Raw genomic sequence first — 461,373 nt, forward strand, 5'->3', positions numbered from 1 at the left:
CGATCGCGCAATGCTTCAAATCCTGCTTGGGGATCATCGAAGATTTTGGCAAAATCATGCTGAATGCCTTCATAACTGAGTTCGGGACGGTCGAGGGAGTTGAGATAGTCGCGGACTCTGCCAAAAACACTATCAACTAGCGATCGCATTTTTTGCTGAATTTGCTCGAATTGCTCAACTATGGAGTTACGTACAGATTCAATTTGGTCAACAATTTTGTTTGCTTCGGCTTCGGAAATATCCTCACGTTGAGAAAGCAAAGCTACTAATGTGGAACGGTCAAATTTAGAAATGCGATCGCTTAAACTACCAAAACTTTCCCGGGGTGAAGATAGTAACAATTGCAAATCGCGTTTTATCCCTTCCGGATTCAGTTCTTCTTTGTTGGTGTTACGCAGGTAATTTTCTAAATTGGCTTCAAAATCTAGCACTTGTTTAGTCGTGCGTTGGGCTAAACGTTGGGGGGCTTTAATAATATTAGCGATCGCTTGTTGTACAGAATCAATGATTTGATTAACTTGCTCTTCACTCAAATCATCGCGTCCAGCCAGCAATTTAACTAATGTTTCCCGGTCAAATTGTGATAAGCGATTACCTAATGCTAAAGCACCTTCTTTGGGGTCATGCAACAACTGTTGCAAATCTCGCTGAATCCCTTCAGGGTTGAGTTCTGCCAAATTAGTATTCCGCAGATATTCAGCTATAGCTGTTGTCGTTTGTGCATACTGTTCTTGTGCTTTTTCAGTAACTTGCTGTGGCGCTTGCAGAATATTATCTTTGACTTTTTCCAAAGAATCTAGAGTTTGATTAATTTCTGACTCACTTAAATCTTGACGCTGACTTAATAATTGCACCAAGGTATCTCTATCAAATTGGGATAAGCGAGAGCGCAAAAGATTTATTCCGGCTTGCGGGTCTGCTAACAGCACTTGAAAATCGCGCTTAATACTTTCAGGATTGAGTTCTTCCTTGTGAGTATTCCGCAGATAATCTTCTACCCTTCCCCGCAATTCATTAGCTTTCTGTCCGGCTTGTTCTTGCGATTGTCTAGCTTGGTCAATAATCTGATCACGACTGCTTTCGAGTTGACCAATAATATTATTAACTTCCTGTTCGCTAATATCGTGACGTTCCTGGAGTAAGGGGAAAAATGTATCCCGATTAAATTTACTCAACCGTTCTTGTAACTCTTCAAAACCCACTTCTGAATCTTCCAGCATCATGCTGAAATTGCGCTCAACTCCTTCTGGATTGAGTTCTTCTTTGTTAGCATTCCGTAAATAATCTTCTATTTGACTACGAAGTTGTTGTGATTTTTCCTGTTTTTCCGCTTGTTGCACAATTGGTAAAACTTCTTGACGAATAGTTTCTAATTGTTGCGAAATTTCTCTCACCCTGTTTTCACTAAGATCACCCCGTTGGTTGAGTAAATTAGTCAAGTAATCTTGATTGATTGCTTCTAAATTATGGCGGAGATTACCGGGATTAGCATTAGAATCATAAATGACTTCTCTAAATTCTTCTTCAACTGTAATGCAGTTGAAATGCCAAGGGAAGGAATTGAGAATATAATCTTCTACATCTAACTTGATAGTATTCTCAGGTTGTTTTGATAATTTCTCAGAAACTTGAGTACCAAGATTACTGGCTTGCTCACTGGTTTTGCTAATGACCTGTTTCACTTGCTCAATAATTTTATTGACATCTATATCTTGAGCTTTACTGCCAATTTTATTGAGTTCATTTGTGATTTCTTGAACATTAATGTCAGAAACATTAACTCTATCTAATACTGCTGTTCCTGCTGCACCCAAGCCATATTGAATAGCTTGATTCAGGAAACCATTGGTTTGTTTGCCATTTCCTCCACCAACAGTTATTAATTGTTGCAATTTTTCACCCAATTTTTCCGATTTCAATTCTTCTGGACTAGCAGACTTGATTAAATCAATTACTTTTCCTGTTGGATTTTGACGATTTAAAACTTGCTTCCAAGCAGCTTCCAGTTGGTCAGCAATTTTATTGATATCTGCCTGAGAAAAATCTGTCCGACTACTGATTAAATCTACAAAAGTCTGACGATTGATCAGTAAACCAAAAAGTTTTTTCCTGAAGGGAGATCGCCAAATACTGTGTAGTATAAAATACTTTTTTATTCCCGATACTCTAATCAGCAGACATAGTATAGATAATAATTACTTATGATTAGCTGGTTAATAATTTCTTGACGCTAACCGGATGGAATATAAATGCTTTCAACGACTTGATATTTCTTCTGTAGGGCTTGAGATAAAAAGGCTAACATCTGTTTGAGTGTAAAAAGTGTGCGATAAATTAATCTACTACCTTTCCTTTTACGACTGATTTTGAGCCATAGTAGATTCACCCAGATGTTAATTAGAAGAAAGGATATTCCAATGAATAGTAATCTCAAGACTGGATTTTTGTTATTCGTCTTAATTCGACAAATATTTTTCAGACGATAACTGGTTTCAATGCCAAATCTTTTTCGATAATCTTGATAGATATAATTTAAATTTGTTTTGACCTTATAAGCAACATAAACAAAGTATTGAACCCCATGCTTTTTATGCTTTCCCTTTCTATATTTACAGACGATCCATAAATCAAATGTGACAAAATCATCTTTGTCTCTTGTAATAGTATAGGTAGTTTTATAACTTTTTTTACCCTTGAGGAATTGTTTGATTCCTCCTTTTTTTCCAGTCTTGATAGCAGGCATAAGAAAGGGAATATCTAATGCCTGTAACCATCTAATTACAGGAGTATTAAAAAATCCCCTATCCAAATAGAGTTTTTTTACATTTATTTTTAGGGATTCAAGTTCTGCTAATAAATAAGTAATTAAAGCCACACTAGTATCTAATTGGCGAACACCTCTTATTGCTAGAGTTACACGCTTATTATTACTAATAACATATAAAGTGGCATAGGCATAAAATGAATTAGTACCAGATTTAGCTTCACTTCGATATATGTAGGGTAATTCTGACGATGTTGGTTGACCATAATAACAAATTAAATTTAAATCAATCGCTATTTTCAAACACCCTTTTTTTAATCCTAAAGGAATTCGACTTTTTAATGCTTGATTTATTTGCGCTTCTAATTCCTCAAAATTGTTAATTTTATTGAGATGATATCTAATATCATTAGCTGTCGGAATATTTTTTAACAATTTAGCTGTGTTTTCAATACTGTCTCCAGTGCTGGCTGCTTTAACCAGAATCTCGAATAAAGTTTGTTGGTCACAGGCTCCTTGCGTTTCAATCGAAAAATTTTCTACTAAACACTGAATAACCTCATCAAGAGTTTCTGAGTCGGTTAAAACGAGTTCTTCTGTAGACTCGCCCCGCGTGGCTTTTGTTAGAGATGAAACAGTCAATTTTTTCAGCCAATATGCTACACACTACTTTCATCATTTCATATTTTGATCCAGTGCAAATTATGATAACTATTTCTTATATATTTGGTATTCTATAGTACATGAGTATCTGTCGTATTTTGTTAGTGATGCCTGCTGCGTCTGTAGCAATAGCGTCAGCACTCCGTAAAAATCACTCTTTGGGAAAAACTTTTTGGTTTACTGTTGATATTTTCCAATAATTTACTATCACCGATATCTCGCAAATCTACATCTTTTAACAATTGGTCAAATTGATTTCTAATTTCTTTGATATCTAGTTGTGGTAACTTTAGAGAACTCAAAGAAGTTTGCAAAGTATTTCTAATACTATCAGCATCAAAACCAGAAGTTAATTCTCGACGGACTGCGGCAGTAATTTCTTCAGCGGTAGAAACCATCTGTTTCTGAGCAACATTCGCACCAATAGCAGTCGTGGCTGTACCCAGCAAACCTTGAATACCCGAAGTGACAGTGCTAACAAAAGAACCAACTATAGAACCTAGGGCATTAGAACCCAACCACATGATCACTGTGAAGTAGGTTGACCAAATAACTACACCGATTATTGCTCCTAAAAATGTACTTTGAATTAAACTCAGTTTAACCGCTAGAAAACAAGCAATAAATAATGCAATACTAGAAGAAAAAATTGCCCAAGTCCCAATCTTAGCTTCTACTTTGCGAATACTTCCACCTAATGTTTGAGTATCATCAACATCAGAATATACACCAGTTCCTAAAGCTGAAATTCCCGAAGCTACAGAGAGATTTGTGAACAATAATTGAAAAGCAAACGCCATGAGAACACCACATAGCAATGCGACCAAAAATTTAGGACTAGAAAAAATAAATGGTGTTTGGGCTGAAGGAGTTAACACTTCACCTGTTATTCTTATAGGCGCTAATCCTAAATCTAAATAGCTCAATTGTAAATTCATTACCAAATTTGAAAACATCATGCTTTTCTCCTTTAATTACGAACGATACTTACTGTTTACTTCGCTTTTCAAGTGAATAAAATCTGGTTTTATTTGAAATATGCAAATCAAATGTTATATAGGACTAATATTTGATTTTTGAAATATACGTAGGGTGGGCATTACCCACCCTACTTAAAATTTTTTAAATATCATTTATGATTCCTATAGACAAATATTAGCTTCATTTTTTCGCTCAAGTCTTCTGCCATTCGACACATTACGCCTTAGAGGTTGTTTGAAAAGTATTAGATGAAACCGATAATCTCCAAAAACCTAACCCCCCTGCCCCCCTTCCCTAGGAGGGAAGGGGGGTTTCAAAGCCTCTCCCCGCTTCGGGGAGAGGTTTACAAGAGGGGTTAATTTATACCTTGAAAACTTTTAAAACATCCTCTTATGAGTTTTCTGAGAAAAGTCCCCCACTTTTAAACCAGTAACATTATCTAATTAACTCAGCAACTCGAATTGCCGAAGTGATAGCACCTTCATGTAAACCATCACCTAAGTAAGCTCCTGCATGGTAGGTATTGTTATCACCATTTGTCATCATAATTTCGTTTCTGTAACGGAAAGATTCAACGGTGTAAAGAGGCGTGTGGTGTTCTTGAATATGGATAATTTTTTCTTCAGCTATCAAGTGATCTAATTTAAAAGCCAGGCTGTATGCAGGTGATAATGATATGGCACAAAGCCGATTCAGATAAGCATTATATCCCCAGCCTTTGTGAGTTTGAAAAAAATCAAATTCTGAATATTCTTTAATGCCATATCTGGCATACATTGAACTATCGGTATGAATCACTGTTTTAGCCTGGTTTTTTTGCCATGCAGAAAACCATTTAATTTCATCTTTTGTTGAGTCAGATAATAACTGGATTACCTGGTCGGGTGGCGTTGCAAAAACTACTTTATCAAACAGATAGTTTGCATCATCTGATAGCCTAATTTGAACAGAATCAGATTGTCTATAAATTTCTGCAATATCAACATTCAGCAAGATTTCACCTTGAAAACGTTCTCGGATTTTTTCAATATAGGAATACACTCCTCCTTTAATTCTCAACCACTTAACAAATACATAATCTTGTAAAACAGGAATTACCAGTTCCGCAGGCACATTATCAATGAATTCAAAGGGGATTGAGTAACAGTACATTGTCAGTAATTTTATCCAGTCGTTACGGATAGACTGGCAGTTTAAATATTGAGATAATGATTGATTATACAGGTCTTGTCTTTGAGAAAAATGTGATCTCACCCATAGTGCAGCAGAACTAGCATAGAGAGTATTTAGCTTCAACTGTTCAATTACTCGCTGAATTCCTGTAAAGTTATTTTGAATCATTAAACCGGAAAATAAATGATGACCATTTTGCCAGAAAATTGCTGAACCAACTTCTACTGGTTCTAATTCCACATCCAATTCTTTCATCAATTCTCGGAAATTATAAAAATTATCAGGAAATTCCAGAACACCAGCTTCTAAAAATTGGTTAGGGTCAACTTTATTGGATTTAACATTTTTATTTAATGTCCGAATATGACCACCTAATATTGGCTGTTTTTCAAAAACTGTCACATTATGACCTTTTTTATTGAGCAGATATGCCGTTACCATTCCGCTTGCACCACCACCAATAATTGCTATTTTCATATATCATCTAGTAGGAGTCACCGAGTCAGGAGTCAGGAAGAAGGAAGAAGGAGTTAATGAACCACGTTCGCGGAGCGTCCCGGAGGGATATAGGGACGAAGGACACGAAGGAAGAAGGAAGAAGACTGTGTTTTTGAAGAAGTTTAATCATTCATTACTTGATTTTCTAGTCTCTTTGTCTGTTGTTATATTAAAAATGAGTTCTCCTATCCATATAGGATTAAATTCTACTTGGTAAAAAAATCTACGAATTTTGTATTTTCTGATATTTATTAAAGTGATAAAATCAAATCCCCTGATAATCTTTGATAAAGACTTGCCCCAGTCCAAAATGTCGGAGCAAAACCGGGATAACCAGATGAAGCATTACAAAAATAGAAATTATTTAAAGATGTTTGATGATTTAGTCTGCCAATTCCCATATTGCCAGGAGTGAGATTGGAACCATAGGAATTACCTTGGGGACACCAACAAAATCGCTCATTTGTTGTCGGACTACCAGTCATTTTTAAAACTAGATGTTTTCTCAGATTGGGAATATAGTTTTTTTCAACCACATCAAGAATGAAATCTAAGATTTCTTCTTTTTTAGCTCTGTAAGCCTTTTTATCTGTTTCTTTCAAGTTTTTGAAGTAATCATAATTAGCAACGGTTAAAAATTCAATGATTTGATGTCCTTCTGGACAGTCGCCCTGATTTTCTGTTATTAATGTAGGTGTGGTAATGGCAAAACTGGGATTAGAAAAATCATGGTTTTCATACATTTGATAAAATGCGGCATTTAAATCTTGATGACCTGTATGAAAGGTATTCCATTTGCCAAAACCATAGTCTCGCAGATCAATATCTTTAACAACGCAATAAGCCATATAATTAGATGGGGAATACTCATAATTAAGCTTGTTGCGGACTGTCTGAGAGAAGTGTTCTAATCCAATCATCTGGGCAGCTTTTTGAGGATCAATATTACAGATGATTGTTTCAGCAGTAAATTCACGAATTTGATGGGTAATTCTATCAATTGTCTCAACCCCAGTTATTGTTTTATTTATTAATTTAAAATCAGTTACTTCTTGATTGAGTAATACCTCACCACCATTTTCTTCAATCACTTTAACTAAGGAATTAATTACATACTCAAAATGTTGGGTCGGGTAAAAAGCTCCTTGTTGATATCCAGTAAACAAAATCACCCAAGCAAAAAAGGAAACTTGATCTGGGGGTAATAAAAAATCAGGCCATTGCAATGCTAATAAAGTTTGTGCTTCTTTGGGGAGGTTGAATTTGTCGAACACATCCTGAAGCGTACTTTTAAGATACATCACGGCACAGGAAACTTCACTGAAATGTTTGAATAATTCAACCGGATTTATGGGAGGTGATAATTTTTTTACTCCCGCGCTGGTTTTTTCGACTTCCAAAATAAATTTACAAATGCTTTCGCTATCTTCGGGAAAAAGATAAGATAGCCGTCGAATTAATTCTGATGATGATGAGGGTATCTCCAGTGAATATCCTGGCATTTTCATGTGGTCAAAACCATCAGGATTGTATCTTTCAAAGGTGACTTTTTGATCTAAATTTAGTTGCTTGAGAACCCGATTGACAGTGTATCCTTCACCGCAATCCCAAACGTAATGTAGTTGGGCATTAAATTTATATTTATTCGCAATTGTAAATGTGTGACCAAAGCCTCCTGGATGTTCATGAGCTTCCAGTATTTGCACTTTCTTCCCGGATTTTGCCATTAAAGACCCAAATACTAATGCTGACAAGCCACTGCCGACAATTAGGTAATCCGTTTTCATAAGACCTCGCGGGATAGGTGGAAATCCAGCAGAATGTGGCTGACGCGCTGTAGATACATCAGTTGAAAGCTTTACGGTCGGCGCTTTTTGCCAAAAACCAAAAGTAATAAGTTAAGTGTGCATCAAGTGAATCTAATTTTTCATGAATCCTGAGAGGTATTTAATCATCCTGAAGATAGAATTATCATTCTCAATGGCAAACCAGAATAATGGGGAAAACAATAGTTATTGCGGAAATATGCTTTGATTAAGAGGATGTTTTAAAAGTTTTCAAGGTATAAATTAACCCCTCTTGTAAACCTCTCCCCGAAGCGGGGTGAGGCTTTGAAACCCCCCTTCCCAGCCTTCGGCACGCTGCGCTAACGTAGGGAAGGGGGGTAGGGGGGTTAGGTTTTTGGAGATTATTGGTTTTATTTAATACTTTTCAAACACCCTCTAAGGTAGTCAACCACAACTATGCACTATGTTTATAAAAGTTCATCTAGTTGTCATTATTAATAATAATACCTTATTGGTATTTTATACGGAATCGGATTGCTGGGAGTTTCGGTTAATTAGTGCCGGTGGTCAAGTGTTTGGTGAACAGAGAATTTACTATAGTCCAGAAGCAGCAGAAAAGGCAGGACGGGAGTGGATTTATCAGGGATACTAATGATGGTGGTAAATCTGTATCATTAACAATTTATGAATTAAAGTCCTAAAATTTATAGGTTACTTATTCTATGAACTGTGGCATACTTTAAGATAGAATAAAACTCAAACCCCACAATAATAAAATATTGGTATTATCAATTTTTATACCCAGTTGAGATTAATTATTTCCTGAAAATAGAGGTGTAACATGACAATTACCCTTAATCACACTATAGTACCTGCACACGATAAGGAAGCATCTGCACAGTTTTTTGCCCAGATTTTCGGTTTAATGGTAGAGCCTCCTCTGGCTCACTTTGCTGTTGTCCGTGTCAATGATCAATTGACCTTTGATTTTGATAACAGAGAGAATTTCGAGTCACATCATTATGCTTTTCATGTTAATGATGAAGAATTTGATCTAATTTTTGCACGGGTTAAAGAAATGGGTTTGGAATACAGTAGCGACCCTATGCACCAACATCAAGGTGAAATAAATCATAGAGCTAGTGGTCGAGGTTTTTATTTTTATGATCCCAATGGTCATAATTTGGAATTGCTGACCCGTGAATAATACTAGTCCTATTAACATTAAATCGGCGGTTAGAAACCGCAACTACACAAGCAAAACCCACCTCCGTGGGTTGGGAAGGTAAAAGACAAATTACGTCTGGGAAATTTGAGCCAATAAAATTATCAAAACACTCTATCAATCTATTCAAACAGGTCAGCCTGTGCGTGTAAACAATTTTGATCGTGATCAACGCCCGACATCGGCTCAAACTCTTGAACTTCCTGCTACTGAACAGAAACCAGAATTAATTCATGCTACTCCAGTTGGTGGTAAAGCTTAAAGCAAAGTTGGTTTAAAGGGGAAAGAAAAAATCTTTAATCTTTTCCCTTTAACTCTTTCCCTTGATCATTGTCAAACAATTCTAATAAACCAACTGTACCGACAAAAAATGTATAAACTCCATATTTGATTGCTGGTTGATTTTTACTTGGTGCGTAAATACTAGCAATTATTGCTTCGACAAAATGAGCAGATAAGGCGATATGGGCAAGTATTAAAGCCGGGTTTAATATATTAGCAACTGGTAATTCCTGGTTAGTTGTGATTGTTTGAATGTTCCATAATTCTAAGGCGATCGCACTAGGAATGAGAATACTAGAAATAATTTTGATGATGGAAAATAATTTTTCTTTTACAGATTTTAAATTCATGTTATTTAGAAAATGTTTTGTACCTGAATAATTTTAGTCCGCTTTTGTTTATCGGGAAAATGACAGTGAACAGCATCAGAAATCATTATTCGTAGTGTTTCGATATCATCAGCTTGAGTAAAAATTGATTGGCCTAATGCTGTGGCTGTATAACCACCATCTGGATCATCTTCAACGAGAAATACAATTTTAATCATAGGGATATTTTTTGAGGATGAGATTATTTTATAGCAGAAATAGCGATCGCATGATTTACCTTTGAAAATTCAAAATTGCTTTGATTACTTCTCAGTACAAGTTAACCTCTCCATTCAGACTCAGGAATTTTTGCTCCTTGAACAATGCTTAATAATGTGCCAATAGGTAAAGTCCGTCCTTTATGTTCAGGAACAATTACTTGTAACCCTAACTCTTCATTTCTCCATTTGCGATGACTACCTTTTTGAGAAATAAGTTCAAATCCATATTGTCTCAGGATATTTTCAACCTGTCTCGCAGTCATGCGACGAACTCGCTCACTCATTAGACAGTGATCTCCCTTGCAATTGCACCAGGAGATAACTTAATTAAATCTGGCTGTAAATATAGTTGAATAGCTTCTTTAATATTTTCTAAAGCTTCTTCTTCAGTTTCACCGGCTGAAGTACAACCTGGTAATTCTGGACACCATATAGCCCAATCTCCTGTTTCTATATCTGATTCAAGAATCACACGCCATTTCATAAATTAGTCCTTTTAGAGCTTGTTCAGAAATTAAATAGGAGTCCTATATATTAATTACTAACATATTGATTTATTGGTTTCCTTTCCAACTCTTGTTTTCTCGTTTCAATATTACGATTTTTTGTTTTATCAATATATTCTTCTAAAGCAGTTAGATTTATCCAATAATTATTATGAAACCCCTTATTGGGAGATTGAACCAAATCTCTGATTATCAAACCTAAAAATTTATGAACTTCAAACTGCTGAATAAGTTTCTCTGAATCCAAATTAGCTAATTTCTGCGTTAATTCTTTGCTTTCAGCCGTATTTTTGCTATTTAAAGCATAAAACCATTGTCCGTGAGCTATCTTATTTCTGATTTCGCTAGGCTCTTTTATATATTTGGTAATAATATTATGCAAATTTTTTTTTCTATTATGTAAATCAGAATTTTTGTCCCAACTTCCTACCTTCGCTATGGCTAAATTAATCATTTTTTCCCATTTACCAAAAATTGTGTTTATACTTTTTATATGAGATATCTCTGATTGAGAAAATGCTGATGGTGTATAGACTATTTGTGTAAATTGAGCCTCAGACCATGCACAATATAGCAAAGCCAGGAGTTTTGTTTTTATTTCCACTTGAAAATCATCTGATTTTCTTAAATGAAAGTTAATATCCTTAATTAGGTTCCTTTTCACTTGTTCAAGTTTTCTTACATTCTGGCTTTGTAGCTTATATAGCTCAAAAATTTCTTCATTAGTCATAGCCGCTGTAATGTTTTAGTGGGGGGGATGGGAATCGAACCCATATACTCACTGTTACAGTGAGTTGCATTAGGCCACATTATGCTACCCCCATGTTGTCTAATCAATTATAGCAATAAAGACAGTATTTTTCACTTAATTTAGCACAAAAATGCCAAATCAAAACCAAACCCCCCTGATAGATGCCTTAAAAGCCTGTACAACCCGACCTCATTCACCGTTTTACACCCCAGGACATAAACGCGGTATGGGCATTTCCCCAATTTTAACCGATTTATTAGGTAAAGAAGTTTTCCGCGCTGACTTAACAGAATTAGCAGAATTGGATAATTTATTCACACCCCAAAGTGTAATTCTCGCAGCGCAAGAACTAGCAGCAGAGGCTTTTGGGGCTGAAAAAACATGGTTTTTAGTTAATGGTTCTACCTGCGGAATTGAAGCCGCAATTCTTGCTACTTGCAGAACGGGAGATAAAATTATTCTCCCACGAAATGTCCATTCTTCCGTAATTTCTGGATTAATTCTTTCTGGGGCAATTCCTATTTTTATTTATCCTGCATACAACTCAGATTTAGATATTGCTCATAGTATTACACCAGAATCTTTAAAAACAGCATTAGCAAAACATCCAGATGCCAAAGCCGTGCTGATAGTTTATCCTACTTATAATGGTGTTTGTGGAGATTTGCCAGCGATCGCACACCTTACCCATCAATATAATATCCCTCTCATTGTAGATGAAGCACATGGCGCACATTTCCATTTTCATCCTGATTTACCTACCTCAGCTTTAACCGCAGGTGCAGATTTAACAGTCCAATCAATTCATAAAACATTGGGGGCAATGACACAAGCATCAATGTTACATATTCAAGGAAATAGAATTGATATTGATAGAGTTAATAAAGCTTTGCAATTAGTTCAATCTACCAGTCCTAGTTTTATTCTTTTAGCATCTTTAGATGCTGCACGTCAACAAATGGCAATAGATGGAAAAAAACTGCTTTCCCAAACATTGGAACTGGCAAATAAAGCCAGAAATGAAATTAATCAAATTCCTGGTTTATCAATTTTACAATCTTCCAATTTTTTAAAATTAGATCAAACTCGCTTAACAGTGAATGTTTCTCAACTAGGGATTACCGGATTTACCGCTGAAGACTTAATTAATGAAATGGGTGTAACTCCTGAATTTTCATCTTTAGAAAATCTCATTTTTATTATTAGTATCGGTAACACAGAAAGCGATATTCAACATCTAATTCAAGCATTGTTTAATCTTACCCAAGTCAAACCATTGATATCTGAGTGTCAACCGTGTAAGAATAGAAACAATGATATGATTGCTCATTTTATGTGCATTTCTCCTCGTGAGGCTTTTTTTGCTGATAGTGAAACCCTCCCTATAGAGAAAACCCCAGAACGGATTTGTGCAGAAATTATTTGTCCCTATCCTCCAGGAATTCCGGTATTAATGCCAGGAGAACTAATTACAAAAACAGCTTTAGAATATTTGCAAGAAATACAGAAAATTGGTGGTTTTATTACAGGTTGTGCAGATGAAACTTTGCAAACTATAAAAGTTGTGAAAGTATAGCTTGATGTCATCTCGTTTTTTTGTCCCTTATTAACAGAGAATAGTTTTGAAGACCTGCTTTAAGGAGAGACTTTCATGACTATTTCTATGTATCAAGCCTTAGTGCCACCAATCATTCGCGCTCTCAATAATCTCATGGCCATTCTGGAAAAGGGTGCTGCACACGCAGAAGCTAAGAAAATAGAGCCGTCAATACTGATCACTAGCCGACTCTATCCTGATATGTTGCCGTTAGTGCGACAAGTGCAAATTGCTTCTGATATTGCTAGAAGAGGTGCAGCTAGACTGGCCGAATTGGAAGCCCCCCAAATGGAAGACACTGAAACTACCTTTCCTGAGCTTATCGCTCGTCTTCAAAAAACCGTCGCTTATCTGGAAACATTAACACCAGAGCAAATTGATGGTACAGAGGAAAAGTCAATTTCTCTAGCAATAGGTAAAGAAACCATGAATTTTGAGGGATTACCCTATGTACTTTACTTTATTCTGCCTAATGTCTATTTTCATGTTACTACTGCTTATAACATTCTCAGACATTGTGGTGTAGAAATTGGTAAGCGGGATTTCCTTGGTAATCCTTAACTATCAATAGTTTCAGAAAGGGATACAGCCGGAATGCTTGCAAGTACGATTCTGAAGCGGCTGAAACTTAGATATAGCGACAGTTTTCAGATCACTTGCCGATTTGCAAGGGTATCCCGACTGTATCCCAAATTGGGTAGTCTGCCACGTTATCTGGAGATAAGCTCGGAACCAAGAAGTAAAGTTGTTGCGGTGATTGGTTTTTAGGTTTTATCAATAACATTTTAAAAAATAGGCAATTTGGCAACCAATATTTTACTATTAACGGTTTAATAGAAATATCAACAGGGATGACGGGATGAAACAGAACTTCAATGATAATTTCCCCGCTCCCTTGCCAGTTGTTGATAGAGTGCTTTAGCATACCCCCCCCTAAAAAGCTAATTATAAACACTCTTTCACCGCTTCAATTACAACTGGCTAGAATTACAAAAAATAAAATAGGACAGATTAGAATTTTTATTTTTAACATGAAATAAAAACGAGTTTACTTTAACAAGATAAGCAAAAATTAGCTAATAATTAATACTTGTTTATGTGTTTGATATAAGAGTAGAGAATTTCACGTTCACTTTGAGGAGAGACAATACAGCACTTCCTGCTGTTATGAAGTACATCATAGCCCTCTCTCGAATAGCGGGGAGTGGGTTGGGGGTGGGGTTCATGTACCTCATTCAATCAATAACCGCTAGATTCATTCATTTCACCTAGAAATTAAGACGGGGGATTTAATCTAAGACTGATACTTTTAACCGAGACATTCCCCGACATCTGAGATATCGTGAATATCTAGTATAACATCACCAACTGAGTTAGTGAAGGTGGTATCCCACATTGCCCACAGAACATAATTCTAAGGCTCTTGATTGTCTATCAACGAGTTCAATACCCAAATTTTCTCTAGAACTACCAAGTTTTCTAAGGAAAGGTTTATTTTCTTTGTAGCCATTCAAGTCTATTCGGAACCATTACAGTTACTCAAAATATTTATTGACTTTAAATTAACTACAAAACTCTCGTATATATTTAATATTATGAACCTATTGTCGGAAAATGTCAATAGATGTCCAAAGATTTGATGTCCTATTCTTTACTCCATTTCCGCTAATTCTAACCAGCGTTCTGTAGCTGAATCAATATTTTTCTTCAGAGTTTCTACCTCTTCATATAGCTTTTGAACTTGGCTAAAATTTCCAGCCACAGTTGCTAATTTTTTTTCTGCTGCTGTTTTGTTTGCTTCTAACTTAGCAATTTTTTCTTCCAATTCTTCCAATTCCCGTCTTTCCCAATTGGATAACCTGCGGACTTTTTTAGTCTCGATAACTGGAGATATAACTTTTTCTACAATTACAGTTTTTTGCGTTTCCTGTTGTATGGCTACGCCACGCAGGCTATGGGATTCTTCAGCTTTTTTATAATCTAAATAAATGGAATAATTCCCCGGATATTGACGTAAACCTCCACCTTCTTCTAAAGCAAAAATTCTATCTACTGTTCTATCTAAGAAGTAACGATCATGAGAAACTACAATCACACAACCATTAAAATCCTCTAAATAGTCTTCTAATACCGCTAATGTCTGCACATCTAAATCATTAGTTGGTTCATCTAAAATCAAAACATTGGGCGCACTAATGAGAATACGCAATAAATATAAACGGCGTTTTTCTCCCCCAGAAAGTTTATTAATGGGTGCATATTGTTGATTTCCTGGAAACAAAAATCTTTCCAACATTTGGGAAGCAGTGATTTTTGTACCGTCGGATATTTGAATAAATTCCCCTTCTTCCTTAATATAATCAATCACTCGCTGATCTTCATTTACCGCTGTCAATAATTCTTCTGAATGTTGGTTAAAATAACCAATATGAATTGTAGTCCCAATTTCTACAGTCCCAGAATCTGGTTTAATTCTGGCAGTCATAATATCCATTAAAGTAGATTTTCCTGCACCATTGCCGCCAATAATGCCAATTCGATCTTCTGGACTAAATTCATAGGTAAAATCATGAATTAAAGTCCGGTTATTGTATCCCTTACTAACATTTTTGAGATCAATAACCTTCTTACCAATCCGACGGCCAACAGTAGAAATATCTACCTTACCATTAATGTCTTTAAACTCAGTGTCTCTTAGAGCATGAGCGCGATCAATTCTGGCTTTTTGCTTTGTACTTCTAGCTTTAGGGCCTTTTTTCAACCATTCTAATTCCTTTCGTAAAAGCCCTTGATGTTTACGTTGAGTGCTGACAGCCGATTCTTCAGCTAAAGCTTTCTTTTCTAGATAATAGGAATAATTACCCGTATAATTGTAAATATCACCTCGATCAATTTCAATAATTCTATTAGTAACTTTATCTAAAAAATACCGATCATGAGTAATTAATAAAAGTGCGCCACGATAGCGATTTAAATAACTTTGTAGCCATTCCACAGACAAAGCATCAAGATGGTTTGTTGGTTCATCCATTAACAATAAATCAGGTTCTGATATCAAGGCTGCTGCTAAAGCAATCCGCTTGCGATATCCTCCTGATAATGTGCCAACTTTCACATCAAAATCAACAATTCCTAATTTTGTTAAAATGATTTTGGCATTGGTTTCTACTTCCCATGCCCCAGTCGCATCCATGCGCTCCATCACAGTAGAAAGACGGGACATCAATTGACCATCATCAGGATAATGTGCCAATTTATCAGATAATTCTTCATACTCTTTGACGAGGTTCATTTGTTCACCACTGTCAGCAAATACCTGTTCTAAAACAGTGTGATTTTCGTCCATATCTGGCTGTTGAGGCAAGTAAACAATTTTTGCCCCAGAATTAACTAAAATTTGCCCACTATCAATTGATTCTAGTCTAGCAATCATTTTTAATAAAGTTGATTTACCAGAACCATTAGTGCCAATTAAACCAACTTTATCATTAGGATCAAGACTAAAACTAGCATCTTTTAAAAGTTCTTTAATGCCAAAATCTTTTTTGACTGATTGAAGTGTAACAATGCTCATATTATGCAGTAATTAGTGAGTAATAAAGAGGTGGGCAATGCCCACCCTACAGATGATTGTCAATGCAATTCTAGACAAATAAATCGAGGGGTAAATGTCCATACATTTCGTTAACTCCTCCCTCTTGATAGCACTGGCAAGATACTAACACTCCCCGATGATGTCCAGCATAGGAATCGAGATAACACAAACCATTTTTGCCATTTAACTTAATGTAAACAGGTCCGTCTGGTTCTGGTAAATCAGTTGGTGCTTGATAACCCAAAGCGCGAGAATAGGTTTTCATGGCTAAAATTCCTTCTGCGGCTGTATCAGCACAAATACCTAAAATTTGGTAATCAGTCAGGCTGGTGAGAAAAATTAATGCCTCACTGGTAACAACTTTTTCTGACGGTTTGAGAATGGGAGCAATATCCAGACAGTTAAATTTGTTGAGTATTTTTTTGGCTTCTTGGAGTGTGAGTTGCTGGTGATTGGGAGTAGACATAATATTGATTTGTCTAGTTTTACGGCTGGTTTTAGTTTAGGGAGTGAGATTTGCTCACATTACTAGCATTTTTGAACAAAATCAAGATTGATATGGCATATTCTTGCAGTTTTAGCAGGAATATTGCTGTATTGGTCGTCTTCACTGAAAATTAGCACATCTGATTTATTGATACGGTTATTATACCCTGCTGTTTGAGGCTGGGAACAATAATTTTAGCGCCAATATTTTCTAATATAATTCCCAAAACAGAAGTTTGCCAAATTACCAGTTACTTCCTTACCCATATAAGATTACCTACCTTCTTCCTTCTTCCTTCTTCCTTCTTCTTTCTTCCTTCGCGTTCTTCGTCCCTTCGTGGTTCATTTAATCCATATTCCTTTCATGGGAAGGGAGTACCAATTTTTCAAAATAATCTTTTCTGTTCCCAAAGGAAGATAAATGTATCTATTGCTTCAATATTGATCACAAATCAACTCAATTATGTGGTAATATTAGCTGCAAGTAATTATCAACTAATGTGGCTATGCCATTTACATATCCCCGATTATCAAAAAGGCGTAAACATTCTGTTCGTCCCCTCCAGCGTTTGTTTAAATATGGACATCAGTATATTAAACAAATTCGTTTGGCCATTGGTGCTTCTATTCTCAATAAAGTTTTTGATTTAGCACCACCAGTATTAATTGGGATTGCGGTAGATGTGGTAGTTAAGCAACAAGATTCTATCATTGCCCGATTAGGCGTAAAAGATATTTATGGGCAATTTCTGATTCTATCCTTGTTGACGGTGATTACTTGGGTATTAGAGTCGTTGTTTGAATATGCCCTTAAATTACTATGGCGCAATTTGGGACAGAATATTCAACATAATTTACGACTAGACGCATATAAACATTTACAAGAATTAGAATTAGCTTATTTTGAAGAACGCAGTACAGGTGGTTTAATGTCTATCCTCAGTGATGATATTAACCAATTAGAGCGATTTTTAGATGTAGGCGCAAATGATATTACCCAAGTAGTTACAACTATTATTGTTGTTGGGACTGCATTTTTTATTTTAGCACCTAGTGTGGCAGGGATGGCAATTTTGCCCATGCCATTTATTTTGGCTGGTTCGGTAGTTTTTCAGAAATTTCTTGCTCCTCGCTATGCTGAAGTTCGGGAAAAGGTAGGTTTATTAAATGGGAGATTATCTAATAATTTAAGTGGAATTATCACTATTAAAAGTTTTACATCAGAAGCTTATGAAGCCACTCGTGTAGAATCTGATAGTAATGCTTATCGCCAAAGTAATGCCAAAGCGATCGCTTTATCTGCGGGTTATGTTCCCATTATTAGGATGTTCATTTTAATAGCTTTTACAATATTGCTAGTATTTGGGGGTATGGCAGCAGTAGAAGGCAGATTGGCGGTAGGTGCTTACAGTTCTTTGGTATTTTTAGTTCAGCTTTTACTATGGCCATTAACCAGATTAGGAGATACTTTTGATTTATATCAAAGGGCAATGGCTTCTACTAATCGAGTCATGGACTTATTAGATACTCCCATTGCGATTCATCCCGGAAATATTGATTTACCTGTAGATATGATTCGGGGGGCTTTGGAATTTCAAAATGTCACCTTTGCTTATCAAAATAGAACCCCAGTTATTGACAATTTATCTTTAGAAATTCCGGCAGGAAATACAATTGCGATTGTGGGTTCAACAGGTTCTGGAAAAAGCACCTTGGTTAAACTATTGTTGCGTTTTTATGAAGTGCAAAATGGTAAAATTACTCTGGATGGGATTGATTTACAACAGTTAAATCTGCGAGATCTACGGCGCTCGATTGGTTTGGTGAGTCAGGATGTATTTTTATTTCATGGTACAGTGGGGGAAAATATAGCTTATGGGACTTTTACTGCTACCAATGAAAATATCATCATGGCAGCGAAAATAGCCGAGGCACATGATTTTATTATGAGTTTGCCCCAAGGTTATGGGACAATTGTCGGCGAACGGGGACAAAAGTTATCTGGAGGACAAAGACAACGGATTGCTATAGCTCGCGCAGTGTTGAAAGATCCACCAATTTTAATCTTAGATGAAGCTACCTCAGCAGTAGATAATGAAACCGAAGCCGCAATTCAGCGTTCTCTAGAGCGAATTACCGTTAATAGAACCACAATAGCGATCGCTCACCGTCTTTCCACAATTCGTAATGCTGATTGCATTTATGTCATGGAATATGGCAAATTAGTAGAAGCCGGAACTCATGAACAACTGTTAGAGAAAAACGGCATTTACACCAGTTTATGGCGTGTGCAATCTGGGTTAAAATAGCAAAAATAAAATTACAAATTAATTATCATGTTTAGTATTCCCCAACCCGAAACAGCAGAGAATCAATGGCGAGGACAATTAGATAGATTTGTCAAAAACAATCAGTCAGAACTAGCCGCACTTTTTTGGGGATTGTGGTTAGAAAATGGTAATATTCAGGGAACTATTGGGATTGATTTACAACCAACGCCCCATTTTGTGTATTGTCCCCAAGCCGAAATAGAAAAACTAAATGATCGCGTGGAAAATCGTCTTCAAGAAATTTTAGGAATTATTGATAATCATAAACCAGAAACAGAAGTAGTCATGATTGGAATTGGTAAAGGGGAAATTAAGTTAATTCAATTTGCACCCAAATCATCACCAGAAATCTGTTTTCAAGAAGTAGGAAAAGATATCAATGAGTTATTGGATTTACTAGAACAGCGACTAAGTGAGCAAATCAAGATTGTTTAAGAAGATGTTTTAAAATTAGGTAGAGTAACATAAATTCAACCCACGCAGGTGGGTTTTGTTTGTGTAGCAGTGACTTATAGTCACCCAGCGTGTAATCCTCAGAATTAGACAAAGATGGTAACAACTTGGTTTAATTAAGAAAAGTGGTATCACCAGAAAAATGATGATTTTGGCTCAAAGCTTAACTATTGATGCAGTTTTAGTAAACAACTGTATCCAGTTCACAACCTGGGGATTTTCTTCCCTCTTACTCGCAGAAATTGTCAGAGACGTTTATCATGCTTTGTGCCATCAAGTAACATGGTTAGCGAAATGGCATAATAAACATCATGCTGTATACCGTCGGGATTTAACTCTATTTTCCCAAAAAGCTTATGTAGATTCCCAGTTGTATCACGATATCGTCGAATCAGCGATACTGGTAGTCGTCTTAACAATAATTGCCTTACTAGCTCATCAATGGGGGTTATGGTTGGGAGTTGCTTATGCTGTTACTTTTTTATACGGTGCATCTTTGCGATATTTTCAAGGAACAATAGACACAGACTACAATCATTTACCCGGACCGTTAGACACAATTCCTTCTTTTTGGTGGGTAAATAGAACCTATCATTGGCGACATCATTTTGATGATGTTAATGCTTACTATAGTGGTGTTTTTCCCCTAGTAGATAAAATTTTGGGAACAGGACTTTCTCTTAAAGGTAAAACCGTAGCTTTAACTGGTGCAACAGGTGCATTAGGACAAGCATTAGCCGCAGAATTATTAAAGCATAATGCCAAAGTTGTGGCATTAACCACTAATCCTGAAAAAATCGCAGTTCAAGAGCGAGTCAAAGTTGTCAAATGGGAATTGGGTAATGAAACTCAACTACAAGAAACTTTAAAGAAAGTTGATATTCTCATTATCAATCATGGCGTAAATGTGTATGGAGATCGGACTTCTGCCGCCATTAACAATTCCTATCAAGTTAACACTTTTTCCGCTTTAGAATTGATAGATATTTTTTCTGCAACTGTCACAGGAGCGCAAGACAAAGCCACTAAAGAAATTTGGGTAAATACTTCGGAAGCGGAAGTTTCCCCAGCTTTAAGTCCCTTGTATGAACTGAGTAAAAGAGCATTAGGGGATATCGTCACTCTGAAACGATTAGATCAAGTTTGTGTAATTCGCAAATTAATTTTAGGGCCTTTCAAAAGTCAATTAAATCCCTACGGTGTCATGTCAGCTTTGCAAGTAGCACGGGGGATTTTGTTTTTTGCTAAACGGGATGTCAGAAATATTATTGTCACGGTAAATCCTTTGACTTATTTACTATTTCCTATCAAAGAATTTAGCACCTGGTTGTACTATCGTCTTTTTAGTAAAGATGTGAAAAGCGAATAATTACAAAGATAGCGTTGCTAAATCATGATCATTTTTGAAAATGCTATTAGCAATGTTATCTATGATATTGGAAAATAATAAATATACGATATTTTTATGCCTATTTGAAGATTTTTCGTTGTGGTTGTCAGAATCAGGATTTCCAGGATTTTAGGATGTCCACCGATTGCAGTTTGTAGATTTTCTGTGAATATTTAATGATTATAAATTCTGCTTCAGAGAAAAATATATTTTCTATCATTCACAAAAACCTATATTTACTAAAAGGATGTTTGATAGCGAAGCGTGGCGTTAGCCATAAAGTATTAGATGAAACCGATAATCTCCAAAAACCTAACCCCCCTGCCCCCCTTCCCTAGGAGGGAAGGGGGGTTTCAAAGCCTCTCCCTGCTTCGGGGAGAGGTTTGGAGAGGGGTTTGTTTATACATTAAAAACTTTTCAAACACCCTCTAAAAAACATCCTGTTAACCCTTTAATCGGTGGATATCCTGATTCTGACAATTTAATTATTGCCTAGCTTCCTTTATAATCAAAATACTAAACAATAGAAATAACCAAACAGGAGTAAAAAACTATTAATAATCAACCTCAACTAATTCCAGGAGAAGGAAGAGTCGGTACTTATGGAGACTTAATCAAAGCTGGACGTAGGGGAGATAATTTGACACCTCATCATATACCTGCGGATGCTTTTATGAAAGCCAAAGTTCCACTTAATTATACAACAGATCAAGGATATGCCATTATGATGGAACATTTATCACCAGGAAAAGGAGGTCGTCATCGGCAAACAATGTCTTACGGTAAACGCCCTAATTTAAACCTATCACCCAGAGAAGCATTAGCACAAGAAATTTGGGATGTACGTTGTATTTATCTTCATCAAGGTTTGTATAATAGAGAAATCAAGGAAAGTTTGCAAACATTAATCAGACGGAATAAACGTACTTGGCCATGGATTTTTGAGAAATAAGGGACAAAACAATGAGTCAAAATAATTTATTGGCAACCTTGCAAGAAAATCGCTTAATGCAAACAGAAGAACAAGTTACAAATTTTGAAAATGCTTTAGCTGAAATAGCTGAAAATCCTGATGAAAATAAATTATCTGCCTATCATCTAATTTTAGATGATCAATGTCAACAGCCAGAAGTGATGTTTAGCTTAATTCATTTTCTGGAATCTTTTGATATGGAAAAACAAATTACAGCATTTATTCATGTTGTCCCTCAATTAATGATAACAGCACCAGAATGGACGAGAATTATTCACAACCGGATTTTAAATGATGTCTCAGCGTGTGAAGTTTATTGTCACGGTCTAGAATTAATAAATCGTAAAAACCTTCATCATTTTATCTATGATCTGTTAGAAGAAAGTGTTATTAATCATACAGGAGTATCTCGTGGTATTTTAGTAGGAGAACTAGCAAAAATAGTCTGATAGCGTAGCGTGGCGAAAGCCATATCAGGATGTCCAAAATTTAAGGATGTACACCGATTACAGTTTGTAGATTTTCTGTGAATATTTAATGATTATAAATTATGATTTAGAAAAACATATATTCTCTATCATTCACAAAAATCTATATTTCATCAAAAAACATCCTGTTAATCCTTAAATCCTGACCATCCTGATATGGCTTTCGCCACGCTACGCTATCAGACTATTTACTTATTCCCTGGCTTCTTTTAATACCCTCTCGGAGAACCATCACCACGAGGATCTGCTGCTCCTTCTAGATTACCATCTTCTGTGACTGCGATGCCTTCGGCGAGCGTAGCTATCGCATTGGCATTACCCCAAGGTTTACTTTCCTTAATAGTGTGTCCCCGACGGCGTAAATCTGCCAAAGTTAAAGCATCAAAACCCCATGCTTCCACTCGCAGTTCATCAGGTAGCCACTGATGATGTATGCGTGGTACAGAAACTGCTGCACCCACATCCATTTTATATTCCAAAACATTCAAAATGATTTGTAATACTTGGGTGATAATGGTACTACCACCAGGCGCACCAACAGCCATTCGCAAGCGATTGTTTTCAGTAATAATGGTGGGTGTCATACTAGAAAGAGGCGTTTTTCTAGGAGCGATACTATTAGCTTCATCACCCACTAATCCAAAGGCATTTGGTACTCCTGGAGCAGTGGCAAAATCATCCATTTCATTATTTAAAACTATTCCTGTTCCTGGTGTAACAATCCCCGCACCAAAGCCGAGATTAATTGTGAAAGTTAAACTAACGGCGTTTCTATCTGCGTCAACTACATTTAAATGACTCGTTTCTGTTGATTCATGAGATTTTAATGTTTTCAGTCCAGGTTTTATTTCTGTTGATGGTGTCGTCTTATCCATGTTAATTTCTTGGCGACGTTTTTGGGCATAAGCTGGACTAATTAATTGAGAAACGGGGACTTTGACAAAATCAGGATCACCTAAATATTTTGCGCGATCGCTATAAGCAATTCTCATAGCTTCTACCATTAAATGTATAGCATCGGGATGATGCCATCCTAAAGATTGTAAATCTGTATCACCAATAATATTTAAAATCTGCAATAAGTGAACCCCTCCTGATGATGGTGGTGGCATAGAACAGATTTTATCTTTGCGAAAGTTTCCACATACAGGAGTTCGCCAAATTGGTTTATAAGCCTTTAAATCTTCGAGAGTAATTAAACCGCCATTTTTTGCCATATCTGAGGCGATAATTTCCGCAGTTTTTCCAGTGTAAAAACTTTGGGGATTTTGAGAAATGGCTTCTAAAGTATTACCTAAATCACTTTGAATTAATTTTTCTCCTGGTTGATAATATTCTCCATTGCGAGTGAAGATTTTACTTGCTGCTGGGTTATTGAGAAGTTTAGGTTTACGGTTTTGGGAAGCAGAGAAAGAACGCCAAGAAACTCTATCACTAATCATAAAACCATCTTTAGCCAGAGCAATACTTGGTTTAACAACTTCTCTCCAAGGTAACTTACCATAAAGACGATGTACTTCATACATACCCGCCACAGTTCCTGGTGTTGCTACTGCTAAATAACCATCTGTACTCGCCCCTGGAATCACTTTTCCATTAGCATCTAAATACATATTTCTAGTAGCTTTCATGGGTGCGCGTTCTCGAAAATCTAAAGCTTTGATTTCCCCTGTTTTTTCCGAATGGAATAGTAAGAAACCACCCCCACCAATACCCGCAGAAAAAGGTTCAACTACGGAAATAGCAAAGGTTGTAGCTACTGCTGCATCTACGGCATTTCCGCCTTTTCTTAACATTAAAAGTCCAGCTTCACTGGCTAAGGGATTGGCGGAAACAACCATCCCTTTTTTAGTGCGAAGGGGTACTGTGATAGTGGCCGATACTGCTTGGGTGGTAAGGATAGCAGTCAGGGAGATAAAAGAGAAGATGAGGCGTTGGGTTTTAGTGATTATGGGCATTTTAAATTGTATTTTCAGTTAAAATAATCATAAAATACATTTTCATTGTTTAATCTCAACCCATGCAATTAATTCTCTACAGCAAACCCGGTTGTCATCTTTGTGAAGGTTTACAGGAAAAACTAGCACAAATCAAAAATCTCAGTTTTGAGTTAGAAATTCGAGATATTACTACCCGTGATGATTGGTTTGCAGCATATCAATATGAAATCCCGGTACTGCATTTACTCACGAGTAACGGTAAAGAAAAACTGATACCTCGTCCTTCTCCTCGTCTCAGTGTGGAACGTCTGGAAAAAATGTTAGGTGATTATGTAAAAAGCTAAGATGGGCGGTTAGAAACCGCCTGATGCTTTTTCAATAATCTCTTAAACTAATAAATTTGCGATTATCTCTATTTATTCAAGGTTTTTTGGCAAAAATAAAGGCTTTTGAGTTCTCTTTCTCAACTTAAGCTACTGTACATGGTGCATATTATTCTATTCTAGATAAAGTGCGTTTAATTAAAAATTACACCTATGACCGACATATCCAATATCAAAATTACCATTGCTTTCACTGATACAGACTTAGATGACGAAGACAAGAATCAGGAAGTGCAGAAGCTACTGAATCAAATGCAAAAGCTAGATGAGGTAGACGACGTTAACCGCGTTATTGACCCCAACCCCCCAGAACTAAACAAAGCTGGAGGAGGTTTTTTACCTGGACTGCTAACGGCGCAAGTGAACCCAGCTAACTTTTTGAAGTTGTTTGGATTTTTAAAAGAACGCTTGGGTAACAAACCAATTAAACTTAATGTTAAAGCTCCAGATGGTCGGGAAATCAACGTCGAAGCCAGCAGTAAAGAAGAATTTGAATTTGCTTGGCAAAAAGCACAAGATTTTATTAACAACAAATAAGGCTGGACAATGGCGAGAATTGCACTACTGATAGGGGTAAGTGAATATCAACCAGGCTTAAATAAACTGGCTGGGGCTGTAAAAGATATCGAAGCAATGCGGCGAGTTTTACAGCATCCAGAAATGGGCGATTTTGCTGAAAGTGAAATTATAATCATGCCAAATCCTCAAAGACAGGATATGGAAAATGCGATTGAAAAGCTTTTTGATAACCGTAAAAAAGATGATTTATTATTGTTTTATTTCTCTGGTCATGGAATTACCGATGATACTGGTAAGTTATATCTAACTAATAGCCAAACTCGCAAATATGATAATGGTAATTTGGTCAAAACTACAGCTACTCCTGCCAGCTTAATACATGAATTCATGGAAAATAGTCGTTCTCAGCGACAGGTAATTATTCTGGATGCTTGTTTTAGTGGTGCTTTTGCCGAAGGGATGAAAGCAAAAGATGATAGTAGTGTAGATATTAATCAGCAATTGGGAGGAAAAGGTAGGGCGGTTTTGACTTCTTCCTCTTCTAGTCAATATTCTTTTGAACAAACAGGAGAAGAATTATCAGTTTATACTCGTTACATTGTTAATGGTATTGAAACTGGGGCGGCTGACATTGATAACGATGGCGTGATTTCTGTTAATGAATTGCATGAATATGCCTCTAAAAAAGTGCAGGAAGCAGCACCAGCAATGAGTCCTAAAATTTATGCTGTGGAAGAAGGTTATAAAATTAAGGTAGCAAACGCACCTGTTGGTAATCCAAAATTAAAATATCGCAAGGAAGTAGAAAAATATTTATGTGATGGTAAAATTTCAGTGGTTAATCGTCGAAGTTTAAAAATTCATCAAAATAAATTAGGTTTTTTATCATCACAATATGTTCCCGTTCTCGAATAATACTAAATCCGAGTAACTCTAATGTTTTAATAACTTTTGCTTTTGGTGCATCTACGGGAAATTTAGGCATTAAATCATCACCTCAGCTTCCGCTACAAAAGCCTCTAAAATTGGTGATTCATCTTCTAAAACTTCTTTACCAAATACTTCTATATGACATTTAATAGCTGATTTGACATCAGATAAGGCTTCTTCATAACTGTCACCTTCACCAACTATAACTCCTTGAATACCAAGGGGGTAAGCAATATAACCATCAAAGTGTTTTTCGACAATAATTTTAATTTGTTTCATATAGTTCATTTTGGAGGATCTAATTATTTGTTAGGTTTTTCTGGAAGTTGGTTTAAAGTATATCTAGCTCTAGTTTTGAGAATATTCAATTGATCAACCTGTGCCAGTAATTTGTCTAAAGTTTCAAATTCCTCATTTGACAATTGATTTTCAGAATTTTTCATTAATAACTTATCTAATTGAGTCTGAGTTTTGGGAGATAATACACTTTCTACCAAAGCTTGTAATTCATCTAAACTTAACCCAATCAATAATTCAGTATCTGCTGATAAGTTGGTTAGTTGTTGGTAAGTTTCCAGATTTAACAATACACCAGCTTTTTCTCCCTGGGCATTAGTTATATGCTGCACTGATTCAGACATGGTTTGGATTTTGTATGACTGGTTATATTGTAACTTTTTATCAAAATAAAGGTTTATAAGACATAACAAATATTTATAATCAATAACATACAGGAAAACTATCTAAAAATATGAGTAACCAAATCACAATTACTCTACCAGATGACGTTTATCAAAAAGCTGAACACTTTGCACGTCTAGCAAATCGGGATTTAGCCAGCGTCTTAGTTGATACCATTCAATTTTCTATTCCACCTATTAGCTTAGAAGCAACAAACTTTGAACCTGTATCAGCACTTTCTGATCAACAAGTTTTAGCTTTGACAGAATTACAAATGGAATCTGAAGAAGATAGTCGTTTAAGTAGGTGAACATAAAAAATTAAAGGTATGTAAAGAAAAGTAAAATCTCCCAAAACCTCTTCATTCTTGCCTCTTGCCTTTTGCCTCTTGCCTTGCCATAACGACAATTTTCAATGCTAACCTACTTAAGTGAGTTACTGGATAAACAACAAGCTGGTATGCTTACAGAATCAGAATATTCTGAATTGCAAACACTAATGCAAATTTATCAGGAAGGACTATTGCGAAAAGCCACCGCATTGAGTGAAGCTGTCAACCGTGGATTAATAAAAGACATATCATAAGACCTCGCGGTAAGTGGGAAACTCAGTGGCTAAAGCCGGTGAGAGGGAAACGACACGAGCGGTTTTAACCGCCTTGAATATTTCTTCATTACCGCCTTGGAGTTGGAAAATTCGGGGTACTTTTGTGATGTACTTTCAACGGGACAATTACCGATTCAAATTTTCCAACTCTGTACGCATAATGTTTTGCTCCAAAGAGCCTCCCATTTCTGGGGTAATGTTAGCTTCGACCTGTTATAAGAGCTTGTTAAGCTTGCAACACTGTTCCAGTGACCTTGGAACTGTTTAATCACAAGCGACAGGGCAAGGAACTAGCTACGCATTCCGGGGTGTCTTGACTCAAATAACGGCTACCCTGAGACTATGCTCAGGGTGGTCTGGTCAGTACAGCTTGCTTGATTACTCTTGCAAGCTCAGTCCTTTTAGGGCTGGGTTACTGACAGGATTAACTGCCTGTGGTCGTGTTACAGTTTTAGCTTTATAACTTAATAATAATCTACGCAGTGACTGTGAGACAAGCCTGGGTTTCTGCTGGTTGGCATCCACCTGAAGATGGTTTCTAAATTCTGTGGTATTTCTGTCAATAGATAAAAAATAATGTTTAAATAAGCGCAAGACAAGCTTGTGGCGAGGTTCACCAGATGAAATTACGGGAATTACTAGCGGCTGTAGATGGGATTGAGTTTGTAAATATACCAGATATTGATATTCAAGGACTGAAAACTAATTCTCATGCTTGTACTGCGGGAGATTTGTTTATTGGGATGCCAGGAAGTAGAGTAGATGGTGGGGAATTTTGGGCAAGCGCTTTAGCGGCTGGTGCAGTAGCAGCAATTATTTCCACAGAAGCCATGCAGAAAAATCCGCCTACATCAAAATCTGTGGTCATTAGTGCCGATAATATGACTACAGCTTGCGCCCAAATAGCCGCAGCTTTTTATGGTTATCCTGGACAAAAACTGAAAATGCTGGGTGTGACAGGGACAAATGGTAAAACTACCACCACTCATTTAATTGAACATTTCCTAACTCAAGCTAGTTTACCGACAGCGTTGATAGGTACACTTTACACCCGCTGGCCTGGTTTTGCCGAAACTGCCGTTAATACCACCCCTTTTGCTGTGGATTTGCAACAGCAATTAGCAAAAGCCATCAATGCTGGTTGTGAAACTGGGGTAATGGAAGTTAGTTCTCACGCTTTGGCACAGGGAAGAGTGTTGAATTGTACTTTTGAAGTAGCGGTATTTACCAATCTTACCCAAGATCATTTGGACTATCACAAAGATATGGAGGACTATTTTGCCGCGAAAGCGTTGTTATTTAGTCCTGATTATCTCCAAGAACGGGCAATTATCAACTCTGATGATGCCTATGGTAAACGGATAATTGCATCTTTGCATCAGGAACAGGTTTGGAGTTATAGCGTTAATGATCATACCGCTGATTTTTGGATGAGTGATTTAAGTTATCAGCCAAATGGAGTAAGTGGAATTTTACATACTCCCAATGGAAATGTAGATTTTAATTCTCCTTTAGTTGGTCAATTTAACTTAGAAAATCTTTTGGCTGCGGTGGGTGCTGTTATCCATTTGGGGTTAGATTTGCAATTGGTAGCCCATGCTATTCCGTCATTTCCCGGTGTTCCTGGACGCATGGAACGGGTGCAAATTAACTCACAGCAAGATATTAGTGTGATTGTGGATTATGCCCATACTCCCGACAGTTTAGAGAATTTGCTCAAAGCTGCCCGGCCGTTTATTCCTGGTAAAATGATTTGTGTATTTGGTTGTGGAGGCGATCGCGATCGCACTAAACGTCCGAAAATGGGTAAAATAGCTGCTGATCTTGCGGATATAGCTGTGGTGACTTCAGATAATCCCCGCACTGAAGACCCAGAAAAGATACTACAGGACGTATTAGCAGGTATTCCTGATATGGTACAACCAATGGTAATTAGCGATCGCGCCACTGCCATTCATACAGCTATTTTACAAGCACAACCCGGAGACGGTGTATTATTGGCTGGTAAAGGTCACGAAGACTATCAAATTCTTGGTACTGAAAAAATCCACTTTGACGACAGAGAACAAGCGCGAGCAGCCTTACAGCAAAGAATAAACAGCAAAAATTAGATCATTAGACATCTGGTAAAAATTAAATGTGCGGTTTCTAAAACCCTTGTAGAGACGTTCCATGGAACGTCTCTACATTATTTTCTGGAGATGTTTATTAAATTTGTATCGCTTATTTGAAGTTTCCCTCAAAAAAATGTTGGTGATTATGTAGGTACGGAAGAAAAAATCAAGGGTTTGAGTCATTGAAATAGTTGAATTTTATGATTTTTTGGCAATTTCCTCTATCTAAAGTTGGAAAAAGGCTGTTCAAAATTAACTTGGAGTGATAATATTTTTTTATTGCTATGTACATTTGGTACTATGTATACATAAACTTATTTATACATATCAGTAATAGAGACGACCTAAAAAAGATTTCATGTAGCTTGGGTTTTGAGGGAATTTAACAAGTGATATTCTTATGGATGATATATCTACCAAACTCCTAGCGATTTTCCAGAATGTCAATGATTGGCTGAAGTTTGCAGAAGCTAAAAATGGCGTTTTATTGGCTTTTTCTGGTGCTGCTATTACTGCAACTGTAACTCTTTTAGCCACAGCAGAAAAATTTCCTAATTCATTAAGAATTGGTTTATTGATCACAACAATTCTTTTATGTATTTGCTCTTTAATTTGTTCCCTTTCTTTGACTAATAACCAAAGTAAACTTTAGGTTACTAAAGATATTTAGTCATCTTTAGATGACTTTAGCTATTAGACTTGGGAATTCATTCCCAGACGGGCTATGGATTTTACGTTAAGTTGACACCAATGATCACTGCTAAACCCCTACGATAAATGTGGTTTTTACAGCAACACATATTTGATGTTTTTTCTCAATGCGTAGGTTCTACAAATAATAGATGTAATTATAAATAAAAAAATTAATACCCATGTCATCCAGTCAATTTACTCTTGAACAAATTAAATCAGAATTTGGAATTACTCTTGCTGAAAAAGTAGGATTTTTTGCTGCAATTCCAGAACAAAACTATAGTCAATGGTTAGCGGAAACACTTGAATATAATATAGCGGTATGTACTTGAATGAGATACAGTGATTAAATTTCAAAACCCGTAGGGGCGGGGTTTCCCCGCCCTCAATTGTATTGCATCCCAACAATAACCGCTATATACCCTTAGCTTTGTCTATTAACTCCGAAAAAGCTCGTTCACAAATGATAGTTACACCTATTTTAATTAAAATTAAAAAGCAATTAAATAATCCAGTAAGTTTATTTTGAGGTAAGGATTTCAATGTAGATCCTCAAAGAGTAAGATGTTACAATTCCCCCAGAACAGACAATTGGACAGATTATTGAATTTAGGAAACAGCCATTAAATACTGGAGCTAGTTAATCATGTATCAAAGCGATGTGAATATCAAACCGAGCTATGAGCCGCTACCTCCTCAAGAAACGTTGCCAACAATGTATGATTTACCTAGCGAAAATCCGGAGGAACCAGGTTTGCCCGATGAATTTCACCTATTACAACCAGAACTACTACGTAGTACCTTCAGTCCACCGGGGTATAGCGATGATAGAGTATTTACAGCCAGCGATCTAAACTTATATTATGACTCCTTGCATCCCCAATGGTATAAACGCCCAGATTGGTTTGCAGTTTTAGGAGTATCGCGCTTTTATCAGGAAACAGAATTGCGCTTAAGTTATGTAACATGGCAAGAAGGAACAAATCCTTTTGTGGCTATAGAATTAATATCACCAGGTACAGAAAATGAAGACTTGGGAAAAAATCTCCGGGAAGTGAACCAACCTCCTAATAAGTGGTCAGTATATGAACAAATTCTCAGGATACCCTATTATTTTGTTTATAACCGTTATACAAATGAGTTTCATTGTTTCGGCTTAATGCTCAATCGCTATCAACTTCTACCGATAAATGGACTAGGAGTATGGTTAGAAGAGGTTGAATTAGGTTTAGGACTGTGGGAGGGAGAATATCAAGGATTAACTAGGTTGTGGTTACGTTGGTATGATAGAGATAATAATTGGCTACCTACCTCCACAGAACAGGAAAAACAACGGGCTGAACAAGAAAAACAACGGGCTGAACAGGAAAAACAACGGGCTGATTCTGCTGAATTAGAAATTGCTAGGTTACGACAATTATTACGGGAAAAAGAGATTAGTTAACCTAACTACCCATAGAACGTCTTTACACGGTTTCCAGGTTACACTATTGCTAACACAGCTTACCCATCTATACGGATGGGTTTTGTTTGTATAAATGAAATTTATAATTGCTTAAACAATCTTTAACAAATTGGTGATCTAAAAATTCCAATTTGGAAAATTCCTTAGTTCACAAAGCGTGGACTTGAGCTATTAGACAGGGAATTTATTCCCTGTCGGGTGTGGGATTTACCTACCTTTCACACTTGTTGAGTAACTTCCAAAGGTAAGAAAATTGTCAAAACCTCCCCATATTGAGGACGTTGACGGACAATCAACTTTCCACCAATTGCTTGAAATAAATGCTTAGTTGCCGCCATATTTAAACTAATTGCCCCAGTTTCCGGCTGAAACATTAATAATTGACCTAAAGATTTCCGAATTGGTGGCGTTGTTTTGTAGTTTTTATCTTGACAATCAAACTGAGGTGATAACTGCAATTTTAGTTGATCACCCGCAGGAATTACTTGCACCTGAATACAACTACCAGGAGGTAAACTGCGGGTAAAATTCTCAATTAAACCAGTGAGTACCCGGTCTAGCATAGCAGGATTACTAACCACAGTAGGTAATTGCTTAGGTAATACCACATTTAAAGTTAAATTACGACGAGTTGCTGCTTGTTGCCAACGAGGAATACTTTGCTGTAAAACTTCATCTAAACACATAGGTGTAAGTTGAGAATGAGCAAATTTTGAAGGTTGTGATAAATTCTCTAATTCTGCCGCTTTAAATAATAACTCCATTCGGTCAATTTGCTCAGTACATTCATGATCAATAACCTCTAAACGACTGATCACATTCACAGGTAAATCTTGACGTTTTAATAATAACCGTGTCATCATCCGAATTGTTGTCAACGGAGTGCGAACCTCATGGGCAAAGGCTTGGAGTAATTCAATATCAGAACGAGAAGGAGATTTAGGCGGTGGAGTCGGTGAAGAACAATGTGATGAAGTATGAGTAACTGGATTATTTTCTGTAATAGTTAATTCCTGAAGCAATAACTGACTAAATTGAATTATAGTGTGATAATCTGGTGCAACTAAAGGATAATTTTGCACCTTAATATCTAAATCAGCAAACAGTTCTGGATTAGTTAAAACTACCCTAGCACCTAAAGACTGCCAAGCTTTTTGTACAACCTCTGGTTCAAAAGAAAACAAAAACTCTTTTTTACCATGTTCATATTCCGCCAAAACCAGAACTAATCTAAATTTATCTGTGAATATCAAACAAAACTGCTCCGCGCCCAGAGGATCAGCCGGTAATAAAGGTAAAATAGATTCTTGAAAGCTAGGATTATGAGAAGTATTTGTTTCTATATTATTTATATTGGGTGCCATTTCTGATGGCATAATAAATGGCATCAACGCCAAAGGGTTAAAAGGTCTAGTTGTGAAAGTTACCGTTTGTAACTGCTGTGTTAGTTGTGGGTGACTAAATAAGGGTGCGGGTGCAGTTAATACCAAACCTTGAGTAGTATCAGATAAAGTTGTAGCTAAAGTTTTCAACAGCAGGTTTTCCGTAGCTGCAAGACTAACACGCCATTGCTGTTCTGCTTTAGCCGTAGAACATTTAGGGATATGAGATTGATTTTCAGATAAAACTTCCTTGAGACTTGGCAAAATCCATTCGTACACAGGTTTTCACCTCTTGATTGCTTCAGCAGCTAATGGTGGCTATTTCAGACATTGCACTCTACATCCACGAGATTATCGTCATTAGGGTGAATACAGAAAGTGGTATAACCGAACATTTAAGGTGCAATATCCTCTCTTGGTCGGATATTTTGAAGAGTCACCGAGTCACCGAGTCAGGAGAAAGAAGAAGAAGAAGAAGAATCAAGAAATTACCAATTCTTCCACTGACAACTGACCAATCCCCGAAAAGATGCGGCTGAGTCTCTATAATAGAGAATATAGAAATAGTGGCTACTCCTGAGCATCAAATCGTCAATCACTATAGCCATGAGTACAATCAAATTGGCTCTTTTCAATAAAAGCGTTTTAATTTAGTTATGGGAAAGTTGTCAAATCGTCAGTTATCTGGATGTTTGGTTTATAACTTTTGGGTGTAGCAATTTAATTCTTTTTTAAGATTTGCTCCTCGGCATCACGCACAGTAAAATCCCTCACTTCAAGTATTCAATTTTGGAAATCAACATGAAAAAGCTCATTCCTTTTCTAGTTAGTGGCATTTTGGTAGCTGGTATGGTTGGTTGTCAAGAAGCACCAAAAACAGGTTCAGAAACTACTGGTACGGGTACGACTACAACCCCCGTTGTTCCAGCAAAACCTGCTTCTGATACTACGCCGATGATAGACAATTCTACTACAACTCCAACCGCAACTCCCACTACAACTTCCACCGCAAGCCCCACTCCAACTTCTAAATCTACAACTAAATCTACAACTGACTTAAAAACCGAAATTAGCAAAAAGCTGAAAGCAGGTTTACCTGAGAACAAGTTGGAAGTAGTTAACAAAAATGGTGAAATTACTCTCACAGGAACAGCAACTTCTCAGAAAGAAATCACACAGGCTGAAACTTTAATTAAGGAAGTAGCTGGTGTGAAAAGTGTCAAGGTAGAAGCTAAAGTGAAGGCTGAGAAAAAACCCTAGTTATTCTATTTTATACCATTTGGGATTTTGAATTGGTTTTACAATCATTTATTTGTCAAATTGGTATAACTTGAGATTAGAATTTATCAGGGCTTACTTTAGTTAGTAAGTCCTGTTTTTTACTGATTGAAAGAAATAATAATGAATCTACCCACTCGGAAACTAGGATTTGCACCCAATAACTGGGACGTAAATCAGTCATTTGCAGATATTACCCGTCCTGAAAAGACTCCACAAGCAGTTATTTTAGCCACAGAAACTAAAACTCTTCGTTGCGACTTATCCAAAGCTGCTATCATTGTTATTGATATGCAAAATGATTTTTGTCATCCTGACGGTTGGTTGTCACACATTGGTGTAGATGTCACTCCTGCTCGTCAACCGATTGCACCTTTGCAACAATTATTACCACAATTTCGGGCGGCTGGTGTACCTGTAATTTGGTTAAATTGGGCAAATCGTCCCGATTTACTCAATATTAGTGCTGGGTTAATGCACGTGTATAATCCCACAGGGGAAGGTGTCGGATTAGGTGATTCCTTGCCCAGTAACGGTTCTAAGGTACTTATAAAGGGCAGTTGGGCTGCTGCGGTGGTAGAAGAACTAGAACAGCTACCAGAGGACATCCAGGTTGATAAATATCGCATGAGTGGATTTTGGGATACACATTTAGATAGTATTTTACGGAATTTGGGTATAACTACAATATTTTTTACTGGTGTAAATGCTGATCAATGTGTTTTATCAACTTTGTGTGATGCTAATTTTTTAGGATATGATTGTATTTTAGTCAAAGATTGTACTGCAACAACTTCACCAGAATATTGTTGGTTAGCAACTTTATATAATGTGCAACAATGTTTCGGTTTTGTGACAGATTTGTCAGCAATTTTAACTGCAATTAATAATTAATTTAAATTGGTAGAGAATACCAATTACCAATTACCAATTAAGAATATGTACGATACTTGTTGTGTAATTCCCATTATCAAATCCCCCAAAGATTATCAAGCATATCGAATTAGTCCCCATGACTCTAACCGATTAGCAATTATCTTTGATTCCACAAATGCTAATACTTCCTTAACTTGTTGTCTAGAAATATTTGATGTTGGTGGACAAACACCAGCAAATCGCCATCAATTCGCTGTAGAAATGTTTTTTATTCTCAAAGGAGAAGGCATAGCAATTTGTGATGGTAAGACAGTAAATATCAAAGCTGGAGATAGTTTGTTAGTGCCACCGACAGGTACACATTTGATTAGAAATACTGGTAAAGATCGTCTTTACGCATTAACAATTATGGTTCCTAATGAGGATTTTTCGGAATTAATTCGTCGTGGTGTTCCTGTAGAATTAGATGCTGAAGATATGACTGTTTTAGAAAGATTAGATTCTTTAAAGTTTTTTTAGATGATATCTATTTGAGAACGGGAATCAAGTAATCACGATATTTACGAGAAATCCAAGTTCTACACCTGAATGGTCAATATTCTTTTAATATTTCTTCTTTGATAAATTGATTCATTAATTTATCAAAGAGTTCTTTTGTCATTGGAGAAATTTTTGTCCCGATTCTTTGGATTTCTTCTTGTTTCCAAAGTGGTTCTTGTATCTGCATATAAGGATGATATATTTCAGTATATCTATATGCTATTTTTTCTGATTTTGATGCTTTTAATGATTCCTTTGTGGCGGTTGAATCATGATACATTCCTCTTACTTTGAAATTTTTTTGAATTATTTCTGTGATTTCTCCAACTGAAATATTTTTCGGATTTACTAAATTGTAAGTTTTTCCCAGACAACAACTTTTTTTTATATCTACACAGGCATTAATTACTTCATTTATGGGGATTAAATTTTTAGTTATTTCTGGAGAACCAATAAGCCTTATATTTAATTCAAGTTCTGTCTCTGAATATTTCAAGTGCTTTAAAAATTTTTCTTGTGAACCAAATTGAGATATTATAACTTTCATTAAGGTTAAAGCATATCCATAAACCATTCTTGTTTGTTTTTTTGCTGTATAAGTTTTTGAATCTCCCATGATGATACTTGGCCTAATAATAGTTATAGGCAATTTAGATTCATAGACTATTTTTTCAGAAAGATTTTTTGTTTCTTCATAAGGGTTGTTGAATCCTTCTGTAGGTTCAAATCTATTTTCTGGAACTTCTTCTAGGGTTTTTCCGGAAATATACGCAGTACTCATATAAAAAAAGTTTTTTAAGTGAGGTATTTTGTTGGCAAAATTAATTATATTTTCAGTTCCTAGTGTGTTTGTTTCTTTTGTTTGATCATATTTTGAGTCTTGAAAACTTGTAGAAGCTGCCAAATGCCAAATTTGATCTATATCTATGTGACTTTTTATTCCTAAATTTGGCAGAGTAATATCTCCTTCTACATAAGTAATTCTTTCTTGGTTAAGGTCTTTGAAAATTTCTTTAGCATTGTCTATATTTCTTACTAACAAATAAAATTTATCTTCTGGAAAAATTTTATAAAATTCTTTAATTAAGTCTGTTCCTAAGAATCCTGTTGAACCTGTAATAAATAGAGTTGTCATTTTTACTTCTAGTATTTATAGATTTTCTATAGAAGACAAGCATTGCAATTTTCCGCTTTATACGTAAAATTACAGTTATTCATTCATTACAGGTATACCGTACCACATTTATCACCAAAGATCAATACTCCTAGTTGTAAAATAAATTTTTTCAATCATCTGCTTCGTATGTTTAAGCATACACAATGTGCTAAAGTTGCAGAACCGTTCAAACAATCAATTTCTTACATACAAATATTCAACCGTTGAAAAATTTTTATGAATAAATCAGTTGGTTTTGACCTCAAACCGTTACCTTTTTGGTTAAAAGTTCCAACTGTTCTTGCAAAAGAACTTGGAATCGCTTTTCCCCGTTTAACTCCTGAAAATTTGATTAAAGCAGCATCTCGCAATGCCTCTTTACCAGCTTGTTTACCTGCAAATGTTGAAGAAGCTCTGGAAGTTCTGTGTCGCTCTTTGACTGATGATGCTCAATTGCATTGGTTTGGGAAAATGAATTATTGGAACATGATTGTCACTGGATTATCTGGACTTCTAGAGGTTGAACAGGCTTTTGTAGATGATCCTTCACTGATTAATACAAAACTAATTAATCCATTAATTGTTGTTGGTTTACCCCGAAGTGGAACAACCTTTTTGCATCGTCTTTTAAGTTGTCCAGAAAATGCAAAAGGCATTGAGTTATATAGACATTTGTATCCTGTAGCAAAACAGCCGGATCTTCGCAAATTATATGCTTTTGCCATATTTGAACCTTTTACCATTGCTAGTAGTGTATATAACATGGATGCAATTCATTATATGCGTCCTAATCTACCAGAGGAATGTATTTTTAGTCTGCGTTTGAGCATTCAGTCTACGCTTTTTTGGTCTATAGCCCCTACCTATAGTTATCTTTCTTGGTTACTAGATCAAGATTTACGAGAAACCTATGAATTTTATCGTAAAGTATTGATTCTTTATCAAAAACAGCTACCAGGGAAATGCTTAACTCTTAAGTGTCCTGATCATGTTGCTTGGCTACCATCTCTTGTAGAGGCACTTCCAGAAGCCCATATTGTCCAAACTCATCGAGATCCATTAGAAACTCTGGCCAGCGATTGCAAACTAACTTTATCATTACATGGCTTGGCTACAGATTCACTTGACTGGCGTAAAATAGTTAATCACGTTTATTTAAAAGAACGTACTTATGCACAAAGGTCTGTAGATTTTGCAAATTCAACCCAAGGACAAAAAGTTTTTCATGTAGACTATCGTAACCTGGTAAAAGATCCAGAAAATGTTGTTCATCAGATATATGAAAACACAGGTATTCCTTTCTCTGATCATGATTTAGAAACTGTAAAACAATACGTTTTAAGTAATAAAAAACATAAACACGGGCGTAATTCTTATAGTCTAGAACAGTTTGAGTTATCTCCTCAACAGGTCATGGATACATTTAAGGATTATACAGATAGATTTATCAATAATCCTTAAGTTTAATACATTGTCGGTATAAACACTTGAAAAAGCAGATTTACGGATGAGGAAAAAATGAAAAAATATGGTTTCATTTTATGGCTGACAGGACTGAGTGGTGCAGGTAAAACCACACTCACTCAAGGACTAGAATGCGAACTGAGGAAACGTGGTTGTCTGATTGAGATTCTAGATGGTGATGTTGTGAGAACAAATCTTTCCCACGGTTTAGGTTATAGCAAAGAAGACCGTAACACCAATATTCGTCGGATTGGTTTTGTCGCTAATCTACTTAGTCGAAATGGGATTGGGGTCATTGTTGCAGTAATTAGTCCCTATCGGGAAGTGAGAGATGAACTTCGGGAAACAACTAATAACTTTATAGAGGTTTATGTTAATGCACCTCTTGCAGTTTGTGAGATGCGTGATGTCAAGGGATTATATGCTAAGGCAAGATCAGGAGAAATCAAAGGTTTGACAGGTATTGATGACCCTTATGAAGAACCGATAAATCCTGATATTGTTTGCTATTCTTCGCAAGAAACTATTGTTGAAAGTATTACTAAAGTAACCACTTTTTTGGAGCAAGAGAATTATATTTGAAACATATGTTGGGTGGGAAATTCCCACCAAAACCTTCCTCTATTTTTCAACAATGCCACCATTATCTATGGCACTATAAGTATCATTATTGACTAAACCCAACCAAGGATCAGAACTAGGAGTTAAAAACAATTCAGCATAAACTTTTTCATTCAATTGATTGACATCTGATGTTTTATTTTCTTCTAAAAACCATTGATGAATTTGTCTGTGTAGCATATATTCGTTTTTGACTGTATCTAATGCCATAACAGTTTCAAAGTTACGAATTACTTGAGATAAATTATTTTGATTTGTGGTATTTGGTAATTTTTTATCCTCAATTAAATTTATACTATTTTTATCAAGTTTAGCATCATTTCCATACAGTTTAGCTAAGTTATTCCAAGTTGCTTGGTCAAGAATTTCTGAAGTAGCTGCTGATGTTTCTGGTTGAATAGAATTAAGAATTGGTCTTTCAACTACTGATTTGGAAACTGCTAAAGAACCTGCTAATCTAGCGCTGGGAAGTGATCTAGAATTATTTACGCGGACTAAACGAGGTGGAGATTGAATACCTAATTTAGATAAATCTGCTCTCCATTGGTTTTGAATATCATCAAGACGGCGGAGATGATATTGTTGTAATAATAAATTGTATCTTTCACCATTTTGGTTACTCAAATTTCTGGCTATTACTTCCGCTTGCTGGAGTTGTTTAAGAAAAGCTTTTGGTCCATAAAGTCCAGGAATGGCATCAATAGGACGACCAGAACTATCTAAAATGTAATGAATACTATTACCGGTGATTGTTCTTTCTAATTTGCGTCCGTCACCAAAATCAATTGTGACCTTAGGAACAGGACGAACTGTTTGCCAATGTAAGATAAAGTTATTTCTTAATTCTTGGGAAATTTCGGCATTTGGATATAATGCTACTCTGAAAAAACGGCTATTTGCACAACTGAGGTCTGTATCTAATCTTCCTAGTAATCGTAAAGAAAGTATTGGTTTACCACTAATTTTAGCAACAGCTTTTGCTTGTTCTAAATCGGTATACCAATATAATTTGGAAGCATAACAATCTCGTTGTTGACACAATTGATCTAAAGCTGTTTTGATTTGTGGTTCAGGTGGAGATTTTAGGTTATTAATATGGGATTTGAGGAATGTTTGTAATCCTGTCTCTCCTTGTGTCCGTAATTTTGTCACTTCTTCAGATAGTTTAGATCTGTTTAATTCGATATTTTGAGGATAACCTGCTGGTGAAAAAATTAAACTGGCAAGAATGAAAACAAAGGGAATTTGCAAATTAGTCAGTTTCATATTTTTTGCTCTCTTTTTTATAATTGTGAAAAAAGATTTTGCCAATCAATAATAGTTGGTCTATCTCCTTGATTTACCATTTCAAAAACTTTATTAGTGGAACTTTGATAAGATAAACTTTCTACACAAGCTGCGGCTACATCAATCCGGCTGGTATCCCCTGAAAGTGTGTCTCCTGTTCCGAAAACGACGTTTAATTTACCTTCACTTGTGGCTTTGAGTAAGGTATTGAGATCATAGGATGTATAGGGTCCATCAGTTAAACGTCCTGGACGAATGATAGTATAAGATATTCCTGAATTAATAATAGCTTGTTCGCCTTTTTCTTTAGCATCAAGCACACCAAAAAGATTGAGAATACTAAAAGGAAATTGATGTTTGCGAAGAATACCGCAAGAAGAAACAAACACGAAGCGGTTTAAGTTTTTTGGTGCTGCTGAGATCAGATTAATTACACCTTGAGTATCAACTTTAGTGGGGGTATTTTTCGCTTTATCTTCTAGGAATTGGGGATTAAATACACTGATTCCTAATTCGATAATGTTGGGAGTTTGGTTAAATTCCCATCTTGCAGAAGGAAAAGCGGTAGTTCCTGTACAACAAATAATAGAGGTGATATTTGCCATTGTGGCTGTGAGAGCGCTGGGTTGACAAATATCACCAATAACAATTTCTACTTTGTCGTTAAACATTTTTGTGGCTTTTTCTGCATTCCTGGTAAGAATCCGCACTGGTAAGCCTTTTTCTAATAGTTTACCAACTACAAGTTGTCCAACTCCACCGGTAGAACCGACAACCAAGATGAGATTTTCACTAGTATTCATAAATGGAAACTTTTTTGTATAGGGTATATTTAATCTACAACAATTTTGGTTTTACCTTTATGTCCATGAATTAATTGAATTTGTTCCCATCCTTCACTATACCAGGCTGTTGATTTAGGTGCTTTTAACCATTGCATAACGGCAATATTAGCAGAATTGGGACTAAAATCTGGATGATAAAGTTGAAAGTAACATCCTATAGCAACTATCCCAATGCCGCTGATACCTGTCACATCTTTATCTCTTATTAGTTTAAAACTTTGGAGATGATAACCATCTAGCGAGGTTTCTGCAAATACTAATTTTCTGCCTCTTTTATTTTGCAATTGTTGAAAAGAGGGAAAACATGGGAAAGTGGCATGACTGGAATGTGGTAATCTTCTAGCGATCGCTACTTGTCCATCTGGTAAAATAAAACCACCACCGATAATCTGTTGTAATGGTTTTGCTTCAGGTTCAATTAACCAAAATGTTTGCTGTTTTAGTTCCATAAAGATATTTTTTTAATCGCTATTTTTATTTTATCAGTAATGCGTTAAAATTTTAATTACTCATTTCTATCGGTTAAAAATTTATGGTTAAGAAAATTCGCCGTTTACCAAGTTTGAGAAAGAAGTCACACGGTAAGAAATTTTATCATGAACCAGGAACTGCACCAGGAACAATTATTGTTGATGAGAATGCGGAACAACCAATTATTTTTTTAATTGACTATAACCAAACTGAACTCATTCAAAAGCAAATCAGTTACCCGGAAGAATGTCTTAACTATTTGGATACAGAATCTGTTTCTTGGGTAGATGTTCAAGGTTTAGGAAATCAAGATATTTTACACCGTTTAGGTCAATCTTTTGATTTACATCCTCTGGTTTTAGAAGATATTGTCAACATGGTAGAACGGCCAAAAATTGAGGATTATGAAGATCAACTAGTGATTATTGCCCACATGGTTGTACCTAATAATAATACTGGCAGTTTTTACAGTGAGCAAGTAAGTTTAGTTTTAGGAAAATATTATGTATTGACAGTTCAAGAAGAACCGGAACATGATTGTTTTGATGGAGTTAGGACGAGAATTCATAAAAATAAAGGTATTATCCGCAGACAGGGAAGTGATTATTTAGCTTATTCTTTATTAGATGCAATTATTGATGGATTTTTCCCGGTTTTAGAACTTTATGGGGAACGGATTGATGAGTTAGAAGAGGAAGTAATTATTAATCCTAGTCAACAAACATTACAAAAAATATATCAAATTAGGCGGGAATTATTGCAACTACGTCGGGCAATTTGGCCACAAAGAGATGCAATTAATTCTTTGATTAGAGATGGGAGTGAATTAATTAGTGATGATGTGAGAATTTATCTACGAGACTGCTATGATCATGCAGTGCAAGTGATGGATATAGTGGAAACTTATCGAGAATTAGTTGCTGGGTTAATGGATGTGTATTTATCGGCAGTTAGCAATAAAATGAATGAGATTATGAAACTGCTAACGGTGGTTTCTTCTATTTTTATTCCTTTGACTTTCATTGCTGGAGTGTATGGGATGAATTTCAATACCGAAAAATCACCGCACAATATGCCCGAATTAAGTTGGTATTGGGGCTACCCCCTATGTTTAGGAGCAATGGCGTTAATTGCGATGAGTCTGCTATACTTTTTTTGGCGGCGGGGTTGGCTGACTAATGCTGTTAATTTCCAAAAAGATTCTCACCGCTAAAATCTATAAAATCACAGTTGAGACAATTTAATCAGTCTGAACTATGATTCTTGTGATCAAGATGATTTTGATGATTTATTTAAGAACAAGTTCTCATCATCTTCATCGCTAAAATCTATAAAATAGAGACGTTAATCAGTCTGAACTATGATGCTTGTGATCAAGATGATTTTGATGATTTATTTAAGAACAAGTTCTCATCATCTTCATCGCTAAAATCTATAAAATAGAGACGTTTACTTAAACATCTCTAGGTGGTGAATGCAATTAAATAACAGGAGCAGCTGTAAATATAAACCACAGCAATAATGCTAAAGCCAAGACACCTATTTTCACAAGCAAATAGGTATAAGCATGAGGGATAAGCAAATTTTGGGTTGTCATATTCTACCTCTACTTACTAGCAATTAACTAGTTATTTAACGGAAGGAGTCTTTTTTAATCTTTATTTTCCTATACTTCTATTATTGCTTAAAAATGAGTGATATAGATGATGGGAAAAGTTTTGTTAATATTTCTTAGCTTGATTTAGCATTTTGTCAGATTCTGAAAAATCAGCCGAAAAACTGCTATAAATCTCAATTTTTCCCAATGTGCTGAACCAAATAACAAAAAGTTGTTTGATCTGTGTTTAGGAGTATTAATCATGAAATTTAGTGACTCCTGACTGGGCGCAGGCCCTGCGCCCCTACTATTACGTTTTATTAAGTTAAATCAAGCAACCTTAAAACATAGATAGGTAGACAGATCAACGGTAATCTGAGGATGGTAAGCTAAAGAGTGAAATATAAAAGTGACTTAGGACCAAGTGTTAAATGGGTGTTTCCTCAACGGCTCCTCTCCTGCTTCGGGCTGCTCGTGGTGAACAAGTAGATCGTCCCCCTGTATGGATGATGCGACAAGCGGGACGCTATATGCAAGCTTACCGAGATTTGCGGGAAAAATATCCTTCATTCCGCGATCGCTCGGAAATTCCCGAAGTAGCAATAGAAGTTTCCCTCCAACCCTGGAGAGCTTTCCAACCCGACGGAGTGATTTTATTTTCCGATATTGTCACCCCCTTACCAGGAATGGGGATTGACATGGATATTGCGGAAGGGAAGGGACCGATTATTTATTCGCCCATACGCACTCAAGCACAAATTGAAAAACTGCGTCCCCTAGATCCAGAAACAGCCCTACCGTTTATCAAGACTATCTTACAGGCATTGCGCTCTGAAGTAGGTAATCAATCAACGGTATTGGGCTTTGTGGGCGCACCTTGGACATTAGCAGCTTATGCGGTGGAAGGTAAAGGTTCTAAAACCTATTCCATCATCAAAAACATGGCCTTCTCAGATCCGACTATTCTGCATCAGCTATTAACTAAATTAGCTGATTCAATAGCTGATTATGTGCGTTATCAAATTGACTGCGGCGCTCAAGTGGTGCAAATGTTTGATTCTTGGGCGGGACAATTAAGTCCTCAAGATTATGATACCTTTGCTCTACCTTATCAGAAAATGGTGTTCGAGAAAGTCAAAGCAACTCATCCTGACACACCATTAATTTTGTTGGTGACAGGTAGCGCCGGACTTTTAGAAAGAATGGCTACCTCTGGTGCGGATATTATTACTATAGACTGGACAGTAGATATGGCAGATGCCAGAGCCAGATTAGGTAAGCACGTAAAAGTACAGGGTAATCTTGATCCGGGTGTGTTATTTGGTTCTAAGGAATTTATCCGCGATCGCGTTTTGGACACTGTTCGCAAAGCCGGTAACTGGGGACACATCCTCAATCTCGGCCATGGTGTACTTCCAGAAACACCAGAAGAAAATGTGGCCTTCTTCTTTGAAACTGCCAAAAACCTCAACGCTTTGGTATAATCTGTAGGGTGGGCAATGCCCACCTGATTTTTAATGAAACGCAGATAAACGCAGATGATGAAATATCTTATAATTAATTTGTGAAACCCGTTATTGAACTTTTTTGAATTACATTAATCATTAAATAACAACTAAAACCTTAAATTTCATGACTAAAAAACGTATTTTAATCACGGGTGCAAGTGGCTGTATTGGTCACTATATCAGCGAAGCCTTAATTCAAAATACTAACCACGAATTGTATTTACTGGTTAGAAACCCAAACAAACTACAAGTTGATACTACAGCCCGTCCCGGTATCACTGTTCTCCAGGGTGATATGCAGGAAATTGGTAAATTCTCTAATTTACTCAAAACCATTGATATTGCCGTATTAACAGCCACTTCTTGGGGTGGTGAGGGCATTTTTGATATCAATGTCTTCAAAACCCTGGAATTAATGAATCTGTTAAATCCAGAAAAATGTGAGCAAGTAATTTATTTTTCCACTGCGAGTGTTTTGAACAACGATAATAAACCACTTAAAGAAGCGGGAGAAATCGGTACAGATTATATCCGTTCTAAATATGATTGTTTGCATCAAATCGAAAAATTAGCTATTTTTCCGAAAATTACCACGGTTTTTCCTACTTTAGTTTTAGGTGGTGATGACAAAAAACCTTATTCTCATCTCACATCTGGTATTCCTGAAGTTACTAACTATATTGATATCATTCGTTTTTTACAAGCAGATAGCAGTTTTCACTTTATTCATGGGCGAGATATTGCTACAGTTATCCAATATTTAATTGATTATCCACCACAACAGGGAGATCCCCGTCGATTTGTTTTAGGACAATCTTCTTTAACTGCTAATCAAGCTATTGAAGAAGTTTGTGCTTATTTAAATAAAAAGATTTACTTCCGCATTCCTCTATCTATAGGGTTAGCTAATGTAATTATTGTTTTATTCCGGATTCAAATGGCAGCTTGGGATAGATTCTGTATGGATTATCGTCATTTTAGCTATGCTAACGCCATTAATCCTAGCAGTTTCAATTTGCCTAATTACTGTGCAACTATGGCTGATGTTTTGAAAATTAGCGGTGTTAACAGTCCGCGGTGAGCAATTTATTCAAACTAATCCTTGCTTTCTAGCAATTCTTTAGACATCTGGTAACAATTAAATATGCGTTTTCTAGAACCTTTGTAGAGCCAAAATCCCTGCGAACATCTCTACAATCTTTTTTACCAGATGTCTTTTAGTTAAAGAATTTAGTAAAAGGTAAAAAAATCCTGCCCTTTTATATTGGCTCAAATTTAGCTATAGCATTGATAGCCTTTTGTAGGCTTGGAGAACATAACTTAGCCACTTCCATTTGCCAGTAGTTATTAACAAAGTGAATCAACTGTCCATTATAGTCTCTACCTACCTTTGCCGTGCTGTTGGACTGTGGAACTATAGCCTCATGCAATTCACGTTTTTTAGATTTTCTCGCAATATTAATCAATGTTTGTTTCGGATCACTAATTTCGTCTACATTTTGAGGAATCAATATTTGTGAAACTGCCAAGAATTTGGCAAAGCTTTCTCTATCAGCTAAAATCCATGCTTCTACTTCCCTAAGAGGTTGTTTGAAAAGTATTAGATGAAACCGATAATCTCCAAAAACCTAACCCCCCTGCCCCCCTTCCCTACGAGGGAAGGGGGGTTTCAAAGCCTCTCCCCGCTTCGGGGAGAGGTTTGGAGAGGGGTTTATTTATACATTAAAAACTTTTCAAACATCCTCTAACAGCGATACGAAACAATAGATTAGGATGTTTTGGATATGGTAGCCATTCTTGAATTAGTTCCTGCGGACACTCTGCTGTGTCAAGGTCTGTTAAAACTATATAAGGCGTTCCTTTGGCAGCATTATTAAATCCTTTTATATTCTTTTTAAGATAGCCGAAACCGTTTTTAGAATAACAATTACCCACTATATAAGGGCGGTTTGATTGGTGTAAAATTGCCCGCAATACAGCTTCACTCAGTGGGTCTTCAACAGCTAAATTAATAGAGATCAAGTCCACTATAAATGAATCTCCAATTTATTAATTTCAGATGGTTTAGTTAATGGCAATACGGCTTCAGCTATGCTTAAACCTCCTTCTAAGAGATCACGGACATTATCAATTAATGATGCAGTAGTAACTTTAGTTCCTTCTGGACTTGGTGTTAAAAGGAGGATTTCTTCACCTCCAATTCCTTCGTCTTCTAATAAATCTGCGCTATGTGTAGTAAGTATTATTTGTCTTTTTTTCTGACGCTGTATTCGATACATTAAAGAAGGTAATTTCTTAACTATTGCTGCATTTAAAGATAACTCTGGTTCTTCAAGAAGTAGTAATGAATCACTTTCTAGTAATGACCACAGCAAGCCGATTAAACGTAATGTTCCATCGGAAAATTGATCTTCTCTTTGTTTACCAGATTGAGGTCGCCAATGCTCATATACTGCTTCTAAATGTGGAACACCCATTTCATCTTTTATATCAGTAAGATGTTTCAATTGGGGAACAGCAGAACGCAAAGCATTTTCAATTTTTGTTAGTCGAGATTTGCGAGTCTTTTCAGGGGTTTTGGTAATGCGTTCTAGAAAACTTCTGCCAAAAGCATCTTCTGAAATTCCCTGTCCAGAAAATGCCTCTGGATAACGAAGTAACTGCGGTACAAGATGTAGATATAGAACTGATTCAAAAAACTTAGCAATTTCTCGAAAATTGGCATTAGCACTAATTTGCTCTAAATGCGTTTGTGTTCTTCGTAATTCATCTTTTTTATCGTCTATGTCTGGTCTATTAACTATTATTTCATTTCCCTTCCATACACGCTCATAGTCTAAAATAGGTTGACGATAACCTCTAGTTTGTTGGGTTATGCCAATAGCATATTTCCATATAGGTTCATGACTAGAATAATCAGACAGGTGTACTTCAATTTCAATCTTGGGATTTTGCCGCGCTGACAAACAGCGAATTTTGGATACTCCTCCACGATCTTTTACCGCTGTCTGTAAACCACCTCCGGGTTTGGCAATATCACGTAAAAAGCGAAATACATCAAGAAAGTTAGATTTACCACAAGCGTTAGGACCGACTACAAAAACTCTGTCACCTAATCCAACATCTACTGACAGAAAATTACGCCAATTCTTGAGGATGATATGAGAAATAAACATTAGCAATAAAAATAAGATTGCAACAGACCAGTTAAAAATACCAAACTTACTATTTCTTTATCTTATCATAGCTATTTTCTAGAAAGCAATCCCTAAATAGATATTAAGAAGTGATTGGTTATTACCAATCACCTCTTTGGTAATTACCCAAAATTACGCTTTCTTCAACCAGCTAAACATAGCCCGTAAATCCTTACCAACAGCCTCAATAGGATGTTCAGCTTCTTGACGACGCATAGCAGTAAAACCAGGTTTACCTGCTTGGTTTTCTAAAACGAATTCCCGCGCAAATTGTCCAGATTGAATTTCGCTGAGGATTTTCTTCATTTCCGCTTTAGTATCGGCGGTGACAACGCGAGGACCACGAGTATAATCACCATATTCAGCAGTATTAGAAATACTATCGCGCATGGTAGCCAAACCACCTTCTACGACTAAATCAACAATTAATTTGACTTCGTGCAGACATTCAAAATAGGCTAATTCTGGTTGATAGCCTGCTTCGACTAAAGTTTCAAACCCGGCTTTGATTAAAGCACTTAAACCACCACACAATACCGCTTGTTCCCCAAACAAATCGGTTTCGGTTTCTTCACGGAAAGTGGTTTCCAAAATACCGGCGCGTGTACCACCAATACCTCTAGCATAAGCCATAGCGCGATCGCGTGCCTTACCAGTTGCATCTTGATAAACTGCAAATAACGCAGGTACTCCTTGTCCTTGTTCGTAGGTACGGCGCACCAAATGTCCTGGTCCTTTAGGTGCAACCATGACGACATCAACATCAGCAGGGGGAAGTACCTGTGCAAAGTGGATGTTAAAACCATGTGCAAAAGCTAAAACGTTTCCAGCTTCTAAATTTGGTTCAATTTCGTTTTTGTAAATTGTTTTTTGGACTTCATCAGGTAATAAAATCATGATGAAATCAGCAGCTTTGGCCGCATCAGCAACATTTTTTACAGTCAACCCAGCAGCTTCGGCTTTAGCTGTGGACTTACTGCCAGGATATAATCCAACTATGACATTAACACCGCTATCTTTTAGATTCAGCGCGTGAGCATGACCTTGTGAACCATAACCAATAATAGCAACGGTTTTACCTGCTAAAAGGTCTAAATTAGCATCTTCATCATAATACATACGCGCCATAGAAGCATCTCCTGTCCGTAAAGGTTGTCATGAAATTGGCAGACTTATGATTGTATCGCAAATTGGTCATTAGTTATTAGTCATTGGTCATTGGTCATTGGTTGTCTCTCAAGATCCAAAAATATATCTGTGGATACTTTCATTTTTTGTTCAGAAGTTCAAAATAAACAGAAATAATTGTGACATTTTTGATACAAATTTGTTAAGAATGGTTACAGCACCTGTAGTGAAAGGAAATATTTTTTATGGTTGATCTAGCTGACAAAAAACCAATCCATCAAGTCGTGATTATTGGTGGTGGTTTTGGGGGACTTTATGCCGCTAAGTCTATGGCTAAAGCCAATGTGCAAATTACTTTGATTGATAAACGCAATTTTCATCTCTTTCAACCACTGTTGTATCAAGTCGCTACAGGTGCTTTATCCCCAGCGGATATTTCCTCTCCCTTGCGGGCTGTCTTGAGCAAGAGTAAGAATACAAAGGTGCTGTTGGGTGAAGTAAATGATATTGACACTAACGACCAAAAGGTGATGGTGGGCGCGGAAGCAGTCCCCTACGATACCTTAATTGTCGCTACAGGGGCGAAGCATTCCTATTTTGGTAAGGATAACTGGGAAGAGTTTGCACCGGGTTTAAAGACGGTAGAAGATGCCATTGAAATGCGTCGGAAGATTTTTATGGCTTTTGAAGCCGCTGAAAATGAAAGTGATCCGGTTAAACGCCAGGCTTTATTAACTTTTGTCATTGTCGGTGGTGGTCCAACTGGGGTAGAATTGGCAGGAGCGATCGCTGAATTGGCAACCAAAACCCTGAAAGAAGATTTCCGCAACATTGACACTTCAGAAACCAGAGTTTTATTGTTAGAAGGTTTAGATCGGATTCTTCCCCCTTTTGCACCAGAATTATCCCACACAGCAGAAGTGTCTTTAACGGCTTTGGGTGTAGATGTGCAAACCAAAACCTTAGTAACACATATTGAAAATGATATTGTTACGATTAAGCAAGGTGATGAAGTTAAAGAAATTGCTACTAAAACCGTGTTGTGGGCTGCGGGTGTGAAAGCCTCACCAATGGGGAAAGTTTTGACAGATAAAACTGGAGTTGAGAGCGATCGCGCTGGTCGTGTTATGGTAGAACCAGACCTAAGTATTAAAGGATATCCCAACATCTTCGTAGTTGGTGACTTAGCGAATTTTGCCCATCAAAATGATAAACCTTTACCGGGAGTTGCACCAGTCGCCATGCAAGAAGGCGAATATGTGGCTAAACTCATTCAAAAACGCCTCAAAGGTGAAACTTTACCCCAATTTAAATATGTAGATAGAGGTAGTCTAGCAATGATTGGGCAACACGCCGCAGTTGTTGATTTAGGATTTATCAAACTTAGAGGTTTCTTTGCCTGGTTTGTTTGGCTATTTATTCATATTTACTTCTTGATTGAATTTGATAATAAGTTAGTAGTAATGATTCAATGGTTGTGGAGTTATTTTACCCGCAATCGTGGCGCGAGATTAATTACAGGGAAGGAAGTTATTGCACCTGTGCCAATTGCAAATAGCGACAATCAAACGCCAATCATCCCAAAAAAGCCGTTAAATGTGTAGTTTTGTAGAGTGGGTTAATAACCCACTATTTTGATTTAGAATAGACGCAAACTCCCATTGCTTGGAAAGGAATGCGGGCTGTGATATGCCCGTATATTTTAATAATAATTAGACTGTAGTATCTAAATTCTGATATACTATAACCAGTAAGAGTTTTTACTATTTCACTTATTGTCTTAAAAATATGTCCAGCACAATCTTAAAAGCTAAAGATATAGAAAATGCAAAACACATAATTGCTAACGATTTGGAAGAAACTATCAGATTTTTGAATCGTTGTGGTGGATTTAGTCATAAAAATGATGAAGAAAAGAATAAATTTGATGAATATATTAAAATTGCTCAAGGAAAAGGCAAATCTCTTGTAGAACTCAAGCAAGATTTATTATTAGGAAAGAAGAAATTTCAAAAAGCAATGCAAATGTTGTTAGAAATCTTCGGAAGCAATGAATCACGAAATTTTTTTGAAAGGAATATCCGAGCATTAAATTTACTAACAGAATCTGTTATTGAATGTTGGGATTTTTATTCATCAGATACACAAGAGTTTTTAAGAAAATTTGCCTTGGATGCTGCTGAATTTAATAGAGTGATAAATGTTGCTTCGTCTGCGGAAATTAACAGTTCTACCGCAGTTGAAGAATGGAAAATCATTGAAGAAGTAGCCAAACAACATGAAAAAGCAGTACAGAGATTTATCAACTCTGTCACAGGACCAATAGACTGGAAAAATTGTGAAACGGATTTAGGAAGAAAACTTTTTAAAATTAAAGAAAAAATAATTCTGTCTGGAGAACCGCTGTTAACTTCAGCAGAATTTGATCAATATCTTGAACAACAAACAGAAAATAACTAAATAAACAATTTAATCGGGTGAAAAGAACTTATATAGATTCCTGCGTATTAATAGCAGCAGCAACATTAGATAATAGTGATCCAATCTGCCAAGAAGCTTTAAAAATTTTAGGTAGTGCGGAACGCTATTTTATTTCTAGTTATTATGTCAAATTTGAAATATTACCTCATGCTATCAGAAATAAAAGAAAACTAGAAGCAGAGTTTTATGAAACATTTTTTGATAGTGTACAAGAATGGGTAGAACCTAATCAAAAATTATTAGAATGTGCATATAACGAAATTATTACAAATAATAATGGATTGAGTGGAATTGATGCAATTCATGTTGCTGCTGCGTTGCTAGGAAAAGCAGATGAGTTAATTACCGCCGAAAAAAAAGAAAAGCCAATTTGTCAAGTTAAATCAATTAAAGTGATTACATTGAGAAAATAATTGATTGTTAGGGTAAGTGTGTTAAAGATTAAAATAAAAATGTAGAATCATGTATTAAAATAGCTGTATTTTGTATCGCTATCACTGAGATAACCTGAGTTCGACGTAAGAGAATAACTTACAAGTGTTGACTGGAAAGAGTTTCAGGATTAAATAAATTTTTAGCGGTTGTCAATAATTTCCGGTTATTGACAATTGCTTGGGAATAAATAATATAAATTGTAAATTTTTCTTAAAAACCATTAAATAACATTACTAATCATACTCAAGATTGTACCAAAGATTTAAGAATAAAGTAGTTGTTTGAGCAAGGAAAAATGGACAATGGAATTAGAACAATTATTTTGTGCAATAGATGATTTCTGTTTGGATTTTGAAGCAAAATTGAACTCAGAACTAATTTCGAGCCAGTCACAAAAAAGAAAAAGAAAAAGTCGCTTATGTTTAAGTGAAGTCATGACTATTATTGTTCATTTTCACCAATCAAGTTATCGTAATTTTCAGGACTATTATCAAAAAAGCATTTTAACAACCTACCACAGATATTTTCCATCTTTAGTGAGTTATAATCGCTTTGTTGAATTAATGCCTGATGCTTTACTGCCTTTGATTTGCTATCTTAATAGTCGAAAAGGTCAATGTAGTGGCATCTCTTTTATTGACAGCATGGGTATTCCTATTTGTCATAATAAAAGAGCAAAAAGAAATAAAGTTTTCCGTGGCTTATCGGGATGGGGCAAGAGTTCTGTGGATTGCTACTTTGGATTTAAACTTCATTTAATTATTAATGAACAAGGCAAATTATTAGCTTTTCAAGTTACTCCCGGAAATGTTGATGACCGGAAACCAGTTCCTACTTTGGCACAAAATTTATGGGGAAGACTTTTTGGAGATAAAGGATATATTTCTAAAAGTTTATTTCAGGAACTATTGGAAAATGATGTGAAATTAATTACTCCTTTTAAGAAGAATATGAAGAATAAATTAGTTGAATTGTGGGAAAAACTTATGTTAAGAAAAAGAGCTTTAATTGAAACTGTCAATGACCAACTTCAAAATATTTCCCAAGTTGTTCATTCTCGTCATCGCAGTATTTCTAATTTTATGGTTAATATTATTGCTGGTTTAATTGCTTATACTTGGCAAGATAAAAAACCTTCTTTAAAATTAGATAAACATGAAGTAACTTCTCTACCAGCTTTATTAATTTAATTATTTTCATGCAATTAAATTGTGAGTCCAAAATATTCAATTTTGGATTGTTTTCTCTTGTTTGTTTATTGTCAATAATCATTGCTAATTGAGAAAAGCCCGATATAATTAGTTTTCAGGATGATTATTTATATCGAACTCAGGTGATGAAAGAGCTGCCAGGAAGGTGGCTATGGCTCGAAAATTACCTCTAATTGGGACTGTGGGGATTTTGCTATTAGCGAAGCGTCGAGGTTTGTTGCATAGTGTTAAGGCTGTTTTAGATGAAATGCAAGCACAGGGAATGAGAATTTCAGATCGGCTTTATGTGCAGGTTTTGACTTTAGCACAGGAAAATAACGGTGAATAATGGGTAAGTATGAAACTCACTATTTTTAATATCCGAATATTGCATTTCTAAACCAAATCATCTTGCGACATAATAGAAATAGAAATTCTATCTTTAGGATTGTTAAGAATGTATCAAACAGATCCGCCACTTTCCCCTAAAGAAACATTACCGACAATGTATGATCTTCCTAGCGAAGACCCGGAGGAACCTGGTTTGCCAGATCAATTTCATTTATTCCAACCACAATTATTAGCAGAAACATTCCGTCCCCCTAACTATCCTAGCGACCAAATATTTACAGTTAGTGATATGAATCTTTATTATGATTCTCGTCACCCACAGTGGTATAAACGCCCAGATTGGTTTGCCGTGTTAGGTGTTCCTTCTCTTTATAACAAAAGAGATTTGCGGTTAAGTTATGTAGTTTGGCAAGAAGCAGTTAATCCGTATATTGTAGTTGAATTACTCTCACCGGGAACAGAAAAAGAAGACTTAGGGCAAACATTAAGAGATGTAGAAAAACCTCCTGGTAAATGGGAAGTTTACGAACAAATTTTAAGAGTACCCTATTACGCTATCTTTGATCGTTATAAATCTCAATTTAGAATGTTTCAGTTAACAGGCGCTCGTTATGCTGAAGTAGAATTATCAGATTTCCGGTTTTGGATTCCCGAAATAGAATTAGGTTTGGGAGTGTGGCAAGGAAGTTATAAAACTGTCGAAATGCCTTGGTTACGTTGGTATGACAAAGACGGTAATTGGATGCTAACTAGTACAGAAGAGGAAAAACAAAAAACCGAAAGATTAATTGCCCAACTGAGATCGCTTGGTATTGAACCTGATTTAGACTAGATATAATTCCTCACCTTCTCTTTCCCAGTTGAAGAAAGGGAATGAGGAATTTTTTGATTCACTTTTGCCCAGATAAATCTGTGGGTGGTCGATCATTGCTCCAAGCCCACCAGACATAACTGCAATGACAATGATAGAATTCTTGCCATTTACGACGACGATCTGGGGTGGTTACGGGAGATCTCCTATTTAACCACACATTAACGGCTTCTCTGCTACCAGCGTGGCATTTGGGACAATGAAACTGATAGGCGTGTACGGCTTGATTAGTCCATTCTGGGGGATTGGGATCAAAAGCGTCCATATAAATATAAAGTGGAATAAAGTGTAATTTTAGTAGTCATTGAATATACATAATTATGACTAATAATGGATGCTATGGAACCAAATATTGAAATTCGTCGTTTATTAGATGTAATGCCCGCTTCTGGGCGCATGATGACTAAAATCGTCAGTAAACCAGAACAAAAACAGGTAATAGATGCTGCTTTTCCTCTGCCTTTAAGTCAAGCTAGACCAATATATATTAATTTCGATTTGTGGCGACGGTTGACAAAACCTCAACGGGATTTGCTCCTATTGCAGAGAGTATCCTGGTTAATCGGTGTGAAATGGTTACAACCGAATATTTATCAAGGTGTGGTCTTAGCTGGGTTTGCGGGGGGAATCCTGGAAGCAGTTCAATCTGATGTGGTAGGTGTGGTTATAGCTGGGGGATTAACTGCCTTAGCGGCTATGCGGATTTGGCGCATGAATAAATCCCAAGAAGCAGAATTAAATGCTGATATAGCGGCCATTCGGATTGCCAAAAGACGGGGTTATTCAGACACTGAAGCCGCCCAACATTTGTTAACAGCTATTGAAGCAGTAGGAACAATAGAAGGGCGTTCTGGTTTAAATTTTAGTGAATTAATTCGTTGTCAAAACTTGAAAGTAATTGCTGGTTTATCACAAGTTGGTATCCCTAAAAACTATCAATAGATTTATAAGAAAATAGGCTAAAAACCCTTGAGGGCAAGTTTTGGAGCGTGGCGGAAAAACTTAACTGTCCTTTAGGCAAGGGATGAAAGCCAACTAGAGGCCAATACTGCTCGGTTAAGCCTCTAACATACCTCTAAGATACAAGGTTGGGTTGTTCGCGTTAGCGTTGCGGAGCAATCGGAACGAAACCCAACGAAATCCTTGGTAATGTTGGGTTTCGCTGTCGCTCAACCCAACCTACATTTCCTTGACCGACAAGTATTGAACTAGAGGCTGTCTTCCTTCAGTGACTTGTGTTATCCTAATTATCAACAAATAGAACGAAAGGCACGGAAGCCACTTGGCAATAGATGGGTGGAGGAAGTGCCAAAAAGGCGAATAAATTCGCCGTGACATGATAGAATTAATCAGCAAGTAGGAATAACCATCAACGCTCATAAGTGTTTTATTAAGGAGAAACCCCTGATTTATCTCGTCTCGGCATAGCCGTAGCCTGGGTAAACAAGCAATGGTAAAGCATGGAGCGTTTAACATCAAAAATTGATGGACTCACAAAAGCAGCAAAAAAAATCAAAAGTAAGCGCAATTGCAATACCTGTCGTACTGGTAGTTGTCTTGAGCGTCTAGGAGGATAATTGACTATCCTTTTTAAGCAGGTCTTAAAGAATCTGCGTGTCTTTAGACCGCAGAGTGTCAAGGATAACAAAGTTATAAATTAGCAATGCAGAGCAATTCTTCTTTGGAAAGGCAGCCACAACTTACAGAGGAAGCAAAATCATTTCCCCTCTCCTACGGTCAACAAGCGATGTGGTTTCTTGACCAGATAGCACCCCAGAGCATCGCATACAATATCTATACAACATTACGGATAAACTCAGATTTACACTTGGAGGCATGGCACAGAGCGTGGCTTCAGATTGTAGAACGTCATCCTATCCTACGAACTACTTATGCACAGTATGAAGATCAACCTATTCAAGTAATTCACCCATACCAAGAGATAGATATTAAAATAACAGATGCTTCTGCTTGGAATTTAGACTACTTGAAAAAACAAATTCTGACAGAAACCGAGCGTCCCTACGACTTGGAAACAGGTCCAGTATTGCGGGTACATCTATTTACAAGATCATCAGAAGAACATATCCAATTACTGGCCATGCACCACATTGCTGGAGATATGTGGTCTTTTGACATATTATTAAATGAACTGCAAATTCTGTATGCTACAGAAGTAAAAACATTGTCTCAAGCTGACTTACAAATTATTGAAAATTCAGATATTTATAATTCAAAAATAGATAATATCCCCTCCCTGCCAAAGCTGTCATACACAGATTATATAAATTGGCAGTCTGAAATGTTGACAAGTTCTCAAGGTGAACAACTTTCAGCATACTGGCATAAACAATTAATAGGTGAGTTGCCAGTCTTAGACTTGCCTGTAGATAAACTTAGACCAAATGTGCAAACCTACTCTGGCAATACACACATCATCAAGTTAGATGAAGAATTGCTTTCCAGGCTGAGAAAGTTGTCAGAATCGGAAAAAACCAGCCTGTATAGAATTTTTCTGGCTGCATTTTTTATCCTATTTTACCGCTTATCAGGACAAGAAGACATCCTAGTAGGTTGTCCGGTTGCGGGTCGGTCAGGTAACAAGGAGTTTGAAAGTATTGTTGGCTATTTTACAGACCCCGTAGTATTACGTGCAAATCTAGGGGAAAATCCCACCTTCAGAGATTTTCTTGCTCAAATACGTCGCACAGTTTCTGAGGGTAAGAAACATGAAGATTATCCCTTTCCCCTATTAGTAAAACAGCTTATTCCTGAAAGAGATTCTAGTCGTCCTCCTCTGTTTCAAGTTTCTTTAACTTGGCAAGAGCATCGCTGGTATGATAATAGCCAAAAATCATCTTTAGTGATGTCGCCATTCTTAATAGAAGGACATCAACGAGGATCAGCATTTGATATAGATTTGGCGATTATTAAAACTGGTGGTGAGTTTAATTTTTGCTGGCAATACAACACTGATCTGTTTAATATTTCCACTGTAGAACGAATAGCAGGAAATTATCAAACCTTACTAGAAAGTATTTTAATTAATCCAGAACAACCTATTTCCCAATTACCATTGTTAACAGAAGTTGAGCAATGTCAATTATTAGTTGATTGGAATAATACTAAAAAAGATTATCCATTAGATAAATGTATCCATCAATTGTTTGAAGAACAGGTAATCAAAACACCCGACGCTATAGCGGTAGAGTTGGAAGGGGAAAAATTAACTTATCAGGAATTAAATCAACAGGCAAATCAACTAGCAAATTATCTGCAAAAACTGGGTGTGAATCCAGAAGTTTTAGTAGGAATATGTGTAGAGCGATCGCTGTTAATGGTAGTAGGATTATTAGGGATTCTCAAAGCTGGTGGTGCTTATGTTCCTTTAGATCCAGCTTATCCAGCCGAGCGTTTAGCTTATATGTTAGATGATTCTCAGGCAAAAGTGCTACTAACTCAACAGCAGTTAGTGAACTCAATACCGAATACTGGCTTAGAGGTGATCTGTTTAGATACTGATTGGGAATTAATCAGCACTGAAAGCGACAAAAACCCACAAACACAAACTCAAGTTAAAGCCAATAATTTAGCCTATGTAATTTATACCTCCGGCTCTACAGGAAAGCCGAAAGGAGTAATGATTGAACATCGGTCTTTAGTGAATTTCACCCAAACAGTAAAAGATAAGTATGGGATGAACAATAAAGACAGAGTTCTTCAAGCAGCATCTATTAGTTTTGACGCAGCTGCAGAAGAAATCTATCCCTGTCTAGTCTCTGGTGCAACCTTAGTGCTACGGACTGCTGAAATGTTGGGTGCTGTCTCCACATTTGTACAGAAGTGCTGGGAATGGAAATTAACAGTATTAATGGTGGGAACAGCCTACTGGCATCAGTTAACGGCTGAATTAGCAACAACAAATGAAACCCTACCACCATCAGTAAGATTGTTATCAACTGGGGGAGAACAATGGCTACCAGAAAAATTAAAGTTGTGGCAAAAGTGCATGGAGGAGAGGTCAAGTATTCAGAATTTAAAAGCACCACCGCTATTAATGAACGGCTACGGACCAACAGAAGCAACGGTATTGTCAACAGTATACGACTTATCAAAGTTAGCAACAGAGGATACAAGGACACGGCAAATAATTGGTACTGCTTTTGATAATGTGCAGACTTACATTCTTGATAGCTATTTACAACCAGTCCCTATCGGTGTACCGGGGGAATTGCATATTGGTGGTATGGGTTTAGCTAGAGGTTATCTCCACCGTCCAGATTTAACAGATGCAAAATTTATTCCTCACCCCTTTAAGCCATTAGAACGTATTTACAAAACAGGGGATTTAGCTCGTTATTTACCAGACGGGAATATTGAGTTTTTGGGTCGCATTGACAATCAGGTGAAAATACGCGGTTTTCGCATTGAACTGGGGGAAATTGAAACTTTACTGATTACACACCCCCAAATATCAGAAGCGGTAGTGATTGATTCTGATCATATTCCAGGTTCTAAACGCCTAGTTGCATACATAGTAGGGACGTTGAATGGAACGTCTTTACCCCAGTCGCAATTGTGTTCTTTCCTGAAACAGAAGTTACCAGATTACATGATACCTTCTGCTTTTGTGGTTTTGGATGCTCTGCCTCTTACCCCTAATGGTAAGGTAGATCGGCGTGGTTTACCTAAACCTGATACAACAAGCCATAAAATAGAAACGGATCTAGCAGCACCGCGCACGGAGTCTGAAGAAATACTAGCAAAAATATGGTGTGAAGTTCTGCATCTTAAACAAGTTGGTATCCATGACAATTTCTTTGAGTTGGGTGGAGATTCTATTCTCAGTATTCAGATTATTTTTAAAGCTAAACAAGCTGGATTGCAATTAACGGCTAAACAGATATTTCAAAACCAGACGATTGCTGAATTGGCGGCAGTAACTAACATCACTCAGACGGTGAAAGCAGAACAAGGTTTGGTAACAGGATTATTACCGCTGACACCTATTCAACACTGGTTCAAAGAGCAAAATTTCCCCGAACCTCACCACTTTAATCAGTCATTGCTGCTGGAATTATCTGGGGTAGTTGACTGGACTTTATTCCCAGAAGTGATGCGACAATTATTATTACATCATGATACTCTGCGCTTACGTTGTCCTGCCGATGGGGAACAGATTAATATTACCTCTGATGATACTATTCCTTTTTCTTATGTAGATTTATCGGACATCCCAGATAGGGAACAAAAAGCAGCTATTGAAGCCACTGCTAATTCCCTGCAAACTAGCTTGAATATTGCTTCTGGTCCAATAGTGCAAGTAGCGTTTTTTGGTCTAGGTACTAACAAATCCAGCCGATTATTAATAATTATTCATCACCTCGCAGTAGACGGCGTTTCTTGGCGAATTTTGTTAGAAGACTTAGAAACAGCTTACGAGCAGATTAGTCGCGGTGAAAAGATTCAGTTTCGTCCTAAGACAACATCTTTTAAATACTGGGCTGAGAAACTGAATTCTTACGCACAGTCTGATAGTGCAAAGCAAAAACTAACTTATTGGCAAGGTATTTCATCTACACAAATAACTCGTATACCAGTCGATCATGCCTTGGGTGCTAATACTGTAGCATTCAATCAGATCATATCAGTTTCACTCTCACCAGAGGAAACCCGCGCTTTATTGCAGGAAGTTCCTAAAGCTTATAAAACCCAGATTAATGATATCTTGCTAACTGCTTTATTGCAGACTTTAGGTAGTTGGATTGGTAGTAATTCTGTGTTACTTGATCTTGAAGGTCATGGACGAGAAGATATTTTTGAAGATGTAGACTTATCGAGGACAGTCGGTTGGTTTACGACCATCTTTCCCGTACTTTTAGAGTTAAAAGCAACAGATAATCTGGGAGATGGGATTAAATCTATTAAAAAACAACTTGGTGCTGTTCGAGGTCAATTGGGGGGTATTGGCTACGGTTTGCTGCGCTATTTGAGTGGTGATAAAGATATTATCTCTCAACTTTCAACAATGCCAAAAGCTGAAGTTAGTTTCAATTATTTGGGACAATTCGATTGGGGAAGACAAGAAAATTCCTTCTTTAAACTAGCTTCTGAATCAGTGGGAGCGGAACATAGCCAGCAAGAGAATTGCAGTCATTTACTAGATATTAATGGACTCGTAGTAGATGGTCAGTTAAAACTAGATTGGACTTACAGCGAAAATTTTCACCACCGAGACACTATTGAAAATCTCGCTGAAGATTTTGCAGCAAATTTGCGTTTTCTAATTACTCATTGTTTATCTATTGATGTATCTGCAAACCAGGAAATTTACGGCTTTTCTCAACCAATAAATAATTATCAGCATCAGGAAAATAATGTTCCTGTCCCCCTACATTTATTAGAACTGACTCAAGATATCTCTGAGTTATTACCTGATGATACACAATTCGCATATCCTCTTGCCAAAATGCAGGAGTTTATGTTGCATCATTACGCGAATGATCATCAAAAAATGGGGGTTTATCATGGACAGGAATTATTAGATATATATGATGAAAATCTTTCTATAAGTGTCTTCAAGAAAGCTCTACAAATTCTAGTAGAAAAACATCCAACTCTGAGAACGGTGTTTATTTTTCAGAACGGAAAACCAGTATGTCAAGTGGTTAGAAACAATCTGAATTTTTCCATCAATGAAAAAGATATTAGTCACATCAAATCAGAGGAACAGGAAAATTACATTGATGCAATCATAAAGCAAGATAGGCAGAATTTATTCAACGTTGAGAATTGCAATGAAGCACTTTTTAGATTATGGATTTTTGCTAAAGCTGAAAATCACATTGAATTCTTCATGTCAATGCACCATGCAATTACAGATGGTTGGAGTAGTATTGAATTTGTAAATCAACTAGAGGAATTATATTCTGCTCTCAAGCAAGGAGAAGAAATAACCGTGATTCCTGCAAATAATGTGCATCAGGAATTTGTCGCTTTAGAGAAAGAAATCATTAGCTCAACAGAAGCATCAAATTTCTGGAAACTTCATTTGCAAAATTACAAATATAAACCATTACAGCCGTTAAAGACGACCGTATTTCAAGTAAAATCTGCTTCCGATAGCCAGAAAGCCATAGAAGAAAACTTTAACGCAGAAATAATTCTTGATTTACGTGAATGTTGTCGGAAATTGAAAGTTTCACCAAAAGCAATTTTCTTGAGTACATACCTGGATCTCATTAGTATTGTCATGAAAGAAAATCAGGTTTCTGTAGGAGTTATTTCTAATGGTAGGATAGAAAGATTATCTGATCCCTTGGGAGCTTTAGGTTTATTCTGGAATATTGTGCCATTTTGTCAAACAATTACAGAAGATAAAGGGGTACAAATTAAAAATGTCCAGCAAACCCTAATTGATATTGAACCTTGTGTGAGATATCCACTGCTGCAAATTCTGTCAGACCAAAAAACAACGGAATTATTTTTGGCTACGTTTAATTTTGTAAATTTCCATAATACCAAAACTGTGAACAAGCATACTAGCTTAAAGGTACAGAGAAAAATGATTTATGACAAGTTTAACTTTCCTTTAAATTATGCTATTTCCATGGAATCATTATCAGGAAATGTCAGCATTCATGTAGAATACGATCAGACATATTTTAGTTACAAAGATATTCAATTAATGCTGCAAAATTATGTTGAAATCTTAAAAAATAGAGTTTATGGATAAAAATTGCTGGAAACCTATCAAACTTTTGTACGTAGTTGGGCTTTAGCCCTTTTGACGAGTTAATTAAGAGGATTTAAACATGAAAACCTTGATTATTGATAACTACGACTCTTATACTTTTAACCTTTACCAATTGATTGCAGAAGTTAATGGAGAGTATCCAACTGTAATTTATAATGATCAAGTTATATGGGATGAACTGAAACAGTGGGAATTTGATAACATCGTAATTTCACCAGGTCCAGGCCGTCCAGAGAAATCAAAAGATTTTGGGATCTGTCGTCAAATGATTGAAAATGCCCAAGTACCACTTCTAGGCGTTTGCTTGGGACATCAGGGACTAGGATTTGGCTATGGAGGAAAAGTTATTCACGCACCTGAAGTTCGGCATGGTCGGCTCAGTGAGGTTTATCATACTGCTACTGATTTGTTTGCAGGAATACCTTCTCCTTTTTCTGTGGTGCGCTACCATTCTTTACTGGTTGCAGATGACCTACCGGACTGTTTAGAAAAAGTTGCGTGGACGGGTGACAATCTGATCATGGGAATGCGCCATCGCTCTTTACCAATGTGGGGTGTGCAGTTTCATCCAGAGTCAATCTGTACTGAGTATGGACATACTTTGTTTGAGAATTTTCAAGAAATTACTCGGAAATTTGCCCAAGAGCAAGGTAAAAGCCCGAAAAAACACTATTGGACAGAAAATAACGGGAATGGGAGCTTACCCACAAATTCTGCTAAGAAAAAACAGCAAGAGGAATTTGAACTTTGTACCCGCAAATTGAATTTGTTTACAGTGAGCGAAGCCGAACTTTGTCCCGATACTGAACAGATGTTTGTGCATTTATTTGGCAAATCAGCCAGTGCATTTTGGTTAGATAGCAGTCGGGTTGAACCTGGTCTTTCTCGCTTTTCTTTCATGGGAGATAACAGTGGTGAAAACAGTCTCCTAATTAATTATCGGACGCAAGGGCAAGAACTGACAATTACACAGTCCGATACTGTCAGTTTCAAAACAGAGGGGATTTTTGATTATCTCCAGCGGGAAATTGAGCGGCGACATTGCTCATCTGAGCATTTACCTTTTGATTTTAACTGCGGGTTTGTGGGTTATTTTGGCTATGAATTAAAGGCAGAATCTGGAGGAAAATTCAATCACACATCTGCCTTACCTGATGCCATGTTTATGTTAGCAGATAGAATGATTGCAATTGATCACCAAGAGCAAACTATCTATCTGCTTTGTCTAATTCAGAAAGGAAAAACAGCCTCCGCAGAAGATTGGTTTGAAGCGATCAAAAACCAAATTGACAATCTTCCTCCTCTGTCGCCTATTGTTCCTCAAAACAAAAAAACACCTGTTATTTTTAGATTGAGCAGGTCTGAAAAGACTTATCTTGATGATATTAAAAAATGTTTACAAGAAATTCACGAAGGAGAAACTTATCAAGTTTGTTTAACAAACCAGATTTACACAGATACAACACCTGATCCGCTAGAGTTCTATCGTTCATTACGCCGCATCAATCCTGCTCCTTATGCTGCATTTTTGCGCTTTGGTGATGTGGGAATTGCCTGTTCATCTCCAGAACGATTTCTGCAAATTGATCGCCAAGGTTGGGCAGAAACAAAACCTATCAAGGGAACGTTACCACGAGGAAAAACACCCGCAGAAGATTTTATCCTCTGTGAACAATTGCGGAACAGTGAAAAAGATCGAGCGGAAAATCTGATGATTGTGGATTTACTTCGCAATGATTTGGGACGGGTTTGTGCAGTGGGAACGGTTCATGTACCCAAATTAATGGATGTAGAAACCTACGCAACAGTACATCAATTAGTGACGACAATTCGCGGTCAATTACGAGCTAATATGAGTGCCGTAGACTGCATTCGGAACGCCTTTCCTGGGGGTTCTATGACTGGCGCACCTAAGATTAGAACCCTGGAAATTATTGATCGATTAGAGCAAGAAGCACGGGGTGTATACTCAGGGGCAATCGGCTTTTTGGGTTTGAATGGTTCAGCCGATTTAAATATTGTCATTCGTACCGCTGTCCTGACCCCAGAACAAACTTCGATTGGTGTTGGCGGTGGTATTGTGGCACTTTCTGATCCCCAGATGGAGTTTCAAGAAATAATGCTGAAAGCTAAGGCATTAATTCAGGCAATGATGATCACAACTCATGGAGTTTCTGATCCCGATCAATATTATATCCAGGGAACAGAAACAGAGGTTTTTGATAACTATGAAAAAGTGGGTGTATAAGCAATGAATAAACAACTAATTTTCGCAACTCTTGGACCATCTGGAACTTGCCATGAACTAGCGACTCAATCTTATATTGAGTTTCAAGAAGTGGCTAATGCCAAAATAGAACTATTGAATGATCTGTTAGACGCATTGGAGCTACTACATGATGGTAAAGTTGACTTTATTATCCAAAACTCTGCTCATCCTAAAGTTTATGAATTAACAGAAAAATACTTTCGGGAAGTATTTGTGATTGATAGCTTCTTATGTCCAACTCGTGCTATGGGACTCCTAACCCGTCGTGATGTAGAACATCCCCGCAGTCTAGGATTAATGCCTGCTACGCGGGCTTATGTCAATACAGAACGCTACTCAACTTTTATCCATGAAACGGCCAAGCCCGTGGTGGGTCAAAATTTGCTGGTGGGTAAGTATGATAGCGGTATTGCAGCTTTACAATTTGCTGAAGAAAATCCTGATGTATTAGTAGTTGATGAAGTTATTGGCTCTGTCCAAACAGCTTGGCTCGTATATGGTCGTCAACAAAATAGACAGCAGGGAGTTATTGGGATCAAAAATCCTCAACTTTTCCAATTAGAACTTTCTGGTGTCTGATTCTCTTCCCATTTATATCAACTTACATAATTAGAAAATGTCAACATTTTTCCCAGTTTCTCAAACTATAAAACCGCGTTCAGATTTAGAGTTGACACTTTTTCATTGTCAAGAAATAGTTATTCAATTAGCTAATATCTTACCGGGAGCAATTTTTGAACCTCACCAACATCCAGAAAGCCAAATGGGGATGCTTTTTTCTGGTTCTGTGGAAATTAATGTCAATGATCAGAAAGCAATTTTAGAGCCATTCCAACAAGCTTATATTGCCGGAAGTAATATTCCTCATGGTTCTACGATTCTTTCTCAAGAAAATGTTCTGGGATTTGAGATGAAATATTTAATAGGATCTCAATCAGATAAATCAGATCAGGTCATTGATGAACCTATCCTCACTTTCCAACCTACAATAGATAAAACAACAGGTTTTTCTTGTAAATTCGGTGCTTGTTCATGGTTTCAAATAGCTGTTTTGGAAATTCCTGCCCACGCAAAATTACCCATATATACAAGTACCAAAGAAGAAATTGGCATTATTGTTAATGAGCAAATGATGATGAAAGTAGGGGAAGAAGAAAAACTTTTAGGATATGGTAGCATTTATTATGCTCCCCCTGGTGTTTCCCATAGTGGGTATAATACTTCAGATCAAACGATTTCTTTAGTTAAGGTTTCACTATAGATACCCAACTTCTAAGAAAATTGATGCTAATAATACCTTAGCCAAATTTAAAAAAAGCCTTGATTGGTAGGTTGGGTTGAAGCATGAAACCCAACAAATTAGCCAAATTAGAAAAAGCCTTGATTGGTAGGTTGGGTTGTGGAACGTGAACGTATCCCTGCGGGACACTGCGTGAACGCGGAGCAATTAGCATGAAACCCAACATGAGCGTTGGGTTGCGCTGTCGCTTGACCCAACCTACCAAAAATAGCAAAGGTATTGAATAAATGAGAAGATTGGTAAGAAAATTTGGGAATCTGAAAATGAGTGGATTGGAAGGTTTTAGAGCAGAAATTGATGCCGTAGACTGTCAGATTGTTGAGGCATTAGCCAAGCGATTTGAAATTTGTCAACGGGTGGCTAACTTTAAAAAGCAACACGGAATTGCGATGATGCAACCCGAACGAGTGGAAGCTGTGAAACAGCGTCGTCGGGAATTGGGGATGCAGCATGGGCTAGATGGAGATTTTATGGTTGCATTATACAGCCTCATCATTCAGGAAACTTGTCGGATGGAAGATGAGATTATAGAAGCGCAAGGTTAATTACTAAAAAAGGGAACAGGGAACAGATAAGAAACTTTAGTTCTGAGTTTAGAGCTTCAGTCAAAAAAGCAGTTTCATTATTTCAATCTCATGTTTTTAAAGATGAGTTTTTTCTGTTCCCTCTAAAAAGTACAATTTTTTTGCAACAAATTTAGGATTGTTATATGGCCTTAGAATTTTGCTCTTGGACTTACCTTGATGGACGCATCGTACCCACTGAATTAGCACGTTTGCCAGTAGATAATCATGCCCTCAATTTTGGAACTGCTGCTTTTGAAGCATTTCGACTTTATCCCACTGTCAATGGCTCAAAGATATTAGGATTAGATTTACATCTCAACCGATTACGATTGTCAATGTTATCTTTGGGATTGTCTCCTGTAGAACCCGAAGCAATTATCAAAGCATTGTGGCAAGCCGTAAGTGCGAACAATTTACAACAGGGATATGTGCGTTTGCTAGTATATCCAAACGGCAATTGTTTGGGGTTAGATCCTTCCCCATTCCCTTCGGCTGCATTGGTTATGGCTTGGCGTTCTGACAGTTCAGGATTTTTACCACCATTGACTTTAGGCATTAGTCATATCCGTCGTCCCGAAGCCGGTTCTACCCTCGCTAGGGGTAAAATTAGTGGCTTCTATGCAGTGGAAGCTGCGGCTGATCGCAATGCTAAAAAAATGGGATTTGACGGTAATCTGATGTTAAATCCAGATGGAACTATCTGCGAAATGACAGGAGCAAATATTTTCATCGTCAAAGACTCTGTTTTATATACTCCTCTTCTTCCTCAAAGTATTGATGGAGTCACAAGACGGTTAGTGATTGAGTTTGCAAATAGATTGAATATCCCTGTCAGAGAAGTACCTCTGCCTTTGGGCGATTTAATGGTGGCAGATGAAGTATTTGTGAGCGGAACTTATCATGAGATCCGTCCTGTTTCTGCGGTAGATAGACAGATTCTCGGTAGCCAATTTCCTGGACCTGTCACCCAACTGCTGCAAGAGCGTTTCCAGGAAATGCTGAATAACCCAGAAGATGAAATGGCATCCCGTTGGCTATCAGGAACGGTTTTAGAAAAGTCCACACCCAAGGCTGTTTCTCAACAAGCATACCAGATTCGTTCTGCTGAGTTAACTGACATTCCTGGGGTGATTGCAGGTGTTGGTTCTCTGTTAGCAGAATTAAAAGGTGTTTCAGAATTTCAACTTCCTGCTAGTTCAGCAGAAATTTGTCAGCGTCTAATTGAGGGGAAATATCCCGGCACTATTTTCGTTGCTAATCTACCAGGGAATCATGATTCTATTCTTGGTTTAATTACTTTAACTGTGCAAGAAGCAATTCATGTGGGCGCTTCTTATATCCTAATTCAAGAGTTATGGGTTCACCCAGACCATCGAAGTCAAAATATCGGTGAAAATCTCATTCAAGCTGTGGAAACTTATTGTGAACAAAAGGGACTTGCTCGGATAGAAGTTTGTTTACCAACCCATGAGTTTCCTGGTTTTTCTAACACCCACCATTTTTATAAAAAGAGTGGTTTTGAAGATTTTGGTCCGCGAATGTTGAAGAGAATCTAAACTTTGCCATAATTTATCGCGGTTGTAGGGTGCGTTCCCTAACGCACCAAAATAGTAGCAGTAAATATCAATTAAATTAGTAAGGAGAAACATGAGTAATTTGTCCCTGGAGGTGATCTTACAAAGAGAAATGCAAGGAGCATCTCCCATTATTGTTACTTCTGAAGGAAATAAAGCTGGACAAGAAGTTGAAGAGCGTAGCCAGTGCATTGTTAAAGGTCTAGAGCGTCTTTCTCAATGCAATTTTTCCACAGCAAATGTTAGCGATCGCTATCTTGATAACATTCTCCAACAAATTCATGAACAGTCCTATCTTGACTTTTTAGCTCATTGGAATAGAGCATTAGTAGGAGAAGAGTTACTGTTTGATTATCCGTTTGTTGACCAGGGAATTGCCGCAGATACTCCTCTATTTGCGGGAGTCTACGACTTGTCTCGTGAAGGGGCTAGAACTGCGATCGCTGCCGCACAGAAAATTGTCAATGGTGCTTCTTTGTCCTATGCTTTGTGTAGACCTCCCGGACACCATGCTGGGCCTGGTTGGTTAGGAGGATATTGCTTTTTAAACAATGCAGTTGCGGCTGTAGTTACACTGCTAGAATCGGGAATAGGTCCAGTAGGATTGATTGATATTGACTTTCATTTTGGCAATGGTTCTGCTGCTTTATTAGCATCACGACCGGATGTTTGGTTCGGTTCTATTCACAGTTCCACAATCGTTAGTTATCCTTACAAAGAAGTTCAACCAGCTAATGATAGCCAAATTTTCATTCCTTTTTCCCATTCACCAAGTCCAGAAGAATTTTTAACTGGAGTTGAACAGCTAGTTAAAAAGGCCAAAATTGAATTTGGTTGTGCAGCTATGGTTGTTTCTGTTGGCTATGACATTATTATCAATGATCCCCATGGCGGTTGGCATCTACCACCTGCTATTTTTGAGGAAATTGGTCAGATTCTCACCCAAGCATCTATACCACTTTGTTTAGTCCAAGAGGGCGGCTATGTGTTAAATGCCTTAGACGAATGTGCCTATAAATTTGGATTAGGATTATTGGGCAGGCATTGAGCCGAATTATAAACAAGTGCGATTTGTATTCCCCTCAATAATTGGGGGGACTATGAAGAGCAGATTGTTCAAGAATAATAGTTGCTATATGCGCCCGTTTTCAACATCTTCCCCTATTCCCAAATTTTCCACCATTATTTGTTCACGAGTTTCTCCAAAAGCTAAAGTCAACAGAGGATTTGCTTCTAAAGCCGGGAGAGTAGCACTAATATTATCAATATCATTTCTAAATGTACTGGGCAACTTGATCACAAACATCATCGTTCTTATTGCATAGAACAAAGATAGACTCAACCACAAAATATGGTTACTAGAAAACTTAACGGCAGCAAAATTCACAGGTGCAAATCCGATAAAAAGAGCGAATAAGCTAACATTACGGAGGGTATGTCCTTGTGCTAAACCTAAGAAGTATCCTTCCAGTGTAAAATCTATAGAACTAAGTACCAAGGCTAGTACCAACCAGGGAACAAAAGTATCTATCTTAGAGATGATTTCGGTGTGGTTAGTGAATAATCTAAAAACACTATCGGGAAATAATATACATATTCCACCGAAAAATATTCCTACAATCAGAGCAGTTAAGACAGAAAAACTAACTAGAGGTGCTAACTGGTGTGAATCTCCTTTTCCTTTAAAGTTTCCGACCAAACTTTCTGTACCGAATCCGATTCCTTCAATAAAATATGTATTAAAGCTGATTATCTGCCACAACAAAGAATTCTGTGCGTAAACTAGCATTCCCATCTGTACTCCTTGATAACTAAATGTTAAGGAGATAAACAGAAGAACTAAATTGCTAATAAAGATGTTGCCATTGAGAGTTAAGTTAGATTTTATAGCTGAGATGTCCCATATTTTAAACGCTACAGATATCACTTCCAACCACTGGAATTCTCTACAAAAAAATATCAATCCTACCAACAACAATATATATTGGCTGGCAGCAGAAGAAACTCCTGCTCCCATACTTTCCCACCCTAAGTTGATAATAAACAGATAGTCAAGTCCAATTTTCACACCATTACCAACTACTGATAACAGCACAACTAAGCCATTTTTTTCTCGCCCTAGAAACCAACCTATCAGAACAAAATTGAGCAAAACCGCAGGCGCTCCCCAAATTTGGGTGTTGAAATAGGCAAGACCTGAAGATTTGATTTCTAGGGGGACATTGAGGATGGTAAACCCAAGATCTCCCAAAGGGTATTGTAAAAGTATGAGGGCAATACCCAGCACCAAAGCTACTAAGCCATTACGCAATCCTATCAATAACATTTCTTCCCTGTCATCTCGTCCAACCGCTTGCGCTGTGACTCCAGTAGTCCCCATTCGTAAAAAGAGTAAAACGAAGTAGAGAAAGTTGAGCAAGTTTCCAGCAAGAATAACTCCGGTGAAGTTGTTGATTTCTTCAAGATGACCCAAAAATATGACACTGACTAAATTAGCCACCGGGATCATAATATTCGATAGGACGTTGGCTAGAGCTAACTGGAAATAGCGAGGTATGAAATCATACTTTTTTTTGAATGTTGGGTTCATTTTTTAAGTAGCTAGTAAGTAGGTTAGCATTGAAAATCGTCGTTATGGCAAGGCAAGAGGCAAGAGGCATTTAAAAAATTAGATAAATGGTGATACTCTGGAATAGAATCCTACATATACATTTTTAAGAGTTATGAATTATAAATTATCACGAATGGAAGCGATTCAATCGCCAATTATTCCGGTGGTGGGAGAATTAATTAAAAACTCTCCTGGGACAATTTCTTTAGGACAAGGTGTGGTTCACTATCAACCACCAGATACCGCAATGGAATTATTACCAAAGTTCCTTGCTGAACCTAAAAATCATCTTTATCAACCCGTTATCGGGATTCCTGAATTATTAACAGTATTAGCAGCAAAGTTATCAATATTTAATGGTCTTGATATCAATGAAGAAAATGCTATTGTGGTGACAGCAGGTAGCAATATGGGGTTTATAAATGCTATTTTAGCAATTACTTCTCCTGGTGATGAAATTATTTTAAATACTCCCTACTATTTTAATCATGAAATGGCGATTAAAATGGCAGGTTGTCATCCGGTATTAGTTGCCACAGATGCAAATTATCAATTAATTCCTGAAGCCATAGCCGCTGCAATTACAGATAAAACTCGTGCGGTGGTAACGATTTCTCCAAATAATCCGACGGGTGTTATTTATTCAGAAACAGCATTAAAACAAGTCAATGAAATTTGTCGAGAAAGGGGAATTTATCATATTAGTGATGAAGCTTATGAATATTTTACTTATGATCATGTAAAACATATTTCTCCTGGGGCATTTGCGGGCAGTAATCAATATACAATTTCTCTTTTTAGTTTATCGAAAACTTATGGTTTTGCTAGTTGGCGAATTGGTTATATGGTAATTCCTCAACATTTATTAATTGCTGTGAAAAAAGTTCAAGATACTATTTTAATTTGTCCACCTGTGGTTTCTCAATATGCAGCTTTGGGGGCTTTACAAGCAAAAGATGATTATTTAAAAGATAATATTGGGACAATTGCTAAAGTTCGAGAAATAGTGATTAATTCACTGCAATCGCTTGAAGATTTATGTACAATTACACCCGCTAATGGCGCATTTTACTTTTTCATAAAAGTGCATACAAAAATGAACGATTTGGAATTAGTGAAAAAACTGATTCAAGAATATAAAATAGCGGTAATTCCGGGAACAACCTTTGGGATGGAAGATGGTTGTTATTTGCGGGTTGCTTATGGGGCATTACAAGCAGATACAGCCAAAGCAGGTATAGAAAGATTAGTCAAAGGTTTGCAAACTATCGTATTATAATCGCATAACAAAAATTAACATTCGTAATTTTCCTCCATGAGTCAAATAGTTTGGATAGCAAGACACGCTAACCGCCTTGATTTCGTATACCCCGATTGGTTTCTCACTGCTAAAAGACGGTATGATCCACCTTTATCAGATGATGGGATGATCCAGGCACAGCAGTTAGCAAAACGACTCAAAGGGAAAAAAATCACCCATATTTTTGCTTCTCCGTTTTTGCGAACTATCCAAACTGCGAATGCGATCGCTGAAGTTTTGGATTTACAGATTAAACTAGAAATAGGTTTGAGTGAATGGCTTAATCCCGAATGGATGACTGAAGAACCGGAAAAACTGCCAATTTCAGCTTTAGTCAAATTATTTCCGAGAATTGATACTAGTTATACATCACGCATAGCTGCACAATACCCTGAAACTCATGAAAAAGTGCGGGAACGTTCGGCACAAACTGCTAGATGTCTATCTACTGAATTTTTCCCCCATGATATCCTATTGGTGGCACATGGTGCTTCTGTCTTGGGTGCAGCTATGGGATTGGTGGGAGATATAGCTAAAACGGAAGTTAAAGCTTCTTTATGTTCTTTAGTAAAAGTTGTGCGTCAAGATTCAGAATGGTTGCTAGAACTAAAGGGAGATACTTCCCATTTGACGAAAATTGAGGAATTGGTGCGATTTGTGTAAATATTTAAGAGGGGATTTTCTCTAAATCACAAGTGACAGTAACTAAGCAAAAGTAACTTACTAACTGATAAATTTTATGACATTGCTACTAGCAGGAGACATCGGCGGCACAAAAACGATTTTGCGTTTGGTAGAATTCTCAGAAACATTAGGTTTAAAAACCTTGTATGAAGAGAGTTTTCGCAGTGGGGATTTTCCCGATTTAGTCCCCATAGTTCAAAAGTTTTTGACTACAGCTAACTCTTCTACACCAGAAAAAGCCTGTTTTGCGATCGCTGGCCCTGTAGTTGCAAATACTGCTAAACTAACTAATCTATCCTGGTTTCTCGATACAGATCGTTTAACTCAAGACTTGGGTATTCTTTCAATTTCCCTCATTAATGATTTTGCGGCTGTTGGTTATGGAATTTTTGGGTTAACAAAACAGGATTTACTAACTTTACAAGTTGGTAAATATCAACCAGCAGCACCCATGGCTGTAATTGGTGCAGGAACTGGATTAGGCCAGGGATTTTTGATTAAACAAGACAATCAATATCAAGTCTTTCCTTCCGAGGGTGGACACGCAGATTTTGCCCCCCGAAATGAGTTAGAGTTTCAACTGTTGAGATATCTGGTAGATAAACATGATATTCAACGAGTTTCTGTAGAAAGAGTGGTTTCTGGGTTAGGAATTACTTCTATTTACCAATTTTTACGCGATCGCAAAATAGCCCCCGAATCACCAGAAATTGCCCAAGCAGTCAGAACTTGGGAACAAGAAGCACAGAAAGCTGAAAAAACCATTGATCCTGGGGCATTTATTGGTAAGGCTGCCTTAGAAAAAAGCGATCGCCTTTCTGAAAAAACTATGCAATTATTTGTAGAAGCCTACGGTGCAGAAGCCGGAAATCTGGCATTAAAACTTCTACCCTATGGAGGATTATACATTGCTGGTGGTATTGCCCCCAAAATCCTCCCATTAATGCAAAATGGGAATTTCCTCTGGAATTTTACCCAAAAAGGGAGAATGAGTTCATTACTAGCAGAAATACCCGTGCATATAATTCTTAATCAACAAGTCGGTTTAATTGGTGCGGCTTTATCTGCCTCTAGGTTATAACTAGCAACAACAGTAAAATCTGCATCTACAAATTTTATAACTTATGAATAGCAAAATTTTATTATCGTTGCTTGCTGCCGCTTTTTTATTTAGCGGTTATAGTGTAGCTGCGGTAAATTCACCTCAACCGACAATTTCCCCAAAGAAACCCATTGTTCCTCAAATAGTACAACCTAAATGGCGGACATTTACTGCCCCAGATGGATCTTTTAGCGTATTAATGCCGGGAATGCCCAAGCGGAAAACCCAAATTCAAAAAACCTACATGGGGAAAATAAAATTAGAAATATTTTTAATCCAACCACCGCAACAAGAAGCAGCATATCTAGTTACATCCAATGAATTTCCTGATAGCTATGTACAAATGACAAACCCACAAAAAATTCTGGATCAAGCCCAATATGTAGAACTAACAGCCACCAAAAGTAGATTACTAAATCAGCGCAATATTCGCAGTTCTAACTTTCATCCTGGTAAAGAAATTGAATATGTCAATGCTATCGGAAAAGTTACTAAAACGAGAATGTTTATAGCTCATAATAGATTGTATAAAGTCATGGCTATAGTTTCTAAAAAACAGCATGATAGTTTAGATAAAACTATTACAGGCTATTTAAATTCCTTTAAATTGGTTGTTAAATTTTAATTGGCAATTGGAGTCTGTAAGGTGCGTTAGCTCGTCTCGTAACGCACCGTTAATCGATCCGAAGGTGCGTTACGGCTATGCCTAACGTACCCTACAAATACTTGTTCTTGCATCTAGGTGAAAACTAGATATATCCTGTTTGTGAGTAGATGATTAATAATATTGGTGATTATGGCAGGACATAGTAAATGGGCAAATATTAAACGTCAGAAAGCCGTAGTAGATGCGAGAAGGGGAAATATTTTTACCCAGCTATCACGGGCAATAATTGTAGCTGCGAGAAACGGTGTACCAGATCCAGCAGGTAACTTTCAACTACGCACAGCCATTGATAAAGCTAAAGCCGCAGGGATTCCCAATGATAATATTGAGAGAGCGATCGCTAAAGGTGCAGGTACTTTCAGCGATAATAGTATCCTGGAAGCAATTCGCTATGAAGGTTATGGTCCTGGTGGAGTAGCAATTTTAATTGAAGCCCTCACAGATAACCGTAATCGTACGGCTGCGGATTTGCGAGTTTCTTTTAGTAAAAATGGCGGAAATTTAGGAGAAATAGGGTGTGTAAGTTGGATGTTTTCCCAAAAGGGAGTTTGTGTAGTTGAAGGTATCATTAATGAAGAACAGCTTTTAGAAGCTTCTCTAGAAGGGAATGCTGAGTCTTATGAAATGATTGCAGAGGAAACCGCTGAGGTATTTACAGAAATAGCAAATTTAGAGAAACTCAGTCAAACATTACAAGCAAAAGCTTTTAAAATCACAAATATAGAATTGCGTTGGATTCCTAGTAATCAAGTAGAAGTTACTGATGCAAATCAGGCTAAAATTCTGCTTAAATTAATTGATACTTTAGAAGGGTTAGATGATGTCCAAAATGTAACAGCTAATTTTGATATGGCTGATAGTTTAATGGAACTGAGTGTCACTGACTCAACCCTAAAGGGATTGAGCTTGTAAAGAACAAACTTTACAACACAAGCAGCGACTAGCCCATTGAGACTAATCCTGATCCGCACTTCCGAATACTTCCCCAGTATGGCTTACGCCACGCTACGCTATCGGATTATCTGCAAGACTGTTTGTTAAGTCGTTGGTTAAAGACAAGACATTTTGGATTAGTTGGGCGAGGGGACTTGAACGGGTTTGCTGGTTCCCGGGATTATATCCATTCAAAAATCAGCATTTAAATACCACAGTGAATAAATTCACTCGTGTCGCTTCCCTCTCACCGGCTAAAGCCACTGAGTTTCCCGCATACCGCGAGGTTTTATGACTTAGTGATAAACCATTAATATTTATAAAAAAGGCTTGGCTATTTACCAAGCCCATATATACCAAGTGTTTACCATAGTTGGTTAATTTACATGAATTGATGCTGAAATTCATCTATCTATGGTATGTGTATCAGTTATGAAAGCTGTTATAGATTGCTGACAAAGAAATAATCATATATTTTTTTGAGATAGAAAAAGGTTTAGCATCAAGCTAAACCCTCATAGAAAGCAGTTATTCGACACACTAGGGTTAATGTAAATCTACTTTTATTTTTCTGCATCTGACTCGGTGACTCCTGACTCCTAAAAATATTATTTTCAGCAGTTTAACCCCTGTATGGTTAAAAAAATACGATGAAATCTGGAATACAATTTCTGGTATTGTATCAAAGTATGTATCTATTCATTAGTAAATACACTATTTTGCAGATATGTCAACATCTAAAAATAATCATCAATTCAAGTTTTTGGGATTTTTTTTAGCTCTAGATCCTTTCTCTAGGCTGATTTTTTTAGGACTTGGGTTTGCTAGTTTGAGTACCTTTGTCATTGTTGTTGGGAATATTGTCAATTATCTCACACCACCTCATCTGACAATAGCTGCTGGAGATAAAACAGGAGAAAGTTATCTTATCAGTGAAGCTATCAAAAAGGTAATTGAACGGAGAACTAATATCAAACTGCAAGTAGAAGAAACTAAAGGAACAACCCAAAATATAGAAATGTTATCCACAGGAAAAGCTCAGTTAGCAACGGCTCAAGTAGATGTTGCTGCTGAGGAAATTGGTAATTTAAATTCTCTGTCAAAAGCGAATGTGAGAACAGTAGCTTTATTGTACAAAGATACTTTTCAGCTAGTTGTAAAAGATCCGCAAATCAATCAATTTGTGCAATTGAAAGGGAAGACTGTTGCTTTAGCTGCTAGTGGTGGACAATACCAATCTTTTCTCACAGTAGCAAAGCATTTTGGTTTGAGTGAAAAAGACTTTAAGATTACAGGTTTAGATAGTAATAGTAAGCCTATTCCTGGCTATAATGATCAATTTGCAGATAAAGATTTTCGGGAAAATAAAGCTGATGCTGTATTTCGTGTTCGAGCTATAGGCAATAAATCTATTGCGAATCTTGTCAATAATTATCAGGGAAAATTAATATCAATTCCCCAAGCAGAAGCGATGAAAATTAAGCAACCTGCCTTTGAAGCTACGATAATTCCTCAAGGTGCATATAGAGGCAATTTCCCTGTTCCTTCCACTAATTTATCTACAGTAGCAATATCAAGATTGCTATTAGCAAATGATCAAGTAGATGCTAGTGTTATCAGAAAATTAATTCAAGCTATCTATGAAAATCGGCAAGAAATAGCTAATGAAATTCCTCTAGATCATGCTGAAGTTAAACCATTAATTTCTAGTATCAGCCGTCCTAAAGAAAATAGTGGTGTTGATATTTTCTTACATCCTGGTGCTGTGGCTTTTTATGAAAAAGATAAACCATCTTTTATTCAAGAATACGCTGATTATATAGGGTTATTATTAACGGTATTTTTATTAATATTACAATGGATTCATCAACTTAAATTATGGATTGCCCAAAGTAAAAAAAATGAGGCTGATGAATATCTAAAATCAGCAATTAGCTTAATGAAAGAAGGAAAATATCAACTTGAAGAAAGACAAAAGCTTTTGGATGAAACATTTAATAAAGCTGCTAACGCATTGGTTGATGAAAAAATTTCCCAAGAGTCATTTCGGACTTTTAACGAAGCCTATAAAAATACTAGAGAAGCAATAGAAAGAGATAAACAAGTTGCTCAACAATCTATTGAAAAAGTTCAAAGAGATAATGCAGCTAAATATATTAAAATAGTGGTTAAATTGCTAAGACATCGCCAACAGAATCAGAATATAATCATTCAACAAAAGTTAGATATTATTCTAGAAAAAGTAGTGAGTGATTTAGTTTTAGAAAATATTTCTCAAGAATCGTTCCGAACTTTCATTGAAGCATACAAAGCTACCAAGCATTCTATTGAAAGCAAGAACCCCTCATTATTAAATTAAGATTATAGATCCCCGACTTCTTTGAGAAGTCGGGTATCTGGGTTTAAGATGGATATAGGTAACTTATCAAATTATATAAAATACTCCTGTGACTATATCTGAGAAAATATTACCACTGTATAAAAACCCAGAACGCTTAGAAACTCGTCTGGGGGAGATTCCCGCAGAACCGGGAGTTTATTTGATGCGAGATGGCAGCGATCGCTTAATATATATAGGTAAATCTCGAAAATTGCGTTCTCGTGTCCGTTCCTATTTCCGCGACTCTACCAACAAGACGGAACGCATTAATACAATGGTTAAGTTGGTGACAGAAATTGAATTTATTGTCACTGATACCGAAGCAGAAGCATTAGCACTAGAAGCCAATTTAATTAAGCAGCATCAACCGTATTTTAACGTTTTACTCAAAGATGATAAAAAATATCCTTATCTTTGTATTACTTATTCAGAAGCATATCCGCGTATTTTTATTACCCGCAAACGTAAATTAGGAAAAGCCAAAGATAAATACTATGGACCTTATACGGATTCTAGTTTGTTGAGAGAAATATTACACCTATGTAACCGAATTTTTCCCGTCAGACAAAGACCACAACCTTTATTTAAAGATCGTCCTTGTTTAAATTATGATATTGGTCGTTGTCCTGGAGTTTGTCAACAGTTAATTTCTGTAGAAGAATACCATAAAATTATTCAAAAAATAGCAATGGTTTTTCAAGGAAGGACTCAGGAACTAATTGATATTTTGACAGCACAAATGGACATTGCTGCGGAAGAATTAAATTTTGAAACTGCGGCCAAAGTCCGTGATCAAATTAATGGTTTAAAATCTCTCAATGCAGCCCAAAAAGTCTCCTTACCTGATGATACAGTATCACGAGATGCCATTGCTTTAGCCGCAGATGATCAACACGCCTATATTCAATTATTCCAAATTCGCGCAGGTCAATTAGTTGGACGTTTGGCTTTTGTCGCTAATTCCCACGCAGAACCAGGAGCAATTCTACAACGAGTTTTAGAGGAACATTACCAAACTGCGGAAAGTGTAGAAATTCCTAGCGAGATTTTAGTGCAACATGATTTACCAGATAGTGAAATTTTGTCCAATATTTTGACAGAACGCAAAGGCAGAAAAGTAGCAATTTTATCTCCTTTGCGACAAAGTAAAGCCGAATTAATAGAAATGGTGGAAAAAAATGCCCAATATGAGTTACAAAGAATGCAAAAATTGGGAGATAGTAATTTACAAGCAACTCAAGATTTAGCTGCTATTCTCGATTTATCAGATTTACCAAAACGGATTGAAGGTTATGATATTTCCCATATTCAAGGTACTAATGCGGTAGCTTCCCAAGTCGTATTTATTGATGGTTTACCAGCAAAACAACATTACCGACATTACAAAATTAAAAATCCTGATATTACCATTGGACATTCAGATGATTTTGCTAGTTTAGCGGAAGTTATTAATAGAAGATTTAGAAAATATATTGAAGATCCCAAATTAGCAAGATTGGGTAATTCTGACTGGCCTGATTTAATTATGATTGATGGTGGTAAAGGTCAATTATCTGCGGTTATGGGTATTTTATCAGAAATGAATTTATTAGCAGATTTGCGAGTTATTAGTTTAGCTAAAAAGCGCGAAGAAATATTTTTACCAAACTCATCTCAACCTTTAGAAACAGACGCAGAACAACCAGGAGTACAGTTATTACGACGTTTGCGAGATGAAGCACATAGATTTGCTGTGAGTTTTCATCGTCAGCAAAGAAGTGATAAGTTGAAAAGGTCGCATTTGGATGAAATTCCCGGTTTAGGACAAAATCGGCAAAAGTTGCTATTAGCTCATTTTCGCTCTGTTGATTATATTCGTCAAGCCACACCTATACAATTAACGGAAGTTCCCGGAATTGGTTCCCGGTTAGCGCAAGATATTTATGATTATTTCCACCCTGTTTAATATATCTTTTTTAAGAGATACGAACCACAGAGGCACAGAGGACGCAGAGAGTAATTAATGTAGGTTGGGTTGACGCAAGGAAACCCAACATCAATACTGTATTATTAACCAAAGTTGTAAATACCATATTGTTACCAGATGAAAATTAGTCTGTGCATGATTGTCAAAAATGAGGACACTTCTTTACCAAAGTGCTTGGGAAGTGTTAAAAATTTTGTTGATGAAATTATAGTTCTTGATACGGGTTCAACTGATAAAACTCCGCAAATAGCAGAACAATTTGGAGCAAAAGTTCATTATTTTACCTGGAATAATAATTTTAGTACGGCTAGAAATGAGGCTTTAAAATATGTTACAGGTGATTGGATTTTAGTTTTAGATGCTGATGAAACTTTAACACCAGAAATTATCCCGTTAATCAAATCAGTGATTAATAAAGAAGAATATCTTGTTATTAATTTAGTTCGTCAAGAAGTCGGTTCAACACAATCACCTTATTCTCTGGTTTCTCGACTATTTCGGAATCATCCAGATATATATTTTGATCGCCCTTATCATGCTTTAATTGATGATAGTGTAACCGCAATTTTAACTAAAGAAACAGATTGGGAAATTGGTTATTTACCAGGAGTTGCAATTTTGCATACTGGTTATCAAAAAGCTGTGATTAATGAGCAAAATAAATATGCTAAAGCCGCAGCAGCAATGGAAGAGTTTTTTGCAAATCATCCCCATGATGCTTATGTTTGCAGTAAGTTGGGGGCTTTGTATATGCAAATGGGCAAAATTGATGCGGGTATGGAGTTATTAAATCGGGGATTAAATCAAATCATTGGGAATCAAGTCAATGAAAATAAAAAATCGGTAACTAAATTAAAACAGTTACAATCACAAAAAGTTGAAGTTTCTCTTGATGAAGATATAAATTATGATATTTTATATGAATTACATTATCATTTAGGGATTGCTCATGCACATTTACAAAATTTACCAATAGCCATTTCTCATTATCAAAATGCGGTGAAATTACCTATTTATCCGCTTTTAAAATTAGGAGGATATAATAATTTAGGGAATTTATTAAAAAATGTGGGAGATTTACAAGGAGCAAAAATTGCTTATGAAACAGCCATAAAAATTGATCCTAATTTTGTAACGGGTTATTATAATTTAGGAATGGTATGTAAAGCCATGGGTTTATTTGCTGAAGCAATTGATTCCTATAATAACGCTATTAATTTAAATCCTGATTATGCCGAAGCTTATCAAAATTTAGGGGTTGTGCTGTTGAAAATTGGTGATGTTCCCAGAAGTTTAGAAGCTTTTGAATATGCTATAGCTCTCCATGAATTAAACAACCCTGAAGAAGCACAAAGACTTCATCAGGGTTTGAAGGAAATGGGTTTATTTTGATTTTAGGTTACTTTTTTAACAAATAGAACTTGATCATTTCTTGCATAGATTCTATACCAGATTCTATCTTTGTCATTAACTTGATATATTTCTTGAGTATTGACAATCTCTTGATTGTCAATGTTTCTAAATTCATATTTACCAATTTTCTTGATTTCTTTATCTGGCTGAATTTCCAGGTGATTAATTAATTTTGGATCATACTTTGAATAAAATAAATAATAAATATATGGCTGATTTATTTGATTATCAATGACTATTTTTGCAAATCTATCTTCATTGGTAATTACATAATTCATGAAATCTTTGATTCCATATTGGAACATTTCTCTGAGTATCTAATTCAGTGAAGGCGTAAAAGCTGAATATCTAACCGATATAGCGGTTCTCAGTCGGATGAGATCCAATCAAGAGGGCGGGGAAACCCCTACAGGGTTTGTAATTTAATAACTAGATCTCACCTAAGTGCATACCGCTATAGTAGAATAGGAAGATTACTAGAACAATTATATGAATATGGTGTAACACTGTTGTTATTGAAAATAGCCAGTGCCATGGTAAATTGCTGGGGAATAAAGATAGGAAATGCTCATAATGAAGTGTTTTTCCCATAGAAATTTCAGTCTTTATCGATGTTTTCTCCAAATCTTTGTACAACCTTGCTACCAGAAAGTATCCCAAGAACAGTAACAACTGATTCTGGGATCTCTGCAATATTTCGGTTGACTAAACTCACAAAACTCCAGACTACGAACAGACCTATACCCCATAGCAATAGCAATATTCTAGAACTAGATATTTTCCCTTTTTTTTCTCTAATGACACTCCACTTGCCTCTAAATTGTTCGCTCGACTCTTGATTCAGTTTGTCCATATTGTCAATAGTTTGTACAGTCATATTTTTCTCTTAAAAGCTGAGATGATTGATTGACAGTTCTCTTCAAAATTCTTAGAATTTATAGCGTAAGAGTACATCTTAATATAGACTGGCTGGCTGATCCAGCCAGTTTGGCTTCCTCTTAGTTACGTAAGATTGCAATAAGCCCGTTCGGGTAATGTAGCATCAATCACAAAAGGGTTTTCATTCCCTTGTAGTGCAGCAATAGAATTGCTTCTGGCTATCTCTGTGCTTGAAGGTGGGTCTAGTTTATTCCAATTACATAAAGTTTGCTTTTGTTCAGCAAAGTAACTGTCATCAGCTTGAGATTTGTGAATTGTATAAAAGTAGAATACTGCTCTGGCAAGATCTCCCTTTACCGATTCTCTTGGCTCGAACAAACTATTGGTAGATTCACTAAATTCATTGATACTTGCAGTAGGCTTATTTGTTTGAGAAATATCTCCTTTCAACCATTTCTTAGTTTTGTCGTCGGGTATCTCTGCAAAAACTTTGTTGCCTCGCTCACCATTGATTTTAGCATCTGAAGGGAACAAATGGTGTAAATCACTCCTTTGAGGCTCTTGCCCTGCCCCCTTACTTTGTGGCCAGGAGTGCTCGGTGTTAAAACCTTGACTTCCGGCTGCTTGACTGGGGTCATTCCCATCGTCTAAGGTGATGACTCGCCCACCATAAATATCGATTACTTTGCCATTTTGATTGTCAATATCACCAAACATCTTATCTCTAGCGGCTCCATAACCAATAGTTCGAGTGGGCGAATAACTTTGACGAATCTTCTCCTGCAAACTCAGACCTTTCAAAGATGGAAATATATTGCTCGATGCTCCACTTGGGATGACAATGGGGTTTGCTCCAGGATTTTGACCAGATGTAAGATTAATTGTGGCAACTAATGGGTCGTGGTCACTAGCTCTGCTGTTTCTCGGTTGATTCGCATTAACGTGAGCAATACGGATCCTCGGATTAGTTTGAGCGAGTTGTTGATTGACTAAAATGTAGTCAATCAATTCTTTCTGTCCCTGAAAGATAAATGAATAAGCATCATCAGATGGCAACAATTTAACTGGTAGATTAACCAATGTTCTATCAGTCAAAGTTCTTAGCGTCGTTGAATTTGGCCCATCGTTTAAGTCCCCCACCACAACAATGTTACTTTGGCTGTCCTTTGCTAGGATTTGGCTGACAAAATCTTCGACAATCTGGGCTTGTTGAATCCGCTGAGATTCTTTGTTATTGTTATTACTTTTCGATACGAAGTGATTCGCAATGATAAAGACTTTCTTATTACCAACGACGAACTCTCCTGCTAATGGTTTGCGGCTATTCTCGAATGCTGGGCTGTTGGGTTGAATCCGACTGGGATTACGTGACAATGAGACTGACCCGTTTTTTAAAATTACTTCAACCGCATCTTGAGATCCTCCGCTTTGTCCCTGAGCGAGGCTGACTTTTGCCGGATTATAAATATAACCAACCCGAATGTTACCTCCAGGCTCACCACCGTCTAAATCATCTACAGGTGAGATATCAGAGAATTGATAGACTGGTCCACCCTCAGTTTTAATGGCTGTGGTTAGGGTTTTGTAAGTGAGGTTGGCGGTTGTTACGGTGTCATCGATCTTCCCATTATCGTCCTGGACTTCTATCAGGGCTAAAATATCAGGAGCATTGAGGTCATTGGCAATAATTTTGGCGATTTGCTTGAACCGCAGATTATCTGAGGGGTCGAGATTTTCCACATTAAATGAACCGATTGTTAATCGTTCAACCGCAGCCTGTGCCTCGACAGGCAGAACGTTTAGGTTGAAGGTTATGAGAAACATCACTAAAAAACTTATCAGTAGAGATTGGATTTCACGCATCATTTCTGCTCTGGTATAGTTATTCAAGCAATTTCAGCTATTCTGAGGGAGAGTTTTTTACTCTTCTCTATCCTTTCGCTAAAAAATCTATCCTTTCCCTAAAAAATCTATCCTTTGCTTATAAAATTTATCCTTTGCTTATAAAATTTATCCTTTCCTTATAAAATCTATCCTTTGCTTATATTTAGTATTTATTTGACAAAGATTAACTGATACTTAAAACTCAAAACTCAAAAGTTTTGAGTCTTGAGTTTCGGAGTTTTCAACTTGCTTGTTTGTAATTCGCAATCACGAATGATGCTAAATTCGAGAACGCACGAATTTCTCTAATCTATCCATTCCCTTTTCAATTGTCGCCATATCAGTAGCGTAGGAAAGACGAATGTTTTTATCAGCACCAAAAGCCACACCAGGAATTAGTGCAACTTGATGTTCTGCTAATAAAGCATCACAAAATTCCAGGGATTTCAAGCCAGTTTTGCTGATATCAGGAAATAGGTAAAAAGCACCGTCTGGTTTAGCGGTACTTAAACCAGGAATAGCACTGAGTCTGGCAAACATTACCTGACGACGTTTAGCGAAAGCTTGACGCATTTCCTCTACACAGTCTTGGGAACTCTCCAAAGCGGCGATCGCTCCATATTGAGCAAAAGTACACACATTGGATGTACTATGTCCTTGAATGGTGCTGGCAGCTTTGATAATTTCCACAGGCCCTGCTAAGTAACCAAGTCGCCAACCGGTCATAGAATAACCCTTAGCGAAACCGTTACTAATCAAGGTAAGGTCAAAAATATCCTTTCCTAGAGAACCAATGCTGATATGTTCCGCACCGTCATAGAGAATCTTTTCGTAGATTTCGTCAGAAACAACATAAATACCTGCATCAACTATCACCTTTGCCAAGGCTTTGATTTCCGCAGGGCTGTATACCATCCCTGTGGGGTTTGAAGGGGAGTTGAGGACAAATAACTTAGTTTTTGGGGTAATTGCCTTTTTGAGTTGTTCTGGTGTGATTTTGTACCCTGTGGAAGCATCTGTTTCCACAATTACCGACTTTCCACCAACTAAAGTTACCATTTCGGGATAACTTAGCCAGTAGGGTGAAGGAATAATTACCTCATCACCGGGGTCAATCAATGCCACAATCAAGTTATAGAGAGAATGTTTACCGCCATTGGTGACAAGGACATTCTCCGACTTATAATCAAGACCATTATCATGTTTTAGCTTGTGGGCGATCGCTTCTCGTAACTTTGGTTCTCCAGCGGCTGGACCATACTTGGTTTTACCTTCATCCAAAGCTTTTGTAGCTGCGGCTTTGATATGCGCTGGGGTGTCAAAATCCGGTTCTCCAGCGCTAAAACTACAAACATCTATTCCCTCGGCTTTCATGGCCTTAGCTTTAGCGGCGATGGCTAAGGTGATGGAGGGTGTTACCTGACTTACTCTTGCTGCCAGCTTCATTCTAGTTTATTTAGCGAATTTCTATTTAATCTCTATCTAAGGATATATCAGAATCCTATTCAATATTGGCATTTTCTCAGAGATTCCCGATTTTGCTTAACCATAGGTAATAAAAAGTCAGAATCAGGATGTCCACCGATTTAAGGATTAACAGGATTAAAACTGGGATTTTATTACCAATTACCCATTACCAGCCTCAACTAGATAACTAGCAACTTGGGTTATCTAAAACTTCACATTGCCATTTTTCAACAGTTTTCTCAAAAAAATCAGTAGGATATCCCAACTCTTCTGGTGTTGGTATGTTTTCTTCAGAAGAATCAGTAATAATAATTAGATTCTTAATATCTTTTATTATTATACTGCTACAGCACTTCCCGGTGTTATGAGGTACAAGAACCCCACCCCCAACCCCCTCCCCGCAAGCGATGAGGGGGCTAAGATGTAACTCATAAAAGCGGAAACCGCTGTAAATCCTCGCTACACCACTACAAAGAATCCAAAAACCATAGTTGAGGCTGATGTCTAAGCCCACATTAGGAAAGCCGCGATCCGCAGAATGAAAAATTAATTGTACACCTTTGTCATAAACTAACAGCGATATCTTTGGGTTATTTTTTTTCAACTACCTGAATCAATTTCCAATCTCGAAAAGTACCAATTAAACGTTCATTAGCTGATAAACCTACTTCCGGTTCAGGACTAACCCAAGCATAATTATTTACAGGAACATCTGCAACTTTTTGAAATCGCTTTCCCCAATGAGGAGTTTCAAAAGTAAGTAATAATAAAGGTTTATCACCACCTGTTGTCATTGTTTCTGTTTTTTGTACTACAAAATCAATAGGATAATTTTTGAGGACAGGAGAAATTTCTGGTTGCTTCACAAACAATTTTACATCAGGACTATAATTACTTAATAACCCATTACCACCAGCTACAGCTAAAGCTAACCATGCAGGTATTAACCAACTTGCTAACCAATAGTTAGCTGTTAAAAATTTTTGTCGAAAACGATGACGTGCAAGCCAAACTATTGGTAAAAATAACCAACCTAATCCTAATACGACACCGATTGATGAATAATTTTTGATATCTGCTCCATCACTAACAGTAATTGGAATAAGTCCTGTATTTAATATTATTCCTAATATCAATACAATAGCACCTAAACTACCAAATATATAACTAAGATTCCGAGGTAAGAAAAAATATTTTGTTTGTTCAAAATGCTGATTATAAATATCTCCTAACCAGTTTAATGCTATTCCGGCTAAAATGGCTATCCAAGGACAAAGCATCAGAGTATAATGGGGTAAACGAGTAGAAATTATGCTAATTTCTAGGAATATAATTACAGGACAAACAACTAATATTAAAATATTCTTAATTGAAGAACGACTACATACTAAGAATAAACCCAAAATACTAAATAAAGTCCAAGGAAATGATTTAATTGGTAAGTTCCATAAATAGTAAAAAGGGGAATTTCCATGAATTTGTTTTGTTGCTAGTCTTGTTACTAAATTAAAAAATTGTTCAAAAACTATAACTCCATAACTTTGATAACTTAACCAAAACCATGTAATTACAGGGACAAAACCAATTATAAAACCGACATATACGGCATAGTTATTAAGATGCTGATGACGACGATTTTGCCAAATTAAATAAGGTAATAAACCGATAAATGGTACAAATATTAATTGACCTTTAATTAAAAATCCTAACCCAAAACTTAACCCTGCACCAAAACCCCAATAAGAGCGATATTTATTATGTAATTCTGCTTTTAATAAGCATAAAATACCAAAAAGAGCAATACAAATAGTAATAATATCTGGAGCAACTAACCTACTAACCTGTAACCATAGAAAAGATACCGATAAGATGGCAGAACTTAACCAAGCTATGCGTTTATTTAACAGCATCCTGGCTATTTCATAAACTAGGAAAATACTGAGAATAGAAGCAATTTGAGAAGGTAATCGAGATGTTACCTCACTAATACCAAACATTGTGTAAATAGATGCTAAAATCCAATAAAAACCTGGTGTTTTTTCATAAGCCAGTTCTGACCAAGATTGGGGAGTTAACCAATCTCCAGACTCTAGCATCCATCGAGAGCGTATAGCATAGGTAGTTTCATCATGAGCAATAAGACTATGTTGTCCATGATTCAATAACAATAATGGCACTACCCAAATAATTAGTCCTAGAAAATACCATATTTTTGGTAAATTAAGCAATTTTATCACTGTGAACTTTAGCTCCTGCTATCAGAGTATTTGTTAACAGCCTAGAACATTTATGTGTTTTTTTTACATATACAGCACTTTTCTTGTTAAATGACCACACCTAAATATCCAAAATGTTCACGGGGTAAAGGTTCTAGGATTTATTTTTGTACCCAACCGTTGAGCAAATTACATCCCCACCCTATGAGTACATTGAGGGTGGGGAATTACGCAAAATTGCTAAAATTATCGTGTCTGACCACCCTACAGACTACAAAATCTCCAAAAATTAATAACTAGCAACTTAAATGATTAGAAAAAGATTGTCATCAACAGATAAACTCACATATAGACATAAATACTGGACGCTGACATCAAACCAGCGGCGGAAGGTAATTAGGCAGCAAACGCGATATATATAATTGTGAGCAAAATTATGGCAGACTGGCAAATAATTACTGGTGGTGTGACAGCAGCGCGGGGGTATAGAGCAGCCGGAATTACAGCGGGGCTAAAAGCTTCAGGATTACCGGATTTAGCTTTAATAGTATCAGATGTGGAGGCGATCGCCGCAGGTGTATTTACCACTAGTCAGGTCAAAGCCGCCTGTGTAGATTACTGCCAGCAAGTGTTACAAGGCAAACATAGTGCTAGGGCAATTCTCTGTAATGCGGGACAAGCTAACGCCGCAACAGGTGAACAAGGTATTAAGGATGCCCAAGAAAGTGCAGACTTGTTAGGGAAAGAGTTAGGTATTAACCCGGAATCCATTTTATTAGCTTCTACTGGCGTAATTGGTCAACGGATTAAAATGGATATCTTGCGTGGTGGTATCCCCAAGGTTGTGGCAGCACTTTCGGAAACAGGCTCAGACACAGCCGCAGGGGCAATTATTACTACAGATTTAATTACCAAATCTATCGCCTTAGAAACTACTATAGGCGATCGCCCTGTCCGAATTGGTGGGATTGCCAAAGGTTCAGGAATGATTCACCCCAACATGGCGACAATGTTAGCTTTTGTTACCTGTGATGCGGCGGTATCTTCTCCGCTTTGGCAACAAATGTTAACTAGAGCAGCGGATAGAAGTTTTAATTCTATCACGGTTGATGGTGATACAAGTACAAATGATTGTTTAATTGCTTTAGCAAATGGTCAGTCTCGCACTCCAGCAATTACAGAAATGGGTGCAGAAGCCCAGAAGTTAGAAGCTATGTTAACATTTGTCTGTCAGCATTTGGCAAAAGCGATCGCTCGTGATGGCGAAGGTGCAACTTGTTTAATAGAAGTACAAGTGACAGGCGCTCATGATGAATTATCAGCCAGACAAATCGCCAAAACCATTGCAGGCTCATCTTTGGTCAAAGCTGCCATTTTTGGACATGATCCCAATTGGGGACGGATTGCGGCGGCGGCAGGACGGGCTGGAGTTCCTTTTGAACAGGAAAATCTCTCAGTTAAATTAGGGGATATTTTACTGTTTGAAAATGGTCAACCTTTAGCTTTTGATAAAGCAGCGGCTAGTGCATATTTGAAAGCAGCAGCTAATGGTGAATATCTACAATCAGACACGGTGTTAATTGCTGTTGGTGTTGGTAATGGTCATGGTAGCGGTAAGGCTTGGGGTTGTGATTTAAGTTATGATTATGTGAAAATTAACGCTGAGTATACAACGTAATAAAACGGGAGTTAAGATCCCCTACTTCTTGAAGAAGTTGGGGATCTGAGTTCTTTAATTTCATTTAGGATTGCTATATATCTTTCTGATACTTTTAACCGAGACATTCTCCGACATCTGAGATATCGTGAATATCCAGTATAACATCACCAACTGAGTTAGTGAAGGTGGTATCCCACATTGCCCACAGAACATAATTCTAAGGCTCTTGATTGTCTATCAACGAGTTCAATACCCAAATTTTCTCTAGAACTACCAAGTTTTCTAAGGAAAGGTTTATTTTCTTTGTAGCCATTCAAGTCTATTCGGAACCATTACAGTTACTCAAAATATTTATTGACTTTAAATTAACTACAAAACTCTCGTATATATATATATAATATTATGAACCTATTGTCGGGAAATGTCAATAGATGCCTGAAGATTTGATGTCCTATTCTTTGCTCTAATCACGCTCAAGGTGTCTTTTATGCGGTTACGCTCAATTTACTTAATTTTTATTGCTGGTTTTATCGGATTACTTTCTTGGGTATGGACTCCCACAGCTTTAGCATTAACACAGATTAAATTATCGGATATTTCTTACCATGACTGTCCATTGGAACTAGCAACTGGAATAGTGGGTAGCAGTGGTTCAAATTCTGCTGCTTGCTTTATAGTTACAGGTAAAGCGGAAAATAGCACGAACAAAACAGTTTATGATGCGGATATTTTTGGGCGTATATATGATGCCAATGGCGACTCAACCTTACAAAATCGGACTCGTCTGGGTTTAATAGCGGAAGTCCCTCCAGGAGTGAATGATTTTGAATTCAGAATTACTGTACCTAGTAATCAGCCTTTACCATTGCAGCTTAAGCAGTTTAAAGCTGCTGGTTTTAGTGGACGAGTAAGAAGATAGGAAACAGGAACAGGGAACAGGGGCAAAATTTTTGTTATACCTTCTTTCTCCTGACTCCTGACTCGGTGACTCCTGACTTAAAACCCTTGGACTAAGGTGGTACGGGCTAAACTATCTAGAACACTACCAACTATGTTCAATGCCAAAAATGCTAGGATAGGGGAGAAATCCATGCCACCCAAGGGGGGAATTATGGAACGGAATAGATTGAGGTAGGGATCACTAATTTGGCTTAAAGCCGCAAATGGTTGATTGGACCAGTCAACAGTGGGAAACCAAGTCAACAAGACTCGAGTAATCAGCAAATAGCTGTACAGAGAGACAAAGGTAGCGAGGGTTGTAATTAGTAAATTCATGGATGGGTAACTTTCCTATTAAATGTCAAACATAGATTCATGGTTGATTTTAATTTAGCTCACTTCATATTGTGTAGCCAATCAACATAACTAAGGGAAGATTTAAGAATGTTCATTAACTTCCTGAGATGAGTTACTGTTGACATTGCCTAATTGCTTCCGCACATCATCAATTGTGGCATTGAGTTGGGCAATTTTATCTTCTAGCGATCGCCTTGTTGCTTCTATTTCCAGATTCTCATTAGCTGAGGCTCTCATTTGCCGCCTTTTAGCTCCTGTCTGGCTATCATTATCACCAGTTAAGCCTTCATTCTCTTCATCGGCAAATTTAGCATCTAAGCGCGAAGTAATCACTGCACCAACCACACCACCGACTACGCCCCCTATCAATGTCCCCAGTAGCAACCCACTAGCAAAACCATCTTGTTGACTCATATTTTTACCACCTTCTAGAAAATAAGTAACTTTGACATACTTTAGCTATTTTCCGGACTTAGCTGCACGCCTACTGCCTTTCCAACATAAAATTACCTATCTTCATTCCTTCTTCCTTCTTCTTCTTCCTTCCTTCGCGTTCTTCGCACCTATCCCTGACGGGACGCTCCGCGAACGTGGTTCATTTAATCCATATACTTCTAAGTCCCAAAAATGCGATCGCCCGCATCCCCTAATCCCGGGACAATATACCCTTGATCATTAAGCGTTTCGTCAATAGTAGCGGTGTAAACGATTAAACCAGGATAGATAGCAGCCAATTTTTTCAAAGCTGGGGGGGCAACAACTACAGAAATAATGCGAGTTAAAGCAGGATCAACACCTCTTTGAGTTAATTCCGCCATTACTGCCATTATAGAACCTCCAGTAGCCAACATTGGCTCGGTAATTAACACCCGTGTTTCCGGAGCAAATTTTTCTGGCAATTTATTTAAATAACAAGTAGGTTCTAGAGTTTCTTCATTTCGCACCAACCCAAAATGGTAAATTGATGCTAAAGGTAGTACACCCTGCGCTCCCTCTAATAAGCCTAACCCAGCCCGCAAAATCGGTACAACAGCTACAGGTATGTGAGGATTAATAAAAGTGGCAGGACAGGCAGCGAGGGGGCTTTGCACGGTTGTTTCTTGGGTTGGCAACCACTCCCTAGCCGCTTCGTAAGTGAGCCACCTGCCCAACTCAGTAACAGCAGAACGAAATAATACTGATGGTGTAGCTACATCACGGGCAACTCCTAACCAGTGCTGAATTAGGGGATGGGGTGGGACAAAAACACGCAGTTGTTGTTGCGTCATAACCAAAAATGGGCAGTCTTGGACTATATGAGAACTCAAACAACATCATACTCTTTCCCAGCTACGAGTGACAGCTAATTATAATTTATTGCTAAAATTTATCATTAGTAGTTGACAACTCTTCTCAATTAAGGTTATATTGTCAACAAGTGTTCTCTTCTCTTTAAAGAATCGGCAACCGGGATTAGTCAGCATCAGCAGACTTTTCCCTATTTCTATTTGTATAAATACTGAATAGATCCCCTAGATCCCCGACTTCTTGGAGAAGTCGGGGATCTGAATCTTTAGCGAAATAAATTTTTATGGGAAAAGCCAACTTTTTTAGGTACGTATTCCGAACAGTCTATGGCTTCTTCTGTGAGAACAGAATCTGGCTTGACAGCACATTTTAAATAATGGTTATTCGCAAAAAACTGACATTTTTTACAGGGGACTTTTTGTAAAATTTTGCTTTGCAAGCATACTTTATCATCTGTATTGGTGCGGATTTTATGAAAAAGGAGCAGAAAAATAGCCCAAACAAAAATAAATCCCAGAGGAGCTAAAGATAGTGCTAAATCTGGTATTTGGATGTTGTGATATTGTCCTTGTACTTTTTCTTGTTGAATTGCACTTTGAGCAATGGACAAGTTGGTATTGTCGGATATGAGTGTTTTTTCCAATACCTGCTTTATATACATCTTATTTCCCTTAGTAATCTATAATGGTTCCTAATTGACAAAAGTGACAGAACCAGATATCAACCCCTTAGTTTAATTTTGAAACTTTTAATTTAAGTCTATGATCCATCTGAACAAAGCTTTATATAGCCTTCAATTATAGGTTTAGCAAAAGAAAAGTTTAGTTATCTCTGTCAATAGTTTTGTTTTTGATTATCTGCATATATACCTGAAGTAATACCTGTATATATAATTTTTATGTAATTCAGGAGAAATATGGAGAGTGAGCATGACTCACTCTACTGATAATAGGTAATAGTTGTTTTGAATTTTGAACTCGTATTACCTATTTTGTTTGCTCTAATCTAGCTTTGACATCATTAGCAAAGTCTTCATATTTCCTCAAAGGAGTTACTTCTACTTGCACTTTTTGGCCATTTTTTTTCATAATAGGCAAGTCCAGAAGAATTTGATCTAGTGTGTCTGGGGTGGGAACATCAACAATGACAATGACACGACGAGTACCAATACATTTCCATAAATCAACTATTATTCCGGCTTGTTTGGCTTGGAGTGCAACATCTGCTTCTTCACTCCATAAGGTAAATAGTTCTTGTTGATTCATGTTATCGGGGTATTCAACATGAAAATCTAAATGATATAGCATAGTTACTTGTTATCACAGGACTTTATTAGATTGACACTCTCACTGGCTTTAGCCGCTGAGATTCTTGGTTCAACGAGTCCACTTAGCTTAGACCCCTTGCAGTATCTAAACCAGAGGTGGTTCTCTCCCCAAGCGTTAACTTTCCCTCTGCCCGAAGGTAGTCGCATTGCTGCAAATTTTGCTTGAGTTTAAATTCTGTGTTGTCTAGCTCCCATGAAGATTTTACCTATTCGGAGGGTAGTCACTAGAACTATGGAATAGAACCCCATATCAAAAAGAGTCAAGGATCAGAAAAGCCGTTAGGCAGTTAGGTTTTTATACAGGTTGATTACCATTCCTGTTGTGGGCAGTATAACACCATTAGGAGCAAAGATGACAAAACTTCATGTACCTCAACCAATCTTCATGAGAAGAAAGACTCTATGCGCTTTATTACCGCACGAGTCGCTTATATCTCAGGTCTAAAGACACTGAGCTTTACGCTTGCCGGATGCTCTTGTAAACCAAAATCAGCTTAATTCTGAGTAGGGGCGTATAGCAATACGCCCCTACGTTAATGTCCTCATAGAGGAGTCACGCTCGTTGCCCACACTCACCCGAAGGGGAGTGTGTGGAGTATGTCACAAATAGACTATTTAACGAGTAGGTAGTTCTTCTTCTAGGGGACGAATAATGGGTGGTAGTGGTGCGAGTTCTGGTTGAAAGATTCCTTGTAGTGCTTGCTCTAAGGTTCGTGCCATGATGATGCGGTTTTCATAGGCTACAATTACTCTAACTAATGTTGGTAAGCTATTCTGTGTAGCTTCTAAATAAATTGGTTCAACATATAGTAAAGATTGCTCAATGGGAACTATTAAAAGATTACCTTGAATTACTCGGGAACCTTGACGATTCCACAGGGAAATTTGTTGAGAAATAACTGGATCTTGATTAATTCTAGCTTCAATTTGTTCTTGTCCATAAATCAAGCGTTCTTTAGGAAAGTTATATAACAGTAATTTGCCATAATTTTCGCCGTCAGAACGTGCTGCTAACCAAGCAATTAAATTCGTCCGTTGTTTGGGTGTGTAGGGAAGTAAGAGGATAAATTCTTCAAAAGAGACGTTGGGAAGACTAGTAATTAAATAGTAGGGTTCAACTTTACGGGTTTCGTTGCCATAAATTTCATTGGGAATTTGCCATTGATCTTCTCGGTTGTAAAATACTTGAGGATCTGTCATGTGGTAGATCATTAAGCGTTCAGATTGAATTTTAAAAAAGTCTACTGGATAGCGAAGATGACTACGAAGATTGGGGGGTAAATTCCCTAAAGGTTGGAACATTTGGGGAAATATTTTCGACCAAGCAGTAATTAATGGATCTTGAGGATCTGCAATGTAAAATCTGACTGTGCCGTTGTTCGCATCAATAACGACTTTAACGGAGTTACGAATATAGTTGATACCGTCTTTACCTGTATCAGAATAGGGATAGCGATCGCTTGTAGTGTAAGCATCAACTATCCAATAAAGATAATTTTCTTGTCCGGGAAATTGTAGTTTTTGATCGTCTTTTTGAGCATCAACCACAACTAAATAAGGATCGCTATCAAATTTTAAAAATGGGGCAATTGCTCGAATTCTTTGATTAATATTGCGACGAAATAATACTTTAGTCTCTGGTAAAAAATCTCGTGTAAATAGCATTCTCCAGTCTTTCAAATATATGGAAAATAGCCATCTTTTCCATAAATAATTTATCTTGATACCACCTAATCCATCATAATTATTATAAACATTATCACTGCCACTAGGATAATCTAACTCTCTAACTTTTGTCCCAGTCATGACGTGAGTATCACTAATTTCTCCGTAATAAATTCTGGGTTGTCCAATGGGAATACTTTCACGAATATCTGGACTAGAAGTATTTAAAACACTACCATTTTTGCTAATATCCTTGACAAAATATTCTGGTAATCCACCAGCAGCAACGGTATTAACGGGACTCATGGTAAAGCCATAACCATGAGTATAAATCATATTTCGGTTTACCCATGTTTGTGCTTGGGGAGGAACATCTTGATAATTTAATTCTCTAGCTGCAATTAGTACCTGTTGTTTTTCTTGATTGTCGTTACTTTTTATTAAATATCTATCAATATCAGCATCAGGAAATTGATAATAGGGACGAATTTGTTGTAATTGCCGATTGGTTTTTAGTAATGGTTCTTGATCCCAAAGACGAATATTCCGAATTGTTAAATCATTAGCTTTGATATCAGCTTCTGTTAATTTTCCTATGGGGTTAAATGTTTGGGAATCAATGGCATCTAAATTAAATGCTTGCCGAGTTAGGGCAATATTTCTGGTAATATAAGGTTTTTCTCTCTTTAATTCATTTGGTTCAACAATTATTTTTTGTACAGTTATAGGTAAAATAAAATTACCTGTGACTATAAAGATTAGATAAATACCTAAAATATAGCTTACCCAGCGATAGCGATGATGTGAAAATTTTTGTGGCCAAAATATAGTTAAAGATAATAAATACAAAGCGATCACTACTGATAAAACACATAATATTGTATCTGCTGGTAATTGGGCTTTAACATCAGTAAAACTAGCTCCATAACTAACTCCACGAGCAGAATAAAGCAGTTGATAACGACTGAGCCAATAATTTAAAGATACTACCAACATTAAACAGCCCATTAAGCCCGATAAATGGCGAAGTTGTGGTGAAGAAAATCCTGGAAAACTAGCTTGAGTGAGACTATTTGCTGATAATAAATATGTAAGAATTACGCTAATTAAGCCATATAAAGATAATCCTATTAACCAAAATCCTAAAAGTTCCCAGATAGGGAGTAAGAAAATATAAAAACTGATATCTTTGCCAAATAATGGTTCAGCATGATCAAAGGGAATAGGATGAAAAGATAAAAGAATTTTTGACCAATACTGAGACAGTATCCATCCAAATCCCAGACTCAAAATAATAGCGATCGCTCTGAGGAAAAATTTGCTATAAATTAATATAGCCAGAGATAATCCCCCAAATAATCCTAAATCCCAAGGTTGAGAAATTATCTTTTTTCCCAATGGCAAAATTATCTCTGGCCGCAATAGCAACGGTACTGATAAACCGGATTGATTAAAATTATCTGTCCAATAAGAGAGGGCAATTTTTCCATAGTGTGCTAATGTTAAGTACAATAAAAAAATTAATCCTAATATTAAAGGTAATAGCCATCGTAATTTAATTTTATTGGTATAGTTATGCCATTGAGAACCTTGATTAGTTGTGGGATATTGAGGACTAAGAAAATTCATCAATCTTCGACTAATTTTTATTTCCTCCACGGGAATAGAATCAGAAAAAGGGGTATATTTCAGCCTTTGGGCTAAAGTTAGATTTCCTAACAGATAAACGGTACTCAAACTCACAATAAATAACCATATACTCCCTTGACTTAACAATCTTTGTCGCAATACTTCTATATAACCAACTTCCTGAAACCAAAAAATTTCCGCACCCACATGAGCGGCTATATCTAAGAATAGCCACAAACCCAAACACACTATAAAAACTTTAATAGCTTTCATGAAAAACATTAATTTTATATATATGGCAATAGGATTTGAATTTTGAAAACTCTAAGTATTTGTAGGGTGCGTTACGGCTATGCCTAACGCACCCTAAGCTCCATCAACGGTGCGTTACGAGACGAGCTAACGTACCCTACGTTGTCCGTTATTTCACTCCTGACTTATACTACAAGCTTAATTCCAATTACCAATCATTGTCAAAGCAGACCAATAATATGGATGGGATAAATTCATATTAGGGACTTCCAAATAAAAAAATGTCCCAAAACTGACGCAAAAATTCTCTCTCTGTGTTCTCTGTGCCTCTGTGGTTCGTTTATTGGGATAATTTATTTCTTGGAAGTCCCTTATCTAAATTAGCTAATTCTGGAGGTAACGCAATCCGTTTTTCTGGTGAGAGATATAAATATTTGTCTGCTATGCGAACTTCTCCTTTGAGCATTCCTAACTGAGCTTGTCTGAGAGATTCGGAGCGTAAAGAAGTAAGTTTCAACTGATCATAAAATTTTGTGATTAGTGCTAGAGAACTGTGTACATAATTGTAAGTTTCTATGGGAGAATAATTTTCTAGAAAGTACATCATAAATTGGTAATTTTCTAACAATGCTCAAGATAAATTTTCAGAATTTAGGAGTCAAAATCTTAACTTAGCTTCTACAGTAGGATAATCTAAGGCTAATTACCTTCTTACTGATGATTTGATATCAGTGTTAATGTTTTATTTGTAACCAGTAACTATGCTTACCAGTGTTGATCGGTTATTATTTGTAAGACAAGTCCCCATTTTTAAAGAACTGCGGGATGATTTCATTGTCAGGCTTGCTTCCGTAATGAATGAGTTATCCTACCCAGCTAATTATACAATCTTTCAGCAAGGACAAGAAGGGCGATCGCTGTATATATTAGTATCTGGTCGGGTAAAAGTCCATATTGGTGATACCAAGTTAGCAGAAGTTGATAAGGGAAACTACTTTGGTGAAATGGCGGTCTTTGATACTCAACCTCGTTCCGCGGCTATTACTACTTTAGAATCTTGTGAGTGTTTGGAACTTACCCAAGAGCAACTTTATGATGCTATTGAAGAAACTCCAGAAATTGCCGTGAATATTATTCGTGAGTTATCTCGTTTAATTCGGAAACTAAATGAAAATATTAGTTAATAGTTATGACTAAATATTTCTATATTTCTACTTATTTGCCTCAGTTTACAGGTATAGATGGGATAAAAGAGAGAAAATTAGATAGGGTTTGCAAAAAAGAAAGCAAAAGGGTTGATAGATAAAAGCCATAAAATCATGATTGATGTATCAAATATTTTTTACCCCACCCTAACCCTCCCCTGGGAAAGGTGAGGGAACTTCATTTTCCGATTTCCCCCCTTTATAAAGCTACGGTGTACACACATCTCTAGACAGGATGCTAAACGTGATCCGATCCCCCTAAATCCCCCTTAAAAAGGGGGACTTTGAAGAATTTAGCCCCCCTTTTTAAGGGGGGTTGGGGGGATCTAAACGTTGTGGGGCAACTCTAGAAGACTTGTGTGTACACCGTAGCCTTTATAAAGGGGGATTAAGGGGGGTAAAAAATCACGACGGATTACTTTTCAAACATCCTCTAAGAGTGAAATGTGGGGCTTATGCTGATTAAGCTAAACAAGCTCTCTAGATAATCAAGTTGTGTCTCATTACTACATTATACTACGATTCGGCTAAATTGGCGCATTGAGTTTCTCTTCAATCAATTGATTTGTGAGTTTGGGTTCTGCGCGTTTGTCTGTTTTTTTGAGAACTTGTCCCACAAAAAAGCCTTTAAGGTTGGTGTTACCTTTGCGATATTTTTCAACTTGTTGAGGGTTAGCAGCGATGATTTCATCAACGATCGCTTCAAGAATGGTACGATCTGAAATCAGTTCTTGACCCGCAAAAGCTTCCTCTGGAGAAACACCATTTAATAAATCTGTGAGTTTTTCCTTAGCTTGTCCGTTACTGATTTTACCAGTTTCAATGCGAGTAATCACATCAGCTAAGTTAACAGCAGTCAGTTTAATTTCAGAAATGGTGAGTTTTTGTTTATTTAAGTAACCAGCGATATCTTGAGTAATCCAGTTAGCCGCAGCTTTAGGATTTGCACCTTGAGCGATCGCACTTTCAAAATAGTCTGCAACTGGTTTATCCTCAGTTAACACCCTTGTATCATAAGCAGAAAGTCCCAACTCATTTTCATAATGGTGGCGTTTATAGGCGGGTAATTCTGGTAATTGATTTAACCATGAGTCCAATTCTGCTTGGGTGACTTCAATGGGGGCTAAATCTGGTTCTGGGAAGTAACGATAATCACTAGAACCCTCTTTTATCCGCATACTACTTGTGCGTTGTGAACCTTCTTCCCACAGACGTGTTTCTTGAACAATTTTTTCTCCTGATTCAATGGCTGTAATTTGACGTTCAATTTCATAATCAATTGCTTTTTGAATCGCACTAAAGGAGTTCATATTCTTAATTTCTACCTTAGTGCCAAATTGCTCTCGTCCCACTGGACGCACAGAAATATTCACATCACAACGCAGAGAACCTTCTTGCATATTTCCATCACTAACGCCAAGATAACGGACAATCCGGCGTATTTCTTGAGCATATTCTGCGGCTTCTTGTCCTGTTCGCAAATCAGGTTCAGAAACAATTTCCACCAAGGGAATACCAGCGCGGTTGTAATCTACAAGCGAATAGGTAGAACCAGAAAGTCTATCACTACCTGCGTGTACGAGTTTTCCTGCATCCTCTTCCATGTGTAAGCGGGTAATGCCAATCCGTTTACGATTGGGGTTTCCTGCATCATCTACCAATTCAATTTCTATCCAACCATGTTCGGCTATGGGTAAATCATATTGCGAAATTTGGTAATTTTTGGGTAAATCAGGATAAAAATATTGTTTGCGGTCAAATTTACTATACCGAGCGATTTGACAATTTAGCGCCAAACCAGTTTTCACGGCGTATTCGAGAACTTTGGCGTTCAGTACGGGTAAAACTCCTGGTAAACCCATACAAACTGGGTCAATGTTAGTATTGGGGTCAGCACCAAAAGCAGTAGAACTGTTGGAGAAAATTTTGGTGTTGGTACTGAGCTGACAATGGGTTTCTAAGCCAATAATCGCTTCGTATTCAGTTTTTACAGGTGTAGCTGTGGTCATATCCAGATTTTGCCATTTTTCTGATTTGGTACTATTTTAGCGGTTTTGGGTTGATATTAAGGGTGAGGCTATCGCGCTATTCTGTGAGATTTTGACACTCTCACTGGCTTTAGCCGCTGAGATTCTTGGTTCAACGAGTCCACTTAGCTCAGATCCCTTGCAGTATCTAAACCAGAGGTGGTTCTCTCCCCAAGCGTTAACTTTCCCTCTGCCCGAAGGTAGTCGCATTGCTGCAAATTTTGCTTGAGTTTAAATTCTGTGTTGTCTAGCTCCCATGAAGATTTTACCTATTCGGAGGGTAGTCACTAGAACTATGGAATAGAACCCCATATCTTCAATTGTCAAGGACCAGAAAAGCCGTTAGGCAGTTAGGTTTTTATACAGGTTGATTACCATTCCTGTTGTGAACATTATAACACTATTAGGAACGCAGTATCGCGCAATAGATGAGGCTATTCGTGCATCTCAATTCATCCAAAATAAATGTTTAAGATATTGGATGGACAATAAAGGTGCGACGAAATATGATCTCAATAAATATTGCGCGATTTTGGCATCTGAATTTCCTTTCGCTGATGAACTTAATTCAATGGCTAGACAATCTGCTGCGGAGCGTTCTTGGAGTGCAATAGCTCGGTTTTACGACAATTGTAAAAAGAAAGTTAGTGCGATTCGTTGTTAGTTGAATCACGGTATCCAGCCCGTACATAAGCTAACCAACCCAATCTAGCAATAGAAGAAGGTTGAACTCTCGGTCTGATATGGGTGAAAGTCCCATCTACCAGACTCAGGTATGACTCCCTATCTGCCTACGATGACCCGACTCGGTTTCGGGAGGTCGAAGCTAGGAACAGGGCGCAACCAGACATCCGTTGTGGGGTGACACTGGTGCTAACGGGGAGTTCCCACGGTGAAACAGAGCCTAGAAAAGCAACCTACTTTTGAGCAGGACACAACATCAAAAACCTGACTTCATTGGAGATAATTCCCGCCGCATTTTTAACTTAATAGCGGTAAGAGTCTAGGGATTCCAGTGGTTGAATTGGCTACACCTAACGGAACTATCAATCAACCGAGGGAACGAATAAAAACGAGTTGAGGGTCTGAGGGCGGTCGAACCCCAAGTAGGCTGGACGAGCAGCGGAATCCCCCCAATTCGGGTAGGACAGACCGTAATTGGTCTGAGGTGTTCAGAATACACAAATTGGAGCAGAGCATGATTGGACACAGAGACAACTCTAGTGAATCTTGGAAGACGTTGCCCTGGAAGAAATTCCGCCGCAACTTATTCCGCCTACAAAAACGAGTGTACAAAGCGGTTCAAGTTGGCGACAAGCTTAAAGCGAAGTCCTTACAAAAGCTGATTCTGAAGTCAACCGCAGCAAGATTATTGGCTATCCGTCAAGTATCACAGCTAAACGCTGGGAAAAAGACCGCAGGAATTGATGGCAAAAAGTCCCTTACCTTTAAGGAACGCTTCGAGCTTAATGAACTGCTAAAAGCATCTGTTAGCAACTGGAAACACCAGGGGCTAAGAGAAATACCCATCCCCAAAAAGGACGGTACTACCAGGATGCTGAAAATCCCTACTATTGCTGATAGGGCTTATCAATGCCTTATCAAATACGCATTAGAACCAGCACACGAGGCAACCTTCCACGCCAGGAGTTACGGGTTTAGGACTGGACGGTCAGCGCATGACGCACAGAAAATCCTGTTCGACAACTTACGCTCAACCAGCAACGGAATAGATAAACGAGTTATAGAACTCGATATTGAAAAATGCTTTGACAGGATAAACCACACCGCCATTATGGAGAGACTCATCGCTCCTTATAGCATAAGACAAGGAATCTTCCGATGTCTCAAAGCCGGAGTTAATCCAGAGTTCCCCGAACAAGGAACACCTCAAGGTGGCGTGGTAAGTCCACTATTAGCGAACATCGCCTTAAACGGTATCGAAAGTATCCATACATATAAAGATGCCGGAGGGTCAATAAAAGAACCATCAATCCGTTATGCGGATGACATGGTAATAATACTTAGACCTCAAGACGATGCCACAGAAATACTTGACAAAATCAGTCAGTTCCTAGCAGAGCGGGGAATGAAAGTCAGCGAGAAAAAGACAAAGCTAACCGCCGCGACAGATGGGTTTGATTTCCTCGGCTGGCATTTTAAAGTCCAGAAAAACGGGAAGTTTAGATGCGTTCCATCTGCGGACAACTTTAAATCTTTTCGCAAGAAAGTAAAATACATCGTCAACAACTCGAATTATGGTTCTACCACAAAGGCTGAAAAATTAGCCCCCGTAGTTAGAGGCTGGAGGAATTACCACCGCTTCTGCAAGATGGACGGGTCAAGAAACTCGTTATTTCACATCCAAAACAGAGCATTTAGGGTATTCAACAAGGAAACTAAACAGAATCGCTATACCAGTAAGCAATTACTAGATAAGGCTTTTCCAGCAGTCCCTTACTCCGAAAACAAACACATCAATGTCAAAGGTGAGAAATCACCTTATGACGGAGATTTAAGTTATTGGAGCGAACGTAATAGCAAGCTCTATAACAACAATACCTCTAAAGCCCTCAAACGGCAAAGCCATAAATGTGGTCATTGTGGTCTAAAAATGCTCAGTGATGAGAAGGTACATTTTCATCATATAGATGGAAACCATAAGAATGGTAAACCTAAAAACCTTCTAGCAATTCATGAAAGCTGCCACGATTATATTCACATGAGCAAAAGCGAAAGCTAAGAACATCGGAAGCTGGGTGCAGTGAAAGTTGCACGCCCAGATTTAACAGAGAGGGGCAGGGAATAATATCCCTCCTCGACTCTACCAGGGTAAAAAGGGATTTCCGAAATTCAAAAAGAATTGCCGCTCAGTTGAATATAAGGTTAGCGGCTGGAAGTTATCTGAAACCAGAAAAGCAATTACTTTTTCTGATAAAAAAGGTATAGGTACTCTGAAATTAAAAGGTACTTATGATCTTAATTTCTATGACATCAAGCAAATTAAGCGAGTTCGTTTAGTCCGTCGGGCTGATGGATATTATGCTCAATTTGCAATTGATGTCAAGATTAGAATCGAATCTCAACCAACGAATCAAATAGTTGGCTTAGATGTGGGGTTAAAATACTTTATTGCCGATTCAAAAGGTAATGTAGAACCTGCCCCACAATTCTATAGAAAATCAGAGAAGCAGTTAAGTCGAGCTAATCGCAAAAAATCCAAGAAGTTTGACAGAAACAAGAAAAAAGCTAAACAACCACAATCCAAGAACTATTTAAAAGCTAAAAATAGGTATGCCCGTAAACATTTAAGAGTAAGTAGGCAGCGAAAAGAATATTGCAAGAGATTAGCATATTCCGTGATCCAATCTAACGATTTGGTAGCTTATGAAGACTTAAATATTAAAGGCATGGTAAGAAACCGACATTTAGCTAAATCAATTTCTGATGCTGGCTGGGCAACTTTTCGGCAATGGTTAGAATATTTTGGGCATAAATATGGGAAAATAACGGTTGCCGTCCCTCCCCGTAATACTTCTCAAAATTGTGCTAATTGTGGTCAAGAAGTGAAAAAATCCCTGTCAACCAGAACCCATAATTGTCATCATTGTGGATTCGTGGAAGATAGAGATATTAATGCCAGTATCAATATCCTAAAATTAGGATTAACTACGGTAGGGATACGGTCAGCTACGCTACAGGAGATTTGCCCTCTTGGGCGATTGGTGTAAACCTGTCGTCTAACGGCGAGTCTGTGAATGTAGAATCCCCGCGTCTTTAGACCGGGGAGTGTCAACAAGTTCATATTCCTTAGATAGAAAAATCAACGGAATTATTTTTGATGTAGAGACGTTACATAAAAAGTCTCTACAAGTCTCTACAAGTCTCTACAAATGTTCTAGATAGCGCACATTTAATTTCGGTCGTTGTCTCCTAAACAAGCAAGCTGAAATCACTAACACTGAGGGTGATATCAGGATTACCTGTTGTAGAGACGTTTCATGAAACATCTCTACAACGTCGTTCATCTACATGATACCAGAAGCTACACTAAGGTAGTAGTAAAGTTACCGAGTCCTAAAGTACCAGTTAAACCTGTCACCTCAATGATGGCATCGGTAGTGGCACTAAATCCTGCGGTAGCGTTGTTAATAGCGACAAAGGTACGGCTACCAAAGGTAAATTGAGCCGCAGAATTAACTGTAAAAGCAGCAGCAGTTAACTTAGCTGCAATCCCGGCTGTATCAAGTGTTGCCACAGATCCGACATTAGAAAATACGCTGCGAGCAGTGGAAACAAGGAATAAATCATTACTAGCATTAGCATTGAGTCCGGTAACGACATCAAAGTCACTCAGAAGAGAATCAGTTAAAACGCGGTAGTCAAAACGGTCTACTCCCAACCCTCCAGTTAGAGTATCCTTTTGAAGCCCCCCGGTGAGGATATCATTACCAGCACCACCAAATAAGATATCATTACCTGCACCACCGTTAAGAGTGTCATTACCTGCGCCACCATTGAGAGTATCATTACCGGCGTTACCTGTGAGGCTGTTATTAGCACTGTTACCGATAAGGACGTTATTGCCGGCATTACCAGTACCGTTAATTGCTGTTATTCCTGTCAGGGTGAGGTTTTCTACATTCGTTGCTAGGGTGGTAGTAACGGCAGATGTGAGGGTATCGGTTATAGTTGTAGTTACAGTTGCTGTACCCAATTGGGCATTGGTAGGAGAAGACAGGGTAAGATTAAAGGTTTCCTGTGCTTCGTTAAGGGAGTCATTGAGAATGGGAATAATGATGTCTTGATTGGTAACACCAGGAGCAAAGGTGAGAGTTCCGTTAGTGGTAGTATAGTCCGACCCTGCTATAGCCGTATTATTAACAGTGGCATATTGAACAGTAACGGTTTCAGTGCTGTCACCAAACAAAGTAACAGTATAAGTGACATTTTGGGGACTGGTGATGCCTTCGACTACCGTTTGGTTAGCGCTCACGTCAATAATAACGGGTAAATCATTATCAGCAATATTGACTGTGGCACTAGCAGCAGTTCCAACTGTGTAGCCTGTTCCTGATGTGACGGTGAGGATGGCAGTTTCTGCTGCTTCTACAAGGGTGTCATCAGTGACGTTCAGGTCAACTAAGGCTGTGCTAGAACCTGCGGCAAAGGTAACAGTATTAGGAATGGTTGTGTAATCTGTGCCATTGGTGGCTGTTCCGGTCAAGGCAACGTTAACTGTTAAGCTACCAGTGACATCACCAGTCCGGGTTAATGTGTATTGTCCGGGATTTGGTGTTGTTCCTAGTAGGGTTTCGGCAGCATCTGCATCTGTGGCAGCAACGGTGATTACAGGTAAGGTACTCCCACCATCACCATAGATTTTAACGTCATCAACGTTCCAAGAACTTACTGTAAATACACCAGCGCTACCAACATTGAACCCGAAACGAATTTGAGTTGAGGCACTCTTGTAGGCACTAATATCAAATTGTTGAGGGGTCCAAGCGTTATCTTGGACTCCTGGGTAATCGTTGAAATTGCTAGGCAAAAGATTGACCCAGCTAGAACCGTTGAATATCTCAACTTTGTTCTGCATATAGGGCGTGTAGTCACTATTGAGCCAACGGGCAAATTCAAAGAACAACTTATTAGCGGTGCTGGTGTTGATAACCGGACTGGTTAAATAATAGAAGTCGTGCAAGGCTGCGGAGGCATTTCCACCAATCACTACTCCGGCTACACCATTATCGGCAGTGGGAGTATTGTCCGTTCCAGGATCAGGGTTCCCAAAAACCTGACCCGTAGAAGTCTTGGCCGCACCGATTTGCCATTCTGTCCCCAGAGTCCAACCCTTCGTGTTATTAGCAAAATCATCCGAGAAGTAAGTAGTAAATCCTTCCTCAGAAATAATAGTTCCCGTTGCTGTATTAGGAGCATCACCAATGTAGCCTGTCCCAGAATTGACAGTTAAAATAACTGATTCGTTATTTTCCTGTACGGTATCAGCAATCGGATCAACCGCAACCGTTGCTGTTGTGGCATTAGCAGCAAAGGTGACAGTTCCCAGTTTCGTCGTCGGATTAAAGGTAACACTGCCATTGGTTAAGAGATTATAGTCTGCTGGGTCGCTTCCCACCGGGGCGGCGTTTGCTATGCCACTCGCCCCGAAGTTAACGGTCAGGGGAGAACTTAGGTTTAAATTGGTGCGAGTAAAGGTATAAACCAAGTTAGTCGCACCGTCTTCTTGAACAGTGGCAGGACTGACACTGACAGTTACAGAAGGTAAGTTAGCTGCCGCCAAAGCATTAAAAACATTGAGGCGTTTTCCAGAAACCGTTTTCCCTGCTAGGGCAGCAATTGGGTCACCGGTGTTCATCAAGGTATTCTTAACCTGCTGTGCGGTCCAAGTCGGATTTTGAGACCAGACTAAAGCCGCAGCCCCGGCAACGTGGGGACTGGCCATTGATGTCCCAGAATAAGTTCCATAACTGTTGTTAGGCAGGGTGCTATAAATGCCTGAACCTGGTGCGCCTAAGTCCACACTGGTCAATCCATAGTTGGAGAACCAAGACAGGCTATCAGTGTTTGTGGTGGAAGCAACAGAGATAATATTGGCTAGGTTATAGCTGGAGGGATAGTGGGGTGATGTGTCAGTGTCAATAGAGTCATTACCCGCTGCCGCAATAAATAAAGCCCCAGCTTGACCTGCTGCATTAATGGCATTATACAAAGCTTGTTCACTGGGTCCACCTCCCCAGGAGTTGTTGGTTATTTTCACGCCCTTGGCTGTGGCATAGTCAATTGCTTTTATGGCATTGGAAGTAGAACCGAAACCATCATCGGCTAAAAACTTCAGAGGCATAATCTTGGCATTCCAGGCCACCCCGGTCACACCAACGCCGTTATTCCCTTTACCAGCAATGGTTCCAGAAACGTGGGTACCATGTCCGTCCACATCACTGGGGTTGTTGTCATTATAGGCAAAGTCCCAGCCGCGAATGTCATCAATGTAGCCGTTATTATCGTTATCTATGCCATCGCCGGCGATTTCTCCTGGATTAGTCCAAATATTGCCTACTAGATCAGGGTGGTTATAATCAACTCCTGTATCAATCACTCCTATGACCAGGTTGGGATTGCCTTTTTGGATATCCCAGGCTTCAGGAGCATCAATATCTGCGTCTGGAGTACCGCCATTTTGACCTGTGTTATTTAGTCCCCATAGTTGACCAAACCCTGGGTCATTGGGGATTGTAACTGCTTTGGTGACAATATAATCTGGCTCGATGTACTTGAATGTGGAACTATTTCTATGTGTAGCTATGGCAGTTTCTACAGAGGTTTTTCCAGATAACGTCCATATTTGAGCCCCTGTCAGCTTAATGGTCTCTGTCTTGACCACTCCCAAGGTGTTTTTAATCTCATTGGCTTGGGCGATATTGATTGTGTCATTGAATTTAACAATCAGTTTATTACTGGCATAAGCTGGTTTCGGAGTTGGATATTTTCCTACGGTATCTTGACTATTTCCGTTCGAGGTGATAGATGCAATTTCTAGTGCTGGAGATGCTTCAATCAATCCAGTAGTGTATTCTAACACCCAGTCTCCACCTGATGTAATATTCCCAGTCAAGTCATCAGATGCAGCTACATCTGCCCCGGTCAACTGACTAATTTGCTGGACAAAAGTTTTACCTGCTGAACCCTGAGCAACATTGGAAGCATACAACAGAATGTCTCCTGTGGCGGTGAGAGATTGACCCCACTGCTGCAATTGTGATGTGTAACTGCTGAGGTTTGAGGAGTTGAGGACGGTTGAACCAAGTGACAAACTGCCTTCTGACCCTTGAGAAATAATCTGAAGGCTATCAATGTTTGTAAGTCCTGATAAATTCTGAGTAATTTGCTGAATACCGTCTTGGTTGGCACTGAGAAGAAACAACAGTGTACCAGGTTTAACGCTATCAACTATATTTCTATAATCTGCAACGTTGGGATCAACGAAAACAACGGATTTGGTAGATTCTGCCATAACTATAACTTTGAACCCTGTATATTTTTCGATCCTTATTTTTTTAATCTACTCCACAAATGACCGGGTTCTGTACCGGAAAATACTAAGTTATGACTGACTTAGATAATTTCTATGACTGTTTTGAGAAATACACACATAGCGCAAACCCAAGATGTTTGCATAAGCTAATCAATTATTTTAGGTAAAGCTTGCCAATTTGCCATCCTCTTCTCTGCCCCCTACAGATGGAACATTCCTATAAAGGTTTTAAATTACGCATACTTGATTATTGTATAAAATAACAAAATTTACTAGGTTAAAACTTTTGTCATCTATCTAAAGATAGATTGTAATGACTAATTAATTTTGAAAAAATTAAAGCCATAATTTCTGCAAATTTAGTAAAATACCGAATAAAGACTTGATTTTTTAGATACGCACTCTTTATATTTTGAAATTACTTATGCCTAGGTCACTGAGAATTCATCATAACTATATTAATGAAATTAAGTCAAAAATTATACAGCAAGGCTATCGGACTCAAAGAGCTTTAGCTGATGATGCAGGATTATGCTTAACTACAGTTAGCAACTTCCTGAATGGTAAACCCGTTGATTGTGCAACCTTTGAAGAACTATGTCGGAGATTAAGTCTAGATTGGCAAAAAATCAGTATTTCAAATACTAAAATAGTATCTAATCCTCTATACTTGTACGGAGAAATACGTAAAAAACAAACAAAGATATCAAATCAAGACTGGGGAACAGCGATTGATATTTCAGCATTTTATGGCCGCAGCCAAGAACTGACACAACTAGAATCATGGATTTTGGAAGATGGCTGTCACTTAGTAGGATTATTTGGTATGGATGGAGTTGGTAAAACAACTTTGGCTACCCAACTGACAAAACAAATTCAGGATCAGTTTGATTACGTTTTTTGGCGTTCAGTGCCAACAGTCCCATCTTTTGATAGTATGATCACCGAGATGCTTTCCTTTATTTCCCATCGTCGGGAAAGTACACCCAATATCAATCAGCTGATATATTATCTGTATGAACACCGATGTCTCATTATTTGGGATAATCTAGATACGGTTTTGGATGTTGATTATATCAAATATATTCAGTTAATCCGGATCATTGCAGACACGAAACATCAAAGCAATTTAATTTTTACCAGTCGAGACAAACCTGTTGAACTCACTGAATTAGAGGGGTGGTCATTATCATTCCGTTCTTTGAGGTTGACTGGTTCATCAGAAATAGCTTTTTCTCTGCTACAATCAAGGCGGCTATTGGGAACGGATCAACACAAGTATGAATTATCCCATTCTTATGGTCATAATCCCTTGAAAATTAAAATTGTTGTTAATATTATTATTGACTTATTTGATGGTAATATTGAAGAATTCCTCAAACAAAATACATTATTAGTCAGTAATTATATAAACAGCTTACTGGAACAACAGTTAAATCCCCTCTCGGTTCTAGAATGGCAAATTATGTACTGTCTGTCCACTGACCAGCGATTAATAAACCTTACGGGTTTGGCGCAAAATCAAAATATATTACCTAATGTTTCTATATCCCAACTTTTACAAGCAATAGAGAGGCTATATTCACGATCTTTAATAGAGAAAAAAGCGGGTATGTACAGTTTGCAATCTGTTCTCAGGGAGTATGTCATAGAAAAATTTATTAATAAATTATGATTTTATTATATATAAGCTTTAAAAATCTGATTTGCAGTAAGATCTAATTCAGGAAAATTTTGGGAAATAATCCGTTCATGATCTCGAAACTTGCTAATTTGATATTCTTGATCAATTAAATTACAAACAGAGATTGTCGGTTGTTTAGGATTACCAATAAAATTCCTTATACAGCACTTTCCGGTGTTATGAGGTACATATCCAGCGGGCAAGATGCCCGCACTACAAGAGTTTTATAATTCAAGTTTGTACCTCATTAGAGCGAAATCTGCTGTATTATAGCATTGACAAAAAACAAGAACCCCGAATTCTTCAAGAAGTCGGGGTTCTGGATATTATTTAATTACTACTTCCCAAATCCTTTACCTCTACTAATAGAAGGAAGACAAATACAGTTTTCTAACTGCTGAAGTAAGGTTTCGGTATCCAGATTTTGACCAATTAACACTAACTGATTTTTCTTTTCACCTTTCCATTGATCATCATCAATAGTGAAGCGTTTACCGCAAAGATGGAAAATATGCCGTTGAGGACTTTCATCAAACCACATAATTCCCTTAGCACGGAAAACATTTGTGGGTAATTGGTTATCTAGGAAATGTTGAAACTTTCTAATGGAAAAAGGTTTTTCACTTTGGAAAGAAATAGAGATAAAACCATCATTTTCTAAGTGGTCAGAATGGTGATGATGTTCATGATCATGGTGGTCATGGCCACAGGTAGAATGATCATGGTCGTCATGATGTTCATGTCCAGAATCATCATGATCATGATGTTCTTCTGCGTGAGAATCAAAATATTTATCAGATTGAAACAAACCGACACTGAGAATTAAAGGGAGGGGAACTTGTGATTTTGTTGTCCGAATAATTCTAGAACCTTCTTTGATATTGTTGATTTTTTTCTCTAATTCTTGCAAAGTGGTTTCATCAACCAAATCAGTCTTATTGAGAATAATTACATCACCATAAGTAATTTGACTCAAAGCTGCTTCAGAATTGAATAAATCCAAACTATAGTTTGCCGCATCAACTACAGTAATAATAGAATCTAACCTGGTTAAATCTCGCAATTCTGAACCCAAAAATGTCATGGCTACAGGTAAAGGATCTGCTAAACCAGTGGTTTCTACAACTAGATAATCTAGCTTTTCTTCCCGTTCTAAAACCTTGTAAACAGCATCAACTAAGTCATTATTAATGGTGCAGCAAATACAGCCATTACTTAATTCCACCATGTTTTCATCAGTGGAAACAACTAATTCATTATCAATGCCAATTTCACCAAATTCATTCACTAAAACCGCAGTTTTTACACCTTGCTGATTTGTGAGAATATGGTTAAGTAAAGTCGTCTTACCACTACCTAAAAAACCTGTAATAATAGTTACTGGTAAACCTTGTTTGGCAACTTCCATTGTCTGAGATTCGGAACTAACAGTTGTTTGCATAGTCATAAAGGAGGATTTTGGTGTATTTTAAATTTTATCTTGATTTTGGTCACTCGACATGACAAAAGAAGGGAACAGGGAACAGGGAACAGGGAACAGGGAACAGATAAGAAACTTTAGTTTTGAGTTTAGAGCTTCAGTCAAAAAAAAGATATTTTTACAAAATGCGTAGCCCGAAAAAAACAGTGTCATTATTTCAATCTCATGTTTTTAAACATGAGTTTTTCCTGTTCCGGTGTGCCTATTCCCTGTTCCCTCTGACAGTAACATATTTACATACCAGCTTGAAAAATTTGGTTAGCAGTTAAGGTCAATTCTGGAAAAGTTGGTGATACTATAGTTTCATTTTCTCGAAATTGTCTAACTTGATATTCTCCATTGATTAAATCATAAATAGAAATAGTTGGTTGTTTAGGATTTCCTATATAGGGAGTTCCACCTAAAGCTAAATAATCAATAATCCAATATTCAGGAATCCCAATTTCTTCATAGTCTTTGACTTTTGTTAAGTAATCAACACGCCAATTGCTACTAACAACTTCAATCACTAAGGGAATTGATGCTGCTTGAGTAACTGTAGCTTGTTTTTTCCATAATGGCTCATTGATTAAATTAGAACGATTTAGTATCAAGACATCTGGTGAGTAAGCTGATTCATTTTCAGGTTGTTTTACTAAAACCGTTTTAGGAATACGGTAGGGTAAATTTAAGCGCAGATATTCCGCCGTAGCTATCTCAGCCAAAAAACTACTAATATCTTCATGATCTCCTAAAGGTTGATTCATTTCAATAATTACTCCATTATGTAATTCATAATACTTTCCCTCTGGCTTCCATTGCACAAATTCTTCAAAAGTTACTGATTTAGTCTTCGGTAATGTTTGAATCATACTTTACCTCTATCTGTTAGTGTTAATAACCATAATTATAGCCAATTATTAGCTACTAAAATATTCAATTACGCCATTGTCATCAACTTGCGTTATCATTGTTTATCGTCAGATTCCCGCATTACTCTGTTATGACCCTATCTATTTACAATACTCTCAGCCGTCGTCAAGAACAATTTACCACCGTCGAACCTGGAAAGGTGAAAATGTATTGCTGTGGCATGACGGTTTATGATTACTGCCATTTGGGTCATGCGAGAACGTGCATTGTTTGGGATGTAGTCCGTCGTTACCTGCAATTTATTGGTTATGATGTGCGTTATATCCAGAATTTTACTGATATTGATGATAAAATTCTTAAACGTGCCAGAGAAGAAAATTCTTCAATGGAAGAGGTTGCAGAACGCTACATTCAAGCATATTTTGAGGATATGTCGCGGTTGGGAATTAAAGAAGCTGACGAATATCCCCGCGCTACACATACCATCAATGGTATTCAAAGATTAATTCACGATTTAGAACATAAAGGATTTGCTTATCCTGCTGATGGTGATGTGTATTATTCTGTACAGAATTTTGAGGAATATGGCAAACTTTCAGGACGTAAATTAGAGGATATGCAAGCCGGCGCAAGTGAACGGGTAAATATCGAAGATGCAGAATATCAAAAGAAGCGATATCCCTTTGATTTTGCCCTGTGGAAGGCTGCAAAACCCGGTGAACCTGCGTGGGAGTCTCCTTGGGGAAAAGGTCGCCCTGGATGGCATATTGAATGCTCGGCGATGGTGCGCGATCGCTTGGGTGATACTATAGATATTCATGCTGGTGGTGCTGACTTAATTTTCCCCCACCACGAAAACGAAATTGCCCAATCGGAAGCCGTTACAGGAAAACCTTTAGCAAATTATTGGTTACACAATGGCATGGTAAAAGTTGATGGGGAAAAAATGTCCAAATCCTTGGGTAATTTTATCACCATTCGCCAATTGTTAGATCGGGGTGTAGACCCAATGGCGGTAAGATTATTTGTGATGATGGCACAATATCGTAAACCCATAGATTTTACCGATGATGCTATATTAGCAGCAACAAATGGCTGGCATACTATCAAAGAAGGATTACTTTTCGGCTATCACCATAATCAACAATTGGGAACTGAAACTAATTTAATTTCTCATAGCTACATTGATAAATTCAAAGAAGCCGTTAATGATGACTTTAATTTCCCTGGTGGGTTAACAGTAATTTTTGAATTAGCTAAAGAACTAATTCGAGAAGGGAATATTATTGTACATCAAGGAAAAACAGAAACTCCAGCCCATGAATTACAGCAAAAATGGCGAACATTAATTACATTAGCAGATGTTTTGGGTTTAACCGCCCAACCAGAAACAAAAACTCCTACACAGGATGGTATAAGTAATGCAGAAATTGAAGCTCTAATTCAACAAAGACAAGAAGCAAGAAACGCAAAGAATTTTGCCGAATCTGACCGTATTCGTGATGAAATAAAAGCAAAAGGTTTTGACTTAATTGATACAAAAGGAGGTGGCACACTCTGGCATCCCACCATTAATTAAATATGCGTGACCTAAAACCCTTGTAGAGACGTTCCATGGGTAGGGATTCTCGGCTCTACATTCATAATAAATTCTAAAACAGAGGCAAACATGACAGAGGTAACAGCGAACTATGATCAAACATGGAAAGAAGCCATAGGACAATATTTTGAATCATTTTTACAATTCTTTTATCCAAAAATATACGAACAAATTGACTGGAGCAAACCCCCTATTTCTTTAGATAAAGAACTAGAACAAATTACTGCATCTAGTCAAACAGAAAAACGTTATGCGGATAAATTGTTTCAAGTCTGGTTATTGAATAATAAAATAATTTGGATTTTGATTCATATAGAAGTCCAAAGTCAATATGATAAACAGTTTCCTCAAAGAATGTTTATCTATAATTATCGTTCATTTGATTTATTTAATAAACCAGTAATAAGTTTAGCAATATTAGGAGATGAAAACAAAAGTTGGCGACCGAATAGTTATGAATATGGTTTAGGAGATAGTAAAGTTAAAATCAAATTCAGTACAGTGAAACTCCTAGACTATCAATGGTCAGAACTAGCTGCAAGTAACAATCTGTTTGCTATAATAATAATGGCACATCTGAAAACCAAAGTCACTACTAAGGACTTAACGCAAAGAGAACAATGGAAATGGAACTTAGTCAGACCATTGTATCAAAAAGGCTTAACTAAATTCGACATTATTAATTTAGTCAAGTTCATTGATAAAATGATGACGTTACCACCACCATTGCAATTAGAGTTTAAGGATAAATTAGAACAGTGTCAGTAACCCAGCCCTAAAGGGACTGAGCTTGCAAGAGAAATCAAACAAGCTGTACTGACCAGACCACCCTGAGCATAGTCTAAGGGTAGCCGTTATTTGAGTCACGACACCTTGGAATGCGAAGCTAGTTCCCCGATCTGTCGCTTGTGATTAAACAGTTCTAAGGTCACTGGAACAGTGTTGCAAGCCTAACAAGCTCTTATAACTGGTCGAAGCTAACATTACCCCAGAAATGGGAGGCTCTTCGGAGCAAAACATTATGCGTACAGAGTTGGAAAATTTGAATCGGTAATTGTCCCGTTGAAAGTACATCACAAAAGTACCCCTAATTTCCCGACTCCAAGGCGGTAATGAAAAAATATTCAAGACGGTTAAAACCGCTTGAGTCGTTTCCCTCTCAGCCTAGGCTGTTGACTTTGTGTGTTTTTGAGGGATTTTTCAGAAAATTATTCGTGTTATTTTTTGTTTGTGGGAAAACCACTGCAACAGCCGTTTTCCCGCAAGAACACACGACATATTTTTTGCATGAAGCCTTATGGGGTAAAGGGTTCAAAGTCAACAGCCTACTCTCAGCCCTAAAGGGACTGAGTTTCCCGCATACCGCGAGGTCTTATGAAAAGGAGTTAAATATGCCTTTCCTCAGCACTATTGAAGAATTTGCAGAAGCAAAAGGTGAAATCAAAGGAGCTAGAAAAAACTGCCAAGACAATATTATCAAAATTCTAGCTAATAGATTTGATGATGTTCCAGAATTGATGAGCAATTCTATCACAAAAATTGATGATATGCTTATTCTGGAAAATCTACTTTTGTCGAGTATTAGTGTTCCCTCATTGGAGGAATTTCAAAAGTTAATTGATGCAGAATTACAGCAAAATCAATGATATCATATCTCTGATTTCTTCTATTACGAGGGAGTCAGAGATAACCATAACAAACTACTAAAGTTCAAAAATTATTACTTTGATATTTAGCAATTGATTAAATGCAGACAATACTAGTCGTTTAACTTACAGTTTCTATAAAATTTGGTACTTTACCTGAAAAATTAATGAAAACTATTCAGCAAATTGATAATTTAACGAGTTTAAAACAACTACTTGTACAAACCATCAGCGTTAATTCACTGGATGAGTTTCAAACATTAATTAATGCAGAATTAGGGGTCAAATGAGTAATGATTCCGAAAGTTACGATCAGGATTTGACAACCTTCTGGTAACATTCTGATTGACATGAATAAAACTGTACCATTTGAACGCCTCCAATTTTTGTAGTCTGAAATCCTTATGGCTACGTTGTGAAATGCTGTATCAAATAAACCTTGGGTTAATTGGTACGTTGAGAATTACCAAAAATATTGATTGACATAATGCTTATCCAGTATGGCTTACAGTCTTAGCGTAACTTTCTGTGCGATTGCTCATTTACCCCCCCTAGTATTGTAGGGTGCGTTAAGATGAAATCTGTAAGACACCTTTATCAAAAATTTGGTGTGTTACGTTATCACTAACACACCCTACTGAATTTTTAATGCTCAATTTTTAATTAATATCATGTGGAAAGAACTAACAAACGCAATTTCTCATTTAAACATCCCTGCTGATTGGGTAGGAATTAGAGCCGTTAAAACAACTTCTACCCATCATTCCGTGCGTGATGGTTTACCCCAAAGCAATGGTAAATCATTGGATATGGGAGCAATGATAGAAGTTATAGTTGATGGTTGTTTAGGCTATGCAGCCACCAACTCCTTAGATGTTTCTAGCTTACAAAATGCTGCGGAAATCGCCTACAAACAAGCATTAGCCGCTAGTAAATGGTGGATATATCCCCTTAGTGAAAATACCCGTCCCAAAGTAGTTGGTGAATATAACTCGCCATTTTTAGAACCATTTAACGCTTTTAGTCCTGGAGAAATCAACAATCTATTAATTCGGATTTGTCAGCAACTCAAAATTAACGATAAAATCATTCAAACTACAGCCACCGTCGGTACAGATCAAAAAGAAACTTGGTTTGTGAGTAGTAACGGTTCAGAAGTATATCAAAATATTCTATCTCTTAGTCATCATTTTGGAGCGATCGCTCAAGACGGCGCAATCGTCCAACCACGCACCAACAACGGCGCTCATGCAAACTCTTATCAAGGAGGTTGGGAACTGTTCAAACACGATAATTTATGGCATCAAGTTCAAAAAGTTGGTGAACAGGCATTAGAATTATTAACAGCGGAAGAATGTCCAACTACTCGGACTAATTTAGTTTTAGCGCCAGATCAAATGATGCTACAAATTCATGAAAGTATCGGACATCCTTTAGAAATTGACCGCATTTTAGGAGATGAACGCAACTATGCCGGCGGCAGCTTTGTTACCAAAGATGATTTTGGTAAATTAGAATATGGTTCACCGCTGATGAACATCACCTTTGATCCTACAGTACCAGGTGAATTTGCCAGTTATAGTTTTGATGATACTGGTGCAGTAGCTACCAAAGAATATGTTATTAAAGAAGGCATTTTACAACGCGGTTTAGGCAGCTTAGAAAGTCAAGCTAGAGCAGATTTACCCGGTGTTGCTTGTGCGCGAGCTTGTTCCTGGAATCGTCCCCCCATAGACAGAATGGCTAACTTAAATTTAGAACCAGGAAATGCCAGCTTTGAAGAAATTATCTCAGGAATAGAACATGGTATTTACATGGAATCTAACCGTTCTTGGTCAATAGATGATCAACGTTATAAATTTCAATTTGGTTGTGAATATGCCAAGCTAATTGAAAACGGTAAACTTACTAAAACCCTTCGTAATCCTAACTATCGTGCTACCACACCAGAATTTTGGCATAGTTTAATTAAAGTTGGTAATGATTCTAATTGGCAAATATACGGTACACCTTTCTGTGGTAAAGGAGAACCAAATCAAGCCATTTCTGTAGGTCATGGTTCACCGATTTGTGAATTTGCAAATGTTGAGGTTTTTGGTGGTGGTTGATAACATTTTTCCTGCTTTCTTCCTTCTTTCTAACTCCTGACTCCTGACTCCTCCTATAAATGCTACAATGAACAAGTAACTACTTGATGCCATATCAATATGATCATTGCTCAAGAATTAGAATTGCAACAAAACATCTGGGCAGATGTCATCTTTCCTCCTAGTGATTTATATAGTGACGAACCTCCTGTGGAATCAGAACTGCACCTAGAGCAGATTATGCTCTTAATTAAATGTCTCAAATGGTTGTGGAAAGATAGATATGATTTCTATGCTGCGGGAAATCTTAGTATTTACTATAGTCCTAACCAGAAAAAATCAGAATATTTCCGGGGTCCTGATTTTTTCGTCGTCTTGGAAACTGAACGCAAAACCCGTAAAAGTTGGGTAGTGTGGGAAGAAGATGGTAAATATCCTAATTTCATTTTAGAAATTCTTTCCCCAAGTACAGCTAATACTGATAGAGAATATAAAAAACAACTTTATCAAAATACTTTTCGCACACCGGATTATTTTTGGTTTGACCCTTATACATTAGAATTTGCAGGTTTTCATTTATTAGATAATAAATATCAACCTTTGGAACTAAATGAAAAAGGACATTTATGGAGTGAACAGTTAGGTTTATATTTAGGAATTCATCAAGGATTGTTAAGGTATTTTACTCCAGCCGGGGAGTTAGTCCCGACACCTGAAGAAAGCGCGGAACAGGAAGCTAGAAAAGCAGAAATACAAGCTAACAGAGCAGAACAAGAAAATCAAAGAGCAGAACGAGAAGCTAGAAAAGCAGAACGTTTAGCCGCAAAATTGCGAGAACTAAATATTGATCCAGAAACAATTTAAAAAATGAAAATAGTAGAATTATCAACTTTAGAAAAAACTTTCAATCAACTTGTGGAAACTCTGCTGATTAAAAAGGCAGAAAATGAATATTTCACAGTCAGACTTAGTAGCGAAAGTAGTCAATTTACTCGCTTTAATTGTGCCAAAGTTAGACAAACTGGCTGTGTTGATGATGGTGGGATTCAACTTACATTAATGGCTAATCAACGCAGTAGTTCTCGTCAGTTTCCTTTTACCGGAAATTGGGATATAGATTGGGAATTAGCTTATACAGCTTTACAAGAATTGCGTGATGAATTACCATTATTACCAATTGATCCTTATTTAGTTTTACCATCAGGAAATAATACCAGTAGGGAAGTAAATACTAGTAAATTACTCACTCCTGAAATATTAATTTCCAGTATTCTCGAACCTGTGAATAATTTAGATTTTACTGGTATGTATGCTGGAGGAATTGTCATCAAAGGTTATGGTGATTCTAGTGGACAAAAACACTGGTTTGCAACTGATTCCTTTAATTTAGATTATTCCTTATTTATGGCATCAGGACAAGCTGTTAAAGGAACTTTTGCTGGGAGTGAATGGAATGAAGCTGCTTATCTAGCTAAAATAAATGATGGAAAACAGCAATTAGAAATGCTATCTCGTCCAGTCAAAGAATTACCAAAAGGACAATATAAAACTTATTTCGCTCCGGCTGCGGTGGCTGATTTATTGGCTATGCTTTCCTGGGGTGCTATCAGTGAGGCAGATATTCAACAAGGTAATAGTGCTTTAGTGGCTTTATCACTTCAAGAAAAACAACTTTCTCCAAAATTCACTTTAAAAGAAAACTTTCAAAGCGGTTTAGTTCCCAGATTTAATAATTTGGGAGAAATGGCTGTACCGGAATTAACTTTAATTGAAAAAGGTATTTTAATTAATAGCTTAGTTAATTCTCGCACAGCTAAAGAATATAATAAACCCGCTAATGGTGCGAATAGTTCAGAAACATTACGTTCTCCCGAAATTAGCCCTGGTAACTTGGCATTTGCAGAGATTTTACCCAGTTTAGATACAGGATTATATGTTTCTAATTTACATTATTTGAACTGGAGCGATCGCCCATCTGGCAGAATTACAGGTATGACTCGTTATGCTTGCTTTTGGGTAGAAAATGGCGAAATTGTCGCACCTATTGAAAATCTGCGTTTTGATGAAAGTCTTTATCGCTTTTGGGGAACAGAAAATCTCATAGATTTAACCAACTTCCAAGAATTTATTCCCGAAGTGGGAACTTACGAAAGCCGACAATTAGGAGGTAGTTTAGTTCCTGGTATGTTAGTGAAGGATTTTACCTATACATTATAAACCTAAAATCAGATCCCCGACTTCTTAAAGAAGTCGGGGATCTAAATAATTTTTATTTTTGAATTTGAACTTGATCTTTAATCACTTGTTCATCATACTTATAAGTAATATCTGCTAACTAAGCAAAGCCACCACTTTAGATAAGAAAAGGAGTCACAAATATGTATGATCAATTACAAGATAGCGATGTTATCGAGAAAGATGAAGATACTGCTGAAGAAGACAGAGATGATAACGGAGGTTTATATCCTTATCATCCAAATGCAGCAGACATTGACATTCGAGAAGAACCACAAACAATTTTCGAGTTAATGAGAAAATATGATAATGGTAAACTGATTATTGATCCTGATTTTCAACGCAATCTCGTTTGGAAACCAGAACAAAAAAGTAAATTTATTGAATCAGTTATTCTTAACTTTCCCTTACCTCCTTGGTATGTTAATCAAACCGTAGAAGGTAAATATATTATTGTAGATGGTTTACAACGAACATCAACTTTACATGAGTTTGTTAATGATGAATTTAAATTAAAAGGTTTAGAAGCTTTAACTGATTTGAATGGATATAATTTTTCAGGACTCAAAAAACTCCCTGGTGACTATCAAACCAGAATAGAAGATAAAAAACTTAATCTATATTTGATCAGACCTTCTGTACCAGCTAAAGTTGTTTATGATATTTTTAATAGAATCAATACTGGTGGTACAAAACTTGAACGTCAAGAAGTTAGAAATTGTATATTTTCGGGAAAATCTACTCAACTACTCAAAGAATTATCAGAAACAGACTATTTCAAAAGAGCCATTGATTATGGAATATCCGCTACAAGAATGAAAGATAGAGAAGTTATTTTGCGCTATTTAGCGTTTAGAATTTTTGATTATGAAAAAGAATATCAGAATGATTTAAGTGATTTTGTTGAAAATGCAATGAAAAAGATCAATTTGATGTCAGTTCAAGAATTAAATGCTTTAAAAAAAGATTTTAATGACGTAATGAATTTGACTTTTGAGTTTTTTGGAAATAAGAATTTCCGTTTACCAGTAGGAAAAAGTAGAGGAAAAATAAATATTGCTATTTTTGAATCTGTTTCTTATTTCTTTTCTGTAAATAACGATCAATTCCTAGAAGATAATAAAAAATCTATTCAAGATAATTTTGATAAATTGCTAGAAAATAAAGAATATATGAATGCAGTTAAATATGGTACAAATAGTAGAAGGAAAGTTATTATTAGATTTAAATTAGCACAAGAAATTTTAGGAAATGTATAGGTATGCTAACTCAAATTAAATTAGAAAATTTTAAATGCTTTAAAGAAAGAACTTCTTTTTCATTAGGACAATTAACACTGCTTACAGGAATCAATGGCTGTGGTAAGTCAACTTTGCTTCAGTCTTTGCTGTTAATGCGACAATCTATTGATCATAATGAAAACACTGATCAAATTTTGTTGAATGGTAGCTGTGTAAGTTTAAATAGTTTTAATGACGTTAGAAATATAAACAATTCTAGAAATGAAGACATTATTTTGCAATATTGTTACAATAAATTAGTTGAAATTTATGATACAAGTAATCCTAGTAAGTATACTAAATTCAACATAAGTGGAGATGCTAAATACTTTTTGAGTGAAAATTCAGAAGATGACATGGTAGGGAAAATTCAGAAAATTCAATTTTACGATAAATTAGGATTAAATTTTTTGCAAGATGAGCATATTAATAAAAGTGATTTATATAAAATAATTTCTGTTTATGAACCTCGATTAAGTAATTTTTTAAGCAAATTTATAGTTCATTATAATATTAATATTATAGATAAAAATAATAATACAAATTCATATAGTGGAGGTACTCTTATAAATAATTTAATACCTGAACAACATTATTTTATGGTTGATAATATTGATAATATATATCAGAAAATAGCATCAGAGTGGTTACATAAATCTTTAAACTTTAGTCATATTCACTATATCTCCGCAGACCGTCTGGGTCCTCAAGAATATTATTTAAAATCTACCATCAATAAATTTCCCAACGTTGGTGCAAAAGGTGAATTTACAGTTAATTTACTCTATAAAAAAAGAGATGATTTAGTTAATGAAAAACTATGTTTAGGTGAAGATGCAAAAACACTAGCTACCCAAACTGAAGAATGGCTTAACGAAATATTTAATGGTGCAAAAGTTGAAGTTCCCAGTTCTCAAAGTAATATACTCGAACTTTTATTTAATACTAGCGCATCAAAAGACCGTTTTAGACCAGCTAATGTGGGATTTGGATATAGTTACATTTTACCTATTGTTGTTTCAGGTTTGATTGCTAAAGAAGGAGAAATATTAATAGTCGAAAATCCCGAAGCACATTTACATCCCAAAGCACAATCACGACTAGCTAAATTTTTAGCTAAAGTGAGTAGTTGTGGTGTACAAGTTTTTATTGAATCCCATAGTGATCATATTTTAAACGCCTTGCGAATCGCTGTTCTTGATGATATTATTACTCATGAAGACTTAAGTATATTATATTTTCAACAAAATCCAGAACAGCCAGTTGTGAAAATTCCTGTACAACCCAATGGGGGAATTGAAGAATGGCCAGAAGGATTTTTTGACCAAATGGATAAAGATTTTGCACGACTTTTCGGGATGTAAAAAATGGAAATATTTATCAATGAGGTGTCTCTACAGGGTCAGTATCTTAACGAAGCAGAATTTCGGGATGCAGTGAAAACATTCACTGCTATTTTTCTGTTAATTAATGAAAAAATTCAAGATAAGAAGCTTTACAAAGAAGAAATTGATAGAATTAAAATTTATGAAGCAATTAGAGATTCTACATTTTCTACCAGTCTTAGTCTACTTAAAGACAAATCTTTGAAAACAGCTTTTATTAATATAGTTTTTAATAAATCAAATCCCCAAGAATGGCGTACCGAAAAATTACATTCTTCAGAAGATTTATTTGATTGTTTAATTAGTGATGATAATTATAAAAATGTTAGTGATACTTCATTAGCTGAAGTTACAGAACGAAAATTAAAAAGTCCTAACAGTGAATATTTACTAATTAATTTTCCAAATTCTAGTTTTATAATGGAACATCCTGATATTAAAAATAATTGTCTAATTACTATTATTAAAAATAATAATGAAATCAATCTGATATGTTTAGATAGTATAGACAGTAAATTAGCACTGGAATGTTGGTTAGAACATAAGCTAAATTTAAGTCAATTAGAATATTCTTTAGATAGCGAAGAACCTCCAAGGGACAAACAGACAATTTTACGAGATACCACAAGATTTAAAAAAACAGCAAATAAATGTCAAGGAAGAATTATTTATCTTGAATCAAATACAGAACGCTATTGGTATGTAGATAATTTTCATGAGGGTAAAGCGGCTCATTTAGAAGTTTTTGATAAAACAGGTAAAAATCATCTTGGAGAAGCAGATTTAGACGGAAATATTAATTATTCTAAAAGCGATTCAGATAAAACTATAGATGTTTAGTTAGTCAAATTGTAGAGGGATAGGTAAAATACCTATCCCGTAAAACTTTTAACTACTCAAGAATCTAACCTAACAACTCAATGTTAGAAAAGATGAAATCTTGAATAGAAATACGTTCTGCTATTTCCGTGCGAATTTCCCGACGGTTGAGAACGTAATAATTGCCTACTTTCTCATACTCATCAGTAAAATCGCTTTTACCGCCCTTTTGTGCGCCGGTTTCGGGGTCGTTGTATACAGAATTGTATGTGTGAGAAAGATAGCCTTCTCCAGTGTCATGACTGCTGAAAGTGTCAATAGTCACAAAAGTACCGTGAATTAAACGGTGAACGTGGCAAACTTCATTGTTACGCACTTTGTAGTTATCTCCTTCCGACTTTCCACCCAGAAAAATTTCTACTGCGCCGGTTGCGTCAGTGTTACCAGCCCTAAAAGTATTTGCACCGTGAGTTTGTTCAAACGACCGACGGACGCGGTGAACAGCAATTTCCCAAGCTTGTCCGTGAATGGCTTTTTTAGCGGCTTCGTCTTCCACATTGAGAACCTCAGCTTTCATATTGGCATCAATCCGCACTTGACCTTTGATCACTTGGTCATCATACTTATAAGTAATATCTGCGGTATATCCAGGGAAATTTGCGTCCCAAGTATAACGGTTTTGATATGCAGCCTGGAAAAGTTCTTGGGCTGAGATTTGAGTAACTGTCATTGTGCTTGTCCTCTGGTTACAAGTTAAAATAGCTTTTTATCTTTGCTGGTATTAGCATAGAGGTAATTATCAAGGTTCGCATAGACCCCAAATGGGTACACTTATGGCTAAAACTCTCCACGCCATTTTTCAAGCGATCGCTAACGTCCAAAATGAGCAAGAATTAAAACTAGCTCTCATGGATACCATTGGCGACCATTTTGCAGTACAACATTGGGGTATTGATCTCCTAGATGACCAATTAAATACTCAAATTGAAATTCCCGAAATTCCCGCAGTCTGCTTAGAAGCTAATCCCGTCGGGCGCTATGTTTTGGAACGTCATGCTCCCACCCATGAGCAATTAATTTTATCCCCAGAAGACTGGAAAAACTATTGTTCTCGTCACGAACACGTTATGACTGGCCCCATAGTTTGTAATGGTCAATTAGTGGGGACTTTAAACTTTGCTCGTGACCCGGGAAGTCAGCCTTTTGATAGTAATGATTTAGCTGATTTAAGTGCAGTCTGTCTGCATTTGTCGGCAAAAATGGCCACACTCCAAGCAACACCAAAAACCTTTGCATCTGCTGATAGTTGTCCCCTCACAGCGCGGGAATTAGAAATTGCCAAATTAGTAGCTCAAGGTTTAACTAATGGGGAAATTGCGGTTAAATTATGGATTACTCAAAATTCTGTCAAGCAAGCCTTGAAAAGGATGTTCCGTAAATTAGAGGTTTCTACTCGTGCGGAAATGGTAGCGAAACTACAAGAGCGATTAGTTTCCTGAAAAGTCGTAAAAATAAACTTTTAAACAGTTCTCCAGAGATTCTGTAAATTATACCAGAATCTCTAGAAAGTTTATTCATTAGGCTGTGCTGAAAAATTTTAACTAATTTTAAAATATATTACTCTTTTGATACAGCTAATATAAAAATCTTCTGTTAACTTATATAGCAGTGTGTATTTGCATAACAATGTTGGGTTAAGAGTCCCTCAACCCAACCTACATTTTCTTGTTTCCTGTTCCCTATTATAAAAAATATTATGCACAGATTATTATCTGGAGCTTTAAGTACAGAAAAATTGATAGTGAAAATCCCCAACTTACCTCTATCATTAGCAGGATTAAAGCTGGTACAAATGTCAGATTTTCACTATGATAATGGTCTATTATCAGAAAAAATGTTAACAGAAGCAATTGCTATTAGTAATGCAGCCAAACCAGATTTAGTCATTTTAACTGGTGACTACGTTAACACAATAGCAAAACCAATTCATCAACTAGCATCACGACTAAAAAAACTAGAAAGTCGCTATGGTACTTATGCTGTACTTGGGAATCATGATATTTGTTATCCCAATTCAAAATCAGAAATTATAGAAGCTTTAACAAAAGTAGATATTAATGTGCTGTGGAATCAAATTGCTTACCCAGTAGGAAAAGAATTACCGCTAGTGGGATTAGCAGATGTTTATTCACGAGAATTTAATCCCGAACCAATTATGAATCAACTCGATGCTACTACACCTCGGATTGTCTTATCCCATAACCCAGACACAGCCGAAAGTTTGAAAAAATGGCGAGTAGATTTACAATTATCAGGTCATAGTCACGGGGGACAAATCGTAATTCCTGGTTTGGGACCAGCAGTAATTTACTATATAAAAACAGTCAAAAAAATCCCGAAAAAAATACTCCGCAAATTACCATTTTTACGGAAAACCCATTCTGTATTACGCCACTGGGAATGGTCAGAAGGTTTACATCAAGTAGGCAATAATCAATTATATGTAAATCGGGGCTTAGGAACTTATTACCCAGGAAGATTATTTTGTCCACCAGAAGTTACAATCATTACCTTACAAGAGCATCCGGTAAGCGTAAAGCTCAGTGTCTTTAGACCTGAGATATAAGCGAATCCTGCGGTAATAAAGCGCATAGAGTCTTTCTTTTTATAGAAAATTGGTTAAGGTGCGCGAAGTTTTGTCATCTTCGCTCTCAATGGTGTTATACTGTTCACAACAGGAATGGTAATCAACCTGTATAAAAACCTAACTGCCTAACGGCTTTTCTGGTCCTTGACAACTGAAGATATGGGGTTCTATTCCATAGTTCTAGTGACTGCCCTCCGAATAGGTAAAATCTTCATGGGAGCTAGACAACACAGAATTTAAACTCAATCAAAATTTGCAGTAATGCAACTACCTTCGGGCAGAGGGAAAGTTAACGCTTGGGGAGAGAACCACCTCTGGTTTAGATACTGCAAGGGATCTGAGCTAAGTGGACTCGTTGAACCAAGAATCTCAGCGGCTAAAGCCAGTGAGAGTGTCAAAACTTGCTTAACCCCTTCCTCCCTCTGCGTCTCGGTGTGCAAAAAACAAAATTGGAAAAATAGCCATAAAAATAGTAAAATAGGAAATTAGCATCAATGTGTAATTTCTTATGTCTGCTACGCCGCTTGTATCTCAGGTAGATTCACCTAACTCCTCAAAATCCGAACTTCTCCCTCCCCTGCTTGGTGCTTCGGTAACGGAGTTAACTGCTTGGGTACAGCAGCAGGGACAACCCGGATACAGGGGTAAACAATTGCATGATTCGATCTATAATAAAGGCGTGCGATCGCTCGCTGATATTTCTGTATTTCCGAAAAATTGGCGTTTGCAAGTTGCAGATGTTCCCATAGGTCGTTCTTCTCTACATTACCGCTCCGTTGCCCCCGATGATACCGTCAAATATCTCCTCAAATTGACTGACGGGGAAATTGTGGAAACGGTAGGTATTCCCAGCGATAAACGGTTAACAGTCTGCGTTTCTACTCAAGTTGGTTGTCCTATGGCTTGTGATTTCTGTGCAACTGGGAAAGGTGGTTACAAGCGTAATCTTACCCGTGCGGAAATTGTTGATCAAGTCCTGACTGTCCAAGAGGATTTTCAAGAACGGGTGAGTAATGTGGTATTCATGGGCATGGGTGAACCATTATTGAATACGGAAAATGTGCTTTTAGCGATTAAATCCATTAATCAAGATATGGGAATTGGTGCGCGATTTATTACACTGTCTACTGTAGGTATCCGCGATCGCATCCTTAAAGTCGCCCAACACCAACTACAAATTACCCTAGCTGTCAGTCTCCACGCACCCAACCAAGCATTACGGGAACAACTAATTCCCAGTGCTAAACCCTACCCCATAGAAGACTTGCTGGAAGAATGTCGAGAATACGTAGAAATTACTGGACGCAGAGTTAGTTTTGAATACGTTCTTCTTGCTGGAGTTAACGATTTACCCGAACACGCTTTAGAACTATCAAAACGTCTGCGCGGATTTCAAAGTCACGTTAACTTAATTCCCTACAATCCCATTGAGGAAGTAGATTACAAAAGACCAACCCGCGACAGAATAGAAGCCTTTGTTAACGTTCTTCAACAACAAAACACAGCAGTTAGTGTCCGTTATTCTCGTGGTTTAGAAGCTGACGCTGCTTGTGGACAATTAAGAACCACTAAAAGGTAATTAGTGAAAAGTAATTGGTAATTGGTAATTTTCTTACTTTCTAATGACCAATGACTAATAACCAATGACTCCTATCTTTTAGCATAAATACCTGGTGCGTAAGCCTCAATGACTTTACCAGTGCGAGTGCAAGTAATCATCAAATAATCGCAGCTAGGGCATTGTGTCCGTGTAACTTGACTATCAGTAATATAGTGACGTTCAGCCGCACTACCACAATTTGGGCAGTGAATTTTTTGTGATACTTGCATTTTAAAACCCCTGAATTTAATAATTGTTTAGAAAAATTGAAAAAAACCGTTTAATTATTGTGAATGTCAAAAAGTTGATATCTCTGATTATTGTCTTAAACCTGATAATTATTATCATCATGCCTAAGATATATAAATTTACCTTAGACGTAACTTTTCTTAGATTAGCAATGATCCCTATGGTGTAATCCTTGAGACAGTCTTATTTATTCGCTTAGAAAAATAAGTTATTTTCTCATTCAACCGCTACCAGATAGGAAAAACTGTAATCAAAGTCACAAAATTTGTAGCTTTATATTTAATTAATATTTGGACAGACCTATCCTAAAATCCATAGATTGGCATATCTTCATCCGCGTTTATCCGCGTTTATCTGCGTTCAAGAAAAAAGTAAGTAGTCATACCAAAGGCCACCACGATGACAAATTTCCGCACCAAGCTGGGTTCTAGTCTTCTAGCAAAATGAGCGCATAAATAACCACCCAGAGAACCGCCAACCGCCATGATAATAACTTGATGCCAAGCAATCAAATTAGCGAACATAAAAGGAATAATAGCCACACCATTAATGCAACTACCCAACAAGGTTTTAAAAGCATTAATAGCGTGAATATTTTTAATACCTAAAAAAGTTAAAGTTGCCAACATTAAAATACCTACACCCGCACCGAAAAACCCACCATATATAGAGATTAGCAATTGACAAATGAGGAGAATAAATAAAGGTGGAGGTACAGAAACATCTTTTTTAGTCTGAAGTTGCAGCCAGTTTTTCAGAGATTCGCTAAATGTAAATATCAAGGTTGCTGATAGTAACAAATAGGGTAGCATCTTTTTAAACACATCCGGTGATGTATATAATAAAGCTACAGAACCAATGACACCACCAATTAAACTTGTGCCAGCTAGTAATAATAATTGTCGTTTTTCGACATTCAAATCTTGACGATACGCCCTCGCACTAGCTATAGCTGCTATCCACAAAGCAGTATTATTTGTGGCATTAGCACTAATTGGTGATAAACCCGTAAATATCAGAGTAGGAAATGTAATGAAACTACCACCACCTGCTACAGCATTGAGTCCACCGGCAATAAACGCGGTACTAAAGAGAAGTAAGCTATGAATCAAAGTTAAATCTTGCGGCATTTTTTGTAATTAATAAACCCATTTATACTGTTGTACAGTAAAATACTGTAAGTTTATCAAATTATCGTTGATTTAACTAGCACTCAATCCCAAGCTGTACTAACGCTAAAGGTTATAAATTTTGTATATTCCTTTAATTACCTACTGAGTGCTGTTAAGCCGGGATAAATCCTCGAAGGTAGCCCAGGAATTGTTGTTAACCCAGTAGAACCAATTCTTCCATAGTTGGGGTTATTAATTAATGTTTGAATAAATTGGGGATTAAAACCTAATTGAGGTAAGCTAAACCGCTCTGCGGCTGTTCTCCCTAGATTTGATATTGCACCCAGGTTTGTTAGATTTGTACCAAAATTAAATGCCCCAGGTTGAGTTAAATTTGTGAGTAAATTAGTATCAATTTTGCCACCTGTAATTGCAATATTTCCGACTTGGGTAAAGTCATTAATCCTTTGAAGAGAAGATACAACACCGTTGATAGTTATCGGAGTGTTGTTAAAAAGTAAAAAATTACCATCAGCAGTTTGTGATCTTCCAGTTATTAAACCAGATAAAGTACCAATTGGAGCTTGACCATTTTGGAAAATACCTCCTAAATTACTAACTTCTTTTAATTGACCGGTTCCTTGAAAATTAGATATTCTGCCAATGTCAGTTTCTAAATTAAATGAGTTAATATCTAACCCAGTTAATCCATTATAAATAGGCACTATAGGATTGTTATAATCATAATTCAGATTTCCAGACAGATTTCCACCTTGAATCATAATTTGTGCTTGAACAGGTAAACTAGCAGCTAAAAAACAACTGCCAAATATTCCCATTCCTAAGATATTCTTAATAGATTTAATCCACATTTTCTCAACTCCTATTATGCAAAACTTTGTGTTTTAATTGTTTAACTATACGTAGGGTGGGCAATGCCCACCAAAACTACTCCAATGTGGGCAATGCCCACCCTACGCTACTTAATATTTTCTAGAAATTATTTAGGGCTTACTGAAAGAAAGTAAAAGGGTTGATAGATAAAGGTTTGCAGGGTTTTATAACCAAACAAGTGCAAGATTATTGACAATAGATGTTTAAAACCCTTGCATTTTCACTCTTCTATAACCGCGTAAATTTGAGGACTAATTGTCCAAACGTCTCTTCCTTCTTTCTTATTCTTCCTTCTTTCTCCTGACTCGGTGACTCCTGACTCGGTGACTCCTGACTCCTAGTCCCCACGAAAAGACTTATTCAGCGATTAGTGTATTTCTAGAAACTAAAAGTTGTGCGTAAAACACCAATGGTAATCATATCGCTATTCGGGCTATGTCTTGGCTCAAATATCAAGATTACACCAGGAGTAATACTAATATTATCTGACATTCGATAACGATAGAAAGCTTCTACATGAGTAGTAGTTCCTAGTTGTCCTCCTGGACTACCAATAGAGTCTTTGAGAATACCTGGAAGATTATTCCCTGTTGGTAAATCACTCCTGACAATTTTAGGAGGTTGTCCTACATAAATTCCCCCCAAATTTCCTTTTCCCAATACATCAGGAAAATTTAGAAAAGCCATCCAATTATTAGTTTCTACACTCCCTGACTGTCCCGGTATGCGAGAAGTTGTCAAACCACCCCAACCACCAATTATTAACTTGGGATTAATCTGCCAAGATGCTGTAGCACCAAAAGCATTAGTTGTTAGAGGGCTACTAGATGTGAGTGTATAAGCCAATAAATCATCCCCCACTCCAGTTCCTAAGAATCCGGTAGTTGAGTAAGAATTAATGTAATTTAGTGCTAAATCAATATTATTAGTAGGGGCAAAATTTAGTTGCACTCCTGTGGCATTTCCACCATTAAATAATCCTGCTTTTTGGCTAGTGTCTGCGGGTTTAGTAGCTGTATAAACTGCTTGCAAACTAATCCGTTTATTCATTTGCCAATCAAATCCTAAACCACCTGTACCATTACCAATTGCTAAAATTGGGTTACGTTGAGCAAAGGCAGAAATCGGACCTTTACCCGCACTTTCTATGCGGTTTGCTCCCCGAAAACTATTAATAGGATTAACTCCTGCTGGACCAACTATTACTGCTATTTTATCGCTTATTAAAAACCGATAATTGAGGTCAGTTAAAACTAAGTTATTATCTGTATTACCTTCATAAGCTAATCGCGTATCATTGGTTAATCGAGGGGCAGTGAAACTAGCTGTACCACCATTACCAGCTTGTAATCCTGTTAGTAAAAAGCTGCGGTTTTTAAATTGGGTGAGCAGTGTTAGTTGTAAATTACTAATAAGATTGATTTTTGTCCCGTTGTCTCTTGTTTCTTTAATCCCATCTCTTGGTAACAAATCTGCACTATTTTCACTCCGTCCTTGAACACCAAAAATTGCTTGTCCAAATAGTTTGGTAGTTGTAGAAAATTGATTTGCTTCTAATTTTGTTGTTTTTGCCTCTAAAGTATCTACCTTTCCCCGAAGTGTGGCTAATTCGGCTGCAAAGTCTTCTCTTAGTTTTTGTAATTTGATTAAATCTTCTTTAGTTATGGCATTACTGGTGCTTGTGGCTATTAATTCATTAATTCTATCCAAACAAGCATTTAAGCCAGCAGCAAATTCATAGCGACTTAAAGCCCGATTTCCTCGGAAAGTTCCATTGGGATATCCAGCAATACAAGCATATCGTTCTACTAGAGATTGTAAAGCCTGAAAAGCCCAATCTGTCGGTTCTACATCTCTTAATTGAGAAACTGATGTAACTTGTTCTATCTCTGATGAATCAACATTAACATTGATATCGGCATTAGCTATAGCATGACTAAATAAAGCATAAGTTAAATGAACTACAGATGCTATTAATATTCTTTTTATTAACGTTATCATCTTTGCTGGTACACCACACATTTAACCAGTGATGATATATTAATGTCTTTACTTTTTGCAATGCTTATGCAATATCTTTGCAATATCTTTGCAATATCAGAGATAAAATTAAGCTGTACTTTATTTAATTTGTATAATTTTTGCGGGCATTTTGCCCGCACTAAATATTTTTACTGATGAGATTCTAACCAGTTAAACAAATCCTCAATAGCTGTAAAATCTAGCAACGCCTCACCGAGGGATTCTAACTGATTTAAAGAAAGAGTTTGAATTTTTTTCCTAATTTCTTCTGGTAAACTTCCCACCCGTTTTTGTAGTTGTCGGATCACAATATTTTGTTCACCTTCGGCTATTCCGCGCTCGTAGCCAATGCGCTCACCTGTAGTAATGTAGGTCATAGTTTGCTCCTGTTCAAATTGTTTAAAATCTTGCCAAAACTCCGCTTCTAATGCTTTTGGTAATATCATAACCCAATCTATAAAGTGGTAAAGGTTACGAATATCCTTTTCTTGCAAACCTTGTGCATACAACCGACGAATTAAGCTAAATTTCCAGGTTTTTCGTTCTTGAGGTTTTTTGCTAGTTTGTTGTGTCTTCAAATGTGCCATTACCACCGTTGCAAAAGGATTATTGCTGGCTTCTAATTCTTCCCAACGGTTTTTGTAATCTAGCAGTTTAACTGTGCCAAATTCAAAGTTTAATCTGGTATCAGGATAATTATAACTGTATTGCTTTGGTCGCCATTCAGGATCTGAATCACATAAAATAGCGAGACTAATGGCAGGTTTGCCAAAACAGTCGAAAATCCGCAGGTTGTATGAAAACATTCTTTCGGGAAAGATTTCTTCTGATTTTGCTTGAATTTCTATGTGTATCAATAGCCAAATTTCTTCTCCTTGGTGTTGCCACACTTTGACTAATTTATCTGCATATCTTCTGCCTTGTTTGGCTTTGCGGGCTATTTGTTGAAATTCTTTATCTAGAAATTCGTGGGGTATTTCCCAGTTAATTAATGCGGCTGTTTCCGGGAAGAAAAATTGCATCGCTTGGGGAAAGTATGCTTCTAATATTTCTTTCCACGGGCTATCTTGGTCGGCTCTTTCACGTTTTTTGTTCATGTATTAATTAGTAGATGTTTGTATAGGATGTTTAATCAAGAGAAACCCATTTCTCAACAACAAGCATAGGTGTACAAAATCTTAGAAAAATCTAACCGTTTAAGTGCAGAAGGCTGAATAAAAAAGTTGCCAATTCCCTCATCTCCCCACATAATTGAGTGATCATCATCAGAGTCCATTTGTAATAGCAGAAAATCATAACCTTCCTCTTCCTGCAACTCCGCACGATCATCATTTTGGACAAATGCAGGATATCCTCCTAAACGGTGTCCTCCTAGCAATTCCTCATATTTTTCTTCATACTCGTTGATAAAATCATCTGCAAGTTCTTCTAAAGAATTTTCCATTGCTTTGGTTAAATTACTTTGTTGGAAGAGGGGAAAATAGCTTTTAACTAAGGATCTAAACCGATAATCTGATGCACTCATGGGAGTTGATTTAATAGCAAAATTCAAACCTAGACAATCTGATAATGGTAAACCCATTCCTGGAGGTAAAAACTCAAAATTATCTAGGAGATTATCAATACTCAAATCTGGTTCAGGAAAATAAATAACTCTAAAAGTAGTTTGTGCTAATTGGGGATATTCTTCAATTCCATAGGCTGTCTCACCTCCGGCTTCAATATAAAACTGAAGAATCCCTTTTTCTGGTAAATCTTCTAATTTAGGAGTTTCTGAAAAGTTGATTTGTGCTAAAAGATGAAGGGGTGTTGAATCTGGAGCTTTGGGATAATCAAGATGTTTAGGGAAATAAGGTAAACCACCAAATTTACTTTGCCATAAGCTAGTTTCTGATGTTGAAGCTGGAGTAATTTTTAGATAAGGTTTGATAATTGTATTGGCAAATTTATCTACCTGATTTTTTAATTCTAAGAACATTCCATACAATTCATCTGGAGTAAAATTTTTGTTATTTTCCTCCGCTGGGATAGATTCGATATCATACCAACCATGGGAGAGTAATTCTTGAATACTTTCGTTAAAAAAAGCTTCTGCTTCTGCTTCAGCAGAGAATTTATGCAGTTCTTGATAATGGGTAACATTGCAGCCGTCTATGTGAATGGAAGTTCTCAGAGAACTTAATCTAAATATTTTATTGGATTTCATGATAATTAACCTTAGATGTGATAATGAATGATAGAAATATAAACCAAAAAAATTCGTAATTGATAATTATTAAATTACTAATTACGAATTTTTGATTACCTATGCTGTAAGTTTAGCTAATACTTTTTCTACAGCTTTTAATGCTTGCTTGATTTCTGCCTCTGTGACAATGAGAGGAGGAACAAACCGCACTACTTTTGGACCTGCGGGAACAAGTAATAAACCTTCTGCCATAGCAGCTTTGACAACTTCAGCAGCAGTTAAAGAGATATCGGCTTTGATTTCCATACCGCTGATTAAACCCCAACCACGCACTTCTGAGATATGCTGAGGATATTGACGAGCGATCGCTCTTAATCCTTCTCGTAAATGTGCGCCCTGTTCTCTGACATTCTCTAAAATATTCTCTTTTTCCAAAGTCTCACACACACTCAGCGCCACACCACAAACAAAGGGATTACCGCCAAATGTACTTGCGTGTTCTCCTGGTTCAAAAATATCGCAGAATTTCTTACTCATCATCGCACCGATGGGAATACCACCGCCCAAACCTTTCGCACTGGTGAAAATATCTGGTTCTACTCCCAAATGTTCATAACCCCATAATTTGCCACTGCGTCCCATACCAACCTGCACTTCGTCGAAAATCAACAAAATGCCTGTTTCGTTGCAAATCTCTCGTAACCGCTTAAAGTAAGCAACATCCCCAGGACGAACGCCACCTTCTCCTTGCAACGGTTCAATTAAAATTGCCCCGACCCGATAATTACCCTCATCTAATTCAGTAACAGCGGCTTCCACTGCTCTAATATCGTTGTAATTTACATAATGGAAACCAGGAACTAAAGGATCAAAATGCTTTTGATATTTTGGTTGTCCAGTCGCAGTCACAGTGGCTAAAGTCCGTCCGTGAAAACTGGCATGGGCAGTTAAAATGATCGGGTGGGCAATTTCTAGGACAGTGTGGGCATATTTCCGCGCTAGTTTAATTGCTGCCTCGTTGGCTTCAGCGCCAGAATTGCAGAAAAATACTCTATCTGCACAGGAATGATTAACAATCCATTTAGCTAATTCACCCTGTTCAGGAATATAGTACAAATTAGAAACATGATGCAATTTTTGGATTTGTCTAGTGACAGCCTCTACCATTACTGGATGGGCGTGTCCTAGAGTACAAGTGGCAATACCTGCAACAAAATCCAGATATTCATTCCCCTGACTATCCCAAACACGGCAACCAGCACCCCGTTCTAAAGCCAAAGGAAACCGTCCATAAGTAGACATGACAGCCGCATCAAAGCTATCAACATCAAAAGGTGTAGATGGCATAATACCTGACTCCGAGAGGTTCGTGGCTTGTTCAATTAGAGTTTGCACGCTCACTACCGCTACTCCTGAAAAGCTTTTATCGTAATACTTTACTAGGTTCTGGGAAATATGAGCAAAATTTTTGATGATTTTGGGACGTAGGGGCGCAGGGCCTGCGCCCATCATTCATTGCCCACCAAAATCGGACTACGGTGGGCAATGCCCACCCTACGCTACTTAAAATTTTGCAAATATCATTTATGATTTCTATATAATCAGCTAATAGGCATTTATTCTGAATCCTTATGTGAGAAGTTTTTTAATTTTTAATTCTTAATTTTTAATTGCCTGTGTATTCTACCCTTGAACAAAAATATCAACGGATTCAAAAAGAGTTAATGGCTGGGGCGCTTGCTTTAGCTGGTATTTCCCTAATTGGGACTTTATGGTATTCCCTGGTTGAGGGCTGGAAATGGGAAGATGCAGCTTACATGACTGTAATTACTCTAGCAACTGTAGGTTATGGAGAAATTCATCCATTAGGTAGTCGAGGGCGTTTATTTACCATTGTCTTAATTTTAATGGGTGTGGTGAATCTTACTTATATTGTCAATAGATTTACAGCCGCAGTCATTGAAGGCTATTTTTTAGAAGGAATTCGACTCCGACAACAAAGGCGTTTAATGGAATTATTATCAGAACATTATATTATCTGTGGATTTAGCCGGACTGGGCGACAAATTGCTAAGGAATTTCAGGCTGAAGGTGTTTCTTTTGTGATTATTGATTCGGAACTTGAATCTGTCCAAAAAGCTCAGGAAATTGGTTACATTGTTTTTCAAGGTGATGCCACATTGGATGATACTTTGTTAAAAGTTGGTATTACTAAAGCAATTTGTATTGTGGCGGCTTTACCTTCAGATGCGGAAAATTTATATACTGTTTTATCAGCAAAAACTCTGAATCCAGACATTAGAGCGATCGCTCGCGCTAGTACGGAAGAAGCGGTACAAAAGTTACAACGCGGTGGCGCAGATGCCGTAATTTCACCGTATATCACCGGCGGCAAACGCATGGCAGCAGCAGCCCTCAGACCGCAGATTTTGGACTTTGTGGATGGGATTCTCTCTGGTACAGACCGCCAGTTATATATGGAAGAATTTTTACTAGATTCCGATAGGTGTCCCTTTGTCGGTCAAAGTTTACAAAAAGCCAAATTGCGATCGCAATCAGGAGCATTAGTTCTGGCAATTCGCCGCCTTGATGGTAAACTTATTGGTGGCCCAACTGGAGATACTGTTTTAATGTCAGGAGATACTTTAATTTGTATGGGTACGGCTGAACAATTGCGGGATTTAAATCAAATTCTTGGTCCGATTAATTCTATTCCCCTCAAACGTCCGAAAAATAGCTAACAAGATGGGCTGAAATAAATATCAAAATAATATTGTTGAATTTGGGCAGGCTAGAAGCCCACCCCACAAAAATATTATACTTATTGTGAGGTGGGCATCCTGCCTGCCCATATTATATTTAATTGTGTCTACCTACTTAACAGTAAATTTAATTGGTGAGCAAGCGATACTATTCTACTAAACCATGTTTAATCGCAAACCTAACTAATTCAGCGCGGTTGCTGGTTTCTGTTTTCCTCAATAAACTACTAACATATTTCTCCACTGTGCGCGGACTCAAATGTAAATGATTACCAATTTCTATATTAGACAAACCATGAGTTAATAAGTCTAAAACTTCCTGTTCTCTAACAGTTAGCGGTGTCAATACTTGAGATTGTTGCACCTTATTAGGTATAGAAATATGACCGTTTTTTGCTTTTGTATAAGTGGCAAAACTTATTTCTTCCTGATCAAGAAAACGACATTCTGATTGGATAATTTGCGATCGCTCTAATAAATTGCGAATAGCAGCGGCTACTTCTTCTAATTCAAAAGGCTTAGACAAATACAGATCACAGCCTGACTGATACCCCAAAATTCGTTCTTGGGTTTTAGTTCTCGCTGTTAACAAAATTACAGGCAATAATCGAAGCACTGATTGCTGACGAATACGACGCACTAATTCATAACCATTCATCCGTGGCATTATAATATCTGTCACCATCAAATCAGGATGGTACTTTTCAACCATAGCCAAAGCATCAACACCATTATCAGTAGTTATGACACTATACCCAGATAGATCAAGATAATCACTAATAGATAGGCGTGTGCCTAAATCATCATCTACTACAAGAATAGTCAAGGGCATGGATTATACACCCCTATAATCTTTTGGTCGAGTAATTTACTGTTATCAACAATATAAATAGACACAAGCAAGAATACTACTTCTATCTCTAATACTATGACAAAATTACTTACTCATGATGACATCATCAATCATTTATAAAGAAAATCTTAAATTTTTGGAAATTATTTACAAAACTTAACGTAATTGAGAGCAAAAGGCCAGAATTTTTCCCATTTGTGTAGTTCTCATTACCAATCACCAATTACCAGTTCCCAGTCCGTTTGGATTACAATTAAAGAAAAAGCCAGTCTAAAGAAATTTTTAGGCGTATTTATTAAAACTAAGAAGATTTTAGATGAGTGATAAGCAGAGTGACGGTTACAAAGTTATTTGTGATAATCGGCAAGCACGGTTTTTATATGAAATCATAGAAACCTATGAAGTGGGAATTCAGTTAACTGGAACTGAAGTAAAATCAATTCGTGCCGGTAAAGCCAATCTCCAAGATGGCTATGCGTTGCTTCGTGACGGTGAAGCATGGTTAATCAACGTGCATATTTCTCCTTATGCCTCTAGTGGTGCATATTTTAATCATGAACCAAGAAGAACCCGCAAATTATTACTTCATAAACAAGAACTGCGGAAACTGATTGGTAGGGTACAACAGGAAGGTTTAACTCTAGTCCCCTTAAAAATGTATCTGAAACGGGGTTGGGTAAAAATAGTTATTGCCCTTGGTAAAGGTAAAAAACTCCACGACAAACGCGAAAGTCTCAAACGTCGTGATGATCAACGAGATATGCAAAGGGCAATGAAGAGGTATTAAGAGGCAAGAGGCAAGAGGCAAGAGGCAAGAGAGAAGAAAAAGTCAAATAAATATCTCCTCTGTTGCCTATTCCCTATTCCCTATTCCCTATCATCTGATGACTTTTAGCCAAAGGTTGCCAATAGCTGGCAACTAAAGCCACCATTAACCACCAGAGGGTATTAACTTCAGGGCGATAGAAGACCGTATCAAATAAACCCTGAGTAAGTATACCTAGCATACTAGAGATCGCCCCAATTAACCACAAGCCCTCGATATTTTTAGTTTCTCGTAATCGTCGCAGTTGCAAAAATCCTGTATTAAAGGTGACGACTATTAACCACATAAAACAGGTAAAACCCAAAAAGCCAGTTTCCACAATCGTTTCTAGAAACACAGAATAGGCACTTAAAGCTGTAAACCGAGGACGTTGATAGAGAGGATAGACATGATTAAAAGAAGCGTGTCCAGGTCCTATACCAATTATCGGGCGATCGCGGATCATCTGAAATACAGATTCCCAGACATTTTTTCTAAAATTATTACTGCTATCTTGGCGGTCAGCAAATATACTGACAACTCGCACCCGGAAAGGTTCTACAAATAACACTCCGATTACCAATAAACCCACCACAGCTCCTAACAAAATTGGTAAAGACCAACTCCGCCAAAATGGGGGCATATCTATACTCCACCAGTAAATTAGCAATATTGCCACAGTAAACAATCCCAACAATAAAGCAATCCAGCCACCACGACTAAAGGTCAGAATTAAAGTTGCAGTATTAACAATAAACATTGTTAGTGCTAAAGCTTTTTTCATCCAACCTTGCCAAGCCACAATAGCCACCAAGCTTAAAACCGCAGCCGGTAAAAGATAACCTGCCAGTAAATTGGGATTGCCTAAATAACTGTAAACCCTGGTAGTTTTCGCTAAAGGTGATTCGGGGTCAACCCAAGTAGCTAAAGCTTTCGCGCCAAAAAACCATTGTCGCAACCCATAGACGCTGACAATCAGGGATATATGTAAATAAAGAGTAATTAGCCAAGACCGAAACCGAGGGAATCTCAGCACCCTAGCACAGAGGGCAAACAGCAACAAATAAAGAGTTAATGTTTGTAAATCACCCAAAGCCGCTTTTTTAACCGGTGATAAAGCTGTTGATATCGCCGCAATACCCCAATACAGCAACACCAATAAGTGAATAGGGGTAACAGAAGCAGCATTAGCTGGTTTACTGTCATCAGATAAAGTCAACAGCAACCAAAAGCCGACACAAGCCACCAACAATAAACCAATTAAAGTAGTAGAAACAAAAGGCGCAAGAGCATAAATAAGACTCAGTAGGCATACGGCGATCAGATCGCCTGACTGCATTAAAATACTACTTTGTCGCCAAGGCAGCAAAAACCCCACCAAAAACCGATGTAGGTAACTACCAGACAAATATTCTTTGAGTGGTAAAGAAGATAAAGTCAATCTTTCCCAGACTAAATTCATGAGGAAATACAGAATACAGGAGCTATGCAGTATAGCTTACGCCAAGTCTAGCTGTGAAAATTAATATTCCTTTCCTAGAAAACTATTCTCAAGTTTTTATGACTTCAAATGCGCCAAAAGCCACCCATCTAAATCGGATATTTCTGTAAAATCTAACAAAGACTCCCCTAAACTCTCCAACTGCTCTATATTCAAACCTCTTATTTGCTCTTGTTGGGCTAGAGACAGCAATCCATACCGCTTAGTCAACATACGCAGCACTAGACCAGTTTCCCCTTCTTGTCGTCCTTCTTGTCGCCCTTCTTGCTGTCCTTCTTGAAACACTTCCTGATAAAACCGTGTTTGGGTGACATCTGCTGTTTTCAGGTTTAGCATTTTCAAAATCTCCTTTGTGCTGAGTTGTGGGAATTTATTCACAAGTATAGCTTCTACCAAATCTAAGCGTCGGCGCAGTTCTTCTTCTGTTTCTGCACTATTAATAATCGCCTGTGCCAAGGGGGCTGTATCTTGTTCATTTACTACCAGCAATTTCAATAATGACAAATTGGGACTCAAATCTGTTAACGGTAACAAATCTTCTAGATATAGGCGTTTGACTTGATTTGTTAACAAGGATTGGTAGGGAATATCTGAGCCTAAATCTTCCTGTCGGTTGGGTAAAATTAATAATCCGTACCAAGGTTGCTTGACGTTGTACTGATATAGGTACATAAAAATCTCTGCAAAATACCGCCCATAAAATTTGGGATCTCTCTGCATCTGTGCCTCTAAAAATACCAAAGGCAAATTTAGATCCTTGGCAATCGGTGTTAATAATCCATCTATTTCAAATCCTTTTTCTTTGACTGCGGGCGCACTATAGGTAAATTCGCAATCTTTGGGAATTTCTGGGATTAACTCGGTAATTAATCCTGGCTGAGATAAAAATAGTCGGTAAAACAGTTTATCAGTTTTCATAATTACCTATCGTTCTCCTTAATCTCCTTATCCAAAAATTTTATTTTTCTTGTTCCCATACAGAGTATAGGAATGAGAATCTTAACGCAAAATATCAGATTGCTAAACAAAGCTATTGTTATCCTATCCAATAGATTTGTCTGAAAATAAATGCTTTAAGATTAACAGCATTTACTTAAAGATTGCGTAAGGGACTTCCAAAAAATAAAATCCCCAGAAAAACTCAAAAAACAAAATTTGTAGAGAATGATAATCATTATGAGGTGATAGAGAAAGTGCTTGCCGACGGCAAGCACTTTCTAACTTAAAAATACGCATTCCAAATCTCTGCACACTGAGAGACGTGGGAACGAGGTGATACTATCTTTTTTTGGGATTATGCGGAGGGCGTTGTTGGGGATTATCTCCACCCTTCGAGACATTACCCGAATGTAATTGTTTGCGACCATTAGTAATAATTTTTAACATTTCCTGTATATCCTGTTCAATATTACCCAGAACGTTATCGGCGTATTTATCAGCACCATCTTCAATTTCCTCAGCTTGAGAAATTGCCGTTTGCCGCATTTCTTCTAATTCTTGCTGACAAGCGCGACGCTTGCGTTCAATCTCTGTCATAGTTTCCTGCATCATAGCTTCACAATCCTGCTGAACTTGTCGCCGCAGTTGGTCAGCTTCCCGCTGTGCTTGCCTGACAATATCACTTTCCGCCAAAATTTGCGCTCTTTTGGCTTGGGCTACGTCTACAACCTGTTGTCCATATTCTTCTGCTTCTAGGAGAATTTCATTCTTTTGTGCCAAAATTTCTAGTGCTTCTTGAAACACTGTTGGCAAAGAAAGGCGGACAAAATCAAGTTGTTCGAGTAATTTATCTTCATCTATTAAAGTCCGTCCCGTCAGTGGAATCCTCAAACTAGAGAGAATTATTTCCTCTATATGGTTGAGTTCCTGTTGAATATCTACCCCTGGAGTTGGTGCTGGATTCCCATTTGGGGGGATGCCATTCACATAGTCTCGTGGGGTAGGATTGTTGCCGTTGTGGTTGGATTCGAGGCTAGAGATTTTTGGTTGTAGCATTGGTATATATCTAGGGCAATGTGTGGGGGAACAAGATGATCAACAGAGCCACCAAATCTGGCAATCTCTTTTACCACACTACTACTTAAAAAACTATACTCATTTGATGTTGCCAGAAAAACTGTCTCGATCTGAGTAGACAATGTTTTATTAGTGTGAGCCATTTGTAGCTCAATCTCAAAGTCAGAAACCGCTCTTAACCCCCGTAACAAAACTTGCGCTTGTTGCATTTGGGCATATTTTACGGTCAAACCGTCAAAACTGTCTACTCCCACATTTGGTAAATGTTTTGTAGCTAGACGAATTTGTTCTAATCTTTGTTCTACTGTAAACAATGGCATTTTATTGGGATTTCGCAGAACGGCAACTATCACCTGTTCAAACAGACGACTACTGCGCTGAATGAGGTCTAGGTGTCCCAAGGTGATGGGATCAAAACTACCAGGATAAATAGCAATCACAATTTTATTTTAAGTGATTATATTGACGGATTTTTCGGATAACTTCCTTAATTTAACATCTTATTGTCAGTTGTCAGTGGTCAGTGGTCAGTGGTCAGTGGTCAGTGGTCAGTTGTCAGTGGTCAGTTGTCAGTTGTCAGTGGTCAGTTGTCAGTGGTCAGTTGTCAGTGGTCAGTTGTCAGTGGTCAGTTGTCAGTGGTCAGTTGTCAGTGGTCAGTGGTCAGTTGTCAGTGGTCAGTGGTCAGTGGTCAGTTGTCAGTGGTCAGTGGTCAGTTGTCAGTGGTCAGTGGTCAGTGGTCAGTTGTCAGTGGTCAGTTGTCAGTGGTCAGTTGTCAGTGGTCAGTGGTCAGTTGTCAGTGGTCAGTTGTCAGTTGTCAGTTGTCAGTTGTCAGTGGTCAGTTGTCAGTGGTCAGTGGTCAGTGGTCAGTTGTCAGTGGTCAGTGGTCAGTTGTTGGTTGTTGGGGAGGAAGAAGGAAAAGTCTTGCCGTAAATATTGGATCTCATTTTCAGTGCATACAGCTATAGTGACTAGGGCATAATATATTATTGTTTTTTGATCCCATAGGTTTCATGATTTTATAGGTAATTTTGTATGGTAGTGGATTTTTCGGTTTTACCCTTGGGGTTTCTATTTACTTCTCCTGGTCCGATTGTGGTCAAACTAGGACCAATAGTTATTCGCTGGTATGGGTTGTTAATTGCCTCTGCTGTATTAATTGGTGTTAGTCTTTCTGGATACCTAGCCAAACGTCGTCATATTAATCCCGATTTAATCAGTGATTTATCAATTTGGTTGGTGATTGGAGCTATTCCTGCCGCTAGGTTGTATTATGTTTTATTTCAATGGTCAGAATATTCTCAGCACCCCGAACGGATAATTGCTATTTGGCAAGGGGGTATTGCGATTCATGGGGCAATTATTGGCGGTGCGATCGCGGCGTTGATTTTTGCTAAATTGAATAAAGTATCTTTTTGGCAATTGACTGATTTGGTTGCTCCTTCATTAATATTAGGGCAAGCCATCGGTAGGTGGGGAAATTTTTTCAACTCGGAAGCTTTTGGAGGTCCGACTAATTTACCTTGGAAGTTATATATTCCTCTAGATCGTCGTCCTGTGGATTTAGTGAATTTTGAATATTTTCATCCCACTTTTTTGTATGAATCACTGTGGAATTTAATGGTGTTTGCAGTGTTAATAACTTTGTTTTTTAGAGCTTTAGCTAAAAAACCCCGGTTGAAAGTAGGGACGTTATTTTTAGTTTACTGGATACTCTATAGCTTAGGGCGGGTTTGGATTGAAGGTTTACGCACAGATAGCTTAATGCTAGGATCTTTACGGATGGCACAAATGGTAAGTTTAGGAGGAATGACTTTAGGATTAGTTGGTTTAGGTTGGCTGTATCTACTCAAGCGCCCTTTACCCGATGTTGTTTCTTCGACAAATGGAGAAAAAAATGCCCCAGAGTAATTAATCTCTAGGGCTTAACCAGGGTGCATCTACCATCTATTTCTACTAGCCAAAGTGGCTGAATCCGGAAGGGTGCTAGGGAAATGCTAAAAGTTTTTTTTTGCTGGGTTTTGAAGGAAAAAATTGATGAGTGAATCTACTAATAACTTGAGTTATTCCAAGTATCCAAGTTTGCTAGAACCAGCGGTTTATATTGTGGGTGCGGGTCCCGGAGATCCTGATTTATTAACGGTGAGAGCGCAAAAGTTGTTGGCTGCGGCTGATGTGATTTTATTTGCAGATTCCTTAATTCCCGAACAAATATTAGATGTTTGTCGTGCAGATGCGGAAATTATCAAAACAGCAAATCGGACTTTGGAAGAAATTTTACCACTGATGATTAATGCCGTGCGATCGCATAAATCTGTGGTTAGACTACATTCTGGTGATCCTAGTCTATATAGCGCTATTCATGAACAAATGCAGCTATTAGCCGATGCTAATATCCCTTTTGAAGTCATTCCTGGGATCAGTGCCTTTCAAGCTGCCGCAGCTAAACTGAAGATAGAGTTAACTGTTCCTGGTTTAGTGCAGACGATTATTCTGACTCGCATTAGTGGCCGCACCCACGTACCTGATACTGAAGAATTAACAGCTTTAGCGGCACATCAAGCCAGTTTATGTTTATATCTAAGTGTGACCCATATCACTGAAGCCCAAACCAAATTGTTAGAACATTATAAAGGGGATACTCCCGTAGCCATTTGCTATCGCTTAGGCTGGCCAGATGAAAAAATCCGGGTTGTTACTTTGGCACAAATGGCAGATTGTACTCATGAAGAAAAATTACGACGAACTACACTTTATGTAATTAGTCCCGCACTATTACCAGTAAGTGGGCGATCACGCTTATATCATCCTGAACATAATCATTTATTCCGTTCATCACACTCAGGTACAGCAGGAGTCAGTAGGGGCAATCCCCCTGTGGTTGCCCCTCTTGTGGAGTAGGGGCAATCCCCCTGTGGTTGCCCCTCTTGTGGAGTCAGGAATGAAAGCCGCTTGATGTTTGATAGCGCAGCGTGTCATGTTTTAATTTTCAGTTTATACCTAATGGTTGCGGGTATCGCCCATGAAATTAATAATCCCGTAAATTTCATCTATGCTAATATTGAACACGCTAGTAATTATATTGAATTTATTATCAAATTGCTGGATATATATCAACAAGAATATCCTCACCCTTCAGCTATTATTGAAGAATATAAACAAGAAAATGATTTTGATTTTGTGATTCAGGATTTACCTAAAATTCTCAATTCGATGATGGTAGGTTCAGAACGTATTCGCAAGATTGTTTTAGGTTTACGTAATTTTTCCCGTCTTGATGAGTCAGCAACTAAACCTGTAGATATCCATGAGGGAATTGATAGTACATTAATGATTTTACAAACTCGATTCCAGGATAAGTTAGGCTATTCTAGCAATGTAGTTGTCAAAGATTATACTGATTAATAATAATGATTGGGTACAAATTTCCATTAAAGATAATGGTATGGGGATAAATCCTGAAGTTAAACAACGCATATTTGATCCTTTTTTCACTACTAAACCCGTAGGAGAAGGTACAGGTTTAGGGTTATCAATTAGTTATCAAATTGTTGTAGAAAAACATGGTGGTAAATTAGATTGTATCTCTGCACCTGGAGAAGGAACAGAGTTTATTATTGAAATTCCTGTTAAACTACATCAGCAACTTTCTTAGATTTAACGCTGTATAACTGCATCTAATAGTAATTCAGCCCCAAACCGAATAGGATCTGTACATGGTAGTTTAGTTTCTGCTATGATGTGAGCGATCGCATTTTTTGCCTCTTCTTCCCCTAAATTTTTCGTATTCAAAGCTATTCCCACCACAGGAACATGACGAAAAGCACCCGCTCCACTCGCAACAATTTCATACAACTGAATTACTTCTGGTAACGGTGGAATCGGTATCTGCGGATTATTACGATTATGAGTTTGTCCTGCTTGATGCACTAAGATTAAATGTGTCGGTTGAGAACCCCGAATTAAAGGTAAAGTTGCCGTTGAACCAGGGTGTAAAAGAGAACCCTGCCCTTCAATTTGAAGAATATCATAATGCTGACCAAAACGCATTACCAACTGTTCCACCGCACCCGCCGCAAAATCTACCCGGACAGCATCTAAAGCCACTCCTTCCCCTTCCAACATTAACCCAGTTTGACCGGTAGCCAAAAACTTAGAACGGATACCCCGCAACTTAGCTACTCGGTGTAATTCCAGACTAGTGGACATTTTACCAATAGCCATATCCGTTCCCACCGTCAACACCCGCCGACAGGGCAAAGTTTGCGCCATAGCAGATGCTACATCCAAATTAGCAGGTTCTTTGCGGACATCCCAAATTAATTGTCCGGGTTTAAGGAGGGCATTTAATTCTGGTATATTTGCCATTGGTGTATGTAATCCATTTACCAAAGACATTCCCGCTTTGAGGGCATCTTTGATATCACCCCAATAATCGTCAGGAACAGCACCACCTTTAGGCGCAATCCCTATTACCAAAACTTCCGGTTTATACTGTAAAGCTGCTGTCACAGATGCCACAATTGGCACATCTCTTTTAATACCTGTTAACTCGACTAAAGATTTACCTACAGTTTCCCTATCAATCACAGCCACAATAGGAGACTCGCTGTAGCGTAAAATTGATAACCCGGTTTTTCCCTGAACTCCAGTAATTCCCTCATGGAGAAGAATTGCTATTCTTTGATTAAGCGACAGACGCACGATGTTTCACTCCCAAACCAGGTAAATTATTCAGCAAAACTCGCCCATTTTCTACCACTGCACCACTAAAAGGATCATCAATTAAATTCAAATGACTATCTAAATCCAAATAATCAGCCAGTGGTGCAAGTTGTAATGCGGCGGTATTAGCCAGAGAACTATCAGAATAACAGCCGAACATCACTTGTAAATTGTGGGCTTTAGCTGTATGCACCATTCGCATGGCTTCGGTAATTCCCCCAGATTTCATTAATTTAATATTAATGCCATCCACATCATTCGCTAATAGGGGAATATCCGCACTGGTAAAGCAACTTTCATCTACAAAAATTGGTAACGGTGAATGTTTTTTTAACTGGGCTAAATTTGCTTCTTCACCTCTTACTAAAGGCTGTTCTACATACTTTATCCCTAAATCGGCTAACCAATTACACATCTTTATGGCATCCGTTAAACTCCAACCGCCGTTAGCATCAACAAACACATCTTTTCCTGCGGCTTCTTCCCGTACTGCTAAGAGCATTTTTTGATCTGCTTCTATTCCTGCTGTTGAACCTAATTTTACTTTCAATAATTGCACATCCATAAAATCTAACCAGTCTCGCGTCCTTGCCTTTGCTGCTGCTGGGGAATTAATGCCAATTGTTACCGATGTTGGTACTATAGCATTTTTATCCAGTCCCCAAAGTTGCCACAATGGTAAGTTGACACGCTTACCCAACCAATCATGTAATGCCATATCCACAGCCGCTTTAACTGCGGAGGGAATTTCCATTTGTTCTAATATTGCCTCAATTTCCTGCCGTTGCCAAGGGCTATATTTTTGTAAAATAGGTATGATTTGCTGTAAAGTTTCCTGGATTTTCTCGGTAGATTGCCTGTGATTGCCTACACCAAAAGGAGATGCTTCTCCCCAACCTGTGATTTCTTCTTCAGTGATTTGTAACCAGATATTTGTTGTTTGTGCTGTTGTTCCGCGACTAATGGTGAGGGGAAATCGTTTATTGACTGTGAAGGTTTGAAAATTGATTTGCATAAATATATTAATTAAGGAATAGTGATGTTGAGGAAATACAGACTGAATTATGTATTTTACATGAAATTGTAATCTATGTGATTTTTTCTAACAGTGTTAACCATTTATTAAAATGTTGACAATTTTTACGTATTGTATCTAAACCAATATCCATTGCAATTAAAGAGCCATGTAACGGTTTATCATATCTAGGACAAGATTTAATAATGCGTTTAGAAGGGGCTGTTTTCGGACTATCATTAATATGTTCAGGTGAAGAAAATAAATCACGTTCACGCTGTATAGTTTCTACTATGCTTTGATCGAACCACTCTAAAAAAGCTTGTGGATTACTATAAAGAAGTGCTTCAAACTCATGCACTAATAAATTAGGAATAAAATTCTGATATCCAATATCTTTATATAGTTTTTCTTCAAGATATTCAGCTTTATCAAAAGGATTACTTGTATTAGGAATAGAACTTTTACCAGGAAAATCTACGGGTAATCCATACATATCAAACATTGTAGTCACAAAAGATTTGCTATCTTCAGAACATTTACGATGTAATTGTTTTTTTATTTTTCCATAAGTTACCACACCTCCCAGTAGTATAGGAATAACGTATATATTTTGTTGCAAAAAATGATTGTAGAGTAATTCTCTCACAAAAGTTTCTTCTGTTTGTCCTTCTACAAAAATGTATAATCGAATCATTTTGACGGTCTACCTCCAATAATATTCTTTTTCCATAATTCTCCTAAACTATAATCTTCTAACCATTCATGTAAATCATCTTTATTTAATCTGCGAAGTAATGATTTACCATTTTCTCGATCTACGACAATTACATCATCTGCGCTAAATTCATTTAATAATTCAACCGATTGAGTAGAAACAATTAATTGCCTTTCTCTAGAAACAGAACGCATTAAAGATGCTAAAATAGTAATTACATAAGGATGAAGACCTAATTCTGGTTCATCAACTAAAATAGTTTCTGGTTGTAACGTAGTAGGTTGTAAAAATACCGTTGCTAAACAGATAAACCGCAATGTTCCATCTGAAAGTAGATGTGCTTTAAAAGGAATATCCTGACCTTGTTCAAACCATTCTAGTTCTATTACATCATTATTATGTGGAGAAGGACGCAATAGAAAATTATTAAAGAAAGGGGCTACAAGTCGAATGGTTTTGACAATTTGTTGATAAGATTGAGAATAATTATTTTTCAATAAATACAAAAAAGCCGCCAAATTGCGAGCATCTGGACGCAGGTAAATATTATCATTAATAGAAGCAGGTTGTTTTATATAAGCACTGTCACTAGTATCATGAAAATGATAAACTCGCCATTGCTGCATAGCAGATAATACATAGTCATCAATTTTTGTTCCAGTCCCTGTAAAAGCTTGAGTTTCAAAATGACCACTACCTATTTCCCACTCACCACCACCCCAGCCAAAAGACTCTTGAGAAAACATCAAACGGTTATCTTGAGTTGGTTCAACGGTAGCATGATATCTATTATTGCCAAAATATAGTTCAATCTCTAATTGTTCAGTTGTTTTTCGACCAAAATGCAATATTGTATCTGGTCCACCTTGACGACTTACAAAAACTTGAAAATGTCTATCAAGTATCTCTTGAAGCATACGAAAAAAGCTGATAAAGTTAGATTTTCCCGCACCATTACAGCCAATTAGTATGTTAAGTTGAGAAAGCTGAATATCACAATCAGCAATGGATTTAAAACCCTTTAAAATAATTTTTGATAGTTGCTTGTTACTGGTTAACGTTGTCATTGGACAAGTTTACTCCTATTTTGCAAAACTAAAATCTGTTGTTTAGCTAAGTTCAAAATTTCTTGATGATTTATTTTTGATTGTTTTGTATTTTGTAATTCTAAACTTCTAACTAAATAACTATAAAGTTCTAAACATTTTTCATTATTCTCTGGCTGATTCAATAAATCATCACCAGCTTTTAAAGTATCAAAAGCAAATTGATAATTTTCCTGCTGACAATGATGATAAAAAGCATCTATATAATCTGTTAAATCATCTTCCCAATCCCAATTTTCTAGCCAATCACCTTCTATATCATCAACATAAAGATGAATATAATCAGAACCATAATTTTGCTTATCTAGCTGCAACTGTTGGGATGCTCCCAGATATTTCCAATCTACTTCAAAAATGGTCCGATTATAAATATTTATATTCTTTATCATAATACTATTGGAATAGGTTCACCCCTATCTTGCAAAACTTCAATGTAGAGAGATATTGCTTCTTCTATATTAGCTAAAGCCTCTTTACGAGTTTTACCCTGACTGATACAACCTGGTAAACTTGGTACTTCGATCACAAAATACCCATCTTCACCATGAGATAACAGCACTTGACGTTGAGATTTTATTGTTGCCATAGTTCAATCAGTTTCTCCTTAAAAATATCTTATCACCAGAATCTCTATGTCCCAGGTATCGCTCCCCCAATCGCTGCATCCAAACCTACCACTCACCGCTCTTGCACCCATGCAGGATGTAACAAATCTCTGGTTTATGAAAATTATTGCCCACTATGGCAGTCCTGACTACTTCTTTACTGAATATTTCCGCGTCAATGATACTTCACGGCTCAATCGGCACATTCTGGCAGCAATTACCGAAAATGATACAGGTCGCCCGGTTTTTGCCCAAATGATTGGCGAAAGTATTCCCGATTTAGTCAGAACAGCAAAAGAACTCTGCAAATATAATATCGCGGGAGTAGATTTGAATATGGGTTGTCCAGCGCCGAGAATCTATCGCAAAAATGTGGGGGGTGGGTTGCTGCGAGAACCGGAAAAAGTGGAGCAGATTTTGGGAGAGTTGCGTTCTGCTGTGAGCGATCGCCCTTTTACTGTTAAAATGCGTGTAGGCTTTGAAAATACAGATAACTTTTACAAAATTCTCGATATCATCAATCGCCACAATATTGATTTACTGAGTTTGCATGGTCGCACGGTGAAAGATATGTATCATGGTGCGGTAAAATATGATTTGATTGCGGAAGCTGTGAAGCGGGTTAATTGTCCCGTGTTGGCCAATGGTAATATTAACTCGGCCACAACTGCCCTGGAAGTGCTGGCGCAAACGGGCGCAGCGGGGGTGATGGTAGGACGTTGGGCAATTGGTAATCCTTGGCTATTTAATCAAATTCGCCAGGCTTTGCGAGGAGAAACCATTACACCTGTTCCTTTAGTAGAAGTACGCAAATATATTGATCGGTTATGGCATACTCCTACAGCCTCAACTATACCAATGCGATCGCGTGTAGCCTACATGAAAATGTTTCTTAACTACATTGCCTTGAGTGTTGATACTGAAGGTCATTTTCTAAAACTAATGCGAAAGACACAGACTGATGTAGAATTGTTCAATTTATGCGATCGCTTTCTGGTTGCTGATCCGACGCAAACTTTAGCTCTAGCACCTTATTCAGGCTGTTTTAAATAAGTACAGTATGTGCTAGATTATAATTAAATTGATAAATCACGGTAATCATGAGCTTTTTACTTATTATTAGGCATCTACTTTGTTGGACAAAACATCATTTTTGCAACCAACGTTTATCCTTAGTGGTGGCGGGGAATAGCGGCTGATGGTTCAGTGCTTGCACATCTAACTTGCTAGAAGCATCAAAGACTTTAACAATTTTGCGTAATTCCCCACCCTCAATGTACTGATATGGTGGGGATGTAAGCAAGTCAAAAACGAAACGTTCTTAAAATGTTTTTTACTGCAAGTAAAAGAGTTTTGAGGACAGTTGAGTTTTTGACAAAATATTAGCATTAGTTCGCAAGTAAATTATCTATTATCTGACGCAACCATTCACCATAACTTTGGCTTGGGTCTTTTATTGCCGATATCCTTTCGGCGACTTCTTTATCTATCGTTAGCCCAATCCGAATTTTACTCTCTCTATATCTAGCATTATACTTGTTCACTTTGTCTTTGTTTCTCTGTTGCCATTCAGTTTGTGTTCTTGGTTTTTTCATGAGTTGACATATCTATGTGAATAGATATATAATAGTATTTAGAATAAACAAAAACAAGGGGTAAAAACATCAATGGCGTTACGTAGAGCAACTTTCAGGCTATATCCCAATAGACAAGTCAATGAAATGTTGCACTATCACCGCAAACTTCATAAGGACTTATATAATGCCGCTGTATCTAATCGCATTACTTCATATAAAAAGTTTGGTAAATCTGTTTCTTACTTCGAGCAGCAGAATTGTTTACCGGACTTCAAAGAAGTTTGGATAGAATATAAAACAATTAATTCTCAAGCATTACAAGCCACATTGAAACGGGTTGATTTTGCTTTTCAAAGGTTTTTTAAGGGACAAGCATTGTACCCTAGATTCAAGTCAATTCGTCATTATTCCGGTTGGACTTATCCATCTTTTACGGGCTGGAAAGCTCATAGTACAGGGGATAATGGCTATTTAGAATTATCAAAGATTGGTCAAATCCAGATGCGAGGTAAAGCTAGACTTTGGGGGCATCCTAAAGCTTTAGATATCGTTTACCGCAATGGTAAATGGTATGCTTCCATCGTCTTGGAGATTGATGATACTTTGTTAAAGAATAGTCGCAAAACTGATAATGGGATTATTGCAATTGACTTAGGTTGCAACGATGCAATCGCATGGACAAATGGTGAAGAAAATGGGTACGTCCGGGCGCCTCGGTTTTTCCGAAAAGCAGAACAAAAAAATAAACAATTGGGTAAAGCTAAACGTCGTAAACGTTCTCCCAATTTCCAGAAAAAAGTCAAGGCTTCTAGAAGGTGGAATAAAACGCAGAAATTAGTTAGTAAACTTTCGAGAAAAGTTGCTAACCAAAGACAAAACTTTGTTCACCAGGAAACTACACGAATAATCAGCGGTAATAGCACGGTAGTTACTGAAGTGCGAATCGTTGGCTAGAAACTAAAAACCCGTAAGGGTTTTGGAGGATTAGCCGCAAGGTACAAAACCTTGACAACTGAATGACCATGTAGGTGAGAGCCATTATCCTAGAACCCCTCAAACCCTACCCCGTAGGTGCAACGGTGAAAGCATCACCCCCAGGTTCGAGACTAGCCATCAAAGCCTGAAGCGGGGTGAAAAGGTGTTATTACTGACAGCCTAAGTTGGTAAGCATCGAGCAAAGTACCCATGAGTAAAGCCTAGGCTTGAAGATGCGATTGAATCGTCGTGACTACCAACCAGCGAAATAAGGCTAAAGGCGCTGGAGTCAAAAGACACAGGATAAGGAGTTGGCAATGTTCGGTTTGACCAATTTGCACTTCCAATAAACCCGGCGAATAGCATCACTCTAAAGGTACACAGCATGGTCATTCGGAACGAGATAACCTCTCGCTTGCTCTCAGGTGGTCGAATACCTGAGTAGGTGCTAACCGTATGCAACGAGAAGGTGAGATTAAATCAAAAGCGAATGTCTGGGGTAATGCCCAGAATATGCTGACAGATTTACGGTGATTTGGATGATAAAGTCCCAAGTAGTGAGTATATATGTCTAATACACAGTCTCAACAACTGATGGTGGAATGGCACTCTATTAACTGGCGCAAGCTAGAACGTAGCGTGTATAAGCTCCAAAAGAGAATTTATCAAGCCTCCGCCCGTGGTGATGTAAAAGCATATCGCAGACTCCAAAAGACGCTGATGAAGTCATGGTCAGCAAGAGCTTTAGCGGTTCGTAGAGTCACCCAGGATAACCAAGGGAAAAAGACGGCTGGTGTAGATGGCGTTAAATCGCTGACTCCAAAACAGCGTCTAGAACTCACTGGAAATCTAAACCTGGGGTCAAAGGTCAGTCCAACTAGACGGGTATGGATTCCTAAGCCTGGAACGGAAGAGAAACGACCTTTGGGAATACCTACAATGAAAGACCGAGCCTTGCAAGCACTTGTCAAACTGGTATTAGAGCCAGAATGGGAAGCGCGATTTGAGCCTAACTCTTATGGGTTCAGAGCCGGACGCTCATGCCATGATGCAATAGGGGCAATATTTAACGCTATCAACGGGAAACCAAAATATGTTCTCGATGCCGATATTGCCAAATGTTTTGACCGCATCAACCAGGAAAAACTGCTAATAAAATTGAATACATCCCCCACCATCCGCAGATAAATTCGCGCATGGTTAAAAGCGGGAGTGATGGACGGTAAGCAGTTGTTTCCAACATCTGAGGGTACGCCACAGGGCGGGGTAATTTCCCCATTACTGGCAAATATTGCCCTCCACGGGATGGAAGAACGGATTAAGCAATATACAGAAACGCTGGAAGGAAGGAAGCAGCATAATTATCAAAGCCTCAGCTTAATCAGATATGCCGATGACTTTGTTATTCTCCACAAAGACATAACCGTTGTCCAAAGATGCAAAGAGATAATCTCTGAATGGTTACAAGGCATGGGTTTGGAATTAAAGCCTAGTAAAACGAGACTTACTCACACCCTCCATCAGTATGAGCAAGAAAAACCAGGGTTCGACTTCCTTGGTTTTACGATACAACAATTTCCAGTAGGAAAGTATCACTCGAAGCAGGGCTTTAAAACAATCATCACCCCAAGCAAGCAGAAGCAAAAGGTACACTACGACCAAATCGCCAGTGTTATTGAAGCTCATAAGGCAGCACCGCAAGCGGCGCTAATCAGCCGTTTAAACCCAATAATTAGGGGATGGGCAAATTACTACGCGACTGTGGTAAGTAAGGTGACTTACTCAGATATTGACCACCTTATGTACCAAAAGTTAAACGCTTGGGCAAAACACCGTCACCCCAAAAAGAACGGGAAATGGGTGTCAAAAAGGTATTGGCAATCCATAGACGGTGATAACTGGGTATTCGCAACCAGGAAGGAAGGTTCAACCTCACTTCGGTTACTAAATCATGCCGACACGCCAATAGTGCGTCATGTGAAAGTCAAAGGCGAATCGTCACCATACGACGGAAATCTGGTTTACTGGAGTACAAGAATGGGTAATAACCCAGAAATGCCAACCAGAGTATCAAAACTCCTGAAAAAGCAAAAAGGGAAATGTACCCACTGTGAAATGTTTTTCCGTGAAGACGATGTAATGGAAGTTGACCATATCATCCCAAAATCGAAAGGTGGAAAGGATGAGTATAAAAATCTTCAACTTTTACACAGACATTGCCACGATACAAAGACAGCCAATAATGGCAGTCCTGGCACAAAAATCCGGCTGCAATAGTGCCGAGCCTAAGCCCACCAGAAAACTTGAAAAAGTCGAAGGAAAATGGGTAATGAGGTGTGCATGACAAGCACCAAATCATTGAGGAGCCGTGTGAAGGGAAACTTTCATGCACGGTTTTGAAGACCAACGGGGTTGGTGACAACCTCGTTGAGTTTAATAAATTAGAAGTCAAAAACATGAGTGCCAAAGCCAAAAAAGGTAAACGTAAAAAGCAAAAAGCTGGGTTGAATAAATCAATTCTTGATGTAGGAATGGGGATGATAAAGTCCGCTCTAAAAGCGAAATTATCAGATATTGGTGGCTTGTTTGTAGAAGTACCTACTCGCAAAGTGAAACCATCTCAAACCTGTCCAAAATGTGGACATCAAGAGAAAAAAACTTTAGACCAACGAACTCACGTTTGCAATAACTGCGGGTATACCCAACAGCGCGATATCGCCGCCGCAGAGGTCATGCTACTTTGGCACTCAAATAATCTACAGGGGTTAGGAACTAGCCTCTCAGACGTAGATGATTCTAGCTCTACTTCAAACACTAGCAAACGCAAGAATGCTGGAAGTATGAAGCAACTAGGTCGTGTGAAACGTCAAAAATCTCAACTTACTGATGGGGATGTAGAAACCCCATCTTCAACGAAGTAAGATGGGGTAGTTCATATAAAGATTGATTTCCACAGATAGAAAGTCACTAAACTGATCATGACTTTTGACAAAATAAAGCTGTTCTTGTCCTTCACAATATGAATAAGTTGGTGGGTTATCACCTTCTGAAAGTCTGAAAAAGCTGAACTGATATCCCTGGTGCATGAAAAATACAAAAGCATCCTCTGGTAAAGCTTGAGGAAAATCATTTTCTACTAAAAGCTGTTTAGCCCATTCTTGAATTTGTGGCAAATGCTGATAAAAGCAATCTGAACCACGTAAAAATTTACCTGCCCCATGCCCCATCATCTTTAGAAAGTCTTTGTAAGTGCTGGGCAGATTAATACCTTGTTGTCGTTCAAGTTGAATTATTTCCAAATCTGAACATCGGGAAAGATCATGCTCATTAAAAATAAGATTAAGTCGTGTGGGTAAATTGCAAATTGACATTTCTACCGACTCCTTTATTCGATGTTTCCGTGATGTACATTTAGCTGAATGTTCGGGAAAGTCTGTCTAAACTGCTTCATGACATACTCACACGAATCACATGGCTCTTTGAAGTAAATAATTCAATTTTACCCTTTACTTCTCTATTATTTGTATATTTTTCAGCGATTGCCTCTAATATTTTGTACTCTGAGTCTAAGTCTCTTCGGTGTCCACCAATATCAAAGGCTTGAAACATCGGTTGATTGGGTAAACCAACCGCTCCTTCCCGCAACAACTTCCCACTAAAAGCAAATAGCTCCAAAAATGTCTCATTTACCCATACTCGAGCAATAGCAACATTTCGGGCTGGCGCTGGCACGTTACAAATTTTGCGAATTTCTGCGACGCGCTCTAACCAATCCATCTTTTTTAATTCTATACTATCGTGTATTAAAAAGGGGCATTCTGTGATAAATACCCCATCAATATTGTTTACAATTCCAACTTCTTACAACACCTTAAACTAATTTTGATTTTGGTTTTGGTTTTAGTTCTAGTGTTGGTTTTGATTCTAGTTTTGGTTCTGGTTTTGGTGTTAGTTCTAGTGTTGCTTCCGGTTCTGGATCTGGTAACCCATAGATAGAACGATAAAGTTTATCGTACTGTTTGGCTGATTCATACCAACTGAAATTTTCACTCATACCGCGTTTTTGTAATTCTTGCCACTGAGGTTTGAAACGGAAACCTTCCCAAGCCCGAATCATGCAAGTAAACAAGTCTAGAGGTTCATAACGGTCAAAGCAATAACCTGTACCCGCTTCATTGACTGGATCATAGTGGCTGACGGTATCAACTAATCCCCCTGTGCGGCGAACAATAGGCACAGAACCGTAACGCAAAGCCATCATTTGGCTGATACCGCAGGGTTCAAAGCGGCTAGGCATCAAGAAGGCATCTGTACCTGCGTAGATGCGACGGGAAAGAGCATCATTATATAGGAGATAAGTAGACATCCTTCCGGGATAGCGGGATGCGAGTTGCCACATTTGGGTTTCATAATAGCGATCGCCTGTTCCCAAAAGGACAAACTGGGCATCAGTATAAGCCATGAATCGGTCAAGGATTTGTAATACTAAATCCATCCCTTTTTGTTCTACCAACCTTGTCACCATACCGATGAGAAAGGCGTTAGAATTAACTTCTAAACCCACCTCTTCTTGCAGAGCTATTTTATTAGCTTTACGTTGATCAAGTGTATCTATAGTGAAGGTTTGGTTAATGTATTTATCATTAGCAGGATCATAAACTTCGGTGTCTATACCGTTAATTATTCCTGATAATTTGCCACTAACAAAAGATAATAACCCTTCTATTTGCTCACCATAGGTAGGTGTTTTGATCTGCTCTGCATAGGTAGGAGAAACTGTATTTACCTTATTAGCAAACTGGATTCCGGCTGCCATGGCATTGTGTCCTTGCATATACCAGGGACACCAAGTAATTTTCTCTAAATACCACCGCCAAGGACCCTGATAAGCGAGATTATGAATGGTGAATACACTGGTAATATCTGGAGATTGATTCAACCACACAGGCAACATTGCTGTATGCCAATCATGACAATGGACAATTTCTGGTTTCCAGTAATTCCAGCAAAATTCCGCCGCACCATTGGAAAATAAGGTAAATCTCCACTCTTCATCTTCTCCACCATAAATCCGCCGAGGCAAGAACACTGGATGTTGAAATAAATACAAAGGAACATCAGTACCAGGCAGCACACTTTCATAAACTGAAAACTCCTGAAACATAGCTGCTCCTTTCCAAATGGGTTCTTTAGGAACTGCCATTTTGTCAGGAACAAAGCCATAGTAGGGCATGAAAATCCGCACATCATGACCCATTGCCCTCAAGAATTTCGGTAATGCACCGACAACATCCCCCATTCCGCCAACTTTAGCAATGGGAGCAGCTTCCGCTGCTACAAATAAAATTTTCATATTTTTGTTAGTTGTTACTTGTTAGTTATTAGTTGTTAGTTGTTAGTTGTTACTCCCTTCCCAGTATTAAGATTACCTATTTTCTTCCTTCTTCCTTCTTCCTTCGTGTTCTTCGCTCCTTCGTGGTTCATTTAATCTATATTCTTTTAGTGGGAAGGGAGTAGTTGTCAATTGCCTTATGATCCTCGTTGAATCTCGGTAAAGATTTTTTCTAATATTTCTGTAGCGCCTTGTTCTCTGAGAATACTAGCCAGTTTTGCGCCTAATTCTTCAGCATCCACAGCCGCACCGGTGACGGTATCTTTAACTATTTTTTGACCATCAACGCTGGCAACAAGACCTTTTAAAGTTAATTGATCACCATTTATTTCTGTGTTTACACCAATGGGAACTTGACAGCCACCTTCTAAAACACGTAAAAATGATCTTTCTGCTAAACAGCGATCGCGTGTTTGCGGGTGTTCAATAGCTTTAAGTATTTCAATTACTTCAGTGTCATCTGCTCGACATTCTATCCCCAAAGCACCTTGTCCGACGGCATGGAGGGAGATTTCTGGAGTAAGAATTTGATGGATGCGATCGCTCATTTCCAATCTTTCTAAACCAGCTACCGCTAAAATTAAAGCATCATACTCACCGGCATCCAGTTTAGCCATGCGTGTAATCAAGTTTCCCCGCACATCCTTAAAAGTAAAATGAGGGAACTTATGGCGTAACTGTGCCAATCTTCGCAGAGAAGAAGTACCAATCACCGCATCTGCGGGTAAAGTCTCGATTTGCTCACCTTTATGCTTTTCATGCAGCACCACCGCGTCTGCGGGGTTTTCCCGTTCTGTAATTGCTGCTAGGGTCAACCCTTCTGGTAAATTGGTTGGTAGATCCTTGAGAGAATGCACCGCAAAATCAATATCTTTATTGATCATGCCCAATTCCAGTTCCTTGGTAAATAGTCCCTTATCGCCAATTTTAGCCAAGGCTACATCCAGGATTTTGTCCCCTTGGGTAGACATGGTATGGACTTCAAAAGTAATGTGGGGAAAAGCTTTCTGGAGTTCCGCTTGTACCCAGTATGTTTGAACTAGAGCTAGTTGGCTTTTACGTGAACCAATCCGAATAGTGCGTGCAGGACTAGAAACTGAAGTCATAAAACTATTTGTCAAACCAGGCGATAAATTAACATTGATCTAGACTACCGCAGCACGTGACTTACTGGATTATTTAAGATTAATTCTGTGAAGATTTTATTTGTGAGTCGCTTTACATTTATTTACAATTTAGCCAATTTGGCTGGTTTAGATCCCCAACTTTTTGAAGAAGTCGGGGATATTTCTATATTCACGGAGAATTGCTATATAATTTATTTAGCAGTAATTCGGTATTAAAAACTTCTATGCTTTTACTTCAAGAAGTATCTGAAATATTACAAGCTGAAGATCCAGAAGAACGGCAAACTATCACTGGTGTCAATTGGGAAAATTACGAAGCTTTACTCAATCATTTAGGTGACAGCTTACAATATAGAGTTACATATTTAGATGGAGTCATAGAATTAGTGTCACCAAGTCGTCGTCACGAAATTCGCAAAACTGTAATTGGATCTTTAATTGAAATTTACTTTCAAGAAAAACGCATTCGTTATTTTCCCCTTGGTTCTACAACCTTTCGCAAACAAGCAAAAAGAGGAGGAGTAGAACCAGATGAATCCTACTGTATAGGCACAGAAAAGGAAGTTCCTGATCTTGCCATTGAAGTCGTAGTCACCAGTGGGGGAATTGATAAATTAGAAGTTTACAAAAGATTAGGTGTGACAGAAGCTTGGTTTTTTCAAAACAATCAATTTGCAGTTTACCATCTGCATGGTGAAAGTTATGAATTGGTTGCCAAAAGTGTGTTATTGCCAAACTTAGATTTGTCAACTTTGGCAAAATATGTAGTAGCCGATGATCCTTTAGATGCTGCTTTAGAATTTCGGGAGAAAATCAAAGAAATGGTCAATTAAATTATTCCTGGTCCTTTACCTCTTTTATCAAAATCCTCTGTTAGCAGCCCCGTTTTATCCTCATTCACTTCTCGCAATTCCCGTATCCGTTCAGCTTTGTCTTCTTCTGCTGCTTCTTGTGCATCACCAGGAACTTCATAATACATTTCTGGTTCAACTGCATAATTATTCAACAACCCCTCTTTATCCACAGTATAACCGTCCGTTGTCCGAATACTGTAAATATCAGCTTGGTCATTTGTGGGAGCGCTCGCAACATCGTCTTCTGTCGGCAGTTGTTTATAATTTTTCCCCTCTCGTTTAATTCGTGCTGCTGTTTCTGCGGGAATTATGCCTCTATCGTAGGTATCTGCGGTAATCTTCTCATTCATACAACAAGTCCTTTTTACTTTTTGAAGACTGCAAAAACTAGCCTAGAATTTTCTCTAAGATAAAGACACTATCTTCAGGAAGAATTGCCGAAAAAACTTTGATTAAAATTATCTATCTATAGATGTATTAAATATCCTTAAAGATAAAATAAAATGTAGGTAGGTTATAGCCTAGCCTACATTTTATTAACTCAACAAAAAAACTTTACCCTAAAGATTGTTTTTTGAAAGAGTTAAATTTCTGGGATAATTCTTGACGAGTCTCATATTTGAGTAAATAACGGAAAGCAAACCAGATAAAGTAGAATAGACCAATCAGTTCAAGAATTGGTTGTAGCAACGGTACATCATTCACAGCATCTAGTAAGGCGATCGCTACCTTAACTGTTACCAAAGCTGATAAAATCAAAACTAGAGTGATTAAACCCTGTTTATTATTGTTAAAAATACTGCCTAAATAATCTGGCAGTTTATTGAAAAATTCGAGAATTTGTCTACTAATTTGCTGCCATTGGGATTCAGATTCTTTAGCAGCAGATAGTCTTGGTAAATTGCGATTGTCTCCACCAGAAAAAGATAAGATATCTTGTGGTGAAGTATAATTTCCTTGTTCGGGTTGCTGTGCTTGAGTTTCCATGATATTTGTTATTTAGAAATTACAACATTTTTGACAAATGAACAGACGTGATTAAAATATCACATTTTTCAGGTTAAATCCTCAATTCTTAAATAAATAGCATATTTAACCTCTTTTTAACTTATGAATATTTTCCTCCCAATTTGCACCATCAAAAGGCATAATTTCAAAATTTCCTAGAACATTTCCATCTAAACACCGCACATTGATATCAATATAATCAGGGTGACTACGGGGAACATAAAAAGAATGAATACCACAAATCTTGCAAAATTTATGTTGTGCTACTCCTGTATTAAAGGTGTAAGTTTTTAAGACATCTTCCCCTTGTAATAAAGTAAACTGTGCTTGGGGGACAATCAAATGGAGAAATCCTTTTTTAGAACATATTGAACAATTACAATCATCAACCTTGTGATTATTAACTACTACCCGAAACCGCACCGCACCACAGTGACAACCACCATCATAAATAACAGATTGATCTTTATTTAACATTTAGTTTCTCAAGTTGATTAACTCGAATCGTTAATTTATTAACTTTTTGGTTTAATTCAACCACTAAAGTTGCTAGATTCTTAAACATCTTTTCCTGTTGTGATTGTGATAAATTCTGTCTTAAATTAGGAGAACCTTGGGAATTATTAGCAGCAGGTAATTGATTATTTTTACTAACCATTAACTCAATTTGCTGTAACCGTAATTGTAAACTCCTAACATCAGATTCTAAATTATTCACACGGAAATCAACTTGCTGAGGTAAAGCCGAATTTAACAAAAAACCACTCCAAACAATGATCACGCATACCCCAGTTACTAACCATCTTCTAAACATCATCTTATCAAATAAAAATTGTCGGTTGGGTTGACAACGGAAACCCAACAAATCCCATAATTAATCAATTTTCACTTATCAGCTTGCAAAGAAGAAAATAGCCGGTTCCAATCTAAATTATTAGCAATTACATCACTTTCTTTAACTTCAAAAATACGATTACTGGCTTTTGGTTCTTTAATTGCTTGTACACAAACTTCCGCAACATCATCACGGCTAACTTTTCCTCGAATATTATCACCTTGTTCAAAGATTAATTCCTTCCCTCCCGCTGTTTCCGTCAAAGCACAAGGTCGAATAATTGTATAAGGAATTCCACTAGATTTTAAACTTTCTTCCCCTCGCAACTTCCAAGTTAAAATCCCTCCCAATTGGTCATTTAACCTTACCGCTGGTGGTTCTTCATCTAAATTAATTCCTGGTCTTCCCGGACGAGTTACCCCAGCCGAACTGATTAATACAAATTGAGGTAAAGTTTCCCCACCATAGGCTTGAATTGATGCAACTTCCAACGCAAAAATCCCCGGATTAAATGCAGGATTTAAAGCCCCATCATATTCAAACTTACTCAACATTAATTGCAACGAACAAACTTTACTAATATCCATTGGTGGACAGTCCTTAACAATTTTGGCACGAAATACCGGAACTAAATCTGTAAAAGGAATCTGAATATCTAGCCAATTATTAGCAACAGTATCAAAAGAATAACTATAACCAACACCGTCCCAAGTTGACTCTGTGCGGATAAATATTTTATAACGTTGACCGTCACCTTTAACCCGCAATTTCACACCTTGATAACCAGATAAATCAACTAATGGTGAAAAATTCTTAGTTCTTACTGAAGCAAAACCCCCAGAATTAGCAGTTGAAACATTACCTGTGAATACTGCTGTATTTTCCCTAATTTGAAAACTACTGGAACTGACACCACCCATAACCACATCATCTAAAGCCCCCCAGATATTTTTTATTTCATCTGATGGTTTAGTAAAATCAAATATGGGTTTTTCCCCCACAGAAACCAGATATTTCCCGGCTGCTTCAACTAAATTTTTCACACCTTGATATTCAACATTTTCTGGTGTATCTCCCACAATTTCCGGTAGATAAAATTTCACACCTTGATTATATTTAGCTCTATCTGGTGTATCTCCCTCCACAGGTTGAACACGCACCGAAGTACAACAAATTACAGCTTGAATATTAGCCATAACTAAACTTGTTAAAGTCTCTGGTTTTGTAATATCTCCAACAACCAAATCAATATCATCACCTAGAATTGGTTTTGCTTTTTCAATATCTCGAACCAAACAGCGCACATGATAACCTTGTGTTAACAATTTCTTGACAACTCGTTTACCCACACCACCAGTTGCACCAGCTACGAGAATTACAGCCATATTTCTTCCTTCTTTAGGTTGATTTTGATGATCTTGAGGACTACCTTGAAAAAGTTTTTGTATCCAGTTAAGAAGCGGAAAAACTTCAAAATAAGTTAGGGTTTTGAGAAACCTGCATAAATCCCATTGAGAACGATTGTTATTACTCATATTGACTATTTAACCATTTTATTCTTATTGTATCAATTTTTTGTACCCACTACAAGATTTTGAGAAGTCGGGGATCTGGATTTCTTTGGTATAATATCCATAAAATAGGATAATTGTGATAATGAATCAACTTGAAAAAGCCCAAACTGAATATGAGAAATTCCCTGAAGAATTTACCAGCATTATTATTAGTACCGTCAGTAAAGATGGGATTCCCAATGCTAGTTATGCACCATTTGTCATGGACAATGACAAAAACATCTATATTTATGTAAGTGGACTAGCTATCCACACCCAAAACATTCATAATCATCCTCATGTAAGTGTTTTATTTATTGACGACGAAGCTAAAACCAAACAAATTTTTGCCCGTCGGCGGTTAAATTTTGATTGTACCGCAAGTTTAGTAGAAAGAGAAACTGAAAAATGGCAGGAAATTGTTGATAAATTTCAGATTCGTTTTGGAGAATTGATTTCTACATTACGCAGCTTACCAGATTTTCGGATTTTGCAACTCAAACCAAATACAGGACGTTTTGTTATTGGGTTTGGGGCTGCTTATAATATTAGTAGTGAAAATATAAATCAACTTGTCCAAATTACCAAAGATTCACTTTCCTAATTATGCTACAATTTCAACCTCCTGGTTTTGGTAGTAAATTCATTCATACGTCTTTAGGGACAATGGTTTACTATACCCAAGTTAGTACCCCTTGGGAAAATGCCTCATATCAAGATTTACCACCATTGTTATTTTTACATAACTTTGGTGGTGGTGCGTCCGCTTATGAATGGTCAAAAATTTACCCAGCTTATGCGTCAAAATATCGAATTTTAGCCCCTGATTTAATTGGTTGGGGAAAGTCTGCTCACCCCGTGCGAGATTATCAAATTGAAGATTATTTAACCACAATTATTGAGTTTATTACTCAAACTTGTAATCAACCTGTAACTGTCATAGCATCTTCTCTAACTGCGGCTTTAACTATTCGTCTCGCTGTCACTTACCCTGACTTATTCAAAGCTTTATTGTTAGTTTGTCCTTCCGGCTTTAATGATTTTGGAGAAGGTGCAGGCAGGAGACTACCACTTTCTTTAATTAATACCCCATTAGTAGATAATTTAATTTATGCTTTGGGTGCAGAAAATGAAATTGCAGTCAGGAACTTTTTGCAAAGTTTTCTTTTTGCTAAACCAGAAAGAGTGACTCAAGAAATGGTGTCAGCTTATCTAAGTTCTGCACAAAAATACCAAGCCAAATTTGCGGCTTTGTCCTTCTTACGCGGAAATCTTTATTTCGATTTGAGTTTATATATTCAACAACTTCAAATTCCCACTATTATGTTATGGGGTGAAAAAGCACAGTTTACAAATATGCAATTAGGACGACGATTAGCAAATTTAAATCCTGGTGCAATTAAAAGTTTTCAAGAAATACCCGATACAGGAATTCTTCCCCATTTAGAAATACCCGCAGTTGTCATCGGAATATTACAAAAATACAACAATACAGGAGAATTTAGAATTTAGCTTAATCAGCAGAAGCCCCACGTCTCACTATACCGGAGCGTGGGATGAATGCGCGTGAGTTGAGTTGCGTAGCCCAAATTGTATTTGAGCGTAGCGAAAACAAAGAAGGCTACAGCGACGAAACGAACAAAATATTGATTTTATGTGATTATGACCAGAGTAGGTGTAGTCCAATTAAATGCTCCAAATGCAGCCTACAAAACAAAAAACAAATCTCAAAACTAAAGAACCGTGGGGCGCACGGTGTAGGGGCGTATTGCAATACGCCCCTACTCAGTTAATGTCCGGATTAGGAGTCACGCTCGTTGCCCACACTCACCTGAAAGGGAGTGTGTGGAGTACGTCACAATAGACATTAGATTCATTCGTGGTGTATCAAAAACTCTCAGATCCCCCCTAACTCCCCTTAAAAAGCTACGGTGTACACACAAGTCTTCTAGAGTTGCCCCACAACGTTTAGATCCCCCCAACCCCCCTTAAAAAGGGGGGCTAAATTCTTCAAAGTCCCCCTTTTTAAGGGGGATTTAGGGGGATCGGATAACGTTTAGCATCCTGTCTAGAGATGTGTGTACACCGTAGCCTTAAAAAGGGAGGGATAAATTCTTCAAAGTCCCCCTTTTTAAGGGAGATTTAGGGGGATGTTTCTGTTTAATTTAGCGAGAATTACAAGATTTCCGTTCATTATCATCTTGAGGATATTGCCAAGAATATGCAAAATGGCTAACAGCTTTAATTTGAGGAGATAATTGCCGGAGAGCTTGCATTTGCACTTCCAAAGATGGACGATTGCTAATTGATTCTCCCCACTTCCCAGCTAAAGCCGGAATGACTTTTGTCCCTGGTTGCGCCATCTTTAAAACCTGTTGAACTTGTGCCACAATGCAATTAGCATTACCACAATTTGCATAAGACATGGGATGCCATTCTAAGGTTTTGGGGAACTTATCCCAAGGTTGTAAACGGGAATCATACCCTTGTCCTAAAGCCTGATTACCTTCGGGAAAAAATACCACTCCAGCAGGAATACCTTGTTGTTTAGCTGGGTAACTTACTAAAGCCACAAAATCTAAGATACCTTGCATAGCGTGAGCAACCGTGAGTAACCACAAATCTAATTGCAAAACTCGCTGTTTTTCCCCTGGGGAAGGCAGAGATTTCTGCTTTTTTTGAGGAATACGCCCTTCCCATAATGGTTCATCTTCTTGCGGATAGCGTTTATCAACTTCTGCTATGTCGCCGGCGCTTACATAGCCCCTAGTGAGAAACCGACGAATTAATTCTAACCCTTTGGAATTTTTAGCGCGGCGAAATAGGACTTCTTGAGTAGCAGGGGTAAATAACCATAAGTCATGAACTTTGGTAGCAATAGAATCAGTACCAGTCTGACGGGGATAGCGGACATAATCAAAGAGGATACCATCTGGACGGCGGCGCACAACCTGCTGCACCATAAGGTAATAATCAGTTTTTGCCTGGGTGTTGTAGGGGTCAATAAATACTTGAGAGCTATCTTCTACTACAGATAAGCTAGTTTGATTTTTGCCATTACGAGCGATCGCATCTTGTCTATCTTTACGTTGAGCATAAGTAAAACCGAAGTTATTAGTATACATCCAAGCATAAACTTTTAAACCGCGTTGTTGCCCTTTTTGAATGGCTAAGGCTAATAAATCAAATTTTTCTGTACCAGGAGTGCGAACTACAGCAGGCCAAACAGTTGGGTTAGTGGCTGCTGGTAAGAGTACCTGCCCATCATAAAATACTTCTAAATAAACTTGGTTATAGCCTTGGTTGACAATACGATCCATAATTTGATCAACTAGCCCCGGTTGGGTATCACAGGGATACAAGCGTAACCAAATAGCTTGAGTTTCTGGCCAAGTCTGACTGCGGCACTTTTGTAATTCTTTTGTATGCTGTTTAAGGAGTTTTTGATAGCGACTTTTTGCATCTTTATTGCCTCTAAAAGCTAATAAGCGCAAGTTTTCTTTTTCTTGAGTTGCTTTTAATGATACCGAACAATCCTGTCTTTTTTGAGCAATAGCTGGTTCAGTAACTAGATTGAAAATCAATAAACAATTAGTAAAAATTACAGTAAATAAACCTTGCCAAGATAAAATTAGTCTTATAAATTTCCAGTTGTGATCAGACATACAGCAGATATCAGGTAAATGAAGTACAAAATTTAATGACAAAGCCATATAGCAAGAGACTTTTAAACCTGTTCCCTGCTACATATAGCAATCAATTTCGATTTGTAATAGCTTGCATGAAATAGACTGTACTTAAAATATCCCCACATCTGGAGAGATATAAAACTACCAAAAGCAGTATTTCAGTTGACATACTCCCCAGCCTAAAGGCGTGGGGATTCTGGGGTCAAACAGCAATTGCTGGCGTAGCCAGTCTAACATCACCTAACCCAATGGTTGATGCCCCAACCATTTGAATATTTATAGCGGCGTTTTCATCTCTTCCATTTACGGAATTACAAGATGGACAACGCCATTGTCTAACAGATAAATCCAGCTTTTCTAAAATCTGCCCACAATGAGAACAAGTTTTACTAGATGGATACCATTGGTCTATATAAACAACTTGTTTCTTTTTCTTTTTAGCTACCCATTCTAGTATTTGTAGAAATTCTCCAAAAGCTAAGTCTGATATTTTTCTGCCCCAAAGACGTTGCATACCCTTGAGGTTTAAGGTTTCAAAGCATAAAACATCAAACTTATCTGTTAACTTATGAGCTATTTTCCAAAACCAATCACTTCGGCGGTTACAAACATCCTCATATTTACGAACTAAGTTCTTTCTAGCTCGTTCACGATTATGTGAGCCTTTTTGTTTTTTGGAGTGATTTCTACTAGCTTTTTTGATAGCATTTAGAGATTGCTTTAGGAACTGTGGAGAATCAATTGAAGTTCCATCAGAGCCAGTTAGAAATGTTTTGAGTCCAAAATCAAACCCCGCTATTTTACCAGTCGTTGATTTAATTCCTGATTCTGACTCATCATCAATTACAATAACCATAAACAATTCACCTAGTGGTGTCCGCTTAATGGTTAATGTTTTGATTTTTCCTTCTATTTCTCTGGATTGCCAAAATTGATAAACTCGGCTGCCAATTTTAATTCTATTGCTACCCAAAAATTTATAACCAGCTTGTTTAAGAGTAAATGATTTGTATTTTTTAACTTTTTTAAAACCTGGTGGTCTGACTCCTTTTTTATTGTGTTTAAAAAATAATTGATAGGCTTTCTCAATCCGTTGGCAAATATCTTGTACTGCTTGAGAACCTACTGATTGCCAAAATGAATTACGCTTTCTTAATTTGGCAATATGAGATTGTAGTTTGGCACAGTTTAAGTGTTTGCCCCACATTCGGTAATACCGTTTATGCAGAGCAATACAATGGTTATAGATCACCCCGGAGGCATTGATCATCCGTTTGAGGTGTCTATTCCTTTTGTGTTCGTACAGCTTAAACTTTAGTGAATTCATGCTACTATTATATCATAAACTCATGGCAATATGACGGCATAAAAAAATTAACAATTAGATCCTCCCAAGAGAAATACACCATACTTGTAGAGTATTGCCAAGAAACAAGTCGGACTCAAAATGATGTACTTAGAGAATTAATCAGAAAGTTAAAGAAAAGCCGTCCTTTTATGACGGGGCTTTAAACCCAGTTTTTTGGTAAACAACTCAAACATTTCTATGAATTGAGCAGAATACACAATTAATTATTAAAATTTTTATAAATCGGAGCGGCGGGATTCGAACCCACGACCTCTACTACCCCAAAGTAGCGCGCTACCAAGCTGCGCTACGCCCCGTAAATGTGAACTTGAAATATTAGACTTTTGGAGAGGGGATGATTCCAAATTTGGATATCTAATAAAATGAATTAATTCACTCTTTTAAATATATCACAAGGTTAAGAAAAATAGCAAGGGGTTTTTCAAAAAACTTTTAACATTCCGATTGCTGGCAATAATTCGGACACGGCTCCCGCTTCCCATTTACCTTCTGTCCCCCGTCCTGTATTGAGGATAAAGCGCAGATTGTAGGCATGAGCATAACCTGCTACTTCCATCCATAATAAGTCGCTTTCGGCTTCACAGGCAATTTTTTCCTCATCCATTAATTCTGTCGCTAGATGCTTCATGGTATCTGCAAGCTGATTGAAAAGGCGACAAAACTCATTTAATTCTGCTTCTGTTAATTCTATTGCCCAATCATCTGTACCCACTAATGCTTTAAATTCCGCTGCATCTGGATTCCAACCTATGCGCCAACCCAGACCACTTTTAATAACTCGTTCCATAGTTGTATATTCACCAGACTGCTGTTATCCATTGCCAAAATTATACCAATTTGCCTTGCCGATGACGATAGATATAAAAATGAATGGCTTGTATGGTCAGTCTTTCACAATCCAAAATCTAAAATGCTATAATTCTTCAGCGATCGCGTGAGAATCTGGCCAACCTAGTTTGTAAACATTCCTTTTGGCACAGTTTTCGGGTATGATAGTATATCCGTTCTATTAAAACTCTTCCACAATTTTTCAAAATCCTATACTTAGAGGCAGGAATGGCAGCTAATACTAATACTGAGACTTCAGGCAAGCAAAAAGCTTTAAATATCGTCCTTGGACAAATTGAGCGCACCTTCGGAAAAGGAGCAATTATGCGCCTGGGTGATGCTACCCGAATGCGGGTAGAAACAATCTCCACCGGGGCGCTTACCCTAGATTTGGCCTTGGGTGGCGGTTTACCCAAAGGGCGGGTAATCGAAATATATGGACCAGAAAGTTCTGGTAAAACTACCGTTGCCCTCCATGCCCTTGCAGAAGTCCAAAGAAATGGCGGTATTGCCGCATTTGTAGACGCTGAACACGCTTTAGATCCTACCTACGCCGCTGCTTTAGGCGTAGATATTGAAAACTTACTTGTTTCCCAACCAGATAATGGCGAATCAGCATTAGAAATAGTTGATCAACTTGTGCGTTCTGCTGCTGTCGATATTGTCGTTATTGACTCTGTAGCCGCCCTAGTTCCCCGCGCTGAAATCGAGGGGGATATGGGGGATATTCACATTGGTTTGCAAGCGCGGTTAATGAGCCAAGCTTTACGCAAAATTACTGGTAATATCGGTAAATCTGGATGCACAGTTATTTTCATTAACCAGTTGCGGCAAAAAATTGGTGTCACTTATGGTAGCCCCGAAACTACAACGGGTGGTAATGCGCTGAAGTTTTACGCTTCCGTGCGCTTGGATATTCGCAGAATTCAAACTTTGAAAAAAGGTACTGATGAATTTGGTAATCGTGTCAAAGTCAAAGTCGCTAAAAATAAAGTTGCACCACCTTTTAGAATTGCCGAATTTGATATTATCTTTGGTAAAGGAATTTCTACCCTCGGTTGTCTAGTAGACATAGCCGAAGAAACTGGTATTCTCCTTCGTAAAGGTGCTTGGTATAGTTACAATGGTGAAAACGTTTCCCAAGGTAGAGATAACGCCATTAAATATTTAGAAGAAAAACCAGAATTTGCTGCGAAAATTCAAGAACAAGTTCTGGAAAAACTAGATAAGGGTGCTGTAGTTTCTGCTAATTCTGTCACTCAAGCCCATGAAGATCATGGCAATGAGGAAGAAATTGATTTAGAAGAAGAAGAAGAATAGAAAGCAATTTGTTTGGTGTTAGAGGTTGTTTGATAGCGTTCACGAAGTGTGCCGTAGCCCTGCGGGAGCCGGAGGCATCAGGCATAGCGTGGCGTAGCCATAAAGTGATATCAGGTATGATTACTTACCCCCCTTAGTTCCCCCTTGGAAAGCTACGGTGTACACACATCTCTAGACAGGATGCTAAACGTTATCCGATCCCCCTAAATCCCCCTTAAAAAGGGGGACTTTGAAGAATTTAGCCCCCCTTTTTAAGGGGGGTTGGGGGGATCTAAACGTTGTGGGGCAACTCTAGAAGACTTGTGTGTACACCGTAGCCCTTGGAAAGGGGGGATAACAGCAAATCAAGTCCCCTCCCCTTTCTAATGCTACGGTGTACACACATCTCTAGACAGGATGCTAAACGTTATCCGATCCCCCTAAATCCCCCTTAAAAAGGGGGACTTTGAAGAATTTAGCCCCCCTTTTTAAGGGGGGTTGGGGGGATCTAAACGTTGTGGGGCAACTCTAGAAGACTTGTGGAGGGGTAAAACAATATTTGATACACCATGAGAGACTTTTAAAACATCCTCTGAAGGAAAATCGTAGGTTGGATTGAGCGACTCTTAACCCAACATTTTCGGAAAGTTGTTGGGTTTTAGTGGGTATTGCCCACCCTACATTTTTTAATAGCTTTTAATTGCATCTAGTAGTTCGCTAGGATGATGAATTAAGAAATCTGGATTTTGTTTACTTAGAGCTTCAGAAGAATTAAAACCCCAACTGACTGCAATCACTTTGATATTTGCTTTTTTGGCAGATTCTATATCTCTAGTTTCATCTCCTACATAAATTACTGTTTCTGGTTTGAACTGTTTTTGCCGAAGTACATTATTAATAATTGTAGTTTTGCCAAAAATAGTTACTCCTGAACAAATAAAATTAAACAAATAATCTAAATTATGACATTTGAGAAATTCGTTAACATTTTCTGGAGAGTTAGAAGTAATAATTCCCAAGTGATAACCTTGATTATGGAGTTCTATTAATGCGGCGTTAATTCCATCAATAGGTTTTAATTCTGGGATTTTATGTTTTAATTCTCCTTTTACTCTTTTAACCATAAAAGGAATTTTGAATAGGGAAACACCAGAATATTTAATGATTTCTCTGGCTGTGAGATTTCTCAGGAGAATTAGTTCTTGGGAATTAATGGGAACATATCCAAATTCCAGGGCTAAACGATTGGCAATAGTTACAAGAGCATCTACTGTATCAGCAATCGTCCCATCAAAATCAAAAATTATTACTTTCTGGGTCATTATTATGCTTGGATTTGTCAAGATTAGCGCGAGCATTACGTCGTAACATTTCTGGTTTAATGCGCCGCAAGGCCGATGCTGTGAATGTTTTATCCCACTCCTGATTTGATATTTCAGCTAATTTTACTAGCTTCGGAGCTAAATTACTAGGATAGGGTTGAAAATCAGTGACATCAGTTGCTTGAGCAAATCGTTGATTCCAGGGACAAACATCTTGACAAATATCACAACCTGCTACCCATCCTTGTAAATGAGGTGTAATGTCTGGTGGTAATTCTTCTGCCCGATTTTCGATAGTATGATAGGCAATGCAGCGATTAGCGTCTACTACAAAGGGTTCAGTAATTGCACCTGTAGGACAAGCTTGCAGACAACGGGTACAGGTTCCACAGTGTTGGGTTGATGGGCGATCGCTCTCTAGTTCTATATTAGTTAATATTTCTGCCAAAAATACCCATGAACCATATTTTCTGGTAATCACATTCCCGTTTTTAGCAATCCAACCAATACCGGCTTTTTGCGCCCAAACTTTATCTTGAACTGGCCCTGTATCTGCATAATAACGCGTTTTCACATTTTCGCCTAGAGATTCTAGCCAAATAGCTAATTCTTTGAGCTTTTTTTGCAGAACTCTATGATAATCTCGACCCCAGGCATAACGGGAAATTTTGCCGTATTCATCACCTTGGGGACGTTCATGGGGAGTATAATAATTTAGAGCTACAGATATGAGCGATCGCACTTCTGGCATAACTAAAGTAATATCTTCACGCTTGGGATTTTTCATCCATTCCATGTCAGCGTGATAACCCATTTTTAGCCAATCTTGCAATTTTTGTGTCTCTGTCGGCTCTAAATCACTGACAGCAGCAATACCCACTTCGTGAAATCCCAATTCTTGGGCTTTTGCTTTCACTACTTTGCTGCTAACTAATCTAATTTCATTCATTTTAACTCTGTTCCCTATTCCCTGTTCCCTGATATAAGTTTCTTAATCCCAATTCCATTTAAGAATCTTCTGGAAACACCCATTTTGGTGGTTCTGATATTTTTTTCCGCAATCTTTCTTCTGCTATTTCCAGCATTTTGTCTAAAGAAGTTTCTTCAATAAATTTTGCAGTTGCTTCTCTAAACTCAATATTGGGACATTTATCCCCTAAAACACACCCGTTAACACAGGCTTCAGCACAGTTAATTTTTTGCTCCACAATTAATTCCTCTCTAATATGTTTTTAGTTGACAAATAAATTTTACTATTGTTTAGCCTTGGGCGATTTCCAATCGTCGGAAAAGAATAAATATATAATTAAAAATGCCTCATGTCGGAATTATTAGCTAACACGGGAACTATTGCGGCGATCGCTACTGCTGTTGTCCCTCAACAAGGTAGTGTAGGTATTGTGCGGGTTTCTGGTGATCTGGCCATGGCGATCGCTCAAACTCTATTTTATCCCCCAGGGCGACAAGTTTGGGAAAGTCACCGCATTCTTTATGGTTATATTCGTCAACCCCAAACCAAGCAAATTGTTGATGAAGCCTTATTATTGATTATGAAAGCCCCCCGGTCTTTTACCCGTGAAGATGTGGTAGAGTTCCATTGTCATGGGGGAATTATGGCAGTGCAACAAGTATTGCAACTATGCTTAGAAAATGGCGCAAGATTAGCCCAACCGGGAGAATTTACATTAAGAGCATTTTTAAATGGCAGATTAGACTTAACCCAAGCGGAGAGTATAGCAGATTTAGTAGGAGCAAAATCACCTCAAGCTGCTCAAACGGCTTTAGCTGGATTACAGGGTAAATTAGCCCAACCTATCCGCAAATTACGAGCTAATTGTTTAGATATCTTGGCAGAAATTGAAGCTAGAATTGATTTTGAAGAAGATTTACCACCTTTAGACCAACAAAGAATTATTGCAGATATTGATCAAGTAACGGCGGAAATTAGCAAATTATTAGCGACAAAAGATCAAGGTGAATTATTGCGAACTGGTTTAAAAGTGGCGATAGTGGGACGGCCAAATGTGGGAAAATCGAGTTTATTAAATGCTTGGAGTCAGAGCGATCGCGCTATTGTCACAGATTTACCGGGAACAACCCGCGATGTGGTAGAATCCCAGTTAGTTGTCGGGGGAATTCCCGTCCAAGTGTTAGATACAGCCGGGATTCGGGAAACAGTAGATCAGGTAGAAAAGATTGGTGTAGAGCGATCGCGTCGTGCTGCTAATGCCGCTGATTTGGTATTATTTACTATTGATGCTGGTGCAGGTTGGACTCCCGCAGATCAAGAAATTTATGAACAAGTAAAACACCGTCCCGTAATTTTAGTAATTAATAAAATTGATCTAATTTCCCCAGAAGAAAGTAAAATACTCCAATCTGAAATCGAAAATCCTAAATCTAAAATCGTCACAGCCGCAGCGATAAATCAAGGAATTGATAGTTTAGAAACAGCGATTTTAGAAATAGTGCAACAAGGAAAAGTTCAAGCCGCTGATATGGATTTAGCAATTAATCAAAGACAAGCAGCAGCTTTAACAAAAGCAAAAGGCGATTTAGCCCAAGTACAAGTTACAATCACCGATCAATTACCCTTGGATTTTTGGACAATTGATTTAAGAGGAGCAATTCAAGCATTAGGAGAAATCACCGGTGAAGAAGTCACAGAATCAGTATTAGATCGGATTTTTAGTAGGTTCTGTATTGGTAAATAAATCACCCTTTTAAACAGTGGCTATTTCCTTGATGATGACGTAAGGTTCAACAATCAGAGCATTAAATCGCTTGTTCCGGTTAAGATTCCATTCTCCTACTTGATCTACTGTAGGTTTCGCTAACAATTGCTCATCTATCCAATGTTGCACTGAAGGAATATTATCACTAGCGATCGCTTCTCCCACATCTAATAAATCCAAATTCTCTGTCACCACAATTACCGCATCTTTTTGAACATGGGGAATTAACCACTCCCATTCTGCTTCATCGAGATTTTGTTGCAATTTTTCGCGTAAATCTGACATAATTCCCCACTTTTTTGGTTATTAGTTTAATTTTACAATATAAGAAGGCAATTTTATGTGAGGCTGCACAGAATCATAAAATCCATGAATTCATCTGTGTTTATCTGTGTTTATCTGCGTTTAATTATTCTAGAAATCTTATTCTATGCAGCTTAATCTTAATTTGATATGACAATCATTTTATTAGCTACTAGAGAATGTATTTTCAATTAAATACTCAGCAGGTAATGAACCAATAAACTGACTTTTGGACTTCGGTTCATTTTTATAATCTTTGAGAAACCAGGAGATAAATAACTGTTTTTTTGCTCTGGTTAAAGCTACATAAAATAACCGCTTTTCTTCCTCTACTTTATGATCTAGTAAACTGTAGTAAGTCGGAAATTCTGCCTCACACATACCTGCAATAAAGACGGTATCAAACTCTAAACCTTTTGATTGATGAATTGTGATGATTAAAACTTGATTATTTTTCTCAGAAACTTGGTCTAAATTTTTTGATAATGCCGTATATTCTATGATATTTCTGAGTGCTGTATCAGGATGTAATACTAAATCATCCTGTTCTTGAAATATCTTTACTAACTGTTTGAGGTTTTCTAATTTTTGTGGTTCATGATTTTCATAATAGTCATATAAACCAGAATCAATTAATATTTTATCTAATAAATCTGCTGGACGTAATTTTTGACTGGTATTTTTCCAACTTTGAATATCATCAGCTAAATTTTCAAATCCTTTTCCATAACGGTAAACTAATGCTTGACGATAATCAGCACGATGTTTAACTAAAGGAATGAGAATTGCTAATAATTCTACAGTTGCACGGGTGTCATTAATAGCACTATGATTTGGAAATTGATTTAGTTTTAATTTAGTTGCTAAATTTTCTAAACTATAATTATCTGCTTGAATAAAACGTTTTGCTAAATCCCAGGTATCTCCCCATTGAAATTGCGGAGTTGATAAACCTAATTTTTGAGCATCAGCTATAATCATTTTAATGTCAAAACCGAGATTATGTCCTATTAAAAAAGCATCTTGGATAAAATCTAGAAACTCTGTAAATACATCAATTGCATTTTTGCCATTTGCTGCTAAAAATTCATCACTATAACCGTGTATTCGTTTTGAATCTCCTACAGGAACAGTATCTTTTATATAATAATGAAATTCTGATTTTATCTCACCATTGATTAATTTAATTGCTGCAATTTCAATTACTTCATCTTTACCAGCTAAAAGTCCTGTAGTTTCTACATCAAAAACAATAATTGTTCCCGAATCATAAGCAGTAATTAAATTACTAAAAGGATCACCATCAATAAAAGTTTGTGTTGATGCCATATCCGTTAATTTAAAACCACAATTTTCACCTTCTTTAATGATATGATTTAGAGTAACATTACCAATTCCCCGACTAGGACGCAGTAACATTCTCAACATTGCAGTTGTATCAAAAGGATTGATAATTAACCGTAAATAAGCAAGAGCATCTTTAATTTCTTGACGAGCAAAAAATTGATGTTGTTCAACTGTGACAGAGGGAATATTCAATCTTTCTAAAATGCTACTAATTAGATTACTACGATTATGATTTCTAGTCAAAATAGCAACTCGATTATATAGAAAATCAGGATTATTTTGAGCTAAATCTCGAATTTGTTGAGCAATCCATTTCCCTTCATCCTCCTCATTTTTTGCTGTATAAATAGGAATTAATTCACCATTTTTACAACTGGGAGCAGGAGTTATTTTTGTATGTCGTGTTTCAAAAGAATCAGCAAAAACAGAAGCCGTATTTAGTAAGGTTTTAGTAGCGCGATAATTCCAAGTGAGAGAATATTCTTGCGGTTGAAACTCTTGTTTAAATTGACTGACAACTTGTTCAGGTTCTGAACCTCTCCATTCATAAATAGTTTGGTCTAAATCTCCAATTATGGCAATATTCCCAGTTCGAGTAGCTAAACATCTGACAATTTCATATTCAGATAAATGAGTATCTTGAACTTCATCAACTTGAATAAAATCAAAACGTTCTTCCCATCTTTTTTTTATTTCTGGATAATCAGAAAACAAGGAACGAACATAGAATATTAAATCAGAAAAATCTAAAGCATGACGTTCTTGTAATAGGTTTTGATATTTACTAGCTAATTTTGCATTATCTATTCCTAATGGTGCAAATAATTTTTCTGGAGGGTAATTAGGAGATAGTTGTAAATGAATCGCTTTAGTTTTGCAATCTGCTATTTTTGATAATTGCTTTTGAGCTTTTTTATCGTCACGGAATCGAAAAATACCTTTAATTATTCCTAAGCAGTCAGTATCATCATAAACTACAAAATCTGCTGGTAAACCAATATTTCTCGCTTCTATTCTCAGGATAGAAGTACATAAACTATGAAAAGTTTTAATTGTGATATAGCGAAATTGTTGAGGAAACATTTCTGCTAACCGTTTTTTCATTTCTTTAGCTGCGCGGTTAGTGAAAGTTAGACAGAGGATTTTTTCGGGAGGAATACCTTCTTCAATTGCTTTGACAACTCTTGATGATAAAACGCAGGTTTTACCAGTTCCCACAGGAGCTAATATTAATAATGCTCCTTTTGTGTGGTTGATGATTTTGATTTGTTCTGAGTTGGGTTGGTTTTGGGAAATCATAATTGTTATTAGAGTGAATATTGTTTATCTTTAGTAGCTGATTTTTGTTTCGGGTTGTAATATTGTCTAACTCTTGCTGGTTCAATTTCTTTAAACAGTTCAGAAACTTTTCCTGATTCTGCAAGTTTCAGAGCATCTTTGATTAAATAATCATTTTTCTCTTCATTAGAAAGTGGAATATTATCTAGTAAATCGTAATTGTACATTCCCAAAATCAAGATGTAGTTTTTCTTGAGTCGAGTAAATGGAGGAGGATCATTTTTTAAAGCATTGACAATACTTTGAAGATGTTGCGGTTGTACATAAGGTTTTGCAAGATGTCCTAAATAAAGCCAAGTTTCTGTTGCTTTCAGCTTTTCAATATCAGATTTAGCTGCTGTTGCAGAGGTAAATATTAATTCCCAACCTGCTAATTTTAGTATTGGCAAAAAACGCAATGATTCAAGTAAAATAGCGCGAACATATTCACTAGATTCTTCAGTTGCTATGTTACTATTTTGATAATATTGCCATAATTGCTTAATAGCATCTCTATGTCCTTGAGAAGCTAAAGCAATTATTACATCTAGTAAGTTACGAATTACGAATAAATCACAAATGACAAAAATGAGTTCTTCCCAAACTTGATCAAATCCTAGAATTAGCAATTTATTTACAGATGTTCTGATTCTAGTTTCTGATTTTCTCTTGTTTATATTTAATTTTCGCTTTTCTTGTTCACTGATAGAATGACCTTTATCTTTGATAATTGCTATAATTTCTTGTAGATTTTTTAAACTTTCCTTAAATAGATTAACAACTTGAGACTTAATCTGATTTTTCTGATAAATCCAAGTGCGATTCAATTCTTGAAATTGAATACTCCATTGAGAAATAATAATAAAGTTATCATCTGTAGGAAAAGATGGAAATTCTAATTGTTCTTTACTGTTTGATTTTTTATAATTTAATTTTTGATATATTCTCCGACTCAAATTGATTTCTGTGACATAAATTCCCAGGGAATATAAACAATGTTGATATAATTTTATGAATTTCCACCATGATTGATCATCATGACTGCTATTAGCTAACTCAAATTCAGTGCGATAATCATGATCCATTATCCATAAAGAAACAAGCATAGAATTAAAGTTTTTATTCAGTTCCTTTAAATGATCATCTAATTCCGTACTTGGTAAGAAATCAGATATCTTTTTATAATGTTCTGTTTTCTCTTTGTTAAGCTTTAGTCCTAGATTGCTGAGTTTCTCTATTAATTCTATTTCAAATTTTTCAATATCATTACCATTGGGAGCAACTGCAATAATATCATCAACATAACGATGAAAATTGATTTTATGTTTCCATTTTGGTTCATTAGCAAAATAATCATCAATTGCTTTCAGATACAAGTTAGCATAAAAACCTGATGTCAGAGTTCCTTGTTTAAGTCCGCTACCATTTTCATGTCCATTATTCAAATTCTGTTTCATAATTTTAGTAAGTAACCATTTAATACGGTCACTTCTAATTTCTAGTTCTGTTATAGTAATATCAAGTAACTGTTGTTGAATAACTTGTTTATAATATTCTTGTATGTCAGTTCTTAAAACAGCACCTTTGGGACAACTTTTAGCACTTTCTTCTGATGCTTTTAAAAACTTAGTATATCTAGGAAAGTAATTTTCATATAAATCTTCTGTCTGTTCTAATTTTAGTTGATAGGAATAAAAATCAAAGTCTTTATTCTTTCCAATAGTTTGCAAAATAGCAATTGCTAATATTTCTTCTTCTAAACGAGTTAACTGTTTTGGACGACCTTTTGATCTACTTTTGACAAATTTATAGTCAATATCTTGACCAGAAGGAAGCAATTTATCTGAATATAACTTATCAACTAAGTTATCAATAAGAATCTGTAAATTTTCATCCAAATTATTTTCAAACAACCGGATTTCCACCTCATCATAAAAAGATTCATTAAAGATATTATTTCTAGCTTTAACCCAAGCTAGTTCTATATTGTCTAAACTAATCAATTTATTCCATTCATTATCTTCTTCAAGTTCACTATTTTTGATAGTTTGACAAACAGCATTAAATTGATCAGCATGATTTAATTTATTTTGTTCATACCAATAACTACCAGCAGGATTTTCAAAATCAACGGCTTGTTTACCTTCCATTACATAAGAAATTCTATGTTTACCCATGAATTTATCAAAAGCCGTACATATAGCATTGATTCCTTCATTAATATCACTAGCTTGAATTATTTGTTTCAAAGATTGTTCTAATTTTTTTGTCCCTATAGTCGTTAAATGTAGATTTTCAATAGGTACTTCTTCTAATAACCGTTTAAAAGAAAGTGCTTCATCTTGCCAAAATTCTTTTTCTATATCTGTATCAATTTCTGGTGCTAATCCTAAAGCCTTAAGTTTTTTATTTCTTTCTTTTTGTAAAAGGTCATCTTGACTAATAGATGAAGCTAAATCAAGCTGCATGATAAAAAGATTAGATAAAGCTTTTACAGAAGCATTTTCATCATTTAATTTATTTTGTAAGTGGCTGATAGTGCTTAGAATTGCTGGTGCAAGAGGCTGATTAATTGCTTTAAAATCTAAGGTAATATTAAATGGGTTAATCTTCTCTTGTAATTCCTGCATAAACTTCTGATAAATAGCGTAACCATAAATATTTGGATCTATACCTACATTAATGATTTCTATTTTTTTAGATGTAATATCATCTTTTGGTAAAGTTAAGATTTTTTCAATAAAAGCAGCCGTAGCAGCACCCATTACACAACCAACATCTAATAAATAAATGCGTGGATGATATCTCAATCTATTAAGTAATCTATTCGATTCAATCACACTATCTAAAATATGAACTGATTCAAAATAATAACGGGGGAATAAACTATAAAACTGAAAAGCTGTACTTTTTAAATCTCCTTTTTCTAAACAGTGTAAAATATCTTTTGAATAATTAAGTTCTTTATATCCCTGTGCGTCTGGTATTTCTCCTAACCATTGATGTACGGCAGAATAAGCAGATGCAATAATAGGATGAAAAGAACGACGAATTTTAGCTTCTTCAGCCATTACCAAATTAGTAACTTGTTTCGACTTCTGCGAAGGAAGTCCTGAAAGTGCTTGTAATAATAGTTGTTTAGCTATAGCGTTAATAGTCTTCCCTTCATTTTCTGCTCTCTGTTTTAACGCTTCTAAAGTTTCCTCTTCTAGTCGAATAGTAACTACTTTTCCCGCTTCCCATAAGATAGTGAATTCTCCATTGAGAACCTGAACAATATCTTCAATGGTTTCTAGTTTGGATGCACCAGGATTATCTATAGCTTTACCAAGGGAAGTATGATAACGCGACGCAGGAGGGACTTCTTTTGCACCTGTACGATTAGCACGAAGTTCCGCAAATTCTTTTGCTAGACGGTAAAGCGTCCAATCTAAATCCTGTAGACGTTGCTCAATATCTTTCTTGCTTATCATAAATTACGTTGTTGTTTTGCTATACATCTATAGCTCTATAGTCGTCTCTGGATTTTGCAATGTCAATAAGTATAAATACTTATAACAGAAATTGTTTGCTTTGTGTTGACTTTTAAAATTTAACAGTTTATACTGGCTGGTATGAAAATAAAAAAGGCACTCCAACTCTATTGGAATACCTTTTTATTTGCTTAACCTCTCCCAATTACAGTTGGGACAGGCTATTAACTTGATTTAATTGAATTGTTTGTCAGTAAAAGTTCCAAATTTCGTCAGTTTTACAAAAAGGAAACAAAAATGAAACCAACACTAAATAATGATAGCTTATCACCTATTGATCTGGCTCAAAAATCTTTTGCCCTTGGTTCTTCTCCCTCTGAAGTGATTGAATTAATACAATCTATAACTGAATTGTCAAATGTGCAGAAGCAACAAGTTCAGGCAAAACAAGATAATGAGAGACGCAGTTATTTAATGCAAGACATTATGCGGTCGCTTGAACAGCTTAAAATTCCCACTGGTCAACAGCGCGTTCTCAAGGCAATGACAACTTCACAGCTTGAAGCTTATGCAGAAGAGTTATATCAACAATTAAAAGAGCGTCCATTCAAACATCTATCAGTAGCATAAAAAGCTGTTGAATATTTAATTTGCACATTCTTGATTGTGCAAACTCTTGTGGGGTGGGCATCTTGCCCGCCCCCTAAGAAATTCTCACCTTCCCAAATCGTGCATTTCATTAATTGCGTCCGCACACATTTGAGTAACTCTCTCCAATTCCTCCTTCTTGCTAGAACTGGGAGCATCAATTAACTTCCCAATTCTCAGAGTCAAAGGTACAGAACGGGGAACAGAAGAACCAGGTTGTAAAATTTTCTCACTTCCCCATAAACACACTGGTAAGAAAGGAGCGTTAGCCTTAGCGGCTAAAAGGGCTGCACCTCTTTTGGGGTCATGAATGCGACCATCGGTCGTGCGTGTACCTTCTAAAAACACACCCACAGCCCAACCATTATCTAAATATTCTAAAGCCGAACGGATAGCATTGCGGTCAGCACTACCGCGACTCACCGGGTATGCACCATATAATTTAATTGCTTGGGATAAAACCGGAACTTTAAATAATTCTTCCTTGGCCATGTAAGCAACTGGACGACGGACAGAAGTAGAAACTATGGGGGGGTCAAAGTAACTAGCATGATTACTAACTATGATCACAGACCCAGTTTGAGGGACATTTTCCGCGCCATAAATCCTACCGCGAAAGTATGTATGCAGCAAAGGGCTAATCACCGACCACTTAAAGGCGTGATACAGTGCTAAACTAATTAAGGGTTCACGAGTTCTAGTCATAGAAAATATTATAAATAATACAGGATGTAGGGGCGCAGGCCCTGCGCCCCATCAGAAGTCACCGAATCAGGATATTAAAAAAGAAGTCAGGATTTATTTTAACCTCTAACTCCCACATCCTAACTTCCTATTTTTTCTACATCAGTTTCCTAATGCTAAAGCCTGTTGTCCTTGGGGGGAAGTCGCGTAACCTAAAAATGCTTGAACTCCCACATTAGCAGGGTCTTTATAGACGTAATACAGCGATCGCTGATAAGGATAACTACTTCCATCTGGTGTTAAACCATCAATAGCCAAAACTCGCACTGTTTGCTGATTAGCAACTTGAGCAAAGGTAGCATAACCTATACCATCAGTTCCTAAAGCTTGAATTAAGGGAGTTGTGGCATCTCGTTGCAATGTCGTAATATTGGGTGTAGTCCCAAAATTGCCTTTCTTCAGCACTAATTCTTTAAATGCTTGATGTGTGCCACTAATTGCTGGACGATTAATAACGCGGATAGTTGCGGCTGCACCACCTACTGCTGACCAATTATTAATTTTTCCCTGAAATATATCTGCAACTTGGCTACTGGTTAATCCTTGATTGAAGGGATTTGTCTTACCGACTATCAGAGCGATCGCATCTTGTGTTACAGTAACCGCCTTCAATCCCTGACTTTGTTCCTGTGCTGTTAATGGTCTAGAAGCCCCTGCAATATCCACTTTACCAGCTAAGAGATCCTGAATTCCCTTATCTGTCCCATTACCAACTGCTACCACTTTTGTGCCGGGAAACTTTTTCTCAAAACCATTTTTAAGATTTTGGTTAATTGTCACCATACTAGTAGAACCATCTATCTTGACGGTAGTACCGCTGGCTACTGTTGTTGGTAATGAGAAAGCCCCAGTAGTAGTTGTGGTATTACTACCGAGAGGACTATTCTCTGGCTGTGTAGTTGTAGTTGTCTGGGCAGGGTTACGCATGAAAAACCACCAGTAACCACCACCTAAAAACGCGAGAAATAAAAGAATAAAAACAATAGGAGGCGGTCCGCTTTTCTGACTCATAAATTCCTGCTTATTCTGGTAGTTGTTTAGGTTGAGAATCTTGTAATCTGTGCAAACGACGGGCAACTTCGTCGTCCAAAGTCATATTTTCCATTTCGGCTTGGAGTTTTTCCGCAGGATTTTCTGACAATTCGGCCAAAGCCTCTGTCTTTAAATTCCGACGTTCAACTGCACCTTTAGCCTTTTCAAAGTCACTTTTAGCCGAACCAATATCAAATTCATTATTAACTTTAGCAATCATAGCCAAAGCTTCATTCACCTCTGACATATCTTTCATATTCTGCATATCAGCTTTGTAGCTTTCTAACTTCATGCGCTCACGGTTGAGTTTATCCTTAGAAGCCTTGACCGCAGTTTCTGCCTGTTTAACCATTTCCTCTAGTTTAGGCAAGATTTGCTCCGTTTGAATGGCCTTAGCCATAGCCATTCGTGCAGCTTCTTCATTACCACCACGTTGAGCAATCATTGCCTGTTGCTCTAAAACCTTAAATTCTTTAATTTTTGTCTCATATTTATTCTTGGCAGTTTTATAAGCCCCTTCTTGAGCCGCAACCGCTACAGCCAGTTTCTGAACGGCTTCTTGCATTGACTGGAGAGATTCTTCAGCCACGGCTACAGCCACCTTACCACCTGACTCTACAGGCATTCCCCATAACCAGTTCCAAGTCCCAACTATGGTTCGTCCTGCCCTTTCACCCATTATCCAGTAGACAGCTTTTTTCATAAGAATACCCGGTAAGTAGGAAACTCAGCGGCTTTAGCCCTGAGAGGGAAACGACACGGGCGGTTTTAACCGCTTTGAATCTTTTTTCATTACCGCCTTGGAGTTAAGAAATTTGGGGTACTTTTGTGATGTACTTTCAACGGGACAATTACCGATTCAAATTTCTCAACTCTGTACGCATAATGTTTTGCTCCAAAGAGCCTCCCTTTCGGGGTGATGTTAGCTTCGACCTGTTATAAGAGCTTGTTATACTTGCAACACTGTTTCAGTGACCTTAAAACTGTTTAATTGCAAATGACAGAGCAGGGAACTAGCTTCGCATTCCGGGGTGTCGTGACTCAAATAACGGCTACCCTGAGACTATGCTCAGGGTGGTCTGGTCAGCACGGCTTGCTTGATTACTCTTGCAAGCCCAGTCCCTTTAGGGCTGGGTTACTGACAACCTAAAGTTATTTCAGTAAGGATGCTTATGGTAATATTTTTACTCTAATATAGGCATATGTAGCAATTATATTTCATAAAGTTTAAATTTAGATTTATAAAATTTTACCATGAATAGGCTTGCAACCGCTTTCACAGAAGGCATAATTGCCTTTATTACTACTAATATTGACGACATTATGATTCTGTTACTATTTTTTTTCACAGATAGATAGAAATTTTCAGCGCAGATATATTTTTATCGGTCAATATATCGGTTTTACCGCTATTATTATTATTCTCAAACTATGACTACAAAATATAGAACCATCTTAGAGGATGTTTGAAAAGTTTTTAATGTATAAATAAACCCCTCTTGTAAACCTCTCCCCGCTTCGGGGAGAGGCTTTGAAACCCCCTTTCCCTCGTAGGGAAGGGGGCAGGGGGGTTAGGTTTTTGAAGATTATCGGTTTCATCTAATACTTTTCAAACAACCTCTTACGCCGATAGAGGTAAGATGGCAAATATTTCTTTAATGTCCGGCAGTGTGTGAATTGCAATTTCTATTACTCCCTATTAGGGATTGAAACCAGTTAAATCAGACACAAGAAAAATTAACTCACCCAGAAACAGAAACTTCCGATTGATAGCAAATTCCAGCTTCCTTGAATCTTTGTAAAGCTTCACCCAAGCGATCGCAATCTGCAATTAAACTAATTCTCACATAGCCTTCACCACCTACGCCAAAGGCATTACCAGGAGTCAGAACCACACCCGTTTGCTGGAGAACGTGCAAAGCAAAATCTGTAGAATTCATCCCCACAGGACATTTTATCCACAAATACATAGTTGCTTCAGTTTTGGGAATATTCCACCCCAACTTACCCAAACCGTCAATTAGAAAATCTCGACGAGTGCGGTAACGTTGCTGCACTTCATGTAAATAACTATCAGGAAGTTGCAAAGCTGTTTCTGCCGCAGTTTGCAAAGCCGAAAAAATGCCATAATCTAAATTGGTTTTTAGTGTCCGCAAACCTTGGATAACGTGACGGTTGCCAACTACAAACCCAACGCGCCAACCTGCCATATTATAGGTTTTGGAGAGAGTGTGAAACTCTACACCAATCTCCTTTGCACCAGGAATTTCTAATAAGCTAGTAGGTTGATAACCATCAAAAGCTAATTCTGCATAACATAAATCATGGACTAAAAGAATTTCATATTTCCGTGCAAACGCCACAATTTCCTCAAAAAATTCACGGGGGGCTGTGGCTGCGGTAGGATTACTAGGATAATTAAAATAGAGGATTTTGGCTTTTCTAGCCACTTCGTCGGGAATAGCCGCTAAATCAATTAACCAGTTATTTTCTTCTTTAAGAATTAAATTGTGAACTACTCCCCCAGCAATAATCGGTCCACGAAAATGCACAGGGTAAGATGGTGAAGGTACTAATACAGTATCACCAGGATTAATATAGGCGATCGCTAAATGTCCCAAACCTTCCTTAGAACCCAGTAAAGGTAAAGCCTCACTATCAGGATCAAGTGTCACACCATAACGGCGATGATACCATTGAGTAATAGCTTTACGGAAACTAGCAGTTCCTTCAAAAGGTGGATAACCGTGATTAGCTGGATTTTGCAAAGCTGCTATTGCGGCTTCTATTACAGGTTGAGGTGTAGGACCATCAGGATTTCCCATACCCAAATCAATCAAATCTAGTCCCTGTTCTCTAGCCTTAGCCTTTAATTCATCCAAACGGGCAAACACATAAGGTGGCAATTTTCGGATCCGTTCTGCGGGAGTAATCCAACTCAAACTCATTCTTTTACCTCGAATAGAAATAGGGGACGGGGGAGCAGAAAGAGGCAAGGGTGCAGGGGGCAGGGGGAATATTTTCTTACCCATTACCTATTACCTATTACCTATGACTTATTTTTAATTTTTAATTTTTAATTGACTTGGTGCAGTAGTAGAAATCATTGCGGCCATCAATTGTTCCACCGCTACAGTAAACGGTAACCGATGGATATCAGAATTAGGTTCTAAACTAATTTCTGCTGCTGTTTGTAACTCAACCAGAGTGATATTACCTAATCCCAAATCTGCTAATTTTTGGGGTAATCCAATCTCTGCATAGAACTTCAACAATTGTTGTCTTGCTGACGTTGCTAGTTGATTTCCCTGGATCATTTCTTCTAACCGCAGTTGTACTAGGATACCATAAGCGACCTTTTCCCCGTGAATGCTACCATGTCCAGAAATATGGGTTAAGCCATTATGAACTGCATGAGCCGCAACTGTGCGACATTGCGCCCCACCGAGTCCCCCAATTACCCCAGCTAGGAGTACAGTACAATCAACAACTTCTTGCCAAATTTCGCTACCGGGAGACTGTAACGCAGCGGCGGACTTTTGTAATAAAATATCTCTTAAAACTCGCGCTTGTTGGACTGCGGCTATAATTAGAGTCTGTTCTGAGTGTCCACTACTCACAGATGCTTCGTACCATTTAGCGATCGCATCTCCGATACCTGCCACTAAAGTCCGTTGGGGTGCAGTCTGAATTAAATCATAATCCAAAATCAGCAAATCAGGACAGCGAGACAAAGCCACATCATACAAAAACGCCCCCGTTTCCGAATAGACATTAGACAGGGCTGTCCAGGCTGCACAGGTAGCCGCAGAAGTGGGAATTGTAACAACCGGTAATGTTAATTGATGAGCGACTAATTTAGCCGTATCTAAAGCTTTACCACCACCAATACCGATAATCATATCAGTTTTATGTTCCTTGGCGGCTTTGCGTAAAGTTTTCAGACTAGCTTCACAACAATCAGCACCATAAGAAATTAAGACAGGATGTAATTGTTGACATTGGAAAAGAGGTTGTAAACTCTCCTGACTAAGATTGAGAGTCTGATTTCCAGCAATAATTAACGGACGACTTCCCAACTTAGCTACTTCAGTCGCAACAGTTGATAACACACCCCCACCGCGAATTACCTTCCCAGGGGAAACGCTCAAACTCAAAAATGAGCTAGTGGTTTGAGTAGATAAAGTTTCAGTAGAATGTTGATTAGACATGATCACTATTTTGCCAAAACTATTGATATTTCTTAATGAAATTTTAAAATAATCCTTATTGTAGTATAGATGACAGAAAAAATGTACAGCAGGGAATTGGTAATAGCTAATTTTTCCCCTGACCCCTACTCCACAGCCTCCAAAGCCTTTAAAGTTAATATTTCCGACTGACTTAACCCCTTCACCCCCTGAATCTTCAACCCTACATATAATTTATGGTCAAAGGTGGCGATACAGTCCCCAGTTCGGACATTCCATAGTTTCACCGTTTCATCATAACTACCACTAGCCAAGGTCAGACCATCTCCACTCCAGGCTACTGACCTAACAGAACTATTATGATCCTCTAAAGTTTTTAGATAGGTATGGGCGTATTGCAACACACCCTTACTTTGGTTATTATACTTTGGTTATTAGCCCTGAAATATGGCTTACGCCACGCTACGCTATCATTTCTGGACGGGTGTGGAAGCCAACAGATAAGCTATTTTTAACTTAATATTTTTTGTCAATAGGTAAGTCGTATATTAGTGTATCAAGATAATAGACGAAATAAAAATTTCTCACCAGCCAAAAAAATCAGTAACGGGTAAAGGGAATGAGTAATAAATATTCCCCCTACCCTAGAAATCCCTAAGCCGTAGGTTTTGGTAATGAAGCAAACTTATCCAAATAAACTTCAATCGCCATTTCTGAATCTTCACGACTAACTAAAGTCCGGTTTACTTGACCCAAGTACAGAGGTATAGATAACCCTATTTCTGGGTGGATAATGGTGCGGGCGCGAACTGTCAGTTGACTATTACCATTTGCACCTAAGCGACCATAGGAATAGAGATTACTAGCTGCTTGACGTAAAGTTGCTTCTAATTCTGTAGGAGTGATTTTTGGTGTAACTGCAATTACTGTTTGGTTAGAACCGTTGTCATAAACCAGGGTATACTTCATAGCACCGGGAATAATTGTGCGACTCAGAGGTACGAGGGAAAGTGAAAATAACCCCCCTGTCAGTACCAGCATAAAGCCAGTTGCACCCACCAACCGAAAGCGGAAGCCCCATTTGACAATAAAAGCCAAGATTGTCAGGACTGCAAATACTATTGTGGCAATACCACACCATTGAGTGTATTGCAGAAAATTAGCTGTACTAGGCATAAGGTTTTAATTACGGACATTACAAGAATAACCGGTAAGTGTAAAGCTCAGTCCCTTTAAGGCTGAGATATAAGCGACTTGAGTGACTTTAGTCACGTAAAAAATTGATTGGTCGCAGTAGATGTTATATAATTATGGGGACTACTAAATTTAAGTATAACTAAACAACGTAAAAACTTAACTAGATTGGTTAAGTGCGTAGTCATACCTAACGGTATTGCAGTTTAGGAAAGCTAAATTTAGTAAAAAATAAAATGCCAAAATCGAGTACGGTAGGGCATACCGGAATTAACGCTTTAGGAGAATCGACCTCTATTTTTGTTGGAGTAATCCTGTTTAAACAAGTCGGCTCATTGATTAAAGAATCTCAGTGCCTAAAGACGCTGAGAGTGTCAACATCTTACCTATCAGCAAGACCAGATTTTTATGTAAAACAAAAACACCCCCCATTTCTGGAGGGTGTTTTTGTAATTAAGCTATTAACAAAGCTTTAATTATTAACCGTTGATTGCAGGAGCAGTCAAAGCAACAGGAGCAACTTCACTAGCAGCTAAGTCTAGGGGGAAGTTGTGAGCGTTACGCTCGTGCATTACTTCCATACCCAAGTTAGCGCGGTTGATTACATCAGCCCAGGTAGCTACAACGCGACCTTGAGAATCAATGATGGATTGGTTGAAGTTGAAACCGTTCAAGTTGAACGCCATTGTGCTAACGCCCAAAGCGGTGAACCAAATACCAATTACTGGCCATGCAGCGAGTAAGAAGTGTAGTTGACGGCTGTTGTTAAAAGAAGCGTATTGGAAAATCAAGCGACCGAAGTAGCCGTGAGCTGCAACGATGTTGTAGGTTTCTTCTTCTTGACCGAACTTATAACCGTAGTTTTGAGATTCGGTTTCAGTTGTTTCCTTAACTAAGGAAGAAGTTACCAAAGAACCGTGCATTGCAGAGAACAAAGAACCACCGAATACACCAGCTACACCCAACATATGGAAGGGGTGCATCAGAATGTTGTGTTCAGCTTGGAACACGATCATGAAGTTGAATGTTCCGGAGATACCCAAAGGCATACCGTCGGAGAATGAACCTTGACCAATTGGGTAAATCAAGAATACTGCGGTTGCTGCTGCTAAAGGTGCAGAGAAAGCTACGCAGATCCAAGGACGCATACCTAAACGGTAAGAAAGTTCCCACTCACGACCTAAGTAGCAAGCTGCACCGATCAAGAAGTGGAAAACTACCAATTGGTAAGGACCACCGTTATACAACCACTCATCTAAGGAAGCTGCTTCCCAGATTGGGTAGAAGTGCAAACCGATAGCGTTAGAAGAAGGAACAACTGCACCAGAGATGATGTTGTTTCCGTACATTAAAGAACCTGCAACTGGCTCACGGATACCGTCAATGTCAACGGGAGGCGCAGCGATGAAAGCGATGATGAAGCAGGTGGTAGCAGCTAACAGGGTAGGAATCATGAGAACGCCGAACCAACCGATATAAATCCGGTTGTCGGTGCTGGTGATCCATTCACAAAAGTTATCCCATACGTTAGCACTTTCGCGCTGTTGTAAAGTTGTGGTCATGTGTTTATAATTGCGTTTGAGGTATGTATGTTTTGGTAGGTGTTTCTACCTTATGAACTTATATTAAGCCTTATGTTTCGATTTGTAAAGGGGTTTTCGTAATATTTTTTAATAAATCTTTCTAACTGGGTAGTCCAAATCGCAATAAGCTAGACAGAGTAAGGTTTTTAAGAATTATTTTTTTTGTAACGATTTTTGATTTTCTCGTAACCTAACTGATAACTGAATTCCTGGGTGCAAGCCTTGCACCCCTACTAATCAGCACTTGAGTTGCATATAATAGACATCTGGTAAAAAAGAATGTAGAGACGTTCCATGGAACGTCTCTACAACCTATCTTCCGCACCCTCAACTGTCACAATCGGTTTTTACTGTTTTTTATGATGAAATGAGGATGTATTGTATACCGAATCTCGATGAATTAACGGATACATGATGCCGACAAGGCATAATTTGTATCCAAAAATCAAGAGAAAATCAAGTGATAATACTATGTGACACCCCAGGGTGCGGAATGTGGGCTACAAGGGTTACGGGTCACGTATATTTAATTTTTACCAGATGTCTAATGAATTGCCAAAATGTTTGCTAGAACTGGATTTCCTGATATATAAATACTAGACAAGTAGGGGCGTATTGCAATACGCCCCTAGCAAGCAAAATTTGCAGTAATGCAACTACCTTCGGGCAGAGGGAAAGTTAACGCTTGGGGAGAGAACCACCTCTGGCTTAGATACCGCAAGGGTTCTAAGTTAAGTGGACTCGTTGAACCAAGAATCTCAGCGGCTAAAGCCAGTGAGAGTGTCAAATTCCAACTGACGTTTAAACTCATGGAAACCACAATCAGCTATAACTTGGGCTAATTTATGGTTAGCTAACATACCCGAAACGCACAAATTTTCTACTACTATTTTTGCGTGATTTTTATGTAAAACAAAAACACCCCCCATTTCTGGAGGGTGTTTTTGTAATTAAGCTATTAACAAAGCTTTAATTATTAACCGTTGATAGCAGGAGCGGTTAAAGCAACAGGAGCAACTTCCATAGCAGCTAGGTCTAGGGGGAAGTTGTGAGCGTTACGCTCGTGCATTACTTCCATACCCAAGTTAGCGCGGTTGATTACATCAGCCCAGGTAGCTACAACGCGACCTTGAGAATCAATGATGGATTGGTTGAAGTTGAAACCGTTCAAGTTGAACGCCATTGTGCTAACGCCCAATGATGTGAACCAAATACCAATTACAGGCCATGCAGCGAGTAAGAAGTGTAGTTGACGGCTGTTGTTGAAAGAAGCGTATTGGAAGATCAAGCGACCGAAGTAGCCGTGAGCTGCAACGATGTTGTAGGTTTCTTCTTCTTGACCGAACTTATAACCGTAGTTTTGTGACTCGGTTTCAGTTGTTTCCTTAACTAAGGAAGAAGTTACCAAAGAACCGTGCATTGCAGAGAACAAAGAACCACCGAATACACCAGCTACACCCAACATATGGAAGGGGTGCATCAAGATGTTGTGTTCAGCTTGGAACACGATCATGAAGTTGAATGTTCCGGAGATACCCAAAGGCATACCGTCGGAGAATGAACCTTGACCGATTGGGTAGATCAAGAATACTGCGGTTGCTGCTGCTAAAGGTGCAGAGAAAGCTACGCAAATCCAAGGACGCATACCTAAACGGTAGGAAAGTTCCCACTCACGACCTAAGTAGCAAGCCGCACCGATTAAGAAGTGGAAAACTACCAATTGGTAAGGACCACCGTTGTACAACCACTCATCTAAGGAAGCTGCTTCCCAGATTGGGTAGAAGTGCAAACCGATAGCGTTAGAAGAAGGAACAACTGCACCAGAGATGATGTTGTTTCCGTACATCAGAGAACCTGCAACTGGCTCGCGGATACCGTCGATGTCAACGGGAGGCGCAGCGATGAAGGCGATGATGAAGCAGGTGGTAGCAGCTAACAGGGTAGGAATCATGAGAACGCCGAACCAACCGATATAAATCCGGTTGTCGGTGCTGGTGATCCATTCGCAAAAGCGATCCCATACGTTAGCACTTTCGCGCTGTTGTAAGGTTGTTGTCATTTTATGATTGCTTTATTTTCTTATGATATTGATAGGTGGTTTTGCCTATCTGTTAACTATAGTAGAGGATGAGTTTCGATTTGTAAAGATAATTAAAATTAGTATTAGTTATATTAGTTATATGTTTTCCTGATGTAGTCAGTAACTCAGGGCTTAAGCCACTGAGCTTGGAAGAGAAATTAACCAAGCTATACTGACCAGCCTAAGTCAAAACTTGACTACGTTATTGGAGTCACGACACCCACCGAATGCGTTCGCGCCAGCGTGCCCTCAGGCATAGCTAGTTCCCTGCTCTGTCATTTGCAATTAAACAGTTCTAAAGTCACTGGAATAGTGTTGCTCCTAAAAATCAAAGTATATATAAGGTAAACTCCCTTCAGGAGCTAATAACCAAACTGCATAAAAGCATAAGGGGACAAAAACAATTTTGATAGGCCAGCTAAATTCTAATTTCATGCCTCGTTTAAAAGCATAGGAGATGCTCATTATTAAAGCTATGCCTATCAACAAACAAGAGAGTTGATATTGACTAATGTTTAAGGCTTCTACATAGACTTTTTCCGCAAATTGTTGATCACCCCCACGACCCCAAAGGTTTTGGATTACGAAAGCTGAGTCTTGGAGATTGGGAAGACGAAACCAAATCCAAGATGTGAAAACCATGATTTGTGTTAAAAACCAAGCTAAAATCATTCCCAGAGGGTTTTGCCAAAATAAGTTAAGAATTGTCAAGCGATCGCTTAATACAGATGTGAGACGATGCACTACTAAAGCGATACCATGCAATAGACCCCAAATAATAAAACCCCAAGCTGAACCGTGCCAGATACCAGCTACTAACATAACTATTAATAAATTTCCGCAGGTACGCATTAATCCGCGTCGAGAACCACCTAAAGGAAAGTAAAGATAATTACGCAACCAATCACCCAATGTTATATGCCAGCGGCGCCAAAAATCGGCAATACTGGTGCTGAAGTAGGGAAAATCAAAATTTTCTGGTAAAACTAAACCAAACAGTAAAGCGCTACCCCGCGCAATATCTACATAACCATTAAAATCTAAATATAACTGTAAGCCGTAAGCAAAGGTAGCTAACCATAAATCGGTACTACCTGCTCTTTGTAAGTTGCCAAAACATAAATCTACAAATATCCCCAAATTATCGGCGAAAATCCCTTTTTTAACTGCACCTCTAGCAATTAACCACAGTCCCTCAGCAACCCTATCAATGCTGGGAAATTTTAAGTGATCAAATTGAATTGCTAAATTATGATAACGAGTAATTGGACCAGAAATTAGTTTGGCGAAAAATAATTTATATGTGGCAAATTGGATAAATTTAGCAGCAGCAGGAGCGCCACGATAAACATCTATCAAATAGGCTATACATTCAAATATAAAGAAAGAAATTCCTAAAGGTGCAACTAATTTAATTAATGATTCTGGTGAATTTGTCGGCTGATTAAAAACCAAATTTAGAAAATTATTTATGTATTTAAACCCTAGAAGCATAAAAACATTAAAACCTATGCCAATTCCTAAAAGTTTGAGACGGCGTTGATTCCAGTCAGCTTGAGCAAATTGCCATTCTTCGTTAGATAAATTCCAGTTTTGAGAATGTTTTCCTGGTGAAGTATTGCTGCCAATTTCCAACCCTAGACGGAAGTTAATAAAAGTTAATGTTAGCAGTAATGGTAAATATTGAATGTGTAAAGATGCGTAAAAAACAAGACTAGCTATTAATAGTATCCATAATCTTATATTTGCTAAATTAACAGTCCAATAGATGCCTAAAACACTTAACAGAAACAGCCCATAAAAAATTGATATAAATTTCATTGTTTATTAATTGATGATTTTTAATTTGTGATTGGGAAGAAAGAATATAGGGATAGGAGTCACCAAATCAGTAGGGGCGTATAGCAATACGCCCGTACTGAACCACGAAGGACACGAAGGAAGAAGAAGAAAGAAAAGAAGGGTTCGTCAATGAGTCCTCAAATTTACCCGGTTATTAAAGAGTGAAAATGCAAAGGTTTTCAACATTTTGGCTCAATAATTTTGCACTTGTTTGCTGATAAAACTCTGTAAACCTTTATCTATAAATGCTTTTACTTTCTTTCAGTCAGCCCTATTTAATCACTTTGTTGGCCAGCTAATCATTGGATCCATAGCCAGTTTTTTTGATACCTCATAAGCACCATAGCGATTGAGGTGACTAGGATCAGAAAAGTAATCATTTGCTTTTGGCCATAGCTGACTTAAATTACGATATATAAAGTGAGAATTGCTAGTAAAGCTTAATAAATACTCTTGAAATTGCTGTTCATATTTTGTGCGTACAGGATCTAAATAATTCGAGGTAAGGGGCATATTGACAAAGACAAGGGAGATATTATTCTTTTTAGTAAACTCTAACATTGACTGGAATGCCTGATCTTGTTTACCTGCTAGTTGAAAAGATTTATAATCATTGTCATAATCTCCAGAAACTTTGGGGTGTTGTTGATAATAGGTGGTGGGATTGAAGCGAATAGATAAAGGTAAGAAGCCATCAAAATCAACTCCTTGCAGAGAAGAATTATCTATCTCAGAATCATGAGTGAGATGAGTTTTTGATTTTACTGGGGGATATTGATGACTAAAAGGTAAATATTGAAGTTGTTTTTGGAGAAGAGTTTTAATTTGATCACGGTTTTTATAACTAGCAGATAAATTAGCTCCGGACTCATTTAACCAATCGTTAGCGACTTGATAGATACTAGGATCTTCTATCTTAGGTTTACTACTAATTTTTTCTTCTTTGTTTTCAGGAACTTCATTAGCTGTAACTGTTGTTTTAGCTTTCTGTAATATTTGTTTGTATCCTGCTGAGGTTTCAATTGCATTGAAAGTAATATCTTCTCTGCCATTATTAAAGGCGCGAGAACCATCTGCCCATAAAATCACTTTTGGCAGTTCTTCAGGTGCTAAAACTTGACGAATAAGAACATCAACAACTTGGGCTGTTGCTCCATTAATGCCGAAGTTGAATATATCAATATTTCTATGATTCTGGCTGACTAAAGCTTTAGAAAGGGCGACAGGATCAACTCCTCTCAGGGCGCGAGAAGAACCAACAATCAAGACATCTGGTGGGCGTTTTTTAGTGTTTAAACGTTGTTTATATAGAGCTAATTGTTCATCTAATTGCCTAGCATTAAAACTGGGCATTTGTGATCTAGCTGCTAATAAAATCGCCGTGGCAGTAGCTTTTTCTTTTAATGGTGCTGCTGGCAAATTTCCTGATTTTAAATTATTCTCGTTAATAAATCCAGAACCATTAAAAGCAGACTGATTATTATTAGGTAATTCGGTTGTTCCTGGTTGATTTAAAAATGATGTTTTCTGATTATTCTGTAATGGTAAAGATGCCTGAGCTTCTGAGGATAAGGGCGCAACAATATTATTAGTAGCTTTTGGCAAATTTTGAGATGTCCGGGCAACAACATAGCCTAACATAAAATCACTTTGCAAAGCGAGAAGTAATCCTAATGCCAGCCAAATCATCCCACTGCCAATTCCTTGATGATCAGGATTTTCGTCGGTTTCTTGATTAGATTGTGTAAATAATTGGCTGTTTAAAAGTAAATTTCTGATGAGTTTATTGGTATTTGCCACCCAATTATTTGCTATTTCTTTGATAAAATTTTGTACTTCTTGACTTGTTAAATCGGGACGCAAAATTTCTTCACTATTGTCACCGATCACTAGGGAATTTACATATTCTGATGTAGCAGCAAATTCTGGTGTTGCTTCGGGAACTAATCGAGAACGTTCTTCTAGATCAATTCCGTGATGCCATACAGGTTCTTTATCACCAGCACGACGACCATAAACACGGACACCAGTAATACCGGAAATTTTCAATTGGCGGATAAATTGAGTCACTTTACTAGAAACTTGATGGCGTGTAGGACAAACGGGAGCATCACACATAATGTGTAATAAGTCTTCTTTGCAAACTAGTAGTACCCGGATACCACCTGTTTTCAATCGCCAATCTAGGTCAGGATTGAGTAACCGCTCTAGTAAAAAAATAATTGCTGGCTGATCACCTGCACGGGCAAGATCCAAGGCGGATGTAACTAAAGCGGGATGCTGGGATGCTGGTAAAGATACCCAATCTATCCAAATTGGTTTTTTGTCCGCTGTTTTTTGTCCATATATGGCGGCTGAGATAATAGCTTGAGGAGCAATAGTTTCCAGCAAGGGGACAATGGCTTGTAGTGCGGTTTCTTTGTTTGGTGCAGGGGCGGTTTCTAAGGGGTCAAAAGCTGGAGTACAGAATATATGTAAGGTGGATTCTTTGAGAGAAGTTTGCAATGCTATCTTAAAGCCTAACAATTCCTCAGTTAATATTCTCGCGATCGCTTGCACATCCCCCCAACGCGCCCATTCTTTTAACATCACATCCGGAGGTGTCAAATCTACGCGTAAATGCCAATCTGGCTCTGTTTCTCCCCTAACTTGAGCAACAATGATGGCATCCTGATAACCAACAAGCTGCAAATGTCTCAGCTTTTGGGCTACCGTTTCTGCCAATAATGATGGATCAGGGCTATAGCTAGACTGACAAAATACCCAAAGACGATTAACAACAATTTGAGAGTTATTTTTCGCCGGAGAGGGTTTAATTTTTACCCGTATATCTATGCCTAAATGACTGAGATGTTCGCTTAAATAGCGAGCGATCGCATCTACATTTCCCTGGCGTGCCAAACTCTCATTAGAGATAATCAGCGAGCCACCAACGCTTACAGGTGCTTCTGCCTGTGCTAATAGTGACTGTTCTACCTGTTCTAAATGTCGCTCTAGTTGATTTAAATAGACCCGATGACACCATTCAGGACGGTGATCCCCTTTTTTTCGACCATAAATTAATACTTGGTATATTGAGGGTTCTTCATCATTGGTGAGGGTATCTACATCAGTTTGCTGTAGTGCTTGCAGTAACTCTGACAGGGTTTGCCAACGTTGTGGACATTCAACGCTTTCACAGAGAATATGTAGGTCATTACCTAGCAATCGGACTTTTACTCCGAAAGTATTTATGCTTATTGCTTGGCTTACCCATTGCACTAGGGATTTTTGACGACCTGCTTGCAGCAGTGCTTCGCTATCAAGTAATACTGTTTTCATCATGCAGTGGAATTTAACAGCAAGGGTGTATTGGGGGATTTTGCCTGTACTTGTCAACTAGAATCATAGGATTATCACATTTTGCCATTTTTTTTAACAATTCTGTTACCTTGGCAGGTTGCACAATTGACAAAAATAGTCTTATGGAAGGAGTCAGGAGTCAGGAATCAGGAATCAGGAATCAGGAGGAAAAAAGAAGGAGGAAGGAGTTAATACTTAACGCAAGGGATACATAAAATATAACTAATGGCATGGGGTGCTATCAGACACTAAAATACTTTTAACCTTTTTCTCTGTTTCCTGCTATATATTTCTGCTGTTAACATTGATGTAATATACCGTAGACATAGCTTTTACTTGTGTACTAATTACTAATAATTACAATGCCACCTGTAAACCAACAGTTCTTTTCTCAATCTGGATTAAATTTAATTGCTTTCACTATTTCTCCGTCTTGTCTTTTACAAGCTAGTACAGTATCTGTACTGATGATAATCATGGCTCAGAAAGCTACGGCTGAGGCATTAATAAGCCTGGGTGAAGCAAGTGAAGAATTATTGCGAGGCGATCGCTTACCTGTTCTCAATTTCCCAGATGATCACAAATTAGACAAGGATTAGAAATTTATACATAAAATCAAAGCGTATTTCCATTATGAATACCCAAAATATAACCCAATTACCGATTCCTTCCCACTTCAACCCCGCAAAAGTCGGAGAAATCTGGCGTGTCCCTTATCAACAACGTGCCGCTGAAGCTGAAACCTATGCCAAACAACAAAACATCCCAGCAGCAGCTTTAGATAAAAACCGCATTTGTCTATTATTAATAGATGTGCAAAATACCTTTTGTATTCCTGATTTTGAATTATTCGTAGGTGGACAAACGGGAAATGGAGCAGTTGCAGATAATCAAAGATTGTGCGAATTTATTTATCACAATTTGGGAGTAATTACCAAAATTATTCCCACGCTAGATACTCATACAGCAATGCAAATCTTTCATCCTATATTCTGGATAAATTCCCAAGGAGAACACCCAACCCCAGCCGCAACCAACATTACAATCACAGATATTGAAAAAGGTATTTGGCAAGTTAACCCAGTCGTTGCTAATAGCATCACCAATGGTGATTATGACTTATTAGCAAAACAGGCTTTTCATTATGTTCAACAACTTAGCCAAGATGGAAAATACCCGTTAACAGTTTGGCCTTATCATTCCATGTTAGGTGGAATTGGTCATGCTTTAGTTGCATCAGTAGAAGAAGCCATATTTTTTCATAGTATCGCTCGTCAAAGTCAAACCCAATTTGAATTAAAAGGGGAAAATCCGTTAACAGAAAATTATTCTATTCTCCGCCCCGAAGTTTTAAGAGGATTTGATGAACAACCAATTGCCCAAAAAAATACAAGTTTAATAAAACAACTTTTAGAATACGATGCAGTCATTATTGCTGGACAAGCTAAAAGTCATTGCCTTGCTTGGACAATTGATGATTTATTAACGGAAATTAAACAGGTAGATAGTAACTTAACAAAGAAAATTTATCTTTTAGAAGATTGCACTTCTCCTGTTGTCGTTCCTGGTGTGGTTGACTATACAGAACAGGCTAATAACATATTTGCTAGATTTGCAGAAGCTGGAATGCACATTATTCAATCATCTGAAGAATTCTTGATTACTAAGTAGCAGTTTTGTGCAAACTTTATTGAAATAATTGAGCATTCTAGAAGTCAAAAAGTAGAAGTAACTACCCCAATTTCCGGGGCAAAGGTGGTGCAATTATTAGTCGAACCTGGTGCTAAAGTTCAAAAAGGCCAACCTGTAGCTGTTGTCTCTAGTCCTGATTTAGCTTAATCAGCACCAAGCCCCACGTCTCACTATACCGGAGCGTGGGGATGCCAGTCGCCTGCGACGGGAAACCCGTCTACAGCGCTGGCTCATGAATGCGCGTGAGTTGAGTTGCGTAGCCACAAATTGTATTTGAGCGTAGCGAAAACAAAGAAGGCTACAGCGACGAAACGTAGCTTGCTTCTCGCCCTGGGAGTACAAAATATTGATTTTATGTGATTATGACCAGAGTAGGTGTAGTCCAATTAAATGCTCCAAATGCAGCCTACAAAACAAAAAACAAATCTCAAAACCAAAGAACCGTGGGGCGCACGGTGTAGGAGCGTACAGGGCAAACGCATCTTATTTTTAGAATGCTTACTGGACAAAGGTTTTGACGATTGTTTAGTTTTGTAACTAAAAGTTGAAACCCTTGCTGGACATGGATTACAGAATTTAGGTGCGTTTGCCCTGTAGGGGCGTATTGCAATACGCCCCTAGGTTAATGTCCTCATAGAGGAGTCACGCTCGTTACCCACACTCACCTGAAAGGGATTGTGTGGAGTACGTCACTAGAACTGCGGGTTAACTCCCAGGAAAAATTAGCACAAGGTCAAGCGGATTTACGACAAGCATTAGTTGATCTAAAGTTATCACAACGAAATTGCGATCGCTATCAACAAATAGCCACCGATGAAATTGCCCAAGAACAGAGCCAAGTTGCATTTCATCAAGAAAAATATAACAAAGATAGATAATGATGGGGCTTTACCACGTCCCATAGCCTTAGAATCTCAAGCCCAACTAGCAGAAGCTAAAACTAAATTAACCACAGCTAATACCCGCCGTGATGTCATTGAAGCTGAAGCTAAAGTCAAAATGGCTCAGTCAGCGGTGGAACTGGCAAAATCAAAAATTAAACTGAGTAATACCACATATCAAACTCGGCTTTCTCAACTAGGAAACCGTGCTAATGCTCAAGGATTAATCACCATAAATGCTCCCATTACTGGTAAGGTTGCTGATAGGGAAGTTACTCTTGGTCAAACATTCCAGGACGCGGGTGGCAAATTAATGACAATTGTCAATGACAGCCGCGTTTTTGCCACAGCAAATATTTATGAAAAAGATTTAGATAAAATTAAAATAGGTCAACGAGTCAGCTTGAAAGTGGCTTCTATACCTAACAGCACCTTCACCGGACGCATTGCTGTAGTTGAATCTGCGGTAGCGGGTGATACGCGGATTGTTCCTGTGAAAGCTGAAATAGATAACTCAAGCGCAGTTCTCAAGCCAGGAATGTTTGCAGAACTAGAAGTTTTAACAAATCAAACATCGTCAGATGTCTTAACTATTCCTACTGCGGCTGTGGTAGAAGCAAATGGTAAAAAACAAGTTTATTTGCAAAATGGTAACGCTTACCAAGGGGCTGAAGTTACATTAGGTCATGACCGTCCGATAACTACCACCACTAAGCGTCCAACGTGATATTCCCAATATCGTTACTCGTCCGCTCATGGCTAACATGGCAATGATGATCTGGTTCAATTGCCGCATCGTCGTGACTTTTATTTCCGGTAGTAAGCATTGCAAGAGTGTTAGGATATCAAACATGGGCTGTATGTGGTTTTTGAGTTTTTGTTTTGGAAGACTATAACTCTACTACATCAGCCCTCTTTCTTCATCCTCTTTTTTTGGCTACAGTATTGAGATAAACTAACTGGGTAAAAACTAACCCTGAAATGGGTAGAGGATTACCCGCAAAGTTACTTAGTAGCTTTGACAATTTGATAGTCATATGGGTGAGGTTTGAAACCAACCCCATCTCCCCCGAAATTTTTCGCTCTCCATCATGAAAAGACTTTTTCAGCAAGCCCTAATTCTTTCTCTTTGATGATTTTACCCATCTTTTGATATTCACGACGTACTGCTTGAATTAAGTGAGCTACTTCAATTTGATTGTTATCATCTGCGGCTAAAAAAGCTGCGGTTAAGGCAATATTACGAATATTTGCCCCGGTTAGTTCAAAATTACGGGCGAGAAAATTTAAATCTAATTCAGGACTACAGGGTGCGCTTTTAGGAAATATTTTCTGCCAAATTTGATATCGTTGTTTTTCGCTGGGAAATGGGAATTCAATAATAAACCGGAGTCGTCGCACAAAAGCATCATCCATATTCATGCGGAGATTGGTAGTAAGAATAGTTATGCCTTCATACTCTTCCATTTTCTGTAACAGGTAACTGATTTCCAGATTAGCATAGCGATCATGGGCATCTTTCACTTCGCTGCGCTTACCAAATAGGGCATCTGCTTCATCAAATAAAAGAATAGCATTAGCATTAGTAGCTGCGATAAAAATCCGATTTAGGTTCTTTTCTGTTTCCCCAATATATTTACTAACTACTTGGGACAAATCAATTTTATATAAATCAAGCTGGAGTTCTTGAGAAATTATCTCTGCTGCCATAGTTTTACCTGTTCCCGGAGTTCCAGAAAACATGACATTTAACCCTTTTCCTAGTGATACCTTACTCTCAAACCCCCACTCTTCCCAAACTAAATGTTGATGCTTTATTTGATTGCAAATCTCTCGTAATAGATTTTTTTGGTGATCTGGTAATATAATATCTTCCCAACTATATTTAGGCTGAATATGCCGAGACAAGGTTGCTAAATCCTGTCCTGATAATCCTCTGGACGCAGTAAATAAATCAGTTAATGTTATAGGTTTTTGCGGGCTAAATTGGGAATCAGGAAACTCGGATACCGCGGCTTGCCAGCGAACTTGATTGGTCGCCGTTGTCACAGCATCAGCAATTTGTTCAGAAGTCAAACGAAAGCGATCGCTCAAACTATCCAAATCTATAGCATCCAGGGTAATACCTACGGATTGCAAGCAATTTTCCCAGTAAAAACGACGCTGCTGAAAATTTGGCATCACAAAAGGAATTGTGATCACTTCTATGGCTTTAGTTGTCGTATTTACCCAAGACTTAATACCTGCTAAAATAGTAACTCTGGAATATTCTGTTAATTGCTTGAGAAACTCTTGATATAAAATAGTATTTTCTTGGGTTTGTAAAACATCTAAATCTTCGATATAAAGCAGGGCATTTTTAAACCAAGCTTCCCGAAATAATAATTTGATAGTAGATTTAAACTCTGCTTTATCAGCTAAAATTCTCGTCGAATTTGCTATTAATAAAGGTACTTGTAATGAATTAGCAATGGCTTCAGAGGTATGACTTTTGCCAGAAATGTCCTCACCTTGAAAATATAAATTTAGGGTTTTACCTGCTAACCAATCGGCATTGACTAAAGATATTAAACCTTGCTTAATTTCAGGTTTTAAAGGCAAGTCATCAAACTGAAATTTAGGCGTAATTAATTGACAAAAAGAAACGAGTCTGCCATCAATTCCCGGTTCTCCTAATAGCAGTTGAATTACCTGCTGATCAAGTTTAATGTTATGGGCAAGTAGGGGTGGATCTGTTTGATGAGCATCGGGGAAAAGATGCAGTAAACTGTGACGAATCAGAGGCGCATCCGCACTAAAATGAACCCGCCGTGTGAGTTTTTCTATTGCTGAAGTACAGAGTAAATTTAGAGCTAGATCTACAGTTGGTCGTTTGCAACGCACATCATCTTGGAGATAGGCGTAAAGGCGTTCGTAACGGCGGTCAAGTTCTGGGGCGAGTGCGATCGCTATAATATTGAGATCGAAATCTGATAAATCAAAAATTTCCTGAATCCATGCTATGGGTGAACCTTCCCAAGCCACATCTGAAGGTAATTTATCTAAATTTTCGCTGTTGGGCTGTAATACAGGTGTTACGGGCTGACTATTTAATAAACGTTCTACCTCTTCCTCCTGAATGTGCACTCCACGATAAGGGCTATTTAATACTTCATTACCATAAACTGTTCGAGCATTGGTAATAGCTTTTTCTAACAGTTTGTCTAATTGTTGTAAAAAAAGGAGAAGTTGATTGAGGTAAGGAGTATAAGGATTTTCTTCTTCTAAGGCAACCATTATTGATAAGTAATAAGAATGTGTTAATTTGAAGACCCACTAGAAATAATTTGTGTTGAATGTAAAATTTCCCTAAATATTGGCATATATTTGTCTGCCAGTGGCTTCAAGGTTGCTGCGTTGATTAGATAAAAAGATGAAGAATCATTGTAAATGAGAGACTGTAACTGGGAAAGGCGTAAACTCGTTGTTGTTTCTGTCCATTCGTAGTGTCTAATATAAGCTCTGTTACCAGCAATCTGGCAATATTCCTCACTGATTAACTGATATTCATTGTAGTCTTCTTGCATTTTATTACCAGAGTCAGTAATTAAGATTTCAAACCAATTACCAGAATTACTTTCCGGTTCAGTCAGGAGATAACTCATTGTAGAGCGATACTCCTCAAAATATTCCTCAAAGCCTGGTTCCGGGAGTCCAAAAATCCGAAATTGCCATTGATTAATAACTTCTGGATGCCAATATTTCGGCAACGAAATAGATATACCAATTTCTTCACTACAATAGCTGTCCATGTTTGCTAATGTCATAATTTCCTTGCTTTTTATTTTTAGTTTAAGTATTTAGTCCCCAGGAATTAATGAGATTTAAGTTCCATTTAGGCAGCCGTAACATTTTTGTACAGAACTATCTTGGCATCACGGGGACTAAGAGGATGTTTGGAAAGTCCTATGGTTTCATAAAATACTTTTCAAACATCCTCTAAGAAAGTTAAAAACAGATATTAATCTTCGCTTTTGTAAGGCCACAAAAGAATTACTCCTCTCCTGATACCAAAAGAACTCTCACTTCCTACTGTTAATTTAGGCTTTTTAGCCTCATTAGCAGCTTTGGTGGTAGCATCATAAGCCATTTCAGCTAATACTTCATCTGATTCTTTGTACCAAATAATTTCCGCCAATCTATCACTTCCTTGTACCTTCTCAGCAATGATTTTTTGCACTACCTGCCGATTGACATAATGTTTTGCACTGCCGCTTTTAGCTTTATCTTTAGCGTAATTATAAACTTTGGGGAACAAAGCATTATAAAGTTCCTCTTTCATGGCTCCTGCCTCAGCGTCTGGCATATTCGGCCGCTTGTCAGCTACCTTACTCATGAGTGTACTGGGGTTAGGACTTGAGCAAGCATCTTTGATTGCACCTTTAATTGCGGAAATATCTATTTCTATCTCAATCTCGGCACCACCACCTACACCTAAAGTTCCGCCGACGACAGTACCAAGTTTAAATGTACCCTGTGAGAATGTTGCTTCACCTTTCACCTTTGCGCCTACACCAGCCGATACTGATCCACCAGTGGAGATATTAATTAATTTATTACCCTTACGAGTTGTGATACATCCAGATACCTTGCCACTGATTTGACTGCCAGCAAATGCTTCTGCGCCAACACTAGCGGAGATGCCGGCAGGACCTAATTGTGCCTTAGCAGTAGCCTTAGCTGAAGCACCAATATTATATTTACCTTCTGCCGCTACCTGAGCACCCAAATTTCCCTTACTAAGTTCAGCCGAAACATTACCTGATTCGGAAAATCCGGCTAGTGCTTCAGCCGAAGCACTAGCTACCAGTCCATCTAAAACATTCAGTTTTAACTCACCTTTGGCACTGGCTTTAAAACCAATAAAAGTTTCCAGTTTTCCTTTTAATTTCAGACTAAATTCTCCCGCATTGAAAGCTAGATCCTGTGCCAGTGTAGATCCGAAACCGCCTTGGGTGCTGATCTCAGCTAGTAACTTAATGCCTTCAATCACATCTTTTACTTCGGCGCTGACTTTACCTTTAGCTTCTACTCCTGTAAAACTCTCCCCTGAAGTATTTTTAGAAACTTTATCGGTCTCTGTTTTCCTCGTATGAGAGCCAAAGAATCCTGCTCTCATTAATAATTCACAGGCCGCTTTAAAGTCTTGATCTTTAGCTTCTATAATTTTTTTCGCTGCTATTTCTGCACCAGCCAGTGTTGATCCTTTTTTAGTGACATTTTGATAACCCGATTGACCTTGTTTTATGTATTTTTTTTCATCTTTAGTTTTTTTCCCTGCTTCTTTAGATAAAAGTTTAGTTTCTTCGCGTTGAATAACTGCTTTATTTCCTAGTGAGCTAGTACCATTTTGTTGCACAACATGAGTCAATTCGTGGGCAATTAACTGTTGTCCTTCTCGACTTCCAGGCTGATAAGCTCCCTGACGGAAAAATACATCTCGCCCTGTAGTAAATGCTTTGGCTTGAACAGTTTCATTTAGCTCATTTGATAAAGAGGTAGTATGCACCCTAACTTCACTCAAATCTGTGCCAAAAGCTTGCTGCATTGGTTCTCGAATACTTTGATGAAGAGGTTGCCCCCTACCTTGCTCCTGTTTAAGAGATACCTCAAACTTTGGAGAAGTCCTTATACCACTGTCCTGTACTTCTGCTTTTCGCATCAATGTTTGAGGCTGTATTGTTTCGTCAGATTGATGTGACTGGATTTTTGAGGTATTTATCTGCTGAACAACTTGTGACGCAACTCGATCAGCTTCTTGTTCGTATTTATCCCCTGGTTGATTAACTGTCAGCTTGGCCTGTATCAGATTACCCTGTTCATGACCGATTAACTCATGAGAAAGACCGCGAAATAAAGGCCGACGCTGGATAGCAGCATTATTAGCGGTAGAAATTTGGTTGATAGGAGGAAGACTTTGCGACTCAATCAGGCAACCTAGCGTCCTGTTACCAAACATCTCTTGTATTTCTTCCGCTGGATGGATATCACGGTTCTTATTAGATGCGGCTTGTTGTTTGGCAGTGGCTTTAGTCTTTTTGGTTTGGTTTTGTCGCAAAGTACCCATATATATTAGCCTCTACTTTTATGATGGTAAGTGTGAATATTGTTGATTGTCGTGAGCATTGACACAGATAAAGTTAAGGAAACTTAGTTAAGTTATCTGAAATAATGATGATTTAAGTTTTATGTTCCTTTAACTCGAAAGTTAGTAGTGATGAAACTACCAGTCCCAGTATATTGCGGGCTAGGATCGGGAATTGGCCCAGCAGGGGTGGGTTGCTGGGCAGGAACAACAACTTGAAACTTGGCTTTAAATGTCCCTCCCTTGAGTAAAACCGGTTTACCGTTAGATTTGGTTCTTTGGGCTTTTTGATTGGGTGCTAGGGAATCAATGGAAAGAATACCCACACCAGGAATAGGATGTGATGGAGTCATGTAGGGACAACCAGGAACAATGACGGTTTTTTCATCCCCATCAACACAGACCATTTTTTTGTTAATCATGTCTTTACTTGACCCCATTATATTACCAGGAATTACGGTAACAATTGCTTGCCCAAATGGGGGGTTAAACATGGCCATATCGCCTGTGGTTAAAATAAAGTCAGCCATAATGATCTAGTTACAACCAAAATTTAATTAATCAATCCAATCGTCTTCCTCAACTGCCAAAGTTTTCAGCATATATGGGGTAACTCTGCCAATAATAGTATTACCCTGAATATCTCCATCCTGATCCTTAAGAGGGTGACAAATTTCTAGAACATTCGCCCTGGGATTGAGATTAAAGTCTTCTGCGATAATCACCTGAGACACAGGACGCTGATTAAGATTAAAGTTGAGCTTGATGGTGATTTTTCCAGCCACTTGGCGATCATTGATGTTAGATAACACTATGTAAAAGCCTTTGGGGTTATCCAAAAATCGTTGATAGCTAACCTGGTGTGTAGCCCGCAGTCCTTGGGAGGAAAATTCTAGATTTGGCATTAGGGGGCTAAAGGAAGAAGTACGGGATTGAATGCGTAATATTAACAACCTGGCGATTTTTTCCCCTTCTGTTTCAGCCACGTCTGTTAGTGTAATAATTGCTTCTATTTCTATTTTCTTTTTAGCTGGAGAATCAAATAATTTAAACCGATAAATCCGCTCTAACCACTGGGAGTTAGGAACGAGACGCATGGTTGCACCTACTTCGGGTCCGAGAAGGGTGTTGCCAATCTTGTATTCTTGATTTTGACTGTAAATTTTTAATTCAGAATCATCTAAACCTGTGGGAATTTGGATTGTTTCACCTACTTGGTTCCCCAAACGAGTATTCCCCTCCATGCTCTCAAACAATCGTCTGGGTTTGTAAATTCTCAGTCTGGCATCATGCACCAGGCGCATGGTTTGACCAACTTGAGAACCCAGGCGCGTATTACCGTCAATCCACTTGATTTGAGGCTGATAAATTTTTAACGGGGGTTCTGGGCGGACACGCAAAGTTTGCTCTGGATTGGAGTCAAGACGAGTATTTCCCGGCATTAACTCTAATTGATTCAGGGGGCGATAAATTCTTAAGTTAGGTTCTAGGTCAAAGGGTAGGGAATCAAATATGATCAGGGAATATTGCTGGTGGTTGAGATTAAAGTTAACTTGAACCGTAATTTTTCCAGTCAGTTGGCGATCGCTCAAATTAGCCAGAGCGATAAAAAAGCCATCGGGATTGTTGGTAAACTGTTCATAAAACACTGTTTGCCTGACATGGGGTCCCACTTGGCTGCCATTAGGTTCAAGGGGCAAATTTTTTCCCTGAATGCGGATTAATATTTGCTCTTCTAAGGGATCTCCTGGCGGGCAATCATTCAATTTAATCCTAGCCTCGATTTGCATTTTCTGTTGAGGCGGAGCGTCAAATAAGGTAAATGGATAACAACCTCCCCATGCTTTGGTAATTTGCATGGTTAGTGTTAAGATTCTTAGGGCATAAAAGGTATGGGCTGGTTTATTTTGATCAATAATGGCTTTGGCAATCCGGCATCCTCGCCAATATCTCTCCGGCTGAGTGGTCAGAAGGGGGATTTGGACTTGAAAGTAATGAGGATGGTCGTCAAATTCAAATATTGAAATGGCTTTGGCAAGTTCGGCATCCTCGCCATATCTGTCCGGCTGACCACTCAGCCGGGGAATTTGATCTTGAAAGTAATCTGAAATCTTTCCTGCGGGATAACTGGAGTCAAGTTCTTCGAGATAAAGTTTCAGATAAATTCCTAACATTTTTTTTAATCCGAAAATAGTTCCCCGATGTTTGTATAGCGGCACTATTCGCTTAATAAATTTCCGCTTAACTGCTTCATCCCAATCTTCTCGTAAACTTAATGCTACCCACCCTGCCAACCACGGTAAAAATTCCGATGGAGTTTTTTCGGGGTCAAAATAGGTGTGAATGTGAGAAATGTTTGTTTCTAAACCAACAGAAGTTCGGGGATTTCTTCTGGGAGAAAAATTTTCTTGCTCTTGAGTAGATCCAGTGAGAATTTTTTCACACGCTAGTAAAAATCTGCCCAAAAAGGGACTTTTTTCGAGATCAGAGAAATCTTCTTGCAGATAAGCAGGTAAATATTCTTGATAGCTACTTAGTTGTTTCTTTTCCATTTTGCTTCAAAATGTTGTTGAATGGTGATAATTTCGTCAATTTTTACCTCAACCAATTCATTTTCTTCTAGAGAAATACCGATCATTTCGAATTGTTGGTTGAATTTTTTTCTTTGCTCATCGAAGTCGTTAAGTTGAACTCTCTCTACATAATCAACACCAGGCACATTATCCAATAATTGATATAACTCAGAAATATAGATATCCGCGCCAAAAGGATAGCCCTTACCTTGCCAATATTCTTGGGAATCTAAAGGAGCAAAAAAAGCTTCAATCCGGCGTTCTACCTCTTCTTGAACTAACAGATCCTTCGCACCGTCTTGTAAATATAAAGTGGCAGCAACTTTGACTTTCACATATTTGGGGTCAACTAGATGGAGGCGGGTAGTGATCAGTCGTCTTTGATTGAGAAATTTCTTAATTATTTTTCTGAGATTTTCGGTATTTGAACTATGTAGACGAGGCAAAATTACTAAGCTAATATGCCCTTCCACAATCTCATTGACATCTTTTGTTTCTAAATCTCGCTCTGGCAAGCATTGCACTCGCGCAATTATCCCCTCCTCTCCAAAGTCTCTTTTAATAGTCTTAGTTTTTGACCAGTCAGATAAAATCAGCCGTTCAAAATCTTTGGCGGTGACTGCTCGATAGGGTGTTCGCAATTCTGCCAAGGTTTTTTGAATCTCAGCCTCCAAGATGGCATTTTGGTCGGCGGGAGATTTTTCTGCTGGCAGTTCAAAATTATCCCCATTATCCCCTTCATCCCCTCTGAGTAGAGTTAAAAAAGCGGCCTGATTGTGATTGGGGATTTGATTGACTCGATATAACACCATTTCAGTCAACCAGGCTAATAATTCAATCAGGATAATTCCCGTATCAGATGGGTTGTGATCTGTCCATTGGGGTGCTTCCGTGGGAATGAGAGCAACCGCTTCTTCTACCAGGCTGGAGTATGTGCGGTCATCGAGATTGGGTAATGGTAGTGGCATAAGTTAATCTGTCTCTCCTGGTAATTTTAAGGTAACTCGGTGCTGACCAGAGTAAATAAGAGTGCGGATATCCATTTGGCAATCAGTCGGTTGGATGTCTAGGTAGCGGACGTATTTGACCCCTGGAACTGCTTCCAAGAGGGCATAGAGGTCGGAAAGGTGAGGTTTACGCCCGAAGCTCCACCCTACTCCTTGATTGCCACCTGTGAGGGGGTGAAGAAAGTTATGGAGGCTACGCTGAACTTCAACTCTGACAGCATCCGCATTTTCTAGAGAAACAGGGACAATTTCCGTAATAATTCTGATCTCTTGCCAGTTAGGTCCGGTTACTTGCAGTTTCATGGTCGGCACGAAACGCGCTTGTAAATAAGTATGGACTCGATTGAGTAATGCCAAGTTGGGGGTAGGCTGACTTTCTGAACTCTGGGGAACGATGATTACTCGCACCCGTCCAGCCCGAATCTCATGGGTAAAAACTTGAATGGGATTGCCATCTATTTTGGAACTCTGACTCCTAACTTCTGTTATCTTGGCGATTGAGGAATTTCCCTCTGGTTCAATCCATAGTTCCTCCAGTAAGGGATTGAAATTGGGAACCATCATTTCTGGGGTGATCACCTTTACCCTGGCCACATCTATAGATGCTTGATATGTTAGGTCTTCAAAATCTTGGGCTGTCACGGCGCGATCGCGGTGGCGTAGTCGTTGGGGCGATCGCTCTTTGAGCCGTTCCAGAGATTCTTGCTCGTTTCCTCCTGTGGCCGCTTCCCAATTAATGACGCTATCAATGTAGGGGATAGTAGTTTTTAATTCGGCGATCTTATAGGCAGGTTGATTCCCTCTGATGCCACCTCCGGTATGATAGCGAGTCAGGCGAATATTGTTGCGTCCTCGCGGTGGAATCATTCCTGCTTTTCCGTCACCAAACTGAATTTTTCCAGTTTGGCGATCAATCACATAATGGCGATCCTTGGTCTGGGAACTATAAAAATCAGGGACTTCTTGCCAGCGCACCCAAACTGCTACTAATTGACCTGTTTCATCTGTAATTGTGCTGATTGCTTCTGAGCCTGATTGTAGTTCAATGACTTGTCGTTCTTCGTCGGCAGGCATTTTACCTTCCTGCACCTCTAATTGTTGTCCCCAAAGAATGGGTACTTGACTGGCAGAAAATACCTGTTGCGGCTCATTGTTGCTAGAACCTAATATCTCATTTTCTAAAGTAATAGTTTGACTAGCCCAGGTAGTATTCGTCCGCACAGAACGCAAACGGGGATCTACGGAAAAATCAACAGAACAGCTTATTTGCCAACCAAGATAGCGGATTAATCCGAACAAGTTTAATCGTCTAAATCCTAATGCCCATTTAAAAAGACATAAGAGTGCGAATGGAATACTACTGGGCTTTTTCCTGGCTCGTAGCCAATAAAGTTCCTTGCCAAAGTGAGACGATGGGATAAAATCTGTTAGCCCAATAAATTGAATTAGCCCCTTCTCAGCAAAGGCTTGGGTTTCATCCTGAACAACTAGGGGTTGCCATCCGTTGGGACTAGCGTATTCCCAAGCAATCCGCTGTAGGTTAAGATCACCTTCCCCTCGATTGGCATTGGGGGCTACTTCACTGGGTAAAGGTGGTTCAACTTGGAGGTAAAGAGTATTGGGACGATTGGGAAATGGTTGATTAAATCCCAAGTAAAGGGCGGAATTGCGATTAATTGCCGGAGTTAACGGCTGAAAACAACGAATTACCCTAACTGCTCGCCGATGATCATGATTCAATGCTGTGGTGAAGATGACCAGATGGCGATGGCGATCAATTAGCTCAATTTGCCGTTTTTCGGGATTATTATCGTCAAATTTGATCAACTCACCTAATCTTAACTGACTAACATCATCCAGATGTAAGATCCTTTCTCCAGCTTTAACCGCTTGTGTCAGTCTGACAAATCCTAAAGGACTGCCTTCACAATAAATAAAATCATTATAAGCATAGTAAAATGCAGGTTTTTTCAGCAGAAATTTGTAAGTTAATGTTAAAGATTGGACTACCGGTGGATCGCAAGTGTCAGGAATCTTGTCCACCATAATAAATTTGCACAATATTCGACTGCTGGCTTCGTATTGATTACGAATATTATTCTCAAGAATCAGCTTTTTCTCGGAGGCAATTTTGTTAATTATTCTGACTTCTTCCTGTCTGGTTGAATCAGCTAATGATTGGATGCGAATGATATCATTAATCTCTAATTCATCTACACTATCAACGAATATTTCTGTTTGTCCAGAGGAGATGCCTCTAGCAACTAGGGTGACATCATTATAAACAACATATTTTTTCTCTCTCCCTCTGATCCCGTAAATTCCATTGTTAATGCGGGCGCGCAGCCAATAGGAATTTTCTCTATGATCATCAACTAGATTCTCATTAATTAGTGATTGAGGAAACTGAAAAGTAGTTGATGTGATAGGTTCTGTAGGTTCTATAAATTTTATTGGTGATGAATCATTACTCCATCTAAATTTATCTGCTGCTGTTGAAGTTTCAATGATTTGCCAATTTTGCCCGTTTCCTATTTCCCAAATGATATCTATATCGTCAGTATAACTGGGTTGATGGTTCAGTTTTGGGCTAATTTCTATGGCAACTCCGGGTTTAATTAATTTATTATCTAAAGGAATAGAAAATGTATCGTTACGCCCAGGGGTTGTGCCAAAGGGATAGAAATCTTTGCTCAGATCCAAGGGAGTATTATTAAATAAGCATAATTCGGGGGTATGGGTTTGATTAATACTAGTGCTAATTTCAATTTGGGTAACTTCTGGTAAATCATCTCGTGCGGCTTCCGCTAATTGATTCCGTTGCTGAGACTTTAAACTTACCCGCAAACATGGGGCTTTTTGTCCATTAAATTGCACCAAAGGCATCAATTTAGGTAACTGAGTCACTGTGATCATGAATTGTGTTGTATTTGCTTGGGTGTGAATGTGGGTCAGAGGTTTCCATGCTGTCTTCTCCCAATATGACCAAGTATCAAGTAATTCCCCGAATTCAGTGGGACTATTAGTATCAATAGTGATGGTAATAGTTTCTAATTTTGGTATGCTAAATATTTCTTCAGAATATATATAAAGATAATGCTCCGTGGGGAGGTCGCCTTTGAAAGCTGAAAATGCTGGATTTTGGTTGGCAATTGTGGGATCAATCCAATGGTTGCGATCGCTATAATAATCCCGATCTTCGACCACAAACATTGCTTGTAGTTGTGTGCCGCTGACTACCAAATCTTGTTCAGTTTCAAAGATAACTTCCTCTGTTTCACCTTCGGGAGCGGGTGCAGAAACTTGGGTATGAGCAGGAACTATAGCATCTACCGGACTACCACCCGCTAAGGTAAAGGTGAGAGGGACTCTGGCTGGTTGAGGGGGAGCCTGTTGAGTACCAATTAAGTTGAGAAATGCCAGCAAATTGCGATCCGGGGAGCGATTGAGGCGATCGCTGACGATGGTGGCCATGCGGCTGAAAATGCGGATGAGCGCCAAACCCGAATCGCTTTTATCGAGACATCGCCATTTGTTATCCGTATAGTCCTCAATTAATTCCTGAGTTTCCTGAACTATATCTTCATAGGTGCGCTGATCAATTTTGGGAGGAGGTAAAAACATGATTAATTACTGTAAATAGAAGGGATAGACTAGATTAAACTGATTATTTGTGGTGCGAACCTGGTAATTGATGGAAATTTGCAAAAGATTAGGATGAGCCGGATTTGGTAGCACATCAATATCTAAAATATCAATGCGGGGTTCCCAATCTACCAAAGCTGATCGCACATCGCTGATCACTTCACCAACTGTTCCGGCATTATTGGGTGCAAAGACGAGATCATGAATCCGACAGCCAAAATCGGGACGCATCACCCTTTCCCCTCTCGCGGTACTGAGGATCGCCAAAATTGACTGACGAACGCAATCTTCGTATTTCACCATCAACACTTGTCCCCTCTCATCCAATTTGCACGGATAAGACCAGCCCACACCTAAAAAATCAATATCCATTACATTACCTCCAAAGCCCCATTATTGACCTTAACCCCCGCAGCGCAGGTAATTTCCAAGCCGGATTTGGCGGCAAATTCCCCTTTAGATTTAGCTTGAATACTATAATTAGATCCGGCTTGAATTTTGCATTCTTGTTGAGTTTTAATCTCTAAATTTTTACACTCAATCAACATATCCTCATCTGTGCTTTTTATAGTCACTTTGCCTTTAGCTTCAATGGTAAAATCTTTTTCTACCTGAATATTCATGGCATCATTTTCGCAGTCAATAGTAATTTTGTTTTTTCCACTTTTATCTTGAATAATAATCTGTTCCTTATCTTTAGTATCATCCAAAATAATCATGTGACCGCTACGGGACTTAATCAGGCGTTTATTATTTTCATCATTATCATTTTTTTCAGGGGGGTTATCCTTGCCATTCCACAAACTCCCTAAAATATAGGGAAAGGCAATATCGCCATGTTCAAAAGCCACTAAAACTTCATCGTCCACTTCAGGTAAAAAGTAAATGCCTCTATCTTTCCCTGCCATCAATGTTACCACCCTAGCCCAAGCACTTTCATCCTCTTCTGATAACCAAGGAAATTTCACCTTAATTCGTCCTACTCCATCAGGATCTTTGATATTAGTGACTACGGCAACTGTCACTCCATAGAAGCGAAGACTTTTGTCTTCAGGCATTAACAAATCTATTCCCATCATGAGGCGGTTCTCCTTGCAGTAAATAAAGTACCATAACCTTGCTCTTGGGAGTAATTATGTTCAGTTGATGTCACATAATACATTCCACTAAATCGCTTTCCTACTCCAGTCACTTCAATAACTTTAGCAATTTTTAAAGTAGGAATTCCCGGACAAGTTCCTTCAGCAGTAATATAGGCGATCGCCATATCTTTAAACTGTCCTAAAGCTATTTGATCCGCTTCCGCTTTACTGGCTACAGGTTGAATAACCACAGTAGAAACAGATTCTCCAAATGTTTCCACTGCCTTTGCTCCAGTAGTTTTGCCACCCATTTTACTCCCTTCCTTGCCAGCAGCAGCTTTACCGATAACTTCTTTTTTATCTTTGGGTATCCAGCCTTTTACTTCTACTTTTTGCACCTGACCCATACTACTCAACCGAGGTAAAAACTCACGCAAATTCTCTGCAAACTTCAACGTCAAAACTTTTTGACTATCGTGCTGACGGGGTTGAAAATATAAGGTTTTATTATCAATAACTACTTCATAACCAATGCGCTCTGCACGACTTTGCAGAAAATCCCAATCAGTCTGATTATGTTGTAAAACATATTCATGTTTCACCTCACTATCTTTAACTTTTGGTGTTAAGCTGTTACCCCTGGCAATTTGACTAGCAATATCACTGTCTTTCATTTTGGCATAGGATTTTGTTTTAGAACCTCGCAATAAACGGTGACGCATATCATGTCCCCGTACCACTAATATAGGATTAGAATTTTGATTAAACTCCGGTTCTAGAGCAGTAATTTCTCCCACGATTACTGTTTTTAAGTTATTTTCATAACCCATCTGAATTTCTACTTCTTTACCAATCTCAAACATCTTGTCATCAATCCAAGTTAATTCACCCTTGGCTAAATTCCAACTAGAAAATTCCAAAGTAAACATACTTGGTACGTCCACATCTTCCGATACTTTCACCGCGAGTAAATCAGCACTAGCCTCAGCAGAAAGCTTTTGTCCTTCAATGATTACTCTAATATTAGGGGAAAGGCTTTTAACACCACCACCATCAGACATAGTTCTTTTCCTCTAAGTTTGGCTGGGAATCCGCAGAGGTGGAATCGTCAGAACTAATCCGGGAGGTATTTTCCGCGGATTATCTAACCGATTTTCTTCAGCAATTATGCGCCACAATGCAGGATCTCCATATTCTTCATAAGAAATACTACTCAGGGTTTCTCCCCTTTTAACAATCCGAACCGGATCATCTATTAAATTCTCCTGTTTTTTCTTTTTTACCGAATCTGTCCACTCTCTGAATGTGCAATTAAGAGTTGCTCGCACAGGAGTACCGTCTTCCAAGAACTGCGTCAGAGTTTTAGTGACACTTTCTAACATCCCATCAGGTAACAAAACACTATCTTTTCCCCCAATTGTTCCCCACACCAATTTACATCTAGGTGGTCTTTTGATACTATTACCAATTCTTGGGTGAGTCAAATTAAAAATCTTCTTGGTATATTTCTGGACATTTTCTGGGGGAGAACCTTTAAGAGTGGTATCAAAGAATAACTCTATTGTTAAAGTTGCTAAATCATTAGATGCAACTAGTTGATCTCCGCTGGTTGTCCAACCGGTCTTATTAATTTGTACCTGGTTAGGGTTAAACAAGACCTCGAATTCATCAGCAAAATCTCCCTCGTTACTTTTCTCTGCTTTAATTGTTAGTTTTTCTAGCGCCATTTGTTCTTACCTCTGCGTTCACTTTCTATGACTAATCTCCGCATGATTTTCCGCTCTACTTTATCTGCTAAAGCATCAACATCAATCTGAGGTGGCCGACTAACACCTGCAATGGATGTTTGGTTAATTTGATTGACTTTAGGTGGTTGAGAATTGGGAGATGGGGTTGATGCCATTATCCCTTGATTTGAAGCAATATTATTGCTTATTAAGGTTTCATCAGGGGATGATGTTATATTATAATTCGTTGTTGTTACTAAATTCATCTGGGGAGTTAATTGGCTACTATTTAGGGTGCTTGCCTTTTTTTTAGCACTAGGAGAAGTAGACAAGACTAAAGATTCAAATTCTGGTAAAGATGGCTCGGAATTAATTTTTACAACTGGTAATTTAGATTGAGCATTAGCAACAGTGGATTGGGTAATCTTTTCTACTCCTTTATTCCCATTAGTCACAACTGAAGGATTATTTCTCTTAAACTCTTCGATTAAGAGCATTGGCTCATTTGCAGCTAATTTAGGCCTGATTGGTTGGGAATAAACCACTACTGAATTTTCCAATTTGGGTTGAATTTTGGATACGGAACTATCAATAATTGGGATTACTGAAGTTGAGGGAGAGATTTTATTATTAGTATTAGTTGATACGCCTTCACTTGTTGAGGAAATTTGACTAGCTAAATTAACTAAGGGTTTTTCAATATTTGAGATGGGGGGAGTTAGTTGTTGAACTAAGGGAATTTGGGGATTTTCATTTAATGAAGATGATTGCTCAGAATTTACGTTGACTATTGGTAAAATATCAGAGGTGGCAATTTTTCTTTGAATTGCTGATTCTGAGGGGGTTGAGGAAATTTGACTAGCTAAATTAACTAAGGGTTTTTCAATATTTGAGATGGGGGGAGTTAGTTGTTGAACTAAGGGAATTTGGGGATTTTCATTTAATGAAGATGATTGCTCAGAATTTATGTTTACTATTGGTAAAATATCAGAGGTGGCAATTTTTCTTTGAATTGCTGATTCTGAGGGGGTTGAGGAAATTTGACTAGCTAAATTAACTAAGGGTTTTTCAATATTTGAGATGGGGGGAGTTAGTTGTTGAACTAAGGGAATTTGGGGATTTTCATTTAATGAAGATGATTGCTCAGAATTTATGTTTACTATTGGTAAAATATCAGAGGTGGCAATTTTTCTTTGAATTGCTGATTCTGAGGGGGTTGAGGAAATTTGACTAGCTAAATTAACTAAGGGTTTTTCAATATTTGAGATGGGGGGAGTTAGTTGTTGAACTAAGGGAATTTGGGGATTTTCATTTAATGAAGATGATTGCTCAGAATTTATGTTGACTATTGGTAAAATATCAGAGGTGGCAATTTTTCTTTGAATTGCTGATTCTGAGGGGGTTGAGGAAATTTGACTAGCTAAATTAACTAAGGGTTTTTCAATATTTGAGATGGGGGGAGTTAGTTGTTGAACTAAGGGAATTTGGGGATTTTCATTTAATGAAGATGATTGCTCAGAATTTATGTTGACTATTGGTAAAATATCAGAGGTGGCAATTTTTCTTTGAATTGCTGATTCTGAGGGGGTTGAGGAAATTTGACTAGCTAAATTAACTAAGGGTTTTTCAATATTTGAGATGGGGGGAGTTAGTTGTTGAACTAAGGGAATTTGGGGATTTTCATTTAATGAAGATGATTGCTCAGAATTTATGTTGACTATTGGTAAAATATCAGAGGTGGCAATTTTTCTTTGAATTGCTGATTCTGAGGGGGTTGAGGAAATTTGACTAGCTAAATTAACTAAGGGTTTTTCAATATTTGAGATGGGGGGAGTTAGTTGTTGAACTAAGGGAATTTGGGGATTTTCATTTAATGAAGATGATTGCTCAGAATTTATGTTGACTATTGGTAAAATATCAGAGGTGGCAATTTTTCTTTGAATTGCTGATTCTGAGGGGGTTGAGGAAATATTATTGGGTAAATTAACTAAGGGTTTTTCAATATTTGAGATGGGGGGAGTTAGTTGTTGAACTAAGGGAATTTGGGGATTTTCATTTAATGAAGATAATTGCTCAGAATTTACGTTTACTATTGGTAAAATATCAGAGGTGGCAATTTTTCTTTGAATTGCTGATTCTGAGGGGGTTGAGGAAATATTATTGGGTAAATTAACTAAGGGTTTTTCAATATTTGAGATGGGGGGAGTTAGTTGTTGAACTAAGGGAATTTGGGGATTTTCATTTAATAAAGATGATTGCTCAGAATTTACGTTTACTATTGGTAAAATATCAGAGGTGGCAATTTTTCTTTGAATTGCTGATTCTGAGGGGGTTGAGGAAATATTATTGGGTAAATTAACTAAGGGTTTTTCAATATTTGAGATGGGGGGAGTTAGTTGTTGAACTAAGGGAATTTGGGGATTTTCATTTAATGAAGATAATTGCTCAGAATTTACGTTTACTATTGGTAAAATATCAGAGGTGGCAATTTTTCTTTGAATTGCTGATTCTGAGGGGGTTGAGGAAATATTATTGGGTAAATTAACTAAGGGTTTTTCAATATTTGATATGGGGGGAGTTAGTTGTTGAACTAAGGGAATTTGGGGATTTTCATTTAATAAAGATGATTGCTCAGAATTTACGTTTACTATTGGTAAAATATCAGAGGTGGCAATTTTTCTTTGAATTGCTGATTCTGAGGGGGTTGAGGAAATTTGACTAGCTAAATTAACTAAGGGTTTTTCAATATTTGAGATGGGGGGAGTTAGTTGTTGAACTAAGGGAATTTGGGGATTTTCATTTAATGAAGATGATTGCTCAGAATTTATGTTGACTATTGGTAAAATATCAGAGGTGGCAATTTTTCTTTGAATTGCTGATTCTGAGGGGGTTGAGGAAATATTATTGGGTAAATTAACTAAGGGTTTTTCAATATTTGAGATGGGGGGAGTTAGTTGTTGAACTAAGGGAATTTGGGGATTTTCATTTAATGAAGATGATTGCTCAGAATTTACGTTTACTATTGGTAAAATATCAGAGGTGGCAATTTTTCTTTGAATTGCTGATTCTGAGGGGGTTGAGGAAATATTATTGGGTAAATTAACTAAGGGTTTTTCAATATTTGAGATGGGGGGAGTTAGTTGTTGAACTAAGGGAATTTGGGGATTTTCATTTAATGAAGATGATTGCTCAGAATTTACGTTTACTATTGGTAAAATATCAGAGGTGGCAATTTTTCTTTGAATTGCTGATTCTGAGGGGGTTGAGGAAATATTATTGGGTAAATTAACTAAGGGTTTTTCAATATTTGAGATGGGGGGAGTTAGTTGTTGAACTAAGGGAATTTGGGGATTTTCATTTAATGAAGATGATTGCTCAGAATTTATGTTTACTATTGGTAAAATATCAGAGGTGGCAATTTTTCTTTGAATTGCTGATTCTGAGGGGGTTGAGGAAATATTATTGGGTAAATTAGGTAAAGAATTATCTGGTGTTACAGTTAATTCTGTGGACTGTGATCGCTGATTTACTAAAGGAGTCGTTTGATCTTGATGGGATAAAGTAATGTCAACTGGAATTGACTTAGCATTAACAATCAGGACTTGCTTATTACCTTGACTGCTATCAGGGGATGCAAAGTTGGGATTTATCGTCTGCTGTTCTACTACTTGACTTCTCTGCTCCTGATGTTGAACATAAACAATAGGTGTTGATTCTGACTCTAAATCAATAGTGGTTGACCAACGCTGCATTTGTTGAGCAAGCAAAGGTAGTTTTTCTAATATATCAGGCGATCGCTCGATAATTCTTCTAGCCATCCGACCATTGATAACTCCCTGTTTCATCAACGGATTATTTAGCCGACGTACAAGTTTCGGATCAAGAGACTGTTGCCATTGTGGTACACGATTGAATGTCATTTTAGATGAGATATTTAATTTTTGCTTAATTTTTGCTGATAGAGATGATGATTTTATGTAATGTATCTTGACTGGTTTTAACTATGCTTTATAAACTCCTCTATGCACTAATTCCAGCCGTTCAAATGCGACTTCTGAGCCATTACTAGCATTTAGTTGTGGACCTTCCCAAGCTACCGGATAGGCTTTTTTAAAGTTCCATCCTATTAGTTTATCCTGCTTACTGTCTCGCACCATAATCGTACCGTTCAAGAGACGAATTTTACCTCTAGTAGCATCTTCATACCACTTCCATAAATCATCTCTTTCTCCTAGTCCCCGCTTGAAAACCAAATTAGGATAGTTCATATATTTAGGGAATTTATGAACGTGGTGATGAACCCCACCCTCCACATAACTCTCCAGTTCTATGTTGCTGCTTAATCCTGTCACTTCTGAAAAGCCACCCACTGTCAGTCCTTCAATTTCCACCATAAAATTGAAAGCCATATAGGGATCTTGGGATTTCTTTTGAGAATTACCCCCACCTTTTTTTTGCGATTTTGCCATGAAAGTCTCCTCTTGAGAAAAGTTTTAATCTCAAATCCTTAATTGCCTGACTGCTGATTAATCTGCTGATTAATGTGGGCAACTTGAGTTACCCACTGTTGCCGTTCCCAGTGTTCCATGTTCATCACTTGATCATAAGACCAGTGAAAGTGATAGGAAAGATAAGCTACCTCCTCCAACAGGCGTTCTGGGGGGTAGCAGACTACTCCCCCAAGGGGGAGGTTTCTACTTCAAAATCTCCTCCACAATGGGGACAAGCAACCTGAAAGCGGGTGTTACCATGGTGATTGATTCGTTGGTAAAAATCTTGCAGGTAAACCAAGTCCCCAGAAAATAATTCCTCAATAATTTTGGTATTGAGTTGGTCTAAAGTTCCTAGCTTAGTAATCACCCGTGCGAGCAGAATAATCACCAAATAACCCGGATTTCTCTGTACCCTGGGGTCGCGCAGAGGAGCTATTTCATCATAGGCTGTTGATAGTCGCATCACTCCTTCTCGATGAAGGATTCCTTCTGCATCTATATAACCGTGAGGCAGGGTAAACAGAAATTCAGTTTGGTGCATTTTCCCTCGTATTAATCAACGCTGATTCCTTCGTGAACTAATTCTAGTGATTCAATCGCTACCTCGCCAGCGGTAGCATTAAAATCTGGACCACTCCAGGTGGTAGGCCAACATTTTTCCAAGTTCCAACGCAGTTTTTCTTCACCTTTATCATCGGCCAGAATAATCGAAACGTTTTTCCGATTGTCTTCCATTGGTTCACCATCTGTGATTTGCTTGTGCCATTTCCAAAGTTCATCATTGTCAGTGATTCCTCGTTTCAGGCTGATATTACTGAAACTATTTAACCCACCAAGTTGTCTTTGAGCAAGAATTTTGTCTGTTCCTTCTCTATAGGTCGTGGCTGCCCTGGTAGCCGTCAAACCACTACATTCTCTAAAGCCTGCATGAACGATTCCGTCCCACTCTACCCAGAAATTATAACCATTAAATGGATCGTGAGTATCTTTAATAGCTGGCATGGTAAGTTCTCCTGAAGTAAATTACTAAGATTCAACAAATCTAACACCGCTACTGCCGTGAACTAGGGAAATAACAATAAATTCACTAGGAGTAGTGGGTGCTAAACCAATTTCCGTGACTATTTGTCCGGTATTGCGGATAGCTGGGGGGTTGGTTTCCTCGTCACACTTGACATAGAAAGCCTCTTCGGAACTATCCCCATGGATAGCTCCCTGTTCCCATAGGGATTCACAGTAAACTGTTAATTCCCGCTCTATACGACCCCACAAATTTCTGTTGTTGGGTTCAAACAGAGTATCAGCTAAATTCCGTTCTGCCCACCGGAGGACAGTGATTTTTAAGCGGCGAATGTTGATATATTGCCATTCTGGATTTTGGCTTAAGGTGCGTGACCCCCAAATCCGCATTCCCCGACTTCTAAAACTGCGAATGCAGTTAACTCCTGATCCAGTTTGAGGATTTAAGATTTCCGCATCTGTATCAGTAAACAAAAAACTTAAATCCAGCACCCCTTCTAATAGGTAGTTAGCCGGAGCGCGATAAACTCCGACTTGCCGATCATTACGGGCATAAATTCCCGCAATATGACCACAAGGGGGAATGTTCATAGGGGCGTTTTCTATTTTCAGCCAGGGGGTATAGAGCGCACCGTTATCGCTGATTAATCGTTGTTGTTGTGTTTTCAGGGCTTCTATGTCTTCAATTTTGGTAATACTGAAGCCATCAAGAATGGCAAAGCGATCGCCCATTCTCTCACAATGCTCTAGGACTGCTTTTTGCATTTCCATAGCCACTTCTGCCTCAGAGTTTTGCATAATATCAGGCGCGCAGACTAAATCAATGACATCTAGTCCTTCTATTGCCCGCAATCCGTTTTGCAATTCCGAGAGAGTGTTATTTAGCAAAGGAACGACATAACACAGACTACCACCATTGGTAAAGAAACCCCTTACGGCATGAGCTAAATAGCCATCTAGTGTTTCTATTTCTGCCAATCCATTTTGCAATTCTGAGAGAATATTATCTAGCAAAGGTAAGACGGAAGACAGACGACTGCCATTGGCAAATAAAACCCGCACCAAATGCAGTAAATAACTATGAAGTAATGGCTGTCCAAAATACTGCCCAAACTGAGTCCAAAGTGTGAGCATTTTCGGCACGGGAAGACCGTTTTCCTGAGCATTGTTAACCGGAGCGACTCCCAAGAACACCGGAACACCCGTTAGTAAATCTTTACCCGGTAAGGTAGGAATATCCTCTAAATATACACCAGGTGCTGTTAAGTTTAGGTGTGTAGATGTCTGCATAGGTTAATCAATTTTGGATATAGGTCATTTCAGTGCGGTCAGGAGCCTATTTTTTCTTTTCGTCTACGATTTGGCTAAGGCGGAAGATGACAAATTCTGCTGGTTCTATTACCGCCACCCCGATTTCCGTCACTACTTGACCAAGTTTACGAACATCCATCGGATTGGTTTCCGCATCGCACTTGACAAAGAATGCTTCTTGGGGACTTGTGCCAAATAATGCCCCTTTGCGCCATTCATTGGTGAGGAATGCAGTAATATTGCGGCGAATTTTTGCCCAAAGTTCTGGGTTATTGGGTTCAAAGACTACCCATTGAGTTCCTTCATCAATTGACTCCCGCAGGTAGTTAAATTGACGACGAATATTAATATATTTGAAGTCTGGATTGTCTTTCCCCGCGCCTAAAGTCCGCGCTCCCCAAATGCGGATATTACCATTGAGATTGCGGATACAGTTAATCCCTATCTCGTTCAGAGGACCCTGTTTGATTTTGCTGATATCTTGCTTTAAGCCTACTGCTCCCGAAATTGGCTCATTAGCAGGAGCTTTATGCACACCTCTTTTATCGTCTACGCGAGCGTAAACACCAGCAATATGACCACTAGGAGGAACAAATTTCAATTCGTTGCTGGCGGGATCGAAAACTTGAATCCAGGGGTAGTATACTGCCGCATAGTCTGAGTTTCCTAGCAGTTCATCACTACCTGGTTTTAGTTGATCCGAGTCAATGGCGATATCTTCTATTGTATCCAAAATCGCAAAGCGATCGCCTAACAATCGGCAGTGATCATTAATTTCACCCAGGGCTACCTTACTGGTAACACCCGGAGCCGCGACGATGGCAATTTCATCAATGGCTTCAAACTTTCCTAAAGCCCTATCCTGACTAATTTCTGATTCTGCTGTCACCCATATTACAAAACACCTTGTGCCGCCATTTCTGAAAAAGCCATAAACAGCATGAGCGAGGATATTTTGACCGGGATTATCCGAGAAATCCCCGAAGAATTTCTTAAATTCAGTGAAATTTGTACAGAGTTTGACTTCACCAGACTTAACTGAAGTTGAAAGTTCTACCTCTTCTGTGGCTTTTTTTTGGTCTTTCGACACAACTGAATATTGGTCTTCACCAGGAATAAGCTGACCTTTCTTCACCAAGGTTGAAGAAACTGTAGCACCTTCCGCTACTTTCAAACTGACGACACCAATGAATCCAGCCGTACTAGTTCCTACACCAGCAATAGGTGCTAACCCTGAAGAAATTTCATCAACATAAACGCCAGGAGCTAAATTGGCGAAATTGGTGGGCATAATATTTTTCCCTTTTTTTGTGATAATCGGATAAACAAAATTGACAGTTGCGAGTTGATACCTATTGCAAAAAAAAGCTATCAGTTGGAAGTCAACTGGAAATCTAAGGATTTCACCTCCCCAGGCTGTAAACTGATTTCTTTTTGCGTTCCAGGATATCCTTTAGCTGAAACTATTACTGTTATGGGAGTATTTTTGGCTTCTATCCCAACGATTTGATAATTCCATTCTCCTTGTTGTTGTTTAATAATTTCAATTGAGCTAAAAGTGTATTCTCCACTCCCTAAAATCTGGACTCTAGCCATGCCAACTGCTTCTGTATCATCCGCATTCGTGATTTTGCCTCTAATGGTGGTTGGTTTCAGTTCTAATTCTACTTTCCTAATATTATCAAATAGATCAACATTTTGATCTTGGTTAATAATATTATTTTGATTTTTTCGCCCAATCTCAACTTGACATTGACTCTTGACATAGCGCATTTTAGCACCAGACAAAGATGCCTCTATGCGATATAATCCGGCTGGCAAATCCCTAAAATAGAACCAACCATCAGCGGCTGTTTTAGTCCGTCCTAAGTGAGAATTTTTGGTCTTTGGGTCGAGGGGAAAATAGTCAATAATTTCCTGAAATCCTAGAAATTTATATCTACCACTAAGGTGGGAATTTTCCAGAAATACCTGAAATAATTCTAGCTTATTAGTAGCTTTTAAGCTAGGATTTCTCAGATTTGTTTGTAATTCTTGAAGTTCTTGAGGTAAGGCTAAGTTGGGAGGATTGAGATCGGGATTAAAGGAGTGCCACTGAATTAATGAACTTGGTAATCCAAATAATTTAACTTGGAAGATTACAAAATTAATAAATTCATCAGGAGCATCAATAATCTTGACCATAGCACCTGCAATTCCCTCTCCTGTGATAGCATCTCTAACTTGTCCGGCTATGGCTATTTGATCATAAAATCGTTGTCGCTTTAGCATTTTTTCAATAGTTATCGCAGAACAATTCAGGCATGAGGAATTAAGGCTAATAGCTCTGGAAAGTGAGCAAAATGTTTTTAATGTATAAATAAACCTCTCTCCAAACCTCTCCCCGACGCGGGGAGAGGCTTTGAAACCCCCATTCTAGTAATAAAAAAAGTTTTTCCTTTTCCCTCTTCTTTTAGGAGAGAGTTAGGGAAGGGGGTTAGGTGTCTGGAGATTATCGGTTTCATCTAATACTTTATGGCTAACGCCACGCTTCGCTATCAAACAACCTCTAAGGGGAAGATTGGAAAATTCTGTTCCCTGCTTTTTGCAAGGAGAGTGGTTCGTTTTTCCCGCACCCCCTATATAAATTCAATTCGTTTATCAAGCACCAAAGGAAATTCTTCTGTTTCTTCATCAACTGGAACGGCAATTGTGACCGTATAGTTGAGTGCTGCTTTAGGTTTTCCCCCAATTGCTTGCCAAAATTCCCCTAAACTTTGTAAGTAGCTAGAACGCAAACCAACTGCTACTGGTAGAGGTTCTTGTCCTTGCAAACTGCCTTGGAGAATTGCTGCTGGTAATGTCCGATAGCGGAGTAATAATTTCATTACTTCCCCTAAGATGTGATGTTCTTGTTGAGGATCATCGGCATTAGCCCAAACGGTAATCAAATAGGAACAATCTATCCTAGCTGGAGGACGTTTTTTGATTGCTGTACCGTTTTGACGACGTTGCACCGACCATTCACTACTCCGTAATTCCAGATTTTCTCGCACATCATAGAGGAAAAGATTAATCGCCGGTTTCTGTTTGATAGACCCTTCTAATGGCATATCAAAGCTAATGGCAACATTTGTTTCCGTTGACCTTTGCAATTCTGGTAATTCGTGAGTTAGTAATTGTTTTAGGGTGCTATCTAAGTCGTCCAACATGATTGAATTCCTATGGAAAAAGACAGATATATGATGATCAAGAAGTTAAGTTTCAGAAATAACTTCTATGGTGCTTGGGGAGAGTTGGTCTACTTGGTGATTATTTTGATTATTATCAACAGCCAACTCTTCTTCTAAGACCTGAATTGCTCCACTAATGCGGAGTAATGTTTCCCGGAGATTGGCCTTTTGGGAATCTAAATTAGCTAGTGCTTTTTGTCCTGCTTCGTATTCTGTGGTTAGAGCTTGCAGGCGTTTTTCCAGTTGTTCCCTCATTGCGATCTCACTTGCTAGTTAAAGGTTTTGATTGCCATTAGAAACTATAGGGAATTTCCAAATCATGAGTACCCATTTCCCGGAAATTAAGTCCAGTGTTTTGCTTGCTCATATCAATTTTGACCTTGAGGTAGGGGATAACATCAGGTCTGGGTTTGGGAATTAAATCAGCCGGAATGTACGCAGCGATATAGCGGTTATATAATTTACTATTCCAATGGCGGGCGAAGGGATTATCGTAAGTGGAGAGGAATCTTTCAATGGGCTGACCATTGACAGTAATACCACTGTGCGTACAACCATTCCAGTTGCTATTATGCTCAACCATATAGAGTAACTTGTCCCGTCCAGACCATACGACTGGAACCAGCAATTCTAAACTGGTTTTTTCAGAAATCTTTGTATAGTTATCCCCATTCCAAGAGTCACCGTCTTTTTCCCAATTTGTGGCATCACCCCCATTGACTTTCCAGTGATATCCAAGTGCTGATTGAGTAGCGTGAGACCAAGGGTTTTTACTGAATGCCAATCCAGATAACCATAAATCAGAACCTTGCTTAGAAATCAAGGTTACTTTCCCGGATCTCCCGACTGGAATAGGTTGCCATTGGTGTCTATTGCTATGGCTATCAGCGAGAGAACCATCGGGACAGTAGCAATTACCTTCTCTCCTTCCACCTGCCCAGCGTCCTAAGTTTTCTTTGTATCCATCTAGGAATTGGGCTTTGACGACGTTCCAACGATCACCGGTTGTTCTGATCCAGAGAGTATCGTACCCTTCGGGAACTGTGACAACTGCCCCTGCATCATCTTCCTCTACGCCACCATAGAAAATCAGTGGACGGTCGTTCCAGAGGTTGCTACTTGTATGCCTTGTTTCAGCATCGCTGAGGGGTGTTTTGAGGACACCGTGTCTAGCAATTACGTTGGCATCTCTGGCATCAAAAATATTTTGATAAACAATGGGATTCTTCGGATACATCCGGTGTTGCATCGGGTTTGTAGACTGTAGATGTAAAGCCCGAATTGCACCGTTAACATCGAGTTTTCTTCCTGGAGTAGTTGTCCCGATGCCAACATTACCTGTATCACGTTCGATAGTGAGTCGCGGGGTAGCAACTCCGGCGCAATAGGATATCAACTTGATGACAGATGAACTATCTGCTGCTTTACCACCTTCGGTTGACCAACCATAAAGCCCATCTGGTTTGCTAGAGAGGGAAATTGTCGGTTTTTCCTGAGTGGGGGCATTTAAAGTTGCTAGTCTCTCCTTAATTTTTGCTTCTATATGTTTTTTGACGGCTATTTCTGAAGGAATGACATTGATGCGATCGCTTTCTGTGGCAATAGTTTCAGATACAGCAATAATTTCTGAACTGCCCAATTTTAATCTACCGGATACAGTCAAATCCCCTGTGATTGCTAAAGATTTACCGTCACTTCTGAGGGTAATCTCTTCACCTTGTCCACTGGGCAACCGCGCTCCCGAATATTGACGGACACTGTTATCTACTTTTACTTGTCCGTTTTCTAGGGTGAGCCTAGCTAAAGTAATCGTTTTAGCATCTTTCGTCTCAATCGCTTCCAATGCAAGTATGGGTTCTTCTGCAAAGCGGGTGAAACTATCGGGAATTTCCGGTTGCTGTAATACTTTTGGTTCTTGATGATATCTCAGACACACCCAGCATGGTGAGTTAATTTTGAGATTGCTTTTTTCTGACCCTAGGATAATCAGATTACCTTCACCATCAATTGCTGTCCCAGATTTGATAGTAATCGCAGCTTCACCTGCCATTGCTTCTACTTCTAGCCCTTCGACAATTCCGGCTAAATGCAGTTTGCTATTGACATAACGCTGGCGATCGCTTAGATATTTATGTGCTAACTCGAAGTCCTCATCCAGGAGATACTGTCCTGGAAAATAGTTAGGACGTTGCAAGGAAAAATTACTCCAGTCTTGTTGCTGTACCATGGGAATTTTATTGTAAATTTCTAAATTATACCTCGCTTGAATTATAAATTCCAATGGTAGCCAAAAAACTTTAAATCTTACCTATGATAAAGAAGGTAAACATTACACAGTTTTGCTCCCAGAAAAAGCTTCAGGTCAGTATCAAGTGAAAATGCTTGTAGATGTTGAGGGCAAAAAAGTAGACGGTCGTTTTAGTTTTAATAAGTAGGGCTTGCTGATAGCGTAGCGTGGCGTAAGTCATAAAAGTCTTTTCGTGAAGTAGGGGCGTATTGCAATACGCCCCTACAGGAGCAATTAGTTAATAAACCACGTATTCCTCACGGGATCGGAGGGATACAGAAGCGTTCGCGGAGCGTCTCGATAGCTTGCGTGGCGACGCAGGAGCTATAGAGATAGGACACGAAGGAAGAAGGAAGAGAAGAGTTGGGCAATTAGCTCTCGAATTTACGCGGTTATTTTTAGTTAAAATGCAAGGGTTTTAAACATCTATTGTTAATAATCTTGCCCTTTTTTGCGTGTAAAACCCTGTAAACCTTTATCTATCAATGCTTTTACTTTCTGTCAGCAAGCCCTAAGTAAATCACTGAATTTTATGAGATAGATCCCCGATTTCTTGAAGAAGTCGGGGATCTTTTTTTTGTTCTACTAGATTTCATCCTAATTTCATCTTCTTAACCTAATGTTGTATTTAGCGCAGTAGTTTACTCTATTTGCTTTGTTGATCTCTCAATTTTATGAATTGTTTTGTTGCTGTATTAGTGAACTATCAAACTAATAAATAGGGAAACGGACTTCTTTAGATAATTTAATCATTTTGGAAGTAAATATGAATAAGCTACTGATTTACACAATTGCATTGACTCTGACTACTGCATCTTTGATCTCTCCTAGCCATGCAAGCTCTAGAACTAATGATGGGATGGTTCCCCATATTGATAGTAATTCACAATTTCCTCCCACACGCTGGGGAATTGGGGGAACTTTTCGACATACTTTCCGGTTGCACATTCCCCAAAACAGCAAACCTGTTACCCAACTGCTTATCAAAGTTCCAGACGATGTAACTTTGAATAATGACATTAAAGATATCAATGTTGTGAATGAGAATGAGCAGAAAATTAACACTAATGTATCTGTCACTGGAAAAACTATACTAATAGTTTTCACAGAACCAGTTGCTCCTAATACTAAGTTTGAGATTGACATTAACAAAATAAAAAGGCAAAACCTTGGGAATGGTTCTGTTTACAGCTTTTCGGCTAAAGAGGTTGGCATTGATGCCATAATTCCCATAGGTGTTGCTTGGTTTCAACTCTACTAAGAGACTTCCAAATAAAAAAATATCCCAAATTTTTTTGTAGTGCAGGCATCTTGCCTGCTAATAATACAAGGACGGGCAAGATGCCCATCCCACAAGATTGGATAGCGTAGAACTAGTGCTGCTGCAAGAAGTTCATTTTTTCATGATTCTGTCCAGCCTTACATAAAATCGGTATAATCACTATTTTTAATTGCTTAAAAACCCTTTTGGATCTTTTGCTTGCCAACCAAGAGGCGCATTAGAACGCATTTCAAAATGAAGGTGGGGTTGAGTGGAAGTTGGTTGTCCGCTAGTTCCAACGGCTCCCAAAATATCGCCTTTATTGACTCTTTGACCGAGAGTAACTTTGATGCTGTCAAGTTGGGCGTAACGGCTTTGTAAGCCATCTGCGTGGTTAATAATCACTAATTTGCCATAACTACCCTGATCTTTAGCAAATACGACGATTCCAGGCGCGATCGCTTGGACAGGAGTATTCACCGGTGCTAACAAATCTACGCCACTATGAAAAAAAACGTCTCCTGTGATTGGGTGAATTTGCCAACCATAAGTTAATGCCACATCTGTACTACTTGGCAAAGGATAACCAGTAATTTTTCCAGCGGGGTTACTAGGTGCGGTAGCAATTGTCCCAGGAGTGGTAGCTACCCCTGGAAGTACGGGTAAAAAGACAAATTTAGGCTTTTTCTGACAACCATTAATTTCAAATACAGTATCTGGACGGACTTTATACTTAGATGCGAGTTGTCGCCAGCTTTGATTAGGAGGGACTTCTACAACAATTCCATTGAAAGGGAGAATTTGTAGTTCTGTTCCTGGACTTACCACGCCATTCTTAACAGATGGATTAATACCAGTAATTGTTTCTGGTGCTAGATTATAGCGACTAGCTATAGTTGCTAAAGTTTCACCACTATTAACTTGATGACGTTGAATGCGAGCTAAAACGGGAATAGGGCATTTCCCTGGACTAGCGTTGACGCTTTGTGATTGTAGAAGTGTGGAGAATAACCCTAAAGTGCTAAATAAACTCAAAAAACTTAGTGAAAAATAGAAAATTTTCATGTAAATAAGTCCAGAAACCGCTAATTTTTAGATTTTAGTGGGGAATAGTTAAAGATAGGATAAAGTTTTTCCTCTATCTTTCTACTACCTATTTTGAGTAAATTCATGATGAAATCTCAGAACTAGATATGATCCCCGAATATGCTGACGAATTTCTGATATTTATATCTCAAATGATCTGTTCACTGAACGTTTGTTTGACTACACTAAAGAGATAAGCTTCCATCTGTCCTTGAGCGCCATTATTCTTAATAATTATGAAGGTATCTTTGAAACAACTGGCTGTTTATCTAGGTTTGGTTGTAATTGGCGGAGGTAGTGGTGTAGTTGCTAGTCGTTATTTTTGGACACACAATCTTTCATTTCAAGAGTTAAAAAATGTTGCCATAACTTTACCTGCTGAATCTGTGGTTCCCCAACCTGTCAATGGCATACTTAACTCTCCTGGAGGTGATAATGTGAATTTTATCGCCACTGCTGTTGGTAAAGTTGGTCCCGCTGTCGTGCGAATTAATGCAGTTCGGAAAATATCAAATCCGATGACTGAAGCTTTTAAAAATCCCTTGTTTCGTCATTTTTTCAAAGAAGATGGACAATCAATGCCCTCAAACAAAATTGAGCGGGGGACAGGTTCAGGATTTATTCTCACAGAAGATGGTAAGTTACTAACTAATGCTCATGTAGTAGAAGATACAGATACGGTTCAAGTTACCCTCAAAGATGGGCGAACTTTTGAAGGTAAGGTAGTAGGAATTGATACGGTGACAGATATAGCCGCAGTCAAAATTTCCGCCCATAACTTGCCGATAGTCAAGTTAGGTAATTCACAAAATTTAATTCCTGGACAATGGGCGATCGCTATTGGCAATCCTTTAGGCTTAGATAATACTGTCACTATTGGCATTATCAGTGCCACAGATAGAACTAGCGCTCAAGTAGGTGTGCCTAATAAGCGCGTGAGTTTTATCCAAACAGATGCAGCTATTAACCCTGGCAATTCCGGCGGACCACTCTTAAATGCTCAAGGACAAGTTATTGGTATGAATACCGCTATCCGTGCTGATGCTCAAGGACTCGGTTTTGCTATCCCCATTGAAACCGCCTTTCGTGTAGCCAATGAACTGTTTACCACAGGAGAAGTTGCTCATCCTTTTTTAGGAATTGAGATGATAGACATTTCTACAACCACAAAACAGCGGCTGAAGGAGGAAGATAAACTAAACATTCAGCCAGACGTGGGAATTGTCATCAGAAAAGTCATGGAAAAATCCCCAGCACAGATAGGAGGATTACTTCCTGGTGACGTGATTCAAAAGATTAATGGTAAACAAATTAAAATTTCTGCTCAAGTCCAAAAGATAGTTGAATCAAGTACCGTTGGGGACATTCTCGCAATAGAAGTCAACCGCAATGGTAAAACTCAACTCTTTAAAGTTCGTTCCGGAAATTATCCTAAATAGAAGGGAACAGGGAACAGGGAACAGGGGAGGGGAAGAAACTTTTTTTTTGTTCTTTGTTTTTTGTTCTTGATGAACTCCTGACTCCTGACTCGGTGACTCCTATTGATTGGACAAATGTTCCAATTGCATCCTCTGTTCCATTTGGCGGAGAAAATAACCCGTCATCATTGCTGATGCCAGTAGTCCCGCTAGATTATCCCGGTCTGTTGTAATTTGCACATTAAAATGTTCTGTCGGTACCACTCCCACTAGTCCTTGGACATTCTGGGAAATGATTTGTTTAATTTCGGGGCTGACAGCTTGGGCGACACGGGCTAAAACTTCAGGAGATTGATGCTGTAAATATTTAAGTAATTGATTGGGGTTATCCCCAAAGTGATCATTCAGAAGTTGATTAGGGTGTTGCGGGGAGTCGTCATGTAAAAAATCAGGATCAAACACCATTGGCGATTTATATTAGCTTTACTGCTAATTCTACTCTAAACCATATTTATAGACTAGCGCATTTTCTACAAGGAATGGATAATTGGTAATTATACTCAGCACGATTAAAACATGGACTTTTAGAGGCTTATGAAAAAGCTAGATGTGTAGGGGTAAAGCAAGAGCTTCATTAGTGTCAATTTAAGGGGCGTATTGCAATACGCCCCTACTTATCCCTCCAACTCTAGTTCTAGTTGTTGTTCCTTTTCTGGAATTGCCAAAATTTGGGGTAGTTGTTCGATTTGAAAATACTGATGAAATTTTGGGGTTATTTGTAGGGCAAAGGAGCGAGAATCACTCTCTCGGCGTTTGCGAACAAAACCAGATTCTACTAATTCTTGAACGTGCTGATAAGCTCCTGAACCCCGTAAATTAATCAATTCACTTTGCAATATGGGGTTATGGAGGGCGATCGCTGCTAATGTCCGTAAAGCTCCCACACCGAATTCTACGGGGATTAGAGCTTGGACTAAATCATGGAAATCTGACCGCAGTTGTAAACTATAACCATTTTCAGTTTCTACAACTTCTAAAGCAGTATCTCTACGGGCATAATTCTCAATTAGTTCGATAATTCCTTCTTCTGCTGTGAAGCGATCACACTTCGCATATTCAGCAATTTCACTGATAGATAAGGGTTTACCCTTTAAATAAAGAATCGCTTCTATTTTGCCGACTATAGGTATATTCTTGGGCATTAGTTATTAGTCATTGGTCATTAGTCATTAGTCATTAGTCATTAGCTATTCCCTATAACTAAGTATAAATTCTGCGATCGCTAAATCTTGAGGAGTAGTAATTTTCAAATTAGTCTCCTCTCCGGGAACTATTCTCACTTCCATACCGCATTTTTCAAACAAAGCCGCATCATCAGTCACTTCCCAACCTTGACGCACACCTTCAGCATGGCACTGTTTTAACAATTTGACATCGAACCCTTGAGGGGTTTGGGCAGCCCAAAGTTGTTTACGCTCTGGTGTACTTTTAATTATGCCATTTTCATCAACGACTTTAATTGTATCTTTCACCGGTACAGCCGCAATTAAACCAGAACAACTGAGAATTGCCTCTGAACAAGCATTAAATAAATTTGGTGTTGCCAAACAACGAGCGCCATCATGAATCAATACTTGTGCTGCATTATTTGGCAATGCCTGTAAACCATTATAAACTGACTCCTGACGGGTAGAACCACCAGAAATTAATTCTATTGTTTTTTTCAGCTTTAAGTCAGCGATAATGGCCTTGAAGTCATCCCAATCTCGAGGTTGAGAAACAATTCCTATCCAACTAATAGAACTTGCAGCTTCTGCTGCTAACAAAGTCCAGGCAATCAAGGGTTTTGAACGTACCTGTAATAAAAGTTTATTACGATCAGCACCCATTCTTTTGCCACTTCCGGCTGCGGGAATTAGTAAATGCACAACTTTTCCTTAATCTTCAACTAAATAAATTCAAAATTCAAAAACTCTTGATTTCTCAACTCCTGATTGATAATTCTCAATCCCCATATTCTCCTAAAATAAAAAACAATAAGCGTTAATAAATATTATGCGTGTAGTAGCCCTTGTCCCTGGTTCAGTTGATAACCAAATTCTTTTTTTTGCCACCCTTGATGATCTAAAGCGTTATTATCCGCAAGCGCAAATAGATGTGATTGTAGAACCCCAGTCAAAAGCTGCTTACCGGGTTAGCAAGTCAGTTCATGATGTATTAACCTTTGATTATAAAGATCGTAATAGTCTAGCTGATTGGGGTAACTTAGTCGGCATGATCCGAGATCGGGAGTATGATGTCGCTATTATTGTCGGACAAAGTTGGTTAGTGAGTTTACTAATGTGGTTAACAGGAATCCGCACACGTATTGGCTACCAAGGACAAGGTGCGGTGTTTCTGAGTAATCCCATTACACCTAACCTATCCCAATATGTGGCAAAAATGTACCATGACTTACTAAAACCTTTAAAAATAGATACTCCTTGTCCAGCATTAACCGTAAATGTGCCTAAACTAGATATTGAATGGGCGCAAGGAGAACAAAAACGTCTAGGAGTAAATGACACAGGTTTTATTCTCATCAATGCTGGGGGAACTACTGTAGATACAACCTATCCTGTAGAAAATTGGCAACAAATCATTGCAGCTTGTCAAGAAAAACAACCAGATTTACCTGTTGTTGTCATTAAAGAAGCCAATAATGACGCTTTTGTGCGATCGCTTTTAGAACATTGTCACAATATTAAAGTTACTTCCCCGGATGATATTGGCAAATTAACCGCTATCATTGGTGGTGCTAGTTTAATGTTATCTGTGGAAAATAGTCTTCTTCAACTGGGTATAGCAGTAGAAACATATACAATTACTTTGCTAAGTTCTACGGACGCAGAAAAATTATTACCTACAAGCGAGAAAGTCTTAGCTATTACTTCACCAACTGGAAAGTTAGCGGACATTCTCCCCCAAACAGTCCTAGAAAAAATTTGGGGAGGCTGAGTGTTAATTTTGGATTTTGGATTTTGGATTTTAGATTGTTAGATTCAAAATCCAAAATCATCAAAGAACCTTCATCTGTATTATCTTTCTGTTCCGGTGTTCCCTTACAAATTAGTTTTTTCAATCATTTCAAAGAAAGCATCATCCAATTCATAACCCAGAATTTGCGCCAAAGATTTAAGTCGAGACGGACTAGCAATATTTTGTCTTTGTAGCCAATCACTTAAAACAAAAATTTTGTGCATCAAAAATATTTCTAAAGCTTCGGGGTTATATTGGATACCTTCTTTAGCACTAAACTGATGAGGTACTAACATCGCTGCATACCTAGCTAATTCTCCCGCTTTCCAGTCTAGTAAAAATGGCAACCAGGGATACTTAGCATCAAGACGCACAAACCACAGTCTTACCTCTGGAATTTCCGATAGTTCCCGCGGATCATTTTCTTCCAGTTCATAATTAATTTCTAGACGTAGTTGCTGTTCATGGGAAGAAATGCTTCCGGCTTGCAGCAGTGGTTCAATCACCGTTAGGGCAGGTGATACATCTAAACTATCAATAAAGTCGTTGTTGAGGGTGATTGTGATTGTCATGGACTGTGATAGCTACTTACTTACTCAACAGTGTTGAGAATCCACAGTAGCAGTTTTTTAACCCCTTTAGGTAGACATTTAGAGGAACTTTAAGATAAAGTTGTGATGAGTTTGTTTTAGATTAAGAATAATTTTCTGGAATTTTGCAGAAGTAAGTCCTGTTGTGCGAGTATTTTGAATTGATTTGTCCCCAATTTCTAGAGTTTACAAGCTGAAATATGTACAAGCAAGCGAGTTCTCCTAAACCTATTCGTTCGTTACAAGATGCTTTGGATAGGTGTCAAATGTTGGGAATGCGTGTCAGTCGTCAACGGCGTTTTGTATTGGAGTTGCTTTGGCAAGCGCAGGAACATCTTTCTGCCAGAGAGATTTATGATCGACTTAATAAAGAAGGTAAGGAAATTGGACATACTTCTGTGTATCAAAATCTAGAGGCTTTATCTAGCCAAAGTATTATAGAGTGTATTGAACACGGTGATGGGCGATTATATGGAAATAACAGTGATTCCCATAGTCATGTTAACTGTATGGATACAAATCAAATTTTAGATGTGCATATAGAATTACCTGAAGAGTTGTTACGTCAAGTAGAAGCACAAACAGGGATCACGATTTCTGAATATACTATTAACTTTTATGGTCATCGTCAGGAAGTAAGTGTCAATGATTAGGAATTCAAAATTTTAAATAGCCTAAAAAATCAGTAATCTACTATTTTGTAAAAATGAGCGATCGCCTTTTACAATTCTTATTAATTGACCCAGATCCAATTTTCCGTTTAGGACTAAAGGTAACACTCGAAGCTATTCCTAATTTACAAGTAATAGCAGATGTTGCCACAGAGACTGCTGCTTTACAGGTTTTATCGGAAATAAATTCTCGGCAAATTAAATTAATCATCTTAGAATTAGATAATGAACAGCTAGAGTTACAATTCTGTAAACAACTAAAAGCTTTATATCCCCACATACCTGTATTACTTCTAAGTTCCAAACCTCAACCAGAATTGCTCATTGGTGCAAAAGCGATAGGGATAAATGGTTATTGTCCTAAAGGTATCTCAATTTCTCAATTAGTCCCCATAATTCAAGAAGTAGCTAATGGTGGTTATTATTGGTTTGTAGATCCAGTAATTATTAATTCTTCTTTACCATTTGTTAAATTGCGAAGTAATTTACAAAATTCAGGAATTAACAATATTGATCAAGCTCTTTATCAAATCACAGAACAATTAAAATTACCGGGAAAAACTCTATTAAATAAAGCAATTTTAGCAGGACAACGACGGGAACTTTTAGCGGCTCGCTGGGTTGTTAATCACTTATTAACAACCGAGGAAGAAAGACAAAAGTTACCAAAAAAAATACTTAGTAGTCAAGTAGTTTTCAAATCAGATTCACAACTATTGATCAATATACCACCTGTAGTGAGTTCTCAAAAACTGCAATCTGAATTGTTGACATTATGTTCAACTAAACTGCAATTTGCTTTAAATAATATTAGTAATACACCTTTAGAAATTGATATTCTTCGAGAAGATAAAAAAAGAGAGTTACTTTATATTATTCTCCAAAAATTTTCTCAGCAATTGGATGAAATTCATACCTTTAATTTTGATAAAAATCAACTATTTAATTTAACAGATAAGATTTTAATGGATTTATGGCAATTTACTATTACAGAATTTTTTGGTAATTACTCCCAGATTAGTTTAGATAAACAAGAGATAAATATAGTTAAATTTTTATTAGATAAAACCACAGATTCGCAAACAGAAATAATCAAAAAAGTCCCTTTATTTTTTGAATTGTTATCTTATTTGCTACTATTCACAGATTTATGTATTGATAATATCTCTTACCCTGCTGGTAGCACAGAAGCTCAATCTCAAGCATTAGTAATTTTAGAAAATTTATTTATTCACATCGCTAATACTGTAATTCAACCTTTATTAAATTATTTAGCAGATGTAGAAACCATTAAACAAAATTTTTATGATCGGCAAATGATTTCCACTAGGGAAATTGAGAAATTTAGAAATAACTTATCTTGGAAATATCAATTATATCAATATATAACTGAAGCGCAAACAATTTTTGAAAGTCGTCATGAATTATTTATTTTTTCCCCTCGGGGAATTGCTAAAATATCAATTTATTCTCCTCGTAATCAAGAATTAGCTCAACTTTCTGGTGTTCCTCTAGGGGTAACATTAATACTAGAATTTCGGGATGCTATTTCCCCACGCATACAATCGTTAGTAGGGTTTTTAGGAACTGGAATTGTTTTCGTGCTTACTCAAGTAATCGGTAAGGGTTTAGGTTTAGTGGGTAGAGGTATTTTACAAGGAATTGGTAGCGTTTCTTTGACAGAAAAAGGACAACGGAAGCATAAGTGATTGGGAAAAGTGGGAATTGAGTAAAGTTGGGTAATTCCTAGTGAATTTACATAGTTAAGTAAGTAGGCACAATTAAATATAATACAGGGGCAGGCAAGATGCCCACCCCACAATAAGTATAATATTCTTGTGGGGTTAGCTTCTGGCTTACCAAGTAGCACTCTCAAGAAAAAGTAAAGGAGATTGCTGCTTTATTCAAAACAGACGCGATTACTAGACATCTCCAGAAAAGAATGTAGAGACGTTCCATGGAACATCTCTACGAGGGTTCTAGGAAACGCACGTTTAATTTTTACCAGATGTCTCCTGGTAATCGTGCAACCAAATTACTCTAAGAGACTTACAATTAAAAAAATATCCCAAAATTTTTTGTAGTCGGGCATCTTGCCCGCTAATAATACAAGGACGGGCAAGATGCCCATCCCACAATGGATAGCGAAGCGCTGCTGCAAGCAGTTCATCTTTTTTGTGTAGTTCTCTAATTGGTGAATTGTAGGATCAACGCGAGATAATATAAAAATAGATTCTTATAAAGAGATATCATGCAAGCATATAAACTTAAGATGAGAAAAAGATTTAAATAACAATTCAAAAAAACTAATAAATAAATTTGCCAGATCATAACAAAACAATTAGTCGGTTTTAACCGACTTTAGCTATTAGACAGGGAATTGATTCCCTGTCTAATAGAATGGCTGATACAACGTTCGGGATATGGATTTAAAAACTTTGATAATTCCCGAATGAGATGCTTATCCATTGGCTATAAATTCCAATCACGACGATAATTAAAGAAACTTAGTAATAATTCTTGTAAAACATGATTTTTATTAATTCTGTGTCTATTCCATTCTCGCGCTGTTTCTCTAAGAATTTCGGAAAAGCTGGGATAAATAGGCGACAATTTAGCTAAATGCTGAACTTTAATATTTTGTGATATTGCTAAACTAATTAAATTAATTAAGTATCCTGCTTCTATTCCTAATATAGAACAGCCTAAAATTTTGCCATTTTCTAAAACTATTAATTTACAAACACCTGTAATTTCTCCGTGTATTTGTGCGGCTGTAGCTGTTTTAAAATATTGCTTTAAAACTAAAACTTGATTTTGAGGATATTGGTTTTTAGCTTGAATTTCTGTTAAACCAACTTGGGCTACCATTGGCTGAGAATATATTCCCCAAGGAACAGATTGATAATTAACTTTCAGTCTGGGAAAAAATAAAGCATTTTCTACGGCAATATTAGCTTCATAATTACCAATATTCTGAATATCATAACCGCCTAGGACATCACCACAAGCATAAATACGATGATTAGTTGTTTGCAATTTTTCATTGACAACCAAGCGGTGTTGATGCTGTTTTACTCCTACTGCTGGTAAATTCAGATATTCTAAATTTGGCTTTTGTCCCGTAGCAATCAAAATTTCATCAGTTTCAATCGCTAAATTTCCGGCTTGCACCCATTTTTTATGGTCTATTTGTCGGATTTGAGTGACTTGGGTTTGTGTGAAAACACGCACACCATCAACTTCTAATTGTGCTGTTAGTAATTGGGCTATTTCTGGATCAAGATCAGGCAAAATATGGGAATATTTAACTATTAATGTGACTTTACAACCAAATCTAGCTAAAATCTGAGCAATTTCTATACTTTGAGGAATACCACCAATAATTACCCAATTTTCTGGTAATGTTGTTTTTTCTAAAGATGCCCAAATATTAGTTAGAGTCAGATATTCAATCGTATCTAATCCCGGAATCTTGGGAATTAATGGACTAGAACCATTAGCGAGTAAGTAAGTGCGACTATATAACCGTCTTTCATTAACTGTAAAACTTAATTTCGGAGCAGATTGAAATTGACCATTATCAACAATAATATCAACACCTTGGGCAGTTAAATTAGCTAAAGAATTTATTTGATCAAGATTTTTTAATACAGCATTTGCATAAGACAATCCCTTTGTCCAATTAAGAGGTGCTATGTTTAGGTTAATATTTGTTTCATAAATTCCTAAATTTGCTAAATTACGAAATTGCTGGGGAATTTGATTAATTTCACTTAGCACATATTGATAATTTAAATTATAGTTATGAGAAATATCTGCGCTAACAATCAAACCAACTTTAGCCTGTAGCTGAGTAGCGATTAAAGCAGCTTGGTATCCAGTAATACTGCCACCAATAACGATGATATCATAATCAATATTACTCATTAGTCAGTAGGGGCGCAGGGCCTGCGCCCAGTCAGTTGTTTTTTTAATTTTTAATTTTTAATTTTTAATTCTTTAAGACCGGTTAATAGGCGTTGGTTATCGGATTCAGTGCGGACTGCAACGCGGAAATAGCGATCGCCTAATTCCTTAAAACTTAAACAATCACGAATTAAAATCTGGTGTTGCTGAAGTAGTTGCTGTTGTAACTGAGAAGCAGATTGTTGAGATTCTACCAATAGGTAATTAACAGTGCCTTCTAGGGGTCTTAAACCGGGAATTGATTCTAGACCTTGAAATAGTTTATTTCTCGCCGCTGGTAGCCATTTCCAGGTGTCGTTTTGGAATTGTGTATCTTGGAGAGCGGCGATCGCTGCGGCTGCGGCTAAAGTATTGACAGGCCAGGGATCTCGCCATAATTTCCACTTTGCCAACCGCTGGGGGTGAGCGATGGCATATCCCAATCTTAGCCCTGGTAAACTGTAAAATTTGGTGAGCGATCGTAAAATCACTAAATTCTCATATTCTTGCACCAACCCAATGAGACTTTGTTCCTCCTCTGGAGGCAAAAAATCCATAAACGCTTCATCTACAACCACCAAAGCAAATTTTTCTAAATACGGTAAAACAGATTCCCGGGAAAATAATTTTCCTGTCGGGTTGTGTGGATTATTCAGCAGTAACCCAAATTCTGAAGTTTCAAGGCTGAAATCTGGCAATAGAGCCATATTCTCCTTCCCTGTGGACAGATCTACAGGAAACTCCAGCAATCTAGCGTTATCAACCGCAAGAGTGCGGTAATAGTCGCCAAAAGCTGGAGTTAGCAAGACTGTTGCTGTTAATTGTGCTAATTCTCTACCCACTAGAGTTAATAATTCTGCTGAACCATTACCTGGCAAAATCCACTCCACAGGTATTTGATGAAAACGACTCAGAGCTAGTCTCAAGTCACTATACTCTGGGTCAGGATAATTTATCAGATTACCCAGTTGGGACACAATCGCAGCAATAACGCTGTTTGGTGGTCCCAAGGGGCTGATACTGGCAGAAAAATCCACAATAGCATCAGGGGAACAGCCAGCCAGTGCTGCTGCCCAAGATAAGTTTCCCCCGTGTGCTTGTTGTGGCATCAAAAATATCCTTCCTATAACCGAACTTACTCTTTTGGCTCTTTTGGCTCTTTTGGAGGTGCTACTCTTTCTCTAAACAGTTTCCCAGCCGAGAAAGCAGGAACTCTAGTAGCGGGAATTTCCATTTTTTCGTTGGTTTTGGGGTTGCGTCCTTCACGGGCTTTGCGTTCCCGTGATTCAAAAGAACCAAATCCTACCAATGTTACCTTATCACCAGAAGAAACCGCTTCAACAATGGTTTCTATGGCAGCGCTCAGAACTTGGTCAGCCTGTTTCTTGGTAACGTTAGCCTTTTCAGCTACTGCATCAACTAATTCGCCCTTGTTCATATCAAACTCCTAAAGTTTTATCAGAGATTATTTAAAGATGCACTATTAAAGCACACTTACCTAAATCTCTGTTTGTAGAAATACAAAAATCGTTCTTTGAGAATATTTACACTCAAAACCGCTGTAAATCTCATTGATTCGACTTTTCAATGAATCATTCTAAGGCGTTGTAGCCCTAAGTGGATAGATGAAACTATGAATTTATATAGATTTCAGGATTTTTGTGGTTTTTTCCCTCTTTCTTGTCGTTAAAACATCCTATTTTTAGAAATAAATACTTAGCTGTCAGTTGTCAGTGGTCGGTTGTTAATTATCCTCTCTGTGTATTGATGACCTTGCCCCTGGCTTTAAGAACTCTGCGGAGTCGGTCAGCACTTAAATGAACTTGTCGCTCAGATGCTAGTTTTTTGGCTAGTTGTTTAGAGCTATAAGTCTGAGGTTCTTCTAGGAGACAGTTTTCTAAATAGTGTAAATCATCTTCTGAATAACGGGGTTTTCCTCCTCGACCTGGAGCATCCCATAATCCTGCTAAACCCATTTTTTCCCAACGATGTAGGGTCTGACGGACTGTAGAAATCGCCCAGTTTAAACCTTGAGCAATTTCCTCATTTTTTAATCCCCGAGCGTTCAATAGCAAAACTTGAGCGCGATCTTTAGTGCGTTGAGGAACGTCTTTGGCTTTTCTCAACTCTTCTAGTGTTAATTTTTCCTCATCAGTTAACAAAATTCTCAGTCGGCATCCCATAGTCATTTAGCTCTGATTAATGTATTTAGTATAGTTTTAATTACAGGATACAATAACTACATTATATTTTTGATTCGTTACTTAGAATATATTGGTTTTACTGTAGTTTTATAGCCGTAAATATTATTTGAACTATTTTTTAATCTTGTCAAGTGTATCCATCTATAACAATCCTAAAAAAAAGGTTTGGTGCTATAACCAAACCTCCATAATTGCTGTGCTTAACAACGTACTCAATTAATTTAATGCTACTCTGGTAACAGATCATCTTCCTAGAGGATGTGTACAAATTTTTCTAAATATGATATATCACATTAACAATACATATTAATATTGTTAGTATTTATTTCTATGAAACTTTACTAAATAGGGCTTGCTGAATAAAGCAAAAGAGTTGATAGATAAAGGTTTGCAGGGTTTTATAACCAAGCAAGTGCAAGATTATTGACAATAGATGTTTAAAACCCTTGCATTTTCACCAAAAATAACCGCGTAAATTTGAGGACTAATTGTCCAACCTTCTCTTCCTTCTTCCTTCTTCTTCCTGCTTCTTCCTCTTTATTCCTCCTGACTCGGTGACTCCTGACTCGGTGACTCCTAGTCCTTACGAAAAGACTTATTCAGCAAACCCTAAATACTTTAAACATAAAAAAGGCCTGGCTGTGAGCCAAGCCTTTATATATACCAGGTGTTTACCATATATGAATACTTTAAACCTTATATTATTCCTATTCATCTGCCTATAAGGTGTGTACAAATTCAATAAAATATGATATGGCGGGTATCTCTGGTAGTTTTTTAGCGATAGCGAAGCGCTGCTGCAAGCAGATCGCTTACGCAAAAATTGTTGAAAAATCTATAGGGTAGGCTTTTCAACCCACCCTACAGCTATGCTTTCAAAACAGTCTTTGATGCCATTCTCGTCTTTTTGCGGTCAGCTTCTGTTAGTTCTTCACCGGCTTGTAAGCGAGTTGCCGAAATTTGTAACACTGTGGCTGCATTGGTATCACCGATTTGTAAAGCGGTGTTAGCAGCAGTTTGGAGCATGGTTGCTGCCCCAATGCGATCGCCTTGTTCTAATTTTGCTTCGGCTAATTGAGTTTGGCGATATTTAGCTAATACCAAAATTGACTGTAGCACCTGAGCATTGAGAGCAGGTCCATAGGTCTTGGTGAAATTAGCATATATTGGCATCAACGGAGAAAGTAATCCCTGTTTATTCAGAGATGGATCATCATAGCGAATTTGGACATGGCCAATGACTTGTTTCCCTTCTGGTAATTGTCCCAGATAAATATTCGCTAAAACTACCCGTTCCGCATCTTTCATTAAATCCCCTAACCGCACTACCAAAGTCCCATTTGCATCGGTTTCTACTGGTAGTTCGATGGTATCTGGTGCAACTTGGGCGATGGGTTTAAGTTCTGCTAGACGCACAGCGGGAATGAAAGATAGAAGTAAGTGGGCATTTGTTAACCCCACTGATTGCACCCGACGAAACAGCCTTGCAAATTGAGTTACGGCTTGTTCGGGGTTCTCAATATAAGCGAGAGTCCCACCTCCAGCATCAGCAATTTTTTCTAGTAAGTCTGGGTTCCAGTCATGACCAAAACCCAGGGTGTTAATTGTCAGGTTGAGTTTGGCAGCTTTTTGGGCAAGTTGTAAACACCGTTTATTGTCATTTGGTCCAATTTGCCATTTCCAAATTTGTAAGCCATTATCCCCATGTCCATCTGTGAGGAGGAAGGCTTGGGAAACAGTCCCTTTTGTGCCTTTGAGTAATTCTGTAATCCCCAAAGATAAACCTTCAGCAATTACAGTGCCACCAGCAGCCTTGAGCCTGGCTTTTAGCTGAGTTTTGATGGTTTCTATATTTTGGACGATTTGGTTGGGAATAATGACTCCAGATTTGCCAGCAAAACCGATCACGGAAATGCGGTCGCCAACTTTTAACTGATCCAATAATTGCTCAACTGCTTGAATCACGATATTCATGGGTCCACCGGACATAGAACCACTTTGATCGAGAATCAAGCACAGATTCAATGGCAAATTTTGTTCAAACTCAGACGGAATTGCGGAAATGGAAATTGAGAGTTGGCGTTGATTACTTTGTTGGGCAGCATCAACGTTAGTATCATTTAGAGCCGATGTTAGTTGAACTTTCATTGAGGAGAAGCATCTTGCAAAACAGTTTTTGAGACAATTCTGGTTTTTTTGCGATCGCTTTCTGATAACTCTTCCCCGGCTTGTAAGCGTGTGGCGGAAACTTGTAACACCGTTGCCGCACTAGTATCTCCCATTTGTAAAGCTGTTTTAGCCGCCGTTTGTAACATCGTGGCTGCCCCAGCCCGATCACCTTGCTGTAATCTCGTTTCTGCTAACTGGGTTTGCCGATATTTGGCTAAAGCTAAAACCGATTGTTGTACCTGGGGATTTGGTGCTGGTTGGTAGACCCCGGTGACATGAGCATAAATTGGTAGATTGGGGGAGTATAACCCGATTTGGTTATGGGCAGGATCATCGTAGCGAACTTGAATATTAGCGATCGCCTGTTTACCTTCTGGCAACTGTCCCACATAAATATTAACTAAAACTACCCGTTCCCCGTCTTTCATTAAATCTCCTAATCTCACAGCCAACCGTCCATCACTTTCTGGTTGTACTGGTAATTCAATGGTATCTGGGGAAACTTGGGCTATGGGTTTGAGTTCTGCCAACCGCACATTTGGCATTAAGGATAATAATAGTTGAGCGTTAGTCAATCCCACTGTTTGCATTCGACTAAACAACCGCCCAAATTCCGATACAGCCTGATCTGGGTGTTGAATATAAGACAACGTTCCCATCCCAGCATCAGCAATTTTTTCTAAAACTTTATCATTCCAATTGTCACCAAATCCCAATGTATTCAGCGTTAAATTATAACTGGCTGCTAATTGGGCAAATTTTAAACAGCGATCGTTATCACCATGTTCATTTTCGCCATCTGTGAGTAAGAATGCTTGGGAAACGGTATCATGTTTACCTTTGGCTAATTCCTCTATTCCCAAACGTAAACCCTCATCAATGGCAGTTCCCCCATCAGCAGTAAGTTGTTTAATTTGCTTTTTGATATGTTCTCGGTCTGTAATTAACTGATTGGGGATTAAAACTTTGGCACGGTGATCAAACACTACAATACTGAGGCGATCTTCAGAAGTTAGACGATCTACTAATAAACTAGCAGCGGTTTTCACAGTTTCCAGGGATTTCCCCGTCATGGAACCGCTATGATCAAGTATTAAGCATAAATTTAATGGTACAGTCCGATCTATGGTTTCACCACTGGCAGAAACGGAAATTGCTAATTGACGTTGAGTGCTGGTTTGATTGGCATCTATGCCAGTATCATTTAATGCTAGTTGTAAATTAACTTTCATAATCTCTATTTCCTATCTCATCTAGACATACATAATTTTATAGATAACTTCACACGACATCTTCCCTAGTACGGAAAACAAGTTAATTTAGGAGTCACCGATAAATGGAGCCTAGAAGTCGCGGAACCATACGGACAATCCACACCCGACAGGGAATCAATTCCCTGTCTAATAGCTAAAGTCGGTTAAAACCGACTAAGTAGGTGGAAGTGAAATAACCAAAATATGTTTAGTGATATAAATTTTATACAGCTTAAATCAGAAATCTCTGTGAGAATTTTAATAACCCATGTACAGCAACGGTTTTGGATACATTAAAAGAATGTTTTATCACAAGAGGAACGGTAGAACCTAGAATTTAATTATTCAAAAAGGAATTTTTTAGGGTTTCTTCTAAAGTAAAAGGAGATTCTTTAGGAAAGAAATTTAATTTCATTCCTGTTTCTTCAGATGCTTTTAAACGAGCTTTTTCATAACAATCTGTAAATATTTCTATAAGTAGAGGTTGCAAACTAGGACTATCTTCTAATAATAATTCAATACAAATACGTTGTTCTGTAATCGTACTACGCCAGCTTTCACTGCGTTTTTCGGGTTGATATTGCCATTTTAGTAAGTGCATTAGTAGCACAATTAAACGGCTTTTTAACTCCCGTTTTTCACTTCTTCCCATGCTTTCAATTTCTTCTATCAGATTTGCTAAATCAATTTCTGCAAATTTTCCTGCTTTTAATTGTTTAGATGTTGTTTCTATCCATAGGTAAAAATCTTGTTCGTAAAGATTATAATTTGTAATTACTCTTGGTTGATGTGTTGTCATAATAATTTCTAACCTCCTGCAATAATTCTATCAGTAAATCATTTTATTGCTTCTCTTTCTTCATGTTCAACTTGAGGATATCTAATAATTGGGTCATCTGCTAAACAACCATATAGCGGTATGCACTTAGATGAGATACAGCAATTAAATTGTAAACTCCGTAGGGGCGGGGTTTCCCCGCCCTCGATTGTATTTCATCCGACCGAGAACCGCTATAATAAAATCATGCTATTCTAAATCCTTGAGTTATAAAAGCCCTGATTTTGGTAGAATCTGCCCAGGCTTATCAAAAAATGAGCTAGAGCTTTATCTATAATTTTAGCGAACGAGCAAAATTGATAAATTCTTGAATTTTGCTAGGTGTATCAGTCATAATATCGGGTTTGATTATGAGTTTATTTATATTATTCCATGTTTTATGATGCGATCGCTCTAATCATTCGCTAAATATTCCAACTCATCAGCAATCAAATTTTGCCAATCTTCATCACAATGAGTTCAAATTTATATCAAATTTAAAAGGGATTTTCATCAATTTCTTGACGCAAATATTCCCAAGTTTCTGTTTGCTTCTGTATTTCTCCTTCTTGCTGATAAAACTTTACAAACTAAACATCCAAAAGTTCCCATTTAATAACCTACAATTATTGTTGATTTGGTTATCATGCAACTTCAAAAGATTGATCTACTGGAGTTAAATCTTCAGTTTCTTGTCTTTCTCATTTGAGTTTGATATTTTCTAATTTTCTAATTGTATCTACATGATAAAAACGTTCTCCACAATTTCGGCAAACTGAAGCATTTACTTGTAATGTTGCGGTATTACTACCACCTTTGATAATTTCTGTTACTTTAGTTTCTAATAAGTTGCCATTACAAACTACACATTTATCAATCGGAAGCATAATGATTAACTCCTATAGATTGGAACTATTACTAGATAAAACTTAAACAGTCCTATCTAGCGTATTAATTTAGTTTAATTCAGGTTCTCAGTCTGTTTTCTAATCCGCCAATTAATCCATTGATTTGGATCAGGACGATGAGAATAGTAAGTAGGTAGGCACAATTAAATACAATATGGGCAGGCAAGATGCCCACCCCACAATAAGTATAATATTCTTGTGGGATGGGCTTCTAGCCTAGGCTGTTGACTTTGTGTGTTTTTGAGGGATTTTTCGGAAAATTATTCGTGTTATTTTTTGTTTGTGGGAAAACACCTGTTGCAGGGGTTTTCCCACAAGAACACACGACACATTTTTTGCATGAAGCCTTATGGGGTAAAGGGTTCAAAGTGAACAGCCTACTTCTAGCCTGTCCTAATCAACAATATTATTTTGATATTTATTTCAGCCCATTTACTTAGAATAAATTTATCTGACTTCTTTGTATCAACTATTTTACAAAAATTCTCCTTTTGAAAATCAATAAAATCCCCAGGGCAAACGCACCTAAATTCTGTAATCCATGTCCAGCAAGGGTTTCAACTTTTAGTTACAAAACTAAACAATCGTCAAAACCTTTGTCCAGTAAGCATTCTAAAAATAAGATGCGTTTGCCCTGATAAAATCCCTAATCATCCGCTAAAGATTCCAACTCATCAGAAATCAAATTTTGCCATTCTTCATCACAATGAGAATGTAAATGGATAGAAGCTACCAACAATTCTGAAAGAATTTTACCCTTTTGAAGATAGCTTCGCTTGCTGTAGGCATCACTTAACTCAGAAAGTTGTAATTGATTAACAAGAGCAAGAACATTTTGGCATTCTTCCTGTAATTCTATGAGTAACTGATTAAGTGTTGAGTTTTCACTACTAATTTTTAGTTTTGCTAGTGTCATTAGTTTTTTCCTAATCTTTTTAATGCTTGTTTTATTCCTTGGTCAAAAGCTTTAATTTCCTTTTGCCAGTGGTTAATTAAACCTGAATCTGGAAACTCCTTATCTAATTCTAGCCTGATTTTTTTTTGTGTTCAGCAATACGAGATTCCAAAGATAATATTGCTTTCTTAAAATGATTCTTACCTATAAAATATAGCTTCTAAAATTGATATGAGCCATTAAAACTCATTATAACAGACATTATCTCCTCAGAAATCACTCTACCATCATCCTCAAAACCAGCAATTTGATCAAATTTGCTTCTTTAGGCGAAATCAAAGATGAATAGACAAAAATATCCAGATTTTATCGCCATACAACCCTAGTTAATCCAAAATTCGTTAACATAGCAGAAATCCGCACCTTAAATCTCCCAGACATCGCGCTAGGATGTAATACAGTTAACGGCATAGTTTTAGGCGATTCATTTGCTATGGATATTTCTCACCTCAAGGCTGTGCAAGCCCCCTATTCCGGTGATAGCTCCTACCGGACACCACCACCAGATTTACCCTCTTTACTCCTAAAGGAGCGGATTGTTTATTTGGGTATGCCACTTGTTCCGTCTGTGACGGAATTAATTGTCGCCCAATTGCTGTATTTACAGTCCGATGATCCCGAAAAGCCAATTAAAATCTACATCAACTCTACAGGTACTTCTAGTTACAGTGGCGAACCTATCGGTTTTGAAACCGAAGCCTTCGCTATCTATGACACTATGAAATATATCAAGCCTCCTATCCACACCATTTGTATTGGTTCGGCAATGGGTATGGCAGCGATGATTCTTAGTGCCGGGACAAAAGGTTGTCGTGCTAGTTTGCCCAATTCTTCCATTATCCTGCATCAGCCTAAGAGCTATGCCCAAGGACAAGCAACGGATATTCAAATTCGTGCTAAGGAAGTTTTGGCAAATAAAGCTTCAATGCTGGAAATTCTCGCTCGGACGACTGAACAAGACAGTGCGAAAATTAGCAAAGACATGGATCGTCTGTTCTACATGACTCCCGACGAAGCTAAGGAATATGGTTTGATTGACAGAGTTTTTAGGAAGGAAGAACTCGCTAATCCCCCACTCCCTGCAAGTGTCCTTTAACTTGTCAGTGGTCAGTGGTCAGTTGTCAGTTGTCAGTTGTTAATAACTAATAACTCAATAACCATTGACCATTGACCATTGACCATTGACCACTGACCACTGACCATTGACCATTGACCAATTACAAACGGAGTACCGCAAATGCCTATAGGCGTGCCTAAAGTTCCTTACCGGATGCCTGGTGGACAATATACAGATTGGATTAGCATTTATGACCGTCTTTACCGGGAAAGAATTATTTTCCTGGGAAGAGATGTAGATGACGAAATTGCCAACCAAATCATTGCTGTCATGCTATATCTGGATTCCGATGATCCAGGGAAGGATATTTATTTATATATCAATTCCCCCGGTGGGATGGTGACATCCGGTTTGGCAATTTATGACACCATGCAACATATCAAATCTGATGTGGTGACAATCTGTGTCGGTTTAGCTGCTTCCATGGGATCTTTCCTGTTGGCTGCTGGGACAAAGGGTAAACGCATGGCCTTACCTCACTCTCGGATTATGATTCACCAACCTTCTGGTGGAACTCGTGGACAAGCTTCTGATATCGAAATCGAAGCTAGAGAAATTCTGCGAATTCGTAGTCAGTTAAATCAAATTTATGCTGATAATACTACTCAACCTTTAAGCAAAATTGAAAAAGATATGGATCGTGACTTTTTCATGTCTGCTCAAGAAGCTAAGGAATACGGTTTAATTGATCGTGTGATTGAAGAACGTCCATAGATACTGCAAAATGATTCAAAATTCAAAGTTGAAAATTTAAAGGTAGGAATTCTTCATTTTGGATTTTTAATTTTGAATTTTGAATGGGAGCGAAGCGAAGCAACATGGATCTTGAAGATTATTACCGGATATTAGGTTTAAGGTCAGGAGCTTCTTTTGCTGATATTAAAGCGTCCTATCGCCGATTGGTACAGCAATATCATCCTGATATTAACCCAAATGATCTCAAAGCAAAAGACAAATTTATTGCGGTGACAGAGGCTTATAAATTCCTGCAAACTGTATTACCACCAAAGGAAATTAAGCCCCGGACTAGTGAAGTGAAAACTCATGTTTCTACCACTACAGAAGTTAAAACTCAACCAGCAGCACCAAAAACAACGGTTATATCTCACCCACCAAATTTAGAGGATATTGAACAACGATTAAAGTGGAAAACTTATGAACAGTTGCAGCGGTTTTTACAAGAAAGACGTTTTCCCCAAGCGATCGCTTTAGCGGAGGCTTTAATGGCACGTTTACCAGCAGATCCAGAAGTGCGTCAATGGTTAGCGATCGCCTATCAAATCTGGGGACGAGCTTTAATCACGGAAAAACAACTTCCAAAAGCTAGGATTTATCTGAAAAAAGCCTTAAAAACTGACCCATTTAATAAAGCTTTATGGAATGAGGTACAGCAGGATTTTCAACGTTTAGAATTAAAACTTTAGTTCATGGGTAATGGGTAATGGGTAATTGGTAATGGGTAATTGGTTTATTATTCATGATTTATTTTTCAGCATGGATATAATCTACAAAGTAGAATTTAGGAATGAGGGAAAATTTTAACCAAGAATAAATTCCCAGTCCTAAAAGTGCTGTAATTACTAATGGTAAACCTAGCTGTAAACGCCAATGATCAGGTAATACAGCTACTCCAGATATGATAATTACAAAATATGCTAAAAGTGCTATTTGCAACCGTTCTAAATTTTTAACTACTGTTCGACAACTACTACAATGTTGAGTATGTTGTTTATATCTGTCCAACATTTCTGCATGATTATCATTAATAGTTGGAGATTCACTTACACTAATTCCTAAATCTGTCCAAGGTAATTTTCCCTGACAATGTTTATCAAACCAATTATGAAATTCAATTACGAATTTATCAGCATTTGTCGGTAATTTATAAGCTGTTTTCCAACTTTCATTTAATTGTTTTTTCTGTAATAAATACTCTTGCTGATTTAGTAGCATCATATCACCATCTAATACTAGATTTCTGTCATGAATATGATCCCACCACCGAGGAATAATCCTATGTAAGTTTTTGGCAAAGTTACGGGAAAATTGAGCGACTATTCTCGATTTGCCAGGAGATACAGGAATACAATAAACAAGTAAACCTAGTTTTTTTCCCGTGTTACCAATATTTATTACATATTCTAATCTACAAGGTGGTTCAAATGTAATTGTTGTAGATATACCTCTCTCAATATTCACTTCAATTAAATCAATAGTTGATTTGACTATTTTGATAGGTATAGGTACAGCTTTTTCTCTATTACCTTGTACTCCATGATGAGCAAAAGGGACATGACTAGGATCTCCCACATTTTCTATTAATGTTTGCCAATCGTATTCTAAATCTCGAATATAATTAGACCAAACAAATCCTTTCGCTGCGTCTATTTGTGGTGATAAAGGTAAAGGTGTATTTTCTGCTATTGCTGATGTTTTCTCATCTGGCCACACCCAAAGTATTTCCTGTTGTTGACGCACTGGAAAGGAAATAACACAAAAATTATCTTGATTTTTAGTGACAATTTCTGGTTTTTCTGCTTGGGGAATGTGTTGACAAATACCATTTTCATTAAATTCCCAACCGTGATAACTGCACATTAAGTTACCTGTTTTATCTTCTATTCGTCCTTCGCTTAATGGTGCGAGACGGTGGGGACATTGATCTAAAAATACTCGATATGTCGCTGATTTAGTAGGTTTCCAAATTACTAATCTTTTTCCTAATAATGTAATAGATTTTGGTTTTTGTGGTTCTAAATCTTCTGTGGGTATGAGAGGATACCAATGTTGAAAAAAGTTAAATTGTTCTGTCATTGTTCCTGAGTTTTTAGTTAAATAAGTAAGTTTATCCTATGATCTGCTATAAACTAAGTATATAAAAAAATGTGACAACGTTTATATTATGTCTAATGCTGCAATTACTATAACAATCAAGTTATTTGCTATTTATCAAGAAGTTTATGGTGTCAATGAGTTAGTGTGGGATTTTCCTGATGGTACAACAGTTCAATCTGTGTGCGATCGCTTAATTACTCAACAACCAAAACTAAGCCAATGGCGTGAACTAACTCGCTTTGGTGTTAATTTGCAATTTGTTGAACCAGATACCATTCTCCAAAATGGTGACGAGGTGGTTTTAATTCCTCCTGTAAGTGGTGGTTAGAGGATGTTTGATAGCTTGCGTGGCGTTAGCCATAAAGTCCCTCATGGTGTATCAAATATTTTTAGATCCCCCTAAATCCCCCTTAAAAAGGGGGACTTTGACTCTAGTTCCCCCCTTTCTAAGGGGGTTAGGGGGGATCAATAAGTGCCTAAGATCACCACTCAAAACTTTTCAAACAACCTCTTAGTGATGATATGTTTAAATACATTAATAATAAATAAAAATATGATGAAGTGGATTTTCATAAGTATTTTAATAATTTGCCTAACGGCTTGTACTAGTCTAGCATTATTACCAACCCCAGAATTAGTGCAAAAAGCGATCGCCCTCCAACTAGAACAAACCCAACAGCAACTTAACCAACAGCTAGATTTAAACTTCCAAAAATTTAATATTCAACGCATATCTATTACTCAAGAACAACCCCTCACCATAGAAAACTTACCCGCTTACCGGGTACAGGGAAATTATGACTTTACTGTGAAATTACCAAAACGCAGTTTTAAACAAGTCCAAAAACCCTTTGAAGTTTATCTGCAAATTCAGAAAGAAGGTAAAAGTTGGCGGTTATTAGTACCAGAAAAAAACCGTCAAGATTCTCAATCAAAATGGCATAGTTACTTAATTCTTTAAATGAATAATTTTTGATTATGCTAGGAATCTTATAAAAGATATAAAATAATTTTATACCCTGGTCTAATCTATGTGTACTAAAATAAATGTAAATTAGCTGATATAATCAAGACTCTAACTTTATCAAAAAATATATCAATCTCAGATTCAACCTGTGATATATGCTTGTTTAAGGTTAGACTCTAAATATATGGGAAAAAAATACTTCTTTCCTTAATTATTGTAAAATTCACTTAACAAACAAAGATTTAGTTTGAAAAAGTGCCATCTAATACGGAGGAGAAATAAAAATGACAGAAAATAATCAGGATAATATCAGTAATACTGAAGAAAGTTCTCAAGGAACAATCATAGTTGCTGGAATGCGTCCCATTACCACCGGGACATTGCAGGTAGTTGATACCTTCAACTCTATGGGAATTCGTCCCATAGGTGCAAACACATTCCAGGTAGTTGATAGCATTAACTTATCTGGTATTCGTCCCATAGCTTCTAGCACCTTGGTAGTTGCTGACAACTATTCTGTCTTCGGAAATCGGCCAATAGCGCCAAATACCTTTGACGATTCCGAGATTTTAATGGGTTTTCTAGACTAATTAGATTCTCAATATTATTATCATATCAAATTCAACCTGGTTTTATGAATAAACTAGGTTGTTTTATTAGAAAAATTTAGGATAAGTAGGGGAGAACCATTTTTCTTACCAATTACCAATTATTAAAAAGGAGTGGTTTAATTATGCCAAAATCTCCAATTTTATCAACATCTTTAAATTTTCACGAAAATTATCCATGTCCAGTATGTCGCGTTGGTAAAATTTCTCAAATGTTGATGATGGAAGCTATGTCTTGTGATTTTTGCAACGAAATTTTCACAGTCAACTTAGAATTACAACAGGTGAAAATGCCTTCTAGAGAACCGCCTTTAGTTTGGAATTGGAATGGACTCAGATGGACCCAACCGCGATTGGTAGGTATAGAATTAGGTTGGGGTTATGGTTTATCCGCAATTGCTTTTGTAATTTTACCTACAACCTTAATAGGAGTTACAGCATTTTATTTTCCACCTCATTCTCATGATCCCCTTTCATGGATTCCATTTGTTTGGACAGTGCTAACTTTTTTGTCACATTTAGGAATTATTATTTGGATTTTTATTGAAGTTTATCAGATTCCTATTTTGGCATATTTCCGAGCTATCACGCGCCAGAGAAATGGATTAATCAGGTAAAAAAGCTGATTATTATTTTTATTTTCCTCCCTGCAATACTAGCAAAAGTTCCTCATCATTTGCTAATAAATTCTGTGCTGCTTCTAACATGGATGGAGCAATATCTTTTAAATCTTCCCGATTATTCAAGTAAGTTTTTAAAGCGTCCATTGGGTCAATACTGCTACTAGCTGTTAACTCAGGAATGCGGGGTTTTGCTAACTGACTAACTAATTCTGCTTGAATAGTATACGTGTGCGCTGTGCTTAAAATATTGTGAAGAGAGGAATTATCAATTAAATCCAATTGTTCTGAGCGCAATTTGTAAATGAGTCGCACGACATTATCTTGAATATCATATTTAGCGATCGCTTTCAATAATACTTTATGTGGATCATCCTGCTTAGATAAATCTACCTCAATTGTCCGAAATGTCCGCACAGGTAAGGGACAAAATTCCCAATTTACTTTCCCCCGTTCCAACTCAATCATGACATAACCTTTATCTTCCTTCTCTTCACTAAAATCTACCCGTTCAATACTTCCTGGATAAATCACTGGTGGGTCATTGGATTTATTTAAATTTTGATGTTTATGAACATGACCTAAAGCCACATAATCAAAACATGGTCGTGTCAATAAAGATAAAGGTAAAGTAAAACCTTTACCCACTGCTAATAAACGTTCTGCTCCTAAAGTTGCATTATCAGCCATTAAATGAGCTAAAAGCACTGTGGGAATCCTAGGGTCAAGACGGCGAATTTCTCCTTCTATTACCACCTCTAAACGGTCTGTGAGCAGTTGATTAACTTCTGCTAAAGAAGAACCTTGAGTTTCTTGACGAGTCATTAAAGTTGAACGAGTTAACCAAGGAAGAGTAATTATTTGTATATCTCCGTTGCGGGTAGAAATGCAATGGGTAGTTAAAGTATCACCAACTACAAACCCCGGTACACCCAAAGTTCGGTAAATATTTAAACTAGCACCTCCCAAACCTTGGGAATGTTGGTCATGATTTCCTACTAATAAGACTGTAGGAATATCTGCATCTACTAGCCGCCGAAATTGATTAGCAAAGGCTTCTTGGACATAAGGTGCAGGTGTCGCAGTCGGAAAAGCATCACCACCAAATAAAACTAAATCTACATGATCGGCGATCGCTCGGTCAATGCACAAAGATAATGTTTTCACAAAATCCTCCAACCGTGTATTTAAACCTGTGGCTGGATTAATCCGTCCGTGGCAAAAACCGCTACCAATATGGATATCTGAAAGGTGGAGGATTTTCATAATTTGTCAGTTGTCAGTTGTCAGTTGTTAGTTGTCAGTTGTCAGTTGTTAGTTGTCAGAATTTTGTGCTGGAGTATTACCAATGGAGTTAAGATAAGCGTTCAACCTGGGAGAAAGTTCATCAATAATTGGTTTTATCCTATTTACTTGTTCGTTTGTTAGCAGGTTGCGTTTGTAAGCTTGTCGTAACCAATGTCTAGTTTCATTTAAAGAACCTCTGGCTATGCTCACAAAACGGCGATTATCCTGAAAATTATACCGACCAGAACCCTCTGCAATATTCGCGCCCATGCTGTCAACAGAACGTACCATTTGCTTACCCACTGTTTCTTTAGCAAATTGCCCCCAGCTACCAACGATGTTCCAAATCTCATTAGCCAGTTTCTCGGCTAATTGGTAAACTTGCAAATTCTCAAAGTTAGATTTTGCCATTTAATTAACTAACAACTAACAACTAACCACTGACAACTGACAACTAACAACTAACAACTAACCACTGACAACTGACCACTGACAACTGACAACTAACCACTGACAACTGACAACTGACAACTAACCACTGACAACTGACAACTGACAACTGACCACTGACCACTGACTAAATGTGAATACCACACTCAGTTTTTTCACTTCCTCTCCAACGTCCAGCGCGTTCGTCTTCACCGTCAGCTACTTTAGTTGTAATGGGTTCGTCGCCAATGCTGGGATAACCTTGGTCATGGAGAGGATTATAAATTACTTTATGTTCGGCGACATAAGCCCAGCTTTGTTTACGAGTCCAAGTAGCTAGGGGGTTAATTTTTAATCTGCCTTTACCATCCAATTCAAATACAGGCATGGTAGCACGAGTAACAGCTTGATCACGACGGCGACCTGTAATCCAAGCTCCTGTTTTGAGTTCATCTAAACCCCGTAAAAGTGGTTCAATTTTGGTAATATCGTGAAATTTAGCAATATCTTTATCCCAAAGGGCTTCACCGAATTTAGCAGCAAAGGCTTCACGGCTATCTATGTCTGGTGTTTTATAGGTTTGTAAATCTAGGTTATAGATTTCCTTGACTTGAGCTACAAATACTAAAGTTTCGGGAAAATGATATAGCGTATCTAGGAAAATTACAGGAACGGGATGCTCAAGGACGCTATAGAAAATGTGTGTCAAGATGATATCATCAACGTTAAATGCGCTAGTTTGTACCAGTCCTGTGGGGATATTCTGAACAGACCAGGCTAATATTTCTGTGGGACTTGCGGTTTCAAATTCCTGATTTAGTGATGCTAAGTCAAAGGCGGTAGAAGCTGTCATGATGTTTCTCTAAAACAAAGATTTTTTACTTTTATTAAATTTAATTTTACCTTAATAAAGTCGCATATCCCTGCCGATGATTGAGGAAATCTGGCAGAGCTTAGGTTACAGGGGAGTAGGGCTGACAAGTGTAGGTTTTTTACATTGTCTTGAGGACAAGACCTGGTGGACAAGGCAGACAAGGTGACAAGGGAGGAAAACCGTACAAAAGAGTGTATGATTGGGAATAGAATAGACTACAATTGAGTATTTTGTGGATAAAATCCCCCTTGTCTACTATCCTTCCTTGTCATCAGTTGGTCTTGCCTCTACAGAAAATATTAAAAATCTACACCTGTCAGGGGGAGTAGGGGCGCAGGGAAAAGATATTTCCTACTGACAACTGGCAACTGGCAACTGGCAACTGGCAACTGGCAACTGACAACTGACAACTGGCAACTGACAACTGACAACTGACAACTGACAACTGACCTAATTATGTAGTATTTTGATTGCAAGTCTGTTTAAGGATTCAACCCATGCAACAGTTACTCAAGCAATTATTTAGTAACGAAAAATACTTTACTCGTCTCATTTTACCTGTATTGGTGATGATGATGGCGACTTCACTGTTTATTTTACCTGCTTCTGCTACTGGTGTATATCAAATACCCAGTCTGACAGCAGATACTTGGATTTTAGATCAAGGTGATGTGATTAGCCGATTCAATGAAGGGCAGATTAGTCAGACTTTCAAAGATTTGGCTCAAGAAACTGGTAATGAAGCCAGAATTGTGACTATTCGCCGCCTCGACTATGGGGAAACACCGGAAAGTTTTGCAAAAGGCCTATTTAGTAAATGGTTTCCTACAGCAGCAGAGCAAGCAAATCAAGTATTATTACTAGTTGATACTGTTACTAATGGAACTACTTTAATTAGTGGAGATCAGGTTAAGTCTGTATTGACTGATGCTATCGCTCAAAGTGTGGCTGAAGAAACATTAGGTACAGCATTACGTGGAGGTAATAAATACAACCAAGGATTTTTGGATGTGAGCGATCGCTTGGTTGCTGTTTTATCTGGTAAACCAGATCCAGGTCCACCAGCGGTAATCGATACGGTTAAGGTAGAAGGAACTTTCACTAAAGCGGAAGAAACAAATCAAGGTAATGCTACGGCTTGGGTTGTGGGGCTGTTAATAGCTGCCACTGTGATTCCAATGGCTACATATTACATTTATTTAGTTTTTCAGCAACCAGCCTCTAAGGAATCTGAGGAATAGAAGATTGGGGATTAGGGAATAGGGTGTTCCGAGCCGAAATAATCTGATAGTGACCATTGGCTACTACATCAGCTTGATACCCTAGATTTTGAAGTTGCTTGAGAAATACTTTTTGGTTAACTATTAGACAAGGAATTTATTCCCACGGTTGGTGGGGAAGCCAACGGATAAGTAGGGGCGTATTGCAATACGCCTTAAATTGACACTAATGAGATTTTGCTTTACCCCCTCCCTGCTAACCAGTTAGATGATGGTAGTCCCTTTAATCTTGAATATACTCTTTGCCTGATACTAAAGCCATTTCAGCGCGGACAAATTCTCTACCTAAATAAGCTGCATGATCTAGGAAAGTCACAGGACAATTTGGAGTTTCTTCAAAAATCTTGATGCAGAGTTCTTTAGCTGTGCGTCCGCTAAATACGGTTGTGTGGGTTCTTTCCACTTTACCGCGCACAGGAATCACTTGACCTGTTTCAGGATCTACTGCTAAACCACGTTCATTAATCACATTAGTGAAATGCTTTGCATGAATTAATCTTTCATTTTGGTCTATGTAGATAATAAAATAGCCGTTGGGGTCAAGATCAATATAACGCTGAGAAAGTTTATTATCAATTGCTGTCAAATCTTCGAGTAGTAAATCCATAGGTATTGTAAAAAGTAAACTTATAGAAACAGTATTTTTAGATTACCTCAAGATGCAATATTCAGATCCCCAACTTCTCAAAGAAGTCGGGGATCTATTTCCTTATTTAAAAGGTAACTCTGCATTAACAGCATCTATTTCTTGTTGTTCCATCTGATTGACTTCCCTAACCCAAGGCAAAATAATTTGTCCTAAGCGGTTGTTATAAAAGCGATGAAGGCTGTAATTAGGGGTAGCAGGGAAACCACGACGTTTTTTATGTTTACCACCTGCTCCAGGGTCAAAATTCTGGATACCATGAGCGATCGCCCATTCAATTGGTGTATAATAACAAGCATCAAAATGTAAGCAATCTATTTCTTGAAAACTCCCCCAATAACGTCCATATAGTTTGTCTTCTTTAAATAAACAAAAGGACATTCCCAGCGGTTGACGCGGATCTTCCTGATTATAAGCTGCAAAAAATACGACTCGATGCCGATAATTATGATGTAACTGTTCAAAAAATTTCTTTGTTAAATACTTACTCCCCCACCAACCAAACTTATCGCAGGTATCAGCATAGAAATCATACATTAACGGAAACATAGAATTAGGAATTTCTTCACCAGTAAATGCTTGCAGTTTTAAACCTGCCTTTTCTACAGCTTTCCGTTCCCGTTTTATATTCCGTCTTTGATTAGCATTAAATCCAGTTAAGTAATCTTCAAAAGTTTGAAAATTAGCATTTTCCCAAACATAATTATGATGTAACCAAGTTGTAAACCCCTGTCGTTCTAAAATCGGTCGCCATTGCGGATCAACATAGAGAAAATGACAGCCAGAAATGCGATGTTTCACACAAAAACTATCAATTTCATGGAGCATTAAAGCTGTAATTTCTTCCTCATCTTCTCCCGGAGCAATTAAAAAGCGATAGCCTTCAGCCGGGGTAAAGGGGGTCATTCCCAGTAATTTTGGATAATACTCTATTCCCAAACGAGAGGCTAATTCTGCCCACTGCTGATCAAAAACAAATTCCCCTTGGCTATGTCCTTTTAAATATAAAGGAGCGGCTGCAATTAAGGTTCTATCTCGCCACACAATCAAGTGATTTGGCAACCAACCAGCATTAGCTGTAACACTGTGGGATGTTTCCAAATTGTGCAACCAATCCCACTCCAAAAAAGGAGTTTTTAACGGCATTGCTAAAGCATCCCAAGCCGATTGGGGAATATCGGCGATTGTGTGCGTCCAAACAAGAGAATATTGTGGTTTGTGTTCTTTGATCATTATGTATTTGTCCAACAATTTTTAGTTTACTTCTGACTTATTCTGGGGCGGACTGACTTATTCTGGGGCGGACTGACTTATTCTGGGGCGGACTGACTTATTCTGGGGCGCAGGCCCTGCGCCCCTACTAATTATCCTATAGTGTAAAAATACTTCTTGCTCAACCGTGGATACTTCTAATAATTGTAACTTAGGAGCAAGATCAGCTAAAAATCCTGTTCCTTCCACAGGTGAAGGGGCGACACTACTACCTAAAATCAGTGGACAAATAGTCAGCCAGATTTCATCAATTAAATCAGATTCTAGGAAAGATGCCACTAATTCTCCTCCTCCCAAAATAGCCAAACGGGTAATTTGTAAACTTGCTAAATGTTTTAAAGCAGCCAAAATGTCAATTTCTTTTTCAGGAGTTTCAAATACTAAAACTTGCTCAAATTCTGATCTTTCTTGCCAAAAATAAGCTCCCAGAGAGGTTGTAAGTAACCACCGTCTAACCGATTGTTGAAAAAATTTAATGTCCGGATTCAGATTGCCTGAACGGGAAATCACTATATGAACTGGTTGGGGGTGCTGATTTGCTATTTTTCTTTGTTGCATGAGTATTGTCTTTGATATGGTCATTGTTGTACCGTAGGCACGAAGAGTACCAGCACCAAATAAAACGGCATCAGATGCAGCAATTTGTTTCTCCAGGTGTATTTTATCAGCCACTGAGCCAAATCGAGCAGGCGATCGCCTAAAATCTGCTATCTTGCCATCAACACTCATGGCTAAAACTACTGTGGTATGAGGACGATGTTGTGTCATTGGGTTGCTTTGATATTTTTTGTTAGGCTATAGATTTTTGAAAAATCTATAGCTATAAGATCATGTTGGGGAATTTTACACCATTAATATTAATATGCAACAGCAGTCACTATTTAACCTCCATTTTATGAATTTTCGGATATCATGTTTACTTTTATGCCAGATTAATAACTCCATAAGCTAATCATTAGCGGAAGGCTTTTTAAATTTTTAATTCTTACCTGTTATCTCTTTTCTCACTGAGAACATTATATTAATAGTCAACTTATCATCAACTAATAAAATGTCTCTTTTAGCTAATGAAATTTCATATCTTTGTTATTGTAGTTTAAAGATGCGAAGTGGGACAAATAATGGCTAAATCTCGTCAATCGTCATTTCGGCAAATTTTAGTAACAAGAATACTGCTAGTATTTGTCCCAGTTTTATTGGTAGGAGAAATGGTCGCGCTGAATAAAGCTCGTTCTAGTTTGTTAAATACGGCTCGACAAAATTTAACAGAAAGTGCAGTTAACAAAGGAGAAAAAATTAGTGATGATATTGCAGCTTTACGCTCTAATTTAATTACAGCTAGTCAAACAAAAATAATTCAGTCTGGTTCACCTATCCAAATTGAACAATTTCTTAAACAGCTAAAAAAACAACTACCAACCCAAATTGATTGTCTACAATTTACCAGAATTAAAAAAGGTGAAATAATTGCCAGTAATTGTGGTGTTCAAGAAATTACTCCATCAGGCTTATCTCCTAACAACGATGATGTTGATATTCAATTTATATTACCATCTCAATCTGGAAAAACTGGTAAAAGAGACAAACAAAATCAACTCCAGTTGTTTTTATCAATTCCTGTTACTAATCAACGTGGTAATTTAGCTTACCGATTAAGCATTAAAACCACATTGTATCAACAAAATCCCAATCATCCAGGCTCCTTAACGGGTTTTTTAGTAGTTATTGCTGAAGATGGTAGAGTTTTAGCGCATCCATTACCAGAAAGAATTGGGACTAATATTAAAAATTATTCTGATGCAAAAAGAATACAAGCCATAGTTAAAAATGCTTTGGGTGGAAGTAACAATTCCAGCAATTTATCATTTATAGAAGGACAAGAACTAGTTACAGGTTTTACAGCGACTACTAAACCTATCACCACAAAACCATCACAAAGATGGATTGTCCTAGCAGTTACAACTGTAGAAAATGCCCTATTTGGTTTAGAAGAAATTAAACTAATTCTAATTGTTTTAACAGTTGGTTTAATTGGTGCAAGTTTATTAGCCTCATTTTATTTAGTTCCTTACTTAGCAGGGCCTGTGGAAGAACTCCGCGATTATGCTGTTAATCTTCATAGTCACCACGCAGCACAACCTATTCCCCGCAACTTCAAAATTCGGGAATTTAACCAACTAGCACAAGCATTAGATCAAATGGTAGAAAGACTAAAAGATTGGGCTGAAGAATTAGAAATTGCTTGGAAAGAAGCTAAATCAGCCAACCAGATGAAAAGTCAATTTTTAGCCACAACTTCCCATGAATTAAGAAACCCATTGAATATCATTATTAATTGTGTGCGTTTGGTGCGTGATGATTTATGTGATAATAGAGAAGAAGAATTAGAATTTCTAAAAAAAGCTGATGATACAGCAATTCACTTGTTAGGAATCATTAATGATTTACTAGATATTTCTAAAATAGAAGCTGGTAAACTTTCCGTAACTACAGTCCCTTTAGATTTGCGTCAACTATTATTAGAGGTAATCAATTTACAATCAGTTAATGTCCAATATAAAGGACTGCAATTAATTTGTGATATAGGTGATAAGCCTATTCCCATAAAATCTGATTCTCTTAAACTTAAACAAGTTTTAATTAATATTATTAGTAATGCTACTAAATTTACCGATGAAGGCAGTATTCAAATTACTACAAACATTAGCTTAAATAATTATCAGCCTTATGCTTTAATTTCTATTAAAGATACAGGAATTGGTATTGATCCTGGAGAACAAAGTAAACTATTTCGTCCTTTTGTCATGATTGATGGCACAACTACCCGCAAGTTTGAAGGAACGGGATTGGGTTTAGCAATTTCTCGGAATTTAATTGAACTTATGGGTGGTAAAATTACCTTAGAGAGTTTAGGTTTAAATCAAGGAACAACCGTAATTATCAAATTACCTTTGATTGATATGGCTTTATTACCTAATCCAGAAAAAAAAGATATTATCAGTAATGGAGCAATGACAAAAGCTCGACGATAAATTACAAGTTACAAACCCCTAAGAGACTTCCAAATAAAAAATAGCCCAAAATTTTTTGTGGTGCAGGCATTCTTGCTTGCTAATAACATCGGGACGGGCAAGATACCCATCCCACAAGATTAGTTCATCTTTTTTGTGGAGTCCTCTAAATAAATTTAGGGGAAAAATTAACAAAAAGCTTATTCTTATAATAGTGGTATCACTACTAAATTATTCTTACCTATGCCATTGCTAAAGCCATTTGACGACAGCCTTCTGCACAGCGACGACACATCTCAGAACAAGCTCTCATTTGAGAATCATTACCAAATCGATCACAGTTTTTAGCACATCTATCGCAAACTTCTGCACAAAAATCGCAGCTACGTAGATGAAGCTCAGAACCTCTCAGCATAAAGTTAGCGCTGGTTTCACAAATTTCGGCGCAGTCTAGCATGAGACGAATATGAGCGGGTTCACTGTGCATACCATTTTGATGGATGCAGTATGTAGACACTGTATTCAAGCAGATACTGTGACAGTCTAAACAATTTTGAATACATTCCTGTATTTGTGAGTTAAGTTGCTGTAAGTTGAGTTGTTGAATAGCCATTTTTACAACACCGCTGATTTTCTTGAGTTTACCAATCAGACAATTTAGCCCTACTGTCCTTATCTTAGAAAACAACAAGAGCGATCGCATCTTCCCAGTGGTGTATTAATTGTATCTTCCTATTGATAGATAGGTTTTTCACATCAATTTCATGGCGATATTAAAGGTGAAAAAGTAAATAGGATATTTTTTTCCAAATTACCGTAATACCCCTTTCTTAATAAGGAACAAAATAATTATGCAGCGTCTTTTTGCAGGAATTTTCTTGACTACAACTTTATTAATTGCTCCTGGTTGTTCATCAAATACTAAATCTACTGAAACACAAGTTTCACCTAGTATGATGATGAATCATGATGGAAATTCTATGAATGGACATGATGGACATTCTATGGAACAGATGAATCATGGAAATAATTCACAAATAACTACCAAGGTTAAATTAACTGCTCCGAAAAGTTTAGCACCAAATCAACCGATTAACTTAGTTATTGATATTCAGGACGCTACTGGAAAACCTGTGAATAAATTTGAAATTTTCCAGGAGAAAATCATGCACTTAATTATTGTTAGTGATGATTTACGATCTTTTGCTCATATTCATCCAGAATACAAAGAAAATGACCGCTTTGAAGTAACTGCAAATTTTCCCGAATCCGGTAATTATACGCTTTTCAGTGATTATAAACCTGCTGGAAGTAAGGAAATTGTTTCATTAATGAAGATCACAATTCCTGGTTTAGTTCCCTTACCAAAAAATCTGGAAAAGTTCACCAAAACTAAAACTATCTCAGATACTAAAGTCAATCTGAATATTTCTGAAAAAAATATTAAAGCTGGTCAAGAAGTAACCTTAATTTTTGATTTAAAAGACAATAAAAATCAACCAATTAAAGACTTACAATCCTATTTGGGAGAAAAAGGACATTTAGTAATTATCAAAAGTTCATCTCCCCTCACATCATCTGATTATATCCACGCTCACGCACTTAAAAATACTACAGATGGAAAAATCGAATTTCATACAAAATTTCCCAAATCAGGAACATATAAAATGTGGATGCAATTCAACCGCAACGGACAAATTAAAACCGCAGATTTTTGGGTAAATGTAGAATAGAAAATCTTTTGTTTTTTGCCAGCAATTCTCATTTTAAGGTTTCATGACATTTAAACTCTTGCAGTCAGAGGGGTTTACAATTCGTAACAAATTTTGGGATAGCGTAGAACTAGCGCTGCTGTAAGCATTTCGCTGAAACGGCGGAAAATCGTTTCCAAATGAGAATTGCTGGTGAGATACACCACTATAAAATATGATAGATATAAGTTAATAAAATTAAAGGTATAACTGGATGCGTAAACAAATCATCGAATATACCTCTGAATTAGATGCTCTTGTTGCTCTTGCTAAACAATTAAATGTTTATGAAATCAAGTACCAAATGAGTTCAGAGGATTTTTTTGATAAGTATACTCAAGGAATAACTTCTGATGATGAGGTATTTGTTGAATGGTCAGGAAACTATCAACATTATTTAGCTTTACATCAAAATTTAGAGAGTAAGCTGAGAAATGTCGCCTAATATTATTCAAGCCTATTTGGATAAAGTTGAACAACTTTTACTCAATTCTTCTAATATTTATGTTGAAGAATTTAGTGCGGTTATTTTAACAGAATATAGGGCTAATATCCGTGTTAAAATCCGGTTTTCTCTGAGATATTTACTAGCAATCAGTGAAATTTTAGTGGTAGTAAATAATCAAATAAAATACATTGATTACCGCTATCATTTTCAGGATGGACAAAATAATTTAATTTTTCGCTACGATAGTACGCCTCATTTTCCTAATTTATCTAGTTTTCCTCACCATAAACATCTTTTTGATGATGTAATTGCTTGTGAAAAGCCCGATATTGCTGATGTTTTGCAAGAAGTTATGGAGTTGTTAGAGTAGGAATATAGAAAATATATAATCAAAATTCTTCTCTAAATGCACGATGTTGGAGAGATAAACCCAATAATAGGGTTAATAATATTAAAAAATGTTGGGTAACATGAGCGTCAACCCAACCTACATCCGTTAAAAAGGTGGTAATTCTTTCAGAATCGTAAATCGAATATGGTTAATAGCCAAGTCACCCAGTGAAATCTCTTCTTTAGTTAAGCGGATTCCGTCTCTGCTGAGAGTTTCAAAGGTTATACCTTTACCAATCTCGATATGATACCAACATAAGCCCATAAAGAACCGTGTGGGATATGGACCACCTTCTTCAAGATCATCAGGATTAGATTCCATTGGTAACCAACCAATTCCAGGAATATAAAATTCTAACCAAACATGATTAAAATCGGGTTGGAGAGGAACTCCCTGATGTTCGGCATAAACTGGACATTTATATCTACCGACAGTGCGACAAGGAATACCATTAAGGCGACATAGTGCCAGTAATACACCTACATATTCGCCACAAGAACCAGTACCCCGCTCTAAAGCTATATCGGGTGAATCAATATGGGGCTTGATGGCATAAGATAATTGATCGTAGACGTAGTTGCGGATACTGTACATTTTCCGTAATAGGTTAGTTTCCGAACCAACTGCGGCGCGGGCTGCACGGATAACAATATCAGTATCCATTGCTAAATCATCATCATCTACCAGATAGCGGGTTTTTAATTCTGGTGACAGTTCTGGCAATTTTTCTACATCTTTGGGCGTGATACGATGTTTAATACCGCGTACTTCTACGAGTGCTTTCCAGCCAAATACATGACGTTCACCGGGGGCGAGGGTATCAAATTTAAAGACGGCTACTCTTTGTCCCTCAATGATTTCTTCTGTGAAAGGTAAACCAATGGGTTCAACTTGTTTGACTTTTTGCCGTTCTGTTTCTGAGGGTAAAGCAATGCGCCATTCTATATTGGCTAAATAAACTTCATCAAGGGGGGAAATTTCCTCAAGATAGGACATTTCTATCAAATAGCCATTAGAGAGGGCGTAGCGTTTATCCTCTTGGTAATGATATTGTAGGGAATGAATAAAGGTGCGATCGCGGTAGGTTAATTCAAAACAAGGATCAGCGTTGGGATTATCTCGGATATAGGGTTCTTCACTGGAGTACGCGACATAAATCCGATCTTTACCTGTGTCATCTTGTCCATGAACGGCAATACCTGTAGGAGAATCAAAAGGAGTGAGAACACTAAAACGAACTTCTCCAGTGGCTCTATCCATAGAGTAAACTGTTTGTTCCGTGCGATCGCATACCCACAGAGTATCTTTGCTAACTGCCAAATTTTCTATACCGACACCAGGGGCATAAAATCTAGTGATTTCCTTGCGAGTATCACGGTCAAAAATCAAAATATAGCCAAGTCTTTGACAACTGACATAAACTGTAGATTCCCAAACAGCAACACCATCAGCCTCATAAGGTAAAGTTATAAAATGCTCCAAACCTAAAGATGCCAGTTTGCACAGATATACACTATTACCACGAGTTACCCAGAGATTATCCTGCCACACCGCTAAACCTGTAACTTCTTGAAATTCGCGGACTTGGTGGGGATTGATAATTTTACTGTTATCGCTAAGGGGGTCAATTTCTAATAGATGACCTTTGACCGTATCAATAGCAATAAGTCTATCTTCAATGAAAGTAATACCATACAGGGTGGCAGCAGTAAATGGTCTGATTATTTTTTGCCCAAACATCTGGCTCACCGTTAAACTGGGTAGTGAAAAACTCATATTATTGAGCATATTGGTCATGAATCATTAGTTATTAACGTGAAACAGTCTGAACTATGATTTGTGTGATTAATGTGATTTAGATGATTAGTTAACTTGTTGTTTAGACCATTAATCACAAAAATCCTCAAAATCACAGTTCAGACGATGATTAATGTGATTGCCATGATTAGTCAACCTGTTTAGACAATTAAGCACAAAAATCCTAAAAATCCTCAAAATCACAGTTCAGACAATGATTAATGTGATTGCCATGATTAGTCAACCTGTTTAGACAATTAAGCACAAAAATCCTAAAAATCCTGAAAATCACAGTTCAGACAATGATTAATGTGATTGCCATGATTAGTCAACCTGTTTAGACAATTAAGCACAAAAATCCTAAAAATCCTCAAAATCACAGTTCAGACAATGATTAATGTGATTGCTATAATTAACAACTGGCAACTGACAACTGACTAATTCCACATTTTTGTCCATCACTAAATTATGATCGAGTTTTGTAACCATTTCCTGTAACCTACACGATGTCTGCTCATTCTTTACCTGAAGCTACCAACCTCTGGCATGGCTTGGCAGTTGATAAAGCTCTAGAAATGCTTGATAGTGACGCAAACAGCGGATTAACCTCCCAAGAAGTTGAACAGCGTCGCCAGAAACATGGCCTCAATGAACTCGAAGAACATGGTGGTCGTAGCCCTTGGCAAATTCTGCTAGATCAGTTTACCAATATCATGTTATTGATGCTGATTGCCGTTGCCCTGATTTCTGGTTTGTTGGATTTGCTGGCTTTGACTGGGGGGACATTGAAACCCGGTGAAGTGCCATTTAAAGACACAATTGCCATTATGGCCATAGTTATCCTCAATGGTATTTTGGGCTATGTGCAAGAAAGCCGTGCTGAGAAAGCGTTAGCAGCCCTAAAAAAATTATCTTCTCCCTCAGTCCGAGTCCTTCGTGACGGTAAACTGGGGGATATAGCAGCTAAGGAACTAGTACCAGGGGATGTGATGCTGCTGGAAGCTGGGGTGCAAATAGCTGCTGATGGTCGCTTAATAGAACAGTCTAATTTACAAGTGCGAGAATCAGCCCTCACAGGCGAAGCTGAGGCTGTCAATAAGCAAGCCATACTTACATTACCAGAAGATGCACCATTAGGCGATCGCCTGAACTCAGTTTTTCAAGGCACAGAAGTTGTCCAAGGCCGGGCAAAAGTGCTGGTGACTAACACGGGAATGCGGACGGAATTAGGCAAAATTGCCGCCATGTTGCAGTCTGTAGAAACTGAACCTACACCTTTACAGCAACGCATGACCCAACTGGGTAACGTTCTCGTTACTGGTTCTTTAATTCTTGTAGCCATAGTTGTGGGTGGTGGACTTATCCATGATTTGACTCAGGGAATAGGCTGGAAGAACTTACAAGAACTAGTAGAAGTTTCTTTAAGTATGGCGGTGGCGGTAGTTCCTGAAGGTTTACCGGCTGTAATCACCGTTACCCTAGCCTTGGGAACTCAGCGCATGGTAAAACATAATGCCTTAATTCGCAAGCTCCCAGCGGTGGAAACTCTCGGTTCTGTAACTACTATTTGTTCTGATAAAACCGGGACACTGACCCAAAATAAAATGGTGGTGCAGTCTGTCTACACTAATAATTCTACCTTTCGGGTCACGGGAGAAGGTTATGCTCCCATGGGCGATTTTCAGTTAAATGGTGAAAAAGCCAGTTTAGAAGAATGTCCAGAAATTTCCGCCTTGCTTGTTCCCTGTGCAGTTTGTAATGATGCGGTTCTGCAACAACAACAAGGAGAATGGGCAATTTTAGGCGACCCGACAGAAGGGGCTTTAGTCACTTTGGCAGGAAAAGCCGGCATTGAACAAGACCAATGGAGTAGTAAATTACCTCGCGTTTCGGAATTTCCCTTTTCCTCAGAACGCAAACGCATGAGTGTGATTTGTCAATTGGAAGCTGTGGCTACGGGTGACTCTTCCTTCTCAACTATTGACCCAGCCATTGCTGGTTTTGCAGAATCTCACCAAAAATACCTGATGTTTACCAAGGGTTCACCAGAGTTAACCTTGGAAAGATGTACAAAAATCCATTTGGGTAATCATGCAGTTCCTATCAACGAAGAACACCGTAGCCAAATTCAGGTAGCTAATGACCAACTAGCAAGTAAGGGTTTACGGGTATTAGGTTTTGCCTATAAACCTCTATCTGAAGTTCCCCCAGATGGTTCTCATGATACATCTGAGACTGATTTAGTCTGGTTGGGATTGGTGGGAATGTTAGATGCACCTCGTCCTGAAGTTAGGGCGGCTGTGCAAGAATGTCGTCATGCTGGTATTCGTCCGGTAATGATTACTGGCGACCATCAATTAACTGCTCAAGCGATCGCTATTGATTTGGGAATTGCCCAAGCAGGTGATAGAGTCCTCACTGGTAAGGAATTGCAACTGCTCAGTGACCAAGAATTAGAAGAACAGGTAGATTTAGTTAGTATTTACGCCAGAGTCTCCCCTGAACACAAATTAAGAATCGTTCAAGCATTGCAACGTCGCGGGCGATTTGTGGCAATGACAGGGGATGGTGTGAATGATGCTCCTGCCCTCAAGCAAGCTGATATAGGCATCGCTATGGGCATCACAGGCACAGATGTGAGCAAAGAAGCCAGCGACATGATTCTCCTAGATGACAACTTTGCCACGATAGTTGCAGCAACTAAAGAAGGTAGAGTTGTTTATACCAATATTCGCCGCTTTATTAAATACATCTTGGGCAGTAATATTGGTGAAGTTCTCACCATTGCGGCTGCACCATTATTAGGATTGGGAGGCGTTCCCCTGACTCCTTTGCAAATTCTTTGGATGAATTTAGTCACAGACGGTTTACCAGCTTTAGCATTAGCTGTAGAACCACCAGAGCCTGATGTCATGGAGCGTCCCCCTTTCAGTCCCCGTGAAAGTATTTTTGCCAGGGGATTAGGTTCTTACATGATTCGCATTGGGATTGTTTTTGCCATCATTACAATTATTCTCATGGAATGGGCTTACAAACATTCTCATGCAGTTGGGTATCAGGGACATCCAGATACTTGGAAAACAATGGTATTTACTTCATTATGTCTGGCACAAATGGGTCATGCGATCGCTATTCGTTCCAATAATAGACTTACTATTGAAATGAATCCTTTATCTAATCCCTTTGTTTTAGGATCTGTAGTTGTCACCACAATTTTGCAGTTGATGTTAATTTACGTTCCTCCCCTGCGATCTTTCTTTGGTACTCATGAACTCAGTCTTTCAGAATTAGGAATTTGTATTGGATTTAGTGCTTTAATGTTTGTTTGGATTGAAGGAGAAAAGATTTTCTTCCGCTTTATGGGCAAAAAAACTGTTTAATTGGTAAATTGTCAGAATCAGGACTTGCAAATTAACAGGATTTCAGAGGGAACAGGCAACTTTCTAACAGAAAAAACTCATGTTTAAGTTTAAAAATATGAGATTGAAATAATGAAACTGTTTTTTTTCGTGCTACGCATCTTTTAAAAACATCTTTTTCTTGACTGAAGCTCTAAACTCAGTAAATGAGTGTTTCTTATCTGTTCCGGTGTTCCCTGTTCCCTGCCTTCACAGATAACTTATTCAGCAAACCCTAATTAGGAGATAGATATCATGGGTGAATCCAAACGGAGAAAACAGCAAGATCCCAACTACGGGAAAGTTAAAAATCCTGTCAAAAATCTTATGAAAGTTTTTTGCCCGTTTTTTGAGGATTACGATAATTTATCTCATCTCGATGGTGATAGTATATCGTTGATGATCGCTAAGGAAGGGTACAAAGAAACGGGTTTGAAAGGAATAATTGTCACAGGGTATCTCGCTGAACATTTATTAAAAGACTATCCTCCCGAATCTGAATTAGTCCAAGCTTTCAAACAGCATGGAAATATTTATGCTACTTCCACATTAGCCTTAGCTTATTTGGAGAATGATATAAATAAAGAGGAAAATCTCAGGAATTTTGATACATACGACCCATTAAATGACTTTATATGTATGAAAAGCGATTCTGAAAAGTACCAAGTAAGTTTGGTAACAGGATCTTAAAAAAATTTTCTCATCTCCCGAAAAATTGCCAAAAGAATCCAGGCGACTGGAAGTCACGGCTACACAGGCAAAACCCACCTGCGTGGGTTTTAAATTTCCCTAGTCCGCGTAGGCGGACTTTGTTTGTATAGCCGTGATTTCTAATCGCCAGTTTATTTCTGCAAAATTGGGATGATCCCAAGAGGTTTCTCATCTCAAGAATAACTTATTATAAAAGTCGGGGATTTTGAATCTTCAGCCATTATGTACTTAAAAACTCTACACCTCAAACAATTTCGGAATTACCAAAACCAAAAAGTTGAATTTACCGCTGCTAAAACAATTTTAGTTGGTAATAATGCTCAAGGAAAATCGAACTTGTTAGAGGCTGTGGAGTTATTGGCAACATTGCGATCGCACCGCATGGCACGCGATCGTGATTTAATTAAGGAAGGTGAATCTACAGCCCAAATTCATGGCACCCTAGACCGGATTCATAGCCATAGCGATTTAACTCTCACCCTCCGTCGTCATTCTCGTCGCAGCGTGGCTATAAATGGCGTTACAGTCCCCAGACAAATGGATTTTCTGGGGGTTCTCAATGCTGTGGAGTTTTCTAGCTTGGATTTAGAATTGGTGCGTGGTAGTCCTGAAATTCGTCGCAACTGGCTAGATACACTCTTAATTCAATTAGAACCAGTTTATGCTCACATTTTGCATCAATATCACCAAATTCTACGCCAACGCAATGCTTTTTTAAAACTTTATGTAAATACACAGAAAAAATCTCTACAATCAGAATTAACTATTTGGGATGCACAATTAGTAACTGCTGGTATAAGGGTAATTATCAGAAGAGATAGAGCTATTAAAAGATTATCCCCCATAGCTTCTGCATGGCACGCTAGTATTAGTGGAGCATCCGAAGTTCTGCAAATCAATTATGCTCCTAATATTCCCTTAGAAAAAACTTCTCCTCAAGAATTACAAACGGCTTTTTTTGCTAAACTACAACAGAGAGAAATTGCAGAATTACATCGAGGGATAACTTTAGTCGGACCACACCGCGATGAAGTAGAATTAATTATTAATCAAACTCCTGCCCGTCAATATGGTTCTCAAGGTCAGCAAAGAACATTAGTTTTAGCTTTGAAATTAGCAGAATTACAATTAATTGAAGAAGTGATTAATGAACCACCTTTACTATTATTAGATGATGTTTTAGCCGAATTAGATCCATCCCGCCAAAATCAATTACTTGATGCTATTAAAGACCGATTTCAAACCTTAATTACTACCACTCATTTGAGTGCTTTTGATGCTCAATGGTTGAAATCTTCCCAGATTTTATATGTAAATGCAGGGAAAATAGATAATTGACAATTGGGTAATCTTCTTCTTCCTTCTGATTAACTAACAACTGACAACTAACAACTGACTAATAAAATTTTTCTAATCTTTTAAAAATGTGTAGAATGATTACAGTTAGAACAGCGCCCATTAATCCCAATTGCCATAAACCGCACCCAGCAGCAATTCCCAAAGCAGCGGATACCCAAATTGCAGCAGCAGAAGTCAAACCATGAATTTCTGGTGATTTTGATGTTTGGGAAGATTCACGCAAAATTTCCCCAGCGCCCAAAAACCCAACTCCAGCCGCAATACCTTGAACTACACGACTAAGAGAATCAGCACTGAGTTCTGTACCACCCACTTGAATAGTGATGAGTGTAAACACAGATGAACCCAAACTTACTAACATATGGGTTCTCAAACCTGCCGGTTTGTTTTTTAGTTGTCGTTCTAAGCCAATTATAGCTCCAATCAATGCAGCGAAACACAGACGAAACCCCGTGTTTAACCAGTCACTGCTGGCAACATAATAAAAGTTTATCAATTTCTGATGGTGTTAAATAATTTGACAGCGGAATTTGTGAAATTAGAAATAAAATTGGGCGTATTGTCTATAGTAACTGCTAATATAATAACAAAAAGTATGTAATAATTATTATTTAACAAGTCAGAATAAATATTGGGAATAATCCAATTTTGTGAAATTTATAAACCATATTACAAGAGCATCCGGTAAGCGTAAAGCTCAGTGTCTTTAGACCTGAGATATAAGCGACTAGTGCGGTAATAAAGCGCATAGAGTCTTTCTTTTCATGAAGATTGGTTGAGGTGCGCGAAGTTTTGTTATCTTTGCTCTCAATGGTGTTATACTGTTCACAACAGGAATGGTAATCAACCTGTATAAAAACCTAACTGCCTAACGGCTTTTCTGTACCTTGACAACTGAAGATATGGGGTTCTATTCCATAGTTCTAGTGACTGCCCTCCGAATAGGTAAAATCTTCATGGGAGCTAGACGACACAGAATTTAAACTCAATCAAAATTTGCAGTAATGCAACTACCTTCGGGCAGAGGGAAAGTTAACGTTTGGGGAGAGAACCACCTCTGGCTTAGATACCGCAAGGGTTCTAAGTTAAGTGGACTCGTTGAACCAAGAATCTCACTGGCTTTAGCCAGTGAGAGTGTCAATAAGAGGATATTTTAAAAGTAATCCGTTGTGATTTTTTACCCCCCTTAATCCCCCCTTGTAAAAGGGGGAAACCGGAAAATCAAGTTCCCTCACCAATACATCGGGGAGGAGGGTTAGGGTGGGGTAAAAAGACTATCAACTCTGTTCCCTGTTCCCTGCTATAAATTGAGTGGATAAACTCTATTGGCTTGACCAAATTAAATTACAAGACCGCGCCAGGGTTGGCGTTCAGGCGTTTTACTTAAGCAAAATTAAACAAAGTGGCTATCCTGTTCTACCGGGTTTTGTCGTAGAGGCAGATGTTTTGCGGCAATTTCTAGAAACTCTCAATAGTTCGGAGTCACTAATTGCTGATTTGCCCCATTCTTCCCTACATTTAGATGTCAATAATTGGCGACAACTTCAACAGGTAGCTGGCCGCTTACGTCAGGAAATTATCTCAGCCACTGTGCCACCTCATTGGGTAAGGACAATTTTTCAAGCAGCGAGACAATGGCAAAGAAGCAGTTTAATTTTGCGTCCGAGTCTGGCAATATCAACTAACCAAGAGATGAAAAATATATCTGGGTTATTAGAGTCGGTATATTGTCCTTGCGAAGAAGAGGAAATAGGCAAAGCTTTAAAATTACTTTGGAGTCAGTTATTCCGGGCTAGAAGTTTACTATATTGGCGGAGTGTGGGTATTAGTCTGCCCACAATTAATTTAGGGGTATTAGTACAACCAGTTAATAATGCGATCGCTTCCGGTATAATCAATACTAAATCATCGGGATGGGATATTGAAGCTACTTGGGGTTTAGGATTAGCAATTACCAACGGTGAAGTATTACCAGATGTTTACTACATAGAACCAAAAACTGGGGTGGTAACAGAACGACAATTGGGTAATAAAATGTTGGCCTATCGTCTTAATCATGACACTGCTTTCTCTGCCCAACAACTACAACCAACATTAGATACTAATTTTTTACTAGCTTATCTTTTGGAAGAATCTCAACAACAAGAATATGCTTTACCAGAAGAATATTTACAAGAATTAATTACTCTGGGGAATCAAGTAGTCGGTGAACTGGGGACAAATTTAACAATGAAATGGACAATTGCCCAAGAATCCTTGTCCACCAAACTCTATATTACAGAAGTCACTGTTCCCCAACCTCTAAACAAGAATGTCCAATTTATTCAAGGTATTGGGGCAGCCAGAGGCAGAATTATTGCTAATACCTATATTCTTAGTTCATCACAAAAACCAATACAAGTTCCCAAAGGAGTAATTCTCATCGCATCAGTGATTACTCCTGATTGCTTACCTTTACTACAAGGAGTTGCTGGCATTATTACAGAACAAGGGGGATTAACTAGCCACGGGGCAATTTTAGCCAGGGAGTTAGGCATTCCTGCGGTTGTGAGTGCCACTGGTGCAACCACTCTTTTACAAACAGGTGAAAAATTATTACTAGATGGGGATAAGGGAGAAGTCTATCGTCTCACAGAAGATGGGGAAAAGTTTTCTAGTGAGGAGATGGAAGGATTAATTAATCAGGAAAAAAACGTTAATTATCAGCCTACTAATCTACCAATAATTGCAACTAAGTTACTCGTAAATTTGAGTCAAGAGCGATTAATTGAACAAGTACAATATTTGCCTGTAGATGGAGTAGGATTATTACGTTCAGAATTGATGATGTTAAATATTCTGGAGGGAAAACATCCTCGAGAATGGATAATAGAAGGCAATCAGGCGGAATTATTAGAGTTATTATCTGAACAAATTAAGCAGTTTGCTCGCGCTTTTTCACCTAGACCTATTTTTTATCGCTCTTTAGATTATCTATCATACAATTTACCATCATTGAGTACAGAGACATCATCAATTCTTGGTGAAAGAGGTGTTTTTAATTATATGAAAAATCCGGCAGTTTTTGAATTGGAATTACAAGCTTTAGCGATAGTTCAAGCATCTGGGTATAGAAATATTAATTTGTTATTACCTTTTGTTCGCAGTGTTGAAGAATTTATCTTTTGTCGTCATAAAGTTGAGCAAGCTGGGTTAACGCAAATATCCCAGTTTCAATTGTGGATAATGGCAGAAGTTCCTAGTGTATTATTTCTCTTACCTGAATATATTAAAGCTGGTGTGGCAGGTATTTCCATAGGCACAAATGATTTAACTCAATTACTATTAGGAATAGATCGAGAACAGGGAAAACTAGGGACAATATTTGATGAAAGTCATCCCGCAGTCATGGCAGCGATCGCTCAATTAATTAAAATGGCTCAATCTGGGGGTATTCCCTGTTCTATCTGTGGTCAAGCCCCGGTGCTTTATCCAGAAATAATTGATCAATTAATTGCATGGGGGATCACTTCTATTTCTGTAGAACCGGAAGCTGTAGAAAGGACTTATCAAGCGATCGCTCGTGCTGAACAACGGTTAATCTTAGCAGCAGCAAGGAAGCAACTAGGGAATTTGTAAATTTTTTTAATGGTTGACAAAAAGTAGAACAAACCAACTATGATAGATCATAATTCATCCACCAGTAGGTAAATGTCACTATCACAATTCCGGCAACATATTACTAATTTAATAACAACAGCAGAACAAATGCTGGGTTCATCTCGTAGTGGGAAACCAGAAGAAAATACAAAAAATAGTCTGATTGTACCTTTTTTAGATGCTCTTGGTTATACCGCAGAATATCGGACATTAGAAGGTGCAATTCGTAGTTTAATTGGTACTACCACGTGGGTAGATTATTTACTCCGTCCTGAAGTGGGAAAACATCCAAAATTGATGTTTGAAGCCAAAAGTTTATGGGATAAAAATATATGGGAAACAAATGCAGTACAAGTTTTAGATTACATCAGAAATTATAGTTTAGATATCGGCACACAAGACCCTGTAGTTTGGATTGTTTTATCTAATTTTCGAGAATGGCACATTTTAAGATTACAGGATAGAAGACCTTTTTGGTCATTTACAATAGATCAACTAAAAAATGATCCTGATCTTGTCAGTAGATTATATACTTGCCTGAGTCGTGAAAATTTATCTAGTAATCGGTTAGAAGCATTTTATAGTGAAAATACTAGGGAAGAATTAGGAACAAAATTTCTCGCAGATTTAAAAATTTGGCGTGTTATTATTGCCAATGGCATTAAAAAATCTCAACCAAATTTAAAAGAAGACAAAATTCGTGAAGCTGCACAAATTATTTTAAATCGTTTTTTATTAATTAGGTTATTAGAAACATTTAGTCGGGAAATGCCATTTAATTATCTTGGTAGAGTTTATTATAACTGGCAACAAATGTTTCCAAATTTGCCATTTATTGAACAATTAAGACAGGCTTTTCGGAGTATATGGGTGGATTATAATACCGAATTATTTCAACCTTCTTGGATTGATGAATTAATGATTGATGTTGAATATTTAGAATCTATCATTGTTATTAATGCAGTGCCACAGGAAGGTATACTTTATGCCATTACAGGAACATTAGCTAATTACCGCTCAATTTATAACTATGATTTTACAACTTTAACACAGGATATATTAGGGACAGCTTATGAACAATTTCTCGCTCATCAATTGATTGTTGTTAACGATGTTATCCAAATCTTAGAAAATCAAAAAACTCGCAAAAAAGAAGGGATTTTTTATACTCCTAACTATATAGTTCAGAGGATTGTTAATCAAACTTTACAGCCATTAGTTAAACCTAAAATTGATCAAGCTATTCAATTACTAGAAATAGGTGAATTACAACAAGCATACATAGTAGCAAAATCAGTCTTAGAAATTACAGTTCTTGATCCTGCTTGTGGTTCAGGTTCATTTTTATTAGGTGCATTTGATTATTTATTAACAGAAATTAAACGTTATAATCAAGCTTGTCAAACAACTAAAATTCCCGATAACTTTGATTTATTTACTCATGTATCAGTACAATCAATTATTAATCCTGAAGAACAAATTCTAGTAAAAATGCTGCATGGAGTAGATCGAGATCCCCAAGCAGTATTATTAGCAAAATTATCACTATGGACAAGATTATTACGTGCGCGTCCAGGAGAATATGGTAGACGCAATGGTTCTATCTATTCTCACTTACCAGCACTGACTTTAAATATTCGCGTGGGAGATAGCTTAATTCATAGTCCTGCTAATTTAGCACCTTTTTCTGAGCAATTATCAATAGTCGCAGATTTAGCTAAAATTGCTAGAGATACTAGCCAAACTGAAATCGAAATAAATCAAGCAGTTAGCAATTTAGAGACTGAAATTGCAGTAATTAATCAAGAAATAAATGCTGTTTTAACTGCTTTTTTTGCTAGTGATGAAAGTATCAATTCTGTAGTTTATTTAATTAAAAATAGAGAAGCTGAAGCAGAAGAAATAGAACTAATTCGAGAATTAATTACAGAAGATACTAATATTGAAAAAACCTTAGAAAATTGGACATCTGCTGAATTAGCAAGAGTTAAGTCTGAATTGATGAGTTTAGCTACTGCTCAAGAAGAAGTGATTATAAAACGTCCATTTAATTGGGAGGTTGAGTTTTCGCATATTTTTGATCCAAGATTACCACAATCAGAAAGAGGCTTTTGTGTGATCATCGGTAATCCTCCTTATTTTAATGTTGACTCAACCTTTGGTAGAGGTGCATTAGAATTGAAATGGTTAAAATATGCTTATTCTGATATTTACACCGATAAGACTGATATTCTATTTTATTTCTTCCGTCAAGGGTGGGAGATTTTAAAAGAAGATGGTTATTTAAGTTTTATCATTTCTCGCGCCTTTATTCAAGGTGATAAATCTAGAAGTTTACGAGACTTTATTTGTAAAAACACGAAAATAATTAATATTATTGATTTCTTAGGTTATCAAGTCTTTAAAGCGGGAATTGCTACCTGCATTCTTGAATTTCAAAGAAAAACTCCCCAACCAGAAGATACTTTTACGGCTTTTTATGTATTAGATATTGATGCTGTTAAAGAAAATTTTGTAAGTGATGATTGTTCTTTAAGTTTAACCCAAGGTGTAACTCAGGTAGATATTACACAAGCTAACTTAAATGATCATCGTTGGCAAATATCTCCATATAATGAAATTTTTGCAATCATTGATTCTCAAGGTATAAAACTAAGAGAAATGGATTCTGTACATTATACAGAAGGTATCACTACAGGACGTGATGCTATATTTGAAGGAGAATTTATAAACAAGTTTCCAGATAATTATTACTTACAACGAGTTTCTATTTCTTCTATTATTTCCTATGGTTGTGAACCACCAGAAACACAAATTTTATATTATACTCATCAAACTGAATGGGAAGAATTGCCTCTATCTGTACAAAAATATTTACAGCAAAATCAGTTGGAATTAGAAAATAGAGATGTTTACAAAAATAAAACCAGTCATTATCAATGGTTTCATCTTCATCGTCCACGCTATGGGATGAGAGATGCAAAAATTCTATTTCCTCGTAGAGCTAATGCTAATAAATTTTTTATTGATGAATATGGAATTTTTGGTTTCAAAAGTGATGTGGCTGCTTATGTAAAAGGTGAAAATATTGATGTTAATATTCTTTTTTGTATTTGTTCTTTACTCAACTCCAAAGTTTTAGAGTTTCGCTATCGTGCATTGGGTGGAATTGGAAAACTAACGGGAAAAGGAATGTTTGAGTATTTTGAAAATCAAGTTGGTGATTTACCAATTCCCCAATTTAATGAAGAAAATAATTCTGACTATCAAGAGTTAGCTAGGTTAAGTCGAGAAGCTCATGATATTTGGCAAAGTCGCTATCAAATTGTCACAACTTACCAGTCTAAAACTTCCGCGATTCCTCATAAAGAAGTATCATTAAATGAATATCATAAATTATCTAGTGATTATGCTGTTGATATTGAATGGGAAAGTCCCAATGCAAATCAAGAAGGACATTTACTAGAATTAAGGATTGAACCAAATACAAATGGATATGCTATTTGGGGAGAAGTGACTGATGACGAAGATTGGCAAGAAGGGGATAGGAAATGGATAGAAATAGCTAATGTTAAGATTCGTAACCCTCATCTACGGAGATATATGTTAGCAAGATTAATTTATTTAACTGAATTTGATTCATCTTTCCGTCGTAAAAGAAAATTATCAAGCGAAATAGGAAACTTAGTTAATATTACTTTTGATGTTCTGAAAGTAAATAGATATGATCAAGATAGATTTAGTAATCTTCGTGCTTTAGAAGTAATTGAAAAAAGAGTTGAGCAAGAAGTTGGTAGATCAGACTTAGAAACAGTTTTACTCAGACAAACTGAAATTAAAAATCAAATTGATCAAATTGCCTATCGGCTTTATCAAGTAGAGGATTATATAGATATTATTAAGCAAGCTTTAAAAGTTGTGTTGTAACTTCAATTATAGATACCTAAATTCTCTAAGAAATCAGGTATCTGGGTATGAAGTTTTTGTAGATACTTAATATCTACAAATAGCTGCTACTTTAACTCCACTAGGCATTGCTTCTGGTTCAAGAGTATAAACTTTACCACCATTTAAAATGGTATGAATCACCGCAAAATCTAACATATCTTCATCATCTGGTTCTGCTTCTGGATGTAAATCAACTGTAGAGTTCTCTAAATCAAATTTACCCCAAATATGTTGTTTTATAGGCACAAATAAAGTATCAATCCTTTGATAATAAGCATCTGGAATAATTGCTTTGATATCATTGGCAACCTTGCTACTTTCTTCCCCAGCCAATTGCAAATAAATAGCCATTAAATCTCGATATTCTTGTTGAAATAAAGGGGCAACAATTTCCCAGGCTGCATGATTTAATTCTTCTGTTTTTAGTGTTTCTGCATTGCCAGAAATACCAGTTTCTTGTAAATATGGATAAGTATTAGCCTGGCGGTAAATTGGTAATAAATATTCCACTCCTGCTAATATTAAAGGTGCTTTTTTACCTCGCAATTTTTCACGTAATGCACTATCAACAGCATAACAAAATTGTAAAATATCTTCTTCATGTTTCTCCCGATCTGGACTACCTTGTCCATGCACAGAACCAGGATGTTGAGCAGCAGAAGTTGCACCTCTAGCTATGCCAATTCGGTGCTGTACGCCTTTTTGAAATTCATCTTCTAGGAGAATTTCAGCCAGATTATGAGGCATATTTTCTACTTCTACCTCATGAAGTTGGTAGCGCGTACCTGAGTAAAATTTGACATTCTTTTGACTTAAAGCCAAAATATAGAATTTTCCATCATTATTAATCAGATTTAGTAAGGGTTTGATATGAAAATTCTTGCCAACAACCACTAATTGGGGAAAAGAAATTGGTAAACAATAGTAACGAAATAGATTTGGGGAAGTAAAAATTACTAATCCCTGAACCTGATTTTCCCAAAAATCAGTGTTGTCTAATTCCATGACTGGTTGCAGCAAATTTACAGTCTCAGCATGGCGTAAACCGAGTTCATCTAAACGACTTTCAGCTTCTCGAATTAAATTTTTAAACCGAATCGGATTTTGCCGAGTATCTCCCCCTATTTTTTCCATAGGTAGATAGAGAGAAACACATGGATACTGAGAATTTTGGACTAAATTTTTGAGTTCATCAAGAGCCAATATAGTCATATATTTTATCCACAGCGAGGATAACTAGAGAATATAGATTCAATTCAACTCTTAATATGGCAATTCTGCATCTTTCTTTTGACAAGAAATTACCCGCTTTCTATGCCTTTTTGTAGATAGAATCATCAACAAATACGGTTGAGTTAAGTCTTGAACTCTTTTTTTAACTGACAGCAGAGGACACAGAGAAAAGAAACTATTTCACTTGAACTATAGCAATAGTATTTGAATTTTGAAAACTTTAAGTATTTGTAATCTTTGTAGGGTGTGTTAGGCATAGCCGTAACGCACCCTAGGTTAGATAAGTGGTGCATTAGGCTGGCGCTAACGCACCCTACGGACATTTTGAAAATCAAATATTAGTCCTACATAGTAAAAATCACCGCAAATATTGGTAATTTTCCCTTTTCCATTGACAAAAAGAAAGAATTATGGCGTTTTGAGAATACTGGGAATTGTGGCTAAGATGCGTGTGGCAATTTCTTCTGGTGTTTCAGCGGCGTTAATAGTAATATGTAAGTCAGCTTGGGAGTACATGGGTTGACGTTGTTCTAAAAGCGATCGCAATTTACTTTCAGGATCATCTTGCAAAAGCGGTCTTGTATCATCTTCCGCTAACCGCTGTAATATTATTTGTACTGGAACATCTAACCAAACTATTAAACCATGATGGAGATAACTCCAATTATGCTGCTGCATGATAATACCCCCACCAGTAGCTATAACCAATTTAGTATAGGCACAAACTTGAGCTAAAACATCACTCTCCAATTGCCGAAACTCCGCTTCACCATTTTCAGCAAATATTTCATTAATAGATTTACCTGCGGCTTTGACTATGACTTCATCTGTATCTACAAATCTATAACCAATTTCCTCTGCTAGTAACTTTCCTATTGTTGTCTTACCAACTCCCATCATGCCAACTAAATAGAGGTTAACGCCTTTTAATACATTAATCACCAGTATTTTTCTCCTGCAAAATTATTAATTATAAGGGAAATGCCGAAAACCCTTGAAGATGTAGCTGACTTAGGAAGCTACATCTGTGCTTTAGACAAGGGATAAAGGCTAGGTGCAGGATTTATCCTGCATTGACACCGGATCTGGCAGACTGTCTATCCAATCTTCTATTAGTCTTGTTACAGAATATTCTTTTTGTTCGGCTAATAACTTTAGTTTATGGGATCTGCGCGGTGTCGTTCTAATTCTTATATATTCAGTCTTCATCTTGTCTCCTATCTGTTTCCTATCTATGTTATATTATAAACAGGTCGAAAGGAAACAAAGTAATGATAGTCTTAGAGTCCAAAATTAAAGGTAAACAGCCTCAATATAACGCGATAGACGATGCAATTCGGACTACCCAATTCGTTCGGAATAAAGCAATTAGGTATTGGATGGATGCACCGCGTGAGCTAAAAATTGATAAGTTTGCTCTTAATAAATACTCTACTGAACTTCGGAAGGAATTTCCCTTTACTGCTGAGTTAAACTCAATGGCTGTACAATCAGCCGCAGAAAGGGCTTGGTCTGCCATATCAAGGTTTTACGACAACTGTAAATCTAATAAATCTGGCAAAAAAGGATTCCCTCAATTTCAGAAAGATTGCCGTTCCGTTGAATATAAAACATCGGGATGGAAGCTACACAAAACCAAGCGGCGTATCACCTTTACCGACAAAAAAGGGATTGGTGAACTCAAATTATTAGGTAAATGGGATATTCAATCCTACGAACTTAAAGACATTAAACGAGTGCGCTTAATCCGTCGTGCAGATGGATATTATGCTCAGTTTTGTATCGGCATTGATGTTGTAGATATTCAACCGAGAACGGGTGTGGACATAGGTTTAGACGTTGGTATTGAGTCATTTTACACTGACTCTAACGGGCATCACGAACCTAACCCTAAGTTTTTGAGAAAGGCTGAAAAATCAATTAAGCATTCTCAAAGACGGATTTACAAAAAGCGGAAAGGTTCTAGTGGTAGAAAAAAAGCTAGAAAACTTTACGCTAAAAAACACTTAAAAGTAAGTAGGCAACGTATAGAACACGCTAAGAGAATAGCGCGTTGCGTAGTCAAATCTAACGCAAGAGGTGCTATAATAAATGTATTGATTTTGTTTACTGCTGATGAAAATAATCGAAAATGGCTTCGAGATAAAACCTTACTCAGTAAAAGGTTTTTCGGGAATATACAAGATTGTAAATATTATTAACAATAAGTTTTATCTTGGTAGAGCCAGCAATTTGTACACACGTTACAGCGTCCATCTCTCAGAATTAAGAAGAGGTGTAAAACACCATAAAGATTCTGTTTTAAGGCGGGCTTGGTTAAAATATGGAGAGAATAATTTTATATTTGAGATATTTTTACGTGTCGAAGATAAAGCGTGTTTGGTGAAACTAGAAGAAAAATATTTACAAGAGTTAGAACCCTATAAGCCATCTATTGGCTACAATATGGATAAAAGCTCAATAGGTTTTACTACGGAAACAGCCTCGTTAGCTATCCAAAAACAGATATTAAATGGGAGAAAATGGACAGGCGAAAATAATGGAAATGCAAAATTAAATGAGCAGCAAGCATTAGAAATTAGAAATCTTTTTTTAGAAAAAAGACTTAATACTATTGAGTTAGGAAGACTTTATAAAGTTGATAAGATGTCTATTAGTAATATACTCAGCGGGAAAACATGGGGTTTTGCTGAAGATTTAAGACCTAAACGTTTAAGCGGTGAAGAACAGTTATCTGTTGGGAAGTATAGCGTCGAATCAAAATTATCGGTTAAAGAGCTTTCTGAAAGATATGGTGTTTCTATCCCAAGTATTCGCAGAGCCATTCAAGCATACAAAAAGAAACTAAATACATGAATTTAGTCGCCTACGAAGATTTAAGGGTTTCAAATATGGTAAAAAATCATTGTTTAGCGAAATCAATTAGTGACGCTAGTTGGTATTTGTTTAGGCAATGGATTGAATATTTTGCGGTTAAATTTGACAAAATTGCTATAGCTGTAGCACCACATTACACTTCTCAAAAATGTTCTAGTTGTGGCATAATTGTCAAAAAATCTTTATCAACTCGTACCCATAATTGTAGTTGTGGATGTGAGTTGCACAGAGATACAAACGCCGCAATTAACATTCTTGAGCTTGCAAAAAATAGGGGAGGGCATCCCCAAATTAACGCTACAGGAGTTGAAGCCACTACTCTACTTGGTGCAAACCTGGAAAAGCCAAGTTTTGACGATGAATGTAGAATCCCCTCGGCTTTAGCCAGGGGAGTGTCAACTCAGCTTAAATTAGCGTTTCTGTGGTTTATTTTCGTCATCATCCTCAAAATCATCATCTTCAAAAAAATCCCAGTCATCATCATCCGTTGCTTGATTTTTGCCTGATTTTTGGGAAGGAGGAATAATTACCCGGTAATCAGCATCATAAACAGATTCAGTTTTACCCACAGCAGTATTTTTCGGTTCTTGGGAACTGTAGGAATAAACCGAACTACTACGGGAACGAGAACTTTGTTGACTTGGAGAAGTTTCTTCTACTGATGCGGAATTTTCCTCATCATTCCAATCATCTTGATTCCGATTTGTGTCCCAATCATCAAATTCATCATCAACTTGATTAACTGAGGGTGGAGGACTTTTAGGCGGTGGAGTATTTTGTCTGACACGGGGTGGAGTCGGAATTGATTTGGGTATCGCTTGCTGTTCTTGTGGACTTAAGGAAGTAGCAAATCTTAACAAACTGGTAATGATTAGAGATGTGAAAATACCAGCAGTAATACTCAATAAAATCCACAATGCTAATGGTAAGGGTAGAGTCCGCATTCCCACAAATACTATTGGGACTGAGGGTGACAAATTTTGAACTAACAATAATATTAGTCCTAGCAATACTGTTAGTAATATAATTAAGCGAGTTATAGCCATAAATATTTAAGAATTCCAATGCCTTCAACCTCTTTATCTAACTAGTACAGTCCGGCATAAGTTAATGAACCATTCCGAATCTGTGAAAAGCTGATGCTGTATTCATTCTAAATTCTAAATTCTGCCCTGCGGTACTAGCAGCTTAATATACTAGTAAAGTCATAGCTTCTAAAATTAACAATTAACAATTACAGCGGTTTTCGCTCTTATGAGGTATATCTTAGCCCCCTCATCGCTTGCGGGGAGGGGGTTGGGGGTGGGGTTCTTGTACCTCATAACACAAAGGAAGTGCTGTAAAGACTTAGTTATTCCATTTTTAATGTTTAATTGTTAATTTTTAATTTCTCAAAGATGACCTTGCCATCGTTCAATTGGTATACAGTCAATATCCAATTGATCCAGAGCGCGAGCAACAACAAAATCAACTAAATCCTCAATGGTTTGAGGGTTGTGATACCAGGCAGGAATAGCGGGGACAATTCTCACGCCAGTTTCTGCTAAGGTCGTTAAATTCCGCAGATGAATTAAACTAAAAGGGGTTTCTCTGGGGACAATTACCAGTTTACGCCCTTCCTTAATTTGCACATCTGCGGCTCGTTCTAGTAAGTCGGAACTCAGCCCCCCAGCGAGTTTAGCAACTGTACTCATACTACAAGGAATAATAATCATCCCCACTGTGCGGAAAGAACCGCTGGCAATACCAGCACCAACATCACTCCAAGGATGACAGCGAAGTTTACCTTGGGAAGGAACTCCCGCTTGTTCTCGCCAAAATTGTTCCTGTTTATCAGGTTCTCCTGGCATTCGGATTTCCTGTTCTGCTTGCCAAACCGTGTAAGTTGATTTAGATGCCACCAGTTCAATTTGATATTCTGCTGCCAAGAGGAATTTGAGGGCGCGAACTGCGTAAATTAGACCGGATGCACCTGTTACGCCCAGGATTAAAGGTTTGTTGTTATTAGTCATTAGTGATTAGTCAGTGGTCAGTGGTCAGTGGTCAGTGGTTTACAGCAACGAACAACTGACAAAGGACTATTCTTCATGATATGGTTCTCGATCAAAAGATGTGGCTGATGTCTCCGGCCTACTACCGCGAACACCACGCAAGCTATCGGTTTTATTGGATGAATAAATTTCTTCTGTCTCCTCATTGCTACTAGTCGCGCTCATGGTTTTGGGTAAACCGTCAGCACCAACGGTAACAAGATCAATTTGTTGACGGTAATAATCAACACTCTTGACTTGCACCATACAACTATCGCCTAGTCGGTAGGAAGCCCGATTTTTCCGCCCAAATAAAGCCTGTTGTCTGGCACGATATTCATACCAATCATCTTTGAGGGAACTAACGTGGACTAGTCCTTCTACCCGTAAGGTGTTAGCTAGATTGCCTTCTATGGGCGATTCTATGGGAACTTCAATTTCCACAAAGAAACCGTAGGACTGAACCCCAGTAATTACCCCTGGAAATACTTCGCCAATGCGTTGTTTCATCAAGGAGGCTTTTTGGAGTCCGGCTAAATCGGCTTCAGCTTCTTGAACTTCTTTTTCCCGGTCGTTAATTTGGACTAGAACTCTGGTTAAGTCACTTTGGAGTTCTTGCTGGAGTTCTGGGGGGAGAACGTTCCAATTAATTTCTTCGTGACAATTTGAATGACGGAGGTTAATCCGATCTTTGACGCGGGTATTCCGGCGATCGCGCCCGTGTTCTATTAAGTTTTGATACACCCGTTGCAAGAGAATATCTGGATAACGACGCAAGGGAGCAGTGATGTGGACATATTGCGATAGAGCCAGTCCAAAGTGAGAACTTTTGGTGGTGCTGTAGACAGAAGGCTTGAGAGTATCCTGTAGCAAATAGGTGAGAACTTGTTCTGATGGAGAATCGGCAAAAGCTCCTGTTAAATGTTGATAATCCAGGGGTTGGATCTCCAATTCTGGATCTAGCCCTAATTCCACACCTAAATTAACGGCCAGTTTGAGCATTTCCTGAACATCTTCGGGATCAGGTGTGCCTTGAACTCGCCATAAACTGGGAACACCCAAGGCGCTGAGGTGATCAGCCATGAGTTGATTAACTAATATTACTAACTCAGTGAACAAGCGTCGCCCAGGTAAGTCATTAACCACCACAGATCCCATTGATCCTTCGTCATAGTAGGGGTTATGGCTGGGTGGAAGATTTAACCGTAAGCTGCCCCGCTGTAGACGTACCTCTTTAACAGCAATAGCCAAAGTCTGCAAATCTTGTAATTTCTCTTGGGCCGCAGCAGCTACTTTGGTGGTTTCACTGGCAAGGATGCTTTGTGTTTCTACTTGACTGACGGCTACATCTACATTAATTACACTAGGTTGAATTTCCCATTCCACCACTTCTCCTGATTGGGGGTTAATGGTAATGATGCATGAGAAAGCCAAGCGATCGCTACCAGGGACTAAAGAACAACGTTCTGTTACCACTGCTGGCAACATCGGCAGTAATAATTCTCCTAGATATACTGATTTACCGCGCTTGAGTGCTTCCCGGTCTAGAGCTTCATCTGCTTGGATATAGTGGGCAACATCCGTAATGTGAAATAGTAATTGCCAATGATCAGCGGTGGTTTTTTCGACGCTAAAGGCATTTTCTACTACGGACTCATCACTGTTAACACTCTTAATAGTGAAGGTAAAAACATCACGTAAATCTAGACGATTTTTCAGGTCTGCCTTTAGCAGTCTCTTGGGTAACTTGGCTGCTGCATCGAGGATAGAATCGGGAAAAGTTCGGGATAAGTCATGTTTACAAGTTACCAAATCTATATCCGCTGCGGCTTCAGCATCACTGCCGAGGATTTGCACCACTCGACCCAATGGGGGATATTGTGCTAGGGGATAACGGAGGATTTCTATATGAGCCAAGTGATCAATGGCTTCTTCCAACTTCATACTGTTGAGTTGCAGTTTCAGTTCAAACAGCAATCTGTCATCTAAGGGAACAGCCCGAAAACCTCCCTCTACCTGCTTAATTCTGGCGAGTAAGGTGTGATTAGACCGCTCCATAATCAACTTGACCTCACCCTCTGGCGATCGCCGACGACTACCTTCCTTGAGGACTCTGACTAAAACGCGATCGCCATTCCAGGCATTACTCAAATGACTTTCACGGATGTAAATATCCTCTGAGCCTTCACTATCTTGAATCGCAAAGCAAAAGCCCTTACTAGAACAGCGGAGTTTAGCCTCAATTAAGCCTTCTTCGGTGATGCGGCGGTATTTTCCCCGTTCCTTCACCAAAAGCCCAATTTTTTCCAGTACATCCAAAGTAATTTGTAGTTTTTCTAGACTTTCTTCATCCTCACAACCCAGTTTCTTTTCTAGAACTTTACGAGCCACCAATTTATCATCTGTAAAATTGGCAAGAAGTGTAGCGATTGAAAATTCCATGCAGTGAACCGACCTTTGGTCAAAACATCATTTTTTGTTAAATCTGGTTCTTCACTGTATCCCCCCACAGCCTACAGACACTTACTGCTGTAGGAATTTCGCCTTTGCGTAGTGTTTCCTAGAAAAGGCAAGGCTACTGATAAACTCACGTAGACTTAGCGATAGTTGCGGTTACTGTAAAGTAGCAGTAGGAGGAATCCCCATTCGTGTCAACTTAAGGTAAAACCTAGATCCCGCAAGGAACTCAAGTTCTTTGCTAATAGCCAAAGTTGTCTTTTGATGACTAAACACTTGGAAAATTCCACAAGTCCACTAAGCGTGGACTTGAGCTATTAGACAGGAAATTGATTCCCACCACGGGTGTGGAAGTCAACGGATGAGTAGGGGCGTATTGCAATACGCCCTTACTTAAGTTGACACCAATGGAGGAATCCCCTACTCCAACTTCGCACTGCACGGCAATCTCAGCGTTTGCTTGCGTGGCTCTAAACAATTTTCACCATGCACTCCTTCCTGATACTCAACGATTAACCACTAGGTAATTTAGATCAGGGGTGAATGAGAGACTTGGTTTGAAGAACTCTCTATATTACCCAAAAACTACAGACTGACCTAACCACAGGTGTTTTGTTGTTTAGAACCTTCGCGTTAGCGTGGCGTTAAACCAAGGTAATTCCACGCCATTAGCATCCAAGTTTTAACTAGGAGAAACTGCCGAAAAACCCAATTCTCCTATAATGTAGAATCGGTAACAATTAGGTAATCAGTAAAACACAGGCCATGAGGGCGAACCTTATCTTTATTATTGTAGATTTAGAGCGCACTTCTTTAAAAATACTTCTAGATATCTAATTGGTTAATTAGTATAGCATTTAAGAGAAGACGAAAATTTGCTCTAAGCAACTGCTAGTATCAGTCAGTGGTCAGTTGTTAGTTGTCAGTTGCTCCCTTTTCCCTGACTAGCAACTTAAATTATTGCGAGAATTTAAATAAAAATGGTTGAAAGCATCATGTTGGCGCAATTTCAGAGCTTGTACCCCAAAGGCAGTATTATCTCAGAATTAATAGAAATTTTTCAAGGGAAATATATCGTCCGTGTTAGTATTCAACTAGAAGGTATCACCCGGGCAACGGGGATCGCCGGAGCAGAAACAGTAGAAGCAGCAGAAGACCAAGCCAGAAATAGAGCTTTGACAGTGTTGGGGATCAAGAATATACCAGAAGAAGTCACAAAATCTGCCTTACCATTGGTTGCTCCACCACCAATAAAACCTAGTCTACAGGAATCAAAACCTGTTCCTTCTGTCAACAACACAGAGATATATACACCACCTTTCCTAGAAGAGAAAATTGATACTAAAGTTACAACACCAGAAACACTTCCTCTCCAAGAACCAGAGTATCCACCCTTATCAGAAGTCCCTCCTAGTAATGTCACACCATTCACCCCTCGGAGTTATACCCCTTATGAGGATACTGGTGTCCAGTCAGCCGTCGGTAAAAAGAAAAGACATAATGAACCAGTAAATTTATCTGATGTCATTGCCCAAACAGATGTAGAAATCGAGCGATTAGGCTGGACACCAGAACAAGGAAAAGATTATCTAGTCAAAACTTACAGTAAAAGAGGGCGTTCTTTACTCAGTGAAGAAGAATTACGGAATTTTCTCACTTATCTCAAATCTCAACCAGATCCAATTGCGGGATTTTAGATTGGTTAGTTGTCAGTTGTCAGTGGTTAGTTGTCAGTTGTTAGTTGTTTTTTCTTTACCACTGACCACTGACCACTGACTAATAACTAAACTAGAGCCATAGGACGACTACCTGCGGCATGACGGTCAATTACTTGGTCAATCAAACCATATTCTTTGGCTTCGGCGGGAGACATAAAGAAATCACGTTCCGTATCCTCAGAAATCCGCTCAAATGGTTGACCAGTATGTTCAGCAAGAAATTCATTCAGCCGCTGTTTGTGATACAAAATTTCCCGGGCTTGAATTGCAATATCAGTTGCTTGTCCTTGAGCGCCACCGAGAGGTTGGTGAATCATAATCCGGGAATGGGGTAAACTCATGCGCTTACCCTTTGTCCCAGCACTAAGGAGAAAAGCTCCCATACTTGCCGCCAATCCAGTACAAATTGTACAGACATCGGGGCGGATGTGCTTCATGGTGTCAAAAATACCCATTCCCGCTGTTACTGAACCACCAGGAGAATTAATGTACATATATATGTCCTTCTCCGCGTCCTCAGAATCTAAAAATAGCAGTTGGGCAACAATCAAGTTAGCTAGATTGCTATCAACCTGTTCTCCCAAAAAAATAATCCGCTCACGCAACAGCCGTGAATAGATATCAAAGGCGCGTTCGCCTCGGCCGGATTGTTCAATAACGATAGGAATCATTTAGTGTGTTTTTAGCTATTTTTCATTTATTCTATCGGTGACAATGGCTGATTGTGTTGAAATTGCCAATTAACATTGAAACAAGCAGGGTGAAGAGAGAAAGCGAAAGCTAGTCCAAAAAACATATTTTACCTAAATATCAGTATTTTTACGGTTATTGATAATGGAGTGACTGGAGTAAAACAATGAGATATTTCCAGGGATTTAAAAACAAATTTGGGTTTTTAGGACACTTTTTCAGAAAATAAAACGTCTAGGTTCTTAGGTACATATAAAGAGAGATATAGATCACATTCTTTCACAGATTTCTGAGCTATTCTCAAATCATATTCACCGAATCCGATAAATCAATAACACAAAGTGTATTTAGAATAACAAGTTCCTATGGAAGTCCCATCCATATAAATAAAGTGAGGGGTATGATGCTAGAAAAACTTATACAAGCGGCTTTTATTACATTTTTATTGCAACTGATAGCAGTATTGACCAACACTACTCCCATGCACCCCAAGGCAGTCTCACCTCTTTCTGAAATATCAGGGCCTGTAATTAGTTCGACTTTTCAGGTGTTGAAGTAGAGGAAATAGGGAGCAGGAAGAATTTTACCTTTTCCCTGCTTGCTAATCTTCACCATCAGAGAGGTGAATTAATGTTTCTGTAATAATTGCGGGTAACTCTTTTGGTGAATAGATGTAAGTTAGGGTTAAAAACTTTAAAGTTGTGTGCATTAAATCGATTCTATCTATGATGCCAGCTAATTGAATTTGATTATATTTGCCATTCATCACTTCTAAGCTGGCATCAGCTATGGCATCTTCTATAACTTCCTCTTCGATGAAATTTTCCCATTCATCTTGATTGATGTAATAGGATTTTTTATTCTCTTTGAGATTCACATCTTGAATTTCTCGGATACTATTCCGAATAGAAGCAATCCAAGAATTTGTGAATCGCTGTTCTATTTGATTCTTAATTAAATGTATTAAGAGAATTTTGAGGAAGGATCTAATTTGCCGGATAATCGCCTTTTTACTCATTCCTTCTAAGTCATCTACAATTGCTAAGGCATCTGCGTAACGTCCTTGTAAAATACTATCTCTGAGGTTGATTAATTCTTGTGTCATAAAACCTCGCGGTATGCGGGAAACTCAGTGGCTTTAGCCGGTGAGAGGGAAGCGACACGAGTGAATTTATTCACTGTGGTATTTAAATGCTGATTTTTGAATGGATATAATCCCGGGAACCAGCAAACCCGTTCAAGTCCCCTCGCCCAACTAATCCAAAATGTCTTGTCTTTAACCAACGACTTAACAAACAGTCTTGCAGATAATCCGATAGCGTAGCGTGGCGTAAGCCATACTGGGGAAGTATTCGGAAGTGCGTATCAGGATTAGTCTCAATGGGCTAGTCGCTGCTTGTGTTGTAAAGTTTGTTCTTTACAAGCTCAATCCCTTTAGGGTTGAGTCAGTGACTTGTATTAACCTCCAATCTAGTTATATTTTATAACGGTATGCACTCTTTGTGAGATACATTCAGTAAATCGCAAAGCCTGTAGGGGCGGGGAAACCCCCTGACAGGTGTAGGTTTTTAATATTCTCTGTAAAGGCCAGACCGGGAAGACAAGGAAGGATAGTAGACAAGGAGGATTTTATCCACAAAATACTCAATTCATGGGTTGTTTTGTTACTAATCATCCATTCATTTGTCCGGTTTTCCTCCCTTGTCACCTTGTCACCTTGTCTGCCTTGTCTTGTCCTCAAGACAATGTAAAAAACCTACACTTGTCAGGGGGAAACCCCGCCCTCAATAGTATTACATCAAGGGCTTTGACACTCCCCGGTCTAAAGACGCGGGGATTCTATAGAGAGTTTCAGTCTATATCTCTCAGTTATCCCAGCTTCAGGCATTGCCTTAAATATTTGGGTTCTTGCCCTGATCCTGTTTGCCATTACTGGCAGAATCATCTCTGACAAGCGTAACTTTCCGAGAGTCCCCCGGTAGGTTTTTAATGTCTTTGCTGACAATTTAATTGTCTCACGAATATGGATTAAAATTTGAAATAATTTCAAATTTTTAAATTAATGTCAATGCAGGATAAAGGAAAGCCTCTAGCCTTCATCCCTTGTCTAAAGCACAGATGTAGCTGACTTAGGAAGCTACATCTTCAAGGGTTTTCGGCATTTCCCTTATAACCGCTATAGAGTTTAATTTCTAATTTCGCCCTGCGGTAGTAGTCATGACTTTATTTTTGGTAGTTTGATTATTTCCACCTGCAATGCTGCGGAAATATAGACTACCAATAGTGGTAAGAAATATGAAATATCCTACAGCTTGAACAATATAAATTTTGTCCCTATAACCAAATAAGGATTTGAGAATGATGCCGGGAAACTGTTCATCAGATAGGATTTTTTCAGTATTCCAAACTATTGGACCTAAGATACAAGAGTGAATTCTGGTAAAGTGTTCATAATAGAAACAAAGATTTTCGGAAGAACGACTACTCAGAGCTAAATTAGCTGTAGCTTCATCAAAATGTTGTAAACCAGAAACCACTAATCCAGAAACAATTAATATTAATAAAACGCCCATGACTTGGAAGAATTGGCGAATATTAATTTTCACGCCCCATTTAAATAACAAAACACCAATTGCTGCGGCTGTAGCTAAACCAGCGAGTGCGCCTAAAGTGGGTAATAAACCTTGTTGAAAGTTGGCGGCAACAAAGAGAACTGTTTCAAAACCTTCGCGGACAATGGCAACTAAAATTAAACTAAAAACTCCCCAAGCAGCATTTGAGTTTTTTCCTAGTGCGTCGGTAACTGCTCCCTCAACTTGTGCTTTCATAAATCTGGCTTGTTTTGTCATCCAGATAAGCATCCAACTAAGCATAACGATTGCTAAAATACTAAATACACCTTCTAATGTTGGCTCAACTACAGAGGTATATTGAGGATTAATAGATCCTAAGAATTTAATGATCCCCGTAAATAAAATCCCGATTAAAGCACTAACAATAATCCCGACAACAACACCAGCATAAACCCAAGAGTTAAGCCGAGATTGTTTGGCTTTTTTTAATAACGCGAGGACAATTCCCACAACTAAAGTGGCTTCTACGCCTTCTCTGAGGGTAATTACAAAAGTAGGTAAAGCGGTACTAAAATTCATATTTATTAGTTATTGGTAAATTGCTCCTGACTTCTGTAGGGGTTTAGCAATGCTCATTGGTGTCAACCTCAGTAGGGGCGTATTGCAATACGCCCCTACTTATCCGTTGGCTTCCACACCCGCCCAGAAATGATAGCGTAGCGTGGCGTAAACCATATTTCAGGGCTAATAACCAAAGTCTACTGAAGTAGACTAAAGATTTTCGGGATATTTAGTCATCAAAAGACAACTTTAGCTATTAGACTGGGAATTGATTCCGAGGGGATCCATGAATTTTACGTTAAGTTGACACTTGTGAAGCTCTTGCTAAACCCCTACTATTAGCTATTAGCTAAAATCGCGTAACATTTTCTTGAGTTCGAGATTGTGCATCTCTTCTTGTCCGATCATACCACGAGCGAATTCTTCTAAATAGATACTCGCATTATTGACGGTTTCTAGAAGACTTTTGTACATATCCAAAGCTTTCTTTTCATGGGATAAACTTTCTTGCAATATGTCCTTAACGTTATGTTTGAAAGTTTCTTCCATTGGGGCAATTCTCAAAGTAGGATGTCCTTCTAAACCTGTAAGAATTTCGCCAACTTGTTGAGCATGAAGTAAAGATTCTGTGGCTTGGGCTTTGAAGAACGCCACAATAGGTATACGATTAGGACCTGTTACCATCAAGGAATAATGGGTGTAGCGAACTACCCCTGCTAGTTCAAATTCCATGATGGAATTGAGAATATCAATGGTTTTTTGGTGGTCGAGTTCTTGCATTAGTTGTTAAGTTGAGCAACATTATATAAGGAGAGTATTTAGCTACCAATTTTAAGTGAGCAGTTATACTTTTTTCAGATTTTTAAAACCCAAACTATCTTCACTCTTAATTTTTAACTATTTTCTCTCTTATTCACCATTTTAAACTTCTTATTCTGTACTTCCAATGGTGTGAAAATACTAATTTTGTGCTTTAGTGTTAGTTTTTCCTCGTACCTTTTGGGTATTTTCCTCTATGGTTTTCACTAACTTGGTAACATCTCCTGGAGTTTTAACTGCTTGCACTGGGGGAATAGCAGTGGGCCAAACTTTCACCAACTCCACAAAAGCTGTATCTATGGCTTTGTGTGATTCAGGATGTTCTTGGATCATTTGGCTAGAAATACCTTTATATAGTTCTTGAGAATAGACTATAAAACCACGAGAATCTTGATACTCAATGGGGGCAGTAATTTTGCCATTACTAATGGCTGCACCATATTCTGAGTTAGCAGCGTCTAGTAAACCGTTGATGACTTGGAGGACAAATTCGGGTTTGCTACGTTCTTCTGTTGGTAAAACAGCGATCGCACTATCAACAGCTTGCACAGAAGTGATAAAATTAGTTTTTATTTTGGCATCCTTGGGATTAGATTTAACTAAATCAGTTAAACCTACTAAATTGCTTTTAAATTCTTTAACTTTCCGTTCTTCTAATTGTTCTTCAACATCAACATAAATCTCTTCAACTGGATGACCAATATGGGGTTGAGCTTGTTTGGGTTGATTTTGATCTAATAGTTCTTTAGCTACTAAAAGATGTCCTTTCATTAATCCCAATTTTGTCATATAGTCAATATCTTTAGCTTCACCTGTGAGAACAACTTCCTCAACTGTCACCATATCCTTAATTTTGTCAAACTGTGGCTGAGTAATGACTTTTTTGCTGACTAAATCGGCTGGATTAGCGTAGGGACGGTTAGCTTGAATTTTATTTGATAAAGCCGGAATTCCTAATGTAGCTTCTAATTTATCTAATTGCGATAAAATTGCATTATTGATATTAATTTTGGCTTTGCCACCATGACCGCTATGGGCGCTAGTTTCTGTAACCGTGACTGTACTTGGTGTTGATTGAATATCTGCCTTTGGTGTATCGCTGGTACAAGAACTCAGAGAAATCATGGCACAAGCAGCGATAGATAAAAATAAGTAACGGAATTTGATCATTTTTGTTCCTAAATTAGTAAATTTTACTTATAAGTCTAAATAAATATCTAGCATAAATGAAATTTATTATCAACTATTTTACAAAAATCTAGTTAAAAAGTATCTCATGTTACTCAAGTCTGACTTTTTTACGCATATTGCAAATTAGTTTTGATCCTGAAGAGTCTTTTTTTGAGAGAACCCAAGGGTTCTCCCAGACGGAGGTTGGTATTGCAATAAATTATACATATTATTTTAATCAGTAAAACGACAATAAATATAAGCCGTGTTAGATTAAACTAGATATCTTCTAGATAAATTAGAGATGATCCAATGGCATCGCTGTTTTTAAAATTCAAAAACCATTTTTTTAATCTTTTCTTAAAGCAAACTGTAATTTGCTTAATTATTTTATTTTGTATTGGAATAGGTGTTGCTCTATCCAATATGTCTAGTCTATCCAAGACTCTGATAGAGTCACAATCGGTTCAAAATTCTCGACTACAAGCTAATTCAATTATTAATACTTGGAAACTTTACAGTCGTGCCGCAGTTATTCGTTTGGGAAAAATAAAAGATGTTAGCATCCGGCATGATTATTTTCTCACGGAAGGAAGTATTCCTCCTCCGGCTAGTTTTATCATCGAACTGGGAACTCAAATTACTGAGAACGAGAAAGGGGCTGGAATTGGCATATATAGTGATTATCCTTACCCATGGAGAAAAGACCGTGCCAAAAATGAATTTGCAGAGGAAGCCCTAAAATACTTGAGAGACAATCCTGGAAATAAAGAATTTTATCGGGTTGAGAATAATAATAATCCTCCTCTGTGGAAATATGCCCAGGCAATAATCATGGACACTAGCTGTGTAGCTTGTCACAATACTGATCCAAATAGTCCGAAGAAAACCTGGAATGTTGGAGATGTAAGGGGAGTAATAGCTATTACTCAATCTTTAGATGAAATTACTGAACAGACTAAAAAAACTTTAGGAACAGCATCTATTATGTTCGCAGGGTTTTCTGCATTAGGTATATCTGGTCTAGCATTAGTTATTAACAGGCTGAATCAAACCACAAAAGAGCTAGAAAGTCGAGTCAGGGAACGTACTGGTGATTTGACAAATGCAAATGAAGATTTAGAAAAAAGGAATACCCTGATTCGTCAGGTATTTGGTCGGTATTTGAGTGATGAGATAGTCACGAATTTACTCGATAGTCCCCAATCATTCCATCTTGGTGGTGAGAGAAGAAAGATCACTATTTTGACTTCAGATTTACGAGGTTTTACGGCTATATCAGAACGCTTATCGCCAGAAGAGGTGATTACAATCCTCAATATCTATCTAGAAAGTATGGCTGATATTATTACTCAATATCAGGGAAGCATTAATGAATTTATGGGTGATGGGATTTTGGTTTTGTTTGGAGCACCAACGGAACGAGATGATGATAGTTTAAGGGCGATTGCTTGTGCAATCAAGATGCAATTAGCAATTAGAACTGTTAATCAAAAATTAAAAAAACTGGGTTTTCCCCAACTAGAAATGGGTATTGGTATCAACACTGGATTAGTGGTTGTGGGCAATATTGGCTCAGAGAAAAGGTCTAAATATGGTATTGTTGGTAGTCAGGTTAATTTGACTTATCGTATTGAATCTTATACAATCGGAGGTCAGGTATTTATTTCTGAATCTACTCTCAGAGAATCGGGATCAATTGTATCTGTTCGTGGACAGAATCAAGTACAAGCAAAGGGGGTTAAAGAGCCGATTATCATCTATGATATTGAGGGAATTCGTGGTTCTTATAATCTCTTTTTGCCTAGTGAAGAGGAAAATTTTGTAAATTTAACTGAAGCGATTGCCATTCAGTACACAATTTTAGAAGACAAACATCTTGGTAGTAACGTCTTTTTTGGTAGTTTGATCGAACTATCTAAAAAGGGAGCAAAAATTCAAGTTGAATCTCCAACTGAAAATACTATTCCTTCAGTCTCGACTAATCTCAAGATTAATTTATTTGCTAATCATAATTCTTCAAAAATGAGTGAAGATATTTATGCTAAAGTTAGTAAAAATTACTCAGAAGGTAATATATTTTATATTCATTTCACCACCAAAATTCCTGCCTTACAGGAAAAAATAGATAAATTATTTTGATCTGCATTATTAAGTTAGGGTAACAAAGCAAAATTCTTTTCCCCCATAATTAAACGCTAAATAATTTACGCTAATTTAGTTGGTATGACTTCAAACTGTCCCATACACCCACTTTCAGCGATCGCATCTTGGTGAGGATGAAACATATACTTACCTGGGTAGCGAAACGTAAATTCTAAAATGTGTCTTTCGGCTACACCCATTGTTAAAACATCTGTTTTTTCGCTGGGAGTCATGGTCATACCGGAACGATAAACATTGAAGAAATTAGCATGAAGGTGAAACGTCACAGCGGGATCAAATTCAATAATATTCAAAATATAGACACGAATTAACTGATTTTGGTAAATCTGAATGGGATGGTGCATATAATGATGCGGCACACCATTAAAAGCATAATATTCATTGTGGTTATCATCATTTATGTCATATCCAGACATGATTAAAACTATTTCATCAGCAGGTGGACGAGGCTGAGGCGGATCAATAATAAACATTCCATATAAACCCTTGGCAATATGACGGGTTACAGGTGCGACATGACAATGATACAAATGAACGCCATAGGGTTCAGCATCAAATTCGTAAATGGTCGCTTTACCATTACTTATAGGTTTAATTCCATCCATTTCAGCGGGATGAACTCCATGAAAATGCAGAGAATGGGAATGTCCAGCATTATTGAGAAAAAGTATCCTTATTCTTTCCCCTTCTTTAGCCCGGAGTGTCGGTCCGGGAATCCGCCCGTTTAAGTCCCAAATGTTATAGGAGACAGCACTATTAAGCTGAATGGTGGAAGTACCAGCAGTTAACTGAAATTCGCGGACTGTGCGCCCATTTTCCTGCTTTACTGTCCCATAATCAAAATCTCGTAACACCTGCATGGGGTTAGTAGCACCATTAGCTGCTGCCATTTCCATTGGTGGGACTCTGACACTGGCATAATTTTTGCTATTCAACATCTGCCAAATTGCCCCTGCACCCATGACTCCAGCACTGGCAAATCCTAGCTTCAGCAGTTGGCGACGACTCCAGATTTTATCTTTACTGAGTGTAAAGTTGTCAGGCATGAGATTAATCGGGATATGGGTATATAGGAAATTGCGAATAATTTGCAATTAGCTTTATGTATACTATAAAACTTAGGAATTATTGTCAATAACTTTATAAAAATAATTTTCAGGACTATTCCTGATATATTGGTTTATTTACCGTTAACTAGACAACAGATGATGCTTCCAGACTAGGAAATGGAATAAAGTGCTAGGATTTTGACAATGGCTGCTGGTGTTAACAATATCTTTTTGTTACTAAGCAGAAAAATCCACTTTGATCTGATAAATTGCCCCACTATTTATGGGAGTTCACAAATGACTACTTTTTCTCCTACTTCAGTATTACAGAAAACTGCGGGTATTACCCTTTCTAAGCCAGTACAGGTAACACTTTATATGATGTTATCTTCTTTGGTGATTTGGACTGTGTTGTTTTCTACCTATCCTCCAGCACATAATACAACACACTCAGCGCGTCACCACGCTTTAGGTGTTGCCTGTCATTAAATTATCATAAAGTAAAGTAGAATTCAGGAGTTCTTGATTTTAGGCTGTTTACCTAAATTCTGAACTCCATTTACTAGCAATTTACTATATTTTCCATGAAAAAATATCGCCTGTTTGTTGTTATCAGCGCTGCTTGTATTTGTTTATCAATTTTATATTCTTTAGTAGGAGTTTCACAAACTCCTCAATCTCAAGTATTACTATCTACAAATCCATCTTTAGAAAAAATTCTTCCCTTTGAAGCTGCTACAGAAAGGAAACAATCTCCGGTTTCTTTCACATTGCAAGCTGTTGACAGTAGTGGAAAACTGTTAACAAATGCTTTAATTAAATTGCAGATTTCCACACCTCCACGTAATCCTTTATTAACTACAGATTTTCCCATGGTTGAGGGAACTAAGTTATTAGAAATGGAGGCGGCTACACCTAGTGGTAAATTGGAATTTCAGCAAATGTTACCAATTCGTGGTAATTATCAAATTCAAGTCAATGTTTCTCCTTTAGTTGCAAATGCTTTTACAAGTTATCAGCAAACTTTAAATTTGAATGTCAGAGAAAATCCGGTTAAATACAAATTTTTTGCTGTAATTGTAGCTATCTTATTTTCAGTTGGTTTGTTAGGCGGTTGGGTAATTGGTGGACAAGAGGAATTAAAAGCAGGGGAAATTGCCCCGCAGTCAGTCCGGTTGTTGTTAAGTGCATTAACTCTAGTGGCAATAGTGACTCTATTGTTTATTAATATAACGGCGGAAGTTGCGGAAGCTCATGGTGATGAACATTCTTCTAAAAGTGAGAAGATTGCCCCATCAATTAGCCAATCTCAGGGCATGGAAATAAAGATTGCAGGTGATAAACTAGCTACTGTAGGAAAATTGGCAAATTTATCGGTAGAGGTAAAGGATAGCACCACCGGAGCAGCTATTAAAGATGTCGGATTGCGAATTAAAACTATTGCTTTAGAAGATAATTTAACGGTGTTTGCTTATCAAGGATTTCCTAATCAAGCAGGGAAGTTAATATGGCAAGAACAATTTTTTGATGGTTCACCTCATAAGGTAGAAGTAGAAGCAATTTCTTTACCTGAATCTCAACGTCAATTTCCAGCGGTGAAGATAGCTCAATTAGTGGAAGTTGAGGGAATTACACCACCAATTTATATCCGGTTGATTGGGTTATTTTACTTTACTGCTATTGTTGGTATTGGCATGATGATTGGGTTGCTAATACAGCATAGAAAGGGATTGCAAGGAAATTAGGCGATTATAAATCGCGTCTACACAGACAAAACCCACCTGCGTGGGTTATTTGTAAAATCTATCTAGTGGATAAAAGAAAGCAAAAGGGTTGATAGATAAAGGTTTGCAGGGTTTTATAACCAAACAAGTGCAAGATTATTGACAATAGATGTTTAAAACCCTTGCATTTTTACCAAAAATAACCGCGTAAATTTGAAGACTAATTGTCGAACCTTCCCTTCCTTCCTTCTTCCTTCGTGTACTTCGCTCCTATATCCCTCCGGTCCCGTCAGGGATACGTGGTTCAGTAGGGGCGTATTGCTATACGCCCCTACTGAATCGGTAACTCCTAGTCCTTACGAAAAGACTTATATGCCTAACGGCACGCTCCGCGAACAGCAAACCCTAAAATTGTAACAATTAACCGAATATGCTCAGATACCGCTTCTGGTTGCTCTAACATAGCCAGATGCCCGCAATCAGGAATTTCAATCACATTATCGCCAACAGATTGGAAAAGCCAATGAAAACTGGCTAAATGGCGGATATATTTGGGTTCCATTACCTTATCGTCAGCACCAGCTAAAAAATAGACTGGCTGCTTTAGTTTGGAGACTAATTGGGGTAAACAGTTAATTTCTTCTTCCGTAGTAGAATCTAAAAGAGTTCCCAAAGCAGCTTCGGGGTCAGCGACAATAAAATCAATGAGTCGTTGACGCGCCCAATATCGGTCTAAAGGACGCAATACACTAGCTTTAGTAAACAACAAATCAATCAAGGGCATTTGTGAAAGCCAACGGGGACGGACTTGTAAAAATTTCTGCCCTGCGGCGCGAAATTGCTCAAATGCTTCTTTAAGATAAATCCCCCCACCTGCATTAATACAGATTACACCTTGAACACAATCAGGTTGTTGAGCCGCTGTCCACAGAGCAATAGTGCCACCTAAAGAATGACCTATGAGCCAAGCACTAGAAATATTCAGGTGTTGGAGAAGAACAGCCAGATCCTGAGCATAAGCAGATGGAGAATATAGAGAATCCAAGGCAGAACTAACCATACTAGAGTCTGTGGGAGGCAGTTCTATATCTGATGTCACCTGGGACTGTGATTCACCAAATCCTCGTAAATCATAAGATAGACACTGCAAATCTACTGATAGACGAGAAATCACAGGTTGCCAATATACGCTACTATTTAGCCAGCTATGGATAAATACCAAAGTATGCGGGCAAGATGTGGGAGCAGTTAGCTCATAAGTATGTGGAACGCCTAAGATTTCTATTGTTGCCATAATTAAATATCGTCCCCTCAAGGGTGGGTGCGACTCAATACAACATAAATACAAACAGAGAAAGAACAACTCAAAATTTTAATTTTTGAACTAGCTAAGTTCTATTGACCAAGTAACCTATGTTTTACTCCTTCCGCAATTCTGTTACCCAGATATTCAGGAATTAGACTTTCATTGGGCCCTAGTAAGTAAAGAATTAGCCTAGTCCGTCCGCGCCAAACCAGTAAATTGGCGTTAACTACCAATAGGTCTTCTTGCCAGATAGCGTACATCACTTTGTAAAATAATCCTGGTTGATTATCCGCTTCAATGACTAAAGCAGGAAGATGAAAGACAGGATCAACATAGAAATCAGTTTGTACCTGCTCTAAACCAGCATCAAAATTAAATTCTACAGCCAGCATTTCTTCTACTTCAAATCGGCCTCCTAATGCTTCACGAATAGCGCGGCAAACGTTCTCGGCGGTTTTTTCAGTCAGGGCTTTACTGCCACGTGATACCAGTAATTTAATAAAAACTAACATCGGTGGTCGAATTTGACCGTATAAACTTAGACCGTGAATAGTTAAACCATAGGCTGCTAGAACACCAAAAATATCACTTAGGAGGAAAGATTGATTCCGATAGGCAAAATGCAGGGCGCTTTTGCTCCCTTCTGACTTCATCTCGATAACAGCCCGTTTTGTTTTATACAAACGGTATGCTAGGCGTAAATTTTGAAGTTGAATCTCACTACTAACAAACTGCTCATAGAATTGGGGAAACGCTCGATTAAAGCGTTTAAGGAGTTCTAGAGTTGAAGATTTTAAACCAGAAGCCATTGTTGGTGGTAAGACTTACTTGTTTTGTGCAAACTGGAGCAGGGGGCAGAGAGAATTTTGAAATAATGTTATCTCCCAAAGTTTACAGCGTATTAGTTGAATCTTGTCTGGTTATAAAAGCAGTATTAGCGAAAGTTGTCGCTAAAGCCCCAAAGATACTGGGATTTTGGAAAAATTTTGCCTTTTGATCAGTTTTATGGAGTAGTGTCAAAACAAAATGCTAAAGTTAAAAGTGATTGGGAAGAAACACCTGACAACTAGCTGTGAGTATTGCAAATTGCTAAAACACCTAGAGTATTTCTAGTGGATTGGTCAGCAATGATCATAGTGATGTTAAATGTGAATCAACACTTTTAAAAAGTGGAAACCAATTTTAGTCATACTACCCGAACTGCGTTGGCATGGGTTTTTGGAAAACTTGGTTTAGCACTCCTGACTCTTTAGCGACAAATAAAAACGCTGCTGTTAATGAGCAGACAGCAGAAGTTGATGGTAATTCTAGTCTCGGTAAGGATCAAATCGTTTTCAGTACGGAAAGAGATATTGACCTTTATGAACTCGAAGCACTCTGTGATGCAGTTGGCTGGTCACGTCGCCCCCTTAGAAAAGTAAAAAAAGCTATTGAGCATAGTTTTCTCGTAGCCTCTATGTGGCAAGTTCGAGGAAACAAAAAGCGTTTGATTGGTTTTGCCCGTGCTACCTCAGATCATGCTTTTAATGCCACTATTTGGGATGTAGTCGTTCACCCTGATTTTCAAAGTAGAGGGCTAGGTAAGGCGTTAATGAAATATGTCCTCAAAAAACTTAGGAGTGAAGAAATCAGTAATGTTACTCTTTTTGCTGACCCTCATGTTGTAGATTTCTATAAAACGATGGGCTTTATGTCAGATCCTGAAGGTATAAAAGGAATGTTTTGGTATCCTCAGTAATTAAGGTTACTGGGGTTTGGGGATTAGGGAATTTAGGGAAATATCCTAAATCTTATTTTTTCTGGATTATTGGGTTTGCATTTATTTTTTTTTGTGTTATGATAGTCGAGATGAACCAACAAGACACAATTTAATTGATGTAAAACTTGGTTTTGATAGATTTACGGGATGTAGCGCAGCTTGGTAGCGCGCCTGCTTTGGGAGCAGGATGCCGCAGGTTCGAATCCTGTCATCCCGATTTGTGTGAAATAAAACCCCACCCCCAACCCCCTCCTCGCTTGCGGGGTGGGGGCTATGATTTATTTTGTGTAAGTGGGTACTCACCATATCGCATTTTCTACTTCTTGCTTATAAGGGAAATGCCGAAAACCCTTGAAGATGTAGCTTCCTAAGTCAGCTACATCTGTGCTTTAGACAAGGGATGAAGGCTAGAGGCTTTCCTTTATCCTGCATTGACATTAATTTAAAAATTTGAAATTATTTCAAATTTTAATCCATATTCGTGAGACAATTAAATTGTCAGCAAAGACATTAAAAACCTACCGGGGGACTCTCGGAAAGTTACGCTTGTCAGAGATGATTCTGCCAGTAATGGCAAACAGGATCAGGGCAAGAACCCAAATATTTAAGGCAATGCCTGAAGCTGGGATAACTGAGAGATATAGACTGAAACTCTCTATAGAATCCCCGCGTCTTTAGACCGGGGAGTGTCAAGACTTTTATCTATTTGATTAGATTATCGGTTTTTTGAATAATTGCTGGTTCTTGCATTTTAAGGTACACAAATAATCCCATTACCTGCCATTTGACGAATAAACCCCGTCCAAGTATCGGATAAACCATAAATTATGGGGGCAACCACGGGGGGTTTGCCCCTACGTGGGGAAATTTTCGGGGTTGTTGGGATGAAGGGTGTCAACATCCCACAATATTGGATTATCTCTTATATATTCTCGTAAGTGATCGCATGATTTTTCGTTACGAATAATGTGTTCATGATAATTGCGTTGCCATAGTCTCTTTTCAAAAGTTGGCCATTCCTTTTCATAAACACCATGACGATATTGAGCAGTAGTTAAAGACTTTAACCTATGAACAACATCTCCTAATTTCATTGAACAGTTATTTTCAAGAATAATAATGCCATGAATGTGGTTAGGCATCAAAACAAAAGCATCAATATCAATTCCTTCGTAATGGGTAGGAATTTCATCCCAAACAATTTGTACCATTTCTCCTGCTGGTGAAAGCTGCATTATACCATCTTCGATTTTACCCAATAGCGATAGCCTTTGGTTAATACAAATAGTCACAAAATACGCTCCTGCCTGAGAATAATCGTATCCTTTCAGACGAATAGAACGACGACGATGAATATCAGAATTATACGCCATAAAAACAAATAATATACGTAGGGGCAATCCCCCCGTGGTTGCCCCAATAATTTGTGGTTGCCCTCATAATTATCGGATTAATGATCAATTCTACATGGGTTTTGATTTAATGCGATCGCCCCAATAAATCCCCAATATGTACGGGCAATCCCCCCGTAGTTGCCCCAATAATTTGTGGTTGCCCTCATAATTATCGGATTAATGATCAATTCTACATGGGTTTTGATTTAATGCGATCGCCCCAATAATCAATTTATTGATCAATACAAATATCGGGTCAACCAAATGATTACCACAAATATTAAGGTAATCGCGTGGTAATTATAAATATCGGGGCATCAAATTCCATCCGTTTAATTGCCAATTGTTGAGTGTCATGATCTCGTTTTTGAGCAAGTGCTAAAGATTGTGTTTGAGTAGTAATGATACGGGTTTTATTTAATGCCATTAATGTGGGAGCGATAGTCCCAGCTAATCTAGCAATACCACCGACTATAGCGCCGATAATACTCATGGATAAACTCCTTTTTTGTGGTTATTTATTCTGATGATTGAGATTCTTTTTCAAGTAAATTTTGTAATTGTTGTTTTAAGGTTGGCAAATCATTTTTTACCGTATCCCAAAGAATTTCTAAACTAACGCGAAAGTATTCATGAATTACTAGATTTCGCATACTTATAATATCTCGCCAAGAAATTTCAGGATATTTCTGACGAATTAGTTCATCAATATTTGCTGATGCTTCGCCAATTACAAGTAAGTCAAACAGAATTGCTTTAGTCAGGGATATATTATTTTGAACATCTTCAAAAGAAACTTTTATCACCAATTCAGAAATTGCGTCAATGCGTTCCAGAATATCTTGCACTCTTAATTGCCAACTCCTAGAAGACATAGATTACCTCTGCTAAAATGCAATCTCGGATGTTTTCTTTCAGCATATTTTTTGTCCCTAAATCAACAGAACAATCAAGAATTTCTTCTAAATATCTTTGTACCTTGGAAAACTGAATTAATCCAAAAGGACGTGAAAACTCAGCCAAACAATCCACATCACTATCAGGACGAGCTTCATTACGAGCAACAGAACCAAATAATTCAAGGGATCTTACTCCTAAGTCTTTTAATTCTTGTTGATGTGTTCTGAGAATTTGTAACACTTCTTCACGGTTCATAATTTAGTATTTATCCTTATTTCTCCGTTTTATTTGGAAGTCTCCTAGTATTTTTCTAAATCCTTTATTTCCTTGGGAACTCCGGCAGTTAACACTTCATTTCCATCTGGAGTTACTAAGACATCATCTTCAATGCGAATCCCAATCCCTATCCAGCGGGGGTCAATTTCCGGTTGATCTTCGGCTGGTTTGGTGTCGGGTACTATATAAAGTCCGGGTTCTATGGTGAGAACTTGTCCTGGTTGTAAAGTTTGGGGATTTTCTCCATGTTGATAAACTCCCACATCATGGACATCTAAACCTAACCAATGACTGGTGCGGTGCATATAAAAGGGCTTATATTTTTCCTCTTCTATTAATTTGTCAATTTCTCCTTTGAGTAAACCCAGTTCTACTAATCCTTCTGTTAATATCCGCACGGCTTTATTATGAGGTGCATGGAAGGAATTACCTGGTTTTACTTCTGCTATGGCTTGTTTTTGTGCTTCTAAAACAAGTTCATATAATATCTTTTGTTCCGTTGTAAATTTACCGCTGACGGGAAATGTCCGAGTAATATCAGAGTTGTAATAACCATAAGCACAACCAGCATCAATCAATAACAGGTCATTTTCTTGCATTTGACAGTTATTTTCGATGTAATGCAGTACGCAAGCATTCTTACCAGATGCGACAATAGAAGGATAAGCTGGCCCCATTCCTCCCCGAAGACGGAAAATATGTTCTATTTCGGCTTGAATTTCATATTCATAACGTCCTGGTGCGGCAGTTTTCAAAGCATGATTATGAGCTTCTACGGCAATTTCTACCGCTTGGCGCATTAAATCTAATTCTGTTTTGCTTTTATGTAACCGCATGGTGCTGAGGACTATACAAGGGTCAGCAATAGATGTGGGGCCTGTTCCGCGTTTGGGATAAGTCCGCAGTAAACTTTGATAGTGTTCAAGAATTTTATCGTTAAAATTGCGATCGCGTCCTAAATGATAATAAATACAATCGGCTTTTTCTAAATATTGGGGTAACTTCTCATCTAACTCCGCAATGGGGTAAGCAATATCTGCACCATAAAATTCTTTTGCTTTCTCTATTCCACACCGATAACCACTCCAAACTTCCTTTTCCTGATCTTTGGGTTGGACAAATAATATAAACCGATGTTCTGCGTGATGGGGTGCTAATACTACTACTGCTTGAGTTTCATTAAAGCCAGTCAAGTAAAAGAAATCACTATCTTGACGATAAACATACTCGACATCGTTGTGCATTACTGCTGTTGGCGCACTTCTGAAAATCGCTGTACCGCCGCCTATTTTCGCCATTAACTGCTCACGACGTTGCCGATATTCTGTTTGCATAGCTGATTTATTGATAGTATTGTTTTTTAGCTTTAACAATTATAGACTACGGAGAATGTTCTCAGAAAAATTGCTAATTTTAGTTATTCTAGCCAATTTTTAAGATTAAGATCCCCGACTTCTTCAAGAAGTCGGGGATCTGGGTAAGGACTTTTATCTAAATGAGATTGTCAACAAATCAGGATTTCATCTTTAAATAATGACAGTTGTCAACAGAAAATAAAATGTTTTTTGATTGCTCAGATATTACTTTTAATTTTAAAAGTTAGTGTTGATGAACATTCTTGAAATGTCTATAAATAATGACATTGAATAAAAATAATTAAGCAAATGTTTGTTGTTTACAGAATCTTTATAAAAATCAATTTAAAAATGGATGTTAATTAAACATAAAAACACATCATGTTTCAAGAAACAAGTCAGTCAGGATTATATTCAAGCGACCTAAAAAATTCTGGATTAGTATCTCTCCAAAAATCAGAAGGATTGACGATATTTAGTGATATTCCGATGAGTAACAGTTCTTCTGTTTCTACATTGGCAGATCCATTAGTACCAACAAATCCATTACCTGTATTACCAGTTGGCAGTGCCAACCCCAATCCTAATCCTTATTTAACCAGTGCAGCCATTGTTCCTGATTTTAATGGCGATGGTAAAACAGATAAACTGTGGGTGAATGCTCAAACTGGTGAAATTTTAGTTCGCTTGATGAACGGAACACAAGTTTTAGAACAGGCTTCTCTAGGTAAATATGACTTAAATACCTGGGATTATAAAACTGCTGATTTTAATGGCGATAATAAGACTGACTTCTTATTACGCAATAAGGCAACAGGCGAAAATTTAATTGTGTTAATGGATGGCACAAAAGTTGCTAATTATTTGCCTTTAGATCGAGTTGATCCCGGTTTTACAGCTAATATTGGCGATTTCAATGGCGATCGCAAAACTGATATTTTCTGGAATAATGCAACTACTGGTGAAAATGCTATTTGGCAAATGGATGGAACCACAGTAGTTAGTGCAAATGTTCTAGAAACTACAGCACCAGGATTGACTGCAACCATTGTTGATTTTGATGGTAATGGTAAGAGTGATATTTTCTGGCGCAATAGCACCACAGGCGAAAATACCGCTTGGTTTATGGATGGTAGTCAAGCCACTAAGTATGATCTTCAAGCGCAAGATGCTTCCTGGACTTCTACTCTTGGTGATTTCAACGGCGACTTCAAAACTGACGTTCTGTGGCGCAACTCACAAACAGGTGAGAATAAGATTTGGACAATGAATGGCGTTTTTGTAACTGAGGGTGTTGTCAGCACATTGGGTACAGATTGGAGCGCGAGAATTGGCGATTTCAATGGCGACGGTAAAACAGACATCTTCTGGCACAACGCGGCTACAGGTGCAAATACTGCTTGGTTGATGGATGGTACAGCAGTGAGTTCTGAAGCCTTCTTACCTAGCAATACTCCTGGTTTGACAGCATCTTTAGGTGATTTCAATGGTGATGGTAAGACTGATATTTACTGGCGTGATCAACAAACATCCGCTGATAAAATCTGGACTATGAATGGAACTTTAGCTACAGAGACTCCTGTTGCTGATGCAGATAAGCTGACTCCAGAATGGTATACAGGTTGATTTGATAATGGGTAATTGGTAATTGGTAATTGGTAATTGGTAATTGGTCTATTATCAATTTATCAAGATTTTCTAAATTTAGATTAAGCGATCGCTATCCATGATTTATCGGAAAGCGATCGCTTTTTTATTGATGTTTGACATTTAGGGTAAGGAATGTAAGTTATAGATTTTCAATCAACCCTATATACGGCTTTCTCTTTCTTCTTCCTTCTTCCTTCTTTCTTCTTCTCTCTCATTCCCTTCCATACCTTTTCCTTAAAATCTTATATATTTGAGTAATTTACGTAAAAATTTTCCTAGATTCTGAATTATTACTACCTTTAATTATTTCATATAATCAGATAAGTTAACTATTTTACAAACTATACAACTAGTATGACCAGAAAATTCTCAACTATTCTCTTGAATGAGCAAAATGTTAGTTAACTTTAATTACACAGTTGAATTATTTGTAATTTTTCTTACATATACAGCGGTTTCTGCTCTTATGAGGTACATCTTAGCCCCCTCATCGCTTGCGGGGAGGGGGTTGGGGGTGGGGTTCTTGTACCTCATAACACAAAGGAAGTGCTGTATCAAAGACACGGTTAGATACTCAAGGTAAATAATACAATATATTGTTAAATTATCTGCGGATAATACAATTTCGCAAATGCCAAAGGGTGGAAGTAAGCTCACGGCGAAGCTAATTCCCGATTCTTTAGCTAAGATTGTTTGGGTATTCTCATGATTGGTGATTGGACAAATGATTGAAGTTGAGCATCTGAGTAAAATTTATGGTTCGACAACAGCAATTACTGATGTTACCTTTAGCGTTGAACCAGGGGAAATTTTGGGGTTTTTGGGGCCTAATGGGGCTGGTAAAACTACAACCATGCGAATTTTAGCCGGTTATTTACCTGCAACTAGTGGAACAGCGAAGATTGCGGGTTATGATGTCCATGATCATTCTCTGTTGGTGCGGCAGCAGATTGGTTATTTACCGGAAACACCACCGTTATATCCAGAGATGACTGTAGAAGGATTTTTACACTTTGTCGCCCGGATTAAGGGGGTTTCTTCAGGAGATCGCGGGGCAAAGGTAACAGCAGCTATCAACCGCTGCAACTTAGAAGATAAACGCCGAGTTATTATTCGTAAACTTTCTAAAGGCTACCGGCAAAGAGTGGGAATTGCCCAGGCGATCGTTCATGATCCCCCAGCTATCATTCTTGATGAACCTACAGTTGGTCTTGATCCTCGACAAATTATCGAAGTACGGAACTTAATCAAAAGTTTAGCAGGAACACACACCATTATTTTGTCTACTCATATTCTCCCAGAAGTGAGCATGACTTGTAGCAGAGTTGCCATTATTAATCGTGGGCAAATAGTTGCAACTAATACCCCAGAGAATTTGATGACACAATTAACAGGTGGGGCAGGATATGAATTAGAAATCGGTGGTGAAGACGCTTTAGCTAAACAAATGCTGCAAAATATATCCGGTGTGAGTTCAGTAGAATTAATGCCTAACCATCAGCAATTATCAGAAAATCATACTTGCCTCCGGGTAATATTACAGCCAGGAATAGATCCAGGAAAGGAAATTACAGCGGCTTTAATTAGGGCTGAATTTGATTTATATGAAATGCGGCGAATAAATGCCACACTAGAAGATGTTTTCTTAGAATTAACTACAGCAGAAAAGAATTTACCAATGGAAATAACTTCAGAAATTGAAGAAGGAGAAATTGTCTAAATGGGTATAGTCATTGCTAATATTATTGCCATTTATCGTCGAGAACTACAGAGTTATTTTGTTTCACCATTAGCCTATGGAATAGCTAGTACATTTTGGTTTTTAGCTGGGTTATTTTTCGTGATGATTTTGTTAGGTCCAGAAGGAATTTTAGTAACAGTTTCTAGCTATGATTTACAAGGACAACAATTTGGAGTTCCATCCCCAGCAATAGATGTTCCTTATGAATTTGTGCGGGCATTTTTAGATAGAATGGGCTGGTTAATGTTATTTATATTGCCTATTCTATCAATGGGACTTTATGCCGAAGAACGAAAACGCGGAACTTTAGAACTATTAGCCACATCACCAATTACTAATTGGGCTGTAGCCGTAGGTAAATTATTAGGAGTTTTAACATTTTTCTTGACAATGTTTTTACCTTTAATGGCATTAGAAGCGATCGCTTTATCTAGTTCTAATCCTCCTGTGTCACCCATAATTCCCTTACTTGGTCATTTAGGATTACTCTTACTAGCAGCAGCAATTTTATCTTTAGGAATGTTTATTTCCTCATTGACAGACAGTACAATTTTAGCGGCTGTCCTTACCTTTGCCCTCGTCATTTTGCTGTTATTCATTGATTTAATCGCTAAAGTTATTCCTGGTCCAATGGGTGAAGCCATAAGTCACCTATCCCTTCTTAAACATTACAACACCTTGATCCAAGGAATTTTTGATACTAGCGGCTTAATTTTATTTGCCAGTTACATTATCTTAGGTATTTTTCTTACAGCCCAATCCATTGACGCACTCCGCTTCCAACGTCAGTAGGGGCGGGGTTTCCCCGCCCTTATAGGGTTCTATTTCCTGTTACCGATTCCCTGTTCCCTGTTACCTAATGAATAAAAATAAACTTTGGAAACTTGTATTTTGGCTAGGACCATTCTTTTTAGCTGCTGGCTTAACCATTGGTTTGATATCAGAAAAATGGGGAATAATCCCTTTATTATTAACAATAATAGGTTTGGCAATTTGTACCTTTTGGGTAATAGTACAAAGTCAACAAAGTAAATGGTGGCAAAAACGTTCTACCCAGTCCGGTACTAATGCTTTTGTCGCTACTTTATCGGTATTAGTAATCTTAGGATTAATTAACTTTTTAGGTATTCGCTACCATCTGCGTCTAGACTTAACAGATACTCAGCTATTTACCTTATCTCCTCAATCAAGGGAATTAGTGAGTAATTTACCAGAAACAATGAAAGTTTGGTTATTTACTAAAGAACAAAATACCCAAGATCGGGAATTATTAGATAACTATCATCGTCAAAGTCAACAGTTTAAATTTGAGTATATTGATCCTCAATTAAAACCAGAAAAAGCCGAAAAATTTGGAGTTAAAGATTATGGCGAAGTTTATCTAGAATTTCAAAACAAACGGCAATTAGTCCAGACAATCAATGAAAATGAACGACTATCAGAAATAAAATTAACTACCCGCTTACAACAAATTACCAGTTCTATAACTGCTAAAATTTACTTTCTTCAAGGCCATGGTGAACACCCACTCTCAGCTAATAAAGGGGCAATTTCTCAAGCAATTAAAGGATTAACTGATAAAAACTTTACTACATCAGCTTTAAATTTAGCAGAACAGCCGCAAGTCCCTGATGATGCTACTGTTATAGTTATCGCTGGACCACAAAAAGAATTATTGGCAGGGGAAGTTACAGCTTTACAAAATTATCTTAATCGTGGTGGTAACTTGTTGTTAATGATTGATCCTAATACCAACCCCAAAATAGACACTATTTTAAAAGATTGGGGTGTGCGTTTAGATAATCGCTTGGCCGTTGATACTTCTGGACAAAGTTTGCAACTTGGCCCTGCTGCTATTTTAGTAACGGAATATGGACAACATCCTATTACTAAAGATTTTGGCAAAAATATTTCTGTATATCCTTTAACTCGTCCTCTGGAAATTGATCCTGTGTCTGGTATTGAGTCTATGGCTTTATTGAAAACTAAACCCTATCCCAGCAGTTGGGCAGAAAGTGATCAAAAAAGTGAAAAATTAGAGTTTAATGAAGGTCAAGATTTAAAGGGTCCTTTAACTTTAGGGGTAGCATTAACTAGAAAGTCATCAATTCCTACAAATTCACCAACTGTAATTCCCACAACTTCACCAACTGTAATTCCTAAAACTTCACCAACTGTAATTCCCACAACTTCACCAACTGCAATTCCTAAAACTTCACCAACTGCAATTCCTAAAACTTCACCAACTGCAATTCCTAAAACTTCACTAACCGCAATTCCTAAAACTTCACCAACCGCAATTCCTAAAACTTCACCAACTGCAATTCCTAAAACTTCACCAACTGCAATTCCTACAACTTCACCAACTGCAATTCCCACAACTTCACCAACTGCAATTCCCACAACTTCACCAACTGCAATTCCTACAACTTCACCAACTGCAATTCCTACAACTTCACTAACAACTACTAAAGAATCAAGATTAGTAGTATTTGGAAACTCAAATTTTGCCGTTGATGGTTTATTTGAACAACAATTAAATGGAGATGTATTTCTCAACTCAGTTAGTTGGTTAAGTCAACAAGATCAACAACTTCTCTCAATTCGTCCGAAAGAACCAAAAAATCGCCGTATTATCATATCAATTCCCCAAGCTAACTTGTTAACAATAGCTGCCGTGTTCGTATTACCTTTAATTGGTTTAATCACAGGGTTTCTGATTTGGTGGAAACGCCGATGAAAAATCAATTAGTAATTCATGATGCTAAATTAAAGCATTGGCTTTGTTTTCAAAATCCCGATGAAATTATTAGGGCTGATAGTATTGAGCAAGTTGTTCCCAAATTGCAACTTGTAAATGATTTAATTGCCAAGCATCAAATGTATGCAGCAGGTTTTATTAGTTATGAAGCCTCATCGGCTTTTGATTCCGTATTAGAAACTCATTATCCTAGTGAATTTCCCTTACTTTGGTTTGGACTATATCAGAAACCAGAAATTATTGATTTACCAAAACCAGCTTTACCTACAGAATATCAACTCAATTGGACACCTTCAGTTAGTGAAGCAGAATATCATCAAGCCATTACTAAAATTAAAGAATATATTGCCTTGGGGGAAACTTATCAAGTCAATTACACATTACGCCTAAATACGCCCTTTAGTGGTGATTATTGGGAATTTTTTCTCAAATTAGTCCAAGCGCAAAAAGCAGATTATGGGGCTTATGTTGATATTGATAACTTTGCTATTTGTTCTGCTTCCCCTGAACTATTTTTTCGTCTTGATGATAATTGTTTAACCTCTCTTCCCATGAAGGGGACAGCAGCCAGAGGTTTAACATTAGTAGCAGATCATGATATTGCTAATCAACTACATTTTTCCGAAAAAAATAGAGCCGAAAATGTGATGATTGTGGATATGATTCGTAATGATATGGGACGAATAGCTAATATTAATACTGTCAAAGTTCCTAGTTTATTTAATGTTGAAAAATATCCTACAGTTTGGCAAATGACATCTACTGTCACAGCTAAAACGACAGCTTCTATAAGTGACATTATGGGGGCATTATTTCCCTGTGCTTCTATTACCGGCGCACCTAAAGCCCGGACTATGCAAATTATCCAGAAGTTAGAAAATACACCGCGCCGCATTTATACTGGATGTATTGGTTTTATTAGTCCCCAACGTCAAGCTCAATTTAATGTTGCGATTCGGACTGTGTTAATTGATAAAAAAAATAATCAAGCAGAGTATGGAGTGGGGGGAGGAATTGTTTGGGATTCTGTGAGTAGTGACGAATATCAAGAATGTCAGATTAAAGCCCAAGTTCTCACCCTAAATCAACCAGATTTTTCACTTTTAGAAACAATATTATGGCAACCTAATGATGGTTATTTTGTTTTAGATTATCATTTACAACGGTTGCAAACTTCAGCAATTTACTTTAATTTTAATATTAATATAAATAGCTTGAAAACTCAACTTGATAAATTAACAAAATCATTTGCAAATCAAGCTTATAAAGTGCGGTTGTTGTTAGATTCTCATGGTGAGATGACATATCAAACTATGTCTTTATCTCCTGTGAATAATGAGAAATTTGTCAAACTAGGTATGTGTTGCACACCTGTTGACTCTACTAATATATTTTTGTATCATAAAACGACTAATCGCCAAGTTTATGAAATAGCAAAAGCTGCTTTTCCTGATTGTGATGATGTTTTATTGTGGAATGAAAGAAATGAAATCACAGAAACCTGTATTGGTAATATTGTGGTAGATTTACATGGGGAATTATTGACACCTCCGGTAAAATGTGGTTTGTTAGCAGGGACTTTTCGCGCTGATTTACTTGAGCAAGGTAAAATCAAAGAAGAGATTATTACGGTGGAAATGTTAAAGTCTAGCGATCGCATCTATATAATTAACTCAGTGCAAAAATGGCGAGAAGCAGTTTTAATTTCTGACTAAGTAGGTAAGCACAATTAAATACAATATGGGCAGGCAGGATGCCCACCCCACAATAAGTATAATATTTATTTGGGTCTATCTACTTAATTAGATAATTTATTAATTAATATTCAATATGAAATTACCAAAAACGACTTTAATTTTAATACTTTTAGCCCTGGGCTTAGGTGGTTTTGTTTACTTTCATGAAATTAAAAATAAAACTCAGCAAACAGCAATAAAAACCCAAAAACAGAAAATTTTCTCTTTTACGGCTGCTGATGTTCAATCTTTAACGATTAAAATTAAGGATACCACATTACAAATAGAAAAAAGAAATACATCTGAAAAACCCCAATGGGAAATCAAATCTCCCATATCAGCACTAGCAAATGATGCAATTGTTGCTTATTTAATGGATTTGTTAGTTGAGGGAAAAACTGAAAGAACAGTATCAGTTACACCCACTGAATTATCAGAATTTGGTTTAGATAAACCTGTAGCCACTATTGATGTTAAACTGAAAAATCAACAAAGCCATCAATTGATTTTAGGTAAAGGTGATTTTAATAATCAATTTTTATATGCTCAAGCTGATGGTAACAAAAATATGAACCTGTTATTAGTTTCTAAGGATTTTGTGAACGCAGTTAATCGAGACCTATCTGAATGGAAGCAAACACCAGAAAAAATGGATATACAGCCATTACCTGGTCTTCCGAAACTAACTCCTACAAATAGGTAATGTAAAGGATGTTTCTTCTGGTTCCCATAATCTCTATGGGAACCAGAGACTGGGAATGAGATCAGATAAAATAGCAAAAATTAGTATTTCTTATTGTCAATGACAAAACAAACAGCAACTTTATTAATTTCTTGTCCAGATCAACGGGGCTTAGTAGCGAAATTTGCAAATTTCATCTATGCTAATGGTGGTAATATTACCCATGCAGATCAACATACAGACTTTGAAGCTAGATTATTTCTGACTCGCATAGAATGGCAATTAAAAGGATTTAATTTACCAAAAGATGTAATTGCTACCGCTTTTAATGCGATCGCTCAACCTTTAAATGCAAAATGGGAATTACACTTTTCTGATACTCTTCCCCGGATTGCTATTTGGGTAAGTCGTCAAGATCATTGTTTATTTGATTTAATTTGGAGATATCGCGCTAAAGAATTTCATGCAGAAATTCCTTTAATTATGAGTAATCACCCTGATTTACAACCAGTAGCGGCACAATTTGGCATTGATTACCATTACCTACCCATAAATAAAGAAAATAAGCAAGAACAGGAAATTAAACAACTAGAATTACTGCATCAATACAAAATTGATTTAGTAGTCTTGGCAAAATATATGCAAATAGTTAGTGCCGATTTTATTGAAAAATTCCCACAAATCATTAATATTCATCATTCATTTTTACCAGCGTTTATAGGTGCTAATCCCTATCATCGCGCCTTTGAAAGAGGTGTAAAAATTATTGGTGCAACAGCCCATTATGCTACTGCTGACTTAGATGCAGGACCAATTATTGAACAGGATGTGGTGCGGGTAAGTCATCGAGATGAGGTAGATGATTTAATCAGAAAAGGGAAAGATTTAGAAAGAATTGTGTTAGCAAGAGCGGTAAGATTGCATTTACGAAATCGTGTTTTAGTTTATGGAAATAGGACAGTAGTTTTTGAGTAAAATTATTTAATCAGTCCATTAATTTAGCTATTGTTTCCATCATCAAAAAAAGCCGATGAGAATAATCAGGAAAGCAAGTAAATTGATAATGCTCATAAAAAGATCGGGCTTGATCATTCTTAGCTTCAACAACTACAGCCAGTGTAGCAATTTCGTTTTGCAAACTTCGATATAGGGCATCCATTAACAACATTTCACCCAAACCTTTTTGACGATGATTTTGATCAATAGCTAATCTACCTAAAAGAGTTGCAGGCAGTTGAGGATATTTTGGCAGTTTTTTGGTTATTTCTCCAGGTAATTCTCCTAATTTAATACTTGTTGATGATAGTGTGTAATAACCAGCGATGAAACCAGAACTTTTTTCTACTAAAACGAATGGGGCAGCTATGCGTTTACGTGCATCTTGCCCAGCTTGTTTTTGGAAATAATCATCTAATTGATCAACACCACAACAAAAAGCCGCTCGGTTATGCTTTTTTCCTAGCGGCTCTATTAAATAATGATCAAAAGCATCAAAACTATCTGTTAATTGCACTTATACACCCATATTCTTTTTATAGCGTTGAGCCGCAACCCGTAACTTTTCACTTGGTGCTGGTGGATTAAGTAGTGCTTCTACAAAAACTTCTTGGTCTTTTCTGCTTAAAACCATGATTTCATTTTCCTGAATAATCTGGTTTGCAGCACCGACAAGACTGCTAACTACAAAATCTGTGAGTGTCCGTCCCTGAATATCAGCCGCACGTTGGAACAATTCCTTGTTTTCTTGACTGATACGGGCTTCTAATCTTTCTGATTTAGAACGCAAGGATTTTTCTCGGCTGCTTTTAGCCAATGTATGAGTCATGATAGTTTCTACACAATAAATGTGATGTGTAAATTTCTAATGTACGGCAAATGTCCTAACAAATAATAGTGTAGTTATTTATTACAGAAATGTCAACTATCCCCAATCTCCAGACTTTCCACCCGTCTTACTCACTAAATGAATCGCCTCAATTTGAATTGACTTTTCTAACGCTTTAGCCATATCGTATAAAGTCAAAGCAGCAATAGACACCGCTGTTAAAGCTTCCATTTCTACACCAGTTTCTGCTTTGGTTTTCACAGTGGCATCAATTTGATAACCAGGTAATTGGGCATCGGGAATAATTTCCACGGTAATTTTCTGCAAAGGTAAAGGATGACAAAGAGGAATTAAATTTGCTGTCTGTTTAGCGGCCATGATTCCCGCTAACCTCGCAGTTGCCAAAACATCACCTTTAGGAGTGTTACCGGCTTGAATAGTGGCGAATGTCTCCGGTAACATCCGCACCTTACCAGTAGCCACTGCTTGGCGAATAGTGGCTACTTTGCCTGATACATCAACCATTTGAGCTTCTCCCTGAGCATCTAAATGGGTTAAGGAAAAAGAATTTGCAAAATTAGCTTGCGTCATTGGGAAAGTGTGTGCTATTATTAAATTCGTGAGTCAAGGGTGTGTAGCTCAGTGGACCAGAGCACGTGGCTACGAACCACGGTGTCGGGGGTTCGAATCCCTCCTCGCCCATTTCTATAATTTTAAATGCACAAGTGCCATTTTTGGTGTTTGTGCATTTTTGATCGGTTTTAAAGGACTGGGTGAAGGCATTGTCATTGGGTGAAGGCATTGTCATTGGGTGAAGGCATTGTCATTGGGTGAAGGCATTGTCATTGGGTGAAGGCATTGTCATTGGGTGAAGGCATTGTCATTGGGTGAAGGCATTGTCATTGGGTGAAGGCATTGTCATTGGGTGAAGGCATTGTCATTGGGTGAAGGCATTGTCATTGGGTGAAGGCATTGTCATTGGGTGAAGGCATTGTCATTGGGCGCAGGCCCTGCGCCCCTACTGGATTCGGAGATGTCTATTTTACAGCGTAAATATCTTCAGTCTGACCTAAAGCAAAGCGCACAGATTGCGGGATATTGCGGCTAGACTGGGTAAGGAAGATGATCATGGCTATGACAGTTAAACCTGTAGTCAAACCAAACATATTCCGATAACCCAGGGTTTCGGCAAATGTACCAAAAATTGGCCCAGCGATCGCTAAACCGATATCAAATCCCATTAAGGAAGCACCAAATATTCTGCCGCGTTCATGGGGTAAAGCTCTATCTGTCATCAATACAGAAATCATGGGAATGAGTGTACCCGAAGCAGCACCTTCCATACATGCTCCTAATAAGAACATGAAAGCGTTATTTGCTTGCCAAACACAGATGATAGCCAAAGTGTAAGCTAACAAACTCATGGTAACAAATAAACCCCGTCCATATTGATCTGAAGCTTTACCAGTAAATAATCTACAAGCAAAACTGGAGACAGCCGCAGCGGTAAAAAAGAAACCTGGATTTAAATCAACTCCCGTGGATTTGATGAATAAGGAGATGAAAGTATGCAAACTACCTAAGGTCAAACCACTCAATAATAAGACGATAGCAGGAATCCGCACGCGAGGACTGGTTAATATTTGCCAAAAGTTATCATTTTTGCTGTTATTTGGTTTGGTGGCAACAGGTGGATTAACAATGGGAATGATACATAATAAACCTAGAGAACATAAAGCCGCAGATGAGATAAATAAGGGGGTATAACCAGCGCTTGCTTGTAAAAATCCACCTATGGCTGGACCTATTCCCACACCTAAAGGACTCACCAAACTCATGTAACCAACGACCTCACCGCGACGGTGTGCTGGTGCTAAATCGCTGACTAGGGCAATGTAGGCTGTGGCAAAAGCTGCAATACTAATGCCATGAAAGGCGCGAATTACCATGAGGGGAATTATTGATTTGACAAATAAATATCCCAAAGGAGCGATCGCAGCCACAGACATTCCAATCAATAATACTACTTTGCGACCCCGTGTATCTGCTAAAGCACCCATTGACGGGCGACATAGTAACATCCCGATGGCAAAGCTACCCATCACAATGCCAATTTCTTGTTTACTAGCACCAATATGTTCAATATATAAGGGTAAGGTGGGCAATAATGAGGCCAAACCTGACCAGAAAAACAAACCCGCTGCAAATAACATGAGCAGGTTTTTTCGGAGATTAGCGTCAAAAGTATCAAAGGCTTTCACGGCAGATGCAATAATGCAAAAAGTATTATTTCTATATTGTTACGTTACTTAACATTTTTTGCCACAACTTCTCGGACTCGATAGATTGGTCGTCCTTGAGATTCATGATAAGTTCGCATCAGTAATTCTGCCAAAAGACCGAAGCAAAATAACTGTACTCCTGCTACTAGCAGCAATACCGCTAAAATTAACAGAGGACGGTTGCCAATATCTGCATGAAAAGCTAATTTAATGAAGGTTAAATGTATACCTATTCCTCCACCTGCAACCATAGAAATTAAGCCTAACAGCCCAAAAACGTGCATGGGACGGGTGAGGAACTTTTTCATAAACAGAATAGTTAATAAATCCATCAATACCCGAAATGTCCGCGATATGCCATATTTACTTTGTCCAAATCGTCGCGCATGATGACGCACAGGTACTTCTGTAATTCTCGCCCCTTCGATATATGCCAATGCAGGTAAAAAGCGGTGTAATTCTCCATAAAGGTTCATATCTGCCACTAATTCAGCCCGATACGCTTTGAGAGAACAACCATAATCATGAATATAAACGCTTGTAGCTCTACGAATTAACCAATTAGCAATTTTAGAAGGTAAAAGGCGATTTACAGCCCCATCTTGGCGATTTTGCCGCCAACCACTTACTAAATCATAACCTTCATCTAGCTTTGCTAATAACATGGGAATATCAGCGGGGTCATTTTGTAAATCAGCGTCTAAAGTCACGATTACTTTAGCTGTGGCATAATTAAAGCCCGCAGACATAGCCGCAGTTTGTCCATAGTTACGACGTAAAATCACCGCTTTTAAATCAGTACGGGTCTGTGCCTGTTCTTTGAGAAATTCGGCTGTACCATCACTAGAACCATCATCTACACAGATAATTTCATAATTAAATTTACTAGCTGTGAGAGTTGAAGAAATGGCTTCTAGCAATAAAGGTAGACTTTCTACTTCATCTTTGATTGGGACAACTACGGATACATCTAACATTGTTAATTTTATATACTTAAAGACTGGACATAGATCTCCGACTTCTTAAAGAAATCGGGGATCTGAATTATCTATTACCAGCATAACTTTTGATCACTCTACCAGCGCCGCGTAATTGTTGATAATAAGTCTGACTTACTGTATCTTCTTGTGCGGAAAGTTGGTCAATACCAATACCATTTCTTCCTTGATCTTTTCCTGAACTGTGAATATACAAACCATCACCTAAATATAAACCTACATGAGTGGCTTTTTGAGGAGTACCAAAAAAGATTAAATCCCCTGGTTGTGTTTGATTAATATCAATAGGTTGAACAAAAGCTTCTTGTTGATAAGCGTCTCTAGGTAGCCAAATACCAACAGATTTAAAAGCTGCTTGCATTAAACCAGAACAATCATAATTTGGGGCAACTGTTCCACCCCAAAGATAATGATTATCTTGCTCTTTTGCGGCTTGGGTAAAGGCAATAATTGTGGGTATGTGTTGTTGAATTTCTGCTGTGGAGATAAATTGGGGTTGATATATTGTTGTTGTGGGTTGGAGAAATTGCCAATCTTGAACAGATAACCATCCTGGATAGTTATCTTCACATAAACAAACTGCAATTGCTGTATTTTGATGATTTGATGTTATTCGTAAATGTCGTCCTGTTGCGGCTTGGGTGGCTAAACTAACACATTCAGGAGAATTATAGATATTTAGGTTAGTCTGACAGTGATATTCTCCAGTAGGGGAAGGGGGAATTAGTAGGTTTATTGACATTATTAATATTGTCTGAATCAGGATTTAAGGATGAACAGGATTATCTATTTGTCAGAATCAGGATGTCCAGGATTTAAGGATGAACAGGATAAAACAATAAACCATTGTGCTTAATTGTTAAATTCTTTATTGTCTGAATCAGGATTTTCAGGATTTGAAGGATGACCAGGATTGTATAATCAACAATTTCATTAATTCTCAGATTTTTCATTGTCTGAATTACAATGAGCAATATCTAAGGATACACAGAATTATATAATAAACCATCCTGTAAATCCTTAAATCCTGGATATCCTGATTCAGACACCAGCCTTTATGTCATCACATAATCGTCGATCCTCATTACTCAAACCAGAATTTGGATTGTGCAAATAATCCTGCAAATATTCACAACCATCCACAAGTAACCGGTCTAAATTTCGCACAGGCCATAACCTGGCTGTTTTGTCTCTAGAAGCCGTAGCAATGGTTTGCCCATTGGGGCTAAAACTCAAGTCGGATAACCAGATTAACCGTTGCTTGTTCTAATCCCTCTTCCCGTCCCTCTTCTTTAATTTCTCGATAAACTCGCGTTTCTTTGAGTGTAATTCCCAACATAGATTCTACCTCCGTGCGACTTAGGTTTTCAAACTTATACACCATTATCGTCGTGATCATTTCTATTATGGCGCGACTTGATGGTGATAGTATTTCTGTATTAGTTTTTGTTAATAAATACCTTGCTGCTTCTGGTGCTTGACTTTAATCAATAAAATAGACTTCTCAAACGGATACCAGTGCTAAGTAATAACATAGTATTGTAAGTGATGCGTTAGGAAAGTTTAACGCATCCTCCAATATTGATTAATCCTGCAAAGCTGTTAACCAAACCTGTAAATCAGCCAAATTGGTAAAATCTAATAATGCTTCGCTCAAATCTTCCAATATAGGTAATGGTAAAGCAGAAATAGCGGTGCGGATTTCTGGGGATAATTCTCCAAACCGCTTTGTTAGCAGTCGGATAACCAGATTAACCGTTGCTTGTTCTAATCCTTCTTCCCGTCCCTCTTCTTTAATTTCTCGATAAACTCGCGTTTCTTTGAGTGTAATTCCCAACATAGATTCTACCTCCGTGCGACTTAGGTTTTCAAACTTGTACACCATTATCGTCGTGATCATTTCTATTATGGCGCGACTTGATGGTGATGGTATTTCTTCATTAGTTTTTGTTAACAAATACCTTGCTGCTTCTGGTGCTTGACCTTCTTCTAAGGTTGTGAGTACCATCAATGCTACCCATACAGGTAATTGTCGAATATCTCCCAATTCATCTAAATATACTCGATGTACTTGATTACCATTGAGTAAGCTCCGATGAGGATAAATATCACTTTGTTCTGTTTTGCGAGATGGATAAATTATCACTGCTTGCCAATCGCTAAATCTAGCACGGTTGCGGTAGAAATATAGTGAAGATTCAGCAAATACCCTTTCATAAAGCTGTTTATCTACCTGGAATTGTACTTCACAGAAATAAACAACACCCCTATTTTCATTTTCTGGTGGTAAAAATACACCGTCAATTTCAAATCTGGGTTCTTTGACTGCTACAGAATCAAACCTATAATCATCGGCATTTGCAGGAGGATTTTGCAATAGTTGAAATAAGAGGGAAGGAGATTGTTGAAAGAGTTTGTAAAATATTGAGTCTCGACGCATATAGTATTTTTAGAGATGATTTTGTAACTAAATTTTGTAATTCATTAGCTGATAATAGTCCGCATTTTCTTATCTACCTGAGTGAGTATACAAATAATGATAAAATGAAATCAGCAACTAAACTCTTAATATCATCAGGAAATTCTTCACCAATGGTTTTTTTTAATAAAGACGAACAACTAGAAAATCTCGGTAATCAAATTTTAGAGGCAACTTGGGCAAAATTTCCGACTTTAGCATCTAATCAAATTGCATTGACTTGGGTTGTATATGATCCTCCAGCACCAGTTAATACAGGTGGTGCGCTGACTCCAAACGCTTTTTGGTCACACGCGGTGCGGGGATTTAGTTATCGGGGAGGAGAGCGGATTTATCCGGCTAGTGTGGTGAAATTATTTTATTTGGTGGTGCTGCAAGAATGGCTAGAAAAGGGTATGAGTCAGACTTCAGGAGAATTAGATCGAGCTTTGACTGATATGATAGTTGATTCTAGTAATGATGCTACCAGTTTAATAGTTGATATTCTCACTGGTACTACTTCTGGTCCACAGTTAACCCCTGGTCCTTTTGAAACGTGGAAATATCAGCGGAATATTATTAATCGCTATTACCAGTCTTTGGGGTGGGAGGAAATGCAAGTAATTAATGCCTGTCAAAAAACTTGGGGTGATGGTCCCTATGGACGGGAAAAGGCGTTTTATGGGGAAATGTTTGAAAATCGCAATATGTTGACCACAGATGCTACTGCCAGATTATTACATAGTATCGTGGGTGGGGTAGCGGTTTCTAGTATGCGATCGCAATCCATGATGAATTTACTTAAACGCAGTCTTAATCCAGAAGAGTTACCCCAAGATGGGGAAGAAGACCAGGTTACAGGCTTCTTAGGCAGTGGATTACCGGAAAATAGTCAAATCTGGTCAAAAGCAGGTTGGACAAGCACAGTCCGTCACGATGCGGCTTATATTGAATTACCTGATCAACGTCCTTATTTATTAGCAGTATTTACGGAAGGGAAAGAACAAGCTAAAAGCAGAGAAATTTTGCCTTTTGTGTCTGAAAGAATTGCACAAGCCGTAGCTAATTTATAAAATTGCAATTGCTGGGACTTAACAACGGAAATAGGTAAAAATGGGACGGATTTTTATTTCTGCGGCACATGGTGGCACAGAAGCGGGTAAGAATGACCCTGGAGCGATCGCTGGTGGCACAACAGAAGCAAAGGAAATGATTCTTTTGCGGGATTTGGTGGTAATAGAACTCCGCACCCGTAATTTAGAAGTTTTGGCTGTTCCTGACGATTTAAGTGCCGCTCAAACTATTACTTGGATTAATGCTCGTGCTAATTCTAAAGATGTAGCCATAGAAATTCAAGCTAATGCGGCTAGTAGTCCATCTGTGCGTGGAGGAAGTGCCTTCTATATTGCCAAAAATGACCAACGCAAACAAAACGCCGAAATGGTATTAAAAGGACTTTTGCAACGTGTCCCGCAATTACCAAATCGCGGAGTGAAACCAGATACAGAAAGTGGTTTGGGTAGTTTACAATTTTGTCGTCAAACTGCAATTGGCGCTTTATTACTACAAGTCGGTTTCTTGAGTAGTCCTGAAGATCGGGCTTTATTGCAAAGTCGTCGTCGTGATTTTGCCATAGGAATTGCGGAAGGGCTTGCTACTTGGAGTCAAACAAATGATCCTCAGCAACCAACAACCGAAAACTATTCCAGCATTAATATCAATATCAATGGACAAACTTACTCAGAACAAGGAGTATTAATTAATGGTAATGCTTATATCCCAATTGATTTAGTAGATCGGTTACGAGTTAATATCTCAAAAGTTAATAATCTTCGTCGGATTACCTATCGGCAAATAGTTTATATCAAAGCAGTAGAACTTCGAGATTCTCATGTTTCGATTAATTGGGATAGTGCCACACGTACAGTAAAATTACGCTCAATTTCCGCAGTTTGTCCCGGACAAATTGAGCAAATTATCTCTAATGGTAATACATCAGAAATACAGCTACAATTATTTCTGAAAAACAATAATGAAAGTGCCATTACACAGTTTCCTGACCTTTCTAAACTATATCGAGAAGAAGCAACTATCGAAGGCATAAATCATGATATTGCTTTTTCTCAAATGTGTTTAGAAACTGGATTTTTACGGTTTGGTACTGATATTAAACCCCAGCAAAATAACTTTGCCGGTTTGGGTGCAGTTGGTGGTGGTGCAGAGGGAGCATCATTTCCTAGTGCCAGAATTGGTGTCAGAGCGCATATTCAACATTTAAAAGCCTATGCCAGTTTAGAACCTTTAGTCCAGCCAGAAGTAGATCCTAGATTTCGTTTTGTTACTAGAGGTGTTGCTTCCTCAGTTAATCAATTATCAGGGCGCTGGTCTGCGGATTTAGACTACGGAATCAAAATTACAGCTATCATCAGAAGACTCTATGAATCAGCAAATCTTTTATAACTAGGAAACAGGGAATGGGGAATTGGTAATTGGTAATTGGTAATTGGTAATAGGCAATAGGCAATAGGCAATAGGCAAGAGGAGAAAAATTTTCTTTATTCTTCATTCCTGGACTCCTGACTCGGTGACTCCTTCTTCTTGAATCCTGTTATAGTGATATTAATAATGATTAGGAACAATATTTGTGTTTCCCCTCTACGATGAAAACCCTACTCGGATTACCCCATATTTCACCTATGGATTAATTGGGATGAATGTTCTAGTTTTTCTCCATGAAATAAGTTTGTCAAATCTACAACTAGAACAGTTTTTTCAATTGTATGCGGTAATACCGCAAGAATTAACCATCAACTTGAGTGGAGAGTGGACAACCTTATTTACCTCACAATTTTTGCATGGAGGTTGGTGGCACTTAATATCCAATATGATCTATCTGTGGGTATTTGGTAACAATATTGAAGACCGATTAGGGCATTTTAAATATCTATTATTTTATTTAATTTGTGGTGCTATAGCTGCTTTATGTCAATGGTTTATTGGTATATACTCTACTATTCCTTCCTTGGGAGCAAGTGGGGCAATTTCTGGAGTTTTAGGTGCATATTTAATCTGGTTTCCCCAAGCCAGAATTACCACATTAATTTTCTTGGGTTTTTTCGTTACCACAATTAATGTTCCTGCATTAGTAATTATTGGTATTTTCTTTGTGCAAAATCTCATTTCTGGTTTTGCTAGTCTCCAAGCAGCAGCCAATATGAGTGTAGAAACGGGAGGAGTCGCTTATTGGGCGCATCTTGGTGGCTTTATTGTCGGGAGTATTTTTGCACTGGGGAATAGGGAATAGGGAATAAAATCTCTATTTTCATCCTGTTCATCCTTTAATCCTGGAAATCCTGATTCTGACAAAGTAACTTACATTAAATATTCAAATCCCGTAAAGCTAAACGAATTTGCTCTAAACGCGTGCGGTTGACACCAAAATCAGAATCTCCTACCCGAGAAGCAGAACGGATATGAATAATTGACTTATCGCTAGGAAAATAAAACTCCACATCATCAACAAATTTGAAAATGCGACTTTTAGAAATAGCATGAACATAATTATCTGTTTGTTTGATAATTTGAGTCCGGGGAACAACAGTGAGAACTTTGAGTAAAGTTTCTCTAGCTTTATCTCTTGTTACATTATAGGTAATCGGTGCAATAGTGTGTTTAGCATCAGCATTTTGACTGACAACACAATTAGGAGAAGCTGGACAAGGACTAAGAGAACCTGACTCAATTCCCAAGCTAGAAGCCGAAGCAGTTCCAGAAATGGTGAAACTAATGATCAGAGTTAGGAATACCGAGAAAATAATATTCCGTAGTCGAGAAATTGTTAAATTGGACATAATCATTTGACTGTTATATTCTGTGATTTTAGATATATTATCAGATTTTGATATATTTTAATTAATTAAATCCTGAAAATCCTCTAATCGGTGGGCATCCTGATTCTGACAAAAAATGAAATTAGACGATATTATATTTTTAATATTGTTCATCATAGACTCTTTCTGCGCCTTCGCATCTGTTATAGCCAAATTTATCCCTGTTTCATCAATAAATGTGAGATTTCTGACATCCACACTATCTAGCCAATACCGAAATTCATAGCGCAATTTTTGTACTCATTCTGTACCTTGCTCAGTCGCTACTAAACTTTTTTTACGTTGATTAACACTGTTTTGCATCTGCTGGATTCACAAAATCATGTAAATCAGCATCCCAAATACTAATATAGATAAAATCACAACTTTGCCGAACTATTTGACCTTTTACCCCACCTTTACTAAACGTGAAATTATCTGTTTGCCGCTGTTGAACTTGTTCCAGTCCTTGTTTAATTTCTCCTGTAGCTTCTCCATTCAATAAACCATTTAGAGTTGTCTGCATAACTTCAGCTTCTACTGATGATGCAAAAGCTGCCTCCGTTTGTTTAAGCGTTCCAGTTTTCTTATCAAATAAATAGCCTAAATCAATTTTATCAGGGACAACTTTATAAGTAACTGCCCGAGTATTACCCCATAATCCTCTTAAATCTTTCTTCTTACCTAGCGTTGCTTCTACACTACTTCTTGATGTACCTGTAGGAAATGCTGGTACAGTTTCCCTAATAATATTAGTAACTACTTGATCACGTTTTCCCTCTCTTTTTTTCTTGCGTGTTTCTTTGATAGTTAAAGCCGGTTCAGTTGTAGGAACTATAGATGTTTGTTCCTCTTCATTTTTTATTTCTGGTTGTGGTGTTGATTCTATTGAAGGAGTAGGAGTATTTTCAGAAATTGATTCTGTAGGTTCAGGTAATATTGAAGGAGTAGGAGATAAAGTTGGTTCAGAAATGGGGGTATTTGTAATTATTGAAGTTGGTGTTTGAGTTGAGGTTGATGTAATATTAGAGTTAGTGGCAATAGAATTTGTAGTTTGTGGTCGGTTGATACTAGAAATTGCTACTGCACCTATTATTCCCACCACAAAGCCGCCAATAATCATAGTTGGTGTTTGCCAGATTCGAGAATTATTCGCGGTTTTAATAACAGGATTTTGAGAAGGTGAAGATATAGCTTTAGGAGGAGTGAGGCGAATTGTTGCTACTGTATTATTAACCTGTGGGACAGTAGAAGCTTCAGATTTTAAAGCATAGAGCATTTTAGCAGCAGTAGTAAAGCGATCGCTCGTCCTTGGTTCAATCGCTTGAGTTAGTACCATTGCTAATTGCGGAGAAACACCCCCAGCATAATCTTGCCAGAGAATTTGTCCTGTGTGGGGATGAGTTTCCAGTTCTTGAGGATATTTACCCGTGAGTAAATAAATTGCAGTTAAACCTAAACTATAAATATCAGTAGCATAAACTGGACGACCAATAGCTTGTTCACTCGGCATAAATCCAGGTGTACCAATTATTAGCGACTGGGTAGGATGTCCAGCGGCATTGATAGTAGTCCGAATAGTTTCTTTAACAGCACCAAAATCAATTAAAACAGGTTTATTATCTATCTCACGCCAAATAATATTATCTGGCTTAATATCTCGATGAATAATCCCTTTACTATGGACATAATCCAACACAGACAGCAAACTTAACAGAATTTCCCTAACAGTATTTTCCTGTAATTGTCCTTGAGATTGAATTACATTAGTCAGAGTTTGACCATGAACCCATTCTTGCACCAGGTAAAATAGTCCATTTTCCGAGAAATAAGCAAAAAGGTTAGGAATTTGGTCATTAGCTTCCCCCAAATACTCTAATGTCGCTGCTTCCCTCTCAAACCGTTTTTGAATTATTTGATAAGTTTGAGGATCATTACTGATAGGCTTGAGTTGCTTAATCACGCAACGCCGACGGGAAGGCATATAGGTATCTTCTGCGAGAAATGTTTCTCCAAAACCCCCAGCACCTAAAACCTGGATAACTTGATAACGATTGTTTAGTAGAGTCATGGTTATGAAAAGTTAGACTGAAAAATTAAACATAAGATACTTAACCAATAAACATCTAAGTAGATGGGATCAAGTAATATCAAAATAATATTGTTGATTCTTGGTGGGCATCTTGCTTTATATTATATTTAATTATGCCTACCTACTTATCTGTGATTTATTGATGGGATTATTTGTCTGAATCAGGATATCCACCGATTTAAGGATTTTCAGGATGATGATATTTTATGATGCACCTTTGCGTGAGACAAAAATCCACCTTAGACTTTTGCAGCAAACCCTAATTAATGCTCAAATAACAATCCTGTAAATCCTTAAATCCTGGATATCCTGATTCAGACAAGTTATGAAAATCAGGAACATCGAAGAATTTACAAAATTATCTATAATCAAGTATTATCATGTTTGTTTATATTAATCTCATTAATTAATACTCAAATAACAATCCTGTAAATCCTGATTCAAACAAGTTATAAAGATTAGGAACATCGAAGAATTTACAAAATTATCTATAATCAAGTATTATCATGTTTGTTTATATTAATCTCATTAATTAATACTCAAATAACAATCCTGTAAATCCTTAAATCCTGTAAATCCTGATATGGCTTGCGCCACGCTACGCTATCAGACAAGTGATGACAGTCGGGTTAGCTGGGAAGGATAATGTCAGAATCAAGATGATTAAGATTCAAGGATGCAAAATATATCAATCCTGAAAATCCTCAAATCCTGAAAATCCTGATTCAGACAACAAAAACTATTTCACAACAGCTAATTCCTTCTTAAAGAAAGCTTGTAAAACAGTTTCGGCAATTTGAGGACTACTTAAACCTAACGCTGCAAAAGATTGATCAGGCGTAGCGTGTTCTACCAAAATATCAGGTACACCAATCCGCTTCACAGGCACAACCACATCAGCATCAAGTAAAGCCTCAGCTACAGCAGAACCAAAGCCACCCATTAAACAACCTTCCTCCAAAGTCACAACCCGACCAATTTGTTTAGCCAAAGGTAAAATCAAATCAGTGTCCAAGGGTTTAACAAAACGGGCATTAATGACAGTTGCTTCAATGCCATATTCGCTGAGAATTTCCGCCGCTTGCATAGCTGGATAAACCATAGTTCCATAACCAAGGATTAGCACATCATCACCTTGACGGAGAATTTCCCCCTTACCTATTTCTAAAGCTTCCCAACCTTCTTCCATCAAAGGGACACCGTGACCATTACCACGGGGGAAACGCATAGAAATAGGTCCACTGGTGTGATTAATCCCAGTTACAACCATCCGTTGTAATTCGGCTTCATCCTTGGGAGCCATTACCACCATGTTAGGGATACAGCGCATATAAGCAATATCATACATACCTTGGTGAGTTGGACCATCAGCGCCCACGATTCCCGCTCGATCTAAACAGAAAAAGACGGGGAGATTTTGAATACAAACATCGTGAATAATTTGGTCAAAAGCCCGTTGTAGGAAAGTGGAATAAATAGCAGCAACCGGACGCATTCCCTCACAGGCCAAACCTGCGGCTAAAGTAATGGCGTGTTGTTCCGCAATTCCCACATCAATATATTGATTGGGTAGTTTAGCTTGGAGTTTATCTAAGCCCGTACCAGTAGCCATGGCCGCTGTAATCCCCACGATTTTGGGATTTTGTTCAGCTAGTGTCACTAAAGTATGAGAAAAGACCTTAGCGTAAGCAGGGGGTTTAGGTTTACTGGAAGGAATTGCTTTCCCCGTCGTCAAATTAAAAGGGGTTTGAGCATGGTAGCCTACTTGGTCTTTTTCCGCTATTTCATAGCCTTTACCCTTAGTTGTTACTACATGAACCAAAACAGGGCCAGTAATTTGATGCGCTTGTTGGAATGTGGCAATCAATTCCTCTAAATTATGCCCATCAACTGGCCCCATGTAGGTAAAGCCCAATTCTTCAAAAACTGCCCCAACCTTGGGAACTGCTAACCGCTTCATGCCTTCTTTAATGCGTTCCAGTTCTGGAGAAATGGACTCACCCACAAAAGGCAGATTTTTGAGCTGTTCCTCAATGCCCTCTGAGAGAAACTGCACCGGTGGACTCAGACGCATCTTATTCAGATAACGAGGAATCGCCCCCACATTGGGAGAAATAGACATCTCATTGTCATTGAGAACCACCAGCAGATTAGTTTTGGGAAGGTGTCCAGCGTGGTTAATAGCTTCTAGTGCCATACCCCCAGTTAAAGCACCATCACCAATCACCGCAACGGTTTTAAATTTTTCCCCTTTTAAATCGCGGGCTAAAGCCATTCCCAAGGCAGCGGAAATACTTGTAGAAGCGTGTCCCGCACCAAAATGATCGAATTTGTTTTCACCACGTTTGAGATAACCTGCAACGCCGTCTTTTTGGCGGAGAGTGTCAAAATTACTGTAGCGTCCGGTAATTAATTTATGAGGATAAGCTTGATGTCCAACATCCCATGTGATTTTATCTCGATCTAAATCCAGGGTTTGGTAAAGCCCTAGGGTTAGTTCTACAACTCCCAAGCCCGGACCCAAATGCCCTCCAAAGGCTGCTACGGTTTGTAGGTGTTTCTCACGAATTTGACGGGCAATCTGTTGCAACTGCCGAATTGACAAACCATGTAACTGGTTAGGATGGGTAATTTCACTCAAATGCATACTATCGGCTTTTCCTTTCTAAGTCTTCTTTTGGCATAATTTTATTTTCCCACTTCCGGTGGCTTCTAAAATCTGACCATCATCAATTATTCTTGTATAACTATAACTTTTGTGCGTTTTTAATATCTATGTAGAGCTTGCTGAAAGAAAGCAAAAGCGTTAATAGATAAAAGTTTACAGAGTTTTATCAACAAACAAGTGCCAGATTATCGAGCCAAGATATTGAAAACCCTTGCATTTTCACTAAAAAAAGCCAGGCAAATCTGAGGACTCATCAGCAAACCCTTCTTTCTCCTGACTTCTTTCTCCTGACTTCTTTCTCCTGACTTCTTTCTCCTGACTCCTGACTCGGTGACTCCTGACTCGGTGACTCCTGACTCCTAGACATACTAATTTTAATGGGTACGACAGGACTCGAACCTGTGACCGTCCGCTTAGAAGGCAGAATTTATTTATCTAAAACCCAGTGTTAGCAATGGTTTTGGCTACATCTAAAATAATTGATCTAATTTTGAGCTACCCTATTAATGCTGTAATAATTTTTAACAAAGTTGTTCATATTTGTAATGCCCACTAATCCTACACTACTCGTTTTAATAATGTGGACACCATTTACACCCAATTTCTCGGATAATAACTATCTATCAAAAAATGATAATTTGATATAGGTTCTCCACTTAAATTAAGAGAGTTTGATCTGATTTTTTTCAAAATGAGAATTGCTGCTCGGAAGGAGTTGGCATTGATGGAGGATTTGATTCCGTTGTTGCACAAGCTGGCGCAGGGGCGAGAAATTTCGGGGTTGGGGGCGTATGAGCAGTAATATAGATAGATATCGTCGGTACTAGATAAACGACAGCTATGAACCCTATTTTGCAACAAATTCAACACCATGCCGCAGCTTTACCGATATCATCGCAAGCGGAGTTACTGAATTATGCTGTTTATTTAGAACAAAAAGCACGAGAAAAAACGCCTATCACTTTAAACCAAGTAAGGCGCGAAGGTTTGGCGCAAGCATTGGCGCAGGCGGTGGCGTTAAATCCTTTTGCAGAAATTACTGATCCAGTTGTTTGGCAGCGTGAACAACGCCAAGACCGCAATTTGTTCGGGAGAGACGATGCTGATTGATAGTAATTTGATTATTTATGCCACTCAGCCGCCATATACGCAGTTGCGTAGCTGGTTGGTGAATTATGCCACGCATTATTCTGCGATTAGTCGTTTGGAAACATTGGGCTACCATCGTTTAGGTGAGGCTGAAAAACAGGCCATCATGGCGATTTTAGATAACTTGGATATTTTAATGATCAATAAAGTTACGCTTGAAATTGCGGTTGCTTTGCGCCAACAGCGAAAAATGTCCGTAGGTGATGCCCTAATTGCTGCAACCTGTTTAGATTCTGATCTACCGTTAGCAACGGCAAATATAAAAGATTTTGAGTGGATAGAGGGTTTGGTGATCCACAATCCATTGGAGCTAGGGAGTTAGCATTTTATGGATGATTTGATGGCGCAGGGGCGGGACATTTCGGGGTTGTTTACAAAAGAGGCTGTTTTGGATTGGGAAACACAGCATGGGGGTGAGCTATGAGTGTGCCTAAGTTGCGCTTTCCTGAGTTTTGGAATACGGGGGAGTGGGAAATGTTCACGGCGATTCCCAGGTCGCGCTAGTTACACTATCGCTCGGTATTTTAGATGGATACACCGATGGAAGAAATAGTCAAATTTTAGGAGGTATAATTAAATCTAAATATTCTCTTTTAAATTAAAAAAATGACTGAATTTGATTTTATAGAATCTATACCAGGTTTTATTTCCCTGGTTGATCTAAATTGTAGATACTTGAGAGTCAACAACAATTTATCTACTTTATTTAAAGATAGCGTTGAAGGTAAAATAGCAGGTGACAAATGCTATGACCAAGCTAGAGAAATAAAAAAATTGATTAATTCCCCAGTGGGAACAGAGACAAATTGGGAATATCATCATGATGATATATGCTTGGCAGTTTGTAGCAAACGGTGTGAAAATTTTATCATTAACCAAGCAATTGATATTACTGACAGAAAAAGCTTAGAGCAAAAGCTTTCTGCATTAGCTAAACGACAAGATGCCTTACTAAAAGCTATTCCTGAAGCGGCTGAATCCGGTTCTGGCAGACGCTCTAGTGAAGAATTAAAAACGCTTGTTAAGTTATTAACTCAACGTCCGATAATTGAGAAAGAATCTACTGAATCTCTGATAAAATTAGAGGTGGAGTTAAGAGAAAATACTGCTAAAATCCAAAATATTGAAAAACTTCTTTTTTGGGATGATACCTCGCTTTTGGGACGAATTAAAGAGCTTGAAATTCACCAGAATAATGATAATGTGAACTGGCATGAAATTGAAACAAGCAAAAAAAATATAGAGAAATTATCTGAAATTGCCGGCATTATTGTTAACATTCCAGGTGGAGGAAGAACAATATTTGTGACATTAATCATAGTTAATGTTTTAACTACCTTTTTTGTAGATATTGCTGCAAGGGTGGTAGACATCCATGAAATAATTCCAATAGTTAGAGATGCAAAGCCTTAAAATAATTCGTAATTCGCAATTAAACCCCAAAATTACGAATTGCGAATTAGTAATTAAAAATGTTATTGATTTACCAATGGAAACTCCCTAATTTGTAAATCTTCTGGAAATTCAGATAAAATTCCACCTTTTTTATCACTGATTTTGTAGGGTGCATTATCTAACATTGGTTTTGCTCCAAGTTGTTTGATAAATATTCGTACTTGGGCTTTTTGGCAAGCTTTGGTGAGCGATCGCAAATGTTCAATCTCACAAACACGGGCATTGTGTCCAGACTCCCCACCAAGAATGCACCAACTTAGTCGGGGTATACACTGATTACAAATTGCTAATCCAGCTACAGGTGCAGCGTCAACAGCATAGAGAATGTCCCGTTGTTCACCGCAGCCATCACAGATACCCGCACCAATAAACTCGCTTAAATACTCTGATAAATCAATGTCTTCCAAAACTGGTTCACAACTGAGAAAACGAATTTTGGCAGGTGTTTTTAGCAGATAATAAACATCTTCAGCGTCTTTCTGTGTGCATACTGAATACCCCAACCACAGATGATCCAATGGTAACTTGAGTTCCGTTTCCTCTAAGAATCTGCAACTTTCCTCTACTAATTTGCGTACCCGTTTTGTTAATTTAGTTTCTAGTATTTCGGATTTAGCTTTCACCAATGCAGATTGAATCTTTTGGAGACGGTCAGGACTGGTGAAATACTGGTGCATAATTTCCGGGCGTTTGGTGAGAATTTGGTAAATGTTCCACCGGGCGATGATCATATATGCCACAGCTTCATCTATGAAATCGAAGGGAACATCTTTATGAAATAAATCCCCCAAATTAGCGACAAATACGAGTTCGGGTTTTTTCCAATTTCCCCATTCCAAAATCCATTTTAAGCGTTGGGGTTGTAGATTGATTTGCCCTGTCCATTGCAGTTTACCATTGGTTGATTTTCTGACTGTTCCTGCAAAAACATCGGATATTTTGGGGTTGGGATGATGTGAATGAATCCAACTTTCTAACACTGCATAGCAATTCGCGCAGCCGTCCGAATCTGGATCACACCCCGTTACTATTGGCCATGTATTACCAGTCCATTCAATATTAGAATCTTTACTCATTTTTTTATCCTTATTAATTAACATCAAACATTAAAAAAAGCCGGGATAACCCCAGCTTAATTGTCATTTAATTACCATAGATATCACCTTCTGGTATATATTCATCGGCAACAGGGGAATTACCATTAACAGTGAAAGTCTCTACTGGTTTGGATTTATCAAGCAGTTTTCTGTATTCTTCTCTGACAGCTTCCCGACATTTATCTTGGAGAAGTTGAGTACACATATCCTCGTTTTCTCCTTCTGATATTGAAGCCCAAATTGAACAGCCTAATGTGGCACTATTAAAGTCACCTAAGTTAAACTTTCTTTCGTAGCTAACTGCGATAGTTTTGACAAACATTTTAACCTCTAGTTTTTATTGAAAAGTAACCACAATCATTAAGCGGTAGCATTAAAAAAGACCCAGGAATAAACCTGAGTCAAATAACTAGATAAAAGTAGTTCTCTTATTAGCAATTTCAATTAATTCATCTACAAATTTACATAAAGTTTCCATATCATTATTTGGAGCTTTACAAACTTGTATAAACGTTTCATCTAAATCTGGTTTATCACCATCTTCCATCAGTCCGGGATCAAAAAAGATATGAACCAATGCTACCTTAGTGTTCTTAGCCCATCTGGTAACTTGAATTTCATAATGTCCATATAATCCATCATCATAGCGAGGGTCTTTACATATAAACATGGAACTCTCTAAAAACTCTATAAACTTTTTATCCGGTGAAATCCAGGTTCTTTTTTCCATTTTATTAATATCAAACAGTTCTGCGTACATTTCTAATTTCTCAATATAGTCAACAGCCCCAATAAGCGATAGCATTAAAAAAGTCAGCAATACCCTTATGTATTGCCAACTAATTGTTAGAAATTGTCTGGATCATTCCAACCAGGAGGATTCAATACCAAAGTTGGTTCAAAAATAACATTTGCCCCATAATCTCTAAGCAGGTCATCACAGTTTCTCAGAGATTTAATCAAACAACTACCAAAATCTGGAGTACAAGCGTTACCATCAAATATATAGAAATCAGGATGTGAGGAAAGACTAACTTCGGAAGCATATCGTTGGTCAATCCACGTAGGATGATTTTCATAAATTTCGATTTGGAATCCTTGATAATGAACTATCATGTTATTCATGGGTGTCTTCGCAATTAATAAAAACCACAACCTTGCAGCGGTAGCGTCCCCACAGAAAAAACTTTTCAACATTACAAAATTTCCCCAATCACCCAAGCCTGAAAACTAATACTTGTCCATTGCGGTTTTAATGTTTCCATTAGCAATTCAGCTTTTGATTTAATTTCTTGGTTTTCATGATTATTAATTAAATCAATTAATTCCAAACAAATAGAATCTAACTCACTGAAAGTATCTATACCATCTTGGATTTTAGATTCTAACTTAATTAATGATTCAAGCATTTTTATTTCAAACAAACAACATCATCATTAGGCGGTAGCCCAATAAAAAAAAGGCAACTATTTCAGTTTGTCCAAAAACTTAAATCCCCAGTTTTCTCTGTTTTATGTTTTGCTATGCCAGAATCAAATTTTGTTACCGAGCCAGTAATAACTAACTCGGTTTTTATCTTTACTCTTTCCAGTTATTTGGATTTTCTGGCGATGCTAAACTTTGTTCATAGGTATGGTTCATAGTCATATCGCTAAATTGCCGTTTGGCAATCTTTAAGCCCAATCCTATAAAATCTTTATGATCTTCCTCATCCCATAACGGAGATAATGCAATCGCTTCAATCAATCTTGCATTATAATCAGTTAACACTCCATGTATTTCTAGAGTATCAACTAATTTCAACAATCTTTGTTTTGGTGATGGAGGACGGTAACATCTATTTGTTGTTAGCAATGCTTTTGGCGTAAAACCTGTTAATAATTTCATGAATTTCCTCTAACTAAAAAAAGAGCCGGGATTTCTCCCAGCCCAAAACCTAAATCAAATCAATTATTTACTGCCTTTAATCTTCTTAACATTTGATGGTGGTAACTCTGGCTGTTCTTGGCCACCTTCAAGAAGTGCAGTTATTTCTTCGCTAGACAAACCATCTAAACACTGCATATCACGAGTACCTTCAAAATCAAATAAAGCTGGTTGAGTCTGTAACAATCCAGCTATTTGTTGCAATTGCTTGTTTTCGGGTTCACCTTGACGTTCTCTCCAGTCGAAAGCAACTGTATAGTATGGACCATCTTTACCAGATTCTTTGTTGAATTTGATAGTGAATATTCCCATACCCGGATCTTGTTCACTAATTACATCCTGAACTTTGCTAAACAAGTTGGAAATACTTTGTTTCTTGATATAGCAAACACAGACTGTATTTTGGGGCAATATTTTGGGATCTATATTTGGTGCAGCAACAAAGAATAATTGAATCCATTGACCTGTATATTGTAGTCCCAGATTTCCATAATACTTAGAGACTTTGATGATAGAAATATCAATTTTATCATCTGGATTACTGCGTCTGTGCTGTGGTTCTTTTCCACCTACAAATATTCCGCCATCTTTGCAGTTTAATCTCACACTATAAGGTACATCAGGTAAAGAAATTGCATCAACTGGTTTTTTCCCAAATACTGAAAACATGATTTTTCCTCTTATTACAATTCAAACTATTTAAAAATCCAAAAACTCATGACATGACTAATCTGAAATGAAAAGCCAAAACCTAAAAGCGGTAGCACAGAAAAAATGCAGAAATTTAGTATTTATTACCAAATTTCTACATTAATTCTAAACAATTTATAAGAACACTGAAAGGGTTGGTTTTAATGTCATTGTCTCTTGACGACGTAATTCATATTCCTTTTTAAGCCTAGAAAGGTATGAAGTGAACATTACACGATTTCGTTCTAATTCTAGTTCTGCGATCGCTTGTTGATGCTTCTCAATTTCAGATTCAATTCTAGCTAAATCGTTGGCTTTGTTTTGAGATAATTTAGCCGTTGCTGTTCTGATATCTGATTCAAGTCTGTTTAACTTCAAATCAGTTTGGGGTGTTTCGTATTGTTTCTTGAATACCAAAACAATTTTGCTGTTATTGTTCTGGTAAACAGTTTTATTTTTGGTGTTTTCACAAGTACCCAAAACTTCTATTGCTTCACCAACTGCTTCTGGCATCAAGCCTTCAATTTCAAATTGCAACTTAGAAATATTGTTTCTAAGCTCAAGTAACTTTTCCAGATTTTTCATGATAAAATAACTTCAGTAATTAACTTGCTAGAGGGGTTAGTTGCAATCCTAACCCTTCATTTTTCATGAGTTCAATTCAGATTTATTCTGGTCAGACGTGGACATTGCCAGAATTGATTCTAAAGTTTCATGGTCAAACTCAAGTAGTTTCTTGCATCCAACTTGAAAAGATTGAAATTTCTCCCTAGCATAATCAGAATCTACAAAGTTAGTTCTGAAGAGAAAATCATAATAATCCATATTCCAGTAGGCTTTTGCCAATTGCTTCAAAAATTCAGTTGTCATTATTCATCCTCTTTGATATTAAATTCGTCAGCTATTTCTTGCCAATTAATTTCTTCAAGACTTGCTGTAAGTAAATAAATCAATGGTTGAAATAATATTGAATCTTTACTTTCTAAGAAGTGATTTTTCAAGGATTCAAAATATTTCTCTAGTTCACTTGCAGATGATTCACAAGGTAATCCATTGTTGGTTATCCACATTGAAATTACATAAGTTTCGTAATTTCTCCAACCTTCCCATCTACCATCATTCATCGCAGTCATCATCTTCTTCTGTATCGTCTTCGTCGCTATCAATCCCATTCAGTTCTGTTAATTGTTTCCAATTCACCACATTAAGCGACTCGGTAAGTAGGTCTTCTAACGCACTACAAAATCTGTTATATTGCGATTTGTCTTTGAATATTTCATTTTTGAGATTGGAGAAAGTATCTTTCAATTCCTGTTCTGACAAATCACAATCTTCAATCCATAAACTAACTTGCCAAGTCTCGTCATTTGAGTATCCGTTACAAGTCATTATTTTTTCATCCAGATAATACAATCATGAACACAACCACTAAGCGGTAGCACTGAAAAAATAAAGCTATCAAAGTTCAGATACCACCGTTGTTTTACCGTCAAAAATCTCAACTTTTACAACTTTTTCTAGGTTTTCAATCGGGTAAGTTCCCACATCGAAATATTTTCCTAGAAAATACTCAATCGTTGATTCATAAGATGCCGTTGCACTGATTGAGGTTTTCCATGTATAGCCTGTAGTGGTTGTGAGTTTGGCTGATTTGAGCATTTATTTCTCCTGATGGATTTGCATAATAAAACCCCTAACTCTGTTGTGAATAGAATTAGGAGTGTTAACATTAGAAATGATTAAAACAAACTGAATTGAGTATGATTTGGTTTTGGTGGTTGATAAATCGAGACTTCTTTAGTTCGTGGATGCACTTTAATCACAGGCATAAACTTCTTAACTGCCATGCAATAAGTTTTGAAAGCTCCACCTGTAAATCTTCCGTCATAAATTGCAATACACAAATCAGAATGATCAATCATGTATCTATTTCTGATGTGCATACAATCTGCGGTATAGTTGGGTTTGATAATTACTTGATTTTCTGTATATCTGAGAAGGCGCTCGCTTTCTTTCCTGTGCTGCAAACTCCACAATTCTGATTGATCAGCGCAAGGGATTACAGCCGTCCAAGGTAAATTTCTACTCATTAAAACCTTTGCAGCTAATTGATCTGAACCTAAAGCCATACCAACAAAAAAATGATTTATCCCCATGTCTAAAGCTAAGTCAATTGCTATATTGATTTGTTTGGTGATATCAGGAATTTTTCTATGACCTGTAAAGCAAGCAATTTTCTGAGAATATAGTTCTGGGTATTCTGGCTCATATCTGGTTTCTTCAACAGATACACCATGAGCTTCAATTGTTTGAGCAATATATTTCATCATGAAACTACTACTAAAGACCAAAACCAAAAGGCGGTAGCACAGAAAAAAATGAAATAAATCCTAACCTTCGTGATGAAAGCTAGGATTCCAATTAATTAAAAATCTATTTCCTCGCGGATTTGCTTATACCGACGTAAATCGTTGTGATTTCTTGCTTTTAATTCATTCAACTTTTCAAGAGCTTCATCAATGTTTTGAGTATTATAAATACAATACTGTCTACCCTTTTCAAATACACTATAAAAGCCTGTTAAACCAATACTTTTGCCATATTTTGTCAAATCCGTACACCATTTGACATAAAGATTATTGCCTACAGCAGCTAATTCATGCTTGGTTAATTCATCCTGTCTGATTCTATTACCTCTAGCGATAGCTGAACTTAAAGCTTGCTCACGAGATTGAGAAGAAAAATCAAAATCTTCACTTAAAACTAGCTTATCATTGAGATATATGTCATAAGAAAACACATTCATTCCTGCTGATTCACGATAATACTGACGAAGATTACGGATAGAACCTTTGATTTCTGGATGCTGGTAAAACATTCGTTTAAACCTTAGTAAAACATCAAAAACAAATTCTCTTCGCGGTAGCGTTATTACGATAAAGATCATGAAAAAAATAACGATCACTCCCAGTTAAGGAAGCGATCGCTATTTAAGCTATTCACAATTTAATAAACTTGTCTGATAGTCAAATTTAATCTTCCTCCAGATTTAAGAAGATTAGATGTACCAAGAATTATGCCTTTAATGCCATGATAAAACATCCTAGATTCGCCATGTAAAATCAAGATATCGCCACTTTTTAAGATAATCTCTTTGGTAGGATCTTTTCTACGTTTACCACCTATGAGAAAGATTCCATCATCACCTAAACTAATACTAATGATTGGTGATTTTTGATTAACTTCAGTGTTATCTTGATGAAGTCCTAATTTACTACTCTGAGTATAATAATTAATCAAACAAGTCTCAGGTTTATAGTTATAATCTCCAACTTCTGCTGCTAGAGATTTAACTAAATTTCTGATAACTCCTGGAATTGGCTGCCAAGGTTTATTAGTTACAGGATGTTTATCATCATACCGATAACCATTTTGGTCAGAAATCCAGCCAACTTTACCACAATTGGTCATTTGATAATTAAAGGGAGAGCCATTTTTCATTGTCGGACTGAAAAGAGGGGATTTTTTACCAATTTCTCTACAATGTTGTAAAATTTCTTGTTGTTGAGATTCGGAAAGATATTGTTGTAGATGTAGCATAAAGATGTCCTAAAAAAATAAACTAAATTCTCTTAGCGGTAGCTGCAATATCGTAAAGAATTTAGTAATTCATTAAAAAAAAGCCCCAATTCCTATAGGAATCAGAGCTATTAAAAATCAGAATCTATATTGTTGCTAAAATCTGACCAATTTTGTCATAGATTTCATTGTCAGAAATGCTTCTAAATTCTCTGTTTTTAACGTAATAATTACCATCAAAAATCATACATTTATCGTGATAATACAAAAATATGTATTTATCGGGATAACATGATACTAATTGTTCCAAATGTGGTTTGATCACTTCATTGAAATATTTAGTATTTTCCGCTAATTTTCTGAATGCTGCTTGAACTGGTGTTTCTCCAGGTTTCCTATCAATCGGCTGTTGTTGAAATTTTCTTACGAACTTGACCATTATTTCCCTCCAGTTGTAATTAAAAAAAAAGCTTCTAACCTCATATAGAGATTAGAAGCTATCAAATCAATCAAGCAAATATTTAGTATGGAGGATACCCATATTCATCATCTCCATCTTCACTTTCTTTAAAGCCATTCGTTTGACTAGTCTCATAACCAAACTCTCTAGATTTCTTAGCTGCTACTCGTTCTTGAATTAGTTTCTTCTCAGAATAATGTTCTGATCTGACACTTAACAACTCATCAACGGTAAAACCTAAATCTTGGATAAATTCAATTAATTCATCTAAAGATTTATCGTGAATTGGATCTATTTTCCATTCATCACCAAATTCTGTATTATAACCTTCTAAGCCACGTTTATAATTAGGATTATCAAGTTTGTGCTGTTCCCAACTCATAACTCGAATAGCATCCAATAAAGTTAAACGTTGCTTTTCGATAACTTGAACTTCTTGTTGAGATTTTGTGACAAATCTAATAGCCATGATGAAACTCCTAAAAGAAAATAAAATGAAAGAAAAAAAAGAAAAGGAATCAATTGACTCCCAAAATTTCTTCGCGGTAGCGTCATTATGTAATAAAATGCTGAAATAAATATTCAATGAAACCTCCAAAAAATATTAGAGATTTCATTAAGGTTTATTTAACAACAATAGTTTTACAACATTTCATAATATCAATGCTGCGTTTAGTACCACGACTCACACCGTCCCATATTGCCAAACCGTATTTATAGCCAGCAATTGCTCTCATTTCTGAATCACGGTTACTATAATTTCCCATTACACCAATAACAGAAAATCCATTATTGTTTCTTGCTATGCCAGTACCGTTGAATTTGGCATAATAAACAGTCACATTTTGATAATTTCTGGATTTGAAATATTGCTGGACTAAATCATCAACACCTGGAGCATCACCAATGATTACTTTAAATTCCAGTTCAATGATTTTATTGAGGGATGCAATAGCTAATTCTGGTAATTTATTGATAGACCTGCTACCAAATATCATGACTATTGGTTTATTCATTTTCGACTGTCATAAAATAGAAACTAATTACAGGCTGCGGTAGCACTCACAATAATTTGCAAATGCTACCAAAATAAAATCACTTATAATACTCGCTATACGCCTGTTTAAACCAATCTTGCTGAATTATCCAATTCACACACCTAATAATTCCATCCCCATGACATTGCAAAGGACTACACCAACAAGTTAGGATTACATTTACACCCTCAAGAACTTTAAAAATTATATCCCTGAGAGCAAATGTTGTTTCATCAAGTATTCCCTCATTCATCCAAAGTTTAACTTTGTCGTACAAAGATTTATCGAACATTTTACAACTTTCAAATCTTTCTTTCTCGCTGCTAAGTTTAAATGGATTATGCAAAGGACTTTCTTGTAAGCCATAAAACTTATTAGCTCTACCAATATAAATTTTATCTTGACCAATAAAACCATCACGTTTACCATTGATTACTTTAATCATAATTTCCTTTATTTTATTAATTAATTCACTGCCAGAATTAACTAGCAGTGACGTTAAATTATCTATTCATCCTTATCATTTAAATGATTAGAAATTACTCTTACAAGACTGTCAATATTTGATTGATTAAGCATTTTATTCTTGACTATCAAATCAAATATATAAATTGACTGCATGGGGTTTAATTGTTTGAGCTTTTTAACAACATCACTCCAAACACCATTAATGATTTTGTTTGACAATTCTTCAGCAAAACACCAAGCGTCTGATGCTTCAAGATACATTTGATTCACCTCTTGTCCCTCTTGTCTAAACTAAATTATTCAGAATTTCGTTATTTGTCAAACAATTACAAACTCATTGTTTCTCACTTCTAAGCAAATCACAAACTAAAAGCGGTAGCAAAGAAAAATTATGTTTTTAGTTGGTGTTACTAAAAAATCAATAACACCAACTTGTTTTGTTATTACATCTGCACTAATTCAAAAACTGACTCAGCTATTAAACCTCTAACTTTTATTTCTAATGGAAAGCTAGGATGTTTAACACGCTTGGCTTCTCTAGGAGTTCCGTCGTCACCTTCAAAATATCCATTATTTAATGCAACCCATTCAGCAAAGTTTTGATATTCTGAATAAGATTTTAACCCGATATAGGTGATAAAACTCTTGAATCCAGAATCAGAATCAGGCGACTCCTCCCAGTGAAAGCGATTGCTGAAAGTTCCTACAATTGTAATGCGATCGCTAAGTTTAATTGTCAAATAATTTCCATGAGGTGAAACACTTTTTACTTCACCTTCAATTCCTGCAAAATTGATTCTGTTCATGATATAATTCTATTATTACTAAAACACCCTAAATAATAGGGAATAGCATCTAACTATTCCCATTTTTTCAATTCCAAGTATCCTAGCTATCGAGCCATTTCAAGTTATTTTAGAATGGCTTGTTTCTTAGCGGTATACACAAAACTTTCTAATTCTAGCTGGATAGAAATTGCAGACTGTTCAAGAGAATCGCTAGGATATTTGGCGGATAAGTTTCTGATTTTCTCCAAGATTTCTGCGACATCATTTTCAAGCATCTTCAACATATTACTATCCATTGATGGTTCAACTGATTTAACTAATTTCATGGCTCTAAACAACAACAGCAAACTCTAAAGGCGGTAGCACAGAAATGATTTTGCTATGATTACCTGTATTGATTACTTCGCTGGAATTGGTGCGTGGGAATTAGCTGCTGAAATTCTTGAACAAATTTATGGTTATCAGGTTTTCACAACTTACCAATTTGTAGAGATTCTTCCTTCTGCTCAACAAGTATTGCGTTCACACTATCCACTAATTCCTATTCACTCTGATATTAAAACTTACACACCACCGCAAAATATAGATGCCTATTTCATATCCTTTCCTTGCACGGGAACAAGTCAAGCAGGAACTAAGACCGGACTTAACCACCCAGAGTCAAACTTATGGTTTGAAGCCCTCCGGTGTATCTGCATTGGCAAGCCCAAATTTGTCGTTATTGAGCAACCTGAAGGATTTATCCATAGAGGATTACGAGCGTGCCTTGGAGGACTCAGAATGGCAGGATACTCTACAGAAGTTGAAATTATCTCGGCATCGCAGCTTGGCGCACCCCACAGACGAAACAGAGTCTTTATTATTGCCCACACCAACCACTTATCCTTGCAGCAACGGGAAGGGTGGAAATGCTGGGATGAACAAATTGGAGAACACACTGCGATCGCAAAATCGTTTATCAAATACCCTCAAGCTGAATCCACAGTTTTGTCTATGGATGATGCAGTTCCCAGATGGTTATTTGGATTGTCTTATTCAGGGTGGTGGAAAATAAATAACCCCCCATTAAATTGTGGAGTTCCTAGAAACACGCCAGGACGTAGGGAAGCTATTAATTTAATTGGACGATCAATCGTGCCTTTACAAACAGCAATTCCTTTGATGAGAGTAAAGTTTTTAGCAAGTCTATGAATGGGCGATTACCTACGGTACATTTCGTGAACGCTTAATTATGACACGAAAATTTTGAACCCATTATTTTAAACGCCAGAATTACAAATAATTTGTAGTAAAAACGCTACCGCGCTTTGGTGTTGTTGTTTTTTAGTTGGACATTACGAAAATGAAAATTACTATTTATTGTGATGGTTCTTGTTCTGGTAATCCTGGGAATGGTGGATATTGTGCAATCCTCACTTCAGAGAAGTTTCCACCTAAAACTGTTAATGGATATGACCCAGAAACCACTAATAATCGTATGGAAATTATGGCAGCTTTAGCAGGGTTGAAAGCACTCAAATACCCTTGTGAAGTCGAAATAATTTCTGATAGTCAGTATTTAGTTAACACAATGTCTAAAAACTGGAAAAGGAAAGTTAATATGGATCTATGGCAAGAATTAGATGATATCGCTAAGATTCATACTATTACTTGGACTTGGGTTAAACGAAATTCTTTACCAGAACTTGAGCAATGTGACAGAATAGCCAAAGAGCAATCAGAAAGTGTAAGTTTGGCGGCATAAAAATACAATTGGTAGCATTAATAGATTATGATTTTATTAATGCTACTACTTTGTTCTATATAATCGTAATAGGGCAGTTTATTTGTTGTTCAATCGTGCCATTACAGGTTGCAATTCCTTGGATGAGCGTGAAATATTTGCTAGTAATTAGTAAATATTATTTCTGGATTGTAGAATAGATACATAGCTTTTCATAAAGGGAAATTTTTTGACAGTAGCCGATGGAACAACTTAGTTTATTTTCAAACGCCGAATACAAAGCATTAAGAAATCAAAAACCAGTGATGGATGCCTACTCTCTGGAGCAGTGGAAATCACGGATCTTTACTTATCAGCAGCGCATTAGAAACACTGAACTACCACAGCAGGTAAGTTTGTTTGATGTTCCATCTTCTCACTGTAACCCTGAAGAAATAGACCCATTTAAACTGCATCTACAATCAATGGCGTTTTATAGGATGCCAGATAATTATGGTCAAGCTGCCCTATATTTTATAGTTGATAGTGCATCTGAAATATTGCTTTATGTTGGGGAAACCTGCCACAGTAATAAAAGACGGAAAAATACCCACGACTGTAAGGGGGACTTTCTTAGTATTTGTGTATGAGTATCTTGAATTACAAATATAAATTGATGATACGGATAATAAAAAGTTTCCTCTAAGAATCGCCGGGGGTACTGAAAAATTCTTAGAGGAAATGCCAAAATAATTATCATGTTAGTGTAATTACTAATATGAAAACCACCAAACACAATGCTATAAAATACTGAGTGGAACTACTGAAAACTAAGCCGCCACAGTATCCTTATTTGGGGTGAATTTTTTTCCTATAAATTACGGAGTGATTAATAAGTACCTCTTTCTTTTGTAGTCTGATAATCTTACTTAAAAATCACTAAAAGCTTTATAAAAAATTTATTGTTTTTCATCAAAAATTGTTCTTATCAAAGCACTGCAACTTTTATTTACGATATTTTTAAGAAGTTATTGCTAACAAATAACAAGATCAGTAATAACTACTAAGATTCTGTTTTAAGGAATAAAGAAGGAATTTATGACCGGAAAAACGACACGGCGCAATTTCTTAATTACCAGCGTGGCTGCTGCTGGTAGTATTGTGGGAGCAAGTACCTTGCAAATAGATAGTGCCAATGGTGCAAAAACACCAGTACCCATGCCAGAAAGAGTGCTAGGACGCACGGGAGTAAAAGTACCACTGTTGGGGTTGGGAGGTGCAGGTACAAAAACACCACTGGATAAAGAGGATAGAGAAGAGGATGCCTTGGCAATTATTGAAAGAGCGATAGCGAAGCGCTGCTGCAAGCAGTTCGCACTAGGTATTCGTTATTTTGATACCGCAGCCAGCTATGGATCTAGTGAAATCTATTTGGGAAAAGTGCTGCCATCCTACCGTTCCCAGATATTTTTAGCCAGCAAGACTTATGAAAAAGACAGGGATGCTGTGTGGCGAGAATTGGAACGCTCACTCAAACGTCTGAATACAGATTATTTGGACTTGTGGCAGTTACATAGCATTGCTTTACCTGAACATATTGATCAAAATGTCGAGTAAAATTTGTCCAATAGTCCACATCTCTAAGAATATCAATTAAATTACGCTCTGGCATTCTTTCAGAAATTACAGCCTCTAAGTTTTTGAGAGAAGCACTCTCACGATTAGCTAATGGACGTTTTAAAATAGGTTCTCCTTCCTCACTAATAACAATAGATGTATTATTGGGATAACCTAGATATATTTCCGATGCTGTTTGGGTTAATGAATTTTTTAGATTCTCGACAAAATCTTCAGCCTGAGTAGGAAAGCCTAATTGTTGACAATATGCTTCAACCAATGGCTGACAGTCATTCCAAGAAAGTAATTGTTCTCGATAATCAGCATAAGCCTCACTGTTAAAGACACAAATATCCCCTGACTTTAGTTCAGAAGCTACATAAGAAAAAATACAAATCTCGAAATGGCGACGCATCACTTTAGTGACATCTTTAGACTGAACTAGCACTAACTTTTGCCATGGCTGTGAAACAAAAGATAAATCAACTTCCGTTCCTATCCATTCCCCTCGACGATGGGAATTAGACAGTAAAACTTCCACTGCTTTTACCAATTTATCGTCACTACTGGTAGATTCTATCTTCAGGAACTTAAATAATCGAAAGAAGGCACTCCGATGACTTTTATAAAACCGCCATAATAAAGGAAAATAATTATTTCCTTGATAAGCATTAATTTCTTCACACTCAGTTAATAATTGTTCAACTCCTCCCATTTGTTTGAAAATAGTTTGCAATTCCTCTAATGGTTTTGAATCGGGGACATCTTCATTGAAAACTACGAGGACATCGGTGAGGACAGATACTAATTTTTCTGTGGTTATCTGCTGTCTTTTTTTGATAGAATCTAATTCCTCAATAGCCAGATTATGGATTTTTTTCATCTGCTTTAGGAACATTTCTACTAGGTAATCACGAGTCTGCACTTGAGCAGAATAAATGAGGCAAAGAAGTAAGGTTAATTGCTTATTTAGAGTAATATCCTTCATCTCAGAAGCAGTAACAGTAAACCAAAAAGTTTTTCCCAAAGAGTGATTTTTACGGAGTGCTGACGCTATTGCTACAGACGCAGCAGGCATCACTAACAAAATACGACAGATACTCATGTACTATAGAATACCAAATATATAAGAAATAGTTATCATAATTTGCACTGGATCAAAATATGAAATGATGAAAGTAGTGTGTAGCATATTGGCTGAAAAAATTGACTGTTTCATCTCTAACAAAAGCCACGCGGGGCGAGTCTACAGAAGAACTCGTTTTAACCGACTCAGAAACTCTTGATGAGGTTATTCAGTGTTTAGTAGAAAATTTTTCGATTGAAACGCAAGGAGCCTGTGACCAACAAACTTTATTCGAGATTCTGGTTAAAGCAGCCAGCACTGGAGACAGTATTGAAAACACAGCTAAATTGTTAAAAAATATTCCGACAGCTAATGATATTAGATATCATCTCAATAAAATTAACAATTTTGAGGAATTAGAAGCGCAAATAAATCAAGCATTAAAAAGTCGAATTCCTTTAGGATTAAAAAAAGGGTGTTTGAAAATAGCGATTGATTTAAATTTAATTTGTTATTATGGTCAACCAACATCGTCAGAATTACCCTACATATATCGAAGTGAAGCTAAATCTGGTACTAATTCATTTTATGCCTATGCCACTTTATATGTTATTAGTAATAATAAGCGTGTAACTCTAGCAATAAGAGGTGTTCGCCAATTAGATACTAGTGTGGCTTTAATTACTTATTTATTAGCAGAACTTGAATCCCTAAAAATAAATGTAAAAAAACTCTATTTGGATAGGGGATTTTTTAATACTCCTGTAATTAGATGGTTACAGGCATTAGATATTCCCTTTCTTATGCCTGCTATCAAGACTGGAAAAAAAGGAGGAATCAAACAATTCCTCAAGGGTAAAAAAAGTTATAAAACTACCTATACTATTACAAGAGACAAAGATGATTTTGTCACATTTGATTTATGGATCGTCTGTAAATATAGAAAGGGAAAGCATAAAAAGCATGGGGTTCAATACTTTGTTTATGTTGCTTATAAGGTCAAAACAAATTTAAATTATATCTATCAAGATTATCGAAAAAGATTTGGCATTGAAACCAGTTATCGTCTGAAAAATATTTGTCGAATTAAGACGAATAACAAAAATCCAGTCTTGAGATTACTATTCATTGGAATATCCTTTCTTCTAATTAACATCTGGGTGAATCTACTATGGCTCAAAATCAGTCGTAAAAGGAAAGGTAGTAGATTAATTTATCGCACACTTTTTACACTCAAACAGATGTTAGCCTTTTTATCTCAAGCCCTACAGAAGAAATATCAAGTCGTTGAAAGCATTTATATTCCATCCGGTTAGCGTCAAGAAATTATTAACCAGCTAATCATAAGTAATTATTATCTATACTATGTCTGCTGATTAGAGTATCGGGAATAAAAAAGTATTTTATACTACACAGTATTTGGCGATCTCCCTTCAGGAAAAAACTTTTTGGTTTACTGAGTAAGAGCTTTAGCTTCCGAGGTACTATATGTGTCAAGAAATGAGTTATGTTCACTGGTTTAAAAAACTTATTTGGATCAGATAAAAATGGTACTTATAGACTAGGTTTATCTTAATATGTAAAGTTTTGTTACGCCATTCAACATTTCTGCTTACACTTTAATCTGAATAACTCTTTCCCCGATATATTGAGGGGGATACAAAAAAACCTTATGAAGAGTATGGAAAATAGCTTTCGAGTTGAACTATGTGAGAGCCAGGATGAATCACAATATCCATTGCGTCATGTGATAACTGCTACAACCAAAGAGCAGCTACAGATTTTGGTAGGCTGGAATAATACTGTAACAGACTATCAATGTATTCATGAATGGTTTGAGGAACAAACTCAACAAACGCCAGATCATATCGCGGTCGTGTTTGGTCATGAACAACTGACTTATCAGCAACTGAATCAACGAGCGAATCAACTAGCTCATCACCTACAAGCATTAGGAGTTGAACCAGAGACATTAGTGGGGATTTGTATTGAGCGATCCTTAGTAATGCTTGTAGCACTGTTGGCTGTTCTCAAAGCCGGGGGAGCTTATGTGCCTCTCGATCCGTCTTATCCGAGTGAACGTCTTGCCTATATGCTGGCAGATGCCCAAGTTTACTTGCTACTGACTACGACAAGGTTGTTAGAAACTTCCTCAGTAATTTCCCATATTGCGGAGGGATATTCCATTGTTGATCTGGATAGAGAATGGGAGACCATCTCACAAGTATCGAATCATAATCCAGTCAGTTTGGTTAAGCACCACAACTTAGCCTATGTTCTTTACACCTCCGGTTCCACCGGAAAGCCCAAAGGGGTGATGATGGAGCATTTGGCACTTCTTAATCTCATTGACTGGCATATCCATCATCGCATCACTAGTGCAAAGACCCTGCAATTTGCTCCTCTTAGTTTTGACATCTCCTTTCATGAGATTTTTTCCACTTGGTGTTCAGGTGGCACGTTAGTCTTGATATCTGACGAACAACGACGTAATCCTGAAGCTCTCTTCAATATCATTTGGGAACAAGGGATTGAAAAGCTATATTTGCCCTTTGCAGCACTTCAGCAGTTAGCTCAAGTGGCTATCCGTAGACCGTTGCAAACAAAGCTGCGAGAAATTATGACAGCAGGAGAACAATTGCAAATTCTGCCAAATATTGCTCAATTCTTCCAGCAAACTGGTTGTAGACTGCACAACCATTATGGAGCTACTGAATGTCAAGATGTCACAAGCTTTACATTATCATCAGACGTGAACGATTGGGATTTCCTTCCCCCTATTGGTCGTCCTATCCATAACACTGAGATTTATATCTTAGATGAGTTGCACCAACTTCTTTCTCCTGGGGTTGCAGGCGAGTTGTACATCGGTGGAAAGGGAATTTCTAGGGGCTATCTTAATCGTCCAGAACTCACCAAAGAGCGATTTATTACCAATCCTTTTGGTTCTGGTCTTCTTTATAAAACAGGAGATTTAGCTCGCTGTTTGCCAGATGGTAACCTTCAGCACTTAGGACGTAGTGATAGTCAGGTGAAAGTGCGAGGATTCCGAATTGAACTAGGTGAGATTGAAGGGCTGTTAGCCAAGCATCCAATGGTGCAAGAGAGTGCTGTCATTTTGCGAGAGGATGTTCCGGGTAACAAGCGGTTAGTAGCCTATATAGTATCATCCCAGGATACGATTACTCATGATTTGGAAGTGATTGTCCACAGTTATTTACGCGATTGTCTGCCTGACTACATGATACCTGCGGCTCTAGTGTTACTTGATCAAATGCCCCTGACACCCAGTGGTAAGTTAGATCGACGAAGTTTACCTGTTCCTAAACGATCGCTGTCGGTATTGACAACTGAACTAGTTCTCCCTCAAACTGAAACAGAAAAAAAGATTACTGAGGTTTGGCAGTATATCCTACAGTTAGATGAGGTGAGCGTCAATCACAATTTTTTTGAGGTGGGCGGCACTTCTTTGTTACTGCTGCAAGTCTATGAAAAACTTACAAATATTTTTGGCGATTGCCTGACAACAATTACAACTTTATTTGAATATCCAACAATCCAAACACTAGCCCAACAGTTAAGTCAGAACACATCAAAACCTAAAGCTACAAATCAGAACTTACTTTCTGGTAACCGCTGCTTTACGGTAGCTCAACAACAAAAGAAACTCCGACAAGCACATCGTGCTCGTCAAAGATAGGAAACGCGATCTATGGTGACTACTTTAATGGGTGAAACACTGATTAATCTACTATTGCTGTGTATTCTTTTGGGGATATGTCTTGTAGCTGAATGGACTGCCCACAAATGGCAGCAAGCTATTCTTTGGCTAAGTACCGCAGGATTACTGATTTTATTGGTTACAGCAATAATTTTACATGACTGGACGCGTGTAGGAATTTTGGTGATTGGCATTTTTTTAGAATCTCTATGGTTCCGACAATCGAATCATTGGACATCGAAGGAGACACTCATAACTTTGGGTATTAATGCGTTTTCCGGGATGATCACGATCTCCCTTCAGGCATTTCTGTTTGCTGTATTGCTCAAAGAGTTTCCGTCAGGAACAGGTCATTGGGGATTAGTTGCCTTATCTACACCTTTGACGTTACAAATTGTTATTTACTTAATATTAGAAGATTTCAAACGGTATTGTTTTCACAGATTAGATCATTCTTCCGTGTTTTTTTGGCGGTTTCACAAAATACATCATGGAGTGACTGAACTCAACTGTATTACTGGCAGCCGTGACCATCCTGTTTTTAATCTAGGTCACCTCACCTCAGATATTGGGCTGGCCTATCTTCTGGGTGTTACCAATGAGGCGTTAGTGATTGGTCTGAGCATTCGTATGGTTTTTGGAGGTATTCTCCCGCATTTCAATGTGGACTTTCCCAATACGAAAAAGACCTTTCCTTGGTGGGCTTACCTGATTGCTACTCCCAACTTTCACGCTTGGCACCACACAGTTCATTGCCGCTATGATGCCAACCTCGCAGATGTTTTTCCCATCTGGGATGTCCTGTTTGGAACCTTTGAAATGCCCCGTGGGAGTTCTTGTGATTGGCAGTTTGGCTTGAATGAGTCTGAACAAATTCCCCAATCAGTTGTCGGGCAACTTGTTTCTCCTTTTGGGACCAGTAACACTATTGCCCCAAACAACTCAATTTAAATTTTCTCTGCACCAGAGTTAATAGGACTTACGCACTATACAAATTAGACATGATATGCGTCAACGGAAATAATCATTTCCAGCTTTATTAGTAGGGTGCGTCAGATGGAAAAATATGGCGAGTGTGGTTAAATTATCGGGTCTGACGCACCCTACAAAAGACGAAAAACCGCAATCCATATTTAGTAAATGTTGTCAATGCGTAAGTCCTAGTTAAGTACCTGAGCAAAATTAATTTAACATCTTTAGAACAAACAAAAATCTCTGTATTTCTTATTTGTTACCTGTTCCCCTGTTCCCTCTCCCAAATATAAAATTTATTTTGCACGACTACTTACCAAGTTTTCTAGGAATTAAAGATCGATGAGTCTTCTACCAAATAACGATTCACAACAGCAGTTTAACGAATCAGATATTGCCATTGTGGGAATGTCATGCCGCTTTCCAGACGCAGAGAATATTGATGAGTTTTGGAAAAATCTGTCTAATGGGGTAGAATCAATTTCCTTTTTTTCTGATCAAGAGCTTGACTTTTTTGATCCCAGCCTGCTGAGTCATCCAAATTACGTCAAAGCTGGGGGTGTACTAGCCAATATTGACCTGTTTGATGCCGACTTCTTCAGCTACAGTGCCAAAGAAGCCGAGATTATCGACCCCCAGCAGCGAATTTTCTTGGAATGTGCCTGGGAAGCTCTGGAGAGTGCTGGCTATAACCCAGAAATTCGCAAAGAGTCAGTAGGGGTTTATGCAGGGTCAAGTCTGAGTACCTATTTAATCAATAATGTTTGTCCAAGTCGGGGGTTTTCACCCCAGCGACCATTTCTCAGCCATCGCCTGTTTAGAGCCGCCAGCGATTTACATATAGAACAGGGTAATGGCTCAGATCATTTACCCATGAGGATTTCCTATAAATTGGGTTTAACAGGTCCGAGTGTAAATGTGCAAACCACCTGTTCTACTTCCTTGGTTGCGGTGCATTTAGCCTGTCAAAGTTTGCATTTCGGTGAATGTGATGTGGCATTAGCTGGAGGTATTTCCATATTTGTTCCCCATCGCATTGGCTATCTTTATCGAGAAGGCATGATTTTGTCGCCAGATGGACATTGTCGAGCGTTTGATGCTGATGCTCAAGGAACTGTTTTTGGGAATGGTGCCGGTGTTGTTGTTCTCAAATTACTGAGTAAAGCTCTTGCAGAAGGCGATACCATCCATGCTGTCATCAAAGGATCAGCAGTGAATAACGATGGGGCGCACAAAATGAGCTACACATCTCCGAGCATTCACGGACAGGTTGCGGCAATTTCGGAAGCCTTGGCGGTATCGGGAGTTGATGCCAGTACAGTCAGCTATGTAGAAGCCCACGGAACCGGAACTGCTCTGGGCGATCCCATTGAAATAACCGCTCTTACCCAAGCATTTCGCCAAAGTACAGAGGAGAACACAGACAAAAATGGATTCTGTGCCATCGGTTCAGTTAAAACCAATATTGGACATTTAGATGACGCATCAGGGATTGCAGGACTGATTAAGACGGTGTTATCGCTCAAACATCATGCTATTCCCCCTAGCTTAAACTTTAGCCGACCGAATCCCAATATTGACTTTGCGAATACACCCTTTTATGTAAATACCGATCTAGCAGAATGGAAGCGCGGCGAAATGCCCCGTCGTGCAGGGGTCAGTTCCTTTGGCATGGGTGGTACGAATTGCCACATAGTTTTAGAAGAATCTCCTCAGACAAGAGCGCGATTACGTTCGCGGAGCGTCCCGGAGGGAACTAGCACTACTGCAAGCAGTTCGCACTCACTAGAACGAAAATTACATTTATTAACATTATCCGCCAAAACAGAGACAGCACTCAAAGAGTTAGCCCAAAGGTATGTGGATTATCTAGATACCAATCTCGATGTGGATATAGGGAATATTTGCTTCACTGCTAATACAGGACGTAAACACTTTCATCACCGATTGGCTATAGTTGCTGACTCTAAAGCGAATGTGCTATCGCAATTGCAGGTATTTATTCAAAACGAGTATAAAAAGCAGAAATTAACGCGCCCCAAAGCTCATGTACTCAAAGCTGTGACTACCAAGAAAATTGGCTTTCTTTTCACTGGGCAAGGCTCGCAGTACATTAGTATGGGTCGTCAACTCTACGAGAGTGAGCCGACTTTTCGAGAAAACCTGGATCGCTGCAATCAGATTTTAAGTGAATATTTAGAGGTTTCTTTACTAGAAATACTATATTCAGACAATTTAGATAATTTAGAGAATCCTTCAGAATTAGATAACACAGCCTACACACAACCTGCTCTCTTTGCACTAGAATATTCCTTAGCTCAGTTATGGAAATCCTGGGGTATTCACCCCGATGTGGTTATAGGTCACAGTGTTGGTGAGTACGTGGCAGCTTGCATTGCGGGAATTTTTAGCTTAGAGGACGGATTGAAGCTCATTGCCTACCGAAGTAGGTTGATGCAAGCATTACCCCAAAATGGTGAGATGGTTGCAGTATTAGCTTCTGAGCAAGAAGTTCTGTCAATAATTCGTCCCTATAGTAAACAGGTGTCTTTGGCAGCAATCAATGGAACACAAAGTATTGTTATTTCTGGGCATCAGACAGCAATTCAAGCCACCTGTGCTATTTTTGAAACCCACGGGGTGAAAACCAAGAAACTCAGAGTTTCCCATGGGTTTCACTCACCCCTAATGGAGCCGATGCTGGCTGAATTTGAGCAGGTGGCTCGACAGGTACACTTTTCACCACCGCAGATTCCTTTAGTTAGCAATGTTACAGGAGAAATAATCACAGATGCAATTACCACCCCAGAGTATTGGTGTCACCATATTCTTCAGCCTGTCAGATTTGCTCAAAGCATGGAAAGGCTAGTACAACTGGGCGTTGAAGTATTTATAGAAATTGGTCCTAAACCCACTTTGTTGGGTATGGGTCGTCAGTGTTTCCCTGCTGATGATTCTAGATTGTGGCTACCTAGCTTACATCCAGAGCAAGGAAATTGGCAAACATTACTCACAAGTTTAGCAGAACTTTACCTACATGGTGTGACAATCAATTGGGAGGGCTTTGACCGAGACTTCCCACGGCAACGGGTGGTTTTGCCCACCTATCCCTTCCAACGCCGTCAGTATTGGGTGGACGCTCCAGCTACACATCAAACGCCTGTTGGGTTGCCTTTGAACAATTTTAGTACACCCGATGGTTCGCACCATCCTTTACTCGGTGAGCCTTTATCCTTGGCTGGAACTAGCGAGTTACGTTTCCAGGGACAAATTAGCAAATATTTTCCGGTATGGTTAAGGGATCATCGTGTTTTTGAAACCACGATTTTGCCGGGAACTGCTTATTTGGATATGGCATTGGCAGCAGGAGCCACGATTGCCCAATCCGGTCAAAGTTGTCGGCTAGAAGGAGTAACCATCCAGAAGGCGTTGGTTATTTCGGAGGCAGGCGAAACCAAGCCCCTACAGATGGTGTTGCAACCAGAAGACTCGACAACTTACGCCTTCCAAATTTTCAGCCCAGATCCGTCACCACCAAAAAACCAAGGACAACCGGCTTGGAACCTCCATGCAGCAGGCAAACTCTATTTGGAAAAGACAGAAACGCCTGCGACGGTGAATTTAAAGGAACTACAACACCAAATAACAGAAGAAATTTCCGTTGCTGAACTTTATCACAAGTTTCAACAGCAGCAAATTGACTACGGTTTAAGTTTCCGGGCAGTGAAGCAAGTATGGCGGAATCAAGACAGAGCGCTGGGTTACATCGTCCTCCCGGAGTCTGTGGCACTAGACCTAGATAATTATCAGCTACATCCAGTATTATTAGATACTTGTTTACAAGTTTTAGATGCAACGCTTTTAGAAGAACAGGAAGAAACTTATGTTCCTGTCCTTTTCCAGGAGTTACGGTTTTTTGGTCAGCCTAGTGACCAGATGTGGTGTGATGCCAAATTGCATAAGCGTGAATCTGATCGCTCAGAAACCCTTAATGCAGATATTAAGTTGTTCAGTCCTCAAGGACAACTCATTGCAGAGATGAATGGGCTGCAACTGAAACGGGTTCGCCGTCAAACGATGTTCGGCAAGAACCAGAATACTGAGCAGGATTGGCTCTACGAAGTGGAGTGGCGTGAGCAAAACCACAAGTCCATAACGATTGATAACTATCACCCCCAACCTCGCCATTGGCTCATCTTTGCAGATAGTTCTCATATTGGTCAGGAGTTGGCTGCTCTGCTGCGTGATCAGGGTGAAATTTGCATTCTTGTCCTGCCTGGTCAGGACTATGAAGCAATCTCCGCCCACGAGTACCACCTCAATCCTGCTGCCCCTGAACATTTTCAGCAACTGTTGGTATCTCTACCGTTGATTGAGGGAATCGTTCACGCTTGGGGCTGGGAACAGCCAGAAACCCTAACACCAGAGATCCTTGAGCAAAGGGCTTTGCTAAGTTGTGGCAGCGTGTTGCACTTGGTGCAAACCTTGGCAAAAAGCAATATATTTGTACCGCCGCTGTGGATAATCACTAAAGGTGGACAGGCGATCCAAGAACATTCGGTGCAGGCGTTAATACCTTCCCTAGTGTGGGGGATGGGTAAAACAATTGCCTTAGAGCATCCAGCTATGCGAGTAATTCGGATCGATTTAGATCCGGGGGTAACAACTACTGAGTCGGCTCAATCTGTGTTCGCGGAAGTATTTCCTCCTCTGTCAGCAGATACTATGGAAGACCAAATTGCCTTCCGTAACCAAGTCCGCTATGTTGCCAGATTGGTTCGCTGCCAAAGCTCCAATGCGTTAGGCGGGCAAACGGCATTGGCAATTCCTGAAAATCAGCCCTTTCGATTGGCGATCGCCAATCGAGGAACACCAGATAACCTGCAACTACAAGCCACTAACCGCCAACAAATTGCAGACGGGGAAGTGGAAATAAGAGTTTACTCCGCAGGACTTAACTTTATTGATGTCTTGAATGTCTTGGGACTCTATCCCGGTGAACCGCCCCTGGGGATTGAATGTGCAGGTGAGATCGTTGCCATTGGTGCAGGAGTAACTGGGTTAAAGATTGGGGATGCAGTGATAGCGATAGCCAGCGGCAGCTTCAGTCAATATGTGACAGTGGATGCTAACTTAGTCGTGCTAAAGCCAACTACCCTCACCTTTGAGGAAGCTGCCACAATCCCAGAGTCTTTTTTAACAGCATACTGGAGTCTGCATCACTTAGCCAAGATTGCTCCTGGTGATCGGGTACTAATTCATGCTGCTGCTGGCGGGGTAGGTCAAGCTGCTGTGCAGTTGGCACTTCTAGCAGGTGCAGAGGTCTTTGCTACTGCTAGTCCCAGCAAATGGGCTGTTCTGGAAGCGATGGGGGTCAAGGTGGTGATGAACTCTCGCACCCTGGATTTTGCCGAGGAGATCATAGCACTCACTCAAGAGCAGGGAGTTGATATTATCCTCAATTCACTCACAGGAGAGGGTTTCATTGCCAGTAGTTTGAGTGTACTTGCCGAAAATGGGCGCTTTCTGGAACTCGCCAAGCGCGATATCTGGAGTCCTGAGCAAATGACGCATTTACGACCAGATGTGTCCTACTTCAAGATAGATACTACCAAAGCTTGCCAAGAGGAAGCACCAGCAATCCAGTTGATGCTGCGCCATCTTGTGCAGCAGTTTGAGAACCATGACTTAAAACCGCTGGCGAAAACCGTCTTCCCCATCCAGTCTGCGGTAACTGCGTTTCGCTATATGCAACAAGCAAAACACATCGGTAAGATTGTTTTAACTTTGCCAGCATCAGCTTTGGTGCAAGGCGATGGCAGCTATCTGATCACGGGTGGCTTCGGAGGATTAGGATTGCTGGTTGCTCGTTGGTTGGTAGAACAGGGCGCACGTTATCTTATTTTGATGGGACGTAGTGATATTCCAGCAGCAATCGCTCCTCAAATCAGTGAGATGGAGCAAGCGGGAGCTACTGTGATCACTATTCAGGCTGATGTGTCTAATTTATTAGAAGCTACAGCAGTATTTTCCCATTTGACTAAAACTGCTCCGCCGTTGCGAGGCATTATTCATGCCGCCGGTGTCTTGGATGATGGGGTACTGCAACAACAAACCTGGCAACGCTTTATACAGGTTATGGCTCCTAAGGTGCAAGGGGCTTGGAATCTCCACACCTTAACTAAGAACCAACCGTTAGATTTCTTCGTGCTGTTTTCTTCCAGTGCATCCTTGCTAGGCACAGCAGGACAAGCCAACTATGGGGCGGCAAATGCTTTTCTCGATGCCCTAGCATCCTACAGACGCAGACAAGGGCTATCTGGCTTAAGTATTAATTGGGGTCCGTGGGCAGAAGTGGGAATGACCGCAAAACTGCAACTGGGCGATCGCCTCCGCCAAAAAGGCGAAGATAGTATCCCCCCCCAACAAGGTTTGCAAATCCTGGGGAAGCTCCTACAGCAGCTACCCGTGCAGGTAGGAGTCATGCCGATGAACTGGGAACGTTTCCTAGAAAGACAACAGACGCTCACTCCCTTTTTCAGCGAGTTGTACGATCCCTTAGCACAGAGGGTTGGGCAGTTATCTGCCATTGAGTTTCGTAAACACCTAGAAACCCTACCTCTTGAGGAACGTAAGGCAGCTTTGAAAACTCATGTGTGTACCCAAGCGGCAAAAATTCTCGGTATCGGGACTCCACAGCAAGTGCCTACGGACCAACGGCTGGTGGATTTAGGACTGGACTCCCTGATGGCAATTGAATTTTTGAGTTTGGTGCAATCGAGTATGGGAACTTCGTTAAGTTCTGTGTTGTTGTTTAATTATCCCACTGTAGATGCACTGGTTGATTATTTGTGCCAACAATTTGTTGCTCCTGAAGATGCTGATAGCCTTCCCCAGGCTAATGGGAAGGGCAGTCATGGGGCTTTGCAGGTGACAAATAATAGGGTTAACACTCAACATCACTCTACGATCATTGCTATTCAGCCCCAGGGGACAAAAATACCTTTGTTCTGTGTAGCTGGCATTTTGGGAAGTGTGTTTGATTTCTATGGCTTGGCACGCCACATTGGTGCAGATCAACCCTTCTACGGATTGCGATCGCTGGGGCTAATGGTTGGGGAGCAAGCCTTAACTCCCATGGCTGATATTGCGGCTTACCATATTAAGGCGATCCAAGAAATTCAACCGCAAGGCCCCTACCAATTGGCTGGGCATTCGTTTGGAGGAAAAGTCGCTTTTGAGATTGCTCAACAACTTAGCCATCAAGGACAGGAAGTATCTTTACTGGCGATCATGGATATTCCTGCGGTACTTGCAGGAAGCGATCGCGCGATCGCAACTTGGGATGATGTACAGTACATCACGAAATTGGCAGAAATTTATGGAGGTGCTAGTGGTAAGCAATTAGAGACTTCCCCAGAGATTTTGTCCAAGTTAGATACAGAGGCTCAACTAAAGCTGTTATTAGAGCAAGTACAAACAACTGGTCAGAAACTAACTCTACCTGAATTGCAACAGATTTTCTCCGTTTATCGCGCCAACATGATTGCAGATACAGCCTATGTCCCGCAGCCTACGGACATTCCTATTACCCTCTTCAGAGGCAAGGAAATGGGGCAGCTCGATTTTCTCCCCGATGCTGCTACAACCCAAACAGATCCCACTTGGGGTTGGCATCAGGTTTCTACTCAACCCATCCAGCTTCATCTTGTCCCTGGCAATCATTTCACAATGGTAAAAGAACCAGATGTGCAAGTTCTGGCTCAAAAACTCAAGACTATTCTGGCATTAAAGATTGCTGACGGTAAGGTTTAGATTCAAGTTAATAGACCTATTTGTGACTTGAATCATAAAATGCTTCAAGTCACACTAAGTAGGTTAGCATTAAAAATTGTCGTTATGGCAAGGCAAGAGGCAAGAGGCAAAAGGCAAGAGTGAAGAGGGTTTGGGCGATTTTACTTTTCTTTACACAGATTGGTTTTATTGTGTTCACCTACTTATTTGCAAAAGTCTAATACCAATTTTATGTGAGGCTGCACAGTCTAGCCAAATAGATTGATCCCTCTTTATCTGTGTTTATCTGTGTTCATCTGCGGTCGATTATTCTTGATATTTTATTCGCTGTATTGATAATCAGTAAACCAAAAAGTTTTTCCCAAAGAGTGATTTTTACGGAGTGCTGACGCTATTGCTACAGACGCAGCAGGCATCACTAACAAAATACGACAGATACTCATGTACTATAGAATACCAAATATATAAGAAATAGTTATCATAATTTGCACTGGATCAAAATATGAAATGATGAAAGTAGTGTGTAGCATATTGGCTGAAAAAATTGACTGTTTCATCTCTAACAAAAGCCACGCGGGGCGAGTCTACAGAAGAACTCGTTTTAACCGACTCAGAAACTCTTGATGAGGTTATTCAGTGTTTAGTAGAAAATTTTTCGATTGAAACGCAAGGAGCCTGTGACCAACAAACTTTATTCGAGATTCTGGTTAAAGCAGCCAGCACTGGAGACAGTATTGAAAACACAGCTAAATTGTTAAAAAATATTCCGACAGCTAATGATATTAGATATCATCTCAATAAAATTAACAATTTTGAGGAATTAGAAGCGCAAATAAATCAAGCATTAAAAAGTCGAATTCCTTTAGGATTAAAAAAAGGGTGTTTGAAAATAGCGATTGATTTAAATTTAATTTGTTATTATGGTCAACCAACATCGTCAGAATTACCCTACATATATCGAAGTGAAGCTAAATCTGGTACTAATTCATTTTATGCCTATGCCACTTTATATGTTATTAGTAATAATAAGCGTGTAACTCTAGCAATAAGAGGTGTTCGCCAATTAGATACTAGTGTGGCTTTAATTACTTATTTATTAGCAGAACTTGAATCCCTAAAAATAAATGTAAAAAAACTCTATTTGGATAGGGGATTTTTTAATACTCCTGTAATTAGATGGTTACAGGCATTAGATATTCCCTTTCTTATGCCTGCTATCAAGACTGGAAAAAAAGGAGGAATCAAACAATTCCTCAAGGGTAAAAAAAGTTATAAAACTACCTATACTATTACAAGAGACAAAGATGATTTTGTCACATTTGATTTATGGATCGTCTGTAAATATAGAAAGGGAAAGCATAAAAAGCATGGGGTTCAATACTTTGTTTATGTTGCTTATAAGGTCAAAACAAATTTAAATTATATCTATCAAGATTATCGAAAAAGATTTGGCATTGAAACCAGTTATCGTCTGAAAAATATTTGTCGAATTAAGACGAATAACAAAAATCCAGTCTTGAGATTACTATTCATTGGAATATCCTTTCTTCTAATTAACATCTGGGTGAATCTACTATGGCTCAAAATCAGTCGTAAAAGGAAAGGTAGTAGATTAATTTATCGCACACTTTTTACACTCAAACAGATGTTAGCCTTTTTATCTCAAGCCCTACAGAAGAAATATCAAGTCGTTGAAAGCATTTATATTCCATCCGGTTAGCGTCAAGAAATTATTAACCAGCTAATCATAAGTAATTATTATCTATACTATGTCTGCTGATTAGAGTATCGGGAATAAAAAAGTATTTTATACTACACAGTATTTGGCGATCTCCCTTCAGGAAAAAACTTTTTGGTTTACTGATAATGTTAAAATTGTGAGTAAATAAAAGTGGAATAAAGTTTAGAAAAAATCATGTTGACATTTGACGCGAAAGTTCGTACAGTACGACCTCTTTCCCAAGAGCAAATTGCTCAATATCACAAAGATGGTTTTCTGATCGTGCGAGGGTTTTTCGACATAGATGAAATTGAGCCACTGCGTAAAGCTTGCGAACAAGACCCAAATGTCATGGGCTATCAAACCAACATCCTTGATAGCTTTGGCAAAATTTATAAGGTGACAACTTGGACTGATTTAGAACAAACCTATCTAGGAGTTTTGCCGAGAATTGCCCGCATAGTAGATGGAACAGAAGCTCTCTTGGGAGAGGAGAGCTACCATTGGCATTCCAAGATTCTCAAAAAAGACCCCTACAGTGAAGGGACTGTAGATTGGCATCAGGATTGCGCCTTTTGGTACCAAAATGGTTGTCTATTTCCCCATTTTGCAACTTGCACGATCGCCATTACTGCAAATACCAAGGAAAACGGCTGTATCCAAATGGTCAAGGGGTCTCATCTCGCTAGTCGCTTTGATATGGCTAGAGGAGATCAAGCGGTATTTGCTGATCCAAAACGTGTCAAAGAAATTCTCAAGCGCCTAGAACTCGTGTATTGCGAGATGGAACCAGGCGATGTGATGTTTTTCCACGGTAATACTTTGCACTGTTCTGGACCCAACCTCACAGATCAAACTCGGACAGTGGTTCATTGTCATTACAATGCTGTTTCTAATGCACCATTTTGGGTTGAAGGACAGGAGCATCATCAGTACAAGCCCATTCAAAAACTACCTGATTCTGTGATTAAAGATGGTAGCTACACATCCGTATTTGAACAACACAACTTCCATCCAAGTGAAGAGGGAGAAACAGGAGATGGTGGACTCGGTATCTTCAAGAAACAGGATTGGTATGTTAGCTCGGAAGAAGACTACAGCGGCAAAGAAAGCCCCTTTGCCAATCTAGAAGTTTCTGTTTCTGGTTGATTTTTGTCTTGTTGATTCACTTTCATAGGATTAGAATATGTTGTGTAAAGATAACCACGTATTAACTCTTTACGCACTGTAATCCTCAATGACTCCATAAATCTGATCGTGAGTTCTTTCTCGAAAATGTCTGTTTTATCCGATGCTTCACCAGAAAAGTTACCTATCAAGTCGGAAGATTTGTGGTCTTTTATCTCATTGCTAGGATCACTGATCGCGTTTTCCTTCGTTCCTGTTTTTACCAAATGGGGTGCAATGGAAACGAGTTCAGGAACCGCAATCTTTGACCGCTTTTTTCTAACAACGATCATCTTAGGTTTGATTTGGGGATTACTGGCTATATATCGTCAATTGGCTAATTGTCCAAATCAATCTCCCCCCCTATCTCCGCCGCTTTATCACCGTGTTCAATTACTGGGATTATTTCTGGTAACGGGGAATTTTTTGGCGGGAATGCTGATCACCTTAGCTTGGTCTTTAAGTCAAACCACTGTAGCCAATTGTGAACTAATAAATAATCTCACGCCTGTTTTCACAGTTCTGGGGGGATGGTTACTATTCAAACAGTGCTTTGACAGGCGTTTTCTTATAGGGTGTGCGATCGCCGTTTCAGGATTGTTGATAGTCGGATTTAATGACTTTCAAATCGGTATTGATAAGTTACAAGGTGATTTTCTAGCACTTGCCTCGGCACTTTTCCTAGCAGCATATTTACTAGGAGCAGAACAACTCCGAACTCAGTTACAGACAGATACTGTACTGCTAGGATGCTTTGCTTGTGGAACACCATTGACGTTAATGGTTCTGGTAATAACCCACGAAAATCTACTGCCGACTTCGTTACCAGGCTGGATAGCTATTGTGAGTATGTCAGTTTCCGGTTTGCTTGCTCAAGGACTACTGTTATATAGCCTCAAGCGGCTTTCATCAGGATTTGTCGCCCTGGTTTTTTTACTAACACCATTTACGACTGCCATAATCGCTGGGATAATGTTCTCAGAAACTTTAAGCTTGTCTAATTTACTTGCTTTTTGCGTAGTTGTACTGGGGCTATCTCTGAGTATTTCTAGCTCGTCTGGGGTTAAGGAAATTGAGGAGAGTGTTTAATTTTAGTTCGCTCTCTTTCTGAGAAAGATATTTATAAAGGGACAAAAGATGCTGCTACAAACCAAGCAATTGGGACTTCCGGCAAAATATTATACAGATTCAGAAATCTTTGCTCATGAGCTAAAAACCGTTTGGCGTAGTACCTGGCAATTGATTGGTCGGCAAGAAACTATTCCCGAACCAGGTGATTACCTGACTTATACCTTGGGAGAAGAGCCAATTTTTGTGATCCGGGCAACTGATGGGTCTCTTCAAGCCATGCACAATGTCTGTCCCCATCGTGGAGCAAAGTTATTAGAGGGAGAAGGTAACTGTCATCACAAAATTACCTGTCCTTATCACGCCTGGACATACAGCTTAGACGGTCAGCTTATAGGCATTACCAAGCCTAAGCTTTTTCCGAACCTAGACAAATCCCAAATTCACCTAGTTCGAGCAAGAGTAGAAACCTGGGGTGGGTTTATTTTTGTCAATCCCGATGCCAACGGAGAATCCCTCGATGATTACTTGGTGGGTATGCCTGCTTTCTTGGAACATTATGATCAGGATTGGAATTCCCTCCGAGAAGTTGACCGTTGGTTCTATGATCAACCGATTAACTGGAAATTGATCGTGGAAAATTACGTTGAGGATTACCATTTTGAGGTAGTCCACAATCAGGGGTTTGGGACAGTTTACGATAGTGATAACATCCGCAGCCTCCCCACAGGTCGCCACCTCCGAATTGAGGTTCCCTATACGAATAATCAGGGAGGAGAATTCTTTACCAGTTTTTCAGAAGCAGGGAAGGTTTCACATCAGGGCTATATTTTCCCAAATATGATGCTGAACCCACACAAAAAATTTCTCTCTGTCTTTCATCTGATTCCCTTGGATGCGGGTAACACTAGGGTGGAGATCATTATTTACCAAGCTCCTTCTCAATTTGCAGGTATTCCCTATCGCTCCCAAGAGTTTCGTCAGGGATTTGATGTCCTCATGGAAGAGGATTTTTCCATTTGTCGGCAAATTCAAGCCGGACTCCATTCACGCGCCTATCAGGTAACACAACTTGCCGAGGAGCATGAACTGGGAGTTGATCATTTTCACAACGTTCTCTCGGAATATATCTGACTAATTCGGTCTTGAAACTAGTTATTTGTCAGCAAATATTCAAAGATAACAAACTACAAAGCACAAGCTAGAAGTTTATCCAGGAAGGCAGGAAGCAGGAAGAAAACTGCGCTCTGTTTCCTGCCTCCTTCAACTAAAATCCCATTTTTCAAGAAATCAAGTGCCATGATTATCAGAAAATTAAGCGAAATTATCAACTCTGAACGCGATGTTGCTTGGGGCAATGGGCAAAGTCGCAGGTTTCTGCTTGCTAGAGATGGTATGGGTTATTCTCTCACAGATACGATCATAGATGCAGGTACAGAATCTCTTTTGGAATACACAAATCATCTAGAAGCTTGCTACTGCATTGAAGGGGAAGGGGAAGTCGAAGTTGATGGGATTGTCTACTCGATGGAGCCGGGTACTATGTATGCGCTCAACCAACGGGAAAAGCATTATCTGCGGGCAAAGACTCGGATGCGGCTGATTTGCGTCTTTAATCCTCCACTTCAAGGTCATGAGTCCCATAAGTTAGGAAATAAAAACAGTTCCAGTTATCAGATTCAGGAGTTGCCGGCAACTCGGTAGGATTATTCCATATGCAAGGACTAAAGTCATCTCTGATATTAGTTGTGCTGATCGTCCTTTTGTGGCTAGGGTTGAGTTCTTTAGGGTTTCCTACCTTAGCTTCACCACTGACGATTCTGCCTCAACCAGACCGTCCTTTTGGCGGCAAAATCAGTCGAACAGATCAAGATCCCCCCTGATGGGGCTGAGGGAAGTCTCATGACTCATGGTGGACGATTTGGTGGCTATGGGCTGTTTATGGAAAATGGCAAGCTAATTTACGTTTATTTTAGAGAATAGGGAGATTTAATGCAGCAGATAGCTTATAATGTTCTACTCAAAATTACTGGCATTGTGGCGATCGCGTCCATCTTTACAGCTACCCTATCCCTCCTTTCCCATCTCAATCTCGACTATTTCGTATTAGCCTACCTGTGCGGATTAGGTGTGGTAATGAGTGCAGTGTTTTTTATTTACTTCATCATTGTAAATATTCATACTGTCAGTCCGGTTAAGGTAGAGCAATTAAGTTCAGAAACGCCAGAAGTTGCCGTTATCGTTCCTATTTATAACGAAGATATTCATTTTTTAAAGGCAACAGTTGACAGCATTGTTAAGCAGGATTATCCCATAGATAAAATTAAGCTGTTCATTGCTAATGATGCTCGCAGAGATGAGATTGCAACGTTTACAACCATTTTGCAGTCTGCTTACCCAAAACTCTCCTGCTATCATGTTCTACCACCTTCTAAAGATTCTTCAGATCGGGAAGGTGAGGCAAAAGCTGGCGCACTCAATGCAGCTTGGAAGGAACTTCGTAATCTTTTTCCCGGTATAAATTACATAGAAACACGAGACTGTGATGATTGTGTAGGTGATCCACAGTTTCTGAGAAAATGTACAACCTATCTGATTAATCACCCCACTGTAGGTTTAGTGCAAACTTATAAAGAAACGCAGCTTCTAGATGAGTCAGATCCCTTTGATACGCGAGAGGTATTTTTACAATCCTATGTTCTACCGGGGAAAATATGGTTAGGAGGCGTGTTTTCACTAGGCTCAGGGACTGTCTATCGTCAGCAAGCACTTGTGGATGTAGGCGGTTTTGATGCTTGGAATATGGTCGAAGATGTAACCACTACAGTCCGTATTCTCCAAAAAGGTTGGGCTTCTCAAGCACTTGATGTGGTGGGTGTCTCGACTCAAGCACCTGTAACTGATTTGGAAAACTTCTTGAAGCAACGTTCTGTTTGGTCTCTAGATGCCTTTCGATTAGTGTTTTTTGTCGATTTGTCAGGGCTAAGTCTCAAGCAACGGTTAGCTTTTTGTACAAAAGCAATAAGTGAACTACTCTATCCCACATCAGTATTTCTCTCGAATGTGACAATCGCTATTTCTTTAATAATTGGTAACCCAATGTTTCTGAGTGTACCGCCAATTGTCTTTGTGGCGATCGCATTTATGACTCTTTTCGAGTTATTGGTCTTTAAAGGTAACATTCTTTTTGGTTGGAAACACAAAACCCTAGAATTAGCCCTTTTATTTGCTAATCTCAAAATGGTTTGGGTTGCTATTGTCAATGGCAGAAACAAAAAACCCAAGTACGTTGTGACAAGAAAGACGGCTAAACATCAATCCTATCTTCACTATTGTCGATTACATATTGCGCTCTTAATTCTATTAATCATGGGAATTGTGCGAGTTGTATCCACAGGAATAGCTCTAGAACATAGCATATTCTTGGTGGCGGCTATTTACTGGTCAATTAGATTAGTTGATGTCATGCGTTTAGCTTTGTATCAACCTCAGACCAATTGAAGATAAAGATACATAAATACAATTTAACTAGAAATCCATTTCCCCTCCTCGCTTGCGGGGAGGGGCTAGGGGTGGGGTAGAAATAATATGCACCCTCACAAATAATTTGTATTACACATAAACTATCAATATTGACGATTAACATCAATATTGGTCTAATTAAAATTAAATCAGAATTTCAATTCATAAAAATGCAACAATCTGGTGTGACTGTTTGGTTTACTGGTTTAAGTGGTGCTGGTAAAACTACTATTTGTAAATTTGTGGAGCAAAGTCTTCTCAAACAAGGTTATAAAGTTGAAGTTCTTGATGGCGATATTGTCCGCCAGAACTTAACTAAGGGTTTAGGTTTCAGTAAAGAAGATAGAGACGAAAATATCCGTCGTATAGGCTTTGTTGCCCAATTATTAACTCGCAATGATGTGATTGTTTTGGTTGCAGCCATTTCTCCTTATAGAGATGTTCGTAATGAAGTGCGGCAGAAAATTGGTAATTTCATTGAAGTCTATGTCAATGCTCCGTTAGATGTTTGTGAGGAACGAGATGTTAAGGGCTTATATCAGAAAGCTAGATCAGGACAAATCAAAAACTTTACTGGAATTGATGATCCCTACCAACCACCAACTCACGCAGAAGTTGAATGCAGAACAGGTCAAGAACACTTAAATGAGAGTGTAACCAAGGTTCTAGAGGCGATCTTTGCTAGACAAACCCATGTGTAACTCGTTGCCTCACCTTTCGTTTTTATTCCCCTATCCATACCCGTCCTATAGAAGGATAAAGAATTTACCGCATTTGTGTTAAGTAGTCACAGTAATTTCTTTGTCGGTTTTTACCCTTGCTTATTGTTTTTAGTTACTCATTTTATTCTTCTCATACTTATTCGATAGCATAATCAAACTTTAATAAGTAAGGGTAAAATTTATCTGTCAGAAATGAACTATCTTCCTTTGATAAGACTTGTCTCCATTCCCCAATCTGGCCTTTTCGGAAAAAACCACTGCTTCTGTTTGCTTCGGGACCGTGTTCAAATTCCACTTTTCTAAGATTGTTCAAAGAGCATTTATCGATGGCAATATCTATATAATTCTTCTCATATTTTATTTCTAGGAAATCAGCAATAAGGGTTAAATTCTCTGTGGGAAAGTGAACCAAGTCTTCATACCTAAAGATTTTGATTTTATCTGGGTAAGCTTCTTGATGATTAAAAGCCATACCAACATGAGTTTCCCAACTCCCATAATATTTAGGTGTTCTCAAGAAATCAGGGAGAGAACCTGCAAACCATCCATTCTTGGTCGCGTAGTGGTACAAAGATATATAACCCACATTCCGCACCCTTGACTGTCACAAACGGTGATTACGGAGGTAAATTGATGAAGAAGGAGTAAAAGAATACATTGATATATAAAAAAACAAATTTTAGATAGGAAAATTGATTCAGATGTATTCTCAATAAGAAGCAATAAAGAATAAGGGTGGTTTCTGGCAAAAAATATAATATAATTTTATTGTTAGTCTATCAAGACTTAATCATAACTTATATCCTTCTAGAAATAAACTTAAAAATAGCATTAAAACTTAAACTCATTAATAAAATTAATGAGTCAAATTGTATAATTAAACTATTAATAATGTTGATAAATCAACTTATATATCTGTAGTAATTACGGCAAGCTTCTGGGAGAAATAGAAGAATGTACTTCATTTCAGATGTTAAGTTATAAAAGTCTGTTTTTTGTTGAAAAGTAACAAGATGAACTGATTGAAAACATTGAAATATCCACCGCATTGTTGGATTGTTGATGGCTTTGCCCAATTGATTTTTTACAGTATAGTTTAAGGATTTTAAAGCAGCCCTAATTTCTCTTTGTGCTAGAGTATAAACTAGCAGACATAACCCCATTATCATTGCTAATGCCTCTATTCTTTCTGGGCTTTTCAGGAAAATACTATCTGCTAAAAATAAAGGATTTTTGAGAAAACTAAATCCTCGTTCACAGGATTGCTGTGCTTTATATTCAGACAGCATTTTCTCTTTACTCAGTTCTTTTTCTGATAAAACATTTGTGGCAATTATAAACCTTCCTGCACTTAATACTTCTTGGTCAATAGCATCTTTATTTTCAGCAACTGTTGCTAAGATTTGATAGCATTTTGATTGATTTTCTTCTTTGATGTTAGGACTTTTTTCGATAACTTCGATATTTTCTACTTGATGATATTTAAATTCTTTACTTATTTTGATTAATTCTTTTCTAGCATCAGCAGCACAAGCAAATTTTTCTTGCAATAGGTTTTTTAACTTAGTTTGAGTATTAGTCAAAGCTTTTTCTATTTTCTTTGATAATTTCTTTAAGTCAGATTTTTTTCTATCTTGACTTTGCACAACTAACCATCTTTGTTCTATATCTCCATAAGTTATTTTCTTTTCGGCATAAGAATATCCTACTTTTTCACTTTTAACAAATTCCGATTCTGCTAAACTCATCACTAAGTTTTTTGCTGATTTTATCGTTAAGGGTACTCTGGTTAACCATTTGAGACTCGACATTAACTTGATATTTGATTCTGTATATAATGCGCTATCTGCTACTATCAAACTATCAACTTGTATTCTTTTCTGATATTCAACTGCGATTTCTCCAAATTTTTTAGAATCAACTTCATTCCCTGATACTGCTTTTATATATATTGGTATATCTCCATCTCCTGAACATACTAATTGTGTAATAAATTGTTTTAAATCTGGACGATGATCTCTTGAATAACCATAGGTCAGCTTTATCGCTTGAGGTGATTGACTCTCTTCATTTTCTTTTTCCAATGAACCTGATTCTTTTTGATTTTTAAATATTACTGATGGTAAACTATTTTCATATTCTCCATCTACATGAAATGATGTCGAATCCAAGTGTGATGATGAAAGTGATATCTGATATATTTTTACCGCATTTAAACTGACTGCTAAAAATGTTGTATCTAGTCCTTTTATAAATAATTTATCTAATACTCTTCCCAGCTTATCATCGTTGAAATATTCTGGTTTTGCTCCTGCACCAATTAAGTGTTCACAAGCGATTAATTCAAAGAATTTTGGGAACATATATAAAGGCTGTGACATCATGCTTAATCCATTTAAAATCATCGCCTTTACTACCTGACCCGCACTGACTTTTTCTTCTGGTTCTGACCCTAGTAAATTATTAATTATTTCTACTATCCCAATTGAATCTACTATTCCTGCTACTATTCCTAAATGGTCAATCTTCTTCAATTCAAGGTCTTTTATATTCAACATGACAACAGAAACTCCACAAAAGTATCTGTTTTGTATTTTCTCATTTTTCTGTTGAGTCAACACATTTTTTTAGTTTTTTCATTGTCATTGAGGATAAACCTTTCAATGATTTTAAACTAAGTTTTCTATCAAAATAACCTAAGAACCAATAATTTCGTACTTAGTCGTGAATATTTAACTGTATCTCTAACTTAATAGTAATAATTCCTATTTAGCTTTAACAAATCCTCTCAACATTTAGTTCTTATGTACTAAATACATCCGTTTGCTTGGGGTGTGACAGTTGTGGGTGCGGAATGTGGGATATAAGCATCTCTGGGGTCACGAACTAAATAAATAGTTTTTGGGAATAGATAGAATAGAGGCCAATGGGTTTTCATTAATGGGCGTTTTGAAAGATGATTTAATCGCTCTTTATGTAGTTCAATTTCAGGAACATAATCATCAATATTACGAAAGGTTATCTCTAATTTCTGTTCTAATAAGTTAGCTACCAAAAACCTAACCCATGTATTACCACTCTTGGGGTATGAACACAAAAAAGTATCGTCGCTATATACTTTATTAAGTCCCAATTTTAACAAGTCATCATTCGAGTTCATAAGCAGTCAGTTATTTGAAAAAATGTGAATATTTAAGATTTTACGAAGCTTATTAGATTGCGGAATTTTGATACTAGTGGTCTGTCAATATTAATTTTGTGTGTTAACGAAGTTTGAAAGTATTGCTAACAAACGGTTATAAAATTTAATAACTCACAATTTCAAGCTTGACAGACTACTAGATTAATTGCCTGCAACTTTAGAGAACAATACGATGATCATAGTCCCATATTGTTTTCACAAATGTTGAATGTTGTAATAAAATGTTATATGTCAGAATATAATTATCCTGTTAACGTTCTACGCGAAGGAAAGCTTGTAAGATTCGGGTTGATAAGTAGGTGGGCGGAGGAAAATCAAAATATATTCCGTTTTGTAAAATGGCTGAAACTCAACCACAATAACGCATTAGGGTAAATTTACATATCATTACACATTTTAGTTATTTTACGTCCACCTACTTCCCGATACCGTTCCTGTTCAATCCTTATTTGTTTGAAGTGCTGCAATATATTACTTTTCCTGAACATAAGTTGATCATGACTCAAACAGCAATTTCTCAATCTGAGAATAGTGTCGATATTGGCTTACTGGCTCGTGATGCTGGTATTGCCTTAATTTTACAAGCGATTGGTGATGCCCTTGCCTATATGCTGCAATTTGCACTGATCTGGTGGATGGGGTCAACCGAATATGGTGTTTATAATTACGCACTCTCTTGGTCCTACTTATTAGCAATTTTTGCAGGTTTAGGTTTGCCTCATGCGGTTTTGCGCTTGGTTTCAGAATACAAGGTTCAACAAAATTGGGGGATGTTGCGGGGGATAATTCGGGGAAGTTGGCTACTGGTTTTTCTATCAGGCTGCGTGGTTTCTCTTCTAGGAAGTGTGATTGTGTTAATCATTAATCGGTATTACGAATCGGACTATACGACTCCTCTGCTCATTGGTCTGTGGATGGTGCTATTGCAGGCTTTAACTCAGCTACAGTTAGAAACTTTCAGAGCCTTGGAAGATATTACACTAGCCTTTGCACCCTCACGTATTTTATCGCCTGCCTTAATTCTGCTGGGAGGTTTTCTTCTTTTCACCAAAAACCATTCTTTGAGCAGTGTGCCAGTAATTTTGCTGTCAACACTGATCTTACTGGGAGTTGTTTTGTTGCAGCTATGGTTGTTGAGAAGAAAACTCAACCAAACTGTTGAAGCTGCCACGCCTACCTACGCTTATCGTGAGTGGTTAAAGGTTGCTCTCCCTTTATTGCTTCAATCTGCTTTCATTGTGATTTTGTTTCGTACTGACATTTTGATGATTGGTTCATTAGTAGGTGCAGAAGCGGCAGGAGTTTACTCCGCAGCTAGCAACACTGCTGTGTGGGTTGCCTTCTTTTTGCAAATTATCAATATTGTGGCAGCACCTGCATTTGCAACTCTGCACGCTCGCGGTGATCACCAGGGACTACAAGCTGTCGTATCGACTACAGCTTTGTGGGTTCTCTGGCCGTCCTTGCTCATTGCACTGCTCTTAATGGTTTTTGCCGAGCCGATTCTGGCGATGTTTGGGTCAGAATTTGTCACAGCAGACTGGGTGCTAAAAACTCTAGTGATTGGTGAAGTGATTAATGTCCTATTCGGTCCCGTCAGCTTTTTACTGGGGATGACTGGACATCAAAATAAGTCAGCAATCGTATTTGGGTGTAGTGCTTTAATTAACGTGATACTGAACCCAATTGCAATTATCCACTTTGGAATACTTGGGTCTGCAATGACAACGGTTCTTTCAATGCTAATCTGGAAAATCTGGTTAAGTATTCTGGCGATGAAGTATGTCGGAGTTAATCCGTGGGCTTTGTATGGCTTGTTTAACTCAGGAGAAAAAGAGAACCAACAAAAACCAGCATCTTAAGCCTCTTTCAAGAAATAAGTAAGTAGCCATCATGAACTGCGTACACCAGGAGGGATGAAAATCTATTTTCAAGTCAGTCGGACAAAATTAAATTCGCTTGTTGAGGGAGGGAACAGGGAATAGTATGGCTTACGCCACGCTATGCTATCGACAAGCTCAGTGCATCGCATGGAACATGGAACAGAAAAATCAGTTGTGTAATTAATTCTGTCCCATTTCTTACGAGCCGAAACCCTGATTATCCTGATAATTACGATTTTCGTTTTGTGGAGTTTTTAAGCAACCCGTAGTTAGTGAAAGCATTTTTTAAGAAGACTATTACACTTGGCTTCACACTCTTGAAACCAGATATCAGGATGATATTCTTGCCAAACATTTATTCTATCTTTTCTTGGCTTTGGCATTTCAATTGATAGTTGATATGTGACTGATGTGTAAAGCCATAACCACCTCATGTCTCAAATAATAGCACCTCAGAGTGTAAAATTGGGGGTATGGAAATGTCTGAAAGCCGGAGTCAACCCTGAATTCCCTGAACAAGGTACACCTCAACGTGGCGTGTGCAGCCCATTACTTGCCAACATTGCCCTACATGGAATAGAAGCCATACATAAATCTGTGAGATACGCAGATGGGGGTAAATATAGCGAAATATCTACGCCTACCACCGCACTGATGTTGTAATTTTAGACGGCAAATGCCTCAGTCAAGGACTCATAGCTCGCCTGCACTTAAAGCATCACGTCCCCTATGGTTTGCATGGCAGTTTCATACACGATTTTTAATGGTTTCAAACCCGCCCTTTGTGACTCCTTGGGGTGGGGGTGCTATCTGATGGGTATAGGTTTTGACGAATGTATCTGAAATGGGGTTTTTCTGTCGATTGAACTACTCCGTTTAGTTGGTGATAATTTAGCATTTTCTCGAAATCCTTTGCGGCACTGCATTTGAGTAATTTCAACAAACTTTCAGTGAATAACTAACTATTTGTTCCTCAAATGTGGTAACTATGATTGTCTAGGCTATGGCTAAAGATAACCAATTTTCTTTTTATCAGAGCTACTGTTGTATAAATTTATATAAATTTCTAATTTCTCCAGTCCAGTAAACAGTATTTACCATCCATGCTTAACATCACTCAACTAGAATCTTCTCTCTGGGAAGCAGCAGACCAACTCAGGGCTAATTCTCGACTTAATGCCAATGAATACAGTATGCCCGTATTGGGGCTAATTTTCCTCCGTCATGCCACAAATCGTTTCAATGCTGTAAAAGCTGATATTGAGCAGAATTTACCATCACGGGGAGGTAAAAAACGCCCCATTACCACAGATGACTTTAAAGGAAAATCAGCAATTTTCTTACCAGAAGAATCTCAATATCAACAAATCCTGAATTTACCGGAAGATGGCAAGATTGGTGAAGCTATTAATAAAGCCATGAAAGCCATAGAAGAAATAGAACCAGAGATGTTAAAAGGGGTTTTAGTGCGATTCGTTGTTAGCTGAATCACGGTATCCAGTCCGTACATAAGCTAACCAACCCAATCCAATCATGGAAAAAGGTTGAACTCTCGGTCTGATATGGGTGAAAGTCCCATCTACCAGACTCAGGTATGAATCCCTATCTGCCCACACCGACCAGACTCGGTTTCTGGAGAGTGAAGCTAGGAACAGGGCGCAATCAGACATCCGTTGTGAGGTGACACTGGTGCTAATGGGGAGTTCCCACGGTGAAAACAGAGCCTAGAAAAGCAACTTACGCCAGAGCAGGACACAACAATAAAACCTGACTCCACTGGAATTAATTCCCGCCGCATCCTGTTGAGAATAGCGGCAAGAGTCTAGGGAATCCAGTAGTTGAAGTGGCTACACCTAAAGGAACGAACAATCAACCGAGGGAACGAATAAAAACGGATTGAGGGTCTAGGGGTGGTCGAACCCGGAGTAAGCTGGACGAGCAGCGGAATCCCTTCAATTCGGGTAGGACAGACCGTAATTGGTCTGAGGTGTTCAGAATACACAGATTGGAGCAGAGCATGATTAGACACAGAGAAAACTCTAGTGAATCCTGGAAGACGTTACCGTGGAAGAAATTCCGCCGTAACTTATTCCGCCTACAAAAACGAGTGTACAAAGCGGTTCAAGTTGGCGACAAGCGCAAAGCGAAGTCCCTACAAAAGCTGATTCTGAAGTCTACCGCAGCGAGATTACTGGCTATCCGTCAAGTAACACAGCTAAATGCCGGGAAAAAGACAGCGGGAATTGACGGGAAAACCGCGCTCTCATTCGAGCAAAGGTTTGAACTAAATGAAAAACTTAGAACCGAATGCAATGACTGGAAACACCAGGGATTGCGTGAAATACCCATTCCTAAAAAGGATGGTAAAACCCGAATTCTCAAAGTCCCCACTATTGCAGATAGAGCATATCAGTGCCTTATCAAGTACGCATTAGAACCAGCACACGAAGCAACATTCCACGCTAGAAGCTACGGATTTAGGACAGGACGTTCAGCGCATGACGCACAGAAAATCTTGTTCATCAACCTAAGCTCTATCGCCAACGGAATAGATAAACGAGTTATAGAACTCGATATCGAAAAATGTTTCGATAGGATAAACCACACCGCTATCATGGATAAACTCATCGCTCCTTATAGCATAAGACAAGGAATCTTCCGATGTCTCAAAGCCGGAGTTAATCCAGAGTTTCCTGAACAAGGAACACCTCAAGGCGGAGTGGTAAGTCCACTATTAGCTAACATCGCCTTAAACGGTATCGAAAGTATTCATACATATAAAGATGCCGGAGGGTCAATAAAAGAACCATCAATCCGTTATGCGGATGACATGGTAATAATACTTAGACCTCAAGACGATGCCACAGAAATACTTGACAAAATCAGTCAGTTCCTAGCAGAGCGGGGAATGAAAGTCAGCGAGAAAAAGACAAAGCTAACCGCCGCGACAGATGGGTTTGATTTCCTCGGCTGGCATTTTAAAGTCCAGAAAAACGGGAAGTTTAGATGCGTTCCATCTGCGGACAACTTTAAATCTTTTCGCAAGAAAGTAAAACACATCGTCAACAACTCGAATTATGGTGCTACCACAAAGGCCGAGAAATTAGCCCCTGTAGTTAGAGGTTGGAGGAACTACCACCGCTTCTGCAAGATGGATGGGTCAAGGTTCTCCCTATGGCACATCAATCACAGAGCATTTAGGGTATTCAACAAGGAAACTAAACAGAATCGCCTTACTAGCCAAGAGTTAATAAAGAAGGCATTCCCAGCAGTTCCTTACTCCGTAAACAAACACATCAATGTCAAAGGTGAGAAATCACCATACGACGGAGATTTGAGTTACTGGAGCGAGCGTAACAGCAAGCTCTATAACAACAATACCTCTAAAGCCCTCAAACGGCAAAGCCATAAATGTGGTCATTGTGGTCTAAAAATGCTCAGTGATGAGAAGGTACACTTACATCATATAGATGGAAACCATAAGAATGGTAAACCCAAAAACCTTCTAGCAATTCACTTTCATCTGCCACGATTACATTCACATGAGCAAAAGCGAAAGTTAAGAACATCGGAAGCTGGGTGCAGTGAAAGCTGCACGCCCAGATTTAACAGAGAGGGGCGGGAAATAATATTCCCCCTCGACTCTACCCCAAGGGAATATACAAAATTTGAGCCAGATTTATTATATAAATTAGTCCGCATTTTTGATCGGGAAGAATTACGCACAGCTACAGGTGATGTATTTGGGCGAATTTATGAATATTTTCTCAATAAATTTGCCATGACGGGAGCGCAGGAAGGGGGAGAATTTTTTACACCACCTTCTTTAGTTCGTCTGATTGTGAATATTATTGAACCTGATCGGGGAAATGTGCTAGATCCTGCTATTGGTAGTGGAGGAATGGCTGTACAAACTGGGCATTTTCTGGAAGATCGCGGTGATAATGCAGCCGCAAAAATTACTTTTCATGGACAGGAAAAGTCTGATACTAATACCAATTTGGCAAAAATGAACTTAGCGGTTCATGGTTTAGAAGGAAAAATTCGCCAAGGTAATACATTTTATGATCGTTGGGAAGAATTGATCGGTAAATGTAATTATGTCATGTCTAACCCACCGTTTAATGTTGATGGAGTTAGTCCAGATAAAGTAAAAAGTGACCCCCGGTTATTTACAGAGAAGAAAATCCCCGGAATTGCTGCTAAAACTAAAGCTGTTAGTAATGCTAATTATCTTTGGATTCAATATTTTTATAGTTATTTAAACGCCACAGGTAGAGCAGGGTTTGTGATGGCCAGTTCTGCTTCTGATGCGGGACATGGAGAAAAGGAAATTCGCCAAGAGTTAATTAATACCCAAGCGGTAGATATCATTATTTCTATCGGGACAAACTTTTTTTACACTAGATCCCTACCCTGTACTTTATGGTTTTTAGATAAAGGAAAACCAGCAGAGCGCAAAGATAAAATTTTGATGATTGATGCGCGGAATATCTATCGAGTTGTGACGCGGAAAATTCGTGATTTTACTGATGAACAACTCCAGAATATTACCGCCATTTCTTGGTTATATCGTGGACAGTCGGAACGTTTTTTAAAGTTAGTAGGAGAATATTTAAACCAGACGCACCAAGAAGCCGGAAATATTGAAGGTGTATTAAATCAGTTAGATCAACCTTTGGCAAAGTTAACTGAGTTTTTCTACAATTTTAATGATAGTCTTGGTGATTCTTTGCCATTATTAAAGAACTTACCGGAAGTAGAAGAATTAGTGGCTGAAGATATCGCTAATCAAAATTTAGGGGCTTTTCGTGGGACTTTGAACGAGTTAACCGCAGAAGTTGAAGAATTTACTACTGTGAAGAAAAAGGTAATTAGTGATTTACAATTGCATCTGGCATGGTTTAGAGAGAACCTAACCCCCCTACCCCCCTTCCCTACAAGGGAAGAGGGGAAAGACAATAACTCCCCTCTCCTCATAGGAGAGGGGTTGGGGGAGAGGTCAATAAATGAAATACAAAAAGAATGTGCAGCTAAGTTTGCGGTTTTTATTCCTCAATTAAAAACTCTGCAAAAGCACATTAACGAATTACATAAACTGGTAAATCGTGCGGTGGAAATAGCAGAAAAAAAACTAGAAGCGCGTAAACAGGAAGTTTGGGACAATAAGGAAGTTAAAAAACATCAAAATGCACTGGATACGGCAAAGGATACAGGGATTTTTGCGATTAAATCTACGTTGTATATGAAAGCGCAAGTTACCTGGTTACAATCTCGGTTTCCTGATGCGGTTTTTATGGATGTACCGGGGTTGTGTAAGGTGGTAACGCTGGATAATATAGCTCATGAGGATTATAGTTTAACACCTGGGCGTTATGTGGGTGTAGGGATTGCTGCTGGGGAAGATGAGGAGGATATTGAGGAACGGTTAAAGGAGATTCATTTGGAGTTAGCGAGTTTGAATGAGGAAGCAGTGGAGTTAGGGGCGAGTATTTTGGTTAATTTTGAGGAGTTGCTAGGATGACAGAAGTGTTTCATAAACAATTAGTTTCTTTATCAAAACACTGTGAATTATTAACAGGTTATCCTTTCAAAAGTTCTCATTTTAGCCATTCATTACAGGATATTCCATTAGTTAAAGGCGAGAATCTTGGTCATCGTGAAATAGACTGGATAAAAGCTGTTAGGTGGCCAGCTAGTGAAGCAAAAGATTTTGAAAAATTCGAGCTAAATCCAGGAGATATAGTGCTTGCAATGGATCGTCCTATTGTTCAAGGTCGTCTTAAGTTTTCGTGGATACGTAATTATGAACCTCTTGCATTATTAGTACAACGAGTTGCTCGTCTTCGTGGATGTAATGGTCTTACAACTGACTTTTTACGCTACTTAATAGCGAGTCCAGCTTTTCAATCTCATGTTGAAAAAATTACTACTGGTGTTAATATTCCTCACATTAGCGGAAAAGATATCCTATCTTTCTCATTTGCGCTACCCCCATGTGAAACCCAAAAACGCATAGCCGAAATACTCTCAAACTATGACAACCTCATAGACAACAACAACCGCCGAATAGCACTACTAGAAGAGTCTATCCACCTGCTTTATAAAGATTGGTTTGTGCGTTTACGTTTCCCTGGTTATGAGTCAGTAAAAGTAGTTGATGGTGTTCCTGAAGGGTGGAAGAAAAAGACACTTCAAGATATTGTGTCACCTATTAGACAATCTATTCATCCTTCAAATATTGAAGCAAATACGCCTTACGTTGGGCTTGAACATATTCCAAGACAATCTATAGCCCTTACAAATTGGGGATATAGTCACCAAGTGAATAGTAATAAGTTTATCTTTATTAAGAATGATATTTTATTTGGTAAAATTAGACCTTATTTTCACAAAGTTGTTTTTGCACCAATAAATGGTATATGTTCCTCTGATGCTATTGTGATTCGTCCACTAAGCAAAGATTTTTTCGGATTAGCACTAGCACTTGTTTCTAGTATTTCTTTTGTTGATTATACCTCTAAAACATCTAAAGAAGGCTCGAAAATGCCTCGTGCTAATTGGGATGTTATGGAACAATATCCAGCATTAATTCCTAACTCAAAATTATTGGAAGATTTTAATAATTTAGTAAGTTTAGCAACGAACCAAATAACAAATTTAATATTTATGAATCAACGTCTTATCCAAGCTCGTGATTTACTTCTACCGCGTCTCATGAATGGAACTATAACCGTATAAGTAGGTTGGGTTGTTCGCGTTAGCGTTGCGGAGCAATGGAACGAAACCCAACATTTATAAAGGTTTGTTGGGTTTCTCTTCGTTCAACCCAACCTACAAATCAACTATAAATAGAGGATATTATCGAATGGATAAACTAACCAAATATCAACAAATAATTCAACAACTTCTCCAAGAATATGCAGCCTTTTCTAATCAAAATCAAGAAATAGAAACTCAACTAATTTCTGATACGAAAAATCATCATTATCAACTTGTTCATGTTGGCTGGAAAAATCAACGTCGTATCTATGGCTGTATTTTACATCTGGATATCAAAGATGGTAAAGTTTGGGTACAACACAACGGTACAGAAAACGAAATAGGAGAAGATTTAGCAAATTTAGGTATTCCCAAACAAGATATAGTTATCGGTTTTCATTCCCCATTTAAACGCCAATTTACAGATTATGCAGTGGGGTAAATATTAATGAAAAAATTAAAACCAGCCAGGGAATAAATTCCCTGTCTTATAGCTAAAGTGCGTTAAAACGCACTATAATAAAAATATTTTTCAAACAGAAAATCTCCATTATATATTTAATTATGTTGACATACTTACCATAACTTTAATCAAACAATATAAGTTAAATTCAATAAAAAAATAGTCGGTTTTAACCGACTTACGCTTTTAGACAGGGAATTTATTCCCTGGCTTCTTCTGGCTTCAATAATTCAATACTTCAAGACAGAAAAACCCAACATTAACCTTAAAACATCAAGAATGTGTTGGGTTTCTCTTTGTTCAACCCAACCTACGATATTATGGTGATAATATTTACCCATATTGTCGTTTACTGTTATGAGTGCCGAATATTCCGAAGATATCCTAGTCCAACAAACCACAGCAGACTTCTTTGAAAATACCCTAAAATGGCATTCAGTTTACGCCTATAATCAGGAAACCTTCGGTAATAACGGTACACTGGGACGCAAAGACAAAAAAGAAGTCGTTCTCACACGCTATTTACGGGAAGCACTAGAAAAAATCAACCCTGGACATCCCCAGCAAGTATATGATGATGCTATAGAACAATTTACCAACTACAATATTTCAGATCAATTAATCACCATTAACCAGAAAAAATACAAACTTATCCGCGAAGGTATCCAAGGGAAATCATACCAAAATTCAGACGGTGAAAACATAGACCCCCGATTAAAAGTTATAGACTTTCAAAACCCAGAAAATAATCATTTCTTGATAGTGCGGGAAATGTGGGTTCAAGGTTCACTTTACAACCGTCGTCCTGATATCATCGGTTTTGTTAATGGTATTCCCTTATTATTTATCGAACTCAAAAAGACTTGCCGTAATGTTAGAGTAGCTTACGAAGACAACTATACAGATTATAAAGATACTATCCCTGAAATTTTTCACCATAACGCCATAGTCATGTTAAGTAATGGCATAGTGGGAAAAATAGGCAGTATAACCAGTCCCTACGGCTATTTTCAAGAATGGAAACGACTACAAGAAGAAGAAAAAGGAAAAGTTGATTTCCAAACAATGTTAATGGGGATATGTCCTCAAGATAATTTCCTCGACATTATCGAAAACTTCATCGTTTTTGATGACAGTAGCGGTAAAACCATCAAAATTATCGCTCGCAACCATCAATTTTTAGGTGTTAACCGTGCCTTTACAGCCATTCAAGAACGAGAAATCAGAAAAGGCAAGCTAGGAGTTTTCTGGCATACTCAAGGTAGTGGTAAATCCTATTCAATGGCATTTATCACCCGCAAAGTTCACCGTCAGTTAATAGGTACTTTCACATTTTTGATTATTACAGATCGTCAAGAATTAGACACCCAAATAGTCAAAACCTTTGCTGGTGTGGGTGCTATCAAAGATACTGAAACTAAAGCTACAGACGGCGATAATTTAGTTGAATTACTCAAAGAAAATCATAATTATGTTTTTACATTAATTCACAAATTTAATAAACCTGGACAAATTTATTCTCAGCGTTCAGATATTATTGTTATTTCCGACGAAGCCCACCGCACCCAATACGGTAAACTGGCGGAAAATATGCGAATAGGATTACCAAATGCCTCTTTTATTGGTTTTACTGGTACTCCTTTAATGGGTTCAGCAGAAGATCAACTTACCCGCGAAGTTTTTGGTGATTATGTTTCTACCTACGACTTCCAAAGAGCAATAGAAGATGGTGCTACAGTTCCTCTATATTATGATAATCGGGGCGAAGAATTATATTATGAAAATAATGGTAAAAAATGCCAAGTCTCTGCTTCTGAAGAATTAAATAAACGCCTAGCTTCAGCTATAGAAAAATTTAACTTAGATAGCGATGAAGAAGAAGCAGTTTATCGTCGTTTAGGAAAGGAATATTTAGTATTAACAGCCGAAAAACGTTTAGACCGGATTGCCCAAGATTTAGTGGCACATTATACCCAACGCTGGCAAACAGGAAAAGCCATGCTTGTGTGTCTCGATAAGATTACGGCGGTAAGAATGCACGGTTTAATTGATAAATACTGGAAACAAGCAATACAGCAACAAAAACAGTTACTTAAACAAGCCACTGATGCACAAGAAGCGATAGAATATCAACAACATTTGCAATGGTTAGAAGCAACAGAATATTTAGTAGTTATTAGTGAAGCCCAAAACGAAGTTAAAACTTTTCAAGATTGGGGTTTAGATATAATTCCCCACCGTCAAATTATCAAAAGTCGAGATTTAGAGGAAGAATTTAAAAAGGAAACACACCCTTTCCGTTTAGCTATTGTTTGCGCCATGTGGTTAACAGGTTTTGATGTTCCCAGTTTATCTACTCTTTACATGGATAAACCCTTACAAGGACATAATCTCATGCAAACCATCGCCCGTGCAAACCGTGTTTATGAAGGGAAAAATAACGGTTTATTAATTGATTATAATGGCATTTTGAAGTCTTTACGGGCTGCTTTAGCCAGATATGCCCGGACAGAAGTAGAGGTAAGAATAGATGATCAAAATGATAACAATAATGGCACTTTACCTTACAATGACTTAAATAAATTACAGACAGATTATGCGAAATCTCTTGATGCTTGTATTCAACACATTTCTAATCTGGGATTTGATTTACAAGAATTAATAGAATCAACAGGATTTGATAAAATTGCGGCTTTAGACAGTGCGGTTAATGCCGTTTGTACCAATGATGAATCCCGCGCCCGTTTTTATGTATTAGCTAGAGAAGTTTTCCAGAAAAAACAGGCATTAATTACAGAAATAAAATTAACTATTCCCTATCAAGATAAATATAATGCTATCGAAGCTATTTATCAACATTTACAGGAACAAAATAAAAAATCTTTTGATCTTAACGCTGTTCTCTATTCTCTCCAAAATGTCGTTAGCGATTTAATTAATGTTGATACTTCCCGTTTACCCGGTGCAGATTCAGGGAAAATTTATGATATTAGCAAAATTGACTTTGATGTATTAAAAGCAGAATTTGCTAATTCTCCCACTAAAAATATTTCTGTCCAAACTCTGAAAGAAGCTATTGAACGTCAACTTCAGAGAATGTTAAAACAAAATTCATCTCGCATGGATTATTACGCCCGTTATCAACAAATTATCCAAGACTACAACCGCGAAACAGACAGAGTAACTATTGAACAAACTTTTGAAGAATTGCTAAAACTGGTAAAAAACCTTTCAGAAGAAGATACCCGCGCTGTGCGTGAAGGTTTAACTGAAGAACATTTAGCTGTTTTTGACTTACTTTGTGATTCTAAAGATAGTTTAGATAATAAAACCAGAAACCGCATTAAACAGGTTGCCCAATCACTAATTGAAGCGGTAAAAGCAGAATTACAGCAACTAGAAAACTGGCGAGATAAAGAATCTACAAAAGCAACAATTAAAAGTTTTATTCGTGATTATCTGTGGAGTGATGAAACAGGCTTACCTGATGCCTATGATGATAGTGATGTAGACAAACTAAGTAATGTGGTATTTCTCCACGTCTATCAGCAGTATGAAAATGCTAATAATCATCCTTATGCAGCTTGATAAGTTCTTGATATGCACACATCTTTTAACGGAATTGGTTTTTGGAAACAAATATAATATCTTGGTGCTAGAATGACAATTTTTGTTTTTTAGCTCGTTATTTAGTACAATTGATCTATACATATAAGTGTAGATAAAATATCCAATTTGCAGTTCTAAAATATGGCTCGCGGTGAAATTCTCAGAAAACTCTTCAAAAGCTTCTCTTGCAATGAGAGAGAAGAGTTTTTGGCTGCGGCTAACGAACTAATTGAAGAAGAAAGAAATAAAAATCACATCCTGCTGGCTAGAGACTTGGAAAAACTACTGCACAATGGCAATGGCTACAGTAAACCCCTAGCATCTAACCTAGCTCCCTTGACACAGTTTCCTGAACCACCTAAAGATAAAGACACTGGACTGGCTTTACTAGATGTCAAGCGATTTGACTTAACATGGGATCACATCGTCCTCAGTGAAAAAATTTTTGATAACCTGCAAGAAATAGTTTTGGAAAACCGTAAACAAGACATCCTTGCAGCCTATAACCTCAAACCCAAAAATAAACTGCTCTTTTGTGGACCACCGGGTTGTGGTAAAACCCAAACCGCAAAAATTCTCTCTAGTGTCTTGAGTCTACCCCTTGTTTACGTGAACCTGACAGCAAGGGTTTAAATAGTAATAATTTGATAATATAATTTACAAAAAGTAAATATCTTAGAGCGATTATTATGAGCAATATGTGAGAGTCCTTGTTTGGGATACTCACAACCGAGCTTTTAGCGACAATTCACTAAAAAATGCGATCGCTCACTTCACTATCATAATAACCCTTTAATTCCCCTGTGACTTACCAGCAGCAACAGACTCTTTTTTTTGTAACCAATCTCTAATCGCCTCCTCCAAAGCCGCAGTTTGCGTCATTTCCAGACGCGCACAGGCAATTTCAAAGGCGATTTTTATGTCTTTAGTCTTTAGGGACTCTTCCCCTAACCTCTCTAGTTTCTTCTGCCATCCTAATTAGAAGCCCAAGCTTGCGGTTTTTATTTTTGCACAGTCTTTGAGAAAAAAACATTTGCGCTATTGAGTTATATCTAGCCATCAAGATGCTCACACCACAAAAGTTTCATTATTTAATTTAAGCTTGTACTTCAAAAGAGCAAAATCTGCTGTACACTCGTAATTCCCGAATTTTTACATACCAATTAACATCATTAAATTATCGGTAAATTCCACTTTTATAGTGTTACTATTTTTCACAATTATGTTAGAATACATAAATAGTTATTCTGTAAAAATATGACACCAGAAGAATTATTAAATCAAATATCAGACGGCATTTGGATTAATAAAGGTGGGTTGAAAGTTCCCGATGATGTCGTTCAGGCTTTGCAACGAAAAGAGGATTGGTTTGATGGATTAAACCCTGTTGTTTATTCAAAAGACAATCTTCCTGATATAAAAGGAATTTTAAATTTTTTCTCCGAACAGGAATTAGATCAAGAGGTTGGTTTCGCTGCAACTGAGATTTTGCAATCTTGCTACGGTGTGAATAAAGTAGTTAATTCAAAAGTTCACGATAATCCCCAAGCATCAGGAGAGAATAAATTAGATTTACTTGCTGGTCAAGCTACTAAACCGGACGATTACACAGCAGCAGTAGAAGTAAATAATTTATTTATGAATTGGGGAAATATTGTCAAAAGTAATTATACAAATAACAGTGATGATATTTTTCTAAGAATCAAAAGCATCGAAGAGACTAATAAAAATTGGTTTCAAGATAAAGTTGATGATTTGAAGGCACAAATATTAGCTGCTTATGATGATTTGATGTCACGATTTGATGAACAAGAAGATCCTGTACCCCAAGAAGTCAGGAATCATTTTATTGCAGTTAGAGAAAAAACTGAACAGAACTTTTCTGAAGCCATAACTGAGTTTCCACAAGACAACGACAATTTAGTAAATATATTTCTAGAATTATTTAACAAACTCAAAGAAGAATTGAATAATATACTTCAGCGAATTAAAGAAACGATATTTGGCAAAGATGAATCTAAAGCTGCCAAGGCAGAGGCCAGACAAGAAAATAAAGGCAAAGTAGATATAATCAAATTCCTAAAAAGTAAAGTCATTCGTCCTGCTATGGTAGGTATTAAGAAGCTATTCACACAGGGTAAAAAGTTGGTTGAGTTCAAAGACCAAGCTAACTATGCTCAAGATAATCTAAAATCACAGTTTGGAAGTGTTGTGAGTAATTATGGTGCAATCACACCAGTACCAACACCAACTAATTTAGATGTTGTCAATGTTCTTGGCAAAATAGCTGAAAGTTTGCTATCAACATTTATATTAAAAGGCATTTCATTACCAAGAGCATTTTTTGATGCTATTAAAAATACTGTAGTTTCAGTCATCACCAAAAGATTATCTATTCCTGCCAGTGAAGCAATTCGATATATTACGGGAGGGTTGCTAAAATCAGCCAAAGACTTATTACCAGCGATTTTTAATAATACGGGAATGTTTGCGGGTGCATGGGGACTTTTAACCGCTTGCGCTCCTTATATTTTGGCAGCAGCAATAATTATAATCATTGCTATAAATATGGCTAAAAAGAATCAATTGGGTAATTTCATTTGGTTGTTAGGAATTAAAGAGAATCAGATTGAACCTGACCTGGGAATTGCCAGAGTAAGCGGTGATTCACTGGAACGTATGAAATGTTTGAAAGAGTTTAAACTTGACTTTCTTGAGGAAACAAATAAACAATATCAATATTTATATGCTTTAACCTTTAAAAGTGAGAACCTTTCTAGAAGCTTTGACATGACCGAAGAAATGCCAATCATATTATCAGAAGAAGCTGCTAAAATTATCAGAGATGGGTTTTCTTATTTAGAAGATATGCCACCTTATTGATAATAATTTGGACATACAATTTTATGCCTACAGAATTTACAAATATTAAATATGAACCGGATGGTTCGGCTGGAGAAATCCAAGTAGTGACAGAATGGCCAGTGTGGAACTGCAAAAAGCAGGAATGGATTAAAGGAGAAAAAACTACACTGAGAAATATATTACTTGCAGCAATGCACCCTGGATTAATTTTCGCCATTGGGGAAATTCCCACTACAGAGAAAAATCCATCAACATTAAATCCGTTTAAGCCAAAAAATTATGAAAATGCGTTCTTTCTGGATTTAGCCAGTGGTTCTAGAAATCATGGCAGATTTACCTTTACCAATAAATCTACAGTTGGTAAATATTACTATGGCACTGCTGATAAAGAGCAATGGAAACGCATAATTTACGGTTCAATTCTTCATACTGGCTGTAAGAAAATCATCTATTTGGAAATGAAATACATTGTTGTAGATGATGAAAATCGTGATCCTGATGGTAATTTGTTAGATGACCCAGTAAATAACATTCATTGGAAAACTGGCGACTCCCACGCTAAAGCTAGTCTGCGTCTGATGGAAATATTAGGTTTACCTGTAGAAGAAACTGAGAACGTAGATATAGACAAGCCAATTCAATTTAGAGCGGCTTTATTTAAAGAATGGATAGGAAAAGGTACACTTGCCTATAATCCACATCTGGATACTTCAGGATTTGATTTAGCAATTCCCTTATCTTCACTCAAGGGTAATAAGCCAGCGTTAGGAAACTATCAAGGTAAAATATTAATGGGATTAGTATTTGATGGGGAAGTTCGTAGAGCTAAACCTGGTTGGATGCTTTTACAGTGGTTCTCGTTTGAAGTCTTAGAAAAAGACAACATTATTGATAACCTGCGGGGAAAATGCGATCGCCTATCTCAAGCCTACAATTCCATTGTTGATTTAGCTGAAATTCTCAGAATTGACCAGTCAGAAGCTGAAGCAGAATTACAGGAAGGAAGTGAAGAATTACAGTCTGAAGCAGAATATGAAAATACCATGATTCGTGTCGTCAGGGTTGATAAAAATGGTGTTTTGTTACTGCATCCCTACATCGTCAAACGGATTAAGGAACGATTACGGGCTTTATGGTTGAATTTGGCTAAAGCAGCAGGAATTAGGTTTTATTCTGTGATGGTACAGCCTGATGAAAGTTTGGCACATTACCATACTGCTTTACCAGACGGTTCGATCAAGGGTAGAAAAGTATTCTGTGCGCCTGACTTTGAAGAGGGTTTATACATAGTTTTCTGTAACCCTATGAGACATTGGGGGGACTGTCAATTGTGGGAAAATAAATATGAAGGGACTTATACCAATGCAACGGGAATTATGGCAGTTCCTACTAAGCTCGCTTTGACGCTTGGCAGAGATTTTGATGGAGACTTCGTACAGTTAATAAAGGCTAGTGCGTATCCAAATATGCGGAATGCGATCGCCAATTTCAAAAAGCCTCCAGCAACAAAGAAATTTCCGAAAATGGCATTACAAGGAAATCTTCAACAGATTGCTCTTAACTCCATGAATGACATGACTGGGATTGTGGCCAGTTTATTGGCTAGAGCAAAAGCTGCTAATGCGGAGGATAAAGTTTTGTTAATTCCTGCCGGTGGTGAACAAAAAGAAAACGAGGAAATGACCGTTATTGATTTTCTATCCCAACAAGTACAAATTGCTGTTGATAGTTTGAAGTCTGCATATCCCAATAATAAAAACGGATTAGATGCGGTTAAGAAATTCTTAGATGAAATAGAAGCTGAAGCCCCATGGTTAAAGGATTTTAAAAATGATGATTGTTATGCAAAAAGACCTTGTGCAGTTAATCAAGATTCACAAGATACAATTTCTAGACTGGTAAAATTAGTTAATGGCTATTGGGGAGAACCTAAATTTTTTGATGGTGATTTGAGAGCTTACGAAAAAGTTCTTTTCAGTGATATTGAACCTTCTCAGGAACAATTGGATTATGCTCTTGCTCATCGTGCAGCTTACAGAGAAGCTATTGGTAGAGCTATCAAATGGAAAGTGCAAAACGATGGTAGTACAATAATGATTAGGCAGATTGCACAGGCAACTAAAAATAGTAAAGAAAAGATATTTGCAAAAACCAGTCCAGACGGAAAACTCTATGATCCACGTTCTTGGGCTGCGGCTTATTGGAGAATAGCACATCAAGCGGAAACTGGAGATGCCGGTTTAGCTTTTATGATATTTGGAGATGAGATTGTGACTGAACTTAAAAACATCCCAGAAAAAGAAACCCAAACATTAGTAGTTTATGGGGTAGATAAAATTGGTATTCCCCAACTTCAGAAAAAATGGACAGGGCAAGAAATTCAAGTCAGAGGGATTATTGATGAGTACAATGGCAAAACTTATTTTAAGCTACAGGCTTATAATCAAAAAACTCTGGATTGGATTAATTTAGGCAATATTTCTGATAAATATCAGCCTTATTTTTTGCCAGGACAATCAAAGAGAATGAAGATTTACTCAATTTCTATGAACGCACAAGGTAAGACCAAACGAGCCGCATTATTCAACAAAGATATGAGTCAAGAAGAAATTGATAAATGCTTAATTTTTGAGCTTAGTGCCACAACTAAATAATAAGTTATAATTTTGTAAAGCTTAACAACTTACCCTAAAAATACCCCGATGAACGCTCAATTAATTGAATATATTCAAACATCAACTGGACTACAAAAAAACACAGTTGAATCCGTTCTCAGTGCTTTTGTCAAATACATTCAAATAAGTCTAACTCAGAAATTTTCTGTTAACTTATTAAAGTTTGGGACTTTCTCAGTCCGATTTCTTGATGAAAGAGAAGGACGTAACCCTAAAACTGGTGAGAACATAACAATTTCTGCTAAGTGGAAACCTAGATTTAAGTTTTCTGCCGATTTTGTTGTCAATCCAGATCCCGTTGCTGAGTTTGAAGCTAAAGAGCCTAAAATTTGGCAAATTCAAATAGATGGTATAGCTGTTGAAGTCCCAGAGTTTAAACTTCATTCTTATTCTGTTACTAAAAATACTCCAGTCTGGAGTGAAGAAACAGGTTGGGAATTAGCGAAAAATATTCCAGAACTTGAATATTTATTTTAGATTTTGGATTATCTCAATAGATATTGTACAAAAATACCCCTGTCCAAAAAGGATAGAGGTATTTTTTTGAGAGGATTAATTCATCAATTTCAACGTTACGGAGTTAATATTTTTAATCCGTATAATTTACCGTCAAAACCATTGAAATTTCCGATAATTAGTCCATTTGCAGTGTTGTATGTTTGTGTAACTGGTTTTGATGCTGAAACTCCATTTACATCCAGTGTTACTACATTATTGGATCTAATTATTTTGATAGTATCGAGGGCATTAATACCAGATACAGAATTGGGGATTGTGATGACATTATTCTGCCCAGCACCAACATCAAAGCACCAATTCGAGCCATCTGGGCGCAGATTCAAAAATCCGTCTGGTTCAACTCCCATGATATTAGAATATTGGGGATCAATTGCTAATTTAATTTCTATGGCGAAATCTGCATTAAAGTTTTCCTCTATACCCTTGATGGTTAAAGAAGATGATCTTTTGACAAAGGACAGATGCTCACCTAATGAATCTATTCCAGCAGTTATATTATTAGCCAAAATGCTCAAACCATTGGCTAACATAGTAGCCATATTTAATTGGTAGGATTTATTAAGGTTGTTAGGAATTGGATTAGGGTTAGGATTTGGGTTAGGGTTAGGGTTAGGTGTTGGAATTGGATTTGGATCAGGGTTTGGATTTGGATTTGGGTTTGGATTAGGGTTTGGATTAGGGTTAGGTGTTGGATTTGGATTTGGATCAGGGTTTGGATTAGGGTTTGGCGGTGGAGGTGTTGGAATTGACTGTAAAATGAGCGATTTAATATCACCAAACTTCACTCCTTTTGGACCGCCCAGAGTGGGAACAAGAGCAATCAGGGTGTCATCATTAATAAGGTTAGGTGCGATCGCTTCACTTGCTCTATCCACAATAATTAATTGGGCTGTTTTCACTGGAGCATATTTAGCCCCTTTGACAGAACCGAGTAGAAGTTGGACTGTTTCTTCTCCTTCCTCGTAAGCATCTTGTACCACGCTCACAGGAACGTATTTATTGTCACTTTCACCATCCGCCCAGGTAAGAGTAACGCTGACTTTTTCAATATCTTTGCCTACAGTTGCACTTTCGGTTTTAGCAGTTACTTTGACAGTTGCAATTCCAGATGTACCACCAGTACGGCTAACTGCTATTCTGTCACCTACCCAAGTACCAGATTCAGTGATTTTATAGGTAGGTTTGGTAAATTGAAGGATTCCCGTTGATAGAGTTGGTGTGGTTGGCATGAGTTTAATTCCAAAAAATCAATAGTTTGTATTAATAAGGTGGGTATTACCCACCATAAAATAGTTAAAAATTAAGTTTGGACTAATAAACCGCAAGCAATTACCAAACCATCTGTTGCCTTGCCAATAATATGAACAGATACATAAGGATCATTGGCAGCATCAACATAGACAACATTAATATTATCTAATTGAGAAAAGATATTTTTAATGTCAATGGAAAAATCCAAAGATTTAACAGGCATTGCTAAATCTGCCAGAGTTGCAGCAGGGGTTAAAGGTGTGATAGTTGCACCAGTTGGTACTAAGTCTGGATATAAAGAGTAAGCTTTTTCTAACAATTCTTGAACAGCCATTTTATTGCGGTTAGCAAATGCTTGTTCTAAGGTTTCATATCGGATTGTGCGAGTTTGAGGAACTACATAACCGGGAGGAATTAACCCAGTTTCATCAAGTGCATCAGTTCTCGTTTCAGACTTGCGAAGTGAAGCATCTAAAGACAGATAGCGTTTTTCATCCAAGATTAAATTTGTTGATGTTTTGACCGAAAGAGGTGCGCCATTGCTAGATTCGGTTTTTTCAAAGTCGTTGGCATCATCACGAATAATCTTGGTGCGAAGCAAAGTAGAAGCGTCTTTCTTGGTTAATGTAGTAGCCATTGATTTTTACCTAAAATCTAAAATTCTTAGATTATTCTAACATCAGAAAGCCGAAAATAGTCAACCCTAAAAATCAGCTAAAGTATTGCTGTAAATGGTTCTTAGATTATACCAAACTGGTTTATTTTATAATTAATAACTAATCAAATTGATTTTATTAAACCAGTTTTATTAGCTCCACTTCCCAGCAATTATCTTAATTTCTCCATTTTCTTCAGAGATGGATTCAATATTAAAGCCATTAGCAGCTAGAGAATTTAAGGCATTTTCACGGGCATAGTTAAAGGTTAAAGTTCTCATAAATTTTTCAGCATGATGATTAGCTCCAGCGTAATTGAGAAACTTGAATTCATCTTCTAATTTCACAAATCCGAAATCACTGGAATCATTCCAGCGAGACTTAGCTTGTGGTCTATGAATAACAAAATCAATTGTTTTGTAATTCTCGAAGCAGTGAGTAGTAACGTTTTTCTCTAGTGTTGCGCTAACAAGAATATTTTCGAGTCCATCCTCAATCATTTTTCTAAGCACAGATTCTAAAACTTCAGCGTTTTTGATTGTAGTTCTGATGTGGGTTAAGTGTGACATTGTTAGTTCCTATTTTGAATGGTTCTGAAAATACCAGCTTTTCCTATTGCCCAATTGTCTAAACTTTCTGTTTTTGGCATCGTTTAGCGTAGTTTGTGTCAATAACGTGCTGAATTGCAAGCTGTGAAACCCTCAAGTATTCTTGACTGGGTTTTTTGTCTATTTCTTGTCCTTGTCGGTAGTTTTTGTAAACCAAAGCCTGTAAATATGTTGGTACTAATTTCCAATGACTACTACACATCAGGTATTGGGGTTTCACTTTCATACAACAGTTTGGAAGATGGCAGTAATGGCACTGAGAAATTAATTTATGTTCTACTTGTTTAGCCATAAATTATCGTCTTGTTTAACATAAATTTCTGGGTTTTGATATATGGCTTCACCACGCAAGCTATCAGGTAATAATTCCTGAGATTCAATATTGCCTAGAGATTTTTCTAAACCTGCGGTTAAATTAATGCAAGTTTCACCATCACCATTAATTATTCGCTCTGTGATAATTCCGTCTTTACCGATGGTAATTTCAATTTGTTGGTATTGCATCTGAAAATCCTATCCTTTGGTTTATTAAAAGGTGGTAGCTAACCACCAATTACGCTACTTTCTTTACTGATTTAATGAGTCAATAATTTCTGAGATTCAACTGGGAAATTGTGGGATTATTTGATGTCATGTAATCCTTGGAAAATTCTGAATAATTTCCAGGGTACTGTCAAGAAACCTATTGATTAACTCAATCCTTACTTCATAAGATATATTGGAATTACCCAGATTTTCAATTTGAAATTTTGCCGCTACCATATTATTGATGGCTATTGATAATTTCCTCTTTATTTCATTAATTACCTCTTCATTAATTTCTGTATTGTTTGTTAAAGTTGTACCTTGAATTAATTCACTAATTTCTGACATTGTAGGTTTATATTGCCAACTTGAAAAATCTCTGTCTGATGCCATATCAAATACCTCAATCATCAAACTCTATAAGCGGTAGCAATTGGATAAAGCTAATTTCAGCAATTAGTCAGTTGCATTAAAATTCTAATTTTGTGCATTCTTAGTATTGCTTTAAAAAGCAGTAAGACGGGGCAGTTTAGTAAAACCACCCCTAATTTCTTTAATGTTCAGATGGTAGTAAAAGAATGCTATTTTCAATGTATAGCTTCATTTCTGTTAAAGGAAAATCAGTAAATTCAATGTCTTGTCTAATTACTGGTTTTATTCTCTCAACTGGCGTATCTTCCCAGCAAGTTAACACTGCTTTATGATTAGGGTTGGGATTTATAAAACCGTATTTTTGAGGTAATTGATTTTCGGTATTAGTGACAGTTAATAACCATAGCTGAAAATATCTCAAGTTTTCATTAGACAGTAATTTCTTGGTTTGATGGGAAGTTATCGCATCTATTAACCAATATGCTTGGGCTTTTTCTGCTAAATGATTTACTCCGTTAGTGTACTTTAACACTTTGCTCCAATGTAAATAATACTGTTCACTGCCAGTAAAATTAGCTAAATCCTGAATCAATTTTGTGGCTGAAATCATGGATTATTCCAAATAATTATCAACCTCTAAAGGCGGTAGCACAAAATTAATTTCACTCACTTTTAAACTGGCACTTTTAGCACCGCTATATTCTGCCCATTTAGTTAAGGATTGAATTTGAGTTTGGGAGATTTGAGCTAATGGTATACAACTACCAATAGAATCCAACAAATCACCTTGAGTAAATTCTTCATTGCGACTGAAAGCATTTTGCATCCCTTCATAAATCACTTGTTCAATTTCAGCCCCAGAAAAATCTTTTGCCCGAATCGCTAATAGTTCAAAATCAAAATCAGTGCGATTAGGACGCAGACGGTTTAGATGGACTCGGAAGATTTGTAAACGCTCTGTTTTACTAGGCAGATGTACAAAAAATATTTCATCAAGTCTGCCTTTACGAATTAATTCAGCAGGAAGCAATTCAACATTATTAGCAGTGGCAATAATAAATACTGGGCTGGTTTTTTCCTGCATCCAAGTAAGCAATGTGCCGAACACGCGCCTAGATGTACCAGAATCACCGTCACTTCCAGCATTGATATTGCCAAATGCCTTATCAATTTCATCCAGCATGAGACAACAAGGAGATATAGCCTCAGCTAGTCTAATTACCTGTCTTACCCGGTTTTCACTTTCTCCAACAATGCTACCAAATAGCCTTCCAACGTCCAATCTGAGTAACGGTAATTTCCACTCAGCAGCAATGGTTTTAGCTGACAAACTTTTCCCAGTCCCTTGAATCCCCGCAAGTAAAACCCCCTTGGGACTGGGTAAACCGTACTCACGCGCCGCATTGCTGAAACTATTTGCTCTGATTCTCACCCATTGCTTGAGATTTTCCAGCCCCCCAACCGAATCTAAACCAGCTTGTACAGGGATAAACTCTAAAATCCCAGTTTCTCTGATAGTTTGCCGCTTTTCCTCGATTACAGCAGCGATCGCACTCTCATTAATTTTGCCTGATTTGGCTAAACATTTTGCCAACACTCGACTAATTCGGCAACGACTCAACCCCTGGCAAGCCTTCACTAACTGCTCATAACCAGAATCGTCTAACTTAATCTTGCTCCCAACCAACTTAGAGATTAAATCATAAATTTCATCGGTATCTGGAAGTGCAAAATCAATAACGGTGCTTTCTTCCCGTAATTCTACAGGCAATCTCAATTCATGAGTTAGTAGTACGAGTGTACGCTTGTCCCGTGAAATATCCCTGGCCAAATTTTTGATTTCTCGAATTAACGGTAACTGTGCAGGGGTAATTTGACCGTTACCTGTGGGGGCTATCAAACTGGCCACATCTTTGAGAACAAATATCGTTGATTGATTAGCAGATGATTTTGCTACCCTTCCCAAAGCATCCATAGGATTCCCTTTACCCTGCCCATCTTCACTCCAGCCACGCGCGTAATCCCAGAAATAGATTTGTGATTTTCGTGATTGGCATAACACAATTAATTCTTGTTCTGCTATTTCTTCTTCTGGAGTTACTACATAAATCAAAGGAAACCTAGCCGATAACATTAATTCAAGTTCTGATTTTTCGGTTTCAGTAACTTTGTATGTCCCTGATTTTTCAGACATTTCAAGAGTCTCCTAACAGCGTATAACGTTCTCTTAAACAGTTACGATTTAGTAATCTAATCCAAGTTGAAGCTTTCTTGAAATCAAACTTTTTGGCAAATTTTTTGAATTTTATACAACGGCATTTACCATTGGGAAATTGAGCTAAAAAATGCCCAGACTCAATATCAAAAATCATTACTTTCATTTTGTTTTGTTTGTCCAGTAACAAAATTAGAAATTGTTATGCTCTCTCAACAAAAACGAGATAGAATTGACGAAAAACACTATGCCGCAACAGGTTTTCTAGATTTTTTGGCAACTTGACTCTCCAATTCTTCAACACGCAGTTTTAATAAGTCTCTCTCATCCATTAGTTCTCTGATTTCAGCATTCAAGCCGTCAATATCAACATCTACTTGCAACTCAGATGTAGATTTTTCTTGTAGTTGTGTTTGAAGTTTGGTAATAGTTTCGTTGGCTTGTCTGACTTGCTCTTGAGAAGTCGTTAATTGAGACTCAATAACCAACTTTTGACCAGACTCCCCTTGCAAGGCTTGAACCTGTTCACGCATAACTATCACTTCACGTTCACGAGCCTCTAACGCACCATTTAATTTAGCAATTTCACCTTGCCGTTCTTGTTCACGGGTTTGAACTTCTGCCAATTCAGTTAGTTGTTTAGCAAATTCATTGTTTTTGAGAACTAAATCATTGCGCTCATTCTGCACTGTTTCTAATTGCAGTCTGAATGTCTCAGAATCAGCTAATTGCTGTTTATTAATTGATAAATATGCTTCCTGCAATTCTTTACGCTGACGCTCATATTCAGCCTTATAAAAATCCAACTGCATTTGAAACTGAGGAAAATCTTTGAGTTGAGATTTTAATAAATCATTCTCTTCTGCTAAAGTTTTAATGCGATCGCCACTAATTGTAGTGTCAGCCTTTTGATGCCCAAATGTATAAAGAATAATTCCCAGTTGTTTTGATAATTGGTGAACCTCTTCAGGAATTTCTGTTTCATCTAAAGTTTGGTCATCATTTAAAATTTCTGCAACAAGGTTTTTCTCACCCTTGCTGGCTTTAAGTGCCTGAGTATTATCTTTCCGCCATTCTTCCAAGAATCTACAAATATTCTCAGAACTTCCACCAATCCCGTAAATTTCCTTGAGAGCCGCTTGTACAGAACGGACAACAATCCGAATACGATTTTTTTGCAGCACGGCACAAGCTTGATCAACCATCTCCCGATTGACGCTGTTGTACCTGATAGTTTTATCAAACTCAAAACCAGATAAATCTAGGGTTGTAAATGTTGTTGGTAGCTTGGTCATAGCAGAAACCAATATGGTGCTTGTAAAAACCATGCTACCACAGCTACCATCTTGGTGTATACGCTAATTATTAAATTTTGTTAAGTTGAGGCATAGAAAAATAACGTATTTGACGCAGATTCTACGCCATAAGTTTCAAAAAGTGAAACTAAATATTTTCTAACCGAGTTGCAATTTGCCTCAAAAGAGATACTAGTTGTTCTTTAGAAGCCCCTGAAATCATTGCTGATAGACGTTCATAATGAGATAAGGTTTGTCTTCCCTCCAGATAATCCATAAGTTCATTTACTGTTTCACCCCTTAATTTAGCGATTTTTTCTAAATTAGGACGTTTTGGGATCGTATTACACGATTCCCAGTCAATAATTGTACTGTGCTGTACACCGAGTTCTCTGGCAAAACTCCTGAGATCCCTGCCAGCCCTTAGATTTACAATTATTTCAGCAAATCTTTTTTTAGCCTCTAAATCCACTTGATTACACCCTTGATATCTATTGGATGTATCAGAAAATTAGATACTTTTGTGGTTGTCATAGAAACCAACTTGGATGATAATGAATATACAAAAGATAGAAACCAGGATGGTGTTTATCATGAAAACTGAGAACGTAAAAAGAAGAAATCGAACTCGCAAAAACAAAGAATTTCAGCCTAAACAGTTAAAAGTGCAAAATCGTGGTGACGGGAAGGTTCAAAAAACGCTCTCTATTAGGCAAGAAACACATCATGCACTGGCAAGAATTGCCCATGACAGGAATCTCTGGGAGTCCGATTTGGCGGAGATGGCTATTTGTACATATTTGGGGATTGAACCGCCACCACCGCCCATGGAAAAAAGTAAGCACATTAAGAATATGGGCGATAACAGAAAATTCCCAAATCCCGCAGGACTTAACAACTTATCAAAAATAGAATCAAAAGAAATTACTCCGTAGACAGAACTTCTTATTGTCCACCCTTAAATAATTTCAAGAAGTAACAATGTTTGCTAGAGAACTCCCAACATTTTCAATATTCGACCACCTAAATAAATTGCAAATAGTCAGACAGACTCGAACTGCTATTAGGGCTATTTGTCCAATTTGTGGTGGTAACAATCTTGAGATCACAACATCTGGCAAAACTGCCGGACGTTACGCTTGTTATTCCAATATTGGATGTACATCAGAACAGATTAGAGAAGCGATCGCTCCATTGGTCCAAGGCAACACACCCAGATTAGAAGCCTTTGAAAAAGCTGGAAGTCATTATAGGGGTTTGGGCAGACGGATAAACCTAAGAGTTTTACCTGCACCGCTCAAACTCTACAAGCCTGTACTTTTACCAGCAGGTGAAATAGTTCTGGCCACACTTCCAGAAGATGTAGATGTTCTACCAATAGTTCAAAAGGGACTTAACACAGAAATCATCTATCACTACAGTTGTGAGCAGTGGGTATTAAGAACTGACTTTTATAACGAAGCCGGAGAACGCACCCATAAAACGACGAAGCCTTGGCATATCAACGCAGACAGTAAGAACGTCAATTCCAAGGGTGAAAAACCATGGCCAATTTACAGAATCCATGAAGCTGAACAATTTGCAGTTGATCAATGGGTGTTGGGTGTTGAGGGCGAAAAGTCTGTGGAAGCAGCCCGTTTTCTTGGTATTTGCACCGTTACTTGGATGGGTTCAGCCTGGTCTGATGTTGATTTAGAAAGTGGGTTAATTTCTCTCAAAAAGGCGGGTGTGGCTGGTTTAATCTACTTGCCAGACAATGATGAGATTGGCATGAAAAAGGCATTAGCGATTGCCAACGCAGCCGCCAAAATCCAATTTCCTTGTCTCGTCTTGAACCCGTTGGAACTTTGGGAAGAAATGCCAGAAAAAGGCGATATTGCCGACTGGATAGTAGCTAATGGGGATTGGAGTCGTGAACAGTTCATTGCAATAATGAACCGGCTGATAGGACAAACTGCTGATAAATTTACTGAAAAACTTGTCAACTGGGATGCTGAATTTATCGAATATGGGGGTGATGGTGGTAATCATAGATCAATTATTGAGTCCTGGTGTGAAGCTGAATTTTCGGATTTGGTGGCTGAAAAGTATCGTGATCAGTTGGCTTGGAATGTGGAGGAAGAACAATGGTACAGATATTCTGCAAACATTGATGGTATTTGGGGATTAGAAACCTCTGATGCTGTCTCATTGATTTGTGAAATAGAAATCAAACCCTACAAGTATTATTTCTGTGACAAATATGGTAGACCTCACCCTATCTCACACGGTTTCACTTCGGGCGTTGAGCGCAAATTAAGAGCAAAATTAGCCGTTAAAGAATGGGATGAAATTACGGGTTTCATTCCTATGATTAACGGGCTGTTAAATCCTACAACTCTTGAACTTACCCCCCACTGTCCCGCCCATAGACTGACTTGGTGTTTACCCTATCAATATTCGGCGATCGCAACTTGTCAACCGATTATTGACTGGTTTAATTCTCAAGTTCAAGATCAGGGGACTATAGATGTTTTACGGGCTTATCTTTATGCTGTCGCCAGTGGTAAATCAGAGTGGCAACAATATTTAGAAATCATCGGCAAGGGTGGGACTGGTAAGGGGACTTATACCCGATTAGCACAGGCACTTGTAGGACTTAGAAATACCCACTCTACAAAACTGCAAAAACTGGAAAAATCTAACTTTGAATCTGCTTCACTCAAAGGTAAACGCCTATGTGTGATCACTGACTCAGAAAGATTTGCGGGTGAGGTTTCAATACTTAAAGCTATGACTGGTTCTGATTTAATCCCCTACGAAGTCAAGGGTAAACAATCTACATCAGGTTTTATATATCCTGGGATGATAATTATTGCTGGTAATGAAGCGATCGCATCATCAGATTATACATCTGGCACAGAACGTCGTCGGATTGGTGTCTGGTTTGATCAGCAGGTTGAGCGTAAAGACCAGCGTGTTTTACTAGATTTTCGGACTAACGGCGAAATGTTTGGGGAGTTTGCCGGATATATCCCCGGACTTCTTAACTGGGTTCTGAGTATGGGTGAAGTTCGTGCTAAGGAACTTCTGAAAAATCACTGTGAAGCTTCCCAATTACTCTGTCAGCAAAAAGCAACCATGCTGACAGAAACCAATCCTTTAGCAGCTTGGGCAGATGAAGAACTTGTACAAGAAACTGGGTATAGAAATTATGTAGGCATTGCCCAACAAATCAGATTTACAACGGGTGATATAGGTCAATCTGAATCCTGGACTGCATATCGCAACGCCAATACTTGGCTTTATCCTAACTATTGTCAATACGCGCAAAACACAGGCACAAATCCGTTATCTCAGAAACGGTTCACCAGTTTGTTACTTGATTTGTTACAGGCACAGTTAAAGTTGCCAATTTCCAAAGGAACAGACAGAAAGGGGTCTTATTTTCAAGGGATCAGAATAAGAACAGGTAGCGATGATGACATTTCTACATTAATCACAAAATTGTCTGAATTAGAACTAAATAATAGTGATTTGAATACTGAATCAGAAAAATGTGATGGGTCGTGTGATGGGTTGGTGATGGATAATGTGATGGCTAGACCAATTGTACAGCAAGCCTGTGATGGGTGTGATGGCAAAATTGACAATTATTCAATTGAGAATGAGAACACAAAAAATAGTCTAAGTATGAATACTGGTACAGCCTTACAAGAAAATTTGGCTTCTGACCCATCACAACCCATCACACAGGTAGTTGTAGAAGTGCCTGAAACTTTTGCTGTAGTTGAGTTTGAAGCTACTGTGATGGGTGAATTTGTACCATCACAATTACAAGAGTTGCAACAATCAGGAGAAGTTGCCAATACTGAGACAGAAAAAGCAGAAGATTTTATCAATGTAATTGCTGAAAGAAACAACAAATTCCCCATCGGTTCTTATGTTTACTACAAGGATTCCAGGTTTAAAGGATTTGGGGACTTAGGAAGCAAAAGACTATGCCAAGTAATTGCACATTTAGATTGGTGTCCAGAACATATTCAAGTTAAAGGTAAAGGCGTTGAAGGAATCGTAGCGTGTGCTGACTGCAAGCCTCTAACCCGGTATGAAGAATTAAAGCTTGGTTTGTCTAGAAAATAGCTTCATTTTTTACCTTCATATTCAATTTTTATTTTTCTTTCCTCCCTCCCATTCCCTACCCCCTATTCACTATTCACTAATAACAACAACAAATATCCATGAAAGAAACATTTCCAGAATTACTTAGAAGGTTGGCGATTGCTCACTATCAGAGAAAGCTAAACGAAGGACTTTGTTCACTTCCAGAAAACATAAAATTCGTTCAACTACCAAAGGTTTCTTAGTCATGAATAAGTATGTAAATGAAGCTGAATTAATAAAACATAGACAAGAGTTAAAATCTCACTGTCACAAGTTAATTGATTTAATATTTCGCCATATATACGGAATAAAACTCTTGCTGTTTTCTGCTAAATGCCTTGAATCAATTGCTGACTACAAAGCTAATCGCAGTGGTAATTATGTTGAAAAGTTTCCCATGACTTTAGAGGACATACAAGAGTTAGAAGCATCGAATTAACAATTAACAATTAACAATTAGGAGTTTTGAATATGGAATGGCAAAGAACAAAACAAGCGGCTGAATCTCTGAGTTTAATTTCTTGTGACCAACTAAGAAAATTTGTTCGTGAAGGATTTTTCAAAGAAGGTATAGACTATCGAGATATTAGATTAAACGGGCGAGTCAAACCGAATTATCAATTTCATATCGAAAACTGTAAGAAAAAACTTGGTTTGAGTCCCAGTAAAAGAGTTGCTCACAAAAAAGTTCCTGGGTAAAAAAGTGGCTTAGTCTGGTGTTTTAATACTTTCCTCAAACACCCGTCGTTTTTCAGATTCTCCAATCCATCTTTGATAAGTTTTTAGATACACTCCCGGTTCGTGACCAGCCCAACTAGCAGCGATCGCCACCGGGATTTTGTATTCTGTAGCTAACCTTATGCAGTAGGCATGACGTAAGCAGTAGGGAGTAAATGATACTTTCTTTCTGGCAAATGTCCGGGTCACTCTACCACCATACTCTTTAAAAGTATCAGCATTACATGGGAGCGTGGCTTGTTCCCATAGCTGCCATTCTTTAGCCCATTCGAGATAATAGGGGTAAACTTCCCTGTACCCTGTTTTACCTTTTAGAACTTTCAACAAGTGCGGATGTTCTGGTGAGATTTCACAGAAAAATAATTCATGGGGTCGAAGTCCATAAGCCGCTAATACCCCATAACCCCACAACCAATGTCCAGTAAATAAATTTCTGCTGTCCTCAATTTCTTTTTTACTAGGGATATTCCGGGGTATCGTCTCACTACTCCCATACGTCCCCAAATATGGTTTTAAATCTACAGTTATCCCCGCAAATTTAGCCAATGCCAGCAGCTTCTCACATACCCGTTTACGTTTACGGGTGTTGGCGGTGGTTTTCCCTGCTGCGGCGATGATTGTTGCTGATGTTAATTCCCTTTCTAGAAGTTGCCACGCTGGTAGGTAATCTGATTTCCAAGTAGTTTCAGTGGTAGGGGTGCGGCCTTTGCGGTTGTAATAATCAACTTCAAATTTCTTAACCCATGATTGGGCATCGCCAACCGGTGTTAATGGTTCTTCTAAATAGTCGGACCAGGTGAATTGTTTTTGAGCCAGTAATCCACCAACTTTTTTGGCTTCAGCTTCAGCATATTGCAGCCCTGCGGGGTTGGCATAGCATCCTAAAGCTAGATATTGCTGATAGGGTGGCTTATCAATTCCTGGTTTTGCCGGGAATGTGCCACGCAGTGAAAGCCTGTCTCCACGTTGACAGACTGTAACGCCGATTCTCCCAGCTTTTAGACGTTCATTGACTTCCTCTAGAGTCCATTTGACCATTTTGGTTGTGCTAGTTCTGAACTAAATCTTAGTTATCTTCTATTATATTCCAGTGCATTCTAGAACATTCGGAATAGTTGAACTAACTACCGGAATGAGTGTAGATACAAGAAAACCCTCGCAGTTGCAAGGGTTTTAAGTTAATGGGTACGACAGGACTCGAACCTGTGACCGTCCGCTTAGAAGGCGGATGCTCTATCCAACTGAGCTACGTACCCGTGAAGCCTTTACTATTATATCTAAAATTGTTTAAATAAGCAAGAGGAAATTTTTAAGTTCCTAATTTTCAGTAATAACCTGCCAGTAATTAGGGAGTCGGAGTAGAATAAGAAACAAAATAGATACAATATTCGGATATATTAAGATGTCAAGGATTGACACTCCTCGTCCTAAAGGCGCGAGGATTGTTGGTTCAACGAGACTACTTAAACTAGATACCTTGCAGTGTCTAGTCCAGAGGTGGGACTCTCCCCAAGCGACTTTGGGTATGCCCTACTAAGAGTTGGATTTCTCCAAGTTCTTTTTTAGATTTGAAACATATCGTTTCAAAAAACTGTTTGTCTAGCTCCTCTAAATCTTTTACCTACTGCGAGGTGGAGTCTAGAAAAAGGCAGTAGAACCGCATAGATTTAATTTTCAAGGTATGGCTAACGCCACGCTACCGCTATCAGCGTTGTCCCTTTCGGCAACTGGGTTTTTTAAGTGGTTGATTACCCTTCCCACTTATTAAATTCTACCATAAAAGCAAAAGCCGTGCTAGAAGCACGGGGCTTTAGACCCAGGTTTTTGGTAAGGTATCCCAATCAACACCAAATCCTCTTTCCCAAATTATCAAGTAATTATACTTTATCGTAATGATACTAAAAACCATTACATATTCTTTATCAACAAAGCCACTGTGAGGAGTTATTTGCTGCTGCTATGTTTATTCTCAAACGGCAGGATGTTGAAATTTCAACGATTCAGCACCCAAATAAAGAAGATCGGCAAGTGCCAATCCTCTACTATCAGGGGCAGACTTTTCGCTTGATTACAGTTTTCAAGGCCAGCGAAGCAGAAGAAGCTAAAACTTTTTGGAAATCGCTTACGGATAACCGAGGTAAAGCTTGTGTCTTATTAGAAGAACCAGAACGCTTTAGTATCTGGGGAAAGGTTAAACTAGAACAGATCAGTATTGATACTGGCAGTCATAGTAAAGCTGATGTTTTGACATTAGGTGTTATTACTCTGTTACAAGCCGTTTATCTAGATATTGAAGATTTATTAGGGAATCGTCAAGCAGCTTTATTTGCCAAAGACATAACGGGGGTATTACAGCAAAAACAATTTCCCGATATATCTGCCGCAGATGCAGTAAAATCTTTCCTAACCGCGGATTTGTCAAAGATGAGTAAAATGCCAGCTTGGCAAGAAACTCATGTAATTATTCTTTTAGAAGAACTACACAGATTAGGAAAAACATACTTTGGTGATGTCAACTTTGCTCATCAACTAGGTGAGCGATTACAAGATATGCCAGAAGAAGAGCAAGAACTATTTATCAGTTGGTTGCAAAAATCTCCACTTAATAAGCTTTGGCATTAGGGTGGATATTGATTTGTAAAAAAACAACTGTTACTGGCACTTGTCGTTAACTGGCTATTGTCTGTCACAAAAGTAAGAAAGTACAATTATTACATCCGATGTGCAAAAAATATTACATTACCAGCATTTACCTAGTTAATCCCTATGAGTAAATCTTACGACAATTCATCTCCTGTCAAGCCCCTGTTAACTACTCTAAACCTTGTTTTTGCTTGTTTTAGCTGGGCTGTTTTAGCATTGTTATACTTTTTGCTGTTTAGTGCCAAAATCCCTGACCCAGGGCAACAAGGAATAGAAGTCCGCGCCCAGTGGTATGTGATTGGCACAAATATTTTTGAAGCTGTGGCTTATTTGGGTGCAAGTCTCTTATGCTGGAGGAACTGGCGGAGTACCCAAATGGTTAGTAGTGGAAAAGTCTGGCTCTTAATCGGGTTAGGAATGTTTGCCTATTTTATAGGTGGACTGGTTTTCGGCTACATAGAAATCGGCCTAAAACAAGAGCCAGATGTATCTATTGCTGATATATTTTTTGTCTTGACATATCTATGTCTAGGTACTGGCATGGCTTTGGCCTTGCTTTCTCGCCGAATTCACCTGGAAGCATGGCAGTGGCTAATTGTGGTGGCAGTTGGAGGATTAGGCAGTTTTCTGGCTTGGTTGATTTCTCAAAAAGAACAAGCATCAACTGAACAAATCGCCTTTTTTCTCAACTTGTTTTACATAGTTAGCGATGTGGTGTTATTAATTATTGCCACAATTATGCTACTGGCTTTTTGGGGAGGTAAAGTCTCCTTATCTTGGCGAATGATTGCCGCTGCCGCATTTTCGCTCTACATTGCAGATATGTGGTTTAAATTCGCCCAAGGATCTGATTATCAAAGTGGAGACTTACTAGAAGTATTCTGGGTGTTTAGTGGAGTGTTATTCGGTATGGGCGCTGTTCTAGAATACGACGCATCATTGAGTCTTAAACGCCGAGACCGTGGACGCAAACGAACTTAATAAATTTTGGTGTCTACTGTGAGAAAATTAACTGATTCTGACAAACAAGAAATTCTCAAGCTATATCGAGAAACTGCCGAAACAACCTCGACTTTGGCAGAACGTTATGGTGTGAGTAATTCCACAATTAGCCGACTGCTTAAAAGTACCTTACCAGAAGAAGAGTACGAATTTCTCGTTTCTTTAAAACGCGCTGCTAGAACCCCTGAAGGCAGAGCGCAGGTAAGTTATGAGCAGTTACCACTGTTAACTCAAGCACCATTGGAAGTGGAAGCTTCTAGTAGTGTCAGCATTGTTGAGGAGTTATCCAACCCAGAACTAGAAAAGCCCACAATAGCCGCAGTGGTAGAGGTAGAGGCAGAGGCAGAGGCAAAGGCAGATGGTGATCCTGATTTTGCCCAACCCATTCCGGCTAATAGACGGGTTAAAACACGCTCCTGGGCAGTGGAACAACCCAAGATTCCTGTTGTCAAAGAAACTCCAATTTTCAAAGAAACTCCAATTTTCAAAGAAACTCCAATTTTCAAAGAATTGGAAATTGTCAGACACAAGCCCATAGAAACGCCAATTATTCCCAAACCAAAGTTAGAGGTGGAAACTCGATATTCACAGCCAAGTTTGTTTGCGGAAATCTTGGATGAGGATTTGTTGGATGAACCTGATGATTTAGAAGATGACGATTTGGATGATGATTTGTATGAGGATGAGGAGGATTTTGAGGACGAAGACTATGAAGCACCAAAACCTCTAGTTACCAGACGCTCAAATGGGGAAGCATCTGTTCAGGTTTTACCATTGTCGGTTGCTAATTTACCGAAAACCTGCTACTTGGTAATTGATCGTTCTGCGGAGTTAATTACCCGGCCACTCAAGGATTTTGGTGATTTAGGTCTGATTCCTAGTCTGGAAAATCAACAGAAAACTCTGCCGATTTTCGATAATCACCGCGTAGCTAAACGCTTTTCTACCAAGCGCGATCGCGTGATCAAAGTGCCTGATAGTCAAATGCTCCATAAGGCTAGTAACCATTTACAAGCTAAAGGGATTACGCGACTATTGATTGATGGACAAGTCTATTCTTTGTCTTTAATCTAAAGGTAATGCGGGTATTTGCTGGTTGGAGTAGTTCACTACTCTAACCACCGCTTCATAAAACTGCTGCAAAACGATCTGCTAAATCAATAATATCTTGTTTTCTAGCAATTTGTTCAACCCATTCCTGGGGAATATTTTCCACCCCATAATAAATTCCTGCAAATCCCCCCGTCACAGCCGCAGTAGTATCTGTATCTCCTCCTAAATTAACGGCTTTGAGGACTGATTCAGCGTAAGATGAGCTATTTAACAAACACCATATTGATGCTTCCAGAGTGTCAATTACATAACCACCAGAATTAATTTCTTCTTTAGCTAATTCGGCAATTTTACCGCTAAATATCCGCTGAAAATGAGATTTTTCCTGAATATATTCACTATCAGAATAAAGCTCTTGAATTTTCTCTACACCCTGTAAATAAGCAGTTAATAAATCAGCCCCTCTCAATATTTCTACTGCCATACTAATATAAATCCCACAAGCCATTTGCGAACGCAGATGGCCATGAGTAATACAAGAAACTTCATGTACTTTTGTGATTAAATCGGAAAAGTTAGGGTTTCGTGTAAATAAGCCATGGGCGAAATTCGCATCAATGAACCATTACCATTGCTGTTGTCATTAGTACCACCTGCTTGTAAAGGACGTTGATAGACAATCAAGAGCCTTAGAATTATGTTCTAAGGCAATGTGGGATACCACCTTCACTAACTCAGTTGGTGATGTTATACTAAATATTCACGATATCTCAGATGTCGGGGAATGTCTCGGTTAAAAGTATCAGGAATACCCTTTTCTAATTTGATAATAGCTTGGTATGTGGTATTACCAATATCAAAGACGTTACCATGAGCAGTCCAGTAATTTTCTCGATACCAACGCCAGAGTCAGTAACCCAGCCCTAAAGGGACTGAGCTTGCAAGAGAAATCAAACAAGCTGTACTGACCAGACCACCTAGAAATAGGTAGCCGTTATTTGAGTCACGACACCCCGGAATGCGAAGCTAGTTCCCTGCTCTGTCATTTGCAATTAAACAGTTTTAAGGTCACTGAAACAGTGTTGCAAGTCTAACAAGCTCTTATAACAGGTCGAAGCTAACATCACCCCAGAAATGGGAGTTGGTTTTTCAGGTTTCCAATCAAAAAACCTGACTAAAATTTAAGATTCAATGCGGTTAAAACCGCCCGTGTCGCTTCCCTCTCAGCCCTAAAGGGACTGAGTTTCCCGCATACCGCGAGGTCTTATGATTGTCCTATATCATCTACAGAATAGCCATTACATAAAGATGCTGCTAAACATAACATTAAAGAACTGTCATCAGACCAAGTTCCGGGGGGTTGATTCCACGTTCCATAACCCAACATCTTTGTGACTGGTGATTTAATGCGTTCAGCACGACTGGTAAATTCCACAGGTACACCCAAGACATCACCCACGCATACACCCATTAAACCCGATAATACTTTAGTAGTAAGTGTCATAATTTAGATATAGGATTCCTATTTGATTTTTGATAGCTTGCGTGGCGTAGCCATACTATCCGTAGGGTGGGGCAATGCTCACCAAAGCACTACTTACTATTTTTCAAGCATCATTTAGGATTACTATATAGCGGTTATCGCTCTTGATGCAATATAATCGAGGGCGCAGACCCTGCGCCCCTACAGAGTTTGCAATTGGCTGACTGTATCTCACTCAAGTGCATACCGCTATATCAATGAGCAAGCTGGCCTCTCACCATGCTAAAATTAAAATAATATTCATAATTCCGACCCATATTTCGGGGTTACACTGGCTGAAAACGTGGGAATAATTTCCTGTTTGAGCCTTAACTTACGCCTTATTTGAGAAACGTATCTACTGTAATGGTTAACTCTGCTGCTTCCCCTCTCACCAACCGTAAGCCTTCTAAAGTTGAAGGTATTAAAGAAAATAGTAACTTTTTGCTTGAACCTGTAGCCACCGAAATCCTTCAGGACACCACCCACTTTACTGAAGACGCAATTCAGATTCTCAAGTTTCACGGTTCTTATCAACAGGATAACCGTGATAACCGCGTCAAGGGACAGGAAAAAGATTATCAAATGATGCTGCGGACAAAAAATCCCGGCGGGTTAGTACCACCCCAGCTATATTTGGCTTTGGATAAATTAGCTGATGAATATGGTAATCATACTTTAAGAGCTACTACTCGCCAAGGCTTTCAGCTACATGGTATCCTGAAAAAGAACCTGAAAGCAGCGATCGCTACAATTGTCGAAAATCTTGGTTCAACTTTGGGCGCTTGTGGTGACATCAACCGCAACGTTATGGCTCCTCCCGCCCCCTTTAAAAATCGCTCAGAATATCAGTATGCTTGGGAATATGCCCAAAATATCGCTGATTTACTTTCTCCCCAAACCGGCGCATATTATGAAATTTGGTTAGATGGGGAAAAAGCCATTAGCGCCCAAGAACATCCAGATGTTAAAGCAGCCCGACAAACTAACGGTAATGGTACTGTTATTCATGATTCCGTAGAACCTATCTATGGTACTCACTATATGCCCCGCAAATTTAAAATTTGCGTCACAGTCCCCGGTGATAATTCCGTTGATTTATATTCCCAAGATCTAACGTTGGTAGTAATTACCAATAAAAAAGGCGCGTTAGCAGGATTTAATATCTTTGCTGGTGGTGGTTTGGGTAGAACCCATAATAAAGAAGAAACCTTTGCCAGAATTGCCGATCCTATTGGTTATGTTGCCAAAGCTGATGTATATAATCTTGTAAAGGCTATTGTTGCCACACAACGAGATTATGGCGATCGCACCGACAGAAGACACGCTAGATTAAAATACTTAATTAATGATTGGGGTGTAGATAAATTCCGCACTCAAGTAGAAGAATACTTAGGTAAACCTCTCGAACCCTTTAAAGACCTAATTCAGTTTAAATATAAAGACTTCCTGGGCTGGAATGAACAGGGAGATGGGAAACTATTCTTGGGTATTTCCATTGAGAATGGGCGTGTCAAAGATGACGGCACATTCCAACTTAAAACCGCTTTACGGACAATTGTAGAGCAGTTTAATCTGCCTATTCGCCTCACAGGTAATCAAAACCTGCTATTTTACGATATTGCTCCTGAAGATAAAGAAGCTATTCAGGAGATTCTCGATAATTGCGGCGTTGTTGCTGACCCTGAGCAAATAGCAGCATTAACCCGCTATGCTATGGCTTGCCCTGCCTTACCTACTTGCGGTTTAGCAATCACAGAATCAGAAAGAGTAATACCTGTAATTCTAGAAAGGATTCGGGCTTTATTAGATAAACTGGGTTTACAAAATCAGCATTTTGTGGTAAGAATGACCGGTTGCCCCAATGGTTGCGCTCGTCCTTATATGGCAGAATTGGGTTTGGTGGGTAGTGCTGCGGAATCTTATCAAGTGTGGTTGGGTGGTTCACCAAATCAAACCCGGTTAGCACAACCTTTTGAGGAAAAACTGCACCACAATGATATTGAAAGTTTCCTCGAACCGATTTTTGTCTTCTTTAAAAAGTCGCGCACACCCAAAGAAAGTTTTGGGGATTTTTGCGACAGATTGGGTTTTGATGCGATTAGGGAATTTGTGGCTAATTACAACCCAGGAGATCCTACCAGCAGTGGTAAATCCCGTCACCGCGTCAGTCTGCGGGATGATTTTTACGCTCAACTCAAGGAAACGGCTGAGAAGCAAGAACGACCGATGACTGATTTGGTACATGAGGCTTTGGAGGCTTATTTCCAAACGCTGTAGGAATATATTCTCACGCAAAGGGATCATTCTAAAAAGTAGTAATACGGATTAGATGTGAACCAAACCACCCTAATCGTAGTCATTCGCGTCAGCGAATCGAGTCGAAGGGTAAACGTTATTTAAGTCATGACACCTTGGGATTCGCTAGTCCCATGCTCTGTCTGTACTGATTAAAAATTCCGAAAGGAAAGTGTCTTTACGATAACAAGCTTAAATAACATGGTTGAAGCAAACTTTACTTAGAAATAAGGACTGGTCAAACCGACCACAAACGTCAATAGTAGGAAATGTTTTCCTACTATTGAATCCAAAATACTACATTATTTTGGGATTAGATAGAATGGCGCAAAGTTGTTTTTGGGTTTTTGCGTGAGATTTGATTTACACTTATTTTCGAGTGAATTAATTACATTTTTCTTTCTCACGCAGAGGCGCAGAGGCACGGAGAGAGAGCAATTTATTGTGGTTGAAAATCGAAGATAAGTAGGTGAACATAAAAATTTAAAGGTATGTAAAGAAAAGTAAAATCTCCCAAAACCTCTTCACTCTTGCCTTTTGCATGAGTGCCTCTTGCATTGCATAACGACAATTTTCAATGCTAACCTACTTATATGATATATGAAAAAACTTTTAATTACAGGTGTTAGTGGTTTTTTAGGTTGGCATCTTGGTCAATTAGCGCAGCTAGAATGGGAAGTTTATGGTACATATCATAGCCATTTTCTAGAAATACCTGATATTAAAATGGTGAAGGTTAATTTAACAGACTTTCAGGAATTAAAAGGGATATTTAATGATATCAAACCGGATGCAGTAATTCACACTGCTGCCCAATCTCAACCAAATTATTGTCAACTTCATTCCCAGGAATCTTATAAAATCAATGTTACAGCCTCTTGTGATATTGCGGGACTTTGTGCTGATAATTCTTTACCTTTAGTTTTTACTTCTACCGATTTAGTTTTTGATGGTTTAAATGCACCTTATCAAGAAATAGATCAAGTATCACCTGTTAATATTTACGGTGAGCAAAAAGTCGAAGCTGAAGCAGGTATATTAAAAGTATATCCCCAAGCGGCTATTTGTCGAATGCCGTTAATGTTTGGCAGGGAAACACCCACAGCTAAAAGCTTTATTCAGCAATTTATCCAAATATTGAAAGACGGAAAAGAACTAAGTTTATTTATAGATGAATTTCGCACTCCGGTTAGTGCAAATACAGCCGCGAAAGGGTTATTATTAGCTTTAGAAAAGGTTAATGGGATCATTCATTTAGGTGGAAAAGAGAGAATTTCCCGTTATGAATTTGGGAAAATATTAGTTGAAATCTTACAACTTCCAAATGATAAATTAAAATCCTGTTTTCAGGCAGATATAAAAATGGCAGCAGCAAGGCCAAAAGATGTTTCTTTAGATAGTTCCAAGGCTTTTGCTTTGGGTTATCAATCATTATCTGTGAGAGAGGAGTTAGAAATATTAAAATCTACCTGTTAGGGTCTGTTAGCGAAGCATAACGCCCCATGCAAAGTCGTTTTTAAGGTTTTTTGCCATTCTATCTAATCCCAAAATAATGTAGTATTTTGGATTCAATAGTAGGAAAACATTTCCTACTATTGACGTTTGTGGTCGGTTTGACCAGTCCTTATTTCTAAGTAAAGTTTGCTTCAACCATGTTATTTAAGCTTGTCATCGTAAAGACACTTTCCTTTCGGAATGTTTAATCAGTACAGACAGAGCATGGGACTAGCGAATCCCAAGGTGTCATGACTTAAATAACGTTTACCCTTCGACTCGATTCGCTGACGCGAATGACTACGATTAGGGTGGTTTGGTTCACATCTAATCCGTATTACTACTTTTTAGAATGATCCCTGAGATTATGGACGGGGAGTATAGCTGACACCATACTCCTGTCTTTTTTAAGCTGTGACTGGTTGACGAACTTCTACTGCTTCTCCAGTTAAACTAAAAGCCCGAACTTCGGTAATTTTGACTTTGACTATTTGTCCTTTAAGTTCATTAATATCACCAGTAAAGAACGTAAGCCGATTTCCCCCGGTTCTTCCCATGACCTGATTTATGTCTTTGGTGTTTTGCGCTTCTACTAATACTTCTTCAATGCGGCCAAAGTAACGTTCGGATCTTTCCGCTGCTTTAATATTAACTAAATGATTTAATCTTTGCAAGCGATCGCTCTTTACCTCTTCACTGAGTTGATTATCCCACAAAGCCGCAGGTGTGCTAGGACGGGGTGAATAAGCCGCAGTATTCACTAAATCAAAACCGATATCTTCCACCAATTTTAAAGTATTTTCAAACTGTGTTTCTGTTTCACCCGGAAAACCCACAATCGCATCAGCACTAATTGACGCATCTGGCATATACCGTCTAATAGTATCAATAATCCGGCGATATTTTTCGTGAGTATAACCCCGTGACATAGCTTTCAAAAGCTCATTATCCCCAGATTGAAAGGGAATATGAAAATGTTCGCAAACTTTAGGCAAATCTGCACAAGCTTTAATTAATCTTTCTGTAAAATAACGGGGGTGACTGGTGGCAAATCTAATTCGTTCAATTCCCGGTACATCATGTACATAATATAGTAAATCTGTCAATGTATGCAGGTGACGACCTTCAGGGGTAGAACCAGGTAAATCACGTCCGTAAGCGTCAATATTTTGACCCAAGAGGGTAATTTCTTGATAACCTTGTCTTGCTAACTGTTCTATTTCCGCGCGAATTGATTCTGGTGTGCGAGACTGTTCTACACCGCGCACGTTGGGAACTACGCAATAAGTACAACGTTCATTACAGCCATAAATGATATTTACCCAAGCTGTTACCTGACTATCCCGACGAGGTTGGGTGATATCTTCAAAAATATGAACTTCTTCGGTAGCAACAACTTGATTACCTGCAAAAACCGACTCTAGCAAATCTTTAAGACGGTTGGCGTGTTGGGGTCCCATGACTAAATCCAATTCTGGCACCCGTCGTAGTAAAGCTTCTCCTTCTTGTTGGGCAACACAACCAGCAACAATCAATGTTAAATCAGGTTGCTCTTGTTTGCGTTTGGCCTGTCTACCTAAATAAGAATATACTTTCTGTTCCGCATTATCCCGAATGGTGCAGGTGTTGTAAAGGATTACATCTGCTTGATTTGGGTCGTCTGACCACTCAAAGCCCATGTCTTCTAAGATGCCAGCCATGCGCTCGGAGTCGGCTTTATTCATCTGGCAACCGAAGGTAATAATATGATAATGGCGGTTAGTGGTCATTGGGAATTACGCTTAGTTAGTAATGTATATCAGGTCTGTTGTCTATTCTATCTTAAAGTTTCTTCTATTTAGGTTAATTTTGTTTCGCGCAATCTCTCTTAGAGATCCCCAAAGGTAGGTACAAAGGAGCAAAGGAATAAGTTTACAATGAAGTTAGAACTATCAGAATATAGGGAGAAAATTTGATTATGCAAACTATGAAAATACAATCTCATATTGGTAATGATGGAATGCTACATATATCTTTACCGGAAATTAAAGATTCTGATGTAGAAGTGATTATCGTCTATCAACCAATACAGAAAACTGAAAAATTATCTCTAGCATCATTATATGGAATTTGTGCTGACGATCCTATTATCATTGATGATGAAGGTATTTTCGACAACCTAGATGAAAAAATAGCAGGAATGTTTGATTAATAAAATGCTTTATCTAATTGATACTAATGTTTGTGTGATGTACTTAAATGGACGCTCTACATCTATTAGCGATCGCATTTTATCATTACCAACTAAAGATATAGCTGTGTGTTCTGTGGTAAAAGCAGAACTTTTTTATGGTGCAATGAAAAGTAATAATCTTTCGCGTACATTACAAAGACAAAAAGCATTTCTTGATCATTATGAATCTTTACCTTTCAATGATCAATCTGCCTCTATTTTTGGTAATATTCGCGCTCAACTTACTGCTCAAGGAACACCAATAGGAGCTTATGATTTACAAATTGCTGCTATTGCTTTAGCTAATAATTTGATATTAGTTACACACAATACTAGGGAGTTTTCACGTGTTCTTGAATTACAATTAGAAGACTGGGAAATTGTCTGAATCAGGATGTCCAGGATTTAAAGATTTACAGGATGGTTTTTATTCAATAAACAAACTTGCATCAACATGAAACAAATTACCCAACATCTCACCTTGTTCTTTTGCTAAAAAATGCTCGTTTTCTTCCTCAGTTTTGATGACTCGCGGTTGATGCTGAGACAGCAATTTGCTGTAAGCTTCTAAATTATATGGATGCCGCTCTTTCATATCTGAGTTTATCCTAATTTTGAGATTTTGCTGCTTTTAAGACTTCTAACATAGTGTTTGCAGCGTCGAAAGCATCATAAGGCGACAAAATTGGATAAGATTGATCAGGTTTAATTAAGTTAGTTTCTTGTTGCGCTAGTTCAGATATTAAAACCTGCATGATGTACAGTTTGTCTGCACGGTTGAGAGTGTGTAGGGTGTTGAGAAGTTCTGTAGAAACCATTTAAAAAACTCCAGGATTTCAAAGAGCGATAGCACACTTATTCTATCATCTAGTAAATGCTAATTTTGATGGTGAAAATTTGTCAGAATCAGGATTTTCAGGATTTAGGGATTTACAGGATAAAAGAATAATATATTATGTGTTATCCTTATATGGATTGTCACTATACGTTAAGCATTTCTTAGTAAGTTATAAGAAAATGAATATGTGTAATTTATTCCCTTAAAATTATTTAGATAAATCCTAGAAGCTGCTGATAAACTGATATATGAAGATCAAGACAATTACCCAACAAGCGGTAGAATTAACAATCCTACCCCAATTGCACCCCTTGATATGTATTGCGATTACTTAGTACAAATCCTCACCGCCCGCGTCTATGATGTAGCCCAAGAAACACCACTGGAATATGCCCCAAACCTGTCCAAACGCATCAATAACAAACTTCTCCTGAAACGGGAAGATATGCAGTCAGTCTTCTCCTTCAAACTGCGGGGGGCATATAACAAAATGGTCAATCTCTCCCCAGACCTACTCAAACAGGGTGTCATAGCGGCTTCTGCGGGCAATCATGCCCAAGGTGTTGCCTTAGCTGCCAGTCGCTTGGGAACAACCGCAATCATCGTGATGCCAGTGATTACGCCAGAGGTAAAAATAAATGCCGTCAAAGCTAGGGGCGGAGAAGTAGTTTTATATGGTAATAATTATGACGATGCCTACGCCCACGCGCGGGAATTGGAAGCAGAAAAAGGGTTGACCTTTATACATCCCTTTGATGATCCTGATGTGATTGCTGGCCAGGGAACAATTGGCATGGAAATCCTGCGCCAATATCAGCAACCTATTCACGCTATCTTTGTGGCCATTGGTGGAGGTGGCTTAATTTCCGGAATTGCAGCTTATGTCAAACGGTTGCGTCCTGATATTAAAATTATTGGTGTTGAACCTGTAGACGCTAACGCCATGTATCAATCATTGCAAGCTGGTGAGCGCGTGCGGTTGTCTCAGGTGGGTTTATTTGCTGACGGTGTAGCAGTGCGGGAAGTAGGAGAAGAAACCTTCCGGCTATGTCAACAATATGTAGATGAAATTATTTTAGTGGATACAGATGCTACCTGCGCGGCGATTAAAGACGTGTTTGAGGATACTCGTTCTATTTTAGAACCTGCGGGGGCATTAGCGATCGCAGCGGCAAAAGTTTACGCAGAAAGAGAACAAATTCAAGATCAAACCCTCATCGCTGTTGCTTGTGGCGCTAATATGAATTTTGATCGCTTGCGTTTTGTGGCAGAACGGGCAGAATTTGGAGAACGTCGAGAAGCCATATTTGCAGTTAACATTCCCGAAGAAAGAGGTAGTTTAAGAAAGTTTTGCGAATGTATTGGTAATCGCAACTTGACAGAATTTAATTATCGGATTGCTGATAATCAAGAAGCGCATATTTTCGTAGGTATGCAAATAGAAAATCGTGCCGACGCTGCGAAAATAGTCGAAAACTTTGCAGCTAATGGATTAAAAACCATAGACTTAACAGATGATGAATTAACAAAACTACATTTGCGTCACATGGTAGGAGGACATTCTTCTCTAGCAGAAAATGAACTCCTTTACCGCTTTGAATTTCCCGAACGTCCAGGGGCTTTAATGAAATTTGTAACTTCCATGTCTCCTGATTGGAATATTAGTTTATTTCATTATCGCAATAATGGCGCAGACTATGGACGGATTGTGGTAGGAATGCAAGTTCCCCCCCATGAAATGTCAGAATGGCAATCATTTTTAGATACTCTCGGTTATCACTATTGGAATGAAAGCGATAATCTTGCATATAAGTTGTTTTTAGGATGATTTAGGATTATAGATCCCCGACTTCTTAGAGGTTGTTTGATAGCGAAGCGTGGCGTTAGCCATAAAGTATTAGATGAAACCGATAATCTCCAAAAACCTAACCCCCCTGCCCCCCTTCCCTACGTTAGCGCAGCGTGCCGAAGGCTGGGAAGGGGGGTTTCAAAGCCTCTCCCCGCTTCGGGGAGAGGTTTGGAGAGGGGTTAATTTATACCTTGAAAACTTTTAAAACATCTTCTTAAAGAAGTCGGTGATCTGGGTATTTTGGGTATTAGAAAAAACTGATTGTTTGCGGAATAAAACTAGATGAACTCTCCCAATAATCTACTTTATTAACTTTCACTTTTAGCAAAGCAATATCTGGTTCATCTATTCCTTGGGGAAACCAAATTCCTAATTCTGGTCGCCATTTTTCTTGAAGTTGATAACGATCTCTTGTTAATTGTGCTGTACCTAATATAGAAACATATCGCTGCTGATTAGGTGCAGAAAAACTCACATTTACCTGTTGATGATGTTGGATTTCTACTATCTTATGGGAGTTAGCTGAGGTAAAAAACCAAAGTGTCCCATTATCGTCAATTTCATGACCTATTGACATAGGACGACTGTGTAAACTACCATCATCATCAATTGTGGTTAACATCCCACATTCAAGACCTGCAAGCAGTTGACGCAATGCCTGAATTTGTGGTTTTGTGTCTAATGATTGTGTCATTTATCTAGAATTTCAATTTTATAGAGATCAGTTATATTTTTAGTGTTAATGTTTTTCAATTTATATACCTGAGTCTAAAGAGAGAATTATTAAAAATTACTATTACCAATTTATAACTAAAAAAATATACTTTTGAGTAGATGTCAACACGATAACTCAGATCCCCGACTTCTTGAAGAAGTCGGGGATCTTATTATTGTTCAATTCAAACTAATTACCCAATCCCGTAAATGTGAATTTATTTGTTCGGGAATTTCATCATGGGGACAATGACCTGCTGTGAGAAAATATTCTGTTAATTGAGGATAATATTCATGAAACTTTTGAGAACGTTCTCTGGCTTTCATCCAAGGATCTGCTTCTCCCCATAATAACAGTAAAGGACAAGTTAATTGTTTGAGTAAAATATCAACTTTCTCTCCTTGAGGACTGCTAAAAACAGAAACAAATACATCTAAAGCACCTTTATCAAAAGCTGGTTGCTGAATTTCTTCTACTAATTGATCAGTAATTGCACTTTTATCAAGATAAACCTTTTCTAAGGTGCGACGAATTACCCACTTTTGGCGCGTATATTGAAATAATAAAGATTGAGCTAAACGTTGTTTAAATGCCCATTTAATAGGCTTACCCAAAAGTTTTTGCAGAGGATTTGCAGGAGGTTGAATTTGATTTTCTGGTTGAGAAAAGGGACCGGCACTATTAAGCAATACCACACCAGCCGCACTATCAGGACGTTGGGAAGCGACGCATAAACAAGCATAACCACCCAAGGAATTACCTGCTAAAATTGTTTTTTGACCAATAACTTCGCTGATAAAATCATGGAGTTGGTCACGCCACAAGTCACCGCTATACTGTAATTTAGGTTTTGCTGAACGCCCAAATCCTAACAAGTCAATGGCAAATACTTGGAAATCTGCACCCAATTCTGTGATATTCTTGCGCCAATGGTCTGTGGAAGCACCAAAACCATGTACTAATAACAAAGGTGGACGCTGGGTTTGTGATTCTCCTGCTTGTACATAGTATACGTTATGTCCGCGCCATTGCCAGTATTGACCAGGAATAGGTTTTGTAGAGGGAGCGATACTTGTTTGCATATTACAAAGAAATATTAAGTTACTTCTAATATTGTAAATTAAATTATCGAACAACTGTATCGGCTCAATAAGTAGGGGTAACAGAGGAAAATAAGTGCAACGAGGTACACACAGTGTCATAGTAGTGTGTTAATTCTGTGTATTTTTGGAGGGATTGTCCGAAAAATTATTGGTGTTACCGTAGTTTACACCGGAAACATCTTTCCCCGATATATTGAGGGGATACAATTATTTAACTTTTCATTTTAGCTTGTGTCACTTACGTGACTCTAAGTATAAGTCACAAAAAAACATTTATTAGGTAAAAATTACGGTTTTGTTTAGAAAGAAAATCTTTTATTATTATACACATATTAACCCTGTTTGGATTAGAATTTGTAGAGGTTTAGCACTGCTCAACAGTGTCAAATACCTTCAAGCTTCAAGCCAGGGAATAAATTCCCTGTCTAATAGCTCAAGTCGGTTAAAACCGACTATGTTGGCGGTATTTATTCGAGAAATAGGATAATTTCTGATTTTGATGTCATCAGAGACTTGAGCCAGGGAATAAATTCCCTGTCTAAAAGCTCAAGTCGGTTAAAACCGACTTTTTTGGCGGTATTTGTTTAAGAAATAGGATAATTTTTGATTTCGATGTCATCACAGTGCGTTTTAACGCACTTTAGCTATTAGACCGGAACTTCAGTTCCGGGCGGGTATAAAAGCTTAGTTACCAAGTACAAAGGAAAAAAATATGTTTAGCAACTCTTCCCTCAGTCAAACCGCGACAACTATTGTTGTTATTGATTCTTCTGTTTCCGACTATCACACCCTCCAAGCAGGAGTTGTAGAGGGTGTAGAAACGGTGATTCTTTCCCCAAATCAAGACGGGATTGAGCAAATTAGCCAAATTTTACAACAACATCCCCACATAACCACTATTCACATCCTTTCCCACGGTGCGCCGGGATGCTTGTATTTAGGAAATAGTCAATTAAACTTAACCAATATTCACAATTACACCCAACAGTTACAACAATGGCAACGTCAGAATATTTTACTATATGGTTGTAACGTCGCTGCTGGGGACGCTGGGGAAGAATTTATTCACAAATTACATCAAATTACCAACGCCACCATTAGCGCCTCCACCACAAAAACCGGCAATGCAGCATTAGGGGGAAATTGGCAGTTAGAGGTGAACATTCCCGTTACAGAGACATTCCATGGAACATCTCTACATTTGTCAGATATTGTTGCACACACCCTCACCAGCTACCAGGGAGTATTTGCACCCACATTAGTGGGCAATTATGATACATCTGGCTATGCTATAAGTGTGCAAGTTGTCGGTAACTATGCTTATATAGCTGATAGAGATTCAGGACTACAAATCATTGATATTAGCAACCCCACTACCCCCACCCTCAAGGGCAATTATGTTACATCTGGCTTGGCTTGGGAAGTGCAAGTAGTCGGTAACTATGCTTATGTAGCTTATGATACTTCAGGACTACAAATCATTGATATTAGCAACCCCACTACCCCCACCCTCAAGGGCAATTATAATATACCTAGCTATGCTTATGGTGTGCAAGTAGTCGGTAACTATGCTTATGTAGCTGATTATTTTTCAGGACTACAAATCATTGATATTAGCAACCCCACTACCCCCACCCTCAAGGGCAATTATAATACTTCTGGTGCTGCTGTAGGTGTGCAAGTAGTCGGTAACTATGCTTATGTTGCTGATGGTGAGTCAGGACTACAAATCATAGACATTAGCAACCCCACTACCCCAACCATCAAGGGCAATTATGATACATCTGGCTTTGCTCATGGTGTGCAAGTAGTCGGTAACTACGCTTATGTAGCTGATTATTATTCAGGACTACAAATCATTGATATTAGCAATCCCACTACCCCCACACTCAAGGGCAATTATGATACATCTAGCTTTGCTAGAAGTGTGCAAGTAGTCGGTAACTATGCTTATGTTGCTGGTGCTTGGGAAGGACTACAAATCATTGATATTAGCAACCCCACTACCCCCACACTCAAGGGCAATTATAATACATCTGGCTTTGCTACAAGTGTTCAAGTAGTCGGTAACTACGCTTATGTAGCTGATGATTATTCAGGACTACAAATCATAGACGTGAGTGAGTTTACTAACAAAGCACCCACCAACCTCACACTCTCCACCAGCACAATTGCGGAAAACCAAATTATTGGTACAGTAGTTGGTAATCTCACCACCACAGACCCAGATACAGGAGACACCTTTACCTATAGTTTAGTCACCGGGGACGGTGCAACGGATAATAGTTTATTCACTATTACCAATAATCAACTTAAAACCAACTTTGTATTTGACTTTGAAGCCAAAAACAGTTATGGCATTAGAGTCAAAACCACAGACCAGGGTGGGTTATCCTTCGAGAAACAATTAACCATTGGAGTAACGGACCTTAACGATAACGACAACTTCACCACCACAGCCCAACAAGATATCATAGATGCTGACTATGGAGAGGACACCATTACCAGCACATGGGCCAATTTACAACAAAACGACACCATCAAAGGTGGTAATGGCACAGATACCTTAATTATCAGCGGAGGGACAGTTAATGATATTATCTCCATAGATACCAGTAACACCACCAATCAATTAGATATTCCAGGGACAACAGTATTCGGATTTGAACGCTTTGATTTAAGTGGCTTTACAGGTACTATCAGCTTTAACGGTACTACTGGTAATGATTGGATTAAAGCAGGTACAGGAAACGATGATTTAGGTGGTGGAGATGGTAATGACACTCTGAACGGGGGAACAGGTGCAGATTTATTAGGTGGTGGTAGTGGTAATGACAGTTATGTGGTAGATAATGTAGGAGATGTCATTATTGAATTTTTAAATCAAGGTATTGATACCGTTGAATCTTCTATCACCTGGACATTAAAAAACCACTTAGAAAACCTGACTTTAACCGGAACAACCGCTATTAATGGTACAGGTAATAATCTGAATAATATCATTACAGGTAACACTGGTAATAACGTTCTTAATGGTGGTGCTGGTGCTGATACTATGATTGGTGGCGCTGGTAACGATTCCTATTATGTGGACAATACAGCAGATAGCATTACAGAAAATCTGAATGAAGGAACTGATATCGTTTTCAGCACTGTAACTTACACCCTCACCACCAACGTAGAAAACCTGACTTTACAAGGAACAACTGCGATTAACGGTACAGGTAATGACCTCAATAACAGCATTACAGGTAATACAGCAGCTAACATTCTCACAGGTGGTTTAGGAAATGATACCCTCACTGGTGGTGCGGGTGCTGATACTATGATTGGTGGCGCTGGTAATGATTCCTATTATGTGGATAATACAGCAGATACCATTACAGAAAATCTGAATGAAGGAACTGATATTGTTTTCAGCAGTGTAACTTACACCCTCACCACCGACGTAGAAAACCTGACTTTACAAGGAACAACTGCGATTAACGGTACAGGTAACACCCTCAATAACAGCATTACAGGTAATACAGCCGATAACGTTCTCACAGGTGGTTTAGGAAATGATACCCTCACAGGTAATGCAGGTTCAGATACTTTAATTGGTGGCTTCGGTAATGATAGCCTGTATTTGGGTTTAAACGATAATGTTGTAGATAACGTTAATTACGTTCTTGGTGATGCTACAGATACAGTTTATCAATTTGTGCGCGGTGTCGGTGGTGATAAACTGAATTTTACAGGTATTGCCAGTTTTGATGTAATTACATCAGGTACTTCTACATTAGTGCGAGTTGGTGATGGTATTGGTGGTAATACTGGTTTTGGTACTGGTCAGTTATTAGTGACTTTATCAGGGACATCTGGATTTACTAGCACCAATGCGAATTTAAACCTCTTTGGTGGTAATTTCTTGTTCAATTAAGGGACTTCCAATTAAAAAAATACCCAAAAATTTCTTGTAGTGCGGGCATCTGGTCCCCTAATCATCAAGTATCTGGTCCCCTAATCATCAAGGACGGGCAGGATGCCCATGCCACAAAATTGGGTAATTTATTTTTTGGTGTTCTCTAAAACTGAATTTAGCTAGAAGACAGGGAATCAATTCTCTGTCTTCCTGATTCACATCATCACTCCATGATGTTTCGCATAAAAACGCAAAAACGCCAACCGAAAAAAAGAGATTTTAGGTATTGACAAACTATTTTAAAACTGTTATCATAAAGTTGATAAGGAAGAATTATCTTGCAATTATTCAATTAATAAAAAGACAAAATCCCAATTATTCTCACTTGGGCATCAATCCGACAAGCGATCGCTCCAGAATACTCAGAACGAGTTGTCCAGTTATGACCCAGGAACACTTCCCCTTGTTGGCTTTTCAAAGATAAAGGCGATCGCGCTTGCCGGATGCTATTGTAACAACTAATAAAAATGATTACTGGAAAAACGAAACTTTTAGGAGTCATTGGACATCCTGTGGAACATTCCCTTTCACCATTAATGCACAATGCCGCATTGGCTAAACTAGGATTAGATTATGTATATTTGCCTTTTCCGATTGCCCCAGAAAATTTAGAGAGGGCGATCGCCGGATTTGCTAGTATGGGTGTAGTAGGATTTAGTATCACCATTCCCCACAAACAAGCGATATTGCCTTTATTATCAGAAATTTCCCCTATTGCTCAAGCTATCGGTGCAGTTAATACTGTCACTCGTCAAGGTAATAAATGGATAGGGACAAACACAGATGTAGAAGGATTTATTGCCCCTTTGCAAACAACATATCATCAAGATTGGAGTCAGAAGAAAGCGGTAATTTTAGGAAATGGTGGTGCAGCGAGGGCAGTTGTAGCGGGTTGTATTCAACTCGGTTTAGCAGAAATTCATGTTGTTGGGCGGAATTTACAGAAATTACAAGCATTTAGTCAAAGTTGGCAAAATTCACTCTATGCAGATAAATTTCAGGTACATGAATGGCCAGAATTACCAAATTTAATTCCCCAAGCTAACTTGTTGGTAAATACAACTCCAATAGGAATGTATCCCCATGTTGAAGAATCACCGTTAAATAGACAAGAAATTAGTTATTTACCAGGTGATGCAATTGTTTATGATTTAATTTATATTCCTAAACCTACCAAATTTTTGCACCTAGCCGAAAAACAAGGAGCAATAATTATTGATGGTTTAGAAATGCTAGTACAACAAGGTGCAGCAGCCTTAAAAATCTGGTTACAACAAGAAACAGTTCCCGTCACCGAAATGCGTCAAGCATTACAAAATCATCTGGGGATATAAGAGGATGTTGGAAAAACAAGCCCTGGCGATTATAAATCGCGGCTACACAAACAAAGTCCACCTTCGTGGACTAAGAAAAAATACTTATTCTTAACCCACGGAGGTGGGTTTTGCCTGTGTAGTTGCGGTTTCTAACCGCCGATTTAATCTTAAATATCCCCCCTAACCCCCTTTAAAAAAATAAGCCCTGGCGATTATAAATCGCGGCTACACAAACAAAGTCCACCTTCGTGGACTAAGAAAAAATACTTATTTTCAACCCACGGAGGTGGGTTTTGCCTGTGTAGTTGCGGTTTCTAACCGCCGATTTAATCTTAAATATCCCCCCTAACCCCCTTTAAAAAAACAAGCCCTGGCGATTATAAATCGCGGCTACACAAACAAAGTCCACCTTCGTGGACTAAGAAAAATACTTATTCTTAACCCACGGAGGTGGGTTTTGCCTGTGTAGTTGCGGTTTCTAACCGCCGATTTAATCTTAAATATCCCCCCTAACCCTCTTTAAAAAAATAAGCCCTGGCGATTATAAATCGCGGCTACACAAACAAAGTCCACCTCCGTGGACTAAGAAAAAATACTTATTCTTAACCCACGGAGGTGGGTTTTGCCTGTGTAGTTGCGGTTTCTAACCGCCGATTTAATCTTAAATATCCCCCCTAACCCCCTTTAAAAAAATAAGCCCTGGCGATTATAAATCGCGGCTACACAAACAAAGTCCACGGAGGTGGACTAAGAAAAAATACTTATTTTCAACCCACGGAGGTGGGTTTTGCCTGTGTAGTTGCGGTTTCTAACCGCCGATTTAATCTTAAATATCCCCCCTAACCCCCTTTAAAAAAATAAGCCCTGGCGATTATAAATCGCGGCTACACAAACAAAGTCCACCTTCGTGGACTAAGAAAAAATACTTATTCTTAACCCACGGAGGTGGGTTTTGCCTGTGTAGTTGCGGTTTCTAACCGCCGATTTAATCTTAAATATCCCCCCTAACCCCCTTTAAAAAAACAAGCCCTGGCGATTTATAATCGCGGCTACACAAACAAAGTCCACCTCCGTGGACTAAGAAAAAATACTTAGGAACATCTCTACACCTAAATATTATATTAATTGTGGCAACTTAACCAAAAAGTGGGATACTGCAAAACATCATTTTATCTAAATATAAACAGATGGAAAAAATACAACTTTTTGGAATGCCGGCAGAAAAAGGCCGATGGCTACTTATCCCTCTAAGTATAACTGTTTTACTGTGTTTGGGTACAGTTTATTCTTGGAGTATTTTTAGGAAACCTTTGCAAAAACTCCTCAGCGTCGGTGCAACCGATAGCCTATTACCATTTACAGTGCTATTAGTTGTTTTTGCTATTTTAATGCCCATTACAGGCTTTTATATTAACCGTTTTGATACTCGTTTAATAACAGGTGTAGGAGGTTTAATTACCGCTGTCGGTTATATTCTCTCTAGTTTAGGTAACAATATCCCCACCTTAACTATGACCTATGGGATTATTGCTGGCATTGGTGTCGGTATTGCCTATGGTGTACCATTAGCTGTTGTAGCAAAATGGTTCCCCGATAAAAAAGGTTTAGCTGTGGGTGCTACTGTGATTGGTTTTGGTTTATCACCTTTAATTACAGCACCTTTAGCCAAGTCTCTGATAGATAGTTTTGGAATTAAGCAAACTTTTGTAATTTTAGGAATCGCTTTTGCGGTAATAATTACCGCCATTTCCACACTCTTAAAAACTCCCCCCCCAGGTTGGCAACCAGAAGGTTGGACTCCTCCTGCTTCTACACAAGCAAATATTAACTCGACAACTTCAACATCAATTATCCAAAGTTCCAGCTTTTACGGATTGTGGTTGTGTTATACCATTGGTTCTTTTGCAGGACTAGCTGCTATTGGTATTTCTAGTCCTCTGGCACAAGAAATCATTAAATTAGATGCAGCCACAGCCGCGAGTACAGTTTCTCTATTCGCTGTATTTAACGGTGTAGGACGCTTGTTTTTTGGCTGGTTCACAGACAAATTTTCACCCAAGCTAGGGGCAATAGTTTCCTTTGTTTTGATTTTAATTGGCTCAATTATGATGCTTAGTGCAGGAGAGGGCAGCGTACTAACTTATCTAGTCGCTTTTTCTCTATTTTACTTAGCTTTAGGAGGTTGGTTAGCGATCGCTCCTACTTCTACTTTAATCATGTTTCCACCCCAAGACTACGCGAAAAATTACGGTGTTGTCTTCACAGCTTACGGTATGGGAGCTTTAGGGGGAACGTTATTAGCTGGTAAAATTAGGGATATTTTCGGCAGTTATACCAATTTCTTTTATCCTACTGCGGGATTAGCCATTGTTGGTATTGTTATCGCTGTATTCATGTTAAAACGGACTTCTGCTAATGCTGATTTAGTTGAATTTTAATATTAGAAAATATCCCCGACTTGTTTTTTATATCTATCATTTGTTGACGTTAATTTTCTTAAAGGGTGTTTGAGAAGTATTACAGCGGTTTCCGCTCTTATGAGGTACATCTTAGCCCCCTCATCGCTTGCGGGGAGGGGGTTGGGGGTGGGGTTCTTGTACCTCATAACATCGGGAAGTGCTGTAAATAAAACCAATAATCTCCAAAAACCTAACCCCCCTGCCCCCCTTCCCTACAAGGGAAGGGGGATTTTAAAGCCTCTCTCCTTATAGGGGAGAGGTTTACAAGAGGGGTTAATTTATACCTTGAAAACTTTTAAAACATCCTCTTAGAAGTCGGGGATCTAAGACCTTACCAATTTCCTACTGTGGTTGCCGCATATATCTTTCCTGTCCTTGGGCATTATAGATAAATACAGGAAGTTTAGCATTTTGACTAATGACCTTGAGAGCATCTTTCAAGCTTTGGAAATGACTTTGTATTTTTGGATTATTAGCTTGAAATAATCGGTCATATTCAGGAGTTAAATTTACTTTAATTTCCTGATTCTCGATAGTAAAAGTACAAATCTTAATTCTACTGGTACAAGTGGTATTGAGTTCAGCGCGAGTTTGGGTTAAATCACCATAGATTTGGAATTGTTCTTGAGCCTGTTTAAGAGATACTGTATAGGTTTCAATCAGGGGTTTAGCTTGATTGAAATAGAAAGTATCTTGACTTACTTGTTTAGAACTTTGTACAGCCTGTTCCCAAGCCTTGACTGCACCTGTCCATTGATTTTGATTACCATAGATTTTAGCTTGACTAGCGGCTTTAATAGCTTGTTGATAGGATGCGGCTGCTAATTGTTCCTTTTTGGCGCGATTGCTTGCTACAATCATCTGTGGTTGATATTCTGCTAACAGCTTGCGTGCATCCTCAAATCCTAAACTATTTATAGGGATAATTTTTAGGGTATTAATTGCTGTTTGGAAATTAGATTCTACCCTTTGCCATTCAGGCGCAGATTTAGCATTAATTTGCAGTTTAGTAGCTGTTTCTCCGGCAGTTTTGGCAGTAGCAATTTTTTGTAACCATGTTTCTTCTTTCAGCAACTGATCATTAACACTTTTTAAGGTATTTTGATAGGTTGGTAAATTAATTTTTACCAGTCCATAGAGTTCATTACTAGGCTTAATTACCTCTAATGGGGTGATTGCCTGTCTCCAGAGGTTTTGTCTACTGCGTAACTCATCCAAGCTCTTAGGGGGAGCTTGAGTTTTTTTCTGTGCCAAGGATGCCATTTGTAAGGCTTTTAGCACCTGGTTAATTTTTGTGGACTGTTCCGAAAAACTCGTAACTAATAGCTGAGAGTCTTGATAACGGGGAGACCATTGAGGAATATTTTGCAACTCTGCAACTACCCCATCTAGTTTTTGTTGCACGGCTAATAAGTCTTTTTCTGATTTAGTCCGCTTAATCTGCTGCTGATAATCATTTTTAAATTGCTGTGCTGTTTGCAATTCTTTACATTCAGAGATTACACAACCACGATGGAGAACAAAAGCACCACCACCGGAAACCAGGGCGATAACTACAGCCGTACCAATAATTATCGGTAACGGTGGAAATGATAGGGAGAATGGTCCTTTTTTGGGTTTATCTGGGATATTGGCAAAAGGATCAAACTTTTCTTCAATATCCTCAATTTCCTCAGATTCATCCAGAGATAAATTTAAGTCTGGTAGTGCATAATCTGAGAAAGATTCTTCAGAACTGGAGAGAAATGAATCCATAATGGTTTCTCCTTCCGTTTCTGTCAGTGGAGATGATGGTTCTTGATGATCAAAAGACATAAAAAGAGTATCTCTTTCTTTCCCTATCTCTACCGTTTCTCTGTCTTTGTCCACTGTGGGAATTGGAAAATCATCCTCAGTTTTCTTTTCTGTTTCTACTATGGGAATTGGAAAATCATCCTCAGTTTCCTTTTGTGTATCTACTGTGGGAATTTGAAAATCTAGGAAATGTTGAGCATAGGGACGCTTTTCTCCAGAAACTCTCAAGAAAAATTGTACCCGTTGGGTTTGGTAGTTAAATTGCCATTGTAGTGCTTGTTCTAAGACCTCAAAAACTTGCCGTGTGTCAACTGTCACCTCATTAGGGTGTTGAGTTAAAATCATCAATTCATCATTTTTGACAGCGCATTTCACCTGGAAATCCTGACTATCAAGCACTTGAGCCACTAATCTTTCCTGTAAGATATTGCCTAAAACTTGTAGATCTTCTTGTTGAACTGTTGCTTTCATAAAGCGTTACCGCCACTCTTTTTATATAGTTTTGATTATCAAAGGAACAAAGGAACAAAGGAACTGGACACTGGAAACCAGGAATTGAGAAAATTGGCAGTAAAATTCAAACTCTATTTTTACATCCAATAGAATCAGTTTCTAGCAGAAGGTTAAATTTGTCACGAACAACACAGTCAATGGTGATAATTTAGACTTCTATTTTTTTATACAGTTAGATTATAAATTAGACAATCCAATTGCCAAATAAATTTTTCAGTTCTGTGAAACCAAATTCTATAATTTTCGGTATTGGGCAAAATATCAGATAGCATCAGAGAAAGCGAGTTGGACTTGTCAATACAAGGTGTGTCTCAATGGATTTATTGGAGTACCAAGTTAAAGAATGGTTTGGTAAAATTGGCATTCCTGTCTTACCATCCCAAAGAATAGACCATCCCACGGATTTGAAACGGTTAAAAATTCGTTACCCGATTGTGCTGAAATCTCAGGTACAAGCTGGGGAAAGGGAAAAAGCTGGTGGAGTCAGAATTGTAGAAACTACGATTGATGCGATTGCTGCTGCACAGAATATATTTAATTTACCAATTTGGGGACAATTGCCAGAAGTTTTACTGGCAGAATCAAAGTATGATGCCCAGGAGGAATTTTATCTAGCTGTAGTTTTAGATACTGCGCTCTGCCGTCCCGTTTTATTGGGTTGCACAGAAGCAAATATCGAATGGGAGACAGCCGGGGCTAAAATTCAGCACGTAGTTGTAGAAGAGGAATTTTCGCCATTTTATGCCAGACGACTGGCTTTAAAGATGGGTTTACAGGGGGCTTTAATGCAATCTGTGAGCGATATTGTCGAGAAGTTATACCAGTTATTTGTCCAAAAAGATTTGGACTTGGTGGAGATTCATCCTCTAGGTGTGAACGCTGCTGGCCAAGTGATGGCTCTCAATGGTAAGGTCAGGGTGAATGAACGGGCTATTAACCGTCATCCTGAAATAACCGATATGGCTGCAAAAATGATTAGCCGTTTTCATAGTAATCAAAAAAAGCACAGCTTATTGGGCAGCGGGGATACCTTAGAAATGCCTGGTAAAATTGGGATATTAGGTAATGGGAAAGGTTCTGTGTTAACAACATTGGATGCAATTGTTAATGCTCATGGTAAACCTGGTAAATGCGTTAATTTGCGCCATTTATTTATGGGTGATACTGTACCCACAAATTTTTGCGATCGCCTAATTAGTAGTTTAACAAATTTGGCTGATGATCAGAGTAGTCAAGTTATTTTGGTCAATTTTCTGGGGACTATTCCTCAGGTTGAAAAACTCCCAGAAATTATTACCAAATTTCTCCAGTCAGACAGAAGCAAAATCACATCTGGGGTGCAAGCATCCAATGGTAATAAAAGTCAGTATCAGCTGGATTTACCTCATTTAGTTCTTCGTTTAGCAGGTTCTGAATTTAATTCTGTTAGGGAATATTTAGCCACACTCAAAACTTCTAATCAATCGCTCATAGTTGTAGAAAATTTAGATGAAGCAGTCAAAGAAGCCGTTCGTTTAGCTAAATTATCTGTAGTTAAAAAAGCTAATAGGTAATAGGTAATTGGTAATAGGTAATTGGTAAGAAATAAAAGGAAAAAATTATGAATAATTACCACTAACAACTGACAACTGACAACTAACAACTGACAACTAACAACTGACAACTATGAACTTAACGCCAGAAAGTAAAGTTTTAATCCAGGGATTTTGTGAATTTATATCAGCAACTCATATTGCTCAAATGCAAGCTTATGGTACAAATTTAGTAGCAGGTGTAAATCCTGGCTATGGTGGACAACAAATATATAATCTACCAGTGTTTGATTTAGTAGAGGAGGTTGTTGCCGAATTTGGACAAATTGACACAGCCATTATATGTGTTCAACCTTATCAAGTTTTGGATGCAGCATTAGAAGCGATCGCCTCTAATATCCCCCAAATTATCATTACTACCGCCGGTGTACCACCATTGGATATGGTGCAACTACTTCGCAAGACAGAAGCTTGTGAAACTTTGATTATTGGACCTAATAGTCCGGGAATTATTGTTCCTGGTAAAATTCTCCTGGGTACTCAACCCAATGAATTTTATATACCCGGTTCTGTGGGAATTGTCAGCCGAAGTAGTACCCTCACTTATGAAGTAGCTTGGGAATTAACAAAAGCTGGTTTGGGACAGTCAATTAGTGTCAGTATTGGTAGTGATGCTATTGTTGGTTCTTCTTTCCTCCAATGGTTACAAATTCTTGATGAAGATGACACCACAGAAGCGATTGTTTTAATCGGCCAACCTGGTGGGGGTAGCGAAGAAGCAGCAGCAGAATATATTACTGAAGCAATTGACAAGCCTGTAATTGCCTATATTGCTGGTATACACGCACCACCAGCCAAAAATTGGCAACAAACAGGGACTTTAGCAAGTGTAATTGGACGTTCTGCAAACTTTGGCACAGCAGAAAGTAAATTAGCTGCTTTTAACTCTGCAAAAATCCCTGTCGCTGATAGTCTATCTCAAATTCCTAAATTGCTGAAAAATATCCTGATTCCCCAAAGTGTAAAGACTAAATAATAGTGAAATACGAAAATAAGTATGTATTTATACTATTTTAAAATTTCTAAGTCGTTATACTCATAACCAGGTTCTACCTGGGAATTGATGAAGTGGCTAGTCCACTTCATTTTTATTGTCAAAACCGAGATTGTTCAGTCATTAACTAACTCATCTCGCCATTTTTCGCGTTTTTCTCTCTCTTCACGCACTTCTTCTTCCCGTTCCCGCGATCGCACTAATAGCCAAGTTTCCCATGTCAGGGGTTTTTGTTGTTCTAAATGATTAATAAATTGGATAATTGATAAATCTGCTTTGATGGGATTTTTTAAATCAAACTGCATGGTTTGTAAAAACCTATCATTGGTTTTGAGTAAGCGATCGCTAATTGTTTTCCCTACTAATAACATCAATTTATTAATCAATTTCCCGAAAATACCTTTACGTTTTTTGGACATTAAGAGGGTTTGTCCTTGAGTTTTTCCTCCTGGTAATATCCGAGTTGTAAATATTATATGTAAATGGGTAGAATCATTAGTAAAGGAAATTATACTTGTTGTTCCATACCAATAACAAATACTGTAATTAAGAGAATTATTAAAAAACCAACGGTAGAGAATTAACCAAAATGATTTACCATTAATATTTGTAATAGTGCTAAAAATAATTGCATTTTGATTTAGTTCTTGTTTCTCCAAAACCATTTTTAATGGTAATTTATTAACTATATTAATTTGTTGAGTATCAATACTCTGAAGAAGTAATACATTGGGATGACAATCCATACTAAATTGCGAACCCAGAGAAAAATCAAAATCTTGATTTTCCCAATCTAAAACAAAAGGTAATGGTTGTTGAGGAGTTTCTCCAGTCCAAACCCAAATCATTCCATATTGTTCTGCTGCTGGCCAAGTTTTAGCTTTGAGGGCTACGGGTTCATCTAAATTAGGAACATCAACACAAATACCTTCTGCATCAAATTTCCACCGATGTAAAACACAGCGTAATTCATTACCCTCAATTTTACCTTCAGCTAAACTCATACCCATGTGAGGACAGTAAGCATCTAGGATAACGGCATGTCTATCTTTACCGCGATATACTACTAAATCTCTACCAAAAATTGTCACAGTTTTGACATCACCCACTTGCAAAGATTGAGAAAGTAATACCCAGTACCAACCTTCCACAAAACTGGCTGATTGATTGAAAATTTTAGGTTTACGAACTGAGTTGAGATTATCTATATTGGTGTTCATTTTTAGGATTTCACTTGCAGTGAAGCGGTTCATCTATTCCTATCATGAACAACTTATAAAAACAGTTATTTTTAGTACCGTCGGGAGTGAAGTCTGAACTGTGATTTTCTTGATTTGTTTGATTTAGATGATTTTGTCTGAACTGTGATTTTCTTGATTTGTTTGATTTCGATGATTTTGTCTGAACTGTGATTTTCTTGATTTGTTTGATTTAGATGATTTTGTCTGAACTGTGATTTTCTTGATTTGTTTGATTTAGATGATTCTATCTGAACTGTGATTTTTTTGATTTTTTTGATTTAGATGATTCTGTCTGAACTGTGATTTTTTTGATTTTTTTGATTTAGATGATTCTGTCTGAACTGTGATTTTTTTGATTTGTTTGATTTAGATGATTTTGTCTGAACTGTGATTTTTTTGATTTGTGTGATTTAGATGATTTTGTCTGAACTGTGATTTTTTTGATTTGTGTGATTTAGATGATTTTGTCTGAACTGTGATTTTCTTGATTTGTGTGATTTAGATGATTCTGTCTGAACTGTGATTTTCTTGATTTGTGTGATTTAGATGATTCTGTCTGAACTGTGATTTTCTTGATTTGTGTGATTTAGATGATTCTGTCTGAACTGTGATTTTTTTGATTTGTGTGATTTAGATGATTCTGTCTGAACTGTGATTTTCTTGATTTGTGTGATTTAGATGATTCTGTCTGAACTGTGATTTTTTTGATTTGTGTGATTTAGATGATTTTGTCTGAACTGTGATTTTTTTGATTTGTGTGATTTAGATGATTTTGTCTGAACTGTGATTTTCTTGATTTGTGTGATTTAGATGATTTTGTCTGAACTGTGATTTTCTTGATTTGTGTGATTTAGATGATTACTTAATCTGGTAAAAATACTTATTACTTATTACTTATTACTTATTACCTATTACCTATTACCTATTACCTATTACCTATTACCTATTACCTATTACCTATTACCTATTACCTATTACCTATTACCTATTACCTATTACCTATTACCTATTACCTATTACCTATTACCTATTACCTATTACCTATTACCTATTACCTATTACCTATTACCTGGTTGAAAGTTACGCAATCTTAAAGCATTACTGACTACAGAAACAGAAGAAAAAGCCATTGCTGCACCGGCAATAATTGGATTAAGTAACCAACCAAAGAAAGGATAGAGAATACCCGCAGCGATGGGTATACCAATAATATTATAAATAAAGGCAAAAAATAGATTTTGACGGATATTATTAATGGTAGCGCGGCTGAGTTGAATAGCTGTAACTATGGCTTGTAAATCTCCAGAAATTAATGTAATATCACTAGCTGCGATCGCCACATCTGTTCCTGTGCCAATGGCAATTCCCACATCTGCCTGTGCTAATGCTGGTGCATCATTAATTCCATCTCCTACCATGGCCACAATTGTATATTTATTCCCTATTTTTCTTTGTTGCAATGATTTAATCATAGCGGCTTTTTGGTCTGGACGCACTTGGGCAAAAACTTGAGTAATCCCAACTTGATCAGCAATAGTTTGTGCAGTTTTTTGATTATCTCCCGTTAACATTACCACTTCTAACCCTAATTTCTGCAAAGCTTTAACTGCTGTTAGTGATGAAGGTTTGAGGGCATCAGCAATAGCCATAATTGCCTCCAGATTACCATTTACTGCTAACCAAATTACTGTTTTCCCTTCATTTTCCCACATTGTTTGATGTGGTTCTAAAACATCTGTATCAATTCCTAATTCTGTCAGCCAGCGTTGTGTACCAACTTGTACAAATTGTTCATAGACAACGCCTTGAACACCACTACCAACAATTGCTGAAAAATTCTTGACATCAGCTAAACTCACAGATTGATTCATCGTATATTTTACCACTGCTTCCGCTAAAGGATGTTCAGAGTTTTGTTCTACACTAGCAGCTAATTTTAATAACTGAAGTTCATTCCCATTTGCTGTACCTTTAATAGTGATAAAGTTTGTAACTGTGGGTTTACCTTGAGTTAAAGTTCCAGTTTTATCGAGAACAATAGTATTGATTTTGTGTGCTAATTCTAAACTTTCAGCACTTTTAATTAAAATGCCATTTTCTGCCCCTTTACCAGTTCCCACCATGACAGAAGTAGGAGTAGCTAAACCCAAAGCACAGGGACAAGCAATAATTAAAACCCCTACCATTGTGATCATTGCTAATGTGAAATTACCTGTAATACTAAACCAAATGATAAAAGTAGCGATCGCTATCATAATTACCGCAGGCACAAACCAAGCAGTTACCTGATCTGCTAATCTTTGAATTGGTGCTTTTGAACCTTGGGCTTCTTGGACTAATTTGACAATTTGCGCCAAAAATGTATCCTTACCTACTCGCGTTGCTTTAAACTTAAAACTCCCAGTTTTGTTAATTGTTGCCCCAATTACCTCATCTCCTGGTTGTTTTTTAACAGCTACACTTTCACCTGTCACCATTGCCTCATCTACTGTAGAATTACCATTAATTACTTCACCATCAACAGGAATCTTTTCACCAGGACGGACTAAAATTAAATCATTAACTTTCACTTCCTGAATAGGAATATCCATTTCTAAACCATCTCGGATTACCCTAGCTGTTTTGGCTTGCATTCCCATTAATTTGTGAATAGCTTCTGAAGTTTGTCCTTTAGCACGATGTTCAAAAAATCGCCCTAACAAAATTAAAGTTACAACTATCGCTGCAACTTCATAATAAACATGAATTTCTAAGTCTTGGGAAATAAATAAACCCGGAAAAAGCGTCACAAACAAAGAATAGAAATAAGCCGTACCTGTTCCCAAGGCAATCAAAGTATCCATCGTTGCAGTGCGACGTTTTAAGGATTTCCAAGCATTGCGAAAAAAAGATCCACCACACCAAAATTCCACAGGTGTTGTTAATACTAATTGCCACCAAGGATAATGGAGAAATTCAGGAACAAAAGGTAAATGTAATCCCGTCATCATCGGTAAAGAACCAAAAAACAGAATAATACTAATTACACCCCCAACTCTTAACTTGAGAATGAGTTCTCGTTCTTGGGCTAATGTATTTGCTATTTCTGCTGCATCTTCCCCTGCTGCTGCTAACGTAAAAGATGAATAACCAGCATCTACAATTGCAGCTTGGATTTCTGTTAAACTTGTTTGTTTAGGTTCATAATTAATAGTTACCTGTTCTGCACCAAAATTAACATGACAATCAATAACTCCAGAAACAGATAAAATAGCTTGTTCTACATTATTAGCGCAGGAAGCGCAACTCATCCCTTTAAGTTTAAGACTAAGATTATTCATATCACCCCTTGTAATTAACTAATTATCCAGATCCCCGACTTCTCAAAGAAGTCGGGGATCTAAACTCCCAAACTCTACCTATTGGTGTAATATATCATTTTAGTAATTTTATTGACTTTCACTTAACAGACATTTCAGATTGTGGAGATAGAAATATATGTTACAAGTTATTTATTCTGACGAATTTTTAGATCACGAAACGGGAAGCTATCATCCAGAAAAACCAGCCCGATTAACAGCCATAGTCAACGCTTTAAAAGCTGCCAGTTTTGCCGAACAAATCACCTGGAAACTACCTACACCCGTCACCGGAAAACCGTCTTTAATGTCTTGGATAGAAAAGGCTCACACTAAATCATATATTAACAAAGTTAAAGAGATATCCTGCTCAGGTGGTGGTTATTTAGACGGAGATACTCCCATTTCTCCCCGTAGTTATGATATAGCTTTATTAGCAGTTAGTGCTTGGTTAGATGGAGTTGACATAGTTCTTAATACAACTAATCAAGCTTTTGTATTAGCGCGTCCACCTGGACATCATGCGGTAAGTGATACAGGAATGGGATTTTGTTTATTTTCTAATGCTGCAATTGCAGCTTTATATGCTTTAGAACAACCTGGTATTGAGCGCGTTGCTATCCTAGACTGGGACGTACATCACGGAAATGGTACAGAAGCGATAGTAGAAACTCACTCAGAAATTGCTTATGTTTCTCTTCACCAGTATCCAGCTTATCCGGGTACAGGGAAAGCTTCTCAACAAGGGTTACATAATAATGTGTTAAATTTACCTGTTCCTCCTTGTAGTGATATTACTGTTTATCAACCATTGTGGGAAACAAAAATCTTGCCATTTTTAACCAATTTTCAGCCAGATTTACTAATTATTAGTGCTGGTTATGATGCTAATGCTGATGATCCTTTAGCAGGTATGAATTTGCAACCAGAGGACTTTGGTTTATTTACAAAATATTGTTTAGGTATAACCAAAAAAATCATGTTTGGTTTAGAAGGTGGTTATGATTTACCAAGTCTAGCAGAATCAGTAATTGCTACTATTCAATCTTGCATAGATTAGTATTTTTAGCTCTAAGGGCAGCGTGGGATGAATGGCGCGTGAATTAACGACAGTTTTTCGACCAATGCGATAGCAAGGGAGAAAAACATGGAGGCAATTCATTTTTCTTGTGCTATGCTGCTTTATAGTAAAAAACTTTCACTCTAATATGTTAAGAGTCGTCAAAGTCAGATTATATCCAGATGCCCAGCAACAGCAGTCATTAGCGCAAGCTTTTGGTAGTTGTCGTTGGCTATGGAATTATTTTTTGAATTTGATGAACCAAACATATCAAGAGACGGGGAAAGGCTTGTCTGGGTACGAAATTAAAAAGATCATTCCCCAATTAAAGAAAGAACATGAGTGGTTATCATTAACTTATTCTCAATGCTTACAACAGGTCTGCTTGAATCTGGGAGTTGCATTTAATAACTTCTTTGAAAAGAGAGCTAAATACCCCAAGTTTAAATCAAAACATGGTAAGCAGTCTATTCAGTATCCTCAAAACGTCAAGATTGCCGATAGTCAATTAATCCTACCAAAAATAGGAAAAGTATCGGCAATCATTCACCGAGAGATTGAAGGGAAAATTAAAACTGTAACCATCACCAAAAATTGTAGTGAACAATATTTTGCTGCTATTTTGTTTGAAGATGGTAAACAAAAACCAGAATCAATTGCAGAGGGCAAAGCAATAGGTATTGATCTAGGGCTGACTCATTTTGCAATTACCAGCGATGGTTCTAAGTTTGATAATCCTCGGATACTGAATAAACACGATAAAAACTTAAAAATAAAACAGCAGCAATTATCTAGAAAACAAAAAGGCTCTAGTAACCGAAATAAAGCTAGAAAGAAAGTTGCTAGAGTTCATAGAAAAATAACTAATTGCAGAGAAGATTTTCTCCATAAACTATCTCGTAGGATAGTTAACGAAAACCAAGTTATTGTGGTAGAAAATCTTCATGTTAAAGGCATGATGCAAAATCACTGTCTAGCCAAGTCTATTCAACAGGTTGGCTGGGGAATGTTTTGTACCATGCTGAAATACAAAGCAGAAAACGAAGGGAAGATTTATCAAGAAGTTGATAGATTCTTTCCTTCATCAAAGACTTGTCATGTCTGCCTTAATCAAGTGGGGAGTTTACCGCTAGATATCAGATTTTGGACTTGTGAAAAGTGCCAGGCTAGACATGATAGAGATATTAATGCAGCAATAAACCTCAGAGATGAGGGACTACGAATTATGACCTCTGGAACGGGGGATAAAGCGATGAAGTGTGGTCTTGGGGGTTTCCCCCATGAACAACTTCATCAAGAAGCCTGTCGTCCAGATGTAAGTCGGAGTAATAGAGGACGAAAGAAATCTACTACTGCGCTTTCTGCTGGGCAGGAAGCCCACACTGTACCGTCAGGTCAGTATGGGTAGTTCACTAATAAAACTTTGTCATCATGTCGTGAAATATCTAAAGTTTTGTTAAGATACGATTACAAGGAATTCAGCCACCCGGCTGTGAAAAAAATTAGATAGTACCAGTAGCTGTATAAAGTTCAGAAGGTGAACAAATGACCACCTATATATTTTTTGACCAAGCTCTTCGGATGCTTACCATTGCCTTTCTAGCAGCACCAATCATGCTAATCGCCGCTTCTAGTATAGGTTTAGCAGTGATTGAAACCATTCAAAAAACAGGAGAGAGCTAAAACTACACCTCAAGGTAGGGACAGGGCTAAAAAAGTTGTCCAGTACAATCGAAATCTTCTCTACAACCTGCCCCTACCATAGACGTATCTACTCACCTAAATTAATCGCCGGATTCCTATTAAAAAATCCCCTGGGCATTAACTTAAACCCAACGCGGTGAGTTGGCATGACTGGCCAATCTTCTGGACGGGGAACATGAGTTATTCCCATTGTGTACCACACAACCAGATCTTCACCACTTAAAGATTCATTATCAGCAATATATTTTGGTAAACCTACCCCCAATTGTGTTTGATTGGGATAATCCCCACTTGCATACATTTCACCAGATTTATATTTTGTCACCCAAAAATGATGAGTTGCAAAACCTGCTTTTTTTCTAATATTTGCACCTTCTACTGCATATAAAATTGTATTTCCTGCCGGCATTAACATATATCCAGGAGGAACACCTAAATTATTTAGTTTATCTGCACTAGAAATCATCCATTCTCGACTATGTTTAATATCCAAATCACGGACGGCAGATTTTTCAGTTTTTAGTAGTGTATCTTCTACAGTTATGGCATTTCCTAACGGGTTTTTATCACCTATTGGCAACGCTTCTACATTCATTTCCATCACAGAATTAGCTTGTCCATCTATATCTAAATCTAGGCGATAGTTAAAGAAATGCTGGTGATTAACTCCAAAGATATTTTTAGCTAATAGTCTGCCAAAAGATTTATTTTCAGTTTGTTTTGTCTTTGCTGTTCCTTGAACTAAATCAATACCTGTCAATTCATTTTCTACTTCTAAAGTACCATCTTGGCGAAATATCCAATTGATACTGTAATCATAGTTGTCAACTGTTGTAATCATTTTCATGACTAATTCACGATTACGACGGATATAATTTTTTTGATTTCTGTAATTAAAATGTTTCCAGAGAACACCATTATCTCTTTCGTAGATACCAACTAATCCTGGTATGGTAAAAGGTTCTCCTTCACTATTAGCAAGCACTGTATTTAATAAAACTCCATTTTCAGGAATTTCTTTACCTAATTCTAGTTTGTTTGCTAACAAGCCCAGGTTATATTCTCCCACATCAAAAGCATTACGAAATGACCAATTTGGCTGAGGATCACCATAAGGAACTGCCATTTCTGAGAGACTACCACGATATAAAATTGATCTATCTTTTTCACCATCGTGATATTTAACAAGATATAAAACTAAGCCCTCGCGGGGGTGCATTAAATAACGAAATTTCCAACCTTGCCAAGTAATTTCATTACCTTGAATTTTGAAACTTGTTCCTTTTGGTTGATTGATATTTAATGGTTTTGGTGGTGTAATTAGGCTATTGAAAGCATGAATATCATAATCCCAATTCTCTTGAGAAATAGGAACTATCCCATTATCAATAAAACTATCAACTTCACCTTTATTTAAATTAACTGTAACTAAAACACCTTCTATGGGACGCGCATAAAAATTCCAATGTTTACCTTGGTAATAAGATAATGCTCGACAAATTCGATTACCAGATTTGGCTTCTTTATCAGTTAATATTCCTGCTCCCCAACAATTAACTTCTACATTTTCAAAATCTTTAATTCCGCGTTTCTGCATGGCTATTTGCCAACGCAAATCTGATTTTACTACGTCCCTCGCTATTGCATAATCTGCTGATGAAATAGCTGGTTGTCCGTGAGGTATTTCTTGCCAAGAAGTGATATTTTTAGTATTTAAATTAACTGTTCCTGTAAAGGTTTTGTTAAGTTCGATTTCATAAACTTGCAAAAAAACCTGGCGGAGAAATGATTTACCATCTGTAAAATTTAAAACTTCTTTTTTATCAGGTTCTTGTAAAGTAATTATGGGGAAAATTGCGGTTTCACTGAGATTTTTTTGCTCTTTAACTATGGTAACTGCTGTATTAATCTCTGCCTCTGTTAAAGGGTTAAGAGGATGAGAAATTACTGTTTCCTGAGCCAATACGATATTAGGAAATACCAGAAAGATGTTGATGAAAATAATAAAAGTAATAGTTAGCTGGTAAAAAAGATTTAGCCTCTTAATCATCTTGCACATTTTTTCAGAAAAGTACATTTATTGATTCCTCAACTAAAGATGAGAAACCGTAAGATTAAGAGAGTTATATTAATAAATAAACTAATTTAATTGACGCATTATTATCTGCGTTTATCCGCGTTTAATAATTCTTGATATTTTATTGATAAAGACGTTCCATAGAACGTCTTTACAATCTATATAGAAACTAAACGACGTAAAGATTCAGCCCGACGTTTAGCTACGAGGTTATTGGGTGAAAGTTTGAGTGTTGCTTCGTACATTTCTAAAGCTGGAGCATTCAATTTTTTCTTCTCATAAGCGTGTCCGAGATTATTTAGGGCTGATACATAATCTGGATTTAATTTGATAGCTTCTTTATAATGACGAATTGCTAAGTCATATTGCTCTTGGGCAAAATAAACATATCCTAAACCGTTGTAAATAGGAGCAATAGATTCTTCTCCCTCTTCTTGGGCTGCTTTTAGGGATTTTTGAAATAGAGGTATGGCTTGGCTAAATACTTTTTTTTCTGAATAGATACTAGCTAATTCGTAATATTCTTGAGCCGTACCTTTTTCTTTAGTTAATTTGTTTTTCAACTTATTCAGTGAGCTTTCAAGTTTCCGGGTTTTAAATACTTCACGAAAAACACTCACACCTGCAAATGCAAGTAAACCAACAAAAATTGACAGATAAACGACGACTAAATTGCTATCCATTTTCTACAAATACAAATTATTAAAATACTCTATCTATTATCAGTTATTAGGTTCTATATTTCTCACTAAATTACCACAATCCCCAATATTCTATCCGTTCTTTCAGCCAACCTGTAACTGTATAACGAGCGATCGCTTCATTCACGTTGCGTCTTAACTCATCATACTGCAATCCTTTAGGCATTGCTACGGATAATGGTTCTGCTGAGAATTTAGTTGGCAGTATGCGGTATTGAGAATTTGCTTGCACCCAACCACTAAGAACGCTGATATCCGCAGCAAAAGCATCTACTTGATTACTTTCTATTTTTTCCCACCCTTGGGCATAAGAATTTACACCGACCAATTCAGCAGATGGTGTAAAATATTTTAAGTATCCAATCGTGCTGGAGTTATTAAGAACAGCTATTTTGCGTTTCCCTAAATCTTTTAGTTCCTGAATAGAGGCACTTTTTGTAACTATTGCCGCACCATCATAATAGTAAGGAACACTAAAGCTAACAATGCGAGAACGTGATTCTGTGGCTGTGACTCCAGCAATAGCTAAATCAACTTGATGATTAAATACTACAGGCAAGCGATCGCTATTAGCTACCGATTGCAATTTCACAGCGTCAGCTTTACCCAACAAATCACTGGCTAAACGTTTGGCTAAATCAATTTCTAAGCCTTGTAAATTGCCCTGATCATCCCTAAATCCTAAAGTACGAAGATTATCCTTAACTGCAATCTGTAAGTAGCCTCGTTGCTGAATTTCCGCCATTGTCGCGGCAGATGCAGTTAAGTTTCCACTGAGAATAAACAGACAAAAAATCAAATATAAGGTAGCGGATAATACCAGATGTAACTTGTTCATAATCGCCTTCCGTTTTACTCCAATTAAAAATGCCAAAAATTTTCTTTATTTTTAATTTTTAATGCTCCGAAGCGGCCATCTGTTACATCCGTTATCCATCCGTTCCCACCTTTATCCGTTAACTGAATTTGCCAGTTCCGCAATTTTCGCAAAGCTTGCAGGATCAAGAATTGCCAATTGTGCCAACATTTTGCGGTTTAGTTCCACATTGGCCTTTTTTAAATTGCCAATCAAGCGGCTGTAGCTTAAGCCGTGTTGTCTAGAGGCTGCGTTAATCCGCGCTATCCACAGACGACGAAAATCACGCTTCTTCTTTTTGCGATCGCGGTAAGCACTGCGAAGCGCCTTCATTACTTGTTGGTTAGCGGTTCTAAACAAAGTTGAGTGAGAACCACGGAAACCTTTAGCTAATTTGAGAATTTTATTGCGGCGTTTACGAGCTACATTACCGCGTTTTACCCGAGTCATATCTTATTACCTGTGATCTTTTACAAATATGGAAGCATTAAACGCACGTTAGGTTCGTCCGTTTCATGAACAATTGCCATTTTGGACATATTGCTCTTTTTGCTAGAGGATTTATGCTCTAACAAGTGGTTTTTGAACGGTTTACGGCGGACGATTTTACCGGTACCGGTGACGCGGAATCTCTTCGCCGCAGCCTTGCGAGTCTTTAATTTAGGCATGGTCTGGCTTTAATTCAACACAATCTACTATTATATATGAGAAAGTGGAAATTGTATGTAAGAACTCAATTTCATCCTCTAAATTCTGAATATCCTGATTCTGACAATTAAGACTTGACAAGACGCGATTTTTGAGTTACACTTATGTTAGTAGTAGAAATCTGTCCGCGCATATATAGTAATATTGTTTGTTGGTGATGAAAGTTTTATTTGTCTGAATCAGGATAACCAGGATTTAAGGATTTTCAGGATGGTAATTTTTAGATGGTTTAAATTATTCAAAAACAATTATTCAACAACATCCTGAAAAATTCCCAACTTCCCACCATAAATCATTCAACAACATCCTGTACATCCTCAAATCCTGGACATCCTGATTCAGACAATTAAGACTTGACAAGGCGCGATTTTTGATTTACACTTATGTTAGTAGTAGAAATCTGTCCGCGCATATATAGTAATATTGTTTGTTGGTGATGAAAGGTTTATTTGTCTGAATCAGGATATCCAGGATTTAAGGATTTTCAGGATGGTAATTTTTGGATTGTTTGTTGATGATGAAAGTTGTATTTGTCTGAATCAGGATTTTGAGGATTATAAGATTAACAGGATGGTAATTTTTAGATGGTTTAAATTATTCAAAAACAATCATTCAACAACATCCTGGACATCCTGATTCAGACAATTAAGACTTGACAAGGCGCGATTTTTAATTTACACTTATGTTAGGAGTAGAAATCTGTCCGCGCATATATAGTAATATTTTGGATTGTCTGAATCAGGATAACCAGGATTTAAGGATTTTCAGGATGGTAATTTTTAGATGGTTTAAATTATTCAAAAACAATCATTCAACAACATCCTGTACATCCTCAAATCATGGACATCCTGATTCTGACAATTAAGACTTGACAAGGCGCGATTTTTGAGCTACACTTATGTTAAGAGTGGAAATCTGTCCGCGCATATATAGTAATATTTTGGATTGTCTGAATCAGGATAACCAGGATTTAAGGATTTTCAGGATGGTAATTTTTGGATTGTTTGTTGATGATGAAAGTTGTGTTTGTCTGAATTAGGATTTTGAGGATTATAAGATTAACAGGATGGTAATTTTTAGATGGTTTAAATTATTCAAAAACAATCATTCAACAACATCCTGTACATCCTCAAATCCTGGACATCCTGATTCAGACAATTAAGACTTGACAAGGCGCGATTTTTGATCTACACTTATGTTAGGAGTGGAAATCTGTCCGCGCATATATAGTAATATTTTCAATTATTAACAATCTTGCAAATCAACTATATTGATTTCATCCTGAAAATCCTTAAATCGGTGGACATCCTGATTCTGACAATTATTAAATCCCAACGCTGACAATATGCAAACCTGGACACCCAACACCGAACTACAGAATGGACAGTATATTATTAAAAAAGTCATTGGTGGAGGTGGCTTTGGTGAAACCTATTTAGCAGAAGATACGGGATTAAGTAGATTAGTCGTTATCAAAACCCTGAACCGCGAACAACGGGAAAAACCCGACTTTGCGGATAGACAAGGTAAATTTAAAGAAGAAGGAATATCTTTAGCAAGGTGTAATCATCCCCATATTGTCAAAGTTTACAGCACCTTTTTGGCAGATGGTCTTCATGCTATTGTCATGGAACATATTGACGGCGATGATTTAGAAGTCTATGTTGAAAGTTACACTGCTGACAATGGTTATTTATCAGAAGCCGAAGCATTAGGATATATTGACCAAATTGGACAGGCTTTAGAATGTGTTCATGAACAGGGACTTTTACATAGAGATATCAAACCCAGTAATATTTTATTGCGACGGAAAACCAAGGAAGCGGTTTTAATTGATTTTGGGTTAGCGCGAGAATTTCAACCGGGAAAAATCAGAAGCATGACTGCGAAGAAAACAGAAGGTTATGCACCGATAGAACAGTATGAACGGCGTGGAGATTTTGGTTATTATACAGATGTTTATGCTTTAGCAGCGACATTATATAGTTTATTAACGAATAGAGTTCCTATTCCTGCTAATTATCGCGCTGAGGAAGATGTCAAGTTATCACCACCGCAGAAATTTAATCAGAAAATTAGTGATAAGGTAAATGCTGCTATTCTCAAAGGGATGGAATTAGAACCCGTAAACCGTCCCCAAACTGTGCGGGAGTTTCGGGAATTATTGGGTTTAGTGGTTAAACCTGTTGTGAATATTCCTACATCAACACCTGTTAATTATAATCCTGTTCCAATGCAGGAAAGACAGCAGCAAAATATCCTCACACCTCAACCAGAAAAATCTATCTCTCGACTGCCAAAACTTCCAAAAATTTTTATTCCTCAAAATATCCTCACACCTCAACCAGAAAAATCTCCCTCTCGACTACCAAAACTTCCAGAAACTTTTATCCCTGAAAATATTTTCACACCTCAACCAATAAACCAAGAAGTACAATTAAAATCATCCTGTGGAATGGACTATAGACAACTGCATGACTTACTCGCACAAGGGAAAAGGAAAGAAGCAGACGAGGAAACAAGACGAGTAATGTTAGCGGTTGCGAAACGGGAAGAGGAAGGTTGGTTAGACCTTAACAGTATTAATAATTTTTCCTGTGAAGACATCCACACCATTGACCAGTTGTGGGTAAAATACAGTAATGGTAAATTTGGGTTTTCTGTGCAGAAACGCATTTATCAAGGTTTAGGGGGAACGAGAGAATTTAACTGGGACATTTGGAATAAGTTTGGGGACAAGGTAGGATGGAGAAAAGGAAGCAACTGGTTGTACTACACAGATATTACTTTTGACAAAAAAGCACCAGAAGGCCACCTTCCGTTGGCAAAGCACAAATGGGAAATACACCACCTCCCGTCAATCATGACCAGGACAGGTCTCTTCTCTCGCGTCGAGACTTGTAAGTTGTAACATTTAAGGATTACAGAAAATTATTAAGTCTGAATCAGGATATCCAGGATTTAAGGACTTACAGGATGTTAGTTTGTAGGGTGTGTTAGGAGCGCGAAAAGATGAGAAAATATACAAATAAATTAAATACACGACGTAACGCACCAATATTAATTGTCTGAATCAGGATAACCAGGATTAAAGGATTTACAGGATGTTAGTTTGAGTTAAGGATTTTTTTGATGTAAGAATTTGTGTGATGTAGAGATTTTTGATTTCCGATTTTCCGCTAATTTGATATTAACTCACACAGATTGAGAATTAATCATCAAACCAATATTCAAAACGTCAAACGTCAAACCAAAATCCTGTAAATCCTAAAATCGGTGGATATCCTGATTCAGACAATTTCTATATTAATCATCAAATCAATATTCAAAACATCAAACGTCAAACCAAAATCCTGTAAATCCTAAAATCCTGGAAATCCTGATTCAGACAATTTCTATATTAATCATCAAATCAATATTCAAAACGTCAAACGTCAAACCAAAATCCTGTAAATCCTAAAATCCTGGAAATCCTGATTCAGACAAATTCTATATTAATCATCAAACCAATATTCAAAACGTGAAACGTCAAACCAAAATCCTGTAAATCCTCAAATCGGGGGATATCCTGATATGGCTAACGCCACGCTTCGCTATCAGACAAATTAAATACGCGACGTAACACACTATTATTATCAGAAATGGCTAACATCACGCTATGCTATCAGACAAAATATAATATAGATATAATTTGTAGTAAAAACCTATGCACTCCCTTAACATCACACTACCAGATACATTAGCAACTGCTCTGAATAGTTACATCGAAGATCAGGTAAATATCTTACCTGCTAATGATATTATTGAAAATGCCATTATCGAATTTCTGAGTCAACGTGGTTATTTACCTCCAAAAAAACCAATCAATTTTACTTCTGCAACTAAAGGAAGCGGATTTTTGAATACATCAGTAAATCATGATCAAATTCTCGCTGAACAAATATACTCACAATCATTACCACCAAACACACCTTGAGAGCTATAATTGCCGATACTGGACCACTTTATGCTGCTATAGATGTAGATGATCAATATCACCAACATTCACAAATCCAAATACAAAAAATCACCGCAGAAAACTTAACAATCCTAGTTCCCTTTCCTGTTTACCTGGAAACATACAATCTTTTACTATATCGTCTCGGAACTCAACAAGCGATTAGCTTTGCTAGAGATTGTCAAGAATCAGTTTATTTTATCAACCCTTCCCAAGAGCAATACATAGCAGCAGCAGAAAAAGCTGCTCAATTTCCAGATCAGAAAATTACTCTCTGTGATGCCGTCACCGCTATTTTATCTAGAGAAATGAAACTACCAGTATGGACTGATGATTATCATTTTGATGTTATGAAGGTGCAGGTATGGCGTTAAAATTGAAAATTTATTTTATCCTGAAAATCTTCAAATCCTGGATATCCTGTTCACGTAGTGTGGCGTTAGACATTTCTGACAATATAAAGAATCCCAAAACTTACTATATATGCGCGAACAGATTTCTAGACATAACATAAGCATAGCCGAAAATCGAAACACTGTCAACCCCCCTAGCTGAAATCACCAAAACTCGTGCAATTATTGACATCATTCTCAATAACTGTGAGAATAGACCCCCCATTATTGACAAAGAACTTTTTTCCCAAAATCCCATACAAATAACTTATCTAAGATCCCCGACTTCTCAATGAGATGTTAAATTAATGACAAAGTTGATCTAAGAAGTCAGGGATCTGAATCAACCCTAGTATAATATTTAGTGAAACCCAAAATAATCAACTATTAAAAAAATGCCATCTACCGTTACCCTCACCATTACCACAGGGAAACTTTCAGGAAAACAATATATATTCGATAACCGCAGCACTTGTATTATTGGCAGAGGAGAAGATTGCAATTTGCAAATTGCCGATAATATTGATATGACAGTTTCTCGTTATCATTGCTTATTAGATATCAACCCACCAGAAATTAGAATCCGTGATTTAGGCAGTTTAAATGGGACGATGGTTAACGATAAAATCATCGGACAAAGGAAAGCAGAACAAACTCCAGAAGAAGCTGCAAAAATAGCTTTTCCAGAATATGATTTAGGTAATAATGATCAGGTAATAGTTGGAGATATTGTCTTTGATATTGGTGTAGAAACAGAACTAGAAAAACAGAAAACTCCGAATTTTATAGTTAAAGAAGAAAACAACAAACCTAATTTTTTTGATATTATTAAAAATCTCCTTAATTTAGCAAGTCAAGGAAATCAAAATCTTCAAGTAATTGCTAATTATCATCTAATCAAATCTTTAGGACAAGGTGGTTGTGGAGAAGTATTTTTAGCTCAACATACCCAAGCTAAAAAACTTGTGGCATTAAAATTAATGTTACCTCAAGTTGCGGCTAAAGAAATGGGTGTAAAAATGTTTTTGCGAGAAACAGAAAACACCAAATTTTTGCAACATCCTCATGTAGTCCAGTTATTAGATTATGGCTATGCCGAAAATACCTTTTTCTTCACAATGGAATATTGCGAAGGTGGGGATGTTTGGGATTTAATGGAAAAGTTAGGAGGACGTTTACCTGTTAACATGGCTGTTGATATCACCCTCCAAATTCTTGACGGTTTAATCTATGCTCATAACGTGGAAGTTCCTTATGTGAGATTAGCAGACGGAAGACTAGGAAAAGGTAAAGGTTTAGTACATCGAGACTTAAAACCCAATAATATTTTTATTACTAATATTGATGGTAAAATGATAGTGAAAATTGGCGATTATGGTTTAGCAAAAGCCTTTGATTTAGCTGGGTTGAGTGGACAAACCTTGACAGATACAAAAATGGGTACACCTGTATTTATGTGTCGTCAACAAGTGCTAGATTTCAAACACGCATTACCAGAAGTTGATGTGTGGGCAAGTGCAGCTTGTTTATATAATATGTTAACAGGAGATTTCCCCCGTAATTTTGTGGGAGATCCTTGGAATTGTATATTAATAAATAATCCCGTTCCCATTCGTCAACGTGATAGTAATATTCCTGAAAATTTAGCAAAAGTCATAGATTTGGCATTAACAGAAAAACCGCAAATTCATTTTCAATCTGCGGCTGATTTTAAAGCAGCTTTGTTAAAGTCTCTTTGATTTCTACTTCCTTAACACAACCACACAGATTTAATTCCCCCCAGTCGTTTTAGTGACTTGAGGATCTAAAACAATCCGTACCCCAGTTATATCTACATGATAAGTCCATGATTGACTTTTGACTTTGACAATTACTTCCCAACCTTTAACAGGATCAAATATTTGAGCGCAAACTTCACCGAAGTTAAACACACAGGAATTACTAAAAGTTTTCTGAGTTGATTGCATAATTTTCAAAGAACTTACCGCTAAACCAGAGCGTTTAGAAGCATCACTCAAAACCAGATTAGCGATTTTTTTCGGTAATTGATTACTACTAATTTTCGGATCTAACAGAACTTGTGAACCGGATTTATTGACATGATAAGTCCAAGATTGTTCTTTCACTTGGACAACTACAATCCAACCGGGAATAGGATTATATTCCTTTGTACAAACTTCCCCAAATTTAAAAATACAGGGATTACTAAAATTGGTAGATGTAACTTGAGTAATTTGCAAATCAGGAATTTTCACCCCAGAAACTCTAGAAGCATCCCTTAACACCACTTGAGAAATAGATTTGGGTAAGGTATTTTGGTTTAACTGTGACTGTTCTGGATTTTTAGCATTTGCAGATGTACTATTTTTAGTTACGCCTAAACTACAACCTAATAAGCTTGTGATCATGAAAACCAAAACAAAGATTTGCGGAAAACTGCGGTTAATGTACATTTGAGAAAATAGCCTAGTAATTAATTTCATAGAAATCTAAATTAACAATTGAATGATTTACTTTCCAAGAGGTTATTTGATAGCGAAGCGTGGCGTAGCCATAAAGTGTTTTGCTGTGACTGTAGGCACTTTTAGATCCCCCCTAACCCCCCTTAAAAAGGGGGGAACGGTCATCAAAGTCTCCCTTTTTAAGGGAGATTTAGAGGGATCTAAAACTTTTGATACATACAAGAGGATTTTTTAAACATATTCTAAATTCTAAATTCTTATATTCTTCCCATTGCCAAAAGTGCTGTTCCATAAGCTGCTTCTGTATTAATTGATGAAACAATTGGTACTTTTAAACAACGTTGACGAATAGCTGTCCAAGCAGGATTAGCAGCACCACCACCAGCTGTATAAATATGAGTCAATGAATCTGCACCTAAGTTTTGCAATAATTCATATCCTCGTGTTTCTATTCTAGCCATACTTTCTAATAAACCATGCAGAAATTCTTTATTGTCATCTGGACGTGGTTCTAGTCTTGGTAATAATTGGGGATCATTAATGGGAAAGCGATCGCCTGGTTTTAATAATGGATAATAATCTAAATCACTAGCTTGAGTTGGATCAATTTCCGCACTTAACCTCACCAACTCGACATCACTAAAGAAATGCTTCAAAACTGCACCACCTGTATTAGAAGCACCTCCAGTCAACCACAAATCTCCTAAACGATGACTATAAATTCCATATCGCGCATCTTCGATTCTGTGACGACTTAAAAGTTTTAGTACCAAAGTTGAACCCAGAGAAGTTACCGCTTCCCCCGGAAATTTAGCTCCACTGGCTAGAAAAGCCGCAATACTGTCAGTTGTGCCTGCAACCACCAAACAATCGCCTTTAAAGCCAAATTCAGCCACAATCTGGGGACATAATTCACCAATAGCCGTCCCCGGTGCTAAGACTTGTGGTAATTGGAGGGGAATTTGTAACTGTTCCAACCATTCGGGATATTGCAACTTTTCCACGTCATAACCCAGTTTTAACGCGTTGTGGTAATCGCTAATACCTAACTTTCCATGCAAAAGAAATCCCAGCCAATCGGCTTGATGCAATAGATATCTAGCTTTTGCAAAAGAAGGTAATTCCTGCATCCAGAGGAGTTTCGCTAGACTAGATGTAGCACTTAACACAGTGTGGTTAGGTGGTGCAATCCGGCTCAACCGTTCTAAAGCCGTTATCCCCCGACCATCGTTGTATAATAGCGGCGTGTCTACAGGCTCTCCAGCCCCATCAGTCAGCAAAATAGTGGAAGAAGTCCCATTAATAGCGATCGCCCTTATTTCCCGCCTTAACACCCCCGGAATTTGCCCTAAAAGACTCCATAGTGCCTCTCGCCAACATTCTACCCAATTTATCGTCCCAGTCTGCCAACAATGACGCATTTCGGACAGAATCGCACCTTCTTCATCAATTACCACACCCCTTGCGCCAGAAGTGCCAAAGTCAATACCAAGGGAGAAATTCATAGGGAACAGGGAACAGGGAACACCGGAACAGGTGGGAGGAAGATATTTGCCAATGACCAATGACTAATGACCACTGACCACTGACCACTGACAACTGACCAATGACTAATGACCACTGACCACTGACAACTGACAACTGACAAATTCAAAGTTTTTGTTGCATCTTGTAACAAGATGTTTCCTAATCTTGGCAAAACAGGGAAAAGTAGAAGAAGAAGTGCTGAAAATCAAGTTTAACTTAGGAGGATTTCCATCATGCCTATCTCAGATACTCAAGTTTACATTGCTTTGGTTGTGGCGCTAATTCCAGGAATTCTAGCTTGGCGGTTAGCTACAGAACTATACAAATAACACCAATGTAACTCCGTTACTGGTGATCAGCCCTAGTATCAGTAAGTGTGGTTTCCAAATGCTTGTGGTTCTAAGCTATGGGCATTTTGGAAATTGCACCTTACCTTACTAGGTAATATTTTATTCATCTTCATACTTGTATAAATTTCCCAAAAATGGAGTAATATGGCAGCTAAATTAAGCCGCAATTAGCACCTGTTTGCTTTTGACGGTCATTACCGTAAGTTAGCGAGCCTTTTGTTAGCACCATGAATGCGTTTCAACCCTCCAAACCTCCTCTACAGCCCGTAGAACAACGCCGATCTGTACCAAGACCTAAACGACATTTACGCCAGCGTGCTTATCAGATAATGGCACTGGAAACTACAGCTAAAGTAGCAGTTAATATAGTTATTAGTACAGCAGCGGTATCTGCTTTATTACAATTATTGCCTTATCATTGGTCACAACAGGATAAGTTACGAACAGTGCGTACCGAAGTAAAAGTTATGGAAGGACGGGTGCAAAATTTGCAGACAGAATTTAGCCGCAACTTTGATCCTGGTGAAGCTAAGAGTATTATGCAACAAAAGTCATTCCGTTTTGACCCTAATCAGCGTCCAGTTATATTGATGAATCAAGATCAGACTGTAACGGAACAATCTAATTCAGTGCCATAAAAGTGCAGACAACGTATTTAATCATCACAGTTATCAGGGTAACTACTGATGATGCCAGTTTATATTTCAGTAACGAAATTCAAATTTTCGAGTCAGTTTTACTTATGACTTCTAAAATTCTGAATTCTCCATTTTAACTATCTACCAAATTAGTCTTCAAAAAATAGCAACTCGTTTAACCAGTTTTCGAGTTGTAAACGCAAGCGATAACCGGAAACATCTTGATGATTTAAAGATGGTAGTTCTGCCAATGCGCGACGATAATCCGCGATCGCACAATTCCAATCACCCCAGAGATGATAAGTCCGTCCTCGTTCAGCCCAAATATTTCCTTTGAGTTGACCAAACAGCATCGCAATTTCTAAATTTTCAATGGCTTCCCCATACTCTCCTAAGTCACGTAAAGTAATACTGCGATTAATCCAAGCTCGGATATGATGGGGATTTAGGTCTAATGCTTGTTCATAATCAGCTAATGCGGCTGTTAACTCACCACAAGCGGCGTAATAATTAGCCCGATTATTGTAAGCACTAGCTAATTTAGAATTTAAGTCTAAGGCTTTGTTATAATCACAGATGGCTTTTTGGCTGTCACCACTTTGAAAATAAATTAGCCCTCGGTTATTGTAATCAACAGCATTTTCGGGATGATTGTCAATCAGGTGACTTAAAAGAGCGATCGCTTTAGTATAATCCCCTTGTTGTGCTAACTTCAAAGCACAAGAGCGTAAATAACGTTCCTCTAACATTGATTCATTACCATCCTGTAACTGTACACATTGATGACAAGGATTGTTTTTATCAAAAAGAGATACTTGATTGTTTTGAATACCAGAATTTAAAAAAGAGTGCTTATTCATACGTTGCCTACTTGGTTTACTTGGTTTGTCAAATAAAGTTACAGTTTTTGTGTCCTGATGGCTCTAAGATTATTGAAGGACGTGGATTTTACATCCAGCAACACATGAGCCATAAATCTAATCATGTATACTTCATACCCAAGTTCAATTCCCGAATCAGTAAAATTCTAAAGAATGGAAGTGTAAATTTTAGTGATGACTCAGAAGAGGTAAGAGAAGTTTTACCAATAACAACTGACAACTAACAACCGACAAACCCCTATTTACCAATTCTAGAAGAGACATTTATAATGACAACAATAATTGCTTATGCTGATGCTACCGATCTTAATACCGATGACTATATTGTTCTTGGTTTAGCTACGTGCTTCTATAAAGAAGATGGGGAAGTGCATCAAATTGAAGTGATAGAACCCATTCCTTCAGCAGCTTTAGAAGCTATATGTAAACAGATTCCCACCTCTTACAGACTGGCTTATGCAACAAATTTGGGATCTGTATTAGATGGTGATAAAATGCTGTTGCCAGAAGCTTTCCCGGAGTCGGCGCAATTTGGGGATGAATTTCCATTACGCTTATTTTCTACCGCTCGTACCTATAAGCGCCGTGAAGTAGCCCAAAATCTCATTCCTTTGGGAACTACTAAAACGGATTTGAATTATTCCATAGAGCGCAAACGGGTGCTAAATGCAGCTAGAGTTGTCACCAAAGACGATAACGTGAAACAACACTCCCATACTCACAAAGTTCTTTAATTTCTGATAACTAAAGACTATATCTGAACGTCCCGCATTTCAAAAAAGTATCGGTGGACGAAAGTAATTGGTCATTGGTAATTGGTAATTGGTCATTGGTCATTGGTCATTGGTAATTGGTCATTGGTCATTGGTAATTGGTCATTGGTAATTGGTAATTGGTAATTGGTAATTGGTAATTGGTAATTGGTAATTGGTCATTGGTAATTGGTCATTGGTAATTGGTAATTGGTCATTGGTAAAAATTTATTACTCCCTTTTCTCGATGACTAATAACTAATAACTAATGACTAATGACTAATGACTAATGACTAATGACTAATGACTAATGACTAATGACTAATGACTAATGACTAATGACTAATGACTAATGACTAATGACTAATGACTAATGACTAATGACTAATGACTAATGACTAATGACTAATGACTAATGACTAATGACTAATGACTAATGACTAATGACTAATGACTAATGACTAATGACTAATGACTAATGACTAATGACTAATGACTAATGACTAATGACTAATGACTAATGACTAATGACTAATGACTAATGACTAATGACTAATGACTAATGACTAATGACTAATGACTAATGACCAATGACTCTTTAACGATAATTTGTAAATTGCAAAGCAACAGGAAAGTCTTCTTGTTTAAGACGTTGGATAACGAGTTGTAAATCATCTTTGGATTTGGCTATCACCCTCACAGCGTCACCTTGAATTGATGCTTGAACCTTTTTAATTTCGTCCCGAATCAATTTAGAAATTTGTTTGGCAATTTCTTGACTGATACCTTTTTTGAGGGTGATTTCTTGACGGACACGATTACCACTGGCAGATTCAACTTTACCAAATTCAAATATTTTTTGGGAAAGGTTACGCTTTGCAGCTTTTTCCCGCAGGATGGTATGGACAGATTCTAAAGTAAAGTCACTATCAGTAGCAATGGTAATGTTTTCTTCACCTAATTCAATTGTGGTTTTCGTGTCTTTAAGATCGTAACGGCTTTTAACGTCTCTGACGACTTGATCAATAGTATTAACTAATTCTTGTCTATCAAAGTCGCTGACAATATCAAAGGAAAAAGAAGAAGCCATAAATAAAACTGGTAATTGGTAATTGGTAATTGGTAATTGGTAATTGGTAATTGGTTAGATTATTCTAACGCGCTCCTTTTCTTCAATTCTTTATTTTGACTCCTGATGCCTGACTCCAATTATTTGATTTGCATGAGACTCAGGAAAAAAAGAGTTCCAGAACTAAAAGAAGCAATACCAAACATAAGCGATCGCAACAGGGGTATATTTGCAATATAGAAAATAGAGTATAGCAAACGAGCAATGATAAAGGCTATCGCTGCGTTTGCTGCTTGGGGAGAATTCACTCCAGTGACATAAGCCATTAAGGCTGCTGCTGCAAAAACCATAAACCCTTCAAAGGAGTTTTCATGGGCCCATGTTGCTCGTTGGGCATAGGGTGGCAACTTATCAAACATGGCGCGAGGAGCAGAAAGATCGTATCCTACTTGCACTCTAGCAAAAGCTACTAATAAATAGGGTAGATAAATGAGAATAGCTGCGCCGACAATAGAGTATAAAAAAATAGCAGGTACTGGTAATAGAGATAGAGACATTCAACTAAATTTAATAGGGTACTTGGTTCGGTATTGATCATTTTTTATCAATGGATAAGGGGTAATTTAGTCAAGTCATTACCCTTTACCCAATAAATTCCCATCTCCATTATTGGCTTTGCAAAAACTACAGTTCACTCTAGTCAAAGTAGAAGAGTGTTACCACTTTTCGCTGTTCTTCGGCATCACTACAGGTTTGTAGCAGAGTGCGACTATCGTGAAATGCAAAGCAGATGAGTTGTTGACAACGAGAGACGATTTCTTTGTTACATAAGTAACTCGCTTCAGCTAAGGACAGGTTATCATTGCTGGGATTTTCCACCAGGTGCATGACTTGTTCTAATTGCTGGCGCGATTCGTGGGGTTGGCGTTCCAAGCTCTGGGGTAAAATTACCGTGAGTAAGTTGGGATCAGCCTTTGTTGCGCCCCGGATGGCCGCAGAGTTTGTGCCTGTAGCACCAGATGTAATGATGCGGTTGCCCGATAGAATCAGGGCATAACTCATCATTTCAATGAGGTTCTGATGGGTAATTGGCACATGACGAGAACCTAGCAAGGCAATCCGCTTAGAACCTGTTTGCTGGATAGTTGCTAGTTCTTGGGCTAATGTATCGAGGTTAATAGTTTCTATTGACTGACTCAAAGATTGAAGATCATGAGATTAAACAACCTAGATATTGTACCAAACAGCGTGTAGATGGCAACCTAACTAGAGTTACATATTTATGAAACAGGAGTCAGAAAGAAGGAGTCAGGAGTCACCGAGTCAGGAGTCAGGAGGAAGAAAGAAGGAGGAAGAGGGAAGGAGGAAGAAGGAAGAAGGATCAGAAGAAACGTAGGTTCTGTTGCACAATAGCTTACAAAACACCGACACCTTTTAAGCCAGTCCAACCGATAACGATGTAACCAATGGATAACAATAAACTACTAATACCAGTCCGTAATTCTTTCCAGGCATCTTCCTGAGTTTTTTGCAACTGTTGTTGTTTTTGAGTACGAATTTGGGTAATTTTCTGGGTTGCTTCCTGACTAATTTTGTTGCTTCTCTGGGTTGCCAGGGCTGCTAGTTGTTGAGGATCTGTTTGCTGGCTGATAAAATCATCTAAAGCTTGAGGATTTACTTTATATTGCTTGAGTAAATTCTTTTGTGCGTCAGGTAATTGTTTATTGTTAAGTGCCTGATTATACTTCTTTTCATCCTTGATCAGTTCATTTAACTGAGTAGCTAATTGCTGTTTTAATACCGGGCGTTGTTTCTCTACAGCCGCTTTTATCTGTTCATTACCAAATTGATTTTGTATTTGTGCTAATTGATTTTTAATTTCTGTTTGCTCTTGTGTTAATTGATTGTTAATTTGGCTTTCCAACTGTTGGGCTTCTTGGTTAATCCGTGTTAATGCCTGACTCTTTACTTCATTGACGTTAATGAGGTGTAGAGGAAAAATTAATAAAAATATCAGCCCCAACAAACTAGAGAAGATAAAAAGTGGCAACTTTAGACGCGCAGATGAGCGATGGCTACTGTCACCAACTCTATCAACCCAATATGCCGTTAAAATTGCTCCTAAACCAAGCATGGGGATAATACCACGCTCTACAAGACTTCTAGATACGTTGATTTGCCAGAGTTTATCTGTAGGTTGCAAAGGTAATAATAAAAATAGAAAGTCTAGAAGAAAAGACAATACACAGATTATGCCGATTAATTTCAGCAAACCCGATGTATTAGAGGATGTAGTACGAGTAGTCATATTTATTCACAGTGTGCATACATTAAATTAATTAGCATATTTAACTTTTACTTTCATCAACAGTGTTAAAGTTTTTCTCGCCATCCTTTTACCTTGTGTCGTAACTCTGCATCTAACCAGTGATCAAACTGGGGATACAGTGGTAAACGTGGGACTAATTCCCAGCCCCCAGACTCTAAAATACTTCTCAGTTCCTCTGCCTGTAAATGGGGATAATCAGGATTAACTTCATCCTTGGGCCCTATTCCTCCCAAATCTCTAGCCCCAGCAGCTATACAAGCAAGTAACCAATTTCCATCTTCAACTAAATTTGGGGGAATCTGAATTATTATATCTGCTGGTAAAATTTCCCGCGCTCTAGTAATAACTTCCGGTAATTGATGGGGATTAAATGGTGGCGCGTCAAAGCTTTGCACAGTTCCGGGGCTGTGGGGTTGAA

The 461,373-nt window shown here is 37.9% G+C and carries 392 protein-coding genes, 6 tRNA genes and 31 pseudogenes (2 of these 429 only partly in view); 191 read left to right on the plus strand and 238 right to left on the minus strand.

What is annotated here, in order from left to right:
• From EZY12_16955 to EZY12_16975, 5 genes and pseudogenes are all read right to left on the minus strand, one after another.
• Window positions 1-2,087: pseudogene (locus EZY12_16955) on the minus strand (DUF1732 domain-containing protein) (it extends 316 nt beyond the left edge of the window).
• Window positions 2,088-2,230: 143 nt separating this feature from the next.
• Entirely contained in the window at window positions 2,231-3,406 is a 1,176-nt protein-coding gene (locus EZY12_16960) for an ISH3 family transposase (GenBank protein ID QSX66486.1), read from the minus strand.
• Between the two features lie 203 nt (window positions 3,407-3,609).
• A pseudogene (locus EZY12_16965) lies at window positions 3,610-4,386 on the minus strand (MFS transporter).
• Between the two features lie 457 nt (window positions 4,387-4,843).
• Window positions 4,844-6,058 (minus strand): FAD-dependent oxidoreductase, encoded by a 1,215-nt coding sequence (locus tag EZY12_16970; GenBank protein QSX66487.1) that lies wholly within the window; start codon window positions 6,056-6,058, stop codon window positions 4,844-4,846.
• Window positions 6,059-6,330: 272 nt separating this feature from the next.
• Window positions 6,331-7,866 carry an NAD(P)/FAD-dependent oxidoreductase gene (locus tag EZY12_16975; protein QSX66488.1) on the minus strand — a complete coding sequence of 512 codons (1,536 nt, stop codon included), beginning with the start codon at window positions 7,864-7,866 and terminating at the stop codon, window positions 6,331-6,333.
• A 463-nt stretch (window positions 7,867-8,329) separates the two neighbouring features.
• On the opposite strand from EZY12_16975, the gene EZY12_16980 reads away from it, so the two are divergent.
• From EZY12_16980 to EZY12_16990, 3 genes and pseudogenes are all read left to right on the plus strand, one after another.
• A complete protein-coding gene (locus EZY12_16980; GenBank protein QSX66489.1) occupies window positions 8,330-8,518 on the plus strand; it encodes a hypothetical protein in 189 nt (62 codons plus the stop codon).
• A 189-nt stretch (window positions 8,519-8,707) separates the two neighbouring features.
• Window positions 8,708-9,073 carry a VOC family protein gene (locus EZY12_16985; protein ID QSX66490.1) on the plus strand — a complete coding sequence of 122 codons (366 nt, stop codon included), beginning with the start codon at window positions 8,708-8,710 and terminating at the stop codon, window positions 9,071-9,073.
• Window positions 9,074-9,191: 118 nt separating this feature from the next.
• Window positions 9,192-9,353, plus strand: a pseudogene (locus tag EZY12_16990) (gfo/Idh/MocA family oxidoreductase).
• A gap of 34 nt (window positions 9,354-9,387) precedes the next feature.
• Here EZY12_16990 and EZY12_16995 read toward each other — a convergent pair.
• The 6 genes from EZY12_16995 to EZY12_17020 all read right to left on the minus strand — a co-directional run bounded on the left by EZY12_16995 (window position 9,388) and on the right by EZY12_17020 (window position 11,290).
• Window positions 9,388-9,723, minus strand: a complete 336-nt coding sequence (locus EZY12_16995; GenBank protein QSX66491.1) for a hypothetical protein — start codon at window positions 9,721-9,723, stop codon at window positions 9,388-9,390.
• A gap of 5 nt (window positions 9,724-9,728) precedes the next feature.
• Window positions 9,729-9,920 carry a 2-oxoisovalerate dehydrogenase E1 subunit beta gene (locus EZY12_17000; protein ID QSX66492.1) on the minus strand — a complete coding sequence of 64 codons (192 nt, stop codon included), beginning with the start codon at window positions 9,918-9,920 and terminating at the stop codon, window positions 9,729-9,731.
• Between the two features lie 101 nt (window positions 9,921-10,021).
• Entirely contained in the window at window positions 10,022-10,246 is a 225-nt protein-coding gene (locus EZY12_17005) for a type II toxin-antitoxin system HicA family toxin (GenBank protein QSX66493.1), read from the minus strand.
• The gene (locus EZY12_17010) at window positions 10,246-10,446 is read right to left on the minus strand and encodes a type II toxin-antitoxin system HicB family antitoxin (GenBank protein ID QSX66494.1); all 201 of its coding nucleotides are present in this window, start codon (window positions 10,444-10,446) and stop codon (window positions 10,246-10,248) included. Before EZY12_17010 ends, EZY12_17005 begins: the two co-directional genes overlap by 1 nt.
• A 50-nt stretch (window positions 10,447-10,496) precedes the next feature.
• Window positions 10,497-11,198 carry a hypothetical protein gene (locus tag EZY12_17015; GenBank protein ID QSX66495.1) on the minus strand — a complete coding sequence of 234 codons (702 nt, stop codon included), beginning with the start codon at window positions 11,196-11,198 and terminating at the stop codon, window positions 10,497-10,499.
• Window positions 11,199-11,217: 19 nt separating this feature from the next.
• Window positions 11,218-11,290, minus strand: a tRNA-Tyr gene (locus EZY12_17020).
• 59 nt (window positions 11,291-11,349) lie between these two features.
• Between EZY12_17020 and EZY12_17025 the strand changes: the two genes are divergently transcribed.
• Both EZY12_17025 and EZY12_17030 read left to right on the plus strand, forming a co-directional pair.
• Complete coding sequence (locus tag EZY12_17025; protein QSX66496.1) at window positions 11,350-12,795, plus strand: aminotransferase class I/II-fold pyridoxal phosphate-dependent enzyme; 1,446 nt, start codon at window positions 11,350-11,352, stop codon at window positions 12,793-12,795.
• Between the two features lie 75 nt (window positions 12,796-12,870).
• Complete coding sequence (locus EZY12_17030; GenBank protein ID QSX66497.1) at window positions 12,871-13,377, plus strand: DUF1993 domain-containing protein; 507 nt, start codon at window positions 12,871-12,873, stop codon at window positions 13,375-13,377.
• 1,090 nt (window positions 13,378-14,467) lie between these two features.
• Here EZY12_17030 and EZY12_17035 read toward each other — a convergent pair.
• Together EZY12_17035 and EZY12_17040 are read right to left on the minus strand one after the other, a co-directional pair.
• A complete protein-coding gene (locus EZY12_17035; protein QSX66498.1) occupies window positions 14,468-16,390 on the minus strand; it encodes an ABC-F family ATP-binding cassette domain-containing protein in 1,923 nt (640 codons plus the stop codon).
• A gap of 70 nt (window positions 16,391-16,460) precedes the next feature.
• A complete protein-coding gene (locus EZY12_17040; GenBank protein ID QSX66499.1) occupies window positions 16,461-16,877 on the minus strand; it encodes a DUF1824 family protein in 417 nt (138 codons plus the stop codon).
• Between the two features lie 526 nt (window positions 16,878-17,403).
• Between EZY12_17040 and EZY12_17045 the strand changes: the two genes are divergently transcribed.
• The 5 genes from EZY12_17045 to EZY12_17065 all read left to right on the plus strand — a co-directional run bounded on the left by EZY12_17045 (window position 17,404) and on the right by EZY12_17065 (window position 22,492).
• Window positions 17,404-19,206 (plus strand): ABC transporter ATP-binding protein, encoded by a 1,803-nt coding sequence (locus EZY12_17045; GenBank protein QSX66500.1) that lies wholly within the window; start codon window positions 17,404-17,406, stop codon window positions 19,204-19,206.
• Between the two features lie 27 nt (window positions 19,207-19,233).
• Complete coding sequence (locus EZY12_17050; GenBank protein QSX66501.1) at window positions 19,234-19,662, plus strand: hypothetical protein; 429 nt, start codon at window positions 19,234-19,236, stop codon at window positions 19,660-19,662.
• A 163-nt stretch (window positions 19,663-19,825) separates the two neighbouring features.
• Window positions 19,826-21,049 carry a bifunctional sterol desaturase/short chain dehydrogenase gene (locus tag EZY12_17055; protein QSX70714.1) on the plus strand — a complete coding sequence of 408 codons (1,224 nt, stop codon included), beginning with the start codon at window positions 19,826-19,828 and terminating at the stop codon, window positions 21,047-21,049.
• Window positions 21,050-21,623: 574 nt separating this feature from the next.
• Window positions 21,624-22,022 (plus strand): hypothetical protein, encoded by a 399-nt coding sequence (locus tag EZY12_17060; protein ID QSX70715.1) that lies wholly within the window; start codon window positions 21,624-21,626, stop codon window positions 22,020-22,022.
• Window positions 22,023-22,033: 11 nt separating this feature from the next.
• Window positions 22,034-22,492: a hypothetical protein gene (locus EZY12_17065; GenBank protein QSX66502.1), complete on the plus strand. Its 459-nt coding sequence runs from the start codon at window positions 22,034-22,036 to the stop codon at window positions 22,490-22,492.
• Between the two features lie 248 nt (window positions 22,493-22,740).
• Here the strand turns inward: EZY12_17065 and ggt are convergent, their stop codons facing one another.
• A complete protein-coding gene (gene ggt / locus EZY12_17070; protein QSX66503.1) occupies window positions 22,741-24,489 on the minus strand; it encodes a gamma-glutamyltransferase in 1,749 nt (582 codons plus the stop codon).
• A 62-nt stretch (window positions 24,490-24,551) separates the two neighbouring features.
• Here ggt and EZY12_17075 point away from each other — a divergent pair, with 62 nt between their 5' ends.
• From EZY12_17075 to EZY12_17085, 3 genes are all read left to right on the plus strand, one after another.
• The gene (locus EZY12_17075) at window positions 24,552-24,815 is read left to right on the plus strand and encodes a glutaredoxin family protein (GenBank protein QSX66504.1); all 264 of its coding nucleotides are present in this window, start codon (window positions 24,552-24,554) and stop codon (window positions 24,813-24,815) included.
• A 192-nt stretch (window positions 24,816-25,007) separates the two neighbouring features.
• Window positions 25,008-25,391: a hypothetical protein gene (locus tag EZY12_17080; protein ID QSX66505.1), complete on the plus strand. Its 384-nt coding sequence runs from the start codon at window positions 25,008-25,010 to the stop codon at window positions 25,389-25,391.
• A gap of 9 nt (window positions 25,392-25,400) precedes the next feature.
• On the plus strand, window positions 25,401-26,288 hold the full coding sequence (locus EZY12_17085) for a caspase family protein (GenBank protein QSX66506.1): 888 nt from the start codon (window positions 25,401-25,403) through the stop codon (window positions 26,286-26,288).
• Window positions 26,289-26,357: 69 nt separating this feature from the next.
• Here EZY12_17085 and EZY12_17090 read toward each other — a convergent pair whose 3' ends face one another.
• Both EZY12_17090 and EZY12_17095 read right to left on the minus strand, forming a co-directional pair.
• A complete protein-coding gene (locus EZY12_17090) occupies window positions 26,358-26,582 on the minus strand; it encodes a hypothetical protein (GenBank protein ID QSX66507.1) in 225 nt (74 codons plus the stop codon).
• 23 nt (window positions 26,583-26,605) lie between these two features.
• Window positions 26,606-26,944, minus strand: a complete 339-nt coding sequence (locus tag EZY12_17095) for a hypothetical protein (GenBank protein ID QSX66508.1) — start codon at window positions 26,942-26,944, stop codon at window positions 26,606-26,608.
• Window positions 26,945-27,054: 110 nt separating this feature from the next.
• Here EZY12_17095 and EZY12_17100 point away from each other — a divergent pair.
• The 6 genes and pseudogenes from EZY12_17100 (at window position 27,055) to EZY12_17125 (ending at window position 31,841) form a co-directional block, all read left to right on the plus strand.
• Window positions 27,055-27,288 (plus strand): annotated as a pseudogene (locus EZY12_17100) (hypothetical protein).
• Between the two features lie 110 nt (window positions 27,289-27,398).
• On the plus strand, window positions 27,399-27,569 hold the full coding sequence (locus tag EZY12_17105) for a hypothetical protein (GenBank protein ID QSX70858.1): 171 nt from the start codon (window positions 27,399-27,401) through the stop codon (window positions 27,567-27,569).
• A gap of 641 nt (window positions 27,570-28,210) precedes the next feature.
• Window positions 28,211-29,701, plus strand: a complete 1,491-nt coding sequence (locus EZY12_17110) for a UDP-N-acetylmuramoyl-L-alanyl-D-glutamate--2,6-diaminopimelate ligase (GenBank protein QSX66509.1) — start codon at window positions 28,211-28,213, stop codon at window positions 29,699-29,701.
• Window positions 29,702-30,104: 403 nt separating this feature from the next.
• Window positions 30,105-30,329, plus strand: a pseudogene (locus EZY12_17115) (hypothetical protein).
• A 247-nt stretch (window positions 30,330-30,576) separates the two neighbouring features.
• Window positions 30,577-30,729 carry a hypothetical protein gene (locus EZY12_17120; GenBank protein QSX66510.1) on the plus strand — a complete coding sequence of 51 codons (153 nt, stop codon included), beginning with the start codon at window positions 30,577-30,579 and terminating at the stop codon, window positions 30,727-30,729.
• A gap of 314 nt (window positions 30,730-31,043) precedes the next feature.
• Window positions 31,044-31,841, plus strand: a complete 798-nt coding sequence (locus EZY12_17125; GenBank protein ID QSX66511.1) for a Uma2 family endonuclease — start codon at window positions 31,044-31,046, stop codon at window positions 31,839-31,841.
• Between the two features lie 239 nt (window positions 31,842-32,080).
• Here EZY12_17125 and EZY12_17130 read toward each other — a convergent pair whose 3' ends face one another.
• A complete protein-coding gene (locus EZY12_17130; protein QSX66512.1) occupies window positions 32,081-33,523 on the minus strand; it encodes a HAMP domain-containing histidine kinase in 1,443 nt (480 codons plus the stop codon).
• 522 nt (window positions 33,524-34,045) lie between these two features.
• On the opposite strand from EZY12_17130, the gene EZY12_17135 reads away from it, so the two are divergent.
• The 3 genes from EZY12_17135 (at window position 34,046) to EZY12_17145 (ending at window position 35,917) form a co-directional block, all read left to right on the plus strand.
• Window positions 34,046-34,504, plus strand: a complete 459-nt coding sequence (locus tag EZY12_17135) for a BON domain-containing protein (GenBank protein QSX66513.1) — start codon at window positions 34,046-34,048, stop codon at window positions 34,502-34,504.
• A gap of 141 nt (window positions 34,505-34,645) precedes the next feature.
• On the plus strand, window positions 34,646-35,416 hold the full coding sequence (locus EZY12_17140) for a cysteine hydrolase (protein ID QSX66514.1): 771 nt from the start codon (window positions 34,646-34,648) through the stop codon (window positions 35,414-35,416).
• A gap of 45 nt (window positions 35,417-35,461) precedes the next feature.
• Window positions 35,462-35,917 (plus strand): cupin domain-containing protein, encoded by a 456-nt coding sequence (locus EZY12_17145; GenBank protein QSX66515.1) that lies wholly within the window; start codon window positions 35,462-35,464, stop codon window positions 35,915-35,917.
• 73 nt (window positions 35,918-35,990) lie between these two features.
• Here EZY12_17145 and EZY12_17150 read toward each other — a convergent pair whose 3' ends face one another.
• Window positions 35,991-37,073: an SDR family oxidoreductase gene (locus tag EZY12_17150; GenBank protein QSX66516.1), complete on the minus strand. Its 1,083-nt coding sequence runs from the start codon at window positions 37,071-37,073 to the stop codon at window positions 35,991-35,993.
• Between the two features lie 258 nt (window positions 37,074-37,331).
• Here EZY12_17150 and EZY12_17155 point away from each other — a divergent pair, with 258 nt between their 5' ends.
• The gene (locus EZY12_17155; GenBank protein QSX66517.1) at window positions 37,332-38,555 is read left to right on the plus strand and encodes a sulfotransferase; all 1,224 of its coding nucleotides are present in this window, start codon (window positions 37,332-37,334) and stop codon (window positions 38,553-38,555) included.
• 57 nt (window positions 38,556-38,612) lie between these two features.
• Entirely contained in the window at window positions 38,613-39,140 is a 528-nt protein-coding gene (gene cysC / locus EZY12_17160) for an adenylyl-sulfate kinase (GenBank protein QSX66518.1), read from the plus strand.
• A gap of 39 nt (window positions 39,141-39,179) precedes the next feature.
• Here cysC (EZY12_17160) and EZY12_17165 read toward each other — a convergent pair whose 3' ends face one another.
• The 3 genes from EZY12_17165 to EZY12_17175 are packed head-to-tail and all read right to left on the minus strand — an operon-like array spanning window position 39,180 to window position 41,760.
• On the minus strand, window positions 39,180-40,445 hold the full coding sequence (locus EZY12_17165) for a hypothetical protein (GenBank protein QSX66519.1): 1,266 nt from the start codon (window positions 40,443-40,445) through the stop codon (window positions 39,180-39,182).
• A 17-nt stretch (window positions 40,446-40,462) separates the two neighbouring features.
• Window positions 40,463-41,269: an SDR family oxidoreductase gene (locus EZY12_17170; GenBank protein ID QSX66520.1), complete on the minus strand. Its 807-nt coding sequence runs from the start codon at window positions 41,267-41,269 to the stop codon at window positions 40,463-40,465.
• A gap of 29 nt (window positions 41,270-41,298) precedes the next feature.
• Window positions 41,299-41,760, minus strand: a complete 462-nt coding sequence (locus EZY12_17175) for a hypothetical protein (GenBank protein ID QSX66521.1) — start codon at window positions 41,758-41,760, stop codon at window positions 41,299-41,301.
• 83 nt (window positions 41,761-41,843) lie between these two features.
• Here EZY12_17175 and corA point away from each other — a divergent pair, with 83 nt between their 5' ends.
• The 3 genes from corA (at window position 41,844) to EZY12_17190 (ending at window position 45,968) form a co-directional block, all read left to right on the plus strand.
• Window positions 41,844-42,995 (plus strand): magnesium/cobalt transporter CorA, encoded by a 1,152-nt coding sequence (corA, locus tag EZY12_17180; GenBank protein ID QSX66522.1) that lies wholly within the window; start codon window positions 41,844-41,846, stop codon window positions 42,993-42,995.
• Between the two features lie 815 nt (window positions 42,996-43,810).
• The gene (locus EZY12_17185) at window positions 43,811-44,863 is read left to right on the plus strand and encodes a uroporphyrinogen decarboxylase (protein ID QSX66523.1); all 1,053 of its coding nucleotides are present in this window, start codon (window positions 43,811-43,813) and stop codon (window positions 44,861-44,863) included.
• 148 nt (window positions 44,864-45,011) lie between these two features.
• The gene (locus EZY12_17190) at window positions 45,012-45,968 is read left to right on the plus strand and encodes an NAD(P)-dependent oxidoreductase (GenBank protein QSX66524.1); all 957 of its coding nucleotides are present in this window, start codon (window positions 45,012-45,014) and stop codon (window positions 45,966-45,968) included.
• Window positions 45,969-46,146: 178 nt separating this feature from the next.
• Here the strand turns inward: EZY12_17190 and EZY12_17195 are convergent, their stop codons facing one another.
• The 4 genes from EZY12_17195 to ilvC all read right to left on the minus strand — a co-directional run bounded on the left by EZY12_17195 (window position 46,147) and on the right by ilvC (window position 49,212).
• Complete coding sequence (locus tag EZY12_17195; GenBank protein QSX66525.1) at window positions 46,147-46,416, minus strand: hypothetical protein; 270 nt, start codon at window positions 46,414-46,416, stop codon at window positions 46,147-46,149.
• 193 nt (window positions 46,417-46,609) lie between these two features.
• The gene (locus EZY12_17200) at window positions 46,610-46,915 is read right to left on the minus strand and encodes a hypothetical protein (GenBank protein QSX66526.1); all 306 of its coding nucleotides are present in this window, start codon (window positions 46,913-46,915) and stop codon (window positions 46,610-46,612) included.
• Entirely contained in the window at window positions 46,915-48,063 is a 1,149-nt protein-coding gene (locus EZY12_17205) for an AAA family ATPase (protein QSX66527.1), read from the minus strand. The genes EZY12_17200 and EZY12_17205 overlap by 1 nt, the downstream gene beginning before the upstream one ends.
• A gap of 153 nt (window positions 48,064-48,216) precedes the next feature.
• Window positions 48,217-49,212, minus strand: coding sequence for a ketol-acid reductoisomerase (gene ilvC, locus EZY12_17210; protein QSX66528.1), 996 nt, complete (start codon window positions 49,210-49,212; stop codon window positions 48,217-48,219).
• Window positions 49,213-49,457: 245 nt separating this feature from the next.
• Between ilvC and EZY12_17215 the strand changes: the two genes are divergently transcribed.
• The 6 genes and pseudogenes from EZY12_17215 to EZY12_17240 all read left to right on the plus strand — a co-directional run bounded on the left by EZY12_17215 (window position 49,458) and on the right by EZY12_17240 (window position 54,501).
• Complete coding sequence (locus tag EZY12_17215) at window positions 49,458-50,816, plus strand: NAD(P)/FAD-dependent oxidoreductase (GenBank protein QSX66529.1); 1,359 nt, start codon at window positions 49,458-49,460, stop codon at window positions 50,814-50,816.
• Between the two features lie 184 nt (window positions 50,817-51,000).
• Window positions 51,001-51,672 (plus strand): hypothetical protein, encoded by a 672-nt coding sequence (locus EZY12_17220; GenBank protein ID QSX66530.1) that lies wholly within the window; start codon window positions 51,001-51,003, stop codon window positions 51,670-51,672.
• 17 nt (window positions 51,673-51,689) lie between these two features.
• A complete protein-coding gene (locus tag EZY12_17225) occupies window positions 51,690-52,106 on the plus strand; it encodes a type II toxin-antitoxin system VapC family toxin (GenBank protein ID QSX66531.1) in 417 nt (138 codons plus the stop codon).
• 324 nt (window positions 52,107-52,430) lie between these two features.
• Window positions 52,431-53,318 carry an IS982 family transposase gene (locus EZY12_17230; protein ID QSX66532.1) on the plus strand — a complete coding sequence of 296 codons (888 nt, stop codon included), beginning with the start codon at window positions 52,431-52,433 and terminating at the stop codon, window positions 53,316-53,318.
• Window positions 53,319-53,463: 145 nt separating this feature from the next.
• Window positions 53,464-53,667: pseudogene (locus tag EZY12_17235) on the plus strand (DUF3368 domain-containing protein).
• Between the two features lie 108 nt (window positions 53,668-53,775).
• Window positions 53,776-54,501, plus strand: coding sequence for a Uma2 family endonuclease (locus tag EZY12_17240; protein QSX66533.1), 726 nt, complete (start codon window positions 53,776-53,778; stop codon window positions 54,499-54,501).
• Window positions 54,502-54,559: 58 nt separating this feature from the next.
• On the opposite strand, the gene EZY12_17245 is transcribed toward EZY12_17240, so the two are convergent.
• Window positions 54,560-54,805 carry a hypothetical protein gene (locus tag EZY12_17245; protein QSX66534.1) on the minus strand — a complete coding sequence of 82 codons (246 nt, stop codon included), beginning with the start codon at window positions 54,803-54,805 and terminating at the stop codon, window positions 54,560-54,562.
• Between the two features lie 74 nt (window positions 54,806-54,879).
• On the opposite strand from EZY12_17245, the gene EZY12_17250 reads away from it, so the two are divergent.
• The 8 genes from EZY12_17250 to EZY12_17285 all read left to right on the plus strand — a co-directional run bounded on the left by EZY12_17250 (window position 54,880) and on the right by EZY12_17285 (window position 69,053).
• On the plus strand, window positions 54,880-55,482 hold the full coding sequence (locus EZY12_17250; protein ID QSX70716.1) for a DUF3318 domain-containing protein: 603 nt from the start codon (window positions 54,880-54,882) through the stop codon (window positions 55,480-55,482).
• Between the two features lie 721 nt (window positions 55,483-56,203).
• Window positions 56,204-62,275, plus strand: a complete 6,072-nt coding sequence (locus tag EZY12_17255; protein QSX66535.1) for an amino acid adenylation domain-containing protein — start codon at window positions 56,204-56,206, stop codon at window positions 62,273-62,275.
• Between the two features lie 79 nt (window positions 62,276-62,354).
• Window positions 62,355-64,544 carry an aminodeoxychorismate synthase component I gene (gene pabB, locus EZY12_17260; protein QSX66536.1) on the plus strand — a complete coding sequence of 730 codons (2,190 nt, stop codon included), beginning with the start codon at window positions 62,355-62,357 and terminating at the stop codon, window positions 64,542-64,544.
• A gap of 3 nt (window positions 64,545-64,547) precedes the next feature.
• Entirely contained in the window at window positions 64,548-65,144 is a 597-nt protein-coding gene (locus EZY12_17265; protein QSX66537.1) for a hypothetical protein, read from the plus strand.
• A 37-nt stretch (window positions 65,145-65,181) separates the two neighbouring features.
• Entirely contained in the window at window positions 65,182-65,826 is a 645-nt protein-coding gene (locus EZY12_17270) for a cupin domain-containing protein (GenBank protein ID QSX66538.1), read from the plus strand.
• Between the two features lie 302 nt (window positions 65,827-66,128).
• Window positions 66,129-66,410 (plus strand): chorismate mutase, encoded by a 282-nt coding sequence (locus tag EZY12_17275; protein QSX66539.1) that lies wholly within the window; start codon window positions 66,129-66,131, stop codon window positions 66,408-66,410.
• Window positions 66,411-66,574: 164 nt separating this feature from the next.
• Entirely contained in the window at window positions 66,575-67,987 is a 1,413-nt protein-coding gene (locus EZY12_17280) for a GNAT family N-acetyltransferase (protein QSX66540.1), read from the plus strand.
• A 91-nt stretch (window positions 67,988-68,078) separates the two neighbouring features.
• Entirely contained in the window at window positions 68,079-69,053 is a 975-nt protein-coding gene (locus EZY12_17285) for a hypothetical protein (GenBank protein QSX66541.1), read from the plus strand.
• 84 nt (window positions 69,054-69,137) lie between these two features.
• Here the strand turns inward: EZY12_17285 and EZY12_17290 are convergent, their stop codons facing one another.
• Window positions 69,138-70,595 (minus strand): MATE family efflux transporter, encoded by a 1,458-nt coding sequence (locus EZY12_17290; GenBank protein QSX66542.1) that lies wholly within the window; start codon window positions 70,593-70,595, stop codon window positions 69,138-69,140.
• A gap of 133 nt (window positions 70,596-70,728) precedes the next feature.
• Between EZY12_17290 and EZY12_17295 the strand changes: the two genes are divergently transcribed.
• The 8 genes from EZY12_17295 (at window position 70,729) to EZY12_17330 (ending at window position 81,040) form a co-directional block, all read left to right on the plus strand.
• Window positions 70,729-71,895, plus strand: coding sequence for a pyridoxal phosphate-dependent aminotransferase (locus tag EZY12_17295; protein QSX66543.1), 1,167 nt, complete (start codon window positions 70,729-70,731; stop codon window positions 71,893-71,895).
• 36 nt (window positions 71,896-71,931) lie between these two features.
• A complete protein-coding gene (locus EZY12_17300; protein ID QSX66544.1) occupies window positions 71,932-72,579 on the plus strand; it encodes a histidine phosphatase family protein in 648 nt (215 codons plus the stop codon).
• 76 nt (window positions 72,580-72,655) lie between these two features.
• The gene (locus EZY12_17305) at window positions 72,656-73,681 is read left to right on the plus strand and encodes a glucokinase (protein QSX66545.1); all 1,026 of its coding nucleotides are present in this window, start codon (window positions 72,656-72,658) and stop codon (window positions 73,679-73,681) included.
• 43 nt (window positions 73,682-73,724) lie between these two features.
• Window positions 73,725-74,327 (plus strand): hypothetical protein, encoded by a 603-nt coding sequence (locus tag EZY12_17310; protein ID QSX66546.1) that lies wholly within the window; start codon window positions 73,725-73,727, stop codon window positions 74,325-74,327.
• Between the two features lie 171 nt (window positions 74,328-74,498).
• A complete protein-coding gene (locus EZY12_17315; protein ID QSX66547.1) occupies window positions 74,499-75,281 on the plus strand; it encodes a YebC/PmpR family DNA-binding transcriptional regulator in 783 nt (260 codons plus the stop codon).
• Window positions 75,282-76,029: 748 nt separating this feature from the next.
• A complete protein-coding gene (locus EZY12_17320; GenBank protein QSX66548.1) occupies window positions 76,030-77,661 on the plus strand; it encodes a TAXI family TRAP transporter solute-binding subunit in 1,632 nt (543 codons plus the stop codon).
• 88 nt (window positions 77,662-77,749) lie between these two features.
• Window positions 77,750-79,627, plus strand: coding sequence for an excinuclease ABC subunit UvrC (gene uvrC, locus EZY12_17325; protein ID QSX66549.1), 1,878 nt, complete (start codon window positions 77,750-77,752; stop codon window positions 79,625-79,627).
• A gap of 138 nt (window positions 79,628-79,765) precedes the next feature.
• Window positions 79,766-81,040 (plus strand): tetratricopeptide repeat protein, encoded by a 1,275-nt coding sequence (locus tag EZY12_17330; GenBank protein ID QSX66550.1) that lies wholly within the window; start codon window positions 79,766-79,768, stop codon window positions 81,038-81,040.
• A gap of 2 nt (window positions 81,041-81,042) precedes the next feature.
• Here EZY12_17330 and EZY12_17335 read toward each other — a convergent pair whose 3' ends face one another.
• From EZY12_17335 to EZY12_17360, 6 genes are all read right to left on the minus strand, one after another.
• Entirely contained in the window at window positions 81,043-81,366 is a 324-nt protein-coding gene (locus EZY12_17335) for a hypothetical protein (protein ID QSX66551.1), read from the minus strand.
• Window positions 81,367-81,659: 293 nt separating this feature from the next.
• Window positions 81,660-81,938, minus strand: a complete 279-nt coding sequence (locus tag EZY12_17340; GenBank protein QSX66552.1) for a hypothetical protein — start codon at window positions 81,936-81,938, stop codon at window positions 81,660-81,662.
• A 125-nt stretch (window positions 81,939-82,063) separates the two neighbouring features.
• Window positions 82,064-83,803 (minus strand): endonuclease, encoded by a 1,740-nt coding sequence (locus EZY12_17345; GenBank protein QSX70717.1) that lies wholly within the window; start codon window positions 83,801-83,803, stop codon window positions 82,064-82,066.
• A gap of 300 nt (window positions 83,804-84,103) precedes the next feature.
• Window positions 84,104-85,270, minus strand: coding sequence for a pyridoxal phosphate-dependent aminotransferase (locus tag EZY12_17350; protein QSX66553.1), 1,167 nt, complete (start codon window positions 85,268-85,270; stop codon window positions 84,104-84,106).
• Window positions 85,271-85,478: 208 nt separating this feature from the next.
• Window positions 85,479-85,895, minus strand: coding sequence for a hypothetical protein (locus tag EZY12_17355; protein ID QSX66554.1), 417 nt, complete (start codon window positions 85,893-85,895; stop codon window positions 85,479-85,481).
• Window positions 85,882-87,528 (minus strand): glycosyltransferase family 39 protein, encoded by a 1,647-nt coding sequence (locus tag EZY12_17360; GenBank protein QSX66555.1) that lies wholly within the window; start codon window positions 87,526-87,528, stop codon window positions 85,882-85,884. The genes EZY12_17355 and EZY12_17360 overlap by 14 nt, the downstream gene beginning before the upstream one ends.
• 415 nt (window positions 87,529-87,943) lie before the next feature.
• On the opposite strand from EZY12_17360, the gene argJ reads away from it, so the two are divergent.
• Entirely contained in the window at window positions 87,944-89,185 is a 1,242-nt protein-coding gene (argJ, locus tag EZY12_17365) for a bifunctional ornithine acetyltransferase/N-acetylglutamate synthase (protein QSX66556.1), read from the plus strand.
• Between the two features lie 469 nt (window positions 89,186-89,654).
• Complete coding sequence (locus tag EZY12_17370; protein ID QSX66557.1) at window positions 89,655-90,086, plus strand: hypothetical protein; 432 nt, start codon at window positions 89,655-89,657, stop codon at window positions 90,084-90,086.
• Between the two features lie 77 nt (window positions 90,087-90,163).
• On the opposite strand, the gene EZY12_17375 is transcribed toward EZY12_17370, so the two are convergent.
• From EZY12_17375 to EZY12_17405, 7 genes and pseudogenes are all read right to left on the minus strand, one after another.
• Complete coding sequence (locus EZY12_17375; protein QSX66558.1) at window positions 90,164-90,442, minus strand: YggT family protein; 279 nt, start codon at window positions 90,440-90,442, stop codon at window positions 90,164-90,166.
• A gap of 102 nt (window positions 90,443-90,544) precedes the next feature.
• Window positions 90,545-90,877 (minus strand): hypothetical protein, encoded by a 333-nt coding sequence (locus EZY12_17380; GenBank protein ID QSX66559.1) that lies wholly within the window; start codon window positions 90,875-90,877, stop codon window positions 90,545-90,547.
• Between the two features lie 200 nt (window positions 90,878-91,077).
• Window positions 91,078-91,731, minus strand: coding sequence for a uracil phosphoribosyltransferase (gene upp, locus EZY12_17385; GenBank protein ID QSX66560.1), 654 nt, complete (start codon window positions 91,729-91,731; stop codon window positions 91,078-91,080).
• 284 nt (window positions 91,732-92,015) lie between these two features.
• A complete protein-coding gene (locus EZY12_17390) occupies window positions 92,016-92,411 on the minus strand; it encodes a hypothetical protein (protein QSX66561.1) in 396 nt (131 codons plus the stop codon).
• 325 nt (window positions 92,412-92,736) lie between these two features.
• Window positions 92,737-93,057, minus strand: coding sequence for a muconolactone Delta-isomerase family protein (locus tag EZY12_17395; protein ID QSX66562.1), 321 nt, complete (start codon window positions 93,055-93,057; stop codon window positions 92,737-92,739).
• Between the two features lie 635 nt (window positions 93,058-93,692).
• Window positions 93,693-96,653: a UPF0182 family protein gene (locus EZY12_17400; GenBank protein QSX66563.1), complete on the minus strand. Its 2,961-nt coding sequence runs from the start codon at window positions 96,651-96,653 to the stop codon at window positions 93,693-93,695.
• A 310-nt stretch (window positions 96,654-96,963) separates the two neighbouring features.
• Window positions 96,964-97,173 (minus strand): annotated as a pseudogene (locus EZY12_17405) (hypothetical protein).
• 211 nt (window positions 97,174-97,384) lie between these two features.
• Here EZY12_17405 and EZY12_17410 point away from each other — a divergent pair.
• Window positions 97,385-97,807, plus strand: coding sequence for a cyclic nucleotide-binding domain-containing protein (locus EZY12_17410; protein QSX66564.1), 423 nt, complete (start codon window positions 97,385-97,387; stop codon window positions 97,805-97,807).
• 548 nt (window positions 97,808-98,355) lie between these two features.
• Here EZY12_17410 and gatB read toward each other — a convergent pair.
• On the minus strand, window positions 98,356-99,837 hold the full coding sequence (gene gatB / locus EZY12_17415) for an Asp-tRNA(Asn)/Glu-tRNA(Gln) amidotransferase subunit GatB (GenBank protein QSX66565.1): 1,482 nt from the start codon (window positions 99,835-99,837) through the stop codon (window positions 98,356-98,358).
• Between the two features lie 394 nt (window positions 99,838-100,231).
• On the opposite strand from gatB, the pseudogene EZY12_17420 reads away from it, so the two are divergent.
• The 3 genes and pseudogenes from EZY12_17420 (at window position 100,232) to EZY12_17430 (ending at window position 103,586) form a co-directional block, all read left to right on the plus strand.
• A pseudogene (locus EZY12_17420) lies at window positions 100,232-100,501 on the plus strand (hypothetical protein).
• 552 nt (window positions 100,502-101,053) lie between these two features.
• Window positions 101,054-102,598, plus strand: coding sequence for a reverse transcriptase N-terminal domain-containing protein (locus tag EZY12_17425; protein QSX66566.1), 1,545 nt, complete (start codon window positions 101,054-101,056; stop codon window positions 102,596-102,598).
• Between the two features lie 76 nt (window positions 102,599-102,674).
• A pseudogene (locus tag EZY12_17430) lies at window positions 102,675-103,586 on the plus strand (transposase).
• Between the two features lie 314 nt (window positions 103,587-103,900).
• On the opposite strand, the gene EZY12_17435 reads toward EZY12_17430, so the two are convergent.
• Window positions 103,901-107,890 (minus strand): DUF4347 domain-containing protein, encoded by a 3,990-nt coding sequence (locus EZY12_17435; protein QSX66567.1) that lies wholly within the window; start codon window positions 107,888-107,890, stop codon window positions 103,901-103,903.
• Between the two features lie 445 nt (window positions 107,891-108,335).
• Here EZY12_17435 and EZY12_17440 point away from each other — a divergent pair, with 445 nt between their 5' ends.
• Window positions 108,336-109,586, plus strand: a complete 1,251-nt coding sequence (locus tag EZY12_17440) for a hypothetical protein (protein ID QSX66568.1) — start codon at window positions 108,336-108,338, stop codon at window positions 109,584-109,586.
• Between the two features lie 346 nt (window positions 109,587-109,932).
• On the opposite strand, the gene EZY12_17445 is transcribed toward EZY12_17440, so the two are convergent.
• Window positions 109,933-111,036, minus strand: coding sequence for a GTP-binding protein (locus tag EZY12_17445; protein QSX66569.1), 1,104 nt, complete (start codon window positions 111,034-111,036; stop codon window positions 109,933-109,935).
• Window positions 111,037-111,308: 272 nt separating this feature from the next.
• Complete coding sequence (locus EZY12_17450; protein ID QSX66570.1) at window positions 111,309-111,926, minus strand: Uma2 family endonuclease; 618 nt, start codon at window positions 111,924-111,926, stop codon at window positions 111,309-111,311.
• A gap of 131 nt (window positions 111,927-112,057) precedes the next feature.
• On the opposite strand from EZY12_17450, the gene EZY12_17455 reads away from it, so the two are divergent.
• The 9 genes and pseudogenes from EZY12_17455 to EZY12_17495 all read left to right on the plus strand — a co-directional run bounded on the left by EZY12_17455 (window position 112,058) and on the right by EZY12_17495 (window position 123,000).
• Window positions 112,058-113,506 carry a cysteine--tRNA ligase gene (locus tag EZY12_17455; protein ID QSX66571.1) on the plus strand — a complete coding sequence of 483 codons (1,449 nt, stop codon included), beginning with the start codon at window positions 112,058-112,060 and terminating at the stop codon, window positions 113,504-113,506.
• A 90-nt stretch (window positions 113,507-113,596) separates the two neighbouring features.
• Window positions 113,597-114,286: pseudogene (locus tag EZY12_17460) on the plus strand (hypothetical protein).
• 632 nt (window positions 114,287-114,918) lie between these two features.
• Complete coding sequence (locus EZY12_17465; protein ID QSX66572.1) at window positions 114,919-115,173, plus strand: hypothetical protein; 255 nt, start codon at window positions 114,919-114,921, stop codon at window positions 115,171-115,173.
• A gap of 671 nt (window positions 115,174-115,844) precedes the next feature.
• On the plus strand, window positions 115,845-117,281 hold the full coding sequence (locus EZY12_17470; GenBank protein ID QSX66573.1) for a TldD/PmbA family protein: 1,437 nt from the start codon (window positions 115,845-115,847) through the stop codon (window positions 117,279-117,281).
• Window positions 117,282-117,380: 99 nt separating this feature from the next.
• Window positions 117,381-118,124 carry a Uma2 family endonuclease gene (locus EZY12_17475; protein QSX66574.1) on the plus strand — a complete coding sequence of 248 codons (744 nt, stop codon included), beginning with the start codon at window positions 117,381-117,383 and terminating at the stop codon, window positions 118,122-118,124.
• Window positions 118,125-118,127: 3 nt separating this feature from the next.
• Complete coding sequence (locus tag EZY12_17480) at window positions 118,128-119,477, plus strand: TldD/PmbA family protein (GenBank protein QSX66575.1); 1,350 nt, start codon at window positions 118,128-118,130, stop codon at window positions 119,475-119,477.
• Between the two features lie 161 nt (window positions 119,478-119,638).
• Window positions 119,639-120,754 carry a DUF262 domain-containing protein gene (locus EZY12_17485; protein QSX66576.1) on the plus strand — a complete coding sequence of 372 codons (1,116 nt, stop codon included), beginning with the start codon at window positions 119,639-119,641 and terminating at the stop codon, window positions 120,752-120,754.
• A 2-nt stretch (window positions 120,755-120,756) separates the two neighbouring features.
• Window positions 120,757-122,139 carry a DUF3696 domain-containing protein gene (locus EZY12_17490; protein QSX66577.1) on the plus strand — a complete coding sequence of 461 codons (1,383 nt, stop codon included), beginning with the start codon at window positions 120,757-120,759 and terminating at the stop codon, window positions 122,137-122,139.
• A gap of 3 nt (window positions 122,140-122,142) precedes the next feature.
• On the plus strand, window positions 122,143-123,000 hold the full coding sequence (locus EZY12_17495) for a hypothetical protein (GenBank protein ID QSX66578.1): 858 nt from the start codon (window positions 122,143-122,145) through the stop codon (window positions 122,998-123,000).
• A 64-nt stretch (window positions 123,001-123,064) separates the two neighbouring features.
• Here the strand turns inward: EZY12_17495 and EZY12_17500 are convergent, their stop codons facing one another.
• Entirely contained in the window at window positions 123,065-123,709 is a 645-nt protein-coding gene (locus EZY12_17500; protein QSX66579.1) for a DUF3386 domain-containing protein, read from the minus strand.
• 103 nt (window positions 123,710-123,812) lie between these two features.
• On the opposite strand from EZY12_17500, the gene EZY12_17505 reads away from it, so the two are divergent.
• The 3 genes from EZY12_17505 (at window position 123,813) to rlmN (ending at window position 127,205) form a co-directional block, all read left to right on the plus strand.
• Window positions 123,813-124,478, plus strand: a complete 666-nt coding sequence (locus tag EZY12_17505; protein QSX66580.1) for a LuxR family transcriptional regulator — start codon at window positions 123,813-123,815, stop codon at window positions 124,476-124,478.
• Window positions 124,479-124,735: 257 nt separating this feature from the next.
• Complete coding sequence (locus tag EZY12_17510; GenBank protein ID QSX66581.1) at window positions 124,736-125,605, plus strand: metallophosphoesterase; 870 nt, start codon at window positions 124,736-124,738, stop codon at window positions 125,603-125,605.
• Window positions 125,606-126,134: 529 nt separating this feature from the next.
• Complete coding sequence (gene rlmN, locus EZY12_17515; GenBank protein ID QSX66582.1) at window positions 126,135-127,205, plus strand: 23S rRNA (adenine(2503)-C(2))-methyltransferase RlmN; 1,071 nt, start codon at window positions 126,135-126,137, stop codon at window positions 127,203-127,205.
• Window positions 127,206-127,276: 71 nt separating this feature from the next.
• Here rlmN and EZY12_17520 read toward each other — a convergent pair whose 3' ends face one another.
• The 7 genes from EZY12_17520 to EZY12_17550 all read right to left on the minus strand — a co-directional run bounded on the left by EZY12_17520 (window position 127,277) and on the right by EZY12_17550 (window position 135,092).
• A complete protein-coding gene (locus EZY12_17520) occupies window positions 127,277-127,456 on the minus strand; it encodes a replication restart DNA helicase PriA (protein QSX66583.1) in 180 nt (59 codons plus the stop codon).
• 369 nt (window positions 127,457-127,825) lie between these two features.
• Window positions 127,826-128,605 carry a sulfite exporter TauE/SafE family protein gene (locus tag EZY12_17525; GenBank protein ID QSX66584.1) on the minus strand — a complete coding sequence of 260 codons (780 nt, stop codon included), beginning with the start codon at window positions 128,603-128,605 and terminating at the stop codon, window positions 127,826-127,828.
• Window positions 128,606-128,742: 137 nt separating this feature from the next.
• On the minus strand, window positions 128,743-129,459 hold the full coding sequence (locus EZY12_17530; protein ID QSX66585.1) for a hypothetical protein: 717 nt from the start codon (window positions 129,457-129,459) through the stop codon (window positions 128,743-128,745).
• A gap of 400 nt (window positions 129,460-129,859) precedes the next feature.
• Complete coding sequence (locus tag EZY12_17535; GenBank protein QSX66586.1) at window positions 129,860-131,482, minus strand: carbohydrate porin; 1,623 nt, start codon at window positions 131,480-131,482, stop codon at window positions 129,860-129,862.
• A 170-nt stretch (window positions 131,483-131,652) separates the two neighbouring features.
• Window positions 131,653-132,600 (minus strand): DUF4351 domain-containing protein, encoded by a 948-nt coding sequence (locus EZY12_17540; GenBank protein ID QSX66587.1) that lies wholly within the window; start codon window positions 132,598-132,600, stop codon window positions 131,653-131,655.
• A 53-nt stretch (window positions 132,601-132,653) separates the two neighbouring features.
• Window positions 132,654-133,709, minus strand: a complete 1,056-nt coding sequence (locus EZY12_17545; protein QSX66588.1) for a DUF1963 domain-containing protein — start codon at window positions 133,707-133,709, stop codon at window positions 132,654-132,656.
• 99 nt (window positions 133,710-133,808) lie between these two features.
• A complete protein-coding gene (locus EZY12_17550) occupies window positions 133,809-135,092 on the minus strand; it encodes an aspartate aminotransferase family protein (protein QSX66589.1) in 1,284 nt (427 codons plus the stop codon).
• 323 nt (window positions 135,093-135,415) lie between these two features.
• On the opposite strand from EZY12_17550, the gene EZY12_17555 reads away from it, so the two are divergent.
• Window positions 135,416-136,432 (plus strand): potassium channel protein, encoded by a 1,017-nt coding sequence (locus EZY12_17555; protein ID QSX70718.1) that lies wholly within the window; start codon window positions 135,416-135,418, stop codon window positions 136,430-136,432.
• A gap of 169 nt (window positions 136,433-136,601) precedes the next feature.
• On the opposite strand, the gene EZY12_17560 is transcribed toward EZY12_17555, so the two are convergent.
• A complete protein-coding gene (locus EZY12_17560) occupies window positions 136,602-137,285 on the minus strand; it encodes a response regulator transcription factor (GenBank protein QSX66590.1) in 684 nt (227 codons plus the stop codon).
• A gap of 337 nt (window positions 137,286-137,622) precedes the next feature.
• On the opposite strand from EZY12_17560, the gene smpB reads away from it, so the two are divergent.
• Complete coding sequence (gene smpB, locus EZY12_17565) at window positions 137,623-138,093, plus strand: SsrA-binding protein SmpB (GenBank protein QSX66591.1); 471 nt, start codon at window positions 137,623-137,625, stop codon at window positions 138,091-138,093.
• 73 nt (window positions 138,094-138,166) lie between these two features.
• On the opposite strand, the gene EZY12_17570 is transcribed toward smpB, so the two are convergent.
• The 5 genes from EZY12_17570 to coaD all read right to left on the minus strand — a co-directional run bounded on the left by EZY12_17570 (window position 138,167) and on the right by coaD (window position 142,068).
• Window positions 138,167-139,573 carry an IctB family putative bicarbonate transporter gene (locus tag EZY12_17570; protein QSX66592.1) on the minus strand — a complete coding sequence of 469 codons (1,407 nt, stop codon included), beginning with the start codon at window positions 139,571-139,573 and terminating at the stop codon, window positions 138,167-138,169.
• A 96-nt stretch (window positions 139,574-139,669) separates the two neighbouring features.
• Window positions 139,670-140,530, minus strand: a complete 861-nt coding sequence (locus tag EZY12_17575) for an Rpn family recombination-promoting nuclease/putative transposase (GenBank protein ID QSX66593.1) — start codon at window positions 140,528-140,530, stop codon at window positions 139,670-139,672.
• 171 nt (window positions 140,531-140,701) lie between these two features.
• Window positions 140,702-140,848 (minus strand): hypothetical protein, encoded by a 147-nt coding sequence (locus EZY12_17580; GenBank protein QSX66594.1) that lies wholly within the window; start codon window positions 140,846-140,848, stop codon window positions 140,702-140,704.
• Window positions 140,849-140,890: 42 nt separating this feature from the next.
• Window positions 140,891-141,607, minus strand: a complete 717-nt coding sequence (locus EZY12_17585; protein ID QSX66595.1) for a DivIVA domain-containing protein — start codon at window positions 141,605-141,607, stop codon at window positions 140,891-140,893.
• A complete protein-coding gene (coaD, locus tag EZY12_17590) occupies window positions 141,535-142,068 on the minus strand; it encodes a pantetheine-phosphate adenylyltransferase (GenBank protein QSX66596.1) in 534 nt (177 codons plus the stop codon). Before coaD ends, EZY12_17585 begins: the two co-directional genes overlap by 73 nt.
• A gap of 13 nt (window positions 142,069-142,081) precedes the next feature.
• Between coaD and EZY12_17595 the strand changes: the two genes are divergently transcribed.
• The 4 genes and pseudogenes from EZY12_17595 to EZY12_17610 all read left to right on the plus strand — a co-directional run bounded on the left by EZY12_17595 (window position 142,082) and on the right by EZY12_17610 (window position 145,280).
• Entirely contained in the window at window positions 142,082-142,558 is a 477-nt protein-coding gene (locus tag EZY12_17595) for a hypothetical protein (protein QSX66597.1), read from the plus strand.
• A gap of 102 nt (window positions 142,559-142,660) precedes the next feature.
• Complete coding sequence (locus EZY12_17600; protein QSX66598.1) at window positions 142,661-143,536, plus strand: prolipoprotein diacylglyceryl transferase; 876 nt, start codon at window positions 142,661-142,663, stop codon at window positions 143,534-143,536.
• 126 nt (window positions 143,537-143,662) lie between these two features.
• Window positions 143,663-144,526, plus strand: a complete 864-nt coding sequence (cobM, locus tag EZY12_17605) for a precorrin-4 C(11)-methyltransferase (protein ID QSX66599.1) — start codon at window positions 143,663-143,665, stop codon at window positions 144,524-144,526.
• Between the two features lie 54 nt (window positions 144,527-144,580).
• Window positions 144,581-145,280, plus strand: a pseudogene (locus tag EZY12_17610) (HAMP domain-containing histidine kinase).
• 2 nt (window positions 145,281-145,282) lie between these two features.
• Here EZY12_17610 and EZY12_17615 read toward each other — a convergent pair.
• From EZY12_17615 to EZY12_17640, 6 genes are all read right to left on the minus strand, one after another.
• Window positions 145,283-146,329 carry a DUF1611 domain-containing protein gene (locus EZY12_17615; protein QSX66600.1) on the minus strand — a complete coding sequence of 349 codons (1,047 nt, stop codon included), beginning with the start codon at window positions 146,327-146,329 and terminating at the stop codon, window positions 145,283-145,285.
• Entirely contained in the window at window positions 146,313-147,365 is a 1,053-nt protein-coding gene (locus tag EZY12_17620; protein ID QSX66601.1) for a dipeptide epimerase, read from the minus strand. The genes EZY12_17615 and EZY12_17620 overlap by 17 nt, the downstream gene beginning before the upstream one ends.
• Window positions 147,366-147,438: 73 nt before the next feature.
• Window positions 147,439-148,062 carry a DUF4276 family protein gene (locus EZY12_17625; protein QSX66602.1) on the minus strand — a complete coding sequence of 208 codons (624 nt, stop codon included), beginning with the start codon at window positions 148,060-148,062 and terminating at the stop codon, window positions 147,439-147,441.
• The gene (locus EZY12_17630; GenBank protein ID QSX66603.1) at window positions 148,059-149,150 is read right to left on the minus strand and encodes an AAA family ATPase; all 1,092 of its coding nucleotides are present in this window, start codon (window positions 149,148-149,150) and stop codon (window positions 148,059-148,061) included. Before EZY12_17630 ends, EZY12_17625 begins: the two co-directional genes overlap by 4 nt.
• The gene (locus EZY12_17635; protein QSX66604.1) at window positions 149,147-149,578 is read right to left on the minus strand and encodes a hypothetical protein; all 432 of its coding nucleotides are present in this window, start codon (window positions 149,576-149,578) and stop codon (window positions 149,147-149,149) included. Before EZY12_17635 ends, EZY12_17630 begins: the two co-directional genes overlap by 4 nt.
• Window positions 149,575-149,775: a type II toxin-antitoxin system HicB family antitoxin gene (locus EZY12_17640; protein QSX66605.1), complete on the minus strand. Its 201-nt coding sequence runs from the start codon at window positions 149,773-149,775 to the stop codon at window positions 149,575-149,577. The genes EZY12_17635 and EZY12_17640 overlap by 4 nt, the downstream gene beginning before the upstream one ends.
• 46 nt (window positions 149,776-149,821) lie before the next feature.
• Between EZY12_17640 and EZY12_17645 the strand changes: the two genes are divergently transcribed.
• Window positions 149,822-150,847, plus strand: a complete 1,026-nt coding sequence (locus tag EZY12_17645; GenBank protein ID QSX66606.1) for a tRNA-dihydrouridine synthase family protein — start codon at window positions 149,822-149,824, stop codon at window positions 150,845-150,847.
• 94 nt (window positions 150,848-150,941) lie between these two features.
• Here the strand turns inward: EZY12_17645 and EZY12_17650 are convergent, their stop codons facing one another.
• Entirely contained in the window at window positions 150,942-151,097 is a 156-nt protein-coding gene (locus EZY12_17650; protein QSX66607.1) for a hypothetical protein, read from the minus strand.
• Window positions 151,098-151,182: 85 nt separating this feature from the next.
• The gene (locus EZY12_17655) at window positions 151,183-151,389 is read right to left on the minus strand and encodes a hypothetical protein (protein ID QSX66608.1); all 207 of its coding nucleotides are present in this window, start codon (window positions 151,387-151,389) and stop codon (window positions 151,183-151,185) included.
• A gap of 72 nt (window positions 151,390-151,461) precedes the next feature.
• Here EZY12_17655 and EZY12_17660 point away from each other — a divergent pair, with 72 nt between their 5' ends.
• The 4 genes and pseudogenes from EZY12_17660 to EZY12_17675 all read left to right on the plus strand — a co-directional run bounded on the left by EZY12_17660 (window position 151,462) and on the right by EZY12_17675 (window position 155,267).
• A complete protein-coding gene (locus EZY12_17660; GenBank protein ID QSX66609.1) occupies window positions 151,462-152,325 on the plus strand; it encodes a transposase in 864 nt (287 codons plus the stop codon).
• A gap of 588 nt (window positions 152,326-152,913) precedes the next feature.
• Window positions 152,914-153,534 (plus strand): reverse transcriptase N-terminal domain-containing protein, encoded by a 621-nt coding sequence (locus tag EZY12_17665; protein ID QSX66610.1) that lies wholly within the window; start codon window positions 152,914-152,916, stop codon window positions 153,532-153,534.
• A 27-nt stretch (window positions 153,535-153,561) separates the two neighbouring features.
• Window positions 153,562-154,623 (plus strand): HNH endonuclease, encoded by a 1,062-nt coding sequence (locus EZY12_17670; protein ID QSX66611.1) that lies wholly within the window; start codon window positions 153,562-153,564, stop codon window positions 154,621-154,623.
• Between the two features lie 161 nt (window positions 154,624-154,784).
• A pseudogene (locus EZY12_17675) lies at window positions 154,785-155,267 on the plus strand (transposase).
• Here EZY12_17675 and EZY12_17680 read toward each other — a convergent pair.
• The 5 genes from EZY12_17680 to hemC form a co-directional block, all read right to left on the minus strand.
• The gene (locus EZY12_17680) at window positions 155,256-155,645 is read right to left on the minus strand and encodes an SMI1/KNR4 family protein (protein QSX70719.1); all 390 of its coding nucleotides are present in this window, start codon (window positions 155,643-155,645) and stop codon (window positions 155,256-155,258) included. The pseudogene EZY12_17675 and the gene EZY12_17680 overlap by 12 nt on opposite strands.
• 86 nt (window positions 155,646-155,731) lie before the next feature.
• Entirely contained in the window at window positions 155,732-155,839 is a 108-nt protein-coding gene (locus tag EZY12_17685) for a hypothetical protein (GenBank protein QSX70720.1), read from the minus strand.
• Window positions 155,794-156,123 carry a hypothetical protein gene (locus tag EZY12_17690; protein ID QSX66612.1) on the minus strand — a complete coding sequence of 110 codons (330 nt, stop codon included), beginning with the start codon at window positions 156,121-156,123 and terminating at the stop codon, window positions 155,794-155,796. Before EZY12_17690 ends, EZY12_17685 begins: the two co-directional genes overlap by 46 nt.
• Window positions 156,124-156,217: 94 nt before the next feature.
• The gene (glgA, locus tag EZY12_17695; protein QSX66613.1) at window positions 156,218-157,699 is read right to left on the minus strand and encodes a glycogen synthase GlgA; all 1,482 of its coding nucleotides are present in this window, start codon (window positions 157,697-157,699) and stop codon (window positions 156,218-156,220) included.
• Between the two features lie 176 nt (window positions 157,700-157,875).
• Window positions 157,876-158,844, minus strand: a complete 969-nt coding sequence (gene hemC / locus EZY12_17700) for a hydroxymethylbilane synthase (GenBank protein ID QSX66614.1) — start codon at window positions 158,842-158,844, stop codon at window positions 157,876-157,878.
• An 87-nt stretch (window positions 158,845-158,931) separates the two neighbouring features.
• Between hemC and EZY12_17705 the strand changes: the two genes are divergently transcribed.
• Window positions 158,932-159,081 carry a hypothetical protein gene (locus tag EZY12_17705; protein ID QSX66615.1) on the plus strand — a complete coding sequence of 50 codons (150 nt, stop codon included), beginning with the start codon at window positions 158,932-158,934 and terminating at the stop codon, window positions 159,079-159,081.
• An 8-nt stretch (window positions 159,082-159,089) separates the two neighbouring features.
• Window positions 159,090-159,698, plus strand: coding sequence for a Uma2 family endonuclease (locus EZY12_17710; GenBank protein ID QSX66616.1), 609 nt, complete (start codon window positions 159,090-159,092; stop codon window positions 159,696-159,698).
• On the opposite strand, the gene EZY12_17715 is transcribed toward EZY12_17710, so the two are convergent.
• The 5 genes from EZY12_17715 to EZY12_17735 all read right to left on the minus strand — a co-directional run bounded on the left by EZY12_17715 (window position 159,695) and on the right by EZY12_17735 (window position 163,097).
• A complete protein-coding gene (locus EZY12_17715; protein ID QSX66617.1) occupies window positions 159,695-160,069 on the minus strand; it encodes a hypothetical protein in 375 nt (124 codons plus the stop codon). The genes EZY12_17710 and EZY12_17715 overlap by 4 nt on opposite strands.
• 205 nt (window positions 160,070-160,274) lie before the next feature.
• Window positions 160,275-160,706: a CAAD domain-containing protein gene (locus tag EZY12_17720; protein QSX66618.1), complete on the minus strand. Its 432-nt coding sequence runs from the start codon at window positions 160,704-160,706 to the stop codon at window positions 160,275-160,277.
• A gap of 105 nt (window positions 160,707-160,811) precedes the next feature.
• Complete coding sequence (locus tag EZY12_17725) at window positions 160,812-161,204, minus strand: GFA family protein (protein ID QSX66619.1); 393 nt, start codon at window positions 161,202-161,204, stop codon at window positions 160,812-160,814.
• Window positions 161,194-161,541, minus strand: coding sequence for a hypothetical protein (locus tag EZY12_17730; GenBank protein ID QSX70721.1), 348 nt, complete (start codon window positions 161,539-161,541; stop codon window positions 161,194-161,196). The genes EZY12_17725 and EZY12_17730 overlap by 11 nt, the downstream gene beginning before the upstream one ends.
• 71 nt (window positions 161,542-161,612) lie before the next feature.
• Window positions 161,613-163,097: a CIA30 family protein gene (locus EZY12_17735; protein QSX66620.1), complete on the minus strand. Its 1,485-nt coding sequence runs from the start codon at window positions 163,095-163,097 to the stop codon at window positions 161,613-161,615.
• A gap of 121 nt (window positions 163,098-163,218) precedes the next feature.
• Between EZY12_17735 and EZY12_17740 the strand changes: the two genes are divergently transcribed.
• Window positions 163,219-163,719 (plus strand): pyridoxamine 5'-phosphate oxidase family protein, encoded by a 501-nt coding sequence (locus EZY12_17740; GenBank protein ID QSX66621.1) that lies wholly within the window; start codon window positions 163,219-163,221, stop codon window positions 163,717-163,719.
• Window positions 163,720-163,721: 2 nt separating this feature from the next.
• The gene (locus EZY12_17745; GenBank protein ID QSX66622.1) at window positions 163,722-164,627 is read left to right on the plus strand and encodes an alpha/beta hydrolase; all 906 of its coding nucleotides are present in this window, start codon (window positions 163,722-163,724) and stop codon (window positions 164,625-164,627) included.
• A gap of 653 nt (window positions 164,628-165,280) precedes the next feature.
• Here EZY12_17745 and EZY12_17750 read toward each other — a convergent pair.
• From EZY12_17750 to EZY12_17765, 4 genes are all read right to left on the minus strand, one after another.
• Window positions 165,281-166,780 (minus strand): family 10 glycosylhydrolase, encoded by a 1,500-nt coding sequence (locus EZY12_17750; GenBank protein ID QSX66623.1) that lies wholly within the window; start codon window positions 166,778-166,780, stop codon window positions 165,281-165,283.
• 226 nt (window positions 166,781-167,006) lie between these two features.
• On the minus strand, window positions 167,007-168,131 hold the full coding sequence (locus EZY12_17755; protein ID QSX66624.1) for a transposase: 1,125 nt from the start codon (window positions 168,129-168,131) through the stop codon (window positions 167,007-167,009).
• A gap of 264 nt (window positions 168,132-168,395) precedes the next feature.
• Window positions 168,396-168,469: transfer RNA gene (locus EZY12_17760), tRNA-Pro, on the minus strand.
• A gap of 125 nt (window positions 168,470-168,594) precedes the next feature.
• Entirely contained in the window at window positions 168,595-168,960 is a 366-nt protein-coding gene (locus EZY12_17765; protein QSX66625.1) for a DUF1818 family protein, read from the minus strand.
• A 269-nt stretch (window positions 168,961-169,229) separates the two neighbouring features.
• On the opposite strand from EZY12_17765, the gene recA reads away from it, so the two are divergent.
• A complete protein-coding gene (gene recA, locus EZY12_17770) occupies window positions 169,230-170,321 on the plus strand; it encodes a recombinase RecA (GenBank protein ID QSX66626.1) in 1,092 nt (363 codons plus the stop codon).
• 665 nt (window positions 170,322-170,986) lie between these two features.
• Here recA and EZY12_17775 read toward each other — a convergent pair.
• The 3 genes from EZY12_17775 to EZY12_17785 are packed head-to-tail and all read right to left on the minus strand — an operon-like array spanning window position 170,987 to window position 172,830.
• Window positions 170,987-171,622: an HAD-IA family hydrolase gene (locus EZY12_17775; GenBank protein QSX66627.1), complete on the minus strand. Its 636-nt coding sequence runs from the start codon at window positions 171,620-171,622 to the stop codon at window positions 170,987-170,989.
• Complete coding sequence (queG, locus tag EZY12_17780) at window positions 171,597-172,571, minus strand: tRNA epoxyqueuosine(34) reductase QueG (GenBank protein QSX66628.1); 975 nt, start codon at window positions 172,569-172,571, stop codon at window positions 171,597-171,599. Before queG ends, EZY12_17775 begins: the two co-directional genes overlap by 26 nt.
• Window positions 172,572-172,629: 58 nt before the next feature.
• Window positions 172,630-172,830, minus strand: a complete 201-nt coding sequence (locus tag EZY12_17785) for a hypothetical protein (GenBank protein QSX66629.1) — start codon at window positions 172,828-172,830, stop codon at window positions 172,630-172,632.
• 111 nt (window positions 172,831-172,941) lie between these two features.
• On the opposite strand from EZY12_17785, the gene mnmE reads away from it, so the two are divergent.
• Complete coding sequence (gene mnmE, locus EZY12_17790) at window positions 172,942-174,336, plus strand: tRNA uridine-5-carboxymethylaminomethyl(34) synthesis GTPase MnmE (GenBank protein ID QSX66630.1); 1,395 nt, start codon at window positions 172,942-172,944, stop codon at window positions 174,334-174,336.
• Between the two features lie 9 nt (window positions 174,337-174,345).
• On the opposite strand, the gene EZY12_17795 is transcribed toward mnmE, so the two are convergent.
• The 3 genes from EZY12_17795 to EZY12_17805 form a co-directional block, all read right to left on the minus strand.
• Window positions 174,346-174,642: a DUF2288 domain-containing protein gene (locus EZY12_17795; GenBank protein QSX66631.1), complete on the minus strand. Its 297-nt coding sequence runs from the start codon at window positions 174,640-174,642 to the stop codon at window positions 174,346-174,348.
• Window positions 174,643-174,825: 183 nt separating this feature from the next.
• Complete coding sequence (locus tag EZY12_17800; GenBank protein QSX66632.1) at window positions 174,826-177,306, minus strand: UvrD-helicase domain-containing protein; 2,481 nt, start codon at window positions 177,304-177,306, stop codon at window positions 174,826-174,828.
• Between the two features lie 8 nt (window positions 177,307-177,314).
• Window positions 177,315-180,797: an RNA-directed DNA polymerase gene (locus EZY12_17805; protein ID QSX66633.1), complete on the minus strand. Its 3,483-nt coding sequence runs from the start codon at window positions 180,795-180,797 to the stop codon at window positions 177,315-177,317.
• 297 nt (window positions 180,798-181,094) lie between these two features.
• On the opposite strand from EZY12_17805, the gene EZY12_17810 reads away from it, so the two are divergent.
• Entirely contained in the window at window positions 181,095-181,427 is a 333-nt protein-coding gene (locus EZY12_17810) for a hypothetical protein (protein ID QSX66634.1), read from the plus strand.
• Window positions 181,428-181,511: 84 nt separating this feature from the next.
• Here EZY12_17810 and EZY12_17815 read toward each other — a convergent pair whose 3' ends face one another.
• The 8 genes and pseudogenes from EZY12_17815 to psbA (EZY12_17850) all read right to left on the minus strand — a co-directional run bounded on the left by EZY12_17815 (window position 181,512) and on the right by psbA (EZY12_17850) (window position 190,167).
• Window positions 181,512-182,150: a 1-acyl-sn-glycerol-3-phosphate acyltransferase gene (locus EZY12_17815; GenBank protein ID QSX66635.1), complete on the minus strand. Its 639-nt coding sequence runs from the start codon at window positions 182,148-182,150 to the stop codon at window positions 181,512-181,514.
• Between the two features lie 141 nt (window positions 182,151-182,291).
• Window positions 182,292-183,200: a phosphate ABC transporter substrate-binding protein gene (locus tag EZY12_17820; protein QSX66636.1), complete on the minus strand. Its 909-nt coding sequence runs from the start codon at window positions 183,198-183,200 to the stop codon at window positions 182,292-182,294.
• Between the two features lie 10 nt (window positions 183,201-183,210).
• The gene (locus EZY12_17825; protein QSX66637.1) at window positions 183,211-183,924 is read right to left on the minus strand and encodes a PspA/IM30 family protein; all 714 of its coding nucleotides are present in this window, start codon (window positions 183,922-183,924) and stop codon (window positions 183,211-183,213) included.
• A 1,039-nt stretch (window positions 183,925-184,963) separates the two neighbouring features.
• Window positions 184,964-186,169, minus strand: a complete 1,206-nt coding sequence (locus EZY12_17830; protein QSX66638.1) for an aspartate aminotransferase — start codon at window positions 186,167-186,169, stop codon at window positions 184,964-184,966.
• A 114-nt stretch (window positions 186,170-186,283) separates the two neighbouring features.
• A complete protein-coding gene (locus tag EZY12_17835) occupies window positions 186,284-187,432 on the minus strand; it encodes an iron-containing alcohol dehydrogenase family protein (GenBank protein QSX66639.1) in 1,149 nt (382 codons plus the stop codon).
• Between the two features lie 125 nt (window positions 187,433-187,557).
• A pseudogene (locus tag EZY12_17840) lies at window positions 187,558-187,791 on the minus strand (hypothetical protein).
• A 274-nt stretch (window positions 187,792-188,065) separates the two neighbouring features.
• Complete coding sequence (locus tag EZY12_17845; GenBank protein QSX66640.1) at window positions 188,066-188,587, minus strand: Ycf51 family protein; 522 nt, start codon at window positions 188,585-188,587, stop codon at window positions 188,066-188,068.
• A gap of 497 nt (window positions 188,588-189,084) precedes the next feature.
• The gene (gene psbA / locus EZY12_17850; protein QSX66641.1) at window positions 189,085-190,167 is read right to left on the minus strand and encodes a photosystem II q(b) protein; all 1,083 of its coding nucleotides are present in this window, start codon (window positions 190,165-190,167) and stop codon (window positions 189,085-189,087) included.
• Window positions 190,168-190,838: 671 nt separating this feature from the next.
• On the opposite strand from psbA (EZY12_17850), the gene EZY12_17855 reads away from it, so the two are divergent.
• Complete coding sequence (locus EZY12_17855; protein QSX66642.1) at window positions 190,839-191,030, plus strand: hypothetical protein; 192 nt, start codon at window positions 190,839-190,841, stop codon at window positions 191,028-191,030.
• A gap of 134 nt (window positions 191,031-191,164) precedes the next feature.
• On the opposite strand, the gene psbA (EZY12_17860) is transcribed toward EZY12_17855, so the two are convergent.
• The 3 genes from psbA (EZY12_17860) to EZY12_17870 all read right to left on the minus strand — a co-directional run bounded on the left by psbA (EZY12_17860) (window position 191,165) and on the right by EZY12_17870 (window position 197,431).
• Window positions 191,165-192,247: a photosystem II q(b) protein gene (gene psbA, locus EZY12_17860; GenBank protein ID QSX66643.1), complete on the minus strand. Its 1,083-nt coding sequence runs from the start codon at window positions 192,245-192,247 to the stop codon at window positions 191,165-191,167.
• A gap of 342 nt (window positions 192,248-192,589) precedes the next feature.
• Entirely contained in the window at window positions 192,590-194,089 is a 1,500-nt protein-coding gene (locus tag EZY12_17865; protein ID QSX66644.1) for an MBOAT family protein, read from the minus strand.
• Between the two features lie 300 nt (window positions 194,090-194,389).
• Window positions 194,390-197,431: a DUF1574 family protein gene (locus EZY12_17870; protein QSX70722.1), complete on the minus strand. Its 3,042-nt coding sequence runs from the start codon at window positions 197,429-197,431 to the stop codon at window positions 194,390-194,392.
• 383 nt (window positions 197,432-197,814) lie between these two features.
• Between EZY12_17870 and EZY12_17875 the strand changes: the two genes are divergently transcribed.
• The 4 genes and pseudogenes from EZY12_17875 to EZY12_17890 all read left to right on the plus strand — a co-directional run bounded on the left by EZY12_17875 (window position 197,815) and on the right by EZY12_17890 (window position 200,710).
• Window positions 197,815-198,051: a hypothetical protein gene (locus EZY12_17875; protein ID QSX66645.1), complete on the plus strand. Its 237-nt coding sequence runs from the start codon at window positions 197,815-197,817 to the stop codon at window positions 198,049-198,051.
• A gap of 34 nt (window positions 198,052-198,085) precedes the next feature.
• Window positions 198,086-199,123, plus strand: a complete 1,038-nt coding sequence (locus tag EZY12_17880; GenBank protein ID QSX66646.1) for a cysteine hydrolase family protein — start codon at window positions 198,086-198,088, stop codon at window positions 199,121-199,123.
• Between the two features lie 42 nt (window positions 199,124-199,165).
• A pseudogene (locus EZY12_17885) lies at window positions 199,166-199,285 on the plus strand (biotin/lipoyl-binding protein).
• Window positions 199,286-199,836: 551 nt separating this feature from the next.
• A pseudogene (locus tag EZY12_17890) lies at window positions 199,837-200,710 on the plus strand (efflux RND transporter periplasmic adaptor subunit).
• Here the strand turns inward: EZY12_17890 and EZY12_17895 are convergent.
• The 22 genes and pseudogenes from EZY12_17895 to EZY12_18000 all read right to left on the minus strand — a co-directional run bounded on the left by EZY12_17895 (window position 200,711) and on the right by EZY12_18000 (window position 228,446).
• Window positions 200,711-200,878, minus strand: a pseudogene (locus tag EZY12_17895) (IS4 family transposase).
• 236 nt (window positions 200,879-201,114) lie between these two features.
• Entirely contained in the window at window positions 201,115-203,301 is a 2,187-nt protein-coding gene (locus tag EZY12_17900) for an AAA family ATPase (GenBank protein ID QSX66647.1), read from the minus strand.
• Between the two features lie 23 nt (window positions 203,302-203,324).
• The gene (locus tag EZY12_17905; protein ID QSX66648.1) at window positions 203,325-203,831 is read right to left on the minus strand and encodes a hypothetical protein; all 507 of its coding nucleotides are present in this window, start codon (window positions 203,829-203,831) and stop codon (window positions 203,325-203,327) included.
• A 194-nt stretch (window positions 203,832-204,025) separates the two neighbouring features.
• On the minus strand, window positions 204,026-206,131 hold the full coding sequence (locus tag EZY12_17910) for a DUF4157 domain-containing protein (GenBank protein ID QSX66649.1): 2,106 nt from the start codon (window positions 206,129-206,131) through the stop codon (window positions 204,026-204,028).
• Between the two features lie 119 nt (window positions 206,132-206,250).
• Window positions 206,251-206,679 (minus strand): hypothetical protein, encoded by a 429-nt coding sequence (locus EZY12_17915; GenBank protein ID QSX66650.1) that lies wholly within the window; start codon window positions 206,677-206,679, stop codon window positions 206,251-206,253.
• 27 nt (window positions 206,680-206,706) lie between these two features.
• On the minus strand, window positions 206,707-208,701 hold the full coding sequence (locus EZY12_17920; GenBank protein ID QSX66651.1) for a phage tail protein: 1,995 nt from the start codon (window positions 208,699-208,701) through the stop codon (window positions 206,707-206,709).
• Entirely contained in the window at window positions 208,683-209,690 is a 1,008-nt protein-coding gene (locus EZY12_17925; GenBank protein QSX66652.1) for a baseplate protein J, read from the minus strand. The genes EZY12_17920 and EZY12_17925 overlap by 19 nt, the downstream gene beginning before the upstream one ends.
• Before the next feature lie 3 nt (window positions 209,691-209,693).
• On the minus strand, window positions 209,694-213,353 hold the full coding sequence (locus EZY12_17930; GenBank protein QSX66653.1) for a baseplate J/gp47 family protein: 3,660 nt from the start codon (window positions 213,351-213,353) through the stop codon (window positions 209,694-209,696).
• 6 nt (window positions 213,354-213,359) lie between these two features.
• Window positions 213,360-213,746, minus strand: a complete 387-nt coding sequence (locus EZY12_17935) for a GPW/gp25 family protein (GenBank protein ID QSX66654.1) — start codon at window positions 213,744-213,746, stop codon at window positions 213,360-213,362.
• Window positions 213,746-214,453: a phage tail protein gene (locus EZY12_17940; protein ID QSX66655.1), complete on the minus strand. Its 708-nt coding sequence runs from the start codon at window positions 214,451-214,453 to the stop codon at window positions 213,746-213,748. The genes EZY12_17935 and EZY12_17940 overlap by 1 nt, the downstream gene beginning before the upstream one ends.
• Window positions 214,450-215,517 (minus strand): phage late control D family protein, encoded by a 1,068-nt coding sequence (locus EZY12_17945; GenBank protein QSX66656.1) that lies wholly within the window; start codon window positions 215,515-215,517, stop codon window positions 214,450-214,452. Before EZY12_17945 ends, EZY12_17940 begins: the two co-directional genes overlap by 4 nt.
• A gap of 12 nt (window positions 215,518-215,529) precedes the next feature.
• Complete coding sequence (locus EZY12_17950) at window positions 215,530-216,183, minus strand: LysM peptidoglycan-binding domain-containing protein (protein ID QSX66657.1); 654 nt, start codon at window positions 216,181-216,183, stop codon at window positions 215,530-215,532.
• Window positions 216,174-220,103, minus strand: coding sequence for a hypothetical protein (locus tag EZY12_17955; protein ID QSX66658.1), 3,930 nt, complete (start codon window positions 220,101-220,103; stop codon window positions 216,174-216,176). Before EZY12_17955 ends, EZY12_17950 begins: the two co-directional genes overlap by 10 nt.
• Before the next feature lie 81 nt (window positions 220,104-220,184).
• The gene (locus EZY12_17960; GenBank protein ID QSX66659.1) at window positions 220,185-220,652 is read right to left on the minus strand and encodes a phage tail protein; all 468 of its coding nucleotides are present in this window, start codon (window positions 220,650-220,652) and stop codon (window positions 220,185-220,187) included.
• 202 nt (window positions 220,653-220,854) lie between these two features.
• Window positions 220,855-221,217: a phage tail assembly protein gene (locus EZY12_17965; GenBank protein QSX66660.1), complete on the minus strand. Its 363-nt coding sequence runs from the start codon at window positions 221,215-221,217 to the stop codon at window positions 220,855-220,857.
• A gap of 11 nt (window positions 221,218-221,228) precedes the next feature.
• Entirely contained in the window at window positions 221,229-221,678 is a 450-nt protein-coding gene (locus EZY12_17970) for a phage tail protein (GenBank protein ID QSX66661.1), read from the minus strand.
• A gap of 24 nt (window positions 221,679-221,702) precedes the next feature.
• Entirely contained in the window at window positions 221,703-222,830 is a 1,128-nt protein-coding gene (locus EZY12_17975; GenBank protein ID QSX70723.1) for a phage tail sheath family protein, read from the minus strand.
• A gap of 202 nt (window positions 222,831-223,032) precedes the next feature.
• Window positions 223,033-224,298, minus strand: coding sequence for a phage tail sheath family protein (locus EZY12_17980; protein ID QSX66662.1), 1,266 nt, complete (start codon window positions 224,296-224,298; stop codon window positions 223,033-223,035).
• 80 nt (window positions 224,299-224,378) lie between these two features.
• The gene (locus tag EZY12_17985) at window positions 224,379-225,278 is read right to left on the minus strand and encodes a carboxypeptidase regulatory-like domain-containing protein (GenBank protein QSX66663.1); all 900 of its coding nucleotides are present in this window, start codon (window positions 225,276-225,278) and stop codon (window positions 224,379-224,381) included.
• Between the two features lie 347 nt (window positions 225,279-225,625).
• Entirely contained in the window at window positions 225,626-226,198 is a 573-nt protein-coding gene (locus tag EZY12_17990) for a DUF4255 domain-containing protein (protein ID QSX66664.1), read from the minus strand.
• 45 nt (window positions 226,199-226,243) lie between these two features.
• Window positions 226,244-226,474, minus strand: a complete 231-nt coding sequence (locus EZY12_17995) for a hypothetical protein (GenBank protein ID QSX66665.1) — start codon at window positions 226,472-226,474, stop codon at window positions 226,244-226,246.
• Window positions 226,475-226,511: 37 nt separating this feature from the next.
• Window positions 226,512-228,446 carry a hypothetical protein gene (locus EZY12_18000; protein ID QSX66666.1) on the minus strand — a complete coding sequence of 645 codons (1,935 nt, stop codon included), beginning with the start codon at window positions 228,444-228,446 and terminating at the stop codon, window positions 226,512-226,514.
• Between the two features lie 826 nt (window positions 228,447-229,272).
• Between EZY12_18000 and EZY12_18005 the strand changes: the two genes are divergently transcribed.
• A complete protein-coding gene (locus EZY12_18005; protein ID QSX66667.1) occupies window positions 229,273-229,767 on the plus strand; it encodes a DUF2808 domain-containing protein in 495 nt (164 codons plus the stop codon).
• A 186-nt stretch (window positions 229,768-229,953) separates the two neighbouring features.
• Here the strand turns inward: EZY12_18005 and EZY12_18010 are convergent, their stop codons facing one another.
• Window positions 229,954-230,832, minus strand: a complete 879-nt coding sequence (locus EZY12_18010; GenBank protein ID QSX66668.1) for a M23 family metallopeptidase — start codon at window positions 230,830-230,832, stop codon at window positions 229,954-229,956.
• A 257-nt stretch (window positions 230,833-231,089) separates the two neighbouring features.
• Between EZY12_18010 and EZY12_18015 the strand changes: the two genes are divergently transcribed.
• Window positions 231,090-232,292 carry a trypsin-like peptidase domain-containing protein gene (locus EZY12_18015; GenBank protein ID QSX66669.1) on the plus strand — a complete coding sequence of 401 codons (1,203 nt, stop codon included), beginning with the start codon at window positions 231,090-231,092 and terminating at the stop codon, window positions 232,290-232,292.
• 99 nt (window positions 232,293-232,391) lie between these two features.
• Here EZY12_18015 and EZY12_18020 read toward each other — a convergent pair whose 3' ends face one another.
• The 3 genes from EZY12_18020 to EZY12_18030 all read right to left on the minus strand — a co-directional run bounded on the left by EZY12_18020 (window position 232,392) and on the right by EZY12_18030 (window position 234,199).
• Complete coding sequence (locus EZY12_18020) at window positions 232,392-232,736, minus strand: DUF760 domain-containing protein (protein QSX66670.1); 345 nt, start codon at window positions 232,734-232,736, stop codon at window positions 232,392-232,394.
• A gap of 209 nt (window positions 232,737-232,945) precedes the next feature.
• Window positions 232,946-233,473: an SMC-Scp complex subunit ScpB gene (scpB, locus tag EZY12_18025; GenBank protein ID QSX66671.1), complete on the minus strand. Its 528-nt coding sequence runs from the start codon at window positions 233,471-233,473 to the stop codon at window positions 232,946-232,948.
• Between the two features lie 45 nt (window positions 233,474-233,518).
• Entirely contained in the window at window positions 233,519-234,199 is a 681-nt protein-coding gene (locus EZY12_18030; GenBank protein ID QSX66672.1) for a 2-C-methyl-D-erythritol 4-phosphate cytidylyltransferase, read from the minus strand.
• A gap of 127 nt (window positions 234,200-234,326) precedes the next feature.
• On the opposite strand from EZY12_18030, the gene EZY12_18035 reads away from it, so the two are divergent.
• Complete coding sequence (locus tag EZY12_18035; GenBank protein QSX66673.1) at window positions 234,327-235,268, plus strand: glycosyltransferase family 9 protein; 942 nt, start codon at window positions 234,327-234,329, stop codon at window positions 235,266-235,268.
• A 104-nt stretch (window positions 235,269-235,372) separates the two neighbouring features.
• Here the strand turns inward: EZY12_18035 and EZY12_18040 are convergent, their stop codons facing one another.
• Complete coding sequence (locus EZY12_18040) at window positions 235,373-235,861, minus strand: CRR6 family NdhI maturation factor (protein ID QSX66674.1); 489 nt, start codon at window positions 235,859-235,861, stop codon at window positions 235,373-235,375.
• 218 nt (window positions 235,862-236,079) lie between these two features.
• On the opposite strand from EZY12_18040, the gene EZY12_18045 reads away from it, so the two are divergent.
• A complete protein-coding gene (locus EZY12_18045; protein QSX66675.1) occupies window positions 236,080-236,532 on the plus strand; it encodes a transcriptional repressor in 453 nt (150 codons plus the stop codon).
• A gap of 53 nt (window positions 236,533-236,585) precedes the next feature.
• A complete protein-coding gene (locus EZY12_18050) occupies window positions 236,586-238,259 on the plus strand; it encodes a DUF3685 domain-containing protein (GenBank protein ID QSX66676.1) in 1,674 nt (557 codons plus the stop codon).
• Between the two features lie 763 nt (window positions 238,260-239,022).
• Here the strand turns inward: EZY12_18050 and EZY12_18055 are convergent.
• From EZY12_18055 to EZY12_18095, 9 genes are all read right to left on the minus strand, one after another.
• A complete protein-coding gene (locus tag EZY12_18055; protein QSX66677.1) occupies window positions 239,023-240,480 on the minus strand; it encodes an NAD(P)/FAD-dependent oxidoreductase in 1,458 nt (485 codons plus the stop codon).
• Between the two features lie 50 nt (window positions 240,481-240,530).
• Entirely contained in the window at window positions 240,531-241,607 is a 1,077-nt protein-coding gene (locus EZY12_18060; GenBank protein QSX66678.1) for a threonine-phosphate decarboxylase, read from the minus strand.
• 26 nt (window positions 241,608-241,633) lie between these two features.
• Window positions 241,634-241,936, minus strand: a complete 303-nt coding sequence (locus tag EZY12_18065) for an HU family DNA-binding protein (protein ID QSX66679.1) — start codon at window positions 241,934-241,936, stop codon at window positions 241,634-241,636.
• Window positions 241,937-242,246: 310 nt separating this feature from the next.
• Window positions 242,247-242,687, minus strand: a complete 441-nt coding sequence (locus tag EZY12_18070; GenBank protein ID QSX66680.1) for a helix-turn-helix domain-containing protein — start codon at window positions 242,685-242,687, stop codon at window positions 242,247-242,249.
• Window positions 242,688-243,569: 882 nt separating this feature from the next.
• Window positions 243,570-244,850 carry a VWA domain-containing protein gene (locus EZY12_18075; protein ID QSX66681.1) on the minus strand — a complete coding sequence of 427 codons (1,281 nt, stop codon included), beginning with the start codon at window positions 244,848-244,850 and terminating at the stop codon, window positions 243,570-243,572.
• Window positions 244,847-246,103 carry a VWA domain-containing protein gene (locus tag EZY12_18080; GenBank protein QSX66682.1) on the minus strand — a complete coding sequence of 419 codons (1,257 nt, stop codon included), beginning with the start codon at window positions 246,101-246,103 and terminating at the stop codon, window positions 244,847-244,849. Before EZY12_18080 ends, EZY12_18075 begins: the two co-directional genes overlap by 4 nt.
• Before the next feature lie 358 nt (window positions 246,104-246,461).
• Window positions 246,462-246,923 (minus strand): DUF29 domain-containing protein, encoded by a 462-nt coding sequence (locus EZY12_18085; GenBank protein QSX66683.1) that lies wholly within the window; start codon window positions 246,921-246,923, stop codon window positions 246,462-246,464.
• Window positions 246,924-247,642: 719 nt separating this feature from the next.
• Window positions 247,643-247,828 carry a YgiT-type zinc finger protein gene (locus EZY12_18090; GenBank protein ID QSX66684.1) on the minus strand — a complete coding sequence of 62 codons (186 nt, stop codon included), beginning with the start codon at window positions 247,826-247,828 and terminating at the stop codon, window positions 247,643-247,645.
• A 667-nt stretch (window positions 247,829-248,495) separates the two neighbouring features.
• On the minus strand, window positions 248,496-248,765 hold the full coding sequence (locus EZY12_18095; protein QSX66685.1) for a hypothetical protein: 270 nt from the start codon (window positions 248,763-248,765) through the stop codon (window positions 248,496-248,498).
• Between the two features lie 472 nt (window positions 248,766-249,237).
• Between EZY12_18095 and EZY12_18100 the strand changes: the two genes are divergently transcribed.
• From EZY12_18100 to EZY12_18110, 3 genes are all read left to right on the plus strand, one after another.
• Window positions 249,238-249,900 (plus strand): ATP-dependent Clp protease proteolytic subunit, encoded by a 663-nt coding sequence (locus tag EZY12_18100; protein ID QSX66686.1) that lies wholly within the window; start codon window positions 249,238-249,240, stop codon window positions 249,898-249,900.
• Window positions 249,901-250,041: 141 nt separating this feature from the next.
• Window positions 250,042-250,635 carry an ATP-dependent Clp protease proteolytic subunit gene (locus EZY12_18105; GenBank protein ID QSX66687.1) on the plus strand — a complete coding sequence of 198 codons (594 nt, stop codon included), beginning with the start codon at window positions 250,042-250,044 and terminating at the stop codon, window positions 250,633-250,635.
• A gap of 104 nt (window positions 250,636-250,739) precedes the next feature.
• Window positions 250,740-251,345: a DnaJ domain-containing protein gene (locus EZY12_18110; protein QSX66688.1), complete on the plus strand. Its 606-nt coding sequence runs from the start codon at window positions 250,740-250,742 to the stop codon at window positions 251,343-251,345.
• A gap of 58 nt (window positions 251,346-251,403) precedes the next feature.
• Here EZY12_18110 and EZY12_18115 read toward each other — a convergent pair whose 3' ends face one another.
• Complete coding sequence (locus EZY12_18115) at window positions 251,404-252,735, minus strand: Rieske 2Fe-2S domain-containing protein (GenBank protein QSX66689.1); 1,332 nt, start codon at window positions 252,733-252,735, stop codon at window positions 251,404-251,406.
• Window positions 252,736-252,823: 88 nt separating this feature from the next.
• Between EZY12_18115 and EZY12_18120 the strand changes: the two genes are divergently transcribed.
• The 4 genes from EZY12_18120 to EZY12_18135 all read left to right on the plus strand — a co-directional run bounded on the left by EZY12_18120 (window position 252,824) and on the right by EZY12_18135 (window position 254,948).
• Window positions 252,824-253,084 (plus strand): MoaD/ThiS family protein, encoded by a 261-nt coding sequence (locus EZY12_18120; GenBank protein QSX66690.1) that lies wholly within the window; start codon window positions 252,824-252,826, stop codon window positions 253,082-253,084.
• Between the two features lie 228 nt (window positions 253,085-253,312).
• Complete coding sequence (locus EZY12_18125) at window positions 253,313-253,717, plus strand: hypothetical protein (protein ID QSX70724.1); 405 nt, start codon at window positions 253,313-253,315, stop codon at window positions 253,715-253,717.
• Between the two features lie 290 nt (window positions 253,718-254,007).
• Window positions 254,008-254,313, plus strand: a complete 306-nt coding sequence (locus EZY12_18130) for a hypothetical protein (protein QSX66691.1) — start codon at window positions 254,008-254,010, stop codon at window positions 254,311-254,313.
• Window positions 254,314-254,456: 143 nt separating this feature from the next.
• Entirely contained in the window at window positions 254,457-254,948 is a 492-nt protein-coding gene (locus tag EZY12_18135) for a hypothetical protein (GenBank protein QSX66692.1), read from the plus strand.
• 18 nt (window positions 254,949-254,966) lie between these two features.
• Here EZY12_18135 and EZY12_18140 read toward each other — a convergent pair whose 3' ends face one another.
• From EZY12_18140 to cysH, 3 genes are all read right to left on the minus strand, one after another.
• Window positions 254,967-256,220 carry an exonuclease SbcCD subunit D gene (locus EZY12_18140; protein QSX70725.1) on the minus strand — a complete coding sequence of 418 codons (1,254 nt, stop codon included), beginning with the start codon at window positions 256,218-256,220 and terminating at the stop codon, window positions 254,967-254,969.
• A gap of 45 nt (window positions 256,221-256,265) precedes the next feature.
• Window positions 256,266-256,649, minus strand: coding sequence for a four helix bundle protein (locus tag EZY12_18145; GenBank protein QSX66693.1), 384 nt, complete (start codon window positions 256,647-256,649; stop codon window positions 256,266-256,268).
• Window positions 256,650-256,815: 166 nt separating this feature from the next.
• Window positions 256,816-257,520, minus strand: a complete 705-nt coding sequence (gene cysH / locus EZY12_18150; GenBank protein ID QSX66694.1) for a phosphoadenosine phosphosulfate reductase — start codon at window positions 257,518-257,520, stop codon at window positions 256,816-256,818.
• 518 nt (window positions 257,521-258,038) lie between these two features.
• Between cysH and EZY12_18155 the strand changes: the two genes are divergently transcribed.
• Window positions 258,039-258,782 (plus strand): TPM domain-containing protein, encoded by a 744-nt coding sequence (locus EZY12_18155; protein QSX66695.1) that lies wholly within the window; start codon window positions 258,039-258,041, stop codon window positions 258,780-258,782.
• 262 nt (window positions 258,783-259,044) lie between these two features.
• Here the strand turns inward: EZY12_18155 and EZY12_18160 are convergent, their stop codons facing one another.
• The 3 genes and pseudogenes from EZY12_18160 to EZY12_18170 all read right to left on the minus strand — a co-directional run bounded on the left by EZY12_18160 (window position 259,045) and on the right by EZY12_18170 (window position 261,507).
• Window positions 259,045-259,428, minus strand: a complete 384-nt coding sequence (locus tag EZY12_18160) for a DUF4346 domain-containing protein (protein ID QSX66696.1) — start codon at window positions 259,426-259,428, stop codon at window positions 259,045-259,047.
• Between the two features lie 102 nt (window positions 259,429-259,530).
• Window positions 259,531-260,700, minus strand: a complete 1,170-nt coding sequence (locus EZY12_18165) for an N-acetyltransferase (protein QSX66697.1) — start codon at window positions 260,698-260,700, stop codon at window positions 259,531-259,533.
• A gap of 132 nt (window positions 260,701-260,832) precedes the next feature.
• A pseudogene (locus tag EZY12_18170) lies at window positions 260,833-261,507 on the minus strand (RibD family protein).
• 353 nt (window positions 261,508-261,860) lie between these two features.
• On the opposite strand from EZY12_18170, the gene EZY12_18175 reads away from it, so the two are divergent.
• Window positions 261,861-263,771 (plus strand): two-component sensor histidine kinase, encoded by a 1,911-nt coding sequence (locus EZY12_18175; GenBank protein ID QSX66698.1) that lies wholly within the window; start codon window positions 261,861-261,863, stop codon window positions 263,769-263,771.
• 220 nt (window positions 263,772-263,991) lie between these two features.
• Here the strand turns inward: EZY12_18175 and EZY12_18180 are convergent, their stop codons facing one another.
• Window positions 263,992-264,363, minus strand: a complete 372-nt coding sequence (locus EZY12_18180; GenBank protein ID QSX66699.1) for a four-helix bundle copper-binding protein — start codon at window positions 264,361-264,363, stop codon at window positions 263,992-263,994.
• 238 nt (window positions 264,364-264,601) lie between these two features.
• On the opposite strand from EZY12_18180, the gene EZY12_18185 reads away from it, so the two are divergent.
• From EZY12_18185 to EZY12_18195, 3 genes are all read left to right on the plus strand, one after another.
• Window positions 264,602-265,483 carry a hypothetical protein gene (locus EZY12_18185; GenBank protein QSX66700.1) on the plus strand — a complete coding sequence of 294 codons (882 nt, stop codon included), beginning with the start codon at window positions 264,602-264,604 and terminating at the stop codon, window positions 265,481-265,483.
• Between the two features lie 232 nt (window positions 265,484-265,715).
• The gene (locus tag EZY12_18190) at window positions 265,716-265,946 is read left to right on the plus strand and encodes a hypothetical protein (GenBank protein ID QSX66701.1); all 231 of its coding nucleotides are present in this window, start codon (window positions 265,716-265,718) and stop codon (window positions 265,944-265,946) included.
• On the plus strand, window positions 265,936-266,319 hold the full coding sequence (locus EZY12_18195) for a hypothetical protein (protein QSX66702.1): 384 nt from the start codon (window positions 265,936-265,938) through the stop codon (window positions 266,317-266,319). The genes EZY12_18190 and EZY12_18195 overlap by 11 nt, the downstream gene beginning before the upstream one ends.
• A gap of 126 nt (window positions 266,320-266,445) precedes the next feature.
• Here the strand turns inward: EZY12_18195 and EZY12_18200 are convergent, their stop codons facing one another.
• On the minus strand, window positions 266,446-268,116 hold the full coding sequence (locus tag EZY12_18200; protein ID QSX66703.1) for a transglutaminase: 1,671 nt from the start codon (window positions 268,114-268,116) through the stop codon (window positions 266,446-266,448).
• A 527-nt stretch (window positions 268,117-268,643) separates the two neighbouring features.
• Between EZY12_18200 and EZY12_18205 the strand changes: the two genes are divergently transcribed.
• The 3 genes from EZY12_18205 (at window position 268,644) to recF (ending at window position 273,584) form a co-directional block, all read left to right on the plus strand.
• Entirely contained in the window at window positions 268,644-271,517 is a 2,874-nt protein-coding gene (locus EZY12_18205) for a cation-transporting P-type ATPase (protein QSX66704.1), read from the plus strand.
• A gap of 273 nt (window positions 271,518-271,790) precedes the next feature.
• A complete protein-coding gene (locus EZY12_18210; protein QSX66705.1) occupies window positions 271,791-272,225 on the plus strand; it encodes a hypothetical protein in 435 nt (144 codons plus the stop codon).
• A gap of 243 nt (window positions 272,226-272,468) precedes the next feature.
• Complete coding sequence (gene recF, locus EZY12_18215) at window positions 272,469-273,584, plus strand: DNA replication/repair protein RecF (GenBank protein ID QSX66706.1); 1,116 nt, start codon at window positions 272,469-272,471, stop codon at window positions 273,582-273,584.
• A gap of 58 nt (window positions 273,585-273,642) precedes the next feature.
• Here the strand turns inward: recF and EZY12_18220 are convergent, their stop codons facing one another.
• The gene (locus tag EZY12_18220; GenBank protein QSX66707.1) at window positions 273,643-274,101 is read right to left on the minus strand and encodes an MgtC/SapB family protein; all 459 of its coding nucleotides are present in this window, start codon (window positions 274,099-274,101) and stop codon (window positions 273,643-273,645) included.
• 815 nt (window positions 274,102-274,916) lie between these two features.
• On the opposite strand from EZY12_18220, the gene EZY12_18225 reads away from it, so the two are divergent.
• Both EZY12_18225 and EZY12_18230 read left to right on the plus strand, forming a co-directional pair.
• On the plus strand, window positions 274,917-277,223 hold the full coding sequence (locus tag EZY12_18225) for a phosphoenolpyruvate synthase (GenBank protein QSX66708.1): 2,307 nt from the start codon (window positions 274,917-274,919) through the stop codon (window positions 277,221-277,223).
• 72 nt (window positions 277,224-277,295) lie between these two features.
• Window positions 277,296-281,171 carry an Eco57I restriction-modification methylase domain-containing protein gene (locus EZY12_18230; protein ID QSX66709.1) on the plus strand — a complete coding sequence of 1,292 codons (3,876 nt, stop codon included), beginning with the start codon at window positions 277,296-277,298 and terminating at the stop codon, window positions 281,169-281,171.
• 66 nt (window positions 281,172-281,237) lie between these two features.
• Here the strand turns inward: EZY12_18230 and EZY12_18235 are convergent, their stop codons facing one another.
• Window positions 281,238-282,404, minus strand: coding sequence for a hypothetical protein (locus EZY12_18235; GenBank protein ID QSX66710.1), 1,167 nt, complete (start codon window positions 282,402-282,404; stop codon window positions 281,238-281,240).
• Window positions 282,405-282,833: 429 nt separating this feature from the next.
• Window positions 282,834-283,367: a shikimate kinase gene (locus EZY12_18240; GenBank protein ID QSX66711.1), complete on the minus strand. Its 534-nt coding sequence runs from the start codon at window positions 283,365-283,367 to the stop codon at window positions 282,834-282,836.
• A gap of 329 nt (window positions 283,368-283,696) precedes the next feature.
• Between EZY12_18240 and EZY12_18245 the strand changes: the two are divergent.
• The 3 genes and pseudogenes from EZY12_18245 (at window position 283,697) to EZY12_18255 (ending at window position 285,640) form a co-directional block, all read left to right on the plus strand.
• A pseudogene (locus EZY12_18245) lies at window positions 283,697-284,497 on the plus strand (transposase).
• A gap of 43 nt (window positions 284,498-284,540) precedes the next feature.
• Complete coding sequence (locus EZY12_18250; protein QSX66712.1) at window positions 284,541-285,281, plus strand: GIY-YIG nuclease family protein; 741 nt, start codon at window positions 284,541-284,543, stop codon at window positions 285,279-285,281.
• Window positions 285,281-285,640, plus strand: a pseudogene (locus EZY12_18255) (transposase). Before EZY12_18250 ends, EZY12_18255 begins: the two are co-directional and overlap by 1 nt.
• A 72-nt stretch (window positions 285,641-285,712) precedes the next feature.
• Here EZY12_18255 and EZY12_18260 read toward each other — a convergent pair.
• The 3 genes and pseudogenes from EZY12_18260 to EZY12_18270 all read right to left on the minus strand — a co-directional run bounded on the left by EZY12_18260 (window position 285,713) and on the right by EZY12_18270 (window position 289,774).
• Window positions 285,713-286,348, minus strand: a complete 636-nt coding sequence (locus EZY12_18260) for a LapA family protein (GenBank protein ID QSX66713.1) — start codon at window positions 286,346-286,348, stop codon at window positions 285,713-285,715.
• 345 nt (window positions 286,349-286,693) lie between these two features.
• Window positions 286,694-287,314 (minus strand): UbiX family flavin prenyltransferase, encoded by a 621-nt coding sequence (locus EZY12_18265; protein ID QSX66714.1) that lies wholly within the window; start codon window positions 287,312-287,314, stop codon window positions 286,694-286,696.
• 162 nt (window positions 287,315-287,476) lie between these two features.
• Window positions 287,477-289,774: pseudogene (locus tag EZY12_18270) on the minus strand (VacB/RNase II family 3'-5' exoribonuclease).
• Window positions 289,775-290,784: 1,010 nt separating this feature from the next.
• Between EZY12_18270 and EZY12_18275 the strand changes: the two are divergent.
• Window positions 290,785-291,486 (plus strand): hypothetical protein, encoded by a 702-nt coding sequence (locus tag EZY12_18275; protein QSX70726.1) that lies wholly within the window; start codon window positions 290,785-290,787, stop codon window positions 291,484-291,486.
• A gap of 86 nt (window positions 291,487-291,572) precedes the next feature.
• On the opposite strand, the gene clpP is transcribed toward EZY12_18275, so the two are convergent.
• The 5 genes from clpP to EZY12_18300 form a co-directional block, all read right to left on the minus strand.
• Window positions 291,573-292,178 (minus strand): ATP-dependent Clp endopeptidase proteolytic subunit ClpP, encoded by a 606-nt coding sequence (gene clpP, locus EZY12_18280; GenBank protein QSX66715.1) that lies wholly within the window; start codon window positions 292,176-292,178, stop codon window positions 291,573-291,575.
• 620 nt (window positions 292,179-292,798) lie between these two features.
• A complete protein-coding gene (locus tag EZY12_18285; GenBank protein ID QSX66716.1) occupies window positions 292,799-293,302 on the minus strand; it encodes a DUF29 family protein in 504 nt (167 codons plus the stop codon).
• A 1,087-nt stretch (window positions 293,303-294,389) separates the two neighbouring features.
• On the minus strand, window positions 294,390-295,349 hold the full coding sequence (locus tag EZY12_18290) for an FTR1 family iron permease (GenBank protein ID QSX66717.1): 960 nt from the start codon (window positions 295,347-295,349) through the stop codon (window positions 294,390-294,392).
• Between the two features lie 327 nt (window positions 295,350-295,676).
• Entirely contained in the window at window positions 295,677-296,111 is a 435-nt protein-coding gene (locus tag EZY12_18295) for a bacterioferritin (GenBank protein QSX66718.1), read from the minus strand.
• A gap of 180 nt (window positions 296,112-296,291) precedes the next feature.
• Window positions 296,292-297,320: a helix-hairpin-helix domain-containing protein gene (locus EZY12_18300; protein QSX66719.1), complete on the minus strand. Its 1,029-nt coding sequence runs from the start codon at window positions 297,318-297,320 to the stop codon at window positions 296,292-296,294.
• 312 nt (window positions 297,321-297,632) lie between these two features.
• On the opposite strand from EZY12_18300, the gene EZY12_18305 reads away from it, so the two are divergent.
• A complete protein-coding gene (locus EZY12_18305) occupies window positions 297,633-299,462 on the plus strand; it encodes an adenylate/guanylate cyclase domain-containing protein (protein QSX66720.1) in 1,830 nt (609 codons plus the stop codon).
• Between the two features lie 65 nt (window positions 299,463-299,527).
• Here the strand turns inward: EZY12_18305 and EZY12_18310 are convergent, their stop codons facing one another.
• Complete coding sequence (locus EZY12_18310) at window positions 299,528-300,532, minus strand: multicopper oxidase domain-containing protein (GenBank protein ID QSX66721.1); 1,005 nt, start codon at window positions 300,530-300,532, stop codon at window positions 299,528-299,530.
• Window positions 300,533-300,832: 300 nt separating this feature from the next.
• On the opposite strand from EZY12_18310, the gene EZY12_18315 reads away from it, so the two are divergent.
• Window positions 300,833-301,024 carry a CbtB-domain containing protein gene (locus EZY12_18315; protein ID QSX66722.1) on the plus strand — a complete coding sequence of 64 codons (192 nt, stop codon included), beginning with the start codon at window positions 300,833-300,835 and terminating at the stop codon, window positions 301,022-301,024.
• A gap of 95 nt (window positions 301,025-301,119) precedes the next feature.
• Entirely contained in the window at window positions 301,120-302,280 is a 1,161-nt protein-coding gene (locus EZY12_18320) for a hypothetical protein (GenBank protein QSX66723.1), read from the plus strand.
• 355 nt (window positions 302,281-302,635) lie between these two features.
• Here the strand turns inward: EZY12_18320 and EZY12_18325 are convergent, their stop codons facing one another.
• Both EZY12_18325 and EZY12_18330 read right to left on the minus strand, forming a co-directional pair.
• Window positions 302,636-303,553, minus strand: coding sequence for an alpha/beta hydrolase (locus EZY12_18325; GenBank protein QSX66724.1), 918 nt, complete (start codon window positions 303,551-303,553; stop codon window positions 302,636-302,638).
• Between the two features lie 101 nt (window positions 303,554-303,654).
• Window positions 303,655-304,374: a hypothetical protein gene (locus EZY12_18330; GenBank protein ID QSX66725.1), complete on the minus strand. Its 720-nt coding sequence runs from the start codon at window positions 304,372-304,374 to the stop codon at window positions 303,655-303,657.
• Window positions 304,375-304,775: 401 nt separating this feature from the next.
• Here EZY12_18330 and EZY12_18335 point away from each other — a divergent pair, with 401 nt between their 5' ends.
• On the plus strand, window positions 304,776-305,303 hold the full coding sequence (locus EZY12_18335) for a GNAT family N-acetyltransferase (GenBank protein ID QSX66726.1): 528 nt from the start codon (window positions 304,776-304,778) through the stop codon (window positions 305,301-305,303).
• Between the two features lie 164 nt (window positions 305,304-305,467).
• Window positions 305,468-305,541, plus strand: a tRNA-Pro gene (locus tag EZY12_18340).
• Between the two features lie 637 nt (window positions 305,542-306,178).
• On the opposite strand, the gene EZY12_18345 is transcribed toward EZY12_18340, so the two are convergent.
• The 5 genes from EZY12_18345 to EZY12_18365 all read right to left on the minus strand — a co-directional run bounded on the left by EZY12_18345 (window position 306,179) and on the right by EZY12_18365 (window position 309,228).
• A complete protein-coding gene (locus EZY12_18345) occupies window positions 306,179-306,697 on the minus strand; it encodes a transposase (protein ID QSX66727.1) in 519 nt (172 codons plus the stop codon).
• A gap of 301 nt (window positions 306,698-306,998) precedes the next feature.
• Window positions 306,999-307,211, minus strand: coding sequence for a hypothetical protein (locus tag EZY12_18350; GenBank protein ID QSX66728.1), 213 nt, complete (start codon window positions 307,209-307,211; stop codon window positions 306,999-307,001).
• A gap of 25 nt (window positions 307,212-307,236) precedes the next feature.
• Window positions 307,237-307,593 carry a DUF86 domain-containing protein gene (locus tag EZY12_18355; protein QSX66729.1) on the minus strand — a complete coding sequence of 119 codons (357 nt, stop codon included), beginning with the start codon at window positions 307,591-307,593 and terminating at the stop codon, window positions 307,237-307,239.
• Window positions 307,583-307,873: a nucleotidyltransferase family protein gene (locus tag EZY12_18360; GenBank protein QSX66730.1), complete on the minus strand. Its 291-nt coding sequence runs from the start codon at window positions 307,871-307,873 to the stop codon at window positions 307,583-307,585. The genes EZY12_18355 and EZY12_18360 overlap by 11 nt, the downstream gene beginning before the upstream one ends.
• 44 nt (window positions 307,874-307,917) lie before the next feature.
• Window positions 307,918-309,228, minus strand: coding sequence for an aminopeptidase P N-terminal domain-containing protein (locus EZY12_18365; protein ID QSX66731.1), 1,311 nt, complete (start codon window positions 309,226-309,228; stop codon window positions 307,918-307,920).
• Window positions 309,229-309,630: 402 nt separating this feature from the next.
• On the opposite strand from EZY12_18365, the gene EZY12_18370 reads away from it, so the two are divergent.
• From EZY12_18370 to purU, 7 genes are all read left to right on the plus strand, one after another.
• Window positions 309,631-310,875: a VCBS repeat-containing protein gene (locus EZY12_18370; protein QSX66732.1), complete on the plus strand. Its 1,245-nt coding sequence runs from the start codon at window positions 309,631-309,633 to the stop codon at window positions 310,873-310,875.
• Window positions 310,876-311,623: 748 nt separating this feature from the next.
• On the plus strand, window positions 311,624-312,619 hold the full coding sequence (locus EZY12_18375; GenBank protein QSX66733.1) for an ABC transporter ATP-binding protein: 996 nt from the start codon (window positions 311,624-311,626) through the stop codon (window positions 312,617-312,619).
• Entirely contained in the window at window positions 312,620-313,432 is an 813-nt protein-coding gene (locus EZY12_18380; GenBank protein QSX66734.1) for an ABC transporter permease subunit, read from the plus strand.
• Between the two features lie 67 nt (window positions 313,433-313,499).
• Window positions 313,500-315,380 carry a Gldg family protein gene (locus EZY12_18385; protein QSX66735.1) on the plus strand — a complete coding sequence of 627 codons (1,881 nt, stop codon included), beginning with the start codon at window positions 313,500-313,502 and terminating at the stop codon, window positions 315,378-315,380.
• The gene (gene pabB / locus EZY12_18390) at window positions 315,377-317,116 is read left to right on the plus strand and encodes an aminodeoxychorismate synthase component I (protein QSX66736.1); all 1,740 of its coding nucleotides are present in this window, start codon (window positions 315,377-315,379) and stop codon (window positions 317,114-317,116) included. Before EZY12_18385 ends, pabB (EZY12_18390) begins: the two co-directional genes overlap by 4 nt.
• 115 nt (window positions 317,117-317,231) lie before the next feature.
• The gene (locus EZY12_18395) at window positions 317,232-317,840 is read left to right on the plus strand and encodes a DUF4340 domain-containing protein (protein ID QSX66737.1); all 609 of its coding nucleotides are present in this window, start codon (window positions 317,232-317,234) and stop codon (window positions 317,838-317,840) included.
• Window positions 317,841-317,939: 99 nt separating this feature from the next.
• Window positions 317,940-318,794, plus strand: a complete 855-nt coding sequence (purU, locus tag EZY12_18400; protein ID QSX66738.1) for a formyltetrahydrofolate deformylase — start codon at window positions 317,940-317,942, stop codon at window positions 318,792-318,794.
• A gap of 10 nt (window positions 318,795-318,804) precedes the next feature.
• Here the strand turns inward: purU and EZY12_18405 are convergent, their stop codons facing one another.
• The 3 genes from EZY12_18405 to moaC form a co-directional block, all read right to left on the minus strand.
• On the minus strand, window positions 318,805-319,332 hold the full coding sequence (locus tag EZY12_18405) for a GNAT family N-acetyltransferase (GenBank protein ID QSX66739.1): 528 nt from the start codon (window positions 319,330-319,332) through the stop codon (window positions 318,805-318,807).
• Window positions 319,333-319,644, minus strand: a complete 312-nt coding sequence (locus EZY12_18410; protein ID QSX66740.1) for a DUF1778 domain-containing protein — start codon at window positions 319,642-319,644, stop codon at window positions 319,333-319,335.
• A 96-nt stretch (window positions 319,645-319,740) separates the two neighbouring features.
• Entirely contained in the window at window positions 319,741-320,235 is a 495-nt protein-coding gene (moaC, locus tag EZY12_18415) for a cyclic pyranopterin monophosphate synthase MoaC (GenBank protein QSX66741.1), read from the minus strand.
• A 37-nt stretch (window positions 320,236-320,272) separates the two neighbouring features.
• Between moaC and EZY12_18420 the strand changes: the two genes are divergently transcribed.
• Window positions 320,273-320,346, plus strand: a tRNA-Arg gene (locus EZY12_18420).
• 335 nt (window positions 320,347-320,681) lie between these two features.
• Here the strand turns inward: EZY12_18420 and EZY12_18425 are convergent.
• The 5 genes and pseudogenes from EZY12_18425 to EZY12_18445 all read right to left on the minus strand — a co-directional run bounded on the left by EZY12_18425 (window position 320,682) and on the right by EZY12_18445 (window position 325,364).
• Window positions 320,682-321,905 (minus strand): MFS transporter, encoded by a 1,224-nt coding sequence (locus EZY12_18425; GenBank protein QSX66742.1) that lies wholly within the window; start codon window positions 321,903-321,905, stop codon window positions 320,682-320,684.
• A 44-nt stretch (window positions 321,906-321,949) separates the two neighbouring features.
• On the minus strand, window positions 321,950-322,903 hold the full coding sequence (locus EZY12_18430) for a glycosyltransferase family 2 protein (GenBank protein QSX66743.1): 954 nt from the start codon (window positions 322,901-322,903) through the stop codon (window positions 321,950-321,952).
• 67 nt (window positions 322,904-322,970) lie between these two features.
• Entirely contained in the window at window positions 322,971-323,666 is a 696-nt protein-coding gene (locus tag EZY12_18435) for a C40 family peptidase (GenBank protein ID QSX66744.1), read from the minus strand.
• A gap of 483 nt (window positions 323,667-324,149) precedes the next feature.
• Window positions 324,150-324,416 (minus strand): annotated as a pseudogene (locus EZY12_18440) (DUF2887 domain-containing protein).
• A gap of 93 nt (window positions 324,417-324,509) precedes the next feature.
• Complete coding sequence (locus EZY12_18445; GenBank protein QSX66745.1) at window positions 324,510-325,364, minus strand: Rpn family recombination-promoting nuclease/putative transposase; 855 nt, start codon at window positions 325,362-325,364, stop codon at window positions 324,510-324,512.
• Window positions 325,365-325,516: 152 nt separating this feature from the next.
• On the opposite strand from EZY12_18445, the gene EZY12_18450 reads away from it, so the two are divergent.
• The 3 genes from EZY12_18450 (at window position 325,517) to EZY12_18460 (ending at window position 328,686) form a co-directional block, all read left to right on the plus strand.
• Window positions 325,517-326,455 (plus strand): serine hydrolase, encoded by a 939-nt coding sequence (locus EZY12_18450; protein QSX70727.1) that lies wholly within the window; start codon window positions 325,517-325,519, stop codon window positions 326,453-326,455.
• 40 nt (window positions 326,456-326,495) lie between these two features.
• Window positions 326,496-327,842, plus strand: coding sequence for an N-acetylmuramoyl-L-alanine amidase (locus EZY12_18455; protein QSX66746.1), 1,347 nt, complete (start codon window positions 326,496-326,498; stop codon window positions 327,840-327,842).
• 184 nt (window positions 327,843-328,026) lie between these two features.
• Window positions 328,027-328,686 (plus strand): rhomboid family intramembrane serine protease, encoded by a 660-nt coding sequence (locus EZY12_18460; GenBank protein QSX66747.1) that lies wholly within the window; start codon window positions 328,027-328,029, stop codon window positions 328,684-328,686.
• Window positions 328,687-328,759: 73 nt separating this feature from the next.
• Here EZY12_18460 and EZY12_18465 read toward each other — a convergent pair whose 3' ends face one another.
• From EZY12_18465 to EZY12_18480, 4 genes are all read right to left on the minus strand, one after another.
• On the minus strand, window positions 328,760-329,233 hold the full coding sequence (locus EZY12_18465) for a DUF1499 domain-containing protein (GenBank protein QSX66748.1): 474 nt from the start codon (window positions 329,231-329,233) through the stop codon (window positions 328,760-328,762).
• 325 nt (window positions 329,234-329,558) lie between these two features.
• Complete coding sequence (locus tag EZY12_18470; protein ID QSX70728.1) at window positions 329,559-331,328, minus strand: protein kinase; 1,770 nt, start codon at window positions 331,326-331,328, stop codon at window positions 329,559-329,561.
• Between the two features lie 754 nt (window positions 331,329-332,082).
• The gene (locus EZY12_18475; protein QSX66749.1) at window positions 332,083-333,990 is read right to left on the minus strand and encodes a 1-deoxy-D-xylulose-5-phosphate synthase; all 1,908 of its coding nucleotides are present in this window, start codon (window positions 333,988-333,990) and stop codon (window positions 332,083-332,085) included.
• 399 nt (window positions 333,991-334,389) lie between these two features.
• Window positions 334,390-334,455 (minus strand) — tRNA-Arg (locus EZY12_18480).
• 396 nt (window positions 334,456-334,851) lie between these two features.
• Between EZY12_18480 and EZY12_18485 the strand changes: the two genes are divergently transcribed.
• From EZY12_18485 to EZY12_18495, 3 genes are all read left to right on the plus strand, one after another.
• Window positions 334,852-335,121 carry a hypothetical protein gene (locus EZY12_18485; GenBank protein ID QSX66750.1) on the plus strand — a complete coding sequence of 90 codons (270 nt, stop codon included), beginning with the start codon at window positions 334,852-334,854 and terminating at the stop codon, window positions 335,119-335,121.
• Window positions 335,111-335,482, plus strand: a complete 372-nt coding sequence (locus EZY12_18490; GenBank protein ID QSX66751.1) for a type II toxin-antitoxin system VapC family toxin — start codon at window positions 335,111-335,113, stop codon at window positions 335,480-335,482. The genes EZY12_18485 and EZY12_18490 overlap by 11 nt, the downstream gene beginning before the upstream one ends.
• A gap of 284 nt (window positions 335,483-335,766) precedes the next feature.
• Window positions 335,767-336,573 (plus strand): hypothetical protein, encoded by an 807-nt coding sequence (locus EZY12_18495; GenBank protein ID QSX66752.1) that lies wholly within the window; start codon window positions 335,767-335,769, stop codon window positions 336,571-336,573.
• Between the two features lie 62 nt (window positions 336,574-336,635).
• Here the strand turns inward: EZY12_18495 and EZY12_18500 are convergent, their stop codons facing one another.
• From EZY12_18500 to EZY12_18605, 22 genes are all read right to left on the minus strand, one after another.
• Window positions 336,636-337,691, minus strand: coding sequence for a DUF5131 family protein (locus EZY12_18500; protein ID QSX66753.1), 1,056 nt, complete (start codon window positions 337,689-337,691; stop codon window positions 336,636-336,638).
• 67 nt (window positions 337,692-337,758) lie between these two features.
• Window positions 337,759-338,034, minus strand: coding sequence for a hypothetical protein (locus tag EZY12_18505; protein ID QSX66754.1), 276 nt, complete (start codon window positions 338,032-338,034; stop codon window positions 337,759-337,761).
• Window positions 338,035-338,121: 87 nt separating this feature from the next.
• Entirely contained in the window at window positions 338,122-338,532 is a 411-nt protein-coding gene (locus EZY12_18510) for a hypothetical protein (protein ID QSX66755.1), read from the minus strand.
• Window positions 338,533-338,558: 26 nt separating this feature from the next.
• Window positions 338,559-338,837 (minus strand): hypothetical protein, encoded by a 279-nt coding sequence (locus EZY12_18515; GenBank protein ID QSX70729.1) that lies wholly within the window; start codon window positions 338,835-338,837, stop codon window positions 338,559-338,561.
• A gap of 71 nt (window positions 338,838-338,908) precedes the next feature.
• Complete coding sequence (locus EZY12_18520; protein QSX66756.1) at window positions 338,909-339,121, minus strand: hypothetical protein; 213 nt, start codon at window positions 339,119-339,121, stop codon at window positions 338,909-338,911.
• Between the two features lie 169 nt (window positions 339,122-339,290).
• Complete coding sequence (locus EZY12_18525) at window positions 339,291-339,599, minus strand: hypothetical protein (GenBank protein QSX66757.1); 309 nt, start codon at window positions 339,597-339,599, stop codon at window positions 339,291-339,293.
• A 63-nt stretch (window positions 339,600-339,662) separates the two neighbouring features.
• Complete coding sequence (locus tag EZY12_18530) at window positions 339,663-340,307, minus strand: hypothetical protein (protein QSX66758.1); 645 nt, start codon at window positions 340,305-340,307, stop codon at window positions 339,663-339,665.
• Window positions 340,308-340,463: 156 nt separating this feature from the next.
• Window positions 340,464-340,913, minus strand: a complete 450-nt coding sequence (locus EZY12_18535) for a hypothetical protein (GenBank protein QSX66759.1) — start codon at window positions 340,911-340,913, stop codon at window positions 340,464-340,466.
• A 63-nt stretch (window positions 340,914-340,976) separates the two neighbouring features.
• On the minus strand, window positions 340,977-341,198 hold the full coding sequence (locus EZY12_18540) for a hypothetical protein (protein QSX66760.1): 222 nt from the start codon (window positions 341,196-341,198) through the stop codon (window positions 340,977-340,979).
• A complete protein-coding gene (locus EZY12_18545) occupies window positions 341,198-341,500 on the minus strand; it encodes a hypothetical protein (protein ID QSX66761.1) in 303 nt (100 codons plus the stop codon). The genes EZY12_18540 and EZY12_18545 overlap by 1 nt, the downstream gene beginning before the upstream one ends.
• Entirely contained in the window at window positions 341,445-341,717 is a 273-nt protein-coding gene (locus EZY12_18550; protein ID QSX66762.1) for a hypothetical protein, read from the minus strand. The genes EZY12_18545 and EZY12_18550 overlap by 56 nt, the downstream gene beginning before the upstream one ends.
• A 69-nt stretch (window positions 341,718-341,786) precedes the next feature.
• The gene (locus tag EZY12_18555; GenBank protein ID QSX66763.1) at window positions 341,787-341,987 is read right to left on the minus strand and encodes a hypothetical protein; all 201 of its coding nucleotides are present in this window, start codon (window positions 341,985-341,987) and stop codon (window positions 341,787-341,789) included.
• Between the two features lie 80 nt (window positions 341,988-342,067).
• The gene (locus EZY12_18560) at window positions 342,068-342,658 is read right to left on the minus strand and encodes a DUF1273 family protein (protein QSX66764.1); all 591 of its coding nucleotides are present in this window, start codon (window positions 342,656-342,658) and stop codon (window positions 342,068-342,070) included.
• A 95-nt stretch (window positions 342,659-342,753) separates the two neighbouring features.
• The gene (locus EZY12_18565; GenBank protein QSX66765.1) at window positions 342,754-343,206 is read right to left on the minus strand and encodes a hypothetical protein; all 453 of its coding nucleotides are present in this window, start codon (window positions 343,204-343,206) and stop codon (window positions 342,754-342,756) included.
• Window positions 343,207-343,334: 128 nt separating this feature from the next.
• On the minus strand, window positions 343,335-343,928 hold the full coding sequence (locus tag EZY12_18570) for an alpha-ketoglutarate-dependent dioxygenase AlkB (GenBank protein QSX66766.1): 594 nt from the start codon (window positions 343,926-343,928) through the stop codon (window positions 343,335-343,337).
• A 124-nt stretch (window positions 343,929-344,052) separates the two neighbouring features.
• Window positions 344,053-344,346: a hypothetical protein gene (locus EZY12_18575; protein ID QSX66767.1), complete on the minus strand. Its 294-nt coding sequence runs from the start codon at window positions 344,344-344,346 to the stop codon at window positions 344,053-344,055.
• Window positions 344,347-344,428: 82 nt separating this feature from the next.
• The gene (locus EZY12_18580) at window positions 344,429-344,965 is read right to left on the minus strand and encodes a hypothetical protein (protein ID QSX66768.1); all 537 of its coding nucleotides are present in this window, start codon (window positions 344,963-344,965) and stop codon (window positions 344,429-344,431) included.
• Between the two features lie 25 nt (window positions 344,966-344,990).
• Window positions 344,991-345,383 (minus strand): hypothetical protein, encoded by a 393-nt coding sequence (locus tag EZY12_18585; GenBank protein QSX66769.1) that lies wholly within the window; start codon window positions 345,381-345,383, stop codon window positions 344,991-344,993.
• A gap of 79 nt (window positions 345,384-345,462) precedes the next feature.
• The gene (locus EZY12_18590) at window positions 345,463-345,849 is read right to left on the minus strand and encodes a DUF4326 domain-containing protein (GenBank protein QSX66770.1); all 387 of its coding nucleotides are present in this window, start codon (window positions 345,847-345,849) and stop codon (window positions 345,463-345,465) included.
• Between the two features lie 62 nt (window positions 345,850-345,911).
• Entirely contained in the window at window positions 345,912-346,133 is a 222-nt protein-coding gene (locus EZY12_18595; GenBank protein QSX66771.1) for a hypothetical protein, read from the minus strand.
• Window positions 346,134-346,315: 182 nt separating this feature from the next.
• A complete protein-coding gene (locus EZY12_18600) occupies window positions 346,316-346,678 on the minus strand; it encodes a hypothetical protein (GenBank protein ID QSX66772.1) in 363 nt (120 codons plus the stop codon).
• Window positions 346,679-346,782: 104 nt separating this feature from the next.
• On the minus strand, window positions 346,783-347,007 hold the full coding sequence (locus EZY12_18605) for a hypothetical protein (GenBank protein ID QSX66773.1): 225 nt from the start codon (window positions 347,005-347,007) through the stop codon (window positions 346,783-346,785).
• A 34-nt stretch (window positions 347,008-347,041) separates the two neighbouring features.
• Between EZY12_18605 and EZY12_18610 the strand changes: the two genes are divergently transcribed.
• The 4 genes and pseudogenes from EZY12_18610 to EZY12_18625 all read left to right on the plus strand — a co-directional run bounded on the left by EZY12_18610 (window position 347,042) and on the right by EZY12_18625 (window position 349,964).
• Window positions 347,042-347,851, plus strand: a complete 810-nt coding sequence (locus EZY12_18610; protein ID QSX66774.1) for a DNA cytosine methyltransferase — start codon at window positions 347,042-347,044, stop codon at window positions 347,849-347,851.
• Between the two features lie 151 nt (window positions 347,852-348,002).
• A complete protein-coding gene (gene rnhA, locus EZY12_18615) occupies window positions 348,003-348,404 on the plus strand; it encodes a ribonuclease HI (protein ID QSX66775.1) in 402 nt (133 codons plus the stop codon).
• Window positions 348,405-348,625: 221 nt separating this feature from the next.
• On the plus strand, window positions 348,626-349,012 hold the full coding sequence (locus EZY12_18620; protein QSX66776.1) for a hypothetical protein: 387 nt from the start codon (window positions 348,626-348,628) through the stop codon (window positions 349,010-349,012).
• A 448-nt stretch (window positions 349,013-349,460) separates the two neighbouring features.
• A pseudogene (locus tag EZY12_18625) lies at window positions 349,461-349,964 on the plus strand (aldo/keto reductase).
• Here EZY12_18625 and EZY12_18630 read toward each other — a convergent pair.
• A complete protein-coding gene (locus tag EZY12_18630) occupies window positions 349,894-351,084 on the minus strand; it encodes a hypothetical protein (protein QSX66777.1) in 1,191 nt (396 codons plus the stop codon). The pseudogene EZY12_18625 and the gene EZY12_18630 sit on opposite strands and share 71 nt — an antisense overlap.
• A 101-nt stretch (window positions 351,085-351,185) precedes the next feature.
• On the opposite strand from EZY12_18630, the gene EZY12_18635 reads away from it, so the two are divergent.
• The 11 genes from EZY12_18635 (at window position 351,186) to cysC (EZY12_18685) (ending at window position 371,710) form a co-directional block, all read left to right on the plus strand.
• Window positions 351,186-352,361, plus strand: a complete 1,176-nt coding sequence (locus EZY12_18635) for an ISH3 family transposase (GenBank protein QSX66778.1) — start codon at window positions 351,186-351,188, stop codon at window positions 352,359-352,361.
• A 356-nt stretch (window positions 352,362-352,717) separates the two neighbouring features.
• Window positions 352,718-354,745 carry an amino acid adenylation domain-containing protein gene (locus tag EZY12_18640; protein ID QSX66779.1) on the plus strand — a complete coding sequence of 676 codons (2,028 nt, stop codon included), beginning with the start codon at window positions 352,718-352,720 and terminating at the stop codon, window positions 354,743-354,745.
• A gap of 12 nt (window positions 354,746-354,757) precedes the next feature.
• Window positions 354,758-355,717, plus strand: coding sequence for a sterol desaturase family protein (locus tag EZY12_18645; protein ID QSX66780.1), 960 nt, complete (start codon window positions 354,758-354,760; stop codon window positions 355,715-355,717).
• 363 nt (window positions 355,718-356,080) lie between these two features.
• Complete coding sequence (locus tag EZY12_18650; GenBank protein QSX66781.1) at window positions 356,081-363,553, plus strand: SDR family NAD(P)-dependent oxidoreductase; 7,473 nt, start codon at window positions 356,081-356,083, stop codon at window positions 363,551-363,553.
• 523 nt (window positions 363,554-364,076) lie between these two features.
• Window positions 364,077-365,252 (plus strand): ISH3 family transposase, encoded by a 1,176-nt coding sequence (locus tag EZY12_18655; GenBank protein QSX66782.1) that lies wholly within the window; start codon window positions 364,077-364,079, stop codon window positions 365,250-365,252.
• A gap of 195 nt (window positions 365,253-365,447) precedes the next feature.
• Entirely contained in the window at window positions 365,448-366,401 is a 954-nt protein-coding gene (locus tag EZY12_18660) for a phytanoyl-CoA dioxygenase family protein (GenBank protein QSX66783.1), read from the plus strand.
• A gap of 126 nt (window positions 366,402-366,527) precedes the next feature.
• Window positions 366,528-367,508 carry a DMT family transporter gene (locus EZY12_18665; protein QSX66784.1) on the plus strand — a complete coding sequence of 327 codons (981 nt, stop codon included), beginning with the start codon at window positions 366,528-366,530 and terminating at the stop codon, window positions 367,506-367,508.
• Between the two features lie 48 nt (window positions 367,509-367,556).
• Window positions 367,557-368,621 (plus strand): aromatic ring-hydroxylating dioxygenase subunit alpha, encoded by a 1,065-nt coding sequence (locus EZY12_18670; GenBank protein ID QSX66785.1) that lies wholly within the window; start codon window positions 367,557-367,559, stop codon window positions 368,619-368,621.
• A 165-nt stretch (window positions 368,622-368,786) separates the two neighbouring features.
• Window positions 368,787-369,191 carry an ectoine synthase gene (locus EZY12_18675; protein QSX66786.1) on the plus strand — a complete coding sequence of 135 codons (405 nt, stop codon included), beginning with the start codon at window positions 368,787-368,789 and terminating at the stop codon, window positions 369,189-369,191.
• A gap of 288 nt (window positions 369,192-369,479) precedes the next feature.
• Window positions 369,480-370,988, plus strand: coding sequence for a glycosyltransferase (locus EZY12_18680; GenBank protein ID QSX66787.1), 1,509 nt, complete (start codon window positions 369,480-369,482; stop codon window positions 370,986-370,988).
• 191 nt (window positions 370,989-371,179) lie between these two features.
• On the plus strand, window positions 371,180-371,710 hold the full coding sequence (cysC, locus tag EZY12_18685; GenBank protein QSX66788.1) for an adenylyl-sulfate kinase: 531 nt from the start codon (window positions 371,180-371,182) through the stop codon (window positions 371,708-371,710).
• A 157-nt stretch (window positions 371,711-371,867) separates the two neighbouring features.
• On the opposite strand, the gene EZY12_18690 is transcribed toward cysC (EZY12_18685), so the two are convergent.
• From EZY12_18690 to EZY12_18700, 3 genes are all read right to left on the minus strand, one after another.
• Window positions 371,868-372,317, minus strand: coding sequence for a sulfotransferase domain-containing protein (locus EZY12_18690; protein ID QSX66789.1), 450 nt, complete (start codon window positions 372,315-372,317; stop codon window positions 371,868-371,870).
• Window positions 372,318-372,633: 316 nt separating this feature from the next.
• Complete coding sequence (locus tag EZY12_18695; protein QSX70730.1) at window positions 372,634-374,289, minus strand: IS1634 family transposase; 1,656 nt, start codon at window positions 374,287-374,289, stop codon at window positions 372,634-372,636.
• Window positions 374,290-374,540: 251 nt separating this feature from the next.
• Window positions 374,541-374,891, minus strand: coding sequence for a sulfotransferase domain-containing protein (locus EZY12_18700; protein ID QSX66790.1), 351 nt, complete (start codon window positions 374,889-374,891; stop codon window positions 374,541-374,543).
• Window positions 374,892-375,430: 539 nt separating this feature from the next.
• Here EZY12_18700 and EZY12_18705 point away from each other — a divergent pair.
• From EZY12_18705 to EZY12_18750, 10 genes and pseudogenes are all read left to right on the plus strand, one after another.
• Entirely contained in the window at window positions 375,431-376,795 is a 1,365-nt protein-coding gene (locus EZY12_18705; GenBank protein QSX66791.1) for a flippase, read from the plus strand.
• Window positions 376,796-377,233: 438 nt separating this feature from the next.
• Window positions 377,234-377,428 (plus strand): annotated as a pseudogene (locus EZY12_18710) (RNA-dependent DNA polymerase).
• A gap of 20 nt (window positions 377,429-377,448) precedes the next feature.
• Window positions 377,449-377,580, plus strand: a pseudogene (locus EZY12_18715) (carotenoid oxygenase family protein).
• Between the two features lie 339 nt (window positions 377,581-377,919).
• Window positions 377,920-378,288, plus strand: a pseudogene (locus tag EZY12_18720) (type I restriction-modification system subunit M N-terminal domain-containing protein).
• Window positions 378,289-378,833: 545 nt separating this feature from the next.
• Window positions 378,834-380,379 (plus strand): annotated as a pseudogene (locus EZY12_18725) (reverse transcriptase N-terminal domain-containing protein).
• A gap of 62 nt (window positions 380,380-380,441) precedes the next feature.
• Window positions 380,442-382,340 (plus strand): N-6 DNA methylase, encoded by a 1,899-nt coding sequence (locus EZY12_18730; protein QSX70731.1) that lies wholly within the window; start codon window positions 380,442-380,444, stop codon window positions 382,338-382,340.
• The gene (locus tag EZY12_18735) at window positions 382,337-383,557 is read left to right on the plus strand and encodes a restriction endonuclease subunit S (GenBank protein ID QSX66792.1); all 1,221 of its coding nucleotides are present in this window, start codon (window positions 382,337-382,339) and stop codon (window positions 383,555-383,557) included. The genes EZY12_18730 and EZY12_18735 overlap by 4 nt, the downstream gene beginning before the upstream one ends.
• Window positions 383,558-383,684: 127 nt before the next feature.
• Window positions 383,685-384,020 (plus strand): XisI protein, encoded by a 336-nt coding sequence (locus EZY12_18740; protein ID QSX66793.1) that lies wholly within the window; start codon window positions 383,685-383,687, stop codon window positions 384,018-384,020.
• A 378-nt stretch (window positions 384,021-384,398) separates the two neighbouring features.
• A complete protein-coding gene (locus EZY12_18745) occupies window positions 384,399-387,629 on the plus strand; it encodes a type I restriction endonuclease subunit R (protein ID QSX70732.1) in 3,231 nt (1,076 codons plus the stop codon).
• 162 nt (window positions 387,630-387,791) lie between these two features.
• A pseudogene (locus EZY12_18750) lies at window positions 387,792-388,274 on the plus strand (AAA family ATPase).
• Between the two features lie 168 nt (window positions 388,275-388,442).
• Here the strand turns inward: EZY12_18750 and EZY12_18755 are convergent.
• Window positions 388,443-388,623: pseudogene (locus EZY12_18755) on the minus strand (hypothetical protein).
• A gap of 284 nt (window positions 388,624-388,907) precedes the next feature.
• Here EZY12_18755 and EZY12_18760 point away from each other — a divergent pair.
• The 3 genes from EZY12_18760 to EZY12_18770 are packed head-to-tail and all read left to right on the plus strand — an operon-like array spanning window position 388,908 to window position 393,667.
• Window positions 388,908-390,533 carry a hypothetical protein gene (locus tag EZY12_18760; protein ID QSX66794.1) on the plus strand — a complete coding sequence of 542 codons (1,626 nt, stop codon included), beginning with the start codon at window positions 388,908-388,910 and terminating at the stop codon, window positions 390,531-390,533.
• 23 nt (window positions 390,534-390,556) lie between these two features.
• Complete coding sequence (locus EZY12_18765) at window positions 390,557-393,169, plus strand: hypothetical protein (GenBank protein QSX66795.1); 2,613 nt, start codon at window positions 390,557-390,559, stop codon at window positions 393,167-393,169.
• Between the two features lie 48 nt (window positions 393,170-393,217).
• A complete protein-coding gene (locus tag EZY12_18770) occupies window positions 393,218-393,667 on the plus strand; it encodes an HU family DNA-binding protein (GenBank protein ID QSX66796.1) in 450 nt (149 codons plus the stop codon).
• Between the two features lie 95 nt (window positions 393,668-393,762).
• Here EZY12_18770 and EZY12_18775 read toward each other — a convergent pair whose 3' ends face one another.
• From EZY12_18775 to EZY12_18825, 11 genes are all read right to left on the minus strand, one after another.
• Entirely contained in the window at window positions 393,763-394,938 is a 1,176-nt protein-coding gene (locus EZY12_18775) for a hypothetical protein (GenBank protein QSX66797.1), read from the minus strand.
• Between the two features lie 71 nt (window positions 394,939-395,009).
• On the minus strand, window positions 395,010-395,597 hold the full coding sequence (locus tag EZY12_18780) for a hypothetical protein (GenBank protein ID QSX66798.1): 588 nt from the start codon (window positions 395,595-395,597) through the stop codon (window positions 395,010-395,012).
• A 171-nt stretch (window positions 395,598-395,768) separates the two neighbouring features.
• Window positions 395,769-396,185 (minus strand): DUF1257 domain-containing protein, encoded by a 417-nt coding sequence (locus EZY12_18785; GenBank protein ID QSX66799.1) that lies wholly within the window; start codon window positions 396,183-396,185, stop codon window positions 395,769-395,771.
• Between the two features lie 58 nt (window positions 396,186-396,243).
• Window positions 396,244-396,516: a hypothetical protein gene (locus tag EZY12_18790; protein QSX66800.1), complete on the minus strand. Its 273-nt coding sequence runs from the start codon at window positions 396,514-396,516 to the stop codon at window positions 396,244-396,246.
• The gene (locus tag EZY12_18795) at window positions 396,501-396,728 is read right to left on the minus strand and encodes a DUF2997 domain-containing protein (GenBank protein QSX66801.1); all 228 of its coding nucleotides are present in this window, start codon (window positions 396,726-396,728) and stop codon (window positions 396,501-396,503) included. Before EZY12_18795 ends, EZY12_18790 begins: the two co-directional genes overlap by 16 nt.
• Before the next feature lie 126 nt (window positions 396,729-396,854).
• On the minus strand, window positions 396,855-397,142 hold the full coding sequence (locus EZY12_18800; protein ID QSX66802.1) for a hypothetical protein: 288 nt from the start codon (window positions 397,140-397,142) through the stop codon (window positions 396,855-396,857).
• A gap of 160 nt (window positions 397,143-397,302) precedes the next feature.
• Entirely contained in the window at window positions 397,303-397,731 is a 429-nt protein-coding gene (locus EZY12_18805; GenBank protein QSX66803.1) for a hypothetical protein, read from the minus strand.
• Window positions 397,732-397,734: 3 nt separating this feature from the next.
• Window positions 397,735-399,315, minus strand: coding sequence for an AAA family ATPase (locus tag EZY12_18810; GenBank protein ID QSX66804.1), 1,581 nt, complete (start codon window positions 399,313-399,315; stop codon window positions 397,735-397,737).
• Window position 399,316: 1 nt separating this feature from the next.
• Window positions 399,317-399,502 carry a hypothetical protein gene (locus EZY12_18815; GenBank protein QSX66805.1) on the minus strand — a complete coding sequence of 62 codons (186 nt, stop codon included), beginning with the start codon at window positions 399,500-399,502 and terminating at the stop codon, window positions 399,317-399,319.
• Between the two features lie 79 nt (window positions 399,503-399,581).
• The gene (locus EZY12_18820) at window positions 399,582-400,631 is read right to left on the minus strand and encodes a hypothetical protein (protein QSX66806.1); all 1,050 of its coding nucleotides are present in this window, start codon (window positions 400,629-400,631) and stop codon (window positions 399,582-399,584) included.
• Window positions 400,632-400,779: 148 nt separating this feature from the next.
• Window positions 400,780-401,103, minus strand: coding sequence for a hypothetical protein (locus tag EZY12_18825; GenBank protein ID QSX66807.1), 324 nt, complete (start codon window positions 401,101-401,103; stop codon window positions 400,780-400,782).
• A gap of 121 nt (window positions 401,104-401,224) precedes the next feature.
• Here EZY12_18825 and EZY12_18830 point away from each other — a divergent pair, with 121 nt between their 5' ends.
• The 4 genes from EZY12_18830 to EZY12_18845 all read left to right on the plus strand — a co-directional run bounded on the left by EZY12_18830 (window position 401,225) and on the right by EZY12_18845 (window position 405,473).
• Window positions 401,225-401,566, plus strand: a complete 342-nt coding sequence (locus EZY12_18830; GenBank protein QSX66808.1) for a hypothetical protein — start codon at window positions 401,225-401,227, stop codon at window positions 401,564-401,566.
• A gap of 46 nt (window positions 401,567-401,612) precedes the next feature.
• A complete protein-coding gene (locus EZY12_18835; protein ID QSX66809.1) occupies window positions 401,613-404,753 on the plus strand; it encodes a hypothetical protein in 3,141 nt (1,046 codons plus the stop codon).
• A 226-nt stretch (window positions 404,754-404,979) separates the two neighbouring features.
• Window positions 404,980-405,213, plus strand: a complete 234-nt coding sequence (locus EZY12_18840) for a hypothetical protein (GenBank protein QSX66810.1) — start codon at window positions 404,980-404,982, stop codon at window positions 405,211-405,213.
• Window positions 405,214-405,245: 32 nt separating this feature from the next.
• Window positions 405,246-405,473 carry a hypothetical protein gene (locus tag EZY12_18845; GenBank protein QSX66811.1) on the plus strand — a complete coding sequence of 76 codons (228 nt, stop codon included), beginning with the start codon at window positions 405,246-405,248 and terminating at the stop codon, window positions 405,471-405,473.
• Window positions 405,474-405,482: 9 nt separating this feature from the next.
• Here the strand turns inward: EZY12_18845 and EZY12_18850 are convergent, their stop codons facing one another.
• Complete coding sequence (locus tag EZY12_18850; protein ID QSX66812.1) at window positions 405,483-406,550, minus strand: integrase; 1,068 nt, start codon at window positions 406,548-406,550, stop codon at window positions 405,483-405,485.
• 144 nt (window positions 406,551-406,694) lie between these two features.
• Window positions 406,695-406,768 (minus strand) — tRNA-Arg (locus EZY12_18855).
• 703 nt (window positions 406,769-407,471) lie between these two features.
• Here EZY12_18855 and EZY12_18860 point away from each other — a divergent pair.
• The 3 genes from EZY12_18860 (at window position 407,472) to EZY12_18870 (ending at window position 410,231) form a co-directional block, all read left to right on the plus strand.
• Window positions 407,472-408,134, plus strand: coding sequence for a hypothetical protein (locus EZY12_18860; protein ID QSX66813.1), 663 nt, complete (start codon window positions 407,472-407,474; stop codon window positions 408,132-408,134).
• A gap of 144 nt (window positions 408,135-408,278) precedes the next feature.
• The gene (locus EZY12_18865) at window positions 408,279-409,136 is read left to right on the plus strand and encodes a hypothetical protein (protein ID QSX66814.1); all 858 of its coding nucleotides are present in this window, start codon (window positions 408,279-408,281) and stop codon (window positions 409,134-409,136) included.
• Window positions 409,137-409,154: 18 nt separating this feature from the next.
• Window positions 409,155-410,231, plus strand: coding sequence for a transposase (locus tag EZY12_18870; GenBank protein QSX66815.1), 1,077 nt, complete (start codon window positions 409,155-409,157; stop codon window positions 410,229-410,231).
• A gap of 52 nt (window positions 410,232-410,283) precedes the next feature.
• Here EZY12_18870 and EZY12_18875 read toward each other — a convergent pair.
• Together EZY12_18875 and EZY12_18880 are read right to left on the minus strand one after the other, a co-directional pair.
• Window positions 410,284-410,825: pseudogene (locus EZY12_18875) on the minus strand (ADP-ribosylglycohydrolase family protein).
• A 661-nt stretch (window positions 410,826-411,486) separates the two neighbouring features.
• A pseudogene (locus tag EZY12_18880) lies at window positions 411,487-411,714 on the minus strand (ADP-ribosylglycohydrolase family protein).
• Window positions 411,715-412,098: 384 nt separating this feature from the next.
• Here EZY12_18880 and sir point away from each other — a divergent pair.
• Together sir and EZY12_18890 are read left to right on the plus strand one after the other, a co-directional pair.
• On the plus strand, window positions 412,099-414,012 hold the full coding sequence (sir, locus tag EZY12_18885) for a sulfite reductase, ferredoxin dependent (protein ID QSX66816.1): 1,914 nt from the start codon (window positions 412,099-412,101) through the stop codon (window positions 414,010-414,012).
• Window positions 414,013-414,630: 618 nt separating this feature from the next.
• Window positions 414,631-415,506, plus strand: a complete 876-nt coding sequence (locus EZY12_18890; protein ID QSX66817.1) for an NAD(P)-dependent oxidoreductase — start codon at window positions 414,631-414,633, stop codon at window positions 415,504-415,506.
• A 425-nt stretch (window positions 415,507-415,931) separates the two neighbouring features.
• On the opposite strand, the gene miaB is transcribed toward EZY12_18890, so the two are convergent.
• Window positions 415,932-417,293 carry a tRNA (N6-isopentenyl adenosine(37)-C2)-methylthiotransferase MiaB gene (miaB, locus tag EZY12_18895; GenBank protein ID QSX66818.1) on the minus strand — a complete coding sequence of 454 codons (1,362 nt, stop codon included), beginning with the start codon at window positions 417,291-417,293 and terminating at the stop codon, window positions 415,932-415,934.
• A gap of 197 nt (window positions 417,294-417,490) precedes the next feature.
• Between miaB and EZY12_18900 the strand changes: the two genes are divergently transcribed.
• Together EZY12_18900 and EZY12_18905 are read left to right on the plus strand one after the other, a co-directional pair.
• On the plus strand, window positions 417,491-417,715 hold the full coding sequence (locus tag EZY12_18900; protein QSX66819.1) for a hypothetical protein: 225 nt from the start codon (window positions 417,491-417,493) through the stop codon (window positions 417,713-417,715).
• Window positions 417,716-417,719: 4 nt separating this feature from the next.
• On the plus strand, window positions 417,720-418,124 hold the full coding sequence (locus EZY12_18905) for a type II toxin-antitoxin system VapC family toxin (GenBank protein ID QSX66820.1): 405 nt from the start codon (window positions 417,720-417,722) through the stop codon (window positions 418,122-418,124).
• A gap of 39 nt (window positions 418,125-418,163) precedes the next feature.
• Here the strand turns inward: EZY12_18905 and EZY12_18910 are convergent, their stop codons facing one another.
• Both EZY12_18910 and EZY12_18915 read right to left on the minus strand, forming a co-directional pair.
• Window positions 418,164-418,331 carry a hypothetical protein gene (locus tag EZY12_18910; GenBank protein QSX66821.1) on the minus strand — a complete coding sequence of 56 codons (168 nt, stop codon included), beginning with the start codon at window positions 418,329-418,331 and terminating at the stop codon, window positions 418,164-418,166.
• Between the two features lie 13 nt (window positions 418,332-418,344).
• Complete coding sequence (locus EZY12_18915) at window positions 418,345-418,554, minus strand: hypothetical protein (GenBank protein ID QSX66822.1); 210 nt, start codon at window positions 418,552-418,554, stop codon at window positions 418,345-418,347.
• Between the two features lie 336 nt (window positions 418,555-418,890).
• On the opposite strand from EZY12_18915, the gene ilvA reads away from it, so the two are divergent.
• Window positions 418,891-420,402: a threonine ammonia-lyase, biosynthetic gene (gene ilvA, locus EZY12_18920; GenBank protein ID QSX66823.1), complete on the plus strand. Its 1,512-nt coding sequence runs from the start codon at window positions 418,891-418,893 to the stop codon at window positions 420,400-420,402.
• 268 nt (window positions 420,403-420,670) lie between these two features.
• Here ilvA and EZY12_18925 read toward each other — a convergent pair whose 3' ends face one another.
• Together EZY12_18925 and EZY12_18930 are read right to left on the minus strand one after the other, a co-directional pair.
• Complete coding sequence (locus tag EZY12_18925) at window positions 420,671-421,117, minus strand: pyridoxamine 5'-phosphate oxidase family protein (GenBank protein ID QSX66824.1); 447 nt, start codon at window positions 421,115-421,117, stop codon at window positions 420,671-420,673.
• A gap of 200 nt (window positions 421,118-421,317) precedes the next feature.
• On the minus strand, window positions 421,318-422,220 hold the full coding sequence (locus EZY12_18930) for an alpha/beta fold hydrolase (protein QSX66825.1): 903 nt from the start codon (window positions 422,218-422,220) through the stop codon (window positions 421,318-421,320).
• Between the two features lie 733 nt (window positions 422,221-422,953).
• On the opposite strand from EZY12_18930, the gene EZY12_18935 reads away from it, so the two are divergent.
• The gene (locus EZY12_18935) at window positions 422,954-426,163 is read left to right on the plus strand and encodes a DUF4347 domain-containing protein (protein ID QSX66826.1); all 3,210 of its coding nucleotides are present in this window, start codon (window positions 422,954-422,956) and stop codon (window positions 426,161-426,163) included.
• A 334-nt stretch (window positions 426,164-426,497) separates the two neighbouring features.
• Here the strand turns inward: EZY12_18935 and EZY12_18940 are convergent, their stop codons facing one another.
• On the minus strand, window positions 426,498-426,707 hold the full coding sequence (locus EZY12_18940; GenBank protein ID QSX66827.1) for a hypothetical protein: 210 nt from the start codon (window positions 426,705-426,707) through the stop codon (window positions 426,498-426,500).
• Here EZY12_18940 and EZY12_18945 point away from each other — a divergent pair.
• Both EZY12_18945 and EZY12_18950 read left to right on the plus strand, forming a co-directional pair.
• Entirely contained in the window at window positions 426,673-427,539 is an 867-nt protein-coding gene (locus tag EZY12_18945) for a shikimate dehydrogenase (protein ID QSX66828.1), read from the plus strand. The two genes, EZY12_18940 and EZY12_18945, sit on opposite strands and share 35 nt — an antisense overlap.
• Window positions 427,540-428,708: 1,169 nt before the next feature.
• Entirely contained in the window at window positions 428,709-429,959 is a 1,251-nt protein-coding gene (locus EZY12_18950) for an OFA family MFS transporter (GenBank protein QSX66829.1), read from the plus strand.
• A 363-nt stretch (window positions 429,960-430,322) separates the two neighbouring features.
• Here the strand turns inward: EZY12_18950 and EZY12_18955 are convergent, their stop codons facing one another.
• The gene (locus EZY12_18955; GenBank protein ID QSX66830.1) at window positions 430,323-432,245 is read right to left on the minus strand and encodes a hypothetical protein; all 1,923 of its coding nucleotides are present in this window, start codon (window positions 432,243-432,245) and stop codon (window positions 430,323-430,325) included.
• 356 nt (window positions 432,246-432,601) lie between these two features.
• Between EZY12_18955 and EZY12_18960 the strand changes: the two genes are divergently transcribed.
• Both EZY12_18960 and EZY12_18965 read left to right on the plus strand, forming a co-directional pair.
• Window positions 432,602-433,840, plus strand: coding sequence for an acetate--CoA ligase family protein (locus EZY12_18960; protein ID QSX66831.1), 1,239 nt, complete (start codon window positions 432,602-432,604; stop codon window positions 433,838-433,840).
• Window positions 433,841-433,952: 112 nt separating this feature from the next.
• Complete coding sequence (locus tag EZY12_18965; GenBank protein QSX66832.1) at window positions 433,953-434,855, plus strand: CoA-binding protein; 903 nt, start codon at window positions 433,953-433,955, stop codon at window positions 434,853-434,855.
• Between the two features lie 134 nt (window positions 434,856-434,989).
• On the opposite strand, the gene EZY12_18970 is transcribed toward EZY12_18965, so the two are convergent.
• Together EZY12_18970 and EZY12_18975 are read right to left on the minus strand one after the other, a co-directional pair.
• Window positions 434,990-436,093 carry an aromatic ring-hydroxylating dioxygenase subunit alpha gene (locus EZY12_18970; protein ID QSX66833.1) on the minus strand — a complete coding sequence of 368 codons (1,104 nt, stop codon included), beginning with the start codon at window positions 436,091-436,093 and terminating at the stop codon, window positions 434,990-434,992.
• A 1,079-nt stretch (window positions 436,094-437,172) separates the two neighbouring features.
• A complete protein-coding gene (locus tag EZY12_18975; protein ID QSX66834.1) occupies window positions 437,173-439,434 on the minus strand; it encodes a heavy metal translocating P-type ATPase in 2,262 nt (753 codons plus the stop codon).
• Between the two features lie 157 nt (window positions 439,435-439,591).
• Between EZY12_18975 and EZY12_18980 the strand changes: the two genes are divergently transcribed.
• From EZY12_18980 to EZY12_18990, 3 genes are all read left to right on the plus strand, one after another.
• Window positions 439,592-440,512, plus strand: a complete 921-nt coding sequence (locus tag EZY12_18980; protein QSX66835.1) for a histone deacetylase — start codon at window positions 439,592-439,594, stop codon at window positions 440,510-440,512.
• Window positions 440,513-440,660: 148 nt separating this feature from the next.
• Window positions 440,661-441,920, plus strand: coding sequence for a transposase (locus EZY12_18985; GenBank protein ID QSX66836.1), 1,260 nt, complete (start codon window positions 440,661-440,663; stop codon window positions 441,918-441,920).
• A 137-nt stretch (window positions 441,921-442,057) separates the two neighbouring features.
• Entirely contained in the window at window positions 442,058-442,195 is a 138-nt protein-coding gene (locus EZY12_18990) for a hypothetical protein (GenBank protein QSX66837.1), read from the plus strand.
• Between the two features lie 88 nt (window positions 442,196-442,283).
• Here EZY12_18990 and EZY12_18995 read toward each other — a convergent pair whose 3' ends face one another.
• The 5 genes from EZY12_18995 to rpmI all read right to left on the minus strand — a co-directional run bounded on the left by EZY12_18995 (window position 442,284) and on the right by rpmI (window position 446,518).
• Complete coding sequence (locus tag EZY12_18995; GenBank protein QSX70733.1) at window positions 442,284-444,266, minus strand: primary-amine oxidase; 1,983 nt, start codon at window positions 444,264-444,266, stop codon at window positions 442,284-442,286.
• A gap of 185 nt (window positions 444,267-444,451) precedes the next feature.
• Window positions 444,452-444,976, minus strand: coding sequence for a tetratricopeptide repeat protein (locus EZY12_19000; GenBank protein QSX66838.1), 525 nt, complete (start codon window positions 444,974-444,976; stop codon window positions 444,452-444,454).
• A 70-nt stretch (window positions 444,977-445,046) separates the two neighbouring features.
• The gene (locus tag EZY12_19005) at window positions 445,047-445,832 is read right to left on the minus strand and encodes a transporter substrate-binding domain-containing protein (protein QSX66839.1); all 786 of its coding nucleotides are present in this window, start codon (window positions 445,830-445,832) and stop codon (window positions 445,047-445,049) included.
• Between the two features lie 111 nt (window positions 445,833-445,943).
• The gene (gene rplT, locus EZY12_19010; protein QSX66840.1) at window positions 445,944-446,300 is read right to left on the minus strand and encodes a 50S ribosomal protein L20; all 357 of its coding nucleotides are present in this window, start codon (window positions 446,298-446,300) and stop codon (window positions 445,944-445,946) included.
• 20 nt (window positions 446,301-446,320) lie between these two features.
• Window positions 446,321-446,518, minus strand: a complete 198-nt coding sequence (gene rpmI, locus EZY12_19015) for a 50S ribosomal protein L35 (protein ID QSX66841.1) — start codon at window positions 446,516-446,518, stop codon at window positions 446,321-446,323.
• Between the two features lie 1,385 nt (window positions 446,519-447,903).
• Here rpmI and EZY12_19020 point away from each other — a divergent pair.
• From EZY12_19020 to EZY12_19035, 4 genes and pseudogenes are all read left to right on the plus strand, one after another.
• A pseudogene (locus EZY12_19020) lies at window positions 447,904-448,731 on the plus strand (serine/threonine protein kinase).
• Window positions 448,732-450,264: 1,533 nt separating this feature from the next.
• Window positions 450,265-450,534 (plus strand): hypothetical protein, encoded by a 270-nt coding sequence (locus EZY12_19025; protein ID QSX66842.1) that lies wholly within the window; start codon window positions 450,265-450,267, stop codon window positions 450,532-450,534.
• Window positions 450,531-450,929 carry a hypothetical protein gene (locus EZY12_19030; GenBank protein QSX66843.1) on the plus strand — a complete coding sequence of 133 codons (399 nt, stop codon included), beginning with the start codon at window positions 450,531-450,533 and terminating at the stop codon, window positions 450,927-450,929. Before EZY12_19025 ends, EZY12_19030 begins: the two co-directional genes overlap by 4 nt.
• A gap of 413 nt (window positions 450,930-451,342) precedes the next feature.
• Window positions 451,343-452,686, plus strand: a complete 1,344-nt coding sequence (locus tag EZY12_19035; GenBank protein ID QSX66844.1) for a protein kinase — start codon at window positions 451,343-451,345, stop codon at window positions 452,684-452,686.
• A gap of 30 nt (window positions 452,687-452,716) precedes the next feature.
• Here EZY12_19035 and EZY12_19040 read toward each other — a convergent pair whose 3' ends face one another.
• From EZY12_19040 to EZY12_19050, 3 genes are all read right to left on the minus strand, one after another.
• The gene (locus EZY12_19040; protein ID QSX66845.1) at window positions 452,717-453,430 is read right to left on the minus strand and encodes a hypothetical protein; all 714 of its coding nucleotides are present in this window, start codon (window positions 453,428-453,430) and stop codon (window positions 452,717-452,719) included.
• Window positions 453,431-453,666: 236 nt separating this feature from the next.
• Window positions 453,667-454,914 carry an FGGY-family carbohydrate kinase gene (locus EZY12_19045; GenBank protein QSX66846.1) on the minus strand — a complete coding sequence of 416 codons (1,248 nt, stop codon included), beginning with the start codon at window positions 454,912-454,914 and terminating at the stop codon, window positions 453,667-453,669.
• A complete protein-coding gene (locus tag EZY12_19050) occupies window positions 454,911-455,087 on the minus strand; it encodes a hypothetical protein (GenBank protein QSX66847.1) in 177 nt (58 codons plus the stop codon). The genes EZY12_19045 and EZY12_19050 overlap by 4 nt, the downstream gene beginning before the upstream one ends.
• Window positions 455,088-455,169: 82 nt before the next feature.
• Between EZY12_19050 and EZY12_19055 the strand changes: the two genes are divergently transcribed.
• Both EZY12_19055 and EZY12_19060 read left to right on the plus strand, forming a co-directional pair.
• Window positions 455,170-455,265, plus strand: a complete 96-nt coding sequence (locus tag EZY12_19055) for a photosystem I reaction center subunit XII (GenBank protein ID QSX66848.1) — start codon at window positions 455,170-455,172, stop codon at window positions 455,263-455,265.
• 248 nt (window positions 455,266-455,513) lie between these two features.
• Window positions 455,514-455,924: a hypothetical protein gene (locus EZY12_19060; GenBank protein QSX66849.1), complete on the plus strand. Its 411-nt coding sequence runs from the start codon at window positions 455,514-455,516 to the stop codon at window positions 455,922-455,924.
• Between the two features lie 149 nt (window positions 455,925-456,073).
• Here EZY12_19060 and EZY12_19065 read toward each other — a convergent pair whose 3' ends face one another.
• A complete protein-coding gene (locus EZY12_19065) occupies window positions 456,074-456,784 on the minus strand; it encodes a tetratricopeptide repeat protein (GenBank protein QSX66850.1) in 711 nt (236 codons plus the stop codon).
• A gap of 290 nt (window positions 456,785-457,074) precedes the next feature.
• Here EZY12_19065 and EZY12_19070 point away from each other — a divergent pair, with 290 nt between their 5' ends.
• The gene (locus tag EZY12_19070) at window positions 457,075-457,539 is read left to right on the plus strand and encodes a hypothetical protein (protein QSX66851.1); all 465 of its coding nucleotides are present in this window, start codon (window positions 457,075-457,077) and stop codon (window positions 457,537-457,539) included.
• A gap of 616 nt (window positions 457,540-458,155) precedes the next feature.
• Here EZY12_19070 and EZY12_19075 read toward each other — a convergent pair.
• From EZY12_19075 to cofG, 5 genes are all read right to left on the minus strand, one after another.
• Window positions 458,156-458,647: a YajQ family cyclic di-GMP-binding protein gene (locus EZY12_19075; protein QSX66852.1), complete on the minus strand. Its 492-nt coding sequence runs from the start codon at window positions 458,645-458,647 to the stop codon at window positions 458,156-458,158.
• A 119-nt stretch (window positions 458,648-458,766) separates the two neighbouring features.
• Complete coding sequence (locus EZY12_19080; GenBank protein QSX66853.1) at window positions 458,767-459,183, minus strand: MAPEG family protein; 417 nt, start codon at window positions 459,181-459,183, stop codon at window positions 458,767-458,769.
• Window positions 459,184-459,322: 139 nt separating this feature from the next.
• Window positions 459,323-459,826: a DNA recombination-mediator protein A gene (locus tag EZY12_19085; protein QSX66854.1), complete on the minus strand. Its 504-nt coding sequence runs from the start codon at window positions 459,824-459,826 to the stop codon at window positions 459,323-459,325.
• A 214-nt stretch (window positions 459,827-460,040) separates the two neighbouring features.
• The gene (locus EZY12_19090; protein ID QSX66855.1) at window positions 460,041-460,934 is read right to left on the minus strand and encodes an HpsJ family protein; all 894 of its coding nucleotides are present in this window, start codon (window positions 460,932-460,934) and stop codon (window positions 460,041-460,043) included.
• A gap of 65 nt (window positions 460,935-460,999) precedes the next feature.
• A protein-coding gene (gene cofG, locus EZY12_19095) for a 7,8-didemethyl-8-hydroxy-5-deazariboflavin synthase subunit CofG (protein ID QSX66856.1) crosses the window boundary here: on the minus strand, window positions 461,000-461,373 show its end. It continues 589 nt past the right edge of the window; only the last 374 of its 963 coding nucleotides appear in the window; its start codon lies off the right edge, out of view; its stop codon occupies window positions 461,000-461,002.

It is taken from the genome of Dolichospermum sp. DET69, assembly GCA_017355425.1.
Classification (GTDB): domain Bacteria; phylum Cyanobacteriota; class Cyanobacteriia; order Cyanobacteriales; family Nostocaceae; genus Dolichospermum.

Excerpts from the sequence above, each read along its gene's own strand:
- EZY12_17445 (QSX66569.1), bottom strand. The coding sequence starts at position 111,036 with ATGCAAACAACTGTTAGTTCCGAATCTCAGACAATGGAAGTTGCCAAA.
- psbA (QSX66643.1), bottom strand. The coding sequence starts at position 192,247 with ATGACAACAACCTTACAACAGCGCGAAAGTGCTAACGTATGGGATCGC.
- EZY12_17930 (QSX66653.1), bottom strand. The coding sequence starts at position 213,353 with ATGTTTTTACCTCCTCCCAAAATTGATCAGCGCACCTATGAAGATATA.
- EZY12_18125 (QSX70724.1), top strand. The coding sequence starts at position 253,313 with ATGAAGTGGATTTTCATAAGTATTTTAATAATTTGCCTAACGGCTTGT.
- EZY12_17300 (QSX66544.1), top strand. The coding sequence starts at position 71,932 with ATGAGTCAAATAGTTTGGATAGCAAGACACGCTAACCGCCTTGATTTC.
- EZY12_18010 (QSX66668.1), bottom strand. The coding sequence starts at position 230,832 with ATGAAAATTTTCTATTTTTCACTAAGTTTTTTGAGTTTATTTAGCACT.
- EZY12_18530 (QSX66758.1), bottom strand. The coding sequence starts at position 340,307 with ATGTTTTCAGTATTTGGGAAAAAACCAGTTGATGCAATTTCTTTACCT.
- EZY12_18290 (QSX66717.1), bottom strand. The coding sequence starts at position 295,349 with ATGAATTTTAGTACCGCTTTACCTACTTTTGTAATTACCCTCAGAGAA.
- EZY12_17905 (QSX66648.1), bottom strand. The coding sequence starts at position 203,831 with ATGACATTAGCAAACATGGACAGCTATTGTAGTGAAGAAATTGGTATA.
- EZY12_17175 (QSX66521.1), bottom strand. The coding sequence starts at position 41,760 with ATGGAACTAAAACAGCAAACATTTTGGTTAATTGAACCTGAAGCAAAA.
- EZY12_18590 (QSX66770.1), bottom strand. The coding sequence starts at position 345,849 with ATGATTAAAGTAATCAATGGTAAACGTGATGGTTTTATTGGTCAAGAT.
- EZY12_18035 (QSX66673.1), top strand. The coding sequence starts at position 234,327 with ATGCGTGTAGTAGCCCTTGTCCCTGGTTCAGTTGATAACCAAATTCTT.
- EZY12_17555 (QSX70718.1), top strand. The coding sequence starts at position 135,416 with ATGGCTGGGGCGCTTGCTTTAGCTGGTATTTCCCTAATTGGGACTTTA.
- EZY12_17505 (QSX66580.1), top strand. The coding sequence starts at position 123,813 with ATGGCTAAAACTCTCCACGCCATTTTTCAAGCGATCGCTAACGTCCAA.
- EZY12_17980 (QSX66662.1), bottom strand. The coding sequence starts at position 224,298 with ATGCCCACCAATTTCGCCAATTTAGCTCCTGGCGTTTATGTTGATGAA.
- EZY12_17660 (QSX66609.1), top strand. The coding sequence starts at position 151,462 with ATGGCGTTACGTAGAGCAACTTTCAGGCTATATCCCAATAGACAAGTC.
- EZY12_17775 (QSX66627.1), bottom strand. The coding sequence starts at position 171,622 with ATGACCCAGAAAGTAATAATTTTTGATTTTGATGGGACGATTGCTGAT.
- miaB (QSX66818.1), bottom strand. The coding sequence starts at position 417,293 with ATGACCACTAACCGCCATTATCATATTATTACCTTCGGTTGCCAGATG.
- queG (QSX66628.1), bottom strand. The coding sequence starts at position 172,571 with ATGAATGAAATTAGATTAGTTAGCAGCAAAGTAGTGAAAGCAAAAGCC.
- EZY12_18190 (QSX66701.1), top strand. The coding sequence starts at position 265,716 with ATGCGTAAACAAATCATCGAATATACCTCTGAATTAGATGCTCTTGTT.
- EZY12_17105 (QSX70858.1), top strand. The coding sequence starts at position 27,399 with ATGCTAACCTACTTAAGTGAGTTACTGGATAAACAACAAGCTGGTATG.
- EZY12_17570 (QSX66592.1), bottom strand. The coding sequence starts at position 139,573 with ATGAATTTAGTCTGGGAAAGATTGACTTTATCTTCTTTACCACTCAAA.
- EZY12_18275 (QSX70726.1), top strand. The coding sequence starts at position 290,785 with ATGTTGGCGCAATTTCAGAGCTTGTACCCCAAAGGCAGTATTATCTCA.
- EZY12_17000 (QSX66492.1), bottom strand. The coding sequence starts at position 9,920 with ATGATTAAAATTGTATTTCTCGTTGAAGATGATCCAGATGGTGGTTAT.
- EZY12_17050 (QSX66501.1), top strand. The coding sequence starts at position 19,234 with ATGTTTAGTATTCCCCAACCCGAAACAGCAGAGAATCAATGGCGAGGA.
- EZY12_19035 (QSX66844.1), top strand. The coding sequence starts at position 451,343 with ATGCCATCTACCGTTACCCTCACCATTACCACAGGGAAACTTTCAGGA.
- EZY12_17480 (QSX66575.1), top strand. The coding sequence starts at position 118,128 with ATGAAAATAGTAGAATTATCAACTTTAGAAAAAACTTTCAATCAACTT.
- EZY12_18045 (QSX66675.1), top strand. The coding sequence starts at position 236,080 with ATGTACAAGCAAGCGAGTTCTCCTAAACCTATTCGTTCGTTACAAGAT.
- EZY12_18900 (QSX66819.1), top strand. The coding sequence starts at position 417,491 with ATGAAAATACAATCTCATATTGGTAATGATGGAATGCTACATATATCT.
- EZY12_17305 (QSX66545.1), top strand. The coding sequence starts at position 72,656 with ATGACATTGCTACTAGCAGGAGACATCGGCGGCACAAAAACGATTTTG.
- EZY12_17090 (QSX66507.1), bottom strand. The coding sequence starts at position 26,582 with ATGAAACAAATTAAAATTATTGTCGAAAAACACTTTGATGGTTATATT.
- EZY12_18845 (QSX66811.1), top strand. The coding sequence starts at position 405,246 with ATGGAATGGCAAAGAACAAAACAAGCGGCTGAATCTCTGAGTTTAATT.
- EZY12_18735 (QSX66792.1), top strand. The coding sequence starts at position 382,337 with ATGACAGAAGTGTTTCATAAACAATTAGTTTCTTTATCAAAACACTGT.
- EZY12_18095 (QSX66685.1), bottom strand. The coding sequence starts at position 248,765 with ATGACACTAGCAAAACTAAAAATTAGTAGTGAAAACTCAACACTTAAT.
- EZY12_18155 (QSX66695.1), top strand. The coding sequence starts at position 258,039 with ATGCAACAGTTACTCAAGCAATTATTTAGTAACGAAAAATACTTTACT.
- EZY12_18665 (QSX66784.1), top strand. The coding sequence starts at position 366,528 with ATGTCTGTTTTATCCGATGCTTCACCAGAAAAGTTACCTATCAAGTCG.
- EZY12_18835 (QSX66809.1), top strand. The coding sequence starts at position 401,613 with ATGTTTGCTAGAGAACTCCCAACATTTTCAATATTCGACCACCTAAAT.
- EZY12_18630 (QSX66777.1), bottom strand. The coding sequence starts at position 351,084 with ATGAGTATCTGTCGTATTTTGTTAGTGATGCCTGCTGCGTCTGTAGCA.
- EZY12_18985 (QSX66836.1), top strand. The coding sequence starts at position 440,661 with ATGTTAAGAGTCGTCAAAGTCAGATTATATCCAGATGCCCAGCAACAG.
- EZY12_18310 (QSX66721.1), bottom strand. The coding sequence starts at position 300,532 with ATGCCTGACAACTTTACACTCAGTAAAGATAAAATCTGGAGTCGTCGC.
- EZY12_18780 (QSX66798.1), bottom strand. The coding sequence starts at position 395,597 with ATGGCTACTACATTAACCAAGAAAGACGCTTCTACTTTGCTTCGCACC.
- EZY12_18115 (QSX66689.1), bottom strand. The coding sequence starts at position 252,735 with ATGACAGAACAATTTAACTTTTTTCAACATTGGTATCCTCTCATACCC.
- EZY12_17155 (QSX66517.1), top strand. The coding sequence starts at position 37,332 with ATGAATAAATCAGTTGGTTTTGACCTCAAACCGTTACCTTTTTGGTTA.
- EZY12_18650 (QSX66781.1), top strand. The coding sequence starts at position 356,081 with ATGAGTCTTCTACCAAATAACGATTCACAACAGCAGTTTAACGAATCA.
- EZY12_17970 (QSX66661.1), bottom strand. The coding sequence starts at position 221,678 with ATGCCAGCTATTAAAGATACTCACGATCCATTTAATGGTTATAATTTC.
- EZY12_17465 (QSX66572.1), top strand. The coding sequence starts at position 114,919 with ATGCCTTTCCTCAGCACTATTGAAGAATTTGCAGAAGCAAAAGGTGAA.
- EZY12_17035 (QSX66498.1), bottom strand. The coding sequence starts at position 16,390 with ATGAGCATTGTTACACTTCAATCAGTCAAAAAAGATTTTGGCATTAAA.
- EZY12_19065 (QSX66850.1), bottom strand. The coding sequence starts at position 456,784 with ATGAATAAGCACTCTTTTTTAAATTCTGGTATTCAAAACAATCAAGTA.
- EZY12_17955 (QSX66658.1), bottom strand. The coding sequence starts at position 220,103 with ATGACATTCAATCGTGTACCACAATGGCAACAGTCTCTTGATCCGAAA.
- EZY12_17025 (QSX66496.1), top strand. The coding sequence starts at position 11,350 with ATGCCAAATCAAAACCAAACCCCCCTGATAGATGCCTTAAAAGCCTGT.
- EZY12_17030 (QSX66497.1), top strand. The coding sequence starts at position 12,871 with ATGACTATTTCTATGTATCAAGCCTTAGTGCCACCAATCATTCGCGCT.
- EZY12_17330 (QSX66550.1), top strand. The coding sequence starts at position 79,766 with ATGAAAATTAGTCTGTGCATGATTGTCAAAAATGAGGACACTTCTTTA.
- corA (QSX66522.1), top strand. The coding sequence starts at position 41,844 with ATGGTTAAGAAAATTCGCCGTTTACCAAGTTTGAGAAAGAAGTCACAC.
- EZY12_17975 (QSX70723.1), bottom strand. The coding sequence starts at position 222,830 with ATGCTCACACTTTGGACTCAGTTTGGGCAGTATTTTGGACAGCCATTA.
- EZY12_18950 (QSX66829.1), top strand. The coding sequence starts at position 428,709 with ATGGAAAAAATACAACTTTTTGGAATGCCGGCAGAAAAAGGCCGATGG.
- EZY12_18815 (QSX66805.1), bottom strand. The coding sequence starts at position 399,502 with ATGAAAGTAATGATTTTTGATATTGAGTCTGGGCATTTTTTAGCTCAA.
- EZY12_18910 (QSX66821.1), bottom strand. The coding sequence starts at position 418,331 with ATGAAAGAGCGGCATCCATATAATTTAGAAGCTTACAGCAAATTGCTG.
- EZY12_17435 (QSX66567.1), bottom strand. The coding sequence starts at position 107,890 with ATGGCAGAATCTACCAAATCCGTTGTTTTCGTTGATCCCAACGTTGCA.
- EZY12_18250 (QSX66712.1), top strand. The coding sequence starts at position 284,541 with ATGAAAATAATCGAAAATGGCTTCGAGATAAAACCTTACTCAGTAAAA.
- EZY12_17540 (QSX66587.1), bottom strand. The coding sequence starts at position 132,600 with ATGAACAAAAAACGTGAAAGAGCCGACCAAGATAGCCCGTGGAAAGAA.
- EZY12_18550 (QSX66762.1), bottom strand. The coding sequence starts at position 341,717 with ATGACTTGTAACGGATACTCAAATGACGAGACTTGGCAAGTTAGTTTA.
- EZY12_17845 (QSX66640.1), bottom strand. The coding sequence starts at position 188,587 with ATGCCTAGTACAGCTAATTTTCTGCAATACACTCAATGGTGTGGTATT.
- EZY12_16970 (QSX66487.1), bottom strand. The coding sequence starts at position 6,058 with ATGAAAATAGCAATTATTGGTGGTGGTGCAAGCGGAATGGTAACGGCA.
- EZY12_18050 (QSX66676.1), top strand. The coding sequence starts at position 236,586 with ATGAGCGATCGCCTTTTACAATTCTTATTAATTGACCCAGATCCAATT.
- EZY12_18365 (QSX66731.1), bottom strand. The coding sequence starts at position 309,228 with ATGCAAACAGAATATCGGCAACGTCGTGAGCAGTTAATGGCGAAAATA.
- rlmN (QSX66582.1), top strand. The coding sequence starts at position 126,135 with ATGTCTGCTACGCCGCTTGTATCTCAGGTAGATTCACCTAACTCCTCA.
- EZY12_17560 (QSX66590.1), bottom strand. The coding sequence starts at position 137,285 with ATGCCCTTGACTATTCTTGTAGTAGATGATGATTTAGGCACACGCCTA.
- EZY12_18375 (QSX66733.1), top strand. The coding sequence starts at position 311,624 with ATGATTGAAGTTGAGCATCTGAGTAAAATTTATGGTTCGACAACAGCA.
- EZY12_17580 (QSX66594.1), bottom strand. The coding sequence starts at position 140,848 with ATGCGTATTTTTAAGTTAGAAAGTGCTTGCCGTCGGCAAGCACTTTCT.
- psbA (QSX66641.1), bottom strand. The coding sequence starts at position 190,167 with ATGACCACAACTTTACAACAGCGCGAAAGTGCTAACGTATGGGATAAC.
- EZY12_18695 (QSX70730.1), bottom strand. The coding sequence starts at position 374,289 with ATGTTGAATATAAAAGACCTTGAATTGAAGAAGATTGACCATTTAGGA.
- EZY12_17005 (QSX66493.1), bottom strand. The coding sequence starts at position 10,246 with ATGAGTGAGCGAGTTCGTCGCATGACTGCGAGACAGGTTGAAAATATC.
- EZY12_18330 (QSX66725.1), bottom strand. The coding sequence starts at position 304,374 with ATGGCTTCTGGTTTAAAATCTTCAACTCTAGAACTCCTTAAACGCTTT.
- EZY12_16995 (QSX66491.1), bottom strand. The coding sequence starts at position 9,723 with ATGAATTTAAAATCTGTAAAAGAAAAATTATTTTCCATCATCAAAATT.
- clpP (QSX66715.1), bottom strand. The coding sequence starts at position 292,178 with ATGATTCCTATCGTTATTGAACAATCCGGCCGAGGCGAACGCGCCTTT.
- EZY12_17855 (QSX66642.1), top strand. The coding sequence starts at position 190,839 with ATGCAACTACCTTCGGGCAGAGGGAAAGTTAACGCTTGGGGAGAGAAC.
- EZY12_19025 (QSX66842.1), top strand. The coding sequence starts at position 450,265 with ATGCACTCCCTTAACATCACACTACCAGATACATTAGCAACTGCTCTG.
- EZY12_18080 (QSX66682.1), bottom strand. The coding sequence starts at position 246,103 with ATGAAAGTTAATTTACAACTAGCATTAAATGATACTGGCATAGATGCC.
- EZY12_17075 (QSX66504.1), top strand. The coding sequence starts at position 24,552 with ATGCAATTAATTCTCTACAGCAAACCCGGTTGTCATCTTTGTGAAGGT.
- EZY12_17450 (QSX66570.1), bottom strand. The coding sequence starts at position 111,926 with ATGATTCAAACATTACCGAAGACTAAATCAGTAACTTTTGAAGAATTT.
- EZY12_16980 (QSX66489.1), top strand. The coding sequence starts at position 8,330 with ATGTTTATAAAAGTTCATCTAGTTGTCATTATTAATAATAATACCTTA.
- EZY12_18345 (QSX66727.1), bottom strand. The coding sequence starts at position 306,697 with ATGGCGTATAATTCTGATATTCATCGTCGTCGTTCTATTCGTCTGAAA.
- EZY12_17805 (QSX66633.1), bottom strand. The coding sequence starts at position 180,797 with ATGATAAGCAAGAAAGATATTGAGCAACGTCTACAGGATTTAGATTGG.
- pabB (QSX66536.1), top strand. The coding sequence starts at position 62,355 with ATGAAAACCTTGATTATTGATAACTACGACTCTTATACTTTTAACCTT.
- EZY12_18820 (QSX66806.1), bottom strand. The coding sequence starts at position 400,631 with ATGACCAAGCTACCAACAACATTTACAACCCTAGATTTATCTGGTTTT.
- EZY12_18355 (QSX66729.1), bottom strand. The coding sequence starts at position 307,593 with ATGTCTTCTAGGAGTTGGCAATTAAGAGTGCAAGATATTCTGGAACGC.
- EZY12_17170 (QSX66520.1), bottom strand. The coding sequence starts at position 41,269 with ATGAATACTAGTGAAAATCTCATCTTGGTTGTCGGTTCTACCGGTGGA.
- EZY12_17095 (QSX66508.1), bottom strand. The coding sequence starts at position 26,944 with ATGTCTGAATCAGTGCAGCATATAACTAATGCCCAGGGAGAAAAAGCT.
- EZY12_17500 (QSX66579.1), bottom strand. The coding sequence starts at position 123,709 with ATGACAGTTACTCAAATCTCAGCCCAAGAACTTTTCCAGGCTGCATAT.
- EZY12_18575 (QSX66767.1), bottom strand. The coding sequence starts at position 344,346 with ATGGTCAAGTTCGTAAGAAAATTTCAACAACAGCCGATTGATAGGAAA.
- EZY12_17725 (QSX66619.1), bottom strand. The coding sequence starts at position 161,204 with ATGTTAAATAAAGATCAATCTGTTATTTATGATGGTGGTTGTCACTGT.
- EZY12_18890 (QSX66817.1), top strand. The coding sequence starts at position 414,631 with ATGAAAAAACTTTTAATTACAGGTGTTAGTGGTTTTTTAGGTTGGCAT.
- EZY12_16985 (QSX66490.1), top strand. The coding sequence starts at position 8,708 with ATGACAATTACCCTTAATCACACTATAGTACCTGCACACGATAAGGAA.
- EZY12_17490 (QSX66577.1), top strand. The coding sequence starts at position 120,757 with ATGCTAACTCAAATTAAATTAGAAAATTTTAAATGCTTTAAAGAAAGA.
- EZY12_18335 (QSX66726.1), top strand. The coding sequence starts at position 304,776 with ATGGGTTTTTGGAAAACTTGGTTTAGCACTCCTGACTCTTTAGCGACA.
- EZY12_18670 (QSX66785.1), top strand. The coding sequence starts at position 367,557 with ATGCTGCTACAAACCAAGCAATTGGGACTTCCGGCAAAATATTATACA.
- ilvC (QSX66528.1), bottom strand. The coding sequence starts at position 49,212 with ATGGCGCGTATGTATTATGATGAAGATGCTAATTTAGACCTTTTAGCA.
- EZY12_19070 (QSX66851.1), top strand. The coding sequence starts at position 457,075 with ATGACAACAATAATTGCTTATGCTGATGCTACCGATCTTAATACCGAT.
- EZY12_17320 (QSX66548.1), top strand. The coding sequence starts at position 76,030 with ATGTCAACATCTAAAAATAATCATCAATTCAAGTTTTTGGGATTTTTT.
- EZY12_18285 (QSX66716.1), bottom strand. The coding sequence starts at position 293,302 with ATGACACAAGAATTAATCAACCTCAGAGATAGTATTTTACAAGGACGT.
- EZY12_18620 (QSX66776.1), top strand. The coding sequence starts at position 348,626 with ATGGAACAACTTAGTTTATTTTCAAACGCCGAATACAAAGCATTAAGA.
- EZY12_18925 (QSX66824.1), bottom strand. The coding sequence starts at position 421,117 with ATGACACAATCATTAGACACAAAACCACAAATTCAGGCATTGCGTCAA.
- EZY12_18485 (QSX66750.1), top strand. The coding sequence starts at position 334,852 with ATGAACCCTATTTTGCAACAAATTCAACACCATGCCGCAGCTTTACCG.
- EZY12_18545 (QSX66761.1), bottom strand. The coding sequence starts at position 341,500 with ATGGGATTGATAGCGACGAAGACGATACAGAAGAAGATGATGACTGCG.
- EZY12_18570 (QSX66766.1), bottom strand. The coding sequence starts at position 343,928 with ATGCTACATCTACAACAATATCTTTCCGAATCTCAACAACAAGAAATT.
- EZY12_17815 (QSX66635.1), bottom strand. The coding sequence starts at position 182,150 with ATGACTAGAACTCGTGAACCCTTAATTAGTTTAGCACTGTATCACGCC.
- EZY12_18210 (QSX66705.1), top strand. The coding sequence starts at position 271,791 with ATGGGTGAATCCAAACGGAGAAAACAGCAAGATCCCAACTACGGGAAA.
- EZY12_17345 (QSX70717.1), bottom strand. The coding sequence starts at position 83,803 with ATGCGTGAAATCCAATCTCTACTGATAAGTTTTTTAGTGATGTTTCTC.
- EZY12_18795 (QSX66801.1), bottom strand. The coding sequence starts at position 396,728 with ATGCAATACCAACAAATTGAAATTACCATCGGTAAAGACGGAATTATC.
- EZY12_18360 (QSX66730.1), bottom strand. The coding sequence starts at position 307,873 with ATGAACCGTGAAGAAGTGTTACAAATTCTCAGAACACATCAACAAGAA.
- EZY12_17940 (QSX66655.1), bottom strand. The coding sequence starts at position 214,453 with ATGATGGGAATAGATTTGTTAATGCCTGAAGACAAAAGTCTTCGCTTC.
- EZY12_17185 (QSX66523.1), top strand. The coding sequence starts at position 43,811 with ATGGGTGTTTCCTCAACGGCTCCTCTCCTGCTTCGGGCTGCTCGTGGT.
- cysC (QSX66518.1), top strand. The coding sequence starts at position 38,613 with ATGAAAAAATATGGTTTCATTTTATGGCTGACAGGACTGAGTGGTGCA.
- EZY12_18585 (QSX66769.1), bottom strand. The coding sequence starts at position 345,383 with ATGAATAAACCAATAGTCATGATATTTGGTAGCAGGTCTATCAATAAA.
- EZY12_17880 (QSX66646.1), top strand. The coding sequence starts at position 198,086 with ATGAATACCCAAAATATAACCCAATTACCGATTCCTTCCCACTTCAAC.
- EZY12_17230 (QSX66532.1), top strand. The coding sequence starts at position 52,431 with ATGGAATTAGAACAATTATTTTGTGCAATAGATGATTTCTGTTTGGAT.
- EZY12_17765 (QSX66625.1), bottom strand. The coding sequence starts at position 168,960 with ATGGAACGAGTTATTAAAAGTGGTCTGGGTTGGCGCATAGGTTGGAAT.
- EZY12_17045 (QSX66500.1), top strand. The coding sequence starts at position 17,404 with ATGCCATTTACATATCCCCGATTATCAAAAAGGCGTAAACATTCTGTT.
- EZY12_17425 (QSX66566.1), top strand. The coding sequence starts at position 101,054 with ATGATTGGACACAGAGACAACTCTAGTGAATCTTGGAAGACGTTGCCC.
- EZY12_17265 (QSX66537.1), top strand. The coding sequence starts at position 64,548 with ATGAATAAACAACTAATTTTCGCAACTCTTGGACCATCTGGAACTTGC.
- EZY12_17800 (QSX66632.1), bottom strand. The coding sequence starts at position 177,306 with ATGATTTCCCAAAACCAACCCAACTCAGAACAAATCAAAATCATCAAC.
- EZY12_17145 (QSX66515.1), top strand. The coding sequence starts at position 35,462 with ATGTACGATACTTGTTGTGTAATTCCCATTATCAAATCCCCCAAAGAT.
- EZY12_18800 (QSX66802.1), bottom strand. The coding sequence starts at position 397,142 with ATGGCATCAGACAGAGATTTTTCAAGTTGGCAATATAAACCTACAATG.
- EZY12_16975 (QSX66488.1), bottom strand. The coding sequence starts at position 7,866 with ATGAAAACGGATTACCTAATTGTCGGCAGTGGCTTGTCAGCATTAGTA.
- EZY12_18565 (QSX66765.1), bottom strand. The coding sequence starts at position 343,206 with ATGTTTTACCAGCATCCAGAAATCAAAGGTTCTATCCGTAATCTTCGT.
- EZY12_18445 (QSX66745.1), bottom strand. The coding sequence starts at position 325,364 with ATGCGTCGAGACTCAATATTTTACAAACTCTTTCAACAATCTCCTTCC.
- argJ (QSX66556.1), top strand. The coding sequence starts at position 87,944 with ATGGCAGACTGGCAAATAATTACTGGTGGTGTGACAGCAGCGCGGGGG.
- EZY12_17870 (QSX70722.1), bottom strand. The coding sequence starts at position 197,431 with ATGAAAACAGTATTACTTGATAGCGAAGCACTGCTGCAAGCAGGTCGT.
- EZY12_17290 (QSX66542.1), bottom strand. The coding sequence starts at position 70,595 with ATGAACCCAACATTCAAAAAAAAGTATGATTTCATACCTCGCTATTTC.
- EZY12_18380 (QSX66734.1), top strand. The coding sequence starts at position 312,620 with ATGGGTATAGTCATTGCTAATATTATTGCCATTTATCGTCGAGAACTA.
- EZY12_18850 (QSX66812.1), bottom strand. The coding sequence starts at position 406,550 with ATGGTCAAATGGACTCTAGAGGAAGTCAATGAACGTCTAAAAGCTGGG.
- EZY12_18660 (QSX66783.1), top strand. The coding sequence starts at position 365,448 with ATGTTGACATTTGACGCGAAAGTTCGTACAGTACGACCTCTTTCCCAA.
- EZY12_18500 (QSX66753.1), bottom strand. The coding sequence starts at position 337,691 with ATGAGTAAAGATTCTAATATTGAATGGACTGGTAATACATGGCCAATA.
- EZY12_17280 (QSX66540.1), top strand. The coding sequence starts at position 66,575 with ATGGCCTTAGAATTTTGCTCTTGGACTTACCTTGATGGACGCATCGTA.
- mnmE (QSX66630.1), top strand. The coding sequence starts at position 172,942 with ATGTCGGAATTATTAGCTAACACGGGAACTATTGCGGCGATCGCTACT.
- EZY12_17395 (QSX66562.1), bottom strand. The coding sequence starts at position 93,057 with ATGCTATATCATTTAGATTTTCATGTTGAATACCCCGATAACATGAAT.
- EZY12_18535 (QSX66759.1), bottom strand. The coding sequence starts at position 340,913 with ATGAAAAATCTGGAAAAGTTACTTGAGCTTAGAAACAATATTTCTAAG.
- EZY12_17545 (QSX66588.1), bottom strand. The coding sequence starts at position 133,709 with ATGAAATCCAATAAAATATTTAGATTAAGTTCTCTGAGAACTTCCATT.
- EZY12_17735 (QSX66620.1), bottom strand. The coding sequence starts at position 163,097 with ATGAGTAATAACAATCGTTCTCAATGGGATTTATGCAGGTTTCTCAAA.
- EZY12_17470 (QSX66573.1), top strand. The coding sequence starts at position 115,845 with ATGTGGAAAGAACTAACAAACGCAATTTCTCATTTAAACATCCCTGCT.
- EZY12_18965 (QSX66832.1), top strand. The coding sequence starts at position 433,953 with ATGAACTTAACGCCAGAAAGTAAAGTTTTAATCCAGGGATTTTGTGAA.
- EZY12_17525 (QSX66584.1), bottom strand. The coding sequence starts at position 128,605 with ATGCCGCAAGATTTAACTTTGATTCATAGCTTACTTCTCTTTAGTACC.
- EZY12_17245 (QSX66534.1), bottom strand. The coding sequence starts at position 54,805 with ATGGACGCTTTTGATCCCAATCCCCCAGAATGGACTAATCAAGCCGTA.
- EZY12_17065 (QSX66502.1), top strand. The coding sequence starts at position 22,034 with ATGAGTCAAAATAATTTATTGGCAACCTTGCAAGAAAATCGCTTAATG.
- EZY12_17010 (QSX66494.1), bottom strand. The coding sequence starts at position 10,446 with ATGAAATGGCGTGTGATTCTTGAATCAGATATAGAAACAGGAGATTGG.
- EZY12_17750 (QSX66623.1), bottom strand. The coding sequence starts at position 166,780 with ATGTCTGATCACAACTGGAAATTTATAAGACTAATTTTATCTTGGCAA.
- moaC (QSX66741.1), bottom strand. The coding sequence starts at position 320,235 with ATGACGCAAGCTAATTTTGCAAATTCTTTTTCCTTAACCCATTTAGAT.
- EZY12_18065 (QSX66679.1), bottom strand. The coding sequence starts at position 241,936 with ATGAACAAGGGCGAATTAGTTGATGCAGTAGCTGAAAAGGCTAACGTT.
- EZY12_18320 (QSX66723.1), top strand. The coding sequence starts at position 301,120 with ATGAAAAAATATCGCCTGTTTGTTGTTATCAGCGCTGCTTGTATTTGT.
- EZY12_18600 (QSX66772.1), bottom strand. The coding sequence starts at position 346,678 with ATGAACAGAATCAATTTTGCAGGAATTGAAGGTGAAGTAAAAAGTGTT.
- EZY12_18495 (QSX66752.1), top strand. The coding sequence starts at position 335,767 with ATGACTGAATTTGATTTTATAGAATCTATACCAGGTTTTATTTCCCTG.
- EZY12_17730 (QSX70721.1), bottom strand. The coding sequence starts at position 161,541 with ATGTTTAGAAGATGGTTAGTAACTGGGGTATGCGTGATCATTGTTTGG.
- EZY12_19040 (QSX66845.1), bottom strand. The coding sequence starts at position 453,430 with ATGAAATTAATTACTAGGCTATTTTCTCAAATGTACATTAACCGCAGT.
- EZY12_17915 (QSX66650.1), bottom strand. The coding sequence starts at position 206,679 with ATGGCTGACTTTATTTTAACCACAGGCGATATGGCCATGTTTAACCCC.
- EZY12_18105 (QSX66687.1), top strand. The coding sequence starts at position 250,042 with ATGCCTATAGGCGTGCCTAAAGTTCCTTACCGGATGCCTGGTGGACAA.
- rnhA (QSX66775.1), top strand. The coding sequence starts at position 348,003 with ATGAAAATTACTATTTATTGTGATGGTTCTTGTTCTGGTAATCCTGGG.
- EZY12_17520 (QSX66583.1), bottom strand. The coding sequence starts at position 127,456 with ATGCAAGTATCACAAAAAATTCACTGCCCAAATTGTGGTAGTGCGGCT.
- EZY12_17400 (QSX66563.1), bottom strand. The coding sequence starts at position 96,653 with ATGTTTTTCATGAAAGCTATTAAAGTTTTTATAGTGTGTTTGGGTTTG.
- EZY12_17310 (QSX66546.1), top strand. The coding sequence starts at position 73,725 with ATGAATAGCAAAATTTTATTATCGTTGCTTGCTGCCGCTTTTTTATTT.
- EZY12_17205 (QSX66527.1), bottom strand. The coding sequence starts at position 48,063 with ATGTTTATTTCTCATATCATCCTCAAGAATTGGCGTAATTTTCTGTCA.
- EZY12_18085 (QSX66683.1), bottom strand. The coding sequence starts at position 246,923 with ATGACAACACATCAACCAAGAGTAATTACAAATTATAATCTTTACGAA.
- EZY12_18475 (QSX66749.1), bottom strand. The coding sequence starts at position 333,990 with ATGCATTTGAGTGAAATTACCCATCCTAACCAGTTACATGGTTTGTCA.
- EZY12_17255 (QSX66535.1), top strand. The coding sequence starts at position 56,204 with ATGCAGAGCAATTCTTCTTTGGAAAGGCAGCCACAACTTACAGAGGAA.
- EZY12_18905 (QSX66820.1), top strand. The coding sequence starts at position 417,720 with ATGCTTTATCTAATTGATACTAATGTTTGTGTGATGTACTTAAATGGA.
- EZY12_18680 (QSX66787.1), top strand. The coding sequence starts at position 369,480 with ATGCAGCAGATAGCTTATAATGTTCTACTCAAAATTACTGGCATTGTG.
- EZY12_18865 (QSX66814.1), top strand. The coding sequence starts at position 408,279 with ATGAGTAAATCTTACGACAATTCATCTCCTGTCAAGCCCCTGTTAACT.
- EZY12_19000 (QSX66838.1), bottom strand. The coding sequence starts at position 444,976 with ATGGATAGCAATTTAGTCGTCGTTTATCTGTCAATTTTTGTTGGTTTA.
- EZY12_18060 (QSX66678.1), bottom strand. The coding sequence starts at position 241,607 with ATGCCACAACAAGCACACGGGGGAAACTTATCTTGGGCAGCAGCACTG.
- EZY12_18300 (QSX66719.1), bottom strand. The coding sequence starts at position 297,320 with ATGATCAAATTCCGTTACTTATTTTTATCTATCGCTGCTTGTGCCATG.
- EZY12_17795 (QSX66631.1), bottom strand. The coding sequence starts at position 174,642 with ATGTCAGATTTACGCGAAAAATTGCAACAAAATCTCGATGAAGCAGAA.
- EZY12_17215 (QSX66529.1), top strand. The coding sequence starts at position 49,458 with ATGGTTGATCTAGCTGACAAAAAACCAATCCATCAAGTCGTGATTATT.
- EZY12_18995 (QSX70733.1), bottom strand. The coding sequence starts at position 444,266 with ATGATTAAGAGGCTAAATCTTTTTTACCAGCTAACTATTACTTTTATT.
- EZY12_17835 (QSX66639.1), bottom strand. The coding sequence starts at position 187,432 with ATGTCTAATCAACATTCTACTGAAACTTTATCTACTCAAACCACTAGC.
- gatB (QSX66565.1), bottom strand. The coding sequence starts at position 99,837 with ATGACCACAGCTACACCTGTAAAAACTGAATACGAAGCGATTATTGGC.
- EZY12_17340 (QSX66552.1), bottom strand. The coding sequence starts at position 81,938 with ATGACTGTACAAACTATTGACAATATGGACAAACTGAATCAAGAGTCG.
- EZY12_18430 (QSX66743.1), bottom strand. The coding sequence starts at position 322,903 with ATGTTAGATGTATCCGTAGTTGTCCCAATCAAAGATGAAGTAGAAAGT.
- EZY12_17485 (QSX66576.1), top strand. The coding sequence starts at position 119,639 with ATGTATGATCAATTACAAGATAGCGATGTTATCGAGAAAGATGAAGAT.
- EZY12_17600 (QSX66598.1), top strand. The coding sequence starts at position 142,661 with ATGGTAGTGGATTTTTCGGTTTTACCCTTGGGGTTTCTATTTACTTCT.
- recA (QSX66626.1), top strand. The coding sequence starts at position 169,230 with ATGGCAGCTAATACTAATACTGAGACTTCAGGCAAGCAAAAAGCTTTA.
- EZY12_18075 (QSX66681.1), bottom strand. The coding sequence starts at position 244,850 with ATGAAAGTTCAACTAACATCGGCTCTAAATGATACTAACGTTGATGCT.
- EZY12_17920 (QSX66651.1), bottom strand. The coding sequence starts at position 208,701 with ATGGAAAAGAAACAACTAAGTAGCTATCAAGAATATTTACCTGCTTAT.
- EZY12_17410 (QSX66564.1), top strand. The coding sequence starts at position 97,385 with ATGCTTACCAGTGTTGATCGGTTATTATTTGTAAGACAAGTCCCCATT.
- EZY12_18610 (QSX66774.1), top strand. The coding sequence starts at position 347,042 with ATGATTACCTGTATTGATTACTTCGCTGGAATTGGTGCGTGGGAATTA.
- EZY12_18980 (QSX66835.1), top strand. The coding sequence starts at position 439,592 with ATGTTACAAGTTATTTATTCTGACGAATTTTTAGATCACGAAACGGGA.
- hemC (QSX66614.1), bottom strand. The coding sequence starts at position 158,844 with ATGACTTCAGTTTCTAGTCCTGCACGCACTATTCGGATTGGTTCACGT.
- recF (QSX66706.1), top strand. The coding sequence starts at position 272,469 with ATGTACTTAAAAACTCTACACCTCAAACAATTTCGGAATTACCAAAAC.
- EZY12_17900 (QSX66647.1), bottom strand. The coding sequence starts at position 203,301 with ATGGTTGCCTTAGAAGAAGAAAATCCTTATACTCCTTACCTCAATCAA.
- rplT (QSX66840.1), bottom strand. The coding sequence starts at position 446,300 with ATGACTCGGGTAAAACGCGGTAATGTAGCTCGTAAACGCCGCAATAAA.
- EZY12_18260 (QSX66713.1), bottom strand. The coding sequence starts at position 286,348 with ATGGCTATAACTCGCTTAATTATATTACTAACAGTATTGCTAGGACTA.
- EZY12_18265 (QSX66714.1), bottom strand. The coding sequence starts at position 287,314 with ATGACTAATAACAACAAACCTTTAATCCTGGGCGTAACAGGTGCATCC.
- EZY12_17865 (QSX66644.1), bottom strand. The coding sequence starts at position 194,089 with ATGAAATTTATATCAATTTTTTATGGGCTGTTTCTGTTAAGTGTTTTA.
- EZY12_17140 (QSX66514.1), top strand. The coding sequence starts at position 34,646 with ATGAATCTACCCACTCGGAAACTAGGATTTGCACCCAATAACTGGGAC.
- cysH (QSX66694.1), bottom strand. The coding sequence starts at position 257,520 with ATGACAGCTTCTACCGCCTTTGACTTAGCATCACTAAATCAGGAATTT.
- EZY12_18385 (QSX66735.1), top strand. The coding sequence starts at position 313,500 with ATGAATAAAAATAAACTTTGGAAACTTGTATTTTGGCTAGGACCATTC.
- EZY12_18160 (QSX66696.1), bottom strand. The coding sequence starts at position 259,428 with ATGGATTTACTACTCGAAGATTTGACAGCAATTGATAATAAACTTTCT.
- EZY12_17440 (QSX66568.1), top strand. The coding sequence starts at position 108,336 with ATGCCTAGGTCACTGAGAATTCATCATAACTATATTAATGAAATTAAG.
- EZY12_18785 (QSX66799.1), bottom strand. The coding sequence starts at position 396,185 with ATGTCACACTTAACCCACATCAGAACTACAATCAAAAACGCTGAAGTT.
- EZY12_17625 (QSX66602.1), bottom strand. The coding sequence starts at position 148,062 with ATGATTCGATTATACATTTTTGTAGAAGGACAAACAGAAGAAACTTTT.
- EZY12_18455 (QSX66746.1), top strand. The coding sequence starts at position 326,496 with ATGGGACGGATTTTTATTTCTGCGGCACATGGTGGCACAGAAGCGGGT.
- EZY12_17510 (QSX66581.1), top strand. The coding sequence starts at position 124,736 with ATGCACAGATTATTATCTGGAGCTTTAAGTACAGAAAAATTGATAGTG.
- EZY12_17715 (QSX66617.1), bottom strand. The coding sequence starts at position 160,069 with ATGAATGAGAAGATTACCGCAGATACCTACGATAGAGGCATAATTCCC.
- EZY12_18110 (QSX66688.1), top strand. The coding sequence starts at position 250,740 with ATGGATCTTGAAGATTATTACCGGATATTAGGTTTAAGGTCAGGAGCT.
- EZY12_18990 (QSX66837.1), top strand. The coding sequence starts at position 442,058 with ATGACCACCTATATATTTTTTGACCAAGCTCTTCGGATGCTTACCATT.
- EZY12_17335 (QSX66551.1), bottom strand. The coding sequence starts at position 81,366 with ATGTTCCAATATGGAATCAAAGATTTCATGAATTATGTAATTACCAAT.
- EZY12_18130 (QSX66691.1), top strand. The coding sequence starts at position 254,008 with ATGACAGAAAATAATCAGGATAATATCAGTAATACTGAAGAAAGTTCT.
- pabB (QSX66736.1), top strand. The coding sequence starts at position 315,377 with ATGAAAAATCAATTAGTAATTCATGATGCTAAATTAAAGCATTGGCTT.
- EZY12_17015 (QSX66495.1), bottom strand. The coding sequence starts at position 11,198 with ATGACTAATGAAGAAATTTTTGAGCTATATAAGCTACAAAGCCAGAAT.
- EZY12_17710 (QSX66616.1), top strand. The coding sequence starts at position 159,090 with ATGCTTTTACTTCAAGAAGTATCTGAAATATTACAAGCTGAAGATCCA.
- EZY12_18205 (QSX66704.1), top strand. The coding sequence starts at position 268,644 with ATGTCTGCTCATTCTTTACCTGAAGCTACCAACCTCTGGCATGGCTTG.
- EZY12_18525 (QSX66757.1), bottom strand. The coding sequence starts at position 339,599 with ATGAAATTATTAACAGGTTTTACGCCAAAAGCATTGCTAACAACAAAT.
- EZY12_18185 (QSX66700.1), top strand. The coding sequence starts at position 264,602 with ATGCAGCGTCTTTTTGCAGGAATTTTCTTGACTACAACTTTATTAATT.
- EZY12_17085 (QSX66506.1), top strand. The coding sequence starts at position 25,401 with ATGGCGAGAATTGCACTACTGATAGGGGTAAGTGAATATCAACCAGGC.
- EZY12_19075 (QSX66852.1), bottom strand. The coding sequence starts at position 458,647 with ATGGCTTCTTCTTTTTCCTTTGATATTGTCAGCGACTTTGATAGACAA.
- EZY12_19090 (QSX66855.1), bottom strand. The coding sequence starts at position 460,934 with ATGACTACTCGTACTACATCCTCTAATACATCGGGTTTGCTGAAATTA.
- glgA (QSX66613.1), bottom strand. The coding sequence starts at position 157,699 with ATGAAAATTTTATTTGTAGCAGCGGAAGCTGCTCCCATTGCTAAAGTT.
- EZY12_18830 (QSX66808.1), top strand. The coding sequence starts at position 401,225 with ATGAAAACTGAGAACGTAAAAAGAAGAAATCGAACTCGCAAAAACAAA.
- purU (QSX66738.1), top strand. The coding sequence starts at position 317,940 with ATGACAAAACAAACAGCAACTTTATTAATTTCTTGTCCAGATCAACGG.
- EZY12_18700 (QSX66790.1), bottom strand. The coding sequence starts at position 374,891 with ATGAACTCGAATGATGACTTGTTAAAATTGGGACTTAATAAAGTATAT.
- EZY12_18675 (QSX66786.1), top strand. The coding sequence starts at position 368,787 with ATGATTATCAGAAAATTAAGCGAAATTATCAACTCTGAACGCGATGTT.
- EZY12_17910 (QSX66649.1), bottom strand. The coding sequence starts at position 206,131 with ATGGGTACTTTGCGACAAAACCAAACCAAAAAGACTAAAGCCACTGCC.
- EZY12_18970 (QSX66833.1), bottom strand. The coding sequence starts at position 436,093 with ATGAACACCAATATAGATAATCTCAACTCAGTTCGTAAACCTAAAATT.
- EZY12_17985 (QSX66663.1), bottom strand. The coding sequence starts at position 225,278 with ATGCTAAAGCGACAACGATTTTATGATCAAATAGCCATAGCCGGACAA.
- EZY12_17720 (QSX66618.1), bottom strand. The coding sequence starts at position 160,706 with ATGGAAACTCAAGCACAGCAACCCGAACAAGGAAATTATACTTCACCA.
- EZY12_17535 (QSX66586.1), bottom strand. The coding sequence starts at position 131,482 with ATGATAACGTTAATAAAAAGAATATTAATAGCATCTGTAGTTCATTTA.
- EZY12_18760 (QSX66794.1), top strand. The coding sequence starts at position 388,908 with ATGACACCAGAAGAATTATTAAATCAAATATCAGACGGCATTTGGATT.
- EZY12_17745 (QSX66622.1), top strand. The coding sequence starts at position 163,722 with ATGCTACAATTTCAACCTCCTGGTTTTGGTAGTAAATTCATTCATACG.
- EZY12_17475 (QSX66574.1), top strand. The coding sequence starts at position 117,381 with ATGATCATTGCTCAAGAATTAGAATTGCAACAAAACATCTGGGCAGAT.
- EZY12_17380 (QSX66559.1), bottom strand. The coding sequence starts at position 90,877 with ATGAGTCAACAAGATGGTTTTGCTAGTGGGTTGCTACTGGGGACATTG.
- EZY12_17495 (QSX66578.1), top strand. The coding sequence starts at position 122,143 with ATGGAAATATTTATCAATGAGGTGTCTCTACAGGGTCAGTATCTTAAC.
- EZY12_17135 (QSX66513.1), top strand. The coding sequence starts at position 34,046 with ATGAAAAAGCTCATTCCTTTTCTAGTTAGTGGCATTTTGGTAGCTGGT.
- EZY12_17190 (QSX66524.1), top strand. The coding sequence starts at position 45,012 with ATGACTAAAAAACGTATTTTAATCACGGGTGCAAGTGGCTGTATTGGT.
- EZY12_18180 (QSX66699.1), bottom strand. The coding sequence starts at position 264,363 with ATGGCTATTCAACAACTCAACTTACAGCAACTTAACTCACAAATACAG.
- rpmI (QSX66841.1), bottom strand. The coding sequence starts at position 446,518 with ATGCCTAAATTAAAGACTCGCAAGGCTGCGGCGAAGAGATTCCGCGTC.
- EZY12_17950 (QSX66657.1), bottom strand. The coding sequence starts at position 216,183 with ATGGCGCTAGAAAAACTAACAATTAAAGCAGAGAAAAGTAACGAGGGA.
- EZY12_18315 (QSX66722.1), top strand. The coding sequence starts at position 300,833 with ATGACTACTTTTTCTCCTACTTCAGTATTACAGAAAACTGCGGGTATT.
- EZY12_17995 (QSX66665.1), bottom strand. The coding sequence starts at position 226,474 with ATGAGGGAACAACTGGAAAAACGCCTGCAAGCTCTAACCACAGAATAC.
- EZY12_17285 (QSX66541.1), top strand. The coding sequence starts at position 68,079 with ATGAGTAATTTGTCCCTGGAGGTGATCTTACAAAGAGAAATGCAAGGA.
- EZY12_17455 (QSX66571.1), top strand. The coding sequence starts at position 112,058 with ATGACCCTATCTATTTACAATACTCTCAGCCGTCGTCAAGAACAATTT.
- EZY12_17585 (QSX66595.1), bottom strand. The coding sequence starts at position 141,607 with ATGCTACAACCAAAAATCTCTAGCCTCGAATCCAACCACAACGGCAAC.
- EZY12_17740 (QSX66621.1), top strand. The coding sequence starts at position 163,219 with ATGAATCAACTTGAAAAAGCCCAAACTGAATATGAGAAATTCCCTGAA.
- upp (QSX66560.1), bottom strand. The coding sequence starts at position 91,731 with ATGACGCAACAACAACTGCGTGTTTTTGTCCCACCCCATCCCCTAATT.
- EZY12_17640 (QSX66605.1), bottom strand. The coding sequence starts at position 149,775 with ATGGCAACAATAAAATCTCAACGTCAAGTGCTGTTATCTCATGGTGAA.
- EZY12_17645 (QSX66606.1), top strand. The coding sequence starts at position 149,822 with ATGTCCCAGGTATCGCTCCCCCAATCGCTGCATCCAAACCTACCACTC.
- EZY12_17165 (QSX66519.1), bottom strand. The coding sequence starts at position 40,445 with ATGAAACTGACTAATTTGCAAATTCCCTTTGTTTTCATTCTTGCCAGT.
- EZY12_18370 (QSX66732.1), top strand. The coding sequence starts at position 309,631 with ATGTTTCAAGAAACAAGTCAGTCAGGATTATATTCAAGCGACCTAAAA.
- EZY12_18955 (QSX66830.1), bottom strand. The coding sequence starts at position 432,245 with ATGAAAGCAACAGTTCAACAAGAAGATCTACAAGTTTTAGGCAATATC.
- scpB (QSX66671.1), bottom strand. The coding sequence starts at position 233,473 with ATGCCCAAGAATATACCTATAGTCGGCAAAATAGAAGCGATTCTTTAT.
- EZY12_18930 (QSX66825.1), bottom strand. The coding sequence starts at position 422,220 with ATGCAAACAAGTATCGCTCCCTCTACAAAACCTATTCCTGGTCAATAC.
- EZY12_17690 (QSX66612.1), bottom strand. The coding sequence starts at position 156,123 with ATGGATTGGTTAGAGCGCGTCGCAGAAATTCGCAAAATTTGTAACGTG.
- EZY12_18135 (QSX66692.1), top strand. The coding sequence starts at position 254,457 with ATGCCAAAATCTCCAATTTTATCAACATCTTTAAATTTTCACGAAAAT.
- EZY12_17080 (QSX66505.1), top strand. The coding sequence starts at position 25,008 with ATGACCGACATATCCAATATCAAAATTACCATTGCTTTCACTGATACA.
- EZY12_17810 (QSX66634.1), top strand. The coding sequence starts at position 181,095 with ATGAAACCAACACTAAATAATGATAGCTTATCACCTATTGATCTGGCT.
- EZY12_18705 (QSX66791.1), top strand. The coding sequence starts at position 375,431 with ATGACTCAAACAGCAATTTCTCAATCTGAGAATAGTGTCGATATTGGC.
- EZY12_18230 (QSX66709.1), top strand. The coding sequence starts at position 277,296 with ATGTCACTATCACAATTCCGGCAACATATTACTAATTTAATAACAACA.
- EZY12_18435 (QSX66744.1), bottom strand. The coding sequence starts at position 323,666 with ATGTCAATAAACCTACTAATTCCCCCTTCCCCTACTGGAGAATATCAC.
- EZY12_17945 (QSX66656.1), bottom strand. The coding sequence starts at position 215,517 with ATGTCTGATGGTGGTGGTGTTAAAAGCCTTTCCCCTAATATTAGAGTA.
- EZY12_17220 (QSX66530.1), top strand. The coding sequence starts at position 51,001 with ATGTCCAGCACAATCTTAAAAGCTAAAGATATAGAAAATGCAAAACAC.
- EZY12_18490 (QSX66751.1), top strand. The coding sequence starts at position 335,111 with ATGCTGATTGATAGTAATTTGATTATTTATGCCACTCAGCCGCCATAT.
- EZY12_18860 (QSX66813.1), top strand. The coding sequence starts at position 407,472 with ATGTTTATTCTCAAACGGCAGGATGTTGAAATTTCAACGATTCAGCAC.
- EZY12_17125 (QSX66511.1), top strand. The coding sequence starts at position 31,044 with ATGTATCAAAGCGATGTGAATATCAAACCGAGCTATGAGCCGCTACCT.
- EZY12_18305 (QSX66720.1), top strand. The coding sequence starts at position 297,633 with ATGGCATCGCTGTTTTTAAAATTCAAAAACCATTTTTTTAATCTTTTC.
- EZY12_18645 (QSX66780.1), top strand. The coding sequence starts at position 354,758 with ATGGTGACTACTTTAATGGGTGAAACACTGATTAATCTACTATTGCTG.
- cysC (QSX66788.1), top strand. The coding sequence starts at position 371,180 with ATGCAACAATCTGGTGTGACTGTTTGGTTTACTGGTTTAAGTGGTGCT.
- ilvA (QSX66823.1), top strand. The coding sequence starts at position 418,891 with ATGTATTGCGATTACTTAGTACAAATCCTCACCGCCCGCGTCTATGAT.
- EZY12_17575 (QSX66593.1), bottom strand. The coding sequence starts at position 140,530 with ATGAAAACTGATAAACTGTTTTACCGACTATTTTTATCTCAGCCAGGA.
- EZY12_17055 (QSX70714.1), top strand. The coding sequence starts at position 19,826 with ATGATTTTGGCTCAAAGCTTAACTATTGATGCAGTTTTAGTAAACAAC.
- EZY12_17375 (QSX66558.1), bottom strand. The coding sequence starts at position 90,442 with ATGAATTTACTAATTACAACCCTCGCTACCTTTGTCTCTCTGTACAGC.
- EZY12_18805 (QSX66803.1), bottom strand. The coding sequence starts at position 397,731 with ATGATTTCAGCCACAAAATTGATTCAGGATTTAGCTAATTTTACTGGC.
- EZY12_18040 (QSX66674.1), bottom strand. The coding sequence starts at position 235,861 with ATGACAATCACAATCACCCTCAACAACGACTTTATTGATAGTTTAGAT.
- EZY12_17350 (QSX66553.1), bottom strand. The coding sequence starts at position 85,270 with ATGAAGCTGGCAGCAAGAGTAAGTCAGGTAACACCCTCCATCACCTTA.
- EZY12_17635 (QSX66604.1), bottom strand. The coding sequence starts at position 149,578 with ATGATAAAGAATATAAATATTTATAATCGGACCATTTTTGAAGTAGAT.
- EZY12_17150 (QSX66516.1), bottom strand. The coding sequence starts at position 37,073 with ATGACAACTCTATTTATTACAGGTTCAACAGGATTCTTAGGAACAGAC.
- EZY12_18195 (QSX66702.1), top strand. The coding sequence starts at position 265,936 with ATGTCGCCTAATATTATTCAAGCCTATTTGGATAAAGTTGAACAACTT.
- EZY12_18295 (QSX66718.1), bottom strand. The coding sequence starts at position 296,111 with ATGCAAGAACTCGACCACCAAAAAACCATTGATATTCTCAATTCCATC.
- EZY12_18775 (QSX66797.1), bottom strand. The coding sequence starts at position 394,938 with ATGCCAACCACACCAACTCTATCAACGGGAATCCTTCAATTTACCAAA.
- EZY12_18770 (QSX66796.1), top strand. The coding sequence starts at position 393,218 with ATGAACGCTCAATTAATTGAATATATTCAAACATCAACTGGACTACAA.
- EZY12_18395 (QSX66737.1), top strand. The coding sequence starts at position 317,232 with ATGAAATTACCAAAAACGACTTTAATTTTAATACTTTTAGCCCTGGGC.
- EZY12_18145 (QSX66693.1), bottom strand. The coding sequence starts at position 256,649 with ATGGCAAAATCTAACTTTGAGAATTTGCAAGTTTACCAATTAGCCGAG.
- EZY12_18810 (QSX66804.1), bottom strand. The coding sequence starts at position 399,315 with ATGTCTGAAAAATCAGGGACATACAAAGTTACTGAAACCGAAAAATCA.
- EZY12_18100 (QSX66686.1), top strand. The coding sequence starts at position 249,238 with ATGGATATTTCTCACCTCAAGGCTGTGCAAGCCCCCTATTCCGGTGAT.
- EZY12_17670 (QSX66611.1), top strand. The coding sequence starts at position 153,562 with ATGGACGGTAAGCAGTTGTTTCCAACATCTGAGGGTACGCCACAGGGC.
- sir (QSX66816.1), top strand. The coding sequence starts at position 412,099 with ATGGTTAACTCTGCTGCTTCCCCTCTCACCAACCGTAAGCCTTCTAAA.
- EZY12_18505 (QSX66754.1), bottom strand. The coding sequence starts at position 338,034 with ATGTTTGTCAAAACTATCGCAGTTAGCTACGAAAGAAAGTTTAACTTA.
- EZY12_18465 (QSX66748.1), bottom strand. The coding sequence starts at position 329,233 with ATGTCCAATTTAACAATTTCTCGACTACGGAATATTATTTTCTCGGTA.
- EZY12_18640 (QSX66779.1), top strand. The coding sequence starts at position 352,718 with ATGAAGAGTATGGAAAATAGCTTTCGAGTTGAACTATGTGAGAGCCAG.
- EZY12_17040 (QSX66499.1), bottom strand. The coding sequence starts at position 16,877 with ATGTCTACTCCCAATCACCAGCAACTCACACTCCAAGAAGCCAAAAAA.
- EZY12_18935 (QSX66826.1), top strand. The coding sequence starts at position 422,954 with ATGTTTAGCAACTCTTCCCTCAGTCAAACCGCGACAACTATTGTTGTT.
- EZY12_17120 (QSX66510.1), top strand. The coding sequence starts at position 30,577 with ATGTCATCCAGTCAATTTACTCTTGAACAAATTAAATCAGAATTTGGA.
- EZY12_17275 (QSX66539.1), top strand. The coding sequence starts at position 66,129 with ATGAGTGGATTGGAAGGTTTTAGAGCAGAAATTGATGCCGTAGACTGT.
- EZY12_17820 (QSX66636.1), bottom strand. The coding sequence starts at position 183,200 with ATGAGTCAGAAAAGCGGACCGCCTCCTATTGTTTTTATTCTTTTATTT.
- EZY12_18790 (QSX66800.1), bottom strand. The coding sequence starts at position 396,516 with ATGGCTAAACAAGTAGAACATAAATTAATTTCTCAGTGCCATTACTGC.
- EZY12_18740 (QSX66793.1), top strand. The coding sequence starts at position 383,685 with ATGGATAAACTAACCAAATATCAACAAATAATTCAACAACTTCTCCAA.
- EZY12_17370 (QSX66557.1), top strand. The coding sequence starts at position 89,655 with ATGCGGTTACGCTCAATTTACTTAATTTTTATTGCTGGTTTTATCGGA.
- EZY12_18840 (QSX66810.1), top strand. The coding sequence starts at position 404,980 with ATGAATAAGTATGTAAATGAAGCTGAATTAATAAAACATAGACAAGAG.
- EZY12_17935 (QSX66654.1), bottom strand. The coding sequence starts at position 213,746 with ATGGATATTGATTTTTTAGGTGTGGGCTGGTCTTATCCGTGCAAATTG.
- EZY12_17240 (QSX66533.1), top strand. The coding sequence starts at position 53,776 with ATGTATCAAACAGATCCGCCACTTTCCCCTAAAGAAACATTACCGACA.
- EZY12_18940 (QSX66827.1), bottom strand. The coding sequence starts at position 426,707 with ATGACTCCTAAAAGTTTCGTTTTTCCAGTAATCATTTTTATTAGTTGT.
- EZY12_18765 (QSX66795.1), top strand. The coding sequence starts at position 390,557 with ATGCCTACAGAATTTACAAATATTAAATATGAACCGGATGGTTCGGCT.
- EZY12_19055 (QSX66848.1), top strand. The coding sequence starts at position 455,170 with ATGCCTATCTCAGATACTCAAGTTTACATTGCTTTGGTTGTGGCGCTA.
- EZY12_17830 (QSX66638.1), bottom strand. The coding sequence starts at position 186,169 with ATGAGTTTGAGTTGGATTACTCCCGCAGAACGGATCCGAAAATTGCCA.
- EZY12_18175 (QSX66698.1), top strand. The coding sequence starts at position 261,861 with ATGGCTAAATCTCGTCAATCGTCATTTCGGCAAATTTTAGTAACAAGA.
- EZY12_18090 (QSX66684.1), bottom strand. The coding sequence starts at position 247,828 with ATGCTTCCGATTGATAAATGTGTAGTTTGTAATGGCAACTTATTAGAA.
- EZY12_17655 (QSX66608.1), bottom strand. The coding sequence starts at position 151,389 with ATGAAAAAACCAAGAACACAAACTGAATGGCAACAGAGAAACAAAGAC.
- EZY12_17250 (QSX70716.1), top strand. The coding sequence starts at position 54,880 with ATGGAACCAAATATTGAAATTCGTCGTTTATTAGATGTAATGCCCGCT.
- EZY12_17665 (QSX66610.1), top strand. The coding sequence starts at position 152,914 with ATGTCTAATACACAGTCTCAACAACTGATGGTGGAATGGCACTCTATT.
- EZY12_17315 (QSX66547.1), top strand. The coding sequence starts at position 74,499 with ATGGCAGGACATAGTAAATGGGCAAATATTAAACGTCAGAAAGCCGTA.
- EZY12_18515 (QSX70729.1), bottom strand. The coding sequence starts at position 338,837 with ATGAATAACATGATAGTTCATTATCAAGGATTCCAAATCGAAATTTAT.
- EZY12_17825 (QSX66637.1), bottom strand. The coding sequence starts at position 183,924 with ATGAAAAAAGCTGTCTACTGGATAATGGGTGAAAGGGCAGGACGAACC.
- EZY12_19045 (QSX66846.1), bottom strand. The coding sequence starts at position 454,914 with ATGAATTTCTCCCTTGGTATTGACTTTGGCACTTCTGGCGCAAGGGGT.
- EZY12_18915 (QSX66822.1), bottom strand. The coding sequence starts at position 418,554 with ATGGTTTCTACAGAACTTCTCAACACCCTACACACTCTCAACCGTGCA.
- EZY12_18000 (QSX66666.1), bottom strand. The coding sequence starts at position 228,446 with ATGGTACAGCAACAAGACTGGAGTAATTTTTCCTTGCAACGTCCTAAC.
- EZY12_17925 (QSX66652.1), bottom strand. The coding sequence starts at position 209,690 with ATGCCACTACCATTACCCAATCTCGATGACCGCACATACTCCAGCCTG.
- ggt (QSX66503.1), bottom strand. The coding sequence starts at position 24,489 with ATGCCCATAATCACTAAAACCCAACGCCTCATCTTCTCTTTTATCTCC.
- EZY12_17965 (QSX66660.1), bottom strand. The coding sequence starts at position 221,217 with ATGCACCAAACTGAATTTCTGTTTACCCTGCCTCACGGTTATATAGAT.
- smpB (QSX66591.1), top strand. The coding sequence starts at position 137,623 with ATGAGTGATAAGCAGAGTGACGGTTACAAAGTTATTTGTGATAATCGG.
- EZY12_17390 (QSX66561.1), bottom strand. The coding sequence starts at position 92,411 with ATGTATATAAAGCAGGTATTGGAAAAAACACTCATATCCGACAATACC.
- EZY12_17530 (QSX66585.1), bottom strand. The coding sequence starts at position 129,459 with ATGTGGATTAAATCTATTAAGAATATCTTAGGAATGGGAATATTTGGC.
- EZY12_18200 (QSX66703.1), bottom strand. The coding sequence starts at position 268,116 with ATGAGTTTTTCACTACCCAGTTTAACGGTGAGCCAGATGTTTGGGCAA.
- EZY12_18555 (QSX66763.1), bottom strand. The coding sequence starts at position 341,987 with ATGCTCAAATCAGCCAAACTCACAACCACTACAGGCTATACATGGAAA.
- EZY12_18410 (QSX66740.1), bottom strand. The coding sequence starts at position 319,644 with ATGACTCATACATTGGCTAAAAGCAGCCGAGAAAAATCCTTGCGTTCT.
- EZY12_18450 (QSX70727.1), top strand. The coding sequence starts at position 325,517 with ATGGTTTTTTTTAATAAAGACGAACAACTAGAAAATCTCGGTAATCAA.
- EZY12_18595 (QSX66771.1), bottom strand. The coding sequence starts at position 346,133 with ATGTATCTTGAAGCATCAGACGCTTGGTGTTTTGCTGAAGAATTGTCA.
- EZY12_18015 (QSX66669.1), top strand. The coding sequence starts at position 231,090 with ATGAAGGTATCTTTGAAACAACTGGCTGTTTATCTAGGTTTGGTTGTA.
- EZY12_18520 (QSX66756.1), bottom strand. The coding sequence starts at position 339,121 with ATGCTTGAATCATTAATTAAGTTAGAATCTAAAATCCAAGATGGTATA.
- EZY12_17990 (QSX66664.1), bottom strand. The coding sequence starts at position 226,198 with ATGTTGGACGACTTAGATAGCACCCTAAAACAATTACTAACTCACGAA.
- EZY12_18945 (QSX66828.1), top strand. The coding sequence starts at position 426,673 with ATGATTACTGGAAAAACGAAACTTTTAGGAGTCATTGGACATCCTGTG.
- EZY12_18560 (QSX66764.1), bottom strand. The coding sequence starts at position 342,658 with ATGATGAAATATATTGCTCAAACAATTGAAGCTCATGGTGTATCTGTT.
- EZY12_18070 (QSX66680.1), bottom strand. The coding sequence starts at position 242,687 with ATGACTATGGGATGCCGACTGAGAATTTTGTTAACTGATGAGGAAAAA.
- cobM (QSX66599.1), top strand. The coding sequence starts at position 143,663 with ATGAGTGAATCTACTAATAACTTGAGTTATTCCAAGTATCCAAGTTTG.
- EZY12_18005 (QSX66667.1), top strand. The coding sequence starts at position 229,273 with ATGAATAAGCTACTGATTTACACAATTGCATTGACTCTGACTACTGCA.
- EZY12_18960 (QSX66831.1), top strand. The coding sequence starts at position 432,602 with ATGGATTTATTGGAGTACCAAGTTAAAGAATGGTTTGGTAAAATTGGC.
- EZY12_17295 (QSX66543.1), top strand. The coding sequence starts at position 70,729 with ATGAATTATAAATTATCACGAATGGAAGCGATTCAATCGCCAATTATT.
- EZY12_19080 (QSX66853.1), bottom strand. The coding sequence starts at position 459,183 with ATGTCTCTATCTCTATTACCAGTACCTGCTATTTTTTTATACTCTATT.
- EZY12_18975 (QSX66834.1), bottom strand. The coding sequence starts at position 439,434 with ATGAATAATCTTAGTCTTAAACTTAAAGGGATGAGTTGCGCTTCCTGC.
- EZY12_18540 (QSX66760.1), bottom strand. The coding sequence starts at position 341,198 with ATGACAACTGAATTTTTGAAGCAATTGGCAAAAGCCTACTGGAATATG.
- EZY12_17960 (QSX66659.1), bottom strand. The coding sequence starts at position 220,652 with ATGGCAAAATCGCAAAAAAAAGGTGGGGGTAATTCTCAAAAGAAATCC.
- EZY12_18325 (QSX66724.1), bottom strand. The coding sequence starts at position 303,553 with ATGGCAACAATAGAAATCTTAGGCGTTCCACATACTTATGAGCTAACT.
- EZY12_19060 (QSX66849.1), top strand. The coding sequence starts at position 455,514 with ATGAATGCGTTTCAACCCTCCAAACCTCCTCTACAGCCCGTAGAACAA.
- EZY12_18235 (QSX66710.1), bottom strand. The coding sequence starts at position 282,404 with ATGACTATATTGGCTCTTGATGAACTCAAAAATTTAGTCCAAAATTCT.
- EZY12_19005 (QSX66839.1), bottom strand. The coding sequence starts at position 445,832 with ATGAACAAGTTACATCTGGTATTATCCGCTACCTTATATTTGATTTTT.
- EZY12_17755 (QSX66624.1), bottom strand. The coding sequence starts at position 168,131 with ATGAATTCACTAAAGTTTAAGCTGTACGAACACAAAAGGAATAGACAC.
- EZY12_18120 (QSX66690.1), top strand. The coding sequence starts at position 252,824 with ATGTCTAATGCTGCAATTACTATAACAATCAAGTTATTTGCTATTTAT.
- EZY12_17875 (QSX66645.1), top strand. The coding sequence starts at position 197,815 with ATGCCACCTGTAAACCAACAGTTCTTTTCTCAATCTGGATTAAATTTA.
- EZY12_18055 (QSX66677.1), bottom strand. The coding sequence starts at position 240,480 with ATGAGTAATATTGATTATGATATCATCGTTATTGGTGGCAGTATTACT.
- EZY12_17270 (QSX66538.1), top strand. The coding sequence starts at position 65,182 with ATGTCAACATTTTTCCCAGTTTCTCAAACTATAAAACCGCGTTCAGAT.
- EZY12_18745 (QSX70732.1), top strand. The coding sequence starts at position 384,399 with ATGAGTGCCGAATATTCCGAAGATATCCTAGTCCAACAAACCACAGCA.
- EZY12_17110 (QSX66509.1), top strand. The coding sequence starts at position 28,211 with ATGAAATTACGGGAATTACTAGCGGCTGTAGATGGGATTGAGTTTGTA.
- EZY12_18165 (QSX66697.1), bottom strand. The coding sequence starts at position 260,700 with ATGATCAAAGAACACAAACCACAATATTCTCTTGTTTGGACGCACACA.
- EZY12_17630 (QSX66603.1), bottom strand. The coding sequence starts at position 149,150 with ATGACAACGTTAACCAGTAACAAGCAACTATCAAAAATTATTTTAAAG.
- EZY12_17620 (QSX66601.1), bottom strand. The coding sequence starts at position 147,365 with ATGCAAATCAATTTTCAAACCTTCACAGTCAATAAACGATTTCCCCTC.
- EZY12_18020 (QSX66670.1), bottom strand. The coding sequence starts at position 232,736 with ATGGTGTTTGATCCTGATTTTTTACATGACGACTCCCCGCAACACCCT.
- EZY12_18350 (QSX66728.1), bottom strand. The coding sequence starts at position 307,211 with ATGAGTATTATCGGCGCTATAGTCGGTGGTATTGCTAGATTAGCTGGG.